The sequence below is a fragment of the Pontibacter sp. MBLB2868 genome (genome assembly GCF_051904785.1).
Taxonomy (GTDB): Bacteria; Bacteroidota; Bacteroidia; order Cytophagales; family Hymenobacteraceae; genus Pontibacter.
Window position 1 is genome coordinate 1,611,973 of the sequence record NZ_CP196710.1, and the last position, 461,373, is coordinate 2,073,345.

391 protein-coding genes, 4 tRNA genes and 1 other RNA gene (2 of these 396 cut by a window edge) are annotated in these 461,373 nt (G+C 43.6%); 187 read left to right on the plus strand and 209 right to left on the minus strand.

The features are described from left to right. Positions 1–180 carry the beginning of a spheroidene monooxygenase gene (locus ACSX1A_RS06905; protein WP_439882887.1) on the minus strand. The gene continues 561 nt to the left of window position 1, outside the view, so 180 of the gene's 741 nt are visible here — the first part of the coding sequence; the start codon lies at positions 178–180; the stop codon falls past the left edge of the window. A gap of 139 nt (positions 181–319) precedes the next feature. Continuing rightward, positions 320–823 (minus strand): pyridoxamine 5'-phosphate oxidase family protein, encoded by a 504-nt coding sequence (locus ACSX1A_RS06910; protein WP_439882888.1) that lies wholly within the window; start codon positions 821–823, stop codon positions 320–322. Between the two features lie 139 nt (positions 824–962). Between ACSX1A_RS06910 and ACSX1A_RS06915 the strand changes: the two genes are divergently transcribed. The 4 genes from ACSX1A_RS06915 (at position 963) to ACSX1A_RS06930 (ending at position 8,133) form a co-directional block, all read left to right on the plus strand. Then, positions 963–1,547 (plus strand): ACP phosphodiesterase, encoded by a 585-nt coding sequence (locus ACSX1A_RS06915; RefSeq protein WP_439882889.1) that lies wholly within the window; start codon positions 963–965, stop codon positions 1,545–1,547. An 845-nt stretch (positions 1,548–2,392) separates the two neighbouring features. Beyond that, positions 2,393–3,481, plus strand: coding sequence for an efflux RND transporter periplasmic adaptor subunit (locus tag ACSX1A_RS06920; RefSeq protein WP_439882890.1), 1,089 nt, complete (start codon positions 2,393–2,395; stop codon positions 3,479–3,481). A gap of 25 nt (positions 3,482–3,506) precedes the next feature. Next, a complete protein-coding gene (locus ACSX1A_RS06925) occupies positions 3,507–6,707 on the plus strand; it encodes an efflux RND transporter permease subunit (RefSeq protein WP_439882891.1) in 3,201 nt (1,066 codons plus the stop codon). Then, complete coding sequence (locus ACSX1A_RS06930) at positions 6,700–8,133, plus strand: TolC family protein (protein WP_439882892.1); 1,434 nt, start codon at positions 6,700–6,702, stop codon at positions 8,131–8,133. The genes ACSX1A_RS06925 and ACSX1A_RS06930 overlap by 8 nt, the downstream gene beginning before the upstream one ends. A 420-nt stretch (positions 8,134–8,553) precedes the next feature. On the opposite strand, the gene ACSX1A_RS06935 is transcribed toward ACSX1A_RS06930, so the two are convergent. The 4 genes from ACSX1A_RS06935 to ACSX1A_RS06950 form a co-directional block, all read right to left on the minus strand. After that, on the minus strand, positions 8,554–9,066 hold the full coding sequence (locus tag ACSX1A_RS06935; RefSeq protein ID WP_439882893.1) for an FKBP-type peptidyl-prolyl cis-trans isomerase: 513 nt from the start codon (positions 9,064–9,066) through the stop codon (positions 8,554–8,556). 83 nt (positions 9,067–9,149) lie between these two features. Continuing rightward, complete coding sequence (locus ACSX1A_RS06940) at positions 9,150–11,093, minus strand: AAA domain-containing protein (RefSeq protein WP_439882894.1); 1,944 nt, start codon at positions 11,091–11,093, stop codon at positions 9,150–9,152. Between the two features lie 23 nt (positions 11,094–11,116). Next, complete coding sequence (locus ACSX1A_RS06945) at positions 11,117–11,683, minus strand: hypothetical protein (protein WP_439882895.1); 567 nt, start codon at positions 11,681–11,683, stop codon at positions 11,117–11,119. Between the two features lie 54 nt (positions 11,684–11,737). Continuing rightward, positions 11,738–14,002, minus strand: coding sequence for an efflux RND transporter permease subunit (locus ACSX1A_RS06950; protein WP_439882896.1), 2,265 nt, complete (start codon positions 14,000–14,002; stop codon positions 11,738–11,740). 110 nt (positions 14,003–14,112) lie between these two features. Between ACSX1A_RS06950 and ACSX1A_RS06955 the strand changes: the two genes are divergently transcribed. The 3 genes from ACSX1A_RS06955 (at position 14,113) to ACSX1A_RS06965 (ending at position 16,136) form a co-directional block, all read left to right on the plus strand. After that, positions 14,113–14,382 carry a hypothetical protein gene (locus ACSX1A_RS06955; RefSeq protein WP_439882897.1) on the plus strand — a complete coding sequence of 90 codons (270 nt, stop codon included), beginning with the start codon at positions 14,113–14,115 and terminating at the stop codon, positions 14,380–14,382. A gap of 142 nt (positions 14,383–14,524) precedes the next feature. Next, a complete protein-coding gene (locus tag ACSX1A_RS06960) occupies positions 14,525–15,319 on the plus strand; it encodes a thymidylate synthase (protein ID WP_439882898.1) in 795 nt (264 codons plus the stop codon). A gap of 49 nt (positions 15,320–15,368) precedes the next feature. Beyond that, the gene (locus tag ACSX1A_RS06965) at positions 15,369–16,136 is read left to right on the plus strand and encodes an MBL fold metallo-hydrolase (protein ID WP_439882899.1); all 768 of its coding nucleotides are present in this window, start codon (positions 15,369–15,371) and stop codon (positions 16,134–16,136) included. A 76-nt stretch (positions 16,137–16,212) separates the two neighbouring features. Here ACSX1A_RS06965 and ACSX1A_RS06970 read toward each other — a convergent pair whose 3' ends face one another. The 6 genes from ACSX1A_RS06970 to ACSX1A_RS06995 all read right to left on the minus strand — a co-directional run bounded on the left by ACSX1A_RS06970 (position 16,213) and on the right by ACSX1A_RS06995 (position 24,635). Next, positions 16,213–17,274 (minus strand): oxidoreductase, encoded by a 1,062-nt coding sequence (locus tag ACSX1A_RS06970; protein ID WP_439882900.1) that lies wholly within the window; start codon positions 17,272–17,274, stop codon positions 16,213–16,215. A gap of 101 nt (positions 17,275–17,375) precedes the next feature. Further along, on the minus strand, positions 17,376–18,542 hold the full coding sequence (locus ACSX1A_RS06975) for a Gfo/Idh/MocA family protein (RefSeq protein ID WP_439882901.1): 1,167 nt from the start codon (positions 18,540–18,542) through the stop codon (positions 17,376–17,378). Positions 18,543–18,787: 245 nt separating this feature from the next. Continuing rightward, positions 18,788–21,904 carry a M4 family metallopeptidase gene (locus ACSX1A_RS06980; RefSeq protein WP_439882902.1) on the minus strand — a complete coding sequence of 1,039 codons (3,117 nt, stop codon included), beginning with the start codon at positions 21,902–21,904 and terminating at the stop codon, positions 18,788–18,790. 347 nt (positions 21,905–22,251) lie between these two features. Beyond that, the gene (locus ACSX1A_RS06985) at positions 22,252–23,079 is read right to left on the minus strand and encodes an aminotransferase class IV (protein WP_439882903.1); all 828 of its coding nucleotides are present in this window, start codon (positions 23,077–23,079) and stop codon (positions 22,252–22,254) included. Between the two features lie 66 nt (positions 23,080–23,145). Continuing rightward, on the minus strand, positions 23,146–24,267 hold the full coding sequence (gene dprA / locus ACSX1A_RS06990; RefSeq protein WP_439882904.1) for a DNA-processing protein DprA: 1,122 nt from the start codon (positions 24,265–24,267) through the stop codon (positions 23,146–23,148). A 20-nt stretch (positions 24,268–24,287) separates the two neighbouring features. After that, on the minus strand, positions 24,288–24,635 hold the full coding sequence (locus ACSX1A_RS06995; RefSeq protein ID WP_439882905.1) for a MerR family transcriptional regulator: 348 nt from the start codon (positions 24,633–24,635) through the stop codon (positions 24,288–24,290). A gap of 201 nt (positions 24,636–24,836) precedes the next feature. On the opposite strand from ACSX1A_RS06995, the gene alaS reads away from it, so the two are divergent. The 3 genes from alaS to ACSX1A_RS07010 all read left to right on the plus strand — a co-directional run bounded on the left by alaS (position 24,837) and on the right by ACSX1A_RS07010 (position 30,141). Then, positions 24,837–27,473, plus strand: coding sequence for an alanine--tRNA ligase (alaS, locus tag ACSX1A_RS07000; protein ID WP_439882906.1), 2,637 nt, complete (start codon positions 24,837–24,839; stop codon positions 27,471–27,473). An 82-nt stretch (positions 27,474–27,555) separates the two neighbouring features. Continuing rightward, positions 27,556–29,013, plus strand: a complete 1,458-nt coding sequence (gene gatB / locus ACSX1A_RS07005; protein ID WP_439882907.1) for an Asp-tRNA(Asn)/Glu-tRNA(Gln) amidotransferase subunit GatB — start codon at positions 27,556–27,558, stop codon at positions 29,011–29,013. Between the two features lie 9 nt (positions 29,014–29,022). Next, positions 29,023–30,141 (plus strand): redoxin domain-containing protein, encoded by a 1,119-nt coding sequence (locus ACSX1A_RS07010; protein WP_439882908.1) that lies wholly within the window; start codon positions 29,023–29,025, stop codon positions 30,139–30,141. A 71-nt stretch (positions 30,142–30,212) separates the two neighbouring features. Here the strand turns inward: ACSX1A_RS07010 and ACSX1A_RS07015 are convergent, their stop codons facing one another. From ACSX1A_RS07015 to ACSX1A_RS07025, 3 genes are read right to left on the minus strand one after another with little or no spacing between them, the layout of a single operon-like run. Then, on the minus strand, positions 30,213–30,830 hold the full coding sequence (locus ACSX1A_RS07015; RefSeq protein ID WP_439882909.1) for a hypothetical protein: 618 nt from the start codon (positions 30,828–30,830) through the stop codon (positions 30,213–30,215). Position 30,831: 1 nt separating this feature from the next. Further along, positions 30,832–31,368, minus strand: coding sequence for an acyl-CoA thioesterase (locus tag ACSX1A_RS07020; protein ID WP_439882910.1), 537 nt, complete (start codon positions 31,366–31,368; stop codon positions 30,832–30,834). Between the two features lie 56 nt (positions 31,369–31,424). Further along, entirely contained in the window at positions 31,425–32,084 is a 660-nt protein-coding gene (locus ACSX1A_RS07025; RefSeq protein ID WP_439882911.1) for a protein-L-isoaspartate(D-aspartate) O-methyltransferase, read from the minus strand. Between the two features lie 188 nt (positions 32,085–32,272). On the opposite strand from ACSX1A_RS07025, the gene ACSX1A_RS07030 reads away from it, so the two are divergent. Further along, positions 32,273–32,857: a riboflavin synthase gene (locus ACSX1A_RS07030; protein WP_439882912.1), complete on the plus strand. Its 585-nt coding sequence runs from the start codon at positions 32,273–32,275 to the stop codon at positions 32,855–32,857. 36 nt (positions 32,858–32,893) lie between these two features. Here ACSX1A_RS07030 and ACSX1A_RS07035 read toward each other — a convergent pair whose 3' ends face one another. Genes ACSX1A_RS07035 through hemF form a run of 4 tightly spaced genes read right to left on the minus strand, consistent with a single transcriptional unit; the run spans position 32,894 to position 37,734 of the window. Continuing rightward, positions 32,894–33,829 (minus strand): DUF4249 family protein, encoded by a 936-nt coding sequence (locus ACSX1A_RS07035; protein ID WP_439882913.1) that lies wholly within the window; start codon positions 33,827–33,829, stop codon positions 32,894–32,896. 1 nt (position 33,830) lies between these two features. Further along, positions 33,831–36,206 carry a TonB-dependent receptor gene (locus ACSX1A_RS07040; RefSeq protein ID WP_439882914.1) on the minus strand — a complete coding sequence of 792 codons (2,376 nt, stop codon included), beginning with the start codon at positions 36,204–36,206 and terminating at the stop codon, positions 33,831–33,833. A gap of 51 nt (positions 36,207–36,257) precedes the next feature. Continuing rightward, entirely contained in the window at positions 36,258–36,833 is a 576-nt protein-coding gene (locus ACSX1A_RS07045) for a phosphatase PAP2 family protein (protein WP_439882915.1), read from the minus strand. 1 nt (position 36,834) lies between these two features. Then, the gene (gene hemF, locus ACSX1A_RS07050) at positions 36,835–37,734 is read right to left on the minus strand and encodes an oxygen-dependent coproporphyrinogen oxidase (RefSeq protein ID WP_439882916.1); all 900 of its coding nucleotides are present in this window, start codon (positions 37,732–37,734) and stop codon (positions 36,835–36,837) included. Positions 37,735–37,991: 257 nt separating this feature from the next. Here hemF and ACSX1A_RS07055 point away from each other — a divergent pair, with 257 nt between their 5' ends. Next, on the plus strand, positions 37,992–40,070 hold the full coding sequence (locus ACSX1A_RS07055; RefSeq protein ID WP_439882917.1) for an alpha-ketoacid dehydrogenase subunit alpha/beta: 2,079 nt from the start codon (positions 37,992–37,994) through the stop codon (positions 40,068–40,070). 97 nt (positions 40,071–40,167) lie between these two features. Here ACSX1A_RS07055 and ACSX1A_RS07060 read toward each other — a convergent pair whose 3' ends face one another. Together ACSX1A_RS07060 and ACSX1A_RS07065 are read right to left on the minus strand one after the other, a co-directional pair. Continuing rightward, positions 40,168–42,636 carry a T9SS type A sorting domain-containing protein gene (locus tag ACSX1A_RS07060; RefSeq protein ID WP_439882918.1) on the minus strand — a complete coding sequence of 823 codons (2,469 nt, stop codon included), beginning with the start codon at positions 42,634–42,636 and terminating at the stop codon, positions 40,168–40,170. A gap of 548 nt (positions 42,637–43,184) precedes the next feature. Beyond that, a complete protein-coding gene (locus ACSX1A_RS07065) occupies positions 43,185–45,611 on the minus strand; it encodes a BamA/TamA family outer membrane protein (protein WP_439882919.1) in 2,427 nt (808 codons plus the stop codon). 14 nt (positions 45,612–45,625) lie between these two features. Here ACSX1A_RS07065 and ACSX1A_RS07070 point away from each other — a divergent pair, with 14 nt between their 5' ends. Continuing rightward, positions 45,626–46,372, plus strand: a complete 747-nt coding sequence (locus tag ACSX1A_RS07070) for a TrmH family RNA methyltransferase (protein ID WP_439882920.1) — start codon at positions 45,626–45,628, stop codon at positions 46,370–46,372. A gap of 61 nt (positions 46,373–46,433) precedes the next feature. Here ACSX1A_RS07070 and ACSX1A_RS07075 read toward each other — a convergent pair whose 3' ends face one another. From ACSX1A_RS07075 to ACSX1A_RS07090, 4 genes are all read right to left on the minus strand, one after another. Continuing rightward, positions 46,434–47,564 (minus strand): outer membrane beta-barrel protein, encoded by a 1,131-nt coding sequence (locus tag ACSX1A_RS07075; RefSeq protein WP_439882921.1) that lies wholly within the window; start codon positions 47,562–47,564, stop codon positions 46,434–46,436. A 12-nt stretch (positions 47,565–47,576) separates the two neighbouring features. Next, entirely contained in the window at positions 47,577–48,464 is an 888-nt protein-coding gene (locus ACSX1A_RS07080; RefSeq protein ID WP_439882922.1) for a hypothetical protein, read from the minus strand. A gap of 15 nt (positions 48,465–48,479) precedes the next feature. Further along, the gene (locus ACSX1A_RS07085; protein WP_439882923.1) at positions 48,480–49,013 is read right to left on the minus strand and encodes an RNA polymerase sigma factor; all 534 of its coding nucleotides are present in this window, start codon (positions 49,011–49,013) and stop codon (positions 48,480–48,482) included. A 298-nt stretch (positions 49,014–49,311) separates the two neighbouring features. Beyond that, positions 49,312–49,962, minus strand: coding sequence for an arylesterase (locus ACSX1A_RS07090; RefSeq protein ID WP_439882924.1), 651 nt, complete (start codon positions 49,960–49,962; stop codon positions 49,312–49,314). Between the two features lie 178 nt (positions 49,963–50,140). On the opposite strand from ACSX1A_RS07090, the gene ACSX1A_RS07095 reads away from it, so the two are divergent. Continuing rightward, positions 50,141–50,839: an ABC transporter ATP-binding protein gene (locus ACSX1A_RS07095; RefSeq protein WP_439882925.1), complete on the plus strand. Its 699-nt coding sequence runs from the start codon at positions 50,141–50,143 to the stop codon at positions 50,837–50,839. Between the two features lie 43 nt (positions 50,840–50,882). Next, a complete protein-coding gene (locus tag ACSX1A_RS07100; protein WP_439882926.1) occupies positions 50,883–53,462 on the plus strand; it encodes an ABC transporter permease in 2,580 nt (859 codons plus the stop codon). A gap of 32 nt (positions 53,463–53,494) precedes the next feature. Here the strand turns inward: ACSX1A_RS07100 and ACSX1A_RS07105 are convergent, their stop codons facing one another. Further along, entirely contained in the window at positions 53,495–54,043 is a 549-nt protein-coding gene (locus tag ACSX1A_RS07105; RefSeq protein WP_439882927.1) for a GNAT family N-acetyltransferase, read from the minus strand. Positions 54,044–54,304: 261 nt separating this feature from the next. Here ACSX1A_RS07105 and ACSX1A_RS07110 point away from each other — a divergent pair, with 261 nt between their 5' ends. Continuing rightward, positions 54,305–55,153 carry an SDR family NAD(P)-dependent oxidoreductase gene (locus ACSX1A_RS07110; protein ID WP_439882928.1) on the plus strand — a complete coding sequence of 283 codons (849 nt, stop codon included), beginning with the start codon at positions 54,305–54,307 and terminating at the stop codon, positions 55,151–55,153. A gap of 204 nt (positions 55,154–55,357) precedes the next feature. Here the strand turns inward: ACSX1A_RS07110 and ACSX1A_RS07115 are convergent, their stop codons facing one another. The 3 genes from ACSX1A_RS07115 to ACSX1A_RS07125 all read right to left on the minus strand — a co-directional run bounded on the left by ACSX1A_RS07115 (position 55,358) and on the right by ACSX1A_RS07125 (position 58,566). Beyond that, on the minus strand, positions 55,358–55,720 hold the full coding sequence (locus tag ACSX1A_RS07115; protein ID WP_439882929.1) for a CoA-binding protein: 363 nt from the start codon (positions 55,718–55,720) through the stop codon (positions 55,358–55,360). Between the two features lie 99 nt (positions 55,721–55,819). Beyond that, positions 55,820–57,397 carry an NAD(P)/FAD-dependent oxidoreductase gene (locus ACSX1A_RS07120; RefSeq protein ID WP_439882930.1) on the minus strand — a complete coding sequence of 526 codons (1,578 nt, stop codon included), beginning with the start codon at positions 57,395–57,397 and terminating at the stop codon, positions 55,820–55,822. Positions 57,398–57,600: 203 nt separating this feature from the next. Beyond that, positions 57,601–58,566, minus strand: coding sequence for a tryptophan 2,3-dioxygenase family protein (locus tag ACSX1A_RS07125; protein WP_439882931.1), 966 nt, complete (start codon positions 58,564–58,566; stop codon positions 57,601–57,603). Positions 58,567–58,872: 306 nt separating this feature from the next. On the opposite strand from ACSX1A_RS07125, the gene sdaAB reads away from it, so the two are divergent. From sdaAB to ACSX1A_RS07145, 4 genes are read left to right on the plus strand one after another with little or no spacing between them, the layout of a single operon-like run. After that, the gene (gene sdaAB, locus ACSX1A_RS07130) at positions 58,873–59,550 is read left to right on the plus strand and encodes an L-serine ammonia-lyase, iron-sulfur-dependent subunit beta (RefSeq protein ID WP_439882932.1); all 678 of its coding nucleotides are present in this window, start codon (positions 58,873–58,875) and stop codon (positions 59,548–59,550) included. 11 nt (positions 59,551–59,561) lie between these two features. Beyond that, the gene (locus ACSX1A_RS07135) at positions 59,562–61,025 is read left to right on the plus strand and encodes a TolC family protein (protein ID WP_439882933.1); all 1,464 of its coding nucleotides are present in this window, start codon (positions 59,562–59,564) and stop codon (positions 61,023–61,025) included. A gap of 4 nt (positions 61,026–61,029) precedes the next feature. Further along, positions 61,030–62,418, plus strand: coding sequence for an efflux RND transporter periplasmic adaptor subunit (locus ACSX1A_RS07140; protein ID WP_439882934.1), 1,389 nt, complete (start codon positions 61,030–61,032; stop codon positions 62,416–62,418). An 11-nt stretch (positions 62,419–62,429) separates the two neighbouring features. Further along, positions 62,430–63,419 carry an NAD(P)H-dependent glycerol-3-phosphate dehydrogenase gene (locus tag ACSX1A_RS07145; RefSeq protein ID WP_439882935.1) on the plus strand — a complete coding sequence of 330 codons (990 nt, stop codon included), beginning with the start codon at positions 62,430–62,432 and terminating at the stop codon, positions 63,417–63,419. 53 nt (positions 63,420–63,472) lie between these two features. Here the strand turns inward: ACSX1A_RS07145 and ACSX1A_RS07150 are convergent, their stop codons facing one another. Then, positions 63,473–63,982 carry a hypothetical protein gene (locus tag ACSX1A_RS07150; protein WP_439882936.1) on the minus strand — a complete coding sequence of 170 codons (510 nt, stop codon included), beginning with the start codon at positions 63,980–63,982 and terminating at the stop codon, positions 63,473–63,475. Between the two features lie 129 nt (positions 63,983–64,111). Between ACSX1A_RS07150 and ACSX1A_RS07155 the strand changes: the two genes are divergently transcribed. The 3 genes from ACSX1A_RS07155 to ACSX1A_RS07165 are packed head-to-tail and all read left to right on the plus strand — an operon-like array spanning position 64,112 to position 66,971. After that, the gene (locus tag ACSX1A_RS07155; protein ID WP_439882937.1) at positions 64,112–65,116 is read left to right on the plus strand and encodes an acyltransferase family protein; all 1,005 of its coding nucleotides are present in this window, start codon (positions 64,112–64,114) and stop codon (positions 65,114–65,116) included. 6 nt (positions 65,117–65,122) lie between these two features. Beyond that, entirely contained in the window at positions 65,123–65,539 is a 417-nt protein-coding gene (locus ACSX1A_RS07160) for a (deoxy)nucleoside triphosphate pyrophosphohydrolase (RefSeq protein ID WP_439882938.1), read from the plus strand. 40 nt (positions 65,540–65,579) lie between these two features. Then, positions 65,580–66,971 carry a methyltransferase RsmF C-terminal domain-like protein gene (locus ACSX1A_RS07165; RefSeq protein ID WP_439882939.1) on the plus strand — a complete coding sequence of 464 codons (1,392 nt, stop codon included), beginning with the start codon at positions 65,580–65,582 and terminating at the stop codon, positions 66,969–66,971. Positions 66,972–67,057: 86 nt separating this feature from the next. Here the strand turns inward: ACSX1A_RS07165 and ACSX1A_RS07170 are convergent, their stop codons facing one another. The 4 genes from ACSX1A_RS07170 to pdxH all read right to left on the minus strand — a co-directional run bounded on the left by ACSX1A_RS07170 (position 67,058) and on the right by pdxH (position 70,848). Further along, complete coding sequence (locus tag ACSX1A_RS07170) at positions 67,058–68,242, minus strand: class I SAM-dependent rRNA methyltransferase (protein ID WP_439882940.1); 1,185 nt, start codon at positions 68,240–68,242, stop codon at positions 67,058–67,060. Between the two features lie 61 nt (positions 68,243–68,303). Then, the gene (locus tag ACSX1A_RS07175) at positions 68,304–68,885 is read right to left on the minus strand and encodes a Maf family nucleotide pyrophosphatase (RefSeq protein ID WP_439882941.1); all 582 of its coding nucleotides are present in this window, start codon (positions 68,883–68,885) and stop codon (positions 68,304–68,306) included. After that, positions 68,851–70,149, minus strand: a complete 1,299-nt coding sequence (locus tag ACSX1A_RS07180; RefSeq protein WP_439882942.1) for a DUF1015 domain-containing protein — start codon at positions 70,147–70,149, stop codon at positions 68,851–68,853. Before ACSX1A_RS07180 ends, ACSX1A_RS07175 begins: the two co-directional genes overlap by 35 nt. Positions 70,150–70,197: 48 nt before the next feature. Further along, on the minus strand, positions 70,198–70,848 hold the full coding sequence (gene pdxH / locus ACSX1A_RS07185) for a pyridoxamine 5'-phosphate oxidase (RefSeq protein WP_439882943.1): 651 nt from the start codon (positions 70,846–70,848) through the stop codon (positions 70,198–70,200). 238 nt (positions 70,849–71,086) lie between these two features. Here pdxH and ACSX1A_RS07190 point away from each other — a divergent pair, with 238 nt between their 5' ends. From ACSX1A_RS07190 to ACSX1A_RS07210, 5 genes are all read left to right on the plus strand, one after another. Continuing rightward, positions 71,087–71,671 (plus strand): YqgE/AlgH family protein, encoded by a 585-nt coding sequence (locus ACSX1A_RS07190; RefSeq protein ID WP_439882944.1) that lies wholly within the window; start codon positions 71,087–71,089, stop codon positions 71,669–71,671. A 33-nt stretch (positions 71,672–71,704) separates the two neighbouring features. Beyond that, the gene (locus tag ACSX1A_RS07195; RefSeq protein WP_439882945.1) at positions 71,705–73,831 is read left to right on the plus strand and encodes a DUF349 domain-containing protein; all 2,127 of its coding nucleotides are present in this window, start codon (positions 71,705–71,707) and stop codon (positions 73,829–73,831) included. A gap of 124 nt (positions 73,832–73,955) precedes the next feature. Next, positions 73,956–74,028, plus strand: a tRNA-Thr gene (locus ACSX1A_RS07200). Positions 74,029–74,088: 60 nt separating this feature from the next. Beyond that, positions 74,089–74,161: transfer RNA gene (locus tag ACSX1A_RS07205), tRNA-Thr, on the plus strand. Between the two features lie 135 nt (positions 74,162–74,296). Continuing rightward, the gene (locus tag ACSX1A_RS07210) at positions 74,297–75,463 is read left to right on the plus strand and encodes a hypothetical protein (RefSeq protein WP_439882946.1); all 1,167 of its coding nucleotides are present in this window, start codon (positions 74,297–74,299) and stop codon (positions 75,461–75,463) included. On the opposite strand, the gene ACSX1A_RS07215 is transcribed toward ACSX1A_RS07210, so the two are convergent. Beyond that, complete coding sequence (locus ACSX1A_RS07215) at positions 75,460–76,497, minus strand: ion channel (protein WP_439882947.1); 1,038 nt, start codon at positions 76,495–76,497, stop codon at positions 75,460–75,462. The two genes, ACSX1A_RS07210 and ACSX1A_RS07215, sit on opposite strands and share 4 nt — an antisense overlap. Before the next feature lie 146 nt (positions 76,498–76,643). Between ACSX1A_RS07215 and ACSX1A_RS07220 the strand changes: the two genes are divergently transcribed. Next, complete coding sequence (locus tag ACSX1A_RS07220; RefSeq protein ID WP_439882948.1) at positions 76,644–77,669, plus strand: metal-dependent hydrolase; 1,026 nt, start codon at positions 76,644–76,646, stop codon at positions 77,667–77,669. Positions 77,670–77,708: 39 nt separating this feature from the next. Here ACSX1A_RS07220 and ACSX1A_RS07225 read toward each other — a convergent pair whose 3' ends face one another. Further along, positions 77,709–78,446 (minus strand): hypothetical protein, encoded by a 738-nt coding sequence (locus ACSX1A_RS07225; RefSeq protein ID WP_439882949.1) that lies wholly within the window; start codon positions 78,444–78,446, stop codon positions 77,709–77,711. 158 nt (positions 78,447–78,604) lie between these two features. Between ACSX1A_RS07225 and ACSX1A_RS07230 the strand changes: the two genes are divergently transcribed. From ACSX1A_RS07230 to ACSX1A_RS07245, 4 genes are all read left to right on the plus strand, one after another. Continuing rightward, positions 78,605–79,384, plus strand: coding sequence for an SDR family oxidoreductase (locus tag ACSX1A_RS07230; RefSeq protein WP_439882950.1), 780 nt, complete (start codon positions 78,605–78,607; stop codon positions 79,382–79,384). 123 nt (positions 79,385–79,507) lie between these two features. After that, on the plus strand, positions 79,508–79,747 hold the full coding sequence (locus ACSX1A_RS07235; protein ID WP_439882951.1) for a hypothetical protein: 240 nt from the start codon (positions 79,508–79,510) through the stop codon (positions 79,745–79,747). A 79-nt stretch (positions 79,748–79,826) separates the two neighbouring features. Beyond that, the gene (gene gyrA / locus ACSX1A_RS07240) at positions 79,827–82,367 is read left to right on the plus strand and encodes a DNA gyrase subunit A (protein ID WP_439882952.1); all 2,541 of its coding nucleotides are present in this window, start codon (positions 79,827–79,829) and stop codon (positions 82,365–82,367) included. Positions 82,368–82,441: 74 nt separating this feature from the next. After that, positions 82,442–83,578: a tetratricopeptide repeat protein gene (locus tag ACSX1A_RS07245; RefSeq protein WP_439882953.1), complete on the plus strand. Its 1,137-nt coding sequence runs from the start codon at positions 82,442–82,444 to the stop codon at positions 83,576–83,578. Positions 83,579–83,831: 253 nt separating this feature from the next. Here the strand turns inward: ACSX1A_RS07245 and ACSX1A_RS07250 are convergent, their stop codons facing one another. Together ACSX1A_RS07250 and ACSX1A_RS07255 are read right to left on the minus strand one after the other, a co-directional pair. Continuing rightward, positions 83,832–84,893: a hypothetical protein gene (locus tag ACSX1A_RS07250; RefSeq protein ID WP_439882954.1), complete on the minus strand. Its 1,062-nt coding sequence runs from the start codon at positions 84,891–84,893 to the stop codon at positions 83,832–83,834. 428 nt (positions 84,894–85,321) lie between these two features. Continuing rightward, positions 85,322–86,248, minus strand: coding sequence for an AraC family transcriptional regulator (locus tag ACSX1A_RS07255; RefSeq protein ID WP_439882955.1), 927 nt, complete (start codon positions 86,246–86,248; stop codon positions 85,322–85,324). A gap of 137 nt (positions 86,249–86,385) precedes the next feature. Here ACSX1A_RS07255 and ACSX1A_RS07260 point away from each other — a divergent pair, with 137 nt between their 5' ends. Together ACSX1A_RS07260 and ACSX1A_RS07265 are read left to right on the plus strand one after the other, a co-directional pair. Further along, positions 86,386–87,918, plus strand: a complete 1,533-nt coding sequence (locus tag ACSX1A_RS07260; RefSeq protein WP_439882956.1) for an aldehyde dehydrogenase family protein — start codon at positions 86,386–86,388, stop codon at positions 87,916–87,918. 62 nt (positions 87,919–87,980) lie between these two features. Then, complete coding sequence (locus ACSX1A_RS07265) at positions 87,981–88,346, plus strand: DUF779 domain-containing protein (RefSeq protein WP_439882957.1); 366 nt, start codon at positions 87,981–87,983, stop codon at positions 88,344–88,346. A 101-nt stretch (positions 88,347–88,447) separates the two neighbouring features. Here ACSX1A_RS07265 and ACSX1A_RS07270 read toward each other — a convergent pair whose 3' ends face one another. From ACSX1A_RS07270 to ACSX1A_RS07290, 5 genes are all read right to left on the minus strand, one after another. Next, on the minus strand, positions 88,448–88,849 hold the full coding sequence (locus ACSX1A_RS07270; RefSeq protein ID WP_439882958.1) for a phage holin family protein: 402 nt from the start codon (positions 88,847–88,849) through the stop codon (positions 88,448–88,450). A gap of 73 nt (positions 88,850–88,922) precedes the next feature. Continuing rightward, positions 88,923–89,597 (minus strand): peptide-methionine (S)-S-oxide reductase MsrA, encoded by a 675-nt coding sequence (gene msrA, locus ACSX1A_RS07275; protein ID WP_439882959.1) that lies wholly within the window; start codon positions 89,595–89,597, stop codon positions 88,923–88,925. A gap of 110 nt (positions 89,598–89,707) precedes the next feature. Next, positions 89,708–90,706 carry a cation diffusion facilitator family transporter gene (locus ACSX1A_RS07280; RefSeq protein WP_439882960.1) on the minus strand — a complete coding sequence of 333 codons (999 nt, stop codon included), beginning with the start codon at positions 90,704–90,706 and terminating at the stop codon, positions 89,708–89,710. Positions 90,707–90,900: 194 nt separating this feature from the next. Then, on the minus strand, positions 90,901–91,194 hold the full coding sequence (locus ACSX1A_RS07285; RefSeq protein WP_439882961.1) for an excinuclease ABC subunit C: 294 nt from the start codon (positions 91,192–91,194) through the stop codon (positions 90,901–90,903). Positions 91,195–91,372: 178 nt separating this feature from the next. Beyond that, positions 91,373–91,804, minus strand: a complete 432-nt coding sequence (locus ACSX1A_RS07290) for a hypothetical protein (RefSeq protein WP_439882962.1) — start codon at positions 91,802–91,804, stop codon at positions 91,373–91,375. A gap of 240 nt (positions 91,805–92,044) precedes the next feature. On the opposite strand from ACSX1A_RS07290, the gene ACSX1A_RS07295 reads away from it, so the two are divergent. Next, complete coding sequence (locus tag ACSX1A_RS07295; RefSeq protein WP_439882963.1) at positions 92,045–92,404, plus strand: hypothetical protein; 360 nt, start codon at positions 92,045–92,047, stop codon at positions 92,402–92,404. A gap of 68 nt (positions 92,405–92,472) precedes the next feature. Here the strand turns inward: ACSX1A_RS07295 and ACSX1A_RS07300 are convergent, their stop codons facing one another. After that, positions 92,473–92,673: a hypothetical protein gene (locus ACSX1A_RS07300; protein WP_439882964.1), complete on the minus strand. Its 201-nt coding sequence runs from the start codon at positions 92,671–92,673 to the stop codon at positions 92,473–92,475. 121 nt (positions 92,674–92,794) lie between these two features. On the opposite strand from ACSX1A_RS07300, the gene ACSX1A_RS07305 reads away from it, so the two are divergent. Continuing rightward, the gene (locus ACSX1A_RS07305) at positions 92,795–93,529 is read left to right on the plus strand and encodes a pseudouridine synthase (RefSeq protein WP_439882965.1); all 735 of its coding nucleotides are present in this window, start codon (positions 92,795–92,797) and stop codon (positions 93,527–93,529) included. A gap of 1 nt (position 93,530) precedes the next feature. Here ACSX1A_RS07305 and ACSX1A_RS07310 read toward each other — a convergent pair whose 3' ends face one another. The 8 genes from ACSX1A_RS07310 to ACSX1A_RS07345 form a co-directional block, all read right to left on the minus strand. After that, positions 93,531–93,878 (minus strand): hypothetical protein, encoded by a 348-nt coding sequence (locus ACSX1A_RS07310; protein WP_439882966.1) that lies wholly within the window; start codon positions 93,876–93,878, stop codon positions 93,531–93,533. Positions 93,879–93,924: 46 nt separating this feature from the next. After that, complete coding sequence (locus ACSX1A_RS07315) at positions 93,925–94,863, minus strand: DnaJ C-terminal domain-containing protein (RefSeq protein ID WP_439882967.1); 939 nt, start codon at positions 94,861–94,863, stop codon at positions 93,925–93,927. 129 nt (positions 94,864–94,992) lie between these two features. Continuing rightward, positions 94,993–95,595 (minus strand): YqaE/Pmp3 family membrane protein, encoded by a 603-nt coding sequence (locus tag ACSX1A_RS07320; RefSeq protein WP_439882968.1) that lies wholly within the window; start codon positions 95,593–95,595, stop codon positions 94,993–94,995. Between the two features lie 81 nt (positions 95,596–95,676). Further along, positions 95,677–96,453 carry an N-formylglutamate amidohydrolase gene (locus ACSX1A_RS07325; RefSeq protein ID WP_439882969.1) on the minus strand — a complete coding sequence of 259 codons (777 nt, stop codon included), beginning with the start codon at positions 96,451–96,453 and terminating at the stop codon, positions 95,677–95,679. Then, positions 96,447–97,703, minus strand: coding sequence for a carboxylate-amine ligase (locus ACSX1A_RS07330; protein WP_439882970.1), 1,257 nt, complete (start codon positions 97,701–97,703; stop codon positions 96,447–96,449). Before ACSX1A_RS07330 ends, ACSX1A_RS07325 begins: the two co-directional genes overlap by 7 nt. Next, the gene (locus ACSX1A_RS07335; RefSeq protein WP_439882971.1) at positions 97,696–99,165 is read right to left on the minus strand and encodes a RimK family protein; all 1,470 of its coding nucleotides are present in this window, start codon (positions 99,163–99,165) and stop codon (positions 97,696–97,698) included. Before ACSX1A_RS07335 ends, ACSX1A_RS07330 begins: the two co-directional genes overlap by 8 nt. Before the next feature lie 2 nt (positions 99,166–99,167). Then, positions 99,168–99,890, minus strand: a complete 723-nt coding sequence (locus tag ACSX1A_RS07340; RefSeq protein ID WP_439882972.1) for a peptidase-C39 like family protein — start codon at positions 99,888–99,890, stop codon at positions 99,168–99,170. A gap of 222 nt (positions 99,891–100,112) precedes the next feature. Beyond that, positions 100,113–102,305 (minus strand): glutamine synthetase III family protein, encoded by a 2,193-nt coding sequence (locus ACSX1A_RS07345; protein WP_439882973.1) that lies wholly within the window; start codon positions 102,303–102,305, stop codon positions 100,113–100,115. Positions 102,306–102,566: 261 nt separating this feature from the next. Here ACSX1A_RS07345 and ACSX1A_RS07350 point away from each other — a divergent pair, with 261 nt between their 5' ends. From ACSX1A_RS07350 to ACSX1A_RS07360, 3 genes are all read left to right on the plus strand, one after another. Further along, a complete protein-coding gene (locus ACSX1A_RS07350; RefSeq protein WP_439882974.1) occupies positions 102,567–104,405 on the plus strand; it encodes an LTA synthase family protein in 1,839 nt (612 codons plus the stop codon). A gap of 173 nt (positions 104,406–104,578) precedes the next feature. Continuing rightward, on the plus strand, positions 104,579–105,898 hold the full coding sequence (mtaB, locus tag ACSX1A_RS07355; protein ID WP_439882975.1) for a tRNA (N(6)-L-threonylcarbamoyladenosine(37)-C(2))-methylthiotransferase MtaB: 1,320 nt from the start codon (positions 104,579–104,581) through the stop codon (positions 105,896–105,898). Between the two features lie 74 nt (positions 105,899–105,972). Beyond that, entirely contained in the window at positions 105,973–106,599 is a 627-nt protein-coding gene (locus ACSX1A_RS07360; protein WP_439882976.1) for an OmpH family outer membrane protein, read from the plus strand. A gap of 69 nt (positions 106,600–106,668) precedes the next feature. Here the strand turns inward: ACSX1A_RS07360 and ACSX1A_RS07365 are convergent, their stop codons facing one another. Continuing rightward, positions 106,669–107,910 (minus strand): ABC transporter permease, encoded by a 1,242-nt coding sequence (locus ACSX1A_RS07365; RefSeq protein ID WP_439882977.1) that lies wholly within the window; start codon positions 107,908–107,910, stop codon positions 106,669–106,671. Positions 107,911–108,029: 119 nt separating this feature from the next. Here ACSX1A_RS07365 and ACSX1A_RS07370 point away from each other — a divergent pair, with 119 nt between their 5' ends. Next, positions 108,030–109,295, plus strand: coding sequence for an asparagine synthetase B (locus tag ACSX1A_RS07370; protein ID WP_439883542.1), 1,266 nt, complete (start codon positions 108,030–108,032; stop codon positions 109,293–109,295). A 2-nt stretch (positions 109,296–109,297) separates the two neighbouring features. Here the strand turns inward: ACSX1A_RS07370 and ACSX1A_RS07375 are convergent, their stop codons facing one another. From ACSX1A_RS07375 to lpxK, 3 genes are all read right to left on the minus strand, one after another. Beyond that, positions 109,298–109,903: a tRNA-(ms[2]io[6]A)-hydroxylase gene (locus ACSX1A_RS07375; protein ID WP_439882978.1), complete on the minus strand. Its 606-nt coding sequence runs from the start codon at positions 109,901–109,903 to the stop codon at positions 109,298–109,300. Between the two features lie 88 nt (positions 109,904–109,991). Next, complete coding sequence (locus ACSX1A_RS07380) at positions 109,992–111,899, minus strand: putative porin (protein ID WP_439882979.1); 1,908 nt, start codon at positions 111,897–111,899, stop codon at positions 109,992–109,994. A gap of 75 nt (positions 111,900–111,974) precedes the next feature. Continuing rightward, a complete protein-coding gene (gene lpxK, locus ACSX1A_RS07385; RefSeq protein WP_439882980.1) occupies positions 111,975–113,027 on the minus strand; it encodes a tetraacyldisaccharide 4'-kinase in 1,053 nt (350 codons plus the stop codon). Positions 113,028–113,099: 72 nt separating this feature from the next. On the opposite strand from lpxK, the gene ACSX1A_RS07390 reads away from it, so the two are divergent. The 11 genes from ACSX1A_RS07390 to groL all read left to right on the plus strand — a co-directional run bounded on the left by ACSX1A_RS07390 (position 113,100) and on the right by groL (position 125,172). Next, positions 113,100–114,203, plus strand: coding sequence for a Nif3-like dinuclear metal center hexameric protein (locus tag ACSX1A_RS07390; protein ID WP_439882981.1), 1,104 nt, complete (start codon positions 113,100–113,102; stop codon positions 114,201–114,203). Positions 114,204–114,206: 3 nt separating this feature from the next. Continuing rightward, positions 114,207–114,938, plus strand: coding sequence for a zinc ribbon domain-containing protein (locus ACSX1A_RS07395; protein WP_439882982.1), 732 nt, complete (start codon positions 114,207–114,209; stop codon positions 114,936–114,938). Positions 114,939–114,987: 49 nt separating this feature from the next. Further along, positions 114,988–116,466 carry a tetratricopeptide repeat protein gene (locus tag ACSX1A_RS07400; protein WP_439882983.1) on the plus strand — a complete coding sequence of 493 codons (1,479 nt, stop codon included), beginning with the start codon at positions 114,988–114,990 and terminating at the stop codon, positions 116,464–116,466. A gap of 15 nt (positions 116,467–116,481) precedes the next feature. Then, a complete protein-coding gene (locus tag ACSX1A_RS07405) occupies positions 116,482–117,786 on the plus strand; it encodes an anthranilate synthase component I family protein (RefSeq protein ID WP_439882984.1) in 1,305 nt (434 codons plus the stop codon). Between the two features lie 195 nt (positions 117,787–117,981). Next, entirely contained in the window at positions 117,982–119,412 is a 1,431-nt protein-coding gene (gene miaB / locus ACSX1A_RS07410) for a tRNA (N6-isopentenyl adenosine(37)-C2)-methylthiotransferase MiaB (protein ID WP_439882985.1), read from the plus strand. Positions 119,413–119,447: 35 nt separating this feature from the next. Further along, positions 119,448–120,725 (plus strand): sigma-54 interaction domain-containing protein, encoded by a 1,278-nt coding sequence (locus ACSX1A_RS07415; protein WP_439882986.1) that lies wholly within the window; start codon positions 119,448–119,450, stop codon positions 120,723–120,725. Then, positions 120,709–121,236 carry an LptE family protein gene (locus tag ACSX1A_RS07420; protein ID WP_439882987.1) on the plus strand — a complete coding sequence of 176 codons (528 nt, stop codon included), beginning with the start codon at positions 120,709–120,711 and terminating at the stop codon, positions 121,234–121,236. Before ACSX1A_RS07415 ends, ACSX1A_RS07420 begins: the two co-directional genes overlap by 17 nt. A gap of 33 nt (positions 121,237–121,269) precedes the next feature. After that, the gene (locus ACSX1A_RS07425) at positions 121,270–122,553 is read left to right on the plus strand and encodes a hypothetical protein (protein ID WP_439882988.1); all 1,284 of its coding nucleotides are present in this window, start codon (positions 121,270–121,272) and stop codon (positions 122,551–122,553) included. A 1-nt stretch (position 122,554) separates the two neighbouring features. Beyond that, positions 122,555–122,941 (plus strand): preprotein translocase subunit SecG, encoded by a 387-nt coding sequence (secG, locus tag ACSX1A_RS07430; protein WP_439882989.1) that lies wholly within the window; start codon positions 122,555–122,557, stop codon positions 122,939–122,941. Positions 122,942–123,205: 264 nt separating this feature from the next. Continuing rightward, positions 123,206–123,496 (plus strand): co-chaperone GroES, encoded by a 291-nt coding sequence (groES, locus tag ACSX1A_RS07435; protein WP_439882990.1) that lies wholly within the window; start codon positions 123,206–123,208, stop codon positions 123,494–123,496. 38 nt (positions 123,497–123,534) lie between these two features. Then, positions 123,535–125,172 (plus strand): chaperonin GroEL, encoded by a 1,638-nt coding sequence (gene groL, locus ACSX1A_RS07440; RefSeq protein ID WP_439882991.1) that lies wholly within the window; start codon positions 123,535–123,537, stop codon positions 125,170–125,172. A 76-nt stretch (positions 125,173–125,248) separates the two neighbouring features. Here the strand turns inward: groL and ACSX1A_RS07445 are convergent, their stop codons facing one another. Beyond that, on the minus strand, positions 125,249–125,857 hold the full coding sequence (locus ACSX1A_RS07445; RefSeq protein WP_439882992.1) for a hypothetical protein: 609 nt from the start codon (positions 125,855–125,857) through the stop codon (positions 125,249–125,251). Positions 125,858–126,032: 175 nt separating this feature from the next. After that, on the minus strand, positions 126,033–127,427 hold the full coding sequence (locus tag ACSX1A_RS07450; RefSeq protein WP_439882993.1) for a peptide MFS transporter: 1,395 nt from the start codon (positions 127,425–127,427) through the stop codon (positions 126,033–126,035). 625 nt (positions 127,428–128,052) lie between these two features. Between ACSX1A_RS07450 and pckA the strand changes: the two genes are divergently transcribed. The 3 genes from pckA to ACSX1A_RS07465 all read left to right on the plus strand — a co-directional run bounded on the left by pckA (position 128,053) and on the right by ACSX1A_RS07465 (position 131,234). Then, positions 128,053–129,666 (plus strand): phosphoenolpyruvate carboxykinase (ATP), encoded by a 1,614-nt coding sequence (gene pckA, locus ACSX1A_RS07455; protein WP_439882994.1) that lies wholly within the window; start codon positions 128,053–128,055, stop codon positions 129,664–129,666. Positions 129,667–129,810: 144 nt separating this feature from the next. Further along, on the plus strand, positions 129,811–130,527 hold the full coding sequence (locus ACSX1A_RS07460; RefSeq protein ID WP_439882995.1) for a 16S rRNA (uracil(1498)-N(3))-methyltransferase: 717 nt from the start codon (positions 129,811–129,813) through the stop codon (positions 130,525–130,527). A 41-nt stretch (positions 130,528–130,568) separates the two neighbouring features. Then, complete coding sequence (locus ACSX1A_RS07465) at positions 130,569–131,234, plus strand: DUF4159 domain-containing protein (RefSeq protein WP_439882996.1); 666 nt, start codon at positions 130,569–130,571, stop codon at positions 131,232–131,234. 51 nt (positions 131,235–131,285) lie between these two features. On the opposite strand, the gene ACSX1A_RS07470 is transcribed toward ACSX1A_RS07465, so the two are convergent. Next, a complete protein-coding gene (locus ACSX1A_RS07470; RefSeq protein WP_439882997.1) occupies positions 131,286–131,798 on the minus strand; it encodes a hypothetical protein in 513 nt (170 codons plus the stop codon). An 80-nt stretch (positions 131,799–131,878) separates the two neighbouring features. Here ACSX1A_RS07470 and ACSX1A_RS07475 point away from each other — a divergent pair, with 80 nt between their 5' ends. Together ACSX1A_RS07475 and smc are read left to right on the plus strand one after the other, a co-directional pair. Then, a complete protein-coding gene (locus ACSX1A_RS07475) occupies positions 131,879–133,498 on the plus strand; it encodes an ArnT family glycosyltransferase (protein WP_439882998.1) in 1,620 nt (539 codons plus the stop codon). A 51-nt stretch (positions 133,499–133,549) separates the two neighbouring features. Beyond that, a complete protein-coding gene (gene smc, locus ACSX1A_RS07480) occupies positions 133,550–137,086 on the plus strand; it encodes a chromosome segregation protein SMC (protein ID WP_439882999.1) in 3,537 nt (1,178 codons plus the stop codon). A gap of 75 nt (positions 137,087–137,161) precedes the next feature. Here the strand turns inward: smc and ACSX1A_RS07485 are convergent, their stop codons facing one another. From ACSX1A_RS07485 to ACSX1A_RS07510, 6 genes are all read right to left on the minus strand, one after another. Continuing rightward, positions 137,162–137,500, minus strand: coding sequence for an MmcQ/YjbR family DNA-binding protein (locus ACSX1A_RS07485; RefSeq protein ID WP_439883000.1), 339 nt, complete (start codon positions 137,498–137,500; stop codon positions 137,162–137,164). A 24-nt stretch (positions 137,501–137,524) separates the two neighbouring features. Then, positions 137,525–138,076, minus strand: coding sequence for a 1-acyl-sn-glycerol-3-phosphate acyltransferase (locus ACSX1A_RS07490; RefSeq protein WP_439883001.1), 552 nt, complete (start codon positions 138,074–138,076; stop codon positions 137,525–137,527). Positions 138,077–138,157: 81 nt separating this feature from the next. Next, the gene (locus ACSX1A_RS07495) at positions 138,158–138,790 is read right to left on the minus strand and encodes an autotransporter outer membrane beta-barrel domain-containing protein (protein WP_439883002.1); all 633 of its coding nucleotides are present in this window, start codon (positions 138,788–138,790) and stop codon (positions 138,158–138,160) included. A 128-nt stretch (positions 138,791–138,918) separates the two neighbouring features. Continuing rightward, positions 138,919–139,677 carry a patatin-like phospholipase family protein gene (locus ACSX1A_RS07500; RefSeq protein ID WP_439883003.1) on the minus strand — a complete coding sequence of 253 codons (759 nt, stop codon included), beginning with the start codon at positions 139,675–139,677 and terminating at the stop codon, positions 138,919–138,921. Position 139,678: 1 nt separating this feature from the next. Next, complete coding sequence (locus tag ACSX1A_RS07505; protein ID WP_439883004.1) at positions 139,679–140,521, minus strand: MBL fold metallo-hydrolase; 843 nt, start codon at positions 140,519–140,521, stop codon at positions 139,679–139,681. 235 nt (positions 140,522–140,756) lie between these two features. Beyond that, positions 140,757–141,707 (minus strand): acetyl-CoA carboxylase carboxyltransferase subunit alpha, encoded by a 951-nt coding sequence (locus tag ACSX1A_RS07510; RefSeq protein WP_439883005.1) that lies wholly within the window; start codon positions 141,705–141,707, stop codon positions 140,757–140,759. 222 nt (positions 141,708–141,929) lie between these two features. On the opposite strand from ACSX1A_RS07510, the gene ACSX1A_RS07515 reads away from it, so the two are divergent. Both ACSX1A_RS07515 and ACSX1A_RS07520 read left to right on the plus strand, forming a co-directional pair. Next, positions 141,930–142,003, plus strand: a tRNA-Asp gene (locus tag ACSX1A_RS07515). Positions 142,004–142,059: 56 nt separating this feature from the next. Then, positions 142,060–142,133: transfer RNA gene (locus tag ACSX1A_RS07520), tRNA-Asp, on the plus strand. Positions 142,134–142,316: 183 nt separating this feature from the next. Here ACSX1A_RS07520 and ACSX1A_RS07525 read toward each other — a convergent pair. The 17 genes from ACSX1A_RS07525 to ACSX1A_RS07605 form a co-directional block, all read right to left on the minus strand. Further along, the gene (locus tag ACSX1A_RS07525; protein ID WP_439883006.1) at positions 142,317–143,060 is read right to left on the minus strand and encodes a glycosyltransferase family 2 protein; all 744 of its coding nucleotides are present in this window, start codon (positions 143,058–143,060) and stop codon (positions 142,317–142,319) included. Beyond that, positions 143,060–143,635 carry a WcaF family extracellular polysaccharide biosynthesis acetyltransferase gene (locus tag ACSX1A_RS07530; protein WP_439883007.1) on the minus strand — a complete coding sequence of 192 codons (576 nt, stop codon included), beginning with the start codon at positions 143,633–143,635 and terminating at the stop codon, positions 143,060–143,062. Before ACSX1A_RS07530 ends, ACSX1A_RS07525 begins: the two co-directional genes overlap by 1 nt. Positions 143,636–143,638: 3 nt before the next feature. After that, a complete protein-coding gene (locus ACSX1A_RS07535; protein WP_439883008.1) occupies positions 143,639–144,790 on the minus strand; it encodes a glycosyltransferase in 1,152 nt (383 codons plus the stop codon). Next, complete coding sequence (locus tag ACSX1A_RS07540; protein WP_439883009.1) at positions 144,787–145,788, minus strand: glycosyltransferase family 4 protein; 1,002 nt, start codon at positions 145,786–145,788, stop codon at positions 144,787–144,789. Before ACSX1A_RS07540 ends, ACSX1A_RS07535 begins: the two co-directional genes overlap by 4 nt. Next, positions 145,789–147,057: a hypothetical protein gene (locus tag ACSX1A_RS07545; protein ID WP_439883010.1), complete on the minus strand. Its 1,269-nt coding sequence runs from the start codon at positions 147,055–147,057 to the stop codon at positions 145,789–145,791. 123 nt (positions 147,058–147,180) lie between these two features. Next, positions 147,181–148,353, minus strand: coding sequence for a glycosyltransferase family 4 protein (locus ACSX1A_RS07550; RefSeq protein ID WP_439883011.1), 1,173 nt, complete (start codon positions 148,351–148,353; stop codon positions 147,181–147,183). A 17-nt stretch (positions 148,354–148,370) separates the two neighbouring features. Next, on the minus strand, positions 148,371–149,165 hold the full coding sequence (locus tag ACSX1A_RS07555; protein WP_439883012.1) for a hypothetical protein: 795 nt from the start codon (positions 149,163–149,165) through the stop codon (positions 148,371–148,373). A gap of 62 nt (positions 149,166–149,227) precedes the next feature. Continuing rightward, positions 149,228–150,130: a hypothetical protein gene (locus ACSX1A_RS07560; RefSeq protein WP_439883013.1), complete on the minus strand. Its 903-nt coding sequence runs from the start codon at positions 150,128–150,130 to the stop codon at positions 149,228–149,230. Between the two features lie 64 nt (positions 150,131–150,194). Then, positions 150,195–151,442: a hypothetical protein gene (locus ACSX1A_RS07565; RefSeq protein WP_439883014.1), complete on the minus strand. Its 1,248-nt coding sequence runs from the start codon at positions 151,440–151,442 to the stop codon at positions 150,195–150,197. Positions 151,443–151,514: 72 nt separating this feature from the next. After that, positions 151,515–152,288 carry a class I SAM-dependent methyltransferase gene (locus ACSX1A_RS07570; protein ID WP_439883015.1) on the minus strand — a complete coding sequence of 258 codons (774 nt, stop codon included), beginning with the start codon at positions 152,286–152,288 and terminating at the stop codon, positions 151,515–151,517. After that, complete coding sequence (locus ACSX1A_RS07575) at positions 152,279–153,226, minus strand: hypothetical protein (protein WP_439883016.1); 948 nt, start codon at positions 153,224–153,226, stop codon at positions 152,279–152,281. The genes ACSX1A_RS07570 and ACSX1A_RS07575 overlap by 10 nt, the downstream gene beginning before the upstream one ends. A 254-nt stretch (positions 153,227–153,480) precedes the next feature. Next, a complete protein-coding gene (locus ACSX1A_RS07580) occupies positions 153,481–154,482 on the minus strand; it encodes a glycosyltransferase family 2 protein (protein ID WP_439883017.1) in 1,002 nt (333 codons plus the stop codon). A 27-nt stretch (positions 154,483–154,509) separates the two neighbouring features. Beyond that, positions 154,510–155,394 carry an SP_1767 family glycosyltransferase gene (locus tag ACSX1A_RS07585; RefSeq protein WP_439883018.1) on the minus strand — a complete coding sequence of 295 codons (885 nt, stop codon included), beginning with the start codon at positions 155,392–155,394 and terminating at the stop codon, positions 154,510–154,512. A gap of 156 nt (positions 155,395–155,550) precedes the next feature. After that, a complete protein-coding gene (locus tag ACSX1A_RS07590) occupies positions 155,551–156,429 on the minus strand; it encodes a glycosyltransferase family 2 protein (RefSeq protein ID WP_439883019.1) in 879 nt (292 codons plus the stop codon). Further along, positions 156,416–157,663 (minus strand): glycosyltransferase family 4 protein, encoded by a 1,248-nt coding sequence (locus ACSX1A_RS07595; protein ID WP_439883020.1) that lies wholly within the window; start codon positions 157,661–157,663, stop codon positions 156,416–156,418. Before ACSX1A_RS07595 ends, ACSX1A_RS07590 begins: the two co-directional genes overlap by 14 nt. Further along, positions 157,663–158,739 carry a glycosyltransferase gene (locus ACSX1A_RS07600; RefSeq protein WP_439883021.1) on the minus strand — a complete coding sequence of 359 codons (1,077 nt, stop codon included), beginning with the start codon at positions 158,737–158,739 and terminating at the stop codon, positions 157,663–157,665. Before ACSX1A_RS07600 ends, ACSX1A_RS07595 begins: the two co-directional genes overlap by 1 nt. A 31-nt stretch (positions 158,740–158,770) precedes the next feature. Further along, entirely contained in the window at positions 158,771–159,709 is a 939-nt protein-coding gene (locus ACSX1A_RS07605; protein WP_439883022.1) for a glycosyltransferase family 2 protein, read from the minus strand. Between the two features lie 134 nt (positions 159,710–159,843). Between ACSX1A_RS07605 and ACSX1A_RS07610 the strand changes: the two genes are divergently transcribed. Continuing rightward, positions 159,844–160,767 (plus strand): glycosyltransferase family 8 protein, encoded by a 924-nt coding sequence (locus ACSX1A_RS07610; protein ID WP_439883023.1) that lies wholly within the window; start codon positions 159,844–159,846, stop codon positions 160,765–160,767. A gap of 24 nt (positions 160,768–160,791) precedes the next feature. On the opposite strand, the gene ACSX1A_RS07615 is transcribed toward ACSX1A_RS07610, so the two are convergent. The 19 genes from ACSX1A_RS07615 to ACSX1A_RS07705 form a co-directional block, all read right to left on the minus strand. Then, positions 160,792–161,838, minus strand: coding sequence for a glycosyltransferase family 2 protein (locus ACSX1A_RS07615; RefSeq protein WP_439883024.1), 1,047 nt, complete (start codon positions 161,836–161,838; stop codon positions 160,792–160,794). Between the two features lie 30 nt (positions 161,839–161,868). Then, positions 161,869–162,900, minus strand: coding sequence for a glycosyltransferase (locus ACSX1A_RS07620; RefSeq protein ID WP_439883025.1), 1,032 nt, complete (start codon positions 162,898–162,900; stop codon positions 161,869–161,871). Between the two features lie 59 nt (positions 162,901–162,959). Continuing rightward, positions 162,960–164,075, minus strand: coding sequence for a glycosyltransferase family 4 protein (locus ACSX1A_RS07625; protein ID WP_439883026.1), 1,116 nt, complete (start codon positions 164,073–164,075; stop codon positions 162,960–162,962). After that, positions 164,075–164,935 (minus strand): class I SAM-dependent methyltransferase, encoded by an 861-nt coding sequence (locus ACSX1A_RS07630; RefSeq protein WP_439883027.1) that lies wholly within the window; start codon positions 164,933–164,935, stop codon positions 164,075–164,077. The genes ACSX1A_RS07625 and ACSX1A_RS07630 overlap by 1 nt, the downstream gene beginning before the upstream one ends. Positions 164,936–164,962: 27 nt before the next feature. After that, complete coding sequence (locus ACSX1A_RS07635; RefSeq protein ID WP_439883028.1) at positions 164,963–165,619, minus strand: class I SAM-dependent methyltransferase; 657 nt, start codon at positions 165,617–165,619, stop codon at positions 164,963–164,965. Positions 165,620–165,687: 68 nt separating this feature from the next. Continuing rightward, positions 165,688–166,635 carry a nucleotide-diphospho-sugar transferase gene (locus tag ACSX1A_RS07640; protein ID WP_439883029.1) on the minus strand — a complete coding sequence of 316 codons (948 nt, stop codon included), beginning with the start codon at positions 166,633–166,635 and terminating at the stop codon, positions 165,688–165,690. A 9-nt stretch (positions 166,636–166,644) separates the two neighbouring features. Next, positions 166,645–167,592, minus strand: a complete 948-nt coding sequence (locus tag ACSX1A_RS07645; RefSeq protein ID WP_439883030.1) for a glycosyltransferase family 2 protein — start codon at positions 167,590–167,592, stop codon at positions 166,645–166,647. Continuing rightward, positions 167,589–168,509: a glycosyltransferase gene (locus ACSX1A_RS07650; RefSeq protein ID WP_439883031.1), complete on the minus strand. Its 921-nt coding sequence runs from the start codon at positions 168,507–168,509 to the stop codon at positions 167,589–167,591. The genes ACSX1A_RS07645 and ACSX1A_RS07650 overlap by 4 nt, the downstream gene beginning before the upstream one ends. Next, complete coding sequence (locus ACSX1A_RS07655) at positions 168,506–168,919, minus strand: GNAT family N-acetyltransferase (RefSeq protein ID WP_439883032.1); 414 nt, start codon at positions 168,917–168,919, stop codon at positions 168,506–168,508. Before ACSX1A_RS07655 ends, ACSX1A_RS07650 begins: the two co-directional genes overlap by 4 nt. Before the next feature lie 72 nt (positions 168,920–168,991). Beyond that, entirely contained in the window at positions 168,992–170,557 is a 1,566-nt protein-coding gene (locus ACSX1A_RS07660; RefSeq protein ID WP_439883033.1) for a hypothetical protein, read from the minus strand. A gap of 95 nt (positions 170,558–170,652) precedes the next feature. Beyond that, positions 170,653–171,357, minus strand: a complete 705-nt coding sequence (locus tag ACSX1A_RS07665) for a WbqC family protein (RefSeq protein ID WP_439883034.1) — start codon at positions 171,355–171,357, stop codon at positions 170,653–170,655. 2 nt (positions 171,358–171,359) lie between these two features. Then, the gene (locus ACSX1A_RS07670) at positions 171,360–172,442 is read right to left on the minus strand and encodes a DegT/DnrJ/EryC1/StrS family aminotransferase (protein WP_439883035.1); all 1,083 of its coding nucleotides are present in this window, start codon (positions 172,440–172,442) and stop codon (positions 171,360–171,362) included. Next, positions 172,439–173,710, minus strand: a complete 1,272-nt coding sequence (locus ACSX1A_RS07675) for an ABC transporter ATP-binding protein (RefSeq protein WP_439883036.1) — start codon at positions 173,708–173,710, stop codon at positions 172,439–172,441. The genes ACSX1A_RS07670 and ACSX1A_RS07675 overlap by 4 nt, the downstream gene beginning before the upstream one ends. A gap of 117 nt (positions 173,711–173,827) precedes the next feature. Beyond that, the gene (locus ACSX1A_RS07680; protein ID WP_439883037.1) at positions 173,828–174,691 is read right to left on the minus strand and encodes an ABC transporter permease; all 864 of its coding nucleotides are present in this window, start codon (positions 174,689–174,691) and stop codon (positions 173,828–173,830) included. Between the two features lie 115 nt (positions 174,692–174,806). Further along, complete coding sequence (gene gmd / locus ACSX1A_RS07685; protein ID WP_439883038.1) at positions 174,807–175,919, minus strand: GDP-mannose 4,6-dehydratase; 1,113 nt, start codon at positions 175,917–175,919, stop codon at positions 174,807–174,809. A 121-nt stretch (positions 175,920–176,040) separates the two neighbouring features. Next, entirely contained in the window at positions 176,041–176,976 is a 936-nt protein-coding gene (fcl, locus tag ACSX1A_RS07690; protein WP_439883039.1) for a GDP-L-fucose synthase, read from the minus strand. A gap of 268 nt (positions 176,977–177,244) precedes the next feature. Further along, entirely contained in the window at positions 177,245–179,626 is a 2,382-nt protein-coding gene (locus ACSX1A_RS07695) for a polysaccharide biosynthesis tyrosine autokinase (protein WP_439883040.1), read from the minus strand. An 18-nt stretch (positions 179,627–179,644) separates the two neighbouring features. Continuing rightward, a complete protein-coding gene (locus ACSX1A_RS07700) occupies positions 179,645–180,511 on the minus strand; it encodes a polysaccharide biosynthesis/export family protein (RefSeq protein WP_439883041.1) in 867 nt (288 codons plus the stop codon). 130 nt (positions 180,512–180,641) lie between these two features. Beyond that, complete coding sequence (locus tag ACSX1A_RS07705; RefSeq protein ID WP_439883042.1) at positions 180,642–181,316, minus strand: DUF481 domain-containing protein; 675 nt, start codon at positions 181,314–181,316, stop codon at positions 180,642–180,644. Positions 181,317–181,628: 312 nt separating this feature from the next. On the opposite strand from ACSX1A_RS07705, the gene ACSX1A_RS07710 reads away from it, so the two are divergent. The 3 genes from ACSX1A_RS07710 to ACSX1A_RS07720 all read left to right on the plus strand — a co-directional run bounded on the left by ACSX1A_RS07710 (position 181,629) and on the right by ACSX1A_RS07720 (position 184,970). Continuing rightward, positions 181,629–182,090, plus strand: a complete 462-nt coding sequence (locus ACSX1A_RS07710; RefSeq protein WP_439883043.1) for a hypothetical protein — start codon at positions 181,629–181,631, stop codon at positions 182,088–182,090. An 82-nt stretch (positions 182,091–182,172) separates the two neighbouring features. Next, a complete protein-coding gene (locus ACSX1A_RS07715; protein ID WP_439883044.1) occupies positions 182,173–182,826 on the plus strand; it encodes an HD domain-containing protein in 654 nt (217 codons plus the stop codon). Positions 182,827–182,975: 149 nt separating this feature from the next. Then, the gene (locus tag ACSX1A_RS07720) at positions 182,976–184,970 is read left to right on the plus strand and encodes a cation:proton antiporter domain-containing protein (protein ID WP_439883045.1); all 1,995 of its coding nucleotides are present in this window, start codon (positions 182,976–182,978) and stop codon (positions 184,968–184,970) included. 119 nt (positions 184,971–185,089) lie between these two features. On the opposite strand, the gene ACSX1A_RS07725 is transcribed toward ACSX1A_RS07720, so the two are convergent. Further along, positions 185,090–185,674 (minus strand): DUF4136 domain-containing protein, encoded by a 585-nt coding sequence (locus ACSX1A_RS07725; RefSeq protein ID WP_439883046.1) that lies wholly within the window; start codon positions 185,672–185,674, stop codon positions 185,090–185,092. A 226-nt stretch (positions 185,675–185,900) separates the two neighbouring features. Between ACSX1A_RS07725 and ACSX1A_RS07730 the strand changes: the two genes are divergently transcribed. The 5 genes from ACSX1A_RS07730 (at position 185,901) to alr (ending at position 194,952) form a co-directional block, all read left to right on the plus strand. Continuing rightward, complete coding sequence (locus tag ACSX1A_RS07730; RefSeq protein WP_439883047.1) at positions 185,901–186,737, plus strand: DUF1206 domain-containing protein; 837 nt, start codon at positions 185,901–185,903, stop codon at positions 186,735–186,737. 351 nt (positions 186,738–187,088) lie between these two features. Beyond that, complete coding sequence (locus tag ACSX1A_RS07735; protein WP_439883048.1) at positions 187,089–188,447, plus strand: sigma-54-dependent transcriptional regulator; 1,359 nt, start codon at positions 187,089–187,091, stop codon at positions 188,445–188,447. Positions 188,448–188,541: 94 nt separating this feature from the next. After that, entirely contained in the window at positions 188,542–192,501 is a 3,960-nt protein-coding gene (locus ACSX1A_RS07740) for a PAS domain S-box protein (RefSeq protein WP_439883049.1), read from the plus strand. A 135-nt stretch (positions 192,502–192,636) separates the two neighbouring features. Then, positions 192,637–193,794 (plus strand): amidohydrolase, encoded by a 1,158-nt coding sequence (locus ACSX1A_RS07745; RefSeq protein ID WP_439883050.1) that lies wholly within the window; start codon positions 192,637–192,639, stop codon positions 193,792–193,794. Between the two features lie 6 nt (positions 193,795–193,800). Further along, complete coding sequence (gene alr, locus ACSX1A_RS07750) at positions 193,801–194,952, plus strand: alanine racemase (protein WP_439883051.1); 1,152 nt, start codon at positions 193,801–193,803, stop codon at positions 194,950–194,952. Between the two features lie 10 nt (positions 194,953–194,962). Here alr and ACSX1A_RS07755 read toward each other — a convergent pair whose 3' ends face one another. From ACSX1A_RS07755 to ACSX1A_RS07775, 5 genes are all read right to left on the minus strand, one after another. Beyond that, complete coding sequence (locus tag ACSX1A_RS07755; RefSeq protein WP_439883052.1) at positions 194,963–195,784, minus strand: ion transporter; 822 nt, start codon at positions 195,782–195,784, stop codon at positions 194,963–194,965. Positions 195,785–195,854: 70 nt separating this feature from the next. Continuing rightward, on the minus strand, positions 195,855–197,198 hold the full coding sequence (locus ACSX1A_RS07760) for a DUF2254 domain-containing protein (RefSeq protein ID WP_439883053.1): 1,344 nt from the start codon (positions 197,196–197,198) through the stop codon (positions 195,855–195,857). Between the two features lie 139 nt (positions 197,199–197,337). After that, positions 197,338–197,766: a helix-turn-helix domain-containing protein gene (locus tag ACSX1A_RS07765; protein ID WP_439883054.1), complete on the minus strand. Its 429-nt coding sequence runs from the start codon at positions 197,764–197,766 to the stop codon at positions 197,338–197,340. Positions 197,767–198,367: 601 nt separating this feature from the next. Then, positions 198,368–198,928 (minus strand): plastocyanin/azurin family copper-binding protein, encoded by a 561-nt coding sequence (locus tag ACSX1A_RS07770; RefSeq protein ID WP_439883055.1) that lies wholly within the window; start codon positions 198,926–198,928, stop codon positions 198,368–198,370. A 33-nt stretch (positions 198,929–198,961) separates the two neighbouring features. Next, on the minus strand, positions 198,962–200,737 hold the full coding sequence (locus tag ACSX1A_RS07775) for a L,D-transpeptidase family protein (RefSeq protein ID WP_439883056.1): 1,776 nt from the start codon (positions 200,735–200,737) through the stop codon (positions 198,962–198,964). Positions 200,738–201,162: 425 nt separating this feature from the next. Between ACSX1A_RS07775 and ACSX1A_RS07780 the strand changes: the two genes are divergently transcribed. Continuing rightward, on the plus strand, positions 201,163–202,965 hold the full coding sequence (locus ACSX1A_RS07780; protein WP_439883057.1) for a M1 family metallopeptidase: 1,803 nt from the start codon (positions 201,163–201,165) through the stop codon (positions 202,963–202,965). A 169-nt stretch (positions 202,966–203,134) separates the two neighbouring features. Here the strand turns inward: ACSX1A_RS07780 and ACSX1A_RS07785 are convergent, their stop codons facing one another. Next, positions 203,135–203,635, minus strand: coding sequence for a ferritin-like domain-containing protein (locus tag ACSX1A_RS07785; RefSeq protein ID WP_439883058.1), 501 nt, complete (start codon positions 203,633–203,635; stop codon positions 203,135–203,137). Positions 203,636–203,997: 362 nt separating this feature from the next. Between ACSX1A_RS07785 and ACSX1A_RS07790 the strand changes: the two genes are divergently transcribed. Further along, on the plus strand, positions 203,998–204,894 hold the full coding sequence (locus tag ACSX1A_RS07790; protein WP_439883059.1) for a cyanophycinase: 897 nt from the start codon (positions 203,998–204,000) through the stop codon (positions 204,892–204,894). 4 nt (positions 204,895–204,898) lie between these two features. Here ACSX1A_RS07790 and ACSX1A_RS07795 read toward each other — a convergent pair whose 3' ends face one another. Then, positions 204,899–205,837: an isoaspartyl peptidase/L-asparaginase family protein gene (locus tag ACSX1A_RS07795; protein WP_439883060.1), complete on the minus strand. Its 939-nt coding sequence runs from the start codon at positions 205,835–205,837 to the stop codon at positions 204,899–204,901. 173 nt (positions 205,838–206,010) lie between these two features. On the opposite strand from ACSX1A_RS07795, the gene ACSX1A_RS07800 reads away from it, so the two are divergent. Beyond that, positions 206,011–206,385: a DUF3127 domain-containing protein gene (locus tag ACSX1A_RS07800; protein ID WP_439883061.1), complete on the plus strand. Its 375-nt coding sequence runs from the start codon at positions 206,011–206,013 to the stop codon at positions 206,383–206,385. Between the two features lie 125 nt (positions 206,386–206,510). Continuing rightward, the gene (locus ACSX1A_RS07805; protein ID WP_439883062.1) at positions 206,511–207,155 is read left to right on the plus strand and encodes an AlbA family DNA-binding domain-containing protein; all 645 of its coding nucleotides are present in this window, start codon (positions 206,511–206,513) and stop codon (positions 207,153–207,155) included. Here ACSX1A_RS07805 and ACSX1A_RS07810 read toward each other — a convergent pair. After that, positions 207,152–207,619, minus strand: a complete 468-nt coding sequence (locus ACSX1A_RS07810; RefSeq protein WP_439883063.1) for a toxin-antitoxin system YwqK family antitoxin — start codon at positions 207,617–207,619, stop codon at positions 207,152–207,154. The genes ACSX1A_RS07805 and ACSX1A_RS07810 overlap by 4 nt on opposite strands. 299 nt (positions 207,620–207,918) lie before the next feature. Between ACSX1A_RS07810 and ACSX1A_RS07815 the strand changes: the two genes are divergently transcribed. After that, positions 207,919–209,352 carry a PhoH family protein gene (locus ACSX1A_RS07815; protein WP_439883064.1) on the plus strand — a complete coding sequence of 478 codons (1,434 nt, stop codon included), beginning with the start codon at positions 207,919–207,921 and terminating at the stop codon, positions 209,350–209,352. Positions 209,353–209,466: 114 nt separating this feature from the next. On the opposite strand, the gene ACSX1A_RS07820 is transcribed toward ACSX1A_RS07815, so the two are convergent. Next, positions 209,467–210,045, minus strand: coding sequence for an SRPBCC family protein (locus ACSX1A_RS07820; RefSeq protein WP_439883065.1), 579 nt, complete (start codon positions 210,043–210,045; stop codon positions 209,467–209,469). Between the two features lie 257 nt (positions 210,046–210,302). On the opposite strand from ACSX1A_RS07820, the gene ACSX1A_RS07825 reads away from it, so the two are divergent. The 4 genes from ACSX1A_RS07825 to ACSX1A_RS07840 all read left to right on the plus strand — a co-directional run bounded on the left by ACSX1A_RS07825 (position 210,303) and on the right by ACSX1A_RS07840 (position 215,715). Further along, positions 210,303–210,707, plus strand: coding sequence for a YkvA family protein (locus ACSX1A_RS07825; RefSeq protein WP_439883066.1), 405 nt, complete (start codon positions 210,303–210,305; stop codon positions 210,705–210,707). Between the two features lie 153 nt (positions 210,708–210,860). Continuing rightward, positions 210,861–213,149 (plus strand): S46 family peptidase, encoded by a 2,289-nt coding sequence (locus ACSX1A_RS07830; RefSeq protein ID WP_439883067.1) that lies wholly within the window; start codon positions 210,861–210,863, stop codon positions 213,147–213,149. Positions 213,150–213,795: 646 nt separating this feature from the next. Next, positions 213,796–214,299 carry a YkgJ family cysteine cluster protein gene (locus ACSX1A_RS07835; RefSeq protein WP_439883068.1) on the plus strand — a complete coding sequence of 168 codons (504 nt, stop codon included), beginning with the start codon at positions 213,796–213,798 and terminating at the stop codon, positions 214,297–214,299. Between the two features lie 225 nt (positions 214,300–214,524). Continuing rightward, positions 214,525–215,715: a dipeptidase gene (locus ACSX1A_RS07840; protein WP_439883069.1), complete on the plus strand. Its 1,191-nt coding sequence runs from the start codon at positions 214,525–214,527 to the stop codon at positions 215,713–215,715. Between the two features lie 23 nt (positions 215,716–215,738). On the opposite strand, the gene ACSX1A_RS07845 is transcribed toward ACSX1A_RS07840, so the two are convergent. Together ACSX1A_RS07845 and ACSX1A_RS07850 are read right to left on the minus strand one after the other, a co-directional pair. Next, entirely contained in the window at positions 215,739–216,269 is a 531-nt protein-coding gene (locus ACSX1A_RS07845) for a COG4315 family predicted lipoprotein (protein ID WP_439883070.1), read from the minus strand. A 184-nt stretch (positions 216,270–216,453) separates the two neighbouring features. Further along, positions 216,454–217,329 carry an SDR family oxidoreductase gene (locus ACSX1A_RS07850; protein ID WP_439883071.1) on the minus strand — a complete coding sequence of 292 codons (876 nt, stop codon included), beginning with the start codon at positions 217,327–217,329 and terminating at the stop codon, positions 216,454–216,456. Between the two features lie 122 nt (positions 217,330–217,451). On the opposite strand from ACSX1A_RS07850, the gene ACSX1A_RS07855 reads away from it, so the two are divergent. Further along, positions 217,452–217,853, plus strand: coding sequence for a nuclease A inhibitor family protein (locus ACSX1A_RS07855; RefSeq protein WP_439883072.1), 402 nt, complete (start codon positions 217,452–217,454; stop codon positions 217,851–217,853). Between the two features lie 54 nt (positions 217,854–217,907). On the opposite strand, the gene ACSX1A_RS07860 is transcribed toward ACSX1A_RS07855, so the two are convergent. After that, entirely contained in the window at positions 217,908–218,795 is an 888-nt protein-coding gene (locus tag ACSX1A_RS07860; RefSeq protein ID WP_439883073.1) for a DNA/RNA non-specific endonuclease, read from the minus strand. Between the two features lie 153 nt (positions 218,796–218,948). After that, entirely contained in the window at positions 218,949–220,406 is a 1,458-nt protein-coding gene (locus ACSX1A_RS07865) for a phytoene desaturase family protein (RefSeq protein ID WP_439883074.1), read from the minus strand. 93 nt (positions 220,407–220,499) lie between these two features. Between ACSX1A_RS07865 and ACSX1A_RS07870 the strand changes: the two genes are divergently transcribed. From ACSX1A_RS07870 to ACSX1A_RS07885, 4 genes are all read left to right on the plus strand, one after another. Continuing rightward, positions 220,500–221,327 (plus strand): SDR family oxidoreductase, encoded by an 828-nt coding sequence (locus ACSX1A_RS07870; RefSeq protein WP_439883075.1) that lies wholly within the window; start codon positions 220,500–220,502, stop codon positions 221,325–221,327. Between the two features lie 112 nt (positions 221,328–221,439). Further along, on the plus strand, positions 221,440–222,672 hold the full coding sequence (locus ACSX1A_RS07875; protein ID WP_439883076.1) for an NAD(P)/FAD-dependent oxidoreductase: 1,233 nt from the start codon (positions 221,440–221,442) through the stop codon (positions 222,670–222,672). 81 nt (positions 222,673–222,753) lie between these two features. Then, positions 222,754–223,206 (plus strand): ferritin-like domain-containing protein, encoded by a 453-nt coding sequence (locus ACSX1A_RS07880; RefSeq protein WP_439883077.1) that lies wholly within the window; start codon positions 222,754–222,756, stop codon positions 223,204–223,206. 115 nt (positions 223,207–223,321) lie between these two features. Continuing rightward, positions 223,322–224,107 (plus strand): DUF6544 family protein, encoded by a 786-nt coding sequence (locus ACSX1A_RS07885; RefSeq protein WP_439883078.1) that lies wholly within the window; start codon positions 223,322–223,324, stop codon positions 224,105–224,107. A gap of 307 nt (positions 224,108–224,414) precedes the next feature. On the opposite strand, the gene ACSX1A_RS07890 is transcribed toward ACSX1A_RS07885, so the two are convergent. Further along, positions 224,415–226,244 (minus strand): DEAD/DEAH box helicase, encoded by a 1,830-nt coding sequence (locus tag ACSX1A_RS07890; RefSeq protein WP_439883079.1) that lies wholly within the window; start codon positions 226,242–226,244, stop codon positions 224,415–224,417. A 655-nt stretch (positions 226,245–226,899) separates the two neighbouring features. On the opposite strand from ACSX1A_RS07890, the gene ACSX1A_RS07895 reads away from it, so the two are divergent. From ACSX1A_RS07895 to ACSX1A_RS07920, 6 genes are all read left to right on the plus strand, one after another. Then, complete coding sequence (locus ACSX1A_RS07895; protein ID WP_439883080.1) at positions 226,900–227,439, plus strand: hypothetical protein; 540 nt, start codon at positions 226,900–226,902, stop codon at positions 227,437–227,439. Between the two features lie 203 nt (positions 227,440–227,642). Further along, positions 227,643–231,044, plus strand: a complete 3,402-nt coding sequence (locus ACSX1A_RS07900; RefSeq protein ID WP_439883081.1) for a UvrD-helicase domain-containing protein — start codon at positions 227,643–227,645, stop codon at positions 231,042–231,044. A gap of 136 nt (positions 231,045–231,180) precedes the next feature. After that, entirely contained in the window at positions 231,181–231,615 is a 435-nt protein-coding gene (locus ACSX1A_RS07905; RefSeq protein WP_439883082.1) for a VOC family protein, read from the plus strand. Positions 231,616–231,657: 42 nt separating this feature from the next. Continuing rightward, a complete protein-coding gene (locus tag ACSX1A_RS07910; RefSeq protein ID WP_439883083.1) occupies positions 231,658–234,555 on the plus strand; it encodes a PD-(D/E)XK nuclease family protein in 2,898 nt (965 codons plus the stop codon). Between the two features lie 129 nt (positions 234,556–234,684). After that, positions 234,685–235,308 carry a hypothetical protein gene (locus tag ACSX1A_RS07915; protein WP_439883084.1) on the plus strand — a complete coding sequence of 208 codons (624 nt, stop codon included), beginning with the start codon at positions 234,685–234,687 and terminating at the stop codon, positions 235,306–235,308. Positions 235,309–235,426: 118 nt separating this feature from the next. Next, entirely contained in the window at positions 235,427–236,185 is a 759-nt protein-coding gene (locus ACSX1A_RS07920) for a metallophosphoesterase (protein ID WP_439883085.1), read from the plus strand. 92 nt (positions 236,186–236,277) lie between these two features. On the opposite strand, the gene ACSX1A_RS07925 is transcribed toward ACSX1A_RS07920, so the two are convergent. Further along, positions 236,278–237,264, minus strand: coding sequence for an aldo/keto reductase (locus tag ACSX1A_RS07925; protein WP_439883086.1), 987 nt, complete (start codon positions 237,262–237,264; stop codon positions 236,278–236,280). Between the two features lie 410 nt (positions 237,265–237,674). On the opposite strand from ACSX1A_RS07925, the gene ACSX1A_RS07930 reads away from it, so the two are divergent. The 3 genes from ACSX1A_RS07930 to ACSX1A_RS07940 all read left to right on the plus strand — a co-directional run bounded on the left by ACSX1A_RS07930 (position 237,675) and on the right by ACSX1A_RS07940 (position 241,138). Further along, positions 237,675–238,736, plus strand: a complete 1,062-nt coding sequence (locus ACSX1A_RS07930) for an N-acetylmuramoyl-L-alanine amidase family protein (RefSeq protein WP_439883087.1) — start codon at positions 237,675–237,677, stop codon at positions 238,734–238,736. A gap of 258 nt (positions 238,737–238,994) precedes the next feature. Continuing rightward, positions 238,995–239,600, plus strand: a complete 606-nt coding sequence (locus ACSX1A_RS07935) for a hypothetical protein (RefSeq protein ID WP_439883088.1) — start codon at positions 238,995–238,997, stop codon at positions 239,598–239,600. Between the two features lie 161 nt (positions 239,601–239,761). After that, the gene (locus tag ACSX1A_RS07940) at positions 239,762–241,138 is read left to right on the plus strand and encodes an MBL fold metallo-hydrolase RNA specificity domain-containing protein (protein WP_439883089.1); all 1,377 of its coding nucleotides are present in this window, start codon (positions 239,762–239,764) and stop codon (positions 241,136–241,138) included. Between the two features lie 26 nt (positions 241,139–241,164). Here ACSX1A_RS07940 and ACSX1A_RS07945 read toward each other — a convergent pair whose 3' ends face one another. The 4 genes from ACSX1A_RS07945 to ACSX1A_RS07960 form a co-directional block, all read right to left on the minus strand. Then, on the minus strand, positions 241,165–241,629 hold the full coding sequence (locus tag ACSX1A_RS07945) for an RES family NAD+ phosphorylase (RefSeq protein WP_439883090.1): 465 nt from the start codon (positions 241,627–241,629) through the stop codon (positions 241,165–241,167). Next, complete coding sequence (gene parS, locus ACSX1A_RS07950) at positions 241,626–242,054, minus strand: type II RES/Xre toxin-antitoxin system antitoxin (protein ID WP_439883091.1); 429 nt, start codon at positions 242,052–242,054, stop codon at positions 241,626–241,628. Before parS ends, ACSX1A_RS07945 begins: the two co-directional genes overlap by 4 nt. A 95-nt stretch (positions 242,055–242,149) precedes the next feature. After that, positions 242,150–242,698: a hypothetical protein gene (locus ACSX1A_RS07955; RefSeq protein ID WP_439883092.1), complete on the minus strand. Its 549-nt coding sequence runs from the start codon at positions 242,696–242,698 to the stop codon at positions 242,150–242,152. Next, positions 242,688–243,170, minus strand: coding sequence for an RNA polymerase sigma factor (locus ACSX1A_RS07960; RefSeq protein WP_439883093.1), 483 nt, complete (start codon positions 243,168–243,170; stop codon positions 242,688–242,690). The genes ACSX1A_RS07955 and ACSX1A_RS07960 overlap by 11 nt, the downstream gene beginning before the upstream one ends. Before the next feature lie 183 nt (positions 243,171–243,353). Between ACSX1A_RS07960 and ACSX1A_RS07965 the strand changes: the two genes are divergently transcribed. The 4 genes from ACSX1A_RS07965 to ACSX1A_RS07980 all read left to right on the plus strand — a co-directional run bounded on the left by ACSX1A_RS07965 (position 243,354) and on the right by ACSX1A_RS07980 (position 246,812). Then, complete coding sequence (locus tag ACSX1A_RS07965; protein ID WP_439883094.1) at positions 243,354–244,079, plus strand: tetratricopeptide repeat protein; 726 nt, start codon at positions 243,354–243,356, stop codon at positions 244,077–244,079. Between the two features lie 78 nt (positions 244,080–244,157). Further along, complete coding sequence (locus ACSX1A_RS07970; RefSeq protein WP_439883095.1) at positions 244,158–244,862, plus strand: tetratricopeptide repeat protein; 705 nt, start codon at positions 244,158–244,160, stop codon at positions 244,860–244,862. A 103-nt stretch (positions 244,863–244,965) separates the two neighbouring features. After that, a complete protein-coding gene (locus ACSX1A_RS07975; RefSeq protein WP_439883096.1) occupies positions 244,966–245,835 on the plus strand; it encodes a methylated-DNA--[protein]-cysteine S-methyltransferase in 870 nt (289 codons plus the stop codon). Between the two features lie 98 nt (positions 245,836–245,933). Then, entirely contained in the window at positions 245,934–246,812 is an 879-nt protein-coding gene (locus ACSX1A_RS07980; protein WP_439883097.1) for an OmpA family protein, read from the plus strand. Between the two features lie 129 nt (positions 246,813–246,941). Here ACSX1A_RS07980 and ACSX1A_RS07985 read toward each other — a convergent pair whose 3' ends face one another. Further along, positions 246,942–247,430 (minus strand): DUF2062 domain-containing protein, encoded by a 489-nt coding sequence (locus ACSX1A_RS07985; protein ID WP_439883098.1) that lies wholly within the window; start codon positions 247,428–247,430, stop codon positions 246,942–246,944. 536 nt (positions 247,431–247,966) lie between these two features. Between ACSX1A_RS07985 and ACSX1A_RS07990 the strand changes: the two genes are divergently transcribed. From ACSX1A_RS07990 to ACSX1A_RS08005, 4 genes are all read left to right on the plus strand, one after another. Then, complete coding sequence (locus tag ACSX1A_RS07990; protein ID WP_439883099.1) at positions 247,967–250,747, plus strand: outer membrane beta-barrel protein; 2,781 nt, start codon at positions 247,967–247,969, stop codon at positions 250,745–250,747. 125 nt (positions 250,748–250,872) lie between these two features. Next, positions 250,873–252,015 carry a helix-turn-helix domain-containing protein gene (locus tag ACSX1A_RS07995; protein ID WP_439883100.1) on the plus strand — a complete coding sequence of 381 codons (1,143 nt, stop codon included), beginning with the start codon at positions 250,873–250,875 and terminating at the stop codon, positions 252,013–252,015. 97 nt (positions 252,016–252,112) lie between these two features. Then, positions 252,113–253,300 (plus strand): acyltransferase family protein, encoded by a 1,188-nt coding sequence (locus ACSX1A_RS08000; protein WP_439883101.1) that lies wholly within the window; start codon positions 252,113–252,115, stop codon positions 253,298–253,300. Between the two features lie 149 nt (positions 253,301–253,449). Next, on the plus strand, positions 253,450–253,668 hold the full coding sequence (locus ACSX1A_RS08005; RefSeq protein ID WP_439883102.1) for a YgaP family membrane protein: 219 nt from the start codon (positions 253,450–253,452) through the stop codon (positions 253,666–253,668). A gap of 73 nt (positions 253,669–253,741) precedes the next feature. Here the strand turns inward: ACSX1A_RS08005 and ACSX1A_RS08010 are convergent, their stop codons facing one another. Then, positions 253,742–254,854 (minus strand): AI-2E family transporter, encoded by a 1,113-nt coding sequence (locus tag ACSX1A_RS08010; protein WP_439883103.1) that lies wholly within the window; start codon positions 254,852–254,854, stop codon positions 253,742–253,744. A 169-nt stretch (positions 254,855–255,023) separates the two neighbouring features. On the opposite strand from ACSX1A_RS08010, the gene dbpA reads away from it, so the two are divergent. The 5 genes from dbpA to ACSX1A_RS08035 all read left to right on the plus strand — a co-directional run bounded on the left by dbpA (position 255,024) and on the right by ACSX1A_RS08035 (position 261,871). Next, positions 255,024–256,403: an ATP-dependent RNA helicase DbpA gene (gene dbpA / locus ACSX1A_RS08015; RefSeq protein ID WP_439883104.1), complete on the plus strand. Its 1,380-nt coding sequence runs from the start codon at positions 255,024–255,026 to the stop codon at positions 256,401–256,403. Positions 256,404–256,519: 116 nt separating this feature from the next. Further along, on the plus strand, positions 256,520–257,356 hold the full coding sequence (locus tag ACSX1A_RS08020) for a histidine phosphatase family protein (RefSeq protein ID WP_439883105.1): 837 nt from the start codon (positions 256,520–256,522) through the stop codon (positions 257,354–257,356). A 138-nt stretch (positions 257,357–257,494) separates the two neighbouring features. Then, positions 257,495–258,829 carry a DNA recombination protein RmuC gene (gene rmuC / locus ACSX1A_RS08025; protein WP_439883106.1) on the plus strand — a complete coding sequence of 445 codons (1,335 nt, stop codon included), beginning with the start codon at positions 257,495–257,497 and terminating at the stop codon, positions 258,827–258,829. Positions 258,830–258,834: 5 nt separating this feature from the next. Beyond that, the gene (locus ACSX1A_RS08030) at positions 258,835–259,929 is read left to right on the plus strand and encodes an acyltransferase family protein (protein ID WP_439883107.1); all 1,095 of its coding nucleotides are present in this window, start codon (positions 258,835–258,837) and stop codon (positions 259,927–259,929) included. A 112-nt stretch (positions 259,930–260,041) separates the two neighbouring features. Then, the gene (locus ACSX1A_RS08035; protein ID WP_439883108.1) at positions 260,042–261,871 is read left to right on the plus strand and encodes a M2 family metallopeptidase; all 1,830 of its coding nucleotides are present in this window, start codon (positions 260,042–260,044) and stop codon (positions 261,869–261,871) included. Positions 261,872–262,586: 715 nt separating this feature from the next. Here ACSX1A_RS08035 and ACSX1A_RS08040 read toward each other — a convergent pair. The 5 genes from ACSX1A_RS08040 to ACSX1A_RS08060 form a co-directional block, all read right to left on the minus strand. Next, on the minus strand, positions 262,587–263,024 hold the full coding sequence (locus ACSX1A_RS08040; protein ID WP_439883109.1) for a DUF1801 domain-containing protein: 438 nt from the start codon (positions 263,022–263,024) through the stop codon (positions 262,587–262,589). 102 nt (positions 263,025–263,126) lie between these two features. Then, a complete protein-coding gene (locus tag ACSX1A_RS08045; protein WP_439883110.1) occupies positions 263,127–263,462 on the minus strand; it encodes a DUF6984 family protein in 336 nt (111 codons plus the stop codon). Between the two features lie 99 nt (positions 263,463–263,561). Continuing rightward, positions 263,562–264,071: a hypothetical protein gene (locus ACSX1A_RS08050; RefSeq protein WP_439883111.1), complete on the minus strand. Its 510-nt coding sequence runs from the start codon at positions 264,069–264,071 to the stop codon at positions 263,562–263,564. A gap of 91 nt (positions 264,072–264,162) precedes the next feature. Then, positions 264,163–264,477: a hypothetical protein gene (locus ACSX1A_RS08055; protein ID WP_439883112.1), complete on the minus strand. Its 315-nt coding sequence runs from the start codon at positions 264,475–264,477 to the stop codon at positions 264,163–264,165. Between the two features lie 202 nt (positions 264,478–264,679). Beyond that, the gene (locus ACSX1A_RS08060) at positions 264,680–265,891 is read right to left on the minus strand and encodes a pyridoxal phosphate-dependent aminotransferase (RefSeq protein WP_439883113.1); all 1,212 of its coding nucleotides are present in this window, start codon (positions 265,889–265,891) and stop codon (positions 264,680–264,682) included. Between the two features lie 193 nt (positions 265,892–266,084). Here ACSX1A_RS08060 and ACSX1A_RS08065 point away from each other — a divergent pair, with 193 nt between their 5' ends. The 4 genes from ACSX1A_RS08065 to ACSX1A_RS08080 all read left to right on the plus strand — a co-directional run bounded on the left by ACSX1A_RS08065 (position 266,085) and on the right by ACSX1A_RS08080 (position 270,503). Continuing rightward, positions 266,085–266,780, plus strand: coding sequence for an SIR2 family NAD-dependent protein deacylase (locus ACSX1A_RS08065; protein ID WP_439883114.1), 696 nt, complete (start codon positions 266,085–266,087; stop codon positions 266,778–266,780). 227 nt (positions 266,781–267,007) lie between these two features. Next, positions 267,008–269,284 (plus strand): TonB-dependent receptor, encoded by a 2,277-nt coding sequence (locus ACSX1A_RS08070; RefSeq protein ID WP_439883115.1) that lies wholly within the window; start codon positions 267,008–267,010, stop codon positions 269,282–269,284. 146 nt (positions 269,285–269,430) lie between these two features. Beyond that, on the plus strand, positions 269,431–269,892 hold the full coding sequence (locus ACSX1A_RS08075) for an RDD family protein (RefSeq protein ID WP_439883116.1): 462 nt from the start codon (positions 269,431–269,433) through the stop codon (positions 269,890–269,892). 149 nt (positions 269,893–270,041) lie between these two features. Beyond that, positions 270,042–270,503, plus strand: coding sequence for a DoxX family protein (locus ACSX1A_RS08080; RefSeq protein WP_439883117.1), 462 nt, complete (start codon positions 270,042–270,044; stop codon positions 270,501–270,503). 15 nt (positions 270,504–270,518) lie between these two features. Here ACSX1A_RS08080 and ACSX1A_RS08085 read toward each other — a convergent pair whose 3' ends face one another. Together ACSX1A_RS08085 and ACSX1A_RS08090 are read right to left on the minus strand one after the other, a co-directional pair. Beyond that, on the minus strand, positions 270,519–270,824 hold the full coding sequence (locus tag ACSX1A_RS08085; RefSeq protein ID WP_439883118.1) for a ferritin family protein: 306 nt from the start codon (positions 270,822–270,824) through the stop codon (positions 270,519–270,521). Between the two features lie 74 nt (positions 270,825–270,898). After that, the gene (locus ACSX1A_RS08090; RefSeq protein ID WP_439883119.1) at positions 270,899–271,975 is read right to left on the minus strand and encodes an o-succinylbenzoate synthase; all 1,077 of its coding nucleotides are present in this window, start codon (positions 271,973–271,975) and stop codon (positions 270,899–270,901) included. A gap of 248 nt (positions 271,976–272,223) precedes the next feature. Between ACSX1A_RS08090 and egtB the strand changes: the two genes are divergently transcribed. The 5 genes from egtB (at position 272,224) to ACSX1A_RS08115 (ending at position 277,353) form a co-directional block, all read left to right on the plus strand. Continuing rightward, positions 272,224–273,495: an ergothioneine biosynthesis protein EgtB gene (gene egtB, locus ACSX1A_RS08095; protein ID WP_439883120.1), complete on the plus strand. Its 1,272-nt coding sequence runs from the start codon at positions 272,224–272,226 to the stop codon at positions 273,493–273,495. 6 nt (positions 273,496–273,501) lie between these two features. After that, the gene (egtD, locus tag ACSX1A_RS08100) at positions 273,502–274,509 is read left to right on the plus strand and encodes an L-histidine N(alpha)-methyltransferase (protein ID WP_439883121.1); all 1,008 of its coding nucleotides are present in this window, start codon (positions 273,502–273,504) and stop codon (positions 274,507–274,509) included. A 109-nt stretch (positions 274,510–274,618) separates the two neighbouring features. After that, positions 274,619–275,725, plus strand: a complete 1,107-nt coding sequence (locus ACSX1A_RS08105; RefSeq protein ID WP_439883122.1) for an aminotransferase class I/II-fold pyridoxal phosphate-dependent enzyme — start codon at positions 274,619–274,621, stop codon at positions 275,723–275,725. Between the two features lie 81 nt (positions 275,726–275,806). After that, a complete protein-coding gene (locus ACSX1A_RS08110) occupies positions 275,807–276,736 on the plus strand; it encodes a polysaccharide deacetylase family protein (protein WP_439883123.1) in 930 nt (309 codons plus the stop codon). Positions 276,737–276,747: 11 nt separating this feature from the next. Further along, positions 276,748–277,353 (plus strand): hypothetical protein, encoded by a 606-nt coding sequence (locus tag ACSX1A_RS08115; RefSeq protein ID WP_439883124.1) that lies wholly within the window; start codon positions 276,748–276,750, stop codon positions 277,351–277,353. On the opposite strand, the gene ACSX1A_RS08120 is transcribed toward ACSX1A_RS08115, so the two are convergent. Next, the gene (locus ACSX1A_RS08120) at positions 277,350–277,958 is read right to left on the minus strand and encodes a hypothetical protein (protein WP_439883125.1); all 609 of its coding nucleotides are present in this window, start codon (positions 277,956–277,958) and stop codon (positions 277,350–277,352) included. The genes ACSX1A_RS08115 and ACSX1A_RS08120 overlap by 4 nt on opposite strands. Positions 277,959–278,300: 342 nt before the next feature. Between ACSX1A_RS08120 and ACSX1A_RS08125 the strand changes: the two genes are divergently transcribed. The 5 genes from ACSX1A_RS08125 (at position 278,301) to ACSX1A_RS08145 (ending at position 284,050) form a co-directional block, all read left to right on the plus strand. Beyond that, a complete protein-coding gene (locus ACSX1A_RS08125; RefSeq protein ID WP_439883126.1) occupies positions 278,301–278,774 on the plus strand; it encodes a nucleoside deaminase in 474 nt (157 codons plus the stop codon). Between the two features lie 94 nt (positions 278,775–278,868). Further along, positions 278,869–280,383 (plus strand): sensor histidine kinase, encoded by a 1,515-nt coding sequence (locus tag ACSX1A_RS08130; RefSeq protein WP_439883127.1) that lies wholly within the window; start codon positions 278,869–278,871, stop codon positions 280,381–280,383. A gap of 11 nt (positions 280,384–280,394) precedes the next feature. Beyond that, positions 280,395–281,114, plus strand: a complete 720-nt coding sequence (locus tag ACSX1A_RS08135; RefSeq protein ID WP_439883128.1) for a sensor histidine kinase — start codon at positions 280,395–280,397, stop codon at positions 281,112–281,114. A 5-nt stretch (positions 281,115–281,119) separates the two neighbouring features. Beyond that, positions 281,120–281,533: a response regulator gene (locus tag ACSX1A_RS08140; protein WP_439883129.1), complete on the plus strand. Its 414-nt coding sequence runs from the start codon at positions 281,120–281,122 to the stop codon at positions 281,531–281,533. 177 nt (positions 281,534–281,710) lie between these two features. Further along, complete coding sequence (locus ACSX1A_RS08145) at positions 281,711–284,050, plus strand: response regulator (protein WP_439883130.1); 2,340 nt, start codon at positions 281,711–281,713, stop codon at positions 284,048–284,050. Positions 284,051–284,125: 75 nt separating this feature from the next. On the opposite strand, the gene ffh is transcribed toward ACSX1A_RS08145, so the two are convergent. Then, entirely contained in the window at positions 284,126–285,460 is a 1,335-nt protein-coding gene (ffh, locus tag ACSX1A_RS08150; RefSeq protein WP_439883131.1) for a signal recognition particle protein, read from the minus strand. A gap of 206 nt (positions 285,461–285,666) precedes the next feature. On the opposite strand from ffh, the gene ACSX1A_RS08155 reads away from it, so the two are divergent. From ACSX1A_RS08155 to ACSX1A_RS08200, 10 genes are all read left to right on the plus strand, one after another. Continuing rightward, on the plus strand, positions 285,667–286,989 hold the full coding sequence (locus ACSX1A_RS08155; protein ID WP_439883132.1) for a glycosyltransferase: 1,323 nt from the start codon (positions 285,667–285,669) through the stop codon (positions 286,987–286,989). A 156-nt stretch (positions 286,990–287,145) separates the two neighbouring features. Continuing rightward, positions 287,146–288,165 carry a UDP-N-acetylglucosamine 4,6-dehydratase (inverting) gene (gene pseB, locus ACSX1A_RS08160; RefSeq protein ID WP_439883133.1) on the plus strand — a complete coding sequence of 340 codons (1,020 nt, stop codon included), beginning with the start codon at positions 287,146–287,148 and terminating at the stop codon, positions 288,163–288,165. Between the two features lie 65 nt (positions 288,166–288,230). Then, entirely contained in the window at positions 288,231–289,400 is a 1,170-nt protein-coding gene (pseC, locus tag ACSX1A_RS08165; protein WP_439883134.1) for a UDP-4-amino-4,6-dideoxy-N-acetyl-beta-L-altrosamine transaminase, read from the plus strand. Further along, positions 289,400–290,092 (plus strand): pseudaminic acid cytidylyltransferase, encoded by a 693-nt coding sequence (gene pseF, locus ACSX1A_RS08170; RefSeq protein ID WP_439883135.1) that lies wholly within the window; start codon positions 289,400–289,402, stop codon positions 290,090–290,092. The genes pseC and pseF overlap by 1 nt, the downstream gene beginning before the upstream one ends. Beyond that, entirely contained in the window at positions 290,085–291,584 is a 1,500-nt protein-coding gene (pseG, locus tag ACSX1A_RS08175) for a UDP-2,4-diacetamido-2,4,6-trideoxy-beta-L-altropyranose hydrolase (protein WP_439883136.1), read from the plus strand. Before pseF ends, pseG begins: the two co-directional genes overlap by 8 nt. Positions 291,585–291,598: 14 nt before the next feature. Beyond that, on the plus strand, positions 291,599–292,642 hold the full coding sequence (gene pseI / locus ACSX1A_RS08180; protein WP_439883137.1) for a pseudaminic acid synthase: 1,044 nt from the start codon (positions 291,599–291,601) through the stop codon (positions 292,640–292,642). 113 nt (positions 292,643–292,755) lie between these two features. Beyond that, positions 292,756–293,919: a hypothetical protein gene (locus tag ACSX1A_RS08185; RefSeq protein ID WP_439883138.1), complete on the plus strand. Its 1,164-nt coding sequence runs from the start codon at positions 292,756–292,758 to the stop codon at positions 293,917–293,919. 52 nt (positions 293,920–293,971) lie between these two features. Beyond that, positions 293,972–295,969, plus strand: a complete 1,998-nt coding sequence (locus ACSX1A_RS08190) for a LamG-like jellyroll fold domain-containing protein (protein ID WP_439883139.1) — start codon at positions 293,972–293,974, stop codon at positions 295,967–295,969. A gap of 2 nt (positions 295,970–295,971) precedes the next feature. Continuing rightward, entirely contained in the window at positions 295,972–297,330 is a 1,359-nt protein-coding gene (locus ACSX1A_RS08195; protein ID WP_439883140.1) for a polysaccharide deacetylase family protein, read from the plus strand. Between the two features lie 103 nt (positions 297,331–297,433). Continuing rightward, the gene (locus ACSX1A_RS08200; RefSeq protein ID WP_439883141.1) at positions 297,434–298,921 is read left to right on the plus strand and encodes a lipopolysaccharide biosynthesis protein; all 1,488 of its coding nucleotides are present in this window, start codon (positions 297,434–297,436) and stop codon (positions 298,919–298,921) included. Positions 298,922–298,924: 3 nt separating this feature from the next. Here the strand turns inward: ACSX1A_RS08200 and ACSX1A_RS08205 are convergent, their stop codons facing one another. Further along, on the minus strand, positions 298,925–299,983 hold the full coding sequence (locus ACSX1A_RS08205) for a Gfo/Idh/MocA family protein (RefSeq protein WP_439883142.1): 1,059 nt from the start codon (positions 299,981–299,983) through the stop codon (positions 298,925–298,927). Beyond that, positions 299,976–301,112: a DegT/DnrJ/EryC1/StrS family aminotransferase gene (locus ACSX1A_RS08210; protein ID WP_439883143.1), complete on the minus strand. Its 1,137-nt coding sequence runs from the start codon at positions 301,110–301,112 to the stop codon at positions 299,976–299,978. The genes ACSX1A_RS08205 and ACSX1A_RS08210 overlap by 8 nt, the downstream gene beginning before the upstream one ends. 148 nt (positions 301,113–301,260) lie before the next feature. On the opposite strand from ACSX1A_RS08210, the gene ACSX1A_RS08215 reads away from it, so the two are divergent. Beyond that, complete coding sequence (locus ACSX1A_RS08215; RefSeq protein ID WP_439883144.1) at positions 301,261–301,923, plus strand: hypothetical protein; 663 nt, start codon at positions 301,261–301,263, stop codon at positions 301,921–301,923. Here ACSX1A_RS08215 and ACSX1A_RS08220 read toward each other — a convergent pair. The 10 genes from ACSX1A_RS08220 to ACSX1A_RS08265 form a co-directional block, all read right to left on the minus strand. Then, entirely contained in the window at positions 301,916–302,842 is a 927-nt protein-coding gene (locus ACSX1A_RS08220; RefSeq protein ID WP_439883145.1) for a glycosyltransferase family 2 protein, read from the minus strand. The two genes, ACSX1A_RS08215 and ACSX1A_RS08220, sit on opposite strands and share 8 nt — an antisense overlap. Next, a complete protein-coding gene (locus ACSX1A_RS08225) occupies positions 302,832–303,542 on the minus strand; it encodes a cell division ATP-binding protein FtsE (RefSeq protein WP_439883146.1) in 711 nt (236 codons plus the stop codon). Before ACSX1A_RS08225 ends, ACSX1A_RS08220 begins: the two co-directional genes overlap by 11 nt. Positions 303,543–303,548: 6 nt before the next feature. After that, positions 303,549–303,752 carry a fructose-6-phosphate aldolase gene (locus ACSX1A_RS08230; protein ID WP_439883147.1) on the minus strand — a complete coding sequence of 68 codons (204 nt, stop codon included), beginning with the start codon at positions 303,750–303,752 and terminating at the stop codon, positions 303,549–303,551. Positions 303,753–303,847: 95 nt separating this feature from the next. Beyond that, complete coding sequence (gene fsa / locus ACSX1A_RS08235; RefSeq protein ID WP_439883148.1) at positions 303,848–304,504, minus strand: fructose-6-phosphate aldolase; 657 nt, start codon at positions 304,502–304,504, stop codon at positions 303,848–303,850. Between the two features lie 111 nt (positions 304,505–304,615). Beyond that, an RNA gene (ffs, locus tag ACSX1A_RS08240) (signal recognition particle sRNA small type) lies at positions 304,616–304,716 on the minus strand. A 152-nt stretch (positions 304,717–304,868) separates the two neighbouring features. Continuing rightward, complete coding sequence (locus tag ACSX1A_RS08245; protein WP_439883149.1) at positions 304,869–309,011, minus strand: chemotaxis protein CheB; 4,143 nt, start codon at positions 309,009–309,011, stop codon at positions 304,869–304,871. Between the two features lie 34 nt (positions 309,012–309,045). Next, positions 309,046–310,605, minus strand: coding sequence for a GAF domain-containing protein (locus ACSX1A_RS08250; RefSeq protein ID WP_439883150.1), 1,560 nt, complete (start codon positions 310,603–310,605; stop codon positions 309,046–309,048). Positions 310,606–310,757: 152 nt separating this feature from the next. Further along, positions 310,758–311,054, minus strand: a complete 297-nt coding sequence (locus ACSX1A_RS08255) for an antibiotic biosynthesis monooxygenase family protein (protein ID WP_439883151.1) — start codon at positions 311,052–311,054, stop codon at positions 310,758–310,760. Positions 311,055–311,269: 215 nt separating this feature from the next. Continuing rightward, complete coding sequence (locus ACSX1A_RS08260) at positions 311,270–312,037, minus strand: oxygenase MpaB family protein (protein WP_439883152.1); 768 nt, start codon at positions 312,035–312,037, stop codon at positions 311,270–311,272. A gap of 143 nt (positions 312,038–312,180) precedes the next feature. Next, positions 312,181–313,032 carry an aminotransferase class IV gene (locus ACSX1A_RS08265; protein ID WP_439883153.1) on the minus strand — a complete coding sequence of 284 codons (852 nt, stop codon included), beginning with the start codon at positions 313,030–313,032 and terminating at the stop codon, positions 312,181–312,183. 301 nt (positions 313,033–313,333) lie between these two features. Between ACSX1A_RS08265 and ACSX1A_RS08270 the strand changes: the two genes are divergently transcribed. The 5 genes from ACSX1A_RS08270 to ACSX1A_RS08290 all read left to right on the plus strand — a co-directional run bounded on the left by ACSX1A_RS08270 (position 313,334) and on the right by ACSX1A_RS08290 (position 317,152). After that, a complete protein-coding gene (locus ACSX1A_RS08270) occupies positions 313,334–314,002 on the plus strand; it encodes a hypothetical protein (protein WP_439883154.1) in 669 nt (222 codons plus the stop codon). Positions 314,003–314,201: 199 nt separating this feature from the next. Then, positions 314,202–314,534: an ArsR/SmtB family transcription factor gene (locus tag ACSX1A_RS08275; RefSeq protein WP_439883155.1), complete on the plus strand. Its 333-nt coding sequence runs from the start codon at positions 314,202–314,204 to the stop codon at positions 314,532–314,534. A gap of 50 nt (positions 314,535–314,584) precedes the next feature. Further along, positions 314,585–315,430 (plus strand): arsenite methyltransferase, encoded by an 846-nt coding sequence (locus ACSX1A_RS08280; RefSeq protein ID WP_439883156.1) that lies wholly within the window; start codon positions 314,585–314,587, stop codon positions 315,428–315,430. 40 nt (positions 315,431–315,470) lie between these two features. Next, positions 315,471–316,538 carry an ACR3 family arsenite efflux transporter gene (gene arsB, locus ACSX1A_RS08285; RefSeq protein WP_439883157.1) on the plus strand — a complete coding sequence of 356 codons (1,068 nt, stop codon included), beginning with the start codon at positions 315,471–315,473 and terminating at the stop codon, positions 316,536–316,538. Next, on the plus strand, positions 316,535–317,152 hold the full coding sequence (locus ACSX1A_RS08290) for a protein-tyrosine-phosphatase (protein ID WP_439883158.1): 618 nt from the start codon (positions 316,535–316,537) through the stop codon (positions 317,150–317,152). Before arsB ends, ACSX1A_RS08290 begins: the two co-directional genes overlap by 4 nt. A gap of 68 nt (positions 317,153–317,220) precedes the next feature. Here the strand turns inward: ACSX1A_RS08290 and ACSX1A_RS08295 are convergent, their stop codons facing one another. Continuing rightward, positions 317,221–317,757: a YceI family protein gene (locus ACSX1A_RS08295; RefSeq protein WP_439883159.1), complete on the minus strand. Its 537-nt coding sequence runs from the start codon at positions 317,755–317,757 to the stop codon at positions 317,221–317,223. Between the two features lie 266 nt (positions 317,758–318,023). Between ACSX1A_RS08295 and ACSX1A_RS08300 the strand changes: the two genes are divergently transcribed. Further along, on the plus strand, positions 318,024–318,758 hold the full coding sequence (locus ACSX1A_RS08300) for an EcsC family protein (protein WP_439883160.1): 735 nt from the start codon (positions 318,024–318,026) through the stop codon (positions 318,756–318,758). A 111-nt stretch (positions 318,759–318,869) separates the two neighbouring features. Next, positions 318,870–319,520, plus strand: a complete 651-nt coding sequence (locus ACSX1A_RS08305; protein WP_439883161.1) for a CatA-like O-acetyltransferase — start codon at positions 318,870–318,872, stop codon at positions 319,518–319,520. 53 nt (positions 319,521–319,573) lie between these two features. Here ACSX1A_RS08305 and ACSX1A_RS08310 read toward each other — a convergent pair whose 3' ends face one another. From ACSX1A_RS08310 to ACSX1A_RS08320, 3 genes are all read right to left on the minus strand, one after another. Beyond that, entirely contained in the window at positions 319,574–320,455 is an 882-nt protein-coding gene (locus ACSX1A_RS08310) for a bifunctional 5,10-methylenetetrahydrofolate dehydrogenase/5,10-methenyltetrahydrofolate cyclohydrolase (RefSeq protein ID WP_439883162.1), read from the minus strand. 116 nt (positions 320,456–320,571) lie between these two features. After that, positions 320,572–322,356 carry a translation elongation factor 4 gene (gene lepA, locus ACSX1A_RS08315; protein ID WP_439883163.1) on the minus strand — a complete coding sequence of 595 codons (1,785 nt, stop codon included), beginning with the start codon at positions 322,354–322,356 and terminating at the stop codon, positions 320,572–320,574. A gap of 107 nt (positions 322,357–322,463) precedes the next feature. Further along, entirely contained in the window at positions 322,464–323,174 is a 711-nt protein-coding gene (locus ACSX1A_RS08320; protein WP_439883164.1) for a LuxR C-terminal-related transcriptional regulator, read from the minus strand. 222 nt (positions 323,175–323,396) lie between these two features. On the opposite strand from ACSX1A_RS08320, the gene ACSX1A_RS08325 reads away from it, so the two are divergent. Continuing rightward, positions 323,397–326,783 (plus strand): methylmalonyl-CoA mutase family protein, encoded by a 3,387-nt coding sequence (locus ACSX1A_RS08325; protein WP_439883165.1) that lies wholly within the window; start codon positions 323,397–323,399, stop codon positions 326,781–326,783. Positions 326,784–327,217: 434 nt separating this feature from the next. Here ACSX1A_RS08325 and ACSX1A_RS08330 read toward each other — a convergent pair whose 3' ends face one another. Next, positions 327,218–328,774: an FMN-binding glutamate synthase family protein gene (locus ACSX1A_RS08330; protein ID WP_439883166.1), complete on the minus strand. Its 1,557-nt coding sequence runs from the start codon at positions 328,772–328,774 to the stop codon at positions 327,218–327,220. A gap of 18 nt (positions 328,775–328,792) precedes the next feature. Here ACSX1A_RS08330 and ACSX1A_RS08335 point away from each other — a divergent pair, with 18 nt between their 5' ends. Together ACSX1A_RS08335 and ACSX1A_RS08340 are read left to right on the plus strand one after the other, a co-directional pair. Beyond that, a complete protein-coding gene (locus ACSX1A_RS08335) occupies positions 328,793–328,924 on the plus strand; it encodes a hypothetical protein (RefSeq protein ID WP_439883167.1) in 132 nt (43 codons plus the stop codon). 367 nt (positions 328,925–329,291) lie between these two features. Next, entirely contained in the window at positions 329,292–329,423 is a 132-nt protein-coding gene (locus ACSX1A_RS08340; RefSeq protein ID WP_439883168.1) for a hypothetical protein, read from the plus strand. Positions 329,424–329,485: 62 nt separating this feature from the next. On the opposite strand, the gene ACSX1A_RS08345 is transcribed toward ACSX1A_RS08340, so the two are convergent. The 4 genes from ACSX1A_RS08345 to ACSX1A_RS08360 are packed head-to-tail and all read right to left on the minus strand — an operon-like array spanning position 329,486 to position 334,094. Next, complete coding sequence (locus ACSX1A_RS08345; protein ID WP_439883169.1) at positions 329,486–331,033, minus strand: DHA2 family efflux MFS transporter permease subunit; 1,548 nt, start codon at positions 331,031–331,033, stop codon at positions 329,486–329,488. 6 nt (positions 331,034–331,039) lie between these two features. Continuing rightward, complete coding sequence (locus tag ACSX1A_RS08350; protein WP_439883170.1) at positions 331,040–332,083, minus strand: HlyD family secretion protein; 1,044 nt, start codon at positions 332,081–332,083, stop codon at positions 331,040–331,042. A gap of 12 nt (positions 332,084–332,095) precedes the next feature. Further along, positions 332,096–333,472 carry a TolC family protein gene (locus ACSX1A_RS08355; RefSeq protein WP_439883171.1) on the minus strand — a complete coding sequence of 459 codons (1,377 nt, stop codon included), beginning with the start codon at positions 333,470–333,472 and terminating at the stop codon, positions 332,096–332,098. Further along, entirely contained in the window at positions 333,453–334,094 is a 642-nt protein-coding gene (locus tag ACSX1A_RS08360; RefSeq protein WP_439883172.1) for a TetR/AcrR family transcriptional regulator, read from the minus strand. The genes ACSX1A_RS08355 and ACSX1A_RS08360 overlap by 20 nt, the downstream gene beginning before the upstream one ends. A gap of 330 nt (positions 334,095–334,424) precedes the next feature. On the opposite strand from ACSX1A_RS08360, the gene ACSX1A_RS08365 reads away from it, so the two are divergent. Next, positions 334,425–335,024, plus strand: a complete 600-nt coding sequence (locus ACSX1A_RS08365) for an FKBP-type peptidyl-prolyl cis-trans isomerase (protein ID WP_439883173.1) — start codon at positions 334,425–334,427, stop codon at positions 335,022–335,024. A gap of 106 nt (positions 335,025–335,130) precedes the next feature. Here ACSX1A_RS08365 and ACSX1A_RS08370 read toward each other — a convergent pair whose 3' ends face one another. Further along, on the minus strand, positions 335,131–335,607 hold the full coding sequence (locus ACSX1A_RS08370) for a hypothetical protein (protein WP_439883174.1): 477 nt from the start codon (positions 335,605–335,607) through the stop codon (positions 335,131–335,133). A gap of 336 nt (positions 335,608–335,943) precedes the next feature. On the opposite strand from ACSX1A_RS08370, the gene ACSX1A_RS08375 reads away from it, so the two are divergent. Both ACSX1A_RS08375 and ACSX1A_RS08380 read left to right on the plus strand, forming a co-directional pair. Next, positions 335,944–337,368 (plus strand): Glu/Leu/Phe/Val family dehydrogenase, encoded by a 1,425-nt coding sequence (locus ACSX1A_RS08375; RefSeq protein ID WP_439883175.1) that lies wholly within the window; start codon positions 335,944–335,946, stop codon positions 337,366–337,368. 185 nt (positions 337,369–337,553) lie between these two features. Further along, complete coding sequence (locus tag ACSX1A_RS08380; RefSeq protein WP_439883176.1) at positions 337,554–338,273, plus strand: SIMPL domain-containing protein; 720 nt, start codon at positions 337,554–337,556, stop codon at positions 338,271–338,273. A gap of 84 nt (positions 338,274–338,357) precedes the next feature. On the opposite strand, the gene ACSX1A_RS08385 is transcribed toward ACSX1A_RS08380, so the two are convergent. Next, positions 338,358–340,166: a M61 family metallopeptidase gene (locus tag ACSX1A_RS08385; protein ID WP_439883177.1), complete on the minus strand. Its 1,809-nt coding sequence runs from the start codon at positions 340,164–340,166 to the stop codon at positions 338,358–338,360. A gap of 96 nt (positions 340,167–340,262) precedes the next feature. Continuing rightward, on the minus strand, positions 340,263–340,685 hold the full coding sequence (locus ACSX1A_RS08390; protein WP_439883178.1) for a hypothetical protein: 423 nt from the start codon (positions 340,683–340,685) through the stop codon (positions 340,263–340,265). Between the two features lie 271 nt (positions 340,686–340,956). On the opposite strand from ACSX1A_RS08390, the gene ACSX1A_RS08395 reads away from it, so the two are divergent. The 3 genes from ACSX1A_RS08395 (at position 340,957) to ACSX1A_RS08405 (ending at position 343,052) form a co-directional block, all read left to right on the plus strand. Further along, the gene (locus tag ACSX1A_RS08395; protein ID WP_439883179.1) at positions 340,957–341,535 is read left to right on the plus strand and encodes a C40 family peptidase; all 579 of its coding nucleotides are present in this window, start codon (positions 340,957–340,959) and stop codon (positions 341,533–341,535) included. Between the two features lie 106 nt (positions 341,536–341,641). Next, the gene (locus tag ACSX1A_RS08400; protein WP_439883180.1) at positions 341,642–342,016 is read left to right on the plus strand and encodes a hypothetical protein; all 375 of its coding nucleotides are present in this window, start codon (positions 341,642–341,644) and stop codon (positions 342,014–342,016) included. A gap of 586 nt (positions 342,017–342,602) precedes the next feature. Further along, positions 342,603–343,052, plus strand: coding sequence for a DUF2147 domain-containing protein (locus ACSX1A_RS08405; protein WP_439883181.1), 450 nt, complete (start codon positions 342,603–342,605; stop codon positions 343,050–343,052). A 120-nt stretch (positions 343,053–343,172) separates the two neighbouring features. Here ACSX1A_RS08405 and ACSX1A_RS08410 read toward each other — a convergent pair whose 3' ends face one another. After that, positions 343,173–343,640, minus strand: coding sequence for a hypothetical protein (locus tag ACSX1A_RS08410; protein ID WP_439883182.1), 468 nt, complete (start codon positions 343,638–343,640; stop codon positions 343,173–343,175). A gap of 190 nt (positions 343,641–343,830) precedes the next feature. Here ACSX1A_RS08410 and ACSX1A_RS08415 point away from each other — a divergent pair, with 190 nt between their 5' ends. After that, complete coding sequence (locus ACSX1A_RS08415; RefSeq protein WP_439883183.1) at positions 343,831–344,427, plus strand: hypothetical protein; 597 nt, start codon at positions 343,831–343,833, stop codon at positions 344,425–344,427. Positions 344,428–344,551: 124 nt separating this feature from the next. Beyond that, positions 344,552–347,089: a gliding motility-associated C-terminal domain-containing protein gene (locus tag ACSX1A_RS08420; protein WP_439883184.1), complete on the plus strand. Its 2,538-nt coding sequence runs from the start codon at positions 344,552–344,554 to the stop codon at positions 347,087–347,089. 22 nt (positions 347,090–347,111) lie between these two features. Here the strand turns inward: ACSX1A_RS08420 and ACSX1A_RS08425 are convergent, their stop codons facing one another. Further along, the gene (locus tag ACSX1A_RS08425) at positions 347,112–347,738 is read right to left on the minus strand and encodes a cytochrome c oxidase subunit 3 (protein ID WP_439883185.1); all 627 of its coding nucleotides are present in this window, start codon (positions 347,736–347,738) and stop codon (positions 347,112–347,114) included. A 269-nt stretch (positions 347,739–348,007) separates the two neighbouring features. Here ACSX1A_RS08425 and ACSX1A_RS08430 point away from each other — a divergent pair, with 269 nt between their 5' ends. From ACSX1A_RS08430 to ACSX1A_RS08465, 8 genes are all read left to right on the plus strand, one after another. After that, the gene (locus ACSX1A_RS08430) at positions 348,008–348,586 is read left to right on the plus strand and encodes a hypothetical protein (RefSeq protein WP_439883186.1); all 579 of its coding nucleotides are present in this window, start codon (positions 348,008–348,010) and stop codon (positions 348,584–348,586) included. Between the two features lie 76 nt (positions 348,587–348,662). Beyond that, positions 348,663–350,963 carry a patatin-like phospholipase family protein gene (locus ACSX1A_RS08435; protein WP_439883187.1) on the plus strand — a complete coding sequence of 767 codons (2,301 nt, stop codon included), beginning with the start codon at positions 348,663–348,665 and terminating at the stop codon, positions 350,961–350,963. A 579-nt stretch (positions 350,964–351,542) separates the two neighbouring features. Then, positions 351,543–352,046 (plus strand): DUF4920 domain-containing protein, encoded by a 504-nt coding sequence (locus ACSX1A_RS08440; protein WP_439883188.1) that lies wholly within the window; start codon positions 351,543–351,545, stop codon positions 352,044–352,046. Positions 352,047–352,200: 154 nt separating this feature from the next. Then, a complete protein-coding gene (ligA, locus tag ACSX1A_RS08445; RefSeq protein ID WP_439883543.1) occupies positions 352,201–354,210 on the plus strand; it encodes an NAD-dependent DNA ligase LigA in 2,010 nt (669 codons plus the stop codon). A 513-nt stretch (positions 354,211–354,723) separates the two neighbouring features. Next, entirely contained in the window at positions 354,724–355,776 is a 1,053-nt protein-coding gene (locus tag ACSX1A_RS08450; protein WP_439883189.1) for a sensor histidine kinase, read from the plus strand. A 4-nt stretch (positions 355,777–355,780) separates the two neighbouring features. Next, the gene (locus tag ACSX1A_RS08455) at positions 355,781–356,527 is read left to right on the plus strand and encodes a LytR/AlgR family response regulator transcription factor (RefSeq protein WP_439883190.1); all 747 of its coding nucleotides are present in this window, start codon (positions 355,781–355,783) and stop codon (positions 356,525–356,527) included. A gap of 76 nt (positions 356,528–356,603) precedes the next feature. Then, entirely contained in the window at positions 356,604–357,473 is an 870-nt protein-coding gene (gene dapA / locus ACSX1A_RS08460) for a 4-hydroxy-tetrahydrodipicolinate synthase (RefSeq protein WP_439883191.1), read from the plus strand. A 102-nt stretch (positions 357,474–357,575) separates the two neighbouring features. Then, complete coding sequence (locus ACSX1A_RS08465; protein ID WP_439883192.1) at positions 357,576–358,424, plus strand: hypothetical protein; 849 nt, start codon at positions 357,576–357,578, stop codon at positions 358,422–358,424. A gap of 282 nt (positions 358,425–358,706) precedes the next feature. Here the strand turns inward: ACSX1A_RS08465 and ACSX1A_RS08470 are convergent, their stop codons facing one another. Together ACSX1A_RS08470 and ACSX1A_RS08475 are read right to left on the minus strand one after the other, a co-directional pair. After that, on the minus strand, positions 358,707–359,267 hold the full coding sequence (locus ACSX1A_RS08470; protein ID WP_439883193.1) for a hypothetical protein: 561 nt from the start codon (positions 359,265–359,267) through the stop codon (positions 358,707–358,709). Between the two features lie 69 nt (positions 359,268–359,336). Continuing rightward, the gene (locus tag ACSX1A_RS08475) at positions 359,337–360,035 is read right to left on the minus strand and encodes a hypothetical protein (protein WP_439883194.1); all 699 of its coding nucleotides are present in this window, start codon (positions 360,033–360,035) and stop codon (positions 359,337–359,339) included. A 142-nt stretch (positions 360,036–360,177) separates the two neighbouring features. Here ACSX1A_RS08475 and ACSX1A_RS08480 point away from each other — a divergent pair, with 142 nt between their 5' ends. Next, complete coding sequence (locus ACSX1A_RS08480) at positions 360,178–360,888, plus strand: hypothetical protein (protein WP_439883195.1); 711 nt, start codon at positions 360,178–360,180, stop codon at positions 360,886–360,888. Between the two features lie 43 nt (positions 360,889–360,931). Next, entirely contained in the window at positions 360,932–361,171 is a 240-nt protein-coding gene (locus ACSX1A_RS08485; RefSeq protein ID WP_439883196.1) for a hypothetical protein, read from the plus strand. 97 nt (positions 361,172–361,268) lie between these two features. Here the strand turns inward: ACSX1A_RS08485 and ACSX1A_RS08490 are convergent, their stop codons facing one another. Then, positions 361,269–361,514, minus strand: coding sequence for a hypothetical protein (locus ACSX1A_RS08490; RefSeq protein WP_439883197.1), 246 nt, complete (start codon positions 361,512–361,514; stop codon positions 361,269–361,271). A 618-nt stretch (positions 361,515–362,132) separates the two neighbouring features. Here ACSX1A_RS08490 and ACSX1A_RS08495 point away from each other — a divergent pair. Then, positions 362,133–362,753, plus strand: coding sequence for a TetR/AcrR family transcriptional regulator (locus tag ACSX1A_RS08495; RefSeq protein ID WP_439883198.1), 621 nt, complete (start codon positions 362,133–362,135; stop codon positions 362,751–362,753). Between the two features lie 78 nt (positions 362,754–362,831). On the opposite strand, the gene ACSX1A_RS08500 is transcribed toward ACSX1A_RS08495, so the two are convergent. The 10 genes from ACSX1A_RS08500 to ACSX1A_RS08545 form a co-directional block, all read right to left on the minus strand. Further along, complete coding sequence (locus ACSX1A_RS08500; RefSeq protein WP_439883199.1) at positions 362,832–363,989, minus strand: iron-containing alcohol dehydrogenase; 1,158 nt, start codon at positions 363,987–363,989, stop codon at positions 362,832–362,834. 11 nt (positions 363,990–364,000) lie between these two features. Then, positions 364,001–365,017 (minus strand): NADP-dependent oxidoreductase, encoded by a 1,017-nt coding sequence (locus ACSX1A_RS08505; RefSeq protein WP_439883200.1) that lies wholly within the window; start codon positions 365,015–365,017, stop codon positions 364,001–364,003. A gap of 141 nt (positions 365,018–365,158) precedes the next feature. Next, on the minus strand, positions 365,159–365,503 hold the full coding sequence (gene rplT / locus ACSX1A_RS08510; protein ID WP_439883201.1) for a 50S ribosomal protein L20: 345 nt from the start codon (positions 365,501–365,503) through the stop codon (positions 365,159–365,161). Positions 365,504–365,590: 87 nt separating this feature from the next. Beyond that, positions 365,591–365,785: a 50S ribosomal protein L35 gene (rpmI, locus tag ACSX1A_RS08515; RefSeq protein WP_241642560.1), complete on the minus strand. Its 195-nt coding sequence runs from the start codon at positions 365,783–365,785 to the stop codon at positions 365,591–365,593. 23 nt (positions 365,786–365,808) lie between these two features. Next, positions 365,809–366,333 carry a translation initiation factor IF-3 gene (gene infC, locus ACSX1A_RS08520; protein ID WP_439883202.1) on the minus strand — a complete coding sequence of 175 codons (525 nt, stop codon included), beginning with the start codon at positions 366,331–366,333 and terminating at the stop codon, positions 365,809–365,811. 121 nt (positions 366,334–366,454) lie between these two features. Further along, positions 366,455–368,392 carry a threonine--tRNA ligase gene (thrS, locus tag ACSX1A_RS08525; protein ID WP_439883203.1) on the minus strand — a complete coding sequence of 646 codons (1,938 nt, stop codon included), beginning with the start codon at positions 368,390–368,392 and terminating at the stop codon, positions 366,455–366,457. A 6-nt stretch (positions 368,393–368,398) separates the two neighbouring features. Beyond that, complete coding sequence (locus ACSX1A_RS08530; protein ID WP_439883204.1) at positions 368,399–369,490, minus strand: tetratricopeptide repeat protein; 1,092 nt, start codon at positions 369,488–369,490, stop codon at positions 368,399–368,401. Positions 369,491–369,615: 125 nt separating this feature from the next. Beyond that, a complete protein-coding gene (locus ACSX1A_RS08535; protein ID WP_439883205.1) occupies positions 369,616–370,401 on the minus strand; it encodes a hypothetical protein in 786 nt (261 codons plus the stop codon). Positions 370,402–370,463: 62 nt separating this feature from the next. Next, positions 370,464–373,214: a DNA gyrase/topoisomerase IV subunit A gene (locus tag ACSX1A_RS08540; RefSeq protein ID WP_439883206.1), complete on the minus strand. Its 2,751-nt coding sequence runs from the start codon at positions 373,212–373,214 to the stop codon at positions 370,464–370,466. After that, positions 373,207–375,069, minus strand: coding sequence for a DNA topoisomerase IV subunit B (locus ACSX1A_RS08545; protein WP_439883207.1), 1,863 nt, complete (start codon positions 375,067–375,069; stop codon positions 373,207–373,209). Before ACSX1A_RS08545 ends, ACSX1A_RS08540 begins: the two co-directional genes overlap by 8 nt. 350 nt (positions 375,070–375,419) lie before the next feature. Between ACSX1A_RS08545 and ACSX1A_RS08550 the strand changes: the two genes are divergently transcribed. From ACSX1A_RS08550 to fbaA, 3 genes are all read left to right on the plus strand, one after another. Further along, positions 375,420–376,556: an AI-2E family transporter gene (locus tag ACSX1A_RS08550; RefSeq protein ID WP_439883208.1), complete on the plus strand. Its 1,137-nt coding sequence runs from the start codon at positions 375,420–375,422 to the stop codon at positions 376,554–376,556. Positions 376,557–376,601: 45 nt separating this feature from the next. Further along, complete coding sequence (locus ACSX1A_RS08555; RefSeq protein ID WP_439883209.1) at positions 376,602–378,104, plus strand: exonuclease domain-containing protein; 1,503 nt, start codon at positions 376,602–376,604, stop codon at positions 378,102–378,104. Between the two features lie 115 nt (positions 378,105–378,219). Further along, positions 378,220–379,296 (plus strand): class II fructose-bisphosphate aldolase, encoded by a 1,077-nt coding sequence (gene fbaA / locus ACSX1A_RS08560; protein WP_439883210.1) that lies wholly within the window; start codon positions 378,220–378,222, stop codon positions 379,294–379,296. Positions 379,297–379,337: 41 nt separating this feature from the next. Here fbaA and ACSX1A_RS08565 read toward each other — a convergent pair whose 3' ends face one another. From ACSX1A_RS08565 to ppsA, 6 genes are all read right to left on the minus strand, one after another. Then, positions 379,338–380,291 carry a 1-phosphofructokinase family hexose kinase gene (locus tag ACSX1A_RS08565; RefSeq protein WP_439883211.1) on the minus strand — a complete coding sequence of 318 codons (954 nt, stop codon included), beginning with the start codon at positions 380,289–380,291 and terminating at the stop codon, positions 379,338–379,340. A 44-nt stretch (positions 380,292–380,335) separates the two neighbouring features. Continuing rightward, positions 380,336–382,756, minus strand: a complete 2,421-nt coding sequence (locus ACSX1A_RS08570) for a glycoside hydrolase family 65 protein (RefSeq protein ID WP_439883212.1) — start codon at positions 382,754–382,756, stop codon at positions 380,336–380,338. Then, positions 382,734–384,323: a trehalose-phosphatase gene (gene otsB / locus ACSX1A_RS08575; protein WP_439883213.1), complete on the minus strand. Its 1,590-nt coding sequence runs from the start codon at positions 384,321–384,323 to the stop codon at positions 382,734–382,736. Before otsB ends, ACSX1A_RS08570 begins: the two co-directional genes overlap by 23 nt. Before the next feature lie 197 nt (positions 384,324–384,520). Beyond that, the gene (locus ACSX1A_RS08580; protein WP_439883214.1) at positions 384,521–387,307 is read right to left on the minus strand and encodes a cation-translocating P-type ATPase; all 2,787 of its coding nucleotides are present in this window, start codon (positions 387,305–387,307) and stop codon (positions 384,521–384,523) included. Positions 387,308–387,363: 56 nt separating this feature from the next. Further along, positions 387,364–387,546 carry a hypothetical protein gene (locus ACSX1A_RS08585; protein WP_439883215.1) on the minus strand — a complete coding sequence of 61 codons (183 nt, stop codon included), beginning with the start codon at positions 387,544–387,546 and terminating at the stop codon, positions 387,364–387,366. 66 nt (positions 387,547–387,612) lie between these two features. After that, positions 387,613–390,042 carry a phosphoenolpyruvate synthase gene (gene ppsA, locus ACSX1A_RS08590; protein ID WP_439883216.1) on the minus strand — a complete coding sequence of 810 codons (2,430 nt, stop codon included), beginning with the start codon at positions 390,040–390,042 and terminating at the stop codon, positions 387,613–387,615. Positions 390,043–390,268: 226 nt separating this feature from the next. Here ppsA and pgi point away from each other — a divergent pair, with 226 nt between their 5' ends. Then, on the plus strand, positions 390,269–391,924 hold the full coding sequence (gene pgi / locus ACSX1A_RS08595; protein WP_439883217.1) for a glucose-6-phosphate isomerase: 1,656 nt from the start codon (positions 390,269–390,271) through the stop codon (positions 391,922–391,924). Positions 391,925–391,992: 68 nt separating this feature from the next. Further along, a complete protein-coding gene (locus ACSX1A_RS08600; RefSeq protein ID WP_439883218.1) occupies positions 391,993–393,588 on the plus strand; it encodes a hypothetical protein in 1,596 nt (531 codons plus the stop codon). Positions 393,589–393,606: 18 nt separating this feature from the next. On the opposite strand, the gene ACSX1A_RS08605 is transcribed toward ACSX1A_RS08600, so the two are convergent. Continuing rightward, positions 393,607–394,518: a DUF58 domain-containing protein gene (locus ACSX1A_RS08605; RefSeq protein WP_439883219.1), complete on the minus strand. Its 912-nt coding sequence runs from the start codon at positions 394,516–394,518 to the stop codon at positions 393,607–393,609. Between the two features lie 12 nt (positions 394,519–394,530). Next, positions 394,531–394,944, minus strand: coding sequence for a septal ring lytic transglycosylase RlpA family protein (locus tag ACSX1A_RS08610; RefSeq protein ID WP_439883220.1), 414 nt, complete (start codon positions 394,942–394,944; stop codon positions 394,531–394,533). Between the two features lie 131 nt (positions 394,945–395,075). Between ACSX1A_RS08610 and ACSX1A_RS08615 the strand changes: the two genes are divergently transcribed. Both ACSX1A_RS08615 and ychF read left to right on the plus strand, forming a co-directional pair. Beyond that, positions 395,076–395,432 carry a DUF3276 family protein gene (locus ACSX1A_RS08615; RefSeq protein ID WP_439883221.1) on the plus strand — a complete coding sequence of 119 codons (357 nt, stop codon included), beginning with the start codon at positions 395,076–395,078 and terminating at the stop codon, positions 395,430–395,432. A gap of 226 nt (positions 395,433–395,658) precedes the next feature. Further along, the gene (ychF, locus tag ACSX1A_RS08620) at positions 395,659–396,756 is read left to right on the plus strand and encodes a redox-regulated ATPase YchF (protein WP_439883222.1); all 1,098 of its coding nucleotides are present in this window, start codon (positions 395,659–395,661) and stop codon (positions 396,754–396,756) included. A gap of 83 nt (positions 396,757–396,839) precedes the next feature. Here the strand turns inward: ychF and ACSX1A_RS08625 are convergent, their stop codons facing one another. The 8 genes from ACSX1A_RS08625 to ACSX1A_RS08660 form a co-directional block, all read right to left on the minus strand. Next, positions 396,840–398,924 carry a prolyl oligopeptidase family serine peptidase gene (locus ACSX1A_RS08625; RefSeq protein ID WP_439883223.1) on the minus strand — a complete coding sequence of 695 codons (2,085 nt, stop codon included), beginning with the start codon at positions 398,922–398,924 and terminating at the stop codon, positions 396,840–396,842. Positions 398,925–399,058: 134 nt separating this feature from the next. Then, positions 399,059–400,261 carry a hypothetical protein gene (locus ACSX1A_RS08630; protein ID WP_439883224.1) on the minus strand — a complete coding sequence of 401 codons (1,203 nt, stop codon included), beginning with the start codon at positions 400,259–400,261 and terminating at the stop codon, positions 399,059–399,061. Positions 400,262–400,557: 296 nt separating this feature from the next. Beyond that, a complete protein-coding gene (locus ACSX1A_RS08635) occupies positions 400,558–401,070 on the minus strand; it encodes a hypothetical protein (RefSeq protein WP_439883225.1) in 513 nt (170 codons plus the stop codon). A 17-nt stretch (positions 401,071–401,087) separates the two neighbouring features. After that, on the minus strand, positions 401,088–402,182 hold the full coding sequence (locus ACSX1A_RS08640) for a T9SS type A sorting domain-containing protein (RefSeq protein WP_439883226.1): 1,095 nt from the start codon (positions 402,180–402,182) through the stop codon (positions 401,088–401,090). Between the two features lie 173 nt (positions 402,183–402,355). After that, a complete protein-coding gene (locus ACSX1A_RS08645; RefSeq protein ID WP_439883227.1) occupies positions 402,356–403,681 on the minus strand; it encodes a type IX secretion system plug protein domain-containing protein in 1,326 nt (441 codons plus the stop codon). 119 nt (positions 403,682–403,800) lie between these two features. Continuing rightward, positions 403,801–404,247 (minus strand): OsmC family protein, encoded by a 447-nt coding sequence (locus tag ACSX1A_RS08650; protein ID WP_439883228.1) that lies wholly within the window; start codon positions 404,245–404,247, stop codon positions 403,801–403,803. 115 nt (positions 404,248–404,362) lie between these two features. After that, positions 404,363–405,718: a sensor histidine kinase gene (locus ACSX1A_RS08655; protein ID WP_439883229.1), complete on the minus strand. Its 1,356-nt coding sequence runs from the start codon at positions 405,716–405,718 to the stop codon at positions 404,363–404,365. Then, the gene (locus ACSX1A_RS08660; RefSeq protein WP_439883230.1) at positions 405,708–407,096 is read right to left on the minus strand and encodes a sigma-54-dependent transcriptional regulator; all 1,389 of its coding nucleotides are present in this window, start codon (positions 407,094–407,096) and stop codon (positions 405,708–405,710) included. Before ACSX1A_RS08660 ends, ACSX1A_RS08655 begins: the two co-directional genes overlap by 11 nt. Before the next feature lie 283 nt (positions 407,097–407,379). Here ACSX1A_RS08660 and ACSX1A_RS08665 point away from each other — a divergent pair, with 283 nt between their 5' ends. Together ACSX1A_RS08665 and ACSX1A_RS08670 are read left to right on the plus strand one after the other, a co-directional pair. After that, on the plus strand, positions 407,380–409,797 hold the full coding sequence (locus tag ACSX1A_RS08665) for an ABC transporter permease (protein ID WP_439883231.1): 2,418 nt from the start codon (positions 407,380–407,382) through the stop codon (positions 409,795–409,797). A 718-nt stretch (positions 409,798–410,515) separates the two neighbouring features. After that, a complete protein-coding gene (locus ACSX1A_RS08670; protein WP_439883232.1) occupies positions 410,516–412,120 on the plus strand; it encodes an alpha-amylase family glycosyl hydrolase in 1,605 nt (534 codons plus the stop codon). A 64-nt stretch (positions 412,121–412,184) separates the two neighbouring features. On the opposite strand, the gene ACSX1A_RS08675 is transcribed toward ACSX1A_RS08670, so the two are convergent. Continuing rightward, positions 412,185–413,846 (minus strand): alpha-amylase family protein, encoded by a 1,662-nt coding sequence (locus ACSX1A_RS08675; protein WP_439883233.1) that lies wholly within the window; start codon positions 413,844–413,846, stop codon positions 412,185–412,187. A 213-nt stretch (positions 413,847–414,059) separates the two neighbouring features. Beyond that, entirely contained in the window at positions 414,060–415,994 is a 1,935-nt protein-coding gene (locus ACSX1A_RS08680) for an ABC-F family ATP-binding cassette domain-containing protein (protein ID WP_439883234.1), read from the minus strand. A gap of 282 nt (positions 415,995–416,276) precedes the next feature. Here ACSX1A_RS08680 and ACSX1A_RS08685 point away from each other — a divergent pair, with 282 nt between their 5' ends. Both ACSX1A_RS08685 and ACSX1A_RS08690 read left to right on the plus strand, forming a co-directional pair. Then, positions 416,277–416,828 (plus strand): 2'-5' RNA ligase family protein, encoded by a 552-nt coding sequence (locus tag ACSX1A_RS08685; protein ID WP_439883235.1) that lies wholly within the window; start codon positions 416,277–416,279, stop codon positions 416,826–416,828. 73 nt (positions 416,829–416,901) lie between these two features. Next, positions 416,902–419,499: a M1 family metallopeptidase gene (locus ACSX1A_RS08690; RefSeq protein ID WP_439883236.1), complete on the plus strand. Its 2,598-nt coding sequence runs from the start codon at positions 416,902–416,904 to the stop codon at positions 419,497–419,499. A gap of 298 nt (positions 419,500–419,797) precedes the next feature. On the opposite strand, the gene ACSX1A_RS08695 is transcribed toward ACSX1A_RS08690, so the two are convergent. From ACSX1A_RS08695 to ACSX1A_RS08705, 3 genes are all read right to left on the minus strand, one after another. Beyond that, positions 419,798–420,769 (minus strand): deoxyhypusine synthase family protein, encoded by a 972-nt coding sequence (locus tag ACSX1A_RS08695; RefSeq protein WP_439883237.1) that lies wholly within the window; start codon positions 420,767–420,769, stop codon positions 419,798–419,800. Positions 420,770–420,943: 174 nt separating this feature from the next. Beyond that, on the minus strand, positions 420,944–421,486 hold the full coding sequence (gene hslV / locus ACSX1A_RS08700) for an ATP-dependent protease subunit HslV (RefSeq protein ID WP_439883238.1): 543 nt from the start codon (positions 421,484–421,486) through the stop codon (positions 420,944–420,946). Between the two features lie 246 nt (positions 421,487–421,732). Continuing rightward, the gene (locus ACSX1A_RS08705) at positions 421,733–423,565 is read right to left on the minus strand and encodes a glycoside hydrolase family 15 protein (RefSeq protein ID WP_439883239.1); all 1,833 of its coding nucleotides are present in this window, start codon (positions 423,563–423,565) and stop codon (positions 421,733–421,735) included. Between the two features lie 147 nt (positions 423,566–423,712). On the opposite strand from ACSX1A_RS08705, the gene ACSX1A_RS08710 reads away from it, so the two are divergent. Next, positions 423,713–424,231 (plus strand): GreA/GreB family elongation factor, encoded by a 519-nt coding sequence (locus tag ACSX1A_RS08710; protein WP_439883240.1) that lies wholly within the window; start codon positions 423,713–423,715, stop codon positions 424,229–424,231. 93 nt (positions 424,232–424,324) lie between these two features. On the opposite strand, the gene ACSX1A_RS08715 is transcribed toward ACSX1A_RS08710, so the two are convergent. Both ACSX1A_RS08715 and ACSX1A_RS08720 read right to left on the minus strand, forming a co-directional pair. Beyond that, positions 424,325–426,022, minus strand: coding sequence for a pyruvate dehydrogenase complex dihydrolipoamide acetyltransferase (locus ACSX1A_RS08715; RefSeq protein WP_439883241.1), 1,698 nt, complete (start codon positions 426,020–426,022; stop codon positions 424,325–424,327). 89 nt (positions 426,023–426,111) lie between these two features. Then, positions 426,112–426,771: a histidine phosphatase family protein gene (locus ACSX1A_RS08720; protein ID WP_439883242.1), complete on the minus strand. Its 660-nt coding sequence runs from the start codon at positions 426,769–426,771 to the stop codon at positions 426,112–426,114. 57 nt (positions 426,772–426,828) lie between these two features. On the opposite strand from ACSX1A_RS08720, the gene ACSX1A_RS08725 reads away from it, so the two are divergent. The 8 genes from ACSX1A_RS08725 (at position 426,829) to ACSX1A_RS08760 (ending at position 434,439) form a co-directional block, all read left to right on the plus strand. Next, positions 426,829–427,248, plus strand: a complete 420-nt coding sequence (locus ACSX1A_RS08725; RefSeq protein ID WP_439883243.1) for a hotdog fold thioesterase — start codon at positions 426,829–426,831, stop codon at positions 427,246–427,248. A 3-nt stretch (positions 427,249–427,251) separates the two neighbouring features. Next, the gene (locus ACSX1A_RS08730) at positions 427,252–428,433 is read left to right on the plus strand and encodes an isochorismate synthase (protein ID WP_439883244.1); all 1,182 of its coding nucleotides are present in this window, start codon (positions 427,252–427,254) and stop codon (positions 428,431–428,433) included. A 33-nt stretch (positions 428,434–428,466) separates the two neighbouring features. Next, entirely contained in the window at positions 428,467–430,167 is a 1,701-nt protein-coding gene (menD, locus tag ACSX1A_RS08735; RefSeq protein WP_439883245.1) for a 2-succinyl-5-enolpyruvyl-6-hydroxy-3-cyclohexene-1-carboxylic-acid synthase, read from the plus strand. An 86-nt stretch (positions 430,168–430,253) separates the two neighbouring features. Continuing rightward, a complete protein-coding gene (locus ACSX1A_RS08740) occupies positions 430,254–430,709 on the plus strand; it encodes a DoxX family protein (protein ID WP_439883246.1) in 456 nt (151 codons plus the stop codon). A gap of 186 nt (positions 430,710–430,895) precedes the next feature. Further along, on the plus strand, positions 430,896–432,008 hold the full coding sequence (locus ACSX1A_RS08745; protein WP_439883247.1) for an AMP-binding protein: 1,113 nt from the start codon (positions 430,896–430,898) through the stop codon (positions 432,006–432,008). A gap of 65 nt (positions 432,009–432,073) precedes the next feature. After that, positions 432,074–432,949 (plus strand): SMP-30/gluconolactonase/LRE family protein, encoded by an 876-nt coding sequence (locus ACSX1A_RS08750; protein WP_439883248.1) that lies wholly within the window; start codon positions 432,074–432,076, stop codon positions 432,947–432,949. 89 nt (positions 432,950–433,038) lie between these two features. Then, complete coding sequence (locus ACSX1A_RS08755; protein ID WP_439883249.1) at positions 433,039–433,965, plus strand: DUF1835 domain-containing protein; 927 nt, start codon at positions 433,039–433,041, stop codon at positions 433,963–433,965. A 57-nt stretch (positions 433,966–434,022) separates the two neighbouring features. Then, the gene (locus ACSX1A_RS08760; protein WP_439883250.1) at positions 434,023–434,439 is read left to right on the plus strand and encodes a T9SS type A sorting domain-containing protein; all 417 of its coding nucleotides are present in this window, start codon (positions 434,023–434,025) and stop codon (positions 434,437–434,439) included. Positions 434,440–434,527: 88 nt separating this feature from the next. Here the strand turns inward: ACSX1A_RS08760 and hutG are convergent, their stop codons facing one another. The 3 genes from hutG to hutU are packed head-to-tail and all read right to left on the minus strand — an operon-like array spanning position 434,528 to position 438,531. Next, complete coding sequence (gene hutG, locus ACSX1A_RS08765) at positions 434,528–435,505, minus strand: formimidoylglutamase (protein WP_439883251.1); 978 nt, start codon at positions 435,503–435,505, stop codon at positions 434,528–434,530. A gap of 11 nt (positions 435,506–435,516) precedes the next feature. Continuing rightward, the gene (gene hutI / locus ACSX1A_RS08770) at positions 435,517–436,770 is read right to left on the minus strand and encodes an imidazolonepropionase (protein WP_439883252.1); all 1,254 of its coding nucleotides are present in this window, start codon (positions 436,768–436,770) and stop codon (positions 435,517–435,519) included. A gap of 48 nt (positions 436,771–436,818) precedes the next feature. After that, positions 436,819–438,531 carry a urocanate hydratase gene (gene hutU / locus ACSX1A_RS08775; protein WP_439883253.1) on the minus strand — a complete coding sequence of 571 codons (1,713 nt, stop codon included), beginning with the start codon at positions 438,529–438,531 and terminating at the stop codon, positions 436,819–436,821. A gap of 122 nt (positions 438,532–438,653) precedes the next feature. Here hutU and ACSX1A_RS08780 point away from each other — a divergent pair, with 122 nt between their 5' ends. Continuing rightward, positions 438,654–439,274 carry a class I SAM-dependent methyltransferase gene (locus ACSX1A_RS08780; RefSeq protein WP_439883254.1) on the plus strand — a complete coding sequence of 207 codons (621 nt, stop codon included), beginning with the start codon at positions 438,654–438,656 and terminating at the stop codon, positions 439,272–439,274. 104 nt (positions 439,275–439,378) lie between these two features. Here ACSX1A_RS08780 and ACSX1A_RS08785 read toward each other — a convergent pair whose 3' ends face one another. The 3 genes from ACSX1A_RS08785 to ACSX1A_RS08795 form a co-directional block, all read right to left on the minus strand. Then, positions 439,379–440,425 carry an NAD(P)-dependent alcohol dehydrogenase gene (locus ACSX1A_RS08785; protein WP_439883255.1) on the minus strand — a complete coding sequence of 349 codons (1,047 nt, stop codon included), beginning with the start codon at positions 440,423–440,425 and terminating at the stop codon, positions 439,379–439,381. A gap of 65 nt (positions 440,426–440,490) precedes the next feature. Beyond that, the gene (locus ACSX1A_RS08790; RefSeq protein WP_439883256.1) at positions 440,491–441,393 is read right to left on the minus strand and encodes an SMP-30/gluconolactonase/LRE family protein; all 903 of its coding nucleotides are present in this window, start codon (positions 441,391–441,393) and stop codon (positions 440,491–440,493) included. A 100-nt stretch (positions 441,394–441,493) separates the two neighbouring features. Further along, complete coding sequence (locus ACSX1A_RS08795; protein ID WP_439883257.1) at positions 441,494–441,970, minus strand: c-type cytochrome; 477 nt, start codon at positions 441,968–441,970, stop codon at positions 441,494–441,496. A gap of 145 nt (positions 441,971–442,115) precedes the next feature. Between ACSX1A_RS08795 and ACSX1A_RS08800 the strand changes: the two genes are divergently transcribed. Beyond that, positions 442,116–444,563 (plus strand): zinc-dependent metalloprotease, encoded by a 2,448-nt coding sequence (locus ACSX1A_RS08800; RefSeq protein ID WP_439883258.1) that lies wholly within the window; start codon positions 442,116–442,118, stop codon positions 444,561–444,563. Between the two features lie 96 nt (positions 444,564–444,659). Here ACSX1A_RS08800 and ACSX1A_RS08805 read toward each other — a convergent pair whose 3' ends face one another. After that, on the minus strand, positions 444,660–444,923 hold the full coding sequence (locus tag ACSX1A_RS08805) for a hypothetical protein (protein WP_439883259.1): 264 nt from the start codon (positions 444,921–444,923) through the stop codon (positions 444,660–444,662). Between the two features lie 203 nt (positions 444,924–445,126). On the opposite strand from ACSX1A_RS08805, the gene ACSX1A_RS08810 reads away from it, so the two are divergent. Together ACSX1A_RS08810 and ACSX1A_RS08815 are read left to right on the plus strand one after the other, a co-directional pair. After that, entirely contained in the window at positions 445,127–445,747 is a 621-nt protein-coding gene (locus ACSX1A_RS08810; protein ID WP_439883260.1) for an HAD family hydrolase, read from the plus strand. A gap of 205 nt (positions 445,748–445,952) precedes the next feature. Further along, positions 445,953–447,308, plus strand: a complete 1,356-nt coding sequence (locus ACSX1A_RS08815) for a hypothetical protein (RefSeq protein ID WP_439883261.1) — start codon at positions 445,953–445,955, stop codon at positions 447,306–447,308. A 92-nt stretch (positions 447,309–447,400) separates the two neighbouring features. Here ACSX1A_RS08815 and ACSX1A_RS08820 read toward each other — a convergent pair whose 3' ends face one another. The 3 genes from ACSX1A_RS08820 to namA form a co-directional block, all read right to left on the minus strand. Continuing rightward, positions 447,401–449,053 (minus strand): M1 family metallopeptidase, encoded by a 1,653-nt coding sequence (locus ACSX1A_RS08820; RefSeq protein ID WP_439883262.1) that lies wholly within the window; start codon positions 449,051–449,053, stop codon positions 447,401–447,403. 141 nt (positions 449,054–449,194) lie between these two features. Further along, positions 449,195–449,479, minus strand: coding sequence for a GNAT family N-acetyltransferase (locus ACSX1A_RS08825; protein ID WP_439883263.1), 285 nt, complete (start codon positions 449,477–449,479; stop codon positions 449,195–449,197). 52 nt (positions 449,480–449,531) lie between these two features. Continuing rightward, a complete protein-coding gene (gene namA, locus ACSX1A_RS08830; RefSeq protein WP_439883264.1) occupies positions 449,532–450,605 on the minus strand; it encodes an NADPH dehydrogenase NamA in 1,074 nt (357 codons plus the stop codon). A gap of 358 nt (positions 450,606–450,963) precedes the next feature. Between namA and rluF the strand changes: the two genes are divergently transcribed. Both rluF and ACSX1A_RS08840 read left to right on the plus strand, forming a co-directional pair. Beyond that, positions 450,964–451,953 carry a 23S rRNA pseudouridine(2604) synthase RluF gene (rluF, locus tag ACSX1A_RS08835; RefSeq protein WP_439883265.1) on the plus strand — a complete coding sequence of 330 codons (990 nt, stop codon included), beginning with the start codon at positions 450,964–450,966 and terminating at the stop codon, positions 451,951–451,953. 110 nt (positions 451,954–452,063) lie between these two features. Then, complete coding sequence (locus ACSX1A_RS08840; protein ID WP_439883266.1) at positions 452,064–453,089, plus strand: pseudouridine synthase; 1,026 nt, start codon at positions 452,064–452,066, stop codon at positions 453,087–453,089. Positions 453,090–453,146: 57 nt separating this feature from the next. Here the strand turns inward: ACSX1A_RS08840 and ACSX1A_RS08845 are convergent, their stop codons facing one another. The 5 genes from ACSX1A_RS08845 to ACSX1A_RS08865 all read right to left on the minus strand — a co-directional run bounded on the left by ACSX1A_RS08845 (position 453,147) and on the right by ACSX1A_RS08865 (position 458,319). Further along, positions 453,147–453,608, minus strand: a complete 462-nt coding sequence (locus ACSX1A_RS08845; protein WP_439883267.1) for an SRPBCC family protein — start codon at positions 453,606–453,608, stop codon at positions 453,147–453,149. Positions 453,609–453,679: 71 nt separating this feature from the next. Then, complete coding sequence (locus ACSX1A_RS08850; protein WP_439883268.1) at positions 453,680–454,534, minus strand: pirin family protein; 855 nt, start codon at positions 454,532–454,534, stop codon at positions 453,680–453,682. Between the two features lie 121 nt (positions 454,535–454,655). Further along, positions 454,656–455,543, minus strand: coding sequence for a cysteine synthase CysM (cysM, locus tag ACSX1A_RS08855; RefSeq protein ID WP_439883269.1), 888 nt, complete (start codon positions 455,541–455,543; stop codon positions 454,656–454,658). Positions 455,544–455,716: 173 nt separating this feature from the next. Then, entirely contained in the window at positions 455,717–457,444 is a 1,728-nt protein-coding gene (locus ACSX1A_RS08860) for a tetratricopeptide repeat protein (protein WP_439883270.1), read from the minus strand. Between the two features lie 194 nt (positions 457,445–457,638). Continuing rightward, positions 457,639–458,319 (minus strand): type 1 glutamine amidotransferase domain-containing protein, encoded by a 681-nt coding sequence (locus ACSX1A_RS08865; RefSeq protein WP_439883271.1) that lies wholly within the window; start codon positions 458,317–458,319, stop codon positions 457,639–457,641. 282 nt (positions 458,320–458,601) lie between these two features. Here ACSX1A_RS08865 and ACSX1A_RS08870 point away from each other — a divergent pair, with 282 nt between their 5' ends. From ACSX1A_RS08870 to ACSX1A_RS08880, 3 genes are all read left to right on the plus strand, one after another. Next, positions 458,602–459,396, plus strand: coding sequence for an FRG domain-containing protein (locus ACSX1A_RS08870; protein ID WP_439883272.1), 795 nt, complete (start codon positions 458,602–458,604; stop codon positions 459,394–459,396). Between the two features lie 91 nt (positions 459,397–459,487). Next, positions 459,488–460,597, plus strand: coding sequence for a hypothetical protein (locus ACSX1A_RS08875; RefSeq protein WP_439883544.1), 1,110 nt, complete (start codon positions 459,488–459,490; stop codon positions 460,595–460,597). Between the two features lie 330 nt (positions 460,598–460,927). Continuing rightward, positions 460,928–461,373, plus strand: partial view of a transglutaminase gene (locus ACSX1A_RS08880; RefSeq protein ID WP_439883273.1) — the start only. 448 nt of this gene lie beyond the right edge of the window; the window shows 446 of its 894 coding nt (coding positions 1–446); its start codon is at positions 460,928–460,930; its stop codon lies beyond the right edge, outside the window.

Genomic DNA, 461,373 nt, shown 5'->3' on the forward strand with positions numbered 1-461,373 from the left:
AATACTGAAACCCTTTCCGTGTCCGCTTCCAAGTAATTTATAAAAAAGGAGCCCTTCTATATTTTTCAGGTGGGGCACGGATGTTCCCATTTGTGCAAGTCCCCAGCGCAAACTTCCTTTCCGTATTCCAAACAAAGTAAGAGTTGTAAGCTTGGCTGCTGTAGGTTCTGAGTGTTGCAAAATCAAGTCTTGTTACAGATTAAAGATATACAATTAAAAGCAAAAACACCTGCAAGGCTTTAACCAATAGCAGGTGTTTTTGTAATTCTATTCCTCAACACATTTGCGTACTCTGCTTTCACAGCTAAGTGCACTAGTGCTACAGGTTTATCTTTTTATTATCTCCAGTCTTTGCACTTTCACCGGTTAAGGCTGCTTTTGCCATTCCGTATAACTGGATCAAAGTACTGTTTGGAGCGTCCCAATATTCTGCTTTATCAATTTTCACTTTGATCAAAGCAACATTTGGGTCGTCTTTCCCTTCAGGAAACCATGCCTTCAGCGTAGGACTCCATAGTTCATCAATTTTTTGTTTGTCCCTGGTAAGACTAGCTCTTCCTGACACGGAAACGTATAGCTCATCATCCGGTTTTGAATAACTTAAATTCACATGAGAGTCGTTTTCAGAGATCTCATGCGACTTACCGGACTCATATCCTGTGAAAAACCATAAGATACCGTCAGGGTTTGTTTTTTGGGTACGCATTGGCCTGCTTCTAAGGCTACCGTCACGCTCCATGGTTGTCATCATGGCAATGTCGATATCCTTTATCATATCAATCAGTTTATGCAGGTTTTCCTGTGATGTTTGGTTGTTATTCATAGTTTTACGCTTTGTTTCTGTGGTTTTGATTACGGGGTGCAGCGTTGTAGGGTTCCTGCCCTAAGCTACAGCTTACACTTTTGGAACAGATGCTATTCCGAATTGTTTATACTTGTGAATTGACCATAAGCCCCTATACGTGAATTTTTTGGCCCATGCTTTCTTGTCCGGTGATGATCCGGAACTACTTCTCGGCAACTTTATAGCAGATTCTGTTAAAGGCAAAAAGGTGGAATTATATACACCGGCAGTTGCCCAGGGCATTCGCCTGCACCGTCTTATCGATACTTACACCGACACACACCGGATAGTAGGGGAGACTAAGGCCAGGCTTCGCCCGAGGTACAGGAAGTTTGCCCCGGTAATTGCGGATATGTACTACGACCATTTCCTGGCCAGCCGCTTTGAAAAGTATAGCACAGAGCCATTAGAGACGTACACGCAACGGGTTTACGCCTTGGTTCAGAAGTATTATGACATACTGCCAGAACGAATGCAATATACTTTTACGCATATGAGGGAGCATGATTGGTTAACCGGATATGCACAAATTGAGGGGATACACAGAGCTCTCACAGGGATGAGCCGCCGGGCCAGTTTTACATCGGGCATGGAAACAGCCGCAGTTGAGTTAAAAGAAAATTATGACCTTTATGCAGCTGATTTTGAGGCCTTTTTCCCGGAACTGATAGACTATGTGGAGGTGGTTAGGCAAAGCTGCTAAAAGAACCTAAAAACCTCTTTTAATACGCCTCAATACCTTCTGTAAGTGGTTAATTTCACCTTCAGTTAATTTATTTTAACAATTTTTTTAGTTAGTCTTTTCAAATTATAAATCACTCATCTATTTGCTTATCAACAACTTAACTGTGTTTTGATATAAGACTAAAATTATACTTTATTGATGTTTGGACTTATATTTGATTTTTGCTGCTTGCCTTGATAAGTATCTTGATGTAGTTTTGTCCCCCAGATGATAAAGGCTACCCTAAAATATCTTCTTCTACTTAGTGTTATCTTGTTAAGTGCGTATAGTCAGCTATATGCACATACAGACAAGGGACTCACTTTCCATTCCCTTTCGAACACACCATTGGGGGAAGATATTATTCAGATTGCCTCATCTCAAACAACTCAGCCTTCACTCATCTCTGATTCCTCATCCGGCACAACAAAGCAAAATCACAAAAGCATTGTTCCTGCAAAATTCGAGATAGAGGAAGATGAATTAGTTGCTTTTAAGAAGTTTCTAGAGAGCAATAAGAGCATTACTGCGCTATTTTATGCCTTCATTGCCGGATTTCTGTTTCGGTATATACTCAAAGGCTTCTCCCTTTCAGAGTTTTTTTATCATTTCTCATCTTACAGAAGGCATATCGTACTACAGGTTTTCCGGATCTGATATACTTTCTTAAGCAGGTAAATTAACATTGCCTGTATTACCACGTCAAAATTTGTATGCCCATCACCCTATAGCAGGAGCTATTGCGGATGCGCACGTGTATTTTCTTATACACGACCTTTCATAATTCATTAACAAAAACTAATCGTTTTAATTTTTAAATCATCATGAAGAGAATTCTCATGCTCGGGGGCGTGTGTGCCATGTTGTGCCATACAAGCTGTACCTCAACAAAAGGAGAAGAAAAAAAGGAAGCTGAAACCGAATTTCTGGTTACCAGCCCTGTTAAAATGGACACGACTATTACGGAAAATTACGTAAGTCAGATCCAGTCCATACGACACATTGAAGTTAGAGCGCAGGAAAAAGGCTACCTGGAAAAAATCTTTGTAGATGAAGGACAGCATGTAAAAAAAGGGCAATTGTTATTTCAGATCATGCCCAATTTATATGAGGCCGAACTGCAAAAAGCACAATCTGAAGCCAATTATGCTCAGATCGAATACCAGAACACAAAGTCGCTTGCAGATAGAAATATAGTATCTCCAAATGAACTGGCACTCGCAAAAGCTACCCTGGATAAGGCAAAAGCAGAAGTAGCCCTGGCAAAAGTTCACCTGCAATTCACTGAGATCAGAGCGCCGTTTGATGGTATCATCGACCGTTTCCATGTGCGTCTGGGTAGCCTGGTAGATGAAGGTGAACTACTTACAGAACTGTCAGACAACAGTAAAATGTGGGTATACTACAACGTGCCAGAGGCGGAATACCTGGATTATAAGACCAAGGAAGGACAGGATGAAAAAACCAAAGTAAACCTGTTAATGGCTAACAACCAGTTGTTTAAATATCCTGGTGTGGTTGAGACCATAGAAGCCGACTTCAATAACGAAACAGGTAACATTCCTTTCAGGGCTACATTTCCGAATCCGGACGGGCTTTTAAGGCATGGCGAAACAGGTAACATTCAAATGAGTGTTCCGCTCAAAAATGCACTGCTTATCCCACAGAAGGCCACCTTTGAAGTACTTGATAAAAAGTATGTGTATGTGGTGGATAAACACAATGTGTTAAAATCGAGGGAGATCACCATTGGCGCTGAATTGCCGCACATTTATGTCGTGCAGAATGGTCTGGCTCAAAATGACAGAATACTTCTGGAAGGCTTACGATTGGTACGTGAAAACGAAAAGATACGCTCAAAATTCGTTGAGCCAGGCAAAATGATAACTCAGTTAGAGTTATATGCGGAGTAGTTCCTTATCCCCAAACGTATAAGACATGTTTAGTAAATTTATACATAGACCCGTATTCGCTATTGTAATATCGGTCGTGATCCTCTTTATAGGTGGCTTGGCTATCAAGAAGCTGCCTATTTCCCAGTTCCCCGACATTGCACCTACCACAGTCAATATTTTTATTGCCTATCCGGGTGCAAGTGCTGATGTATTGGTTAACTCCACTCTCATTACCCTCGAACAGGCTATTAACGGTGTGGAGGGAATGCGTTATATAGCTTCTGATGCTACAAGTGCCGGTGAGGCCACGCTCAGGATTATTTTTGAACCTGGAACTGACCCGAACGATGCCGTAATCAGGGTGAAAACAAGGGTAGACCAGGTAATGCCGCTCCTGCCAGAATTGGTGCAGCGGGAAGGTGTTGTGATCACTCCCATCCAGCCAAGTATGTTGATGTATGTCAACCTCTACTCTAAGGAAAAGAGCATGGATGAGAAGTTCCTGTTCAACTACGCCACCGTTAAAATGATCCCTGAAATACAGCGGATCAAAGGTGTAGCCAGGGCGCAGATTTTAGGTAGCCGTAGATACGCCATGCGTGTTTGGTTAAACCCTGACCGTATGCGGGCCTATAAAATATCTGTAGAGGACGTAATGGATGCCTTAGCGGAACAAAGTATTATCGGCCGCCCCGGCAGGATAGGGCAAAGTTCCGGTATAGCCGCTCAGTCGCTCGAATATGTACTTACTTACAAAGGCCGATACAACAAGCCTGAGGAGTATGAAGGCATTATTATACGGGCCAATGCAGAAGGTGAAAGTATACGCATGAAAGACATAGCCACGGTAGAACTGGGTAGCGAATTCTTTGACATCTACTCTAATCTGAACGGTAATCCTTCAGCAGCCATTGTATTAAAACAGAACTATGGTAGTAATGCCAGTGATGTAATTGCCGATGTAAAGAGCCAACTGGAGGAAATGAAAGCCACTTTCCCTCCGGGAATGGACTACAAGATCAGCTACGACGTTTCACAGTTCCTGGACGCATCCATAGAGCAGGTGCTTCATACTTTAAGAGACGCGTTTATACTGGTTGCCCTGGTTGTTTTCATCTTCCTGGGAGACTGGAGATCTACACTAATTCCGATCCTTGCTGTTCCGGTGTCACTGATAGGTACGTTTTTCGTCATTCAGCTCTTCGGGCTTTCCATCAACCTGATCACTTTGTTTGCACTTGTACTGGCCATTGGTATTGTGGTGGATAATGCTATCGTTGTGGTGGAGGCAGTCCACGCCAAGATGGAAGAGACAAACCTTTCACCTTACAGGGCTACTGTAGAAGTACTTCGTGAAATTGGTGGTGCTATCATTGCCATCACACTTGTAATGACAGCGGTATTCATTCCGTTACTGTTCATGACTGGCCCGGTGGGTATTTTCTACCGTCAGTTCTCCATTACTATGGCTAGCTCCATTGTAATTTCGGCCCTGATTGCACTTACACTTACCCCGGTACTGTGTGCCATGTTGTTGAAGAATAACCATGGTAAACAAAAGAAGAGAAACCCGCTAACCAAAGCACTTGACGGTTTTAACAGCGGGTTTGAAAAACTTACCGGAAGATATGTTGGCTTGCTAAGGTCCATTGCAAGCAGAAGATTGCTTACGTGGGGAATACTTGCAGCATTTTGTGTGGGTATATTCTTCGAAAACAAAGTCCTGCCATCAGGATTTATTCCGAATGAAGACCAGGGTACTATTTATGCCATTGTTCAGACACCTCCGGGTTCTACTCTTGAAACAACCAACCAGGTATCTCAAAAACTTCAGAAGATCTGCGAGGGAATTGAAGGTGTGGAATCGGTGTCTTCACTGGCGGGATACGAGATCATGACGGAAGGACGAGGATCTAATGCAGGTACTTGTTTGATCAACCTGAAAAGCTGGTCTGAGCGTGATCATACTGTGAAAGAGATCATGGAAGAGCTGGAAGAGAAATCAAAAGGCCTGGGCGCGGTTGTCGAATTCTTTGAACCACCAGCAATCCCTGGATTTGGTTCTTCAGGAGGTTTCTCTATGCGTTTGCTGGATAAAAACTCTGATACCGACTACCACGAGTTTGATAAGATCAATAAGGAGTTCATGGATAACCTTGGCAAGCGGAAAGAGCTCACAGGCTTATTTACCTTCTTCGCAGCCAATTATCCGCAGTATGAACTGGAAATTGATAATAATCTGGCCATGCAGAAAGGGGTATCTATCGGCAAAGCGATGGAAAACCTGAATATCCTGATAGGTAGTACCTATGAACAAGGATTTATCAAGTTTAACCAGTTCTTTAAGGTATATGTGCAGTCTGATCCTAAATACAGAAGGCTTCCATCTGATATATTAAACCTTTCAGTTAAAAATGAAGCCGGGGAAATGGTACCATATTCTGCTTTTATGAAGCTGAGGAAGACACAGGGACCTAACGAAGTTACCCGTTTCAACCTGTACAACTCAGCAGCCATCCAGGGGCTTCCGGCAAAAGGATATACCACGGCAGATGCCATACAAGCTGTAAAGGAAGTTGCTGCGAATACATTACCAAAAGGGTATGACATTGCCTGGGAAGGCCTTTCTTATGATGAATCCATCAGGGGAAATGAATCACTTTATGTGTTCCTGGTTGTTTTGTTGTTCGTTTACTTCGTGTTGGCTGCCCAGTATGAGAGCTTTATCATTCCTTTTGCAGTGGTACTATCGCTGCCGATTGGTATTTTTGGCTCATTTTTGCTGCTGAAGCTGATGGGACTGGAGAACAACATCTATGCCCAGGTGGGTATGATCATGCTCGTCGGTCTATTAGGTAAGAATGCCGTTCTGATCGTTGAGTTTGCGGTCCAGAAACGCCTGCAGGGAGCCACCATCCTGGAAGCTGCCATTGAAGGTGCAAGGGTTCGTTTCCGTCCTATCCTGATGACCTCGTTTGCCTTTGTTGCCGGTTTGATTCCGTTGATCGTTGCCACTGGCGCAGGAGCTATCGGAAACCAGACGATTGGTGCTTCTGCCCTTGGAGGTATGCTGTTCGGAACGATTTTCGGTGTTGTTATCATCCCAGGATTGTACTACATATTTGCTAAAATGGCAGACGGTCGTCATTTGATCAGGGATGAACATGAAACCCCGTTAACTGAAGATTATGCCTATACCAGTGACAGTTTTGAACTCATTGAAGAAACTGAAGAACATGTATAAGAGAAGAATAACAAAATGGGTAGGGGTAGCTTTTGTATCCTTAACCTTTACGGCATGTAGTTTGCCAACTGTCGTTCAAAAATCTGCCAACCCAATGGTACCTGCGAGTTATAATAACTCGCAGGATACCACCAACACGGCAAAACTCAGGTGGCAGGATTATTTTACAGACCCACATTTGAGTGCCTTGATCGATACGGCACTGCAGAACAACCAGGAGCTGAACATAACTTTACAGGAAATACAGATTGCTCAAAATGAAGTAAGAGCAAGAAAAGGGGAGTATTTACCTTCTGTTGGACTGAGAGGGGCAACTGGCGTTGACAAAGTAGCGCGTTACACAAACATTGGCGCCATGGAGGCTACCACCAACATAGAAGGCGAAAGAGAAATGCCAGAGCCATTAACAGATTTTATGGTAGGGGCTTTCGCTACCTGGGAAGTGGACGTATGGCATAAACTGCGTAATGCCAAAAAAGCGGCAGTACTACGCTACCTGTCTACTGTGGAAGGGAAGAACTTCATGGTTACAAACCTGGTGGCCGAGATGGCAAATTCTTATTACGAATTACTGGCACTGGATAATCAGCTGGCTATCGTAAGACAGAACATTGCGCTTCAGACCAATGCCCTTGAAATAGTAAAGGCACAGAAAGAAGCCACCCGGGTTACAGAACTGGCGGTTCGTAAATTTGAAGCGGAGCTGCTTCACTCCAAGAGCCTTCAGTACGACATTCAGCAAAAGATAACAGAAACCGAAAACAGGATCAACTTCCTGGCTGGTAGATACCCGCAGCCGATTGCAAGGGATGCTCAGGCATTTAGTAGCTTGGTACCAGGTACTATTTCTGCCGGTATTCCAACCCAGTTGCTTGAAAACCGCCCTGATGTAAAGCAGGCCGAACTGGAACTGGCGGCATCTAAGCTGGATGTTAAGGTAGCCAAAGCAAATTTCTACCCTTCTTTAGGCATTACTGCAGGGGTAGGTTTCCAGGCCTTTGACCCGTCGTTTCTTATAAAAACTCCGGAGTCGTTGTTGTATACACTGGCTGGAGATATAGCTGCTCCACTGATCAACAGAAACGCGATAAAAGCAACGTATTACAGTGCTAACGCGAAGCAGTTACAGGCCGTTTATAGTTATGAGCGCACAGTTCTAAACGCTTATGTTGAAGTAGCTAACCAGTTATCGAAGATCAATAACCTGGAAAAGAGTTATGACCTTAAAGAGAAGCAGGTGCAGGCGCTTACCCAGTCAATTGATATTTCAAATGAACTCTTCAAATCAGCAAGAGCTGATTATATGGAAGTTTTGTTGACGCAACGTGATGCGCTTGAATCAAAATTTGAGCTTATTGAAACTAAAGTGCAACAAATGAATGCCTGGGTAAATATTTATCAGGCATTAGGTGGCGGATGGAATTAGAAGAAATTTATTTTAAATTTTTGATCCTACTCCAGAAGCTGTAAGATCAAAGAGCCACTTTACAAATTGTGAAGTGGCTCTTTCAATTTTAGGCAATAAGGTATTGCTGATTATTCCTGGTTCTCTGTAACTCCTATTTTATTTTTCTGTTTTAAATAGCACGTGTTTTACATTCACTGTAGTATTTCCATGCTTTGTTATAATCCCCTTTCATGAAATAACAGACCGAGACTATGAATAGGGTGGTTTGATTACTGGGATCATCTGAATAAGATTCTTCAAACACACCCTTTGATGCATTATATGCCGAATAGTATAGAGTAATATATATTAGATATTTAAAAACAAGCTGCTATAAAACCATAAAGGGGAGCACCATTACTGATGCTCCCCTTTATGGTAAAATATAAGTTGCGTAACTTAATGTTGTATACCACCCTCGCCATGTACATGGCCGTGGGCAATTTCTTCCTGAGTGGCTTCTCTTATATTTTCAACCTTACCTTTAAAGCTCAACTCTTTGCCAGCTAAAGGGTGATTAAAATCCATGGTCACGCTATCATCTTTCACAGCAAGCACACGGCCCTGCAATTGGTTTCCTTCGCTGTCAGCCATCGGTATAAAGTTACCCTCTTCCAGCATGTTATCAGGTATACTTCCTTCAATTTCAAATACGTTCTTAGGAAGATCAACTACCGCGTCAGGATTAATATCGCCATAGCCTTCTTCAGGCTTAAGTTTAAAGTCAAAAGTATCACCTTCACTTTTACCAGCCAGGCTGTCTTCGAACTGCTCTGGCAATCCGCTCATGCCATAAATAAAAACCATCGGATGCTCTTCATTCGCGGTCTCTACCAGGTTCTGCTCCCCGTTCTCGTCTGTAATACGTAGCTCGTAGGTGAGCGTAACCACTTTGTTGCTCTCTATTTTCATCGTTTAGAGTTTAAATTTTCACAAGTATTAAAGGTAAGAAAAATAAAAGCCTTCATCTAATCAGGCCGGGCTTTTCCTACACTTTAAGGCATCAGTTCGGATAGTTCCCAGGCACTTCGATAGGCATGTATACTTTCTACGTAAGATAGGAAGCTAGCGTAGAAAGGATGCTGGCTAAGGGTGGCACTATCACCCACGATCACCAGCTTTTTCTTAGCGCGGGTCATTGCCACATTCATGCGACGGATGTCAGCCAGAAAACCGATCTCACCCTGTTCATTGCTGCGCGTCATGCTGATGTAAATGATATCGCGCTCCTGCCCCTGGAAACTATCCACCGTACCAACTGACAAATGGCGTAGCTGTCGCAGCTCATGGAGTTGCGGTATATGCTCAATCCTGTCCTCCAGGTAATTGATCTGGGCCCTGTAAGGCGATATAACTCCAATCTGAAGGTGCTCCACTTCCTCGTCAGCATGCGAGTAGTCCTTTAACAAGTGAGTTAGGTGGTTAAGTAATAAATTGGCTTCGTCAGGATTGGCTGAGCTCTGCCTTTCCGGAGAATCTTCCTCATAATAACCGCAACCTGCCGTATCAACAAACTCAACAGCAAAGCCAGCCGGAAAATGCGGCATAAACTCATGCAGATCACTGCTGTGTACACTTTCATGCGCCATCAGTTCACCGTGATAGAACTGCTGGTTAGAAAACTCCATGATGTGGTGGTGCATACGGTACTGCGTTTTTAGCATCACCGCCAGTCCTGGTTGTCGTTCGATACACTTTTCAAAAAGCGTTTTGATCAGTCCGCCCTTTTCTGCTTCAAACGACTTAACAGTAGGAGGGAGCTGGCAGTGGTCTCCTGCCAATACAACCCGCTTTGCCCTCGTGATCGGGATCCAGCAGGCAGGCTCCAGCGCTTGTGCGGCCTCATCTATAAACACCGTGTCGTACTCCAGGTGCCGTATCGCTTTATTTGCAGCACCTACTAGGGTACAGGTAATTACTTCCACGTTGTTTAGCAGATCCTCGGTTATATATTCTTCCACACGATCTGCCTCATCGAGCAGGCGCCGGCTTTCTGCTTTGTAAAACTGCCGTTGCGCCCTTTCTTCATGCCCAAAGTTACGCTTGTACTGGAAGGCGAGCCGTTTATACTCAGCGGCTGTTTTCCGGTAATCCTTCAGGTTTTTATAAGACCGGTGGTTCATGATCTGAGCATCTAATGTGTGCTCCAACAGCACATCCGATACCCTGGACGGATTCCCTATCCGAATAACGTTAACACCTTCATTCGCCAGCTTTTCAGTAAGCAGGTCAACAGCAGTGTTTGAGGGCGCTGTAACTAGTAACAGCTTTTGTGTTTCAAGTGATTTGAGAATAGCTTGTACAAGGGTAGTTGTTTTACCAGTACCCGGCGGACCATGAATTATAGCAACATCTTTTGCCTGAATGATCTTGGTTACCGCCTCGTTCTGAGAAGGGTTCAAAGAAGGTATAGGAGCCATTTTCTCATCAGTAAAGCGAGGGGCCGCATCACCTAACAGTATATCCCGTAACTCTGCCAGACGTGTTTTATAGGCGTCAATTACCTTTTTCATGGCTATCTCCATTTCACGATAGCTCATTTCGTCGAAAGTCAGGTCAATACCAAGGCGGCCTTCGTCTATCCAGTCAGGAAGGTCTTCTTTGTTAGTGGCCAGAAGTACTTTGTTGCGTTTTAATCCAACAATAACTCCATTCAGGCTCAGCCTCTCTCCGTTGTTTGTGAAAAGAGAGGCAGCTTTGCCGGTTTGAAACAGGTGTAATTCATCCCGGTCCTTTGTTCGTTCAAGTTCCAGAACCACCTTGTTCCCAAAGCCTAATTCTTCTTTTGTAATCGTGACAGGATACCAGCAAAATCCCATTGCTTTACGTTCGGCAATAGTGCTTTTCAGGCTCTTAATTTTGTATTGCTGGCGATCCTCTTCCTGTTCTATTTTAAGGAGTTCCTGTACCTGCCTCAGTTCTAATAAAATCTCACTCATGTATGTTTAAAAAGGAGGCTGGGTTATACTTTCTTCTTTTTCCGGCCGGTTGCGAGCGCCTTGTTTAATCGCACCTGTAAGAACACAGCATAGAGTAACAGCAGAAATGCCACACCAGCTATAATTGCAATCACCTGATCTTTACCATACCGCAAGTCAGATGATTCCTGTACCTGAATGTTAAGATCTGCCACCTCCCGCTCTTTTTTCTTTAGCTGCACCTGCAGCATTTTTATCTGACTCTGTAAATCGCTGATCCTGGAATCTATTATTCGCTGGTCTTCGCGCACTATTTTGCCCTCTCGCTGGCTATCAACTGTAGTTACAGCCATTTGCCTGATCGTAGCTTCTTTTACGGCCGCGATCAATTCCGAGTCGGTGTTGATGATCTTCTTTAATGTTCCGATGATCTGGAGCAGGTCACTTTTAGATTTTTTACCCCAGAAATTACTATTCTGCTTGTTATAGTACTGGTACTCCATCACGAGTTGCTCCCGCTCATTCATCAGATTGGTTAGCTTATCATCCTGCGCTTTTGCACTCACAAAACCCAGGCACATCATCCCGATTATCACTAGCTTTTTCATCATATACTCCTGAACATTGTCTATTAATCTACACGCAAATATGAGCATCTTATTGGACTAGCCCCTAAATTTTTTTCCGGGCTTATAAAAATAGAGGATCAGTACAGGTAATAAAAAGAGGTCAGCGATAACGGCAAACAGCAGGGTGAGGCTTACAAAAAGACCTACGTAAAAGGTACCGTCAAAAGAGGAAAATACCAGCGTCATAAATCCACCCATCAGAATACAGGAGGTAATAATTATAGCCTTGCCAGCAGAAATAAACGAACGTTTGATGGCATAGGGCAAGGACTTACCGGCATTAAGCTCGAGCTTTAGTTTACTAAGAAAATGGATCGTATCGTCAACGGCTATTCCAAAAGCAATGGTAAAGATAATAGACACAGAAACTGTAAGATTTATGCCCAGAAAGCCCATTATCCCCCCGATCATTAGCAGCGGAATGATATTGGGCACCAGCGAAATTAAAACCATCCTGAAAGAGCGAAATATCATCCCTACAATCAAGGCAATCACTCCAAATGCTATCAGCAGCCCCTGCATCATGTTCATTGTCACGTACTCATTGTTTTTGTCGAGTAGCAGGGCGCTGCCTGTGAGTCTTGTCCGGAGATACTGAGGGTTAACATGACTGGAAATGAACGCGCGAAGTGAATCATTCAGATCGGTTGCCGCAGCACTACCTATATCTGTCATTTTACCTGTAAGCCTGCCTTCTGTAGCATCCGGAGTAACGACATTGCGCAGTTCGCTTCTGTTCTTGAAAGTTTCAAGTTGCCTACGGATACGCTGCAGTTGTTGTTTATTTGCTGGAAGTCTGTAATAGTCGTTCAGCCCTCCGTTCTGCGCCCTGTTAATTGTTTTTACTAAAGTGACCGGAGAAGTTATAAAATTTAGTCCGTAAGAATTGTAAAGGTAGCGCTCAATCTCATCAATTTCTTTGAGCACCTCATAATCATATACCGAATGGCCGGGAGCTGCTATCAGATGTAGTTCAAAGGGACGAACACCGGAGAACTTCTGCTCAAAATACTTAAAGTCAAGTATGATCGGGTCCTCATCGCCAAGGTCTTCCAACAGTGTCGTATCTACCTTGATCATGCTGATACCAACCAGGCTGATGAGGGTTAAACCCGCGCTGACTGAAAGGATAAGAGCTGGTTTACGGAGTATGTAACGCAACATACGGCGCAGCATAATTGGCCAGGATATGGTTTTGTAGCGCACCTTCTGCGCATCCGGCCTTTTAAGCAAAACTAGCAGCGCAGGCAGCACGGTAAAGGCAAGTACAAAAGCCAGGCCGATGGAAATAGCGGTATAAAGGCCAAAATTGCGGATCGGAACAATTGATGTGGTCAGTAAGGTTAAAAAGCCCACTGCCGTTGTCAGGGACGTAAGCAGCGTTGCAAGTCCCACTTCTCGCATGGTAATTTTTATAGCAGCTATTTTTGGAGTGCCATGGCTAAGCTCTGTCAGGTATCTGGAAAGTATATGAATGACATCTGACATGCCTACCACAAAAATAATTGTTGGCAGCAGCACCGTCATCACATCGATGGGTTTGTTGAAAATCCCCATTGCCCCGAGCCCCCATAAAACAGCCAGTAAAACTATCAAAAGAGGTACCAATACGCCCCACAGTGTCCGGAAGGTAATCCATAGAAAAAGTATAACCAGCAGGATAGAAGCTGACATGAACAGGACTAATTCTACCTGCATTTTCTCAATAAACACAGACTGGGCCAAAGCTTTACCGGCAATATGATGTTCCTGCAAGCCCAGGGCGTCGAGTTCCTGGTATAAAGCAGTCATCAGCGTATCGCTAGCACCTTTACCCAGGTCATCCGTAGTTTGAACGAAAAGAGAAACCGAAGTAGCGTCTTCCGAAAAGAGGGTACCCACCAGCCCTGCAGTACTGTAGATCAACGCTGAATCCTGGCTGAACCGTTCCGGCTCTTCCGGGTGCAGGTAAGGTATCTCAAAATATCCGAACTGCTCAATCACAGGACTTTTAACGGTAGTAGGAGAGAGCACCGATTCCACATGCGGCTGCCGCTGAATAAAGCGGGTCAGGCTATCCACTTTTGTCAGAAACTGCTGGTCGAAAAGGCTTCCCTTATTATCCAGACCAATCAGAATGTAATCATTATCGTTACCAAACTTATCCCGGTAACTGAAGTAGTAAGCCAGGTCAGGGTCGCCTTTCGGGAAAAAATTATCGAAGTTATAATCGAAGCGTAACTTGGAGGCGTAATAAACACTTACAGCCGTTAACAGGGCTACAAGCAGTAATACCAGGTAACTTATCTTTTTGTAATTCAAACTTACTAGCTGATTGATAAAATCATTTGATATTTGACGAAGAAACGTACTTTTACGAATGAACAACTAAAGGTAGTTCGATTTGTTTTAACGAAATAAAGCAAAGAAGCATGAAAAAAATTATTCTTACATTAGCTTTTGCCGGGTTTGCCTTTACCACAACTCTAGCACCTGCCTATGCCTGCGAAGGGGGTAAGTGCACCAAAGAGCATGCACAACAAAACAGTGCCAAAACAAAAAAAGGCAAAAAAGCTGTGAAGGAAGAGAGCTGCCATATGGCTTCGTCCTCCTCTGAAAAAGGCAAGTCCTGCTGCATGAAAAAAGAGGAAACCAAAACAGAAGCATCCAAAGCAGCAAAGGAAACAAAAGCGCAGCGCTAGTTGTGCAAATACTTTATTAAAAGGCTTTCTGTACTCCAGGAGGCCTTTTATGCTTAAAAACATCCTCACATTTTTAGAATGCACGCCCCACCAATCCGATTTTTCATATTATATTTAGATTTCGGCAGAACATACATAAACCATGAAACAGTATTTAGACCTGATGCAGCATATCCTGGATAACGGGATTAAAAAAGAAGATAGAACAGGTACCGGTACGCTCAGTATTTTTGGTTACCAGATGCGTTTTAACCTGGAAGATGGTTTTCCTCTAGTTACTACCAAAAAAGTGCACCTCCGATCCATCATTCATGAGTTGTTATGGTTTTTGAAAGGCGACACCAACATCCGGTATCTTACAGACAACAAGGTATCCATCTGGGATGAATGGGCAGATGAGAATGGCGATCTTGGTCCTGTTTACGGTTCACAGTGGCGTAGCTGGCCTACTCCGGATGGCCGCCACATAGACCAGATTTCTCAGGTAGTTAATCAGCTGAAAAATAATCCTGATTCCAGACGCATTATTGTCAGTGCCTGGAACGTGGCCGAAATTGAGAATATGAAGTTGCCTCCATGTCATGCATTTTACCAGTTTTATGTAGCGGAGGGTAAGCTATCGTGCCAATTATACCAGCGTTCTGCCGATGTATTTTTAGGAGTTCCCTTCAACATTGCCTCTTATGCACTTCTAGTTTTAATGATGGCACAGGTAACTGGATTGAAGCCGGGTGAATTTATCTGGACAGGAGGGGACACACACCTTTACCAGAATCACCTGGAGCAGGCGCAGCTTCAGCTTACACGTGAACCGAAGGCATTACCTACAATGGAACTTAACCCCGAGGTCAAAAATATATTTGATTTTAGTTTTGAAGATTTCAAGCTGGTGAACTATGATTCGTATCCCGGCATAAAAGCACCTGTGGCTGTTTAAACATTATGGACCAAGCATAGTTTAATACAGAAATCAAAAATCATAGACCATGAAACAAAAGATCCTGTTTGCACTGCTTTTTAGCTTCATAATATTTCAGGCAAGCGCCCAGCAACGTGCCACACCAGATACTATCAAAACAAATAAAGGACCACTTACCATCCAACCTATTATGCATGGTTCGCTGGTACTAAACTGGAATGGAAAAACAATTTATGTTGATCCTTATGGTGGAGCAGAAGCTTACCAGGGACTGACCAAGCCAGACCTGATCCTGATAACTGACATTCATGGCGACCACCTGGATAAAAAGACTTTGGACGGTTTAGAAACCGGAAAAGCAATTTTTGTTGTACCCCAGGCTGTGATGGATCAGTTGCCGGAGCAGTATAAAAGCCAGGCCCGTGTATTAGCAAATGGTGCAAACATGGATGCGGCAGGTATTCCGATCAAAGCAATTCCGATGTATAACCTGCCAGAAACTGAAGATGCCAAGCATACCAAGGGAAGAGGCAATGGTTATATACTTGACCTGGGAGGCAAAAACGTGTATATCTCCGGCGACACTGAAGACATCCCGGAAATGCGTGCACTCAAAAATATTGATGTGGCTTTTGTGTCCATGAACTTACCCTATACCATGAATATCGACCAGGCAGCCAGTGCCGTTCTGGAATTTAAGTCGAAGATCATTTACCCGTATCATTACCGCGGTCAAAACGGGTTCAGCGATGTAGAAGCGTTTAAGAACATGGTAAGTGCAAAAAATAAAAAGATCGATGTCAGGCTTAAAGACTGGTACCCCCAGAAACAGTAATTTAAAAGTATACAAGCAAAAACGCACAGGTTAAGGCCTGTGCGTTTTTGCTTGCATACTATTTAGGAAGTAGTAATTAGCTGAAAGCTATTCTTCTTTTCTCTTCGCTGCTTTGCATAGCCAGTTCAATAATTCGTATTGTGTTTCGGGCCTGCTCTGGTTTAACGTTTAACTCCTCTTCACCGGCAATAGCTTTATAAAGGTTTTGGTATAAGCCCGTATAATCACCTCGCTCACTCTCTATTTTACCTTTAACCTGCAGGCCTTTTATACTTGTGTTTATGTTTCCCCAGATTTCCTCAGGTTCAATGCCCCAGTTTGCAGCACCTGCAGGACTTAAACCTGCCTTTAAGGCGTCTTCCTGTATATCCAGGCCATACTTCACAAATGAGCCCTGATCACCTGAAAGCCTGTAACGCGGTGTCGGCTCTTTAACCAGCATCCCTGCTTTCAGTATTACTTTTAAATGCGCATAATGCAGCACCACGTCAAAATTATCAATCACTTCAGAGCCTTTTCTCTGAATCCTCACATCTCCCATAACTTCCTGTGGAATTCCAAATAAGTATAAAGCCTGGTCTATCAGGTGAGAGCCAAGGTCATACAAAATACCGCTTCCAGGGTGTGCCTCCTCTTTCCAGGTATCTTCTTTAATAAAATTTCTGAATCTGTCGAAATGCGCCTCATACTCTACCAGGTTGCCTAGTAAACCGCTATCAATAAGTTTGGAAACCGTTTTAAAATCACTGTCCCAGCGCCTGTTCTGGTACACGGATAATACTTTTCCTTTCTCCTGGGCAAGCCGGATCAACTCATCTGCTTCTGCGGTGGTAGTGGTAAAAGGTTTATCCACCAACACATGTTTCCCAGCAAGCAAGGCTTCTTTAGCCAACTGGAAGTGGGTAGTATTTGGTGTGGCTAAAACAACCAGGTCAATGTTTTCATCAGAAAGTATAGCTCCTGTCGTATCTACAATTATCGCCTCAGGATAACGAGTATTTGCCAGTTCCACATTCTCAGGCCGTGTTTCCCGGATCATTTTAAGATTAAACCCAGGTACAAGGGATATGAATGGAGCATGAAAAACCTGACCGGCCATTCCAAACCCAACCAGCCCCACGTTTATTTTATTTTGCATAGTTTATCGAAGTCAGAAGAAACGTATAAAGGCTAAACTACTAAAGAATTTCATAACGAGCGATGTCCTTTGAAGGCATTTGCAGGAGTCAGATACTTAGTTTACCCTATTTTCACTTTATTACCGGTTCTGGCAGCCTCATATATAGCCATTAGTATACGCACATCCCTTAAACCCATTTCGCCTGGCACCCTGGATTGTTTGTCTTCCAGAATACAGGTTGCAAACGCATCCATCTGGCGTGCTTGTTGATTTACATTCGGCAAATTCATCGGACCATCGCTGGTTCGGCCCCGGATGCCACCGTAACCGAAGGAGGGTTGGAGTTCCCACCAGCCACGCTCCGCTTTCCCGTACAAGCGACTTGCGCTATCATTATAGCTGCTACTGCAATCAGCAACTGCACCATCAGGAAACTCCATTTGCCACTTTATTGATTGCTCAACTTCATCAAAATAATCCGGCCGTGTAACTTCATCAAAATTGGCAGTAACAGCAATGGGCTCCTGCCCTAAGGTATAAATAGCGCCCTGCACACAGTAGATGCCCAGATCCATTAACGGTCCACCACCGGCCAACTCTTTATCTAGCCGCCAACTGGACGGATCCCTTTGAAAGACGAAACTATCTGCAGCTTCAATCTTCTTGACCGGTCCATAAAGCTCCTGCTGTCCGAGTTCCATCACGCGTTGGTGGTGGGGTTCGAAATGCAGGCGATATCCGATAGAAAGCTTGACATGGTTCCTGTTACAGGCATCAATCATTTGCTGGCAATCCTTGACAGAAGTTGCCATTGGTTTTTCACAAATTACATGTTTTCCTGTTTCAGCTGCTTTAATGGTATATTCGGCATGCATGCCGTTTGGTAAAACAATGTATATGATATCTATATCAGGATTATCCCGGATCTGATCCATTGTCTGATAATTGTACATATTCTTTTCAGAGATGCCATACTTCTTTTGCCATAAACCAGCCTTGGAAGGTGTTCCAGTTACGATTCCTGATAAATAGCATTTCTCAGTTTCCTGAAGCGCTGGAGCCAGTTGATTGGTACTGTAGCGCCCTAAACCAACTAAAGCAACACCTAACTTTTTAACTCCAGATGAAGTGGAATCGTATCTCTTTGATTTATTCCGGGTGATGCCAGCCTGATCTGAGGCAAGGGAAAGTAAGGGCATACCAAAAGCTGTAGCCCCGAGTGCGAAGGAAAAACCCTTCAGGAATTTCCTTCGATTTTGATCTATGTGGTATTTCTGCATTTTCATAGGCAAAGAATTTTAAGAAAAACGACACCTAGAAATTTATATGTGTGATGGATCTAAAATGTTTAATTCATTTAGACTATACCTGGTTATACCCTAAAAGCAGGTAGCTAAAAGTGTAGTATTAGTGAGTGCGTGTTACCAAATGCACTTATGGAAAAGCTTCTGAAAGGAAAATTTACATAAAAGCACAAAACCCCGGTCAAAATGACCGGGGTTTTGCATAAAAATAAACTGTATGTAGGCTGTTATTCCTTCACAATTCTCTGGTGCGTTTCTTTCTGCCCATCATAAATACTGATCAGGTAGATGCCTGAAGGCAATTTAGAAATATCCAGGCGCTGTCCGCTTGCTTTGATATCAGCACGCATCAACTCAACACCTGTCACGCTTAGTACTTTAACTGTAGCGCTTTCTGACGGTGTGTTTATACGAATGTAAGCGTTAGCCGGATTAGGGTAAACAACAACATCCTCGCCGATAGCATCACCTAAAGTTTCAGCTTTAAGGCTGCTGCTTGAAGCACTTGCCATAAGGGCGCTTCCGATATTTACACTATAATCTTCCACTTCACCATAGCTGAAGGTTTCACAAGCAGTCTGGGCAGCGTTGTACTTCATAGAAACTCGCATGCGGGTTTTGCCAAGCAGGGCAGTAGATGGCACTGCTACCGTAGCACTCAGGGTGCTGCTGCTTGAAGAAGAACCACTCACTACCATTTCACCTGCATCATCAAAGTCGCCATCCTGGTTAAAGTCTATCCAGATCTTCCAGTACTCAGTGTAAGCTGTACCAGAAAAACCAGTACTAATATAGATGGTACTGCTACCACCACGTGTAGCCGTTCCAGTAAGTGCAGTATAATCCTTATAACCACCATCATTGCCGGTTGCATTGTTGATACCACCAAACTGTACCAGGTCAATCCACTCGTAGCTGGAGTTGCTGCCTTTAGATGCACAGTAAGTCACGGCTGCGGATGTAGTAGTAAAGGTTGACGAGGAAGAGTAGGCAGAGCTACCACTGGCACATACTGTATTTACTTGATACTCATAGGTTGTGCCGGCACTAAGCCCTGTTGCATTTGCTGATGTACCTGTAACGCTACCGGTTGTCCAGGTAGTTGTACCGGTTGGTCTGAAACGAACATTATAGCTGCTAGCGCCAGAAACTGCACCCCATGATAAAGTGGCAGTTGTTGTCCCAACATTTGATGCCGAAAGGCTGGCAGGAACGGAACAAGTAGGAGCAGGGGCACCAGAGAAGGAAATAGTATAATCCTCTACTTCACCGTAACCAAAAGACTCACAAGCTGATTGTGTGCCATTGTATTTCATGGAAACACGCATACGGGTAGATCCGGTAGCTGTAGAAGCTATTGTCATGTTACCACTCACTGCCGTCTTGCTCAATGCACCACCATCGAAAGCTAATTCACCGGCATCATCAAAATCGCCGTCTTTGTTATAGTCGATCCAGATTTTCCAGTACTCGTTATAAGACGTGCTGGCAAAAGCAGGGGTAAGCGTTACTGCATAAGTACCACCAGCGTTCACACTTACTGTAGTGCCAGTATAGTCTGAGTAACCTGCGGCACCTGATATTTTAGTAAAGCTTCCTACTTTCACACTAGAGATCCACTCATAAGTAGCGTTGTTACCCTGAGATGTACAGTAAGAGATTTCACCATATTTTCCGCCAACACCAACTGCATTCCAGGCATTTGTTGTTTGGATCACTTGTGTGGATCCTGCACCGAAAAGGTCTGTTGCTGACTGTATCGCATAAGTGCGGGCATCAGCATAGGTAGAGTTGGCAGTTAGGTAAACTGACTCTGTACGATAGGCAATTTTAGCAGCATCTGTTATCCCGATTCCTGAAACGCTGTAGCTAACACCCAGGTCGTTAGTACCTGACTTACCTACTGACAAAACATAGAACCAGTGGTTTAATACGCCACTGTTTGTGTGTACACCACCATTATCTGCAGTACCTGTATACCAGTTTGTACCCTTGTAAGTATCCGGCTGGCCCTCTGCCTTTGGATTGCTCATCGAACGAAGCGACGGACGCTGCTTGTCAATGTCCTCGCCAATAAGCCATGTAGATTTAGTTGGAGCGGCAAACTGCTCTACTGCGGCTCCCCATATATCAGAAAAACCTTCGTTCATGGCGCCAGATTCGTTACTGTACACCAGGTCAGCAGTGCTGGAACAAACGGCGTGTCCTATTTCGTGCGCACCTACATCAAGACTTGTTAAAGCGTCAAAACGTGTAGCACCATCACCGTAGGTCATTACAGAACCATTCCAAAACGCATTCTCATAGCTTTTGTCATAATGAACGTAGCTTTTGATCTTTGTTCCGGCATTGTCATAACTGTTACGTCCGTGCTTCAGCTTGAAGTAATCAAACGTCATCTGCGCAGCCCAATGAGCATCCAGTGCTGCATTGTCTTTGGCAGTGTTGTTATACTCGGCAGATGTCCAGGTATTGTCGCCATCCGTAAAATCCGTTGCCGTACTATAATTAGTTGTTGTCTTACAGTTATAAGTTTCTATTCCTGCTCCACGCGTATAATCACGCAGGCGATAAGAACCGCTATAGCTATCAGTGGTCATATTGATAGTACCGGTATAGCGCGTAGTTGCAGATGCCGTTGCAGCGGCATGCTTTATAATTGCATCCTTGAAAACGACATTGCCATTCTGAGCATCTACATACACGTAGTTTCTGCTTAATGGAGTTTGGGCATAAATATCGAATTTCCAGGCAAGCACAGACTTCCCGCTTGTTTCTTTAGCAGAAGGCATGTAATTGTCAATGATCACAAGTTCACCCTTTGGATAAAATGTCGCTTTACGGTCATTCTTAAGCTCCTTTACCCATGCCTCCTGTGCAGGTACCTGCCACATATAAGTTGAGGCTCCAATATAGGCTATTGCATTTGCTAAAGCGGCAGATTCACCTACTGACGGCTTTGTGCTCAGATCATGCAGCTTCTTAAATTCTCCATTGATCGATTGGATAGAGCCGTTCTTGCTGTGCACCATATATGTACCATGCTCAACTTTTACTCCATCATAATACTGTTCAAACTTCTGGTGCATGAAACCGAGCTCATCTTTCTCGACACCAGTTTGTTTCATATTGTCTTTAGCATCTAACTTAAGGTAAGTCCTGAGAACTTCCGAAGCCTGATCAGAGCGATGGACAGCCCCGTTATTACTAAATTCAATAAAGGCCGGGGTTCCGTTAGCGGCCTCTATTTGATTTTTGATCTTTCCGGTTCCCTGGGCATAAGCCCCCGGAACTGTTAAGAGCCCGCTCATAAACAGCGAAGCATAAATGTAAAAGTGTTTCATAAATTAATAGTGTTTAAGGTAAGACGTATTCAAACAAATGCTTTAACATTGCATTACATTTATCTATAATCCAATGCTTTAATTATCAAGATAGGAGGTAAGACTTTAATTGTACAGGAATAACTTGCTTGTTTGGTAACTTTACTTAACCCAACTATTTATATAACGATAATAACTATAGCGTTTATGCTATGTTAAGAATTTACAGGAAGTATAGTAGGCTTTAACAGCTCTTAAGGGTGATAAGGAGGGTCAAGGTTTAAACGCTGACCATGAGCCATTTAATTTAAAAAAGAATTGCTACTAATGACTTGAGTAACAGATTTACTAAGCTAAAAAAAGGTATATTAAAGGGTTGCCTGCTGAAAATTTGTTTGGAGCCAGGCATAAAAAGGAGGGTTAGTAAGGAGTGACTGTTTTGCGAGGTGGGATAATTCGCGGATACCAGTTACATTGGCAGCATACAAGGCATCAGCCTGCAGTAAGGTTTCAACAGGGGCATGTGCTTCCATCAGATCAACTCCTGATGCCTGGCACCACCTGCTTATATTACGGCGTACTATACCATTGACACACCCAGTATCTAAAGGGGAAGTGTACAACACATCATCCTTTAGCCAGAATATATTGGACGAGGTAAGCTCTGCTACATTATCCTGCTGATCCAGCAGGAGCATGTCATCAAAACCAAATTCCAGCTTTTCCTGGCTTGCTACGACATAAACAAGGGAATTAGGACCTTTAAAGTGGGAGAAGGGAGAGTAAATGGTTTTTATTCGTTTACATACTCCTACCTGTAATGCTGAATCAGGTACCTTATTTGCAGTCTGAATTGTGGCAAGCCAGTCTATTTCGTTTGTTGCCGGAGTATAAAGACCAGCACCTGCACGCCAGCACTTTAATTTTAACCGGCCATGCTGTTGTAAATTGTTTTTCAGGGCAAGCGCAAGGAGTGTTTCTTCAACTGCTTTGCTAAAAAAATATGCCGGTAATTCCAGTCGCAACGTTTCAGAGGCTTCCTGCATCCTATCTTTGTGGTCCTGCCAGAAGCGCAGAGCGCCATCCACTACCATTACTGTTTCAAAAAAACCATCATTAAACTGGAAAGCACGGTTAGAGGGGTGCAGTGTAAAATCTTGTTCCGGAATAAAGTGGTTGTTGTAGAGCAGGTGCATGCAGCATTTTTTAGTACTGCTAATATACAGCTTTACGCCATTTGGTAGTATGCTGATTGGTTAAAGTTAAGCCAGCAACGCGAATACTTTACCAGGTTTTGCCTTAATGATGCCTTTAAACTCAAGACCCAATAACACAGAAGCCAAGGCACTTACAGAAAGCTGTGACTTCCAGCTAAGGTTGTCCATGTGTTCTTCCCGGGACTGCTGCAACACATGCAGCACCTTGAGTTCATCAGCATTAAATTCTTCCGGATCGAATGGGGCTTTTGAGCGTGCTCTTGCATCTGCATCATCCTGCTGATCCCAGTTCATCAGTTCCACCAGGTCCTGTACAGAAGTATAAGCCACAGCTTTTAAAGACTTTATCAGGTAATTTGTTCCCTCAGATACCGGGGAGGTGATATTTCCGGGCACAGCCATTACTTCTTTATCATAACCGTGTGCGATGTCGGCCGTGATCAGAGTCCCGCTTTTAAGTGCAGCCTCCACAACAATTGTACAATCTGACATTCCTGCAATGATGCGGTTACGCGCCGGGAAACGAGGAGCATCCGGTTTTGTACCAAAGCTGTTTTCAGTTATCAAACCACCTTGTGATAGCATTTTCTCCGCATACTTGCGGTGCACTGAGGGATAGATAATATCCGGACCGCTTGCCATAACACCAATGGTTGGCAAACCTGCCTGCAACGCTGCCCTGTGTGCTACCACATCCACGCCGTAAGCAAGTCCGCTAACGATCATTGCATTATAGGGCTTTAATTCCTCTACGATCCGTTCGGTAACTGTTTGCCCATAGCTGGTGATCTGGCGCGTACCAACTATGCTGATGATCCGGCGCAGGTTTAAATTGCCATTGCCACGATAGTAAAGCAGTGTTGGGGCATCTGCTATCTGCTTCAACCTATCCGGGTACCTGGAGGAAGTATAGAATAATAGTTCTACACCCTCTTCCCCGGCCCGCTTTACTATTTCCTCCGCCTGCCGTAATGCTGCAGACTTCCCCTCAGCAATTCTTCTGATCAGGACACTACCAACGCCGGGTATCTTTTCCAGTTTACCTGGGGGTACTTCAAATACAGCTTTAGGAGAGCCGCAGTAACTAACCAGTAAACGTGTAAGTTGTGGACCAACTCCATGTAGCCTGGATAAGGCTACAGCATATAGTATCTGATCTTCTGCCATCGTAAGGGCTTACGAGGCTTTTATACTTTAGTGTTCAAATGCTCTTTTATACCCACTAAAAATGCCTTCACTTTCTCAAGCGATTCGATGATCTCTATCTTATCTTTTGTCTGGACAGACTTATTCTTCATCACCTCTTTGGCACCCTGTATCGTATATCCGCGCTCTTTAACGAGATGGTATACAGTCCGCAGCATTTCTATGTCTTTACCGGTATACTGGCGGTTACCTTTCTTGTTCTTCTTAGGGTTAAGCTGTTCAAATTCAGTCTCCCAGAAACGAATCAGGGACGGAGCCACATCAAACATGGCAGCCACTTCACCGATGGTATAGTACTGCTTCTCTATTTCTCTTTCTTTATAAGGCATAGCTTTCTTTCTATATATGATGGAAACACGACTATTTTTTGTGCAGATGTTACTGTTTACGCCTAAAAAATGCTACTTTTGCCTCTATTAGGCCTTTCAGAATGCACCTCTTTTACGTGTTTCGATAAGGCAAAAATTCTATATTTTTTGTTATTAAACAACAAGTATAGCACGAAGTATCTAAATGCTTAATACTCATACATGAATTCAGCTGAGATAAGACAACAGTTTCTCGACTTCTTTGCTTCAAAGCAGCACCAGGTGGTGCCTTCCGCACCGATCGTGGTTAAGGATGATCCAACCTTGATGTTTATTAACTCAGGTATGGCGCCTTTCAAAGATTATTTCCTGGGCAACAAACCTGCACCGTATAAACGCATTGCCGACACGCAAAAGTGTCTCAGGGTAAGTGGTAAGCACAATGACCTGGAAGAAGTAGGATACGACACCTACCACCACACCATGTTTGAAATGCTGGGTAACTGGTCGTTTGGTGATTATTTTAAGAAGGATGCGTTGGAGTGGTCGTGGGAGCTGCTAACGCAAGTATATAAACTGCCAAAAGACAGGCTGTACGTTTCCGTTTTTCAGGGAGACAAATCAGAGAACCTGCCAATGGACCAGGATGCCTATGACATCTGGAAAAGTATGATCGCTGAAGACCGTATTCTGATGGGGTCTAAAAAGGACAACTTCTGGGAAATGGGTGATACAGGGCCTTGTGGTCCGTGTTCCGAAATTCACGTAGACCTTCGCACAGACGAGGAGAGAGCACAGGTGGATGGAAAAACTCTGGTGAACAACGACCACCCTCAGGTAGTTGAGATCTGGAACAACGTATTCATGGAGTTTAACCGCCTGGCTGATGGCTCGTTGGTAAAACTGCCTGCGCAGCACGTGGATACCGGTATGGGTTTCGAGCGTTTGTGTATGGCTATCCAGGGCAAGCGCTCCAACTACGATACCGATGTGTTCCAGCCATTGATCCAGTACGTTGCCAAAGAAGCAGGTGTAACTTATGGGGAGAATGAGAAAACAGACATTGCCATCCGTGTAATCTCGGACCACATTCGTGCCATTGCCTTCACCATTGCCGATGGACAGCTGCCATCAAACAACAAAGCCGGCTATGTTATCCGTCGTATCCTGCGCAGAGCAGTACGTTATGGCTTTACTTTCCTTGACTTCAAAAAGCCGTTCCTATATAAACTGACAGAGGTACTGGCCGAGCAGACAGCACACGTTTTCCCGGAACTGAAACAGCAGCTTGGTTTCGTACAGCGTGTGATCGAGGAAGAGGAGAATGCGTTCCTGCGTACTTTGGAAAATGGTTTGAAGCGTTTGGATGCGCTGGAGGACAAGTTCAAACAAAACGGTAACGTGATTGACGGCAAAAACGCCTTTGAACTGTATGACACCTTTGGTTTCCCCTTGGACCTGACAGCACTGATTGCCCGAGAAAAAGGCTTTACAGTGGATGAAGCTGGTTTTGCGACAGAGATGGAGCAACAGAAGAACCGCTCACGAAACGCTTCAGCCACAGAGCAAAGCGACTGGGTTATACTTAAGCCGGATGTAACTACAGAATTTGTTGGTTATGACTGCAATGTAGTAGACTCACACATTGTGCGTTACCGCCAGGTGAAAGGCAAGAATAAGAGTGAGTACCAGATCGTGCTTGACCGCACGCCTTTCTATGCTGAAAGTGGCGGACAGGTTGGTGATACGGGTTACCTGATCTCAGATTCTGAGCAGGTAGAGGTACTTGACACGAAAAAAGAGAATGACCTTATACTTCACATTACGGCTAAACTGCCACAAAATGTAGAAGCCGGATTCAGCAGTGAGATCGATATTGAGCGCCGTAACTACATACGTAAAAACCATTCTGCTACGCACTTACTGCACGCTGCTTTAAGAAAAGTATTAGGTGAGCACGTTCAGCAGAAAGGATCATTGGTGAACGAGAAAGTGCTGCGTTTCGACTTCTCACATTTTGCCAAAGTAGAAGAGGCACAGTTACGTGAAATAGAGCATATCGTGAATGAGCGTGTGCGCCAGAGCATTCCGCTGGAGGAGCAGCGCAACATGCCAATTGCAGAAGCAAAGGACATGGGTGCCACCGCCCTGTTCGGTGAAAAGTATGGCGAATATGTGCGTGTGATCGCATTTGACCGTGAACATTCGGTTGAGCTTTGTGGAGGTACGCACGTGTATAATACTGGTGAGATCGGCTATTTCAAAATCGTATCCGAGAGTTCTGTTGCTGCCGGCGTTCGTCGTATTGAGGCTATCACTGCCAAAGCAGCGGAAGAATTTGTGCAGGCACAGCTAGACGAACTGCACGCCGTACGTGAAGTACTTAATACGCAAAGCAACGTATCCGGGGCTGTAGAGAAGTTACAGGAAGATAATAAAGCGCTTCAGAAACAACTGGAACAGTTTGAGTTAAAGCAACTGAGCTCATTGAAAGATGCATTGGCAAAAAATGCACAGCAGCTTGACGGTATTAACCTGGTTGCTGAGAAGGTGGATGTGAGTTCATCGGATTACCTGAAAAAGCTTGCCTTTGACATGCGTCAGGTAGTTGATAACCTGGTGCTTGTGCTGGCTGCTGAAATTGATGGGAAACCACAGATCGCTGTTATGCTTTCAGACAACCTGGTGCAGGACAAGAACATGAATGCCAGCCAGATGGTGCGTGAGTTAGCTAAAGAGATTAAAGGTGGTGGAGGCGGTCAGCCATTCTATGCCACAGCAGGCGGAAAAGATGCAGCAGGCCTTAATGCAGTGCCAGGTAAAGCTGTTGAACTTGTAAAGCAAATGATCAAAGCATAAAGAGTAATAATAATGCCGGAGAATAGTTATAAACAGGTAATGCTGAAGGTAAACTATACATCAGGCATTAATTCTTATAAAAATGGATAAAGCGATAAGAGATAAATACCAGGCTATTATTGGTTTGGAAGTACACGCACAGCTTCTTACTGAGAGCAAGGCTTATTCATCCGACTCTACAGAGTATGGCATGATGCCGAACACCAACTTAAGTGAGATTACACTTGGGCACCCGGGTACATTGCCGCGCATTAACAAAAGAGTAGTGGAGATGGCCGTAAAAATGGGTCTGGCTACGAACTGTGACATTACACGCTATAATATTTACGCACGTAAAAATTATTTTTACCCTGACCTTCCGAAGGGCTACCAGATAACGCAGGACAAAACACCGGTATGTACCAGTGGCCATATAGTCGTAAAGGATGCGGAAGGGAATGACAAGCGCATCGGTATTACCCGCATTCACATGGAAGAGGATGCCGGAAAATCCATGCACTTGCCTGGTGAGATAGAGACACTGGTTGACTTTAACCGTGCCGGCGTTCCGCTTATAGAGATCGTGTCTGAACCAGACATCCGCGATTCGGTTGAAGCATACAATTACCTTACAGAGATCAAGCGCCTGGTAAAGTACCTGGACATTTGCGACGGCAATATGGAAGAAGGTTCCCTGCGTTGCGATGCCAACATATCTGTAATGCTGAAGGATTCACCACTTTGGGGTACTAAAGTGGAAGTTAAAAACATGAACTCCTTCCGTAACGTGCAGCGCGCAATCGAGCATGAGATCGAACGCCAGATCATGGTACTGGAAAATGGTGGCAAGGTAGATGGAGAAACCCGCAATTTTGATGCTAATACCGGTTCAACTACCGCTATGCGCTCCAAAGAAACGCTGAATGATTACCGCTATTTCCCGGAGCCGGACCTGCCGCCACTTATTATTGAGCACGAATGGCTGGAAAGTGTGCGTGCTGCCATGCCAAGCCTGCCGCAGGAGTTATATAACCGTTTCGTAAATGATTTAGGGCTTCCTGAGTATGATGCCGCAGTACTGACCGATGCCAAAGAGATAGCTTTGTATTTTGAAGAGTTGTGCAAAGAGACAACAAACTATAAAGCTGCTTCTAACTGGATGATGGGACCTGTAAAGTCGTACCTGAACGAACTTCAGCTGCACATCAAAGACTTCCCGCTGGCACCAGAGCAAATTGCCCAGCTCATTTCCTTAGTAGATGAAAACAAGGTAAGTCACTCGGTTGCATCCAAAAAATTATTCCCTTACATGCTCGAGCATCCCGATACTAACGCTCAGAAAGTTGCTGAGGAGCAAAACCTGTTGCAGGAATCTGACTCAGGAGAACTTGCACAGATTGTGCAGGAAGTGCTGGCAGCAAACCCTGCGAAAGTAGAAGAGTATAAGGCAGGTAAACAGTCATTAGTTGGCATGTTTATGGGAGAGATCATGAAAAAGACCAAAGGCAAAGCTGATCCTAAAGTTGCAAATCAGTTGTTGCGCGAAGGTTTAAACGCTTAATCCAGAGATATGAATATTAGAAACCTCATACTTGCTGCATCTGCAGCAGGAGTTATGGCTAGTTGCCAAAGCAATAAGTCCACGTCAAACGAGACTAATAATTTTACACTCCAGGGTAAAATCGAAAATGCCTCTGGCAAACAGATTTATCTTTATGAACTAGGTGAACAGCAGTTTGAGCCGCGCGATACAGCACAACTTGCTGAGGATGGCACTTTTAAGTTTGAGGGAAATGTAACGGAGCCCACTTTTTACAGAATCTCCCTTGATCAGCAGAACGGTATTATGCTAGTACTCGACAGCGGAAAAATAAAAGTGGATGCTGATGCAAAGGACCTGAACGGTACAGTAAAAGTAGAGGGATCACAGGATTCAGAACTCTTCCAACAGCTGAATAAACTGGTAAATGAATCCAGAATGAAGCAGATGGAACTGGAGCAGCGCTTTAATAAGGCAATGCAGGAAGGCAATGAAGCTGAGGCTGAAAAGATCCGCCAGGAGTATGCTGTTCTACAGCGCAGTGTAAAAGATTTTATTGCCCAGCACCCAAATTCCGTTGTGGCAGCATTCGGTACTGCAAGCCTGATTGACCCGGTTAATGACTTCCCTTTTGCTGATAGTATGGCTACGCTTTTTAGCCAGAACATACCGGGCTCAAAGTATACTGCCATGCTGAACGAGCGTTTAAAGCCCTACCGCAGCACAGCAATAGGCCAGGTAGCACCCGATATCACGCTTGCTACTCCAGGGGGAGAGAATAAATCACTTTCTTCACTGCGCGGTAAGTATGTATTGATTGATTTCTGGGCAAGCTGGTGTGGTCCGTGTCGCAAAGAAAACCCGAATGTTGTAAAAATGTACAACAAGTATAAAAACAAAGGGACAGGCTTTGAAATATATGGCGTCTCCCTGGATCAGTCCAGGGAAAAGTGGTTGGCTGCCATTGAAAAGGATCAGCTTACCTGGCCACATGTGTCTGACCTGAAAGGGTGGGAGAGCAGTGCTGCACAGGCGTATAATATCACAGCAATACCGCAGACCATACTTTTAGATCCGCAGGGCAAGATCATTGCTAAAGGATTACGAGGAGAAGACCTGGAGGCAAAACTAGCCACCTTGCTTGATTAATAGCACAGTGTCCTCATAAAAAAAGCCTATCCAATCCGGATAGGCTTTTTTTATGAGGAACGCTACCTGTTTTACAAGAACATTTGCTGCAAAGCACCCCATAACAATTTCTTCTGGTCTACATCATTTTCAAGCTTTGCCAGTGCCAGAGAGAAAACCACAGGTACATCACCAACCTTAACAGGAGTGTATAACGTGAATTTCTCATGTGGAAGATCAGTATCCAGGCGGCTGGCAAAACTAATGATATAGTTCACCTGCATCTCTTGTTTCAGGTCTTCAAACTTTGCAATGGCTCCTGAAACGTTGTTCAGGTATGCCACATCATCTGATTTCAGACCAATGGCAGACAGTATCTTTTGCAGGAATGCAAGTTCAGGCAGTTTCTGAAACTCTGCTTCAGAAACTGTTACCAGCACTACTACACCTCTGTTATTCTTTCCAATTACATTATACTTCCCGGATGGTGCTGGTTTTTCTGTACCCGGAATTTTAGGAAGTACTGGCGTCTGATGCACAGTTGCTTTCGCAGCTACTGTGGGCAGTTCTTCGGCTACAGGGGCAGCAATGACAGGTGCTTCTTCTGGTGGAACAGGCAATGTTGTATCATCCTTAACCAGGTACAAGGTTTCAGGAAACAGGTTTTTTAAAAACTCATTTGTCAATTGCTCTGCCTGTAGTCCCGCCATTTTAATTTCCTTGTGCGTCTTCTTTTATATCGAAAATAGATCTCAGCTCATTCGCTTCACTTGGTTTCATTCGGCCAGCTAATACCAAACGCAACTGCCGACGACGAAGGGCACCATCATACAGCTTTATCTCCTCTTCCGTCTCTGGTAATGCTTCCGGCACATCAATCGGGTTACCCAACTGATCGACAGCGACAAAGGTGAAGAATGCCTGATTCGACATCATTTTCTTTCCACTCGGTATATCCTCGGCGTACACTACAATATGTACCTCCATAGACGAATTAAATGCACGGGTAACCTTAGCCTCTAATGTAACAACATTACCCAGTTTGATGCTTTCTGAAAAAGATACATTATCAACAGAAGCAGTTACAACGATGCGGTTGGAGTGTTTCTGAGCAGCAATCGCTGATACAATGTCCATCCAGTGCATCATGCGGCCACCCATCAGGTTATGCAGCGTATTGGTGTCATTTGGCAACACCAGCTCGGTCATGATAACGTAAGAATCCTGTACTTTTTTTTGTTTACGCATTTCAGTTATGCCTTATTTGAAGCTGCAAAGATACACCACGGAATTTTAAGGGTAAATTAATTTTCAGAATCCCAGCCGGATTTCCCTAAAAGAGGTACAAATTTAAAGTTTGTAAATTCCTCCTTGGTAAACTCATCAGGCTCTACCCGTGTAATACGCAGCATCTTCTGACTACTTTCACTTCCTACCGGTATCACCAGGCAACCACCCACATTTAACTGCTGTACCAGCGCTTTTGGTACGCCCGGTGCACCCGCGGTTACAATAATTTTGTCGTAGGGTGCATACTTAGGCAAGCCTTGCGACCCATCTCCATGAAAAGTATGAGGCTTAAGGCCATACTTCCGGAAAAACATGAGGGCTTTTTCGTAAAGCGCTCTGTTGTACTCTATGGTGTAAACATGGGGGGTAAGCTGTAGCAACACACTACACTGATAACCGGAGCCTGTACCTATTTCAAGTACTTTATCTGTTGGCTTCAGGTTCAGAAGTTCAGTTTGAAACGCGACAGTATAGGGCTGTGAGATGGTTTGTCCTTCTCCAATCGGGAATGCCTTATCCTGGTATGCCTGCTCAACAAATGCTTTTTCAAAAAAGAAATGCCGGGGTACAGCCTCAATGGCAGCCAGCACACGTGGGTCCCTGATTCCTTTTTCCCGCAAAAGATTGACCAATGCACGGCGCATGCCTTTATGTTTATATGAGTCATTCTGCATTTCTCTATTGTATAAGCTTAATGAGGTTTCTTTCTAAAACAGTCTATTCAGTTATACTGTAGTTGAAAGATATGTTTGCGAAAATAAGCATCTGTTTTATAATTCTCCCTGCTAATCCGGATTAATATACCCCGGAGGGAGCATAAAGAACAGAAACATGTTAAATTTGAGCTTCAAAAGAGATAACTATGTTTACAGGAATTATAGAGGCACTTGGCCGTGTAACAGCTATTCGCGACGAAAATACGAACAAACATTTTACCATTACTTCCCCTTTTACGCACGAACTCAAAATAGACCAGAGCGTAGCTCATAACGGGGTCTGCTTAACAGTAGTAAGTATTACTGATGATGCGTATGTAGTTACGGCTATTGATGAAACGCTTCAAAAAACTAACCTGAACAGCTTAAAGCAAGGTGACCTTGTAAATTTAGAGCGATGCATGGTTGCAAATGGCCGGTTTGACGGGCATGTAGTACAGGGCCATGTTGACCAGACTGCGGTCTGTGAATCAGTGACGGACGAGAACGGAAGTTGGGTGTTTACTTTTCGGTATGATGACCGCAGTGGCAATGTAACTGTTGAAAAAGGTTCTATCTGTGTAAACGGCATTAGCCTGACCGTTTTCAATTCTAAGAGTGACTCATTTTCGGTAGCCATCATTCCTTATACTTACGAGCATACCAACCTGCATACTGTAAAAGCTGGCGACACAGTAAACCTTGAATTTGATATTATCGGCAAGTATGTTGCGCGGTTGCTAGGGAAATAGGCACTAAAATGCGCCATTAAAGCACAGGAGAGCAGGTTATTTTACAATTAATCTGTGATACGAAACACCGTAACCGCCCCAGATGCCAAGCCCGCCCTTTATGTTTGAACGCGTGGTATTAGGAGATCCGATAGGGCTTCCATTGCTATTCTGTTCTCCCTCCAGGGTGCTCCAGAATCGAAAATGATCCAGGTCAATAGCTGCCCATCGTACTGTTACGGTATCCCCCTTGCCAAAATAGCTGTACAAATCCTGATCAATCTCAGCCTGTCCACGCGGTTCCCCGCGATCCAAAGGAAACACTATGGTACCCCCATTGATCAGCTCATCGTTGAAAACGGAGCTGAACAGGCCTGGGTAGTAAGGTTCACTGTTCCGTTTTGTAAAGTACCGCACACTATTCCCGAGAGTGTCCGGGTCCTGGTAACGGTAATACAATATTTTTAAGCTGTCCTGCTCAGGATCAGGGTGAGGCATGGTCCACAGCGAATCTAAGGGATTTAGGCTAGGAATAGTAGTGGTAGCGGTAAGCACCGTACCCTGGTGGCTGATACGAAGACCATAGCTTCCGCCAATTTCTCCTTTAAGCGCATCCGTAGTATATACATAAAAAGGAAAGCCGGTATTGGCTTGCAACAGGGCCACAGGTAAACCAAACTGCATGGAGATGATTTCCTTTTGAGTGTCGGTTAAAGCAGCAGATGCTATTTCGGTTAACGGGTAATTCTGACCACGGTAGCTAACTATAACCTGCGCGTTGTGCAGGAAAGCATTTTCAAGAGCTTGCGCAGACACTTCTGTAAACACAGGAACTGTTCGGGTAAGTATAATAAACGGGGGCAATCCTTGTTCGATGTGCCCTTCTACTACTATCTTTTCTTCACCGGAAGGTATGTCTAGGGTAAGATTTTCTTCGCAGCTTGTTTGTAAGAGCATCAGAACACCCAAAATAAAATTCACTATTCTTTTCATATTATTTCCAGCTGAAGTTCCAGGTTACCGAGGGTAGAGGAAAAGGTATGATAGAGACTTTTTTAGCCTGCAGGGTCGTTTGCCCACTATACGGCAATCCTTCATTATCAATGTAATACAGGAAGGGGTTACGCCGCCCATACACATTATAAATGGAGAAGGTCCAGCTTGAGTTTAAGTTCTTTCGCTTCCTGGCTTCTAAGGTCGCAGCAAGGTCAAGGCGGTGTGTTGGCTCCATTCTAAAACTGTTCCTGTCCCCATACTGGTAAACCACGTTGCCCTCTATGGCATACCTCCTTTGCGGTAAGGTGGTAGCCTGCCCTGTACCATAAACAAAAGTGCCGCCAAAGGTCCATCGTTCATTTAATTTATAAGTTGCCACCACCGAAACATCATGCCGCCTGTCAAATCGGGCAGGAAAAGTTTCTCCATCGTTCAGTTCTGGAAAAGTGCGTGTGGTCCGGGATAGTGTATAGCCCAGCCAGCCTTGCAAGTCACCAAAATTCTTTCGTAAAAAGAGTTCAATTCCGTACGACAACCCGCTTCCGGAAACAAATTCATATTCCAGGTCGCGGTTACTAGGGCCAGGGGCAAAGCCTTCCCGGTATTCTAACTGGTTTTCCATGTCTTTGTAATACATTTCAACTGATCCTTCATACTGGTTATTTGCTATACTTTGAAAATACCCTACGGCAAACTGACTGGCTTTTTGAGGAGCTACGATGGCAGAACTTGGCACCCAGACATCAAGGGGCAACGTTGAATAGGCATTCGAAACTAAGTGCAGGTACTGCGCTGATCGCGAAAAAGCGGCTTTAACAGAAGCGTTTTTGTTAAGCTCAAACCGCAGGGAGAGGCGAGGCTCCAGCGTCTGAAACGCCTTTACTTTTTCTCCATCGCCGTAGCGGGTGGAATCCGTTACCATTTGATTTTCGTTGAACCGGTACAAGCTGAAAGGCCCTACCTGCATAAAATAACTGCTTCTTAAACCAATGCTCACCAGCAATTTATCCGTTACGTTCCAGTCATCAGAGAGGTAGAGAGCTGTTTCGTGTGCATATTTTGTTCGGATACGATCTGTTTTGAAATTCACTTCATCCAAACCTTCTGCCTGGCCAGTTCTGGGAAGTAGTTTATGGTAAGTATATTGAATGCCATATTCCAGGTGATGCCTAACATTTGGCGTAAAATCAAAATCCAGGTTAACAGAATAATCACGGACACCTGTTTGTAATAAAGTAGTATAACCTCCATACTCCCAGCTAAACTCGAAATTGTAATTGCTGAGAACAGCTGAAGCATTCATGAAATGGTTATCGCTGAAAAGGTGATTCCAGCGCAACGTAGCGTTACTGTTACCCCAAAAGAAGTCAGAAATAAAGCGGCCATCCGAAAGTTTAAGGCGACCAACATCACGACCATAATAGCCGCCTAGGTATAATCTGTCTTTGTTGTTCAGGGTATACGACAGCTTACCGTTCAAATCGTAAAAGTGATACGGCACGCCACCTTGTTCCGTATCTTTCAGAAAAGGATTCGTCAATACATCAATGTAAGTTCTCCTGCCAGACAGGATAAAAGAAGATTTTTCTTTTAGTACCGGCCCTTGCACCGTCAACCGGGATGCGATCAGGCCCACACCACCTTCTGCCTGATAATCAGCAGGATTGCCTTCTTTCATTCCAATGTCTAACACCGAAGATAATCGTCCGCCATAGCGGGCGGGCATATTGCCTTTGATAATTGTGGTGTTCTCAATGGCATCGCTGTTAAACACGGAGAAGAAATTAAACAAATGTCCGGGGTTATAAACAGTAGCTTTATCCAGGAGCACGAGATTCTGATCGGCTCCGCCACCTCGGACATAGAAACCGGTATTACCCTCGCCACCTGCTTGCACACCGGGTAGCAACTGAACAGTCTTCAGGATATCAGTTTCTCCAAATAGCACTGGCAGCGACTTGATGGTTTCAAGAGGGATTTCCAACTGGCCCATGGCGGCAGTTTCTGTAAGGGGAGGTTTTCGATTTGTTATTACCTGTACCTCCTGCACATCGTAGGCGGCCGGAGAGAGTCGAAAAATCAGCTGCCTGTTCTCGTTTAACAGTACGGACTGTTCCTGTGGCTTATAACCAATAGATTTGACAACAACCGTATAAATCCCCGCTGGTGCAACAAGTTTAAACATACCATCACTACCGGTAATGGCACCAATCGATTGCTTTTCCTGTAGGTAAACAGTTGCACCAGGCAATGCGGTCCCGGATTCCTGGTCCAATACGGTACCTGTAAGTATAACAGGGGACTGTGCTAAAGCTAAAACCTGTAGCAGGAGCAAAAGCAACGTTAAAAAGAAAGTATGAGTAGTGATTCGCAAACCTTTCGCTGTCGTGTGAATACAGGAAGAACAACAGCCTGTCTGAAAGGTTTAACGCACGAAGGAGGGGTATTTGTTCAACAGTATGGTATAGCCTAGCGAGCTCAAATATGCCAGAAACGAACCCAGTAAGGCGCCGCCAATAACATCACCCGGAAAATGTACCCCCAGGTAAATACGGCTGTAGGATACTACAACTGCCCAGGCTACCAATACTATTTTAAAAATAATGTATCGGTCTGACAAAATGAGATTTAGAAAAACCGCCAGAGCAAAGCTTGTAGAAGCATGAGAAGACATAAAGCCGAATTGGCCGCCACAGCCTTTCACCAGATTTACAAATTCAGCCAGCGAAGGGTCATGACAGGGCCGAAGCCGTAGGAAAAATGGCTTAAAGATACCGGAGGCCACAAAATCAGCCAGTCCGATCGCAACTATGGCCATTAACAGCATCAACACGCTTTGCCTGCGATAGCGCCATACCAGGTAAGCGATGATGCCCAGGTAAAAAGGGATCCAAACCAGCTTCTCTGAAACAAAAACCATCACCGTATCCCAGAAAGGACTTTGCATGTCGTTCAGGTAAACAAACAGCTCTTTGTCCAGTTGCTCCAGCACTTCAACCATATTAGTTAACGTTCAACCAATCAATGTCCTTTTTCAGGTACCGCTGTGTTTCCTCTTCCGGGCTACCAGGCTCAGGTGTAAAATTGTACTGCCAGGAGGCATGTGTTGGCAAGCTCATCAAAATAGACTCAATTCGCCCTTTGGTTAGTAGTCCGAATTTGGTGCCACGATCATACACAAGGTTAAATTCCACATACCTGCCGCGGCGCATCAGTTGCCACTGCTTCTCCTGTTCACCAAAAGGCAGATCACGGTTTTGATTGATCACGGAAGTATAAAAAGGTGCAAAAGCATAGGCCACATCCTGTACAAATGCGAAACGATCCTCCAGGCTTATCTCATCTGTAGCCATTAATCTGTCGAAGAAGATGCCACCAACGCCGCGTGTTTCCTCGCGATGCTCATTATAAAAGTAGTCGTCTGCCCATTTCTTAAATTCCGCGTAATAACTGGAGTGGTGTTTGTCGCAAACTGCCTTCATCTGTTCATGAAACGCTTTAGCCTGCTTCAGATCAACATAAATAGGAGTTAGGTCTATGCCTCCACCAAACCACGCCTGTCCGTTGCCAGCCTCAAAATACCGCACATTCATGTGCGTGATTGGCACCATGGGGCTGTGAGGGTGCATGACCACCGAAACACCGGTAGCAAAATAAGCCGGATCAGGCATCTGCAGCATTTTAAGGAATGCCGGAGAAAGTTCTCCCTGAACAGCCGAGAAATTTACGCCTCCTTTCTCAAGCACATTACCGCCTTCAATAACACGCGAAATGCCGCCGCCTCCGCTTTCGTGCTGCCATGAATCCGTTTTAAATGTGGCACCACCATCGCAGGTTTCCAGTGCCTGGCAAAGGTCTTTCTGAAACTGGCGCATGAACGCCTCTACTTTATCTCGAAACATTTTTTTAGTCAATCGAATTTAACCACAAGACACCGTACCTCTTGAGCGAGTATGCACGCTTATTATCTATAGAACTTATAAAAACAGGGTTCAATTTGCACTGCCAGATTACCTGCTACATAATAAATGATGCCTTTTAGCCTGCACCCTGTGCCTTTATGGTACAAAATTACCGAATAATGCCGGGAGTACCGAACATCTCAACAATTTTACTAAAAGGGGATTAATTCGTATTTTCGGGCAAAAGAAACGAATATATGTCAAAAGATACTTTGGAAGCAGTTAAGCTTGACCTCGACTTGCTTAAAAAAGCTTACCGACTAATGATAACTGCCAAAGCCATGGCAGACACCTACGAAGAAAATAAGGCTATTTGCAGTAAATATGTGCACAGTACATCCCGTGGACATGAGGCCATTCAATTGGCAGCCGCGTTACAGTTAAAGTCTTATGACTATGCCTCTTTGTACTACCGCGATGATTCTATTTTGCTGGGTATAGGCATGCAGCCCTATGAGCTGATGTTGCAGTTGATGGCAAAAGCAGATGACCCTTTTTCTGGTGGACGCACCTATTACGGACATCCATCGCTGAAGCGTGATGGTTTTCCAACTATTCCGCACCAAAGCTCTGCAACTGGTATGCAGGCAATTCCTGCGACGGGTATGGCGCACGGTATTGCTTACCTGGAAGGACAAGGACTACTGCAGGAGGATGAGAAACCGGTTGTGTTGTGCTCCCTGGGCGATGGTTCCGTAACCGAAGGTGAAGTGGCAGAGGCATTCCAGATGGCCGTACTGAAAGGGCTTCCGATTGTATACCTGGTGCAGGACAATGATTGGGGAATTTCAGCAACAGGCAAGGAAATGCGTGCAATGGATGCCTACGAGTATGCTGCCGGCTTTAAAGGGATAGAGCGCCTTCGGGTAAATGGCTCCGACTTTGAGGAGTCTTACGAGGGCATGCGTGTAGCTTTTGAATATGCACGCAAACTGCGACGTCCTATTCTGGTGCATGCAAGGGTTCCCTTGCTCGGCCACCACACTTCCGGTGTACGCCGTGAGTGGTACCGGGGAGATAACCTGAACCAGCATGCTGTTAATGACCCGATCCCTAAATTACGCCAGGTATTATTAGATGCTGATATCACACAGGATGAGATCGATCAGCTTGAAAAGGATGCTGTAAGCACAGTAGCTGCAGACTATCACCGTGCACTGGAGGCACCAAACCCGGAACCTGCTACCTTTAACCAGCATGAATTTGCACCTACTCCTGTTACAGAGGAAAAAGGGGAAAGGGCACCCGCGGGAGCTGAGAAATCCATAATGGTTGATGCAGCACTACATGCCGTGGATGATATACTTCGCACCTATCCAGAAGCGCTATTCTATGGCCAGGATGTAGGAGGGGAGTTAGGTGGTGTTTTCCGTGAGGCTGCTTTGCTGGCAAAAAAGTATGGGGATGCACGCGTATTTAACACACCGATCCAGGAGGCTTATATAGTGGGTTCCACTGCAGGCATGTCTGCAGTTGGGGCTAAAGCGATCGTAGAGATACAGTTTGCTGACTATATCTGGCCTGGTATTAACCAGTTGGTGGAAGAGCTTTCAAAAAGCTGTTATTTATCCAACGGCCAGTTTCCAATACAATCTGTCATAAGAGTGCCGATCGGGGCATACGGTGGCGGTGGGCCTTATCATTCCGGAAGTATAGAATCAACATTACTGAATATACGTGGTATAAAAGTAGTGTTCCCAAGCAACGCAGCCGATATGAAAGGCTTGATGAAAGCTGCTTTCCTGGATCCGAACCCGGTAGTTATGCTCGAGCATAAAGGCTTATACTGGTCTAAAGTTGCCGGAACAGAAGATGCCAAAACTGTTGAACCCGATGAGGATTATGTACTTCCGTTAGGCGTAGCTAATGTTGTTCAGCGGGCTGATGAGGAAGAAATGCAAATGGGCAACAGCATGACCGTGATCACTTATGGTATGGGTGTTTACTGGGCGAAGGCTGCATCAAAGCAATTCCCGGGCAGTGTGGAAATAGTTGATTTGCGCACGCTGAACCCACTGGACTATGATACTGTGCGTGCATCCGTCGAACGACATGGGAAAGCACTGGTACTTACAGAAGAGCCACTGATGAACTCATTTGCGGAGTCACTTGCCGGCCGGTTATCGAAAGACTGTTTCCAGAAGCTGGATGCACCTATCTATACCTTAGGAGCTGCTAATCTTCCTGCTATCCCACTGAATGTAGAGTTGGAAAAAATGATGCTGCCTAATCCAGAAAAAGTGTCTGCTGTTTTGGAAGAACTTTTAAACTACTAAGCCTTCCTTAAAATATTATAGAACTATAGCTTACTAAACCAAACAAGCCCCCGGTAAATCGGGGGCTTGTTTGGTTTAGTAAGCATTAATTTATTTTCTACTGCTTTAACAGCTGCACTACCTGTTCGTGGTTATTACCCTGTATCCGGATAAAATAAGCCCCTGCAGGAAGTGACTGTATATCTAAAACGCTTTCAGAACCACCTTCAACATGGTTAAGCTGCATTATGCAGCGGGCATACGTATCAAAAACTGATAGATCATACAAGCCTTGGGCCAGCATAGTCAGATCCAGGTTCACAAAATCTTTGGCCGGATTCGGATACACCTTTAGCTTAGCTGAAGTTGTATTTTTAGCCAGCACCTGAACAGACCTTATAATACTGAAATGTTGTGTCGCATCTTTATCTACCTGCTTCAGACGATAATATAGTACGCCAGTAGGTGCCTTAGTATCCAGAAAATTATACCTAATGTATTGCTGACTGTTTCCTTTTCCGGGAACACGGCCTATTTCAGTAAAATTTCTCCCATCAGTACTGCGCTCAACAGCAAAATAATCATTGTTTAGCTCCATGGCAGTCAGCCATTCCAGTTTTACTCCTCTGGTATCTGAAGAAGCATTAAAAGAACTCATCGTTACTGGCATGGGGCTTGGCAAAGGAGATACCTTGAGCGAAGTAGTTGAAGTGTTGTTAGCACTATTCGTATCTATTTGATCCGAAGATACCACAGCTGTTGTAGGCCAGGTACCCACTGTGGTGGCAATGGCTTTAAAAGTCATAACCTGTGATTCGCCTACAGCTAATGGTACCGACAAAGTCCATTTACCGGTTGAGCTATTGTAAGTTCCTACAGCAGGGCTTGCGCTAACAAAAGTGAATCCCTCATATACAGGATAATCTATCAGCACATATTTTGCAGCTGTGGGCCCGTTATTCTTAACTGTCACTGTAAAAAAGGCATAATCCCCTTCAAAATATGTTATTTGGGGCACCGTATTCGTCACCTCCAGATCCAGGGAACAATCATAAGTAAAAACAAGTGTTTCGTTTTTAGTATAAGTATAACCGTATGTCCAGGTGTTTACAGTATAACCATCTCCGTTATCAGCAGTAGCTCCCCATAAATGGGCGCCGGTGTTGGCATTTATACCATTAAGCTCTTGCTGCGTAGCCAACGGAAACTTACTTACAGGCAGCTTGCTGTCATCCCAGTACAGGAGGTCATTTACAGTGCTAGGTACGGGTCTGACATTCTCTGACTTAAAACCGGATGCATTTCCCTCGGCATCAAATACCGGAAAGTTCATAGGAGAGGTGTAGCTTTTATAGGAATAGTTGAGTGTAGTACCGCTTGGAACAATATTCCCGTATGAATCCCGGCCATTCCAGGTAAGTTTGTTTATGCCTGCTGCAAAGGTGTTTTCAATCTTTACATCGGCAGTATTTGTTTTATACCCATCCCCGTTCACATCAATCAACACCATAAAAGTAGAAGGTACGCCGGCATTGCTCGTAAATTCGATGGTCGGTTGTGCCCCATCGCAAATTGTACTGGCAGTGAAAGAAAAATTGGGGTCAGGAGCGCTTGGCCACATCTCCGGATCCGGGTTATTTACAAAGTTCAGATATTCAGAATAATCAGATTGCTCCAGTTGACTCTTTCGCCTTTCCTGAAAAGTAGTACCATACTTAGAAGAAGACCCGAACTGATTGGTTACAAACCTAAACCCAAAGGGGCGCATACCTGCCAGTGTGATTTTTTTAACGTAATAAGTGGTGCCGTCAAGTTGATTGGGGATAAGCGGGTAAAACGCAAATGTTTTAGATAAAACATTAGAAGATGCGCCTGCCGTAAATGACCACTGCTTGGAAAAAAGCCTACCCGGTTTTTCCAGCCTGTCAGTACCCACAACGGTTAGATCCCAGAGGTCGTACCAGCTTTTCTTTTGATCTGCGAGCATAGCTGCTTCACCCACCTGGGTAAATTCAAGGTAAAAGTCATTCGTTACACCTGTAGTATTTGTGTAGGCTAATGCGTTATACCCATTTGTTCTAACACCATAGTTCGGACCATTCTGAGCTTCTAATGGTGTGGCTATAACACCATATTGAGGAGTCCCTTTTCCATTTCCGATAGTAGGCAGCAAAGTACTATGATTTACACTGGTCTGATCACGAACAAGGGTAGTGGTTTGAACTACAGTGCCAGCACCAGATCCATACTTAAGGGTTAGTATCAGATCATTCTGTAACACATTTGCATTGGTAACTCTTCGTCTAACACCATAATATACAGTTTCACCCGGCTTTAACCTGACGTACATGCGGTAATCCTCTATAAAAGATGCACCTGTAACAGACCATGTATTTGGTTTAAGAAATCCGAAGGAAATGGTCTGGTTCCCGTTATCGTCGTGCTGCAGGTAACCAACAGTGGTATTCTCTTTGTCGGTGGTGGCGGCAGATGTAGTATAGGGTGTTAGTTGCTTTGAGCCTTCTCCAAAAGCCAATAAAGGCAGGAGCAGCCCTATGGAGTATAGGGTGAGTAAAATTTGTTTCATAGGGTGCGTAGAGTATGGGTAGTATATGCATTTTTAGTATTTATCAACTGATATTCACTGATGCATTACGGACAATTTCAACTGCACTATCTAACTCATTATCCTTCATAAACTTATATATATTTTTCAACATTAAAAAAGCCCTCCTGCAGCTAATTTTTAAGTTTTTTTTAAAAACGTCTATTTCATCTTAAAGAAAAGATGCACAAAAGCTTTAGTATATAGCTATATACCTGATAGTTATACCCATCATGTTTATTCAATAAATAATTTTTTAAAAAATCAGGGAGTTTAATAAATAACCTGGAATCGCGATTATTTAATATATTTAATATTTGTATAGTCCTATAAAACTATTCGTGTACAAACACTCTTTCAGGTTATTTGGTGCAATAAAGTATCGGCCGGTAAGCCTAAGCAGCAGGTTTAACATTGCTTGGAAAGAATGCTATAATAACTGACCGAGGAAAAAAATTACCACAATGCGGAGCTGGCAAGGCACAGTGCAGTTGCATTACATTTCAAACTGAGTCTGGAGGTAGGGGAGATCAGAAGGGATAACCAATTCCTATGTTAAGAGAGGTTTGGTTATTTCTTGTTAAAATTTGAGAAAACTTAAACTCGTCGAATACAAATCTACTGCCGCGTGCAGTAGGATCATATACTTTGGTGGCCAGGTCAAAACGAAGTACGACAACTGATAAGTCGAAACGAATGCCAAAACCTGTACCTACTGCAATTTCTTTGTAAAAGCGGTTAAAGGCAAAGTTAGCACCTGGTCTTCCGGCATCTTCTTTCAGCAGCCACACATTGCCTGCATCCACAAACAATGCTCCATTCAGGAAACTGAAAATATTAAAGCGGTATTCAGCACTGCCCTCCAGTAATACTTCGCCGGGTTGTTCACTGATAAAGTCCCTGATCGTGTCACCATCAACCGTTGTATAGGTGGCCGGAAAAGAACCTAATCCTAACCTCCTGGACTGCCAGGCACGCACACTGGAGGCACCTCCGGCAAAAAAGTGTTTATCATAGGGCAGTACATTGGAGCTAAAAAGCGGAGAAGCAACACCTGTGTTTAACCGGTAAGCAAAATAGCGTTGGTTGCCCAGTGGTATGTAACGCCTGTAATCCGGGTTTATCTTGCCATACTGGAAAGTACGTAAATTACCAATATTTACATCAAGCCCGAGCTGTTGGGTAATGCCACCAAGTTCAACCAGCGTACGGAAGTAGCGGGCATTCCTGGACTGTGTGAAGTCGTTGGTATTGTATATAAAATTGAAAGACATATAAGAGATAAAAGCACTTTTAAAGCTTTCTGCCAGTGATCTGCTTCCCCTGTTCAGGCTATCCTGCTCAAGCCTGTTCTGAAAAGCCTCTGAGATGCGCCCTACCTGAATAATGTTGATGTTAACAGGAGAGAAGATGTACTGCATGATGGGTGGCTGAAGGGGTGTACGGGCACGTTGCCAGATATAGTCCAGGCCAAGCTCATAATTAGTGCGCTGGTATTCGCGCCTGTCTTCGTTTGTGTAGCCAGTATAAAACCTTGTTCGTGGGCTGAAATCGGACAGCAGATTTTTATTGGTAAAAGGTACCAGGATAACCGGAAAAGAAAGGGCAACATTACCCCCAAACTCTTTAATGATCACCGTCTGGTCATCATCGGTAATTCCAATCTGAGCCTCATAGCCGCCCCGCAGGCCAATATCCAGGTTCTCGGCTCCGCTAAACACATTCCTGACTCTTAACCTGATCGAAGCGAAAGGCCCAGGCCTGCGCTCAGTAAAGTTCATACCTATTTCAGTGGTTTCTTGAAATTTTTTGGCCGGAATAGCATTGATATAAGCGTTAAGAAAGTAGGTAGAGTCTGTGCCTTGTATTTTTTTGTATTGAACATTATTAAACTGGAACACATCCAGGTTCGATAGCTTTCGTTGCGTTGTTGCGGTCCTGAGTTGGCTGTATGGCTGACCAGGATAGATGTCTACCTTCTTATCCAGTATCTCAGTAGAATATTTATGCCGGTAAGCAACATAATCTATCCCCTTAAAGCTGATAGTATCGCGGGGAATTCCGAACCTGTCCACATCCGTTTTAAAGTAAACATCTTTAATAGTATAAACGTTGTGTTCACCCTGGTCCGGACTCTGTATAATTGTTTGCACCTGTGCTGTGTGTGCTGAAAAGGAGGTGTCTACCTCGAACTCAATATAGGCACGTGCAAAATCATAATACCCCCTGTTTTTGAGCAAATTATATAATCTGTCTCTTTCCTGGCTCAGCTGTTCCTCATTATAGATCTGGCCAACCTGTAACAGCGACCTCCCTGCGTTTGCCTGTACAATATGAAGTATGGCTGTGTCAGGTATACTATAGCTCAGATCGGAGAAGCGATAGGGTATGTTCTCATCTATGTTGATGGTTACATACATCAGCTTATCTTTTTCTACGTCTTTTGTAAAGCTTGCCTCGTGATTAAAGTAACCGATAGAGTTAAGGTATATATCAATCTGATCCATGGTCCGGGCCATGGCAGTAGAATCATAAATTGCAGGCGGCTCACCAATTTGCATCAAAAAGTTACCTTCTTTTTTTTTCTCCTGTAACCGGTCTATACGGTTATCAAACTTTGTGCGTATTTTCTGGACTTTGGCAGAGTCAGTGCCTGCTTCTTCAATTTTAAGTTTGGCCTTTGCTCGCTGTGAATCTATTTTCTCCTGTATTTTTTGCGGGTCATAAAACTTTTTACCGAAGTTGTAAAGTGCCAGGTATGGAGCCGAGCCGAGCACTATGCGGTTAGGTTCTTGCTGGTAAAGTGCCTGTATAGCAGTAGGATCAACTTCTTTTAAGCCTTTGGGCTGAATGCTTACCAACAGCTTTTCATCCTCACCCAGATAGCGGGTAGGAATACAACCGTACAGGCCGAAAATTGTAATTACAAGGGCGTATATGTATACTCGTAGTCTCAAACGATTAACAAGCTATGTTGTCTAAAGCAGTTATAAAGTACATTAACTCGTTGCAAGTAAAAAAATACCGCAACCAACACCAAGCCTTTGTTGTGGAGGGTGCAAAAAGTGTTCTGGAATTGCTGCATTCAGACTTTGAGGTGCAACATTTATTTGTAACAGATTCATTTTACAGGGAGCATACAGCTATACTGGATAAAGGTTTTAACTATGAGATTGTTACAGAGCAGGACCTAATTAAAGCAGGCACCTTTGCAACTAACAACGCCGGATTAGCAGTAGCCGGCATGCGTCAGTTACCAAAGCTCCGGTTAAAGCCAACAGATCTGACTATTGCCCTGGATGATATCCGTGACCCGGGCAACCTTGGCACTATCATTCGGATAGCTGACTGGTACGGCATTGATACTGTTGTTTGTTCCGAAACATGTGCAGACTTTTATAATCCAAAGGTAATCGCAGCAACCATGGGTTCCTTTACCAGGGTAAAGGTATATTATCTTGATCTGCCTGCCTGGTTAAAAGAGCACACAAATGCATATGCAATTTATGGTGCCTCATTAGATGGTAAGAACCTGCACGCCATGCAACTAAAGCCGGAGGGTATAATTGTGCTGGGCAACGAGGCAAATGGCATTCGTAAAGAGGTTGCCCAACAAGTAAATCAACTCATTAAAATTCCTGCCTTCGGAAAAGCCGAGTCGTTGAATGTTGCCACGGCCACAGCTATTATTATTGACAACTTTATGCGAAATTCTTAGCAATAAAGAAGCGAGAGGCTTAAAAGCCCCTCGCTTACACTCACCTGATCACAAACAATTTTTAATTTAATAAGCGCAAACCAAAGCTGATCACGTTTGCCTGCGGACCGCGGTTATCCTTGAACAGGTCATTCATATTATACTTCACAAACAGGTCCAGACCACCATATCCAATTACGCCTTCCAGGCCATACTGAAATTCACTCAGGTTAAAATTATCGCGTGTCTTTTCTTTTTCAGAGCGACCATCCTCTTCAAACTTCAACTTGGTGTGGCTGCCCAGACGGTAACCTGCAAAACCACCTGCTCCAATCTTAAAGCCTTCTTTACCATTTTCCCGCTTAAATTTCAGCATTGGCATCAGAGGCAAATTCACAGAAGAATGTGTAAGCTTTGATTTATCAAAATTACGGTCTGAAGCTACTTCAAAGCTTGTGATGCTATTTACATCATTTACCAGAATGTTATCTTCGAACATATAGTTATTAAAAGCGAACTCTAAACCAGAAACCAGGTAAACAGGGCTTTTACGACCTCCTAACTGGGAGTTTAAGTGCAGGTTAAGGCTTACATACCGCGACCCTAGTGGCTTAAGATCAGGGATGGCGTTGCCTTCGGTATTTACAAAGTTGTTCAGGCCAAGGTCCACATCAAAGTTAAAACGAGTGGCTTTGTAGTGAGCTTCTTTATAAGCTGCTTTTGTACTGTCTCTCTCAGCCTTGTCCGGCACATTTACATTTACTTTCGTGTCGTCGCCGTCTTCCTCAATTTCAACATCTATTTTAAATGTCTTGTTGATTTTGATCTCGTGGTGTTCTACCTGCTTTTCTCCTTTTTTCTTAGGATCTTCCTGTACAGTTACTGTTACCTGTTCAGATTTACCGTCGGCTGCTTTCTCCTTGTTAAAGGTTACAACCATCTCTTTCGAGTCTTGGTTCGTGTTCTCCATCTGATCCACGCGGGCTACATAAAGGTTTATATCACGCATCAGGGAGTCGAGGCTGTAGTTCTGGAAAGCCTGAAGCTGTTGCATATTTTGTAGCTGAAGGATCAGTTTGGCGCCATTTGCCATCTTTACAACAATGGTGTCCTGGCCCGGGTTAAGTCGTTCTGCAAGGGTAGGACCGCCTTTGGCAGACACACCGGTAGCTGCGGCCATGAAAATGGCCATGATTAGTAGTACTCGTTTCATGGTTTTGTAGGGTTAGAGATTAATTACTTTTGAAAGTTTTTTGTTTCCGATCTGTGTTTCCAATGCCACTTTGTCAGCGCGTATCCCGAGGGCCTGTAACTCCACCTCTTCACCATTAGCCAGGTTGCGCACCTGCTTAAAGATGTTCTTGGCGAGTCGGGTCTTTTTGTCGAAACCACTAGGCTCGTTTTCTGCCGCTGCCAGGGCAGTCTGCGGGGCAGCTGAGCGCTTAATGATGATCTCAACAGGTTCGGCATTCATGTTTGCACTGGAAGCAGCAGTGTTGCCAGCCAGGGCATTAGCAGTAACTGGTTTATCAGTTGCAACTACTGTGGCTGTTTCTACTGGTTTCTCAGTCGGGGTATTCGAGGCAATGGCCTTCTGCACATATGCCTTTGGTTGAACTGCTATACTTGCTTTGGTAACCTTATTTTGATGTACATCTTTTGTTGCCTTGGCGATGGTAGCAGGTTTTGCAACCGTTTCTGTAGTAGTAGATGCAGGAGTTGCATCAACGGTTGCCTGAGGTTCAGATATTTTTTCTTGCGCTGGTTCTACCTGTGCAATCGTCTCGGATGCAGGTGCTGTGAACACTGGGGTTTCCTGCAACACAGGTTTCTCCGCAACGGCAATTTTTTCGCTGATCTCCGGGATAGTTTTGATATTGTAGAACACGATGCCTACTGTCAGGAGCAAAGAAAGTGTCGCAGCCACAGAAGAGTAGATCCACATAAAGTTTTTCTTTTCCTCCTTTGATTCAGCAGCCAGTGGAATAACATTAGGCTGAGGCAGTTCTTCCTCAATTCTTTGCTGCAGACGGTTCCACAGGTCGGATGGCGGCGTAGGGGAGGTGTTACCCACACGCTCGCGGAATAATTTGTCTATGTCTTCTGGTTTCATGGTATCCTCCTTATATTAAACGGCTATAGCACTTTGTCCTTCCAGTCTGCGTTGCAACATGGCGCGTGCCTTGCTTAACTGCGATTTGGAAGTACCCTCGGTTATCCCGAGCATATCTGCTATTTCCTTATGAGCGTATCCTTCTATTGCGTACAGGTTAAAAACAGCCCTGTAACCGGCAGGTAAAGAATGCAACAATTCCATTAGTTCTCCTTCTGCCAGATCCTGATCAGCTCCCTGTGAACCAGCCACCTGAATGTGGCTATCTTCAATAGCCAGGTGCAGTGGCTCTTTCTTTCTCAGAAAAGCAAGTGCCTCGTTCACCATAATGCGGCGAACCCAGCCTTCAAAGCTTCCCTTAGCCTCAAACCGATCAATGTTCTTGTAGATCTTCATAAACCCATTTAACAGCGCTTCCTCAGCATCCATATCGTTTTTCAGGTAGCGTAAGCATACGCCATACATTTGCGAGGCAAAACGCTCATAAAGCGCCTTCTGCGCTTTACTGTCAGCTTTCTGACACCCTGCTATTACTTCCGACTCTGACACGCTGTGTAATGGTTTATCAAATTGTCTACTTAAATTTCTGGCATTAGGAGCGTTTTATTGCTCTTTACCTCTTAGATGCATGATAGCCCTGTAGAGGTTGCCTGAAGAAGAGTAAATTTCTTTATTATTTTTTAAAAACAAGGATATTTTGACTATAACAAATTGATTATTAACTAAATATTATCACCAAATTTTTAAATTAAAGTATAAAAAAAACACCTTTCGCCCCGTGTAAATTAGATGCAGTTTCGATATTTGTGCCTCTCAAAATATGGGCAAGCACAAACACAAGGCATATTTAAAGTGCTTCAGCGGGTTCAAGTTCGTTTTCTAAAACCTCCCAAACATTTTCAGCAACTATTTTCTGGCCTTCTACAGTAGGGTGGATGCCATCAGCCTGGTTCAGGTCCGGGTGGCCGGCGACTCCCTCTAGCAAAAATGGGATCAGCGCGACATCCTCTTTTTCAGCGAGCTCAGTAAAAATGTTCTGGAATCTGGTCGTATACTTTTGCCCCATGTTTGGTGGTATCTGCATACCGGCAAGTATAATTTTAACATCAGGGTTCTTTTCCCGCACCTTTTCCATAATTGTCTGCAGGTTTTTATAGGTTTCTTCCGTGTCTATTCCCCGTAAGCCATCATTGGCCCCTAACTCAAGCACAAAAACATCAACAGGGTTTTTCAAAAGCCAATTGATGCGGCTTTTACCACCAGCAGTAGTCTCTCCGCTTACACCTGCATTTATCACCTTATAAGGCAAGCCTAATGAATCTATCCGATCTTGTATCAAAGCAGGAAAAGCCTGATCAGGCTCTACCCCCAAACCTGCGGTAAGGCTGTTGCCAAAAAACAGAATGGTTTTTGTTTGCGTATGCTGAGTGTTTTCGGTTTGAGAACCAGATTCTGTTGCTACCTCTTGTTTTCCTCCTGCTGTATCAGAGTTCTCCATATCGCCACAGCTGCAGAGGGCAAGAAGGGTGAAGGTCAAAAGCGTGAAAAAATTCTTCCTTATCATTGTAAATAGACTTAGTTTCTTAAATTTAACTCCATGTAAAACTATAACGCAGCATTCAGGTTATTGATTTTACAGTATTTAGCAACAAATATATCCACTTTAAACTATTTCCGTGTCCACGATACTAGATATACAAAACCTCCAGAAGATATACCATAGCGGAGAGAAACCCTTAACTGTACTGCACGACATTAATTTTTTATTGGAAGCCGGTGATACCTGTGCCATCGTGGGCCCTTCCGGTAGCGGTAAAACGACCCTTCTGGGTCTTTGCGCCGGACTTGACAGAGCAACATCTGGCTCTGTTGTATTAAACGGTATAAAATTAGATAACCTCTCAGAAGATGAAAGGGCACAGGTTCGAAACCAGTATGTGGGTTTTATTTTTCAAAATTTCCAGCTCATCCCTACTCTCACGGCCCTTGAAAACGTAATGGTTCCGCTGGAACTTCGGGGAGAGCGTAACGTGCATAGCCAGGCAATGGAGCTGTTGACGCGTGTTGGCCTGGCAGAGCGGCATGATCACTACCCGACTCAATTATCAGGTGGCGAACAGCAACGTGTTTCACTGGCAAGGGCTTTTTCTAACAGGCCAAGTATACTTTTTGCTGATGAACCAACAGGAAACCTTGATGAAGAAACCGGTCAGCGCGTAGAAAATCTCCTGTTCGATCTCAATCGCGAAGCCGGTACAACGCTTGTGTTAGTTACACATGACCTGGAGTTAGCTGAAAAAACTGATCGTATCATACGTATTAAAGGCGGTACCATTGTGTCTGATGAAAAAATCAAAATTACAGGTACATTATAAGCATTTTTAAATCCGCTTATTCACTCATACAAACCAACTGCACGTGTCCGACGTCCTCATCCGACCTACTACTAAAAGATCTTTAAACCTGCCCTGGCTGCTTAAAATGGCATGGCGTGATAGTCGCCGCAACCGTGGGCGGCTAGCCTTGTTTATCTCATCCATTGTGTTGGGCATAGCGGCACTGGTAGCTATAAATTCCTTTTCTGATAATCTTCGGACCGACATCGATAACCAGGCAAAATCCCTGATCGGAGCTGACCTGGTAATTGCAGCCAACAAGGAGATCGATCCTAAGATGCAGGCCTTATTGGATTCTATTGGAACCGGCGGTGACCGATCTGACGAAGTGCGTTTTGTATCCATGGTACTCTTTAAGGCTACCCAAGGCACAAGGCTGGTGCAGGTGCGGGCCCTGGAAGATGGGGGATTTCCGTATTATGGTGCCATTGAAACCGAACCTGCAAGTGCCAGCAAAACATTCCGAAAGGAGGGGAGGCAAGCACTGGTAGACCATACATTGCTGCTCCAATACAATACCAAACCTGGTGACTCGATAAAAATTGGCAACCAGACCTTTGAAATAGCCGGTGCTCTGCACAAAATTCCCGGGCAGTCTGCAATGACTGCAACGATTGCTCCTGCCGTTTATATTCCGCGCCGCTACCTGGATGAAACAGGTTTACTGCAGAGGGGAAGCCGCATCAGTTTCTATCATTATTATAAACTCCCCCAGAACACTGATCCGGACAAGTTGGTAAAAAAGCTGGAGCCACGCCTGGAAGAAGCTGGTTTTGGATATGACACTATAGAAAGCCGCAAAGAAAGTACAGGCAAATCTTACGAGGACCTGGCGCGCTTCCTGGCACTGGTTGGCTTTGTAGCCTTGCTATTAGGATGTGTGGGTGTTGCAAGTGCAGTGCATATCTACATCCGTGAAAAGTTGCCTACAATTGGTGTTTTGCGTTGCCTGGGGATGAGTGGCAAACAGGCTTTCTTGGTGTACCTGTTCCAGGTAATGGCCATGGGACTGATAGGATCCATTGTTGGCGCTATACTTGGCAGTCTTATTCAGCTTTATCTGCCAGAATTGTTTAAATCTTTCCTACCAGTAGAGGTGACAGTTGCCGTCTCCTGGTCTGCAATAATGCAGGGCATTGCGATTGGCCTTGTCGTAGCAGTACTATTTGCGTTGCTTCCGCTTTTGTCTATCCGTAATATTTCGCCGCTCATTACCTTGCGGGCAGGTATAGAACACGTGGCTTCTGGCAGAGATAAACTGCGGTGGGGAGTATACTTTCTCATTCTGGCCTTTATTCTAATTTTCTCTTACTTCCAATTGGGTACCTGGCTTCGGGCACTGGCTTTTACGGGTGGCGTATTGGTAGCCTTTGTCATTCTGGCTCTTATTGCGCGACTGATGATGTGGATTGTGAAGAAGTTTTTTCCGGTACGTTGGGGCTATGTCTGGCGCCAAAGTCTGGCAAACTTATACAGGCCAAACAACCAGACCCTATTGCTAACAGTGTCCATTGGTTTAGGTACAGCCCTAATTGCCACGCTTTTTCTGATGCAACGCATCCTGCTAAGCGAAGTGGCCTTTGCAGGGAGTGAGAACCAGCCAAACCTGGTTTTATTTGATATACAAAGTAGTCAGAAAGAAGCAGTAACCGATTTTACAAAAGCCCAGGGTTTACCAATCCTACAGTCTGTACCGGTTGTAACCATGCGTTTAGAAGAGATCAATGGTTTGACCGCTGCCGATGTCAGAAAGGACACTACTCTCGGTATCCCAGACTGGACTTTTACACGGGAATACAGGGTAACCTATCGTGACTCTCTGATAGATACTGAGAAAAGCGTTGCAGGAGAATGGCAGGGGGTAGTAACGGACACAAATAAGCCTGTTCCTATCTCTATTGAAGAAAAATACGCTGAAAGGCTTAAAGTAGAAGTTGGTGACACCTTGATCTTTAATGTGCAGGGGGCAATGGTGCCAACCGTTGTTGCAAACCTGCGTGAAGTGGAATGGAACCGTGTTCAAACTAACTTCCTGGTACTTTTCCCGAAAGGCATCCTGGAAGAAGCGCCACAGTTCCATGTGCTCATGACCCGCACAGACACAGATCAGCAGGCAGCTAAATTTCAACAAACACTGGTACACCAATTCCCTAATGTTTCTGCCATTGACCTTGGCCTTATACTCGAAACGCTGGATGATATTTTAGGTAAGATATCGTTTGTAATTCGCTTTATGGCCCTTTTCAGTATAAGTACCGGATTGCTGGTCCTTATCGGGTCTATCAACAATAGTAAGTATCAAAGGGTACAGGAGAGTGTGCTGCTACGTACGTTGGGTGCAAGTCGTCGCCAGATACTGGGTATAAATGCTTTCGAATACTTGTTACTGGGAGCATTGGCCGCAGGAACAGGGGTAATCCTGGCAGTAGGAGCAAGCTGGGCATTAGCCGTTTTCAGCTTTGAAGTGGCCTTTGTACCAGACCTCACGCCACTGCTTCCTGTATTTCTGGGTATAACTGTTTTAACTGTTTTTATAGGTATGTTAAACAGCCGAAGCATCTTAAACAGACCGCCACTTGAAGTGTTAAGAAGGGAGTCCTGAAACAATGAATGTTTGATGCTTGCAAGGAAGTTTCAATCAGATTTTAAAGCCTTGTAAGCTAGATGGGTTAACTCCCAACGGATAACCTTCTGTTCAAAGTTAAGTGAACCAGGAATAGTGGTATATTCTTTTATAAAGTTAAAACCCACCTTTTCCAATGTTTTGTTTGGGGCCGGATTGAGCGCGTAAGGCTCACAGTATAGCTTCTTAAGTTTTAGATTATCGAAGAAAAAGGGGAGTGTCATTTTAACCAGTTCTTTCCCTAAACCTTGCCTTCTGATACCAGCATTCCATATGTGGAGGTGCATGTAAGCCTCTTCCCCATATTTTATTCTATTCACATTTGAATGCCCGACTGGTTTATTGTTAAGCAGCCAGATCAAGCAATAAGACTGCTTTTCGTTATAGGCCTGATCGATCTGTGAGAGAAGCATTTTTTCAAACTCAGCTTTATCCGGCATCTTATTCAAATCTACCCCCATACTAATCAGGTGGTCATTATCAGATTCAAACCAATACTTTAAAATTTCCTCTACATCGGAAACTTGTAGTTCACGAACAGATATAACTGAATCTTTCATATGCTGTAGCTTATAAAGAAAAGGTAGACATAATATATTTCAATAACGACACGATGTTGTAGGAAAGTGATTTTTTTAGCTCGAAATCCATAAAATGGAAGCAGTAAATAACTTAACCTCACCGGCTAAATAAATCTCACGATCACCTATAAAAAAGTATACCCATTTCAATCGCTGCTCTTTGAGAAGTAACCTATTGTTGTGCACACTGGTACATATATAAATCATTCTGACGAAATATCAGGATTACTTAACATAACTATGAAAACAATGAACGCAGAAAACAAAGGAAAAACGGTATTGATAACCGGTGCTTCTAATGGCTTCGGGATGGAGTTTGCAAAACTTTTTGCTCAAGATGGATATAACCTCATTTTAGTGGCTCGTAGTACAGAAAGGCTTAGAAAATTAGGTTACCAACTTCAGGAAGAACATCAACTGGAACACGTGTGCATCATTACCTCTGATCTGTCAAGACCGGAAGCGCCTAAAGAAGTATATGATGAAGTAAAAAAGAGTGGCATTCATGTTGACATCCTAATAAATAACGCTGGAGCAGGTGTTCACGGTTTTTTCTATGAAACAGACCTGGAACGTGAAAAAGCGATTATGCAGTTAAATATGAATACCCCTGTTGAACTCACAAAACTGTTCTTACAAGATATGCGAAAAAGGGGAGAAGGTAAGATCTTGAATATGGCTTCTGTTGTTTCATTTATGCCTTCGCCGCTGATGACCATTTATGGAGCCACTAAAGCGTTTATGCTATCTTTTTCAGAAGCATTGACAAATGAATTAAAAGACACCGGTATCACCGTGACCGCACTTTGCCCTGGCGCAAGCAACACCATGTTCTTCAGAAGAGCAGGTGCAGCGCATACACGTGCTGCGAATGGCAGTTTATCAGAGCCTGATGAAGTAGCTAAAGACGGGTACGATGCACTAATGAATGGAGAATCCAGAGTTGTATCCGGCTTAAAGAATAAGCTGCAAACTTCCAGTTCCAACATAATGCCTGACATGGCGCTTGCGTCAAACATGCGCCACATGATGGAAGATCAGGATGAAGAAGATATGCATGATGGTCAATCAAAAGAGAGTAAACTTTAAAAATAAGTTTTAAGGTAATAAACAAGCAGGGCCTCCCCAAATTTGGGGAGGCCCTGCTTGTTTTAACTGGTATACCTAAAATAAAGAAGGGATCCTGATCGGATCCCTTCCTTGTTAGCATAGACAACAAATGCCATCTGCTTATTTCTAGTATTTTATACGTTCCGAATTTTAGGAGGTTATACCTTCTGAAATTTTTTTTAACTAGTAACTATCTGTTGCCAGCATCACGAGTGTGCAATGGTGGAGTGTTTCAATATTGGCGTCAGCTGCCATACGTTCCAACTCATGATTCTCGGTGCCGGGATTAAAAATAATACGCTTTGGATTTAATGAGAGGATATAATCATACCAGTAAGGCTGATTCTGAGGACCAACGTACAAAGTTACCGTATCCACTCCTTCAACTTTCTCTTCCAGGTCAGTAATAATAGGCTTACCACCAACTTCTGATTTTTTTATTCCGACAGGCACTACCTCATGGCCGTGTTGCTGTAGCCTGTGAACAGCTTTGTAAGCATAACGGGAAGGATTATCGGTAGCACCTAAAACAACAGTTTTTTTCATTTTATCTTAAGCTATTATTAAAGTATAAACTGGAAAAGGACCTGCAACGTTACAAACACTGTTTATCCGCCTTAAATACTATAGCAAATAAAACGTCTTTTATACTACGTGCTTTATGTTGGCTGCTATCATTTCGGCACAGCGTTCACCATCCATTGCTGCAGAAACAATTCCGCCTGCATATCCAGCTCCTTCACCGCAAGGATACAAGCCCTTTACCTGCACGTGCTCCAGCGTGTCTCGGTCACGGGGAATCCTTACAGGAGAGGAGGTTCTGCTTTCTACCCCTACAATCTGGGCCTCATTGGTTAGATAGCCCCGCATTTTACCTCCAAAAGCTTTAAACCCATCACGTAAACGATAGGCCATTTCATCAGAAAACAATTCGTTCATGTCCACTGATACCAGTCCTGGCTGGTAAGAAGTATCCAACAAACTGGCACCTGTTTTCTGCTTCGTAAAATCCTGTAATAACTGAGCTGGTGCTGCTTGTGTTCCGCCAGCCATAGCGCATGCTTTCTGCTCCAACGCCTGCTGCATCCGCAGTCCGGCTAATGCGCCATACTTAGCTGTTTCCATATCTTCAAGCTCAATGGCCACAACAATACCAGAATTTGAGAAACGGGAATCCCGGCGGCTGGGCGACATGCCATTTACCACTACTTCGCCAGGAGCTGTGGCAGAAGGTACAATAAACCCCCCCGGACACATGCAGAACGAGAAAATACCACGTTGACGGTTCTTGTAATGCGTTTGGTGCACCAGCGCATACGAAGAAGCAGGCAAATAAGGTCCTCTGTCGGCACACTTATACTGAATACTATCTATCAGGCTTTGCTGATGCTCAACCCGAACGCCCATGGCAAATGGCTTTGCCTCAATTATCACGCCTTTTGCATAGAGCAGTTCAAATATATCGCGGGCACTATGGCCGGTAGCAAGTATAACTGCTTCACCAGCATATTCAAATCCATCATGCGTAACCACGCCACGCATTTGGTTCTGAGTTATTATAAAATCCGATACCCGCTTTTCAAATAAAACCTCGCCACCTGCAGCCCGGATAGTCTCCCGAATTTCTTCGATGATCTTAGGAAGTTTATTTGTACCGATGTGCGGATGGGCGTCAAACAAAATATCAGGGGTAGCACCATGCTGTACCAGTATTTGAAGTATGCGCTGCAAGTCACCACGCTTTTTAGAGCGGGTATAGAGTTTTCCATCAGAATAAGTGCCGGCACCGCCCTCACCAAAGCAATAATTAGAATCAGGATTAACCGTATGCTCCTTGTTTATAGCTGCAAGGTCTCTGCGCCTGCTCCGCACATCTTTACCGCGCTCCAGCACAATGGGCTTCAGCCCTAATTCAATGCATCTGAGGGCAGCAAATAAACCCGCCGGACCTGCACCCACTATGATCACAGCGGGTTTATGGCTCACATCAGCATACTGATATGTGGGCGAAATAATATCTGAAGGTGGGGATTGCAGGTAAACATCAGCCCTTACGCGCACCAAAACCTGGCGGCCGCGTGCATCTATCGAGCGTTTAATTCGATGAACAAAACTGACATCTTCAGAATTTACCTGAGCACTTTTTAATAGTTCATGCTCAAGTTGTTGCGCATCAAACGCAATCTCTGGCGCTAAAACCAGGTCTAGTTCTTTTTTATTCATGTGCAATGGGTAAGGTAGTTAGCCTTAAACCTTAGAAAATGATGGGAATAATATCTTAATAGCTGAATCAGAACAAGTGAAGTATCTTACTAGTTCGATTATGCTTTCAGGTTACTTTTTTATAATCTTTATAAACTCACAGCGGGGGCAATGTAAAATTAAACCTGGCTTATATAACAAAGACGTCTGCCTGGTTTAAAAAACTAAATCTCCCCGTTTAAAACCTTTTCAACCCAGCCTTTTCCCCACTCATTTATTTCCTGTTCAGAGTATAGCTCCGGGTAAAAAATGCGTTTCTGAAATTTTGGAGGCAGATACTTCTGCCAGTTTGTTCCGCCAGTAGCTGCAATAATTTCGGGATCGCGCTGCAGGTAACGGACAGCAGATTTATAGTGCATGAGCGGCCAGTTTACGTTTACATTGGCATCCAGTTCACGCATTGCTTTAAGCAATTTAGGATCCTGTTGCTCCTCCTCCGGCAGCCGCTGATAAACGCTCCATACATTTTTATGCTGGTACTCCTTTGCAAACTGAATCAGCTGATCGGTATATTTTTCCTCAAACTGGAGCAGCGTTAATGTTTTAGCGCCGGAAGCTACTTCTGTTGCTCCTTCTTTCCAGTATATACATCCGATCATTTCCTCGTGCGTACTTTGTAAGCCCAGGGCTGCACGTTTATCTTTAGCAACGAGATTACGAAGGTCAGTTGAGGCGATCTCCACCATGCGATATTGGGCAGACTGAAAACCACTGGCAGGCATCAGAGCCATCCGGAATTGCAGGAACTGCTTAGGGTCCATCCCGTCTACCATCACATCAAAAGAATTGATCAGGTTCTCGAAATAGCGGTTTATACGTTTCAAGCGACGGATAAACATGTCGAGGGTAATTTCCTTATCATCACCTATTTGCTTAAACTCCTCCAGGCAAAGTTTAAAATAAAGCTCAGTGATCTGATGATACATGATGAATATCTTTTCATCAGGAAGGTTTGTACGTGGGTTCTGAAGACTTAGTAAGGTATCGAGGTGTATGTAATCCCAATAATTAAGGAACTTGTTATAAAACAAACCCTCCAGGTAAGCTGCCAGGTCCTGCCCCAGGGGAACATATTTTTCCTCCAGCCTCTTGAGCTGTTCAAGCACTTCAGGTTTAAAATAATGCTCCATATACGGTCCGGTTATTCAGTTGAGTAATCTGCATAGATAATGCAAATTTAAATATTTTTAAGGAGCCTCTGATATATATTGGATGAAAAATCACCGGTACACAGGTATTCTAAATGCCGGATTCGGGTAACCTAAATAGGGAGCAGAATAAATATACCATTAAACTTAATGGAACTCATTAGCCGATTAGTAGAATAAAAACCATAGTTTGTATAAATAAAGCTAATTTAGGGCGCTTATACTGCAAAACTTGCAGTTAATTGCTAAATTTGGTTTTTACGATATCTTATCGATTTATAACTCTCTATGGCTGAGAAAAGTAGCGTTTTTGATATGATTGGTCCGGTTATGATTGGCCCTTCAAGTTCACATACAGCAGGCGTTGTGCGCATTGCTCGCGCCGCAATTCGTATTCTGGGTGCTGCTCCTGAAGAAGCGATCATTACTTTTTACAACTCCTTTGCCCGTACTTATGAGGGCCATGGCAGTGACAGAGCAATTGTAGCTGGCCTGCTTGATTTTAAAACAGACGACAAACGCATAAAAGAAGCTTTTGACTATGCGGCAGAGCGCGGTCTGAAGTATGCTTTCAAATCTGTAGGGAACGCATCAACGATGCATCCTAATACCATTAAATTAAACCTGAAGGCCGGAGACAGAGAAGTTGAGGTGGTGGGCCAGAGCAGGGGAGGTGGCGTGATCAACATTGTAGAAGTTGATGGCTTTACGGCCAGTTTTTCGGCTACCTTACATACCCTTATCATTGATGCCAGTGATGTAAGAGGGAGCATTGCTTTTATTGCGTCTGTGCTAGCGCACGACGATTGTAATATTGCCACCATGAGCGTTTCTCGTAAAGGTCGCAATGAACTGGCGAGACAATTTATAGAAATGGATTCGGGCATAAAGCCCATTACGTTAGAGTATCTGAAGCAATTAAGCTGGGTGAAACACGTGGTGTACATCCCAAACATAGATCTTTAATAATAAAACCTATGAAAAAACTGCCTAAAAAATTATTGCTTGCCCTGGGTTTGTCTCTGGCAGGGGCTACAGGTGCGATGGCCCAGCAACAGGGTTCCGGAAATGATAATGTTTGGTCGCTGGAAGAGGCTATTAACTATGCCATCCAAAATAACCTGCAGGTAAAACAGTCGCAGTTAAACCTCGGTTTAGCTGAAGCAGACCTTAAGCAGTCACGTTTCTCCAGGTTGCCAAGTATAAACGGCAGTGCTTCACAGAATCATAACTTTGGTACGTATATAGACCAGACAACTTATGAATTAAGATCTGAGCAAAACCGTACGAACAACTTTGGGTTGAGTACATCAGTGCCTTTGTTCATGGGTTTGCAGCAGATTAACAGAATAAAACAGAATGAATTGGAGGTGCAGGCAAGTGAAAAAGATGTACTTTCAAGACAGAACGATATCATAGTTCAGATCATAACAACATATTTAAATGTGCTTTTCGCTGAAGAACTAATTAAAACTTCGGATCTGCAGCGTAATACAACCAGACAACAACTTGACCGCACCCGCATTTTATTTAAAGCAGGAAGCGTGGCAGAAAATGCCGTATTGGACCTTGAGTCGCAACTGGCTTCAGATGAACTAAATCTTATCACTGCTCAAAATCAACGTGATGTATCACGTGTAAATCTCATTAACCTACTTAATTTAGAGCAGACGGATAACTTCCAGATCGTTATACCTGAAATACCTGAACCGGATCAGGCTCCCGTTATTGAGAACCCTGCGCAGATATATGATGTTGCCGTGCAGACACTTCCATCTATTCAAAGTGCTGACCTGCGCGTGTTAAGCGCTGCCAAATCACTAGACGTTGCCAGAGGAGCCTATTATCCTCGTCTTAATTTTGGCGCAGGTATAAATACGTTTTACTCAAGTGCAAGAGCGTTTCAGTTTCCTGAAAGTGGCGCTTTAGAAGAAAGAGCTCTTGGGTTTACAGATTCTGAGGGTACAAATCCATTTGTTATCTATACACCAACTACCACCTTTAGAAAAGAGGATTATCCCTTCTTTGATCAATTAAAGGATGGCATAGGTAAACAATTAGGTTTTACCTTGCAGGTGCCTGTATTCAACGGGCTACAGGCACGTATTAATGTTCAGCGCGCCAAGATCTCGCAACAAAACGCTCAATTAAATGCTGATATTGCCCGAAACAGCCTCCGCCAGACCATTCAGCAGGCTTATGTTGATGCACTGGCTGCTCAACGAAAATATATAGCTGCCAAAGAGCAGGTTCGTGCCGCGGAAAAGAATTTCAGGAATGCAGAATTAAGACTCAACAGCGGTGTTATCAATACAGTAGACTTTAATATAATTGCTAACACCTATCGAAGCGCTCAATCCAGTTTAATTCAGGCAAAATACGAATACACATTTAAGCTAAAATTATTAGACTTTTATCAAGGAAAAGACATCTCCCTATAGAACTATGGCAAAGAAAAAATCTAAGCTGATCCCCATCCTGGTCGGCGTACTAATTATTTTAATAGTAGGAATTATTGTAGCTAAAAAAGCTGGGTGGCTGGGTAAAGAGGAAGGAACTGAAGTTGTTCTCTCCGAAGCAAAAGAAGCTGATATCGTAGAAAAAGTTAGTGCATCAGGTAAGATCCAGCCAGAAACGGAAGTTAAAATTAGCCCGGACGTGTCTGGTGAGATCATTGAGCTGAATGTGGAGGAAGGTGATTCTGTTGTAAAAGGACAACTATTGCTGCGTATTCGCCCGGATAACTACCAGTCGTTTGTAGATGCGCAACAGGCAAGTGTAAACTCTGCACGGGCTAACCTGGCTCAAACGAAGGCCAGACTGGCGCAGGCACAGGCAAACCTGACACAGGCAAAACAGAACTACGATCGTAATAAAGCACTTTTTGAGCAAAAGGTAATATCTCAGGCAGAATGGCAACAGATTGCTGCTTCTTATGAGTCTGCCAGGCAAGAGGTAGAATCATTGCGCCAGAGTGTCAGGGCATCAGAATATAATATTCAGAATGCACAGGCCTCTTTAAAGGATGCCCGTGAAAACCTGAATAAAACAACTATTTATGCCCCGGTTAGCGGCATTGTATCCAAGTTAAATGTGGAGCGCGGAGAGCGTGTGGTTGGAACATCACAGATGGCTGGTACTGAGATCATGCGCATCGCCAACTTAAACAACATGGAAGTTCGTGTGAACGTGAATGAGAATGATATCATACGTGTAGCTTTAGGCGACTCTGTTATTGTTGAGGTAGACTCCTATGCCAGCAAAGACGAGAAGTTTAAAGGCGTGGTTACTTCAATTGCCAATACGGCTAAAGATGCAACATCCTTAGAAGCTGTAACTGAATTTGAGGTGCGTATCCGCTTGTTAAACGACTCTTACAGCCATCTTGCAGAATCAAACTCCCGCCCTTTCAGACCAGGCATGACGGCTTCTGTAGACATTATAACTGAGAAAAAATCAGGAGTATTATCGGTGCCTTTATCAGCTGTAACGACCCGATCAACGGACATGCCCGGTAACGTAGAGGCTACAGTAAAAGAAGAGGAGAATCAGCCACAAGAGGATGAGAATAAACCAAAGGCACCGGTACAAGTGGAAGAGGTTGTTTTCTTATACAATAGCGATAACAACACAGTCGAAACCGTGAAAGTTAAGACCGGCATCAGTGATTTTGAGAATATTCAGATCTTAAGTGGGCTGAAGCCTGGCCAGAAAGTAGTATCTGGTCCTTTCAGAGCCGTATCAAAAACATTAAAGGACGGCGCTAAAGTAGCTGTAAAAGATGCTGAAACACTTAACAAGGCTGCTATAGCCGCTGATACACAAGAAGATTAAGAATACCCGATTTGGAAAAAGTAGCCGTTTTAGGAGGAGGCAGCTGGGCAACAGCCCTGGTTAAGATCCTCTCTGAGAACAAGTCACAGATACATTGGTGGATGCGCAATAAAAATGATGTGCAGCACCTTATCAATTATAAGCATAATCCACGCTATTTAAGCGGCGTTTCCTTTGACCTGGATTTTGTAAAGCCATCGTCAGATATAGAGGCCGTTCTGGCTGCCGCAGATTGGGTAATACTCGCAGTGCCTGCCGCATTCGTGCAGCAGGCACTTGCCGGTTTACCAGAACATGCTTTCAAAGACAAAGTTGTAGTTTCCGCTGTAAAAGGCATGATCCCTAGTGAGAACATCCTTATCACGGATTATATGGAGCGCAATTTTCAGGTGCCCAATACGCACCAGTTGGTAATTGCTGGACCATGCCACGCGGAGGAGGTTGCTCTTGAAAAGCAGTCTTACCTTACCATCGGCTCCCATGACCTGCCAACAGCGGAACGCTTCTGTGAATTGCTGCGCAACCGTTATGTAAAAGCTAACCCACTCGATGATCTGGATGGTATAGAATACTGTGCTGTCATGAAGAATATCATAGCGCTGGCTTGCGGCATAGCCCGCGGCCTGAACTATGGCGACAATTTTCAGGCTGTACTGGTTTCAAACGCTATGTTTGAGATTGAAAGGTTTTTAGATGCCATTATGCCTATTCACCGTGACCTTAGTGGTTCTGCTTATTTAGGAGACTTACTAGTAACAGCTTATTCGCAGTTTAGCCGTAACCGTACTTTCGGAAATATGATCGGGCGGGGTTATACGGTAAAATCTGCGCAGGTAGAGATGAACATGGTAGCAGAGGGGTATTATGCTGTGCAAAGCATATATGAACTTAATAAAAAGCTCGGAGTAGACATGCCAATTACAAAAGCTGTCTATCTTATACTTTATGAGCGTATTTCGCCAACAGTAGAGTTTGAGATACTGAAGGAAAAGTTAAAATAGCAAGAGCTGACAGTAAACATAAAAGCACATCCGAAACGGATGTGCTTTTATGTTTACTGTAAATTATACTGCTCCATTACGTTATCTCCCATTGCCCGGTAAATTGCCATCACTGCTATAGCTGCAGATTGAATAGAGAAGTAAACCAGGTTAAAAGTATAAAATTCTGAACGGTAAAAGGCGTTAAACCCTTTCAGCCCCAGCAGGTATAGTGTATATGCTGTCATCAGGCAACTGGCTACAGCTAAAATAAAAGATCGCATTGCTGTTCTAGCCGGTAAACGATCAACTAAAGTCTGACTCTTCAAATGCCAGTGCAGCGGTAAGATATGCTTTGCGCTTAGCGCTTTACGGGTTGACTTGGTAACTACCCAAACAAGTATAAAGTTTGTAATAATGCTGGAGGTAAACAGATAGCTTGCCACACTTTGCTGCCCCCAAACCGGGATAAGTTTATAGCCAGAAAACACTATATTTACAACAACAGTGTTTAATACAGCCGAAGCCAACGCTGAGATAAGGCACGCTAATAGTAAGAATTTATAGTTTAAACTTAAAGCCATAGTTACCAGTGCAATTGCTTTTATATACTCTATTTGAAACGTTTAAGATATTAATCCAATTTAAGCCAGTCTTTCGCAAGCTATAATTAACTTAATATCAAGCATATATCTTGTGATGATCATCCGTTTATGAAGAAGCATTATCAACAGATCGATGTACTAAAGGGACTGGCTATTTTGGCGGTAATTGCGCTTCATTCTTTACCTAAAAAGGAACTTTATCAATTTTACGCTGCGTATCATATTTGGCAAGCCGTACCTGTATTTATGGTATTAATGGGTTTGAATTTGGGCCTTAGCATGGCTGGAAAATATCCAAAACCTGAGCAACTTTACACAGGTAATTATTTTGAAAAGAAAGCAGGTCGCTTGTTAATACCTTTCCTGCTTATTTTTTTAAGTTCTTATATATTAGGGTTAACCTGGCAGGTAGTTTTCCATAAAAATGTACTGGAATTCAGTTTACAAACACTGATAGGCTTACTACCTGTAACTGGCAGCGGGAATTACTTTATAACCTTACTGCTACAATCAATTCTTTTTTTACCTGTTATTGGGTATTCCCTTTACCGTTACCCGGGGATGACCACATTGGTGCTTTTGTTGCTTGAGGTGCTCTTTCTGTTGTGGTGTAAAACCCTGCCTTCCCTAAATAAGGATAACTATTTGTACAGCGCTGCTTTCCCCCGCTATTTTACAGCAGTAGCCTATGGTTTTTGGCTAGCACAGTTTCTTCTACAACCCGCACTTAAACGCATAATTATTACAGTAATTGTCACAACAGGAGCAATAGGAGCAGTATATCTTTACTTTATAAGCTATACCAGTTTCGAGATCAAATATTTCAGGGCTGACTGGCTTCTGCAGAATTTTATGTCATTCGGGTATGCGGCACTATTAACATTGATGGGGCTGGCTCTTCTTCCGGAAAGTTCGAACACATCTATACTTAAACTGCTGGCTCGTTTAGGAAAAGCATCCTATCATATTTTCCTTATTCAGATCATCTATTTTGGCTTAGTTCCCGATTCAACAAACCTATTGCTAAACCAGGCGTTTTGTGTTTCTTTAGGATATGCTTTTTATGTGCTTGAAAGTCCCTTAAAATCAGTAAATCCTGTTAAAGTTACTTAGCATAAAATGCAAAAACCCAGAAACAGGCTGATACGGGTAGTGTGTGCCATTATTGAGCGCGACGGCTTTGTCCTGATCACGCAACGTAGCGAGCAGATGTCACAGCCCCTGCAGTGGGAGTTTCCGGGAGGAAAAGTAGAATCAGGAGAATCAGAAAAAGAATGTCTGCTGCGTGAAATAAAGGAGGAATTACATATTGAAATACGTCCTTTAAAACGCTTGAATCCGGTACAGCATTCTTACCCGGCGCTGCAGATCGAATTAATCCCTTATATCTGCCATTTTCAGAATGGCAAGGTACTTCTTTCGGAACACCTCAGGTATGAATGGGTACCGGCAAGCCGCTTTTTAAATTATGACTGGTGCGCAGCTGATCTGCCAATCGTAAAGGAGTACATGCTGCTAAGGCAGCAGGGTAACTGAATTTTATATCCCTCGTTTTTGCCGTACCTTTGCACCACCTATGGAACTCCCTATCTCTTTTAAACAACGCATGGAGCGCATGCTCGGCAGCAGTTACAATAATTTTGAAGAAGCCCTACGGCTACCTGCACCCGTTAGTATTCGCGTGAACAGCGCCAAGATATCTGCTACCCCCAACCTGTCTAAGGTACCATGGGCTGGAAACGCTTTTTACCTGCCGGAACGCCCTATGTTTACCCTGGACCCGCTTTTACATGCTGGTTGCTATTATGTACAGGAGGCAAGCTCTATGTTTCTGGAGCAGGCATTAAAACAGACGCTGGACCTAAGCCAGCCGATTACAGCCTTGGATCTGTGCGGAGCCCCTGGTGGTAAATCGACTCACCTGGCTAGCCTGCTTTCAGCGGACAGCCTGCTGGTGGCAAACGAGGTGATCAAGAGCAGGGCAAGTATACTGGCAGAAAACGTCACGAAGTGGGGGAGCGGCAATGCTGTCGTCACAAACAATGACCCCCGGCAATTTTCACGATTACCCGATTTCTTTGATGTGATGGTTGTGGACGCACCCTGCAGCGGAGAAGGCATGTTTAGAAAGGATCCGCAGGCTATGAATGAATGGTCTGAGGAGAACGTAAAACTTTGCGCCCAAAGACAGCAGCGCATCTTAATGGATGTATGGGAGGCACTTAAACCGGGAGGAATTCTGATTTACAGTACCTGCACCTGGAACGAGCTTGAAAACGAGCAGAATATTGCCTGGCTGGCTGATCAGGAGAACTCAGAAAGTATAAAACTGATGCTGGAGCCGGAATGGGGAATTATGCCATCTCAGTTACAGGGCATTGAAGGATACAGGTTTTACCCACACCAGGTGCTGGGTGAGGGCTTTTTTATTGCAGTTTTACGTAAAGCTGGTGTACCTCAGGAACATGGCCGCTCGTCGCGAAAGAAGAAGTATAAGCTGTCAGTAGCAGGAAAAAAGGAAAAAGCCCTGGTACATGACTGGCTGAAAGAGTCCGAAAAATATGAGTTTCTACAGTGGGGCGAGGTAATATCTGCTATTCCTGCTAATCATTTTGAAGCCCTGGATGAACTTTACCAGAACATGCACGTCATTTATGCCGGAACTGAAATTGCAGAAGTGAAAGGCAAAAAGCTTAAGCCAATGCATTCACTGGCACTTTCGCAGCACCTCAATAAAAGTAAGTTTAGTAGCGTAGACCTGAACTTGGAACAAGCCTTAAAGTACCTGCGCAAGGAAGATATTTCGCTTGAAGGAGGGGGGAATGACTGGTTGTTGCTGCAGTACCAGGGAGTCCCGCTAGGTTTTGCAAAACAGATTGGTAACCGTATCAATAATTACTATCCAAAGGAGTGGCGCATTCGGATGGAACTACCACCTGAACTACCAGAAACAGGATTACTTGGTTAGTAACAAATTTATTTTAAACAAAAAACCACCTCATTGCAAGTACAAGTCTTGCAATGAGGTGGTATAAAATAGTTCCATCAAATTGGTTACTCAACAAACAGAACCAGGCCCTTCAGATATTCTCCTTCCGGATGAAATACTGAGATAGGGTGATCTGCCGGTTGAGACAAGTGATGCATGATCTTAATGTTTCTGCCTGCTTCAATAGCTGCTGCCATAACGGTATTATTGAACAGGTACTTATCTACTACCTGTGAGCAGGAGAAAGTAAACAGAATACCTCCGGGCCTGATCTTTTTCATAGCTTCGGCATTCAGTCTTTTATAACCCATTACAGCATTGTGCCTCACTTTCTGACTTTTAGCAAAGGCCGGAGGATCTAGGACGATCACATCATACATGTTTTCCTTGCCCTTTAAAAACTCAAAGGTATCTACCGCGAAGGCTTCATGCCGCTCAGGTTCCTGGCTTAATGCTGCATTCTTTTCTGTCAGTTCGATTGCTCTTTTAGATACATCTACAGAGTGCACTAATTTAGCTCCTGCATTGAGTGCATAAACTGAAAACCCTCCTGTATAACAAAAGGTATTGAGCACCGACTTATCTTTTACATAACGTGCCAACAGGTCGCGGTTTTCCCGCTGGTCTATAAAGAAACCGGTTTTCTGGCCTCCTTCCCAATCTATAAAAAATTGGTTCTCATTTTCAGTGACTACTACACCACCTGTTGGTTCTCCGAATAAGTAGCCATTTTGGGGAGCAACAGGCGCTTTTGCCGGTAATGATTCCGCACTCTTATCATATACTGCTACAAGGGCTTCGCCATAAATCTCCTGCAGTGCTTTTGAAATATGCTCTCTCACCAGGTACATACCCACAGAGTGTGTTTGCACTACAGCTGTGTCCTTGTACATATCCACGATCAAACCGGGTACGCCGTCTCCTTCTGCGTAAATTAAGCGGTAAACGTCAGTATGTGGGTTTTCAGTTAATCCAAGGCGCTGGCGGTAATCGTAGGCCTTCTGAACTTTACCTTTCCAGAATTCATAATCCGGCTCTACCTGCTCGAAGGAGAAAATACGAACGGCAATCGAACCTGGAGCATAATGCCCCATTCCTAAAAACTCGTGCTTATTAGAATATACTTCCACAATATCACCTTCCGCTGGCTCACCATCTGCCTTTTTTATTGCACCGGAAAATACCCAGGGGTGCAGGCGCTTCAGAGAGTGTTCTTTTCCGGGTGCCAGGAATAATTTTATGATTGACATGTTACTTGCTGATATAAATAATTTTGAATTGGGCCTTTTTGCAAAGGTAAGCCGCTTTTGTTTAGCAGCTAATAAAAGAATGCTCCACTAGCTTCGAATAAAGCTTTTGTACCGGTAAGCCGACAACGTTAAAGTATGACCCTTCAATGCGTTCTATCCCTACCATACCAATCCATTCCTGAATACCGTAGGCACCCGCTTTATCAAATGGCTTATAGTGGTTGATATAAAAGTCTATTTCTGTATCAGACAAGTCCTTAAAGTAAACTTTGGTGGTATCGTAAAATACCTCTTTTGTCTCCCTGGCTAATAAGCAAACACCCGTAATTACTTCATGCGATCTACCGGAAAGCAAACGGAGCATTTCAGCGGCCTCATGATGCGTCTGTGGTTTATTTAAAATTTTATCCCCTACACAAACAATCGTATCAGCGGTAATTACCACCTCATCCTGAAGATCGTTTCGGTAAGCTTCTGCTTTATGTGAGGCCAGAAACTCTGCTACGGCAGCGCCTGTCAGATCTGCAGGAAAATCCTCATGCACCTCTTTCACACGCACTATAAAATCCAGGCCTAAACCTGTTAAAAGTTCTCTTCTTCTGGGGGAGTTAGAAGCAAGCACTAGCGGCCGTAATAAATTCATCTGTTTTTATTGAACTGAATAAGAACCCACAAATAACTTTGGGGTAGAAAAATGTTGATTTCTGTGGCATAATAGCACCACTGTAACACACACGCTTCACCTGCTCCATTGATACGTCGTTGGTGATCAGTGCAAGCCTGGCCTTACCTGCGTCCACTTTACTGACACACTCTGTAAAATTACGGACATAGCTCAGGCCACTGTAATCTCGCTGTGCTTCCCGGTCAATGCCCAATACTTTTTCAAAAATAAAATAATGCATCACCGTCAAGTCCAGGTCTTTCACTTCCTGTGGTATGTCCCATTCAATCAAATGGTGTACCTCAGGCTTCAGCCGAAGCTTATAGGCATTACCACTCAGGTACAGTCCAAAAGCCCATGTTTTGCCTGTAATTACTTCATTAAGCTCGTAAGCATCTTCTTTAGGCGTAATTACAAAATAAGTACTTAATGCCTCCAGAAACTCCTCATCTGTCATGCTGATATTTTCCAGCAAGCGGTGAGTAGGAAGTATACGCAGATCATCGTGCTCTGAATTAGTTAGATACATCAGGTGATAGTTATAAGGCTCATAACCTGTATGCTGCGGGTTTAGGTGCATCATCTTTTTACGATACTCTAATGAACCTTCATACCGATGGTGGCCGTCTGCCAACAAAACCTGTCTGTCCTTTAGCGTTTGCATAAACAAGCCTATCACAGCATGGTCATGAATTACAGCCAATACATCACGAACACCCTGGTAGTCTTCCGTTTCATAAAGTGGTGATTTGATACTTTCATCCATGTATCGCTCCAGTGTAAATTCCGGATCCGTATAGAGTCCATGGGTTGGGCTGGTATTAAGCTCTGTTTTCTCCAGAAGCTCAATTCTATCGTTTACAGCACTTGGAATGGTATTTTCGTGTCGGAGCAGAACTTTTTCGTGCCAGTCATAAGCTTTTATATTGCATATAAAACCTTTGCGGCAATAGTCTTTGTCGCTGCCCGGAAGCCTGAAATACTGGTAATAAACATAAATGCCTGGCATTTGATCTTGCACCAACACCCCCTGATCCTTCCAGTTTTGTAGCAGACTGGCGGCATCTTCAGACGGGGCATCTCCTCTGGGCACAGACAAGTGTATACTATTGATCAGATTCTGATATAGGGCCTCGCGCTGCTTTGCAGAGACCACATCAAACAGGGGGGAGGTTAACTGATCGATATTCTGATTCAGTTCGTCGTTATAGCGCCAAGCCTTTAATGGTAGTATTTCAGCCATTAGGTCGTTTTAATTAGGAGGTATGTTATCTTTATCAGCGGGCAAAGTTCAGGGAGCCAGGCGTTTTAATTGCCAGTTTCCATTTAGTCTTTCATACATGATCCGGTCATGCAGCCTGTTTGGCCGCCCTTGCCAGAACTCGATGCGGTGAGGAATTAATTTATACCCTCCCCAATGGGCTGGTCGTGGAATTATCTCTGCATCAGAGAACTTAGCCGAGTAATATTTATCAGACTCTTCCAGAACATGGCGGCTCTCAATTTCCTGGCTTTGCGGTGAAGCCCAGGCACCAATCTGGCTGCCTTTGGGGCGACTATGGAAATAATCGTCTGAATTTTGTGCAGGAATCAGTTCAACTTGTCCTTCAATACGCACTTGCCGCTCCAGGGAAGCCCAAAAGAAAGTGGCAGCAGCAAAAGGATTTACTTCAAGTTCCTTGCCCTTACGGCTATCGTAGTTGGTAAAAAAAGTAAAGCCTTCCCCATCAACATCTTTCAGAAGGACCACACGTGCAGAAGGCTGACCAGACTCGTTTACAGTGGACAACACAAATGCGGTAGCCTCTTCTGCTTCGGCATTAATAGCCTCCTGCAGCCATACTTTAAATTGATGAACAGGGTCTGCTAGTACGGAATTTTCCGTAAGATCCTGTTTAGAATAATTCTTTCTGATAGCAGAAATATCATGCGAAAGTGTCATAGATGTTCCAGTTTTGTCAAAATTATAAAAATATCTCCTGTTTTAAACTTTAAACGGCAAGCCGCTGAGAATAACATCCACAATTATTAGAATGTTTGGAGCATAAAAAGCAGGTTTAGCTTTAAAAAATGAAACTCTGATACAATATTATCTTTTTTTCCGTAAGAAGAACTAAACACTTTTTGCAGGTTTAGGTATAGAAGCCAATTAAGTTGCTCATAAAGCAAGTGCTATAAAAATGAGGGAATATATGAAGGAAGAAGCTAGTTTGATGAAACCACAAAGCGGCAGCCTGTTAATTTCAGAGCCATTTCTGGGCGATCCTAACTTTGAACGGAGCGTTGTACTGTTGTGCAACCATAATGAAGAAGAAGGCACTTTTGGACTGGTACTGAATCGGGTGTCTAACCTGAAGCTTTCAGATGTCATTGATCTATACAATGAGTCGTTTGATGTTGAGTTAGGGATTGGTGGCCCTGTACAATATAATACGCTGCACTACGTGCACAAATTGCCGCAATTACCACAAGCAGTTAAGCTTGGAGAAGGAATATATTGGGGAGGAGATTTTGAATCGTTGCGCACGATGATAGAGTCAGGTATTATTTCCACTTCAGACATCAAGTTCTTTTTAGGTTACTCCGGCTGGACACCAGGGCAGTTACAGAAGGAGATTGATGAAAATGTTTGGATCGTAAATAACAATGCTGCGAATAAATTATTTAAATTGGAGGCAGATAAACTTTGGCGTAGCGTTTTGCGGCAAATGGGCGGCAAATATAAAGTACTTTCCAATTATCCCGTAGACCCACGCCTAAACTAAACGCTTTAAACGTTGCACCTATAAATTATAGTCATGACAACTGATAACAAAAATATTGACACTACCGGAGCCGAGGCCAACAAGCCAGAGGATCAAAATGAACAAAATTTAAAACAAGGTGGAGAAGGATCCCCGATGGATATTGTGGAACAGCGTTTGGCTGAAATAAAGGCTAAAAATGAAGCTGAATCGGCAGAAGTACCTAAAGAGGAACAACCTGAAATAAAGCCTGAACTAAAATCAGAGCAGGAAGCAGTCTCATCGGAAAAAATCACACAGGAATTTGCTTCAGCTAACTCTGATATCAAAGACGAGGAGAAGCAGCAGCCCGAAACAGCAGCAGAATCGGGCATAGAAACGACCACTGCACCGGCACCTGAAGTAAGCGGAGCAGAAGTAAAAGCAGACACCGAAGAGCACCACGAAGAGGAAGAGGAGGAAGAAGACGCAACTGATTATAGTGAACTCTCCCTGGAGGAGCTTCGTCAGCAGTTGAAAGAAAAACTAAAGAGTGCTGAGGCTGCCAAACGTTACAGAACGATCAATGAAATACACAAGCAGTATGATCTTAAGTTTCAGGCAGAACGAGCCGAAGCTTTAGAAAAATTTAAGCAGGAGGGGGGGACGGAAGAAGATTTTGATTACCACCCGCCAAAAGAGCACCAGGACCTGGAGTCGCTTTTAACATCATATCGTGATTCACGGCATCAGCAAAGGCAAAATGCCGAAAAACAAAGGCAGCAAAACCTGGAGCGTAAGCAACAAATACTAGCTGAATTAAGGTCACTGGTTGAGTCAGCTGAAACAAAAAACAGCTACGAAGAGCTGAAAAGGTTGCAGGCAGAATGGAAAACTATTGGCCCTGTACCTGCTGGCACTGCCCAGGAAATGTGGGATTCGTACCACGCCCTGCTGGACATATTTTATAATAACCGCAGCATTTTCTTTGAACTGAAGGAGCTGGACCGTAAGCGTAATCTGGATGCCAAATTGCAACTAATAGAGCGTGCCGAAGCATTAGCGGGAGAAGAGTCTATTAACAAGGCTTTGCAGGAACTCCGGCATCTGCATGAAGAGTGGAAAAATATTGGACCGGTTCCAAATGAGCAACGCGACGTTATTTGGGACCAGTTTATACAAGCTTCAGAAAAAGTACACGAGAAGCGCCGTGCATACCAGGGCGAACGCCGTGAGAAAGAAATGGAAAATCTTGTAAAGAAACGTGCTATACTAGAGCGATTACAGGAATACCAGAACTTTAACACGGATCGCATAAATGATTGGCGTGACAAAACGGATGAGATACAAAAGCTCAAAGAAGAGTGGGACGCAGCTGGTTTAGTACCGAAAGAACATGCCGAAGAGGTAAATAAAACCTTCTGGGGCAACTATAAGGCTTTCTTCCAGCACAAGAACCAATTCTTTAAGAACCTTGATGAGCAGAAAATGCAAAACCTGCGCATTAAAACAGAGCTATGTGAAGAAGCAGAAAACCTGAAAGATAGTTCTGATTGGAATGCCACAAAGGAAAAACTCATACAACTGCAGAAAAAATGGAAGACTGTAGGTCGTGTGCCTGACAAGTATTCTGATAAGATATGGCAACGCTTCCGTGCTGCCTGCAACGAATTTTTTGATAAAAAGCAAGCCATTGAGCAGCAAAAGAGCGCAGAAGTTGAAAAGTTGTCCGCTGAAAAGCTGGAACTCTGTGACAAGCTGGCCGGTAAACTGGCTCAGCCCAATACAATTGGTTCACTGGAGGAGTTCGAGTATTTCAAGCAACAATGGAATTTGCTGGATAAGGGTAACCAGCGCACAAGTCCGAAGGCTGAGGATAAGTTTTTAGCTTTGATGGAAAAATATCTTGAGCGGATTCCAGAGCTCTCACTACAGGAACGATCAGACCTGCTTGTGAAGCTTCAGGTAGAGCGCATGAAACACAGTCCGGATGCTGGACAAAAGCTACACCAGCGGGAGCAGACAATTCGTCGTGAAATTTCCCAGCTGCAAAACGACATCCAGACGTTGCGTACAAATATTGAGTTTTTTGCAAGGTCTAAGAATGCAGATAAACTTCGGGAGGAGTACGAAGGCCGGATTACTGATGCGCAAAGTCGTATTGATAAGCTGCAACACCAATTAAATGCCTTTAAGGGATAAATTTTTCCCCTTGACTTTCAAAAGCTTACCAAAAGCGTTGCAAAAATATTGTAAGAGGATTTGGAACATATCAAACTTCGACATACTTTTGCAACGCTTTAAAACACTAAAGCAGCCCAATAAAGCCTCCTTAGCTCAGCTGGTAGAGCAACTGACTTGTAATCAGTAGGTCGCTGGTTCGATCCCGGCAGGGGGCTCTTATTAAAGAAAGCAGATGTTTGTACTTCAGCTGCTTTTTTCAAACATATTAAGTACAAGCCTCCTTAGCTCAGCTGGTAGAGCAACTGACTTGTAATCAGTAGGTCGCTGGTTCGATCCCGGCAGGGGGCTCTTTCAGAGCGAAGCCTTCAGATTTTTCTGAAGGCTTTCTCTTTTTTAGGCTGCCTCACCTCTTGTGTCCTCGCGCTGCTATTATGTTTTTTTTAGGATAATGACTTATTTAGCATTTCTATCAACTATCAACTCATGCAACTAATAGAAGTTACTACACCTGAACTGGCACAGGAATTCCTGATGGTACAGGTAAAGCTATATAAAAAAGACCTTAATTATATCCGTCCATTAGATAAGGATATCAATAACGTTTTCGACCCTAAAAAAAATAAACTGCTCCGTGATAGTGAGGCTATTCGCTGGATATTGAAGGATGACGCCGGGAAATCTATCGGCCGTGTGGCCGCTTTTATTTACAAAAAAACCGCTAACACGTTTGAACAGCCTACTGGAGGCATGGGCTTCTTTGATTGCACAGACAACCAGGAGGCGGCAAACATGCTGCTTGATGCTTGTAAAAACTGGTTACAGGAACGAGGCATGGAAGCAATGGACGGCCCGATTAATCTTGGCGAGCGGGATAAATGGTGGGGGCTTCTGGTAAATGGTTTTTACCCGCCAAACTATGGAATGCATTATAACTTCCCGTATTACCAGCGACTAATTGAGAACTATGGTTTTCAGCTATACTTTCAGCAATACACATATTACCGCAAGGTTGATGATCCATTGCCTGAAAAAAACACCGAAAAAGCGAAACGCGTCTTTCAGGACAAGGCCTATAGTTTCAAGCACATGGATAAGTCTAACCTAAAGAAATACACGGAAGACTTCAGGACCGTTTACAATAAAGGCTGGGCAAAGCACGAAGGAGTAAAGCCGATGAGCGAGGCACAGGCTAACGCAATCATGAATTCGCTTAAACCGGTTATTGATGAGCGTATCATGTGGTTTGCATACTATAACGAAGATCCTGTTGGCTTCTTTATAGCAATTCCTGAGTTGAACAAGCTGTTTAAATATGTAAATGGTAAAATGAACCTGTGGGGTAAGCTAAAACTTGTTTACCATCGCTGGAGAGGCGCTTGTACCACGATGTATGGCATTGTGTTCGGGATAACTCCTGAGCATCAGAGCAAGGGGGTAGAAGCAGCCATGATATTGGAGGCAGGAAAAGTAGTTCAAAAGAACCCTAACATACCTTATGTCGACCTACAGATGAACTGGATAGGGGATTTTAACCCTAAGATGATGCATCTTGTAGAACAATTAGGGGGCCGTATTTATAAGACACACGTTACATACCGATACTTGTTTGACAGAACAAAAGAATTTAAACGAGCTCCAATTATTCGTTAAAGTATAGAGGACAGGTCCATTTCTTTATTGAAAGAGGGCTTGTCCACTTCATTCCAGCTCCAGCCATCATTATCTACCATTGCTTTTAGTGTTTTGCGGCGCAGGTCAAGCTGCTCTAACTCTTTAATCGTGGGTTGTTTTAAGGGTATTCCCTTGCGCCTGATTTCCGAAATATCGATTGCTGGTACATCTGTATTGTCAGGTTTTAAAAAGATAGATGTCAGGGACTCTAAAAATGTGCTAATGGCTTTGCGAAGTGGAATAATTTGCTGCTGCTTCGGATGACAATCTTCAGGTATGTAGAGCAGCAATAGCGTTATGGCCTCGTCTAATGCAGCTAAGTTTGGTAGGAGCGCTACTCTTTTTTCAGTTTGATGAAAATAATGAAGTACCGGATAAGCCAGGTGCAACTGCCCCTGCTCAGCTATACTTTGCGCCATTCCGCTTAATTGGTCATTTAGTCGTTCAAAAGACTTGCCGTCCCAGTTGTTTAACAACATTTGCTGTGGGCTATCTCCGATAGCTGCGATGCGTATGCTTAACGCCCTCCTGCCCGTAATGGCGGACAATACAGGCACCATGTAAGAAATGGCAATAGTAATAAGGATCAATCCGGAGAAAGAGATCAGTGCAGAAAAGATTCTCCAACCGTCAGTACCGGCTTTAAAATCACCGTTACCCATAGTTGAAAGGATGTAGCCGGTGTAATAGATCCGCTCATTCAGATCAGCAGGAATGTTGGTCGTGCTGTTTACTATAGCATTTTTATCAGACATAAAAATGAGAATGTTGCCCGTCCATAGCAGCAGTACCCATAGTATCAACATCGTGCAAACGATAATAATACCGGCTCCATTTAACAATACCCGGCTTCCTGTAACTTTGCAGAACAAGCTAAACAACTTCCATACAGAAGTAGTTACAGTATCTGTAATAAAGCCTGAGCCTCTAGGCGCAAAAGTCGTAAAAATGAGATCATAAGAAACTAATGCAACTGTAATAACACCAAGTATTAAATAGAGTATCTGGTCCATGTATGTTTTGTTCTGCAGGAGTTTTCAGACCCCGAATTGGGAGTTTATACCTTTGCGAGCCTAAACATGTTGCCCATAGGGGAGTTAGCCAGATAAAATGAACAAATGAAAATGATTATGCTGCAGCCAGGGTTTCGAAAAATATAATGGATTCTTTAACACAAATTGTATTAGGGGCTTCAGTTGGGGAGGCAGTAGCAGGTAAAAAAATGGGTAACAAAGCGATGCTTTGGGGAGCAATCGCTGGCACTATTCCTGATCTCGATGTACTGGCAAGTCCATGGCTTGATACAGTTCAGCAACTCACCTTTCACAGGTCCGTTACGCATTCTTTCTTTTTTGCTGTTCTTGTTTCGCCAATACTTGGGTACTTACTGCACCGCTTGTACTATAAGTATACTGCTGGCTTTTGGCGCTGGACCCTGCTCTTTTTCCTGGGCTTTACTACGCATGCCCTTTTAGATAGCTGCACCACATGGGGTACCCAGTTATTCTGGCCTTTCAACACTTATGGGGTCGCATTCTACAATATTTTCGTGATAGACCCCCTTTACACGATCCCATTTATAGCTTTCGTGGTTGCGGCTGCCTTTTATAATAAAAACAGCAGCACGCGTCGTAAACTAAATAATACTGCACTTTGCATCAGCACAGGGTATTTACTTTTATCGTTCGTGTTTAAATACCAGGCAAACCAGGTGTTTGAAAAGGCCTTATTGAATCAAAATCTAACGTATACTTCCTACATCAGCAAACCAACTCCTCTAAATACTATCCTGTGGACTGTGACAGCTAAAGGAGAAAACGGCTTTTATACCGGCTTTTATTCGTTGGCAGATGAGACAAAAAGAATCAGTTTTGACTTTGATGCACAGCAAAAAGACTTGTTGTTACCATACAGAGGAAACCCAAAACTAGAGCGTCTTCTCGGGATCACAAAAGGTTATTATACTGTAGAACCAGCAAAAGATAAAGGCATTTACATAAATGACCTCCGGTTTGGGGAATTTGACGGGTGGCGCAAAGGTGGTGGGCAATATGTATTTGTTTACCATGTTTGGCAGGATGAAGCAGGAGCAATGCAATTCGAAGAAATTAACAACCGGCCAAAAATCAATAAGGAATATCTAAAAACTTACTGGGACAGAATTTCAGGTAAGAGTCAGAAATAAAAAAAGCGCCTTCAGTGGGCGCTTTTAAAGTGATATGAGTTATAGCTTATCGTAATAAGCTAACGTTTGAACCCAGCCTCGCTGAGAGTTAGCATCAATATTCTCTTTCTTCAGATACTGCTCTATTTCATTCTTTTTGTCTGAAAGGGAAGCCAGTAAATTTTTCTTATTCAGTTTTATTTTTTCGGCAGCTTTTCCATTCGCAACAAAGTAAAAAGTTTGATCCGTTACGATCTCATCATAGGTTCTGCTGGCACTGTAGCCGCCTCGGAAATCAGCCTTGATCATATCTTTTTGAGGTAGCACAGCTAACGTTGATTTTCCCCCTTCATAGGCCATTATGAAAAAACGATCAGAATCCTTCGCATCTATGCCTGGGTTATTCTTTATCTTCCTGAAAACATACGTATTCAGATGTAGTGAATCCTGTAGTTCAAAACTCACAATACTGTTCGCATCTAAAATATAAAGTGTGCCTTTGCTGTTGCGGTAAACAAGGTTGTTCTCAAAAACGTTGTATTTGGAAACTACCCTGTCATACATCCTGTTATCCTGAAGCGTAATCTTTGCCTCCCCCCACTGATCTATGAAATACGGTGTACCCCTAACGCCTTCATACCGGTTGTCATACGTCCTTACCATACCATTGATGTTATCAGTACCCAATGAGTTGATGTTGTTCTGAGCTTCAACGCCAGATAACGTTTTAGATGCTGTTTGAGCCACAGCAAGCTGGGCTGTAAAAGCTAAGGTCACGGTAAGAAACAACTTATTCATAAGGATAGATAGTATTGGTTTAGGAAGCAGTTAAAAGCATTGCAATATAAACGATATGAAAATATAAACACGCAAACACTTTGTATAAGTTTAATTAGCCCGATACTGCCTTTAAAAATAAAATATTAACTTGTATAATAATTAATATACGAAAACTCATGCCAAATAATAGATGGTTATTAACCGGTAAAAAAGCAGTTGTAACGGGTGGATCAAAGGGGATAGGTGAAGCAATAGTAAAGGAACTGCTCGATCTGGGCGCTGAAGTAGTTGCGGTAGCTCGAAAGCAGGAAGATCTGCAAAAGCTTCTTGAAAAATACGGAAACGATTCAAAAAAACTTTATTGTATAACTGCTGATGTCAGCAAACCTGAGGACAGGCAGACGCTTTTAGCAGAAGTACAAAGCCATTGGGGTAGCCTGGATATACTTGTAAATAATGTTGGAACAAATATCAGAAAACCAACTGAAGAATATACAGCTGAAGAGTATGACTTTGTAATGAATACCAACCTGCGCTCAGCTTTCGATCTGAACAAGCTCTTTTTGCCTATGCTAAGAGCTTCTGAGCAAGGAAACATCATACACGTCACATCGGTAGCCGGTCTGACACATGTTCGCACAGGAGCTATCTACGGCATGACAAAAGCAGCCCTCACACAGCTCACCAAGAACCTGGCAGCAGAATGGGCGATGGATGGAATCAGGGTTAATGCCGTTGCCCCCTGGTATATCAAAACACCCTTAGCCCAAACAGTGCTGCAGAATAAAGATTATGCTGATGCGGTTATCAGCAGAACCCCCATGCAAAGAGTTGGTGAACCGGAAGAAGTAGCGGCCGCAGTTGCCTTTTTATGCATGCCGGCAGCAGGCTATATTACGGGTCAGACACTAACAGTTGACGGAGGTTTTACCATAAACGGATTTAATCCGCTTTAACGATCTTATTTTGCACTTAAGATGAGGTAAAAACACTGGTTTTAATAGCTGAAAATGATTAATTTTGTATGATATGGATGTATAAGCTCCATAATTTTGTAGGAGCTATTAACTCTTTTTACCATGGCAAAGATCAGACTGCTTACCCTTATCGTTTTGACCTTCATTTTAGCTTCGCTCTCTTCCTGTAAAACCTGCCCAATTCCTTCGTGCCATGTCCGGATGGTTCACGCGCACGGGGAGGACCAGTTCAGGGGACAGCCGTTCTGGAAAAAGCAAAACCCGAAGATAGGAGAGAAGTTACCAAAGCGATCTCAGGAAAAAAGTGCCTCCAGAAGTAATAAAAGCAAAAATAAGAATTAAGCTATATAGGCCATAACGGCTTTTTTGCATAACTTGCCATTTAATAGAAAGACCAAATTAATTATTTTAGACCTTAGACATGATTGAAGGCGAACGAATAATACCGATCAACATTGAAGACGAAATGCGCGGTGCGTATATCGACTATTCAATGTCTGTTATCATTTCTAGAGCCTTACCCGATGTTCGGGATGGATTAAAGCCTGTGCACCGAAGAGTGCTCTACGGCATGTCCGAACTGGGGGTATCTTATAACAAAGCCTATAAGAAGTCGGCCAGAATAGTAGGAGAGGTGCTTGGTAAGTACCACCCGCACGGTGATTCATCTGTTTATGAAACAATGGTACGTATGGCCCAGGAATGGTCACTGCGTTACCCGTTAGTTGACGGACAAGGTAACTACGGTTCGATAGATGGCGACTCACCGGCTGCTATGCGTTATACCGAGGCACGCCTGAAGCGTATTGCCGATGAACTACTTTCGGACCTGGAGAAAAACACGGTTGACTTTGTCCCGAATTTCGACGAATCGCTGAAGGAACCAAGCGTGATGCCGGCAAAGTTGCCTAACCTGCTAATCAACGGTACATCAGGTATCGCTGTTGGTATGGCAACCAATATGGCTCCCCATAACCTGACAGAGGTTGTGAACGGCATCATTGCATTCATCGATAATAAAGATATCACAATAGCCGAACTGATGCATTACATCACGGCTCCTGACTTTCCGACAGGTGGTATAATTTATGGCTACGATGGCGTTAAATCAGCGTTTGAGACGGGCAGAGGACGTGTTCTGATGCGTGGCCGCGCGATATTCGAAACGTTGCCATCTGGTAAAGAGCAGATCATTGTAACGGAGATCCCTTACATGGTTAACAAAGCCTCCCTGATCGAGAAGACAGCGGCTCTTGTTAATGATAAGAAAATTGAGGGCATTGCTGACTTACGTGATGAGTCTGACCGCGATGGTTTACGCATTGTTTATGACCTGAAGCGTGATGCGATCCCGAATGTAGTTCTTAATAATCTTTACAAGTATACTGCGCTGCAGTCATCTTTTGGCGTAAATAACGTGGCACTTGTAAAAGGCCGCCCAATGACGCTAAACCTTAAGGACATGATCCTCCACTTTGTGGAGCACCGTCATGAGGTAGTTGTTCGCAGAACCCAGTATGAATTGGATGAAGCGAAAAAGCGTGCACACATTCTGGAAGGCTTGCTGATAGCATTAGATAACCTGGATGAAGTGATCAACCTGATCCGTTCGTCACGTGATCCGGAGATTGCCCGTAATGGTTTAATTGAGAGATTCCAACTTTCTGAGATCCAGGCCCGTGCTATACTTGACATGCGTCTCCAGCGCTTAACCGGTCTGGAGCGCGACAAGATACAGCAGGAGTACGATGAGATCATGAAACTGATCGACTATCTGACTTCTATCCTGAATGACGAAGCCCTTCGAATGCAGATCATTAAAGACGAGCTCATCGAGATCAGAGAAAGATACGGTGATGCGCGCCGTACCAGCATCGAGGCAAGTACAGGTGATATTTCTTACGAGGACATGATCCCGGAGGAGAATATGGTTATTACTATATCTCATGAAGGGTATATCAAGCGTACTTCTTTAAGTGAATACCGTAGCCAGAGCCGCGGAGGCGTTGGATCCCGCGGTGTAGCCGCATCCAAGGAAAGTGATTTTACAGAACACCTTTTCATTGCCAGTACCCATAATTATATGCTGTTCTTTACTGAGTTCGGTAAAGTATTCTGGCTGAAAGTTTATGAGATTCCGGAAGGAGGGAAGACTACCAAAGGGCGTGCTATCCAAAATATCATTCAGATTGAGAAAGAGGATAAAGTTCGCGCTGTATTGAACGTGCATGACCTGAAAAATCAGGACTTTGTACTGAATCATAACCTGGTGTTCATCACTGAGAAAGGTACGATCAAGAAAACAGTACTAGAAGCTTATTCCCGCCCAAGAACGAATGGAATTAACGCCATTACGATCAACGAAGGAGACAGGCTGCTGGATGTGCAGATGACCAACGGCAACAGCGAAATAGTGATCGCGCTGCAGTCTGGTAGAGCAATTCGCTTTAACGAAGAACAAGTTAGACCAATGGGTCGTAATGCTGCTGGTGTACGAGGTGTGACACTAGCAGGAGCAAGCGACAAAGTAGTTGGTATGGTTTGTGTACAGAATGAAAACACAGAGCTACTGGTGGTTTCAGAGAACGGTTACGGAAAACGTTCTTTATTAGACGAATACCGCATCACCAACAGAGGTGGTAAAGGTGTTAAGACAATGAACGTTACTGAAAAAACCGGTAATCTGGTTGCAATCAAAGGTGTTATAGATACTGACGACCTGATGATCATTAACCGTTCAGGTATCACAATCAGGCTTCGTGTGAATGACATCCGGGTAATCGGGCGTGCAACACAAGGAGTGAGGCTGATCAAACTGAATGAAACTGATCAGATTTCTTCTGTAGCAAAAATTGAGATGGAAGACGAAGAGGAAGTGGTTTTAGATCAGTCTGAATTAACACCTGATGATTCGTTGCAGCCAGATACTATGATTGACCCGGAGACAACCGAGGAGGCATAATCTGTATTTTAAGGGAATTTTATTTCACTGAATATTCGTTAACAGACAAACACAAACCAATTTCACAAACAAGTATGAAAAAAATACTTCTAACTGCCTTTGCGGCAGCTACTTTAACAACGGTGGCAAGTGCGCAAAATTCAGCTGTGAACAGTGCAATCATGAACCAGAAACAAGGTTTGCTAGATAAAGCACAAGCTGATATCGATAAGGCGATTGAGCACAAAAAAACAAAAGATAAAGCTAAAACATGGTTCTACCGTGGTGTAATTTATCAGGATATGATCGGCAACCCGATCTATAGCAAGCTAACCAATGATAATACACCAATTCTGGTATTAGAGTCTTTTGACAAGGCTGTTGAGCTTGATGGCAAGGATGGTGAATATGCAAAGCTAGTTCCGGAGCGTAAGGAAATGCTTTATGGCCAGGTTTTAAACCAGGCAGTAGAATTCCATAACAAGCAGGACTGGGATAATGCGATCGATAAGTATAAGTTGGCTTCTAAGGTAAATCCTCAGGATACTACTGCTGTTCTTTACGCTGCATATGCTTCTACAGCTAAGCAGGATTACCCACAAGCGATCACGTTCTATGATCAATTGATTGACATGGGTCATAAGACAGAAGATGTTTACAAAGCTAAAGTGCAGCTTCAGCAGGCTACAGAGGCCAGTGATGAAGAAATCATGAAAACACTTGCGGCTGCACTTAAAGAGCATCCGAACAGTGTATTCCTGATGCAGGAGGAGCTAAAGTATTACCTTAAAAACAACCGTGCTGACGAAGCAATGGCTAAACTTGAAGGTGCTATTAAAGCAGATCCTAATAATGCCAGCCTTTATGCAGTGTTAGGTAACCTTCAGGAGAAGAAAGGTAATTTAGATGCAGCCACTGAAAGCTATAAAAAAGCCATTCAGGTAGATCCTAACAACTTTGATGCTTACTATAACTTAGCTGTATTAGAATACAACAAAGGTAGCGAGATCAATAACAAGGCTGCTAAAATGGACTATGCAACTTACCAGAAAAAAGGAAAGGCCCTGGAAGCAGAAGCTAAAAAGCATTACGAAGCTTCGTTGCCATATTTCCAGAAAGCATTGGAAGTACAGCCAGATGATCAGGCTACAATCCAGAACCTTGTAAAAGTGAACACACGCTTAGGTCGTAAGGCTGAAGCTGATAAATACAGCAAAATGCTTAACAAATAAGCATTAGATGTAATAAAGAAAAGGGAGGCTGAAAAGCTTCCCTTTTTTTTATGCGCTATAATCCAGTATTACAGATCAGCCTAATCCTGATTACTTATTAAAGAAACAGCACAGATAAACAAGGTTGAGATGGTAATAGAGAAACACTACTTAACATAATATAAATTATAAGACTTATAATTTACGATTGAATCTTTCATAATAAGTGTCACTAATAATTTACTTTATGTTAAATAGCATCAGCTTCAGTATACTATAACTTTCTCTGCTTAATTTTATCTAGTTCTTTCAAGAAATGTGTCGTTGGTAAATTCTCATCTTTTGCCAACTCTACAGCTTTTTCCTGCATCGCTTCTGCCTCATTAAAAAACTCTAATTTATAAAGCACATGCGCATACGTGTCATAAAAAGCCGCTTTAGGATTTTCTGCAACCGTTCTTTTGCTCCAGGCTAATGCCCGACTCAGGTATATGTTATTTGTTGTTCCCGAACTATATACCTGGTATGCAGCATTGTTTAAGTTTGTATAAAACGATCGTTCCGAATTTGCGGATGATACTCTAACAACAGATCTGGTTTCGCTTTTAGCACCCTCCGGTAATTGCTTTTTAATTTCTTCGTAGTTTTTTCTTCTTTCATTTATTAAGGAATCTTCGGCAGCCATCATTTCTTCAACCGAGTCTGCTTTGATAGTCATATAATACCTGTCATAGTATGAGACCAGAGTTGGCAGATAATTAGCTGTATCGCCTGTGGCCCTGTAAAACCTTAGCATATTATCGTCGAACGCTCTTTGTCCCTTCCGGTACTCTTTTCCCCAGGTTGATCTGGCAAAATTGGCCCCTTTTAGTGCCAATGCTTGATTATTATGTTCAATAGCTTGCTTCGAAGTATTATTAATAATTTTATTATTAATTGCCAGCCTTTTTGATAATGGCAGTGTGCTATATAGTTTGTTGACCATTTGCTGATTTAACCGGGCAAATTTAAAGGCTTTACTTTCAACAACTGGTCCAAATTCATGAATAAAAACTACTTCAGGAAAGGAGTCTACTACACTAACAGGCAATTGGTCAACATATTCTTCCAGAAGCTCTTGAGAAACCAAAATACCCAGATCCTGCTGCAGAAGCATATATCTTTTCAGAAAAGCTCTGTCCCTCCTGCCCTGCCTGTACTCCTTCTGGAAATAGCTCAGGTTATTTTCACCTGCTCTCTTAGTTTGGAATGACGAAATTTGCTGTAAAAAATACTGTGGGTTTGATGAAGTTTTAGATGCACGATGGATCAGCGCTCCGTCCGGGTTCAGAAACAAGTACGTTGGATATTCACTGATGCTGTACAGGTTAGAAAGTACTTTAGCATCCGACGATCCAAAAGGTACTTTATAGTTTAAGAAAGTTCGGTTCAGCTCCTTTATTACCTGCTGATCATCTAAGCCTGTCGTATTGTAGGCTTTAACTAGATGTTCTGGTAAACTGGCTGATGAGACAGGTGGTGAGACTAGTATAAATACAGGCTTGTTTAATTCACGGGCTTTGGATAACACCTTCTCCAGAGGTCCTTGCTCAAACCGAACTTGTTGCGCTAACAGGCATTTTTGGGTAAAAAGTAAAAACAGTAACAGCAGTAGCTTTCTTTTCATCAATATAGAATCAAACTTATAGACGAGGATATATATTTTATATTAAATATATGCTAAATTATTTTATCCAAGGCTATTGATACATGTAAAAGCGTTCCCTAAATCTGTCTGCTTATTTGATATGCTTTTGGTGTAGTGCCCTCTAACTTTTTAAAGGCACGGATGAAGTAACTCAGGTTCTGGAAGCCACTCATAAAGCAGGCTTGTGTCACTGAATTATAGGGATCCCGGAGAAATTTTTTGGCCAGTTTTATACGCTCTTTTAGAATGTAATCTGCCGGTGTAAAGCCAAATTCCTCTTTAAATTTCCGAAAGAAACTGGCGCGGCTCATACAGGCTTTGTCACTCAGGCGTTCAACATCAATAACGGACGTAATATTCTCTTTTATATAGTCAATAATATACCCGAAACGGTGAGAACCGGCTAGTCGTTTATAATTTAATTCGAAAAACTCACGGGCTTGCGTTTGCATTAAACGAATCAGAAGCTCATTTAATGCTAAGTTAGCTAGTAGATCTTTTTCTCTGCTGTGCTCATTTAAACTGATTTTTATGAGCCTGTTAATAATATCTGCCAGGTCCAGATTATTGGCTAAATGGAGGTGCTCCCCCCGAATAAGCCACTCCTCTCCTTCCTCTACTTTGGTATGCCGTTCATTTAGGAGTTGGATTGTGGAGCGAATCTGCTCAGCTGAAATGGCTAGTGCCAGACACTGCGTTGGTGTTTCCTTGTTAGCTTCAGGAAAATCAATTTTCATTAGCTCGTTAGGGGGTACAATAACAGACTCGCCAGGTAAATAGTCAAAACCTGGTCTGTCAGCCAGCCGCATGATCTTTTTGCCCCGCAACATACTTGTAAGCAGCCAGTCACCAAATTGTAGATTTACGTTTTCAGCTTGCTGATGCGTCTCAAACACATTCAACTCACAAGCCTCCATGCTGTAAACAGATCTGTTCTCGACCAGGGTCAGTAAAGAATTCTTATTGCGAAGAGGGACAGCATGTAATTTGTGGCTTTTAGGCATAGTTCCGTTAGTTGATCAGTGTACCCGTTCAAGATGATACGATAAGAACAAAATTTTAGACAATAGGTTGAGTATTAAACGGTGTATTTATTGAACTTTAATTAAAGTTCTTTCTAACAAAACTAAATATAAACACTATGGATGCAGTAGCAACACCACAGGAAAAATCCATTATCCTGGAACGCCCAAAGTTTAAAGAAAAATATGACCACTTTATAGGTGGTGAATGGGTTGCACCTTCTACCGGAGAGTATTTTGATAATATATCTCCAATTGATGGCAAGGCCTTCACTAAAGCTGCACGCGGCAACAAAGAAGATATAGAAAAAGCCCTTGATGCCGCACATAAAGCTTTTAAATCATGGTCTAAGACATCGGCAGCAGCTCGTAGCAAGGTATTGTTGGATATCGCCAACATTATTGAGCAGAATGCAGAGATGCTGGCCCGGGCTGAAACTGTGGACAATGGCAAAGCTATCCGTGAAACCCGTGCTGCTGATATCCCACTTTGTATTGATCACTTCCGTTATTTTGCTGGTGTGATTCGTGCTGATGAAAGCACGATGTCGGAGCATGATGAGTACACTATCAGCATTAACTTACAGGAGCCAATAGGTGTAGTAGGTCAGATCATCCCTTGGAACTTCCCACTTTTGATGGCGACCTGGAAAATGGCTCCAGCACTGGCTGCGGGTTGTTGTATCGTGATGAAGCCTGCAGAGCAGACACCTACCAGCATCATGATGCTCATGGAACTGATACAGGATGTTGTGCCGGCTGGTGTCATCAACGTTGTGTCAGGTTTTGGTCCTGAAGCCGGAAAGCCCCTTGCCTCCTCCCCTCGTGTTGCCAAAGTTGCTTTTACAGGCGAAACCACCACCGGACGCTTAATTATGCAGTACGCTTCAGAGAACCTGATTCCGGTAACAATGGAACTGGGTGGCAAGTCTCCAAACATATTTATGCCAAGCATTGCGGATGCAGATGATGACTTTTTTGACAAATGCGTTGAAGGGGCTGTGATGTTTGCGCTGAACCAGGGCGAGGTATGTACTTGTCCGTCACGCATTTTAGTACACGAAAGTGCTTACGACCGTTTCATGGAACGTGTGGTGCAACGCACGAAGGACATAAAGGTGGGTCATCCGCTCGCAGAAGACACGATGATGGGTGCACAAGCCTCCAACGACCAGTTTGAGAAGATACTTTCCTACATGGATATCGGTAAACAGGAAGGAGCAGAAGTTTTAGTTGGCGGCGGTGTTGCAAGCCTTAACAGCGGGTTAGAAAAAGGCTATTACATACAGCCAACCATCTTCAAGGGATCTAATAAAATGCGTGTTTTCCAGGAAGAGATATTTGGTCCGGTTACTTCTGTAACTACTTTCAAAACAACTGAAGAAGCCATAGAACTTGCAAATGACACCCTGTATGGTCTTGGAGCTGGACTCTGGACCCGGGATGCCCATGAGATTTACCAGGTGCCTCGTGCTATTCAGGCTGGACGCGTGTGGGTAAACTGCTACCATGCTTATCCGGCTCATGCGCCGTTCGGAGGGTATAAGAAATCAGGATTCGGACGTGAGAACCACAAAATGATGCTTAACCACTACCGCCAGACAAAGAACATGCTTATTTCTTATGACAAGAAGAAGCTCGGTTTCTTTTAATTAAAACACATCTAAGCCCCGCCAGCAGCGCACAGGCGGGGCTTATTTAATATTAAACTGCCATGCATGAAGTAGAACGGGTAACAATAACAGAAGCAGCGAAGGAAGTCATTGACAAGCTGCGAGCTCAACACGGACAGTTAATGTTTCATCAAAGCGGTGGCTGCTGCGACGGCTCACAACCTATGTGCTTTGAGGAAGGTGAATTTAAAGTTGGTGACAGTGATGTGCTGCTCGGTGAAGTGTATGGTTGCAAATTTTATATGGCCAGGGATCAGTACGAATATTGGAAACATACGCAGCTTATGCTTGATGTAACTCCAGGAAGAGGGTCCAGCTTTTCATTAGAGATCCCAATGGGAGTACGGTTTCACATCAGATCAAGGGTTTTCACAGAACAGGAAATGGAGCAACTTCCAGATTTGTAACCCATAAAAGCTAACGCTTTAGCGCATTTCTATTCCAATGAAAGGTGCCTTTACGCAGAATAAAATCTGCATAAAGGCACCTTTCATATTTAAGAGATAGTTTATGCCTTGTATACTTGTTCAACCCCGGGCTGATTCTGCAACAAAGTATACCTGTCATCATTATCACCTCTTATCCAGCCCACAATCGCCAAGGCTACAGCAACGGCTATGGCAATGATCAAGGCAGGTAAAAACCCGTCAATCTTAAAATTACCTACCAGCTTATCTACTAGTTTCAGCATAAGTGCGGTAACTAATAAACCAACAATTGCTTCAAGAAGGAAAAAGGTAAATAAATTGAGGATGCCACCTAAGATCCAACCAATAGTGGCCGTAAAAATAGCAGTAAGGAAAGCAACCCATAAGGCTGTCCAAAAGCTTTTCACATGCACACTTGACATCGCATAAGAAAGAATTAGGATGACAAATGCCGTAACAAGCAGATTAATTATAAAGCCCATAGTACAGTTTTTTGTTGAAAAACACTTTAGACTTCATACTACGGCAAATTGCAAGAATTTGATGGCAAAGCCGTTAGTTCATATACTCTGATTTCAGCTTATTATGGTAATTTGACTCGAACTTCTGCACTTTTGGTCTTGCAACTGAAGTAACATAAGGGTCATTTGGATTACGTTCGTAATAATCCTGGTGATATTCCTCTGCTTGCCAAAATTTCTTGAATGGTTCAACAGATGTTACAATGTCGTTCTGATAGGCACCGGATTGCTCAAGCTTGTTAATATAATCTACAATAATCTTTTTTTCTTCCGGAGTTCGGTAAAACGCGATAGACCTGTACTGCTTACCAATATCTGGCCCCTGCCTGTTTAATGTTGTAGGGTCATGTGTGGCAAAAAAGACTTCGACAAGTTCAGAAAAGCTGATTTTATCCGGATTATAGTATACTTGCACGGATTCAGCATAATTTGTGCTCCCTGCGCTTACTTCACTATAAGTGGGGTTAGGCTTGGTGCCACCTGAATAGCCTGAAATAACTGCCTCCACACCTTCCAGGCGTTCGAAGTATGCTTCTGTACACCAGAAACATCCACCTGCAAAAGTTGCCTTAGAAAGGCCTGCGGTATCAATGTTTACAAGTGCCTGCTCCTCTGTAAATTCAGCCTGAGATGAATCTGTACCTCTCTCTGAACAGGAGGCTACTAAAAAAAGAAGGGGTAAAAACGAATAGAGTATCTGTTGTAACATAATGAGTGCTTTATTCTTTGTTTTACGGAAACAGTCATCTAACAGATCAGCAAAAACCAATAAAGCTACAAATCGGGCACTCTGAAAGTAAAAAAATATTCAGATGCCTTTTAATACAGGCTGTGTTTTCTGTCTGAAATTACTTTGTCAAGTTCCCATTCAATTCGATCCTTAAAAGGAGCCCTTCTAACTTTGCAATCCTCTTTAGTGCATATAGAGCAGGAAGCTTCTATACATGGATCAGTATGTATAAAAAGTTCTATGCTAGGGTCGATCTTATCTCTTACCAGTCTGCCAACAGCTTCAACCTCATCATGCGCTTCAAGTACATTAAGGTACCAGGGCACAGTAAGATGGCAGTCAATGTGTAAAGTAGCCCCGTATTTAATTACCCTCAGGTTATGGATATCGATCCAGTTTTCTCTCCTGTTGTTATTCAAAACAGAAACGATCTGATTTAGAAGCTCATAATCAGCCTCGTCCATGATACCGGCAATAGAAGACCGGAGTATGCGGTAACCTGTTATACAGATTATGATGCCGAAGATCACGGCAACAATACTATCAAGCCAAATAAAGCCTGTTATGTAGATCAGTAGCAAGCCAATCAGTATACCTGCAGTTGAGTAAGCATCCGTTTTGAGGTGCTTCCCTCCGGCAACCAAAACTAATGAGTTGCTATGCCGTCCTCTTCTTTCAGTTAAAAAACCAACAACATAGTTTACAATTCCGGCTGCAGCAGTCAGTAGTATACCAATGTCAAGTTGATGCAGAACAACAGGTTCAAAAAGATTAAAAATAGACTTAATGATAATTGCACCACCCGCTATCAGAATGAGGGAACCCTCGAGAGTTGCTGCCACAAACTCAATCTTGCCGTGGCCATAGGGATGGTTAAGATCTTTGGGGCGGGATGAAATGATAAGGCTATACAAAGAAAAAGCGCCAGCTACCACATTTATTATGGACTCCAGCGCATCAGTAAGTATAGCATTTGAATTAGTAATAAAGAAAGCAACAAACTTTGCTATCAAAAGAAGAACTCCTACCAACACCACAAAAACCTGTAGCCGAATGTTGTCACTGAGGTTACTCTTTGCTTGCTTCACAATAGCAGGTATAATAGGTGTTTTGGAAGGTTATAGCCTAATAAAATATAAATTTAAGAGATGAGTGGCTGAAAGACTAATTATGCAACTAAAGAAAAATAGGGATTAGCATGACTAGCTGATGCACAGCTCTAAAATTTTAGGCGGGCATCAGCCATTGCAAAAGGTGTGCAATATTAACTTTACCTGGGGTATTACAACGTATCGCTCAAGTCAAGCCAGTTAGGATTCATAGATGCTATCAGACTATACGTTGTATCCTTACCTCCGCTCTTGATTTGATGCTCTCTGTTCTGAGCGATAGACTCAACATCATAATGCTCATAATATACCAGCTTGTTGGAAGGATGAGTAGTTGCGTTTTGCGCATGATCTGCATTCCGCTGGACAATTTGAGCACGTAGATCGTCAGCTATACCAATCTGCACATCTGAACCGGGTTGCTCACCAAATATATAAACGAAATAATGTTGTTTATCTGCCTGCATAATATCTCTCTGTTTAGCTGATTATACGTGAAGCTATAAACTCCGTTCACCCAACTTTTATAGCCTGCCACAAATAAAACGGGAAACTACACCAGCTATTGCATCCATATATTTCACAATGAGTTTTGGTCACCAGTTAGCAGATATTATCAATTATTAATTAGTATTAATTAAAGTTTTAAGGTTTCGAGATAGGCTTTTGGTTCAACCAGATGTATGCATCCAGAATACTATAAAACGTTTCGATGGTTACCCTAGAACTCAGGTTAATAATAACATCAGTTCCTATCTGCGTATAGAAATCAGGAGAATAAACCCAGGCAAACCATCTCACCCCAAGGTCATGCATACTTGGGAACCATACTTTACCGACCCAATCAATTGCGCCCGGATAATGACCCGTTACATTGGTGTTATTATTAAGTACCTTTTCAAATGGATACTTTTTTAAGGAATCAAGCACAGCTAAACAACCATTTTTTGCAGTTGTGGCATCCAAAACCCCTTTCCAATCAGCTAAGAGGTACCTGTCTTTCGAATGCGCATATGTGGTGAGATAGTCACTTACAAAAACCTTCTCATAAGCAGCATCTTTCTCTAAACCAATCATTTAAATTATCATAAAGTTCTAAATCAAATATACATGTCTTGGTTCTCTTATGTTCAACAATTTAATTGCAATATTTTAACAATCTTAAGAGCTCCATTTTTTTATGAATTTTCCGGCATAAATAATGTTATATAAAAGATAAAGTGTGGTATTAAGTATTTGTAAATGACATTATTATATAAAGACAAGCATTCTCAGATAGATATTTTACAGAGTGGGCTTGTATTAAGATTGACATGGTTGAGACAACCAGAGGAATTAGAATTTCAGGGTACTTTCGTAACGTTCCTTGACTTTGCTAAAGAGTTGAAAATTAAAAATCTACTATCAGATAACCGGCTGGGAATTAATATAACACTTGGCATGCAACGCTGGACGGCAGAAATATGTGCTGCCTATATCCAAAGTTTACATGTGGAGCGTTATGCACGTATCGTACAACAGGATGCGTTTCAGCAGTTGGTAACCTATAAAATGCACGATGCCTTAAATGCAATGGTATATAATCAGGTGGACGTCAGGTTATTTACTACCTACGAAATGGGCTACGATTGGCTTGTTTCTGCTCAAACACTAACACCTTTTATTAGCGCATCCTGATCTATTGGAAGGTTTGTAGAATGTAACTGCGGATCATTTTTATTTACTATATCTTAACAATCAGGTTGTTATAGTTCCTCCAGATCAAAGTCCTTCCCTTTTCCATATTTGGTGAGGTCGTGAAGCGGATATGTTTCGAGGGTATGGAGGTCTTTTACAATAAATATTCCCTCCTCCGGCATTTCTTTTACCTGGAAGTCAAAAACCTCCCCATGGTTTGTTAATCTGTAGTTTCTTCCTTTTCTGAGATTATCTAATGAAATAGCCATTCCGGATCAATTATTATTTACTTACGGCTGCAAATATACATGAAGCTTTAGCATGGTGACTTACGAAACATGCAAAAGGTGGTTTTTGCTGTATATTTGCACTGCATAAAACCGATAAATCGTGCTTACTATAATTTATGAGGATGAGCAGTATGTTGCTATTAACAAGCCCAATGGTTTGCTAGTGCATCGTACGCGTATAGCAGAAGAGAAAAAAGAATTTGCCTTACAATTGCTAAGAGATCAGCTAGGCTATAGGGTTTACCCTGTACACCGCCTGGACAGAGGTACTTCCGGAGTGCTGCTATTTGCTAAAAATTCGGCAGCCGCCACTCCTATGGTGCAGGCATTTGAAGAGCGACAGGTAACTAAAACATATTATGCCATCGTTCGTGGCTATACAGCGGAATCTGAAACAATTGACAATCCTATTCGTCCGGACAAAGATCATCAGCATAAAGAAGCACAGGATGCCGTCACGCATTACACACGACTGGCAACCATTGAATTACCTATCGCTGTAGGCCGTTACAGCACAGCTCGTTATAGCCTGGTAAAAATAGTACCCGAAACCGGGCGCATGCACCAGATCAGAAAACACTTTGCCCACATCAGGCACTATATTATAGGAGACAAAAGGCACGGGGACTGGCGCCACAACAAGATGTTTTTGGAAGAATTAGATAGTAAAGCACTTCTGCTGCATGCTTATGAGATGCAATTCACTCACCCTTTTACCGGAGAATTGACACATATAGCGGCTGAATTACCTGAAAATATGAGAAGGCTCTGCCTGAGCTTTGACTGGGTAAATGCTGTTACAAAGCATGAGAAACTGACAGATTCCCCGGTTTAGCTTAAGTATTAAGCACCCGCTTTACCATTTCGACCTGTAACTGCGCTACCAGATCATTCTGGGAATTTGAGTTGATCACCATCAGCAAATATGCCATCGGAGATAAACGCCAGTCCTGAACCACAGAACCTGCCTTGGAACGATACACAACTTTAAAGTTTTCGCGAAGGGGCAGGTGCATACAATTACAAACTTCCGTTGCTCTTTTTAACGCCTGGCTTAACTCTTCCATACTTTCGTACCCGGTTACCTGCAAAAGGTCGGATGCATAAAAAGTAAGGTTCCGGTCAGCCATGCTATCCAGGAAGTCATCTAGGGATGTATTGACAGTGGTTGTATCTATGGTCATTAACATAGCAGTGCCTTTTTGAATGATAAAAGCCAATTTCTTATTCTTACGCTGCTTTCTCGTGCCGGAGTTCACGCAGCCTTTCAAACAGGCTCCGCTCCTCACTTGTAAGATTGGTTGGCAGCTTGATATCTATCTTTACGTAAAGATCACCGTGAAGATCAGGCTTATCATAAAGTGGCATTCCCTTGCCGCGTAACCTTAGTGTTTTTCCGCTTTGTGTGCCAGCCGGTATTTTCAACTTCAATTCTCCGCTCATGGTCTTTACAAGTGCATCACCGCCAAGTATGGCAGTGTACATATCCAAAGGCAGACTGGTGTACAGGTCATCCCCTTTGCGCTCAAAATTTGCATCTGGTTTAACTGTAACTTGTATATAAAGATCGCCGGCTCCACCTGCCGCCTCTGCCCCCTTGCCTTTAATGCGTAAGGTCTGGCCACTTGTTACCCCGGGTTTAATTTTAATCCGTAACTGCTGGTTGTTTACGTTCAGCAACCGTGATGTGCCGGCAAAAGCTTCCTGCAGCGTAATTTCTATTTCGGCCTGATAGTCGTGCCCTTTTTGAGGCCGGGTTCTGCCACGGCTCCCCTGAGCTTGCCCAAAACCTGCGCCACCGCCAAAAAATTGCTCAAAGAAATCAGAAAAACCTCCTCCACCACCGCCGAACATGTCATTGATGTCACTTTGAGAATACCCTCCCTGGAAACCACCTCCTGGTCGGCCATAATATTGCCCGCCAGCGCCCCCTCCTTGCTGAAATTGTCGCCAGTTTGATCCTAGTTGATCATATTGCTGCCTTTTTTCTTTATCTCCTAATACTTCATAGGCCTCTGAAATGTCTTTGAATTTTTCTTCAGCAGCGGGATCGCCTTTGGTTTTGTCAGGGTGGTATTTTTTTGCCAAGGCCCGGTAAGCCTTTTTAATATCTGCCTGAGAAGCAGTTTTATCTACACCAAGAATTTTATAATAGTCCTTGTATTCCATGTACCAGATGGGTTAATGAAGCATTTACTAAAACGAATTATAGTGCTTCTGGTTAAGCTTGTTGCTATACAAAAACAGCAAAGCACCGTTTGATGCGGTGCTTTGCTGTTTACAAATTTGGTAAGAATATTAAATGGAGTCTGTTACAACCAATAAAGCATGGATGATACCTGGTATTATAAACAGTAACGTAAGGATAATATTGATCCAGAACGATGTTCCTATACCGTCGTGCAGGAATACAGCCAGTGGCGGAAGTAGTACGGCCAGCACAAGCTCGATGATGGATGTTCCTGAACGTCCTCTATCCTGCCGAACTGCTTCTTTCAAATCCTTTTTCAGTTCTCTTTTTTCTGACTTGGTCAAGGAGGCAATATTCTCCTTTGCCATAGCCAATGCTTCGGCTTCAGTAAGTGTTGCTGTGTTGGCAGTAGCAACTTCCTCTTTCACCACAGGTTTAGGCAAAACAGCGGGAGCAGGTTTAGCTGCACTTGCTTCCAGTATAGGAGCAGAAGCATTTTCCTGATCTTTGGCTGTTGCTGCTTCCAAAGCGATCTGTGATAATGTTGTTTCTGCTTTCTCCTGATCCGTTACTGCAGGCTTTTCCTTCGCTTTATTAAAAGCTTCAGGTTTATGCGCAGCAAATTCATAATATTTGGCAGAACTACAAGCAAACATGAGTTGCCCGACCAAAAGCACCACCAATAGATTGAGTAGATTTCTAATTTTCATAGTAGTAAGTTTAATGATGATAAAGAATTATGAGAAAATGATATATCTGAACATCAGAAATATACGGTTTATAGACAATACTTAATGTTGCCCCTTTTTGTTATACTCTGGTACTCTTGAAGTATAAAATTTCACCTGTTCCGGCTGCTGATCTCCGGGGCAATGCTCCTGAATCACAGCTTTTAGCGCCTGCCGGATTACTGCTTTAAGTGCCTGCCACTGCTCCTGGTCACCTAGCGGAAATTTCTGGTTCACTTCCAGCTCAATTCCCAGGTATTCTTTTTCCCTGAATTTTTTTCTCAAATAAGTAGGCAGTCCATCCGATATTCCGAGATAAGGGTAGTTATTGCGAATGAGGAGATCTGGCATTTGTTTCAGCATCTGCTGCTTCCAATCTCTACAGAAAGCTTGCTCTCTTCTACGCTTGGGGTCATACAATATGCCTATGTCTGCTTTGCGTTCTTCACCATCAAGAACCGGTGTAAACGAATGTATGGAAATGTGTAGTACACGCCTCCCAGCACGCGTTAAGTCATGCACCATTTGCTCCACACCGTCGCGGTAAGGGTAATAATAGTTCTTTAAAATCTCATTCTTCTGCTTATCACTTATTGAACCGGAAATATCAGAGAAAAGCTTTTTATGATGCAACGATCTGTTGAGCTCTACTAAAAGACGCGAAGTTTGCGAAAAGAAGCTGACATCAGCCATGTCTTCGAGGTCTTTGAACAGATCGAGCGCTCCAATGTCATACCCTAGATGCGAAGCTAGTTCCTTTTGATGGCCCATAAAATAAGGCTGATATTCCGCCGGAATTTCGTTACCACCATGTTCGCACGTTAGCAACAACTTTAGCATGGCTTACCTGATAAAAATACACCGCCATTATGAAGGCAAATAGCTAATTGCCGGTATACTTCCATAATTTTTTGTTCGGAAGGATTCTGACCGATAGCCTCCAGTATTCTTCGGGACAGGTTGCCCCTCGAAAGTATGACATGCAACGCATAAGCGACCTCTGGCTGCTCATCGAGCACCAATGTCTCGTTCACCAAAAACTTCCACAACTCCCCTACTGTACAGTTTTCATTACACTTAAACCCGAAACAAGCCAGAAAGTCAAAATCAGTGATAACAGCCTGCTGTCCGTTCTTTATAACATCTGAAAGTATTGCGGCTAATTTTTCTTCCTCCCATTTTTTAAGTTCTGCTATACTTATCCAACGCTCTGAAACCAGGGCCTGTAAAACTGCCACTACAGCCTGTAAAACTGCCATATCCGCTACAGGGCTCTCCTGGATATCGATCAACCGAATTTCAATTGCGTTTCGCTGAAACCGGGCAATAGCCCCTCTTGAATTCAGGAACTCTTCCTGCAGCACACCTTCCTGATCGTAAGGCTTCATATCAGCATAGATCGGGTTGAGTATTTTCTCCTCATACTCTGCTTTTGAGAAAGCGCGTTCTGGGATTATTTTTCCTGCTATGGAAGGAATACGATCCTGGTTGTGGCGGTATACCTCTAACCTTGTATCATCAAAGCCACTTATCTTTCCATCCAGAACTGGTGATGAGGCACTGATTGCCGGGATGATCGGTAGCAGTAGGCGTATGGCCGCATGCAGCTTCTCAAACTCTGTATCATTCGCAAACGGCAGGTTCAGGTGCGTGCTCTGAAGGTTAGCCCACCCATGCCCGCGGCAGTCAAATATTTTGTTATAAGCCTCATATATAGCATTATATTCATGTGGCCAGAGTCTGGTGTCCGTATCCGGGTTCATCAGCGGATGCGCACCTGTTGGCAAAAGCATTGCATCATACTTTTCCAGCATCTGGTTGATCTTCCGTACATGTTCCAGCATCTTCCACTGTAAGCCCGGAAGACTCTCTACAGGACCCTGGGTTTTTAGCTCCACCACATGCAGTACGAGTTCGTTACTCCAGGCAATTTCTCCGAATTCCACATCCGACACATAAGCCCCTACCTCATCATAAATGAGCTTATCTGTAATGGGGCTTACTTTAAGCGAATCTTTCTGAACGATCATGTACTCCAACTCTACCCCAAAGCCTTGGAACAAGTGCAGGGGTGTTTTCCTGTTACTCATTTGTTCTGATGTTTTTGTGATTGTCGATACGACGCTTAATGGACTTAATAATGGATGCATAGAGGTTCTTTTTTAGAATTTTGTCTTCACAACCAGCTTCTATGCTGGGGTTATCGTTTACTTCGATGATGTAAGCTTTTCCATCTATTTCTTTAACATCCACACCATACAAGCCGTTACCGATAAGGTTTGCAGCTTTAAGCGCAGTATGCAGTACAGAAAAAGGAACATCTTCGAAGGGGATTGTCTCTACGTCTCCGGCGGTGTCTTGTTTCTTTCCTTCCCAATTATAAATTTGCCAATGCCCTTTGGCCATAAAATACTTGCAGGCATACAGTGGCTGTTTATCCAGCACACCAATTCTCCAGTCGTAATCTGTAGGCAGGAATTCCTGCCCTATAATTAATTCTGAGTCAGCGAGCATAAGGTTTAGCTCCTGCTGCAGGCTTTCTCTGTCTTTCGCTTTTACCACGCCTTGCGAAAAGGAACTGTCCGGCTTTTTGAGGACACACGGAAGACCAAGCTCCGCCTCCACCGCATCTTTGTTATCCTTATGGATGATCATGGTTTTAGGTGTGGGCACTTTCGCTTTTGCAAGCAGCTCTGCCAGGTATACTTTGTTTGTGCAGCGAAGTATAGAAACCGGGTCATCAATTACGGCAAGGCCATCAGTAAACGCTTTGCGGGCAAACTTGTATGTATGATGGTTTACAGCGGTAGTTTCTCTTATAAAAAGGGCATCGAACTCTGGCAATCGCCTGTAATCGTCCTTGGTAATTAACTCCACATAAAATCCCTGCGAGTCAGCTTCATCCATAAAGTTTTGAATGGCTTTTTTATTGGATGGCGGTTCCTTTTCGTCCGGGTCAATAAGTATAGCCAGGTCATAGGTCTTGCGGGTAATACGCGCACCTGAAAACCGATGCCTGGCAAAATATGCCTTTGCAAAACTCTTGACATATCGCCAATGATGTTCGGGTATTTCAGTTACAGGAATCGGAGAGATACTTTGCAATACCCACTCATCCTTAAAAACAAACTGAGCCCGAAGCAAAGGTGCCTGAAATAAATCATGGAGCTGTTTGCATAGCTTCTCATACTTTTGCGCTACGTTTTGCCCAAAATATATGCTTAGCGTAAAGCTTTTTGAGCGGAGGCTTGCCAGGCTTTTCTGAATTAACTCATTTATCTCTACAGTAATGGCCCGAACAATGGTTGGGCTCTTCAGGTCCTGCATGGTCGTGACGCTTGGAATTGACTTATGCCCTCTCGCTTCAGCAAGTAAGGAGACATAATAGCCAGCGCTCTGGTATTTATAGGAACGGCAAAGATTAAAGATTCTGGCGTTACGGATATCAGTATAAACAGTGTCCGTCAGGTAACTTTGCGCTTCGATCACTTCTACATCCTCAAGCGGAACATCCCAGTCTTTGAGATAATCAACTACAACTATTTTTCGCATTTTTAATCCTGAACAGGTTCTTTGGGGGCTGGCTTGATAGCCAGTAAATTGGCATCAAAAGTGGCCATACCCAACATGATTGAATTTATAAGGTGAGATGCTTTTACTTCGTAGTAATTGTCTTTGAAGTATGGGTTCTCCTGATACGGGTCAGCTACTACAATAGCCTTGGGGTCTTCACCAAAGCCGCATAGAACTACAAAATGACCCATCGGGTATCCTTGAACATCATCGTAAAGAGAATTTCCTTCCTCGTCCCCATATTCCCGGGCACTCTGGTAAAGGTAGGTGGCACTCAGGCCGGTAAGCAACGGAATTCCTTGTTCGAAATATTCACTAAGCAAGCCTTTCGTTAAGTCTTTACATCTCAATTCCCCTCCCAGTTTCAGAAAATCAATGTAGGCCAGGGACGCTCTCTGTAATTTGCTGCCCTTTTTTATTAACATCTGCTTTTGCAGCTTCTCAATTATTTCATCATTGCTTAGCTTAAACCAGGTCGGGTCGAATATATGCAGGTTATAAGTATATATCCTGGCACGGTACCCCCGCTTTAGTGCATGGCATGCCAGCAATACCTCCAGGGTTCCGCCCTCATCCAGGTACGGTACCTCTTTTATCACTTCGCTTAGCGGAATTGGATCTTTGAAGTAGCGATACACCGCGTGCAGGCTTGTAGGGCCACACGTAGAGTCATCTGGTTGTGTATGGATCTTGATTGGAATCACGGCACATTTCTTTAGTTTCTAAAGGTTTGGTGTGCCTGTATACGGGTGGAGACTATTAAGTTTTATCACTATATAATGATAATATTAAACCTTATTTAAACCACTCCCATTCTCCTCCCGCTAAACTAAGTTGGCTGTGATACGCCAATGTAAAGCCTTCACTTAAAACAAAAAGAGGCACCCGGATCAGGTGCCTCTTTTTATTGCTAGTAAAGTTAGATGTTAGCGTCTGAACATTAACTCACGGTATTTGATCAGTGGCCAATCTTCATCGTCAACCATAAGTTCAAGCTTATCAACACTGTAGCGGATTGTCTCAAAATATTCTACAATCTTGTCGCGATACATGATGGCTCTCTCACGAACGTCATCAATCTTGTTAGCAACTTTACGCGCTTCGATCATCTCATCTACATTCTTCTGAATGGTAGTAATGTGACGCGACATTTTCTTGATGGCATCCAGTGTGGTCTGGGTGTACTCATCTTCCAGACCCAGGTCTTTTAAACCACGGATATTCAGGATCAACTTATTCTGATAAGCAATGGCCGTCGGAATTACGTGATTCACGGCAAGGTCGCCCATGATGCGTGACTCGATCTGGATCTTCTTGATATAATCTTCCAGTAAAATCTCGTGACGTGCCTTTAGTTCAACAGAAGAAAGAATGTCATACTTCGAGAACAGGTCAATGATCTCTTCGCGCTCATACACATCCAGTGCAAGCGGAGTTGATTTAACGTTAGAAAGTCCACGCTTGGCCGCTTCCTCTTCCCACTCTTTCGAATAGCCATTTCCTTCAAAACGAATAGCTTTTGACTCAGCAACATATTCGCGAAGCACCTGGATGATAGCAAGCTCCTTCTTCATGTCCTCTTTCTCAATAAGTTCGTCAACAGATTTGCGGAACTCAATGAGCTGGTTAGCTACGATCGTATTCAGCACAGTCATCGGGGAAGATGAGTTAGCTGATGAACCTACGGCTCTGAACTCGAATTTATTACCAGTAAAAGCAAATGGCGATGTACGGTTACGGTCTGTATTGTCGCGCAATACTTCCGGAATCCTGTCAATGCCCAGCTTCAGGTACATGTTGTCGCCTTTTTCGATAGGTACTTTAGAAGTACGCTCAAACTCATCCAGCACAGCAGTTAATTGCTGGCCAATGAAAACAGACATGATGGCAGGAGGCGCTTCATTGGCCCCTAAGCGATGATCGTTGCTTGCTGAAGCGATTGACGCACGCAGCAGGTCATCGTACTTATGTACCGCTTTGATCGTGTTTATAAAGAAAGTAAGGAACTGCAGGTTCTCCTTTGGCTTTTTGCCCGGACCAAGCAGGTTGATGCCGGTATTCGTGCTCATAGCCCAGTTGTTATGCTTACCACTGCCATTTACACCTTTAAAAGGCTTCTCATGAAGTAACACTTTAAAGTTATGGCGTTCAGCTACACGATCCATTATATCCATCAGCAACTGGTTGTGATCCACGGCCAGGTTAGCATCCTCGAAGGTTGGAGCACACTCAAACTGATTTGGAGCCACTTCGTTATGGCGTGTACGAAGCGGAATACCAAGGCGCAGGGCTGTCTTCTCGAAGTCCACCATATAAGCGTGTACACGGCTTGGAATGCTACCGAAGTAATGATCTTCCAACTGCTGCCCTTTGGCGGGTGCATGCCCAAAAAGGGTACGACCAGTCATAACCAGGTCCGGACGCGCTTCATACAACGCACGATCAACCAGGAAGTATTCCTGCTCAATACCTAATGTTGTATTTACTTTGTTAACATCTTTATCAAAATACTGGCACACAGGTACTGCAGCATCGTTCAGAAGTTTAAGCGACTTTAAAAGTGGTGTTTTATAATCCAGGGCTTCACCTGTGTAAGAAACGAAAATGGTTGGGATACAAAGTGTTTTTGTACCGGCGTTCTCGATCAGGAAAGCAGGAGAAGACGGATCCCAGGCGCTGTAACCACGTGCCTCGAATGTATTACGGATACCCCCACTAGGAAAAGAAGATGCATCCGGCTCCTGCTGAACAAGTGCGCTGCCTTTAAAGCTTTCTATTGCCTCACCCTCAGAAGTAAGATCGAAGAAAGAGTCATGTTTCTCTGCCGTAGCACCAGTCAATGGCTGAAACCAGTGCGTATAGTGCGTGGCACCTTTGCTGATCGCCCAAGTTTTCATGGCAGCAGCAACAGCGTCAGCTAAATTACGATCAACCTTATCTCCTGATTCTGTAACCTGACGCAATCTCTTGAAATTGTCAGACGACATTGTGGCACGAACGGCTTCCTGTCCGAATACGTTTTCGCCAAAGTAATCAGAGATTTTAGGTGCAGGTAAAACGACCTCTTTAGGTTTACGCTGACTAACCAGTTCAAGCGCTTTAAAACGAAGTATTGCCATGGGTATAAAGGATTGGGTTATTTATACTGCCAAATATAGAGATAAAAAATAACATCCAATCAAAACAGGTGTTAATTTTAAAGGGGGTAATTCAATTTTTACACTAAATCTCATTAAACACCCCCATCTAACATATACCCTTTTTAATATTTTAACATAATAAACATGTTTACACCCCTCAAATAAAGCAGGGTAACACTTTGATTTATCTTTCCCCCCAGAACGTTAACATAGGCTGGCGATATGCCTTATATTTGCACCGTGAAACGAAGAATATACTTCCAGCCCTTATACTTTATCTACTGGGTACTTTTTTTTATTGTAGCCAGAGCCATTTTCCTTATCTACCACCTGGATAAAACAGAGCAGTTAACTTCTGCTGATGTGGCTTATACTTTTCTTTATGGCCTACGATTAGATCTTTCGTTTTCTGCCTATATCTGCGCATTCCCTTTTATACTTGCCTTAATTTCTGCTATCTGGTCACGACTTCCTGTGATTGGAGCTATCAGAATTTATACATTCCTACTGTTAGTACTTATTTCAATACTACTTTCAGCTGACCTGGAACTATACACATTCTGGGGCTTCAGGTTAGACACTACTCCGCTTCAATACCTGAATACGCCCGGTGAGATGGTGGCAACGGCAGCTACAGCGCCTGTTTTCCTGCTTTCGCTGATAACCTTTGTGCTAAGCGCATCATTTATCCTCTTATATTTAAGAGCTTTCGATATCAGGCATTTTAAGTTTGCACACAGGAAATTACTTCTAGGCAGTTTATCCTTAGTTTATCTGGCCCTGCTGGTACTGCCCCTGCGTGGAGGCTGGCAACAGATCCCCATAAATCAAAGTGTAGTCTACTTTTCAGAGAAACCCTATGCGAACCATGCCGGACTGAACATGCCCTGGAACTTAATGCATGCCTTGCTAAAGTATAATAAAACAAGCAGCAACCCTTACCACTACATGGACGAGCACAAGGCAGAAGGTATTGTAAAGTCACTGTATAAGAACTCTCCGTCAGATACTTTAGATATTCTTAATACCCAGCGACCAAATGTACTCTTCATCATTTTAGAGAGCTATACAGCTAAATTTGTAGGTAGCTTGGGTGGTGAAACAGGTGTTACCCCACACCTTGATAGTCTGGCGGCGCAAGGCATCAACTTTACAAATATGTATGCCAGCGGTGACCGCAGCGAGAAAGGCATGGTGGCTTTGCTGAGCGGCTACCCGGTCCAGACGATCACTTCTATCATCAAAACGCCTAAAAAAACAGAAAAACTCCCTCAGCTTAGCAAGGTGTTTGAAAAACAAGGCTACAGCACCAGTTATTATTATGGTGGAGAACTTGAATTTGCCAATATCAAATCCTTTTTACTGAATGGTGGCTACGACAAACTAATAGATAAGTATGACTTTGACCCCTCGACCTACAATTCAAAGTGGGGGGCGCATGACCATGTTTTGTTTGATAGGGTACTACAGGACTTAAAGCAGGAAAAGAAACCGTTCTTTACCACAGTTTATACCTTAAGCAGCCACGAACCATTTGAAATTCCGATCACTCCAAAATACCCTGGTTCCGATAATGAAGCCTTGTTCCGTAACAGTGTTTATTATACTGATTGGGCGCTGGGGAGATTTATAGAACAAGCAAAAAAAGAAGCCTGGTGGAAGAATACACTGGTTGTGTTGGTGGCTGACCATGGGCATCCCCTTCCTGGATACGATCCTAACCACGCTCCTTCTAAGTTTCACATTCCTTTTATCTTAACAGGTGGTGCTGTGAAGCAAAAAGGAATTGCCATAACCACTGTTGGTGCACAGACAGACATCGCCACAACACTATTAGAAGCTTTGAAGCTGCCTCATTCTGATTTCGCATGGGGAAGGGACCTGCTAAGTGCGCCGGACAATCCTTTCGCTTTTTATGTATTTAACGATGGTTTTGGGTTAGTAACGCCACAAGGAGTAGTAACCTATGATAATGTAGCTGACAAAATCATAAGCCGCGATGAGGCAGTTTCTGATGAGCAGGTACAAATTGGGAAAGCCTATATGCAGTATTCATTTGGCGATTTTGTGAAAAAATAAAATTCGGAGGATGGCACTTTTCATCTACCAAACCGGCCTATATTCCACAGCTTTCTCAGAGCTCTGCCATACATAGCAGCATAATCAATTAAAGCTTAACAACTTAGTACAACAACTTTCATACTCCTGATTAAAGAAAAAAGGCTTAAAATTTGTACCTTTGCCCCCTGAATATGAAAAAAGTAGCATTTTATACCCTCGGCTGTAAGCTTAACTATTCCGAAACAAGCACAATAGGAAGAATATTCCAGGAGCGTGGTTTTGAGAAGGTTGAGTTTACTGATACGCCCGATATATACGTTATCAATACCTGCTCTGTAACTGATAATGCGGACAAAAAATGCCGTAAAATAGTTAAAGAAGCTCAAAAGCACTCTCCGAATGCTTTTATAACCATAGTTGGTTGCTACGCACAGCTTAAACCAAAAGAGATTTCTGAAATCCCTGGAGTTGATGCTGTTCTGGGAGCGGCAGAGAAATTTCAGTTAGTTGATATTCTGGAAGGCTTTGAGAAAAAGGATAAGGCAGAAATATATGCCAGCCCTATTTCAGAGGCTAATACTTTCCATAATTCATACTCATTCGGCGACAGAACCAGGACATTTTTAAAAGTTCAGGATGGCTGCGACTATTCCTGCTCCTTTTGCACGATACCGTTAGCACGTGGCAACAGCCGCTCAGATAGCATAGAAAACGTAGTGAAGTCCGCCCATGAGATCGCGGCTTCCGGTGTGAAGGAAATTGTGCTGACTGGTGTAAATACCGGTGACTTTGGTATACAGGACGGCACACGGGTTACCACCTTTTTTGACCTGGTACAGGAACTGGATAAAGTTGAGGACATAGAACGTTTCAGGATATCCTCCATTGAGCCAAACCTTTTGAAAGATGAGATCATAACGTTTGTATCCACCAGCAAACGCTTTATGCCGCACTTCCATGTACCGTTGCAGTCAGGGTCTAACAAGATACTGAAGCTGATGCGCCGCCGTTACCAGCGGGAATTATACGCTGACAGGGTTGCAAAGATCAAGGCGTTGATGCCCCATTGCTGTATCGGAGTAGATGTGATCGTAGGCTTTCCGGGTGAAACAGAAGAAGACTTTCTGGAGACCTATGATTTTATAAATGAAATGGATGTCAGTTACCTGCATGTGTTCCCATACTCTGAGCGTGAAAATACGCTGGCCCCAGATATGCCGGGTAAAGTAAGTATAAAGGACCGCAACAGGCGTGCTGATATGCTGCGCATACTATCTGAAAAGAAAAAGCGGCATTTCTATGAGCAAAATATTGGCAGAGAATTTACGGTACTGTTTGAAGATGATGTAAAGGATGGCATAATGGAAGGCTGGACTGAAAACTATGTGCGTGTGGCTGCAAAATACGATCCAGTTCTGGTAAATGAAACCAAGCATGTACGACTGACAAACCTTAATGCCAATGGCTTAATGGAGGCAGAAGAAACTTTCCAGGAAATACTGAAGCATTAAATATTTTAGGCATCAGTAAAATTAAGCTATATTTAAAGCTGTAAAACTTAACTAGTAAACCAAATAAACTTACTGTGAAACTAATAAAATTGACCTTGGGCCTTGCAGTGGCTACTGCTACTTTAGCTGCTTGCGATAAAGCAGACAATACTGCGGCTGTAAAAACCACCGATGGTGTTGCTGCAAAAGAGGCAGGTTACCCTGACATCGTTTTTGTAAACTCGGACTCGCTACTGGCTAACTACGAGTATTTTAAGGATGTTCGTGAGAGGCTGCAGGGCAAAGCTGCTACCAAAGAGAAAGACCTTCGCTCACAAGCTGAGGCATTCCAGAAGGAAGTAGAACGATACCAGCGTTCAGCACAAGGCATGACAAATGAGCAACGTGCATCAACAGAGCAACGCCTTGCTCAGAAGCAGCAACAACTTCAGTCTCTACAGCAGAGCTCCGGCAATGAACTGGTATCTGAGGAATCTGATGAGATGAAGAAGATATACGACCAGGTAGAGGCTTATCTTAAAAAGATGAGCAGTGAGATGGGCTACGATATGGTACTTACCTACCAGCGCGGAAACAGCGCTATTCTTTATAGCGATGAGTCCAGGGATATAACGAAAGAAGTTGTAGCCGGCCTTAATAAAGAGTACGAAGCTGAAAAAGCCGGAACTAAGAAAGAGGATACTACTGCTACTAAAAAGTAGTTCTAGACCATATCACATGAAAAAGGCCCGGCATTATGCCGGGCCTTTTTCATGTGATATGGTTATAGATTATTCATACCTTAAAGATTCTATCGGATCTAGCTTTGAAGCTTTAAAAGCTGGATAGTAACCTGAGATAACACCAACAACTACGCAAATTGTCAGTCCCACGATCACCCAAAGCCAGGGAACGATAAAGCCACCTTCTCCAATCAGGGCTGCAATTCCATTACCCATCATAATGCCCAACATTATACCTACAAAGCCACCCATTATACAGATAACGATTGCCTCGATCAGGAACTGCTGACGAATTTGAACGGCTGTGGCCCCCAAGGCCTTACGAACCCCGATTTCTCTGGTCCGCTCATTTACTGACACCATCATTATGTTCATCAAGCCAACAGAGGCACCCAATAATGTAATAAAGCCTATTACAAAACCACCTACTTTAAGATAGCCGGATATTTCATCTAGTTTCTGAATAGCAGAATCACTGCGTCGTATCTCAAACGAGTCTTCCAGACCCAATGCATCCTGGCGCACATTCCGCATCACACCTGTTGCCTCCCCCATCACATAGTTTAACTCCTCGGGTTTAGGTATGGCGGTTTTGATGTCGTAGTTGAGTTGGGAGCCTCCTTGACGCGGAATTTGCCTTCCGGTCTCAAGTGGGATAATTATTCTTCGGTCCCCACTGCCTCCCATACTACTTCCTTTAGCTTCGAGTAAACCAACTATCTTAAACCTGCGTCCTAAAAACGTGACGTATTCTCCAATTGCTTGCCTGTCTTTGAAAAGGGTAGATTTGATCTCATCTCCAATAATCGCAACGTTTGACCCAAACTCATGCTCATAACTGGAGAAGCCTCGCCCTTGAGCCAGGTTTAGGCTTTGTGTCTGAAGATAGTTCTCATCTCCCCCCACAATATTTATGTTGGGGTTAGTTTTATCAGTTGTGCTTTTTACTACTGTTGCTCCAGAGATATAAGCAGATAAACTCACGACAGCATTATCTGACATCCTTTCCTTGTATTCCGAAGCCTGCTCATACGTTATCTCCGGGTAGACCTTCTCAACACGCCCCTGCTGGCTTCCACGATTGTTGAACCCTTTCCTGCGTATATCAAAGGCATTGGCTCCCAGGCTTGAAAAAGTCTGTGTCAGGGAATATTTCATACTGTCTACAGCGGTAAGTATACCTACTAAAGACATGATGCCAATAGAAATTATCAGACCTGTCAGGATAGTTCTGAGCAAATTGCTTTTAATCGCCCTGAAGCTTTCACGTATATTTTCGAGCAAGTTCATCTATATAATAAAGAATTTGTGCGCTTTCTGCCAGTTTTTCGTTAGACTATAAATGTAAGCTCATTTTCGTTAAAAAGAACCAAATTTATACATTTGATAACAATTTGAAGACGAAACAAATGTTTTTCCGCACCAGCCTTCTATTTCTGAGTTTTATATTGCTCTCCTTCACCTCCTTTGCGAGTACTATACTAGTACCGATGGATGAGGCGCAAAAGGACCACCTGAAGTCATACGGCATTGCTTATTGGGTATTAGAAAAGCAAGTGCCCGTAGACTGGCTCCTGAACTACAGGGGCGGCAGCTTTGCCTTTAAGTATGCAACACAACTGGAAAATGAACTTGTTGTACGCGGCGTTAGCTATAGTGTCATTTCTGATTCGCAGTACAACAGTATACTTACCGAAATAAGCAGCCCAGAGGCTAACATGGATATCATGAAACTGGAGAAAGTTCCTAAAATAGCCGTGTATTCACCTAAAACAAAAATGCCCTGGGACGATGCCGTAACATTGGTTTTAACATATGCTGAGATTCCCTACGATATTATTTACGATAAAGAGATCGTTCAGGGAGAACTTCCGAAGTATGATTGGCTGCACCTGCATCATGAAGATTTTACAGGACAGTACGGGAAATTTTACGCCAGTTACAGACACTACCCGTGGTACCAGGAGCAACAGCGTGAGGCGGAAGAGTCTGCTACAGAACTGGGTTTTAATAAAGTCTCGCAGCTGAAACTGGCAGTGGTTAAGAAAATCAAAGATTTTTGTGCCGGAGGAGGTTTTCTTTTTGCGATGTGCTCAGCCACCGACACCTATGATATTGCCCTTGCCGCAGATGGAGTAGATATTGTAGAAGCTATGTTTGATGGAGATGCGGCTGACCCGGATGCACAAAGCAAACTTGATTATAGTAAAACATTTGCTTTTCAAGACTTTAAGATCTCCCGAAACCCTATGGAGTATGAGTACTCCAATATTGACATGCAGCCACAGGAAAGGCCGGTTAATGAGGCCAATGACTACTTCCAGCTATTTACCTTCTCAGCCAAATGGGACCCTATCCCGACCATGCTTACCCAAAACCATGCAAAGACAATAAAGGGGTTTATGGGGCAAACAACTGCTTTCAGAAAAAGGCTTGTAAAACCGGAAGTAGTTGTAATGGGGGAAAATAAAGAATTAGGTGAGATAAGATACATGCACGGAACCTACGCCAAAGGCACCTGGACATTTTATGGAGGGCACGACCCCGAGGATTACCAGCACCTGGTAGGTGAAGATCCGACGGACCTGGCGCTACATCCAAATTCACCGGGCTATAGGCTGATCTTAAACAACATCCTCTTTCCGGCTGCTAAAAAGAAAAAGCAAAAGACATGATGTTAGTGCATCCTGTCGTGCCGGGGCTCCAGATCACGGATAATAGCTGCTTCTATTTTTAGTAGTTCCTTGAGCCTTGCATCTACTTCGTCAGCGGGCATGTATTCTTTAGCCAATTTTACGAAGCTAACATAGTGGCCTGCCTCCGATACCATGAGCTCGTAATAAAATTTTTGCAGTTCCTCATCCCCTATATTTTTCCAGAGGAGCTTGAACCGTTCGCAGCTGCGCGCTTCTATCAAGGCATTTATCAAAAGGTGATCCATAAGCTGACGTTCACGCTTCCCTCCTTTTCTGATGTGCTTTACGAGTTCTACCACGTATTCATCAGGCCTGTTTCGGCCTAAGCCAAATCCACGTTTTTTGAGCTGCTCCAGAACTCGCTCAAAATGGCTCCATTCTTCAGCTACCAGGTCCGTCATCTCCTCTACAAGACGCGTTTTGTCAGGATATTTTACGATCAGGGAAATAGCAGAAGTAGCCGCTTTTTGCTCACAATACGCATGGTCTACTAATATTTCCTCTATATTTTTTTCAGCAATATTAACCCAGCGCGGATCAGTAGGCAGTTCTAGTCGAAGTATAGTTTTAGTAGGCTGAGTTGACATAGGTAATTAAAAAACTTAGTGATAGGTAATGTAATATGAAAGCAATGCAGTGATTAGCTTAAATTAAGCTTACCTCTTTTTTTCTATGTTAATCAAAAAACATCCATTTTATACCAAACACGAAACTACGGCGCATGCCAGGGTAACCAGGGGTAACAAAGTAGCCAGGCTCCCATAGTTCATTATTTGCGTGGCTCATTTTCAGGAATACGTTCAGGGTTTTGATGTCCGCATTCAGGAACACATCAATGACAGGGTAAGTGCTGAGTTCAAAATTATTCTGGAGATAAAACTGCTGCGTTACAGGCATGTAAGCATCAGCATAATAGCCCGTTGGCATATAGGCTTGTACACCAAATTGTCCGAATAGCGCCTTTTTAAACAGAAATCCCTCAAAGTATAGTTTTGAGTCAAACAGCCACTCTGGCACCCTTACTTTGTCTGCTTCATCCGTATTGGTGTAAGTAACAAAATTATCAAAGTGTATAGGTCCGAAATGGATGTTATGCGCAATCGTTGCACCTAAAATACGTTGTGAATTATCCAGCTGCTCCGGCACCGCATCCTCATTGAAGTAAATATAGCGTTTGATGTTGGTAAAATTTCCGGACAACTTTAAATACTGCCTACCGCCAAGCTTGCCTTCATATGAAACCTCTGTTCTGTCAAAAACAGAATTATTGAAGTTATCATTGTCCCACTCAAAGTGGTTACTTAACATAAACTGCTCAACCAATGAAGGAGAACGTAGTACGCGTTCCTGCGACACCTGTAATCCTGCAATTTTACCATGAGCCTTCACATGATAATCCGTTGAAACCTGGAACTCACCTTCGACCAATAACTCCGCCTTGTTCTCATAAAAAAGCTTGAGCTGGCCACCAACAAAAAGCTGGTTGTAATTAGCGTCTACAGAAGGGTGAATCTCACTATTAGTTGGGTCATTCTCTAAAAAATCTACCACACTATAGGCAACGTTTGCATGGCGATATTTTAGGTAAGCTTTATACAAAGATATCTTACTATTACCTGTTACCCCAAACAGGTTCTGTAATTCGCTATAGCTTGTCTCGTCGCTAGTCCTTTTAGACGTAAAGACCGTATCCGCCGGATAAAACACCAATCTGTTAACGCCATTGATCTCTTCCCTTCTAAGGTTATCGTCAGAGTATTTATCTACCTGTTTGTGCCAATCCAGTGTGTGGTACAGTTTCAGGTTTTCGCCGGCTAATTTAAATATGTTAGTCAGGTGCAGGTTATTTCTTTTCTCAGTTGTGGCAGCCTGATCGAGGTAAACACTCTCTGTTTCATAGTCAAAAAGATCATCTCTTGTGTCTCCAGGCAAAGGGCGTATACCTCCAAACTCAATCTGCTCATGCGCCATAAACGTGTAGTTAAAGAAAAGGTCATAGCGCTTGTTTTTGGAGGCATAGTGAGAGAAGGCCTTAACTGCCTGGTTGTCCACCAGTCCCGCACGTCGGTCAGAACTCCCTATCTGCTTATTGGCTGAAAGTATCTGGTAAGCTACACCGGCATTCCAGCGCTCGTTAATGTTACGCGCATAGGTTCCTTCAAAAACCTGCTCCCCACGTTGCCCTTGTACATAAAATAAATGTGAATAGGGCGAACGCGTATCAAAGTAATTTATGTGGTCAGGGTTATAGGCATAGCGGTCGAACACATTCTTGCCCAGTCTCACCCCTATCTTCTCAGGCATCCGGAATAATAGTGGCTGGGCCGCTGTGCCAACATTGCCTAAATGCTGATAATAAGTGGTGTCATTATACCAATACCGCTCATTATGCATGTTATTTATAGTAGTATCCACCCGCTTTCGCAGCAGGATACCTTCCAGTATATCCTTTTCATATAACTGCAAAGTAGTACGTGGACTATAAATGACCTTGGTAGTATCATCAATGATCTGCGCAAAGGCTCCTTTACCAGAGAACAGGCAAAGAACGAGGAGGAAACAGGCTATTAACTTACTTTTCACATTCAAAATTAATGATTTTAACGCAACATGCACATTTCTCATGCACCTATACTTTATTCATGCAGTTTAGGATATTTAACGCCTTAAACGCTTCTTAATATGTTCTAAAATAAAAGCATCAAACAGGTCACCATCTTTCACAAAATCTACTTCTATTGGTAAGTAGAAGAACGGCATGGTAAGGGTTAGTGACTCCAGTGTACCTTCGGTTAGCTTCACTGCATCTTTTCGTGTAGTTATTATGGTTATATCCTGAGACTTATGTGCATCAACAAAATCTTTCACTTTAGCCAGGTCATGTACCGAATACTCGTGATGGTCCGGAAAGATAAACTCCTCCTGTACCTCATAGTTTTGCTTCAGGAGGTATTGGTGCAGTGGCTTAGGATTGGCAATACCCGCCAGCAGCACCACTTTCTTTGTAATGTGTTGCGTTGATCCAAAAGCGACAGCACTTCCATATTTAATCCTGGAGAAGAAAATCCGTTTGCCGTAACCGGCATACTTCTGAATATTGTTTGCTATGGCAGCCATCGCATCAGGTGTAAGATCATCCGGGCATTTGCTCACAATAACCATATCGGCACGGGAAGCACCCGCTCTTGATTCGCGGAGCAAGCCTGCAGGCAAAACAAAGTCCTTATAAAAAAGGCGGCCATAATCTGTAAGCATAATGTTCAGAGAAGGTTGAACGGCCCTGTGCTGCATTGCATCGTCCAGGACCACAACTTCTATTTCAGGCCTATTGATCAGCAGTTGCTCGATCCCTGGCACCCGCTTTTCAGAAACAGCCACGCTAACACCAGGAAAATCGACATGATATTGAAAAGGCTCATCTCCTAGCTCTTCAGCAGTAGTATGCCCCTCGGCAAGTATAAAACCCTTGCTCTTGCGTTTGTACCCTCTGCTGAGCGTAGCCACTCTGTAACGATGTAAAAGGCGTAACAAATACTCTACGTGAGGTGTTTTACCGGTACCTCCCACTGTAAGATTACCAACGGCAATTACAGGTAAACCAAACGTTTTGCCAGGTTTGATTCCCTGGTCATACATGTAATTACGTACGGCAGTTACACCGGCATATGCCAGAGAGAAAGGCCAGAGCAGTAATTTGAGATATTTTATCATATTGCTTTAGGTAAAGCAAAATTAAGACTAATTTTATAGCAGCACGCCAAAGAAATAGAATTAGTAGAAACTATGATCACTACAATTCAGGAAGTAACGCAACTACTGGAGCAATTAGCCCCCTTATCCTATCAGGAAAGTTATGATAATGCCGGCCTGCAAACGGGAAACCCAAAGGCAGAAGTAAGAGGTGTTTTAGTTAGCCTGGACTGCACCGAGGAAGTTGTGGAGGAGGCTATTGAAAAAGGATGTAACCTTATAGTAGCCCACCACCCTGTCATCTTTAAAGGGCTTAAAGCGCTAACAGGAAAAACATATGTAGAGCGAACGATCATAAAAGCGATACAACATAACATCGCCATTTACGCTTCGCACACGAACCTTGATAGTGTACTACATGGTGTAAATACCAAAATAGCAGACAAACTAGGGCTGCAGGATCAAAAAATGCTGGTTGGTAAGCCGCGAACACTTATGCAGCTGGTGGCCTTTGTTCCGGTGCCTGATACCGACAATGTGCTTAAGGCGCTACATCAGGCAGGAGCCGGAAACATTGGAGAATATAACAACTGCAGTTTTCAGGTAAAGGGAACAGGGCGTTTTACTGCTTCCGACAAGGCTAATCCAACCTTAGGTAAGCCTGGCAAAGCCGAACAGGTAGAAGAAAACAGGATCGAACTTATTTTCCCGGCCCATTTAAAAAACAAGGTAATGGCTGCCCTGGTTAAAGCACACCCTTACGAAGAAGTAGCGCACTACCTTTACACACTAGAGAACCAGAACCAGGAAATCGGCATTGGCGTAATTGGTAATTTACCGGAGCACCTCACAGTTCAGGAGTTTCTTAAACACCTCAAGAATAAGATGCACCCAGAATGCATAAGACACACTACCACTGATAGGAACAGCATCAGAAAAGTAGCAGTATGTGGAGGCGCCGGAAGCTTTCTTATCAAGGATGCACTACGGCAAGGCGCAGACGCATTTGTTACAGGTGATGTGAAATACCATGAGTTTTTTGATGCTGAAGGTCAATTGCTGCTCACTGATATTGGCCACTATGAAAGTGAAGTATTCACAAAGGAGATTTTTTATGATACAATTTCCGAAAAGTTTACTAATTTTGCAGTCTATTTATCAAAAGTAAACACAAACCCTATCAGATACACCTATTAATACATGGAAAGTACTGTAGCCAGCAAATTAGAAGCATTATTAAAGCTTCAAAGCATCGATTCGCAGCTTGATGAAATTAGACGCGTTAGGGGTGACCTACCCGAAGAGGTTCAGGACCTGGAGGATGAAATTGAGGGCTATGAAGTAAGGGTTCGTAAATTTGATGATGAGGTTGCTGCATTAAATGAGTCTATTGCGCAGCGCAAACAAGCCATCAAAGACGCCGAAGGCCTGATTCGCAAGTATGAAGATCAGCAGCAAAACGTTCGCAACAACCGCGAGTATGATGCCATCACCAAAGAAATCGAACTTCAGAAACTTGAAATCCAGATCTCAGAGAAGAAAATAAAGGAGGCTCACTACCAGATCGAGCAGAAGAACTCTGAAATTGAAGGTACAAAGCACCGCTTGGATGAGCGCCGTAAGGACCTTGATAATAAGAAGCACGAGCTTGATCAGATCGTATCGGAGAGCGAAGACGAAGAAAAGAAATTAGAAGATGAGCGTGCTACAGCGGCATCTAACATCGAAGACCGCCTGTTAAGCGCTTACTCTAGAATTCGTAAGAACGTGAGAAACGGTTTAGCAGTAGTTACAGTTAAGCGTGATGCTTGCGGTGGTTGCTTTAATACTGTTCCGCCACAACGCCAGGCTGATATTGCAGCACAGAAGAAAGTAATCGTTTGCGAGCACTGTGGCCGTATTCTGGCTGGTGTAGAGCAGCGTGTATTTTAATTAACGCGTCAAATTGAGCGAAATACGCTTTTATTCAATATTAAAAAGGATGGCTCAACCCCATCCTTTTTTTTTGATGCTCTTGTTGTTAATACTTAGTAACAGCAACAGCAGCGCAGCTACGTCATCCTATTCCTCAACCATTTCAAAAGCCCATCAGGAGTACCTTAAACTAAAGATCGCCTCAGGTAACTACTATGCTAAAGAAGCGCTGAATTCTACCCCTTCCAATGCAGCGGCATTGCTGGTAAACAATTATGGTGACTTCCTAACACTCTGTGTGCAGCAGGACGCCAGTGTATATGAGGCGTTAATCACACAACAGGAAAACAGGTTAGCAAAAATCGGGGCGTTAGCAGAAAGGTCGGCTTGGCGCGATTATGCCTTAGCTGAAGTAAGAATGCAGGTTGGTCTAAGTAAACTATTGTTTGGCAATAAGTTGTCCGCTGCCTGGGATATCAGGCAGGCATATCTGCAATACGATGCCAATGCAAAAAAGTATCCTGAATTCATTCCCAATAAAAAAACATTAGGCGTTCTGCAGGTCCTGATCGGTTCGGTGCCTGATAAATACAAATGGTTCCTGAACATCATCGGGATGAAAGGCAGCGTTCGTGTTGGAATGGCAAACCTGAGAGCGGCAGCTTTTAATTCAAATCCTTTTCAGGAAGAGGCAAAGGTAATTTATGCCCTAACGCTTCAGCTAACAGATCAGGGTAAGGATGACCAGGCAGTAGCTATTCTTGAAAAAATAGTAGACCAGGAACCTGATAACCTTTTGTACCGCTTTGCTGCAATCCATCTCCTGAAAAAAACGAAGCACACAGACCAGGCATTGGAATACTATACTGAAAGGCCACAGAACAGCCAATACCTTACCTTTCCTTATCTCCGGCACATGGCAGCAGACCTTTACTTGTACAAAGGTTTGTATGAGAAATCGGCCCGTGAAAATCAGGCTTTCTTAAAACAACATAAAGGCGATCATTACATAAAAGCTGCAAACTACAAGCTTTACCTGGCTTATTATCTGAGCAATCATCAGCCGCAGGCATTATGGTATTATAAGCAAATAAGTGAGGCTGGCATTCAGGTGATCGAAGAAGATAAGTATGCGGCCCGGTTTGTAGAAAAGCAGGAAAAGCCTGAAAAGCATTTACTGATCTCCCGCTTACGTTCCGACGGTGGTTACTACCAGCAGGCCTTGAAAGCGCTGGATGAAGTTGATACTACATCTAATTCCCCCCTGGCTATTCGGGCTGAATATATGTACCGGAAAGCGCGTATTTACCACGGAATGGAAGATAAATTAAGCGCTATAAAATTTTATAAAAGTGCCATCGACCTATGCGGTTATTCCGATTTGTATTTTGCTCCGCATGCTGCATTGCAATTAGGTTATATTTACGAGGAATTGAATAAGAAAGAGCTCGCTAAAGTATACTTCAAAAAGGCGATGGCTTATCAGGACCATGAATACAAAAGTAGCATAGATGCAAAGGCCAAACTGGCCCTGTCTGCCTTATAGATTAGCTTACTAGTGATGCATACCTCCGAAATCTGTCTGAGCAAGATTCCTGTGTCTGGAAATGAATTCAGATTAAAAGCCTTGAACTGGGCTGCACAATACCCGCTGGTTGCCTACTACCAAAACAACGCTATACCTTACCCACACCATGGCTTTCAACATTTGCTGGCAGTATCTGCCGGAAAACCTTTGCCGTTAAATCAGCAGGAAAGCTTTGAGAGCCTGAGAAATGAAATCAGGAAACAAGACTCGCTGCTTTGTGGTTACCTCTCCTATGACTTAAAAAATCAGGTAGAAAAACTGAGCAGTCATAATTCGGATGCTATCGGGTTCCCCCTGATCTCTTTCTTCCGCCCTGAGATACATATATACATTAACAGCAGCAGCATAAACATCACTGTTACAGGCACAACTACCCAATCAGTTATTAACGCAATTCTTGCTACTCCATTACCGGAAACAGAGAAACTGCCGACGCTTAAGGTAAAACAGAGGGTATCACCAGAGCAATATATTGGTAATGTAGAGAAGATCAGGAAGCATATACTGGAAGGAAATGTATATGAATTAAACTACTGTATAGAGTTCTATGCAGAGAGTGTTGAAATCAGTCCTCTCCCACTTTACCTTGCCCTAAATGAAGCCTCACCTACACCGTTCTCAGGTTTTTTAAAATTGGAGGACAAATACCTGCTTTGTGCTTCCCCGGAACGATTCCTGAAGAAAAGCGGAGATAAACTGATCTCACAACCAATCAAGGGAACCATCCGGCGTGGTACCACACCGGAAGAGGATGCAGCGCTTCAAGATCAGTTGAGGCACGATGAAAAGGAGCTTGCAGAGAACATGATGATCGTGGACCTGGTACGAAATGATCTTAGCAGGGCATGCGCCACCGGAACTGTGCAGGTAGAGGAAATGTTCGGGATTTATGGTTTCCGGCAGGTGTCTCAGATGATATCTACCATTACAGGAAATTTAAAACCCGATCAGGATCTTGTGGATGCTTTGCAATGCACTTTCCCGATGGGCAGCATGACAGGAGCTCCCAAAATTAGTGCTATGCAACTAATTGAGGAACTTGAGGATACACGACGGGGGCTGTATTCGGGCGCCTTTGGCTATATCACAGAAAACCAGGACTGCGATTTTAATGTTGTGATTCGTAGCCTACAGTACAATGCCAGCCAAAAATATCTCTCTTTTATGGTAGGCAGCGCCATCACCTACGACTCAGAACCGAAACAGGAGTATGCAGAATGCCTGCTAAAGGCAAAGGCAATTTTGCAAGTATTGAATGCATGCATGACAAGCAAATAAATAATTATCGGGAGCTTAGGACAGCTCTACGTAGCTGAAAAAATTAGTTAACCGGATGAAAGTTGTAACCATTTAAAACCAACTCTGATTTCAGCTGTTCTTCTGCTCGAACATTCAATTTTCCACTTCATTTCCTGTCATTCTGTCACTATTTTGATCAGATTATAGTATATTTGCAGCTGTAAAAGTATTCGTATGGATCCAATTGTAGATTTAGATTTTATAGACAACCGCACACCTGAACAAGCTGCGGCATGTGATACCCATATTACCCAGGAAACACATACAGGCAAATCGCGCAAACTGTACATAGAAAGTTACGGATGCGCTATGAATTTTTCTGATAGTGAAATTGTGTCTTCCATCATGCATGAGCAGGGCTTTGACACAACCTCTGACATAGCACAAGCCGACCTGGTGTTTTTGAACACTTGCTCCATTCGTGAAAAAGCAGAACAGACAGTTCGTAACAGGTTAGGCCAGATAAACTATTATAAGAAGAAAAAACCATCCATGATGATCGGTGTGCTGGGCTGTATGGCAGAGCGTCTGAAAAAGTCATTGCTGGAGGAAGAAAAAATAGTGGATCTTGTAGTTGGCCCGGATGCCTACCGCGATCTGCCAAACCTGATCTGCGAAGTGGATGGCGGACAGAAAGCTGTAAACGTACTGCTCTCAAGAGAAGAAACGTATGCCGATATTAACCCTATTCGCCTTAACAGCAATGGTGTTAGCGCATTTATCTCGATTATGCGAGGCTGTGATAACATGTGCTCATTTTGTGTGGTACCCTTTACCCGTGGCCGTGAGCGTAGCCGTGATGCCCATTCTATTGTTCGTGAAGCCCAAACGCTGGTAGAACAAGGTTATAAAGAGGTGACATTACTTGGCCAGAATGTGGACTCTTATAAATGGGCTTCTGAAGATGGCACTGAAAATGTGAATTTCGCGCAATTACTGGAGAAAGTGGCATTGCTTTCCCCTGATTTGCGGGTTCGCTTCTCCACGTCTCACCCTAAAGACATCACAGATGAGGTGCTGTATACCATGAAGAAGTATGACAACATCTGTAAGTATATACATCTCCCTGCACAAAGTGGCAACTCCAGGGTACTGGAGTTGATGAACCGCACGTACGACCGGGAATGGTACCTTAACCGTGTAGATGCTATCCGTGCCATACTTGGCGACGATTGCGGCATCTCTTCTGACATGATCGCCGGTTTCTGCACTGAAACTGAAGAAGAGCACCAGGATACCCTGTCACTGATGGATTATGTGCAGTACGACTACTCTTATATGTTCTTCTATTCTGAGCGCCCTGGAACACTGGCAGCCCGCAAATTTGAAGATGATATTCCACTGGAAGTAAAGAAACGTCGCCTGGATGAGATCATTCAGAAACAGCGTGAAACCTCGCTGGCCCGAAATAAGCGGGATATCGGGAAGGTGCATCGTGTGCTCGTAGAAAACTTTTCAAAGAAATCTGACACACAGCTGAGTGGCCGAAATGATCAGAACAAAGTTGTCATCTTTGACAAAAAGCATTACAAAAAAGGTGATTATGTAAACGTGTTTGTACACGACTGCAGTGTAGGGACCCTGTTCGGCGAAGCGGTAGATTAGTTGTTCGGTCTACCTGATCTTCAAAACTGAAAATCATGCGCAATATTGATATACAAAGTATAAAGCAACGTTTTGGCATTATTGGTAACTCACCCTTACTGAATCATGCTATTCAGGTTGCCGCACAGGTTGCCCCCACCGAGATGACGGTGCTCATTACTGGTGAAAGCGGCAGTGGTAAAGAATCCTTTTCCAAGATCATTCACCAGTTAAGCCCGAGAAAGCACGGCCAGTTTATTGCTATCAACTGTGGAGCGATACCGGAAGGAACAATAGACTCGGAGTTATTCGGACACGAAAAAGGATCTTTCACTGGTGCCTCAGAAACAAGAAAGGGTTATTTTGAGGTAACAGACGGAGGCACTATTTTTCTGGATGAGATCGGTGAAATGCCGCTCGGAACACAGGCAAGATTGCTTCGCGTGCTGGAAAACGGTGAATTCATTAAGGTAGGATCTTCAAAGGTTCAGAAAACAGATGTGCGTGTAGTAGCTGCTACCAATGTGAACCTGATGAATGCCGTGGAAAAAGGCAAGTTTCGGGAAGATCTCTATTATCGCTTGAATACGGTGCCTATCACTGTGCCCTCATTACGGGAACGCGGGGATGATATCTACTTACTATTCCGCAAGTTTGCAGCTGATTTTTCGGAGAAGTATAAAGTTAAACCGATCACGCTCACCCCGGATGCAATTCAGGTGCTGATCTCCTATCGTTTTCCAGGCAACATCCGTCAGCTTAAAAATATTGTAGAGCAGATCTCGGTTCTGGAGTATAACCGCGAAATTGATGCGCAAAAGCTAAAGCATTACCTTCCTGGTGAGCAAGGCAGCAGTTTGCCAGCCCTGTTTAATAAAGAGACTTCCACAGATCAGCCTTTCTCAGAAAGAGATATCCTGTATAAAGTACTTTTTGATATGCGCCGGGATGTTTCTGAGCTTAAAAAGCTGGTGTTCGACATCATGACCCATCAGCCTAATGATCAGGACCTTATAAAGGAACATGGCCACTTGTTTGACAATATAGAAACTGTTAACGGGCGTACAACTTTCCAGCAACAGGAGCACAAACACGCAGATAACTTTTACCTGCCAGTAAAGCAGGCGCAGATGCAGGATTATGAAGATCAAAAGGTAGAAGATATTTCGCACGAGACAGAAGAAGAAAGCTTATCTTTAGAAGACAAAGAAAAGGAGCTGATCCTGAAAGCGCTTAAAAAGCATAATAACAAGCGGAAATATGCCGCTCAGGATCTGGGAATATCAGAAAGAACACTTTACCGCAAATTAAAGCAGTATGACATTGAAGATTAATTATAAGGTACTTGCCCTGGTACTACCCTTGCTTCTGTTAGCGTGTGGCGGGTGTGGTATCTACTCCCTGTCAGGTTCTACTCTTCCGCCTGACGTGAAGACCATTTCGATCCAGAACTTTGAAAACCCAACCGGGGAAGGTCCTGCAAACCTTACAAACATTGTTACCAATAACTTCAAGAACTTTTACCGTCGTAACACAAATTTAAATATCGCGCAACGCGACGGGGACTTGCAATTAGAGGGGCAGATCGTTAGCTTTACCTATACACCCGCTGCGATACAAAGAGAAGGTGTACAAGATATAGCGGGACTGAACAGATTAACGCTAGGTATACAGGTACGCTATAACAACACAAAAAATCCTGAAAAGAACTTTGATCAGCTGTTTAGCATTTCTCAGGATTTTCAGCAGGATGTGGATGTTACACAGATCTCTCCTGCTGCCATAGAGCAGCTTACAGAGCGACTTGTAACGGATGTGTTCAATAAAACAGTAGCCGACTGGTAGTTATAACCCCCAGCAGAACGATTACTAGACCTAATGAATAAATCAGCTTTTCTTAAACTGATAAAACAGGTATCGGATATCTCGGACCAGCAAACAGAGGAGCTGGAAAAGGTAGCCGCTACTTTCCCGTATTGCCAGACAGCCCATCTTCTACTTGCCAAGTCAGCTTATGACAAAGGAAGTATGCTTTCGTCGCAACGCCTGCGCAAAGCATCGTCCTATGCCACTGACCGTCAACTGCTCAAACGAATCATCTATACATCTTCTGTGGCAGAACCTGTTTTTGACACACAGGTAGCAACAGAAGAACAAGCACATTCTGAAGCCTCTCATGTTAAACCTGCACTTGATGACAACACAGCTCAAGCGCCTGTTTATGAGGATTATATATTAGGTGAGATTGTAGACAGTGATGAGCTGGATTTTACAGAAGAAACAGAAGAGGAACAAGCAATTGCTGCGAATAGTACTGACCAGCATAAAGTAACCGATGAGCTAGCAGCTCCCAAGGCTACGTTAGCTGACAACGAGCTGCCGCCTATTTCCGAAGAAGCAGAGAACATTGATTCAGAAGCAGAGAACGTTGATTCGGAACTTGCGATGCTTTTGACCATCAACAGCCTTAGTTCTTCTTTCACAGATTTACTGGCAGAAAGATTAGAAGACGCAGCTGAGGCTGTATCTGAAACTACTCCAGCAGAAGAAACAGATAGCAGTTCAACGGATACCGAAGCTGAGTCGCACACTAATGAAGACGGGTCTGAGGAGCCGGTTTCTTTAAGTTTGACAGAGGAAGAACCCCAAACCGAGGATACTTTTGAACCTGCCGAGGCGCCGGTGAACTATAGCTTTCATGAAATTGACCGCATATTAGTTGCTGATGCGCTTGGCTATTGGATGGCTTCGAGCAGAATGGGCGAATCACTGGAGCTAAAAAATGATTATACCCGGCCTTCTGCCAGTTTCCATCCGGAGTTAATTTTAGAGTACAGTAAAACGCATGAGCTGGAAAAAGCTGTTCCGGCTGCCCAGAACGATATAAGCTGTCAATTGGAAATAATTGATCAGTTCCTTAAGCTAAATCCACGGCTTAAAACAATGAATAACATCAAATTAAAGCCGGAGCCGCAGGAAGACCTTTCATTAAAGAGTACGAAGATCAAGAAAGGAATGGCCTCTGAAAACCTGGCTTCCATCTTCCTTAAACAAGGCAAGGTGAAGAAAGCTTTGAAAATATATGAGCAACTCATTTTGAAAAATCCGGAAAAAAAGAGTTACTTTGCCGAACAGATAGAAAAATTACAAACCTTAAGCTAATATGTACATCGCCCTTATCAGTATTATTGTTTTCATTTGCGTGCTGCTTATTTTGGTTGTGTTGGCTCAAAATCCTAAAGGAGGCGGACTTTCAAGCCAGTTCGGTGGTAGCACCAGCCAACTTATGGGCGTTAAGCGCACAGGAGATCTGCTGGAGAAACTTACTTGGGGCTTTGCTATAGCACTGGTAGTTCTTACACTTGGCACACACATGATGGGAAATTCAGCCAACAATGGTGGTGCTCTTGAAAGAACGATCAACGAAGAGCGTGCCCGTCAGTCTAACCTGCCTGCTGCTCCTTCTACTTTACCAGGAACAACTGCTGACACAACGGCTGCTATACCTGGTGCTGCAGAGATACCTGCCATGATAGACACAGCAAATTAGTAAGCAAGTACTAAACATAAACAAAGAAGCCGGCCTTATGGGGTCGGCTTCTCTGTTTTAAGGGAATCTGAACGTGGCTGTCAGGTTCTTTCCTAAAAAGTTCCCGTCTGTCAGCCAAATATGTCAAACTTGTCAGGTGCTTTAGCGTTTAATGCTGAAAAAATGACTTAGAATGGCAGGAAATCAGCCTTGGCACAGGAAGTGATAGTACCCATGAGGTTATAAGCTAAAATATCAACCGTTAAACTTAATAACATAACAACTATGTCAATCAGCATTAAACCATTAGCAGACAGAGTAATTGTAGCTCCTGCTGCAGCAGAAGAAAAAACAAAGTCTGGTATCATCATTCCTGACACTGCTAAAGAGAAGCCACAGCGTGGCGAGGTAGTAGCCGTTGGCGAAGGTAAAGTATCTGAGCAAGGCTCTCTGATGAAACCACAGGTTAAAGTAGGTGACCAGGTGTTATATGGCAAGTATGCAGGAACAGAGATATCTGTAGAAGGCAACGATTACCTGATCATGCGCGAATCTGATATTCTGGCAGTCCTTTAATTCAAACCAATTCATTCAATTATCTAATAGATATAACTATGGCTAAAAACATCACATTTGATGCCGACGCTCGCACCAAAATAAAGGCTGGCGTTGACAAACTGGCAAATGCTGTTAAAGTTACCTTAGGTCCGAAGGGCCGCAACGTGATCATCGATAAAAAATTCGGTGCTCCAACAATTACTAAGGATGGCGTTTCAGTAGCGAAAGAAATAGAGCTGAAAGACGCGATCGAAAACATGGGTGCTCAGTTAGTAAAAGAAGTTGCTTCTAAAACTGCTGACCAGGCCGGTGACGGTACTACTACTGCTACTGTACTCGCTCAGGCGATTTACACAGCTGGTATCAAGAACGTTGCTGCCGGTGCTAACCCAATGGACCTGAAGCGTGGTATCGACAAAGCGGTAGACGTGGTAGTTAAGAACCTGCGTTCACAGTCTAAAAAAATCGAGAACTCTTCCGAGATCTCTCAGGTAGGTACTATCTCTGCCAACAACGATCCTGAAATCGGCAAAATGATCGCTGATGCAATGGATAAAGTAGGTAAAGACGGTGTAATCACTGTTGAGGAAGCAAAAGGTACAGAAACTGAGGTAAAAACTGTAGAAGGTATGCAGTTTGACCGTGGTTACCTTTCTCCATACTTCGTTACAAACGCGGAGAAAATGGAAGCTGAGTTTGACAACCCTTATATCCTGATCTACGACAAGAAAGTTTCTACCATGAAAGAATTGCTTCCTGTATTGGAGCAAGTAGTTCAGACAGGTAAAGGCCTTATCATCGTTGCTGAAGATGTTGACGGGGAAGCACTTGCTACCCTGGTAGTAAACAAGCTGCGTGGCTCGCTTAAAATTGCTGCTGTTAAAGCTCCGGGCTTCGGCGACAGAAGAAAAGCTATGCTGGAGGATATCGCTATCCTGACAGGAGGTACTGTTATCTCTGAAGAGCGTGGCTATAAGTTAGAGAACGCAACACTGGAGTATCTTGGCCAGGCAGAGAAGGTTATCATAGACAAAGACAATACAACGCTTGTTAATGGCGCTGGTCAGAAAGATGATATCGTAGCTCGCGTTAACCAGATCAAAGCGCAGATGGAAACAACTACATCTGACTATGATAAAGAGAAACTGCAGGAGCGTTTAGCGAAGCTTTCAGGTGGTGTGGCCATCCTTTACATCGGTGCTTCTACAGAAGTTGAGATGAAAGAGAAGAAAGATCGCGTTGATGATGCACTTCACGCTACGCGTGCAGCCGTTGAAGAAGGTATTGTAGCAGGTGGTGGCGTTGCCCTTATCCGTGCTATTGCTGCCCTTGACAACGTTGATGTATACAATGCAGATGAGCAGACAGGTGTTCAGATCATCAAGACAGCACTTGAGGCGCCTCTTAGAACGATCGTATCTAACGCAGGTGGTGAAGGCTCAGTAGTTGTTCAGGCAGTTCGTGAAGGCAAAAGTGACTTTGGTTACAATGCTCGTGACGATAAGTATGAGAACATGTTTGCTGCAGGTATCATCGACCCAACTAAAGTAACGCGTCTTGCACTTGAGAACGCTGCTTCGATTGCTGGTCTTTTACTTACAACTGAATGTGTAGTATCTGAAGAGCCAGAAGATGAAAAAGGTGGTGCTCCATCTATGCCTCCAGGAATGGGTGGTATGGGCGGCATGATGTAATCATCTTTCCATATACTATAAAAGAACCCGGGCCTTTGTTGGTCCGGGTTCTTTTTTTTAATGCTAGTTACCAGGGCTAAAGTAACTCTTTAACCGTAATATGTATTTCATGTGGGGCAACTTCATCGCCTCCGAAGTATGGGTACAACAGGTACCCTTCTCCGGGGCCAGTACAGAACCTGGGCATTATCACTTTAACCTCGTTTACCAGAAATACATATTGATTCTCTTCAAACCTGAGCTCACAGATAGTAGGTTTCCCAACTTGCAGAGCTGAAATAAACTGGTAAGAACGCTGTTGGTTTGTATAAGTATAGGCCAGTATTTCCAATCTGTTATTAAACCATCTCCAGCCAAAGCGTGCACTGTTAGTATGATGTAGTGAGTTACAGTCAGACAAGCCGTAGAGCTTATTTATGTCTCCCTGGTTCCTGGGGTCCAGCGTCTGGTAAACTGCTGAGCTATCAAACGTAACTTCAAAACGCATAATCTTGGTACTGACGCTCTTCAGTCCGTTATTACAAGAGTGCTCACCTTTCATGATAATATAATGACCACTACTACCCTGGTCAGGAACTACAAGGTCGTCAACCGCTTTAATTATATCACAAGAAAAAAATACGAGGGGTATAAATAAAATGATCAAAGAGATCTTGTACAATTTTTTAAATGAGGCTGGTAACATGGCTAAAAGTATAGAATCAGAATAAGGGCAATTTAAGTAATAGAAAAGAGTGTTTGATTCTGACAAATGTTGTGGTAGAACATTTTATCATTTTAAAAAAGTTTAAAAATAAATACAAAAAAAGGCTCCTGCTATTTCTAGCAGGAGCCTTTAAAATTTATATTAGTTACTACTATTAATGGATGCCATGCATCAGTTTTACTAATCGCTTGGATAGTAAGAAAAGTATGAAAGCTGCTGCTGCTGCAATACCTACAAATATCATGAAGAAGGTAGACATTGACTGCGTCTGTGCCATTTCATCGATCATACCTGCAAGCGCACCGCCAATATAGTTACCAATAGCGGAAGCGAAGAACCAAACCCCGAACATTACACCCACCAATCTGATCGGTGAAAGTTTATTCACGAATGAAAGACCTACCGGAGATAAGCAAAGCTCGCCCATCGTGTGCAATAGGTAAGCAAATACTAACCATAACATGCTAACTCCTGCTGTCTCGGCACCTTTAGGAATAGAAAGCGAACCGAAAACAAGTACTGCAAATCCAAGAGAAAGTAACAGTAAGCCAATAGCAAACTTATATGGGCCATCCGGATCAATATTACGCTTCGACAGCTTTACCCATAGCATAGAGAACACAGGTGCAAGCGTAAAGATAAAGAAGGCATTGACAGACTGGAACCAGGTTGCTGGTACTTCAAAGTTCAGGAAGTCAATCGTTCTGTCTGTGTACTTATAAGCAAAGATGTTCATGGAAGAACCTGCCTGCTCAAAGGCTAACCAGAAAAGGATAGAGAAGAAAGAAAGTGTGAAAATAACAGTTAAACGATCACGCTCAACTTTAGTAAGCGGCTCTTTTGGTTTCTGAGCTACAGACTTGTCTACTTTTTCAGGCTTAAGACCAATCTTGCCAAGCTTGCGTCTGCCAAGGTAGAACTGAACAAGGCCTAAGCACATACCTATACCAGCTGCTCCGAATCCATAATGCCAGCCAACAGTTTCGCCTAACCATCCACATATCAAAGATCCCAGGAAGGCTCCCAGGTTAATACCCATGTAGAATATAGTATAAGCAGAGTCTTTTAATTTACTTCCTTCAGGGTAAAGCTGCCCAACCATTGAAGAAATATTTGGCTTAAATAGTCCGTTACCCAGAATAAGAAGCCCAAGGCCTGCATAGAAGAACGGCATTGACTCTATAGCAAGGGAAGCATGGCCCAGTGCCATCAGGGAACCACCGATAAGTACTGCAGACCTGAATCCAAGGTATTTATCAGCTAAATAACCACCTAAAAGCGGTGTTACATATACTAAGCCTGTGTAGAGGCCATAAAGCTGACCTGCATCGGCTGAATTCCAACCTAATCCTCCTTTTGAGATCTCAGAGATTAGATAAAGAGTTAGCAGGGCTCTCATACCGTAGTAGCTGAAGCGTTCCCACATTTCTGTGAAGAAAAGCATGTACAGCGCCTTTGGGTGTGACAACTTAGCCCCTTCTTTCTCTGTACCATATGGTACATTATGTTTACTGACTAGATCAGTTACCGGGCGTTCTTTGTAAGACATAAAAAAGATTAAAAGGTTTGTTATTAGTTTAAAAACAGCCTAAGTGGAATGTAAATATATAATTCTGGCGGAACAGTGACAAACATTTGGCAGTGCAGCCCTAAATAATGTTCTGAACTGAAATCTGCGAAAAAATTACAAAAACCTCTTAAACAGCAACAAAAATCAAAAAACAATGCTTCTTTGTCTACGTAGACACCTGCAGAAGCATATTAGGTGGAAGATTGCGAAGTATACTGCAAAAGAAGGTGCTTGGCACACTTGTTTATCGCAGTTCCAATCTGATGAAAGTGATTTTAAAAATTAAACACAACTCATGTTACTTACCAACTACAAACTGTACGTTAATACAGCATCAGTGCTCATCGATTAGATGCATCCAAAAGTAGCTCCATGGAGCAAAATCTTTCACAACAGCAAACAGCTTTTTATCTAAACTGAGCGTTCAAAGAAAGTAAATATATCAGTTTAAATGCAGTATGGCAAATAATTAACGCATCTCCTGTTTTGTTGCAGCAAGTCTGTGCAATATTTGCAAAACAGGATATTTTGATATATTTTTTTTATATTTTTGTACCACGTAACCGAATAATACTGTTCATATAATAAAACACAAAGTATTTCAATGAAAGAAACCGGACATAAATCAAATGCAGTAGGACTTGAGTCTATCGGCATTAAGGAGGCTAAAGAGGTTCTATGGAACCTTACTCCTGCAGAACTGGTGGAAGAAGCCATTAAAAATGGTGAAGGCGTTCTGACTAATACAGGTGCGCTGATGTGCGATACAGGAAGTTTTACCGGTCGTTCACCTAAAGATCGTTTTGTTGTAAAGGATGAGAAAACAGCTGATACTGTTTGGTGGGGTGATATAAACATCGCATTTGATCCGGAGAAGTTTGATCAGTTACAGGAGAAAATGACTGATTTCCTGAAAGATCGCAAACTTTACGTGCGTGATGCTTATGCAGGCGCTCATCCTGACTATCGTCTGAATCTGCGTGTAGTTAACACACAAGCATGGCAGAACCTCTTCTGCAACGACATGTTCCTGCGTTTAACTCCGGAAGAACTGAAAGACCATCAGCCAGAATTTACCATTATTTGTGCGCCAGAGTTTAAGGCTGATCCTGCTGTTGATGGTACTAGACAGGAAAATTTTGCTATTATCAACTTCACCAAAAACATGATCCTTATCGGTGGTACAGGGTATGCCGGTGAAATGAAAAAAGGTATTTTCGGTGTCTTGAATTATATCCTGCCACAGGAGCGCCAGACACTCTCAATGCACTGCTCTGCCAACGTTGGTAAAGACGGTGACACAGCCATCTTCTTTGGTTTATCCGGTACTGGTAAAACAACTCTTTCCGCTGACCCTGAGCGCGGCCTGATTGGCGACGATGAGCATGGTTGGGCTAAAGACAGTGTTTTTAACTTTGAAGGCGGTTGCTATGCCAAAGTTATTGACCTTACCCACGAAAAAGAACCACAGATCTGGGATGCTATCAAGTTCGGTGCTATTGTTGAGAATACACGCTTTTATGAAGGCACCCGCACAGTAGATTACACCAATAAGTCAGTAACGGAGAATACACGTACTGCTTACCCGATCTACCACATCGATAATGCGATTGAACCATCCAGAGCAGATATTCCTAAGAATATTTTCTTCCTTACCGCAGATGCGTTTGGCGTATTGCCTCCAATATCCAAACTGAACACCAGCCAGGCTATGTATCATTTCATTTCAGGGTATACTGCAAAAGTTGCAGGTACTGAAGTGGGTGTAACTGAACCGCAAACAACTTTCTCTGCTTGTTTCGGTGCTGCATTCCTTCCGCTACATCCAACCAAGTATGCTGAAATGCTGGGCAAGAAAATGGAGGAAAGTCATGTAAATGTATGGCTTGTAAATACAGGTTGGACTGGCGGCCCTTATGGTGTGGGTTCACGTATGAAACTGCCATATACGCGTGCAATGATCACAGCAGCTTTGAACGGGGAACTGAACAATGTAACATATACGAAGCATCCTATCTTTGGTGTGGAGATGCCTAATAGCTGTCCTAATGTTCCTGACAACATTCTGAATCCGCGTAACACCTGGTCAGACAAGGCCGAGTATGATGCAAAAGCAGCAGACTTAGGATCAAAGTTTGTTAAGAATTTCCAGAAATATTCAGCTTTCGCAAATGAAGAAATCTTAGCTGGCGCTCCTAATGTAGAAGTAACAGCTTAACATTTCATTTTTATAAAATAAAAGCCTCTCTATTTAGTTAGAGGGGCTTTTTCATTAAAACCCAGGCTGCTCGCTCATTTTACTTTCGTATAAGTAAGTAACAGGCATACTGACCAGAAAAACCTTAAAACAAAAACCATAAAAGTGCACTTATTCTATACCCCTGACATATCCGGTGAAATTTATACGCTAAACGAAGAAGAGTCTAAGCATTGTACCCGTGTGCTTCGGTTACAACAAGGTGATACTGTATACCTTGTGGATGGCATTGGCGGGATGTATACTGCTGTTATTCAGGATGCGCATCAGAAGAAATGCCAGCTGCAAGTAATTGACAAGCAGATAGAATACGGCAAACTTCCTTATGTATCCCACATTGCCGTTGCTCCTACAAAGAATATGGATCGCATGGAGTGGTTCGTAGAAAAAGCGGTTGAAATAGGTGTCAGCGAAATCACATTCCTGCTCTGTGAGCATTCAGAAAGAAAGAACCTGCGCCTTGACCGACTTGAAAAAATAGCCGTCAGTGCCATGAAACAATCACAGAAAGGCTATATGCCCCTGATGAACGACCTGACACCCTTCCATCGTTTTGTACAAAAGGCCTTTAGCGATTCAACTTTTATTGCACACCTGGAAGATGATGCTACTAAAAGCTTGAAAGATTATTACAGCTTCGGACAGCCGCACTGCATCATGATCGGTCCGGAGGGAGATTTTTCGCCGGCAGAGATCAAGGCTGCGTATGCAGAGGGTATAAGGCCGGTTACTTTAGGCCAAAGCCGACTACGAACCGAAACGGCGGCACTGGTGGCCTGCCATACGTTAAATGTACTGCACGATGTGTTTGCCCCGTTATAAGTAAAGTCAGCAGCTTTAAATAATTCCTACATAATCTGAAAATGAAACATTACCTGTTCACCCTGCTCCTGTTCATTATGTTTGTGCCGGCAAGTATGGCACAGAATTACAGCTTCAAAATAGCTAAGCTAAAGTATAATGGCGGTGGTGACTGGTATGCGAATAAAACGTCTTTACCTAACCTGATCCGGTTCTGCAATCAAAACCTGAACATGAACATTGCCCCCGACGAGGCGGTGGTGGAGGTTGGTAGCCCGGAACTATTCAGTTATCCTTTTGTGCATATGACGGGGCATGGAAACGTTGTTTTTACAGATGCTGAGGCTCAGAACTTGCGTAACTACCTGCTAAGCGGCGGGTTTCTTCACATTGATGATAATTACGGGCTGGATAAGTATATCAGGAATGAGATGAAAAAAGTGTTTCCCGAATACGAGTTTGTGGAACTGCCTTTCGACCACCCAATCTACCACCAGAAGTATGATTTCTATAATGGGCTACCCAAGGTACATGAGCATGATAATAAACCGCCCCAGGGATTTGGTATCATTCATAAAGGGCGCCTGGTGTGTTTTTATACCTATGAGACTGACCTAGGCAATGGTTGGGAAGATCAGGAAATTTACAATGATCCTGAGCCTATCAGGCAACAGGCTTTACGTATGGGAGCCAACATACTTACTTATGCCATGGTGCACTTTATGTAATGCGGCTTAACAGCAGATTTTTCTATCAGAAAAGGTGGATAGTTTACAGCGCTAATTATACTTGCGGTTTAATATTTCAGTCAATATGATTGCATCACGAACGGTTGTGGGGTTACGGAGCAATTTTGCATAATGGCTTGTACGCTGTAGCCTCACCTCCTTCTCATACGCCTCAAATACGGGTTTATTTCGTTTACCTGATCGTTTAGCCGCTTCCAGTGCCTCTGCTGTTTTTTCCCAGGAAAGAGCTCTTGGCGCTTTATCTTCGTAACTCTTATACTTTATCTCGGCTGGCATTACAGGAGCAAGAGGCGGGATATTCTCCTGCACCTTTTCTTTGGCTGCTTCTACTATAGCTCTACCCTTTTCCGCTTTTGGTTGCAACTCGCGCAGTATATCCTCAAATGAAGTTGAAGGCTTGCTGGGGTAATCCGTGGCTCCTTTTTGGTTGCGTGGCGCGGGTAGCTCATCTTCATCCGGGGTTTTAAATGCTTTTCGCCACTGTGTGAACAGGAAATAGGCGACAGCGGCCAAAATATAAAGTATGATCTTAAAATCGTCCATGGATCTTGTCTCTTTACCAAATATAAACTTTTAGCTGCAATTAAAAAATTGGAGATATTTGCAGGTACTAAAACCATCTGATGATACCGGACAAGCACAACTACAATTGGTTGCCTATCACCCTCTTGTTACTATTTATAGTTTTATACTATACTTTGTCGCATGAGGGTATATATTATGCAGATGATCTAAGTTACAGCCATTACGCATCTTTGTTGGCTGAAAACGCTTTCGACCTCAGCACATTACTTGGGCATACATTCATACATCGGCCAACGGTATATGGGCCAACAGCAATATTGTATGCATTCTTTGGCATCAACAAAATCACCTATACCTTATGGCCGTTATGGTGTACCCTTGCTACAGTTTTACTGGTAAACTACGGCATGCCACAAAAAATGAAGGAGGAGCGTTGGTATGCTATGCTGTTCCTGGGGCTTAATTTTTACTTCCTGTACTTCAGCAACATCCTGTACCCAGATAATATTGTTACATTTTTCTCCTTCAGCGCAGCCCTGATCGTATTCCATGCGAGGCAAAGCATTTCTTATCTTTACTTAAAAGGATTTGCCACAGCACTTCTCCTCTTATGGGCATTTATGGCTAAAGAAACGGCTGCATTTTACCTGCCTTTCCTGGTAATGGTAACCTGTTATGATGTCCTGAAGAAGAAAGACAAAAGGATTCAGTTTTGGTTTGCCACCTGGTTTTCAGTTATTCTGTTAGGCATTTTATACCTGACTTATTACTACATAAGCACTGGTAATGCCTTTCAACGGTTTCTTGATATAGAAGAGGCTAACTATGTATACGACAATTACCTGACTGCTCCAAGCCATTCGTATTTAAAGCGGCTTCTCTGGGAACCCATCAGTGTCATGATCTCCACAGGCACATTTATACCATTCGTATTTCTTTTTGGCAGTGGTAACGAAGAATCAGGGGCGCACCATGAAACCAGGCGCTATTGGATGATTCTTTTCTTGACAGGCCTTGCATCTTTATGGTTTGCAAGCACTTCCTATACCGGTTATAACCCTATTTCATTGGATGGGCGTATGTTTAACCTGCTCATTCCGCCGTTAGCCATCGCTGCGGCGATTGGTTTGCCGGGAAAAATTCGACAGGCCAGGTATACACTTTTGTACCTTCTGCTCTTTATTGCTGCTGCATTGTATCTGCATGATAAATCGGCTATTCCTTACATACTGCTGGCTGGCTTCTTCCTGATACAGTTTTTTTACCTTGTTTACCTGAACAAGAGTGTGCACCGCTTAGCAATAGTTGTTTTTGCTGTTTGCTTCCTTATCAGGCCTTTATACTTTATTGCGAAACCGCAGGTACTCCATTATGAGGCGCATCAAGAGGTGATTTCATTCCTGGATAAACATGCAGGTCAGAAAGAGGTACTTCTGCTTTCACCGGGCTATTTAAAAAAGGCTGCTTCATACTATTCCCATTTTATACAGCATAAGCACATCAACTTTGCTTATTATACTTCTTATGCCTCCCTTAAAAATACCCCAGCAAAGGCTGAAGTGTATTTAATTGTTAATGAGCGCATCAATACACAAACTCCATTTACAGAGCAGATAAGCACTGAAATGATAAACAAATTATACAAAAATAAGCACCAGGTATTCCGGCAAGGCCCACTTATCCTCTATAAACTTGACGCAGCTGTTATAGCTAATTGAGAAAAATACTCTTATTTTTGAAATTGGATTGAAGAGTTTCTGCGAACGCGAATGCAAGTATCAAGATTAGAAATTAAAGGGTTTAAAAGCTTTGGCGACCGTGTCGTCATTAATTTTGACAACGGGATCACCGGTATTGTCGGCCCGAACGGGTGTGGTAAGTCCAACATTGTTGATGCCATACGCTGGGTGCTGGGCGAGCAAAAGACCCGTAACCTCCGTTCCGATAAAATGGAGAACGTTATTTTTAACGGTTCCAAAACCCGAAAGCCGACACAGATGGCGGAGGTGTCCATCACATTTGATAATAACAAGGGGATTCTGCCCACGGAATACTCTCAGGTAACCGTCACCCGTAAATATTACCGCACCGGTGACAGTGAATACCTGCTCAATGGCGTTACCTGCCGCTTAAAAGACATCAACGAGCTTTTCCTGGATACTGGCATTGGCTCTGACAGTTACGCGATCATTGAGCTGAAGATGGTAGATGAGATCCTTAACGACAAGGAAAACTCACGCCGTTTACTGTTCGAAGAAGCTGCTGGAATCTCCAAGTTCAGAGTGCGTAAGAAACAGACACTAAAAAAACTTGAAGAGACAGACGCTGACCTTGAACGTGTGGAAGACGTGCTCTTTGAGATCGGTAAAAACATGAAAACGCTGGAGCGACAGGCGAAGCAGGCCATCAGGTATTTCCAGCTTAAGGATGACTATAAAAAGCACAGCCTGGAATATGCCCGTAGAAATATCTCGCAGTACCAGCACTCTTTGGAGCGCCTCCAGCTGGATGTGCAACAGGAGACAGAGCTAAAGGAGGGTTATGTTGCCGCTGTAACAGAAGCAGAGGATGCTATCGCTGACCAGAAACAAGAGCTTAACAACACACAACAGGAACTGGCAGAAAGCCAGAAAACAATGCAGGTGCAAACAGCCAAACTGCGTCAGCTGGAAAATGACATTAAACTGAAGGCAGAACGTGGCAATTACCTGCAGGAGCGTATTAACACACTGCGCCAGCAGATAAGCCAGGATACTGCCACCATGCAGCATACCCAGGAAAGTATACTGCAGCTGCGTGATGAGCTGATGGAGGTACAGGATAAGTTCTCTGAAGCTGAGGAACAGGTTACAGAGATGCGGGAGCAGCTCCAGGAGGCAAATGAGCAGAAGGCGGAAATACAGGAAGCTTTCCAGGCACTGACCCTGCAGCAGAAGACAAAGCAAAACGAAGTATACCAGTTAAGCAAATCCCTGGAGATAGGCCAGGTACAGATACAGAACATTAACCAGGAACTGGAGCGCCTGCAGCAGCAGCAATCAAATGCTGATGAAGACGGACGCATTCTGCAAGAGCAGCTACAGGAAACACAGCAGACGCTGGAGGAGAAAACATCGGAACTGGTACGCCTACAGGCAAACGAAGAAACACTTCAGCAAAATATAGAGACCACTGAGCTTAACATTGAAACGCTTAAGTCGCAGCTTGTAGAGGTAAACCGGACACTAGACTCCAGGCAGAACCAGTATAGCCTTACAAAATCCCTGGTGGAGAACATGGAAGGTTTTCCGGAAGCAATTAAGTTTCTTAGTAAAACAGAAGAATGGAAAAAGCCGGCCCCGCTCCTGTCAGACATCCTTACATGCGAAGCTGAATATAAGCCACTTATAGAAAGTTACCTGGAGCAGTACATGAACTACTTTATTGTAGATGAGCTGCAGGATGCTGTTGAGGCAGTAGCCCTCCTGAAGAGCGAGAACAAGGGCCGCGCTAACTTTATCATACTTTCAGAAATTGAAGAACTGGAGCCTACCGCTACGTTCAGCGAAGGGAACCTGAAGGCCGCCTACGAAGTGGTATCTGCTGAAAAGAAATACAGCAGCCTGATGAAGTATATGCTTCGGAATGTATATATCAGCGATGAATCTGAAGAAGAATTATACGAGAGCGACTACAAGATCATCATTCTGAAAGATGGTAGCGCTATCCGTAAACCACTAAGTCTATCCGGTGGCTCTGTAGGTGTTTTTGACGGAAATCGTTTGGGACGCAAGCAGAACCTCGAAAAGCTGGAGCAAGAAGTGAACGAATTGCAGCAGCAAGCGGACCTGTTGCAAAGCCGCGTGAACACGCAGCACCAGATATTGCTCAACCACAAAAACGAATCACAGAAAGAGGCGATTAAGCTTTTGGAAAAAGAGGTTTCAAAGCAGCAGCAAGAACTGCTTACCGTTCGGATCAAGTATGAGCAGTATCAACAGAACCTGAAAAACTTTGACCAGAAACGTGATGAGCTGCAGGAAAGACTGGTTGAGCTTCGGGAGCAAAGCCTGGAGGTATCTCCGCAGGCGGAAGCTGATATGAAAGAGCTGCAACGCCTGGAACAGGAAATAGCAGCCCTGACCGGGCAGATTGAACAACAGCAGGAACAGATTACTATCATCTCCGGCAGATACAACCAGGAGAACATTCAGTACCACCAGCTTAAGAACCGCTTTAGCAGCTTACAGCAAGAGATCAGTTATAAGCAGAAAACAGTAGAATCCAACCAGGAGCGTATCAACAACCTTAAGACGGAGTTGGCAACTTCGGAAGAAGAGACCGTTGAGACGACAGCCTTTATAGAAGAAAATGAAGCTATCGTAGAGTCAATGGCTGATGCGCGTCATGAATTTGGCCTGGCACTCGAAGAGATTGAAAAGAAATACTTTAGTCTACGGGGAGAACTCGATGAAAAGGAAAAGACTATCCGGGAGCTTCAGCGCAAACGTCAGAACAGCGATGAGCTGCTGATGCGCATGCAGCAGACGATGAACGACACCAAGATCAAGCTTGTATCGATTCAGGAGCGTCTGGCCGCAGAGTTTAATATTTCGGGTGAAGACATGGCTTTACCAGCCCCAGAAACTGATCAACTGATCCCGTTGTCTGACCAGGAATTAAACCAGCACATCAGTTCTACAAAAGCGGCACTTGATAAGATGGGCCCAGTGAATGCGATGGCTGCAGAGGCCTATACAGAGATAGAAGAACGAAATAAGTTTATCACAGAACAGCGGGATGATCTCCTGAATGCTAAAAACACCCTGATCGACACGATCAACGAAATTGACACCGTGGCGAAGGAGAAGTTCATGGATTCTTTTGAGCAGATTAAGAACAACTTTAAACTCGTGTTCAGAAGCCTGTTTACAGAAGAAGATAACTGTGACCTGGTTGTACTGGACCCAAAGAACCCACTTGATTCTAAGATCGAGATCATGGCGCAGCCAAAAGGAAAGCGACCACTAACGATCAACCAGCTGTCAGGAGGAGAAAAAACACTGACGGCAATTTCATTGCTCTTTGCGATTTACCTGTTAAAGCCGGCTCCGTTCTGTATTTTTGATGAGGTAGATGCTCCCCTGGATGATGCCAATATTGACAAATTCAATACTATCATCCGTAAGTTCTCCGACGACTCGCAATTCATAGTGGTTACACACAACAAGCGCACAATGGCTTCTACCGATGTGATGTACGGCATAACTATGATCGAAGCAGGTATCTCAAGGGTAATTCCGGTTGACTTAAGACAAATTGCTTAATTACAGTTAAGTTTTCATTGAAAAAGGGAAGGCCAGGAAATATTACTCTCCTGGCCTTCCCTTTTTCTATATCGCTTACAACATCTTGAGTAACTTCTTTGGTAATTTAGCCTTAATTAATTCGTAAGACTGTTGTAGATGCTCTTTCCACTCCTCCTCTGTAAACCGGCTCCAGCCTTGTACCTGCACCCATTTATAACGGGCTAAGTATGGCGCTGGAACAACGTCTTTACTTTCTGTCAACTCATCAAAACACGTATCCTGCACTTTGAAAGAGACGGTAAATGGTGCTTCCATAGATGTCACACAAAACATCTTATTGCCGATCATGAAACACAGATCAACTCCCCATTTTATGTCTTCTGTTACACCTGGTAAACCCAGGCAATACTCCCGAAGGATATCAATGTCCATTATCGTTCTTTATGTCAGCACGAATTAACGTACTCCCTGCTCAGGAAATTTAGCTGTTTTAGTGCGGTAAAAAGCCATGATCTTTTCCATATCTGCTTCAATATCGCCGGTAGGAATGATAGACGGACCTATTCCTGCCTCTTTTTTGGCATAATCAAGGTAACCCAAAACGATAGGAACACCAGCACCTAAGGCAACATAATAAAACCCTCTTCTCCAGCGGGGTTGGTATTTCCGGGTGCCCTCAGGCGTTACCATGACGCACATGTCACCAGGCGTTTCTTCAAAAATACGGATCATGGCATCCACCATCTTAGTATTCTTTGACCTGTCAATAGGCAGGGCACCCATTGACTTAAGCAAACCACCAAACGGGAAGCGCATAAATTCTTTTTTGATCGTGTAGCGAATTGGAGCATCCATCAGGTAAAAGGCAGCTCTTGCATACACAAAGTCCCAGTTACTTGTATGAGGCGCAGCAACCATCACACAGCGTCGCTGGTCAGGCTGTAAATTCCCGTTCAGCTTCCAGCCCGAGACCTTAAAGAATAATTTTGAAAGTAGTTTTGCTATCATGCCTGTAAAATTAAAAAAGCTATGTGAGATGTTTCACCCACATAGCCATTTAAAATCTGTATAATTTAAAAATATCGCTTTTTATAAAGCCCATTTGATAACATGTGCCTTTTTACGGATTATATAAGCCTGTATACCAACTCCCAAAATAGGCCCCATAGTGGTATAGCTTCTGTCATCTTCCGTCTTTTGGAAATAACGAAAAGACAGAACTGGTTCTATGGAGAATTTTTCATTTATAAAATAAGCGTACCCTACTCCTATCGTTCCCTGGTAAAGATCATACTTATGCCCTCCCACAGTAAAATTCTGGAGCCCGGCCTGAAGCGTCAACTCTCCGAATATACCATTATCGAGGTAATATCTCGCAAAGGGCCCCAGTAACATGTAAGTCACCCTTTCCGGCTTCTTTTTAACGTCGGTTGGTGTCACATTCACACTTTCATGACTGAGGGTCATGTCCAGTCCTGCTACAAAGTCATGCCAAATGAAATAGCCATTTTTGGCACTGATCAAGGCATTGATCTTTGTTCCTTCCAAAGTCTGTCCAGGTGCTGACAGCTCATCCGTTACCTGGTATGCTGTTGCGTTAATTGTGCCCCCCAAAAGGAAAGAACCTTGTTTCACTTTTGCTCTGATCAGGTGACTTTCATTTTCCTGAGCAAGCAATAGTGTAGGTAATAATAAAAAAATAAGGAGAAGAAGTCTGTTCATATAATAAATTTTGGGCTTAGCACAATATACGTAACTTTAACAATATATAGTATAAATTTATATATACATTTTAAAAATTGATTCTACTATATATTGTCTCTATAAATGAACTAAATAATTGCGTAATTTTATAATAATACCCTAATATGTTTCTCCATCTGGAGCGTATATCTGTAACCTATATCAAAAATTTCGTCTGCTTTCCGGAAATTGGTTAAGCGATAGTATTTCAGTTCTTGTGGCTCCAGCAGGAAATCGCACATGTGCAGGCGCAGTTTTACGTTGTTATTAATGGCCAGTAAAACCGTTCTTTCTATCATACCACGTAATGTGGTAACATGTGCCTGATGGTTTATAGGGTTTACATGTACTGCTATTTTCACATCACAATTATTCAGCAATGGGTCAACGGGTAAGTTATTCAGTAATCCTCCATCGTTCAGCAGCTTTCCCTGGTATTCTATAGGGTTATATAAAATTGGAACAGCCGAAGAAGCCAGCAAAGGTTTGATCAGTTCTCCGGAAGAAAAATAGGTCGTCACTCCCTCGTTCATTTCCGTCGCGCTTATAACCACCGGTATATTCAGTTCTTCGAACGTAACACCTGCCCCTAAATGGCGGGTGTAAAGTTTTTCGACTTCTTCCAGGTGCAGCAGACCGATCTTACCAAAAGATGGCCTAACTATTTTAAAAATACTCAGTTCCTTAATCAGCACCAGGATCTGGTCAGGTTTAAAACCTGCAGCATACAATACGCCGGCAATAGCGCCTGAGCTAACACCGGAGATCATATCAATCTTAATACCCAGCTCATCAAGCGCTTTTAAAACCCCTAAATGTGCTATACCTCTTGCTCCCCCGCCTGACAGCGCCAGCCCTACCCGCATGTTATAGTTCGCTTAATGAAAATGTCTTACCTAAGCGCACGCCTTTATCTGTATGTTCCACTGTACAGCATTGGTTAATAGGATCATGCTCAAAGAAAAGCACCATATCCTCATCCGCAGCCTTCGTAAGGAAAGCCGACTTCTCCTCCAGCGTTAGTAGTGGTCGCGTATCGTAGCCCATTACATAAGGCAGCGGAATATGTCCGGTAGATGGTAGTAAGTCGGCCATAAAAGCTACCTTTTTGCCATTATAGGGGATAACAGGTATCATCATCTTATCTGTGTGCCCATCAGCATAAAAAATATCGAACTGAGGGAAGGGAGACGGACTGTTTGCATCTACAAACTGCAGGTGTCCACTTTCCTGCATCGGAATAATATTTTCTTTCAGGAAAGAAGCTTTTTCACGTGGGTTTGGTTTTGTTGCCCACTCCCAATGATCTTTATTTGACCAGTAGGTGGCATTCGGAAAGGCCAGTTCCAACTTTCCATCGCTGCTTCTATACTTTACACCTCCCCCACAATGATCAAAGTGCAGGTGCGTAAGAAATACATCTGTAACATCTTCGTGGGTAAAACCAGCCTGGTTTAAGGATGACTTCAGGTTCGCGTTGCCATGCAGGTAATAGTGACTGAAGAACTTGGCGTCCTGCTTATCTCCAATGCCATTATCAATCAGTATAAGCCTGTCACCGTCCTCGATCAGCAAACAGCGCATGGCCCAGGTGCAAAGGTTATTCTCATCTGCCGGATTTGTCCGTTGCCAGAGGGTTTTGGGAACCACGCCAAACATAGCACCTCCATCTAGTTTAAAAAATCCGGTATCAATCACGTGTAGTTTCATAGTCACTAATGGTTTTTTAGTTCAAGGTCAATAACTATACTATCTGTTTCCCTTTGTTAAGGGAAACTTCTGAAAGAATAATGTTAATCCTCTTAGTGAATGTAGCTGTCCAGGTTAAAGCCCATCGCCGCTGCTACATCACTAAAACATATTGTTATTAAATGTACTAAAACAAAAAGTGGCAGCAAAGAAATATACTTGCTGCCACTTTACTAATTTATTAAATTTTAAGCTACTACCCCTCTAGAACAACTCCCATGTTAGAGAACTTCTCTATGCGCTGCATAATACGTTCCTCAACATCTATAGCTTCCAATTCATCCAGCAGGTTTACGATCTCCTTCTTCAGCAACCGCATCATTTTCTCAGGCTCTGTGTGAGCGCCTCCTAATGGCTCTTTAATAATACCATCTATCAGCTTATTCTGCAGCATATCTGTAGCGGTTAGCTTCAGCGCCTCAGCAGCCTGTTCCTTGTAGTTCCAGCTGCGCCATAAAATAGACGAACACGATTCCGGAGAAATTACAGAATACCATGTGTTTTCCAGCATCATCACTTTATCACCAATGGCAATGCCTAAAGCACCTCCAGAGGCTCCCTCTCCTATGATAATACAGATAACAGGCACCTTCAGCATGAACATCTCCTTCAGGTTTCGGGCAATGGCCTCACCCTGACCGCGTTCTTCGGCCTCCAGTCCGGGGAATGCACCGGGAGTGTCGATTAACGTAATGATAGGCTTGCCAAATTTCTCAGCCATCTTCATCAGGCGAAGTGCCTTCCGATAACCTTCAGGGTTCGCCATACCAAAATTACGCATCTGGCGCTGCTTTGTATTACGTCCCTTCTGTTGCCCGATAAACATTACACTGCGTCCTTCTATCTCTCCAAAACCACCGATCATGGCTTTATCATCACCTACAGTACGGTCTCCGTGCAGCTCTACAAATTTGGTGGAGATGCCATTTATGTAATCTAAAGTATAGGGTCTGTCAGGGTGACGGGAAAGCTGTACGCGCTGCCACCTCGTAAGATTAGCATATGTCTCCTTTTTAAGGTTCTTAATTTTCTCTTCAAGTGCCTTAACCGCTTCTGAAACGTCAACCTGGCTTTCACTTGCCAGTTTTTTCATTTCCTGCAGTTTGTTTTCTAAGGCAGCAATCGGCTGTTCGAAATCTAATAGCATATTCTTTCGCTGTTTACAGCTACAAATTTAACAGTTTAGGCAATTCCTAATAGCGAAACATGAAATTTATAAATGGCAATAAAAATAATCAGGTTGTAAATGAGTCTATTACGATAAACTTAATGAAATATAGGTCTAAAAAGATGCTTAACACTTGCACAATCAAAATTTACGCCATACATTTGCATCACTTTAACGGACAAAGTTAAGGAAAAGACAAACGGTCTGGTAGTTCAGCTGGTTAGAATGCCGCCCTGTCACGGCGGAGGTCGCGGGTTCGAATCCCGTCCAGACCGCAGCTAAAAGCTGCGGAAACGCAAAAGAGCAAAAGGCTCTGATTTAGTAAATTATTGGTCCGGTAGTTCAGTTGGTTAGAATGCCGCCCTGTCACGGCGGAGGTCGCGGGTTCGAGTCCCGTCCGGACCGCAAAAAAGCCCCTTAGTAGTTTACTGAGGGGCTTTTTTATTTATATCGTAAATTGTAATACCTACCCTCCTCTTGTAGATCTCCTCTCTATATTTGCAAGTGATAAAAACCCGCAAGAGCACGAAGGCTTATAGGTATAAAAGAATTGAAGTATAATTAATGAATTATGGCAGAGTCAAACTGCTAAAAAAACTGTCCCAATTTGCGCAATGGCTTCAGAAACCGGGTATAAAAGCGGGGTTGAAGTTCATTTAATAACCATGCCTGGTGATCTTCTCTGTTAGCCTGGATGCGGTTTTTAAGTGAGAGATTACTCTTTCCTCCCACACGCATTTTTACAAGCTTTATAGGTAGATAAGCCGTAGTCACCTGGTGTTTATATAAAAACCGAAGCATCAGCTCATAGTCTGCTGCACTTTTGAGATGTGTATTATAAAGCCCATGTCTCTCAAAACACTCCCTTCTAACATAAAATGTCGGGTGAGGAGGCATCCAACCTCTTATAAACCTCTCGCGGTTATAAACTCCCGAGATCCATTTACGAACTGTTTTACTGGTATTACCCTTCTGAACATAGAGCAGGTCAGCATAGACACTTTCCGTTTTCTGCTCCAGAAATGTTTTGGCTATCTGCTCCACAGCATCACCAGAGAAGAATATATCATCGGCATGTAAAAGACCTATCACGTCTCCTGTTGCCAGGCCTATTCCTTTATTGATCGCATCATACAAGCCCCCATCTCTTTCCGATACAAACTTCGAAATTTGTGCACCATAACTTTTCACCACCGCAACGGTGCCATCTGTAGAAAGGCCATCAACCACAATATATTCTATATCAGGGTAAGTTTGAGCCAACACCGAGTCAATCGCGTCTGCAATTGTATCGCACCTGTTGTAAACGATGGTGATGATGGATATTTTCACTAGGCCTCTAAATTACGATGCCGCTTCGGAATTGCCGGGTTGCCCTGGTATATGGTGTAAGGTTGCAAGCTCTTAGTAGCCACAGAGCCGGCCGCTAACACACTATGAGAACCACAAACGACACCTGGACAAACAATTGCCTTAGCCCCGACCCAAGCCCCTTGCTCAAGTATAATTTCTTTTACTACCAGTTCAAAACTGGTACTAGTATAATCATGGCTACCAGTTAGCAGCATAGCCCCTTGGGATACTGTTACATTATTTTCAATTGTGACTGCAACCAGGCTATCGATCCATACCTTCTCTCCTATCCAAACGAAATCACCTACCCGTAACAACCAGGGATATTTAATATTAACGGCAGGTTTTACAACGACACCTTTGCCTACTTTAGCACCAAATAAACGAAGCAGCAAAACTTTTAAAGCAGAGGAAGGGTTCAGAGGATTTTGAAAGAAAAAAACATTCACAAAATACCAGGCCAAGCGCTTGAAGGGGCCAGCACCTGTGTTATACCAGCTGTTATTATAGTTGGCTAAATTTACTTTATGGGTTGTTTGCTGCTCTGCTATCAAAATCTACAGGTTAAATAAAGCACGACTGGCTTCGATATTTTCAGGGTTGTTTCTGTATGAAATGGCATACTTAAAAGCCCTATCCGATAAGCAATTATACTCCTCCTGGCTTAAATTTACAAGAGCCTGCAATGTATCTGCAAAACGCTTTTTCTCTTCTAAAGGATGATCGAACCCGATACCTAATGCTTTAAGTCCTTTCCAGGGCGTCTGATCACTAATTAATACAGGACATCCGGCCGTCAGACTTTCAAGAATTACATGCCCGAAGTTCTCACCCCTGCTTGGCATAAAAAGCATGTGGTGGTTTTCCAGCGTTTCTGGCACCAACCGCGACTCAATACTTCCAATATAGCGGACCACAACACTTTCTGGCATCTTTCTGATCAAGTCTTCACATTCTTTCCAGTAATCCATGTCATATAATGGTCCAAATATATCAAAGTAAATAGTACCTGAACCTTTGTAGGCCCCCAGCACTTCCAGCGCATACTTTGTATTCTTTTCAGGTGCAATTCTGGCTATACTTACAAGTTTAAGAACCCCCTTATTTTTAGGCCTTCTAGCATTAATAGAAGCAAACTGTTTGCCCGGAAGATTCGGAGCAACCATAACATTCGCCTCAATACCAATTACCTCTAAAATGTCCGACTTTTCAAGCTCATTCGTAGCCTGAAATTTTATTCCTTTATATAAGTTTATGATTTTGGCACACGTAAAAAAAGCTGTTTTCTTTATCCCCTTTACCTGGATGGCACTACTGGCCAGCATGCCCCTTGCAGCAACAGTTACATTACTCAATTTTAACTGCTTTGCGATCAACAGCGGTAGAATAGAAAAATAAAATGAGTATATGCCGTTTATATAAATACCATCTGGACTGATGGTATTTATCACCATTTTTAGACGTTGATACGATAATTTACTTTTCGAGAAATAGTACACCTGTGCACCGTTGACCTCATTCCATTCATCAGAAACAACAGACGTATAAGCTTCCTCTGAGCAGTAATCCGTATTCCTGGTGATGATATAGAAATCAGCCTGACCTTTCAGGTGCTCTACCAGGTTGGCACACGACTGTATAGGCCCTCCGGCTTTGTACCCGGGCAAGTACCAATCAATAAAAATTAGTATGGAGGGCTTTCCGTTCACGCGTTTTCTGCTCTCACTCTTTGGTAAAGCGCTTCATACTGTGCTGCAACAACGTCAGCTCTGAAACGCTGTGAATTCTTATAACCTGCTGCTACCAGATCATTTCTGAACTTATCCTCTTGAACAAGCTTTATAATACCCAATCTTATTTCTCCAGGATCAGAAGGATCAACCAATAGCGCCCCCTCTCCTGCCACTTCAGGCATAGCAGTACAGTTACTGGTAATAACGGGCCTTCCGAGGGCATTGGCTTCCAGAATTGGTAATCCAAAACCTTCATACACAGACACAAAAGTAACTATATCTGCCTCATAGTAAAGCTCAACCACTTTATCATAACTTAAAGAGGAATAATTCCGGTAAGTTATTCTGCTTTCCTTTAAAAGTGCCTGTTGTGCATCAGACAAGGATCCAATAATAATAAGCTTGCACGGTATATCCTTCAGTGCCCTAACCAGGTTCTCCAGGTTTTTATTCTGCTTTGTACCTACCTGTAATAAAACCGGGCATTTTTTATCAATAGAGTCTTTGGGTTTATAATCTGCCGAAGTGAAAGACACACAATTAGGAATGACAACCACTTTATCAGCAGGCACACTGCAGGTAGCCAGGATCTGTCGCTTGCTGTGTTCAGATACCACTGTAACATACTTTACTCTTTTCACCGGCGCTTTTAACCACAGGAATTGGAGCAGTGCATTTTTATACTTGTTTCTGCTTTGCAAAGACTCCACATCATGAAGGGTCAGGATGGTATTGGTTTTAGGAAGCGCCAGTGCCAGGTAATTCACATCTCCCGTTATATGATTGATTTGATCCTGCCTGCGGAAGGCATAAAGACAATTCCGGAGCAGCTGAAATGGCTGCGCAGCCGATTTATAAGGCAGGTAAACGCTGGAAGCACTTACACCTTTCAGATTACTGATGATGGTATTAAACAGTACTTCTATGCTGAAGAAATTCGCAGTCGGCTTTCGAAAGAAGAAGGCAACTTTCATCTAAAGCTCTATTTTAAGTATCTTCCTGAAGGCAAAAAAGACAATAAACATCGTAATAGAAGCTTTAACCAGGTAGTTAAGTGTGGTTGTAAGGTCTGTTTCAGCTTTAACAACCTGCAGGAACAGGAATGGTATCCAGAATATTAACGTAGGGTTTTCCTGGCTCTTAATAAATAATTGCCTCAGGATCAGGCTATACACTATTCCGATCAGGAACATAAATAAAATGCCGCCGTCCCTCCCATAATTCCCATAGCCTTCTCCTATCAGGCTAATGTTCATACTTGTGCCATCCTGTAATACAATACCGGTAAAGCGCTCCATCATTACCCTCCCGCCTGCTGTAGCTTTACTCTCAGCAATAAACCGGGGCAGTAGTGCAGCATTAAAGGCTCCAGATATGGTCACTCCTTCAGCGTGGGGTTTAAAAAAAGGAACGTACTGCATCACCTTAGCAATGATCCACCCCTGGTTCAGTCTTGTAATAGCCAATTCATTTGCCTTTGCATCAAAAATATCAGCCGGGTTAAGTATACGGTCTGCCATCATTCCTGAAAATAACAATGTCTTCTCATAAGAACCAAGAGAAGGGTTGGTCCAGGCTATACTTCTGTACTGATACTTTACAGACTGAAGCACTATCAAGAACAGCAAGCCTATGGCTACCGTTGTTAGTTTCCGAGTAAGTGTAACTTTGTTCTTGATGCAGTAAATGAATAAAAAGAACATCACCCACAGCACCAGGTCGTGAAACATCGCTGCAGATAAAGCCTGAAGTATAAGGGTAGCGAATACAAGGTATAATACCCTGTTATCCTTTCTTTCGCTCAGATAAAGATAAAAGCATCCTACAAACTTCAGTTGAGAAAGCAGGTATAAGAAGAAAAACAGGAATGGCGGAGCGAATGAAGTAATAAGCCCCGAAAAAAAACCGATCCCGATCAGGTAATAGGCAGACTTTAATTTAGAATCAACACTATCACTGATCTCACTCACAACTATTTTAGGGATACTTTTGACTCCAGTCAAGGGCAGCAACAGTCCGAAATGAAATAAGATAACACCAGGAAAAGTATAGCTAAAATAAACCTCTTCTGGCACATTCATACCATAAAAAGGATGGTTAATACCTGTATAGTAGCTCAGCACGGGTCCAATGATCCACTGAAGGCAGGCCAAGAAAACTATGATCAGGTTTACAGGTATGCCTTCACCAAAACCGAGAAGTAAACTGTTGAAAATATAAACAGAGAATAGAACTCCAGCCAAGGCTAGAACAGACAGTGAAGTAAAAATAGATAGCAGCACAGCTATTAAAAGTAACGACGCAAGCTGATAAACTATTCTCTTCGAATCCGGATCTGTAAAATGCATACTTTATTAATTACCTTACTACACTTTTGCCGGCTGCGGCAGTAACTCATTTCTGATCACCTGGCAAACATGCTCATAAGACCAGCCCGAGATGATAGCACTTGATGCTTTGCCCATCAAATTCAATTCTCCTTTTGATTTCAAAGCGCAAATGTTCAAAACCTTTGACAAACTTTCTTCAGAACGAGCTTCAAAAGTATATCCGTTAAATCCCTCCTGCACCAGATCTATGGCACACCCTACTTTATTACTTACAATAACAGGTAAGCCACTTGCCATTGCTTCATTTACACATAAGCCCCATGTTTCTCCCGGTCCTGACGATGGTAAAACCAGGATATCAGCAGAACGGTAAACAGCAGGCATCCTCTTTTGATTCTGAAATGGAAGAAAATAAATGTTGGCACAACCTGCTGCTTCACTTTTAAGACTTTCTTCCAAAGCTCCATTCCCAACAAACAATAAGCTGATACGGTCCTGCTCTATACTTTTGAAGACTTTCAGCAGCAACAAAGGATTCTTCTTTTTTTCAAACTTGCCCGTAAATAAAAATACTCTATTTTCTTCCGGAATCCCAAGTTCTTCTCTTATCAGATTACCTTCCTTTTTATATTTTTTTTCATCCGCAAATCTTTCGTTATCTATAGCGTGCGGTGCGAATACAAGATCTTGTTCTTTTATCCCATGCTTCAGGAAGTATTGCTTATTATGAGACCCTACATAAATAGCCTTATCAATATAACTGTAAATAAAAGTAAGGAAGATTCTCCTTAATAAGGTTTTCATACCCCCTTGCTCATCTAAAAGAGTTGAATCGCCTCTAAAAAGAACAATAGCCTTATTTTTATAATATTTCATCACTCTCAGATGGCTGTCAAAACTCCAGCCATAAATTAATAAGTGAGAAGGCTTAAAACGTTCAATTGCAGCTATAAGTGTGGGATTAACAATGCCTTTAAAATGTGAGGTATCCGGTTCTTTAGCAGTGTTCTGAACAAACTTATACTCGTATCCGTCCAGCAATGGTATATCCCATTTGATCTTTTTACCAAACCCTCTGTCAATAATTTCTGAAGCATCTTGTCCCAAAGTGTAGAAAACGCTAAGTATAACTCCTTCCTCCTGAGCCAGTAACTTAAAGAAAGGGACATTGTACTGAATTGGGTGAGAAGTGATAACAGCTAACCTCATATCATATTGAAGTAAAGCTAATATAGAGAAAATTCATCTCTTAAGGCCTTAGTTAACCTTTTGCCTCGTAAAATGTATTTAAAGATAGTTTTAAAACTATCCGGCTTTAAGAACCTGAATGCATCCGAAGTATTATTTTTGTGAATTAGCCATATTGTTCCATAATAAGGAAACGTGTCTAACTTTATACTATAATAGTCAATCATTCTTTGCTCTAAGTACCCATGCGCTTCAAAAAAGTTAAATTCCCATAATTTATTTTGATTAAAATCCGGGATATGAACTAAATCCTGTCTAATTATATGAGTACTACCATTGTAATTTTGAATAGCTTTACTTTTCAAAACATACAATGATTCTTCAACAAACATATATCCTTTTCTAACAACCCACCCATAACTCTTTGTTTGGCTTGTACTAATAAACTCTGCAATTCGATTGGATATAAGATCATCGCTATCAATAGCCATGATATAACTGCAACCTTTCTCCTTTGCTATTTTACATCCATAAGTAATTTTTTTCCCCTTGTCAAACATATATTCTGTATATTTTTCACTATACCACTTGCTAGCATATGAGTCATAGTCTTCAACATTACTTGCGTATACATATGCGAAAGGAAAATAAACAAATTCAATATTCTGATGAGTATAATCTATACTAGGCTTATCATTATACACTACATAAACTTTAAACTGAAGATTTGTCTGATTACAAATTGACCTAAGAGTTCTATCTAATAACCGATTATCATTATCCCAGTTTTTGGAATTAAACCTTGGTTTAATGGGTACTATAAATGCTAACATTAGAGTATTATTAGAAAAGACAATTATTAATCATTTTGTATAACGATAAGCAACTGCAGAACTTAAGTATGTAAATGTTCACTCACTGGCAATTCCCTACTTTTTTTATAAAAGACAACAATCGAATCATAAAATCTAATCTCATCAACAAGTGGGGTAATTTTAGGAACCCTAATGGAGTTCATCCGAGTTTTAGCGCCTAAACGATAGTAGTATTCACTATCACCGATTGTATAATGGAAGTGCATCAAATCTACTAAATGCTTAGAAAAATCGATAAAAGAAAAATGTCTGTCACGGTGTGAGAGCCAGTAATTTGTATGAATATCTTCAGCAAAATAAATTCCTTCGCTCTTTAGCCCTTTAAGATATAAGTAATTAAAACTCTCTATCATATGAGAAACAATATGGCTGCCATCGTCAATTATTAAATCGAAATCACCAAACTCATCTATAATGGAGGATAGAAAACTTTCATCTTCTTGACTACCAATCCTTACATGGAGATTTGCCTCAGGCATGGCATATTCTTTACAACTTTCATTTATATCTATACCAACTATAATTGAATCTTTATGAAAATATTCTCTCCAAAGCTTTAGTGAGGCTCCTTTATAAACACCTATTTCTAATATTTTTATTGGTTTAAATTTTAATTCAGAAAACACTTTTTCATAGATTGGAAAATAATGATGCCACTTATGTGCACCTGAAATTGTAGACCATTTAATATATAGTTCCCCACTTGGACTTGCTAAATCTGTAGCCATTTTCCACTCTACAGAGGTTCTTAACTCCTCCCCGAGAACTTTATTCACTTTAGGCTCAAACATAAATTCTGAAGAAGCATTAGAAGAGAACTTAAATTTAAGCTTTCTAATGTGTTGAACTAATGAAGCAGAAAAGTATTGTTTAAGAAAAAGGCTTACTGTTCTCTTTGCTTTTGCAGATATTGTATTTAACACAGTAGAATTAATTAAATTTATAAAGTAAAATATAATTATGTTATTGGTAAAAAGACCTGTTTTATTAAACTAAGATACTATTAACTTTTCCTAATAACACCTTGGCAGACTCTTTAGCTGAGTAATTACTAATCTTGCTAAAACTTGGATTCCAGTTGCAATTGTTAGATAAAAGTTTTTTTAATTTAGCTCCGATATTTTCCTCCAACTGCTGAAGTGTTTCACTATGTAGATATTTAGTGAGTAAACCTGTAGCATTACATTCTTCCAAAATACTAACTACCGTACTCTCTGCATGAAAAATGGCTAGAACAGGCTTCTTACTTAGTATTGCCTGAAAAATTTTAGAGGCAGTATAATGTTTTTCCGTACTACCTACAACCAATATTGCGAAAGCAGTATTTAGAAAGTTTAGAATATGGAGATAAGGAAAACGCCCTCGACTTTCATATACAATGTCCTCTAAACCATAACTCTTTGCTTTATCCGCAATAGTTACTCCATGATAATAGCCAGTCCCAAGAAAATAGAATTTCTTATTATCGTCCCAAATGCATTGATCTCTAAGACTCTTAACCGCACCAAACAAAGCATCGATAAAGAGATGTGAATTAGGTAGAAAGGCTCCAGCATAAACTATTGGTTCTGTTTTTTTATCACCTGCCCAAGGTAAAGTTATATCGTTAATTTTGATTTTGTGATCGTTTGGATCAAAACCATAAGGCATACCAATGTTTGCAATTAATCTAATTTTAGGATTACGTTGCAACACAGGTTCATAATATGAAGTAGAAACTCCAGATATAAGTGCGGCATGCTTTAAAGCAATAGGCTCAAGTACACGAGCCACATACTGACTTAGTACAGACCTGAAGTTTCTGCGTGTACTTATATCCCTCACCCATGGATCTATATAATCAATGCCATAGGGCGTACCAGTTTTCTGAAATAACAGTCTACCTAGTAGTGCAGTATAAAAAGAAGGAATAGGAATCCAAATAAAATCTATTTTACGTTCTTTTAAAATCTTTAATGCACGCCGGAACAGGAATGGGAAGGCGCGTAAACCTATGTCACCTATAACCCTGGGTTTAGTTACTTTATAAGCTTTAGTATAGATAACCTCAACTTTGTCAGAAACAGTCTTTGCTATATCCGGATCAGGCTCTTCCTCATAAAATTCAGGGGAAGCAGTAAGCACTAATGGGTGCCAACCCAATTCAGGTAGAAAATTAGCTATTAGTCTTGGGCGATGAACACCTGCTAAATTAGATGGCACCCAATGAGGATAAATAATTAATATTGTTTTCATCTAAAGAGCAGCAGCCTGAAAGAAAGGAGTAAGTTAATTAAAATGAAAAAATAGCGAATTAACAGGATACCATTAGAATTTGACATACCAATTCCATGGACGCTTATCTTCTTCAGTTTTTCTCATTGCTACCATGGAATAACCTGTTATATAATTTCCCGCTACCTTACCTGAGAAAATTTCTTCCCTTATTTTAGATGGTAATATCTTTGCGACTTTATTTAATGAATTAATTACATATTTATTAAAACTATCCCTTCTTGCTGTGTTTGATAGTTTAACCCCTTCTACAAAATCAAAGCATGGATACCTTAAAAAGTAGTTAACAGCTTTCTCGACACCTGGCATACTAACATCATCAATTACCATAATTCCCCCTACCTTAAGCAGCTTGTTCATGTAAAATATATCGAGTAAAGTATGATCAAAAGTATGCCAGCCATCAATAAAGGCAAAGTCAAATTTGGCTCCCTGTATTAGAAGTTTTGGCAAAGCAATCTCGGAAACTTCCTCAATCAATGAGAAGTTTCCAACACCTGCATTTCGCAATTGTGTTATCCCTATACTCTTCCAGTCAGTAGACTGAAACGGATCGATGATAGTATGATGACCATTTTCTGAGGGTAAAGCACTACAAATAAACAGAGAAGATATACCATTAGCACAGCCTACCTCAATCGTTCTTACAAAACCATTTTCCCTTACCAGCTTTTCAATGAAGATGCCTTCAGCAAAATCAATATTTGAATCTAGAATATGTTCTTTCCCCAATTCGTCATGAATCTTATTTGTCTTAAGAATAGCAGTAGCTAGTTCTTTAGCTTTGTTTGTAGCTTTTACTTCCATGCTTCAACTAATTTTTGACTTTCTTTTACCCATGATAACAATAATGCTTTCTGGTACCTGTCAGCAGCTCCTGATCGTATAGCAACCCTATTTCTGAATAGATTAGCTAAAGCTGATACTAAATGAGATGTGCTTTGTCCTACCACTTCACCACTCCAAGGATACTGCTTCACAAACCCGGTTTGCCCTTTGGTGTTAGTAGCCAGTATATAAAGCCCTGCCTGTGCGTAAGCATAAATCTTATTCGACACAGCTATATCCTTGTTAAGATCTACACTGCTCATTTCTAGTGCTAGCCCCACATCAAATTTAGAAATAAATCTATGTAGGTCAACCTGTTTCATCGCCTTGTACATAAAAATAAAGTCTTTATATTTCTCTATTTCAGTTTTAAAATGCTCCTTTAATGTACCTATCAAATGTAATTCAAACTGGCCATTAAAAGCTTTAAGGGCTTCTATTAGCTCCTCAAGCCCCCTGTTTGAGGTAATATATTGAGAAAACCAGACAAGCCTTAATTTACCAGGCTGTACTAAAGCTAACGGAGATGCAAATTCACTTTCAGGAAAGCAATTAGGAATAAGAAAATGGTGATCTACTTGATTTGGATACAGATCAGCTAAAATATGTTCACCAATTAAGTTGGAGGCGTAACTTATATACTTAGCTAATGGAAGAAACTTTCTTAGTAAAAAGCGTCGCCTGAACACTTCATTTCTACTACCATCTCTAACTATTTCTCCAGGATGATAATCTTCAACATCAAAGGCAAAAGGTATTTTCTGCCGCTTCGCAAATATGTAAGCAGGGTATAATGCAGCCAGATTATGAGCAATAACAATGTCATAGTTACCCTTTAGCTTATTAAGTTCTGCTGCCAATAATAAACTACGCTTAGAATGCCCGTAGGCATTGATGATAGCTACATCTTTAAACAAAGGATATATGATCCTACAGAGCTTCTCTATCAATGAACTAAACAGCCATTTGTATAGAGGTTTTATACCAGATGAAATTGTTCTAAATGAAACATCTTTAAACGTATCTTTAATATGCTGATCTAGTAAATCGGACCAGTTATGAAATCGAAATGAAATAACTTCACATGTATGCTCATGACAAGCAAGGCTTAACTCCTTTACAAGCCTAGGGTTGGTAGAAAGACTATTGGAGGTAAGAAATAGAATCCGTTTCAAGTTTGTCTCTCTCTTAAGTAGTACTTTATAAAACGTGCGGCTTTCCAACCTAAATTAATCTTTACCCATTCTATAAATATTCCTCCAAGTTTAGGTGGGGTTATGGGTACATTTAGCTGCTTATATCTTTTAAGAGCTAAGCTTGATAGTAGCTTATGTTTCGGAAAAGTATAAACCGCAAAAGTCAGGTACTGCGTAGCAATAGCTATCGAAAGTTGTGCAGAATCTGTGTACCTAAGCAGGTGATTGTGCTTTAGATCAATGGAAAGCAGAGAGTTTTGCAGGTACTTCCTGTTGGTATTGCTACTCAGGCTAACTTTATTTATTGTTCTTCTGTAATAATTAAAAACACCCGGCACATAAACCACTCCTTTGCTAGCTAAAATTAACCGCGCAAAGAATTCTCCGTCATCATCCGGGCACCTGAACCTGCGCCACCCCCCTACTTCTTCAACTAAAGTGCGGGGAAGAAGCCAGGAATTAGTCTGAATAAAATGAGGTTGCCCATTGCCCCCATATAAGTTAATAAGAAATTCAGCAGGGTTATCAGAGGAAAAAATAAATTCTGATTGATCACTTCTAACAGACTTAGCAGATAGCTCTTCCTCAGAAAAGAACTCAATATAATTACAAACAGCTACTTTTCCGGGATTTTGCTCAAGTACTAAAATTTGCTTTTCGATCTTTTCTTTTGAAAGAAAGTCATCGACATCTAAGAACTGAATATATTTACCTGTAGCATGCTCTAAACCAGTATTACGAGCTACCGCTGCTCCAGCATTCTTCTGCCTGATTATTTTGCATCTTTCCGATTCAAAAGTTTTGGCTATAGCATAACTCTGATCTGTTGAAGAATCATCAACAATAATCATCTCAATATTCGGATACGTTTGCAATAGAACTGACTTAATGGAAGCCGCCAATACATTCTGACTATTATAAACAGGAATTATAACAGATACTTTGGGATAAAGAAATGATTCTGAAGCCGTAGACATTATACTGATGAACTTGATACTTCAATTTTATAAAATTGTAGCTATGATTTGTGAGTTGTATTTTAAATCAGACACTTGCTCCGGCGCATTATTATCAAGTGCTTCGTTAGTGTGCTTATCGGGAACATTAACCGCCCACTTTGCTTTCATTTTGTACCATTCATATTCTATGTCTATGTGCCCTATATCAATGGCTTGGCAACCTTCTCTATGAAGGTCATATGCCAATATCGTAGCTGTTGGCCCCAAAGCTATTAATATAAGTTTTTCTTTGCCTATCTTTTTTGATTCTTTAAGAATATCATTGTACCTGCTATAGGCATTTATAGCAGGGCATAAAATCCGGCTAATTGATTTAGCATTATTGAACAGATCATTACCTAGCCCTAAACGACTTTTGCTTCCCTCAATAATAACCACATCCCTTCCATGCCAGATAGATTTTATATAGTCAAACCTTTGTTCAGCAAGTGTTCCATTTTTATAAACAATATAAGGCCTTGATATAAAGGCATTAAAGTAGATAGTATCGGAGTGTAGTGACATAGCCCAAAATTCATAGTACCTAGCCAGATGCTTAATCCAGATATACTTCGCTTTATATTTGTACTGACTCAGGCTATCAAATACATCAGGGATACATATAATGATTCCAAGCTTGTTAGAACAAAGAACCTCCTGAAGCCTGAGAGATAATTCCCTCGATGCACTTTGAAATTCAATATCCTCCCCTCTTATTAACTTGATTTCCCCATCCCCAAATCTAGCAACAGAGCACTTGTCATTTACTATTTTTTTTATCGTTGTCTCAAAGGATAACACACTGGGTAGCAAATCATTAAGTTTAAGATAAAATTTAATAGCCACGTACTTGGCATATGCCTTGTAAAACGACCCCTTAAATCTTACCATCTCTATCAAATTCCGCATATGACCCAATGCAATGTCTCAAATCGTTTAAAGGCGAATAAAACTTGTTATTAAATATACTACAAACCAAGTGAATATTAACAATTACAGAGATGTAGATTCCATTTTAACTTTAAGTAATAATGTTAGATGGATAATTTAAAAATGAAAGATTCCTTCAAAGGCATCTCTTAAACTAAAATTAGCTGAAAGCAGGGATTGCTTAGAGCGATTGATATCATTGGATTTAGCGTAGTAGGCGAAAACATTTACGATAAATCTCCTTTTATTTTTCTTATGAAGATATCTAATATCTTTTTGATTTAAATGTAAATTAAGTTCGTCTAAAGCATCTCTTAAGTAACAATAGGTGTTATGTAAATAAGCATATTTATTGTTGACTTCCTGTCCCTCGTGCCTTCTATAATATGATATAGCAAAGGGAAAAACAAGCACATAAGCTTCAGAAGCTGCTTTTAAATTAAAATAACCATCATTAGCAGGACCATACTTTGTTGGATACCCCTTCAAATACTCGAAATATTTTCTCTTTATGATCACACCACCTGGTCCTATCTGTAAGAAGGACTTTATAAAGAAGTGTTTTTTTAAAGCAGATTCAGGATCTAAAGCAAAAGGCTCCGATTGGCCCTCCGGACTAAAAACACCAAACTGAGCTTTTTTGTTAAGAGAAAAAGCTGTGATGCTTTTTACAAGAGAATCCTTATGAAGTAAGTCATCAGAATCCAAGTATGTCAGAAAATCTCCCTTAGCATAGCTTGCTGAACGGTTCCTATTTGGGTAGTCCCCCAGGTTTTTTTCGTTCTTGTAAACAGTAATTCTGCTATCGATCCTTTCATATTCCTTTGCAATCTCTAAAGTTCTGTCGGAAGAACAGTCATCAGTTATAATCAGTTCCCAATTCATATAGCTCGATTTTAAGACACTTTCTATCGCCTCTCTAATATAGGACTCACGATTGTAAGCCGTCATTAAAATACTAACCATTGGCTGCATTAAATCTTTATCGACCTCCATATTTCTCTTTTAATAAAACCGGAATTTGAGTACTTATACTTTTCCCGATCACCTGCCAATCATATATTTCCATTACCAATTTCTGGGCATTTTGTCTAATAGTATCAAACTTTTGCTTATCTGTAAGCAAAGTTAATATCTGCTCCACAAAAGCTTGCGGCTTATCAGCGATCAGCAAATGCTTCCCATCCTCATACCTGATACCTTCTGCACCAACTGTAGTTGTAACTAAAGGATTACCAAGGCTCATAGCCTCAAGGATTTTTAGTCTCGTACCGCTTCCACTTAGTAAGGGCACAATAGCAACTGAGGCACTGTAATAATATGGGTTAACATCAGGTACAGTACCAACAAAGTTTACACTTTCGTCTTCCATTAGTGCTTTATAATGATCATAAGAAGCATTCTGGCCAACAACGGTTAGTACCAAACCAGGTATTGCAGATTTAAGTGCAGGGAGTACTGCAGTATAAAACCACAGCAAGCCTTCTATATTTGGCTGGTAATTCAAGCTACCACAAAATATAATATTTTTTCTGCTATACTTAAAAGCATCATCATCATAGGGCTTCTTAGAAATATCAACTCCATTAGGGACAACTATACCCGAAATTTTCAATTCATTTAGTCTAATCAGCTTCTCTCTATCTTCATAGCTACAACAGAAAAAGGTATCTATACATTTAAATAGTTTCTTTTCAAGTTGTAGTGCATTGTTCGCATAGTTCATTAAACGTTCATTCTGCAATGCTTTTGCCTGCTGCGCCCACAAGATAGAATCTACATTGTGAGCATCATAAATATGCGTAAAGCTAATGCTAAACCGCCTAATTGGTCCAGACAGTTCACCAACCGATTCCAGGCTTTCATAGTAGATTACATCAAATTTTACATCCTTAAGTAAGGAGATGATAGCCGAATACGATGCTAGAAAGAAACTATTGGCGGGCCCTTTCAATGTCCGCTTCTTTACTCTATAGCTTATCGCGTTAAAAACTTTTTTACAGGCACTAGAACCTGAGATATGTAATAACATCTTTGAAATACTTATGATGACTACTCTTTCAGGCAAAGTATAATCTTCATCAGAAGTAAATGTATCTTCTGGCTGGCTTGTAACAACATATACGGTATGGTCACGTGCCATTTCCTTCAAAATATTATAGCAGCGTAAAGCACCGCCTCCTACCGGTGGGTAAAAATGATAGGGTATGATAGAAAGTATAGTAGCCATTAAGCAAAAAATCTATTCTCTATACGTTTAAGGACGTTTATTACTTCTTCTGGATTACCATAGTAATAGTGTGGATAATAAAAAATGAAAGTCTCAAAAATTTTAAAGGGAGTCTCTTCATATTCATAACCTCTTCTGAAATCAATTAGCTGTCTTTTCAAATCTTTAGAGTTTGAATAAACTGAAAAAATATTTGGAAGATTACCAGGTCCATGGATTGTGGGATTTTCGTCTAAACGCCATGACATTGGCCATCCAGAATCCGGAGTAAAGATTTGCACACCACAAGCTAAACATTCAGCTAAAGGTAAACCAAATGCTTCTGGAAACTGTAAGAAAAACACTGATACACGCTGGTATATTTCTCTAATTTCTTGTGTACTATATTGACCTTCAAGTACAATCATATTTATTCCAAGCTCCTTTAACACGCTTATTTGCTCAGCCTGTATATGCTCATATCCCGGCTGTTTAAAGTCTACTAAGGCTATAAACTCTTTTTTAGGGACTGGCTTTAAACCGATAGCTGACAAATCTATTCCAATACAACTCCATGGTCCTGGCTCTTGACTTCTTATTTCAGTTACATCTGAAACAGATAAATGCCAATCATATCTTTCTACTAACGGATGACCATCATTTTGAAGATTAGCTACCTGTGTTGGAGCATTATTTAAATAGTAAACTTCATAAAAAAGTATCGGCTTCTGCAAAATATGCTTAAGTTTCTCAATATTATAATATTCTTTCCAAAACCCATTTGGAGTACATTCACTTATAACAACCGCATCATAAGTTTGTAGTTTTTCGAGAAATATTCTATCTGCAAAGAAATTAAAAAGCTTGCGCCGCAACCAAAAATGAAACTTAAGTCTATGTTTGGCTTCCTGAAATGTATTTAAACGTAAGAGTACTTCAATATTATAAAAGATATCGACAGTAACTCCTGCTTTATTTAAAAGTTGTTTTAATGACTCGGCTAAAATTCTTGGACTTCTATAGTCCTTACGGGTAAGAATAGCTATATTTATTTCTTTCTTACTTGACCTCTTCATCAATTCTTCTATTAAATCCAATATATTACCATAAGCATTTTGACAAATAATACTATTTCCTTAACGTTTTAAAAACTCTTAATGGTGCTAATAATATTTTACCGAGTTGATAGCTCCGACTCGACTCATAGGCAATTCTAGTTTGATTCAGCAGAGCAACTTTTTCAACAAGAATTTCTTCGCATGCTTTTAGCTCTGTTTCTTTTAATTCACATATAAATACAGGACTAAGCAGATCTACATTTTCATATATATCTTTAAATATAATCTTAGAAAGAAGCCGCCAAGAATAAGCAGCTTTAGGATTTTTGCCTTCAAACTGATTTTGTGTTAAAGAGCCTTTCCTCTGAAGAACATTGTAGAGCGTCATATTTACAGTTAAACCTCTATTTTTCTTTAATATTCTATAGACCCAATGTATGTCTTCCGCTACTCTACCTGCAAAATATGGATGATATCCTTTTGTTTCATTTAAAACTTCTTTTGTAATCATCATGGTTGCACACATAGTGGGAGCCATATGCGTTTTTTTTGTAGAACCGAAATTAAGGAATTCATCTTTTAACTCTACGTCAGTAAGAGCAAACTTTTCTAGAGAAACAGATTCTTTACTTGCATACCTGTACTTAGTAAAACAAATACCCAGATCCGACACATCTTTAAATAGTTTGACCTGCTCTTCAACCCTGGTTGTATCTGACCAGTCGTCGGCATCTTGAAAAGCAATTAGTTCTCCTCTAACTTCTTCAAGAGCAGCATTAACTGCTCCTACCTTTTTAGTATTCTCTTTTAGTTCAAGAAGTTTTATTCTTGAGTCTTTAATGTTTTTGATTATTTTAACTGTATCATCAGTTGACGCATCATCTACTATAATTATCTCTAAGTTTGTATATGTTTGACTTAAAATAGACTTGACTGCTTTCTCTACATAAGCTGAAACATTGTAGCAGGGAATTATCAAAGAGACTAAAGGGTTTTCTTTAGCTAACATATTTAATATAAATTAGAATAGCTTTTGATTTAATTGTGGCCGACCACAGATAATAAATTTTTTAATAGCATTTATAAATGCTTTAGTTAAGTTACTTTAAAAAGTAGATTCTATTCTTATAAAGATCAAAATTAATGATAAAAGATAATCAAATACATGTAGCTATTTGTTTAGACAAAAATTATTTAGAACCTTTCTATGCCTTATTAACTTCAATTATTCTTAATAATAAGAACAACAATATTGTAATTCATACGATCGCTTCAGATATTTCAGAAACAACAAAAGCAGAAATTACTAGCTACCTCAACACAAAAAATAGTCAAATCTTTTTCTACAAAATAGATCTTTCCATCTTTGAAAATTTACCATACAATGGTTGGTCTATAGCAATGTATTACAGGCTTTGCATACCATTGATTCTTCCAAAAAACATAACAAGGGTTTTGTATTTGGATACTGACATTATAGTTATAGGTGATCTTGAAGAGTTATATAATGTGGACCTTTCGTCCTATCCAATAGCAGCTGTCTGTGACCATTATGGAACTCGCTCTGAATTAGGAATATGTAAAAAGGGGAACTACTTTAATTCAGGAGTTATACTAATTAATATAACTGAATGGAAAAATCAGCAAATCACCCATAGGGTAGTTGACTATATTAGAAACAATGCTTCTAAAATTATTTTCCCAGATCAAGATTCTCTAAATGCTGTTTTAAATAATAACTGGAAAAAGTTAGATATACGATACAATTTAACTTATCATTTTGTCTCGCCCATCTTAAACAAAAAGCTTATTAATTTATTTTTAAAGGACAAAGTAATAATCCACTATACAACAAAACACAAACCTTGGAAAATTACCTGTGATAACAGACTCAGGTTTCTCTATTTTAAGTACCTCAAAAAATCTCCCAAAAGAGTTCCTTGTTTTAAATATCGAGACTATAGTATTGAATCTGCAAATTTAAAAGAAGTGATGCTAATAAGACTAAGGGAGGCTTATTTAGATAATCCGTGGATCAGTATTATCTGGAACAAAATAAAAAACTAACAGACAAAGTTAGACTTTACAAAGCTAAATTAATAACCTAATAGTCATCTTTAAGAAACTTTTAAGTAAAAATTTATCTAAACAGAAGTTTCTTAAAAGTTGATAAATACCCCATTTGGCTTCTTTATTCTTCCTATATTGAAAGCAATTATTTATATATTTTTTAATAAAGTATATTCTTAAAGACCTTGGCCTTATAACTTCATAGTTCAAATTCCAGTTTCTATTTAAATCATAAATAATAGGTGTATTATATACATTATTAACCCAATGATTTATAATTGGGTTGGGTAGGCTGATAAACTTTTGCAAATCAACAATAATACTACTTCTTTCATATAGGAAGTTATTAACTATATTATTACTAATAGTTTTAGAGTTTTCATGGTATCTAAAATTTACTAATGCAACGGGTAGTTTCAGAAAACGTTTTTGCCCATACATTAATAGGAAACGAACCCATAATTCACCATCCATTATATAGTGCATATCTTCTGGAACAGGCGTAATAGCCTTAAATGCAGAAGCACGAAAGAACGTAGAAGGTTGATCTATCTGGCATAGTTCTATTGTTTCTTCAAGTGTGTTTCGGAGGTATGTACCTTCCGACAACTCAACATGGCCATCAGGCCACACGTGATTTTCATAACCAGAGACAACCATCACATCTTGATTAGTCTGAAATGCAGAGGCGACTTTATGCAAAGTTCCCGGCAATAACCAATCGTCACTATTAAGCCAGTTGATAATGTCACCTGTACATTTTTCTAGACCTTTATTTATAGCATGGCTCTGCCCTCTATCCAGCTCGCTTACCCAATATGTAATAAGATCTTCGTATTTTTTGATAATTTCAAGAGTTTGATCTGTACTGCCTCCGTCTATTATGATATATTCTAGGTTCGGATAGCTCTGATCCAAGACAGAAAGGATAGTCTGCTCTATATACTGCCCTTGGTTATAGGAAGGTGTAATGATGGTAATTTTAGGCCAGTCCGTATTTAAGTTGCCTCCATGTGCAGGATTAGGAACAGAAGATAACTCTATTTCATCACTAAATGGTGTGCTCAAAGTTTCAGGTGTATATCCAGTGTTTAATTACTACCAATATAATTTATAAGTTTCAGCTTTGTCTTGCAATGCCATACTTTCTATTATCATAGCCATATAATTAGCTATGCCGCGATCTGATAAACGTTCTTTCCACCAACCAATAGATTCTGCATGCAGTCGCTTTAATTCATCGGCGTTGCTTAACAGGTTTTCTGCTAACCTAAGCCCCTCCCGCCAACTCTGCACTTGTATTATTGGAGAGCCTGTATAAAAGTAATTGTCAGGTAATTTTTCTGTTATTACAATACATCCACAGCTCAATGCTTCTGTTAATCTAAACGTTTGAGAGCTAACATAACCTTTAGGACATAACACAATTTTACTGTCAGCCAGAATAGTTGAATAGTCGGCTATACTTAGTCCACTTCTAAATTTGTCGTTAAATTTTACGTAATATTTAGTTACCGAAGAGGTAAAATCTGTACCAAGCACCTTTAAAAGTACGTTACGTAAAGAGTCCTTCAAAATCAGTCTAAGAAAAACATTATCAGGTAAAAAAGCCAGTTTTGTAAAGTGCTTATAAAAAGCATACCTGTTAAAATTTAAATTGCCAGAGAAAAACAAATTATATTTTCTTGATAGAATTAGTTTTTTTTGATCAGCTTTAAAGCCATTTACATACCCTAGCGGGAAAGGGAATATAGAAGAGCCTTTCCTATCAGAAAATTCATTTAAATAACTCTTGAATATGATAAAGTAATCGTCTTTCAAATGCTCAACAGAGTGGTCTGCCTCGTCTGAAATGTAAATCAGGATCTTGTTTTTAGTGTGCTTAAGAGCAGCTGAAGCAGGAATACTATCTATATGACTTGAAAATATGAAAAAATTAAAATTATCGAACCTATGGCCCAATAACGTACTGCAATTATCTAAGACACTTAAAAGAAATTCTTTTTCATTTAATTGATTGAACGTATAGGTAGAATTCGTATCCACGAACACGTTGGTAAATCTATTACAAACCTTTGGAAAATTCGTGATGCCAGATGCTTCCTCAAAGTTGCTATACTCTTTATTCATAAGAAAAATTTGTTAAGCCAATAACCTTAAATTAGGAGTAATATCCACAATGAGTTTTTTCATCTAAGTTTCTGATAAATCAATTCATGTTGTCGTATAGCATTTTCCCAACTATACTTTCTTAACTGTTCGATTCCGCTATTAATTAATTTATGAGCTAAATCCTTATCTGCTAACAGCTGTCCAACTTTTTGAACCAGATCTTCCGCATCATACGGATTAAAATATAACGCGGCAGGGCCTGCAATTTCAGGAAGACAGCTGGTATCAGCTACTAAAACAGGGCATCTGCAGGCAAAAGCTTCTAAAATTGGAATGCCGAAGCCCTCGTGTAAAGAAGGCAATATAAAACATTGCGCCTGAGAATAAGCACACTTAAGTATTTCATCATTCGCAACATCCAGGAAAAACACGCGATGCTCCAGCTGGAGATTACGAATCATCTGATTTTCGTAGGTATCGAACTCTCCTCCTCCGGCACAAACTAATTTTAAATCTTCGTCTTTAAGTATACCTGCTATACTACTCAAAAACCAGGTAAAGTTTTTATAGTGCTTACGGTTACCTACATAAAGCAAATATCTGAAGTCGAATGTTACCGAAGATGCAAAGATTTCTTTTACCAGGAATGAAGCCCCATGATAAACTACTGAAATATTATCTTCTTTTACCTTTGGGTAAAACCGGAGAATGTCATTCTTTGTGTTTTCAGATACAGCTATGATATGGTGAGCTTTGGGTATAAGTATAGATTTGCAATAAGTTTCGTAGTGAATTGTTTCAAATTTCTGATCATAATACAACTCATGTATCATGTCATGCACTGTGACAACAAATGGCTTGTTGCCGATGTTTTTTAAAAAATTGACATCGTAATAAGTAGGGTGAAAGATATCAAAACTCCCTTTCCTCAACATTTCAGCTATTTTGTTGATCTCATTGGTACATAGATAAGATTCTAACCTTCTCTTTCCTTTAAAATTAGGGAGGCCAGACAAAGGTGCAGGCTTAATCAGTCCTTTTTCTTGAAGGTGAATATTATCAGAATAAAAATTACGAGGAAAGGTGGTAAGGCCATCAGCTGCATTAATACCATGCATCAATTCAGAAAAATATCTAGATATACCTCCAAACTTCTTACTGAAAGCCTGATAGTCATACAGTATTTTAATCATCAATATCTATTTAGCTCATCCAGATACTTCTGTTTGTATAATTCAAAATCAGTCTGAAGAAGGGACTGTCTTGTAAATTGCTCCTTAGTTTCTGCCTGTTTCTTTAACCTAGAAGCCAGCTTCTTCAAAAAAGAAATATGTTTCACCTGACTTTGAAATGGGTTGAACCTTAATTCATGTTTAGTCAGAACATGTAGATTAGTACCATTTGAATAGTAAAACAGATTAAACTTATCGGCTAATACCTCGATCGATTGTTTAGTGTAAAACGAAATATGCTGACCCGTTTCAGGGGCAAAATACCACCAGTCTGTAGCTTTTGAAAAACTTTTATCAATCTGAAGCTCAGTTGAAAAGATCACTGTATCAGACAGGGCTAACATCTTCTGCAATTCATCTACAGGTTCTGCAAGATGTTCAAAAACTTCAAAGGCTGTTACCGCAGTGAGTTTATGTTTGCTATTGTAATCTTTCAATTCGAAATACTTCGCAAAGAGATTATCAGCATATGTATCATACAAAAAGAAGTTGTAACCTTTATCACGCATAATTCTGACAAATAACCCGTAACCGCCTCCATAATCCAAATATGCTTCTTCTTCTGTTAAAGGCAAAATGTCAAGAATATTGGGTAGCGTTTCCGAAAGACCCAGATTTCTGTATATCAAACCAACATCTATTGCAGTGATGGCCGCAGAATAAGCCTCTGAAAGCCAATATGGTTTCTCAGTCTGTATGAACCTGCATCCTTGGCATTGTAAATAGCTAACACAATATTTCTCAAGAACCTTTGCATCAAATATTATGTCAGTTCTGCTCCCACATATGTTACAACTATATTCTGTTTTACTGAGACTCATCAACGGCAAAGTATAATTTAAATACTGTTAGACAAATACCTGAAAGGTTACTATTCTGGAATTTTCTTCCAGTTTAGGATAAACACTTAGTAACTCAATAGTCTTCTTGTTAAATGGAGCTTTATCCAAATATACTCCTGAATTATTCATTAACCGAATACCGGCATGATTCTTCAGATCAATATTAGGAACTACTACTTGGGTACATGGTAAATGCTCAGTTACTATCACGTAATCAAAATTATTAAGCTTTCTTAGTACCCTTTTTATGTCATTGTTAGAAAGGTGCTGCAGGACTTGCCGTATCAAACACAACTGACCTGACGGAAGGCTGTCATGTACTATATTTAACTTTTTAAAAACAATCTTATCACTTCCATAATTACTTGTATTGAAGTTTATAAGCTCTTCAACAACATCAACACCAATATAATTGATATCAGTAGCTTCGATTAAGCTCCTACCTACTCTGAAATCTCCGCAACCTAAATCTACTACAGAGGAGATATTATTGTGTTTAATAAAATTTGAGATTAAATCAATATAAGGCTTAGAGTAATCATCATCAGACCCACTGCCAGAATAAAACTCGCTTTCAGAATTCCCTCCCCAAATTTTATTTATATATATATCTGTGAAAACTTTCTGGTGATCTGTCTTCTCCGAAATATTTTTTTGAAGCACTCTTTTTATAAGTTTTATATAGCGCAGCAACATACAATATATAGAATAAAAATTTAAATGTTAAAACCTTAACGAGAGGTTAATATAGTTCTTAAACACTTTCTGATAAGATTACCAGTGCCTAAGAAAAAAGAGAGTTTACGTACACTTTCTGGGCGAAAATTAAACACTTGGTTATATGTATATTCATCTGCCTCGGCATCGAGTAAAAGCTCAGAAATTCGATCTGGCAGTACGTATTTTTCAGAAATCATATTTGAGAATCTTGATTCCCCATCATGTGTATGAGTTGCTGCATTTCCGAAACCTACATTGCTAACCAGGTTCCAATTTGGTATAACACTTACTCCATTATTTTTTACAAGTGCATAAAACCACTGATAATCCCATGTATCTATCTGACCTTGGAAAGTTAGATTAAAAATGTTCTCCCAGAATAAATACTCCACATCAGTTTTAAAGTGAGGTCTAAGGGTTTTAACATTGGATAGATCCGGCCAGTCAAGCATCTGGAAGTCATATTTCTTCCAAGCTCTCCTCCATGTTGCCCAACCCCAGATGTGTGGATACTTTGAAAAATAGTAACTGCCGCTCCCTCTCAAAACCCCATTTTGGAAATTGACACCAGATATATGCATTACCTTGCTTTCGTTTCTATAACGACGAAGCATCGTTGTACAATAGTCAAAGAAAGAAGGATCAGGTAAGCAGTCATCCTCTAATATTATACCTTCTTCAACGTTCTCAAAGAACCAGTTTATAGCCTCTGACACTGCGCGGCCGCAACCTAGATTCTCGGACCTGAAAAGGGTTTTAAGTTTGCACTCCCAATCAACATTAGTAGCAATACCTCTTGTTATTTCACATTTATCTTTTTCATCCTTTTCAGCCCGGGGGCCGTCTGCAGCAACATATAAATACTTAGGCTTTAACAACTTAATTCTTTCGAATACTTTATATGTTGTATCAGTGCGGTTAAATATTAAAAATAAAACAGGTGTTTCAAAAGGATTCATGCGTTAAGCCTAAATTTTAATAATAGATATTATCTTGTTATATCCAATTAAACTACCCAAATATCTCTTAAATGATTGAGACTTAAAAAAGGTGTAATTGATGTTCATTTTAAAAATCTTAATCAGAGATATTGCTCGAGCGATAAAACTAATAAGTTTATTTCTATGCTGTTTTTTAAAAATATTGAATAATAATGTTGTTAAAATTAATTCTTTCAATTTATCATCAATGTTTTCTTTAAGGCTCCATTCAAATAGCTTGTATAGCATCTTAATAAAGTAATCTTCAACAAGTTTATGGTTGGTTGTTAGGCTGCTACTATTTTGATTGGTCATAGCTACAGGCTCATCAATTTTGCCAGGCAATAATGTTGCTTTAGCAGCCATTTTAAACCACATATGTGTATCTTCGGAAGCTTGCAATGTCTCATCAAAAAGCCCACACTTTTCAAAGATTGCACGCTTTACAGTTAATCCATTCGAAGAAAACCAAACACTTGGACCAAGTGGCTGCAAACTTTGGAATAAGGAAGTAGGCGCAACAGGTTCAATATGTGAGTACATTTTTACACTCATTGTATCATAATCATGTACACCTATACTTTCATAAACTCCATCTATATCAGAATTCAATTCAAAAACCGCTTTAGCCGTTTTGAAACGATTCACTAAGTAGAAATCATCAGCATCTAAAAAAGCTACAAATTCATATTGCGCATTAGAAATGCCAAGATTACGTGACGCTGCAGGACCTCTGTTTTTGCCCTTCTGATGCTGAAGTACTTTTACGTTAGGATATTGAACTGCTAAATTTTGACATATTTGAAAGCTATCGTCGGATGATCCATCTTCAACTAAGATAACCTCTGTCACCTCCTGCTGTAGAAGTGCTGAGTTAACAGCCTTGTGGAGAAAAGAGGATGCATTGTAAACCGGGATAACTACAGAAATCCTCATCTTACTAGAAAACGTTTAGCTATTCTTCTTAAAATAAGAAAAGCTTTGCCGTATTCTGTTGCGGCAACAAGAAAGGATAAAAAACTTAAATTATATCTAAGCCAATATTTATCAGAATTATAATAATCAGCATCCCAGGCAGCCATCTCGTACGTATTGTAAAAGTGTTGGAAAACTTGACTTTTTAGGTCCTTACCTAGTAAACTATAAGTGATTCTATATGTTTTAAGAGACCAACACCACCTTTCAAGGTACCCTCTAGAACTCCATACCCCACCGCTATGTACCCTAATTACAGATCCTTGAATACTATCAATAAATTTTACTTTACCCATTTGGGTAAGTATAGCTTGTAATATTGTATCGCCATTAATAGTCTTCTCAAAATATTGCTTATAATCATCAAAAGCAAAATTTCTAAAAACAGTAGTTGGCGTTGGTAAATAATGCCCTAATAATAATTCGTTCTTATCATAGTCCCTCTTTTTTTCATGCGGGAGCCTTTTGTCATCTGTCTCCTCACCTGTTTCATTGATAACAGTAATATCATGAAAGGAGAGCACAAAATCCGGATTGTTTTCAAGATAGTTTACCTGCTTCTGCAACTTAAGAGGGTCTGACCAAAAATCATCGCCCTCCAGCATTGCCACATACTTACCTGTGCAGTTACTAAAAGTATATATAAAATTCTTCTGGGAGCCGAGGTTATGTGCCGCTTTCGGGAGTAATTTTACAATTTCAGGATAAAGCAATGCGTACTTCTCACATAACTCCCTAGTCTTGTCTGTTGAAGAATCCTCGCCAATAACCAGCTCAATAGTAAAATCTACCTTCTGCGCTATTACACTTTCTATTGCCTGAGCAATGAATCTCTCATGATTGTAGGTAAGCATACACACAGAAACAAGAGGCATCATAGGGTTTTTGTCATTAATAGAGCATTACCATTTGATTGCATTATTCTAAATCCATTTTTTTTGTAGAAGGCAATCGCGTTTAAATTTTGCTCGCTTACCTTTAATGATATCAACTTAAACTTTTCACTTTTTAAAACATCTATCATCGATATCATCATTTTTGATGCAATTCCTAAATTCTGATATGGCTGATTTACAAAAAGTAAGCTTAAAAATGCGTGCTTGTTTTCCAAATCATTATCATAAAAAGCACAAATTCCTTTTATTTTGTTTTTATCTAAGGCTAATATTAACTGTGCATTTTTGTAGAGTTTTACAGCATAATCTTGTAAAGCAGTTAATTTGGAGAGAGGTGGAGAAAAATTATCATCAATTTCTAAAAGCAAATTTAGTAAATCCTCCTCTATCATTACCTGGTGGCCGCTCCGGTATACAATCATATTTTATTAAAAAAAATAATATTTATAAAACTAAAGCATAACTTATGGAAAAGCCTTGAACACTGTAATATCATTTATTTTGAATTTAGAGTATTCTTCCAGATTTATTTGATGCTTTACAAGCAGATGCCGTTTAAATTCTTTAGTAAAGGGCTCTTGTACTTTTTCTATAAAAATTACACCATCTAAATTTAGATCATTCTTTTTATCTAATGCTTTAAAATACTCTTCATTCAATTTAAACTTATTAGAAACAAGATGAAGATCTAAAAGAGCGGCATATCCATAAAGTAAAGTTGTACTTAATATAACTCGATCATTTTTATCAGTAGCATGTTTTATCTTTGCAAGATTTTCAAATCTTTCTTCATCTAAAAGAATGCTTTGATTGATATTTAATTTATTAACGGCATAAACCTGATCAGCTATAATATATTTTCCCCACCCTTCTCTATAAAAATTTGTACCAAAATGTATAAAAGCAATGAATAAAAAAGTATGTAAGTATAGAAATGCCGTATGTCTTTTAGTAAAACTAATCAGCAAATAAACTATTATGAATACAGAAGACATATAATAAGTACTTCTCAACTTAAATGAGACATCTGTACCTAATGATGCTGAAAATGGAATTAAAAAAAGTAAAGTAATCAGATAAATAACTTTAGAGTTTTTCTTCAACATTTCAGAACTATAGAATAGCTGCCAGAATAGCAACACTAAAGGTAAAGATGGAGGCATCAAAGCACTTGGTTCAAGAAAGTCCATGAATACTAAAAATGTTATTGCTAAAGCTAGGAAAGCTGTAAATATATACCCTCCCCCTTCCCTTAACTGCGTTCTTTCCCATATATAAATTGGAATAGAGTAAATAATAACTAAGGTTGCTATATAAAAAATAGTATTAATTATCCATATAAAGATATTCCCAAAGCCATGTGTTTTATCAAATTGTAAGCTAAACATAGTGTGTTCATAGGCTAAAAGAATGGTATCAGGGCCAACTATGTAATATGCTGTCAAAAGCATGCTACAAATAAGACCTATAATTAACCCAACAACAGAAGGTAAAAATCTTTCCGTTTTATAGGTAACTCCTACTATGAAGCATAAAACAAGAATAATAAAAGAAGTATTGGTAATCATTATAAAAGGAAGAATTCCTAATATTATACCCGCAAGATTTGTTAATATAAAAGTATAATATTTAGCTCCTCCTGAAGCTAAACCTGTCAAGACCAAACCAACTGCTAGAAGTATAATAACTATATTCAGAGTAGCATAATAAGGGAAAAATTGAACTGGTAACATCAGGATATAATTCCCTAGAAGGGAGAATCCTAAGAGGCATATTAATTCTTTTAAACCTGATAGTTTAAGATACTTATATATTCCAAATGATAGGGTGATTGATGCTAAGCAATTTAAAGCAAATATAATTACTCTATTAAAGTAGATATTATTAGAGAATAGATGCCTTGCTACTAGTGTCCACAAATTATCAAGTCCATACTCATTGTTACTAGTAAGTAACAAATGGTAATATGCTTCATCTTTGAAAACAAGACCTTTATTTAATGACCAGAAAATCAGTATACTTACAGTCAAAGCATAAAAGAGTATAATATACAAATTGTACCTGTAAAGAACTTTTGTAACAGAAGGAATTATGGACATTTGCGAAATGTAGGAAGAGTTATTAACTATACAAGATGATATTCTGTTAACATTTGTTGAACTTGTTTTATAGGACAAAACATTAAAACATCAATAATTGATAATGCAGGAATTGAGATGTTATGAAACTGTCTGTAAGATCTTAACTCACTTTTTAAAAAGAACAATTTTATACCTTCATTAGAGAAATATTCTTTCTCATAAAGTTCAACTCCTCCAATAGCATTGATATAAGTATCTGCATCCTCTTTTTTACATATATCAATTATTCTATCCTGTCCTTTTAATTCCTTATTATTATAAACAGTTGATGATTCAACAATATTTTTTTCAATATCAAGATACTGAAGTACTCTTTCAATACTAGAAACAGCTACTGTAGAAATTGCATTTCCTCTTTGATTATATACAGAGGCCTCAACAATTGGAAGTATATTATTAAAAAACGGCGCTTTTCGATATGCCTGTTCTATAGTTCGTAAGATTTTTTTTTCCCAATTAATTGGCTTATCAGATACAAAGGTTTGGTTAATGTCTTTAAATGAACTTATTCCTTCTACCGGAATGAAGAAAAAGTGCTTTTCGCCATTCAGTAAAATTTTATTTCTGTTAATCCAGCCTTGTTTAATAAAAGACACATCATCGTATACCACAAATTTATCGACTGCTTGAATTAACTGGAAGTAACCTAAGTAAGGGAAAATGTACGGTTGCATTATAGCCAGTCTCATTGCTAGTAATTTTGTGCTCTTAATAAAGCTCTTGAAATCATATCAATTTCCTCAAAGGAAAGATCTTGATAGAGAGGGAGACAGAGTACCCTAGATGATACACTTCCAGCTACTTTCATTTCTCCTTCTGACCCTACATAATTTAATTTGTCTAATGAAGGATAGAAATACCTTCTAGGGTACGTATAAACTCCATTTAGAGTATCTATTGCTTTTAGCAAAGCTTTTTCTGATTCAAAGATAATTGCATAATAGGCATGGTTGAATTCTTCTTTCGATTCAATGAAAGGCTTAGTAATTCTCAGCGGCTTTAGCATTAGGTCATACCGTTCAGACAGCTCTTTTCTACGCTGCAGAATTTGATTAACGTATTTCAAGTTGCACAGTCCCATAGCAGCATGAAATTCACTGTTCTTTCCATTGATGCCTATGCTGTAGAACTTCTCTGGCCCATCATGTCCAAAGTTTCTGATGTGGGCAATTTCCTTTGCAACAGAAGCATCCTGAGTAATTACTGCACCTCCCTCTATGGTGTGAAAGAGCTTAGTTGCATGAAAACTTATAGTACTAATATCACCATACTTAAAAACAGACCTACCATTATATTTAGTACCAAAAGCATGCGCTCCGTCATAAATAACCTTTAGGTTATACTTTGATGCTATTGAATCTATTGCCTCAACATCACAAGGGTTACCATAAACATGTGTAGCTAATATAGCTGTAGTTTCAGGAGTTATTGCAGCTTCTATTAGCTCAGGATTTATATTTAAAGTTCGTGGGCATATATCTACAAATACAGGAGTATAACCCTCCCAGCATATACAACTTGTGGTAGCAACATAAGAGAATGGAGTGGTAATAATCTCTCCTTTAACACCTAAAGCCTTGATAGCAATCTGGAGAGCTATAGTACCATTACTTACAAAGAATAAATGGGGTACATCCAAATATTCCTTTAGCTTAAGTTCAAGTTCATTTACTAAGGGGCCATTATTTGTAAGCCACTCTCTGCTCCAAATACCATTAATATATTGATCAAATTCTTCCCTCGGGGGTAGAAAAGGTTTTGTTACATTAATCATGACAAACTGATTAAAGGAAATTTTAACAGTGGTCTCACAAAACCTGGCCACTTTCCATGCCAGTCTGATTCAGTTCTATCTTCATGCACCTCAACATTAATAGCATCATTAAAAACATAGAGAGGTATTGATTTATCTGCCACAAACATAATTCTGATAGAAAACAAACCATCATTCAAAAAATCTCCAGGAATCTGACAAACGGCTTTATAGACCCCTTTCTTCAAGAGTTGAGGAGTAGTGCCGACATTAAATACACACTCATAATTCATTGTATCAAAATGTAGACTGATATTTATTTCTCTACCTTCTGTGTAGTTCCAGAATTCAATTTCAATATTAATTGGAGTATGTACTGTAAATGATTCTCCTTTTTTTAATTCTGGTGATACTGCCTCAACTCTGCGGATACGGACAAACTCATTTCCAGGGGCAATGGCAGGGCTCTCAAAACATTGCTTACTTTTTGTAGTTGTGTTGTGGCTTAAGTAATACTTTAAAACTTCCTCTGTATTTCCATTTCTTTCAATAGTGCCTTGTTGCATGAAAATTGAAGTGCTACAGATGTTTTTTATTGCGGTTAAGTTGTGGCTAACGAATAATACTGTTCTACCATCCTTAGTACTCACATCCTTCATCTTTCCCAGGCATTTTTTTTGAAACTCGACATCACCCACAGCCAATACCTCATCAATTATCAAAATATCAGGCTCAAGATGCGCCGCAACTGCAAAGGCTAAACGAACATACATTCCTGATGAATAACGCTTTACAGGTGTATCTATGTAGCGCTCAACTCCTGAAAAGTCAACTATTTCATCGAACTTACGCTGTATTTCACTTTTTTTCATGCCAAGTATGGCACCATTAAGAAAAATATTATCCCTACCACTCAGTTCCGGGTGAAAACCTGTACCTACTTCCAGAAGACTTGAAATACGTCCTTTTATCTTTACTGAACCTGTTGTAGGTCCGGTCGTTTTAGACAGGATCTTAAGCAAGGTAGACTTCCCTGCTCCATTCTTGCCAATAACACCTACAACTTCACCTTGCTTAACCTCAAAGTTTATATTTCTTAACGCCCATATATAGTCGCTACTCCCCTTTCTGGTACGGTCATTTATATCACCTATATTAAGGTATGGATCCTCTTTACCACGTATCAAGTGCCACCATCTGTTAAGATCATGAGATAGGGCACCTGTCCCAACTTCACCCAGCCGGTACTGCTTTGAAAGGTGTTCTACTTTTATGACTGTGTCAGACATGAATAACCAGTACTTAAGAAATTAATTTTAGCTTAGAAACAGCTATGAAATGAATCTACTAAATTAGTATCTAATATAGCTTATTTTTATAACAAGTGTACGCAAAAGAATGCCTTATTAAACGGTATCCATAAATGTCTTCTCTACTTTACTAAAAACTATCAATCCAACAAAAAGTATCACTCCCATTATACCTAAGCTGTATAAGAGAGAATAAGCCGTAACAGTTCCTTCACCGAAAAGGGCAAATCTAAATGCCTCAAGAATTGGTGTAATGGGATTCCATTCTATTAACCAGCTATAGCTATTATCCTTCAAGAAAGAAAGGGGATAGACTACAGGAGTAGCATACATCAATAGCTGTACGGCAAAACCAATCAATACTGTAAAATCTCGATACTTTGTAGTTAGCGAAGATATAATGATACCTAACCCTAAACCTAAGCCAGCCAGTAAGAATAGTAACACAGGCAACAGTAGTAGCCCCATGTTAAGATCAAATCTGAATCCCTTGGCTGTATAATAAGCAAACACTAAAGAAAGGAGAAAAAATTGTATGCTAAACTTTACAAGGTTAGACAATACAGATGACAAAGGAATTATTAACCTGGGGAAATAGACTTTCCCAAAAATACCTGCATTAGAGACAAATGTATTTGAAGTTCCGGTTAAACAACTGGAAAAATAATTCCAAATCGTAATCCCACTTAAGTAAAACAAAACAGGAGGAATACCATCGGTTGGGATATTGGCAATTTTACTAAATACAATCAAAAAAATGGCAGTAGTAAAAACAGGCTGAATGAAATGCCATAAAGGACCAAGAATAGTCTGCTTATACTGAGCTTTAAAATCTCGTTTTACAAACAAAACCAAGAGGTCTCTATAACTCCATACTTCCTTCAGTTTTAGATCAAGAAAATGAGACTTCGGCTCAATAACCTGATCCCATCTATCTTCTTGTAATGCCTGAGAATTCATTCGTATTACATTTTATTAAAAAAAGAAGGCAAAACTAGTGAAATCAAATTACACTAGTTTTGCCTTATAAAGATATAAGTCTTTAGCTAAAGACTACTACATTTCTTGCTATATCTTACTCATGGTAATTCAAGACCCTATGTCCGCCTTCCATCAGGTACGTATCACGCTTGAAAAGCTCAATATCTGCCTGCATCATGTCTTTTACCAGTGCTGGAAGATCATATTTCGGTTCCCAGCCTAGCTTTGTTTTTGATTTGGTGGCATCACCGATCAAAAGCTCTACCTCTGTCGGACGGAAATAATTAGGGTCTACGCAAACAACGTTCTTACCAATTTCAAGCTGGTACTCCGGGTTGTTGCATGCTGCAATATAACCTTTTTCCTCAATACCTTCACCTTTAAATTCGAGTACAATTCCTACTTCTGCAAAAGCCATTTTCACGAAGTCACGAACAGTAGTCGTAACGCCTGTAGCAATCACGAAATCTTCCGGCTCGTCCTGCTGCAGAATGCGCCACATAGCTTCTACATAATCTTTTGCATGACCCCAGTCACGTTTGGCGTCCAGGTTACCCAGGTATAGATCATCCTGTAAACCAAGCGCAATTCTACTGGCAGCACGTGTGATCTTACGGGTCACGAAGGTCTCACCACGCAGTGGAGACTCATGGTTGAAAAGAATACCATTGGTAGCAAACATGCCATACGCTTCTCTATAGTTTACTGTGATCCAGTAAGCATAAAGTTTAGCCACAGCATAAGGAGAACGCGGGTAGAAAGGCGTTGTTTCTGTTTGAGGAACAGCCTGTACTAAACCGTATAACTCTGAAGTAGATGCCTGGTATACCCTTGTCTTTTTCTCTAAGCCCAGGATACGAATAGCTTCCAGGATACGAAGCGTACCTAAACCATCTGCGTTAGCAGTGTATTCCGGTGTGTCAAAGCTTACCTTCACATGGCTCATGGCCGCCAGGTTATAGATCTCATCCGGCTGTGTTTCCTGGATGATCCTGATAATATTGGTAGAGTCAGTTAAATCGCCGTAGTGCAGCTTGAAGTGAATGTTCTTTTCGTGCGGGTCCTGGTACAGGTGGTCTATACGATCTGTGTTGAACATGGAGCTACGACGCTTTACACCATGTACTTTATATCCTTTGCTTAAAAGTAGTTCTGCTAAATAGGCACCGTCTTGTCCTGTTACTCCGGTTATAAGGGCTGTCTTCATTGTATGTCTGTGTAATTATTTTAATGTATAAGGGTTGATCTTTATTGTCATTTCGAGCACAGCGAGAATTCTGTTTATAATTCTGATTAGATCTCTCCTATGTCGAGATGACAAATGAATGTTATGCTGTTACGTATTTTTGGATAAAGTCTGCATAAGCCATTCCTATGCCTTCTTTCAATTCTGTTTTGTGCCGAAAGCCCAAACCATGTAATTTTGAAACATCCATCAACTTGCGTGGGGTGCCATCTGGTTTTGTCGTGTCGAATTCAAGTTCACCCTCATAGCCTATCACATCTTTAATAAGCAGGGCCAGGTCTTTAATTGAAATATCTTCACCGGTGCCAATATTTACCAGTTCCCGGCCATTGTACTGCTCCATTATATAGTAGCAGGCTTCAGCCAGGTCATCGGCAAACAAGAACTCACGCATAGGACTACCCGTGCCCCATACGATAACCGCAGGAGCATTGTTTTCTTTTGCCTCATGAATTTTTCGGATAAGTGCCGGCAGCACGTGCGAATTATTCAGGTCGTAGTTATCGTTATAACCATACAAATTAGTTGGCATAACACTGATAAAATTACTGCCATACTGGTCGCGGTAAGCCTCACAAAGTTTTATCCCTGCAATTTTAGCAATAGCATAGGGTTCATTGGTCTCTTCCAATGGGCCAGTCAGCAAATATTCTTCTTTAAGCGGCTGCTGTGCCAGCTTCGGATAAATACAAGAGGACCCTAAGAACAGTAACTTTTTAACCTGTTGCACATGAGCGGCATGGATAATATTTGCCTCGATCATGAGGTTATCATATAAGAAATCTGCCCGATACGTATTATTAGCCTGTATACCACCTACTTTGGCAGCTGCCAGAAATACATAATCCGGCTTCTCAGCTTCAAAAAAATCAAAAACTGCCTGCTGGTTCCGTAGATCAAGCTCGGCTGATGTTCGGGTGATGATCTGGGTATAACCTTTCTTCTGTAGGTTTCTTACGATAGCAGAGCCCACCATACCCCGATGCCCTGCCACGTAAATTTTAGAATTTAATTCCATAGTTTTTTATATCGCCAACACGAAGGTGTTTTGATAACTTATTTTTGAATATATAATTTGCAGCCTGTTTGAACCCACCCCTGGCCCCTCCATGGAGGTGACCTTTATCATGTAAGTAAATCCCTTTCTGGAGGGGCTAAGGGTGAGTTTACTAAAGCGGACAAGAAATCATTAAACTATCACTATATATTAGTAATACGTATACCTTATTTAGAAAATATAGTTTATCATTTTAAACTGCTATTACAGCATAATAGCAACATTTTTATCAAACACGAGTCAATCTCTTCCACCAGGGCTGTGCTTCCTGGTCTTCGGCGTAGTAACCGTATCCATACCCATATCCGTAGCTATAGCCGTAGTTTAGTTTTTTGTAATCTACATCGTTAAAAAGAATGGCAGTGTTCTTTATCTTCCCAGCTTCATACTGCTGCTGAATGCTCATTATAAATGACTTCAGGGAGTAATCCTGGCGTACCATATATATACTGGCATCCGCTAATTGCATCAGTTCAATGCCGTCAGACAGAATACCCACCGGAGGGGTGTCAATGATGATATAATCAAAACTAGACCGCAGTTGCTGCACCAGCACATGCATACGCTGATTCAATAATAATTCGGATGGATTAGGTGGAATTTCACCGGCAGGCAAAATATAAAGATACTCCTGCAAAGAAGTATGGATCACCTCATCAAGGCCTGCATGCCCTGCCAGGTAATTGCTAAGTCCAATATTGCTTGTTACTCCAAAATCTGTGTTATTATTAGGCTTTCGCATGTCCGCATTTACTAAAAGCGTACGCTCACCTGATATAGCTAATATGTAAGCCAGGTTTTTGGCAGAAAAAGTTTTCCCTTCTCCGCTCACAGAAGATGTAATAACGATGATCTTGCCTTCAGTGGTCGGTGAGTCGACCATGAACTTTAAATTGGATCGAACGGTTCGGAAAGCTTCCGCTAAACCTGACTTGGGACTCTGATGAATCAGGTTGCTGTTATCGCGTTTGTTGTGCCCTACAATACCAAGAACAGGAATGCTGGTATAAACCTTGAGGTCCTCAACAGTTGTGATCTTATTATTAAAGAACTCTTTCAGAAAAATAAGTCCGAGTGGTATAGCCAGCCCTAACAACAGGCCTGTAAGATAGTTTTTGGATGAATTAGGGGCAATCTGGCGGTTAACGTAAGCATCGCTAAGGATGGTGACATCAGATGCATTTGCCGCCTTTGCTATTCCGGCCTCAGCCCTTTTTTCCATCAGGAATACATAAAGCCCTTCGCTGATATTAAAGATCCTTTGCACATTCAGAAGCTTGCGCTCCTGGGCGGGAATTCGATTAAGCTCTGTAAGTGTGGAAGCAATTTTACGATCTAACTCTCTCAGGGCAATGTCGTTGGTAGCTTTTATACTTGAGAGGCTTTCCAGGATATTGCTTTTAAGCACCGCCAGTTGGTCCTGCTTCAGTTTGATCTGGTTCATCAGCCTCGGATTTGATTGGACCTCATTTTTCTGAAGCACCGTGATCTCCGACTGCAGCGCAATCAGTTCGCTGATAAGTTGGTTCAGGATAGGGTCATTGATCCCCAGGCTGGCCGGTATGACCACATGCTCTAGCTCCAGGCCTTTAATGACATAACTTTTCAAGTACTTATAGTACTTGTCGTTTGTGAGGATAGCCGCCTTTTCAGCCTGTAGCGCCTCCAGGCTACCAGCTGCGGCACCACCAGCCGTGCTTGCAGCAATATGCCCTGTATTATTCTTTTTAAGTGACTCTAAGGTACCTTCTATAATGGCTAAGGAATCACTTATTTCTGCTAACTGAGTATCGATAAAGCTGAGGGTATTTACAGCATTGGTGTTTTTTATGGCTAGGTTATTTTCATCATACGTCCGCATATGGGCATTCAGAAAGGCCATGTCTTTGGCAGGTGTAGGTCCGCTCAGGCTCATTGCCATCACAGAGGCACCACCGGGTAAGGGATTCACGGCAAGTGCAGAAGCATAATATCCTGCGAGTTGTTCCGGATCATTTACTGTAAATAGTATTTCATTCTGATAGCTCGCTAATCCATCATCTTTCGAAGTGACTGTAAAACGAAACCCGTTTACATCATATGTCTTCCCTACAGTAAAAGCCTTTCGTGCAAAAACTGGTTGCCAACCGGGGTTCTCTGTACTGATCTGGTAAGATTTACTGTTAAGAAAGTTCACCTTCAACAGCACGCCATAGGGAAAGTTTACAGTTGCGGAGTCTACTACAACATGGATGGGAGAAGTATTATACGTTTCAGTAAGTTTTACATTCCCTTGCTGGTAATAGCTGATGCCGAAATCCAGTTGCTGAAGCGTTTTTAATGCAAGCGCTTTTGTTTTCAGCAACATTATTTCGTTGGAAAGGCTCTTCGACCCCTTGAACACCTCAGAACCATACAGGATGGCAGCAGCAGAAGCTCCTTCATCCACTGGTTTACTGATCATCACCGTAGACTGCACTTCAAATTGTGGAATAGTATAACGGTTTACCAGGAAAGCACCCAACAAGCCTACCATAACAGAGGCTACAATAAAGTACCAATGCATCAGCGCCTTATTCAGCAGCTTCTGAACATCTAATCCGGGATCTTTTATAGTCGGCTTCTTTTCCAAGCTTTAGAAATAGTTAAATTAATTGGCTAACCGCAAGGCTATTAATGTGAGTGCTGTAAGCACAGAGATGCCAAGGCTAAGGCTTGGGATAATGCTTTCCTTAAAGTACTTTGCCGGTAGCGGATCAACTACGATCATATCGTTGGGTTGAAGGTAGAAATTTTTACTGGTGATGATGTCATCGTCCAGCATGCTGAATGTATACAGCTTTGCCTTATCTCCCTCGTAGCGCATCAACCTTATTTTCCCGCGGTTCGAATAGGGGCTAAACCCTCCTGCCAGTGCGATAGCTTCCACCACGTTCAGGTTTTCCTGTTCTGCGATTATCTGGCCCTGTGAGCCAACTTCCCCTAGAATAGTAAACCTGAAATTGAGTAGGGAAACAAAAACGTTAGGATCAGCTAAGTAAGGTTTGATCACATTCTTAAGCTTTTGCCGCGCCTCTGCCATACTTAGTCCGGATAGATTTACCTGGCCAATGGTTGGCAAAAGTATATTGCCGTCAGCATCGAGCTTATACCCTTTTTCTTTTGGGTTCACTCCGGCTCCCTCACTGGTAGAGGCTGTCAGGAAATTATATTCAGTTTGTGTGGTACTCTGCACCTGTAAAGAGATCACATCGCCAGGCCTTAAAGTATACACCGTTCGATTCAGGTCGAAAGTTTTCACCAATTCGTCTGCCCTCCCCTGGTCTTTTACAGTAGACTCGTTCTGGAGCAGCATTAATTTCTTCTGTGGTACACAGGAGGAAAAAACAGTGATCAAAAATAATATCTGAAATGCGATAAGGGTTTTGCGCATGGGTGTCGTACTCTCCTGTTCTGCTCTTTTTTGTTGCTTGTTCTCTTCCTGCCTTCCAATAACGACATGGTAACTGATAACCATGTTAGCTCCTGGTTCACAAAATGCTTAAACGGGTACTAATTTGTGCTAAAATGCAAGGACCGTTTAGCGGATTAAATTAGGAAATTTATCTTATTTAATCTCAAATATAACCTTAAAATATGGTAAAAGCCTAAAAAGCAACCTGAATGCCATTTGTAATAGCATATACAAAATGGGTTACAGGCACAATAGGCTCATCCTCATAGGTGCAGCTGAAGTTAGTCCGGAAGGAAAGCTTCGTATTGAGCTTAAAGTTAAGAGATACATCGCCACTTACCCTGTTGCGGAAAATATCCGCTTTAGCATCATGGCCAACCTGGTAATAAACAATACTTTCCGTACTTACATTGTCGCTTATTTTTGCTTTCGTACTGATGTAGTTCGTGGATTTGAAAAGGTCTGAAGTTACAAGCCTTCCCTCCTCTTCCGGATCTTCCCACTCCTCATGTTCCTGCATCAGTCCGGTTCCGAAATAAACACTCACATCTTTCTCACGCAGTAAGGCCAGCCTTAATCCTCCTCCGGCAAGCGTGCGCAGTTCCAGGCCACGGGCTTTGTCTGCCTGGATCTGCGTAAAAAGCTCGTAAGACAGCTTCCTTCTCCTGAATAAGTTTACCCTGAAGTGGGAGTACCCAGTACTTGCCACCGTATTTCTTAACTCATCCGAATCGTAATTCACCAACAGGTAATTATAGTAGTTCAGGAGCAAATAACTGTGGTGCACTGATATATAGGCCAGGTCTCCGGTAAACGTAAGTTGCAGGTAGTTATTCGGATTATTCTTCCCGGCATTGCGGTTAAACATAGAGAAGTTTAGGCCAGCCTTGCCTGTTACATAATTCACTGTATCCTTATCAACCCTGGAACGCTCAATATTTAGTATTTGCCCATAACTGTGATCAGGTAAGGCACATAAAAGGAATACAACAAAGAAAATGGTGCAATAAAGACAGCTTTTTGAATGCATATAAATAAGGTGTGCTTATTAATAAAAACAAGGGACTACAAAAGTAAACATTCTGCCTGTTCCTGCGCTTAATAATATAAAGGAGTAATGCTGTTTTAAAGGAAGCACTACCCTTTTACTACTTTTTAACATGACAAAATTACATAAGCCATGGCAAGATGTTCCATAGAGTTAATAGAAGCGTTGCGCGAAACTGCCTGCCGCCTGAAGAAAGGCGACAGCTATCAGTGGGGCCATATGGGCAGCTGTAACTGCGGCCACCTGGCCCAAACAATTACACATTACAGCAAAGGAGAAATTCATGGTGCTGCCATGTGGCGCTACGGCGATTGGCGCGAGCAATTACGTGATTACTGCCCACATAGTGGTCTGCCCCTGGACGAGGTGATAGACCAGATGCTTGACTTTGGCATTACAAGGCAAGAGCTGGCGCACCTCGAAACATTAAGTGACCCAGCTATTCTGAACAGCCTACCACAAGAAAAGAAGCACCTGAAACACAATCAGCGAGATGATGTGGTCCTCTACCTCAACACCTGGGCCTGGCTACTGGAAATTGAGTTGCTCCCTCTTATCAAACTGGAGCAGGAACTGGCCAGAGAGCAGGTATAAAGTTAGTCAGTATGCGGGGCTGCTCCGTCAGGAGTAATTTTTTCTTTAGCTTTGGGAAATAGTAAAAGGCACAGGCAAAGCAATGAAAAAAGAAAATAACGTTGCCGCTACAGCAGCACATGTAAGGCAACTACTTACCGGTGAAGGTTCGGGCCACGACTGGTGGCACATCCAGCGTGTATGGAACAATGCTAAAAGTATAGCAACTCAGGAACCGTCAGATCTTTACGTAGTAGAGCTGGCTGCCCTCCTTCACGACATTGGCGATCATAAATTTCATAATGGAGATGAGACCATCGGACCGAAAATGGCAAAGGAGTGGCTGGAACAACTAAAGGTAGAAGAAGAAGTTATACAACACGTCTGTCAAATCATCAAAGACCTGTCCTATAAAGGGGCTGGCACTTCATCAGCCATGCACAGCCTGGAAGGCCGGATCGTGCAGGATGCTGATCGCCTGGATGCCATAGGCGCCATAGGCATAGCCCGCACGTTTGCGTATGGCGGCCATAAGAACCGTGAGCTCCATAATCCCGAGATCAACCCGGTGCTCCACGATACGTTTGAAGCCTACAAAGCGAGTACCGCTCCAACGATCAACCATTTTTATGAAAAGCTTTTACTGTTAAAAGACCGTATGCATACTGAAACAGCTAAAAAAGTGGCTGAAGAACGGCATAGCTATATGGAGAGCTTTTTAGCACAGTTTTATAGAGAATGGGAAGGCTCGCTCTAACATCTTTTTAATGCAGTATTAAGTATTACAACGCTTTTAGTACAGGAACACACGAAAGTGTATTCTGATCTAAATGCGAGGCCAGACCAGGGCAAACTAAAATAGCAGCTTCTTCAGTCATTGAGTGTGCGTTGCTTCAAAATGAAACTATGGAAATACCTTTACTTTCGGACATTGTAATCATACTGGGTTTAGCTGTAGTGGTTATACTGCTGTTCCAAAGGTTCAGGCTTCCCACCATCCTCGGGTTCCTGGCAACGGGTGTGATCGCCGGTCCTCATGGGCTTAGCCTGATCACCAACACTCATGACATTGAAATACTTGCAGAAATTGGAGTTATTCTGCTGCTTTTCATTATTGGTATGGAGTTTTCGCTGCGGCAACTCTCGCTCATCAAGCGCACTGTGCTGCTGGGGGGCACTACGCAGGTGCTGGCAACCATAGGACTGGTGACCCTGATCATGCTCATGCTTGATTTTAATACCGGTGAGGCCGTATTTATGGGTTTCCTGATTTCCCTGAGCAGCACAGCCATCGTTCTGAAACTATTGCAGGATAAAGCAGAAATTAACAGTCCGCAAGGTAAGATCGTACTGGGCATCCTCATTTTCCAGGATATTATTGTGGTGCCCATGATGCTGGTAACGCCACTTATGGCAGGTGGCACAGAGAATATCGGGTTAGAACTCCTTTTAATGGCCTTAAAAGGAGGTTTCGTTATTTTATTCGTATTGATAAGCGCCCGCTACCTGGTCCCAAGGTTACTTTACCTGGTAGCACGCACAAAAAGCAAGGAGCTCTTTATCCTGAGTATCGTGGTGATCTGTTTTGCCGTGGCCTGGCTTACCTCAAGCCTGGGTTTATCTTTGGCGCTGGGGGCGTTTATGGCAGGACTGATCATCTCAGAATCAGAATACAGTCACCAGGCAACGAGCAACATATTGCCATTCAGGGAGATATTCACCAGCTTCTTTTTTGTGTCGATTGGCATGCTCCTGAATTTTGAGTTTCTGTTACAGCACTTTTTCGTCATCATATTCTTTTCCTGCATCACGTTCTTATTAAAAGCAGTGGTAGCCACCGTAGCTGCCCGCCTGCTCCAGTACCCGATGCGCATTGCCATACTGGTTGGCTTATCCATCTTCCAGGTAGGTGAATTCGCCTTTATCCTCTCCACCACGGGCATCAATTTTGGGCTCCTATCAGAAGAAACCTACCAGTACTTCCTGTCAGTGTCCTTGCTTACAATGTCTGTTACGCCATTTGTCATCAGCTATTACCACCGTATTGCCTCCTATTTTGACGCTTTGTTTGGCCTCAGCAAGGATCCCATGCCGTTTGAAAATGAAAAAGAGACCCATTTTGGCGACCTTCCGGAACTCAATGACCACATTGTTATCATTGGCTTTGGGATTAATGGACGAAACGTGGCAAAAGCGGCCAAGCATGCCCACATCCCCTATGTGATCATCGAATTAAATGCTGTTACGGTACGCCATGAACGACATTTAGGAGAACCTATACTTTATGGTGATGCGGTGCACAGCACGATCCTATCGCATGTGAACATCGAGAAAGCACGCGTAGTAGTGATCGCTATTTCAGATGCCGAAGCTACAAAACGCATCGTAGCCAGCATTCGCCAGATTACCGATAAAGTACATATCATTGTCAGGACCCGATTCTTGCAGGAGATGGAGGAGAACTACCGTGTAGGTGCGGACGAAGTTATTCCGGAGGAGTTTGAAACTTCTATCGAGATATTTACCCGTGTTTTATCTAAATACCTGATGCCTCGCGATCAGATCGAAGCCTTTACACAATTGATACGATCCGATAATTATGACATGCTCAGAAGTATGGTGGGGCGCAGCAACAGCATGAGTGGCATTGACCTGGACCTGCCGGATATTGAAGTTGCCAGCCTGCGCGTTTACACAAATGACCGAGAGATCGTCGAAAAACCATTGCTTGAACTAGACATCCGCAATAAGTTCAGTATCACGGTAGTGGCAATAAAAAGAGACAGCAAAACTATCCTGGACATTACGGCCACAACCGTCATAAAACAGGGAGATGTAATTTATGTGGTAGGGCGGCCAGACGATGTGATGCGGTTTAACAATTACTTAAAAGCTGATTAGACTGTTCAGCAACTAACAATTCAAGTTTCGCAACTTTTTATTCAAACTAGCTTCTTCAGCAGGATTCAATTTATTGTTGTTTACCATTAGCATAGCCGGAAAACGACATGCACGTTCTTCTACAGCTTATTCATAACTTCCGCTACTTCCTGCTGCACTTTTTTATAGCCGGCATCAAAGTTCTCAATGGCTCCTTCCGTCCAGCCCCGCCACACGAGTTCATTTCTTTTAGGGTTGATGAGGTCCACGATCAGGGTTCCTGCTTTGAACAGGTCTACGGCACGGTAACCCGGCAAGCCGGCATTGCCATAATCGTACCTGTACCCATGCATGTAACCATAGCTATAGCCGAAACCTGTAGCAAAATTCTCGGGATTATCTTTTTCAAGTGGAACTGAAACGCTAACGTCATAAGCTACCAGTACATCAGGGTTTTCTGACACTTTGGTAAGCCCTTTTTGTGCCAGCTCTTTCTCAAGGGCTTCTCTGATCTTTTCATCCAAACCTGAACCATATCCTTTGTCATATTCTGCGGGTGCTGCCGGACTATCCTGGTACCAGTTATAGGTCCTGTAAAGCTTTAGGTTTGCACCTGGCGCGGCAATGGCGGAGGTCGCTTTTATACCTGATGTCACCACGCAGGAACACATCAGAAACGGCATAACCAGGGAAGAAAAAAGATACAGGAGTCTATTTGATGGCATAGTCTTACAGGTTAAGTATGGAAGTGATACGCTTGAACAGGTCAGGCGCCTCTGAATTTAATGGCAATTTAGGAAGAAGTCATGAGAAGTGACAGATTTGACCAGACAAATGGTTTTGTATTGCCAACTCATCCACTAAACCTGCAAGCATAGAGTTTAATAACTATAAAAGCTGATTTTACGTGTATGTGGAATAAATAAACTATGAAATTTAAAATATAGAGCTATGACTGATTTTACATCGCATGTACCTTCCCCACCTCCCAAGTGGGTAGAAAACTTTGCCCGGTTTGGTTTAACAGCCAAGGGGGTAGTATACTGCCTGGTAGGTATTCTGGCATTTATGGCTGCCTTTGAATTAGGGGGTAGTTCAGAGCAGGGATCGGATAAAAAAGGAGTTTTTCAATTCATTGAAAATCAACCTTTCGGCAAATGGCTTTTAGGTCTTGTAGCACTTGGCTTAGCTTGTTATGCCATCTGGCGGTTCATCCAGGGCTTTATGGACACAGAAGACAATGGAACCGACGCGAAAGGAATTGGAAAACGGATCCGTTATATCTTTAGCGGAATAGTATATGGCGGTTTGGCATACCTGGCTGCTAAAATGGTGTTTGGGACCAGTAGCAGCGGCGGCAGTGGCGGATCGCGCGAAACACTGGCCAGCGAATTGCTGAAACAACCTTTTGGGCAGTGGTTGGCCGGCATTGTGGCCATTGGCATCATAGCTACTGGTATTTACCAGATCTATTATGGCCTATCCGATAAGTATAAAAAGAAGGTAAGGCATGCTGGCTTGAAGCACGACATAGAAGAAAAAATGATCCAAATGGGGAAGATCGGTTATGTAGCACGAGGAGTTGTGTGGATCGTGATCGGTTATCTATTCTTAAAAGCTGCCATGCAATCAAACCCTGAAAAAGCGGGTGGTAGCGGCAGTGCATTTCAATTCCTGGAGAGTTCTTCCTATGGTTCCTACCTGCTTGGGGCTGTAGCTATTGGTTTGGTGTTCTATGGTATCTTTATGTTTATGAGAGCGAAATACCAGCCTATCAGCACCACGTAACATCATCACTGATTTATATTGAGCAACAGGCCTTTACCAAAGCATATCTGCTTTGGTAAAGGCCTGTTGCTTTTCAGGTATGGTAAACAATTGACTACCAATGGCAGTTCTGTAAGCACTCCTAAAATCTACTATTGCTCACCCACTTAGAGTAAGGTAAATAAATACATTTAAAGTACAAATACATATCAACGGATTTTGCAACCAATCATTAGCATATAGAACTGTTTACAAACATCTTAAGCATAGCCTTATAAAGTAATGATTATGAATGCTTAAATTATTTTTCCTGCTAAATGTTTTATATAGTATCTTTGAAAGTACCGAGCATGAAAAGGCCCTGAAAACTTAATGAAAAATACGCCCTTTAAAATCTTTATACTGGACGATGATGTATGGTACAGCGAACTGCTGGAATATCATTTATCTCTTAACCCTGATTACGAGCTTAGAAAGTTTCATTCTGCCAAAGACTGCCTTGCCAGCATGCATGAGCGTCCGAATGCCGTTACCCTCGACTACTCTTTACCGGATAAGAACGGGGACGAGGTTCTCAAGAAGATCAAGGAGTTAAACCCGGATACACAAGTGGTTATTATTTCCGGACAGGAAGATGTAGCCACTGCCGTAAACCTGCTTAAAAAGGGCGCTTACGATTATATCGTAAAGGACGAGGACACACCTGAACGCCTCTGGAATACGATCAATAAGATCCGTGAGAATGCTTCGTTACGGGAGGAGATCATTCAACTCCGGGAGCAGATAGGCCAGAAGTATGATTTCAGCAAATTAATAATTGGTAACAGCGAAGCCATCAAACGGGTATTCTCGATGATGGACAAAGCTGCCAAAACAAACATAACTGTTTCAGTAACAGGTGAAACCGGAACTGGCAAGGAACTGGTAGCAAAAGCCATCCACTATAATGGCATCAAAAAACAGAGCCCGTATGTAGCTGTAAATGTGGCTGCCATACCCAAAGAACTTATTGAGAGTGAGTTATTCGGACATGAAAAAGGTGCATTTACAGGAGCCCTTGCCAGGCGGATCGGAAAGTTTGAAGAAGCCAACAAGGGAACAATCTTTTTGGATGAGATCGGCGAACTTGACGTCAGCCTTCAGGCGAAGTTGCTGCGCGTGCTCCAGGAAAAAGAGATCACACGTGTAGGCGGAAATTCTATTGTACCTGTTGATGTACGCATCATCGTTGCCACGCATAAGAATTTAGCCGAAGAGGTAAAGAAGGGCAACTTCAGAGAAGACCTTTATTACCGGCTGCTCGGTTTGCCAATTCACCTGCCCCCTCTCCGTGACAGAGGCGCTGACATTCTCGTTTTATCCAAACATTTTATGGACGCCTTTGCCAGAGAGAATGGCATGGGCAAGAAAAGCCTTTCGGAAAAGGCCCAGGAAAAGCTTCTCTCCTACTCGTTCCCGGGTAATGTGCGCGAACTAAAGGCAATTGTAGAACTTGCCGTGGTGATGTCTGATGATGAAGTAGTTCAGGATCACGATATCAACTTTACGGCAAACAGTGCCGACAAAGATTTCCTTGCCACTGAACGAACACTTAAAGAGTACACGACTGAGATCATCCAGTATTACCTGGAGAAATATGACTACAATGTTTTATATGTAGCCGATAAGCTGGATATAGGTAAATCAACGATCTACCGCATGATTCAGAATAAAGAGCTAACCACTTTCTAACAAAGCCTCTCAGGCTCTGTTAGAACCTGTAAATGATATGACCAGGACGGTTATGAACTCACATTTTTATTACCAGGATTCTTGTCTTTAAGCTATGGCTCCGCAGATAGATTTTGAACAGCAGGTTGCTGAACTTAAACAGCAACTGGAGAAAGAACGCCTTGCGCGGGTAGCAGCTGAAAAGTTGGCAGAAGACTTACAGGCACAACACAGTGCCAAAGACCATGACCTGGTCTATCTACGCCACCTTGCCCACACGTTACCCAGCATCATTTATATTTATGATGTTGATCAGGATAAATGCCTGTACCTTAACGATCAGATCAAAAATGTACTTGGCTATTCAGAAGAAGATATCGCCGGCCTGAACGGAAGTTTCTTTCAATCCCTGGTTACTACCAAAGAGGACCAGCAGAAGATACAGGACCAAGTGCGGCAAATGAGAAATGCTTCTGATAAAGAGATCAGCCATGTAGAGTATCAGGTACGCTGTAAAGACGGATCTGTTAAAAACCTGTTCTGCCGGGAAAGCGTGTTCTCCAGGAACGAATCAGGAGAACCACAGCAAATTATTGGCTCAGCAGAGGATGTAACCACCATTCGGCAGCAAAGCCAGGAACTGATGCAGCAGAAAGACTTTTATGAGTCTGTCCTTAACCACCTTTCTTCTGATGTGGCAGTGTACAACAACAAGCTGCAGTACCTTTTCCTGAACCCATATGCCGTAAGGGACCCTGAACTGAGAAAGTGGATCATTGGCAAAACCAATGAAGAATACAGCATTTTCAGGGGAATTGATCCGGATCGGATGACGGAACGCAGCGAGCACCTGAACAAGGTGTTACGTGACAAATGCATAGTAGAGTTTGAAGAAAAGCTCATTGACAAAGAAGGTAACGAAAACTACTTTATCAGGCGGTTAAACCCCGCTCTGGACGAAAACAACGAGATTCAACTGATCGTTGGCCATGGCCTGAACATTACAGAGCTGCGTAAGGCGCAGGAAGAGATCATAGCCAGTGAGGCCAAGAACAAAGCGATCCTTGCCGCTATTCCCGACCTCATGTTCATCATCGATAGAAACGGTGTTTACATGGATATGATGAATGAGGATGATAAATTCCTTCAGATCCCCAAAGCTCAGATCATTGGTCAAAGTATACATGAGTTGCTGCCAGAAAAACTATCAAATCAATTTGAGGTTACAATTGGTAGGGTACTGGCAACCGGTAGGTATGAGATACTGGAGTATGACCTTGAGATTGGTGGCAAGCTCAGGTACTACGAAGGCCGGGTAGTAAAGTATAACCCGGATGAGGTGCTCACGATCGTCCGGAATACTACAGAGGAACGCAAGGCAGCCCTGGAGGTGAAAGAGAAAAATGAATTCATCCGCCAGGTGATAGACACAAGCCCGAGCTTGATCTTCGTGAAAGATCAGGAAGGTAATTATACCCTGGTAAATGAAGAGTTTGCAAAGCTCTATGGTGTATCTGCTAGTGAACTCACAGCAGGCAAAGCAAATGCAGCCATACCTAAAATAGAAGAAGAGGAATTTTATAAGGAAGTAGACAAGCAGGTATTAACAACAGGCAAAGAAGTAAGAATTGAAGAGCGCTTTACCAAGCCTGATGGAGAACTGATATGGCTTAGCACAATAAAAAAGCCAATCACGACAAGTGATGGCAAAGTTCAGATACTGGGAATATCGACAAACATTACAGAGCAGCGAAAGGCCAAGCAGCAGTTACAGGAGAGTGAGGAAATGCACCGCTTACTATCTGAAAATTCAAGAGACCTTATATGCCTGCACGACCTGGATGGAAATTACCAGTATGTATCAGGCGGGGTAAAAGAAATGCTCGGCTATGAGCCATCCGACCTGGAAGGTACCTCACCATACCACATCCTGCACCCCGACGACAGGTTGTATGTTTTAGAAGAGGGGCAAAAAAAGGCGATAAATGAGAAAACGAATATTGTAATTGAGCATCGAAAACAAAAGAAAGATGGTCAGTACATCTGGGTAGAAACAATCATGAAGCCACTGTTGAATGACGATGGCGAGGTGGTTAAGCTGCAATCCTCTTCCCGCGATATTACCCAGCGCAGATTGGTGGGGGAAGCTCTGCGGAGCAGCGAACGCAAATACCGCGAACTTATAAATTACAGCCAGGCGTATATCTGCTCACATGATATGCAGGGCAGAATACTATCTGTTAACCCCCATATTCTCACCTTACTTGATTATGAGGCAGAAGAGGTGGTGGGCCATAACCTGCAGTCACTGATTCCGGAAAAGCACAAGAAGAATTTCAGGTTGTACCTGGAGAGCTTCCGGAAGAATAACATAGCTGAAGGCGTGTTAACTGTCTTAAACAAGGATCAGGAGGAGCGCTCTTTGCTTTACAAGAATTATAAGGTAGAAGAACCTAATTCAGAACCATACATTATTGCGATAGCCCAGGATATTACGGAACGAACGCGTACCGAGATGGAGCTGAAACAAGCCAAGGAGGTGGCGGAAGAGTCCGCGCGTGTGAAAGAGAACTTTCTGGCCAATATGAGCCATGAGATCCGCACGCCGCTGAACGGTATTATGGGTATGGCCGGTCTTTTAAGTAAGAGTCCGTTAAACAGCTCTCAGAAAAATTACCTGGACATCATTCTGCAGTCTGCTGACAATCTATTGGTTATCATAAACGATATTCTGGATGTAGCTAAAATTGAGGCAGGTAAAGTAGAACTGGAAGAAATTCCTTTTAATATCTGCGACACAGTAAAAGCTGCTTATCAAACGCTAATCTATAAAGCGGAGGAAAAAGAGCTGGCGTATGAAGTTAAACCACTTCAGGTTGCGGAGCCTACACTGGTGGGCGACCCCTACCGCTTGAACCAGGTTTTATTGAACCTGCTTAACAACGCTATTAAATTTACAGAAACAGGCAGCGTAACCCTCCAAAGTCAGGTTTTGCATGAAAATGAACATAATCTTACCATAGAGTTTGCCGTGATCGACACAGGTATTGGTGTATCTGCAGAAAAACAAGAGTATATATTCGAAGGATTTACGCAAGCCTACTCCAGTACCACCAGGAAATACGGAGGCACCGGACTGGGCCTGAACATCTGCAGAAACCTCATAGAAATGCAGGGCGGCAGGATCTGGGTTGAAAGTGAGGAAAACCGCGGCAGTACGTTTAAATTTACGATCACCTACCAAAAATATGAAGGCGATACAAATCCTGAGAAACAGGATGAGCAAATCAATTACGCTAGCTTAAAGGGAATTAATGTGCTGTTGGCCGAGGACAATGAGATCAATATTTTCCTGGCCAGGTCTATCATGGAAAGCTGGAACTTTGTAGTAGATGTAGCTTTAAATGGCCGGGAGGCGGTTGAAATGGTAGATCGAAACACTTATGACCTGGTGTTGATGGATATTCAGATGCCTGAAATGAGTGGTATAGACGCTACACATTTTATACGATCAAACCCTGATAAATCAAAGGCCGGCATACCAATTATCGCATTAACAGCCAACGCATTTAAAGGAGACGCTGAGAAATACCTGAATGTTGGTATGAATGCCTATATTTCAAAACCATTTGACGAGGAAAAGCTTTTTACTAAAATAGCTTCTGTTCTACCTCATAAGCTTATGAAACAAGAGAGAACCCCTGCCCCCGAAAACGAAGAGATAAACGCACAGGTACAAGAGCCTTTATTTGATTTGAGTTTGCTGCTTAAGATGTCGAGGGGCAACGAAGCATTTGTGAAGAGAACCAAAGTACTCTTTGTGGAAACAGTACCGCAAACGCTGGCAGATCTGGAGGAGAAAAAACAAGCATCAGACTGGAAAGGCGTTAGTGCGGCAGCGCATAAGCTGAAATCTACTATTGACACGATGCGCATTCAGAAATTACGGGATGTGGTCAGAATTATTGAGCTGAAAGCCAAGAACCAGGAAGATCTCCCAACAGTACTGGATAACATCAACTACCTGCAGGAGGTGATGGCACAGGTCTTAACAGAAATACAGGCTGATATATAGCCAAAAGCATACGTCCATTTGAAATGCCATGAAAGCTTGATAAAGCCTCATGGCATTTTTTTCTCCCATAGATCAATGTATACGTATTGCATTTGATTGCGTACCTTCATTACAACAGGAACAAAAATATCATTCATGCAAGCAATCGCTTTACCAGACCTGGATAAGTTAATTCAACTCAGACACTCTCTTCACCGTCACCCGGAACTTTCCGGTCAGGAAACATTAACAGCGGAACGGGTCAGCCATTTTTTACAGCAATACAATCCTGATCAAATTTTCACTGGCTTAGGGGGTACCGGTATTGCAGCTGTTTTTAATGGAAGCAACCCTGAAGGGCCCACCATTTTGTTCAGAGCTGAACTGGATGCCTTACCCATTGCCGAAACGAACGACCTGCCTTATAGCTCAGAAGCTGAAGGACTTGGTCACAAGTGCGGGCATGACGGGCATATGACTATCCTTGCCGGCCTAGCCGCTTTATTGCATCAGCAGAAATCCGAGAGAGGTAAAGTAGTACTTCTGTTTCAACCTGCCGAGGAAACAGGAGCCGGTGCTTGGGAGGTACTCCGGGACGAACGATTCACAAACATAAAACCCGATTACGTTTTTGCGCTTCATAACTTGCCGGGTGTACCACTGCACCAGGTGGTAGTAAGAAACGGAGTGTTCGCGGCTGCCTCTACTGGCATGATCGTTGAACTGACCGGCAGATCGTCGCATGCGGCAGAGCCCGAAAACGGACTCAACCCAGGAGCAGCAATGGCAGAGCTTATACTTGGTTTTCAGGATATCGTCACTAAAAAAGAGCAGTTTCAGGACCTCACACTCTTAACTGTTGTACATGCGCGATTAGGTGAAATAGCCTTTGGCACCAACCCAGGCTATGCCACTGTTATGGCCACCCTGCGCTCCTATCAACCGGGTGATCTAAAACTATTGAAGTCACTGGCAACTTCAGCTGCACAAATGGTTGCTGAAAAGTATGGCCTAGGCTATAAGATAAATATTGTAGAGGAGTTTCCGGCTACCGTCAATAACGATGCTTCGGTAGAATTGGTAAAGCGTGCGGCCCATAGCCTTCAACTGGAAGTAGAAGAAGCCGTACATCCTTTCAGGTGGTCAGAAGATTTTGGCCATTTCACGCACCTGTACCAAGGTGCATTTTTTGGATTGGGCGCAGGTACTGAGCAGGCACAACTGCACCATGCCGATTATGATTTCCCGGATGCCCTGATAACCAGCGGCAGCGCGCTCTTTTATTCTATTATACAGGAAATCCTGAAAAGATAACACATTATGCTTCATAGCTCTTACATAGAGATAAGTAAATCAGCACTTGAGAACAATATTAACTTCCTGAAGAAGGAAATAGGCCCTGATGTACAACTGTCGTCGGTGATAAAAGGCAATGCCTACGGCCACGGGATCGAGCAGTTCGCGCCACTTGCCCAGGCAAGTGGCATAGACCATTTCTCGGTATTCAGCGCCGACGAAGCAAAACGCCTCCTCGATTCCCTTCCTCACCCTGCCAGCGTTATGATCATGGGGTACATCGACAACGACGAACTGGAATGGGCTATTCAACAGGATGTCGAATTTTTCGTTTTTGATCTCGACAGGCTCCTTGAGGCGGCAAAGACAGCCCAAAAGCTGGGCAAGAAGGCAAAGGTACACCTGGAGCTTGAGACCGGCATGAACCGAACCGGCTTTGAAAAAGGCGCTTTAGAGCAGGCTGAAGTCACTTTGCTGCAGTACCAGGAACATGTACTGCTACAAGGGGTTTGCACGCACTATGCCGGCGCAGAGAGCCTGCAAAACCATGAGCGCGTTATATCTCAACACCAGAAGTTCAATAAAGTGCTTGAGCAACTTCGCGAAAATGGCCTGGATCCTGTACAGAGACACACTGCCTGCTCAGCTGCCATGATCAGTTACCCGGAAACCCGAATGGATATGGTTCGGATTGGTATCATGCAGTATGGATTCTGGCCAAGCCCTGAAACTTACAGTCAGTACATTGGCAACCAACAGGACAAGACTGACCCACTACGACGATTAATTAACTGGAAGAGCCGCATAATGAGTTTAAAAGCTGTTACGCAAGGTGATTTTATCGGGTATGGCACCTCGTTTCAGGCACCCCGCGACATGCTGTTAGCTGTGGTACCTGTTGGCTATGCCTGGGGCTATAGCCGTAGCCTGAGCAACCAGGGGCAGGTACTCATTAAAGGGCAGCGTGCAGCCGTGGTCGGGATCGTTAACATGAATGTGATGATGGTTGACGTTACGAGCATTCCGGACGTGCAAAAGAACGATGAAGTAGTGCTTCTAGGCAAACAGGGGAATCAGAGCATTAGTGTTGCATCCTTCGGCGAACTGAGTACGCAACTAAACTACGAACTGCTCACACGCCTCCCTACCAATATCCCACGCTATGTAGTAGACTAAAAGTAATGCTTTAACTAGGCAGCTTATAGCCGCAGTTAAAGCAATAGTTAGCGTCAACCGGGTGCCCCTCCTGATGGCAGTTCGGGCATACTCTGCTGGCGGCACTTTTCCTGGCTGACCGTGACATCTCTACAGTTACAATACCAGTAGGCACCGCAATGATGCCATACCCCATGATCATTATAAAGCTTGCCAGCACCTGGCCTAACGGTGTTTCAGGAGCTATGTCGCCGTAGCCAACTGTGGTGAGCGTTACAATGGTCCAGTAAATACTGGTCGGGATGCTGGTAAAGCCACTTTCAGCACCTTCTATTATATACATCACAGAGCCGATGATCACCACAATGATTAGCACCGTGCCAATAAACACCATGATCTTTGTGCCACTTGCTTTAAGGGCATTTGTAAGCACCTGCCCTTCGTTTATAAAATGCGTCAGCTTAAAAATACGCGCCATCCGTAGCAGCCGGAGCACCCGCACCACCAGCAGATACTGCGATCCAAGTATGAACAGGCTTAAGTAGGTAGGGATAATGGATAGAAGATCTACAACTCCAAAAAAAGAAAATACATATTTGATTGGCCGCGGCGTACTGTAAATGCGCAGCACATACTCTAGTGTAAACAAAATGGTAAAACTCCATTCAAACGCCTGGAAGATGGACAAATAGTTTCGCCTTAGCTCCACTATACTTTCCAGAGATACAACTACAACGCTTCCAAGGATTAATATAAGGAGCACCACATCGAATAGCTTACCCCCGGGTGTTTCCGCCTCAAAGATAATCGTGTAAAGTTTTTTGCGTAATGAATTCTGCCGGGCTTTTGCCATAGGTATAATGTACGAACTGGCCTTTAAGTGTTATATACGTTACATAAACGGAACTTTCTGATCAGGCTACTTAATCTGCTGTATCCAACAAGGGGAGCTCAGCAGACAGGATATTCATTTTATTCAGTTCAAATACCTGCATGTTGATCTTTTCACGATCTCCCGGGTTCTTAATATTCTCATCGGCATCAAAAAGCAGCAATTTTGCTTCTTTATAAAGTATAGGCTTAAACTGAGGGAAATCCTGCACCTTAAATAACAAACTCTTCAGTAAATACAGCAGCCTCAGTACGATTACAGTACTCCCTTTACCATATAACCTTATAGGGCTTAAAGTAATGGCATAGAGCGCACCAAATGTATTGTGCTCAAACCTTATCCTACCTGCCCCCTCCTGATCATATAAGATCACCTCATCAGATAATTGCATGCGCAAGGCAAAAAGGGCTGTCAGGTAATCTATTGCCTTGATGGCCGTGCCAGGGTCATTAATACCTGGGCTAAGCGCTTTTACAGCACTTTCGGCAATATGCTTAAAACCAAAAAGGTAATTCACATCCGGGCGTTCTTCCCTGTAAAAGCTGACATAGCTGAAGATTTCCTTTGAAAATTCATCTTCTTTATCCAGTTTTTTATTGAGGCGGGCAAACGGCACCCCTTTTATTAAGAAGGAGCCCAAGGGCTGCTCAAAGTACAGGACCACATCATGTTTTTTACAAAGTTCCAACACCGTTTCCTGGTCAAGGCTTTGGATATAGCCGGTTTCCGGACTCTCTAAAGGAAACCACTCTCTGTTTGAAGTGAATATGTTCGGAACATCAGAACCATTATCATTGCTGATCTCAGTTTTAAGGCTATCATGGGTTACATTATAAATACTCTCCAGAATACTTTCGATCTGAATAGACTGTGAGATGGAGTGAATAAAATAAACAAAGAAGCCCAGGCACAGAATTGTGAAGCACATATCCAGGAAAATAGCAAAGCCAGGTAGATTGATGTTATAGTAATCTGACCTCACGTTTACCATAACCACTAAAGTGTAAATGAGCACTCCCAGGTAAAGGCCCAGCACCCGCTGGTTTGATTTGTAAGAAATGAGACCAGGAATTACACGTGGAGTAAAATTGGCGCTCGCCTGGTTAAGCACAAGCATTACCATTGTAAAGCTAAAGACGGTAAGCGAGATGATACCAGTGGTAATAGAACTTAGGATAAGCCGTGCTGTGGGCCCATCTGTTATGATCATGAAGGGCAGGTTATCTTTAAACCTTGTACTTAAGCCCTGAGACTCCAGGTAAAGCATTAACAAGGCCAGAATAAAGAAGAAAACCGCAATAAGGGTAGGGTAAAAACCGATGCTGTTCACAATGTAGTTATAAGCGAACTTTAACCGGCTAATGATTTTTTCCATAGGGTAATTGACTATAGTTGCCGCTGCAAAGCAGAACGGTGTTTAGCCAATGTACTTGTACCTTATAAAAGAGGTTTCTAATTTAATTGTCTCCTCTCCTCCGCGCTATTGTTATGTCAGCAAAAGACGCTGAATATTATTAGGGCTTATAGGCTATAAAAGTTTTATCAGAATAAAAAACGACGATCTGTTCAATGGTTTTGGTGCCCTCTTGGTCTTTGCCCGAAGGCACATTTTCAATAGGAGTGTTTTGTATTTTACCAGGCTCATGTACCTTTTCCTGCAGCTCATGCACACTGGTATCAGGTGTTGGGGCGCCTATAATACCAGGAGAATCTGATCCAACATTTGTTACTAAGCTCTTTAGCATCTCACCTTCACCCAGTAGCATCCAATCCTTACTGATCTCCGGAAAAGCAGCGATGACCTTTAGCACCACATCCAGGCTAGGCTTGTTTCTGCCACTGATAATGTGACTGATAACTGCCCGCGGCACTTCAATAGTATCAGCAAACTGGGAAGAAGAGAACCCCTTAAACTCCATTAACTGCTGTATCCTTTCTACCATATGATCATGAGTGCTTATAAATTTTTATGTATGAACAAATGTATACTTTTTGAGTTTCACCAACAAATGAGAAAGGATCAAACATACATTATGATTAAAACAATTGGTTTAAAACTCACCCATATTTTCCTTATTAATAGTCTCTTATAAATTTAAAAATACATTTGTATTACATTGTTTACAAATGTATATACAATTGTAAACTACTATTATCTGTCAAAGTGTGCCTCCCCTATTTTATTGGTGTCTAGCATTTGTATATTAGTAGTCAAGTCTTTAGGTATTTAAGCACCTCGTAAGCAAATTATTTGCTACTGCCACAATGGCACAGCATAAAAAAAGGCATTGTGGATAAAACGAGTTATCCACAATGCCTTATATTCTTGTTTTACAGCTATATATCAGCTAAGCTCCGGATCAGTTTACTCCGGTAAAAACGCACATAAATTTACACTGATTCCGGTGCAATGGTTTTGAGTCTTTAAAATAACTGCTCAAAGCGCAGCTCCTCACCTTAAAAATTGTATTTAAACAGCACTTCTAAAATTACCAGTAGGGTATATGCAACTTACTTATTAAGGTTAGCCTGGTAGTATTTCTACTATTCTTCAGCTTGGTTAGGCTTGATAATAAACACACCATGCATCTTCGGCCAATGGCCGGGATAGGTACATACAAAATCATAAGACCCTGGTTCGGCAGGAGCAGTAAACTCAAGCTCCACAGTCTGGCCCGGTAACGCAATTGAGGAAGCCGCGATCACGACAGGGCTTTCTGGAACATAATTACCGGAGGCCCCCACCTTCGCCCCAGCAAGAGCTACCTCTTTATACATTCCAGGCTTTGTGATCACCACATTATGTACCATCGGCATATCTACGCCTTCGTTCACAAAAGTTAGCTTTACCAAAGCACCGGCATTCACCTCCAGTGTATCTTGCTTGTAAGCTATTTCGTCCAATGTATTTCCGGTAGCTACAAGTTTCAATTCCTGTATTGGCTGCAGTGTAGTATCGGGGTTCTCGATAATAGGCGCACTCGATGCTGTAGCTGTATCAGCATCGATAATATTATCGCCACTTTGCTCCTGCCCATTTTTTTCAAAACAGCCTGTAAGCAGCAACAGATAACTGAGGCAACAAATACTGAAGATTCGTTTCATGGCTTTTTCTTAATGCGCTTAGCTAGGTTAATTCTACCCAAAAAATTCCTGTTCCAACTTCTTGTCATGGCCATACAGGTCTTCTCTGAAGTTAAGATTACCATCGTCATCTACCCAACTAGTGAAGTAAACGAGGTATACCTGAACACGTTTTGGTAAGGTAACCCAGGTTTCATCTCCACCAGTCATTGTCTGACGAATGCGGTTCTCATCCCACTCCGGCATATCCTGTAACAGGTATTTCGCTAACTCTACCGGTTTTTCAACGCGTACACAACCATGGCTAAAATCCCGCTCCGTCTGGCTGAACAAAGCATCTGCTGGGGTATCGTGCAGGTAAACTGCATATTCATTCGGAAACAGGAACTTGATCATGCCCAAAGAGTTTTCGCGACCTGGCTTCTGACGCACACGGTACGGGAAGTTCTCTTCCGTCACACCAGCCCAGTCAATAGAATATGGAGATATCTGTTTCGGGTTCTTCTCTTTCGTAACAATTTCCATATCCTGTGTAGCCAGCCAGCCCGGGTTATTAAGCATATGGGGCTTTATTTCTTTTTCGGTAATGCTGTTTGGTACATTCCAGAAAGGGGCCAACACCACATATTCAAGTTTATCACTGAAAATAGGAGTTGAATTCATGGTTTTACCAACTATTACGCGCATACTCATTACCTCCTTATACTCCCTCTCCGCTTCCGGATCATTGTCCGGGTCTTCATAAATGTGTAGCTTATACTCTGGGATATTAACCCAGATATACTTCTGGTCTAAGCTTTTAGGTACCATACGTTTTGGTATCCAACGCCAGCGCTCCATGTTGATCATGATCTGAGTGATACGGTCTTCGATGGGCACATTCATCATGGCAAGTGTATTTCCCCCTACTATACCATCTTCTTTTAAGCCATGTAATCGCTGAAACTCTTTCACCTGTTTCTGCAGGTTTTCATCATACAGCCATAGCTTCTTGTTGTTAGCGTCAAAAGTTTCTTCCGGGTTCAGGCGTTTGCGCACTGAAACAACAGCCTTGGCAGTGTCACCTTTTTCAAGCAGCTTGTTCTTTCCCATCTCCACTTTAGCCCATCCACCTTTTGCCTGTAACTCCCTATACTTGTTCAGGGCATCTCTTAGCTTGATATAACCGGCATGAAGTGCCTCAAATTCATAGTAAGGATAAGTGCTGTCACGCTCCTTCAGGATAGTTTGTAAAGCTTTGTGCAATTTGATCTTATTCTCTTTAACATCCCACTTCACCTTGTTCTGGGCACGCGGATCAACTTTACCACGATAAAAATCAGAAGCATAGTTAAAATAAGAAGCTGTGAGGGCAATGTCGATCTGCTGTTGCAGTGCAAGTCGTGAAGAATCCTGCGGTGGCAGCTCCTTTAGCTTTTTAAGCATCTGGTCAATATCCACCAGTTTATACCGTTTCGGATCCAATCCTTCTTTGGAGGCATTATTTAGCACAGAAAGGAATTTCTCTGATTCAGGTACCAGCTCGTTGTCCCGAAACCAGGCGAGGCTATAGTCCCGGTCACCATAGAACTTGAACATCCATTCTTTCTGGTCCTTAAATTTAGGGGTCTTGTTAATGTAATTCAGCACAAAAAGACTGTCCGTGTTGGGTTGGGGAAGTGCTTTCTGCCCTCCGCTAAAGAAACCTCCGCTGCTGGCTGTGGTATTGGCTTCTCCTCCGGTCTGGTTACAACCTGTAGCAGCCGTAAGCCCAATCATAGCCAGTATCGTTAGTAGCTTAAATTTAAATACATAAGGGATCATCATATCTGTTCTAATTAAAGGGGGCATTATTTTTCTAAAATTGATTTTAAGACAAGTTAACTGCCTATAAAGCACAATCGGATTCTTTGTTTAATACAAATAAATTAAATCTTTATTGATCCAATTGCATATATAGCTATATGTACTTTAAAACAGTACAAAATGTTATAAGCCTGTACATATCCTTGTGTAACGTTTGCCAGAAGCATACACAGGCTTGACAAAGACCTGGCTAGCTGCTTTTATAACACTTTACATACAAAAACCGTGTCAGGTAATTGTTGGCTTTGCTTTTCGGGCAGTTTTTCTGATTAAGCAAGAATGCCTATCTTACCACAAAAGACTTTATAAAACTTATGAAACTATACCGACGTTGCTTACTTGGTTTAAGCATGGCAGGAAGCTTACATTTAGCCTCCTGTACATCACAACCAGTTAAAGATGACCAAACTATGACCACAGAACAAAGCACAGCAGAGCGCGCTCCTGGAGACACACACAGTTTTGCCAGACCTTCAGAGGCAGTAGCCAAGCACCTCGACCTGGATATTGACGTTAATTTCGACCAAAAGATCTTAAGCGGTACGGCTACTTATAACATCGAGAACCTGACAGGTACGGATAAGATCATTTTTGACACCCGGGACCTGCAGATAGAAAAGGTATACCTTGGAGATGAGCTGCAGGAAACGTCTTTTGAATTAGGTGACAAGAAAGAGTTTTTAGGCCAGCCTCTGATTGTAAAGATCAAACCTGATACAAAGAAAGTAACGATTAAGTATAAGACCACACCTGAGGCAGCTGCCCTTCAGTGGCTTAACCCTCAACAGACGGCAGGTAAGAAGTATCCTTTTCTTTTCACACAATCGCAGGCCATACTTGCACGCACTTGGATACCAATACAGGACAGCCCGGGAATCAGGATAACTTATAACGCAAAAGTTAAAGTACCGAAGGAGCTGCTTGCAGTTATGAGTGCGGAGAATCCTACGCAGAAGAACACCACAGGTATTTATAATTTTGAGATGAAGCAACCCATCCCATCGTACCTGATGGCACTATCAGTAGGTGATCTTACTTTCCGGAAGATCGGTCCGCAAACAGGTATTTATGCAGAACCCGCCACCATAGACGCTGCTGCCTACGAGTTTGCTGAGATGGATAAAATGCTGGCCGCAGCGGAAAAACTTTATGGTAAATACCGTTGGGACCGTTACGACCTGCTGGTTCTGCCTCCCTCCTTCCCGTTTGGCGGAATGGAAAACCCAAGGCTGACTTTTGTAACGCCTACCGTACTGGCCAAAGACAGATCGTTAACCAGCCTGATCGCACATGAACTGGCGCACAGCTGGAGCGGTAACCTGGTGACCAATGGCACCTGGGATGACTTCTGGCTGAACGAAGGGTTTACAGTATACTTTGAGCGCCGGATAATGGAAGAGTTGTACGGCAAAGAGTACGCTGACATGCTACAGGTACTCGGTTACCAGGATCTGACCAATACCTTAAATGAGCTTGGGGCAGACAGCGAAGACACCAGGCTGAAGCTTGACCTGGAAGGCCGCGATCCGGATGAAGGCTTAACGGACATTGCCTATGAAAAAGGTAATTTCTTTTTAGTTAACATAGAACGTGCCGTTGGCCGTGAGAAATTTGATGCTTTCCTGAACAAGTACTTCAGCACATTTGCTTTCCAGAGCACTGATACGGAAAAGTTCCTGAGCTTTCTGCGCGAAGAATTGATCAAGGGTGATGACGAGTTGGCTGAGAAGATCAACATTGAAGGCTGGGTATTTTCCCCCGGACTGCCCGATGGCTTTGTTAAACCAACATCATCGCGGTTCGCTAAAGTGGAGGAAGCATATACAGCCTGGAAAAACGGTAAGCCTGCAAAAGAACTTAGCACCAAAGACTGGTCGAGCCACGAGTGGCTCCATTTTATCAGGCTGTTGCCAGCGCAGATGAGCCAGCAACAGATGGCAGAACTGGACAAAGCTTTTAATTTTACCAATTCGGGTAATTCGGAGGTACTAGCTGCCTGGTTCCTGCATGCCATACGTAACAACTATACCACAGCTGATCAGGCCCTGGAAACATTCCTGACAAACGTTGGAAGGCGCAAGTTCCTGGTACCAATTTACAAAGCCCTGATCGCTACGCCGGAAGGCAAGAAAAAGGCACTGGCCATTTACGCGAAAGCCAGGCCAAACTACCATGCCGTATCCACGGTTACTCTGGATGAACTCCTGAAGTAAAATAGAATAACATAAGATAGAATAACATAAGTAAAAGGGCCGGCTGCAGTTGCAGCCGGCCCTTTTTGATTTTCCTGAAAGCGAAAAACTCTGTCGCCTTCATAGCCTGCTTGGGTAAGCCAGGCGAAAGGACAGAGTTTTTTTCAGTATCGCTTACAAAGCAGGAATTCTACTTTGCGTTGTGTTCGGCTTTCATATTAATGTTGTGTTCTGCAATGTAAGTCAGCGTTTCATCTGCTTTTTTCTCCTCGCTCAGGATCATCTGAAGCTGATCAAGCACATCATGCATTCCGAGTTGCTTGGCATAGGTACAAACGGTACCATACCCAGCAATTTCGTAATGTTCTACACGCTGTGCCATTGATATCAGAGCAGCATCCATGACGTTCTTATCAGCCCGTTGGCTGATCATCTCATCGCTCTCTCTGATTATCCCTTCCATTGCTTTACATTTTTCGCCAGTTGCCTTCTCATCCAACATCTTGAAAACTTTATCAAGGCGTTCGACCTGCGTCTCTGTTTCACGCAAATGATCTTTTAGTGCCCGCTTAAGCTCGACTGCCGCAGCTGCGTCAATCATCTTAGGCATTGCCTTCAAAATCTGATGCTCTGCATTATACAGGTCTTTCAATTCGTGGATAAAAAGGTCTTTTAAGTTGTTAAGTTTCATAGCTTGGAAAGGTTACGCGTTCAAAATAAAGTATTCTCAATTTACTCGTGGCTATCTATACGACAGGTTAATTCCGGGGTTTAATAAAATATTAATTTAATTAGGTAAACGTGCCTGATTTTATAGTATGATCAAATATTATATAATATATACAATACTATATAGACAAATTAAATTATACAGAAAGTCTTATATATGGCTTAAAAACCACTGCTTATGAAAAGCTCCTCCAGCTATTTGAAACGAATTTTGCTCAAAACTGTAATCCTATTGATGAAGCTGTAACGATTGACCGGTAGCAACGGTAAATGATTTAAAGCATTTAGCCAACATACAGTACCCGAATATAAATTTTACCAAAAGTGAACAAACCAAAAGGAAAACTGATCGCAGTTGGAGGCAATGAAGATAAAGGAACCTACCCAAACCCTAAATCTAAAAAGAAGTACTACCTCGACTTTTTTGAACTGGGCATCTTAAAACGATTCCTGCAGGAGATACCCAACAAGAAGCCCCACATAGAAGTTATAACCACGGCATCTATGATACCGATTGAAGTTGGGGAACGGTACGCCAGTGCCTTCGGTATCCTGGGGTGCGAGAATGCTAACATGATGCACATACGCGAGGAAGAGGAGGCTCATGAACGTGCTTATATTGAGCGTATCAGGAAGGCTGATGGTGTCATGTTCAGCGGAGGGGATCAGTCACGTATCGCACGAATTTTCAGGAACACCGAGATACTCGAAATTCTAATAGACCGCTACCAAAACGAGGAATTTGTTATTGCCGGCACCAGCGCCGGTGCCATGGCTATGTCAAAGGTCATGATCAAAGGTGGCAGCGCACCTGAATCACTGCTACGCGGTTCTGTAAAAGTAGGCGAAGGCCTTGACCTGATTGACGAGGTAATTATCGACACGCATTTTGTAACCAGGGGCCGCTTCGGGAGGCTGATTGAGGCAGTGGTAACACACACTAAAATAGTAGGAATAGGGTTAGGTGAAGACACAGGCGTACTGATCACGGAGGGGCACATGGTAGAGACCATAGGCTCCAACCTGGTAGTGATCGTGGATGGTCATCAGGTTGGCTATACTAACATAACAGAAGTAGAGAAAGGCAGACCTGTCGCCATCGAGAATGTGGTGATGCATGTGCTAGCAAAAGGAAACATCTACGACATCGAGGAACGGATCTTCTTTAAAGATGCAGAAGCCGTGCGACAGGCCCGTGTACAGGAAAGGCAACTCCCCTGATGCTCTAATTCTCATCCCTGTAGATGTCTACGGTCGCTTTCGCATCATTTTTTATACTTGCCCGGTACATTCCTTCGCAATTGAACGGCATGGCAATGTCACCGGCAGCGTTAACGGCAATCAAGCCTCCTTCCCCGCCAAAAGCAACCAGCTTTTTCATGACCACTTCCTCACATGCCTGCTGCAGGGTCAACCCTTTATATTCTATCAGGCAGGAAACGTCATACGCCACCACAGCCCGCACGAAATACTCTCCGTGCCCGGTACAGGATATGGCGCAGGTCTTATTATTAGCATAGTTTCCTGCACCGATAATAGGCGAATCACCGATCCGGTTATACCGCTTGTTGGTCATGCCACCTGTTGAGGTCGCAGCGGCAATGTTTCCTTCCTGATCAAGGGCAACGGCGCCCACCGTTCCGAACTTCTCATCAACGTTAACCGTGTGGTCCAGCATAAAAATATTGGAATCACGTACCTCCGCCCATTGCTTATACCTGAATGCATCGAAGAAGTAGTCCTCTGGCGCAAAGGCCAGGCCATGGTTAATGGCAAACTCCTCTGCTCCGTAGCCACTTAACATTACATGGTCTGATAACTCCATCACGGCACGGGAAAGCTTCACTGGGTTTCTGATACTGTGAACACCCGCCACAGCTCCTGCGCCCAGGGTTTTGCCACACATGATGGCGGCATCCATTTCATGCTTTCCTTCTTTTGTAAAAACGGAGCCCTTGCCTGCATTAAACAATGGTGTATCTTCCAGGTGCACTACAGCCAGTTCTACAGCATCAAGGGCAGAGCCTCCATCTGCCAGTACTTTATGCCCTGCCGCAACGGCCTCCTCTAAAGCAGCCCTGTAGGCGGTGTCCTGCTCCGGGGTTAACGAAGCCCGGGTTATCGTACCCGCCCCACCGTGTATGGCAATCGCTATATTTTTCATATTGGTTATCTCATTCATTTTTTTAATGCTTACGCCTGTGCTTATGCTGCTGTTCGTGTTTAGCGTAAAACACTCAATTTTTAAAAGAATTACTGCCGCCAAAAGGACCTATTTCATCCGGAAAATAGTTATCTTTGTTCTTATACATATAACCTATAGTAAACAAAGTAATTATGTCGTTTGATATCCAAGGAAAGCTTTACGAGGCATTTGAAGAGCAGCAGATCAGTGATAAATTCAAGAAGCGTGAGTTTGTGCTGGAGATTCCTGATGGTTCTTATACTCAGTATGTAAAGTTTCAGTTAACGCAAGACAAGTGCAGCCTGCTTGACTCCTTTAAGAACGGTGACGAACTAAAAGTAACGTTTAACCTGACTGGTAAGCCCTTCACAAAGAATGGCCAGACAATGTATTTCACAAACTTGCAGGCTTGGAGAATAGAAGCAGCAGCGGCAGGCAATAACTTCGGCGCTCCTACAGGTGCTCCGCAGCAGCAGGACGCGCCCTCTTTCTACAGCAGCGATGCTGACAACGACCTGCCTTTCTAAGCGATAAAAAGGTATTTACAAGATCAAAAAGCGAGCGTAATGCTCGCTTTTTTTGTGACTATAAAGCTCACATTGCGTAAGTAAAACTGCGGCCAAATGCTATTGCCTCTTATGCCATTTTACAGATGCTCAATACAGCCTACAACCCCCTCGAAGAACTAAAGCGCCTTATACTCAGAGGTGAAAACGATACTGTTGACTTTAAGCAACGTGTAACGCAGCCACAGAAAATTGCCCGGACCTTAGTATCATTTGCAAACACCCGGGGAGGGATGGTGCTGATCGGCGTTAAAGACAGTGGCTATATCTGCGGGATAGATCCGGAAGAAGAAAAGCATACGCTGGATCAGGCTGCAGCATTTTATTGCGATCCGCCGGTAAAGCTGCATTACGAAGAGGTGGATAGTGACAATCGGACAGTACTTATTGTAACGGTGCCGGAGAGCTCTCAAAAGCCTCATTTCGCTAAGGTAAAAGACGATGACTGGCGAGGGTATGTGCGCGTTAAGGATACGAGTGTACAGACCAGTAAAATGGTAAACAAGGTATTGCAGCAGGAAACCGAAACCTTCGAAAAGCTCCCCCTGCAAAAACACGAACATATTTTGCTGAATTATTTGCAGGAACATCCGCGGGTAACCCTGAAACAGTACATGAAAGCTGCCAACCTCTCAGAACGAAGAGCTTATCGCACGCTGGTAAAATTGGTATTACACGGCTACATCCGGCTGCACGATAAAGAAAAGGAAGCCTACTATACACTTAGCTAAAGCTTACCGGACATCTTTTTTTCGATTAAGTTTCCGTGCCTGTAAACCTCCGAATGACTGTACGTACCATTTTCATCAAAAACCTGCCATTCACCAGTCCAGAAATATCGGTCCATTAAGGCGGTTCGCATCAGCAAGGCCTTTCCCTTTCTGGCAATTTTGCCATTTTCATGGTATTTCTCTACAGCAATAAATTCAGATCTGCGGCTGTACTTCTCTTTCATATACAGGGAGCCATCCGGGTAGTAATACTTCCAGATACCCACTTCCCTGCCATGCCGGAACCTGCCATTTCTGATCAAAACCTTGTCCTCTCCAAAGTACACTTTCCAGCGGCCGTGGTAATTTCCTTCTTTGTCAAAACGGTTAGTCCTGAAAAACCAAAAGCCACCTTCATGCTGCTGCTGTGCCACCGACAAAAAAGGAAAAACAAAGATGGCAATGACTAATAAGTATCTTCTCATGGATATCAGATAAAAATTAAAATTACAACCCCGGTTCACGGCAATTTAAAAAAATAATTTTAATAACTAATTTCTTAGTTGTACATATCTTCACCTATAAAGTTTTATAAATCAAGGTACTACTTATTTATAGTTAAAAAGGTGGCCCAGCCATCCGAAAAAGCTCCAGGTATCCGGGTGATAATTATCAGACCCTGATAAAAAATAATCGTAAATACTGACATGCTCACCTGCCAGGCAGGAAGCTTCGCTTACCAAGTACCTATTCGCTTTTTACAGACGGTTTCACCCTAAACCCAATGCCTATGGCTACCCTTACAAAAAAAGCAGCTACCGAGAACATCGCTAAACCTTCCAAAAACGGCAGCAAGGCCAAAACATCAAATATCTCTAAAAAGATAAAATCTGAAACAGTGCCACAGAAGATATTTGTGCTGGACACATCAGTTATCCTCTATGACCATAGTGCTATCCAGAATTTTCAGGAACATGATGTGGCCATTCCGATCACAGTACTGGAAGAACTTGATAATTTTAAGAAAGGAAATGACATCAAAAACTTTGAAGCCCGTGAGTTTATCCGCTTCATTGATAAATTGTCTTCTGAGCACAAGCTACAGGACTGGCTGCCTTTAAATGGTAAGAAGAAAGGCTCCTTTAAAGTGTTGATGAATGATACCGCTGAGGTACTGGATGCCGTGAAGATCTTCGGTGACAAGAACGACCACAGGATCCTTAATTCTGCGCTGCTGATGCAAAAGGAAAGGCCGGATCAAAAAGTTGTACTTGTAACCAAGGATATTAACCTGCGCCTGAAAGCAAGGGCCCTCAACCTGGTAGCGGAAGATTACGAGACCGGCAAAATTCAGGATGTGGCGGGGCTATACACAGGCAGTGATACCCTGGATGAAGTACCAGCCAATATCATCAATGCCATTTATGAGAAAGGCTATTGCGAGATAGGCCAGGTATTGCAGGAGCCACCGGCAGACAACCATTTCTATATTTTAAAAAGTTTTAAAAACTCCGCGCTCACTTATTATAACGCTGCCGATAAACAACTGGAACGGGTAGATAAGCAGAATGCTTTTGGGATAAAACCCCGCAATGCAGAACAGGCTTTTGCCTTACATGCCCTGCTAAACCCAAAGATAAAGCTGGTAACCGTACAGGGGGTAGCCGGAACAGGTAAAACCTTGCTGGCACTGGCCGCAGCAGTGGAGCAGCGCCGTGATTATAAGCAGATATACCTGGCAAGGCCGGTAGTGCCGCTTAGCAACAAAGATATCGGCTACCTTCCGGGAGATATCAAATCGAAACTGAACCCTTACATGGAACCCCTCTGGGATAACCTGAAGTATATCCAGAATCAGTTTTCGGAAACCAGCAAAGAATACCAGAAGCTTCGGGACATGGTGGAGCTGGAAAAACTTATGATCACACCACTGGCCTATATCCGAGGACGAAGTTTATCAAATATCTACTTTATCGTGGATGAGGCACAGAACCTGACACCACACGAGGTGAAGACCATCATATCGCGTGCAGGTGAAAACACCAAGATCATCTTTACCGGAGATATCTACCAGATTGACACACCATACCTTGACTCCCAGAGCAATGGCCTCTCTTACCTGATTGACAGAGCCAAGAACCACCCGCTTTACGCCCATATCACCTTGTTAAGAGGGGAACGGTCTGAGTTGGCTAACCTGGCGAATGAGTTGTTGTAAAGAGTTAAATGCCTATCTCGTTTAGCCTGCCCTGCCTGAAGAAAAACCAGGCAGGGCAGGCTTTTCTTCAGGCGGCAAAAATCACCTGAGTAGTGATTGTTATAGACACATATACTAATTTAAAGAAGACGCTATACTTCGCTTAGCTCCTTTTTTAGAATCATTCTTCTTCAGCAACGTCTTTAACCGCAATAGCCCCTCTTCCAACTCAGTCTGCCGTTTATACTTTAACCATGCACCTTTCAATTTTGCAAGAGGCTTATCCTGTAGCTGCGCTTTCTGAGTCCAATAGATAGCAGTTCCACCCTCTACAGCTGCCAACCTGAAACTCCCTTCCAATATCGTTGCTTCGTCAGGTAAAATCTCTTTATATGCAACAGAGGCTGGCTCCGTACTCTCTGTTAGTTCAATTTCACCATTTCCGACTTCATCCCCACTCCACCTCATTTTAGCCCCTACCCCAGCCATTGGTCCTCCAAATAAGCGGATCATCGATGGATCTGTAGTTTTGTTTACCGGGCTCCATTTTTCCCACTCCGTCGGGTTATTTAATAAGTGGTATACCTGTTCAGGCGTCGCTTCCAATACAAGTGTATGCTCCAGCTGCAGCTCAGTTGGCAGCAAAAAAGAAGCCCCATAAACAGCAGCCCCTAAAGCAACACAGGACAATGGCACTATCTTTAGCAGATTCATATTTGTATAGAAAAATCGCTTATTATTAGCTTGTATTATATGCAGGTAAAAGTACACTAATTTAAAGGAGCTTTTAGCTATGAAACAAGAACTCATGCTAAAATATTTTTAGCGCTAAATTAGCGAAACCTGAAGCAACAACTGTTAATACAGCTTAAAAGCTTTGTTTGACGTAGAGATACATATTGAGACTAAAATATATAGAACATATGCTAAACGATTGGATACACAAAGGCCTGCAATTCTCCCAAAACCCCATGTTTAAGAAATACATGGGCAAGGCAGGCGGATTACTGACAAAACCTGTGAAAGTTGGCTTGCTCCTCACCACCGCTTATGGTAAATTAGTGGATGTAGAAAGAGGAGAAAGCGGGTTTCAGCAGTTGAAGAATGCCGGCTTAACACTGATCAGGCTGGTAAAGGCTTATGTAAATGGCGACTACCGCAACGTTTCTAAAAAATCGATGATCGTGGGTGTGGCAGTGCTCTTGTACCTGGTTACGCCTCTGGATATTATTCCTGATTTTATACCGGGCATCGGCCTGTTGGACGACCTTAGCCTGATGGCCTGGTTTATTGATGCTTTTCATAAAGAGATCACCAAGTTTACAGACTGGGAAGCAGACCAGAACTTTGACCATTACCGCATTGGCTCTTTTTAATAAGTTTGAATAATTGAATTTTGAATTTATGGAATGCATCAATTCCATAAATTCAAAATTCAATTATTCAACTTCCAGCTATACAACCCTCCCTTCCTTTGGTAAAATTGCGTAACTTCAGCCGCTAATTTTATCTACCAAAATCAATTTTCAATGATCAGCAAGCGCATAGTTTCCTTATTTGCGGCTGCATGTATCAGTTTAGGCATCTCAACTGCCCGCCCCGACGAAGGGATGTGGCTGCCTATGCTGTTAAAGCAGCTTAACGAGTCGGAGATGCAGCAAAAGGGCATGAAGCTCACTGCCGAAGACATTTATAGTATAAACCAGTCCAGCCTGAAAGATGCCATTGTGTCTTTTGGAGGTTTCTGTACCGGCGAAATGATTTCGCCTGAGGGATTGCTGTTAACGAACCACCACTGCGGTTATGGCTCTATTCAGCAGCACAGCACAGTAGAGAACGATTACCTGACGAATGGTTTCTGGGCGATGAACCGCGACCAGGAGAAGCCAAACCCAGGGCTGACCGCTACTTTCATCATTCGTATGGAGGATGTTACCAAACAGATCATGGATGGTACGGTCAACGCCAAAACAGAGGCTGAACGTGAGGCTATTATACAGCGCAACATGGCAAAGGTTCGGAAAGAGTCTACTGCCGGTACGCACTTCGATGCGGTTATCAAACCGTACTTTTATGGCAACGAGTACTACATGTACATCACCGAAACCTTCCGTGATGTTCGCCTTGTAGGTGCTCCCCCATCCTCTATCGGTAAATTTGGTGGCGATACGGATAACTGGATGTGGCCACGACACACCGGCGACTTCTCCATCTTCCGTGTATATGCCGGACCTAACAACGAGCCAGCTGATTATTCACCGAACAACAAGCCGTACAAACCAAAGCACCACCTGACCATCTCGATGAAAGGCGCACAGGAAGGTGACTTTACGATGGTATTTGGTTTTCCGGGCCGCACAAATGAGTACCTGACTTCGCAGGCAGTACAGGAGATCTACGAAGTATCTAACCCTGCCAAGATCAATATCCGCGAAACAAAGCTGAACATCCTGGACAAGGACATGAAAGCCTCTGACGCCGTACGCATCCAGTATGCTGCCAAGTATGCGAGCATTGCCAACTATTGGAAAAAATGGATCGGTGAGAACCGTGGCATCAAAAAGGCAAACGCAATAGAAGAAAAGCAGAAGCAGGAGCAGCAGTTTGCTGCCTGGGTAACCGCTAACCCTGCACGTCAGGCCAAGTATGGTACTCTGCTGGCAGATTTCGAGAAGAACTACAAAGCACTGGATGGCATCACCATTTCCCGTGATTATATAACCGAAGCAGCCTACGGTGTAGAGATCGTGAAATTTGCGAACACTTTTACCAAGCTGCAGGAAATGCTGGAGGCAAAGGCACCGCAGAACGAGATAGATGCACAGGTAGCGAAACTGGATAAAACTGTACCCGGATTTTATAAAGACTACAACGCTCCGAGTGATAAAAAGGTGTTTGCCGCTTTATTAAGCCTGTACTATAACAACATTGATCAGAAGCTGCATCCGGAGGTGTTCAAAATGGTGCGCAGCAAGTATAAAGGCGACTTTAATAAGTATGCAGAGGATGTTTTCAGTAAGTCTGTGTTTACATCTGAGGCTGGCGTAAAGAAAGCATTGGCCGACGTTAAGGCTGGTAAAAAAGATGCATTCAAAAATGACCCAGCCTTACAACTGGCAAGCAGCATTTCGGATTACTACAGCAAAAATGTGATGCCTACTTACAACGAGGTAAACGATAACCTGAACCTGCTTTACAGAACGTATATGGCCGGCTTGCGCGAAATGCAGACCGACAAGAAGTTCTACCCGGATGCTAACTCTACCCTGCGTGTTGCTTACGGTAAAGTAGAGCCTTATGAGCCGGTGGATGGCGTTAAGTATAAGTATTATACCACATTGGAAGGTATTATAGAAAAAGCTGAATCTGGTGCCGCCGAGGATTATGCCATTCCTGCCCGCCTGAAGGAGCTGTATGAGAAGAAAGATTATGGCCGCTATGGCGTGAACGGTAAGCTACCCGTAGCATTTATCGCTTCTAACCATACAACAGGTGGTAATTCCGGCTCTCCGGTTATCAATGCCAACGGGCAACTAATTGGTACAAATTTCGATAGAAACTGGGAAGGTACCATGAGCGACATCGTGTACAACCCGGATCAGGTGCGTAACATTGCTGTGGACATCCGGTATGTATTGTTCGTGGTTGATAAGTTTGCAGGTGCCGGCCACCTGGTAGAAGAAATGACGCTGGTAACAGACGATACTTCTGGCCTTCCACAAGTAGATGCTCGTCGTTCTAAAGCTGAGGCATCAGCTAAAGAGGCTAAAAAGAAAAAGAGCAAGAAGAAGGATACAGCTGCTGCTGACGCACTATAAGTTTTAACCATTCCTTACACAAAAAGGCCCCATCTATCCTATAGGTGGGGCCTTTTTGTGTTCTGGTGATTACTCATATGCATTCTCAACTTTTATAAAAAGACGCAGATTAAACTTCACCTTCTTCCTTTTCCGAAAAGGGGGTAAAATTATTCAGACCACAGAGAATTGTATCCACCACTTAAACATACGCCAAAACTTTAATGCTCCTGCACTAGCGGTCTAGCGGTTTTTGAAGCACCAATTGAGGTGATGCGAAGCTCGTGCGGGAGCATTTACGTTGAAATAATCTACTGACCAAACCAAGCATAAATCATAACACTTTTTAATAAAGCACTTAAATACCGCTTGGTTTACCGTAGAAACAAGTATAAGTGAAGATTATTGCGTATCTTAAACATTGCATCCTGTAAGTTGCTCAAATCCCTACATCCGACAAAAAAGCATCAAATGAAAAAAAAGCTGCTCCGTCTTTAAAGGTATTTTAACAGCTGCCCTTTTTCCCAGTGTACAGGTTGCCACAGCACAGTCTCACCAGAAAATATACTAAGAGGCATTTTATTAAAAAACTTAGCTTAAACAGGGTGCAGCAATCGAATATAATATCTAAAAAAATCTTTTAAAGAAACGGTTAAGTTTTTAAACCATGAGTGATTCATCAAATCTTTGTCTGTCGTGTGGCTTATGTTGCGAGGGTACTGTTATTGGCTTTGTTCAGCTAGATCAGGAAGAGTTACCTCAAATAAAGAAGCTAATGGATATAGAAGAAGCTTATGGGATCGGATTCTTTCTACAACCCTGTGCTAAGTTTTGTAATGGATGCACTATTTACGCCAACAGACCGAAACAGTGTGCTAAATTTAAATGCGGCCTATTAACATCATTCGAGCAGAAGAAGTTAGACTTTGCTACGGCTAGTGAAATGATCAAGAAGGTTATTCAATTACAGGCATCCATAGAAAAAAAATTAGAGGTGCTACCATTTGAACTACGATCGCAGTCATTTTACTTTAAAATGGTTGAGTTAAATAATCTGTTGCTGAAAAAAGAATCAGAATCCCTGGAGGAGGAAAACCATGCAGATTTGAGAACGGAACTCAATCAACTTAACAAACTGCTTTCAGAAGAATTTGAAGTCCCGATATTTTAATTTTTATAGTACATTATTTTTACAAAAAGAACACCCCTAACTTCTTTTAAAGGCATGGTTTTGTAACCCGAAAACAGTTGCTAAATGAGAATTAAATGAGTGATCGTATATAAACCACCATCTGCTCTGTTTATCTATACCGGAATTATTTGTTATTAAAGTAAAAATTCAGGGCATAAAATTATTTTTACCTTCATTTAAGGAGAGTATCCAATCAAGCAGATCATGAAAAGAGGAACAGCTAATTTATTAAAAGGTACACTGGTAGTAGCCACATTACTAGGTACGATTAATTCTGCTGGCGCACAGGCGTATAAAAAGTTACACCAGGAGGCCATAGTGGTTGACACCCACAACGATGTTCTTATTTCCATTTTAGAGGGGATGGATATCAGCAAAAATTTGCTAGGAAAAACACACTCGGACCTGGGCCGATTTAAAAAAGGTGGTGTGGATGCTCAGTTTTTCTCAGTATGGAGCGATGAGACAGGGAATTATGCCTTTGCCGTAGCACAGATAGATACGTTGAAAGCTGTTATAGCCCGAAATAAAGATCAGATGATGTTTGCCACTTCTTATGATGACATTATGAAAGCAGTAAAGCAGAAAAAGCTGGCTTCGCTGATCGGTGTGGAAGGTGGTCATATGATCGACAATGACCTTGGCAAACTGGACACCCTTTATAGCAAAGGTGCTCGCTACATGACCCTCACCTGGAACAACTCTACTCCCTGGGCTTCTTCAGCAGCCGACGAAACAGCTGGTACTGTGTCCGACTCAGAAAAAGGACTTTCAGCGTTTGGTAAGCAGGTAGTAAAGCGCATGAATGAACTCGGGATGATGGTTGACCTGAGCCATGTAGGAGAGCAAACATTTTGGGATGTCATGAACATCGTTAACAAACCGGTACTCGTATCTCATAGCGATGTGTACCAGCTTGCCCCAGTATCCCGCAACCTGAAAGATGATCAGATAAAAGCTATTGCCAAAAATGGCGGAGTGATACAATTGAATTTTTATTCAGGCTTCCTTGATCCTGAGTATAGTAAAAGGCAGCAAATTTTCACCAACAGACACAAAGCGGAACTAGACTCATTGAACGCTTTAGGCTGGTCTGGCTCCAACATTTCAGAACGGATGAAGACCCTTTATCCAGCAGAAACGCAGGCCATACGCCCTCCCCTGTCCATACTTTTTGACCACCTGGATTATATCGTAAAACTAGTAGGGATAGATCATGTGGGTTTGGGCTCTGATTTTGACGGGATAACTTCTACACCGCAACAACTGGATGGCGTACAGGATTACCCGGTGATCACAAAAGAGCTATTGGCACGAGGCTATAGCCCTGAAGATGTGAAAAAGGTGTTGGGGGGTAATTTGCTAAGAGTTTTTAAAGCAAACACAACAAATTAACCCCCAGTTATACCTTTATAACCTTACTCAGCGTGTACTTTCTCTCCTTTTGGAGTAAGAAGGTACCACTCTGCACCAAAGCCTTCTTTTTCCTGACCATTAGTCTGGCCTGCCTCTGCGTCTTTAATAAAATAATAAAGCGGCATACCGTTATAGGTAACCTGCGTAGACCCGTCTTTACGCTTTATGGCACCAAGCATAGCCGCTTCTACGCCAACTCCTGCCTCAGCAGTACCCTCTGACAGAAAAGGAGGCCAGGCCGCTGCACAATCATCATAACAATTGCTCTGCATCGCTGTGTCTCCTTCAAATATGTACAGGCTACGTCCTTCTGCATCTGTTAAGTAGGCTCCCAGTGCTTCCGTTGACCGCGTTTCAACTCTGGCACCTTCGTTAGCTACAACTTCCTCTGTTTCAGGCTCTACCTTTGAGATGACACTGGTATTGTTTTCGCCGCTGCAGGCAACCATAAAGAGCAGGGACAGACAGCACACCAGAGTTAAACTTAGTGAATAAGTGAAGTTGCTGTTTCTTAATAATTTAGTTAATTCCATAGTTTAATATTTTGCCTGTTACACATGTTATAAAGTATACCAAACAAGTAGGTTAGATGTTTAACTATTAAAGCTTTATACTTTAGTGATAGCGATTTGACCCATTGATCGATGCAAACGGTTTATAAATCAAAAGGGCAGAAATAAATTCTGGCCTTTTGATTTAACAGGTGTAAAACGAATGTTACTGACCTTTACCGCGCATTTGCTTCTCCATAGCATCCCACATTTCCTGCGGTATCTGGTCGAATGCATTAAACTCTCCTGCACCGTACAGCCATTCCCCTCCGTCTATTGTCACAACCTCACCATTTACAAAAGAGGCGTAATCAGATACCATATAGGCTGCCAGGTTTGCCAACTCCTGGTGTTCACCAAACCGACCAACAGGTATGCGTTTTAACGGATCAAGCTGATCAGCTAATTGCTTCGGGAACAGGCGCGTCCAGGCTCCTTCTGTCGGGAATGGGCCTGGGGCGATAGCATTTGAACGTATGCCATATTTGGCCCACTCCGATGCCAGTGAGCGTGTCATGGCCAGTACACCCGCTTTTGCGCAGGCAGAAGGCACTACGTAGCCGGAACCGGTCCAGGCATAGGTCGTAACAATATTAAGTATGGCGGCTTCCTGTTTCTGTTCGATCCAGTGCTTACCCAGCGCAAGCGTGCAGTTGTAGCTCCCTTTCAATACGATATCAGTCACCACATCAAATGCCTTGTGGCTCAGCCGCTCTGTAGGACTCACAAAATTCCCTGCAGCATTGTTTACCAGCACATCCACGCGGCCAAAGCGTTTCAGGGTTGTCTCAAGCATCGCTTCAATCTCATTGTACTTTCGCACATCGCAGGCAATGGGTAATACAGTACCACCCGTTTCCTCTTCCAGTTCTTTTGCGGTCTGCTCTAAAACATCCAGTTTGCGACTGCAAATCACAGCCTGTGCCCCTAGCTCCAGAAAATATTTAACCATAGATCTGCCCAGTCCCGTACCACCACCAGTCACAATTATGGTTTTATCTTTAAGAGCACCCTCTTTTAACATTGGTTCTGCTTTTATCATACGTATAGCAATTTATAAATTGTCAGGTTTTAGATTACGACCTCATTAAGATAAAGATAAGTATATACAGGAATTATATATGTAGTTTAGGTACAATATTTACATAACTCATTGCCATTACCATGAACATCGACAAAATAAAACAGCAGTTAATGGAAGCCAGCGAAGGCCTGCAAATGCTAAGTGAAACAGATGCCACATTTGAATTTTATTATCACGAGAAACCGGAAGAGCCTTTTGATGAGGAAACGGTTGTGGAATGGGACGGAAAACCAGGGGGCACAAAAGTGCAGGTGTTATCAGTAGATGATTTCCTGCACCGGATGAAGAACCCGCACCCTAATGCGGACCAGGTGCAAAAGCAAAATGCTGATAAATTTAAAAAGCTGGAGGCAAAGCTAAAGGAGCTGTTACAAGATGTGAAGGCTTACAAGATCAGTGATACAGCCATGCCGGTTTACCTGATCGGCCGTACGGAAGATGGTGATTATGCCGGGCTCAAAACATTGGTAGTAGAAACATAAAAAAAGCCGCTCCATGGTTAAGGAGCGGCTTTTTTACAAATTAAAATCCTTTACTTACTGTGTTGGGCCATTGTCAACTTTAGCCTCTATTACGCTCTGCACTGAACTCGAAACATTGGAAAGCAGGTTGTAACCCATTTTTGCCTCAATAGCATCTACGGTAGTCCGGTAGCTGCCCCAGGTGCTGCTAACAGAGTTGGAGTTCGGGGTATCTACAGCAATAACCCGTGTGCTGCTCGTTACGCGACTTGCATCACCGGTTCCCACTGGCAAAACCACGATTACTTTCCAAACCCTGTTCGGTACAGTTACTTTGCCGTTGGCAAGCGTTGTTTTGTAGCCGTTGGTGCCATCACCACCCGTACCATAGCTGCCCATGATCACATATAGTTCATTGCCCTGGCTCACAAGCGTACGGCAATAGTTCTCCAGGTTTGCCCATGTTTTCTGATTGTTGTTGGGTGCCTGTGGAATCATGTTCGACATCAGGAATGTAGCTGAGTTGTCCGTTACCGTTAAGGTGCGGTCAGCGGATGGGCAGTTGTGCCCTCTGTCGAAGCCACTGTTGGTGTAATCAGTTGGGGTTACCCGGTAAAAGCTAGTGGGTAACGAGTTGTCAGCACGGAAATCATCCTGGCGGGGAGCACTGCCTAACCATGCGCTGCTCAGGTGCCAGCTAACCCAGTTGGGGGTGCCCCGGTAGCTGTTATACGACATAGAATACTGGGATTTGCTGATCAGGTAGTTGGAGTAACTCGTACCTGCCCCACTGGGGTTACCCATCGCCAGATTACCATCCTGCGTGGCAGTAGCGTTCGCGACAATGCCTATGCTGCCTACACGTTGTGTAGTAACTTCCGGCGTAACATTTTCCTGCGAACAGGAAACCAGCATCCATCCAACCACGGACAGATACATCATGCGTTGTAAATGTTTTAACATAGACATATATAGTTATATAGATACTCAAATATGCCAGGTGTTATCGAGATTTGTGTTATCGGAATGTAATATTTTTTGAAAGTCAAAAACTTATTTAAACCACTATAAACCAACAAGTTTAAATCCTATATTCGTACCAGTTACGGGTCAAAATTAATAGGAATGATCCTGTAACAATTTATTGGCAGCGATGATGCCACTCAGGCAAACGCCGGGAATTCCCTGGCCCGGGTAAACGGTATCGCCGCATACATAAGCCCCTTTATGATCTAAGCGTGCATCTTTCATTTGCCAGGGCTTTACCTGTTTATACTGCGGATACCCACCTACCGCTCCGAATGCGCGTTTTGTCCAGAATATCCAGGCACCAGGGGTTGAAGACTGCTTATACCTGATCTGTTCTGGTTTTAGCAAGCCATTCTTTTCCAAAGCAAGCAAAATGGCATCCTCAATTATTTGTTTCTCAGCAATATAATTACCTTCCGGATGCGGTACATGAGTGCTGATACTGGCAACCACCTCCCCTGCAGGTGCACGAAGCGAATCCTGAGGGTGACTGAAACTGATAAAAATGCTTTTACTGCCAATTACCGGAAGACCTTCAGGCACATGTACCTGGTGGTGCAGAATAGCAGGAAGCTGCTTTCCATCCAGGACCAGCCCCATGGTAAATGCACCATTCAGTTTCTCAGAAGGCATCACATATTTCTGCAATTTGTGTTGCAAAACGTTATCCTCAAAAATTTCAAGGGTATTGTTAAGCGGGATACCACTGATCACAAATTTACTCTCGAAAGTATCTTTTTTTGTCAGAATGCTATAGCCGTTTGTACGGGGCGAGATATTTTTTACCTGCTGCCCATACTTTATCGTTGAGCCGTTCCGCTGAATATACTCCACCACCGGATTGACCAGGTTTATCAGTCCCCCGTCAATGTAGTAGTTGCCAAACAAGGTATAACAGATAGCCGTGGCACCGAATAGCTCATTTACTTCATGCAGGTAATTCTGTGCCGTGATCAACAGCTGCTCATTTACAAAATCAACGAATAAGCGGTTGTCAAGCAGATCATATTTTCGCAGCACATCCTCCATCGTACGGAATGCTGCCGGGAGCAATTTAACCTGTGAAGGCCTTGCATGGAACACGGCGGATAGAAAATCTTTTGTGTCGGAAAATGGAAAATTAAGCTGCTGCAGTGAAGTATGCCAGACGGATTTACTGATCTTATAGCAGTGTTCCCAAAAAGCCCTTTGGCCTTGTGCACCAAAAGCACGCTCCGCTTCTGATATCCATTTCTCCAGATCACTGTATCGAACCACTGCATCGCCGTTTGGCAAATGCACCTGCATAGATGGTTCAAGTTTACGGACCTGCAGTTCAATACCCGTCTTATTTAACAGGTAGCGCAGGGGCATGTGCTCGTCAAGGCCAACCAGAGTTGTGGCACCTGTCTCAAAGAAATACCCTTTGCGCTTGAACGAGGAGGAGCAGCCGCCAGGATATTTTGCCTGCTCCAGCACACATACCCGAAGCCCTTTGCTCACCAGCAAAGCCGCTGCTGTAAGCGAGCCAAACCCTGAACCCACCACCACCACATCATATTCCATGTTTACTATTACTTACATCTAGTTTACAAACTACTGTTAGCTTAAACCGTTACAGCTTATATTTGTTGAAACACTGTAAAAACGAGTCATAAAATGGGCGAAGAAAAGGGTATCAGTATTTTAGGTTGTGGCTGGCTTGGTCTGCCATTAGCAGAGGAATTGGTAAAGTCAGGTTATACTGTAAAAGGATCAACGACCACTCCTGATAAACTAGACATGCTCCGATCAAAAGGCATAGAACCTTTCCTGCTTAACCTCCAGGACGAAAACTCTGCCAAAGATACTTTGACAGAGTTTTTAGATGCTGAAACACTAGTGTTGAACATCCCTCCAAAACTGCGCTCTGACGGTGGAGAAAGTTATCTGCACCAGATGCATGTCTTGCTCAAGGCGCTGTTAGACTCACCTGTTAACCGCTTGTTGTTTGTCTCTTCCACTTCAGTATATCAGGAACTGAACAGGGTTGTTACGGAGGAGGATATCAGCTTTACAGATGAGCTTGAACCAGGCAACATGCTGCTACAGGCTGAAAGGCTGTTCCAGGAGCGTGGCGAGTGGGTGACGACCATTGTCAGGTTTGGGGGTTTGGTTGGCGGCACACGACAGCCAGGCCGGTTTCTGGCCGGTAAAAAGAACCTGCCCAACGGAGACGCACCGGTAAACCTGATCCACCTGGATGATTGCCTGGCAATTCTGAAACGCATAATAGAACAGCAGAAATGGGGTAAAACCTATAATGCCTGTGCCGATCAGCACCCTATGCGGAAAGTTTTCTTCACCAGGGCCGCTGAAAGCCTTGGCCTTACCCCTCCGTCGTTTGATGACATGGATGCCACACATTTTAAGCTGGTCAATTGTCAGAAATTAAAAGATGACCTGGCTTATGTTTTCCTGCACCCTGACCCTATGGCGTTCTTTTAGTATCTTTGCATCCTGGTCCTGCACAGATAAATGTATATCTCAAAAGTTTAAGAGGTACCGTTTACCCGAAGAGTAACAGGTTGTATAAATACAGAAACAGGCAATAGCATTTATGAAAGTAGTAGTAATTGGTGGTGGGGCGGCAGGCTTTTTTGGTGCCATTACCTGTGCACAATTGAATCCAAAGGCACAGGTGCTTCTGCTCGAGAAGTCAAATAAATTACTTTCTAAGGTCCGGGTCTCCGGTGGAGGCCGGTGTAACGTTACAAACAGCTGCTTTACTCCTTCTGTATTCTCACAAAATTATCCCCGTGGGGCCCGGCAACTGAAAGAAGCATTTAAACAGTTTGGTGCTGCTGAAACAGTGGCCTGGTTCGAAGCCCGGGGAGTACGCCTGAAAGCAGAAGCTGACGGACGCATGTTCCCGGTTACAGATTCTTCTGAAACGATCATAGAATGCCTGCTGCAGGAAGCGAGGCGTGTAGGGGTACAAATCAGGACTGGTGCCGGTGTAGAGCGGATTACTCCCAAAGCTGACACTGGAACTGGTTTTGTTCTGGAGCTGAATACCGGCGAAACAATAATGGCTGACAAAATACTTGTCAGCACTGGTGGTCACCCGAAGTCGAGCGGCTATGACTGGCTACGCGCCCTCGGGCATCCTATAGAAGAACCCGTGCCTTCCCTGTTTACTTTTAACGTACCTGATTCAGCCCTCAAAGAACTGCAGGGAGTTGCAGTACCTAAAGCAAAAGTCAGGATAGCAGGTCAGAAACTGGAGTATGAAGGACCTTTGCTTATCACACATTGGGGCTATAGCGGCCCTGCCGTCCTGAAACTATCTGCTTGGGGAGCACGCCTTTTCCATGACCAAGGATATACTTTTACTGCTTTGATAAATTGGATCCCGGAATATACAGAAGAAGGCTTAAGGGAGCAGCTACAGCAGTACAGGCAGGCGCATCCTAAAAAAATCGTAAGTACCAACCCGCTCTTTGGATTGCCTCAACGGCTCTGGAAAGCATTAACTATACTTGCTGAGATCCCGGAACAGACCCGCTGGTCTGAGCTGCCTGGCAAGAATACGAACAAGCTGGTTGAAGCCCTCCACCGCGGACCTTTTGAGGTTAAAGGGAAAACAACTTTTAAAGAGGAGTTTGTGACCTGTGGTGGCGTTGGTCTGCCGCAGGTGAACATGAAAACCATGGAGAGCCGTCTACACCCCGGGCTTTTCTTTGCCGGTGAAGTGCTTGACGTGGATGGTATTACCGGTGGATTTAACTTTCAGGCCGCCTGGACCACCGGATTCATTGCCGGCTCATCAATAGGCATAGCTAAAAGCTAATCAAGAAGTTACCCGGCCTGAGGCAACAATTTTTAATCAGTATCAGTACATCTGCATATTAGAAATAAAAATTGTAAAACTATGGAGATCAATAAAGAAGTATTTTCAACTGTTCACCATCTGATCGAAAGATGCAAGGATGGTGCAAAAGGATATAAAACTGCATCAGAGGACGTAGAAGACCAGGACCTGAAGGACCTCTTCAGAAAATATGCTGTACAGCGTGATAGTATGATCACAGAACTCCAGGACCAGCTACACAAAATGGGCCATACTGACACAGAATCAAGCTCAGTTGAGGGTACCCTTCACCGCGCCTGGATCGATCTTAAGTCTGCCTTGTCATCTAAAGACAGAACCCGTGTGCTGGAGGAATGCGAGCGTGGCGAGGATTATGCCGTTAGCTCTTACAGGGATGCCTTGAAAAAGGATCTGCCAGGAGATTTAAAGGCGATTGTACAACAACAGTACGAGGATATTAAAAATGCCCACGATCATATTAAGACCCTACGCGACGCGGCAAAGTCGAGGTAGTACTTTCTCAGATCTGTATGTAATTTAAACAAAGAAAGGAGCCTCGGCTCCTTTCTTTGTTTAAGAATGGCGGTTAAGTATTCAGTAGCTACCTCACCTAATAAAAAAACGGCTTATGCAGCTTTACAAACTTTTCATCCAGGAAATTCAGAGCGAACTACAAAAAGGCCCTGCCTTACAAGGTGAGTTGTCGTCAGATACTTTAAGCGCATTACCTGATTTAATGAAGAATTACCTCCAAAAAAGCGGCCACATAAACAAACCATTGGCACTTAACTGCCTTATTGCTTACGATCATGCTGAGATCAAAATGAAACCTGACCGCGACTGGTTGAGCATGAGTTGTATACAATTCAATTCTTCCATTTCGCCAACAAGGATAGCGCTGATGAAAAGTAAGATCTTTGGACTGATACCTTTTTCAGGTAAAGACAAGTACCAGGATGGCAGCGGTAACATGCTTATCAAAATGGCTGGTTTTACTGTAACTGATGCCAAAGGTCCCCAGATGAATAAAGCTGCCCTTGTAACTTACCTTTCAGAATCCGTGCTGCTGCCATCTGCCATATTAAACAATAACATTAGTTGGCAGGAGGTTGACACGCAAACCCTAAAGGGAACTATAAGCAATGCAGGCATTACCGTAAGCGGCTTATTTTATTTCAACGAGAAGCATGAAATTTTCCGGTTTGAAACCGATGACCGCTACTTTTCGACTAACGGAGTAAACTATAGTTGCCATAAATGGTCAGCCACTCTTGAGAACTATCAGGAGATCAATGGGTACAGCTATCCAACAGTGCTGGCAGCCACCTGGCACTTACCAGAAGGGGACTATACTTATTTTAAAGGAACTATCAGGGAAATAAAATATGGCATCACCAGTACCGAGGAACTGTAATGCCATTAAAAGCAAGAAGGGTGAAATCCGTCTGATTTCACCCTTCTATATCTAACTGCGTAAACAGTCAGCTTAATCTTCCAACCTTTTTATGATACTCTTATTACGCCTTGGTTTAGCAGGAGGTTACGGCAAGTATAAAATTTATTTTATTTACCTGTTCCCGGACGTAAAATGGTATAAAAACAAATAGGCTGACGTTTCAAGTCAGCCTATTCTTACAAATTCAAAAGCTTTTCACACTTCTGAACTGTGTATGTATTTATATACGCCGGCAACTCTGGCAGGTTACAGACTTATGGATTTTTTAGAATCTTCTTTTTCTAAAACCTCCTCTGTCGCCACCACGATCACCTCTGTCACCGCCACGGCTTCCTCTGTCTCTGTCTCCGCCTCTATCACCACCACGGCCACCTCTGTCACCGCCACGGTCACGGTCTCTGAACGAGCCGCCACCGCCGCCACTGCGACGTCTTTCACCACCGGAGCGGCCATTGAAACCAAAGTCATCACCACCGCCTGAGCGTTCGCTTTTCTCTTTGGTGCCTTTCTTGTCTGATTTTTCAACCACAACCATACGGCCATCTACTTCTATTCTGCCAACACGCTGCAGGATATCTGCAGTATATTCTGAAGGCACTTCCACGAAGCTGAATTTGTCGTACAGGTCGATGTCACCAACTCTGTTTGCCGGTATATCTGCATTCTGGCTCAAAAGGTCGATGATATCGCGTGGATGCACTCTGTCTTTCTTACCAATAGTGATGAACAGGCGATCCATGCCTTCCGGAGTCGCACGCATGCTCTTCTCAGCCTCAGCGCCCTTCTCTTTCACTTTTTCCTCCTTCATGCTCATTTTAAGCAGCGCGGCAGCAACATCAAGAGGAGTATAGCCTTCGGTCTCATTCACGAAGCGCTCAATACGGGCAACGTGTTTCGCCAAATGGCCTTTCTCCAGCACTTCCTTCACTTTACCAAAGAACAGGGTTGTACGGATCTCGTTTACATCTTCCAAAGATGGTACCTGCTGTAAAACGATCTTCGCTTTGGTATAGCGCATGATATCTTTCAGCTTGTAACCGTCTGTACGGCCTCCTACAAAAGAGAATGCCTTACCAGACTTACCCGCACGACCGGTACGGCCAATACGGTGTACATAAGACTCTTCGTCCTGTGGCAGGTCGTAGTTAAATACTGCCTCCACATTTTCAACGTCCAGTCCACGGGCCGCAACGTCAGTAGCCACCAGGATCTCCAGTGTGCCGTTACGGAATTTGCCCATCACATTAGAACGCTGGTTCTGGTTCATGTCGCCATGTAAACCATCGGCAAAATAGCCACGGGCCTGCAGGTTCGATACCAGTTCATCTACCATGCGCTTCGTGTTACAGAATATTATGGCTGACTTCAGGTTATACATGTCCAGCAAGCGGGAAAGTACTTCCTGCTTCATGCTGCTGCGAACCTCGAAGTATGACTGATCAATATTGGTTACGGTCAGTTCCTGGTGAACCACCTTTACCAACACAGGGTCTGTCTGATAACGCTTTGTCATCTCCATGATCGGCTTCGACATAGTAGCCGAGAAGAAAATGGTCTGACGATTTTCAGGAATACGCTCCAGTACATACTCGATATCCTCACGGAAACCCATGTCAAGCATTTCGTCCGCTTCGTCAAGTATGATCTTGCTCACGTTATCTAATACAAGCGTACCACGCTCGATATGGTCCATTACACGACCTGGCGTACCGATCACGATCTGCACACCCTGCTTAAGGGCGCGAAGCTGGCGCTCGTATGGCTGTCCGCCGTAAATAGGCACAACACTGATACCGGTTTTATACTTGGCCAGTTTCTGGATCTCTCCTGAAACCTGTATTGCCAACTCGCGTGTAGGGCACAGAATTAACGCCTGTACTCTTCTGTCAGTTGGGTCGATGCTTTCGATGGTAGGTATACCAAAGGCAGCTGTTTTACCAGTACCCGTCTGGGCCTGACCAATGATGTCTTTTCCTTCTAATACAACCGGGATTGCTGCTGTCTGGATGGGAGAGGCTTCTTCGAAGCCCATGTCAGCGATAGCACGCTGGACTTCCGGCGAAAGCGGAAGTTCTTCAAATCTGATTTTGTTCATCTAACTACTTAATAACTTAATATGACACATCTGGAGGCAGTCCGCTATTCAACCTTAACTCTGCAAAAGAGCGCGACACGACAAACTAAAAACAACTAGGGCCAACAGATGGTGCATCCAGTTATACAGTATATCAGACCGTATCCAAATCGGCCGCAAAGATACGAACAAAAAATGAGATTAACTATTCTGAGCCCTTTTTCAAAGTTTTAGGCTACCCCAGTTGCTATTCACCCTGATAAAAGATGCTTTCACTTGAAATTAACGATTATTTCATTATACTAATAATTATTTTATAAATTGTCATAAATATTTACATTATTTATTAGAATAGGTAACTATAAGTATTTTTCACACGTTAAAAGCAGCAGTTTACCCTTAAATATGGTACGTTCACCATTTTAGCTGATATATTCTAATTGTTTAATGTTAGTGAACGTACACACACGAAACGCGAATTTGAAACCTAACTCATTAACCTATACTACCCTTATGAAAATTATAACCAAGATTACCGCTACCCGTATCCCCACTCTATAACTCCGTGTGACAAACCTATTTACCTAAGCTAATGAGACCAGACGTTCGGGCAAATAATGCCTGTATCAAGAAGCTTGTTAAATAAAACCTTAAACCCTTTAGTCTATTTTTTTCTATGTTACACTTTTCCAAAATTTCAACACAAGGCAAAGATTTTAACCTGATAGCCTCTGGAGCGCTAGCGTTTAAAATTCACAACAAAATTCTCAAGGATGAGTCTTTCCTGCAAGGCACTAAGATCAAGCGCAACATGCTGCTTGGAAGTCCTGCTGCGAAAACAGCAAACCCCGATCAGAAGAAAGTATTTTTTGTGGTCATCTCTGACCTAGACCGAACCAACGTGGAGTCGCTCTGCCAGATGATCAAGAAAGAACGCGCCAATGGCAGTTATGCTGTTTGCCAGGTGATACCAATGTACTACAACGAACCTTCGTTTAAAGCCCTTAAAATGCTGCGCCAGAACTTTGATGAAGTAATGGAACTGAGCAAGTTTAACCTGGGCAGTAGCAAGGCCCTGATGAGCGCCGAGCAGCAGCATTGCGTAATCACTGACTACTCCGTGTCAATGGCCCGCATCATGTACCATGTTTGCGTGAATGACTTTGCATCAAAGAACACTCCTGAAGTTAAAGCAGAAGAAGCTGTTTACGCTTAGAAGCCAAAACATAAAGAAAGAAGGCCACATTCCGGACAGGAGCGTGGCTTCTTCTTTTTACAGGCTTCCTGAAAGCACAGGTAAGAAGCCACAACTAAACTAATGGTTCTGACAGCCTTATAAATTTCTAAAGAAATCTTTTTATTTATACTTGCGAGGTGGCCCTGCTAACGTGTATCTTTAAAGTATAGATACTTTAGTTTATGCCATCTCTTTTCAAGATATACTCTTCTTCTGCCGGGTCAGGCAAAACCTATCACCTGACAAAGGAATACCTCAAGCTCGCTTTACATACTTCCAACCCGGACTATTACCGCTCTGTGCTGGCTATCACCTTCACAAACGATGCCGCCGCCGAAATGAAAGAGCGCATCCTGGCCGCCCTTCGGAATTTTAACGATGAGAGCCTTCCGGAGAAAGAAAAAGCCAAAAGCGAAGTATTGCTCGATACCATCACAAAAGAGCTACAGGCAGAGTACCCGGAAGAGATGCTCGACAAAGTGGAAGTGCGTCAACGTGCAGCCAACCTGTTCCGGCAGATACTCTATAACTACTCCGACTTTTCGGTAAGCACCATCGACAGCTTTGTAAATAAGATAGTACAGGCCTTTACGCGTGAACTGAACATCCCCCACAATTTCGAAGTAGACCTGGACTCCAATGCCTTGCTAACAACAGCTGTTTCGTTACTGCTCGATAAAATAACAGATTCAAAAGACGACCTGCTCTCCCAGACGCTGGAGCACTATGCGCTGGAAAAAGCACGGGAGGGGAAAAGCTGGACCATGTTGCCCGACGACCTGATGGATTTTGCCCGTAACCTGCTGAACGAACAGGTGTACGAGGCAATAACAGACCTGCAAAAGCTTAGTCTGGAGGACTTTAAACTGGTACGGGAGCAACTGTTTGAGGCAAAGCAGCAGATTGAGGAAGCAGTACAGGAACCTGGAAATCAGGCTATGCAACTTATTGCGAATGCCGACCTCTCCCCTGCCGATTTTTACCAGAGCACCCGCGGTATCTGGAGCTATTTCAACAAATGGACGCAAAAGGACATTGATCTTAACTACGGCAACAGCAACGCGCAGAAAACTATAGAAGAAGAGAAATGGTATGGTGGCAAAGCCAGCGCTTTTACAAAAAGCCAGATAGATGGTATCCGGCAGCAGCTCACCGACCTCTACTTCCACATTGAAAGTATAAAGGAACAGTTTGCCGGCACCTACACCTTAATTCAGCAGATCGTACCGCATTTGTACAAGGTATCGCTGCTGAATGAGCTGGAAAAATGCCTGCAGGAGATAAAACTGGATAAGAATACGGTTCACATTTCGGAATTCAATAAACGCATTATTGATATTGTGCTGCAGGAACCGGTTCCTTTCATCTATGAAAGACTGGGCGAAAAGTATAACCACATCCTTATCGACGAGTTTCAGGATACATCTGTGCTTCAGTGGAATAACCTGCTACCGCTGGTAGACAATGCGCTGGCTTCCGGTTATTTCAGTATGGTGGTGGGTGATGCCAAGCAGGCCATCTACCGCTGGCGGGGAGGTGAAATGGAGCAGATTCTGCACCTGTACAAAGGGTCCACAAAGCAGCTTTACGAAAACCGCCGCCACGGCCCGCTCATTAAAGAGCGGTACGAATCCGTGGACCAGGCCCTGCAACCGGACAACCTGCAAACCAACTACCGCAGCCGCTCCGAGATCATTGACTTTAACAACGAGCTTTTCACCTTTATCAGCGAAGGGCACCCGGAGTTTGGCATATTTACGTCCATTTACGACGAAGATTTCAAGCAGAAAGTACCACATGGCAGCCAGAACAATGGCGGACATATCCAGGTAATGTTCACACACGATGATGATGATAACTATAAATATGACCTGGACACCTGCAGCCGAACAGAAGAACTGTATGAAGGCTATACGCGCCACCAGGTATTGACCTATGATGAGAGCACCCTGAACATGGTGCTGCAGCTGGTAAAGCAGGCAATTGCTGAAGGGTATACGTTAAAAGACATAGCCATACTTTGCCGTACCAATGTTAAAAGTAAGCTGATTGCAAACTTCCTGAAAGAGCGCAAGTTTGATATTATCTCACAGGACTCTCTTTCGCTGCAGTTTGCCGAGGTCATTAACCTGATCATTGCGCTATTCAGGGTATTTAACAGGCCCAATGACACCCTGGCAAAATCTGAGGCTTTGTATCTTGTTTGTAAGGTGTCACTGGATACAATACCGGACGTTGGCATGACGCAAACCATTGCTGACATTGCCAACGATGCCGAGAACCAGTCATTCTTCGACCAGCTGCGGGTGTTCGGCTTTGATGTGCAGGAGCGCGAAACAGGCAACCTCTCTATTTATGAGCTGACAGAAAAGCTGATCCGCATCTTTAAACTGCTGGGTAAGAACAACGAGAGCGAATACCTCTTCCGCTTCCTGGACCTGGTGTTGGAGTATAGCCTGAAGCACAGCAACAACCTCAACAACTTCCTGGCTTACTGGGATGTTCAGAAGGAGAAACTCAGCATCAACACGCCCAAGGACCGGGATGCCGTTACCATTACCAGTATACACAAGTCCAAAGGACTGGCTTACCCTATCGTTATCATCCCTTTTGCTGACTGGGGTACGGAGCCGAAAAGAGGCTCCCTGATGTGGAGCCATTTGCCTGAAGATATCTCGGTAACAGGCAAGCTAAGGAGCGTTGCAGTTAACATAAGTTCTAAACTAGAGAATACCATACTTACAAAACAATACAGCACCGAGATAGAGAAGACCTTTATCGAAAACCTGAACATGCTGTACGTAGCCCTCACCCGCCCCATAGACAGGCTCTACCTGATCGGCAATGCCAAAGACCTTCTGGAAGAGCGTAAGGCACCTAAGCTGGACGGGCAGGCAAAGAACGTAAGTCATTTGCTGTACCGTTACCTGGTGCACAAGGAAATGTGGGCGTTTGGCAAACGTTGTTACCAATTGTCTAAAGGAAATCCGCAGGTAGCACATAAACATGCTGCTTTACACGCAACTTATTCCCTGGACCACCTGGTGTCTACGGATTGGGAGCAGCGCTTAAAGATAAAGCAGCACGCCAACAACGTATTTGATTTTGAGACGCAAACTAAACAGCGGCAACTAAACCGGAAGCTGCATTTTGCCCTGGCCCGTATCGCTTTTGCCCCCGAACTGGAGCAGGTGCTGCGGCAAATGGCGTATGAAGGCATTATCAGTGAAAGGGATAAAAAAGAACTGCGTGAGAAGCTGGAAGTTGTTTTAAAGCATCCGCAACTCGCCCGGTTTTTCTCAAACCAGGTAGTAGTGGAGCATGAAAAGGAAGTGCTGGATGCCCGCGCCTATTTATATAAGCCAGATCGTATTGTTTTTGACGGCGACACCGTTGTGCTGATAGAGTTTAAAGTGCCGCCGCCCGAGCCGGAGCACCGCAATAAACTGGATCATTATGCAGTACGGTTCCGCCAGCTGGGCTATACCAAAGTCAAATGCCTGCTCTACTATTTTGATACGCAACAGGTATTGGAGTGGAACTACGGCGGAAAACCTGCACAGCAATTAGGCCTGGCACTTTAAAAAATAAATATGTGCTCTCACCGGATCAGGTTTGAATCTTTGGATGATATTATACCTAAGGTCATTGGTTGGATTCAGGAAGTATAAGCGCAATCGAGATAGTAAAAGTATAAAAGGCACTGATAATTAAAATTACATGGAACAACGATTAACGATCATCACCATTGGGGTGAAGAACCTGCAGCGTTCACGGGATTTTTACCTGAATGTGTTCGGTTGGAAGCCCACAGAAAGCAGCACCGAAGGCATCGTGTTCTTCCAGCTTAACGGGATACAGCTGGCTCTTTTCCCACAGGAGTCGCTGGCTGATGACGCCGGTGTAGAACCTGACGGCAGCGGATTCAGAAGATACTCTTTAGCCCATAACATGCGATCAGAGCAGGAAGTAAACGAACTGGTGGCTCAACTGGAAGAGAAAGGCGCACGCGTGGTAAAAAGCCCTGAAAAAGTTTTTTGGGGCGGCTACAGCGGCTACATCGCCGACCCTGATGATAACCTTTGGGAGATAGCTTACAACCCTTTTCTACCTTTGGATGATGATGGTAACACAAAATTGCCATCAATCCATTAAGGATAAATTCACACTACCACTCATTCATAATTAATTACCCAAGTGCAGACTTTCCTAGAGCTAACGGCGAAGTACATTTACGAGAAGTATAAAGACAACATCAGCGACCTGTGCATCGTGCTGCCATCCAGGCGAGCAAGTTTTTTCTTTAAAACTGCATTAGCTCAGGCTGCGCCAGAACCTATCTGGTCGCCGGAAGTGTATGCCATGGAAGACTTCATTTGCAAGCTGGCAAAAACAGACGTGGTGGAGCCTATCAATCTGCAGCTGGAGCTATATGACCTGATGCGCGAGCAGGACCCCACACTGGATTTTGACCAGTTCATTACCTGGGCGGGTACCCTTTTAGATGACTTCAGCAGAATAGACCAGAACCTGGTGGATACTGGTAAACTGTTCGAGTACCTGACAGAAGCAAAAGCCCTGGAACGCTGGGACCCGAAATTCCTGGGCAAGGAGATCTCCCCCACCCTGCGCAAGTACTTCAGCCTCTGGTACAATATTGAGAAAACATACCACAACCTACAAAAGCGCTTGTTGGAGAACAAACAGGCTTACACAGGTATGGCTTTCCGGCATGTGGCCAGAAACATCGATAAAATCGCCAAAGAAAGTGAATGTTTTCAGTTCATTTTCATCGGTCTGAATAGTTTAACTGTTTCTGAGGAAAAGATCATTAAAACGCTGCTGAAGCATGATAAAGCCGAAGTACTGTTCGATAGCGACGATTTCTACATGGAAGAAGGCACACCGAACAGGGCAGGCAGCTACCTGAGAAAGTATAAAAGTACCTGGAAACTTCCGGAATGGCGTTGGCAGCAAAACTTACTGCTCACCGACGAGAAAGAGATAAATGTGATCGGGGTGGCCAATGCCAGCATGCAGGGCAAACTGGCAGGCCAGCTGCTGCAGGAGATCCGGGAACAGGACAAGCATGCACAGGTAGCTATCGTCCTGCCCGACGAAACATTGCTACTACCCGTGCTGCACTCTATTCCGGATGATATCCCGACCTATAACGTGACGATGGGTTTAAGCTTTAAGGGTACTCCCCTGTTCAACCTCATCGACCTGTTGTTTGAAGTGCACCTTACCGGCGTTACCCAGTTGCAGGACACGGGTTATAAAGTACATCAATACCACCACCTGTCGGTTACCAAACTACTAACACACCCCTTTATCCGCAGGTATGAACTGCACCTGAACGATGATCCGGCACAGGAAAAATATCATGGCATGATCCAGACGGTGCTGGATAAAATGGTGCAGGAAAACAAGGTATTGATCCGGGCTGAGGAGCTACTGGAGCTGAGTAAACACCACCCGCTCTTCGAGATCCTGTTCCAGACCTGGCGCGATTGCGATGATATTATCGATGCCATGTACCGGCTCATCGAAATGCTTCGCGGTGTGTACAGCCACGGCCATAACACCATTGAAACAGAGTACCTCTATATTTTTTACACCCTGGTAAAGCGCCTGGATACAATTTTCGACTGCCGTGAGCAAAAGATATCGGTACGCAGCTTTAAGAAGTTCCTCTACGAGCTGATCGGGCAAACACGCCTGCCGTTTAGCGGCGAACCTATCTCGGATGTACAGATCATGGGTATGCTGGAAACCCGTGCCCTGGACTTTGAGAACCTGATCATACTTTCAGTGAACGAGAACGTGCTGCCGGCCCCAAAACGCCACGAATCGCTGATGCCTTACGACGTGCTGAAACAGTTTGGCTTACCAACATATGCCGAAAACGAAGGCGCGACGGCTTATAACTTTTACCGCCTGCTGCAGCGTGCCAAGCGGGTAAACCTGCTTTATGTGCTGCCTTCGGATACCTACGGTTCCGGAGAAAAGAGCCGCTTTATACTGCAGTTACAAAACGACCTGGCCCTGCGTAACCCGCGCATCCGTTTCAGGGATATGACTGCCGCCGTGGAGCAGGTCCAAACGCGGGCCTATCAGGAAGATATCCTGATTCAAAAAGATGAGAATACTATCTTTCAGATAAAGAAGGAGCTTGAAAAAGGACTTTACCCTTCGCACCTGAACATGTATGTGAATTGCTCCCTCCAGTACTACTTTACGCGCATCGCTAAAATGCAGGAGATAGAGGAAGTGGAGGAGCAATTGGGAGCCGACCAGTTCGGAACCATTGTGCACCAGGTGCTGGAAGATTTCTTCAAACCCTTTGCCCAGGATGGCAAGCCTATAGAAGCTCCGCATGTGGAAGCGATGCTGCAGGAGCTACCCGATAAAGTAAAGTCAGAATTCAGGAAGGTAACACGCGGTGCCAAACCGGAGCGTGGCATGAACTACCTGCTTTACAAAGTGGCGGTACAGGTGCTGGAAAAATACCTCGAAAACCTGAAGCAGTCTGACGAGCTGCCCCTGTATGTGCTGCGCCTGGAAGAAACGCTGGCCACCACCCTGCCTGTGCAGGTAGGAGATGAAACGATAATGGTTCGAATTGCCGGTAAAGCAGACCGTATCGACCTTACGGGCCATACACTTCGGGTTATAGATTATAAAACCGGTAAGGTAGAACAAAACCAGCTACGGGTGAAGCCGGAAGATGTGGAACTGCACTTTACCACTGACCCTAAATATGCCAAAGCCCGCCAGTTGTGGCTCTACGAGTACATTCTGCAGCGCATACTGGCAGAATCCCCGGAATCTATACTTCGCAACGGGCAGCATGAAGAACTGCAGCGTATTGTACCGAAATCAGGTATACTTTCATTCCGTAACCTGGACGCTGGGGTGCTATCATCAGAGTTCAATTTTGAACAGGCGATGGAGAAAGGTTTCCTGGAGGCTTCCGAGCAGTTGCTCCGTGATATTGTGCGCCGTATGCTGGACCCTCAGGAGCCGATTCAGAAGACAAAAGACCTGGATGTATGCCAGTGGTGTGCCTACCGGGGAATTTGTGCAAGGTAAATGCTATTTAGTAGAAGTTATGCCCTGGTAGATTGGGAAGAGCTACATATTTTAATTATATTTCTTTACCTGAAAGCAACCAATTTAATGTTTGAGGGCTCCTCTAATCAAACATACTTATACTGAATAATGGGTAATCGTGTAACTAAGGCATTAGGAATTGTAATGCTTCCGCTCCTCCTTTTCTCCTGTAGTAAAAATGAGGATATCATTCCTGTGGAGCAAACGGTTCCTTTGCAGGTAGGCAATCAGTGGGTATACAAGGTAACTGATTTTGACTCTGATGGCAACGAGATCAGCAACAGTTCCCTGATCAGGGCGGTAGTGAAGGATACTGTGATACACGGTGCAACCTGGTACATCTTAAATGACAGGACCATTGTTCAGAATAGTGCAAGTGGCTATGTGTACTTCAATAAATTTAACAGGCCGGGAGATGAAGCTGTCATGATCTACCAAAGTGCTTCTATCGGAGGTATAGGCTACATGTACCAGTATCCGAACTATAATCTATGGCTGCTTACAACCAGGAACTATGAGTTGCTTCCGGTCAGTGTGGCAGCCGGCACCTTCCCCAGTTATACTTTCACTATAGAGCATCAATATTCTATTCCCGGTTCTTCCACATCCAGTTCTAGCTGGCAAAAAGATTATGTATCTCCCACCGTCGGCTTATTAAGGTCTGATAAATTTTATTCCGGTTCTGAAAATTTATCCCGCAGGCAGGAGCTGGTCAGTTATCAAGTGCAATAAGGATCAAGACTCCCTAACATCAGTTTTGTCTTAAATTAAAGCTCCTCACAGTAATAGCTGATAATTTCATCATCCCTTTAGGCCATTCACAATCTGTGGCTGCTGCCGTAATAAGTATATGAAAAGATTTGCTACATCAGACTGTCATGGCGGGTATAGGGCATTGGTCCAGTGCATGGAGAGATGCGGCTTTGACAAGGAAAACGACCAGCTGATATTTATCGGGGATGTAGTGGATGGCTGGCCTGAGACCAAAGAATGCATAGAACTCCTGCTTTCAGTTAAAAACCTGACCTATTTACTCGGCAACCATGACCAGTGGGCACTAGAGTATTATTCCGGAAATATGTCAGGTGATGAAGCCTCGCTGGATCTGTGGCTCTCACAAGGGGGAGCAGCTACCATACAGTCCTATGGTGTACAAAACCCAATGCCTAAGGAGCACCTGCTCCTACTACAGCAGGCTCAGCTTTTTTATGAAACCGATGATAAAATACTTTTTGTGCATGCCGGCTTTCAGAGCTCCAAACCTCTTGAAGAAAATGACGCCTATACCTTACTCTGGAGCAGAGAATTTATAACTGAAATGTATGGTCAGTACATGCAGAAAAAGTTGCCGGAGATAAAAGAGTTTAAAGCTGTTTACCTAGGTCATACACCTACTATCTCATTCAATAAAACGCTAACAAAGCCTCTGGAGATGGGAAATGTCATTCTATTAGACACCGGGGCCGCCTTTACAGGATCGCTTTCAATCACAGATATAGACAGTAAAGAAGTATGGCAGTCGGACAGGGTGATGACCTTATACCCGGACCATGAAGGCAGAAATGGTATGAGCTGGGAAATGATGAAAAATAATTTGCTGCTGCCTTAGCACAGTAAAAAACCAACAGGCTTTATTGGTAAAGATGCTACTAAAGCCTGTTGGTGATTATGACAGCGTTGCGTCATTTGCCGTATTGGCACTTATATATTAACATTCGCCATTTGTTCTTCTCTATACCTGCCTCCTGCAGCAACACCTTTGGGAGCGATCTCATCAATTTGCTGCAGCTCTTCTGCTGATAAGGACAGGTCCAGTGCACCCAGGTTTTCTTCCAGGTATTTCCGATGCTTTGTGCCCGGAATTGGTACGATATCCTTCCCCTGCGCCAGAAGCCACGCCAGAGCCAATTGTGCCGGTGTGCATTTTTTCTGGGCAGCAAGTTCTTCTATCTTTTTTACCAGATCTATATTCTTCTGAAAATTTTCTCCCTGGAATCGGGGCGAATGACGTCTGTAATCATCTTCAGCAAGGTCTTCAAAGGTTCTGATCTGTCCGGTCAAGAATCCCCTGCCCAACGGGCTATAAGGTACAAAGCCAATCCCCAGCTTACGGCATGCAGGCAATATCTCATCTTCCACATCACGACTCCACAGTGAGTATTCAGTTTGCAAGGCTGAAATAGGATGTACTTTGCTGGCTTTTTCCAAGGTGTTTACTGACGCCTCTGACAGCCCCAAATACCTTACTTTTCCTTCTTTTACCAGTTCGGCCATAGCCCCTACTGTTTCTTCTATTGGTGTGTTCCTGTCAACCCGATGCTGATAATAGAGGTCAATATGATCGGTGCCTAACCGCTTAAGGCTTGCTTCACAAGCTTTTCGCACATACTCAGGCGTTCCGTTGATACCCAGAAAACTACCGTCTTCCCCTCTCACATTGCCGAATTTTGTAGCAAGCACCACCTCGTCCCTTCTGTCCTTTATTGCCTTCCCGATCAACTCCTCGTTAGCACCAACACCATACATGTCGGCCGTGTCCAGGAAATTTATTCCCCTATCCAGTGCAAGATGAATGGTGGCAACAGATTCTTTATCATTGCGGTTACTGTAAAAATCCGACATACCCATACATCCCAGGCCAAGGGCTGAGACTTCTAATCCTTTATTACCAAGCTTTCTTATTTCCATAATTTACCTTTCAGGAGCGTTATCCCCTTCGTTTAGTTAATTTATATAGTGTTAATTCTGGCTGCTACTACTGTTGTCTAGTAAACTCTATTTCTAATAAATTCTGAATAGCATCCGGTGCACAGGAGTAATTAAGCCCGATACAGTAAGATTTGTCTTCCGGGACGTTCATTCAAAATAAATTTAAATTTACGTGTAGGCAGGTCAATTGTTAATATGCATCAGAGTGTAAGCACTGCATTAAACGTAATTTTTAAACAGATAAATAAATGAAACTGAACATTATACCGGATCACACCCCTCTCCATTCGCCTTAGCTGTATTCTGTTTTGAGAAAGTGCAGAAGCTTATTTTACAGGACAAGCTCCATTCTTTCCTTTTTTGATTCAGGCATTTTTAGTATTATCGCCATGAAGATATTTTGTGTTGATAAAACTGTAGCTGTGCGATCTTTATTCCTTTTTCTTATTTTTATTGTTATCACTTCACAGGCTATTAGCCAAACTACCTTACAAAAAGTTGTTGCAAAGCCTGGAGACGGCATTTATACGCTTCTACGCCGCCACGGCATCAGTTTCTCGCACCTGAATTCTTTTTTGAAGCTTAACAAGGGCAATATTGGCGAGAACAACAGCTTGTACGCCGGGAGAACCTATTTACTGCCCACCGCTACTGCGCCAGAAAAAACAAATGAGGCTGCCGAAGTAGCTCCTGCAGAAACCAGCTCTCCAACTGCACTAAAGGTTCCACTTTTTGGTAAAGATCATGCCAGAGTAGAGATCATAGACAGGCAGTTGAAAGGCGCTGTTTTTTATTTGGTTGGGGGGCATGGTGGCCCAGATCCGGGAGCTGTGGGAACGTATGGCCCTTATAAACTTGCTGAGGACGAATATGCTTACGATGTTACCATTCGCCTGGCCAAACGACTGATGGAGCATGGTGCTACAGTATACATGATCATACAGGATGAGAATGACGGAATTCGGGACGAAACAGTGCTCAAAATGGATCGTGATGAAGTCAATTACTCTGGCAAACCAATTTCTCTTAGCCAGGTAGAACGGCTGCGCCAACGTACCAATGCCATCAACAGCCTTTATGCCAACCACAAAGGAGCATATCAGCGAATGCTAGCCATTCACGTAGACAGCCGCAGCAAAGGCCAGAACATTGATGTGTTCTTTTACCACCACGAAAAAAGTAGTGCCGGGCGGCAACTGGCGGAAAACATCCACCAGACATTTACGGCCAAGTATAAGCGCTACCAGCCTAACCGCGATTATTTCGGAAGTGTATCTCACCGCAGCAGCCTATTCGTTGTTAAATATACTTATCCTCCAACGGTATTCATAGAACTTGGCAACATCCGAAACAACTTGGACCAAAGGCGCTTTGTAATTCCTAATAACAGGCAAGCACTTGCGAACTGGATCTGCGAAGGTATAATTACTGATTATAAAGGAGATAAATAAGGTTTTTTTTTATAGGTAGTCGAGTAATGTTTGCCCCCCTGCAGGTGTTATATATATTCGTTCAGCAGCATCAGCAGCAGGCAATAATGTACAATTTGTGTTATTTTCAAATTAAGCCCATACACTCATTTTTACTACCTGAATACACTCCTACATCATCAATTCACCATATTTTATAACCAAATCATAGGCAGGTCGTTTAGAGAAGAAATGCATCCGCACTATTCCGGTGCAATAATTTTACTAAAGACTTTAACTATGAAACGAATATTTTTACTACTCACTTTTTTATCAATACTATCTTATAGCGCTTCTGCTCAGATCGAAGAAGAAATCAGGCAACGCAGGCCGCAAACCACAGCAGCTGTGGCTTCTGATGCTGTAAGAGAGGGTAATTGGATTGTGGGCGCTAACATTGCCAACATTGGCATGAACTTCAAATCTGATTTTTTCACATTAAACGTTAATCCAAGGGCAGGTTACTTTATCAGTGATAATGCTGCCATCGGTACAGAGGTACAGTTGGCCCTGGATATATATGATGGCGGTGAAACTTTCCGTTATGGACTTACCCCTTTTGTGCGCTACTACTTTCCAGAGGGAGCCGCTCCGACACACCGTTGGTTCGGAGAAGCGATTGCTGGTATAGCAGGTAGCTCTGAAGAAGACGATGAAGGTGATTCAGTTTTTTCATCAGTTATAGGTTTGAGAGCTGGCTATGCACATTTCGTAGCACAAAACGTTGCCCTTGAAGCAATTTTAGGCTATACACGCACCAGTGCAGACATTTCGGTTGGTAGTGGACAGTCTGGTTTAAACCTGTCTTTTGGCTTACAGGTATACCTGCCAGGTCGCGGACAGTAAAGAGTTTATACTATCTTAAAAAGCAGCCACATCGGTTTAATCCGGTGTGGCTGCTTTTCTTATATGTTCATACTACACGCTTTTTCAGAGGCCCTACTATGTTTATACTTCCGGTAGTTAACTTTTTGGCATTCATAAAGTAATACCTGTAAAGAATAACCATGACTCCAGAACCCTCTCCTATTCAGCTCCAGTTCTTAGGTGGTGCCGGCACTGTAACCGGTTCTAAGATTCTCATTAAAACGGAAAAGCACCAGGTATTAATCGATTGCGGATTGTTTCAGGGGCTGAAACAACTGCGGCTGCTGAACTGGCGGAAACCACCCCTGGATGTTGAAGCGCTTGATGCGGTTATACTTACACATGGCCACCTCGACCATTGCGGATATCTGCCAGTGCTCGTTAAGTATGGCTACAGCGGCCCGATCTATGCCACTGAACCGACCCGGGATGTGACAGAGGTAATTTTAAGAGACAGTGCCCGAATTCAGGAAGAGGATGCACAGCTGGCAAACAGGTCTGGCTACTCGATTCACCATCCGGCCAAGCCGCTGTACTCCGAAAGGGAGGTAAACAATACAATGCCCCTTTTCGAAACCCATGCTGATGGCGAATGGGTGATCATCAACGAAGACTTCAAGTTTTGTTTCAGGAGAAGCGGCCACATACTTGGATCAGCCATCGTAGAGTTGAAGTGCCAGCGTAAGAAGTTTGTATTTACAGGAGACCTTGGCAGGCGAAAACCCCTGCTCATGGATCCTCCAGCTTTGCTCCATGAGGCGGACTACATTATCATGGAGTCAACGTACGGCGACAGATTGCATGCCGACACTTCTGTTTATGAAGAACTGAAGGAAGTGGTGCTGCATACGATTGAAAAAGGCGGTGTGCTGGTAATCCCTAGTTTTGCCGTAGAACGTGCACAGGAACTACTACTGCTCATAAACACGCTTAAAGAAGACAGAAGCATACCTCAGATCCCCGTTTACCTCGATTCCCCTATGGGTATCAACGTTACAAACCTGTACCTCCACCACCGTGAATGGCATAGTTTAACAAATGCGGAATGTGAGACCATGATGCACAACGTACATGTGATCCGGGATTTTGAGCAGACGCTGCATGTGCTGGATAAACATGGTCCGAAGATCGTTATTGCCGGCAGCGGTATGGTTACCGGAGGCCGTGTGCTGTATTACCTGGAACAACTTGTTGGCGATAGTAAGAATACTGTATTACTGGCTGGCTTTCAGGCCCCCGGAACCCGCGGAAGCCTGATGCGCAACGGTACCGATGAGATAAAGATACATGGGGCTTACTATAAAGTGCAGGCTGAGGTAAAGCAAATAAATACCCTCTCTGCGCACGGCGATCAGGCGGATCTGCTCTGGTGGCTGAGCCATTTTAAGGAAGCGCCAAAGCAGGTGTTCCTGAACCACGGAGAGCCTCAGGCCAGCGATGACCTTCGCTTAAAAATAGCAGATAGCTTAGGCTTTGATGTAACGATTGCAGAAATGAATGAAGTTTACTTCCTTTAAAACCTATCGTTCCTATTGCAGCTTGTTTATTCCTTTACAAACAGGCGCTTATCAAAATCAAAAAGCTCCGAATCCATAACAGTTACTTTGTTAAAATCTTTGTGCCTGGGGTTGATGAGGTAATTAAAATTACCTTGAACTGTGGCAGATGGTACTTTATATACCAGGTATTCTTCTTCGAGCACGAAGTTATCTCCTATTTCCTGAGTGATATTAGGATGGGGAAAGGATTTCCAGGTTTCAGGTAAGTCTGCTACCGACAGCTCCTTAACTTTAATATTATCCGGAAACTGTATCCGCACGAGGTAATAATCCAAGGGCACGATGCCCAGGGGCATGTGGACTGCTATTTCTACTGTACAAAGCGCAATGGACTCGCTGGTATAAAGTATGGCAATCCCTTTGCTGTTCCAGCGGCCACCCGCCAGCTCTGCCCCACGTCCTGACAGATCATTCCTGAATTTGCCTCTGCTAAGGCGATACACGATCATGCCAGTACACCGTGCTCTATACGCGTAAGCTCATCTTTTAACAAGCCAATGCCAAACGTATTATCCAGCAGTTCTTTTGGTTTAATACCGCCAAGGGCAACATTTTTTGCTTCCAGCCAGGCATCGAAATTGGCTTTATCGCCAAACACTTCCACACCTTTATTATAGACCAGCGTTATCTCCAGAATCTTTTCAGAGTGCAGCGGATCAAATTTGCGTTTTTCCTTTTTGTAGCGTTGAAAAGTTCGTTCAGACAAGTGCAGATAACCAGACCATTCTGTGGTACTGAAGGGGCTTTTATCGGCTATACTTTGAAACAAAGCATACTTTATTCCTTCACGCACCGTGCTGATCAGCATAAATACATCACTGTCATCTATCAGCTTATAGCTAAGCGTATCCCCTATTTGTAAGGCTTGTCCCATAATGGTCTGGTTTATTGATTCAAATATACGAAACCTGTCATTAATAAAACGCCAATTGTCGCAAATAAGTTTTCATAAGGGCAGTTTACCTGAATCTATTCTGACAACTCATGAACTGACTGCCTGATGCGGCTGATCCAATGCGCCCAAAGACGAGCAGACAAATAGAAGAAGACCAGCGTAACACCTGCCATACCTGCCAGGATCAGCAACCGCTTCGCATCCAGAGGTAATGCACTGAAAAAGAATACCCACAACCCCACGCTAAACAACACCAGCGATGTAAGGGAGAAGACCCTGGCTTTTTGCAGCTGCAACAGGAAGTGCTGCAAGGAGTCCAGAATATTCAGAGAAGTGATAGGCTTCTTTAAAGTAAAATAGCTGTAAACATTGCTTGCCAGGTAAAAAATAGCACACAATACCAGCAGCACAGAGGCATAAGCAGGCTTTTGGTCTCCGTCAAAAATATCATAGAACACGAACAAAAGCACTGTTATAGTCACTGCCTCTACAGCCAACTTACGTCTGATCCGGCCCAACACAGGGTGGCTGTTTATACTTGTCATCTGCGCTAACTGCTGCTGACTTAGCTTTTCTTGTGTACCGGCATTTTGCCAGCCTTGCTTCAAATGATTAAGATCCATGGCTGTATTCCTTTATAATGAGCTTTAACTTATTTTTGATCCTGTTTAACCTGACACCAACATTGCTTTCGCTAATACCTAGCACCTCTGCCATCTGCTTATAAGATAAATCTTCCAGAAACAGGGACACCAGTGCTCTTTCACCTTCATTGAGTTGCTTTAAAGCGGTAAATAACTGCTCCTGCTGCTCATTCGGCTCCTCCTGTTCTGAAATGTGGTCAGGCACTTGGTCGGTGTAGTTAATGCTGGTGGACTTATTCCGAAAAGAAGCCAGGGCTGTGTTCAGGGAAATGCGGTACATCCAGGTGGTGATGCCAGACTCCTGCCTGAATGCAGGGTATGATTTCCAGAGCTGGTACACGATCTCCTGAAACAGGTCCTGCCGGTCTTCAGGTGTATCCCTGTAGAGCTTACAGACCTTGTGTATAATTGCCTGATGCTGCGTGATCAACCCCAGAAACGCATCCTTCATAATGGTGTCATTTGATTTACTGCCTTATTAGTTGCAATTGCCATTGGTTTCTTACAGGTAATTTAAAATTATTTTCCCAACCGCTTTTCCTGCATTTCCAAATGGAGAGATTCCCTTGGTTGTGTTTTGCATTGCACTAATTTTCATGCTTGTGCGTTGTACCCAAAACTTTTAAATTAGATTATGCGGAATTGGATAGTAGCTGTTGGTATGCTAGTTGGGATAAGTGCCTGTAACTCTCAGAATGCAATAACAGAAAATCACCATAGCCCTGAAAAACCAATATTGACTCTGGCAGACGTTGTTCCTGTAAAGCAACCCAAAACAAAGGAGCAGAAAGCACGTCAGCAGAAATTTATAAAAGAGGACACCAAACGATTTAAGAACAGGAAACTGGCAGGAGAATATTATGTACTGCAGGCACAACGCAATTTTAATGCGAATAAAATTGATTCGGCAGCCTTCCTGTTTGGCCGTGCATGGTTAATGGATAGCACGAATAATGATGTTTTCTGGGGATATGGCAAGGTTTACGGGCAACAAAAGAAGTACGACAAAGCGCTGTTTATACTTTACCGTGCACTGGAAAAAGACGATAAAAATCCTCGCCTGCTCACTGACGTAGCCACCAGTCACCTGAACAGATTTTATGAAACCAGCAGCCCGGAAGACCTGATGCAGAGCAAAAAACTTCTGGAAAAAGCCTTAAAGCTGTCATCAGATAAGGCTGACGCATATTATAAGCTTGCCATTACCAGTTATTACCTCAGTGACTACGGTCAGGCGTGGAATTATCTGCATAAGAGTGTACAAAAGCAGAAAGACATAGCAGACAAGACCTTTATTGCTGCCTTACTCGACAAGCAGAGAGATCCTCAGGGCGTTTACGCTACTCCCCCGAAACATTAAGTTTGCTAATAAAATATCCTTAAAGTACTTTTATACTTCCACATGCAACGCATGTACCAGACCTGACCTAAACACATCATGAAGAAATTACTTTTTGCCGCAATGGCAGTCCTTATTACGGCTACAGTTAGTTTTGCCCAGGAGCAAAGTGCGCTTGTGCTTCCTATGTTTGGCAATAAACCCAAAACTGAAGAGCAGCAGCAAAAAGATGAGAAATTCCTGACCAGCTGTGATAAAAGCTTTACAAACCGCCAGGAGGCAAGTGCTTTTTTTATGGAACGTGGCTGGGAGTATTATAACGAGGGGCAGGTAGACACGGCCATGTACCGTTTTAACCTGGCATGGTTGCTTAACCCAAACAACAAAGATACTTACTGGGCATTCGGATTGATCAGCTCAGCAAAAGGAAATGAGCAGGAAGCTATTAGCTTTTATGAAAAAACATTGGCTATAGACCCTAAGAATTCACTACTGCTGGCCGACATTGGCGCCTCCTATGTTACGCTTTACACGGAAAAGCACAAGAAAAAGAACCTGCGTAAAGCAGATAAATACCTGTCAGAGTCAGTTGCAGCGGATTCGGCCAACGCGTATGCGCTCTACAAATTTGCTGTAGTGAAATTCCATACCAAGAAATACGCTGAAGCCTGGGAGTACTTGCATAAGAGCCGTAGCCTGGACCTCAGAACCATTGACTATACCTTTGTTGCAGACCTGGTTGAGAAGATGCCAGACCCAATGGGCGTCTTTAAATCATCTGACGCCGCCGCAGTAACCAACTAATTAATAAGGCCCTGTAGAAACACAGGGCCTTATTAATTAGTTGCTGTTGCAAAACCACAAGATTCGGGTTGTAAGTATGTAGCGTATTTCTGTTTTTTGAACCATGAATCATTACGAAACAGTTGCAGCCGCAATGGCTTTTATACGGGCTAATACACAGCGGCAGCCCAGCTTGGAAGAAGTAGCGGATCATGTATGCCTGAGCCCTTTCCACCTTCAAAAAGTTTTTACAGAATGGGCTGGTGTAAGCCCTAAAAAGTTCCTGCAGTTCCTGACACTGCAACATGCCAAAGCAACCTTAGCCAAGATCACTACCTTATCCGAGGCTGCTGAAGCTTGCGGCTTATCGGGTAGCAGTCGCCTGCATGACCTGTTTCTAAGTATAGAGGGAGTAACTCCTGGAGCCTTTAAACAACAGGGCGAGCAGCTCAGGATCAGCTACAGTACAGGCAGCAGTCCGTTCGGCCCTTACCTGGTAGCCTCTACGGCACAAGGCATATGCCACCTCCACTTTTATAAGGAGCAGGAAGTTGCACTGCACGATCTGGTGCGGGCCTGGCCAAAAGCCACTTTGGTGCCCCAGGAGGAGGTACTGCACAAACAGGTGAGTAATTTTTTGAATAATACCCGCGAAAAGTCTCAGCAAAAGATCAGGTTACATTTACAGGGTACCCCTTTCCAGCTAAAGGTTTGGGAAGCATTGCTGCGCATACCGGAAGGATACCTTACCTCCTACGCCAGCCTGGCCCAGGAAATTGGTCGGCCTACTGCAAGCAGGGCAGTTGGAACAGCTATTGGCAGTAACCCGATTGCATTTCTGATCCCATGCCACCGGGTAATTAAAAGTATTGGAGGGATTGGTGAATATCGCTGGGGCAGTGAACGCAAAATGGCGATGATTGGCTGGGAAGCCGCAAAATCAGGGGCAGATACTACACATGCGTACGAGCCGAAGCAGTTACCCCTCTTTTAGTTTTTCTTTTAATTGCCAGCCTGTTTCGGTACCATTCATATTTTGTTATATTTGTTACTGACCTGTTAGAACACTTTCAGCCAAAGTAAAATACCCTTATGAGAAAAAACTTACAAAGAGCTTCTGTCATTTTGTTGGCAGGGACCATATCGCTTTCTTCCTGCGTTGTGTCCAAGAAAAAGTATGATGACCTTTTAGCGCGAAAAAACGCACTGGAGATAGACAAAGCTGGTCTTGAAAAAGAAAAGATGTCACTGGAAGAGCAAAAAGCTCTGCTTGAAAAAGAGAAGACTAACCTGGAAGAGGAGCGCGCGCAGCTGGAGCAACAAAAGCTGGAGTATGAAAAGAGCCTGACACAAGCTTTGAAAGAAGGCAAAACACTCGGTGAAAACCTGAACATGAGTAAATCCCAGATCGAACGTTTAAATGCCGATTTAAAGGCACGTGAACAGCGTCTGGCTGAGTTACAACGCATTCTGGATGAAAAAGAAAAAGCGGTAGCTAATTTGCGAAACAGGGTTAGCAATGCATTGCTAGGCTTTAACGACAAAGACCTGACAATAAATGTGCGTAACGGAAAAGTATATGTGTCATTAGCAGAGCAGCTACTGTTCAACTCAGGCTCAACCAAAGTTGATCCGAAGGGAGAAGAGGCACTTAAAAAACTGGCATCTGTTATCAAGGATCAGCAGGATGTAAATGTATTGGTAGAAGGCCATACTGACGATGTGCCGATCGCGAAAGGAACGGTTGGCATGTCTGATAACTGGGACCTGAGCGTATTACGTGCCACTGAGATCACCCGCATTCTGACACAAGCCGGTGTAGACCCGACGCGTGTTACTCCATCCGGGCGCTCTAAGTATGTACCCCTGGATGAGGCCAAAACAAAAGAGGCACGCCAGAAGAACCGCCGCACCGAAATTATCCTGACGCCGAAACTGGATGAGCTCTTCCAAATACTGGAGACTACCTGATCAGGTATAGTTTCAGGAAATACAAAAGCCAGCCCCCAAAGGGCTGGCTTTTGTATGCTGTACTATCAGTAGCAAACTTATACTGTATAAACCGGAAGCTGTGTTAGTTGCTTTCCTCTCAAAACCTGATCAGACTTCTACGGGTTTAGGCAGCACTTTTTTAAAAATAGGAAGCATCAGGATATAAAGAACAGCGCCTACAGGCAGCGCTATAAGGGCCCAGGCAGAAACTGCCGCTAAGTTTGCTTTCCACAAAGAGTCCAGAGCTTCCAGCCAGTCTTGTTTAAACATGGCTATCATCTCCGCCAGGGTAAGTCGCAACTCCTTTAACCCGAATATAAAAACACCCATCCTAACAAAGGGTATAATCAGGAGTAGCTGCAATGGCTGTACCAGATAACTGATCAGCACAGTAGCGGCAATATTTAGTCGTAAACGAGCAGCAAGGGCGGTTCCCATTACAGTGGTAACTCCCAAAGCCGGCACTACCCCTACCATCGTTCCTAATGCTACAGTTACGGCAAGCTTATGCGGCGTCATGCCTTGCTTCAGCAGGTTGAGCACAGGCTGAACGAGTCTGCGGCTAAAGAAACCTTTGATACTGCTGAAAGCTAACATGGTGGTAGTATAAAGTAAATATGGTGTGAAGGGGAATGCTATTATAGAGACTCCGGGATTCAAAAAATGGTTGCAATAAAAACGGTTAGCACAACAATTTATTTGACTGACCAGAACATTTGTTGTTTATACACCGGGCTTTTGAAAGTAACCTGCTCTCATCACTTTTGTTTTGTCCTGCAGCTACTATTCATGTTTAAACAGCTTATTATAGCTTCCGCTTATGTTAGTGATCTACTTTTCAAGCAAGAAGTTACTTGAAAGGTATAGAATCGGATAATCCGGGTTTAAAAATAATTGAGTTTCAATTTGCTGCTGCCGTATCGGCTTCAGTTATCTTTACCAACTTTATCCGGACAGGCATACTACTGTAAAGTCGGATGCATCCGCACCCTAAGAACCAGCCCGTATTTTAATAAACAATTTCAGTTTAAAGCTGTCTGAATAGTTTAAAAAATAAAATTTAATTATTGATTAAACCATTGTCCAAACTTTAAGTCAATACAACCATAACAGTTCTACAATCACAAATTTTCATGAAGAAACTATTACTACCCCTGTTCCTAATATTGGTAGGCATTACTCAGGCATACGCACAGGGTTACGCTGTGACAGGATCCATTCTGAGCAGCAGCGATAAAACAGCTTTGCCAGGGGCAAATGTGGTGCTCATTAAAAATGCAGACGCTTCGAAAACAGCCACCGTGACGGATGGTGAAGGACGTTTCCGGTTTGAGCGCATCGCTAATGGCCAATATACAGTGGAGGTAAACTATATCGGTTTTCAGAAATTTTCAAAGCCTGTTCTGATACAAGGTGCTGCTCTAAACCTGGGACCACTACAGCTTTCTGATGGATCAACAGCCATTAAAGAAGTCCAGATCGTTGGACGTGCCCAATTAGGTGAGCAAAAAGGCGATACTGCCCAGTTTAACGCGAAAGCTTTTAAAACAGCACCTGATGCCAGCGCAGAAGACCTGGTAACTAAAATGCCAGGCATAACGGTACAGGATGGTAAGCTACAGGCCCAGGGGGAGGACGTGAAGCAGGTGATGATTGACGGAAAACGCTACACTGGCGAAGACGTTAATTCGGCTGTCAGAAATCTCTCAGCAGACATGATCGAAAGTGTGGAGGTGTTCGACGGGCAGAGTGACCGTGCTGCCTTCAGCGGATTCGACGACGGCAACAAAGTGAAAACCTTAAACTTCAGGACCAGAAAAGAAGCGCGCCAGGGCTATGTGGGCAAAGTATCAGCAGGGTATGGTACGGATGACAGATACATGGTAGGCGCTACGCTTAACTATTTTAACAACAACAGGAGAATTACGGTTACCGGCCTGACAAACAACATCAACATGTCGGACTTCTCTGTTGGCGAGACTCCTGGTGGTGGCATGAGAGGCCGCAGAGGCTGGGGTGGCGGATCACCAACCGGCATCATCAACACAAACACATTAGGGGTGAACTACAACGATATGTTGGGTAAAAAAATTGAGGTAAGCGGAAACTACAATTTCGTGGACCGTGAAAACGTGAACAATCAATTCCGCTTCCGTGACTACATCGGCAACAGCGAAGGACTTAAATATACTGATATCAGTAAGACAACGGATTCAGACGAAATTCACCGCTTTAATTTCAGGTTGCAGTACAACATGAACGAGAACAACAGGTTCCTTGTAACGCCCAGCCTTTCAATCCAAAACAGCAACACCCTTACTACCCGTGAGGCAAGCACAACAGATAATTCAGGGGTGCTTTCTGAGTCTGTTAACAGAAACCTGCTGGATAATGCCAGCATTAACTTCAATAACAACATCCTGTACTCACACCGTTTTGGCACTACTGGACGAATTGTAACGGCCAATTTTAATACCAGCTATAGTAATACAGATGGTGAAACTTACCTGACGGAGAACACTGACAACTTTGCTGACCCTTCCCGCAATATTAACAGGAATCAGTTCATCAAAACAGACAGAGAAAACACATCCTGGGCAGGTAACGTGGACTATTCTCAAAAACTGGGTGAAAAATCCCGCTTACAGTTAGAGTATAACATAAACAACCGTTCAAACGATTCTGATAAAAGAACTTACGACTATGCAGAAACCACAGGTACCTATTCAGACTTTAATACTCCGCTGAGCAATACCTTTAAAAGTGACTACATAACCCAGAATGCAGGACCAAGCTACCAGTACAGAAGCGACAAATTACGCTTTCAGGCTAACCTGAGATATCAATATGCTACCCTGCAGGGCGATAGTGAGTTCCCGAAGCCTTATGCTATTGAGCGTAGTTTCTCCAACCTATTGCCATCTGCTGAGTATGAGTATAAATTCTCAGATAAACAGAACCTGAACATCAGCTATCGCACAAACACGAATGAGCCATCTGTGGAGCAGCTGCAGAATGTTTTGGATATATCTAACCCGCTTCAGCCAAGAGTAGGTAATCCAAACCTGAACCAGGACTTCCAGAACAGGATGAACGTTCGTTACAGAAGTTTTAATCCGGAGAACAACCACATGTTTTTTGTGGGTATGTTTGGTACCATGACGCAGAATTACATTGCCAACGCAGTATACACGAACGGTGCTCCAGAAGAATATACCGGTGAGTATCGCTTACAGCCCGGTGCACGCCTGTCTCGTCCGGTAAACATGGATGGTTATTGGAACGTGCGCTCTTTTTTAAGTTATGGCCAGCCGCTAAGCATTATAAGCTCTAACCTGAACCTACGCGGGTTTGCCGGTTATACCAGAATACCAGGTATGATCGATGACCAGTTGAATTATGCCAACACGATAAATGTCGGAACAGGTTTTAACATTAGCAGCAACATCAGCGAGAAAATAGATTTCAACATTTCTTCCAACGCGAACTATAATTTTGTAGAGAACACACTGAACACGAACCAGAACAACAATTACTTCTCTCTGAATTCAAGTCTGCGCTATAACTGGATTCTTTGGAAGGGATTGGTTTACCGCACAGAACTGAGCCATCAGTTTAACTCAGGCCTTTCTGCCAGCATCGACAACAGTTACCTGCTCTGGAACATGAGTGTGGGTAAAAAACTGTTCAAAAATCAGCAGGGGGAGATCAGCTTTAGCGTAAACGACCTCCTGAAGCAGAATGTAAGCATACAGCGCAACGTTGCCTCAGATTATATAGAAGATGTGCAATCTACTGTGCTGCAGCGCTATTTTATGGTGACTTTCAGCTACAATATCCGAAAATTCAACGGCGGAGCAGCTCCTTCTATGGATAATGGCAAACGTGAATGGGGTGGCCGAAGCGGGCATTAAGATTTTTTGAGCTATTTAGACAAACTTTTGGGGCCTGCTTTCGAGCAGGCCTTTTTTATACTTTATGCTGCTGAAATTCTATATTTGTAAAAGTACAGCAGCAGTAGCTACCAATAAACATTTACATGCCCCATCCAGAGTCATTTTTCAGGTTTGATCTGTATGCAGCCATCCTTTTGGTGGGCGCGGTGCAGGGCTTTTTCCTGACGCTGCTGTTCCTGGCTAAACGGCCGCACCGGCAGCCCTACCACTACCTGTTGCTGGCTGGCCTGGTGTTTAGCTTTGCCTGTTTGTTGCTGGAGGTCTTCCTGTGCTATTCCGGACTAATGTTCAGGGTGCTGCCATTGGTTGATTTTTCTGAGCCGATAAACTTTGCCATTGGCCCCCTCACCTATTTGCTGTTCCGTAGCCTGAGCGGTAAAAACTTCTCAAAGAAGCAATGGCTGCACCTGCTTCCTTTTGCCTTATACTTTCTCTACCACCTGCTCTTTATGATACAGCCGGTATCGGTGAAGTATAACGGCTACATTGGCGCTTACTTTCCGGAGCTGCCGCGTCTGCCTGTTTCTTACACAGTTCACCCTGACCCGTTGCTTTGGGCGGAGTATATAAATGAGCTTACCATACTTCATATCGTTACCTACCTGGGGCTAAGCCTTTTGCTGATGCGTCAAAACCGTAACGCAGAAGTGCCCAACCCCTACTTTTATGCCTGGGCCAAGCTTTTGCTCTACTTTTCTGCTGCTACTTTAGCCCTCCTGATTATAGTTAAGCTAACGTTTGAGCATGACCTCGGAGACCATTTCCTGGCTATGTTTCTGGTAGTACAGCTATTTTACATAAGTTTTAAAATACTGACAGATTCTGCATTCTTTCAGCCGGTGGTACAGGTAAAGTATGAGAAGTCGGCGCTAAGCGAGGAGGCGAAGCAGGACCTGCTGCAGAAACTTAAAACAGCCGAACAGGAGAAATTCTACTTGCAGCCCTCCGCCTCACTTCCAACCCTGGCCAAACAACTGCATACTTCTCCGCACTACCTTTCGCAGAGCCTGAACGAGTGCCTGGGCAAAAGCTTTTTTGAATACCTGGCGGAGCTTCGCATCCAAGAGGCGAAACTCATACTTGCCGACCCAGCACAAAAGCACCTCAAAATAGATGAAGTGGCCGAGCAAACAGGCTATCTCTCCAAATCAGCTTTTAGTGCCGCCTTCAAAAAACAAACCGGGCAAACGCCAGGCGAATACCGCAAAAAGGCTATTCTGGGCTAGTTGTGAGTACTTCCCTATAAGCTAGCACCTCGCACTTACCGGCAGATTCCGCGGTCAGCCTTACTCATAGCTATGTTTGTTTCAAAAAAACACCGCTATGGAAAAACAATTAAAAATCAGACGCTATGAATTTGACTGGCTGCGCGTGCTGGCCTTCTCATTACTCATCTTTTATCACACGGGCATGTTTTTCGTGAGCTGGGACTGGCATGTGAAGAATAACCAACTCAGTGAAACGATGGAGATCCCGATGACCTTCCTGAGCCAATGGCGCATGTCGCTTATCTTTCTGGTTTCTGGGGTGGGTGTATACTATGCTTTAGGTTACCGTAGTGCCCGTACTTTTGCCAAAGACAGGCTTAAAAGAATATTTGTCCCCCTGTTGGTAGGCATGCTCCTGGTTGTGCCGCCACAAGTTTACTTTGAGCGACTTGTACAAGGGTTTCATGGAAATTATTTCAGCTTCTATCCTTCTGTTTTTGAATTTGAGCCCTATCCGGCAGGTAATTTCAGCTGGCATCACCTATGGTACCTGGCCTATATCCTTCACTACAGCTTGCTCCTGCTTCCGCTGCTGCTGTATTTGCGCAAAACAAATATTAAACTAAGTAAAATCAGTGGACCTATACTAGTGCTGGCACCTGCTCTGTGGTTAAGCCTGGGGGGCATACTTTTAAATGAACGCTTCCCAGGCACTAACGATCTTCGACACGACTGGGCGAACCACTTTTTGTATGTCAGCGTGTTTCTGATTGGGTTTATGCTGATGAAAATGCCTGAGTTGCAGGACAAGATAAGAAAAATGCGCTGGTACAGCCTGGCCATTGCCACCACAACGGTAACCATACTTTATACATTCTATTGGCTAAACTGGCAGGAAATTAACGGTGCAGAGGTGGCCTTATACTTTCTGTTCAAGCAGAGCAACCGTTGGTTCTGGCTGATGACCATACTTGGATTTGCCATGCAGCACCTCAATATCAGGAGTAAATACCTTCAGAGGGCAAATGAAATGGTGTACCCTTTTTATATTCTGCACCAGACCGTGATAGTAGCTATAGGATACTACATGCGAGACCTGCCGCTATCCATCAGCACTAAATTTAGTTTCATCAGTTTAAGCACCTTTGTAATTTGTTTTGTGCTGGTGCGATTTATAATTATGCAGGTTAACTGGCTGCGGATATCTTTTGGATTAAAAGCTAAGCCTAAACTGGCTGCATCTGTACAAAACAACACAGCAACACCTGGCCTGTATGCCGCAATTAATGAGCAAGCGCATTAAATTTAAGCATACATACTGACCATTATCATTGAATCGACGCACCTTACAGCTGTATTTTTATGAAGCTAAAAGCAAAGGGATACAATTAATACTTATTTACCTGTTAGTGGCAGTTGCTTTTGCTGTAGAAACCATAAAAATTTAATGACATGAAAAAGAACATGGGGAGTACCGACAGAATCATTCGTTTGATAGTAGCGGCCATCATAGCGGTATTATACTTTGCAGGTATACTTACTGGTTCAGTATCTACCGTACTGTTGATCGTAGCATTTATTTTTGTAGCTACCAGTTTAGTTGGATTTTGCCCGCTATACGGAATTTTAGGATTAAGCACTTGCCCAAGAACTACAAAACATCATGATTAAGAAAGACAGGCCCAGCCATTTATAGGCTGGGCCTGTTATAGTAAATTTCGTCTAACGCGGGTTGTATTGCACTTCAATGAGCATCTTTAAATAAGCCCAGTGCCTTTTTAATTTTATCCAAAGTAAGGGCATGCTCCTCTGTGCCCTCAGTTCCCAGCATAAATGACCAGGCACTGAGATTTTCATTGTGGTCACAGTAGATCTTAAACATGGCCAGGTAAGGTACAGCTACAAACATACCGGGCAACCCCCAGATCATACCTCCTATAATAATGCTCAGGATGGTAAACATCGGGTTAATATTTACTTTACCCCCGGTGATATTTGGCGTAAGAATGTTGTTCTCAATGAATTGCACAAAAATAAAAAGTATTAAAACCCATAAGGCCTTGTGCGGGTCACCCTGAATTATGAACGTGTACAGCAAAGGTATTGCCCCACCGATCAGAGTTCCGAAATAAGGGATAAAATTCATGAGCGCAGACAGAATACCCAGCAAAACAGCGTACTCTACTCCTATCAATAATAAACCGGTAGAATTGATCACGCAAAGTATAAGGATCACGATCACCACACCTGCCATGTAATGTTTGGTCACGTCTGAAATTTCATCAATAATTTTCTGAGCTTTTGGGTGGGTATAGGATGATAACTGGCGGTAAATAAAATTTTCAAACTTATTGCGGTAATACAAGGCAAGAAAAATATATACCGGCATCAGGCCAAATTTTACAAGCGTATCTGTAGTCGCTTTCAAAAGGCTCCTCAGGAAAGTTCCGCTCAGTTCCAGCGCATCCACTACCTGGTTTCTTAGCCAATGCTCGTTCTGGGGGTCTCCGTTCCCGTACCTGCTTTCAAGCGCTTGCTGTAGCCTGTCCAGGTTGGCCAAAGCTTTATTCTGGAGACCAGGGAAATCAGTAATAAAAACAGTTAGTTGCTTGTACAACAGCATGATTGCCCCAATAAAAAGCGCCATAGCCAGTATAACTGTAATGAAGTTCGCTAAAATTCTGGGCACGCCCCATTCCTCCATCTGCTTTTCTACTGGGTATAACAAATAGGCAAACAGCACCGCAATAAAAATGGGATATAAAAACTCCCGGGCCACTACCAATACATAAACCAGCAGAATGCCAAACAATAAACCAAATGTAAGTTTTTGAAGTGTGATCGAGTTTTTGCCCATATCCCATTCTACTGGTTTTATGCCCTTTAATGTTATATTATGTAATCTCAGCGATATAAATTAGGTAGACAACAACCTGAATAGTAAGGCAGAACATGTACGTTATACTTACAACAAAGCACAACTTCAGCAATTAAAGGCGTACCTTTGCAGCTCAATCAAGAATACTATGGCCAATTTTAAAGACCTGAACATATCTCCTGCCCTGCTCCAGAGCCTGGAGGAACTCCAGTACAGCACTCCCACTCCCATTCAGGAAAGTGCTATTCCGATGCTATTACAGGGCCAGGATGTGGCAGGCCAGGCCGAGACCGGAAGTGGTAAAACAGCAGCGTTTGGTTTGCCAATGTTACAGCGCATTAATACGGAGCTGCAACAGGTGCAGGCACTCGTTATTGTACCTACCCGCGAGTTAGCTGTGCAGGTACGCCAGGAGTTAAAAAAATACGGAAAGTACATTGATAACCTGAAAATAAGCGCCTTCTACGGCGGACACGCTTTTTCTCAGGAGCGTGCCTCCCTGGCACACCCCCCTCAAGTACTGGTTGGTACTCCCGGACGTTTAACTGACCACCTGAACCGCAAGACGCTGGACTTAAGCAATGTGCAGCAGCTGGTGCTGGATGAGGCAGATAAACTCCTGGAGATGGGCTTTGAGGAAGAGATTGACCAGGTGCTTTCCTTTATGTCGCCTAAGCGCCAGACAATCTTATTTTCTGCGACTATGCCGGATGATGTGAAGGAGTTGATCGCTAACTCTTTAAAGCATCCGCAGTTTATAAAGGCATCAGCTAATGCCATACCAGACCAGGTGAAACTTGTAGGTATAAAAGTAGAACACACTGACCGCAAGGAAGTAGTTGTAAACCTGTTGAAGAGTATGGACCCTGCAGGCACTGTTGTTTTCACGAACACTCGTATCGCAGCCGATGAACTGGCAGCTTTGCTGCAGGAACAGGGTATTTCAGTAAAAGCGCTGCATGGAGGTATGGAACAGGTTGACCGGGACAAAACCATGACCCTGTTCCGCAATAGATCTACACAGGTTTTAGTAGCCACTGATGTGGCGGCACGCGGCCTGGATATTGCTGCCTTACAAAACATTATTCATTATGAGCTGCCTATCGACGCTGCAGCCTATCTGCATCGTAGCGGGCGCACAGGCCGGGCAGGCAAAAGCGGCACCGTTTATACCTTAGCCACTAGTCGCGATGAGAAAACGTTGCGTGATTGGGAGCAGGTGCGCATGGATGAATGGCTTTCTGCCGGCACCTTAAAAGATAAGGCCCCGACTGCAGCAGAAACGTCGGCTGCAGCTTTTGCTACGCTGCACATAAGCGGTGGCCGGAAAGATAAGATCAGTCCGCGCGATATTGTGGGGGCACTCATTGCCGAGGCTGGACTAAAAGCAGACCATATCGGTAAGATCGAGATACAGGACCGCATGAGTTTTGTGGCCGTACCTGCCGCCGAAAGTATAGTTATTGCCCAAAAGCTTAGTGATGGGCGGATAAAGGGGCGTAAATACAAAGTGAATCTGGTGCGCTGATGATTATTTTCATTTTTTTTACAACACAGGACATATCTGGCAAATTATTTGCTTTTTCATAGTAGAATTAACTTACACGCAGGAACTAATAATCCCTAACTAAAGTTTGTCAAGCTATGAGAAAACTGTATTTCAGCACCTTATTTTGCGCTTTTATCGCTATTCTTCCAGCCAGTGCGCAGCACAAGAAGACACCGGAGCAGGCAATTGAAAACATAGAGGCGAAGTATAAAGAATTAAGCGCTCAGGAAGACTATGTGAGGGTGAACGGAGTACCAGTTGCTCAAAATACGCGATTCATACAGCCTGAGGATCAGGTGGTTGAAGATTATAGTAACCTTCGCCAAATTGCCCTGGTGCGCCATGGTGAGCCGGCCCTGGTTAAAACAGGTAAGTTCTCAGACGAGGAAGCACGCCAATTCCTGAGTGCGTATGATAGCGTTGGAATTGTTGTGCCGGATAAGCCCTTCCTGACAGTAAAAGACCCGGAAGAGGTTTCTATCTTTTGCAGTTCTCTTAACCGAGCCCGTGCTACTGCCAAGTATCTTTTTGGCGAGGATAGCCTGATCACAGTTTCACCTGAGTTCCGTGAATTTGAGACGACACTCGGCAAGCATACCCTTAAAATGCGTCTACCGATCAAACTTTGGACTGCAACAGCTCGGGTAAAATGGATCCTGGGCATAGACCGCCAGGGTATTGAAAGTTTTGCCGATGCAAAAGCGCGAGCTCAAAATGCTGCAAAACTTCTAGCTGACGCAACTGAGGAAAACCCAAAAGCTGTTTTGGTGGCACATGGTTTCCTGAACAAATACATTAAGGATGATCTTGAAAAAATGGGATGGCGTGTGGTACGCGATGGTGGAAGCGGTTACTTCGGGACTACCATTCTTGTTAAAATCGATAAAAAAGCAAATGAAACACCCGGTCATGTCGCACATCAGGCCGGATGATATCCTTTTGAAACTAATTCAAAGAACCCCCTCCATGAAATCATTTTGTGGAGGGGGTTCTTTTTTGTTGCGCCAGCCAAAACTAATTTCATTAGCAAATTGATTGGTGTGGATGCTAAATTCTTTTACCTTTACTTTATGGAGATGATCGTAGGAATTGCCGCATTTTTAGGAGGTTTGGTTGCTGCCTTCCTGGCGCTGAAGGGAAAGATGAATACACTGCAGCAAACAGCTAACCAGGCCGCTGTTACGCAGGGGGTGCTGGAAGGACAGGCAAAACAGAAATCGGACGAACTGGAGCAATTAAAGTCTCTTTTACGTGAGGCACAAACCGAAACGCTTGACCTCACCAATGCCCTTACTAAAACAGAAACCGACTACGAACATCTTAAAATACGCCTGCAGGAACAGGCAAAGGAGCTGGAGCAGCTTCGCGAGAAGTTCCTGCAGCAGTTTCAGAGCATCTCTAACCAGGTGCTCATGACCAATGCCGAGCACTTCAATAAAGCTTCTTCTGAAAACCTGGAGCGCATCCTCTCCCCTCTTAAAGAACGCATCAAGGAGTTTGAAGCTAAAGTAGATCAAACCTACGAGAAAACCTTAAAAGACAGCGCCTCCCTGAAAGAGCAGATCACACAACTGGCCTCGCTAAACCAACAGATGAGCCAGGATGCAGTGAACCTTACCCGAGCCCTGAAAGGTGAAAGTAAAACGCAGGGTAACTGGGGAGAGTACCTGTTGGAGAGTCTCCTGGAAAAATCCGGGCTCCGGAAAGGCGTTCATTATGAGCGGGAAGAAGTTCGGCAAAATGATGAGAAACAGGTATACCGCCCCGATGTGATTGTACGACTACCGGATAGCAAACACCTCATCATCGACTCCAAAATGTCGTTGGTGGCCTATGAAGCCTACTGTAGTTGCGAAGATGAAATGCAACAGGAACTCTATCTTCGTAGCCACATTACCTCTGTCCGGACACATTTCATAGAATTAGGCAAGAAAAACTACCATCGTTTAAGTGGTATCAATTCTCCTGACTTTGTGATGATGTACATCCCTTTAGAGCCCGCCTTCAACCTTGCCGTGCAACACGATCATGACCTGTTCACAGACGCTTTTGATAAGAACATCGTCCTGGTTACTACCTCCACCCTATTAGCTACCCTGCGTACTGTAGCAGGTGTCTGGCGCCAGGAAGATCAGAAGCGAAACGTGCTGAGAATTGCCGAGGAAAGTGGCAAACTATATGACAAGTTTGTTGGCTTTGTAGATGATCTGAAAACAGTAGGCAAACACCTTGAGCAAAGCCAAACCGCTTATAACGGTGCTATGAACAAATTAACTGATGGCAAAGGAAACCTGATCAGGCGCGTGGAAATACTACGTGAATTAGGCGCCAAGACAAGCAAAACCATAGATGGCAACCTGCTACAGGAGGCCCAGATCACAGAGGAGTTGGAGCAGCCTGAGTAAACAAGATGATTCAATCTATACAAACCAAAACATCCTTAAAAAGTGTACAGGCACTGAGAGCTACGGCTGCACTAATGGTTGTTTTCTTCCACCTCATGATGGTTGAAACAAAGTATGGTAATACAAACCTGGTATTTCAGTTCTTTCACTTCGGCGAAGCCGGAGTAGACCTCTTTTTTGTTATAAGTGGTTTTATAATGGTTTTAGTAACAAGCAGTGAACAAGGCACCAAGATTGAACCCGGGCGATTTCTTTACAATCGTTTTACCAGAATTTACCCTACCTATTGGTTCTATTTTTTACTTGTTTTAGTTGTCTGGTTCATAAAACCTGGATGGGTAAATTCATCAGCAACAACAGAACCAGATTTCATTTCATCATTCTTCCTCATCCCAAATAATGGAATGCAGTTTGTACAGGTAGCCTGGACGTTGGAGTATGAAATATTCTTTTATATAATTTTTGCAATTGCTATTACCCTACCACGACCTTTTTCGCTGCCAGTAGTCTTGTTAACACTGTCAGCGTTAGTTTTTACTGGTTTAGTAACAAAAACAACTTCACCGGTGGCAGCAACAGTTACAAGTACAGTTTTACTTGAATTTGTTGCTGGCTGTTTGATAGGATACTTCTACTTGAAGAATCAAAAAAGTAGTAGTCTTTATTATTTAGCCTTATTAACCGGTTTTGGTCTCTTTGTATTAGAATTACTCCACTTTAGTTGGGTAAGCTACCTTCCAGAAGATTTACTGGTAGTACAAAGAGAACTCGCTTATGGCTTACCTGCTGCTTTGCTTGTATTTGGAGCAACCTTTATTGAAAAGCATAAGACGGTAAAAATCCCAAACTGGCTGCTAAAGATCGGGGATGCGTCATATTCACTTTATTTGAGCCATATACTAGTGCTTGCTTTTATCGGAAAGCTGTGGACTTTGATGGGAATGAACAACCTTCTGCCAAACCATTTTATGCTTGTTACTATGCTGATCTCTACAGTTGTTGTCGGTATAGCGAGTCATAAATTGGTAGAGAAACCCCTGATTTTTTTATTCAGGAAAAAAAATAATATTACTGAAGTGAAGCATGTTACAGTAGTATAGCCACAGTAATATCTCCAAAAATTTAATTAGCCAGGGTACCCAATCATTAGCATTGTATTTGCTTTTCATTCGTAAGAATGCTAAAATTATACTATCACCCTTAACTGATCTTATGAAAAAACTCATCTTTACCGGCTTAACCGCCGCAGTACTCTTTTCGTCCTGCTCCAGCCAGAAAACGGAGTCAGCAGGTACAGAGCAGACTGCTGAAATGACACAAGTACAACAGGAAGCCCAAACTTTCCTGGATCAATATTCCAAAACTTACCAGGACCTTTATACTAAATCGGCTGAAGCAGAGTGGGCCTCAAATACTAAGATAGTTGAAGGCGACTCTACTAACGCAGTAGCTACACGCCGTGCAAATGAGGCTTTTGCCGCCTTTACCGGTAGTGCAGAGAACATAAACACGGCCAAAGCCATGCTGGAGAAAAAAGACCAGCTTACGCCGCTTCAGGTCAAACAGTATGAAGCTATACTTTATGCCGGCGCCAACAATCCCCAGATTATACCAGAGGTTGTAAAAGCAAGGATAAAAGCTGAAACGGAACAGACGGAGAAACTATACGGCTTTGACTATCGCATCTACCAAAAGTCAGTTAGCACCAACGATATTGACAATATCCTGAAGTCAGAAAATGACCTTAAAAAGAGACTTGATGCATGGCAAGCTAGTAAAGCGGTTGGACCGGGATTAAAAACCGGTCTGCTTAACCTGCGCGACTTGCGTAATAAAACAGTTCAAAGTCTTGGCTACGACGACTACTTTACGTACCAGGCCTCTGACTATGGCATGACACGTGCTGAAATGATGGACCTGATGAAGCAGATCAACCAGGAGCTGCGTCCGCTTTACCGTGAACTGCACACTTACGCGCGCTATGAGTTAGCTAAGAAATATGGTGTAAAAGAGGTACCTGACTACCTGCCGGCGCACTGGCTGCCTAACCGCTGGGGTCAGGACTGGAGCTCCATGGTAGATGTAAAAGGCATTGATCTTGATGCAGCTCTAAAACCAAAAGGACCAGAATGGATCGTAAAGCAAGGGGAACGCTTTTATACCAGCCTCGGTTTCCCAAGCCTGCCGCAAACATTTTACGAAAAATCCAGTTTGTATCCACTGCCGCCAAATGCCGGTTACAAAAAGAACAATCATGCCTCTGCCTGGCACATGGACCTGGACAAGGATGTGCGCAGCCTGATGAGTGTGGAGCCTAATTCGGAATGGTATGAAACTTCGCATCACGAGCTTGGTCACATTTATTATTACATGACCTATACCAATCCTGATGTGCCGGTATTGCTGCGTGTAGGAGCTAACCGTGCTTACCACGAAGCAATTGGTAGCTTAATGGGTCTGGCAGCTATGCAAAAGCCATTCCTGACGGAGTTAAACCTGATTGATAAAGATACTCAGACTGATGACGTGCAATCGTTGCTGAAAGAGGCGCTGAACTATGTTGTGTTCATACCTTTCTCGTCAGGAGTGATGAGCGAGTGGGAGAATGATTTCTATGCCAATAACCTGCCAGCAGATCAGTTGAACAAGCGTTGGTGGGAGTTAAAGAAGAAATACCAGGGTATTGTACCACCAACTGAACGCGGAGAGAATTACCTGGACCCAGCTACTAAAACCCATATTAACGATGATGCGGCTCAGTATTATGACTATGCCATGAGCTACGTGATCCTGTTCCAGCTGCACGATCACATCGCTAAGGAGATCCTGAAGCAGGACCCACACGCTACGAACTACTACGGTAAGAAAGAAGTGGGCAATTTCCTGCGCGACATCATGTATCCGGGTGCCTCAGCCGACTGGCGCCAGATGCTGAAGGACAAAACTGGTGAAGAACTGAGCGCACGCGCCATGGTTGCGTACTTCCAGCCTCTGATGGATTACCTGAAGGAGCAGAACAAGGGCAGAAAATATACCTTGTAAGTATGAGTTGACAATGACCTCACAGCGTCTTCAAGACCTGTGAGTGTCTGCCGAATAAATACAAAAGCCGCAACAGGAAAACTGTTGCGGCTTTTGCTATTTTAGGTTAATTATAACAGTCTCGTATATACGAAGCCCGTAGACTCAGATGATCCTTTTTAACACTAAATAGATTTCTGAGCAGCCTGCTCCTTCAATGAAAGCTATAAGCACACCCAAAACAGTAAAAGTATTGCTGGCAAAACAGCATTAAGTCCAAAGTATAAATCTGAAAAACTTATAATTGCGCAATTTGCAGGATCATTACGTAGTCAGATGACATTAACCTTTTCACCTAAATCATATTTAGCATTAGCATGCTCTGCCACGGTGTTTCGTCATTAGCTTTGCTAAATTGAACAATAGGATAATCTGTAGAGCCAGGAAATCAGAAGGTAGATCTTGATACTTTTTCAGAACCAATGACTACCCCTTCAGTTATTTCTCCAAGCTTTAATAGTTTCGACTCACGAAGTATTGGGATTAAAACTGTTAGTATGTAAAACTTGGTATTGCTAATGTGAAGGATAATCAATTGATGGTGATTTATTACAACGTTTTGGACTATGAAAGGTAGGGCTTTTTATTAAGGGTGGGCGTTGCCATATCTTTTATAGGTGATGTTATGCGCTTGGCATTTAGAATAGAAAATAAATTTGTTCAAGTTAACCCTAAGCTAATCATATACCATTCTTGCATTAGAGAGTCCAGGGTTTTCTTCAGCAAGTTTTAATACTTGTTTAAGCGTATCTAGATTTATTTCTTCGATTTTTTTAAATCTGATGCAGCCTATTCCTTTGCTAAGTTTGCCAAGCCCCGTTTTATACTCTTCTACAGATGCTTTATCATTAATGATCGCACAAACGTATATACTTACATAATTCTTTTGATTGGCCAAGGCTATTATGGGCCAATCTTTTTTCTGCATTTTATTGTCGAGATAATAAAAGGTACCATAACCAATCATGTTAGATGCAAAATACGGTTTTAGACTAGGAACCGATTTTTGAATAAAATCGTGAATAAAATCAATTTCCTTTTTTCGATCGTCCGGTATCATTGAAAGGTATTCTTCTACGGATTCGGCATCATTTTTTGCAAACATGTTCATCATTCAATCGTTTTTTTTTAAATAGCAGTAGCTAACGGTTAGTACAGGCTACGAACGAGGCATAGGCGACTATGGAACCTGTGCAGGGTTATGGGAAGTTGTTATTTAACTATTTGGCATTATTACTTCGTTAGATCTTGGGTATCGAACAAGCTTTTCGAAATCTACCTTCCAAAACTCTAATTCATAAAGTTTTTGATGGTTGTCTATGGTCAAGGTAATTATTACTGGAACCTTATCTTCATCTATATATTCAACCTGTACAAGGTCTGAAGAATATGTTCTGTCAGGCTCACGACTGACAAATCGGATACTTCCCATTTTACCATCTTTTAAATCTTCAACCAGTTCAGGAATATCAAAAGAGCCTTCCTTATTTGAAACTCTTACAAGGTGCTTTATAAGATTTTGTTCACTTTCTTTTAACTCCCTTGTTTCCATTTCTGGAATTATCTATTTCTGTAAAGATCTTTTGAAGGCTATTGCTGCGACAGTTTGCATCATTCGCCGAATATTTAAGGCTCGAGGCTTGTGATAATGTTAATTCGATTTTAGTATATCTGAAATTTCTCTTATTAATTCAGCACAGTTTAAAACAAACTTATCATCTACTTCGACTAGCGTTGAAACTTCAGAAACGTCACCTTCATCAAAGAAATATTCGGTCGGCAGCTTCAATCTAAAGGGTAGATTTTTTGATTTGGCTACAAGAGCATTATAGCTAGAACCCTTGCCATGCTTTAGTACATTGATAGCAAGATAAAAGTCATTGAATCGGTTGACCAAATCTGTTTCTCCTCTTTGAAGGAGGATCTTTTTTGCTTCTTTGAATCCATCACTACATGCTAATGAATTCTGTAGTTTTGCTTCGAACATAGAATACATACCAGTTGCAAGTATTGCTTTCTGTAACTGTATCATTTGAACTCCTTTGACCAATGGAGTATGGGCACTTAAATGAAATTCTTGTTCTATTTTGCCAAATGTCTCATTAAGGGCTTTTAGTGTAAATTCTGCTCCTATTTCAACAAGTTCATCAAAGTTGTGCATATATCATTTAATTATCCATAACGGGCCGCGTGCATGCGGAGCCTGAAGCGTTAGCGAAGGTTGAGCATGCATTGTGTTGTGGCAAGTAATTTTATTTACACATGGTTATTTTCTCCCTAATGCTTCTTCCTGTTTCACTTGGCATTACTTCAACATAATGTATTCTCCCATTGTATACTTCCACCAAGAATCCGCTTTCTGTTCTTATTCCTTCTACTTCTATGTTATCTCTTCTTAAGTGGTCAGTGTAGAATGAGCCACAACTTGCGTCTCCGCATTCACATACTTCTGTAATTTCTAATGTCTCAAGCTGCTTCAGTAACTTTGGCATTTCTTTTTGCTCAAAAGCGGCCTTCATCTCCTCAAGAACTTCTGGTAAGCAATCTTTCAATAGCAGCTTCTCCATAATTATTTTATTTGCCACAACTACTTGCTAGCAGGAGTACCTACTCCTACTAGCTGCACTATGTGCGGAGGAAGATTCACCTGTACTATCAGGTGCATTCCATAAGGTATACTCTAAAGCCTGCTCCCATTACATATTCTTTAGCTAATATAGCTCTTTTCTATAAATTATAAAGTTGTACAAGCTATGAAACTGTGTCAGCCTAATGCTGTTGGTAATGCTCCAGGAAATTCGCCAGCCTATCCATAGTATGGCTTAGCTCTACGGGCTCCGGAAGGTAAACCACCCGGAAGTGATCATGCTGCGGGTAGTTGAACCCAGAACCCGGCACCAGCAATACACGGCTTTCCATAAGCAGGTCCATGGCAAATTGCTGGTCGTCTATAATATTAAATTTCTTTACATCCAGTTTCGGAAACATATAGAAGGCACCCTTTGGCTTAACGCAGGTGATGCCTGGAATAGATGTAAGTTTTTCGTAACAAATTGCCCGTTGCTGCCCTAGCCTCCCAGCCGGAAGTATGAGATCGTATATTTCCTGTTGCCCCTCCAGCGCCACTTCAATAACATGCTGTGCCGGCACATTAGGGCAAACCCTTAAACTGGCCATTGTGTTTAACCCTTCTATGTAAGCCGCAGCTTCGTGCTTTGCACCGCTCACCAGCATCCACCCTGCTCTGAAACCAGCAGCCAGATAGTTTTTGGACAATCCACCAAAGGTTACGCACAAGACACTATCTGATATGGTAGCAGTTGAAAAAAATGCCGCATCATCATACAGTATCTTATCATATATCTCATCAGAGAACACCACTAGTTCATGTTCCTCGGCCAACTGCAGCAACTCCTGCAATAGTTCTTTAGAGTAAACTGCACCCGTTGGGTTGTTTGGGTTGATAATGACAATGGCTTTTGTCCGGCTCGTGATCTTGCTTCTGATATCAGCCAGATCAGGAAACCACTCCGACTCTTCATCACACAGGTAATGAACGGCCTTACCTCCCGCAAAACGCACAGAAGCCGTCCAGAGCGGGTAGTCTGGTGCTGGCACCAGAACTTCATCCCCTTCGTTCAGCAAACCCTGCACCGCAGACATGATCAGATCACTTACGCCATTACCCAGGAATATATCATCAGTATGAATGTGATCTACTCCTTTTGCTAAATAATGACGCTTTACAGCCTCACGTGCACTTAAAAGGCCTTTATGATCAGAATAGCCCTGGGCCAGGCGTATATTCCTGATGAGTTGGTCAATCACCTCATCTGGTGCATCAAACCCAAAAGGGGCAGGATTGCCGATATTTAATTTCGTCACCTGGTGACCTAAGGCTTCAATTTCCTTTGCCCGTTCATATAATGGACCGCAAAGGTCATATGATACATTGTTCAGGCGCTCACTTCTTCTGATCATTCACGTAAAAATTTAGCGAAGATAGTATGGCGAAGCGTAGCCTGTATACATATGAGGAGTAATTTTATTCCAATGGCACGAAAGACTAACTCAAGCCCCAGGCCCTTACAATTTGCTTTGAAACATTCATGCCTGCTTACCTGGTATACTTGTGAGGTTAACCAACAGGTGCAAAACTTTACTAAGTTAGCGTATGAAAAAAAGACTGGTAGTTTTAACAGGTGCAGGCATTAGTGCTGAGAGTGGTATTGCTACGTTCCGTGATGCAGATGGCCTTTGGGAGGGCCATGATGTGATGGATGTTGCCTCTCCGCAGGGTTGGCGCAAGAATCCTAAGCTGGTACTTGACTTTTATAACCAACGCCGTAAAAATGCACATACAGTTGAACCTAATGTCGCCCATAAAACATTATCAGAGCTGGAGAAAGACTTTGATGTGCGGATAATTACCCAAAATGTAGACAACCTGCATGAGCGTGCCGGGAGCACCCATGTTACCCATCTTCATGGCAAACTGTTCGAGTGCAGGAGCACTTTAGACCCATCCCTTGTTTACCCCATAGATGGTTGGGAGCTAAACCTGGGCGATAAATGTGAACGTGGCTCCCAGTTACGACCAAATATTGTTTGGTTCGGAGAGCCTGTGCCAATGATGGAAGTAGCGATGGAGGAAACTCTTCAGGCTGATATTTTTCTGGTTGTCGGTACTTCCCTGGTTGTTTACCCGGCGGCCGGCCTAGTAGATTTCGTACCGGAAGATGTTCCTATTTATGTAGTTGATCCCAAATTACCGGACATTCGGAAACGCCCTAACCTGCACCTCTACGATGAGAAAGCTAGTACAGGAATGGTAAAAGTGGCTAAACTTCTCCGCGACAAATACCTTTAGACCCAGATAACCACTGCCCAAAAGGCGCTGTCCGTGAACGGAACAGCGCCTTTTGGATTTTATTCCAACGCATCCACTCCCCTTCCTTTATTTGGTGCTCTACATGGTAGTAGTTTTTGACCTCTTCAAAAACTACCTAACAACTAATTTCTAAAACAACAGCTAATTATTTTTTTAGACGTATCTAAATTTATAATTTTACACATCTAATAAAATAATAAAACTTAATGAAAATAAGTTACACGGTTCTTTGGATACTTTTAATACCAGCTTTTTGTGTTGCCCAAACAGGAAGTATAACCGGAAAAATTGAGGCAAAGGGTCAAAATGTTACTTATGCCACAGTCATTCTGAAGGGCACAAAGTGGGGAGCATCCACAGATGAAAAAGGCAAGTATGTGATATATAGTGTCCCCCCGGGTAAATATGGCTTAATAGTTTCAGCCATTGGTTATAAACCTCTGGAAGTGACTGTAACCATCACTGAAAACACACAAACAGTGCAGGATCTGGTTATTGAAGAAGTGAACGCCACCTTGAACGAAGTGGTAGTAACAGCAACTCGTTCACAACGGCGTCGCCTTGAAAGTCCGGTTGCGGTAAACGTACTGGACAGCAGAACATTTAACCTTACCCAATCTAATACCTTATCCGAAGGATTATGCTTCCAGCCAGGGCTACGCATGGAAACAGACTGCCAGACGTGCAACTACACCCAACTTAGGATGAATGGTTTAGGAGGTTCTTATTCCCAGATCTTAATTAACAGCCGGCCTGTTTTTACTTCCTTAATGAGTTTGTATGGTTTAGAGCAAATACCCGCCAACATGATCGACCGGGTAGAAGTTGTGCGAGGTGGCGGATCTGTTCTGTATGGCTCCAGCGCCATTGCAGGCACAGTCAACATTATCACAAAAGAGCCAAAAGAAAGCTCGTATACCCTGTCCAATACCTCCTCAGTGATTGGGGGTACTGCCACTGATCATTTTATAAATGCCAATGTCAACACTATTAACGATGAACAGAATGCGGGTATCTCCTTCTTTGGCTCTTTCCGTGACAGGCAGAGTTATGACGCGAATAAGGATGGTTTTTCTGAGTTATCGAAATTGAATAATAACTCATTTGGTTTTAATACTTTTTTTAAGCCCGATGCCTATAATAAACTGGAGCTAAATGGCTGGAGTATATATGAACTCAGGCACGGAGGAAATAGACTTGACAAGCCTGCAGATCAGGCTGATCAGGCAGAATACCGTATTCACAACATTCTGGTGGGCGGCCTTAATTTTGATCATCAATCAAAGGATGGAAACTCTTCTTATAGCCTCTACGCAGCGGCTCAGAATTCAAAAAGAACGCATTATACTGGTTTCGATCAGGCAGATGGCTGGGGAAATACCCATAATTATACCTTCCAGGGCGGCTTTCTGTTCAATTACACCTTGAATGATTTTATTGGTGGACGTAATAACTTTACACTCGGTACTGAGCACATACATGAGTCGGTTTTTGATGAAATTAAGGCTTATAATTTCTTGGTGGATCAAAAGACGGACCTGACAGGTTTATTTATCCAGAGTGATTGGGATGTAACACCGGTACTTACTATACTTTCAGGTATCAGGGCTAACAAGCATAACAACGTAAGCAGCCCCATCTTTACCCCCAGGATCAGCGCAGTTTATAAGCTAGGAACTACTACCCAGTTCAGGGGTTCCTATGCCAGGGGCTTTAAAGCTCCTCAAGCGTTTGAAACAGACTTGCACATTGCTTTTGCCTCTGGTGGAATTTCATTAGTACAGGTATCTCCTGATCTAAAAGAAGAAACTTCAAACAGCTTTAACGCATCAGTTGATTTTAACAAAGCAAACGAGAAAATGATATTTGGCTTTACCTTTGATGGTTTTTATACACGCCTTCAGGATGCCTTTGTATTAGAGGAACTTGGGACTGATGCGCAGGGTAACCAGCAACTCCTCCGAAAGAATGGCGGAAACTCTACTGTGAAAGGTATAACTTTAGAAGGGCGCATAAACTATAGCCAAATATTTCAAATGGAAACCGGGCTTACCTTTCAACGCTCCCAGTATGATGATCCTGTTTCGTGGTCTTCAGAATTTGACGGAACCAGGCAATACCTGCGTACCCCAGAAACATATGGCTATTATGTACTCACACTTTTGCCGCAAAACAGGTTTACGGCAGCCTTTTCCGGAGTGATCACCGGCCCTATGAAAGTGCCCCACTTTGGTGGTGCACCAAGTGTGCCGGAAGATATTTTGATCACCTCTCCCACTTTTGTAGAGAATAACTTAAAGCTGGCTTATAAATTTACACTTTCCAAAATCGAAAAAGACCTTCAGTTAAGTGCAGGTGTACAAAACATATTCAATGCCTATCAATCAGACTTCGATTCAGGTAAAACACGCGACAGTAACTATGTATATGGACCTGCCCGACCCAGGACAATTTATGTTGGCCTGAAGTTCGGGCTTTTATAGTTTGCTAACACCAGATTCATTCTGCTTTTGTCTTGATAAGGTGCTCTTAAAAAAAACTGATTTTAATGATCGCGTGATGGAAATATTCCGAAGTCCTTTTATATTTATAGCAAAACCAGCATACTGAATTTTGATATACCCTTACGATGCAGCACACAGAACAAGTTGACTCACCCCTTTTCGAAACCGACGGAGAAGATTATCTAAACGAAGTTGAGCCACTTTACGAGGTGAACAGAAAAACGCGGTTCCTGAATTATGTATTGGATTTTGCTGGCTTTTATGCTTTTGCTTTCGTTAGTGGCATAGTGCTGTACCTGTTGGGCCTGGAGTTTCTGATTGTAAGTATAAATGAAACAATACTGGGGATACTGGTTATGTTAACTTATTACTGCCTGTTTGAAAGCATGTTTGGTCAAACGATCGGAAAAATGATAACAGGCTCAGTTGTAGTAACAGAAGACGGCAACAAACCATCTTTTGTTGATATTCTGAAAAGGACCCTGTCTCGTTTTATACCCTTCGAAGCTTTTACCTTTTTAGGTTCTGATGTTGGGCTCCACGACAGATTATCAAAAACCAGGGTAGTCAAAAAAGTAAAGAACTGATCAAAACTTTATAAAAAAAGGACAGGCAAACGACCTGTCCTTTTTTTATGTGTTGCTCCGGGTCTCTTTCTTGCCTTTAACCTATTTATAATCAATTATATCCTTTTAGCCGTAGTACCTACTAATCAATTAATAGAAAAGCTGGTTTTATGGATTTTAAATACAGACTACTTCATACCCATGATACCTGGAGTTTAACAATAGCCCGTGTATTTCTGGGCCTGGTAATTTTTCCGCATGGTGCCCAAAAACTGCTGGGCTGGTTTGGCGGCCATGGCCCTTCAGGCTTCATTGAAGGGTTCCCACAAATTACAGGCCTTCCGGGCTTCTTCGCATGGTTTGTGATCATCATCGAATTTATCGGATCACTCTGCCTTATAGTAGGGCTCTGGACCCGTATTTGGGCTTTCTGCCTGCTTTGCCTCTTTGTTGGAATTATACTGTCCGTGCACTTGCACAACGGGTTTTTTATGAACTGGGGAGGCACCCAGCAAGGCGAAGGTTTTGAATACCATTTGCTAGTGATCGGAATGTCCTGGGCCCTGATAGTAGGAGGTGCAGGGTATTTAAGCATCGATAAAGCAATGGTAGGCAAAGAAAGAATGTTCTAAAAAGTAAGAGGGCCCTTAGCCCTCTGCCTCTTCTCCTTTATCTACTATACTTCCTTCTGTAAAAAGTATTTTCTTCATCATTTTACGCCATTTTGGATTCTTCCGAAGCAGAAACTCCAGATCCATTCCAAAATGCTTGTACTCCTCCTCCTGGGCATTCTGCATTATGGCTTTTGCTTCCTCGTCCTTCTCCACTGAAATACGCTGCTCATACCAGCTAATAGCTTCTGCCTCCTCAATTACAGAGGTTATCATCCGGACAAATGTCCTGGTTTCCTGAGATAGCTCCTGAGCTGGTTCATGATATTGTTCTGTTGGCATAGAAATAAGTTTTTAAGATTATAATTACTTATTACCCTAACGCCCTGATTATTTTTTTGTTTAACAGAAAGGATTTAAACCTCGCTTAGATCCCATTGCTTCACTTGATCGTACCAGAGCTCTCCATGCCTTATCTGTAGCGGTGACGGAATATTGTTGTGATATAACTGGCCCGTACCTAAGCCCTGTGGCATAGTGATATCATAATTGCCAGTAAACTGACTAATGGCATTCAGGCCGATGTTGGACTCCAACGCCGATGTCATCCACCAGCCTATTTCTTGTTGCTCTGCCAGTTCTATCCATTGCGCACTAGCTGCTAGTCCGCCTAGTAAACTGGGTTTTAAGATGATATACTGCGGCTTTACCTGCTCCAGCAACTGCTGCTTAGCATCTTGTTGCTGTATACCGATCAATTCTTCGTCGAGCGCAATAGGTACAGGTGAATAAGCGCAAAGTTGTGCCATCGCTTCTGGTTGCCCCTGCCTTATTGGCTGCTCTATAGAATGAATAGCATACTTTGAGAGTTTCTCCAGCTTCTTAAATGCATCCTGGGGTGAGAAAGCTCCGTTAGCATCCACGCGAATGGTAAGGCAGGACGCAGATGCTGCCTCACGAATACGCTGCAGTATCTCCAGTTCCTGTGTAAAGTCAAGCCCTCCGATTTTAAGTTTAAGGCAAGTATAGCCTTCTTTAAGCTTCTTCTCTATCTGCTGCTGCATGAAGTTTGCATCCCCCATCCATATCAATCCATTAATTGGTATCCCTGCTTCTCCCCTGCTAAATGCATTATTAAACACTTGTCGTTTTCCTCCGTTCTCAAGATCAAGCATAGCCGTTTCAAGAGCAAAGCGCAGGGCAGGCCACTCTTCTAAGAGCAAGTCATGGGGTAAAGGTGCTCCAACAGCCAGTTGCACCTTCCCTGTGTTTACAAGATGCACCACTTCAGCTATTTTATCTGCTAAATCTGGGCGGAAATCTATACTCAAACCAGCTAAGGGAGCACATTCTCCAATACCCACAACAAGAGGCTCCTGCTCCTTAAAAGCACTGATATAAAATACCTTATGATCGGATATAGCACCACGAGAAGTGCGGGCATCAAATTTAAAAGTCAAGGTGCGGGTAGAAAAACGGAGTCTTATGCTCATGAGTAACAACAACTGATTAAAAGGCAATATAAACCAATAATGCCACTTTTGTCGTAGATGATGTTGATGGTACCACCATGCATTTGCGTATTGTGACAGTAGGACTATAATCTTGCACTGAAAAACACTCCTGATTCAAATTACCGGAAACAAAACATCTGATACATCAAAAATAATAAACTTCAAGCCTGTTTGCCTGTTTAAAGATCAATGATGCCCTGGCTGGCTTAAAAACAAAACTTTTGCTTATGAGCACCCTAACTGCTTCTATTACCCAGGCTGCCCGGCAGCAGTTTAATAAAATCCGCACCCAGACTGAGCAAATATGCCAGTCACTGGAGCCGGAAGATACTGTAGTGCAACCGATCGTGGATGTTAGTCCTCCGAAGTGGCACATGGCCCATACCAGCTGGTTCTTTGAAGAGTTTGTATTAAAACCTTATTCCCCGTCCTACACCTTGTTTCATGAGCAGTATAGTTATCTGTTTAACTCCTACTATAACAGCGTAGGCAGCAGAGTGCAGCGTGATCAACGCAGTACCCTTACACGCCCGCCACTCCGTGACATTTACGCTTACCGCGAGCACGTGAACAAGCATATTGTTAAACTGCTGGACGAAATAAGTGATGCGGTTGCTACAGACGTACTTCCACTGCTACAGTTGGGCCTACAGCATGAGCAACAGCACCAGGAGTTGCTTTTAACTGACATAAAGTATATTCTAAGCACCAACCCGCTATTACCGGTTTATAAACCTGCCATCGCCACTGATGATAATAAAAAGACTGTGCCAGCAAGCTTCATTGATGTTCCGGCAGGTAAGTATAAGATTGGGTACCAGGGAGATGATTTCTGCTTTGACAATGAACTAGGGGTGCATGAAGTATGGCTGGAAGACTTCCAGGTTATGAACAGGTTGGTTACTAATGGTGAGTACCTTGAGTTTATGCGTGATGGCGGTTACTCCGATTTCAGGCATTGGCTGGATGAAGGTTTTGCCATGGTAAACAGTAATAGTTTGGAGGCACCCCTTTACTGGTTACAGCAGAATGGGGAGTGGCACAGGTTCACGATGCATGGCTTGCAAAAAATAAACCTGAACGCTCCTGTTTGCCACATCAGTTTCTACGAAGCGGATGCTTATGCCAACTGGGCAGGTAAGCGCCTGTTAACAGAATTCGAATGGGAAGCAGCTACCCAGGCATATCCTGTAATGGGCGGCAATTTTGTAGAGAGTAACAAACTTGAACCAACACCCGCAGATCCTGAAACAGACGGCCTGCAGCAAATGCTCGGAGATGTTTGGGAGTGGACGTACAGTGCCTATCACCCCTATCCCGGTTTCAGCAAAGCACCCGGGGCTATTGGCGAGTATAATGGCAAATTTATGATCAACCAGATGGTGTTGCGCGGCGGTTCCTGCGCCACACCTGAGAATCATATTCGCACAACCTACCGTAACTTCTTTCACCCGGATAAGCGCTGGCAGTACAGCGGCATCAGGCTGGCAAATAAATAACTTAAAATGGATTTGAACACGACTTTAGTACCCATGATAGATCTTAGCCGCAAAGAGGACGGCAGCAGCGATAATGCAGCATTTGCCAGGGATGTGGCAGAAGGGCTGAGCCGGAAGCAGAAGCACCTCTCTTCCCGTTACTTCTACGACGGTAAAGGCAGCCAGCTGTTTCAGCAGATTATGGACATGCCGGAGTATTACCTGACGCGCGCCGAATTCGAAGTGCTGAATGATAATAAAACAGCAATGGCAGAGCATTTTGCAAAAGATGGCTTCTTTCATATGATCGACCTGGGTGCCGGCGACGCTCTCAAAACAAAGATCCTGCTTCGTGAGCTTACCAGGCAGCAAAGCAGTTTCGATTATGTTCCCGTAGATATTTCCGGAGACGCCATGCAGCAGCTGAACGATAGCCTGCAGGCAGAAATGCCGGATGTAAATGTACAAGCTGTGGTTGGGGAATATTTTAAGGCACTAGAGTGGCTACAGGAGAATAAGTCGGAGCGTAAGGTGGTGCTGTTTCTGGGTTCTAACATAGGCAACTTTGAGATAAACGAAGCGATAGATTTTCTTACGACGATTCGTAGCTACCTCAGCCCCGGGGATAAACTTTTCATGGGAATCGATCTTCGCAAAGACCCTGATGTAATTCTAAAAGCTTATGATGATGCGGCTGGTATTACGGCAGAATTTAACTTAAACTTATTGTCCCGCATCAACCGTGAACTGGGTGCCGATTTTTCGCTCGAAAATTTCCGGCATTATGCTATGTATAATCCGTTGGAAGGTGTAATGCGCAGTTTCCTGATCAGCTTAAAAGAGCAGGAAGTGGCCATCAGAGATACTGGCCGTACCTTTCATTTTGATGCCTGGGAAGCCATTCACACAGAAAACTCGCATAAATACTCATTGGATCAAATTAGCGAATTAGGTAAAACCTGCGGGTTTGAGATCGAAACGGTTTTTTACGATAACCGCAAACAGTTTGCAGATGTTCTCTTCTCGTTGCGCTAGCATATTTACAGCCCCAAATTTTAAACAGCCCTCTAACGTTCAGTTTCAGGGCTGTTTTTTTATACCTTTGTTAAAGCCAAAAATGTTAAACTCTATATCTTTTTAACGAATGGATTACATCTCCCTTGCCAGCGGCGCCAGTTATTTCAGTAGCCCGGAAGCAGCTACAAGTGCAGCCATTGCTTCACTGCATGCAGGCAACACCGTGTACGGACCTGCAGAAGGAACACCCGGACTTAGAAATGCAGTGTGCGCAAAATATGGTAGGGAGGGCGTTGAGGTAAAACCGGCGCAGGTACTCATCACACCAGGCAGCAAGCAGGCCCTCTTTAACCTGTTTACTATTTTGCTACGCCAGGGCGATGAGGTAGTAGTTCCCACACCTGCCTGGTTTGGGTTTCATGAATTAATGAAGTACAGCAACGGCATGCTAAAGCCCCTCGAAACAAAACAAGAGGAAGGATATAAGCTGACACCTGACATGTTGCGAAAATCCCTTAACAATTGTAGCCGTATACTTTTACTAACAAATCCGGGCAACCCCACAGGCAAGCTTTACAGCAAAGATGAACTGGAAGCCTTACTGCAGGTTGTGCAGGAATATCCTAATTTATTTATAGTTTCAGATGAGATTTACGACGATCTTACTTACTGCAGGTCTTTTACTCCTATCCTTTCCTGCAAAGGGGCTGACAAAGAAAAAACAGTCATCATAAACGGCTTTTCAAAAAACTATGCCATGTCCGGCTGGCGCATTGGTTACCTTGTAGGGCCGGAAGACCTTGTTGCAAAATGCATTGACTTTCAGGCAAGCACTTTATCTGGCATCAGCGTGTTTTTGCAGGATGCCGCTGAGGATACTCTAAATGCAAGTGAGCAGATCCTGGCACCTATGTTAACTGTGTTGTCCCAGAACAGGTCACTTATGCAGGAGGCCCTGGATGCGATTCCGGGCATATACTATTTCCAGCCAGAAGGAGCATATTATATTTTCCCTGATTTCAGCAATTACATTCACAAACTCACCCCGGATGGCACTGCGATAACTTCTGGTGATCATCTGTTTAAATATTTACGAGAGCAGCACCTGCTGGAACTGGCACCAGGTATAAACTTTGGGGCGCCGGCAAATGCACGTATGTCTTTTGCCATAGAAACGCCAAAACTAAATGAGGCAATGAGCAGGCTTCAGTATGCACTGGCCTTACTTGCTTAAAGAGGTCACGTAAAGGGAACAAAATTCTTCACTAAAATTAGTCGCTGAAATCTTACCGAGCCGGTATAAATAAGTATATTCATGCCTTTACTATACTACTTTATGAATACCCGCATTTCCTCTGGCATCAGCACTTTGCTGTTAATTTTACCCTTACTTTTCTCATCCTGCGACAAAGCGCCTGCCAACCAAACGGTTATGGCAGAAGAAATACCAGTCTCAGTTCCTGATTCCACTGCTATTTTCACAGCTTCTGTTACGAATGAAACTACTCCTGAACCGGCTGAGCCAGTCATTGATCTGAATGCTTCAGCTGCTGCTGTACTTTCCCGAAAACAGGTACCTATACTGTGCTACCACCAGATCCGGGACTGGCGCGACTCTGATTCGAAGCAGGCAAAGGATTACATTGTACCCATGGATCGTTTCCGGGAGCAGATTAAGATACTTGCTGACAGTGGCTATCACACTATCCTGCCAGACCAGTTAATAGCTTACCTTACCACAGGGGCACCACTACCTAAAAAACCGGTTATGCTGACCTTTGATGACACCAACCTGGATCAGTACACCAATGCTGTACCTGAACTTGAAAAGTATGGCTTTAAGGGAGTATTTTTTGTGATGACCGTGTCGTTGAACAGGCCACGTTACATGACAAGGGAACAGGTAAAGGAGCTTTCAGAAAAAGGGCATGTTATCGGAAGTCATACCTGGGATCATCATAACGTTAAAAAGTATGCGGGTCAGGATTGGGTAACACAGATAGAAAAACCTAAAGAGGTGCTTGAAGAGATAACCGGCCAGCAGATAACGTATTTTGCTTATCCTTTTGGCCTTTGGAACTCGCAGGCAATACCAGAGCTTAAAAGCCGTGGCGTAAGTGCAGCTTTTCAGCTGGCAACAAAGCAGGACGAGCAAGAGCCATTATTTACCATTCGCCGTATAATTGCCAGCGGCTACTGGGACTCCAAAAGGATGTATCAGAACATGGTAGGCAGCTTCGACTAACCCCACACTTCATGCAATTGGAAGTACCTCGTCATATGGGCATCGACTATGGCTCCAGGCTGGCTGGCACTACAGCAGTCGCAATGGTGCAAAATGGTCTTTTAGAAGTATGGCAAAGTACGCGTGGCCAGGATGCTGACAAATGGTTGCTTAATTTAACCAAAGCACTGAAGCCCAATACGGTATTTATAGATGCCCCTCTCTCATTGCCTAAAGTATACGCCGCTGATGATGCCTTTACCTCTGGCAGTGAATACTTCTACCGCGTTTGCGACAAGGAGGTTCAGGCCATGTCGCCAATGTTTCTAGGTGGGCTAACGGCACGGGCCATCAGGTTTAGAGTAACCCTGGCCGAGCAGGGCTTGCCGGCCCTGGAAACTTACCCCAGCCAGCTGGCAAAGCTGCTTTTCGAGCACCTGCCCGGATACAAAAAAGACCCTGAAGCACTCCCTGTTTTTACAGAGGCGCTACAAAGTCTTTTACCTGTATCAATTGCAGCAAGTCCTTCAAACTGGCATCAGTTTGATAGCTTGTTGGCATGGTTTAGTGGCTTTCGTCACCTGCAGGGCCAGTCCATACTTTATGGAGATGCCCGCGAAGGACGAATTATTGTTTAGTTGTCACCTACATCTGCAGCAGTTTCCAGCGTTCTGAATTCCATTTGCAAAGCTTTTATTTTCACTTCTGTGTCAGTTGGTATATTACCGGTGATCTCACTTTTACGTTGATTCAGTTTTTCCATCACCATTTTAGCCTTCTCCCAGTCCTTGTCAGTCCAGTTGCTTTTCTGAGCTCTGACATTTTCCATGAACGTAATGTAAGCTTCACGAACATTGGTCTCATTTATAGTTGATAAATCAGCCCAGTTACCCAAAAGGTTGCGTTCCCATTCACTCATCATACTATCCTGATGGCTGCGCATATACATTTCATCAGCATCTGTGAATTTGTTTTTCAGTTGCTGATACTCCTGTTTTACCTCGTCAGTAAAATTCTCCTGCTTCTGGTCTAACTCGCTGGTATGGCGGCTAAAATCCTGTTTAGCCTGTTTCCAGTCTTCCTCAGTTTTATCGGCTATGTTGGCCGTCGTAGTATTTACCCAGCTTCTAAAGTCATTTAATTCGTCTCCTACCCCTGTCTCAGTTTCCTTTGTGCCCGAGCAGGCACCTAACACGGCCAGGAACAACAGCATACTAATCCATAAAGATATTTTCTTTTCCATAGTTGTTTGTGTTTGATTTAACTAGCCCTACATACGCAAAGCAACACTTATTAGATATTTTAACAACCAGCAAACCAGAAACACTTGGAAAGTCATTGAATTCTAAACTCTTACATATCGAAGACGTATCTATTAATAGAAAAATAAACAAGATACTATTAAATATTTACATATTGCAATAGCTAATTTCAAAGATCGTAATAGCCTATACTACGAGTATGCAGGAGATGGCACAAGTGTAGTATAGGCTTTCTTTGTTTTAATCATCAGGGCCTGTAGCAACATATGCTACAGGCCCTGATGATTAAACAGATTTTACGCTATTTAAACATTGACTGATTAATGGAAAAGACGGATTTTTTTATGTTGGAGGCTATTCGCCTGTCCCTTACAAAAATGAAAGAGGGCTATGGTGGCCCATTCGGCGCTGTTATAGTTTACCAGGGAGAAATAATTGCACGGGGGTTTAATCGGGTTTTAGAAACAAACGACCCAACAACACATGCAGAAGTAGATGCAATAAGAAAAGCCAGCGAGGCAATGGGCTGCAGCGAACTAACGGAATGTGAACTATATACAAGTTGCGAACCATGTCCTATGTGCCTCGGCGCTATTTATTGGGCAAAACTAAAAAAGGTTTACTACGGAAACACACATCAGGATGCCGCCGCCATAGGTTTTGATGATGCATTTATCTATAAAGAAATCGAACGGCCATTATCGCAGAGGCACATACCCATGCTACAGTTGCTACCGGAAGAAGCCAAAGTAGCATTTGAGGAATGGCAGAAGCAAGAAAACAAAACAAATTGTTAAAGTAATGGCATAATACTTACTAGTGAATCCTCTGTATATTGCGCATGTTTTTCTGTTTCGGATTAAATAGCCCCAAAGTTTTTAATAGGTCCTCATGAAACTCATTCCCAAAATATACCTTGCATTCGGATCTATCCTGCTGGTTTTCATTTTTGTTACCGTTTCCTATGTAGAGCAGTCTGAAAATGTAGCTTCTGATGTAAATGACGCACTTAGGGCAGCAGAAATTATGCGCCTGGCTGAAAGCATGGAGAAGGCCATTATTGATTCGGAGACAGGTGTAAGGGGATACATGGTTTCAGATAACGAGTCTTTTTTAGTACCCTTTTATACCGGGCAGGAGGCATACCAGGAGTTGAAGCTGAGCCTCAACCAGCTTGTTGAGGATGCTCAGCAGCAGGAACGTTTACGCCTGATCGATTCAACATATACGGACTGGTTAACCTCCTTTGCTATTCCTTCCATTACACTTCAAAATGCTTCAATTGCCTCACCAGGCGAGGTAGCTGCTTTTGAAGAATTTAAAAAGACAAAAGTTAAAACCGGGGCAGGTAAAAGGCGAATGGACAATATCCGCAAGCACTTTTCAAGCTTTAAAGTGGAAGAGCAGATAGTCAGAGATCAAAGTGCGCAGGCGCTTCAAAGAAGCACCACCTTCACCGATAAACTTGCCATTACCTTAACCACAATTTGTGTGGTTATAGGGCTGGTTGTAGTTTACTTTTTGGCCAAAGCTATTCGGGTAAGATTAAAAGAGATTGCTCAAATGGCCAACGAAGTTGCGCAGGGACATTTTAATGTGCAGCTAAACGACGTTAAGAATGATGAGATCAGCCAGGTTTCCCATTCATTGAATATCATGGCTAAACGGCTCGACGATAGTTTTGCCTCACTGCAAAAGAAGAATCAGGAGCTAGACCAGTTTGCCTATGTCGTTTCGCATGACCTGAAAGCACCACTCCGAGCTATAAATAGTCTTGCAGAATGGATAGAAGAAGACCTTCCGGAAATCGACCCTGATGTGCAGCGAAACCTACAGCTGATGCGCGGACGCGTTTTTAGAATGGAAAACCTCATTAATGGTATTTTAGAATACTCAAAGATCGGACGAAAAGAATTCTCCTTAACAACCTTCTCCTGTGCTAAACTGGTGGATGAGATTTTCGACTCCCTGTCTCCGCGTCAAAACATTACGTGGCATGTGGGTAATGGCCTCCCTGTGATCACTTCAGAAAAGATCATGCTCCAGCAGGTGCTAACCAACCTAATTGGCAATGCAATCAAGTATAACGATAAGCCTGAACCTCTGATCGAGGTTGGCTGTGATCCAGTTGGTGAAGGTTATGAATTTTGGGTGAAAGACAATGGTCCGGGTATTCCGGAAGAGTATCACCAGAAAGTTTTCGGAATTTTTCAGACAATGGAGTCACGCGATACCCGCGAAAGCACAGGGGTTGGTCTGGCGATCGTAAAGAAAATATTAGAAGAAAAAGGGGGGCATATCAGAATTGATTCTGAAGCAGGACAAGGCAGCAGGTTTCTTTTTTTCTGGCCAGTTTCAACCCTGCCTGAACAAGTGGAGTTAACAGCGGATACCACTTTTGCTTAAATATTGACAGCATGGATGCTACTAAAGATTGTCAGGAAAAGCTGCAGCAGTCGCAGCAGGACATGGAAGAGTTCGCTTGTATTGTGTCTCATGACTTAAAGGCTCCTATACGTGCCATAACAAATCTTTCCTCCTGGATAGAGGAAGATTTGGGGGAAGAAATATCGGAAGATGTAAAGCAGAACATGGGACTGCTGCGGAACAGGTCGAACCGTTTAGAGAAGATGATCGAAGCATTGCTGCTTTACTCGCGCGTTTCACGGCATGATCTGGGTACGGGTACGGTTGACCTGGAGGATATGCTTGGCAAACTAGCACAACAATATCCTACACAACTTGTGTTAGAATTAGAAGCACCATTACCTGTGTTTCAAACCTATGCTATTAAACTGGGGCAGGTCTTTGAAAATATAATATCAAATAGCGTCAAATTCAGCACTGTAACACCGGCTGTAGTAAAGGTAAGTTGTAACCCGGTTAATGAGGACTTTTATGAGTTTAAGGTGAGTGACAATGGTCCTGGTATTCCCCAGGAGGTGTTAGGTAAAATCTTCAATTTGTTTTACACTGTGTCTTCTAAAGATACTTTTGATTCAGTAGGTGCAGGATTAGCAATTACAAAGAAAATTGTGAATTTTGCAGGAGGATCAATTTATGCTGCCTCCAACAACAACGAAAGCGGACTTACTGTATGTTTTACATGGCCAAAGTTAGTTAACAACAAAGCTTAAATCAGATGACCGAAAAACTGGTTAATATTCTTCTTGTAGAAGATGATGAGGTAGATATAATGAATGTGCAGCGTGCATTCAAAAAGAATAGCATTAAAAACCCCCTTTTTATTGCAAAAAACGGCTTGGAGGCACTAGAGATGCTCCGTTCAGAGCAAGTCCCTTTTCCGCATATAATTATCCTGGATATCAATATGCCAAAGATGAACGGTATAGAGTTCCTGAAGGAACTTCGGGCAGATGACAGGTTCAAAAGTGCCAGCGTATTTATTATGACAACTTCAAATGAGGATAGCGACAAAATAAACGCTTACAATTTCAATGTTGCCGGGTACATTCTGAAGCCTCTCTCCTTTGAAAAATTCATTTCTTCTGTAGCTACATTAGACAGTTACTGGAAGTTATGTGAGCGTCCTTAGTCTCCTTCACCTCCCTCCCTACCAGAAAAACCGACTTAATCTTTACTTGTTACACAAGTATTTAGTACTGCAACAAGTTTATATACAGCAGGTGCTGTTACCTGATTGCCTTGAATGATGGCAATAAAAGCACCTTACTCTTGACCTTTTGCTTTACTGATACACTATTGATTTAACGTGCCTACTTTTTTAGATATTTCGGAAGAATCATCAGAGGAGATTAGAATCCTGATCATAGATGACGATGAGGTAGACCAAATGGCTATCACACGTTCCCTCCTGAAGTCCAGACTAGTATCAAAGGTATTTACTTCAACTACCGCTAGTGAAGGACTTAAACTCCTTCAGGAAAGTGATTTTGATTGTATTTTCGTTGACTTCAAACTACCTGACATGGACGGATTGGAGCTGATGGGAAAAATCAATGAATTGCAGGTAAAGGCACCTGTACTAATCGTTACCTCACACGGCGATGAGCGCATCGCTGCACAAGCTATCCGCTTAGGGGCAGCAGATTACATTCCTAAAAGCTTACTGACACCTGAAGGCATCTTCCATAGTATCCGAAATGCACTACGCCTGCAGAAAGCAAAGTATGACCGCCAGTTAGCCGAGGAGCAGCTCCGATCCACACAAGATCAGTTGGAACTCATCATTTCCAACTCTCCGATGGCATTCTGGAATGTTAACAAGGACGGTATATTACTATTTGCCAAAGGAATGGCTTTTGATTGGTTAGGCTTTAACTACCATGAAATAATTGGCAAATCAGTTTTTGAAGTTTACAAACGCTATCCCCGGATCATTAGCCGGTTCCAGAAGGCCCTGAGAGGAGAGGTAATTCAGTCAGTCGATGAGATTGGAGCATATTATTTCAAGTCACATTACATGCCTGTATTTAGCAGCTCTGGAAAAGTGGTTGGTGTTACAGGATTTGCCATTGATATAACCGAGCGAATTAACAATGAGCGTGATCTGACGAAGGCTAAGGAAATAGCCGAGAAATCAGTGCAGGTGAAGGAGCAGTTCCTGGCGAATATTAGCCATGAGATACGCACACCCATGAATGGTATCATCGGTTTGACCCACGTTCTCCAGAAAACCCACCTTGGCTCAGAACAGCAAAAGTACCTGGGTGCCATTCAAAAGTCAGCAGACAATTTGATGGATATAATCAACGACTTGCTTGATTTCTCTAAAATAACAGCGCAGCAATTTACTTTTGAGGAAGTAGAGTTTAACCTACCAGAACAGATCACTGATGTGATCGAGTTAATGAACAGTAAGGCATCTGAGCGGACCAACACACTGGAATTTACTATTGATCCCAGTGTTCCGAACCGGATTATAGGCGATCCACTGAGGTTACGCCAGGTGCTATTGAACCTGGTTGGAAATGCGATTAAATTCACACAGAACGGAACAATTAAAGTTTTTGCTCAGGTGCTGCAGGAACGGGAACACGATCTGTTGATGGAGTTCATAGTAGAAGACACAGGCATAGGTATCTCACCTGAAAAAATACATACAGTTTTCGAAAGCTTTAACCAGGGCAGCAACGACACTACCCGTAAATACGGTGGTACAGGTTTAGGTCTAACCATCTCAAAAAACATAGTTGAAATGCAGGGAGGAGCAATTTCTGTGCGTAGTCAGCTTATGCAAGGCAGCACTTTTACTTTTTCACTACCATTCAAAAAGCTTCAGGAAGTAAAGCCAAAAGAGCCGGTAGTTGTAAACACAGCATTTATACAGGAAGTTGATATGAGCGGATTACACATATTATTGGCAGAGGACAACGAAATCAATCAGCTTCTCATCAGAACTGTTTTAACCAATTGGGGCGTAGATATAGACATCGTTAACAACGGTGTGGAAGCGCTGGACCAATACATGTTCAATCAATATGACTTGATTTTGATGGACATGCAAATGCCTGAGATGGATGGCTATGAAGCCATAGCACAAATCCGTGCGTTAAACTCGGAAAAAGCGACAGTGCCGATTATTGCACTCACCGCGCATGCCTCTTCCGACGAAGCTGAAAGATGTATTTCTGCGGGAGCAAATGCTTATGTAGCAAAACCTTTTGAGCAGATCGAGCTAAAGCAGGCTATCTATAATCTTACAAAGGCAAGCACTGAAACAGAAACAACTATTGCTTCAGTAAATTTGCAGAGCCTTGAGGATATGGCTGATAATAGCTCTGCTTTTATGCTTGAAGTACTATCCATGTATATCAGCAGTATACCTGACTCTGTCTGCTCACTGGTGCAGCTGGTTGAGGATAATAATTTAGAGTCACTTCATGTTAACCTGGTCGAGTTCTATGATAGCGTTATTATTATCGATGCGCAACCATTGGTTAGTATCATAGAAGCAATGCAGGTGGCGCTGAAGCTGCACGACCTGCCACTTTTGCAGCAACTTTCTAATCAAATTCAATCCGAACACCGGCAAGTAATAGTGTTACTAGAAAAGGAGTTTGCTAAAACGAAACAAACCGCTAACTACTAGCCATAAAAATACCAAAATTAAAAAGGGCTATACTTTACAAGTATAGCCCTTTTTAATTTTTTATTCGCTTGTCTGCTAACGCTTCATCAGGTTAGCCAGGTTACCCAGACCACCACGTTTGCCAGACATTTTATTCATTGATCGCATCATTTTGCGCATGTCGTTAAACTGCTTCATCAGGTTGTTCACCTGCTGCACATCTGTTCCGCTACCTTTTGCAATTCGCGCACGGCGGCTACCACTGATCATATCAGGGTTCTCTCGCTCAGCAGGAGTCATAGATTTGATGATGGCTTCAATTGGCTTGAAAGCATTGTCATCTATTTCCACATCCTTCAAAGCCTTTCCAACACCAGGTATCATACCTACCAGGTCTTTGATATCACCCATCTTCTTGATCTGCTCCAGCTGTGTCAGGAAGTCGTCGAAGTTAAACTGGTTTTTACGGATCTTTTTGTTGATACGCTTTGCCTCATCCTCGTCGAAAGCCTGCTGTGCACGCTCCACAAGAGAGATAACGTCGCCCATGCCCAGGATACGCTGTGCCATACGATCCGGGTAGAAAAGGTCAAGCGCTTCCATTTTCTCACCAGTAGAGATAAACTTGATCGGCTTTTCTACTACAGCACGAATAGACAGTGCTGCACCACCACGTGAGTCACCGTCTAATTTTGTCAGAACTACTCCGTCAAAATTGATGCGCTCATTAAAGGTCTTAGCTGTGTTTACCGCATCCTGGCCAGTCATGGAGTCAACCACAAACAGTGTTTCAGAAGGTTTTACAGCAGCCTTGATCTCTGCAATTTCTTTCATCATTGCCTCATCCACGGCCAAACGACCTGCGGTGTCAATGATAACTACTTTTTTATTCGTCTTTTTAGCGTGCTCGATAGCATTCAAAGCAATCTGAACCGGGTTTTTATTTTCCAGTTCTGTGTAAGCCTCTACGCCTACCTGCTCAGCCAAAACCTGCAACTGGTTGATCGCAGCCGGACGGTACACGTCGCAGGCAGCTACCAACACGCTACGACCCTGCTTTTTAATGTACTGCGCCAACTTACCAGTAAAGGTAGTTTTACCAGAACCCTGCAGACCAGCGATCAGAATGATAGCCGGATCACCTTTCAGGTTAATATCCTGCTTCTGACCACCCATCAGCTCAGTAAGCTCTTCGTGCATGATCTTCACCATTAACTGACCTGGCGAAACAGCGATCAATACATCACGGCCTAAAGCCTCTTCTTTAACCTTATCAGTTACAGTTTTAGCAACTTTATAGTTAACGTCGGCATCAACCAGGGCACGGCGTACCTCTTTGATCGTTTGCGCAACATTTATTTCTGTTATGCTTCCCTGGCCTTTAAGCGTCTTAAAGGCATGTTCTAATTTGTTACTTAAATTATCAAACATCTCTTTTTCTGGATTTACCTACAAAAATAAGCAATATACTTCTGATATACGAATGAGGAACGTGGTTTTTCCTGTAATAGGAACGAGTGTGCGTTCAACAAGATTCCACGCGATGCTACATGCTGCTAATAGCTAACAATTGAACAGCATTTGCTGCAAACCGTAATTATATTTTTATATTTGATACGAACGAAATTCGTTTTACTTTGAAAAAAACTGACCAGACAGACCTTTTATACATTTCTTATTACTGGCCCCCTTCCGGAGGACCCGGCGTACAGCGGGGACTGAAATTTTGTAAGTACCTGCCCCAGTTTGGTATACAGCCAACAGTTCTCACAGTTGACGAGAAACAGGCTTCCTATGCCCTTCTTGACCCTTCTTTTGCAGATGAAGTACCTCCCGGCTTAAAAGTATACCGCACGAATACATCTGAGCCTTTCGAGTACTACAAAAAATTATCGGGCAAAAAAGAAATTCCTTATAGCGGCTTTGCGAATCAAAACTCCAAGGATTCGCTTCTTGACAAAGTATTTAAGTTTGTACGGGGAAACCTTTTCATACCTGATGCGCGGGTTGGGTGGAACAAGCATGCACTTGCGAAAGCGGAAGAACTGCTTAAAAACGGCACCTTTAAAGCTATCCTCACCACAAGTCCACCACACTCAACTCAGCTGATCGGGCTTAAGCTTAAACAAAAGTATAACCTAACCTGGATTGCCGACCTGCGAGACCCCTGGACGGACATACATTATTATGATCAACTGTATCATACTGCACTGGCCAAGCGCCTGGATGCTAAATATGAAAAACAGGTATTGCAGCATGCTGATGCCATTCTCGTTACAAGCGAAGATACCAAGCGTCTGTTCCTAAACAAGCCGGCAAGTATTGATTCCAGGAAAATTCATGTGATCCCGAACGGGTATGACGGGGCTGACTTCACATTTGACAGCAAGCCACCTAAGAATGAGTTTATCATTACCTATACAGGAACAATCACCGAGAATTATAACATCGATGTCTTCCTGAAAGTGCTGGCAACCCTGCTTTCACTTTTCAGCGATATCAATTACAAGCTGCGTTTTGTAGGAAAGGTCTCAGAGGGTATGAAAAAGCGTATCGAAAAAGCGGGATTGCTTGGTATTACAGAGTTTATACCTTACGTGCCACACCAGGAGTCCATTAAATATATGATGGAGAGTACTGTATTGTTCCTCGCCATAGCCGACGTTGATAATGTATATGCCAATGTGCCGGGCAAGCTTTTCGAGTACCTGGCCTCCAACAAGCCGATCATTGCCCTGGGACCCGTTCATTCAGATATGGACCGTATAATTGATGAATGCGGCGCAGGGCGCCTGTTCCACTACACAGCCCATGACCTGATGCTGGATCATATGACACAGTGGAGCAAAGCATGGAAGATCAACCCAAATCTGGACCTCCCCTACATCAACCACTCCCGCTTTTCAAGGGAATCACTTTCAAATGAACTGGCTGAATTAATAAAAGGCCTCCTGAAATAAAATTAAATTTAGTACCATGGAAGCAGTATTTCAGGCTGCTGATTAACTACACTACTTGGGATGACCTACCTGTGTACCCTTTCGTTAAAATAAGTATCTTGCAACACTAATTGGGTGACCATTTTATGCCCGATGTATAAAGCAAAAAAATTAAGAATGGCATTAGACCTTAACAACAAGGCTATATTAATAACGGGCGGTACAGGCTCGTTTGGTAAAAAATTCGTGGAAATGGTATATGCACGCTTTCCGAATGTGAAGCGTGTCGTTATATACTCCCGAGATGAGCTGAAGCAGTTCGAAATGTCGCAGGTTTACCCGCACAGTAAGTACAACTCTATCCGTTATTTTATTGGTGATGTACGTGATGGGGACCGCTTTAAACGAGCCTGCGAAGGAATTGATATCATCATACATGCCGCAGCTTTGAAGCAGGTGCCAGCAGCAGAGTATAACCCAATGGAGTGTATCAAAACTAATGTGCTTGGTGCTGAAAACGTAATTAATGCAGCGCTGGATTGCGGGGTAAAAGATGTGGTAGCACTATCTACGGACAAAGCAGCTGCCCCTATCAACCTGTATGGCGCAACTAAACTCTGTTCTGATAAACTTTTTGTTGCTGCCAACAACATGCGCGGAAAACGTGATATACGCTTTTCGGTCGTACGATACGGCAATGTCATAGGATCCAGAGGCTCTGTTGTACCCTTTTTCCTGAAAAAACGGACAGATGGTGTTTTGCCAATAACGCATCCGGAAATGACCCGCTTTAATATTTCTCTGGAAGAAGGTGTAGAACTGGTATTTCATGCGCTCGAAAATCACTGGGGCGGAGAAATTTTTGTTCCGAAGATACCTTCTTATCGTATTACAGATGTAGCAGAAGCTATTGGCCCGGACTGCAAACAGGAGATTGTAGGTATACGCCCGGGAGAAAAGTTGCACGAAGAAATGATCACTGAGACAGACTCATTGAACACCGTTGAATTAGACAAATACTACGTGATACTTCCGTCAACGCCTATTTGGAGCCCGGAGGATTTCCTGAAAGCGCACAACGGGAAAATGACCGAACTGGGTTTTAAATATAACTCCGGTACCAACTCCGACTGGCTTTCAGTAGAACAGCTAAGAGAGCAGATTCGCGAGCATGTAGATCCTAACTTCACAGTTTAGAAAGCCACAGCACACAAGACTTAATACGCGTGACACAGAACTCAGAACCCAGAACCAAAAATAAAATGATTCCCTACGGCCGTCAAAACATCACGGATGCGGACATTGCTGCGGTGGTGGAGACGCTAGCTTCGGATTTCCTGACGCAGGGGCCGCGCGTGGCTGAATTCGAGCAGGCCTTTGCCGACTACGTGGGCGCCCGCTACGCCGTGGCCTGCGCTAACGGCACGGCTGCCCTGCACCTATGCACGCTGGCCCTGGGGGTAAATGAGGAGAGCCGGGTGATCACCACCCCTATTACCTTTGTGGCTTCGGCTAACTGCGTGCGCTACTGCGGCGGTGAGGTGGCCTTCAGCGACATCGACCCTGAAACGGCCCTGCTGGACATAGACAAGGTGCGGCAGATGCTGGAGAGCAAGCCCAGGGGCTATTACTCAGGGCTTATCCCCGTAGACTTCGCCGGCAATCCGGTGAACCTGGAGGCTTTCCGGAAACTGGCCGATGAACACGGCCTATGGATCATTGAGGATGCCTGCCACGCCCCCGGCGGCTATTTTATTGACAGCCAGGGCGAAAAGCAGCACTGCGGCAACGGCAAGTATGCCGACCTGTCAATCTTCTCCTTTCATCCGGTCAAGCACATCGCCACAGGCGAGGGCGGCATGGTAACCACCAATGATGAGCGACTTTACAAAGAGCTGCTGAGGCTACGCACCCACGGCATCACCCGCGACCCGCAGGAAATGGAAGAGAACCACGGCGGCTGGTACATGGAAATGCAGGAACTGGGCTATAACTACAGAATTCCGGACATGCTCTGCGCCCTGGGCATTTCGCAGCTCAACAGGGCCGAAGCCGGCCTTGCCCGCCGCAGGGGAATTGCCCGGGTATATGATAAAGCTTTTGACGGCATAGAAGGCATCGGGCTGCTCAAGACAACACCTGCTGCGCTGGGCACAGACGAGGAGACAGGTCACGCCTATCACCTTTATGTGATACAGGTGGCAGACCGCAGAGGGCTCTACGACTACCTGCGCGAGCACGGCATCTTTGCACAAGTACATTATATCCCGGCTCACCTGATGCCCTACTACCGCGACCTGGGCTATAAGAAAGGAGATTTTCCTGAAGCTGAGGACTACTACGCCGGCTGCCTGAGCCTGCCGATGTATCCGACGCTCACGCAGGAAGAGCAGGAGTATGTGATCGAGAAGGTGAAGGAGTTTGTGGGGTAGTGAAAAGCCTCGCGATCATACCGGCCCGCGGGGGGAGCAAGCGCATTCCCCGCAAAAACATCAAGGACTTCCTGGGCAAACCCATCATCGCTTATACTATCGAGGCAGCCCTAAACTCAGGACTGTTCGAGGAAGTGATGGTCTCCACGGATGACGAGGAAATTGCCGCGATGGCCCGCCAGTACGGTGCCGTGGTGCCTTTTTTGCGTTCACCGGAAACCTCTGACGATTTTGCCACCACAGCCGCCGTGCTGAGCGAGGTTTTACAAAAATATGCTGCCCAAGGCAGGGCGTTTGATTATGCCTGCTGCCTCTATCCCACCGCCCCCTTCGTGACGGGCAAGATGCTGTCAGAAGCCTATGGCAAGTTAATGGCGGGAGACTTTGACACGGTATTCCCGGTGCTGCGCTACTCCTACCCGATCTGGCGCAGCCTCAGAGTGGAAGGGGACAGGGCGGTGTTGAACTGGCCTGAGCACCTGGAGAGCCGCTCCCAGGACCTGCCCCCCGCCTTTCACGACGCCGGCCAGTTCTACTGGTTCCGGGTAGGGCGCTTCTTGGAGAAGCTGGCCCTGTTCACTGACAGGTCAGGGGCCATCGAGCTCAGTGAGCTGGAGGTGCAGGACATTGATAGCGAGACGGATTGGAAACTGGCCGAACTCAAATACAAGCTGCTGCATCACCTTGACTGAGAGATATACACATAAGGACAAGCCACGCATCATTTTCCGCGCCGACGGCGACAGCCGCATCGGGCTGGGGCATGTGGTGCGCTCGCTGGCGCTTGTCCAGATGCTGGGCCGGGAATTCGAGTGCGTGTTCGCCATTCAGGCACCGGCACCGGAGTTGCAGGAACAGATAAAGGACGCCTGTGACGGGGTGATCACACTCCCCGCCTGCGCCCCGGACGAAGAGAGGTTCATGCACGAGCTCGATGCCTACATCGCCCCAGACGTACTCGTGGTGCTGGACGGTTATAACTTCACAACCGCTTATCAAAAAAACATCAAAAGCAAAGGCTGTCCACTGGTTTGTATCGATGACGTCCACGCTTTCCCGTTTGTAGCGGATGTGGTGCTCAACCAGGCCGGCGGCGTGGACGCTGACGCGTATAAAGCGGCGCCATACACCAAGCTGCTGCTGGGGCCGCAGTACGCTTTGCTGCGCAGGCCCTTCCTGGAGGCAGCCAGGGAGCCCAGAGCGGTTCCGCCGGGGGAGACTCGCGTCTTCCTGAACCTGGGAGGGGCTGACCCGCAGAACCGCACGCTGCGGGTGGCCAGGGAGCTGGAGGCTTTCTCCCCTGTGGGCAAGGTGGAGCTGGTGGTAGGAAGCGCTTACCGTCACCTGCCTGAGCTACAGGAGTGGCTCCAGGACAAACCCGCCTACAAGCTCCACCAGAACCTGGACGCAGAAGCCATGTGCCGGCTCATGAGAAGCTGCGCCGTGGCCATCACTTCGGCCAGCGGCGTGGCCTACGAGTACGCAGCGGTGGGCGGGCTGCTCTTCGTGCTGCAGACAGCCGAGAACCAGGCGGGGCTCTATCGCTTCCTGACCAGAACGGGCCTGGCCAAAGCGTATGAGATACTGCCACAAGAACTAAGCCGGGAACTGACCGCTTCTTTTCAGCAAGCAGTAGGCCTGCAGCGCCAGTTCTTCGACGGAAAGTCAGACGAGCGGCTACGGGAGGTGTTCCAAGTACTTGCGCTGATGGCCAGTGTTACGATCCGCGAGGTTACCATACACGACCTGATGCTGCTTTTCGACTGGGCCAACGACCCGGAGGTGCGCAAGCAATCCTTCAACCCGGACCCGATCCTGCTGGAGAGCCACACCCGCTGGCTGAAGGCAAAGCTGGAAGATGAACGGGCAATGCTGTATATTGCAGAGGCCGACGGGGTGCCTGCCGCCCATATTCGCTTTGAGCTGGAGAATGGCACAGCCACCATCAGCTACCTGATCGGCCCCGCCTTCCGGGGACGGAGTTTGGGGCACGTGGTGCTGCAGAAGGGCGTGGCCGCGCTGTTGCGGCACCGGCCCGAGGTGAGGCTGGTGGAGGGACTGGTGCAAAAAGAGAACCTGGCCTCCGTCAGGGCATTTGAGAAAGCGGGCTTCAGACGCGGCATGCCGGACCCACAACATCCCAAGGCGTACCGTTTCCTCATGGAGGAGCCCCAGAAACAGTAAATTAGAGAGAAAAAATGATCAACGATATTAACATCGCCGGCCGTATGGTCGGCCCCGCTCACAGGCCTTTTATCATCGCCGAGATGTCAGGCAACCACAACCACTCGCTGGAACGGGCCCTGGCCATCGTGGACGCCGCTGCCGACGCCGGTGCCGACGCCATCAAACTGCAGACCTACACGGCCGACACCATGACGCTGCCCGGCGCCCTCACCATCGCCGACGAGAACTCGCTGTGGAAGGGCCGTGAGCTCTACGACCTCTACCAGGAGGCCTACACCCCCTGGGAGTGGCACCAGCCTATTTTTGAGCGGGCCAGGGAGCGGGGGATGATCGCCTTCTCCTCTCCCTTCGATGAGTCGGCGGTGGACTTCTTGGAGGAGCTGAATGCGCCAGTCTACAAGATCGCCTCCTTTGAGAACACCGACCACCCGCTGCTGCGCAAGGTAGCGGCCACGGGCAAACCGGTGATCATGAGCACGGGGGCCGCCACATTATCAGAGCTCGACGAGGCCGTGAAGGTACTGCGCGATGCGGGGTGCAGAGAGCTTATACTTTTAAAGTGCACCAGCACCTATCCGGCCACGCCGGAGAATACCAACCTCCGGACCATCCCCCACATGCGCGAACTGTTCGGGGTGCAGGTAGGCCTCTCGGACCATACCATGGGCGTGGGCGCCGCCGTGGCCGCCGTGGCCCTTGGCGCGACGGTCCTGGAGAAGCACTTCACACTGCTCCGGGAAGACGGAGGCGTGGACTCCGCCTTCTCACTGGAACCCGATGAGCTGCAGGCGCTGGTGACAGAGTCCGGGCGGGCCTGGCAGGCACTGGGCAAGGTGCAGTACGGCGTGCAGCGTGCAGAGGAGAAGAGCCGGCTCTTCAAGCGCTCGGTGTATGCGGCCAAGGACATCGCGGCCGGCGAGGCCTTGACAAAGGAGAACATCCGTGTCATCCGGCCCGGGCTGGGCTTGGCGCCCAAGTATTACGAACAGCTGCTGGGCAAAGCCGCCAAAAAGGGCATAAAGGCCGGAACGCCCCTCAACTGGGAACTGGTGTAAGGATGGGCAAGTGGTATGCCATTTATAGCAGTATTCTTTATCTGCATTTTTCAAAAGGTTTTTATCAGCTTCCGGAAAGTGCGAAGAGTACAGTTTCTCCAAAACGCCTTTACATGCGGCTGCTCAAAATGGCTGGGTATACTGTCTTGCGCCTTTTAGGTAACCTCATTGATAAGGTAGAAAATCCAGGTGCATTAAAAGGGAAAGTATGGCTTTATGTTGTAAGCCAGAATAATTACGAAAGTTTACAGTTCCTGAAAGATAACTTGCCAGATACAATTTTTGTGGCAGGCCAAAGCAAAGAAATAGGCAGATACAATGCAGCTGTTGAGCGCTTGTCGCTACGGCACAAGCTACTTTATTATTACAAATACCCTCCCCTATTCTTTCAATTTCTGAAGCAGAAGCATAACAGCATACTCCGTTTTCCTGACCTATTGTATGATGCCATGGGGTTTTATGAAGTATACCTGGCAAAGCTGAATCGCTATAAACCTAAGGCCATTGTATTTGCAAACGATCATAATGCAGATGCAAGGGCTATGCTTTTAGCGGCAAAAGCATCCGGGATCAAAACTGCTTATATTCAACATGCTAGTGTTAGCTCCCTTTTCCCTCCGCTAGAGTTCGACTTAAACCTGCTGGAGGGCCAGGATGCTTTGGATAAGTATAAGCAATGCGGACCAATCTCAGGTACTGTAAAACTAATAGGTATGCCTAAAGCCGATGCTTTTTTACCATTTAGAAACCACAGTCAAACTATTAAGAGAATCGGTATTGGCTGCAACCTGATGGATTCTATAAGTGAATTAGAAAAATTAGTTAAAGAAATTTCACAGCAGTTACCGGCGTTACAAATAATTATTCGTCCACACCCCCGTGATACCAGAAGTTTCTCTTTCTTGTCTAGTGCTTCTCCTAACGTTACTATATCAGATAGCAGCTCCGTAAAAACGTTCGATTACCTGCGACTGATAGATGTTCAGGTTAGTGGGAATTCAGGTATACATCTGGAAGCAGTACTACTTAATGTATGGTCTATCTATTATGATTTTAATCCGGCTCATCAGTTAGAAGATTACTATGGCTTTATTAAATCTGGCTTGATAGATAAGGCAGGTACTCCATTTCAGTTAGTAAACTTGATTCAATCTCATCTGAATTCTAAACCAGAGGTAATCCTAAGAGCTAAGTATTATAATGCTACAGTGGGTAATGAATATGATGGAAGAAGCAGTAACCTGGCGGTAAAGTATATCAAAGATTTTATAAGCTAAAAAATCATATTTTCTATATATTGTGTTCTAATTTAATTTAAAACATAATAGTTTGAGAATAAAGATTTACGCCTGCTTATTTTTCAGTATCCTTTCTATCTGTTCAATCAGTTCTGCTTACGCCCAAGGCCCTAAAAATGCTTTAAAACTGGATGGACAGAACGATTTTGTAGAATTCAGCAACGATAATCGTGGAATCACGAACCAGCTGACTGTAGAAACCTGGATAAAAACCAGTTCAAGCGGACACCACCATATAGTTTCTAAATATGACCGTGATGCGGAATTTGGATTTCAACTACTTATCCAAAATGGAAAAGCGGGCTTAGCAGGAAGAGATGGCTCCGGAAACTATAGATTTTCCGGGTATTCTTCCACTATCGTTACAGACAATAACTGGCATCATATTGCTGGGGTAGTTCAGAATGGAACCTGGATGATTTATGTTGATGGGATAATGGAAAATCAGTTAATAACCGGATACTCAGCTACAGTGTTAGCTAGTAACCAAAATCTTCTGATAGGAAACTACTATTATGTATATTTAGGGAATCATTTTTATCCTGGACAGGTAGATGAGATCAAGCTTTGGAAGAAAGCACTTACTGCTGAAGAAATTAGACAGAATATGTGTCAGTCTATTTCTTCACCTTCAGCAGACTTAGTAGGCTATTTCAAATTAAATGAGAGTTCGGGTAACACAGTAAAAGACTATAGTTCATTACAACTCAGTGGTACTCTCAAAAATGTAAATACTTCCTCCTCGTGGGTAACTTCTGGTGCTCCGATTGGTGACAGAAGCGTTTATCGCTATGCTGACAATTGGAATAATTCACTTGAACTAATAACAGATATTGCCAATTTCTCTATTTCCAGGGCAGATGCAGCTATTAAAGGCTTTCACCTTTACCAAATAAATGCAACTCCAAGTAATACTGCCGGGTTGCCAAACGCACAGGAAATAAAAGAATACTACGGTCTTTTTAAGGTGGGTGCCCCAGACAAGAAATATAAAATTTGGTTTAAGCAGTACAACCTGAATTGCAGTGCGGACTTATACCGGCGGGATAACAACGCCTCCTCGCCATGGGTTGCTGTTGCAGATACTGTTAATGCACCTGTTTTGATCTACCATAGTACTGAAAATTATGGAGAATATGCTGCCATTGGCAAAGCAAATGCACCAATAACAATAAATGGCCCGACAACTATCTGTACAGGTACTACCGCTTCTTTAAGTGTAACAACTGATAATGGAACGGTAATATGGAATACAGGTGCCACAACTAAAAGTATACAAATTTCCAGATCTGGCACCTATTCTGTAACTGTTATAGAAAACAGTTGTGAGCGTACTGCATCTATCACAGTTCAGGAAGCCACACCTGTAACAGTTGACCTTGGCGCAGACAGAAACCTCTGTTTTGGTGAAAAAGTAACCTTGTCGGCCCCTGCAGGCCAGGCTGCTTATAAATGGAACACGGGAGCAACTTCACCTTCTATAACAGCAGCTACAACTGGTAATTATTGGGTAGAAGTAACCAATACTGCCGGCTGTGTAACCCGCGACGAAGTAAAAATTACAGTACGAAATGAGCCTAAACTGCAGTGGCAAAGCGAAACTTTTGTGTGTTATGGCAAACCAGTTACTATAAATGCAACAGTTGAAGGAGCTACGTACCTGTGGAGCAATGGCCAAACAACACCAGCTATCGAAGTAACGCAACCTGGAATATACAAAGTATATATTTCAGTAAATGGTTGTACAATGGAACGTGAAGCAGTTGTCTCTAACGACGAATGCCCTGTCATTCCGAACATTATTACGCCCAATAAAGATGGCAAAAATGATGTGTTTGTGGTGGAGGGTGTGGAGCCATCTACCCTGGAAATTGAAATTTTTAACCGTTGGGGAAAATCTATCTACCAAAGTGTTCGTTATGACAACGGCTGGTCCGCTGATGGCATGCCTGCCGGTTTATACTTTTATCATTTAAAAAGCAGTCGCTCTCAAAATACGTTTAGGGGCTGGCTCGAAGTCATAAAATAGCTTTGCATCAAATTAATTATATTCTCCAACATTTTCACCTTCTCTATCCTGGAGCGAAGGAAGTCTCTATACATTACAGCACCGAAGAGGATCTTTTACTTAGAAGCCGCATAAGGGTACAAAAATATACCGGCGGTTTCTTTGAGCAAAAACGTCCGCGTCCGCAACAGGTTATATGGCGTGAGTGGAACGGAGAACGCTTGCCCTTCTTTTTTGATGCAGAAAATGAACAGGAACTTGTGACTTACCACGCTGATGGTACAGCCACTATTAACTATGATATCATTGCATCAGCTTTTTACCTGCTGAGTGGCTGGCAGGAGCACTATGGAGTGGAGCGTGATAAATTCGGACGATATACATACAAAGCCAGCGTACAGGCAAAATATGGCTTTATCACCAAACCAGTGGTGAATTACTACTTTGACTTGTTAAAGGAAGTTATAGAGCGTGTGTACCAGAAAGACATCAGCCATAACCTGTGGGGTAATTATAATTTTGCCAGTTGCCTCACCTGCGACGTAGATCGACTGAACAGCGCCTGGAAGGCTTCCGGGAAGCAGCAGTTGAAAGCAGGCAACATGAAAAATTTAGGGGCTCTGTTACTCAGAAAAGCTGTTGGAAAAGATGCCTGGAATAATTTAAGCGAAGTAACCGCACTGGCAGAAAAATATGGCGCTAAAGTTACCATGTTCTTCCTGCCCAGTGACCAAAGGTATAATGGGTATCCGAATGCTGACTATGATCTCACAAAAGCAAAATACCAAAAACTTGTACAGAGTATCGCCGATACAGAGCATGAAGTGGGCCTTCATGGTAGCTTTGGCACGTCCAATGACCTGGTGCAGCTAAAAGCAGACATGCGGAAACTGCCAGTTCAGGTAAATGGAAACCGCTTTCACTACCTCTGCTACCAGCCGGAAAAAACAGAACAGGTTTTGCAGCAGAGTAAGCTGCAGTATGACTCTACCCTTGGTTTTGCCGAACATATTGGTTTCAGAAACTCATACTGCCACCCTTTCTACCCTTTCGATTTTAAGAACAGGAAAGCCAGTCCTACTTTAGAATTGCCACTTTATTTGATGGACACTTCGCTTTACAACATCAGTTATATGCATTTAAAACCTTCTGATGTGCTTGCAGCCGTTAAACCGCTAGTTGATGAAGTAAAGAAGTTTAAAGGTTTGTTTACCTTGCTTTGGCACAATGAGAATTTCTCCGCTTACTCAGAATATCCCGTTCTTAAAGGCAACCCTAGTTGGCGGGAAGTACTGGAGCAGGTCATGGGCTACCTGTCCGCAGAAGGTGCCACCTTTCTGACATGCTCAGAGGCTACAGAAAAAATTAAAAGCGAAGGCTAAGATTTGCTAACACCGTATTTGACCTTTCAATTGTCGTATATCTCTTAAATTTTTAACTCATAACGCTAAAATTTAACTTACTTGCAACCTGCAAAAAAAGTGAATGAGTAGAGTTTTACAGCGTGAAGGTATCTGGAACAACGTGATTTCATATGCCGGCATAATTGTCGGCTATGTTAATACGGTGGCGTTGTTCCCTAATTTTCTCAATGAGTCTGAAGTAGGTCTGACACGTCTGCTGCTATCTATTTCCGTTATGTATGCCCAGTTCTCTGCCCTTGGCTTCGTGAACATGAGCGTTCGTTATTTCCCTTATTTTAGGGATAAGGATAAAGAGCACAACGGTTTCCTTTTTCTGCTGCTCACCGTTCCCCTGTTAGGGTTTGTACTGACCACAACATTTTTCCTGTTGTTTAAACCTACCGTAGTAGATTATTATATTGAGAACTCGCCACTCATCATTGACTACTATTATTACCTGATCCCGCTTTCCTTGTTTGCGCTGCTGTTCAATATGTTCACAGCCTATCTGCGGTCACTTTACAAAACAATAATTTCTTCATTTGTCCAGGACTTTCTACTGCGGATACTCACTACTGTTCTGATCAGTGTGTATGCTTTTGATGTCATGGACTTCCATACTTTTGTATTACTGTACATCCTGATCAACTCATTAGGGGCTCTGGTGCTTGTGCTGTATATTATCTGGTTGAAGCAGTTCTTTGTGAAGCCATCGTTTGCGGTACTGAGTATCATACCGATCCGTGAAATCTTCTACTATGGCTTCTTTACTTTGCTAGGAAATGTATCTACTACGATAATCACGACAGTAGACCAGGTTATGATCTCTTCCTACAGCCTTTCGGACAACGGCATTTATACTACTGCTTTTTTTATGACAAGTGCCATACTTATACCTGGCCGCTCTATTTTAAAGATCGCACAGCCACAAGTGGCTGAGTATTGGAAAGATAAGGACATGACAGGTATGGCAAGTCTCTACCACAATGTCACTATGGTAAATATGATCGTCGGGCTGTTGGTATTTATTGGGATCTGGTCAAATATTGATAACCTGTACAATTTTATGCCGGACAGCTACCGCAGTGGCAAATATGTGGTTCTGTTCCTGTCAATAGCGCGGCTATTTGACCTGGCCACCAGCCTGAACGGAGCCATACTTGCCACTTCAGAAAAATATAAATGGGACCTGGCATTTAATATCGTTCTGGCAGGACTTACAATTTGGACGAACTGGTACTTTATACCACGGTATGGCATAGAAGGCGCTGCATTTGCATCTATGCTCTCTCTGGTAGCCATGAACATGGCCCGGTTAATTTTTGTGAGGGCCATTTATAAAATACAACCGTTCAGTTGGAGTGCGTTAGGTGTGTTGTCCATAGCCGCCGTCACTCTAGGAGCAGCATATTTGCTTCCTTACCTGGGCAATGTATTTGTGGACATGTTCGTGCGGTCTTTACTAATTATACTACTTTACGGTAGTCTATCCTTAGGTTTAAAGGTGTACCCGGAAATGAATGACTGGTTAAACAAGATACTTTACCGTTTTACCGGCCGCAGACTATAAGTTTCAGCTAATTTGTGCCACTACCTGCTCCTCACTCCCTCTAAGTTGATACATTCGCTCTATCATGCTTATCACGTTAAGGCCATCCTGAGCATTGGTAGTAGCTGTGCTTTGGTTACGCAGCGTACTGATCACATTCTCGAACAGATGCTGATGGTTAGCCGCACTACCTTTGTAATGACCATAGTTGTTAGCAGGCTCACAGGCTGGTAATTCCGGTAATACATAGTTGCGGATATCACAGTACTCAACACTATTCATGTACTGACCACCTACTTTTATACTACCATGCTCAGCTATAATGGTGATACTGCTCTCCAGATTCTGTGAATGTACTGAGGTCGTATAATTAAAAGTACAGAACCCGCCACTTTTAAACTCAAACTGCAGGTAACCACTATCCTCAAAGTCTGTCAGTTGCTGATGGTTGTAATTCCTTAGTTGACCTTTGATATTCTTTATGTCTCCGAATAGCCAATAAAGCATGTCTACAAAGTGGCTGAACTGTGTATAAAGTGTCCCTCCATCCTTTTCAAGTGAACCACGCCAACCGCCAGGTAAATAATAACGCTCATCGCGATTCCAGAAACAGTTTACCTGCACATGGAATAACTGCCCCAGCTTTCCGCTCATTACGGTTTGCTTTAACCAAACTGCCGGGGGACTGTAGCGATTCTGCATTACACAGAAAATCATTTTCCCATTTTCATCAGCCTCTTTAATCATTTCACGACAATCAGCTGTAGTTAATGCAAAGGGTTTCTCACACACAACATGCATGTTATGCCGCAGGCCTGCAAGTGTATGAGGGTGATGGAGGTAATTTGGAGTACAGACGCAAAGTACATCCGCTTTCACATCCGCCAACAGAAATGCTTCTAAGCTGGAGTACCTGGCTATACCCGGGAAACACGTGTCCTCGATCAGAAAACCTTTTCTATTGTCTATCAGGGCAACAAGTTCTGCATCCGTATTCTGCAGCAGAAGCTGCGCATGTCGCATGCCGATATGCCCCAATCCAATTACAGCAAAGCGGATTTTTGGTATAGAAATATCAGCCATGTTTCCTGATAAAATCTAGAACATGCTCACAAATATACTCCAACTGCTCTACCTTAAGCTCCGAGTGCATTGGCAGGGATAAAACACTTCGCGATAAAAGCTCAGATACAGGTAAGTCGCCTTTCATTTTTCCGACATAAGCGTATGCCTCCTGCAAGTGCAGTGGCTCAGGATAATAGACCATACTTGGTATATGATTATCCCGTAGATGACTCTTGAGCTGGTCACGCAGTTCGGGGGCTACAGTAATTGTATACTGGTGGTAAACATGTGAGCTGTAGGATGCCCGGTGAGGAGCCTGAACCGCTTGCGTTTCAGCAAAAGCATTATCATAAAAACGGGCTATTTCCTGGCGAGCGTTATTGTACTCATCTACATACTTGATTTTAACATCCAGCATGGCCGCCTGCAAGGTATCAAGTCGTGAATTAACACCTATAGTAGAAAATTTATACTTCTCTGATTGCCCGTGGTTAGCGATCTTTTTAAGTATAGCCGCAAGCTTATCATCGTTTGTAAACACAGCACCACCATCTCCCATGCCTCCTAATGGCTTGGAAGGGAAGAAAGAAGTTGTACCTATATGCCCTATTGTACCGGCCATTACCTCACCTCCATCTGGTTGCACATATCTTGCTCCCAATGCCTGTGCATTGTCTTCTATTACCCATAAATTATATTGGTGTGCCAGCTGCATGATTTCGTGCATGGGGGCAGCTTGGCCAAACAAATGAACAGGTATCACTGCCGCAGTGGCTGGACTAATTAATTGGCTAACTGAAGTCGGGTCCAGGGTATAGGTATCTGGGAGAACATCTGCAAAAATAGGTTTGTACCCCAGCAAAGCAACCACTTCTGCAGCGGAAACATAATTGAATGATGGCACGATAACCTCAGCACCGGCAGGAAGCTGTAAAGCCATCAGGGCTATCTGTAAGGCATCAGTACCATTTGCACAGGGTATGGCATGCTTTACCTGCAGGTATTGCTCCAGGCTTCGGGCAAAGTTATCAACCTGCGGACCATTTATAAACTCCATACTCTCCATCACAGCACTGAAAGCAGCATCCAGTTCTGGCTTTAACTTACCATACTGTGCCTTCAAATCCACCATTTTAATATCTTCCATGTATGTTTACTTACAATATTGGGACTAAACAAATATAGCTAAAGCTTTCATTTTACACTCAGACTTTGTTCAATTAAACAACTGTAGCTGCCTTTGAAACTAACCATCGCACGCTACGTTACATAAAATTCAACAAAATAATATAACTATGCTTCTATACTTACGCAATATTGTTCTGGTATCTTGCCTTTTAATTCTAGCATCTTGTTCTGATCAGGAAGCACAGAAAGAGCGGGATAATGCTTTTAATGATTATAAGGATTATGTTACACAGTTTGAAACGGATGCAAACAGAGATTATACGGATGTTGAACTGCGGGCCATGGAACAGGCAGCGGAAGATAACTCTAAATGGGAAACCGAGTCAGCGGAAGTAATGCAGCAGTACGACGAACGCAAAAGAAAAGTAGTACAGAACATTGACCTTTACGACGAAGCTCAGCAAAAGGAGTTTAAGGAACTGGAAGGTCGTTATAACAACGCATACCAAAAGCAGAAGGAGAAGTACCAGGATGTTAGCCGGCGTTATAAACTACGAAAAGACTTGTTAGGCCTCGAAATTAGCTCAGACGATATGAGTAGTATAACGGCTGCAGATCTAGCCAGTACCTATGAACATTTTGTTCAAAACCTCGAATCACGTGCTTCACAGCTGGAAGGCAGAGATTGGGAATTAGTAGAAGGATGGTGGATTGCACTTAACAACCGCAGAAGAACGCTTGATAATGAGTTGTCTGCTAGTGCAAAGTCGACGATTGAGCAGGCAACTGAACGTTATAAAAATATCCGCGAGAACCAAACGATCAGTTAGGCTGAGGAACAGGTAAAAGCTGGGGCTCTTCTTTAACTTTTTTACCAAACAGGTATAACCTGTAAAGATCATACAGAAACAGATTAGGGTTAGCAGATTTAAGATTGAGCTCTACCAGTAATTTCATCCCGGAGAAAAACAAAGTATAAGCGCTTACGAGACGTAGGTTGTCAAGGCGCTCGAATGTCTTTATCAGCTTGATCTGCTCCAGCTCCTCCCCGTCGTGGTACAACCTGACCAGGTTGTCAACCGCCTGATCTGTTTTTGCCAACATTATCGGGGCTTGCTCCAACCCAAGGTGTACAACAGGGTTATGAATGTGCTGTACCTGGATATTGTGTTTTTTTAGTTCCTGTGCAAATACTGTATCTTCATGACCGTATCGCTTCAGCTTTTCTCGTAGCGGAAAAGACAAGAATAATCCTTTGCTTAGAAACGCGTTACACAGAAAAATATCATCGTAAGGCCGCTTCCTGCGTTCAGACACACTTTTAGACCCTCGTGATTTGCCATATTTCCAATGCAGCCTGTAAGAACGCTCCGGAGTTTTAGCTACATAATCCACGCCTCCTATTACTACTTCAGACTCATAGCCAGCTTTCAGGTAGTCGTACAAAAAATTTGTAGAAACAGGGAAACAGTCATTGTCCAGTAGAAGGATGTGTTCATACCGGGCTTCATTTGCAAGTTTATTGCGTATGCCAGCCCTCCCAAGGTTTTCAGGAAGTTCTCTGTACAATACATGGGGCAGGTCAGACAAGGGCCTGTTCAGCTCCTTTATATCTTCCTTGGACCCGTCATCATATAAATTTATTTCGTACCTGACCGCTAATCTGGTGCATTGCGCCAGTAGCGTATGCACGATAGCGGTCACGTCCTGGTTAAAGACGGGAATAAGTATAGATACCTCAGAAACCATTCGTCATACTGAATTGCTCCACTATAGAATCCAGTACTTTGCCGTGCTCACATTTTAGTACTCTTTTAGGATACCGGTTGATGATCTCATAATTGTGCGTTGCCATCAGGATAGCGGTACCGCTATTGTTGATCTCCTCAAAAAGCTTCATTATGCCATCAGCTACCATTGGGTCAAGGTTACCGGTAGGTTCATCGGCAAACAGAATCACAGGCTCATTTAACAGCGAACGTGCAATAACAATACGCTGCTGTTCACCACCTGAAAGCTGGTGTGGCATTTTACTGGCAGCTGAGTCAAGCCCAACGCGCATAAGTACCTCTGATATGCGCTGCTTCACTTTCGATTTGTCTTTCCAACCTGTTGCTTTTAACACGAATGTTAAATTCTCGGCAACGGTTCTATCAAAAAGGAGCTGAAAATCCTGGAAAATGATACCTACTTTACGGCGCAGATAGGGAACCTGCCTGCGCGGCAATTTTGAAAGGTTAAACTCCGCAACGCTGGCTGAGCCCGTTAACAAAGGCAGGTCTGCGTACAGTGTTTTTAAAAGAGAACTTTTCCCACTTCCGGTCCGCCCTATCAGGTAAACAAATTCACCTTTGGTAATATCAAAGTTAACATTACTCAGAATGGTATTCACGTCCTGATAAATGGCAACATCTCGCAGTGCTACCACAGGGGAAGAGGAAAAATTCATAAGGGCTTAGATCTCTAGTTTCTGCAGTTTTCCAAACTCAAGGGCTTCGATCAGAGAGGCTAGTGCCTCTTCCTTTCCCTCTAAACCATACCGGTCCAGGTTCTTGAGTGGTCTGTCAGCTCTAAAATAAGCAATTAGCACAAAATTATTATCACGGAGTTGAATATAATCCGGAATTTTGGCTTTGCCTTTTACTTTGATGATATACATAGCGTGATTTATGAATGGCTAATGATTAATTACTAATGTAAATCCACATCTGCGAAATTTGTTTCTGATTAATCATTAGCCATTTTCATTCTTCACTATTTATTACCCTTCGCGTGATCTGCCAGGAACTGCTCAAGGCCGCTATCCGTAAGCGGGTGCTTTAAAAGACCTGTAATCACTTTAAGAGGGCACGTCACTACGTCTGCTCCGATCTCAGCACACTGCACCAGGTGCATTACATGGCGTACAGAAGCAGCTAATACCTGAGTCTGATATCCATAGTTACCATAAATCTGAACAATCTGCTCAATCAGTTGTAAACCATCTGTAGAAACATCATCCAGGCGACCGATAAATGGAGAAACATATGTAGCTCCTGCTTTAGCCGCCAGTAAAGCCTGACCGGCAGAGAACACAAGCGTACAGTTGGTCTTTATACCTTTTTCGCTGAAATAACGGATCGCTTTAACTCCTTCGCGGATCATAGGTACTTTAACAACAATATTAGGGTGCAGTTCAGCCAGGAACTCACCTTCTCTAACAATGCCATCAAAGTCTGTCGCGATTACCTCTGCACTGATGTCGCCGTCTACGATTTCGCAGATCTGCTTATAGTGTGCAATAATATTGTCATGGCCAAAAATACCCTCTTTCGCCATCAGGGATGGGTTTGTGGTAACACCATCCAGTACACCTAAATCGTGTGCTTCCTGAATTTCCTGCAAGTTTGCAGTGTCGATAAAGAACTTCATAATGCTGGGTTGTAGGTTTTGTACTACAAATCTAACGCATTAATCGGGAATGAGGAAAGAATGAATGGAAAATAGATGAAAGGCAGGAAACCTTTGAGAAAAGGGCAAAAAAAAAGTGGCAAACCGAACATCGCGCCGCTTCAACCGCCTACCCTTGCTACCTTCCGGTCCTGGGGGAGTTCAGCGGGAGCTGGCCGTGCCGATTTGCCGTTGCAAAAGTACAAAGAATATTTTACAATGCAAGCCTCTTGTTTAACAAACCAGAGTAATTTTAGCCAAACAGAACCTGTCTGTATACAAGAAGCTATCAATCAATTTCTTACAGCAAAATTAAATTTACCAGCTTCATACAGACCTCCCCAATCTATTCATCCGTTACTGTTTGCTCCTGTAACTGCTCTTTGTCATTTGTTACGTCTTCCACTTTAAAGTATAACCTGAATGTGGTACCTTTCTTTTCTTCACTCTCTACGCTTACCTTCCCTCCTGCATTGCTCATTAATCTTTTTACGATGTACAAGCCCATACCTGTGCCATCAACATGTGAATGGAATCGCTTGAAAAGGGTAAATACCTTGGAGAGATTATCCTGACTGAGGCCAAGGCCATTGTCACGTACTGTCAGGCGCACGTAGCCATCAATATGTTCAGACCTGATATCTATTTGTGGTTTACGATCAGGTGACCTGTACTTAATAGCATTGCTTAAAAGGTTATAGAGCACACTGTACAGGTTCTTTTTAGAGAAAATGATATCAGGGGCATCATCGAAGTTAATTGTCAGAACAGCGTCTTCCTGCTTCAGATGGTCCTGCATTGTCGCTTTTACGTTCTCAAATACTTCCTTAATGATAACCTTTTCTTTACCTCCATCTGTATCACGCTGCACCTTGGCAATGTCTGTCAGATCTTTTATCACATTCTTAAACCTGCTTATTGCATCTTTCAGCATGTCAAATACAGGTTGTGTAGGCTCTCCCGGAATCTGCCCCATTGATTCGATCTGGTCCTCCAGCAAGAGCAGCAAGCCTTCTATGTTTGCAACCGGGGCTTTCAGATCATGAGAGGCCGTATATACGAAGGTGTCAAGGTCTGCATTTACACGGCGCAGGTGTTCGTTTGTATTTTGCAGACGTTCCTGCGTTAACTTAAGATCGGTCAGGTCTATGAATGACCCTAAAACCCTGAATGGGATCTTGTATTCATTCTGCATGATATAGGCCCGGTTAGCCACGTAGGCATAAGTGCCATCAGCCCTGATAATCCGGTATTCCCCTGTCCATTGTTCCTTGCCAAGGTTAATCGCCTGATTTATATCCTTAACGATTTGTTCACGGTCGTCAGGGTGTATCTTATCAGACCAGCTTTCAAAGCCCCGCTTCATTTCGCTCACGTCATAGCCCAATACCTTGTTCAGACTATCACTCCACCACAACTCATTTGTCACCAGATTCCAGTCCCAAACTACATCGTTGGTGGCCATAGACACAAGCCTGAAACGCTCTTCACTGGCGGCTAACTCCCTGGTGCGTTCCTCCACCCTTAGCTCTAACTCATTATTAAGTTTGATAAGGTCTTCTTCGGCTTTTTTGAGTTCTTCATAAGCCATCAGTACCTTCTCTTCATTGAGCTTCTTTTCAGTAATATCCACCATGGTTACGGTTAAACCGTCACCCATTTTTACAGCCGAAATCTCGTACCAGGCTTTCTTTTCCTGAAACTCCAGGAACTGCTCCGTATGCAGCGGCTTCTCCTGATCTACAACAGCGATATACTTTTTAAGTAAACCTGTTGCTTTTAAGAAAGGTAATTCAGAGAGAACTGTATTCTGCTGCAGTTGGGCTGCTGATTTGCCAAGCAGTTCCTCGGCTCTTTTATTGAGCAGACTCCAGGTAAAATCTTTTATCTTTCTGTTATCATCCCGAACCGCTTTGAGAGCCATGATACTGCTCAGTGAACTGTTCAGTACGCCCCGCACTACATTGCTGAGCGCCTTTAAAGCTGTAACATCCACAAAACTAACGACCACGCCATCCTTATTGCCATCGTGCTTCAGGTAAGGAATTATGCGCATCAGGAAGTATTTGCCTTCGATGGTCTCTACTTCACGCTCTATTTCAGCTGAGTTATTATTGACCTTCTTTATATCTTCTAGAAGCGTATTATACTTCAGGTTATAAGACAGGTGGTGTATCGGACGGCCCACGTCACTATCAATAATATTGATCAGCTCTTTAACACTTGGGGTGAACTTACGGATGACGAGGTGATGATCAACAAACAACTGCCCAATGTTGGAGCTCCGGATGTAGTTGTCGAGGTCTTCGTTCAGCTCCTGGAGTTCTCTTATCTTTAACTGGTGCTCCGAGTTAACTGTATGCAGTTCTTCGTTCAGCGACTGCATTTCCTCATTTGAGCTTTGCAATTCTTCGTTGCTGGACATCAACTCCTCATTACTGGACTGTAGCTCCTCATTAGCGGTGCTTAAATCTTGTACAGTTAAACGTAATCCTTCCCGGGCATCCTTTAGTTCGGATTCCAGGGTGGCCAGCTGCTGATAATAATCCGGATCAGAAACCATGGAGAGTTCCGATGATTTCGGCAATGGTGTCAGCTCCCCCATCTCCTGCAATAAGATCAGAATAATTTTAGGGAGGTTCCTTTCCGTTTGAAGCGGCTTGATAGAAACGTGCAGCAACTGGTTCTTCTTCCCGATTTTTACCGTCACTTGCCGCGCCACCACTTTACGATTCTGCTTCAGGGCTTTACGAAGGCCTACACTCATTGTCACGGCCAATTCCTCGGGCACCATCCGAAGCAAGTTAAAGTGCAACCGTTTGTCCGGGAAATTCAGGTAACGGTTTATATCACCAATGCCATGGAGCAATTGAAAACTTTCATCTACATAAAAAGCAGTTACTTTAAAATCATCCGCAACGGCATCCATGAAGGCATCGTTATAACGTGCCAGGTGCGACGCTTGAGAGCCTCCTTCCTGGCTATAACTGTTCTGAACAGGTGTGTAATCGGTTATGCCATAAGTTCTCCTGATCCCGCTGCTTTCTTTTATTTTTTGAAAGATTTTCCATTTCCGGTTTACCTCTGTAAAGTTAGATTTCAGGTCACCGATATGCTCACTTGGCCCCAGAAATAAGTATCCATGCAAATTGAGGGCATATGGGAAAATAGCCATCACTTTGTTCTGCAGGCCAGGGTTAAGGTAAATGAGCATATTCCGGCAAGAAATAAGGTCTATCTTGCTGAAGGGAGGGTCTTTCTGAAGGTCATGCTGTGCAAAAACAACTAACTTCCGGATCTCTTCACTTATAATGTACTGATTGTTTTTGATGTGAAAGAAACGCTTCATGCGCTCAGGCGAAATATCCTTGGCAATGGAAGCAGGATACACCCCTTTCGAGGCTTTAAGAATGGCGTCCTGATCGATGTCGGTAGCAAAAAGCTTGACAGTTGGCTCTCTTTCCAGCTTCTCAAACGCCTCCTGGAAAAGGATGGCTAAAGAATATACTTCTTCTCCGGTACTACATGCTGTTACCCACACTTTAATGGGCTCGCCTTCTTCTTTGCTTTCAATGATGTTCGGAATAACATCATTTGCCATCACGTCAAAAGCTTCCTGGTCTCTGAAAAACCTTGTAACATTTATAAAGAACTCCTGGTAAATAATGCCGATCTCAGCCGAGTCTATGTGCAAGTACTGTAAATATTCCCGCAGATCTTTTATTTTCAGATGATCCAGTCGTTTCTGTATCCTGCGCTTAATTGTCCCCTGCTTATAGTTCGTAAAATCTGTATTGGTTCTGGCAAGTACAAAGTCCAGTATCTCTTGCAGTACCGCCTCTTCCGCTGCGCTCTGCTCTTTTGAAGATCTTAACAAAGGCACCCTTTTCGTATAGGCAATAATTTCATTGGGCATCAGATCCGGTGAAAGCACAAAATCGACCGCGCCTGTATCGATAGCACTACGTGGCATGCCATCGAATTTTGCATTACCCGGCTCCTGCACTACCACCATTCCCCCTGCTGCCTTTATGGCTTTAACTCCTTTGGTACCATCAGTGCCCGTACCTGATAAAATCACTCCAATTGCATACTTCCCTAAATCTTTTGCCATCGACTCAAAGAATACATCAATTGCAAAATTAGGCTCCCTTGTCCGCTCCTTTTCATGAAGCCGAAGTCGGCCGTGTTTCACAGTTAGCTGTTTACCACTGGGTAGCACATACACACAATTGGGCTTTGTAAGCATCTTATCCTCAGCTTCATACACCTGCATGCGGGTATGCTTAGTGAGCAACTCAGCCATCAGACTTTTATGGTCTGGTGACAAGTGCTGAATAATAACAAAGGAGAAGCTGGAGTTATTCGGGAAAAAATCGAACAGTTTATGAATCGCTTCAAGGCCACCAGCAGATGCGCCTATACCAACCAGGTAATGATCTGCTGCTATTGTAGGTGAATTGGTATTGTTAGGTAATTGGGGTTTCATTTTAGATGCTTAATGTTCAGGAGTAGCAGTGGTACTAATACCTGTCTCTAATGATCTTCTCCAACACTGCATTTCTTATTGCATCTGCCGCTTCGAGTTCCTCTTCCTGCCAGGGCAGTGACGTAAATTTAACCTGCTCCTGGTAAACTGAAAAAGAATTTCTGGGATGATATGTTTTGCCATCAGGCTCCATTTGAATCGCTTTGTTGGGGTTTCCACCCCATTTCACGATCTGGGTAATTTCTTTTCGGAAACCTAACATATACTCCCCCTGCTCCGCATTTATAGGCAGCACAATCAATCCACTTGCAATTTCCTTAAAATCCTTGCTCTGTGCAAATTCATTCGGAAGGTTATCTGTGGCATATACCTTATCTATTTTATGCCTCCTGAACCAAGCCACAAGCTCTTTAATTTCCTGTGAAGTTGGCACCTCGCCACTTGTCCAGGTGCTCCCCTCAAAAACAATGGCGGCACCAGATAAATTCAGAAGACCTGACAAGGATGGCTGCCCTTCTAGCAGGCCTTCAGCAATAGTGGTGCTATTGTATAATTGCTCCAGTAGCTGCGCGTGTACCTCTTTTAACTGTGCCCGAATGGTGGCTGACACTTCCGCCTCTTTCCCTGCAAGTTGACCTGAAATAATGCTGCAAAGCAATTCCAATGCAGACCGGAGTTCGTAGCCCGGGAAAATTGGCGTTTTGTGATGGCAGGATATCAACCCCCACAATTTGTCGCCTATAATTAGCGGCAACGACATGGAGGCCATGATATTCATATTTGCCATATACTCTAAGTGCACAGTGGCAACGCTGCGCAGGTTACAATCAGATAAATCTGTAAAGCGCTGTGTAAGTGGATTTATAACAGGCAGCAGGCGAACAGGAGTATACACCCTGTTAGGAATGAGCCGAAAAGGATTACTGAAGTATAGATCACGAGCCTGCTTTGGCACGTCGGAGGCAGGAAACCGCAACCCCATGTAATCGGCCATGTCATCTTCTTTCGCTTGCGCTATTACGATGCCGTTCCATTTCGGATCGAACTGATACACCAGGACACTGTCAAAACCTGCCAGCTTTTTTATAGAATCCGCTGCTACCTGAGCTATTTCAGGAGTTGATAGAGCATTCTTGAGAAGTGAGGTAATGAATTTGACCTGTTGGTAAAGCTCTAAAAAAGAATTGGAATCAGATGCTGATGGTTTATTCTCCTCTAACTCTAGCAGTACATATTCATCTTTCGGGTGGATCAGAGCCGTAAAATATGCCTCTTTACCATTAATCGTGAACGTGATATTAAGAGGTATATTATTTTCGTGGATCTTCAGATCAGCTTTCGACAAGATTTCCTCGTACTGCGCTGCCGTTACAAAATCAGCTAAAGGCTTATCCAGTACATCCTCAACAGTTGCTGAGATAAAATCTGCTATGTTCTCACTAACCTGTGCTATGTGCAACTCTCGCTTATCAAGTACTAACATACACCCGTATGGCTGTATCAGGTTGACTAAGTGCAACGGTATGCTGCCACAGAATTCTGAATCATAGTCCTTTTTGGTTGTCTGATTAACCAGAGGGAGATTATCTTTCATCAAATAAAATAGGTTTTGATAATGGGGCAAACATTACTACCGACACCAGAAGCCAATAGTAAACGCGAAATAATAAATACCTGACTTAACCCCTATTTTACTGTTAATCAGGCACAAAGGTTAAAGATTAAAGTCAGTTTAAGTATGTTAAATTAGTTTGTCACCTGCTGAAAAAAACGAACTTTTGTGCTTTCCGGTACAAGTTTTAAACCTTTGGGAATACCCTGATGTGATTCTTTCATATGGTTTTTATACCAGTCCTGGTAATTGCTTTCTTCATTCCAGAAAGTCGTCACCCAGATCTCATTCAGGTTTTCCTGCGGCGACAGCACTTTCATTTCCAGGAAGCCTGCGGCAGCATCAACCAGGTGAGGCCTTGAAACAAAAGCTTTTTTAACTTCTTCAGCCATACCATTGGCTACTTCAAAAATACTTACAGCTACAAACATTAAATATATATTACAATCAAACCCAGGATAGCCATTGTTAAGAGCGTGAACTCAAAAGAAATAACATACGCCAGGTTCAACATTAAAGTGCTTCCTAATTTACAATTATAAAATAAAAAGGCCTTTTTAGCTAAAAAATGACCTTTAATCATAACAACTTCTTAAATTTAATTGCACTGAAGTCTGCTGCTTCAAAATAATACCAATTGATTTCATTACCGTTTTGGCCCATTATCCAATGCTTTTATCTCAGATTTATATGCAGCAGGAAGTACAATAGATTTTAATAACCAATCCAGGTGTATAATTCTGCTAAGTTTATAAACCCCGATAACGGGGGTTAAATAAGGTATTTGGCTAAACTCCATTAAGTCATTCACCACCTGGGGCACCACAAGTTTTTGCGCTTCCAGTAAAAGAAGATACCTCACAAACCCCAGGTGCTTTCTGTATTGTTTGTAAAGATCTGCGGTGTACTCGCTTTGTGCCAGGTTGTTTCTCAGGTGCCCGGCACGCGCCACCACCCAATCCGTATAAGTAGCAGGTAAATCTTTTAAACCCATCCTGTTTCCTAGCCTGCAGAATACAAAAAACACTTCCGCTTTCTCACTATCCGTCATCTTACGTTCCAATAATTCAAAAGATCGAATGGAATAGTCAATCAGCATGTAAAGTACATCCCTATAAGCCCAGTCTGGAATAGACATTCCTCTCGCTTCTTCCACGCTGGCATGTATTGAAGCCATCCGGTCAATGGCCTGGTGTGCCTTGTCTTCAGTTGAAAAAACAATTAATTGGGCATAGGCTACCGTTGAGAACAAACGGCCCAGTGGGTCGGCTGGTAGCCGGCCTGTAAAGTAAAGCCAATCCACCGCTTTGTTTAATGCAAATTCGGCAGATGCGCCTGCAAAAACAAAGAGCACGGTGTCTCCTTTTCCCCAAATCTGTCTGACGATAGAGTCTTTTGCAACAAAGAATTTCATATATCTTTAACGCCTGGCAGCTCTAAAACGTGCAGGAAAAGTTTGAAAGGTTTACTTAAAACAAGTAAAGGCTATGCTTCCCAGATTAATGTATGCGCAAGAGTAATTATAAGTAAATTACTGTACTGCGGCTGGCAGGTAAATCAGTGGGCTGCCAAATATGTCTCCTCCATTGCAATCAGATCCTGCAACAGATCCAGCGTAACATTACCCGGAATCCCCCTGCCAATTGCTTTCTCCCCTATCTTTACAATAGGAAGAATACGTTTTGTAGTACTGGTCAGGAAAACCTCTTTTGCCTTGTACACCTCATCCAGGGTGATTTCACCTTCCACTACCTTATACTTTTTAGATGCAAGTTCAAGAACGCTCCTTCGGGTAATGCCGGGCAATACATTGTGCTTAGGTGTCGCTACTGTTCCATCCTGCTTCACAATAAAAAAATTACAGCGCGGGAATTCAGTCACAATTCCGTTGGTATGGTAAAGCACCTCGTCTGCTTCCTGTTCCCGAATTGCTTTCTGAAGCCTTATGCCCATAGTATAGTTGATGGTTTTGACCTGTGGCAACTCACGCACATATTCATGAGTGATAATTTTTATGCCTTTCTGAATTAATTCGTCGGGTGGCAGCAACAAGGGCTGCTGCTGAATAAGCAGGTTTGGTTCTGCAGGGTCATATCCATTTTCTGAATATCCTCCCGTCAGAATAATCTTTAGCCCAGAAGTATCCAGATCATTTTTGTGTACCAGTTCTTCAATCAGCGTAGTCAGCATTTGCTTTTGAAATGGCACTCTCAAATAAAGGGCACCGGCTGAATTGTGAAACCGGTCTAGGTACTGTTGCAGAAAGAGCGGTTTCCGGCCTTTCACTTTAATAAAATCAAAAACACCATACCCTCGCTGTATAGCAAGATCACTCACATGCAAGCACGCTTCACTTAACGGGATAAAGCTACTATTCAGGTACGCGAACAAAGTAGGTTTTTCAGCCATGGTAAACTCTGATAAAGATCTTTATAGGTAAAACAGGCTTGCCTGCCAGTAGTAAAATAAGTTCGTTAAACTTACAGAGTTTGTTGTTCTTTTTCTTTAAAATATCCTTAAAAAACCCTAATAAACCCCTACCTGTCAATAAAACAGGGGATTATTCGAACTAAATACAATAAAGAATGCTTTAATGAGTTTAGCATTTAAAGTTTTAATGCCTGCTTATTAACTAAAAACATAGTATTTTGGGCAATGAACCTATAATGTTAAGTGTAGTAAATTTTTAGTCAACTTATTCCAATCAATTATGAAAGCATTCTTTTTATCCTTGCTTTTTGCATCATCAGTTACAATGGTAAATGCGCAGCAAACGGCTACAGAAGAAGCTAAACCATCAGAAAAGCTACTAAAGCAATTTAACGGTCTAAAAGAAAACGCAAACAGCTACCGCGAAGGCAGTCGTGAGTACAAGGTGGTGAGCGTGAGTGCAATGGATGCTTTTTGGAACAGCGTAGAAAAGAATATCAAAGCTACGGAAAGCAAGCTTGAAACAGCCCAGAGCGATGCAAAAGATGAGCTACAAGCTGCCCAGACACAGGTAGAAGTACAAAAGAAGCAGATCGAGGCACTAAAAAAAGACAATGCCCTGAAGGATGAAGAGGTAAGGAAAAGCGACAGTATCTCTGTGTTTGGCCTCCTGTATATTCCTAAGCAGGCATTTGTGATACTGATGCTGTCCATCATCGCTGTGCTGGTACTTATCCTGGCCGTTGTTTATTATCAGTTTAAAAATAGCAAACAGGTTACTGATGAGAAGAAAAGGGCATTTGAAGCCATTGACCAGGAACTTAACGATGTGAAAAAGAATGCTCGTGAGCGTGAGTTAAAATTAAAACGTGACCTTCAAACAGAAATGAATCGTATTGAGGAACTTAACCACGAGATTACTAAACTTCAGAAGCGGGTTGTAGCATAAACCCTGCAAGAATAACTTTATAAAAGCAGCCTGAAATTCGATTTTCAGGCTGCTTTTTTTTAATCCTTTTAAGTAGGTACAAACCCTAAACCTCCTTGCCTACTTACTCAAATATTGAAACCCAAGCAACAAGTTATCAAAACTTTATAGATTGGTTTTAAGTATAAATAATTAATCGTAATTTTACGATCATAAAATTATGGGAGCAACAAAGAAAGAAGAGTTTTCGGAAGCTGATATATTAGTAGCATCCTATGCCAAGGCACTGGCACACCCGGCACGTATTGCCATACTACGTGTTTTATTAGATCGTACTACCTGCATTTGTGGCGATATAGTAGAGCAGCTGCCCTTGTCTCAATCTACGGTTTCGCAGCATTTAAAAGAACTGAAAGATGCTGGTCTGATCAAAGGAGAAATCGACGGTAAAAAAGTATGTTATTGCATTGACGAAAAGGCGTGGACAGAAGCACAGCAGCTATTGCAGGTGATGTTTGGAAGATTCACTTCCATCAGATCCGGTTGCTGCTAATTTTTTGAATTTTATCATCGTAATATACCGATAAATTTAATTTAAAAACTATGAATAACGCAGAAGAACTAAAAAAACTAGTAAAAGAGAAATACGGTGAGATTGCCTTGCAAAGTAAAGCGCAAAATGAAAACTCCTGCTGTGGAGCTACAGGCTGCAGCACTGTAGATTATGCCATTTTCGCAGATAATTACGCTGACTTGGAGGGCTACAACCCTGACGCTGACCTGGGGCTAGGTTGTGGTGTACCGACAGAATTTGCACAGATAAAAAAGGGTGACACAGTAATAGACCTGGGTTCAGGTGCCGGTAACGATTGCTTTGTTGCGCGTGCATTGGCAGGGGAAAAAGGGAAAGTGATCGGGATTGACATGACGGAGGCAATGATTGCCAAAGCCCGTATAAACGCTGATAAACTTAATTTTAACAATGTTGAGTTTCGACTTGGCGAAATTGAGAACCTGCCAGTTGCTGCCAACCGCGCTGACGTTGTGATCAGTAATTGTGTGCTCAACCTGGTTCCTGACAAGCAAAAAGCCTTTGCAGAAACATTTCGGGTGCTGAAGCCCGGAGGTCACTTTAGTATTTCAGATGTGGTGCTGGTAGGTGAATTACCAGAGGGATTGTTGCAGGCCAGTGAAATGTATGCCGGATGTGTGTCTGGTGCCATTCAAAAAGATACTTATCTGCATGTAATTCAGGAGGTAGGATTCGAAAACATTACCATCCAGAAAGAAAAAGTAATACAGGTACCTGATGGGATCCTTTCCGATTACCTGGATGAAGCAGGCATAGAGGCTTTCCGTAAAAGTGATACGGGAATATTTAGTATAACTGTATACGGCAGTAAACCTATGAGCCCCGCTTGCTGCGAACCTGGCTCCGATTGCTGCTAATATAAAACTACACTTGCCCCATAAAATAGTAGAAAGCGACATGAAAAATGTTAACCGTAAGCGCCTAGGCTTTCTGGACCGGTACCTGACCCTCTGGATTTTCCTGGCTATGTTAGCCGGGATTAGCATCGGGTATTTCTCACCTGAGAGCTCAGCTTATGTGAGCACCCTATCACGAGGCACAACCAATATACCCATTGCTATTGGTCTAATCCTGATGATGTACCCGCCCCTGGCTAAAGTTGATTACCGATTATTACCTCAAATCTTTAAAAACACGAAGGTTATCGGGCTTTCGCTGCTGCTAAACTGGATAATTGGTCCTGTACTTATGTTCGTGCTTGCAGTCGTTTTTTTAAGTGAATACCCTGCCTATATGACTGGGCTTATACTTATTGGCCTTGCCCGTTGTATTGCTATGGTGCTGGTCTGGAATGACCTGGCCGATGGTAGCCGGGAATATGCAGCAGGGCTAGTTGCTGTGAACAGCATCTTTCAAGTTTTCCTGTACAGCTTTTATGCCTGGCTCTTTCTTACGAAACTGCCACAGTTATTCGGCTTTGAAGGTGCTATAGTAGATATCTCCCTGAGCGTAATAGCAGAAAGTGTCTTGATTTATCTCGGCATTCCATTTGTAGCCGGTATCATAAGTCGGGTTGTGCTTGTGTCACTTAAAGGGAATAACTGGTATCAGAGCCATTTTTTACCAGCCATTTCTCCTATCACACTCATAGCCTTATTGTTCACAATATTGGTTATGTTCAGCTTAAAGGGAGATCTGATAGTAACAATCCCTTTTGATGTATTAAGGATAGCTGTCCCGTTATTGCTCTACTTTGTTATCATGTTTGTGGTGAGCTTTTTTACTGGCAAACTAGCAGGAGCAACTTACTCTGAAAACACTTCCATCGCTTTTACAGCGGCAGGCAATAATTTTGAGTTAGCAATTGCTGTGGCTATCGCCGTTTTCGGTTTAAATTCAGGTGAGGCGTTTGCCGGTGTTATAGGGCCACTGGTAGAAGTACCTGCCCTTATTGCGCTGGTAAACGTCACTTTCTGGCTTCGCAGGAAATATTATTCAGGAAAGTTAGAACCTAAAACGGCATGAGCCTATTACCATTACTTGCCTCCACAGTTCATCAGTTAACGCAATCTTTTGATGAGATTCCTGCAGAACGCAAGGTGCTACTGGAGCAACTTTCTCATGTAATCAGAGAGAAAACAGTAGAAGATAATACCACAAAACTCGTGTTTATATGTACGCATAACTCCCGTAGAAGCCTTATGGCGCAGCTTTGGGCGCAAGCGGCTGCCTTACATTTCGGGGTAAAACATGTACAATGCTTTTCTGGTGGCACTGAAGCCACAGCTTTTTACCCCGCTGCCGTGAAAGCCTTAAAAACCTGCGGTTTCGAAATTATAAAGGAGTCAACTGCTGAAAACCCTGTTTATATGGTTAGGTTTGCTGCAGATGTTAACTCCATCGGAGTTTGGTCAAAGCAATTTGATCTAGCCCCCAATCCATCTGCGGGTTTCTGTGCTATTATGACTTGTACAGATGCCGATGTAAACTGCCCGGTAGTTAGGGGTGCGGAAAAGCGCATTTCTATTCCGTATCAGGATCCAAAGCTTGCTGATGCCACTGCTCTTCAACAAAAAGAATACCTGGAAAGGGCGCAGCAAATAGGGCGTGAAATGCTGTATGTTTTCAGTAATGTATAAGTTTTTTAAAATAAAACGTGCTGTCGTTTATCACGGCAGCACGTTCTTCCTTTAGACTAGTTGTTCAATTAGCTTTGCTTTACAAGCTGGATTTCACTGTGAAGACGTATTTCATCACTCACTACCACGCTTCCTGCTTCCGTAACAGCATCCCATTTTAATCCAAAATCCTTACGGTTGATCTTTCCTGAAATCGTAAATCCGGCCTTTGTCTGACCATAAGGGTCAACTACAACGCCACCAAACTCAACGTTCAAAACCTCCGGTTTCGTTATGCCACGAATTGTTAAATCCCCGTGCAGCTTATACTCATCATCAGAAACTTTCTTAAAATCCTTACCTTCAAATTTTAGCTGCTCATGCTCTTCCGCATTAAAAAAGTCATCTGATTTCAGGTGCGTATCGCGCTGTTCGTTGTTCGTGCTAATAGAATCAATGTCAGCAGTAAACAGTATTTTAGAAGCTTTCGTAAAATCTTCATCCTCCGTTTCTACCTCAACATTAAATTGCTTAAAGTAACCTGTTACAGTAGTTATCATCAGGTGCTTAACCTTGAACTGCACTTCGCTGTGTGTGGGGTCTACGACCCATTTAGTTGTTGCCATGATCTTTTTTTAGCTTATTTTAGTTGATATTATACGCTTTTCATCCCTTTTAAAAACAGAATCAGATTATAGATAGTAATAGTAAGAATGCGTACCCTTTATCTCTACTGATGCTGTAAGTCAAAATATGCCTATACATATAATGTATGTACATTAATTATACAGTTAGGGTTGCATAATATTTTGACAAGATCAGAGTGACTTGTTATCAGGATTTAAATTATTGAAGTTCAAGGGAGTTAAAGACTTCCTTTTTAGTTATAGCCATGAATTACGAGACAGATGTCTTCAGAGAGCTAAGCAGTTGGAAACTAGAAATGGAACGCCCTCCATCATTTCTAAATGATATTTCAAGGAAGCTGCAATACAAACTGAACAGCTACATACCTGAAAAGGTACATACAGCGATTACCACTGCTATAAAGCAGATGATACGAGCTATGCTTTTCGGGGCAGGAAAAATCACACAAAAACCGATTGAAATTCTCCCTCTACAAGCCCGTGAAGCAATGGTTCTGGAGCGGATCAGGTATTACCAGGGTGCCGCTGCCGCCGAAGGAGGCATTACGGGAGCTGGAGGTATATTACTTGGCTTGGCAGACTTTCCGCTATTGCTAAGTCTTAAACTAAAACTGTTGTTTGACATTGCCGCGATATATGGCTTCAATGCTGAAGATTATAGGGAGCGGGTATACCTTTTACATATTTTCCAGTTAGCATTTAGCAGCCATGAGCACAGGCGGCATGTGTACCAGCAGATGGTTGACTGGGAAACGCAGAAGCTACACCTGCCAGAAGACATCCATGAGTTCGACTGGCGCATATTTCAGCAGGAGTACCGGGATTATATTGACCTGGCTAAAATGGCTCAAATGATACCATTGATCGGAGCTCCTGTAGGCGCTATCGTCAACTATAAACTAATAAAGAAGCTAGGGAACACTGCTATGAACGCTTACCGGATGCGCCTGAAGGAAATGCGTTACTTACACAACACTTGATCTGAAGTCTTTAAGCAGGTTGTGAAGAAATTCAAACCAATCACTTTTTGTCAGCTGCGAAATAAACTACCTTTGCAGCATTAAAAAAAGCTATAAAACTACTACACTTTCATGCCTCAAAACACGCGATACCCTAAGGAGACTTTTGAAATAAAAGGCTGGGCACGTGAAGAACACTACCATTTTTTCAGAACATTTCAGCAGCCTTTCTTTAACGTACATACTGAAGTAGATATAACAAGCCTGTACCACTTCTGTAAGCAGAACAAACTATCCGTATTCTTAGGTTACCTGCATGCTGCCACAGCAGCTATGCAAAGTACTGAAAATATGCTGCTCCGGATAGAAGGTGATAAAGTGGTAAAGTATAAAGGTGTTGACATTTCTACTACTGTGCTGAAAAATGATAAAACAGTATCATTCGCCCACCTGCCTCATCACCCGGAGCTACAAACTTTTTGTGCAGAGGCAGCAGGGATCATTGAAGAAGTAAAGAACAGCAACAAGCTATTTTATGGTTATAATGGTCCTGACTTGATCCATGCTACTACCCTGCCCTGGTTCCCATTTAAAGGTATGGAACATGCTCACCTGGATGATGCAGACGATGCCATTCCTAAACTTGCTTTCGGTAAACTGGAAATACAGGACAAACAGGTTATACTTCCAATGAGTGTAAGGGTGCATCATGCCTTGGCAGACGGGTACCATATCCATTTGTTCATGCAGCACCTGGATGCATACATGCAGGCATTAGCTTAATAAGTAAAAAGGCCACTACAGTAAAGCAGTGGCCTTTTTATCTATACTTCTAGTTATCCGTATACTTCTCTCTTTGCTGCTCTTAAGGTGTTTTTCATCAGCATAGCGATCGTAAGTGGTCCTACGCCTCCGGGCACAGGTGTTATGAAACTGCATTTTGGAGCCACAGCATCAAAATCAACATCGCCGCGCAAGCGGTAACCTGCCTTTCGCGTAGCATCCGGTACGCGGGTCGTTCCAACATCAATTACCACTGCGCCTTCTTTTACCATGTCAGGTGTAATAAGACCAGGCTTACCCACAGCAGTAATAATGATATCAGCCTGTCGTGTAAAATAGCCTAAATTCACTGTGTTTCGATGGCAGAGTGTAACAGTTGCATTGCCCGGGTAAGCTTCTTTTGCCATTAAGATACTCATCGGCGATCCTACGATGTTGCTTCTGCCAACCACCACGCAGTGCTTTCCATGTGTTTCGATCTCATAGCGGGTCAGTAATTGCAGGATGCCGGCAGGCGTTGCAGGTAAATAAGATGGCAAGCCAGCAACCATGCGGCCAACATTCGTCGGATGGAAGCCATCAACATCCTTTTTGGGATCTATTGACTCTAATACTTTTTCGGTATCGATATGCTTAGGTAACGGAAGCTGCACGATAAAACCATCCACCAGCACATCCTCGTTCAACTCCTTTATCTTAGCCAGCAGTTCTTCTTCAGTAACAGTATCTTCATAGCGAATAAGCGTAGAGCCAAAGCCAATTCGCTCACAGGCCAGCACTTTATTATTTACATAGGTAACAGATCCTCCGTCATTGCCTACAAGTATAGCAGCAAGGTGAGGCACTTTGCCACCATTGGCTTTGATATCAGCTACTTCATCAGCAATTTCTTGTTGTATGGTTTCAGATGTTTTTTTACCGTCGAGCAGGGTCATTACAAATCAAAAATTAAGAGTTATAGGATCAGTGGTTACTATATTATATCACAAATACCGGCATGCAATAAAAGAAAAGCCCCGACACGCGGAGGCACGTCGGGGCTTGTTGCTATTTAGTCGAGTTTAAGCACGGCTAAGAAGGCTTCTTGCGGAATTTCCACATTACCTACCTGGCGCATGCGTTTCTTACCTTTTTTCTGTTTCTCGAGAAGTTTACGCTTTCTTGAAATGTCACCGCCGTAGCACTTGGCCAATACGTTCTTGCGCATGGCTTTTACGGTTTCACGGGCTATGATCTTTTGCCCGATAGCTGCCTGAATGGCGATCTCAAACATCTGACGCGGCAGCAACTCACGCAGCTTCTCGCAGAGGCGCTTGCCCCAGTCATAGGCTTTATCGCGGTGTACGATGGCGCTCAGGGCATCCACCGGCTCCGAATTCAGCATCACATCCAGTTTCACCATGTTTGACTGGCGGAAACCGATCAGTTCATAATCCAGGGAGGCATAGCCACGGGAAATGGTCTTCAGCTTATCAAAAAAGTCGAACACGATCTCAGCCAAAGGCATCTCAAATGAAAGCTCTACACGGTCACTGGTCAGGTATGTCTGGTTTTTCAGGATACCACGCTTATCCATACACAATGTAATGATCGGCCCAACAAACTCAGATTTAGATATGATCTGAGCTTTGATAAAAGGCTCTTCGATACGATCAATATAATTTGGCTCCGGCATTTCAGAAGGAGCACTCACCTTCAGCAACTGATCCTTTGTCGTATAAACATGAAATTGCACAGAAGGAACAGTCGTGATAACCGTCATGTCAAACTCCCGTTCCAGGCGTTCCTGCACAATTTCCATGTGCAGCATACCCAGGAATCCGCAACGGAAACCGAAACCAAGTGCTGCAGAGGTCTCTGGCTCCCAAACCAGGGAGGCGTCATTCAGCTGCAGCTTCTCCATGGAAGCGCGCAGTTCTTCGTACTCACTGGTTTCAACCGGGTAAATACCGGCAAAAACCATTGGTTTTACATCCTCAAATCCTTGTATACCTTTGGCCGGACGATCTACGTGCGTGATCGTATCGCCAACTTTTACTTCTTTGGCATTTTTAATACCCGAGATAAGATAGCCTACATTACCGGCGCCCATTTCCTGCCGGGCTTCCTGGTTAAGCTTTAATACCCCTATTTCATCTGCTTCATAGGTCTTCCCGGTATTTATGAACTTCACCTTCTCCCCTTTCTTCAGGGTTCCGTTAAAGATGCGGAAATAAACCTCGATACCCCTGTAGGAATTAAAAACGGAGTCAAATATTAATGCCTGAAGCGGTGCAGCCGGGTCGCCTTTCGGAGCCGGTATACGATCACAGATAGCATTTAAAATTTCTTCGATACCTATACCAGCCTTACCGGAAGCATGAATTATGTCCTCCGGCTCACACCCGATCAGCTCAATTATCTGATCAGATACTTCTTCAGGCATCGCGTGCGGAAGGTCAATCTTGTTCAGCACCGGGATGATCTCAAGGTCATTTCCGATGGCTAAGTATAAATTGGAAATTGTCTGCGCTTCAATACCCTGCGAAGAGTCCACGATAAGCAAAGCGCCTTCGCAGGCGGCAATGGAACGGGAAACCTCATAGGAAAAGTCTACGTGGCCTGGTGTATCGATCAGGTTGAGCACATAATCCTCGCCTTTGTAGTGGTAGTTCATCTGGATGGCGTGGCTCTTAATAGTGATGCCCCGCTCACGCTCCAGATCCATGTTATCTAGCAGCTGGTTTTGCATTTCACGCTCCGCTACTGTTGAAGTAAACTCTAACAGGCGATCGGCCAGCGTACTTTTACCGTGGTCGATGTGGGCGATGATGCAGAAATTACGGATGTTCTTCATAAATATGTATACGAAGAACAAAGTTAAGAAGAAAGTGGCTTTGTTACTGCGTCTGTGCCAATATTTATAGTATGAAAAGCATTTAAGAAGTAAGCATCAGCTGGAACTTACCCTAAACCGGCCTCTTTAGCCAATGATACTAAGTCTGCGACGTTATTGGTTCCTAGCTTTTGCTGAATGTTTTTACGGTGTGTGCTGACAGTATTGGTACTAATGTACAGTTTTTCGGCTATAGCCCTGGTGCTCATACCCTTGCAAACCAAGTTAAGTATTTCTACCTCCCTTTTCCGAAGGTTTTTTATCAGCAACCTGTTCTTATTCTTCAGATTTTCACGGAGGGCCTGCACCAGCTGCTCTCCGGTATTCATTTGCGGACTCATGTCCACGTCCACACAAAGAATTTCCTTTACTTTCCCTTCTTCATTTTTATGAAATGCCCGCGCCCATCCAATAAACCACTTATACTCTTTTGCGTTTTTATGCTTCGCCCTGAACACGCCGCCATATTCGGTCCCATTAAAATTTTTGTAGTAATCAATGCTGTCGTCCGGAATGGAGTGGTCATCTGGATGCACAATCTTATACATATACTCTAATCCACCCATCTCTTTGATCTCTTCCAGGGTATATCCCAGGGTTTCCTCATTTGTCTTGTTGCACCAGATCACCCCTTTTTCCAGGTCCGATATGTAAATATTGGCAGGGATCTCATTTACGACCTTCTCCAGGAAATCGCATTTTTCCTGCAAAGCCCGGAGGTTTTTCTCGAGTTCAAGTATATTTAGTTCAGAGGGGATAGATGACTTAGGAGCAGACATATAAGGCAAAAAACAGTATTAATGCTTAGACTAATGTATAATTAACTTATAAATATAAGACTACCTTCTCAAATAACCCAAACAATAGTATTTCCTTTTTGAGCTTCATGGCAGCCATTAAATATAGCACGCATGCAGCTCTTCTTCATCCACTAAACCTGTAAATACTCGCCAAAATTGACTATATTCGCATCAAATTTGAAAAATCCTTGTTAAGTATACATGCAAGCAACTACTGTAGAACCATACAAGCCAGTCAATCATGTTCGTATCGTAACGGCGGCTTCGCTGTTTGACGGCCACGATGCAGCGATCAACATCATGCGTCGTATTATTCAAGCCTCAGGTGCAGAGGTGATCCACCTCGGCCACAATCGTTCGGTTCAGGAAATAGTGGATTGTGCTATTCAGGAAGACGCACAGGCTATTGCCATTACCTCCTACCAGGGGGGCCATATTGAATATTTCAAGTACATGTATGACCTGTTACAGGAGCGTGGCAGTAGCCATATCCGCATCTTCGGCGGCGGCGGCGGCGTTATACTACCTGTTGAAATAGAGGAGCTGCAGGCTTACGGTATTGCACGTATCTACTCTCCTGACGATGGACGCGCAATGGGACTTCAGGGCATGATAAATGACATGCTGCAGAAGTGCGATTTTCCTACTGGTAAGAACCTGAATGGCGAGGCAAAGCACCTGCAGGAAAAAGACCCGAAAGCAATTGCCCGCTTGATATCTGCCGCAGAGAACTTCCCGGAAGAAGCACGCAGTATTCTGAACGAAGTGAAAGAGCAGGCGAAACTAGTAAATACTCCTGTTCTAGGCATAACAGGCACGGGTGGTGCCGGCAAGTCATCGCTGGTAGATGAACTGGTGCGACGCTTCCTGATCGACTTCCCGAATAAGAAGATCGCTATTATTTCAGTAGACCCATCCAAGCGTAAGACGGGTGGTGCCTTGCTGGGCGATAGAATCCGGATGAATTCTATTTCAAACGAGCGTGTATACATGCGTTCGCTTGCAACCCGACAGAGCAACCTGGCCCTGAGCAAGTATGTGCAGGATGCTGTGGATATTGTGAAAGCCGCTAATTTTGACCTGATCATTCTGGAGACTTCCGGTATCGGTCAGTCTGATACCGAGATCATAGAACATTCCGACACAAGTCTTTATGTGATGACGCCGGAATATGGTGCCGCCACTCAGCTCGAGAAGATCGACATGCTGGACTTTGCCGATGTGATTGCCCTGAACAAATTCGATAAGCGTGGTGCCCTGGATGCCCTGCGTGATGTAAAGAAACAGTATAAGCGTAATCACCAGCTGTGGGACGTGAACGATGAGGATATTCCGGTGTTCGGCACCATTGCCTCACAGTTCAACGACCCGGGCATGAATCAGCTGTACCGGGCCATTATGGCCAAGATCACTGAGAAAACAGGTGTACAGTTTGACTCTAACCTCCAGACATCAAAGGAGATGTCGGAGAAGGTGTTTATCATTCCTCCAAGCCGCACACGCTATCTTTCTGAAATATCCGAGACTATCAGAAACTATGATAAATGGAGCAAAGACCAGGCAGAGGTAGCGCAGCAGCTTTATGGCATTAAAAAATCCATAGAGGCAGTACAAGGCATAGAAGTGGAAGATAAAGACCGCCTGGTAAAACAGCTGGAAGCAGCCTATGCCGAAGTGGAGCTGAACCTGGACGGCCAGAACAAGAAGATACTTGAGAACTGGAAAGAAAAGGTACAAGCCTACAAGAATGAGTTCTATGTGTTCAAGGTACGTGACAAGGAGATAAAAATAAAAACCCACACGGAGTCGCTCTCGCACCTGCAAATTCCAAAGGTTGCCACACCACGCTACGAGGCATGGGGAGACCTGCTAAAATGGAACCTGCAGGAGAACGTGCCGGGTGAGTTTCCATACACGGCGGGTGTGTTCCCTTTCAAGCGTGAAGGCGAGGACCCTACCCGTATGTTTGCCGGCGAAGGTGGACCAGAGCGCACCAACCGCAGATTCCATTATGTGAGTCTGGGAATGCCTGCCAAGCGTCTTTCTACAGCCTTTGATTCGGTAACACTTTATGGAGAAGACCCTGATTACAGACCAGATATCTATGGCAAGATTGGTAACTCTGGTGTGAGCATCTGCTGCCTGGATGATGCCAAAAAGCTTTATTCCGGCTTTAACCTGTCTGATCCGAAGACATCTGTTTCCATGACCATCAATGGTCCGGCTGCTATCCTGACAGGTTTCTTTATGAATGCCGCTATTGATCAGCAATGTGAGCTATACATTAAAGAGAATGGCCTGGAAGAAGAGATAAACGCGAAAATTGACACTATTTATAACGACAAAAATTCTGAGCGCCCTAGCTACCAGGGGCCACTGCCGGAAGGTAACGATGGCCTGGGTCTGATGCTTTTAGGCGTTACCGGCGACCAGGTACTGCCAGCGGAAGTATACGAGCCAATTAAGGAGCGTACCCTTGCAGCAGTGCGTGGAACGGTACAGGCCGATATACTGAAGGAAGACCAGGCACAGAATACCTGTATCTTCTCTACTGAATTTTCGTTGCGTTTGATGGGTGATGTACAGCAATATTTCATCAACCATAACGTACGTAACTTCTATTCTGTGTCAATCTCGGGTTACCACATTGCCGAGGCCGGCGCCAACCCGATTTCACAGCTTGCCTTTACACTGGCCAATGGCTTTACGTTTGTAGAGTATTACGTGAGCCGTGGCATGGACATCAATAAGTTTGCTCCTAACCTAAGCTTCTTCTTCTCCAACGGTATCGATCCGGAATATGCAGTGATTGGCCGTGTGGCACGCAAGATCTGGGCTAAAGCGATGAAGCACAAGTATGGCGCAGATGCCCGTTCGCAGATGTTGAAGTACCACATCCAAACTTCAGGCCGTTCGCTGCACGCGCAGGAGATCGATTTTAACGATATACGAACCACGCTGCAAGCACTTTACGCCATTTACGACAACTGTAATTCGCTGCACACCAACGCTTATGATGAGGCCATTACTACGCCAACGGAGGCTTCTGTTCGTCGTGCCATGGCCATTCAGCTGATTATCAACCGTGAGTTAGGACTTGCCAAGAATGAGAATCCGCTGCAAGGCTCCTTCATCATCGAGGAACTGACTGACTTAGTAGAAGAAGCGGTGCTGACAGAGTTTGACCGTATTACGGAGCGCGGTGGTGTTTTAGGCGCAATGGAGACCATGTACCAGCGTGGCAAAATTCAGGAAGAGAGCTTGTATTATGAGACCCTGAAGCACACCGGTGAATATCCGATTATCGGGGTAAATACATTCCTTTCTTCTAAAGGCTCTCCAACGGTTATTCCAACAGAGGTTATTCGTGCCACTGAGGAGGAGAAAAAATACCAGATCAGTATGGTGCACACCCTGCAGGAGCGCAATGCTGACAAGGCAGCTGAGTTGCTGAAGCGACTGCAGCAGGTTGCCATCAACAATGGTAACATTTTCAGCGAACTGATGGAGACTGTGAAATACTGCTCACTAGGTCAAATTACGAACGCGTTGTTTGAAGTAGGCGGACAGTATCGTAGAAACATGTAGTAGACTCTATTTTTTAAGCTGCCAGATGCAGCAATTATAAAAAAGGGGAAAGCAGCTTGAGCTGCCTTCCCCTTTTTTATACCATACCTGTTGTTTCTGTCCTGAAGAACTAACTAGCTGCTGCTCAAACCGTATGTAGTTATACATAACACACTTTTGATATGAAACATACTTACTCAACATCGTTATGGGTTATTTTAGGGACCGTTTTAATTGCAGGCACTGTAGCATGTCTGTTCGTTTATAACAGATTTGAGGACGAGGAGTATGAAATAGATACTTTTGATGAACATAATGAGGACTACTTATAGGTAAGTGTTTCCTTTAAAAAGCATCAAGCCCCTCCCATGTTTATGAGTGGGGCTTGATGCAGATAATGTACCTGTCGTATGCTATTGAATGTGTTAACCCGGACTCAAACTGAAACAGGTTACCTAATTTAAAACATAATTTTGCTTCAGGGCTTTTGAAGTTATCTTCTTTGAAAAGTAAAGTTCCTTGAAACTAATACTTTTCCCTTGTTCTACCCTCCTGAATATTTTATCTGGGTTAATATCGGCTATCTCTTTAAAACCACAGGCCTCCATCACCTCTATAGTTGACTTAATAGTATTACCGTGAAAGTTAGCCACCCTAACGCTTTTATCTGTCACATCAAGCCCTTGGTAGAGGTTCTTATCTTGAGTGGCTATACCTACCGGGCAGCGGCCTGAGTCACATTGTAATGCCTGTATACAACCCAGCGCAAACATCATTCCGCGTGCACTGTAGCAAATATCTGCACCCAACGAAATAGCCTTGATAATGTCTACACCGGTGATGATCTTACCGGCGGCGATTATTTTTATCTCTTTGCGCAGATCATATTTTTTCAGCGTGTACTGCGCAAATGAGAGTGCATCGTAAAGAGGCATTCCTAAACTGTCAGTAAACTCCAAAGGAGCTGCACCGGTTCCTCCTTCTGCCCCATCAATTGTAATAAAGTCAGGGAAGATCTGGTTTTGCATCATCTCCTGGCACAGGCGCTCAAATTCCTGTTCATTGCCCAGGCACAGTTTTATACCAATAGGCTTACCACCTGAGAGTAAACGCAGTTTTTGTATGTACAGTAACAGCGTAAACTGATCGGTGAAAGCAGAGTGAGATGGCGGTGATGAAACGGTAGTATAGGGCTCCACCTTTCGTATGGCTGCGATCTCAGGGGTATTTTTAGCGGCAGGAAGGATACCTCCATGGCCAGGCTTTGCTCCCTGTGATAGCTTGATCTCCACCATTTTGATGTTCGGGTGTGCTACTTGTTGTTTAAACAATTCTTCTGAAAAATGGCCATCCTTATCGCGGCAGCCAAAGTAGCCTGTACCTATCTGCCATATCAGGTCTCCACCGCCATCAATATGGAACGGGCTAACGCCACCTTCTCCTGTATTATGGGCAAAGCCACCTAACCTGGCTCCTGCACTTAGAGCAGTGATGGCTGTTTTGCTAAGCGACCCATAGCTCATGGCAGAAATATTATAAACACTTGCGCTGTAAGACTGGGTACAACGACTGCTCCCTACGGTCACACGCAAGTTTTCTTCCTTCACATGAACCGGGAACATCGTATGCGCGATCCATTCATAACCTGTTTCCTGGCTATTGCTTTGCATACCGAACGGAACAGTCTGACGCTCGTTTTTAGCACGCTGGTAAACGATAGAACGCTGCCGGCGGCTAAATGGCTTGCCATCCAGATCTGATTCAAAGAAATACTGGCGGAACTCCGGGCGTATACTTTCGAAGAAGTAGCGCAGATATCCCAGTAGCGGGTAGTTGCGCAACAGCGAGTGTTTTGACTGCCGCACATTGTATAGGTATACGCCATGTACGGGTGCTAATAAGAGCAGAAACCAGAGCATATGCCTGTTGAAAATAGACAATGCCAATAGTATTAAATATGCTGCGATAAAAACATACGACAGCGTCTGCCTGACGTTAATGTTCGTTGCCATTTTATAGAAATAAATTATATGAAATCCGGACTTGAAGAGAGGCGTTTCTTTTCCAGCATTTCTCCTAACTACCAGGAAAAATACTGGACAAATCAGCTAAAGTCTTTTGGAGTGGTACTCAATAAGTGGCCTGAAATGCCTGAACAATAGTAAAATCCTGAAACAATGGAGCCTGTCACCACCATACTCAAGCAGGTATAATTATTATTGTATAGACTCATATTAAGGCGCTACAGATGCAGCTTTAGTAATTCACCGCAAAGGTATATGATAAATTCTGATATTAGCCACAAAGTGTGAAACTGATTTTTTCAGATACATAAATACTATACCAGCCATCTATACCTGCAGAAACTCATTAAACCATGGATATAGGGTATCAAAACAGTTTTGACGCCTGATCAAGTATTCCCCTGTTACTCTTGCATCCATCCTCCGGAACTTACAATTCAAAAGGGCAACCTTCAGCATCAAAAAGCGTTTCTAACGCAAACCCTAGCTTTAACCTGAAATCCATATGAAAAGTATTACAGCAATCTCATCTATGTTTATACTTGGAACCACTTTTGGACTGCTCATCAACAAGTGGTTAGTGCCTCAAAACATTGATTTTGACCTGACAGGGGAAGACTATCATCTATACCTCTAGATAAATATCCAAAAGAAAGGGCAGCTCTTACCGGAGCTGCCCTTTCTTTTGGATTGATATACTTAATGTACGTCTGCCGGCACGGTTGCATTCTTTTTGAATCGTTGTGTAAATACAAGCGGAATAGCACAAAGCATCACTAGCCCCGATATCCAGTAGGCATCGAGGTAAGTTAACAGGTACGTCTGCTTCAGCACCATTCCTTCAATTGCCTTGTATGCCGCTTTCTGAGCATCTAAAAAAGTATAGCCTTTTGATACAAAACCGTTAATGAGCCCCTGCAAACGTTGCACAAAAGCAGGGTTGTACTCATTCACGTTAACTATCAGGTTGCTACGATGCACCCCCTGCCTGATGTGGATGAGGGTTGTAAGAGCTGCAATACCGAAAGAGCCTCCTAACTGGCGCATCATGTTATTCAGTCCTGTGCCTTGCCCTATTTCCCTTCCACGTAAATCCTGAATGGCAAGTGTGGTTAGCGGTACAAATAAAAGCGCCATACCTGCGCCACGAACAATCAGCGGCCAGAAAAATTGCTCTGTGCCGGAAGCCAGTGACGAATTGCCCAGCATCTGTGAGAAAACGAAAAACAAGATCATACCTGTGGCAGCAAGTATCTGCGCAGGGAAACCGCTTTTAAGTATCCGTCCCACAAATGGCATCATGGCAATGGTGACCAGACCACCGGGCAGCAGGATCATGCCTGTTTGCTGTGCTGAGAAACCCAGCAGGTTCTGGCAAAATACCGGAAACACGAACATCGAGCCATACAAACCAAAGCCGAGCACAAAGGATGTGAACATACCAATGGAAAAGCTGCGATGTCGCATGATCTTGAAATTAACTACCGGATGATCGATTTTTAATTCACGCCATATAAACAATATCGTACCTATAACAGAAACTGCTACCAATACCGTAATATAGGTCGCTTCAAACCAGTCTTCTGACTCACCTTTTTCTAATACAATCTGCAAGCTTCCTACTGCAAGCGCCAGTAGTGCAATTCCCCACCAATCCACGGCTTTACCCTGCTGCTCCCGTGGGGTAGATTTAACAAAGGTATAGGTGGCAAAGGTGGCAAGAATCCCTACCGGAATGTTCACATAAAATATCCATGGCCAGGAGTAATGATCAGTAATATAGCCCCCTATTGTTGGACCAACGGTTGGACCAACAACTGCACCCAACCCGAACAACGCCGTGGCAATACCTACTTCAGCAGGTGGCCAAGTTTCCAGAAGTATAGCCTGCGAGGTTGAGATAAGTCCGCCACCTGCCAGGCCTTGTAAAATACGGAATGCGATCAGTTCTTCGAGGGTAGTTGCATTGCCGCAAAGGAACGACGCAATGGTAAAGATGATGATAGACGCCAGGTAGTAGTTCTTGCGTCCGAACATACTACCCAGCCAACCCGACATGGGAAGAACAATTACGTTAGCTACGGCATAACCTGTTGTGATCCAGGCAATGTCCTCCAGCGTGGCCCCCAGGTTACCTTGAATCTGAGGTATGGATACGTTCACGATAGTGGTATCTATCAGCTCGAGCAAAGAAGCCACTATAACCGTGATCGTAATGATCCATTTTCTTGCACCTGTTTCAGCCATAACGAATTAACCTTCCTGTGTCAGTACAGAAACTTTTACACTCATGCCAGGACGCAGTCGCTGCTTGAGGTCTTTCGGAGCAAAAATCTTGATCTTGACAGGTACCCGCTGCACTACTTTCACGAAATTACCGGATGCGTTATCTGGCGGCAGTAATGAGAATTTTGCACCTGTTGCCGGGGAGAAATTATAGATTTCACCCTTTATAGGAGCATCCGGGAAAGCGTCTACTACCACGTTTACATGCTGCCCTTCCCGAAGGTGCTCCAGCTGTGTTTCTTTAAAATTCGCGGTAACATACAGGCTGCTGTCATTCACGATAGAAAACAGGGTCTGCCCTGGCTGGATCAGCTGCCCCACCTGCACATTCTTTTTAGAGGCAATGCCGCTAACCGGTGCTTTAATTGTGGCATAGGATAGCTGCAGATTGGCAAAATCAACATCTGCCTGTCGCTGATCTACACCAGTGTTGGAAACAACCAATTGCGACTTTGTGGTCTGTATTTGTTTAAGGGCTGCCTGGTAATTATCCTGGGCCGCTTGGTAAGAGGCTCTGGCTGCATCGCGCTGAGCTTTTGCCTGCTCAAACTGCTGCTGTGTTACCGATCCGTCCTTTACAAGGTTCTCATATCGTTTAAAATCCTGCTCTGCCTGCCAAAGCTTAACTTTAGCAGCTTCTGCATTTGCTTTAGCCGTTGATGAGTTGGCGATAGTAGTATTAATTTGAGCCTGCGCCACCGATGTTCCAGCGGTTGCACCCTGCTGGGCAGCCTGTGCCTGCTCCAGTTTTATCCTGTAGTCACGGTCATCGAGCTGCACCAATACCTCCCCTTCTGACACGTGCTCATTCTCTTCAAACTTGATAGATTCCACATAGCCCCCCACCCGTGCTACTACTGGACTGATGTCTGCATCAATCTGGGCATCATCAGTATCCTCGTGCTTACTTAGATACATGTATTCTTTTATCCCGAAAAAAGCGCCCACTAACAATATAACTCCAAGTATAAGGGGGACTACTTTCTTAGATTTTTTCTTTTCGGTTTGCATAATGCTTAAATGCTATTCTTTGGTTAAGTTTCCTGTTGATTTCAATAATTTCTGGTAAGCAATACCTGCGTCAGCTTTGGCTAACTCCAGGTTTACCATTGCCTGGAACAACTGCGTTTCAGCATCTATCCTATCAGTTGCTGTGGCTATCTGGTTCTGGTACTGTGATTCCAGCATGCGGTCGTTTTCAGTTGCCTGATGGATAGCGGTTTCAAGGATCTGCACCCGTTGCAATGCCCGCTGGTAATTCTGATAACTTTCATTAACCTCACTTTTAACCTGGTCAACTGTCAGGTTCTTGTTTAACTCTACCTGCGCCTTTTGTATCTTAGCCTCACTTTCCTTATTCTTGCTAAGCCACAACTGATCAATATTCCAGGCCACGGTAGCACCTGCAGTAAGCGGAGCCACAAATCCGTTTTTAGTTGGCAGTATAGTGCCGCTCGGGTTAATCATGTAAGCATCGGCTCCTACCAAAACTGTAGGCAATTTTTCAGCCCTTACAGACTTAATATTATTTTCAGCCACCATACTCTTCAGACCCAATGCACGAATTTCAGGTCTGTTAACCAGGGCTGAATCTACATAGGTTGTTAAAGGGGCAAGATGCTCTGCCAGTACAGGCTGCTCCTGAACCTCCAGGTCAGTGCCTTGAGGCAGGCCCAGCAGCAGGTCCAGGTTGTATACCACTATCTTCCTGTTGGTCTCCAGGTCAACGCCTGCCAGTTCAACATCGCTTCGTTGTAACTGAAAGCGAAGCACATCATTCTTGGTAACTATTCCCTGGTCAAAATAACGCTGAGCTTTTTTTATCTGGCGGTCTACATCTTCCAGGTTTTGCGCTACCACCCTCTTGCTCTGCTGCAGTTTGTAGAGGTTAAAATAAGCGCTGGTAATGGTATAAGCGATCTCTTCTTTATCTCTTTCGGTATCTAACTGGGCTATGTGTGCCAGCATATTTGTTGATTCCTGGGCGTAGCGCATCCTGTTTCCGCTGAAAATAACCTCCTTCAATGCTACAGTACCAATAAAGGCATCCGCGTGACGGGGCAGGTGAAAGGCTTGCCCTTCATCAGAAATTTGAAAAGTTGTGGTTGGTATTTCAGCGTGGTTATAAGTATAGCTGGCACTGGCAGTTGGCAAAGACTTGTCTTTAACCTGGTTATAACGGGCAATAGCCTCGGAAACCTTTGACTGCGAAAGCTTTAAGCTCACACTATTTTTAAGTCCTAAATCTATTGCCTCCTGTAAAGAGAGCGAGACAGGTTGTTGTGCCGCTGCAGCACCAGATATAGCTAACATGAGGGCCAGCATCACAGCATTTTTTAACCATAGAAAGGTACGCTCAGGCACCAGTTGCAACCTGTAATTACTTATTTTCAGATTCATTCTTTAGTAAATATGCTTTTAGGTAATCTAATAAATACTGTTTGATCCGGGGCCTTATTTCATGCTGCACTACTTCCGGATCCAGGAAGTCCTTGTCTAACATTTTAGAGGCTACCTGGCTGGAATTTACCATGTAATACATAGTGCCAAGTATACTGGCAATCGTCATCTCAACATCCACCGGATTAAAGCTGCCGTTCTGGATGCCTTCCTCAATCACCTCTTTGAAAACATGAACGTTCCGCATGATACTATCCGAAATGAACTCACCTAGTTCGCTACGTTGGGCCAGTGAAAGTTCTCGGTTAATCAGGCGGTAAAAGCAGTTATTGCTTAACACCCTGTTCAGGTAAACATCAATGACCATGGATATTTTTTTCCAGGATACTATGTCCTGGTCCCGCACTTCTTCCAGTTCTTTGCGCAAACCGGCAATTCTACGTTCCAGTACTGCTTTCAGGAGTCCATCTTTAGACCCGAAGTAGTAGCTAATCATCGCCATGTTCACGCAGGCCTCATTAGCCAGCAAACGCGTAGAGGCACCCTCGTAACCATACTCTGAAAACACCTTTTCAGCGATATTGAGAATATGCTCCTTCTTATCTTCTTTTCTCTTTTCCATTTTGAAACTGCAAATTTAATCAATCGATTAATTAATATACAAACCAAATTTTAAATTAATTTCTTAATCACTCCTGTACAGACTAAAAAATCTAACCTGAATGAAGCGAAACAATTTATAAGCAATGCTTTATTTGAAATTATAAGGAGCTATACATCAAGTCATTTAAGCAGCAGATAAACTCCCTGAATCCTAGGATTTGGTACTGCTAGGGCATGTATGTGCACAGCAACTTTATATTCCGCTTAAAAAGCATAATTTTGTAACAAAGCCGTTTCTTACCGGTATACTTTATTTTTAATGGCACCTTATGGTGCAAAACCCCTAACTATGAACTTGAAAGAGAAAATCAGTTACATTATTGGCCGCGACATGGCGACAAACCTGAAAAAGCAAGGCATCGAAGTGGAGGCAGCTCCTTTCATGACTGGTTTGCAGGAAGTTTTGGAGGGTAAGCCTTCCACGCTTTCCCAGGAAGAAGTACAGCAGGCTATGATGGCTCTTCAGCAGGAAATGACGCAGAAGCAAGGTGCGGTTGGCAATGTTAACAAGCAGGCAGGAGAAGAATTCCTGGCTGAAAACAAAAATAAGCCTGGGGTGAACACGCTTCCAAGCGGATTACAATACGAAGTGATCGAAGAAGGTAACGGCAAATCACCATCGGCAACTGATACGGTAACCGTACATTATAAGGGCACATTAATTGACGGTACTACTTTTGACTCGTCTTACGAACGTGGAGAGCCAGCTACTTTCCCTGTGAATGGTGTTATCGCGGGCTGGACAGAGGCTCTGCAGATGATGAAGGAAGGTGCAAAGTGGAGACTTTATATCCCTTCTAATTTAGCTTACGGCGCTCAGGGAGCTGGTGATGTAATAGGTCCAAACTCTGCGTTGCTGTTTGATGTTGAGCTGTTATCCGTAAAATAACACTTATATCTCCAGACATTATATCAATTTATAAAAACAAAAAGTCCCCGGAACTACATTCCGGGGACTTTTTGTTTTTGGTTATTTAACTTAATATGAATTATTGCTAAGCACTCAACACGTCTTTATTTTCCAACCATCTCCGCCCCTCTTCTTCATAAAGGAAGTGATTTAATATGAGCAGGTTATCTTCCTGTATTAGTTCATCTCCATTCATATTATCAACTAATTCATGATAGGAGTATACCGGTAAAAGTACTGCGACGAAAATATCGCATCTTAAAACTTGTAAGGCCCTTGAAAACACGTTCTTAAAGACCCAGCTTTGATCTGCTCCACGTATCTTCTCTCGTTTCCGAAGGTCAATAATCCATTTTTTGGGGGCGAACTTTTCAATTAAAACATTGATAGCTAAGTATCCCTCTCTAATTTCCTCGGAACTTACTACTCCTTCCCACCTGATTGCCAATGTTTCGGTTCCTGGTTCATATACTGCAAGTAATTTATCCCCTCTATATACTTCATGGGATAAACAACTGGTAGATGGGTAGGCACCTGACAAAGTATCATTCTGTCTTACCATATAACTTTAAATATGCGTACTCGAAAAAATGAATCTATTTTGAAGCCGTTCCAAAAGTGTCTGCAGAACGGCGAAGTGCTTTCATAGCGTGATGACAAAGTTGAAGAATAAATTGATTCTAAACAAGAATGATTTAAATATTAACAACTTTTAATTTATATATCTAATATTCTCAGCCTTTATTCTCTCACTTGTAAACGTAACTATATATAAACGTAACTATATATATTTTATTTTAAACATTACAAGGTCTATATATTGTAATTTTGAAATATCTAAACAAAACATGCCCGTAACCGTTCAAAACCAATATCACTTTCACAAAAAATAACTTGTATGGGAAACAGCCAAAATGAAGGCAAGAAATTCTTAGACAGTGTACATCAGTATTTTGATCATGCAGCTAAGTTTTCTCGACTCGATCAAGGTATACTGGCGCAGATCAAAGCTTGTAACAGTGTTTACAAAGTATCATTTCCGGTTGAAGTAGATGGAAAAATCGAGGTAATCGAAGGTATCAGGGTGCAGCACAGCCACCACAAACTGCCTTCAAAGGGTGGTATCCGGTATAGTATGCAGGTAGATGAGGATGAAGTAAAGGCGCTTGCCACCTTAATGACATTCAAATGTGCTGTTGTTGATGTACCATTTGGGGGAGCTAAGGGAGGTGTTAAGATCAACCCAAGAACCAGTTCTGTAAAAATGCTGGAGAAAGTTACCCGCCGCTATGCTGCCGAACTTATTAAAAAGAACCTGATAGGTCCTGGGATTGATGTACCAGCCCCGGATTATGGCACAGGTAGCCGTGAAATGGCCTGGATAGCAGATACCTACCAAGCCTTTAACTATGGTGAAATAAGCGCGCTAGGCTGTGTGACAGGTAAGCCAGTAGGCCAGGGAGGTATAAGAGGCCGCGCAGAAGCAACAGGACTAGGCATATACTTTGGAATCCGGGAAGCCTTGCTTGATACGGACCTGTTAAAGGGTTTAGGTATAGAAGGTACTACTTTGGAAGGCAAAAAGATCATTGTGCAGGGCCTGGGAAATGTAGGCTATCATGCTGCCTTCTTTTGCCAGAAAGACGGCGCTATTATTACTGGCATTGCAGAACGTGAAGGCGGAATCTACAATGAAAATGGAATAGATATACAGGAGGCCTTCAGACACAGAAGCGAAACTGGCTCCATCCTGGACTTTAAAGACTGCAAGAATATCGTTAACTCAACTGACATGTTAGAGTATGAGTGTGATATTCTGATACCAGCTGCTCTTGAAAACCAGATTAATGAAAAGAATGCTGCCAGTGTAAAAGCTAAGATCATTGCAGAAGGTGCTAACGGCCCTGTAACCAGGGAGGCGGACGACATCCTGATCAAAAAGAAGGTTGTGATTTTACCGGACCTATACCTGAATGCGGGTGGTGTTACGGTGTCTTATTTCGAGTGGTTAAAAAACTTGTCGCATGTTAGGTTCGGCCGCATGGGCAAGCGTGCAGAAGAGGCGAGCTATCGCAGGCTTGTTAACGCGATAGAATCATCTACAGGCAAAACAATGACTGCTTCGGAAAGAGCAATGTTGACTCAGGGTTCAGATGAGATCGGTTTGGTTCGCTCTGGCCTGGAAGATACCATGATCAATGCCTACCACGAGATACGTGATGTAATGATTGACAAAAAATTACCAGACCTGCGCACTGCTGCCTTTTTAACGGCTATCGAGAAGATCGGTGTGAGTTACGAATCCTTAGGAATATTTCCGTAAACAAAGCAGGTTTCCTATCAATACAAAGACCAGGTGCACAGTTGGAAAGACTTCACCTGGTCTTTTTTATGCACGCTGTGAAAGCCTATTTTAAACCGAAACAAAACTGACCTCAATTTAAAGTACTTCCTCCCAGCATTTTAGCGTATACCATGCTAAAGGCCTAAGTTATAAACCATCTAAACATGAAAAGTTTTCAACTCCTGCTAGCTGCAGCTATCCTGGGTGTAAGCATGGTTATATGTATGTTTCTTTTTGTGCATTCGCGTGCCCAAGCGAATCAGACCATAAACGTAACCGGTTCCGCAAAGCGTGAGATCATTTCTGACCTAGGTATATTACGCGGTAATTTACAGGCATCTGGCGCAACCGCTGAAATTGCCTATAACAATTTACTTAATCAGCGTCCTGGGGTGCTTGAATACCTGAAAAAGCAGGGATTTGATACAAAGAATATAGAACAGGCCACCATCTCTTTAAACCCTGTATATGAATTGAACCAACAGGGCTACCCAACTAACATTCCGTTGGAGTACAGAGCTTTCCAGATGATAGAAGTAAAATCGTCGGATGTAGAGAAGATAAAAGCAATATCTGTCGACATCTCCTCGCTTGTGAACCAGGGTATAAATTTTTCTGTAAACCCTCCGGAGTATTATTATACAGAACTTGCTGACCTTAAAATAGAGATTCAGGCCGATGCAGCAAAAGATGCCCTGGAGCGGGCACAGAAAATCGCAGAGGCCACAGGAAGTGAGCTCGGATCCATAACAAGCGCACGCATGGGAGTGTTACAGATCACACCGGTCAACTCGAACATGGTTTCTGATTATGGGATAAACGATGTATCTTCTATCAATAAAGAGATTACAGCCGTAGTGAATGCCTCCTTTCTGTTAGACTGATAACAGTTAAAAGCTATTAGAACAAAGGGCGGTGAAGCTACTGCTCCACCGCCCTTTGTTCTAATAATTGTATAATATACCTATTTAAGTATTGCTAATGGCAAGCCATTTTTTCAGGATCTTTTGCTGTAGTTCAGTTGGGTTCTGAATACGCTCAAAACGATAGCGTACACTTGTATCAGGTAGCATTGGAACTTCGAGTTTTATTAATTTACCGTCGCGCGCAACCAATACCTCAACTTTTTCACCCGGCGTACGGTCATTTACGAAACGGCTGATATCATCACCGACACGGTAGCCGTCTACAGCAATTATTTCATCGTTCACATTTATTCCACCTTCATAAGCGCTGCTGCCACGGTCAAGCGATCGTACTGTTAATTTACCGTCAGCCATAGCCGTAGAAGCGCCCCATTTACTTTTTGTGCTCCCCTGATTAGTATTGATCAATTTAAGGCCGGCAGCATCAAAATAGTTATTGTAGTCAGGGGTTTCGGTACCGTTTACATAATTCTGGAAGAAAGCATCCATATTACGACCAGATACCTTCTCGATTCCGGCCTTAAATTCTTTCTCAGTAAAGCCTCTTTTCAGCTCTTTGTAGTAACGGTTGTACATATAGCGCATCACATCATCCAATGATTTTTCGCCTTTTGTAGCCTCCATGATCTCCATGTTTAGCAACTGGCCCAGTACACCGCCTTTAGTATAATAAGAAACCTCTGCATTGTTAGAGTTCTCATTACGTCTGTAATATTTGATCCAGGCATCGAAGCTTGACTCGGCTACAGCCTGCACTTTATTACCTGGCGTGTTCTCAACAGAATTTATGCTTCCGGCTACTACGTCAAGGTAACGATCCGGTGTTGTGAATCCTGCGCGGCGTACAATCAGATCATCGTAAAAACTTGTGATACCTTCAGATACCCATAAAAGGTCTGTGTAATTTTCTGTGTTATAATCAAAAGGACCCAGAGGTAGCGGGCGCAGTCGTTTTACGTTCCATAGGTGAAAGTACTCATGCGCTACCAGGCTAAGGAAGCCATTATATCCTGCCTCCGTTCCGTAATTCCAGCGAGATGTTTGCAGGGTAGTTGAGTTCAAATGCTCCAGACCGCCGCCGCCGCGGTTAAGATTATGTACGATAAACACGTAACGGTCAACAGGTAATTCACCAATAACAGCAATAGCTTCCTCAGTAACTTTAGCCATATCCGCCATAAGCTTCTCAGGCTCATAGTTGCCTTCACCATACATGGCAACTTCATGTGTTACTCCACCTGCTGTAAACTTATACACCTGGTGTGTGCCAATTTCCAATGGAGAGTCCGCAAGAATATCGTAGTTCGGGAAAGTATAAGTATACTCCCCTGTACTTTTCATACCTGTAGAAACTTTGTCCCAGCCTTTGTAGGGCTTAACAACCAGGGTTCCATTCAGATCCTGATAACCTTCAGGGTACATAAAAACGCTTGTACCGTTCACATACCCATGCGATGCATCAAGAAAACTTGTTCTAACGCTCAGTTCATAGGCATATACTTTATAGCTTGCCCGAACAACACTTGCTTTGTTAGAATAAACACGCCAGGTATTTTTATCGATTTTTTCCGAACGGAGTATGTTCCCTGCCTTGTCTGTGGCTTTGAACCCCTCAATATTTTTAGCGAATTCACGTACCAGGTAAGAACCAGGTGCCCAGACAGGAAGCGTAAAATCAATATAGTTCTTCTTAGCCCCTGACAGTTCCGCATCCACCTCGAAATAGTGTGTATGAGGCTCAGGCATGGACAAAGTATATTTCAGATCTGCGGCAAGAGCAGCGGAGAAATTACCTATAACAAGAAAGGCTATAAGAAGTATGGAAAAATTAAATCTTTGTCGTTTAAACATATTTATAGTTTAGAATAAGTGTAAAAGCTTTGGCATTTTACAACAAAAACCGTGCTTTTCAAAATTCTAAACGCTGGTAGGGGTACCAGAACAGCTTCAGTCAGCCTTATTTTCGAAGTGGTTTTCTAACCAATCAGAAGCTTCTTCAACCTGGCAAAAGGTATTGATAACAATAAATGAATTGTAGCTCTTTAATCCGTATTGCCCCGCCTCTTCCAACAGTGTCTGATAGTTAAATTCAGACAGCACAAAAGCAATATAGTTAGCGGTGCCCAAGCCAATCATCAACTTCGGAAACAGGGAAGTTTGCAACCACATCTCTTCTTGCTCATTTAAGGAGACATTAGCTGTGAAATCGAAGAGCCATTTCTTTACGTGATGTTTTTCAGCATACAGAAGTGCATGCTCCATACTCTGCCTGAATTCATCAAATCGAGGATTTGCATTCCTTTTCAGGTACAGGCACTCCTTCTCTGCATCATAGTTAACCAAAAGAGAATTTGTACTATACAACATCATCTTGATCCTCAACTCAATTTGAACGCAAAAATATAAATTAACTTACTTACAAATGTAAATTAACAATCAAATCGTTTCATTGTAGGATTTTATCGGGTAAACCCCTGATTTTGACAGGTGAACGTTCTAAATCATCATGCGAATTATTATTAGTCATATAATGTTAAGTTATTCAATAGACTAGATCCATTTGTCGTCAGATAATTACCTGTAAAACCAGTTTTGGCATGGTATTTACACTATACATGATCATAAGAACATATTATAAGCTATGAAAAAGAACATTATAATAATGACACTTCCCCTCCTCCTGTTATTTGTTTTGGTATGGGCTGATGCAGTTCCTACAATGAAACCAAAGGATTCGGAAGTATACACGACAGCTTCTCCAGATGCACCTGAAGCTTATACTTCATCAATTCGAAGCAAAGCACCACGGAAGCATGTACAGATAGATGAAAAAGGGATCAGTCAACAACTTGTTTCCTATGCGACCTCATTTATAGGAAGCCCGTATGTTTACGCCGGAATGAATCCGGAGGGCTTTGATTGTTCTGGATTCATAACATATGTTTACCAAAATTTTGACCTGGATCTTCCTCATTCCTCTGTAATGCAGGCAGAAGAAGGGGAAAGGGTAAGCAAACAGGAAGCAAGAGCCGGTGACCTGGTAATTTTCACCGGAACAAATCCTCAGATTCGTGAACCGGGCCATGTGGGAATTGTCATCTCATCTCCAGGCGATACAATCGAATTCGTTCATTCTTCTTCTAACGGAGGGGTAAAGATCAGCAAGGTTGAGGGTACACGCTATGATATCCGATTCCTGCAAATAAGACGGGTACTTTAAGAGCAAAATATCAGCACGAAAAAAGGGACAAGTATAACACTTGTCCCTTTTTTCGTACATAAAGCCAAAAGAGCCACTTTTGTAGCTCCAAACTAAAGCTAACAAAATGATACATCCTTACATCATTAATACGCTCAACGGGCTAATCCTACTAATTGTCGGACTAATAGTATACTTTACAAACCCTGCAAAGCCTCCCACTGATCTAATAGCACCCTTTTTAGGCATCCTGCTTTTAGCTGCGACTTATCATTTACGCAAACACAACAGATTTGTCACGCACTCGGTAACGGCACTCACCTTGCTGGCAGGCTTTATAGAAATCACACGCTTAAATACGGAAACATTCGACTGGAACAGTCAGGATCTTCTTCAGCTTCTGATGGGGATCAGCTGCTTTATCGCATCTGCCTTTTATGTAGGTACTTTTGTGCGGGAAAGGCGCCTGCGAAATAACTCCATCTACAAAGATGATCTTTAAAAAAGAAACACCTGATGTAGCCCGTCAAGATACATCAGGTGTTTCAGGAATCCCTCAATTTCAGAGTAAGCGGCGGACTGTGTTTCAGTCTCACCATCCTATAAAGAATCAGAGGTAATGTCGCTATCTGCGTAAGCAGTAGCTATACTGCTTACTAAGCCTGCTCACCTTTTGAGTGAACATTATTACCTAGGCTTACTAAGACGACCGATGGATTAGACATAGCACCTCCTTTCTCTTTAATTCGACATAGACTCCGAGCAGCCAATACCTGACCTTTAGCCCAAAGCTGTAGCACTCGCTACCGTACTTTAAAGTTAAAATAACGCTGAAAAGTTCACAAAGTTTATTGACTTTTTTTCTGCTCCGATCAATCATTTTATAACCTGCTTTAAGCCAGCTGCTTGCAATTCAGACTATTTTTGTGAGATGCTATCCTTTCTTATTTTAATAATTATCCAAGGGTATATTTTTACTGATAATTTGTGTTTAGGCCATTCAAATTTTTAAAGTCCCAAACATTTTGAAATTGGTTTGAATTATTTTTTATATATTACGTTGCATAATACAACTAACCTTTGATATAATGAAAAAGCACTTCCTAACACTTGCCCTGCTCATGTTATTTGCCACTTGCGCATGGGCACAAAAGCTGTCACCGCTCGGCGTTTGGACAAATGAAGACGGTAAAGCAAAGTTTGAAATCTACAAGTGCGGCAACAAGCTGTGCGGAAAGATTGTCTCGCTTCGCGAACCTAACCGAAATGGAAAGCCTAAAATGGATGATAATAATCCGAACAAAGCTGCACGCTCACGTCCTTTGCTGGGATTAGAGTTCTTGAAAGGTTTTGAGTATGACGGAGATAATAAATGGGACGATGGCACAATATATGACCCGGAAAGTGGCAAAACTTACTCCTGCTATATGAAAATGCTAGGGAAAGACAAAATGGAAGTGAAAGGCTATATCGGTATCTCGTTGATCGGACGTGCCCAAACCTGGACCAGGGTGGAAGGAACGGCTTCTACGAACTAAATAGAGCCCTAAACTTAAGTATAAAAAAATAGAGGCTGGCATTTCTGCCAGCCTCTATTTTTTCAACCCTTTACCGTCTGTTAAACTCTTTATCCTGCAAAAAGTTTTCTATATACTATTTTAAAATACCTGCACGATCTTGTATTCCTGATCACGGAATGTAAAGCTATCGCCGGATGATTTACCAGCCATCGCCTTGAAAATAGGGGACATACTTGAAATAGCAAAAAAGGACTCGCCATCAACCTTGAGTTCTCCCAGGCTCACTCCTATAAAATAGTTCTGCAGTTCTGTGTGCACCACTGCACCAAAAGATACCTCCGAATTAATTTTGGTAGCATTTATCCTACGTAACAATGCCATGGTGCTAATCAACTCATCCAGCTGCCGGGCATACATATCGCGTTGTATCTGACAATTCTCCCTGAAAGACTCAAACTTATCTTCCATAGCACCTTGATGTTCATTGGCGCTGTTCTGAGCCTCATCCATTGCTGCTTTCGCCGCTTTGATCTGTTCATTAAGAACCTGAATGCTCCCCTGGAGCAAGCGTTTCTTTGTTTCGAGTTCTTGTGTTAGCATTTCCATAGGAGTAACAAATCTTTCTTTTGATGGATATCAATTCTATCTGGTAATTTCAGGGATCAAAGCCTTCATACTATAGCTATCGAAGAATTTGATTCCTTTGCATTTTTAAACCCAGCCACTTGTTTTTTCTTAAGTCCTGGTCTACCTCAAAACTATTTAAATTAAATGATGTTTAAGAGTAAATTATTGAATGTCATTTAACGGTTTTTTTTATCGATTGTTGGGTCTCGGAGAAGGATTGCCAACCTGTAAAGCGCTGAAGCGTTCAGCTACGCATCAGGCTGCATTTACCGCTTGGGTAAAGGCGCAGGTATACCTGAACTGGACAGGCCCATTTTTTAAGGCTTATCATTATCAGAAAGCACACTTTCCGAGCAAATATAGAGTACAGCTTATTACTGATGAGCATCGGAAAGGCGCAACATTTTTTTATGATCCTTCCATAGGAGCCGAAAATTTTCAGTTTTTATTTGATCTATTGAAAGAACGTGTACTGCAATTGGGGTATAGCCTACGCAGCTCAGATGAACAGCAAGTACGCCATAAACGCTACACCGAAGCAGTAGAACGATATTTTATGCTCCCTCCTGCCTCTGATGTTCCCGGCAGCGATCTGTGTAATCAGCTGTATGGTAATATAATTATCGAATTAATTAAAGTAAATAAACATCCGGGATACATCCGGTTTACGGCAAATTCGTATGCTGATGTATATTTTAGTGAACCCTTGCCTTTTTTGGAGCTACTCGAGAAAGTGTTGCAACCAGATGAACAATCAGGCAAGTAACAGTTCAGGAAAAAAGCCAGCAATTGCTTTTTAAATATTTTAATATTGTTCAGCCTTTTTTTTACCTCGTTCCTTTATTTATATTTATATTACATTCTGATCATACACCATTAGTTTTCTGCTCATGAAGCTACGTGTACTACTGTTGCTTATCACCCTGCTGCTGTGCACCCAATCCTTTGCGACCCACATTGTAGGTGGTGAATTCGAAATGAGGCACATAGTTAACTACAACTATAAGCTCACGCTCAACTTATACTTCGACGATGTAAACGGTAGTCCTGGCGCACTAGACCAACTGGTTGTTGTTAATTTCTTCGAGAAAGGATCTAATAAACTGGTAATGTCGCAGCAAATGCTTTTACAGAGCAGAACCCCTGTCAAGTATACTAATATAGATTGTACCAGTGCCAGCCTGCAAACCAGTAAAATAGTTTATTCTGAGAATATTTTCCTTGATCCTAACCGTTTTAGCAGCCCTCAGGGGTACTATGTTACTTGGGAAAGATGCTGCCGTAACCGCACGATAAACAACATTGCCAGACCTGAGGAAGCAGCCCAAACGTTCTATATGGAGTTTCCGCCGGTTGTTAAAAATGGGGTGCCTTTTGTCAACTCCTCTCCTATTCTTTTCCCGCCCCTCAGTGATTATGCCTGCGTAAATGAGCTTTTCTATTTTGAGTTTAACGGCACAGACCCTGACGGTGACTCCATTGTGTATGATATGGTAACGCCATTAAATGGATTCACTTCGGCCAACATGCCTTACTATGGAATTCCTGGTTTTGAGAACATAGCGCCGAAGCCTGCTCCCTATCCAACAATTACCTGGCTTCCGACTTATGGGCCGACCAATCAGGTGCAGGGGAACCCACCTATCAACATTGACAAAAACTCAGGTCAATTAACGATGAGGCCGAGCAGCAAAGGGTTATACGTGTTTGGGGTAAGGGCACAGGAGTTTAGAAAAGGTGTGAAAATTGGTGAAGTACGTCGCGACTTCCAGGTGCTGGTGCTCGACTGCCCTCGTAACGAGACTCCTGTTGTAGCTGTCCGGGAACAGGGCAAGAAAACCTTTTACAACAAAGGAGATGTTTTAAAGATCAGTCCTACCGGCAGCCGCTGCCTAGACGTTTTTTTCTCTGACCCTGACAGGACTGAGTTTGTGGCCCTGCGCACACGTCCTGTTAATTTTTCGAGCACAGACTTTACGTTACAGGGCGTAACGAGTGGCATGATCAACCAGGGTACGACTACCGATTCTCTTAAGGCAACACTTTGTTTTAACGAGTGCTTCGATACGCAAGGGAAGGTGTACCAGCTTGATCTTATTGTAAAAGACGATGGTTGCAGCCTTCCACGACAGGATACGGTTAGACTTAGCTTTATGATTGAGCCGATACCCGATGCCCCGCCAACAGTTGATCTTTCTACTAAACAGCGCGTTTTTAACGTAAAAAATGGAGATGTATTAACTTTTGATGCGCTTGGCTTTGACACTGATAACGATGACGTGACCATTACTGCAGAAGGGCAAAATTTCTCGCTGGGATCTCAAAATATAACTTTTAAGACCAAAACTGCTCCAGGCCAGGTTTCATCTCCCTTTAGTTGGAACATAGACTGTAAGGCACTGCAACAGGACTCCTACAAGATAGACTTTGTTGTTAGCACCATTGTCTGCAATAAGACTGTTCGCCGGACGGAAACAATTGAAGTAAGGCCCGATAATGTTAACAACATCCCCGTCATTTCAACGGATAAACAGGCAAGGGTATTTAATTTAGTTGTAGGTGAGCCTTTCGAAGCAAAGATATTCGGCAATGATATTGATCTGAATAACCTATCACTGCAAGCCGTAGGGAACGGATTTAATCTGAACGACCTGGGCATGAACTTCACAAGTAGTGGAGGGCCAGGAACGGCTGAGGGCACATTCAAATGGACAGCTACGTGCGGCACCGCGCAAGGAAGTGTAGTGCGGGTAACATTTAACCTGAAAGAAACAGCCTGTAACCCATCACCAGACCAGAAAATTGAATTTGAATTCAGGATAACAGCACCGAATAGCCCTCCCACCCTTACTACCGATAAGCCTGTTCTAACTTTTGATATGGAGTTAAATGAGCCATTCGAGGCAAACCTTTTTGGCGATGATTTAGATCTAAATCAGTTGAATTTGACAGCTGCTGGTGATGGATTTTCTCTGGAAGAAGTAGGCATGTCCTTTACAAGCCAGGGAGGTGCAGGTACGGCAAACGGCAAGCTTTTATGGGTCGCCAACTGCCTGGGTGCCGAAAAGGGTGTGCTCCGTGTTACTTTCAGCCTAAATGAGCAAGCTTGCTCTCCATCACCGGACAAGCAAATAACCATGGAATTTCGGGTAAAGGTGTCCGTTTTAGGAGATTTTATCCCGGCAAACATTTTCACACCAAATGGAGATGGTTTGAATGATTACTTTGAGATACCAGGCTTACCGGAAGATTTTTGTACCGCTAAATTTGACAACATCCGGATCTTTAACCGCTGGGGTAAAGAAGTGTACGTAAGCCAGCGTAACAATTTCAAATGGAATGGAGAAGGAGTTAACGATGGAGTATATTTCTACGTGATCGATTATGGCACCACCACCTATAAAGGTTCGGTTACATTAGTTCGCTAATAAGTTCAGGCAAACTTATGATTTAAGCCATAAACAGGAAAACCAGGTACAAACCCAGCCATAAGAAATCCATAAAATTCCAGTAACTGCGCAGCATTGACAACTGGAGGTGCCGGTAAGGATCCCTGATAAATATTAAACTGCGAACACCATCAGCGGCTACATGAGCAGTTTTAAAGAAAAGGAACGACAGAAAGATAAGGCCTCCTAATAAATGCAGTATATGAAGGGCGGAAATGAGGTAAAGATATGTGCCTGAGGCTTTACCTGTAAAGTAAACACCTGCTTTGGTCATCTCATTCCAACCAATCAGCTGCGCCCCAACAAACAATACACCCAGCCCAAGAGTAGCACCCAGGTAGCGGGTCATCTTTTTTAGTTTATCGCGACGGTAAATGCCCGGCACTTTACTGATGGCATAACTACTAAATAAAAGCAGCAAAGTGCTTACACTAAAAAACTTTGGAAGTTCAAAGCTTTCATTCTGAAATCCTCCTGTTCTTGCAAACGCAACAACAAGTATAAAAAATAGAATTCCGATACCGATCATACTCAGGTACAACAACATCCTGATCGGGTGCATACGCTCTATCTTCCCAAAGGCTGAGAGCTGTTTCGAATCTACTCTATTTTTTTTGTCAGAATCCATTTGCTGTCTCCGTCTGTTGCGTCAGCATTAAGAGGTGTAAAATGATACAAAAGGCCTATGAGGCCTATATATACTTTATACCGTTCAGAGGTGCGTATAGTTTTGAATTTAGATCAATTTAATTTGCTAAAAGCAGTGCAGAATTGCACAGAATTCAATACTCCTTATAAACAGAGAAGTGTATGCCCGGGCTCCGGCAGATAAGGTCAGAATACTTCTACCTTTATATAGCAAAATCCGTTAGAAGTATATACTTAAACGAGTTTAGAATGCGAGTACCCATACTTCGAAATTACTTCCTGATGCTCCCTTTGCTCCTGTTGCTCTATGCCCCGGCAAATGCACAGACAAATGCGGCCTATACCAGCGACAACAGGGTCTTTATAACGTTTGACGGCATAACCAAACCCTATACTTTTACATCGGACCAACTACTGGTCAGGTATAACAAGAATACTCAGAAGATTGAATGTATTCTTGATCTTGCCACTTTATATCCTGCTCACGACACTATCCCTCCTACGATGGCCTACGATGTGTTTTTCGGAGCAAAGTATCCTGACCTGCTATTCTACATAGATGCACCGGTAGAGAAATTAAATGCCAGCAACCTATATTCTGAAACCCTGGAGAAGAAAACGACCGTCAACATACAAGGGGTTGCTAACCAGACAACCATACCTGTTGCTTTTTTACCAGAAAGAGACTCGTTTATATTTAGTACCAGCTTCGACCTGATGCTGGATAATTTTGAGGCAAGTATACCTATCAAGTACTTCCCGGTTTTAACAGGGCGTGTGGTAATAACGATCAATAACGCTCGCTGGACAATGATGGGACTCAGGTAAATACTCGGAGAAGTTCTTGCCAAAGAAGAAATTTAAACAAGTATAGCATCAGTTAACCTTGAGCCTGACACCCTTTATGCAACGGCTATTTACATACCTGCTCACTTTGCTCTTGCTTTACTGCAACACCCATGCCGCTGCACAAAAAGTGGCAGTCGTTTTAAGTGGTGGCGGGGCAAAAGGAATTGCTCATATTGGCGTCTTGAAAGCGCTGGAGGATAACAATATCCCGATAGATTATATCATTGGCACATCTATGGGCGGTGTAGTTGGTGGCTTATATGCGGCTGGCTATTCTCCCTCAGAAATAGAGTACCTGTTCAATACCGATGAATTCCAGGATTGGGCACGGGGACGCATGGAAGAAAAGTACACCTATAATTTCGCAGAACCAGATCCTACCCCCTCCTTACTTAACCTGAACCTTTCACTGGACTCTACCCTGCAAATGCATCTGAATTCTAACCTGGTGAACGGTGCATCGCTCAACTTTGCCTATGCTCAGCTCTTGGCCCAGCCTGCCGCCAAAGCTAAGTATGATTTTGATAAGCTCATGATACCTTTCCGTAGCCTTGCTTCCGATATTTATACCCAGCAGCAGGTCATACTTAAAAATGGACAATTATCCGATGCGGTCCGTGCAACAATGACAGTGCCTCTCGTTTTCCGTCCGATACGCATAAACAGGAGATTGCTTTATGATGGGGGGCTCTACAACAACTTCCCTGTAAATGTAGCCAAGAGTGAATTTAAGCCAGATATCATCATAGGTGTAAATGTTTCCTCTAAGATATATAACGAATACCCTTATGGGCACGACGATTTTGACCTCCCGCAAACCCTCCTTTACGCCATGATGTCTAACAGCGACTCATCTGCCATGGGGCCGCATGATATTTATGTACAACCAGAGATCGGCAACTCTACCTCACTTGATTTTAACGATGTCAAACATCTGTATGAAGCTGGATATAAGGCCGTGGAAGGGAAAATAGATGAGATCAGGAAGCAAATAGACCGGCAGGTAACACCTGAGCAAATAGCAGCCAAAAGGGAACAATTCCGTAGCGATTTCACAAGTTTGTCTTTCAAAGACATCACCATAACTGGTTTAACAGAATACCAAAGTACTTATGTCCGAAAGTTTTTCCAGAAAGAGGGAGATGAGTATACCGTGCAGGAAATAAAGAGAGGCTATTTCAGACTGGCTGCTGCTGCCAACTTCAGGAATCTTTATCCAACAATAGTGTATAATCCTGTTAAACGGAGCTATAACTTTATTATTGATCTGAAGCACGAAGAAGCATTGAAGGTTTCTGTCGGAGGTGTGCTTGCCTCCAGACCAATAGATAATATTTACGCGGGTTTTGAATACGGCCTGCTAAGGCGTAAGCTGTATACTTTTGGAGCCAATTTTAATACCGGACGATTTTACCAGGCAGTTCGTGCCCGCATTCGGATGGATGTGCCCGCCCGTTTCCCATTTTATATTGAACCTTCATTTACGTACAACAACTGGAGTTACCTGTCAACGAAAGGGTTTCTGCTGGATCGTGATAAGTTACCTTTTATTGAGCAATCTGACAGAAACTATGAGGTGAGCATGGGTTTAACAAACACCTACAAAGGCAAGCTGGTGCTATCCGGTAGCTTTATACAAACTATTGACAGGTATAGTAACCGGCTTGATATATTAAGTTCAGATACACTGGATAGAACTAATTTTAATGCAATTAAGCCAGCAGTAGTTTTCAAAAGAGGACATCTGAACCGTAAACAATATGCATCGGCAGGCCGGCTGATAACAGCCTCACTTAGCTATTTTAATGGCAGAGAAACATTGCACCCCGGGTCAACCAGCACCTTTAACCAAGTAAGCAGAACAGAGCATGAGTGGTTCAGGCTGAAAGCAACATTTGAAAATTATGTCGGAACAGGTAAGCACAGACTCGGCTACCTGGTAGAAGGAGTGGCTTCGAACCAACCATTTTTTCAGAACTTCCGGTCTTCGTTAACAGCAGCCTCTGCTTTTACTCCCCTGCCCGACAGCAAGACCTTGTTTCTTGACAACTTCAGGAGCCATCAATACCTGGCAGCCGGAATCAAATACATTTATTTACAGGGCCAAAGGATGGAGGCCCGGGCAGAAACCTACGTATTCCAACCTTATAGACCCATACTTCAGGATGAGGAACAGCAGCCCTACTATGGTAAAGCTTTAGGAGGTACTGCTTTTATTGGTAGCGCCAGTCTTGTTTACCATAGCTTACTCGGGCCAGTAGCAGTTAGCCTGAATTATTATGATGATCAGGCAAAACAATGGGGCTTACTTTTCCATATTGGCTATCTTATTTACCAGGGCCGAGCCTTGGACTAATTAAACACTGGTGCACTCATTTTAGTGTTTTTAGCTTAATGTTAAGCTGATACTATGCAGTTTTTTATTAAAGCACAGAGCCCATAGTAGTTAAATCACTACTTTATTAATCAAACACATAAATCTGACATTGTGGCACTTAAAATCATTACACACAGCTTTATTAAGTTTGATAGCTTCATAAATTAGCAGTTTACCCCATCACGATAGAAAATGTGTAAACAATGTATAAACACTACACATTTCCACGTAAACAGCACCTCTGCTATCGGTTTGCTTACACGCAACATCTATTCTGATGCACATTCTTAACAATGATTGGTTCAAACACTTCTACTTCTTAAAAGTGTTACTGCCTGCTCAGCAAAAGCAACACGCATATTTATATAACACTTTAAATACCATTGCCTTACACCATATTTTTACATTTTTAGTTTAAGTATAAGTGCTCAGTTATCAACTGCGCAAAGCAGCAGATTTTTGTACTCAGCAACACGTTAAACAGGAATATTTATTTTACACAAGCTGCCTTACATTCACAAGAAATAATATACTTTTACCTAACAACAGTCTGATCCAATGAAAGAAACACTATTTACTCTCCTGGTTGCCGCATCTTTAGTTGCCTGTAACCAAACTGAAACGGCTACGGAAAGTACAGCGACACAAGTAAGTTCTTCCGCAACAGCTAAAGCAAATACATACGGGGCAAGTTTTGAGGAAGAGAACGTTCTGAGTGTTACAGCGCTACAGGAGTTAGTAAAAGGGCAAGATTCTTTACAGGCAGTGGTTACGGCAGAGATCAAAGAAAGCTGCCAGGCAAAAGGATGTTGGATGGATGTAAAACTTGCCGATGATACCAGCATGAAAGTCACATTCCGGGACTATGGTTTCTTTCTGCCGGTAGAGGATTTAAAGGGCCGTGAAGTAGTGTTTGCAGGTACTGCCAAGCGGGAGATAATATCAGTAGAAGACCAACGTCATTATGCAAAAGATGCTGGAAAAACCGAAGCTGAGATAAACCTGATAACTGCTCCCAAAGAAGAGCTTCGGTTTGTAGCCGATGGCGTCATTCTGAAATAGCCTTAATTTTTAATAGCAGGCTCCCCCAAAGGGAGCCTGCTATTTTATTATAAGCTAGTATAAGATTCTTTGGCTTTCCTAAACGGTCAGTTAACAAGCAACAGTTATTTTATAAATCTCTTTTCTATTTTTACGAAAGTTTAATCTGAAGATGATGGCCATAGAAAAAGATCAGGCTCTGGAGATAAAGGAGCTCACCCATAGAATTAACTACCTTAACTACCAGTATTACCAGAACAGCGTTTCTGAAGTATCTGACTATGAATTCGACCAGATGCTTAAGCGTCTGCAAGAGCTGGAAGAGCTGCATCCGGAACTCCGGCAGCCTAACTCACCGACGCAGCGGGTTGGTGGTACGATCACAAAGAGTTTTAAAACTGTGGAGCATAAGTACCCGATGCTTTCATTGGGTAACACTTATTCGGCTGAAGAACTAAGAGAATTTGATGCACGTGTTCGCAAATCTGTGGGAGATGAGGTGGAGTATGTCTGTGAACAGAAGTTTGACGGGGTAGCCATTAGCTTAACCTACGAGAATGGCCAGTTTATACAGGGGGCAACCAGGGGTGACGGTATGCGGGGGGATGATATCACTGCCAACGTGCGTACCATTCGGGATGTGCCTTTGCAAGCGCATGGACAAGGTTTTCCTGATTTATTTGAAGTACGTGGTGAGGTTTTTATGCCACTGCCTGTATTTGAGCAGCTGAACATTGACAGAGAGGAAGCCGGTGAACAGTTGTTGGCTAACCCACGGAATGCAGCCTCCGGCACTCTGAAGCAACAAGACTCCTCCATTGTGGCCCATCGGAAACTGGGATGCTTTTCTTACGGTTTTTACTGTATTCCAAACCCATTCGAAACCCACTCCGAAAGTCTGCAGGCAATACAGAAATGGGGATTTAAAGTATCTGATACCTGGCGTAAGTGCAACTCTATAGAAGAAGTACTTGCTTATATCAACGAGTGGGAAGAAAGGCGTTTTGAATTACCTATTGCAACGGATGGTGTAGTGGTAAAGGTAAACAGTTATGCGTTACAGGAAGAACTAGGCTTTACTTCAAAAAGCCCACGATGGGCCATTGCCTACAAATATGCCGCCATGAGCGCGGTTACGATACTTAAGGGCATCCAATACCAGGTAGGCAGAACAGGAGCCGTAACTCCCGTTGCTTTACTTGAGCCTGTACAGTTGGCAGGTACTGTTGTAAAAAGAGCTTCCGTACATAATGCCAATGAGATTAAGCGCTTAGACCTTCGCCTTGGCGATACTGTCTTTGTTGAGAAAGGCGGTGAAATTATACCTAAGATCACCGGCGTGGATTTTAGTGAGCGTAAGGCAGACAGCATAGCGATACTTTACCCCGAAAATTGCCCTGCCTGCGGAACAACGCTGGTGCGTGTAGAAGGAGAAGCAAACCATTATTGCCCAAATGAAAAAGGGTGTCCTCCCCAGATCATGGGAAAACTGGAGCATTTTATCTCCCGGAAAGCCCTGTATATCGATAGCATCGGCCCGAAAACCGTTGAGCAGCTTTTCTCATCAAAGCTGGTAAACGATGTAGCTGACTTATATGACCTGAAATATGAGCAACTGATCGGCCTTGACAGAATGGGCGAGAAAACCGTGAACAACATCCTGGAAGGTCTTCAGAAATCAAAAGAAATACCATTTGACAGAGTATTGTTCGGACTGGGAATACGCTTTGTAGGCAGCACGGTAGCAAAGAAGTTGGTTGAGCAATTCCCTGATATAGAAGCACTCAAAGGGGCTACTTACGAAGAGCTTGTTGCTGTGAATGAGATCGGTGACCGCATCGCAAATTCAATCCTGGAGTATTTCAGAAATCCTGAACATATATTGTTAGTTGAACGACTCAAGCAAGCGGGCTTGCAGTTGAAAGCTGAAAATAATGCTCCTGAAATAGAAAGTGACAGATTAGAAGGAAAGACGTTTGTTATTTCCGGTGTTTTTCAAAGCGTGAGCCGCGATGAGCTGCAGCAGCTTATTATTAGCCACGGTGGGAAAGTAGTTTCGTCAATCTCGGCTAAACTGGCTTATTTAGTAGCAGGAGATAAAATGGGCCCTTCGAAACTTGAAAAGGCTACTAAGCTTGGCATCACTATTCTTTCTGAAGATCAGTTCCTGGAAATGATCCGATAAATAAGCCTAATAGTAAAGAGGCACTCAACTTAAAAGCCTCTTTACCATTTTATGTTTTACCTGCTAAGGCTTTCTATTGCTCTTAATTTTAGATTTATAAACTACACTTAGGAATACTCAAAGCAGACAAATGATCTATGTTTAATCTCCTGCCTGCCTTTTTCTGAAGGGTATTCAGTATTGTTAACTTCCTGAAAATATACTCAAAGCCACACACTTAAGAGCGTATTTTAAACTTCCCCTTCCTGTACGTTTTCTGCTATTTTAGTAAAGCCAGATTACCTGCACTATCAATTTCAAACTGCAAACATAATAACCTACCTCCTACGGCTGTTTTTCGTTGATCTTGGAAAATGCTGTTTTCATCGCTAGAAACATTTGCTTGGTATATACCTGCCTCAGTTAGCAGCGTTTAATCGCAGACTTTGCTTATATTTAAGCTACAAAAGAGGTTAAAACAATGGAGTTATGCTCCTAAGGCAAAATTCTTAGTAAGCATTTAAGAGTCTTTCTGTGAATAATTTAACATTACCCTTTCCTGTGGTAGCTTTTAAAAAACGTTATACCGTTGCCATGCATGTGGCCGGGTGGCTACTATTTGGCACCTGGATATTTTACCTGGTGTATTCTACGCGCTCATTAACCTTTGGCAAAGGGCTGGATGTGATCGTAGGATTGTTATTCCATGTTGGCTTGTTCTACTTTAACTGGTATTTTCTGATCTCCAGGTTCCTGGCGAAGAACAAGATATTCCTCTATGTAGCCGCAGTACTAGCTACATTGGTTGCAATGGCACTGATTCAGGCTCCAATAGATTACTTTATCTTCCGGAAGTATAACCCTGGCATGTCCACTCTATACAGCAGTGAGCGTTTCTTGCAGTATGTGATCAGCGGGTTAGTAACTGTGTTCATCAGTTCAGCCCTTAAAGTAACGGGAAACTATATCCGCAACGAACGCCTAAATAAAGAACTCGAGAACCAGAAACTAAGTACGGAACTGGCTTATCTGAAGTCGCAGGTAAACCCGCATTTCCTGTTCAATACCTTGAATAATATCTACTCTTTAGCCTATAAACAGTCTCCTGATACACCAGACGCGATCATGAAGCTTTCTTTGTTGATGCGCTACATGTTGTATGAGAGCAATGATACCTTGGTAAGCCTTGAAAAAGAGGTGGACCATATCAAAAACTTTATTGATCTGCAGAAGCTGCGGCTGCGGGAGCAGACAAGTATAAAGTTTAACATTGAAGGTAGCCTTGAGGGGAAACAAATAGCCCCCATGTTGCTGATGACACTTGTGGAAAATGCCTTTAAGCATGGCCTCGTCAGCAAAAATGAGGTGGGGATCATCTTAAACCTTGTAGTCGAGAAAGATTCGCTTTTGTTTAGTACCGTAAACAACACCAGTACACACAAAAAAAGAGAATTTGGCGGTATTGGGCTTCAAAACCTTAAGCGTCGTTTAAACCTTTTATATAATGGCCGGCATCAGCTATCTTTTGAAGAAAAAGAAGGCACTTTTTTCGCAACTTTGAAGATAAATTTCCAATCCAAAACCTGAAACTATGACTATTCGCTGTATTGCTGTGGACGATGAGCCGCTTGCACTTGATATTATAGAGAGTTACGTAAGTAAATTACCGTACCTGGAGTTGGTAAAAACCTGCTCCAGTGCCACAGAAGCGATGCAGGTGTTGCAGGAAGAGCAGATAGACCTGATGTTCCTCGATATTGAAATGCCAGAACTTACTGGTATCCAGTTCCTGAACATCTTAAAACATCAGCCTCTCATTATTTTCACAACTGCTTATCCTGATTATGCCCTCGAAGGTTTTAACCAGGATGCTGTTGACTATCTGCTGAAGCCGATCCCGTTCGATCGTTTTCTGAAGGCGGTAACTAAAGCACAGGAAAGGCTGCAGCGAAACGGAAAAAATTCTGAGGCTGCGGCGGCGCAAGCACCCACACAGTATGTTGCACCGCAGCATGAACAGGATTTCATGTTTGTAAAAGCCGACTACAAAACTATTCGTGTGGACTTTAAGGACATTCTCTGGATTGAGGGACTTAAGGATTATATCATCATCCAAACAAAGGAGCAGAAGATCATCACCCTGCTTTCTATGAACAAGATGATGGAAAAGCTCCCGGACTCAAAATTCCTTCGTGTGCACCGGTCATTTATCGTTTCGCTTCAGAAGATCGACAGCATTGAAAAAAGCCGCATCCGCATCGGAAACAAGGAAGTTCCGATTGGCGAAGTTTACAAAGAACAGTTCCTGAAGTGGGTGGAGGAAAATAACATTCAGTAGGTACCCTTATGATTATAGCCAGGGGCTTGCAGAATACAATCCTTAATCAGAACTTCGTATTCTGTAATTCTGATTTATGATAAACGAGAAATTAAGAGGAACGGGGGTAGCCCTCGTAACACCTTTCGCCAGTGACCTATCCGTTGATTACAAAGCCTTTGAAAAACTATTGGCCTTTGTGTTGGATGGCGGCGTAAATTACCTGGTAATAAATGGTACTACTGCCGAGTCTGTAACAACCACATCAGCCGAGAAAACGGAGATACTGCGCTTCATCAAAAAGCATGTTGGTGGTCGTGTGCCTTTGGTATATGGCATCGGGGGCAACAATACCCAGCAGGTAGTTGCGTCCTTAGCAGAAACGGATCTGGAAGGTATTTCCGCTATCCTTTCTGTAAGTCCTTATTACAACAAACCTTCGCAACAAGGGATCTACCAGCATTACCTACAGATTGCCGATGCCTCCCCGGTTCCGGTAATTCTATATAACGTGCCTGGGCGCACAGGCAGCAATGTAGCTGCAGAAACAACCCTGAAACTGGCTTTGCACGACAATATCATAGGTATCAAGGAGGCATCGGGCAACCTGGAGCAGTGTATGTATATTGCCAAGCACAGGCCTGAAAATTTCATGTTGATCAGCGGCGACGATCTTTTAACACTACCTATGACTGCATTTGGTGCTGAAGGTGTCATCTCTGTGCTGGCAAACGCTTTTCCAGAGAAGTTCAGCAACATGGTGCAATTATGCCTGGATCACAATTTTAAGGAGGCTACAGCGCTTCTTCATACTTTTGTTGATATCAACCCGCTCATGTATGAAGAAGGAAACCCGGTTGGCGTAAAAGCCGTTCTGGAACGCTTCGGAGTTTGTTCTCCAAATGTGAGGTTACCACTTATCGAGGCTTCAGCCGGACTTAAGGACAGGTTGCACAAGTTGCTCTAACAGATATCTGTACTAATTTACCAGGGCCAGCATACGCTGGCCTTATTTTTTCGTTCTTATAAGACTATTTTGCTAAATTAGGCTTAAAACCACCCTCTTGCTATGCGTAAACTTCTTCTGTTTGCCTTGCTCCCTTTACTGGGGTGCAAGCATACACCTGAAAATCCTGTAGATGACTCTCCCACTGATCATGCAGTAGCAGAAGAACCAACTGATACCCCTACAAATCTGAAAGATACCACTTATGTAGCTTACCAGGTTGATACAACTGAACTTTCCCCTGCTCCTCAGGAGCCTGTACATTTATTAGTAGAAGGAACATTTCATAAAAATGAAGTATGGCGAGGCGCTGATAAGGAAAATTGGCTTGGCCTGTTTTATGAAGATAACCAGTATATACTTCGTCCGGCTAGTCTTCAGGTAATTCCGGTTTTCGATCCAATACACGACGCACATAGTTTAAATTCACCTCACAGAGTAATATCGGGAAGAGAGGTTGTCGGAGATGCTCCAAACGCCCTATTCTATGTCAGCGGTATTTTAAATTTAAAAAAGGGACCTGTTGATACAGCTGCTTTTAACAAAGCTGTGTTACCAGCTAACAAAGAATTGGTTTATACTTTTAAAGAGAAGAAATACCTTATTCAAGCGTTTGGCGATAGTATAAAACTTCCATCTAAGGAGTATTCCTACCAGAATTATGGTTGGAGAGTAAGCGGTAAAAAAAATGGGGTACGAGTAAATCAGGTTTTAGCTGAGGATGAGTTTTTTGAAGATTCCATTTATGTGCTGCTATGGGCCGGAGACCTGGATCATGACAACATACCTGATTTGCTACTGGATATGTCCAATCACTTTAATGTCTCAAAAATTGGTCTCTTCCTATCATCTGGTGCAGGCAAAGGAAAACTTTATAAAAAACCAGTTGTATTAGAAACTGTAGGAAGTTAGTGGTCTACTTACTTTAAACACGGCTTTCAGCTTCTTTTCAAACAAGATGTCCGGGCACCTGTAAGTGAAGGCTGCTGAAGTGTAAAGTATAGAAAAAAAGCCACAGCTTCCGCTGCGGCCTTTCTCAGATGGAAATTTAATACTAATGTACTAATCAAGATAGTACGTTTATATTCATCAGTAGTTTCTGACACTGCAGCAAGCATCCTTTCAGATACTTTTAGTAACTGCCGCAACATCTAAAGTTTATATGTTGTTGTAACCCGAGTTTACTAGAGCTACCTAGCGGTTATAGCCTCCCATATGGCCATAATACCGATTCCCTTCTCTATCACGGATGCCATAGTGGTCGTTACCAAAGTCCCGGAACACATCCTCGTTGCCATAAGAGGCATCATGCCTGTACCCATGGTTGCCCCTGCTGTCAAAGTCGCGATACCTATCCCCTTCCTCAGGATTATCATAGTTAGGGTTATAGCCCATGTTGTAGCGGTAGTGGTGCTGCCTACCAGCATATGGGCCCTCTTGTGCATACGGAAAATGACCTATGCTATCCAGGTCATTTTCTGCTGATCTGGGTAAACCATATTCTTCGTGGCGAGGCTGATCTGTATAGTTACTGATATCATACATCCGCTCATACCGAAGATCTTCCATTCCTACATCCCCGCCTCTTCTGCCATATTCACGGCTTTGCTGAATTCTATAGTTTTCACCTGGTTCATGGCGCGTATCTCCCAAATAGGCATGTCTTCTGCCGTGGAAAGGACCATTTTCATGTGCGCCCTCCATATTATACCGGCGGCTATAGCTGCCGTAACTTGTTTCTCTTTCGTTTCTCATTTCCTCAATATTTAAGGCTTATACTTTAAACAAAGGCCTTGTTAAACAATATGTCTGCTCTGTTTCCGGTTACCTGCGTCTGTCACGCTCACGCATATAACGTTCATACTGTTCATCTCCCTGTCCTTCCCATCTGTCAAGGTTGCTATAATATTGGCCTTCACCGTAATGTTGCTTGCCACGGGCATAGTTACGACCAGCAAATCCGGTGCTGTAATCATTATCGTAGTTTGGATTACCTCGTTCATTTTGCCTGAATGACATGTTATCGCCGCGGGAACTTCTGGACCAGTTGTCGTCATTGCCACCGCGTCTCACATCATGTCCAAACTGCTCATCAGCCATTCTGTACCTGTTGCGTGATGGTTCATTTCTTCTCAAATCATCGTAATCTGTGTCGCTATAATCCGCTCGGGAGTCGTAATGGCGACCAGAGTTAAACTCGTCATCTCTAAAATAGGACATGCCATACGGATTTTCAGCACCACTACCTCCGCTGGTATAATCTCTACCACTATACTGGGCGCCACCAGGCTGAAAACGTCCTTGCGAAGACATTTGCCCCTGATCGGCATTACTATTAAAGCTTCTGTTGTCACCGTATTGACTATAGGAATTGTCTCCGTAACCACGATTAAAATGCGTATCCACTGTATAGTTACCGCGGTCAGAGTTCTGGCCATGGTGGTGGCCATGTAACCAATGTGCGTCTCTGTCCTGCTGGTAGTTATCTCTGTCTCTGTAATTCTCTCTTCTGTCGTTTTTCATAGCTATTAATAATAAATGTTACTTCTGTTACTCCTCTTATTACGGGAGCAAACAGACATTAGGTTAGTACTTCTACGTATAGGCAGGTAAACCCAAGGCCTTATCGTGCGTTAAAAAGTATATCAAAAACAACTTAACAACTATGGAAAGAAACAAATGGCATAACAGAAGCAATCACCCTGAAGAAAGAAACCGGGCAAACAGGTATCAGGGCACACACATAGACGAGAATATGTATAGAGGAGCTTACCGCTTCGATAATACCAGCGATCATCACAATGTCTCTACCTGGGATGGATACGGAAGCACAGCAAGGCATCCTGACCAGAGAAACGACTATAACAGAAACTATAACCAGGACTACAACCGGGACTACAACCGCAACTATAATTCGTACCAGGAACGGGACCGCGGTTACGACCATGATAACGCCAATACCCACAGCAGGTACCGCGATCATGATCAGCCTTACCGAACAAGTAACAGAAGCAACTGGAATGATCAACAGCGTATGCCTGAACGCGCTAACCGCTCAAGCCAGCACCAAAGTGTACACCAGCGTATAGAGGACCATGACCCCTATGGAGCAGGTAACTTTAATGCTGATTATGCACCTGATCATTATGGAAGAGGAGGCGGAGAGAACTATGGCAACATGGCCGGATCATTGAGCTACGGCTACGATGGCACCAGCACCTATGACCCGGACTGGAATCGTTATTATGATCCACAAAGCGGACACAGACGCAGTTATCATGGCTATTATACCAGTCGACATCCCGAACAAGGCCAATACAAGGAGAACGCCAGCCGTAACCCTTCTGACCATCTTAGCAGAAACAGATACTTCTAATAATATTTATTGGAAGTAAAATTTTTAACATAAAACAAAAACAATGAAAAAGGACGAAAAGAAAATAGATAAGTTAAAGAACGAAGATTTAAGCGAAACAATAAATAAAGGAAATAAGGTGCCTAATATTCATCCTACAGCACAAAAGCAGGAGAAAGTAGATGAAGAGCAGATAAAGAAAGGTAAAATAGGAGGAGCTCCGTCCCAAAAAAGTGGCAGCAGAGGAAGTGCTGATATACAGGATGGCGGCAGCGATATAGGCAGTAGTGCCGGAAGTCATTGATTTGACGCTGAACATCGCCAATAATATAAAAGCAGAAGTGCCACCATTACTGGTGGCACTTCTGCTTTTATATTAGATCAATCAGATACTTTATTAACTACTGAAGCTCTTCCTGCTCCATGTATTCCCACATGGCATCCTCATTAGCCCCCGTTTTTGCAGCATAGATCAACATTGTAGTATAAACTGCTATCAATAAAAAACTTAATGGTATTGAAAAAACGAACGATACAATTAATGTTTTTATCGGATCAGGCTTCGATTGCATTTTGGTAGAAGCATACCAGAAGAACAATACATTGAAGATACCTGAAAGTGCTACAAAATTGATGATGTCGATCATTAGCTAAAAGTTTAAAGGCTTAATTTACCAAGAAGCATGCCAGTTTAAATAGCTGAACTTACAGCCTTTGCTGTAGTTACTCTTGAACAAGCTTGGATAAATACTTTTTATCAATATGCTTAATGCAAGTTAAGTTTCACCTTGCAAAAAGTCAAACAATTCTATTAAAAAATTAATAAATATTTAACTATAGATTTATATGCAATGTGCTATATATTACTATGTTAACATGTTCTTTTATAGGGATAAGTATTATTTAAAGCCACTTTAAGGGGTGATAAGGGCTTTACCATGAGGTTAGGGATAAATTAACAGGAGGCTGAACTAATATATGTTCATACTTAATAATATAAAAATAGTTTTATTTTTAGTTGAAATATTTTTGTTATTTTATAAGATTATATTCTCTTAAAAATGTTTTATCGCTTAAACAGCGGTAATTGATACTACTTCTGCATTTTTAATTATTACTACTACTTATACCCTCCGTCTAAATTATAGCAATAAAAATTGTTTAGTGTCAATAATTTTCATTGTTTTAACAATATCTTTATGTCTTTCCCTCATATAGGAGATTAATTAAGGCATAGTTAGAACCACTAGATTAAAAACACTTAAATGGAGACTATTAAGGATCCGAAAAGCAAAATAATCACGAAGGCAAAAAGCCTTTTTTTTGCTCATGGCTATACAAAAGTTCTGATGGCTCATATTGCACGGGAACTGGGTATGAGTAAAAAAACCCTTTATCAATATTTCAATGGTAAAGAGGAGCTATTAAACGTTGTGATTGAGCAATACCAAATTGAGTTGCAAAGAGGAGTGGAAACTATCATGGCCGATGATACATTACTCTTCTCAGAGAAAGTAACCCAGATTTTTTCTTATGTCGCAACTAAGCTGCATGCTATTAACCCGCTGCTTATTGATGATATTAAAGAGAACTCTCCTAAAAGCTGGGTACTAATTCAGGAATACAAAGCCGATGCTGCTTTTCTACGGTTTAATGCTTTACTAGATGAAGGAGTTGAGAAAGGGTTTATACGTGATGATGTTAACCGACCTTTGGCGGTACTGCTGTATGCCAGTGCGCTCGAAACAATCCTTAACCCTGACTTTACACGACACATGCCCCGTAAGCTTACCGATAACATGCCTACCACCCCTGATGCTGTATTTGATGGGTTAGTAAACATAATCTTCAATGGCATTCTGAACGGCGAAACCAACCTGGTTTAATTTATAGAAAAAGGAGCTTCTACGCAATTGGTAAAAGCCCCTCTTGATAGTTAATTTATTATATTATGATCTAGTCAGTTACAGACTTGCCATCAGGATCTGCTCCACATCATCGATCTGAATATCTGCACGCTCTCCCAGGTTTTTTACACCTCTTTCCTGAAACCGCTGAACAATCAACTTAACAGTGTCTTCACCAACTTCATAATCTGATAATCTGGTGTTGATGTCCAGTGACTCAAAAAAGGCAATGGTAGCCTGAATGGTAGCCTCAATTCGCTCATCTACTGTGCCTGCATCAACACCCCAAACCCGCTCTCCATACTGCAGGATCTTCTCACGCTTGGTCTCGTGCTTATAACGTAGCAATGAAGGCAATACTACTGCAAGGGTTCTGGCGTGGTCTATACCATGCAGTGCAGTTAATTCGTGCGCAATATAATGAGTAGCCCAGTCGGTAGGTACACCTACCCTTATAACCCCATTTAGCGCCATTGTAGCGCACCACATAAAGTTGGCCATGGTGTCGTAGTCCTTGGGGTTCTGAAGTGCCTTAGGCCCCTCCTCTTTAAGCGTAAGCAGGATTGATTCAGCCAGCCTGTCTTGTAGCGGGGCATTTACCGGGTATGTCAGGTATTGTTCCAGCACATGTGTAAAAGCATCCACGATACCATTACTGATCTGGCGCAGCGGCAGCGTGAAAGTAGTCTCCGGGTCGAGTACCGAAAACTTAGGAAAGGTAAACGGACTTCCAAAAGCCAGCTTCTCCTGTGTTTCTACTCTGGTTATTACAGATCCTGAATTCATTTCAGAACCCGTGGCAGGCAGGGTGAGTACTGCTCCAAAGGGAACTGCGCAGGTAACAGGCGCTTTTTTAGCAAGAATATCCCATGGGTCCTCACCTTCATACGCCATTGCCGCTACAATAAACTTCGTTCCGTCTATTACAGAGCCGCCACCTACAGCCAACACAAAGTCAATCTTCTGGCGTTTGGCAATATCAACAGCCTGCATTAAAGTTTCATAATGCGGATTGGGCTCTATACCTTCAAATTCCAGTACAGTATGCGCTTTCAATGCTTCAATTACCTGATCATAAACACCGTTCTTTTTAATGCTTCCGCCGCCATACGTGATCATCACCCGTGCTCCGGCCGGAATTTCATCTTTGATAGCAGCAATTTGCCCTTTGCCGAAAAGTATTTTAACAGGATTATAAAAAGTGAAATTATTCATATAGTATAGTCTTATTTTTTTGATGGTTCCGCAACTTTTACAAGCTGTTTCCCCGTGTTTTCTCCTTTAAACAGGCCCAGGAATGCTTCAGGCAGATTTTCAAATCCATCAGTTATAGTTTCTTCATACTGCAATTTACCTTCTCTGAGCCATGAAACCAGGTCTTTGGCCGCATCACCAAATTTGTCTGCATAGTCACTCACGATAAACCCTTTCATCAGGCAGCTTTTTTTCAAAAGTATAGGCTCTACCCGTAGACCTGTTGGAGGTGAAGTGGCGTTGTAATAGGCTATCTGGCCACAGATTGCAATGCGGGCGAATTTATTCAGTAAACTATAAACGGCATCTGAAATAGGACCGCCAACATTATCAAAGTAAACATCTACTCCATCAGGGCAAGCATGCTCCAGCGCCTCTTTGATGTTATCGGTTGCTTTATAATTGATCCCCTCATCAAAGCCCAGCTCTTTCGTCAGGAAATCGATCTTGTCATCTGATCCGGCAATCCCTACTACCCTGCAGCCCTTCAATTTAGCGATCTGCCCTACAACGGTACCTACGGCACCTGCAGCTCCGGATACCACCACGGTCTCACCTGGTTTAGGATCACCGATATAAAGAAGGCCACAATATGCAGTAAGGCCGGGCATACCTAATAATCCCAGATGGTAACTTAGGGGTGCAACATCCGGATCTACTTTCGTGAGGCCTTTGCCATTGGAGATATTATAGGTTTCCCATGGTAAGTTGCCCATCACCACATCCCCTGTAGTATACTTGTCGTTGCGGCTTTCAAGCACTTCGGCTACTACACCTCCGGTAATAGGTTTATACAGCTCATAAGGCGGAACATAAGATTTAGCGTCGCTCATGCGGCCGCGCATGTAAGGGTCCACTGAGATGTAAAGGGCCTTTAGGAGCAGTTCCCCATTTTCCGGGCCTTTCAATTCCTGTTCTTCAAGTTGAAAGTTGCTTTCGTCGGGCATTCCCTTTGGCCTGCTTTTGAGCAGAATTCTTTTAGTTTTCATAGTTATAGCTTTACACCTGAATTATAATTGTATGCATAACAAGAAGATTAGGTTTTAGTTTTTTAAATAAAACCACGCCATGCATAAAACAAAAAGGGTTTAGCATATGCTAAACCCTTCCTGGTATATATTCTAAGTAAATTACTTTACTTTATCAACAATGCTCTTGAACGCATCAGGATGGTTCATGGCTAAGTCAGCAAGCACCTTACGGTTAAGGTCAATATTTGCTTTCTTAAGGCCGCCCATTAACTGAGAGTAAGACATACCGTGCTCACGTGCACCTGCGTTGATACGCTGGATCCACAAAGCTCTGAAGTCTCTCTTCTTCGCTTTTCTATCGCGGTAAGCGTAAACTAAACCTTTTTCAATAGCGTTTTTCGCTACTGTCCAAACGTTCTTACGACGACCAAAGTAACCTTTGGCCATCTTCATCATTTTCTTTCTTCTGTGTCGTGCTGCAACGACGTTTACCGATCTTGGCATTTCTTTAAAGTTTTAGCGACTGGTGATTATGGTTAATCTTCAAAAAGACCAGGCACTGGGTTCGTACTAATAGTTAACCTGAAATAATTAAATGTTAAGCATTGCTTTTACTCTGTCAGTGTCAGCTGAGCTAACAAGGCCGATGTGAGTAAGGTTACGCTTCTGCTTCGTCGTTTTCTTGGTCAGGATGTGGCTTTTGTAAGCGTGCTTACGCTTAATTTTGCCAGTACCTGTCAAAGAAAAACGCTTCTTTGCACCAGATTTAGTTTTTACTTTTGGCATGATTATATAATTGATTGAAAAAATTAACCTTTAGTCGCAGGTGCCACTTTAGGAGCAAGAATTAAGAACATTCTTTTACCTTCCAGCTTTGGCAGCTGCTCAACTTTCGCCAAATCCTCCAGCGCCTGAGCGAATTTAAGTAGAAGGATCTCCCCTCTTTCCTTGAACACGATTGTCCGTCCGACAAAGTGCACATAAGATTTGATCTTATAGCCGCTTTCTAAGAATGACTTTGCGTGCTTCAGCTTAAATTCAAAGTCATGATCATCCGTGTTAGGACCGAAACGAATTTCTTTGATCACAACTTTCTGCGCTTTCGCCTTCATCTCGCGCGTTTTCTTCTTCTGCTCGTACTTAAATTTCGAGTAGTCGATGATCCGGCACACAGGTGGATTAGCTGTTGGTGAAATCTCAACAAGGTCAAGATTCTGCTCATTCGCTATCTTTTGAGCATCTCTGGTTGAGTATACTCCTTGCTCAACATTGTCACCTACTAACCTGACTTCTCTGGCAGTTATTTTATCGTTGACTTTGTATGGCTCCTCCACCTTTCCGCGTGGGATATAGCGCCTATTTTGCGTAGCTATAGTTGTACCTCCTTAATTTTTAAAGTTTTTACAATTAGGGTGCGAATATCGCAATTTATCTATCAAAAAGAAAATATCTTTCTTAATTATTCAATGTTTCGGCTATTTTGCTCTTAAACAGGCTGATATATTCCTCTACTGTCATCGAGCCTAAATCACCTTCGCCATGTTTACGTACGGAAACTGCATTGTTCTCCTGCTCTTTCTCCCCTACGATCAGCATGTAAGGCACCTTGCCAACTTCGGCGTCCCGTATCTTACGGCCAATTTTCTCATCCCGATTGTCTACAAACCCTCTGATATCCTCTTCCTGCAGGCGGTTATAAACTTCCTGTGCAAAATCGTGGTACTTCTCAGAGATAGGCAGAATAGCAAACTGCTCAGGGCTTAACCAAAGCGGGAAATTACCACCGCAATGCTCTATCAGAACAGCTACAAAACGCTCCAGTGAGCCGAAAGGTGCACGGTGAATCATTACCGGGCGATGTTTCTGGTTATCCGCTCCAATATATTCCAACTGGAAGCGTTCTGGCAACTGATAATCTACCTGAATAGTTCCAAGCTGCCACTTGCGCCCAAGAGCGTCCTTCACCATAAAGTCGAGCTTTGGTCCGTAAAACGCAGCCTCTCCCAATTCGGTTACAGTACGCAGGCCTTTCTCCTCCGCAGCCTCTATAATAGCACTTTCTGCTTTCTCCCAAGCCTCATCGCCACCAATGTATTTGGTCTTGTTATTTGGGTCACGCAATGAAATCTGGGCAGTATAGTCGTCAAAGCCCAGCGCCTTAAACACGTAAAGCACTAGATCAATCACCTTGATGAACTCTTCCTTTACCTGATCAGGGCGGCAAAAGATGTGGGCATCATCCTGGGTAAAGCCCCGCACACGGGTTAAACCATGCAACTCGCCACTCTGCTCGTAACGATATACGGTACCAAACTCAGCCAGACGCACAGGGAGCTCTTTATAAGAGCGTGGACGCGTTTTATAGATCTCGCAATGGTGCGGACAGTTCATCGGCTTCAGGAAGAACTCCTCGCCCTCATTTGGCGTTTTAATTGGCTGGAAAGAATCTGCGCCATACTTTTCGTAATGGCCGGAAGTAACATACAGTTCCTTGCTTCCGATATGCGGGGTTACCACTGGCTGATAGCCCGCTTTTACCTGTGCCTTACGCATGAACTGCTCCAGGCGCTCACGTAATAAAGTGCCTTTTGGCAGCCATAGCGGCAAGCCCATACCCACTTTCTCCGAGAAAGCGAAAAGCTCTAACTCTTTCCCCAGCTTGCGGTGGTCACGCTTTTTAGCTTCCTCCAGTCGCTCCAGGTATTCTGTCAGTTCTTTCTGCTTCGGGAAAGTGATACCGTAAATACGGGTCAGCTGTTTACTTTTCTCATCTCCTCTCCAGTATGCACCGGCCACGTTCATCAGCTTCACAGCTTTGATAGAGCCTGTATTGGGCAGGTGCGGGCCACGGCAAAGGTCTACAAAGTTACCCTGGCTGTAGAACGTAATTGTACCATCTTCCAGGTCCTTGATCAGGTCAAGCTTATATTCGTCGCCTTTCTGCGTAAAATATTCAACTGCTTCAGCCTTGGAAACCTCTCTGCGAACGTACTCGCTCTTGTTTCTGGCAAGCTCAAGCATTTTCTGTTCTACTTTAGCAAAGTCATCCTGTGAGAAAGTATGCTCTCCCAGGTCAACATCGTAATAAAAACCACTCTCAATAGGAGGTCCGATTCCAAACTTCACGCCCGGGTACAGTTCCTCCAGCGCCTCGGCCAGCAAGTGAGCCGAAGAGTGCCAGAAGGTGTTTTTACCCAGATCATCATTCCAGGAGAGCAACTGCACAGCAGCATCCTCATTGATCGGACGCGTCAGGTCCCAAACAGTGTCGTTTACTTTTGCAGCAAGCACATTTCTGGCTAAGCCTTCGCTTATACTTTGTGCGATCTCATAGCTTGTAACACCCTTTGAATATTGGCGGACAGAGCCATCTGGTAGTGTGATGTTGATCATGTATCGTTAATCTAGTAGTTCTATCTTATCCTGCACCACAGTTGTGGTATCAGGCAATGGTTTTGTTAATTTATACTTCAGGCGGCTGATTGCCTTGTACCCGTAGCTATTCTGAGGTTCTACCTTTACTAGCTGCTGGTAAGTTTCCAAGGCTTTGTCAGCTTGCCCGGTTCGCTCGTAAGCACCGGCAAGTGTTAACAGGTACCCTGGAGTGTTTCTATACTTGGGGTAGGCTTTCACCAAATGTTGCAGGGCAAGCTCTGTTTCCCCCCTTGTGTACCTGGCCAGTCCCAGTTTGTAATGCGCTTCCAATAAAGAGTCGCTCAATGCTACTGCTTTTGAGAAGGACCAGATGGCGCTATCCTGTTTCTGTTCACTCTGGTAAATCAATCCTTTGTAAAACCATACCAACCCATCTTTAGCAGCCGATTTCTCAATTGCCTTCAGGTAGGGTTGTGCAGCAGCATACTCTTTTCGGGCGATGTAAACCCCAGCCAGCTCCCGCTGCGGTTCCATAAATTCAGGAGCCTGATCAACAGCCAGTTTGTAATTATTAACGGCCCTCAGCGTATCGGAAGTAACCTCGGCCACTCGCCCCTTAAAGTAAAAGACAAACTCATCCGAAGGCGACAGTTCCTGAGCCTTCTTTAAATAAGCCGATGCCTGTTGGTATTGCTTTTTCTGGAGGTATAATTCCCCTAGTAAAACATACAGCGAACTGCTTTGATACGAGTTACGCTCAGCCTGCAAGGCAAGCGGTAACGCTTCGTTTGGTCTATTTAAAGCCCTTAGTACCTGCGCTTTCACAAATAAGCTGAATGGCTCATTTTTAGTTAAATGTACCGCCTTGTCTGCATCTTCCAGCGCCTTTGTCAACTCTCCCTTTCTCAGCAGAACTATAGCCCTTCTGGCATACAGACTTCCGTCCCTTTTCGATTGCGCGATAGCTTCATTCAGGTTTTGCAGCTGTGCCTCAGGATTGTCCTTCACCTGATCCAGGTTGACCATACGTTCATGGCTCCCATTATCAATACTACAACCGGCAAGTAGCACCCATACCATGAAAAGCCCCGATACAACTACTCCTTTAATTGGCATATTTTAAACCTCTGCGCCTTTTCAACCGCTTATTGGCGCTAAATTAAGACATTTTAAATAAATAGAAACAAAAAAGAAAGCCTGCCACATGTGAGGTAGCAGGCTTTCTTTCTAACTTATATACATTAAATTTTCTTCTTCTGATGTAATAACAATTTGCAGCGCCTGCTTATTTCCAGTTCCTCCTTCGTTTGAAGGTTAAGGTTAATTGCTTTTTCCAGGGTAGCAATGCAGGCCGAATCATCCTTCATCTCTTCATAAACACACGCCAGATCGTAATAGTACCGGATGTTTTCAGGACTATACTTAATGGCATTTTCAATGGCATTGGCTGCATCTGTGTTTGTTGCTTCCTCACAAACGCCTCCAAACATAAATTTGGAAGCCGCTTTTTCCGCAAAATTCAGATTGGCCATTTTGAAGTACCAACGGCCTAATATATGCCAGGCTCCAGCATGATGACTATTGCTGGCCAAGGCAGCATCCAGAAAAGTCTTCACCTGATTTATGCCTGCAAGCTTATCTTTCGGGCCAGATATCATGGCCTGGCAACCAATCGACAAAGCCATCACGTAATTGGATTCCGCATCTTTGGGATTCAGGTCATAGGCCTTTTGGGCATATTCACGGGCTATTGCAAAGTGTTTTGACTTTTGTGTTTCATCTGTATACCTGTCTCCGATCCGGCTGTGCAGGAAACTGGCTTTACAAAGTGCTTCATAATTATCGGCAGAAGTTGCAATGATTTGCTCATACAACAACAGCGCTTCGCTGTCCTTGTAATTGTTCAATAGCTTCTCTGCCTGCTGAAGCAGCTTCTCATTCTCAGAAGAATTGCCATCTGCTTTTACAACAGGACAGGCTAATCCGAGAAGAAAGATGATAAGATATACTTTACAAAGTCTTTTCATATATACTACACACCTTACAATATACGTGAAAGCTAAGACTTTAGCAAGATTTTTCAGCTGGATCAGAAGAGATCCAGCTGCTTTTTCTCTTTAAGGGCTCTTTTTTCGGCTTGTTCGTCTGTCTCCGGTTCTACGTCATCTGTACCTGCAGGTTGACTCCCGCTAATTTTGGCCGCCTCCTCAGCTAGTTCTTTCAATTCAGAAGGTAGCGTAACTGGTCCTCTTTTGGGGGCCGGCTTCTTTGCTTTTCCTTTCTCATCCTGTGGCTGCTCCACTACCTCCATCTTTGGCACTTCCACATCATAGATCTTGAAGTAGTTCAGCTTATTACCCATAGCTTTCCAACCCTTTACATCTATAAAGTCGCTCAGCAGCAGTTTTTCAGTCTCTTTTTCACCACGAAGGCTAAGCTTGAATTTAATGCTGGCAAGCGGTACAGGATGCGTAGAAACAGCTTCCAGTCTTGAATTCTTGCTCTCTGAAATAAAGGTGAAACGCTTGCCAATGGTACTGGTCTCTATGTTGAAGCGTTTTACGTAATATGTTTTATTCTCACCATCAAAGTAAATAGCAGAGACAACCAACTCCGGCTCAAACTTCTGAAGCACCTTGATCTTCTCAACTGTATAATGGTTAGCCAGATCAAAAGAAGTCAGCTCATAACTACCATCCTCGTAGATCACAAGTATGGTATCATCTGTATTAAAAGAGCCAAGATAACGGCCACGCGCTTCTGTATTGAGTCGGCCAATCACCTCATCGTAGTAGATCTCACGCCCCCCCAGGGTAGAATCGCCCAAACTCTTCTGCACAACCTTCTTCACAGGGTATTTCGTCACGATATTACCGTTAGACCCCTTCCCTTTGATCATCAGTTCGGCAAAGTCATAGTCCAGTACTTTGTTACGGGCCGTTGACTGCGGTGACAAGGTTATCGTAACTACTTCCGACTCAGAGTTAGGGTTGGCTGTCAGGTAATGTACTTTAGATCCTTTGCTGCCTTTGGTAAGGTCATATTCCTTATCACGGGTAATGGATTTCACAGCAAACCGTTTCGCAAAGGACACGCCTGTTTTTCCATCCACGTAAATCATATTATACACCATGTGCTCATCGTTCTTATTGTAAACGCCGGCCATGATGATGTCTTTGCCAACAAAGGTTTTATCGGCAACTTTGGTTACAGTAAACTTACCGTCCTTACGGAATACGATGATGTCATCCATATCCGAGCAATCGCACACGAACTCATCTTTACGCAAACTGGTACCAATAAAACCGTCTTTCGCGTTCATGTACAGCTTCTGGTTAGCAATTGCCACCTTTTGTGCTGTGATCACGTCAAACGTTTTGAGCTGTGTCTTACGGTCGCGCCCCTGTCCGTACTTCTTCAGCAAGGCCTCAAAATACGCAATCGCATAGCGCACCAGGTTAGCCAGGTTATCATCTACCTCGGCCATCTCCTCTTCCAGCTTATTTATATACTCATCCGCTTTAAAGGAGTCAAACTTTGAGATGCGCTTGATCTTGATCTCAGTCAGGCGAACAATGTCTTCTTCTGTCACTTCACGGCGCAACAGCTTCTTGAACGGGTCCAGGCCTTTATCAATTGCCGTGATCACCGCCTCCCAGGTTTCACACTCTTCTATATCACGATAGATACGATTTTCAATAAATATCTTCTCCAGCGATGAATAATGCCACCTGTCTTCCAGCTCGCCTTTGCGTATTTCCAGTTCACGTTTCAGCAGGTCTACTGTTTTGAAAGTAGAAATACGAAGCAGCTCATCCACACTCATAAAGTGTGGCTTATCGTCTATGATTACACAGGTGTTAGGAGAGATCGAAACCTCACAATCCGTAAATGCATAAAGCGCATCCATGGTAAGGTCAGGCGAAACACCGGCTGGCAGATGCACCTGTATCTCTACATTTGCTGCAGTATTATCTATTACTTTCTTGATCTTGATCTTATTGTTCTCGCTTGCCTTTACAATCGATTCCATAAGACCAGTTGTGGTTACACCGTAGGGCACATCACGAATGATGAGCATGGTCTTATCCACTTTCTCAATAGTAGCCCGCACGCGTATCCTGCCGCCACGCATACCATTGTTGTAGTTCGTGACATCCACTTGCCCCCCGTTCGGAAAGTCCGGCAGCAAGGTAGTGCTACGCCCTTTAAGAACATCTATAGAGCCCTTTAACAACTCCTTAAAGTTGTGCGGCATGATCTTCGTAGAAAGTCCTACGGCAATACCTTCCACGCCCTGTGCCAAAAGCAAAGGGAACTTCACCGGCAAGGTTATCGGCTCATTCTTTCGGCCATCGTACGAGAGCTGCCAGGGAGTTGTCTGCGGGTTGAATACCACATCCAGGGCGAACTTAGAAAGGCGCGCTTCTATATAACGAGGTGCCGCCGCACTGTCTCCGGTACGCACATCACCCCAGTTACCCTGGGTCTCGATCAATAAGTCTTTCTGGCCTAGGTTCACCATGGCATCGCCGATAGAGGCGTCACCATGCGGGTGGTACTGCATCGTCTGCCCGATCACGTTAGCCACCTTGTTAAAGCGACCATCGTCCATTTCCTTCATAGCGTGAAGAATACGGCGCTGAACTGGCTTCAAACCATCTTCTATTGCCGGCACTGCCCGCTCCAGGATCACATAAGAAGCATAGTCTAAGAACCAGTTCTCATACAAACCGGAAACAGGGGTTACATTATGGATTGTCTCCTCTTCACCGTCTGTAAACTCAACATGCAAATCGTCATCTCTTTCTAGTTCGTTATTCGGTTCGTCGTTATGCATATAATTCTTCAACTATGTCTTTTTCTACCTTCAAATTATCTATAATGAAATTCTGACGCTCAGGCGTATTCTTACCCATGTAATAGCCCAGCATCTTCTGTATAGTCGTGTCCTTCTGCAGGATCACTGGCTTTAGTTTGATATTGTCACCGATAAACTTACCGAATTCATCCGGCGAGATCTCTCCAAGGCCCTTAAATCGGGTGATCTCCGGACGTTTGCCCAATTTACTTATCGCTTCCTGCTTCTCTGATTCATTGTAACAGTATATCGTTTCTTTCTTATTGCGCACCCTGAAAAGAGGTGTTTCCAGGATGTACACGTGACCGTTCTTTACCAGATCCGGGAAGAACTGCAGGAAGAAAGTAAGCAACAGCAAACGAATGTGCATACCGTCCACGTCTGCGTCTGTAGCGATCACCACACGGTTGTAGCGCAAGCCTTCCAGGCCTTCTTCAATATTAAGGGCGTGCTGTAACAGGTTAAACTCCTCGTTCTCGTAAACCACCTTTTTCTTCAGTCCATAACAGTTCAAGGGTTTACCTCTTAAACTGAAAACAGCTTCCGTATCTACGTTCCGTGATTTTGTGATCGACCCACTTGCCGAGTCACCCTCAGTAATGAAAAGCGTGGTAAGCAGGTTACGCTCATCTTTATCTTCGGTGAAGTGCAGACGGCAATCGCGCAATTTACGGTTGTGCAGGTTAGCCTTCTTAGCGCGCTGGTTAGCCAGTTTTTTTACTCCGGCCATATCTTTGCGCTCACGCTCGCTTTGCATGATCCGCTTCAGTAAAGCTTCTGCCGTTGACGGGTTCTTATGCAGGAAATTATCCAGGTGCTCTTTCACAAAATCATTTATGAAAGCGCGCACTGCAGGTCCTTCAGGTCCCATTTCAATAGAACCCAGCTTGGTTTTGGTCTGCGACTCAAACACTGGTTCCTGAACACGCAGGGAAATAGCACCTACTATTGAGCCACGAATATCTGTGGCATCGAAGTCTTTTTTATAGAAGTCGCGCACTGTCTTTACCACTGCTTCACGGAAAGCCGCCAGGTGCGTCCCCCCCATGGTCGTGTACTGGCCGTTCACGAAAGAATAATACTCTTCCCCGTAATCGTTACCGTGCGTTAACGCCAGTTCAATATCTTCACCTTTCAGGTGAATGATCGGGTAACGCATACTTTCTTCATCTGCTTTGTTGCGCAGTAGGTCCAGAAGACCGTTTTCAGAATAGTACTTTTTGCCATTGAAATTAATGGTAAGACCCGCGTTCAGGTACACGTAGTTCCATATCTGGTTTTCAAGATAATCCGGGTTAAACTGGTAGTTCTTGAAGATCGTATCGTCCGGTGTGAAAATTGTAAGGGTACCATTGCGCTGAGAAGAGTCCTGCAGGTCCAGGTCCTCTGTCAACACCCCTCTTTCAAACTCGGCGGCCTTCATTTTGCCATCCCGCACAGACTGAATGCGGAAATAACTGGAGAGTGCATTTACGGCCTTTGTACCCACACCATTCAGACCTACAGATTTCTGAAAGGCTTTACTATCATACTTACCACCTGTATTGATCTTGCTCACACAGTCAATCACTTTACCAAGCGGAATGCCCCTTCCGTAGTCACGTACCTGTACTTTGTGATCTGAAATTTTGATGTCAATCGTCTTACCAAATCCCATCACGTGTTCATCAATGGAGTTGTCGACAACTTCTTTCACCAGTATGTAAATACCGTCGTCTGCAGAAGACCCATCACCAAGTTTACCAATGTACATACCAGGGCGCAACCTGATGTGCTCCCGCGGCTCCAGCGATCTGATACTGTCTTCGGTGTAATTATGCTCTAACTCTGCCATTCTGTAAGCGTAAGTGTAGTTGTTTAGGTAAAATCAATCGGAAATATAAAAAAATAAAAGCGACACAGCGCAACAATTAGTTCCAGCCACCTGCTTAAACAAGCAGAATGAAACGTATAATGCTAATTATTTTAGCCAAATTTAAAGGCATTGATACGCCTGTTTTATGCGTCACCATTATAGAACCATAAAATTACGGCACTGGTTCATCAAAAACAAGATATTTAATACGTACTTTGGCTAACATTTTTAGTAAATATAATATATAAAAACTTCTATAGTTAAAGAAGAACATTTGCGTATTTTTAGTCCCTTGTTAAGCTGCTTTTTGTTAGAGTACCCAACTATAAATGGAAATTAAATTACCTAAGTATTTTAAGCTTGTAGTCATATTACTAGGCATCATTTTGCTGATCTGGCTTCTGCAGACATTCCAGTCTGTTCTTGTTCCCTTATGTTTTGCTTCGCTTTTTGCATTGCTGTTACTACCCCTGACCAGGGACCTGGAACGGTGGCATGTTCCTCGCCCGCTGGCCATCCTGTTATGCATCGTGCTTGTAATGTCGATACTCGGCATTGTGGTCTGGTTTCTCTCCATGCAGCTCATCAGCCTTACCTCTGAGCTGGACACAATAGGCAAAAACATTGGGGATCTGGTGGACAAAGTGCAGAATTATTTCTACATAAAATTCGGTATTGAGCCTTCTGATAAGGGTGTGCTTGTTCGCAATGCCATCGGCGGACTGCAGGATATTACCACTTCCTTTTTAGGCAGTACTATTTCCATGACCACTGGCGCCATAGCTGCCTTTACCATCGTTCCTATTTTCGTTTTCTGCTTCCTCTATTACCGTGACCACCTGGAGCAGTTCGTGTTCAAATTCGTGTCCAAAGACAGACGCGGGGGGCTTGTGCAGACAGTTGTAAATATCCAGCATGTGGTGCAGAGTTATATTTCAGGACTTATGATTGTGATCTTCATTGTGGCTTTGCTTAACTCTGCAGGACTCTTAATGCTGGGGGTAAAGTATGCGATCTTCTTCGGTGTGTTCGCCTCTATCCTGACGATCATACCTTATATAGGCATTTTGATAGGCGCTACAGTGCCTGCTTTGTTTACACTGGCCACTACCGGGCATTTAGTTGATGCTGTGCTGGTAGTTGTGGTGTTTATGTTTGTACAGTTTTTGGAAGGTAATTTCATTACACCATTTGTAGTAGGCTCTAAGGTCAGCATAAATCCATTTGCAGCCATTGTTGCCTTGCTGATTGGTGGTGAAATATGGGGCCCTGCCGGCATGATCCTGTCCATACCTTTTATAGCCATGCTAAAAGTGGTATTTGATGTTTACCCTCCCCTTTCACCGCTTGGATTCTTATTAGCAGACATCCATGAAGTAAATCATGAAAAACCAGGGCGCGTAAGTACATGGTTCAACGAAGTGTGGAATGGTATCTGGCACGGCAAAAGAAAAGAAGACGAGTAAGTAAGAGCTATACCTTACTTTATCAATGCATTGAGCAGCTGAAATTTGAAACGGAATACTAAAAATATTGGTTTAGGAGAAGAGCCACTGGCAACTGGCAATGAGCCGGAAGAAACGGACTTAAATCCAAACCATTTGTACGCAATAATTGATATTGAGACGACAGGCGGACAGCCTGCTCAGGATAAGATTACAGAGATCGCAATTTTTATTCACGACGGCCAGAAGATCGTTGACAAATACAATACTCTAGTAAATCCGCAGCGCCCGATCCCTTACTTTATTTCACAGCTTACCGGCATCACAGATGAAATGGTGCAGGATGCGCCAAAGTTTTACGAGGTTGCTAAAGAAATTGTGGAATTTACTGAAGGAAAGATATTTGTAGCCCACAACGTTCGCTTTGATTACTCTTTTATTAAAAAGGAATTTGCCGACCTGGGCTACACCTTCCAGCGCAAAACACTGTGCACCGTACGCCTGAGCCGTAAGCTGATACCAGGCTTACCTTCTTACAGTTTAGGAAAGCTTTGTAAAAGCATTGAGATACCGCTTAACCAACGGCACCGCGCTATTGGCGATGCAGAAGCCACTGCAAAGCTATTTGATAAGCTCATACGGCTGAACCGCCCCGTTGTGGACGGTAATATGCACATGGCTGCCGAAACATCACAAGCCCTGAAACAGGAGATCAAAACCTCTCTGTTACCGCCCAACATCTCAAAGGAACAGGTAGACGCGTTACCGATGGTGCCCGGTGTTTATTACTTTTATAACGAACAGGGCGAGGTGATCTATGTAGGCAAAAGCATCAACATCAAGAAGCGCATCATTCAGCATTTTAACATTGACTACAAAAGTCGCAAGTCGCTTGATTTTAAGAATAACATCGCTGATATCACGTATGAGCTGATGGGGAACGAGCTGGTATCGCTCTTGTTCGAATCTGCTGAGATAAAGCGCATGAAGCCCCACTATAACCGGCAACAGCGGCGGAGCATCTTTAACACAGGCATCTATGTTTATACCGATGACAATGGCTACAAACGGCTGACTTTCGGAAGTGTGAATAGTGCTGATGATGTAAGCATGACACCTTTGGTGGCTTTATCAAACCATTACAAAGCGAAAGGATTTCTGTTTCATAAAGTAGCTAAATTTAACCTCTGCCAGAAGCTTTGCGACTTGTATAAAACGAATGGTGCCTGTTTTGATTACCAGGTCCATCAATGCAAGGGTGCCTGTATCGGCAAAGAGACGCCTGAAGAGTACAACAAACGCGTGGATGAGGCCATCGATTCTTTCACCTATGAGCATAATAGCTTTGTAATTATAGGCAAAGGGCGCGAGCCGGGAGAAAAATCAGTGGTAGTGGTAGAACATGGCACTTACCTGGGCTTTGGTTTTATAGACGATGCCTTTTCTGCCACTACACTCGAAGATTTTAAAGATGTCATCACACGGTACAACGACAATAAAGACGTGCAACAGATCATCAGGGGCCATATGCGGGGCAAGCACAAAGACAAAGTGATCGTATTTGACTAAACGTAGCGGATATACCCTCCTACATTGAAATTATATGCTTTTTTTTTGATTTCCTGCTAAATCTGCTGTAATTCAAACTTTAATCGACAATCTTATTAAGCATAAATATATAACTGTGAGCGAAACAAAAACTAAATTCAGACCTGGTGTGCTCTTCGGAGAAGAAGTGACCGAGCTTTTCAAGTATGCCAACGAAAATAACTTTGCCCTGCCGGCTGTTAACGTAATCGGTACCGATTCGGTTAATGCCGTGCTTGAAACAGCAAAGGCTGTTAACTCTCCTGTGATCATCCAGCTCTCGCATGGTGGCGCCCAGTTCTTTGCTGGAAAAGGCCTTGCCAACGACGAGCAGAAAGCAGCCATTGCAGGCGGCATATCCGGTGCGCAGCACGTGCACCTGATGGCAGAAGCCTATGGTGTGCCTGTAGTGTTACACACTGACCACGCAGCTAAAAAACTTCTACCCTGGATAGACGGACTTCTGGATGCCGGTGAGAAGTATTACGAGCAGCATGGCAAGCCCCTTTTCAGTTCACACATGCTTGATTTATCCGAAGAGGAGATCGAGGAGAATATTACTACTTGCGCCAGCTACCTGAAGCGCATGAATAACATTGGCATGACCGTAGAGATTGAATTGGGTGTAACCGGTGGTGAGGAAGACGGCGTGGACAACACGGATGTTGACAGTACGCACCTGTACACGCAGCCAGAGGAAGTTGCCTATGCTTACGAGGAACTGAAAAAGATAAGTGATCGCTTCACTATTGCGGCTGCTTTCGGAAACGTGCATGGAGTATATAAGCCAGGTAATGTGGAGCTGCGCCCTGAGATCCTTAAAAACTCACAAGAGTTTATACAGGAGAAGTTCGGTACAGGCCCTAACCCGGTAAACTTTGTATTCCATGGTGGTTCTGGTTCTGAAAAACACCAGATCAAGGAAGCAATTGAGTATGGTGCTATCAAAATGAACATTGATACAGATATGCAGTGGGCCTTCTGGGAGGGTGTTCGTAATTATTACGAAAGCAAGAAAGGCTACCTGCAGAGCCAGATCGGCAACCCTGATGGCGAAGATGCTCCTAACAAAAAGTACTATGACCCGCGCGTTTGGCTACGCGAAGGCGAAAAGAATTTTATTGAGCGTTTGAAAGAAGCTTTTACTGACTTAAACGCGAATAACCGCAATTAATTTACCAAGAATGGCGAAGTATAAACTTCGCCATTCTTTTTTTACAACCTTACCTTGTGCTCCTGCAGCCAATGGTAAATTTCGTCGGTATCTTCTTTCCGGCAAAGTTCCGACCCCGGAGTCATAGTGGCGGCAGTACCAGCTGCAACACCATAACGCACCACCTCATCCAACGAATAACCCCGTACCAATCCAAGCACCATTCCAGCTACCATACTATCACCGGCACCAACAGCACTTTTCGGTGGCACGGTAGGCGGAACGATATAACTTACCCCATGATCTTTAGAGGCTAACATGGCGCCACGTGGCCCGAGAGAAACAACCAATACCTGACATTTGCCTTCCTCCAGTACCCTATTTGCAATTTCCTCCTGCTCCAGGGCAGATATTTCCTCTTTGCCTGCCAGGGCCGCTAATTCTCCCAGGTTAGGCTTAAGTAAATAAACGCCTTCTCCTGCTGCTTTCAAAAGTGCTTCGCCAGAGGTATCTACCACCAGCTTAAACTTTCTTCTGTTGGCTATCTCAGCCAGACGCATGTAAAAGTCATCTGGCACGCCCGGGGGCAAACTACCGCTTGCAATCACATACTTCGGCAGCTCTTCATCTTTAAAATCTTCCAACCTATTCAGGCAAGCCTGCCATTCTTCTTCAAGAGTATAAGGACCAGGCATTCCAAACCGGTATTGGTTACCAGTACTGTCTTCCATCACCATCAGGTTTTCCCGGCTCCAGTTCTTGGTCTTAACGGTCCAGAAATCTATTCCCTCTTCCTTTAATAATTCACTTAGTTTCTGGCCAGAAGGGCCGCCCTCTAAAAACCAGGAGCAAGAGCTTCCTCCTAATTTTTTTAATGCCCTTGATACATTTATACCGCCCCCTCCCGGTTCATAAACAGGTTCTTCACAACGTAATTTTTTCTCTGGGAGCACCTGGTGTACATGCGTACTTTTATCTAAGGCAGGGTTCAGGGTAATGGTTATGATCTCGTGCATTATTTGGTTGAAAAACGGTCTGTAACTATTAAAAACTATTCAGTTTATTCTCTTTTGATGTTAAACTCTTTCTGGTCTCCGGTTTTAAAGGTATATACCTCCCCAAGCACCCCAATCCGTACTTCACGGGTCCAACCTTTGTCGAAAGTAATGATCATTTTGTCCTGCGTCAGTTGCAAAGACAGCCAGTGGCTGCGGTAACGCACCTGAAAATTCAAACAGCCGATCTCCTCCGGTAAAACAGGGTTAAACCACAAAATATCGTCCCTGATCTCCAGTCCGGTATAGCATCGCTGTACCAGGTCTACGGTACCGGCCATGGCTCCTAAGTGAATCCCTTCCGGTGTCGTTCCACCCTGCACATCCTCCACATCACTCATCAGGGCAATTTCAAAATTGGACCAGGATCGTTTTCGGTCTGTGCGAGCCAACACCCAGGAATGCACTATTTTACTTAGCGTGGACCCGTGCGAGGTTCTGGTTTCATAGTAGGCGACATTCTCGGGTATACTCTCCGGCTTGAAGGTATAGCCCAGTTGTGTAAAAAGTTCTGTTAACTCTTCTGACGAAAACAGGTAAAAAAGCATCATCACATCGGCCTGTTTACTGGCTTTGTATGCATTCACATCTTTGTTCTCGCTTTCCAGTATCCTGTCAAGCCGCATGGCCTCACCATATTTAGCTTTATACTCTTCCCATGGAAACTCCTGCAGATCCTCATACCCTTCAAATTGCGCGATTATGTTGCTGTCGCCTATAAAAGGAATATACATCCGCTGACTGATGTGCTGCCACCGCTCCACGTCTTCCGTAGATATCTGGCACTTCTCCATTAATTCATCCAGGCGTGAACGATCGATCGTTTTAAAGACTTTTAAGGCACACTGTATCACCCATACCGCCATTACATTGGTATAGGCATTGTTGTTAAGCCCCGGAGAGGGAGAGCCGGGATATTCAGTATGGTACTCATCAGGCCCAACAACATTGCGTATTTCATACCGCCCTCTATCAGCGTTCAGTATTGCTATAGTAGACCAGAATTGCGCGATCTCCAGTATCAGTTCCGCGCCATAAAAAGTAAGGAATTCCCTGTCGTGGGTTGCCTGAAAATAATGCCATACATTATAAGCTACTGCTGCGTTAATGTGGCGCTGCAAAAAAGTATTATCTGGCACCCATCGTCCCGATTTAGGGTTAAGGTGAATGATCTGGCTTTCTTCACGACCACTGCTACCGCTTTGCCAGGGAAACATGGCGCCCCTATACCCTGCCTCCAGGGCAGCGTAACGCGCTTCGGGTAAACGGCGGTATCGATACATGAGCAAGGCACGTGTCAGGTCAGGGAGGCGCAGGTTGAGGTATGGAAAAATAAAAAGCTCATCCCAGAAAATGTGGCCGCGGTACGCCTCACCGTGCAACCCTCTCGCCGGCACACCAACATCATGCCCGATGGAGTTTGCAGATACAGTCTGTAACAAGTGAAAGATATGTAACCGTAGCACTGACTGCGCCTCTTCATTGCAAGCCAATTCCAGGTCGCAGCGTTTCCACAACCGCTGCCATGCATGGATATTGCTGTTTAGCAGGTGCTCAAAGCTTACAATTCTTTCAATGTTTTTAAGCGCCTCCTGTAACGGTTCAGAAATTGCAAAGTCACGGGAAGTATAAATTAGCACTACTTTTTCAACACGAACAGGTTGATCCCGGCTGCAACTGATCCTGAGTACCTGTTCTACATATTTATTTTCTGCGCTGGAGTGGCGCTCTACCTCTAGCCGTTTGCCATCCTTAAAAACAAGTGTGCGGGCAGCCTGTGCCATCCTAACCTTCGACTGCTTAGTCGTTACTACCAGGTAAATCGAGTCTTCATCGTATTGGTCTGAATCTACCGGCTCCAGATGATCGTTTGCGAGGGAGCGATACCGGGCAACACCGCTGTTCGTGACACGTCCATCCAGTGCCGCACGCACTTCTATTTCCCCGGCCCAATTGACGGGTGTCAGTTCCCAGGCCAGGGCAGCCACATGGGGGTTAGCCATACTTACAAAGCGCCTGCTCAGCAACTTTGTCTCACGGCCGGCCGCATCTTTAAAGTGTAGTTCCCGCACCAGGACCCCTTGCAGCATATTCAGTTCCTGTACAAATCCGAGCAGCTCGACCTTCTCCAACTCAAACCAGTCCTCCCCAGCGTGCCTGAAGGTCATTGGCAGCCAATTTGGCCAGTTTACAAGATCCTCGTTCTCAATTTTTTTACCTGAAACCTCTGATATAAGCCTGTCATAGCCCCCGGCCAGGTAAGTGCCCGGATAATGCACTGTTTTATCAGCATTACTTTCTTCAAAAGCACCCCTGGTGGCCAGGTAGCCGTTCCCTAGTGTGTTGAGTGCCTCGCGCAGTGGCTGCTCTTCCGGCACCCAAGTATCGTACACAATTTTCCAATCATGCATGTTGCTGTTTTTCATAGATCACTTGCGTCAGTGTCTCCAGAAATTTCTGTACTTCATTTACATCTTCCAGCCTGTAAGTTGCAGCTGTTTTTTCATCATGCTCCCCAACCAGGATTCCAACGCCTTGCCCCTGAAGGGTATCAAAAGCATCTTCATCTGTTATATCGTCTCCTATATAAATTGGAATGATATCCGGTTTGTTTAAATCTAATTCCTGCATTAACCACAACACGGCTTTGCCTTTATGCCAATCCAGGTTTGGTTTTAATTCGATGATCTTCTTCCCGAGCCCTTCCTTCAGCTGCCGATGCTTTTGCAGCACATCAGCTGTTACGCGTTTTACCTCCTCTACTTTTTCGTCGGGCACGTTTCGGTAATGCACTGCGATGGCATAGCGTTTTCTTTCAACCAAGGCTCCTTCAATGGTTTTTAACCGTTCCTTTAGTTCCGCATCCGCTTCTTCCAAAGCAGGCAGGGCATCTTTTGCTCCTCCGGGCTCAATATGCATGTTTCCGGGTCCTGAAATGTCGAACCCGTGTGAGCCAGCAAAGTACAGGTTTTGTAGCTGCACCAGTTTCTCCACATCTGCCCTGTCGCGGCCGCTAACAACTGCTACCGGACATGCTTCAGCCAAACGACGCAATGTGGCTCGCATCTCCGGCGATAGTATGGCTTTGTCAGGATCTTTCACGATTGGCGTCAGACAGCCGTCATAATCCAGGAAAACAGCTGGTTTCTTTCCGTTTAACAGCTTTGAGAGGTTCTCCTGTGCGGATGGAAGCTCCCTGGCCTCCCGCTTCTGAAGCTCAATACCTGATTGGTTTTTCATAGGTTGTATGGTAGGAAATTTATTGATCACCACATCTGCTCCGTGGTTTAAAAGTTGTGCTTTATTGTCTGCTCTGTCAATTCCCACTACTAGTGAGAAGCCTCCTGCCTGCCCTGCTGACACCCCTGCCAGCGCATCTTCGAAGATAGCTGCTTCTGTTGGCGCTACCCCTAGCAGGTTTGCAGCTGCTAAAAAGACATCAGGTGCTGGCTTTCCTTTCAGGCCAAGCTTAACAGCTTCCACACCATCCACGAGGGCATCAAAAAGATATTCTATCCCTGCAGCAGCAAGTATGGCTTTGCAATTTTTACTCGCAGAAATCACTGCTGTTTTTCTACCGCTGCTTCGCTGCTGTTTAAGCCAACTGATTGTATCCGGGTATACTTCTACACCCATTTTCTTCACCAACTCCTGAAAGTAAGCATTTTTAAGATTTCCTAGGCCAGCCACGGTTTCTTTACCGGGAGCATCACCGGGTAGCCCTTCCGGTAAAACCACCCCCCGGGAAGAAAGGTAGTTCCGCACGCCATCATACCTCGGGATACCATCAATATACTGCCTGTAATCGGTAGCAATGTCCAGTTGCTTGTACGCTTTTCCTTCCTGGTTCCCACGCTTACCGAGGTAATCATCAAACATACGTTTCCAGGCCTTTGCATGTACAAGGGCAGTTTGTGTAATCACGCCGTCCATGTCCAGTATCAACGCCTTGATATGTTTCTGATCCAGTAAGTCATTGATATTTTCCTGCATACCTACGCCATTTCTTTCATTTTTGATGATCTAAATCTATTCAAAGCCAATTCAGTTTTAACGTTTCATACATGTAGCCTGTTTAGTGTTTATTAAAATCTACACTGCCAGACCGGTGCATAGCGTTTTATTTTACGGGATGAGGACAAGCCGTATACTATTTGTCTGAGCGTACATTTTCAAATTTCATCCTTCAACTATATATTTTGTGGTGCGCTTTCCAGTTGCATCTCTTCAGGACTTTTGTCTTCTAGCCTACCAAAGCGTATCCGTTTATAAATCTCAGCAAACCAGATGACAAAAGAAGAGAGCACGAGCAGCACCAACAGGTCAAACAGCGGCAACTCCCTGAATTTAAAAACACCACTCAGGAAAGGGGTATAAATTACCAGCAACTGCAGCAGCAAAGACACTACAAAAGCGATGTTAACATAGCGGTTGCTAAACGGACCAATGGTAAATATTGATCGGTCCAGGGACCGCATGTTAAATGTGTTGAAAACCTGTGTCATGGCTATGACAATAAAGACTGCAGTGCGCGCCATTTCTTCCCCTTTTGGCAAATAATAAGCAAAAGCCCCCAATGACAGGCCGAGCATCACGATGCTCATTAGTAAAATATACGGCACAACACTTTTATCAAGAATATTGGCGTCGCGCTTCACGGGTTTTTGTTTCATTATCTCACCGTGTCCTCTTTCAGTGGCTAAGCCTAGCTCCATCACTCCGTCTGTCACCAGGTTCACCCACAAAATCTGGGTAGCTGTAAGCGGGAAAGGCCACCCTATTGCCATGGCAATAATAAAAACCGCTACAAAAGCGAAGTTGGTTGTGAGCAGGAAAAAAGAGGTTTGTCGTACATTCTGGAATACAATACGCCCTTCACGAACTGCTTTGACTATGGTAGCAAAATTATCATCAGACAGCACAATCTGTGAGGCATCTTTAGCTACATCTGTTCCCCTAATTCCCATTGCAATACCAACATCTGCACGCTTAAGTGCAGGCGCGTCATTTACGCCGTCACCTGTCATAGCAATCAGGTGCCCCTTATCCCGAAGGTGCTCAGCAATGCGTAACTTAGTATTTGGGCTCACCCGGGTATAGACAGAGACATGGTCAACCAGTTCTTCGAAAGTTGTATCGTCTACCTCCAGTTCATTTTCCTGCAGCGCTTCCGGATACTTGTCGTTCTGCTGCTGCTGCTTATCCAGTATCCCTACTTCCCGGGCAATGGCGGTCCCCGTTTTTTTATGATCGCCAGTTACCATCATCACCCTGATGCCTGCAGACTTACAGGCCGCAACAGCCTCCTGCACTCCCTCACGAGGGGGATCAACAATGCCGGTTATACCAACCCAAACCAGGTCATGCACATCGTCTGCCTTTGCTTCTGCTGTTGCGCCGTCTGCTTCCCGGTAAGCAAGGGCTAGTACACGCATTGCATCTTCAGCCCATTCGTTCAGCTTTTCCTCTACCTTTAGCCGGTGTTCATCCGTCAGCTCTTCAGCGCCATTTTGGGTTAATACTTTGGATGATAATTTAAGAATGCTTTCGGGTGCCCCCACTACAAAGAGCTCTTTGTGCCCATCCATACTGACAAGGGAAGCCCGGAACTTTTGCTCTGAGTTGAAAGGGAGATCATCCACAGTGCTTATCCTGAGATCAGTTTCTCCACTATTCGACTTTGACTTTTTTGCAAGTACGAGTAAGGCCAACTCTGTAGGGTCGCCGGACACTTCTGGCTCTTCATCGGGTGGATCATCATTCGCTGCGTTCAGCCTGGGCTCTCCCAGCCGGGCGTTGTTACAGGTTTCTGCAATAAGTAGTAGCTTGTGCAGCACATGGTTCTGCTCAGGTGTTGCAAGCTGGTTATCCTGCCTGATGTCGCCCTCAATCCCATACCCCGTACCACTTACATCCAGATCGGTGCCATCACCTAATAAGATCCTTTTTACAGTAAGAATGCTTTTGGTGAGGGTTCCGGTTTTATCAGTTAATATAACTGATACGGACCCCAACATTTCAGTAGCAGTAAATTCCCGTATAATGGCATTTTGGTTTGCCATGCGTTTTGCGCCTATCGCCAGCACAATTGATATTACAGCAGGCAGGCCTTCCGGTATAGTAGATACCAGGGTTGCCACTGTGATCAGCAGCACCTCTTCAAAGCCAAAGTCCCTGACAAAATACCCGAGTATGAAAACGACAACAGATGTGGCGATTGAGATAATCGCCATCTGTTTTCCGAGGCGTTCTGTTTTTTTCCGAAAATTTGTAGCGGTAACTTTAATGTTACCCAGTGATCTGGATATTTTACCCAGTTCCGTATGAGGGCCCGTTCCCGTGATAACAGCTTTAGCGGTACCTCTTGCCACATGGGTTCCTTTCCAGATCATGTTGGCCCGATCACCGAGATTGGTATTCTCGTCCAGTGGCGTACTTTGTTTTTCAACAGGTAGCGACTCTCCTGTTAAAGAAGCTTCCTCCGTTCTCAGATTCTTACAGGAGATCAGGCGTGCGTCTGCCGGAATACTATCTCCTTCTTCTAACATGATTACATCTCCCGGAACCAGTTGCTCTGCCTCCACTACCCGGGGGTTTCCGTCGCGCAAAACAGTGGCCTCCTGCTTTATCATATTCTTGAGGGCAAGTATCGCTTTCTCAGCCCTGTACTCCTGCAGAAACCCAAGTATGGCATTAAACAGGATCACGCCTAATATTACATACACATCCACTCTCTGTTCGGCATACCAGGCCACCCCTGCCGCCAGAAAAAGTATAAGTATAAGAAAGTCTTTGAACTGCTTGAGAAAAAGTAGCAACGGATTTACGCCTTCTTTACCACTTAACTCATTTGGCCCTACCTCCTGTAGCCTTTTCTGCGCCTCCTGCTGACTTAAGCCCTCACTGGCTGTCTGAAGTTTCCGGATCGTTTCCTCAACTGAAATGCTGTGGTATGGATACTGCTGATCTATCGCCATATTAGGACTACGTTCAGGGTGTGATGTTTTGATGCGCAGCTGGTACAGAAGCAGCCCTAAGGAATACCCTGTGTGCGCTCCTGCGGAGGAATATCCGGACCTTGTTCCGGTCTTGTGGCGTTCGTGTCTCCTCCGGTTACATATCCTGTTGGCCCGGGGGGAGTACGTTTGCCATCATCTTCTCGTAAAAGGTTCTTCTTACCTATTTTCTTTCCTGTGCCTTTTGTATCATCTTTCATAGCTATTCAGGATGTTTAATTAGTGATGCTTCTTTACTCGTTACACCAGATATTAAGCAGTAAGAATCATTTTTTCATTTTGATTCTACTTTCTGCTTCTACGATATTTTTTATGCCTTGGGCTAAAGCATCCGGATTAAAGGAAATACTGTTGATACCCTGCTCAACTAAAAACTGTGTTACTTCAGGGTAATCGCTGGGAGCCTGACCACAAAGGCCAATCTTACGCCCACAAGCCCTGGCTTTGTCAATGGCTGTGGCTATCATTTTCTCCGCTGCCGGATCTCGTTCGTTAAACAATTTGCTTATAGTAGAGGAATCACGATCTATACCTAATGTTAATTGAGTGAGGTCGTTGGAACCGATAGAAAAACCGTCGAATATTTGAGCGAACTCTTCCAGTAAAACTACGTTGCTGGGCACTTCCACCATCATGTATATCTCCAATTTGTTCTTACCCTGCTTCAGTCCCTGCTTTTCCATAAGTTCCACCACTTTTCTGGCTTCGTCTGTGGTGCGGCAAAATGGTATCATGAGTTTCACGTTAGTTAGTCCCATTTCTTCACGCACCACCCGCATCGCTTTACACTCAAGTTCAAACCCCTCCCGGTAAGCTTCATGATAGTACCGGGAGGCGCCCCTGAAACCGATCATTGGATTTTCCTCTTTCGGTTCAAACTCCCGCCCTCCCAATAAATTGGCGTACTCATTACTTTTAAAGTCACTCATTCTCACAATCACGTCACGCGGATAAAATGCTGCGCCAATGGTGGCCACCGCTAACGACAAACGCTCTATGAAGTATAATGCTGGGCTCGCGAAATGGCGTGTCAGTTCTTTGATCTTTTTCCTGGCTTCTTTGTCTTTAAGTTCATTAAACTTTAAAAGCGCCATCGGGTGTGCTTCAATGCTATTAGTGATAATAAACTCCAGGCGCATAAGTCCTACACCTGCCACCGGATACATGGCATATTCAAATGCCTGATCCGGGTCACCCAAGATCAGCATGGCTTCGGTTGCATGCGCACCCAGGTCATCCAGGCAGATCTCTTCCTCTTTCCAATCCAGTTTGCCTTTATATACTTTCCCCTCCTCGCCACCGGCACAAGACACTGTCACTACCTGACCATCCTTGATACATTTGGTGGCATTACCTGTACCAACAACCGCAACCGCACCCAACTCACGGGCTACAATAGCGGCATGGCTGGTTCTGCCACCACTTTCAGTTACTATGGCAGAAGCTTTCTTTAGTACCGGGTCCCAATCCGGGTTGGTAATGCCGGTTACCAGCACGTCTCCCTTCTGCAGCTTATCAATATCTTTGGGGGTCGTTAATAGCCTCGCCTTACCGGCTGCTATCTTAACTCCAATGGCATTTCCTGTGGTAATAACCTGCCCTTTGGATGTTAGATGATAGGTTTTAATAGCGTTAATTTTTTTACTGCCATACACGGTTTCCGGCCTTGCCTGCACAATGAAAAGCGCTTCTGTTTCACCGTCTTTAGCCCACTCAATATCCATGGGTTTTCCATAGTGGTTTTCTATTTGCAAAGCCCAATGAGCAATCCTGTTTATCTCCTCGTCAGAGAGCACCCACTTATCCTGCTTTGATTTTGGCGTAGGTATATTTCGTGTTGTTTCCTTTTCACCTGCTTTTGCAGCAGCTGTTGTGGCAGTCTTTTTTGCATTGCCCGAAGCGTATACCATTGTCTGCTTCTTTGTTCCCATTTTTTTGGAGATGATGGCACGCTTGCCCATCCGCAGTCCTTCTTTGAAAACGTAAAATTCGTCCGCATTTACGGCTCCCTGCACAACATTATCCCCAAGGCCCCAGCTGCCTGTAATAAAAATAACGCTGTCCAGGCCGCTATCGGGTGCAATGGTAAAACACACGCCTGCGCTGGCTTCATCTGAACGCACCATGCGCTGCACACCTGCCGATAAGGCTACTTTCATGTGCTCAAACCCATTGTCGACACGGTATTTAATAGCCCGATCATTAAACAGAGAGGCAAAGCAGCTCCTGCAGGCATCTAGCACATTCGCTATCCCCCTGATATTTAAAAAAGAATCATGTTGACCGGCAAAGCTTGCCTCAGGCAGATCTTCGGCTGTAGCACTACTTCTAACGGCTACCGCTTTCATGCCTTCTTCTTCTTGTTCCAGTTGTTTGTAAGCTTCCCGAATGGCACTGGCTACCTCTTCCGGCATCTTTGCCTGTAGTACCAGTTCCCTCGCTTTTTTGCCTATCTTATGTAAGTTTGAGAACTCACGGGTATCCAGGGAGTCGAATAGCTTTTGAAGGGGTTGCACCAAGCCGTTATATTCAAGGAACTTGTAATAGGCATCGGCAGTTGTTGCAAAACCATTGGGCACGTTGATTCCTTTTTTACTTAACTGCTGTATCATTTCTCCAAGAGAGGCGTTCTTACCTCCTACCGTACCCGTATCCTTGTTACTGATATGCTTGTAAGGCTGCACGTAAACTGCCATAACTCATATATTTATTTTAAAACACTGAATCATTGAATTTTACCTACGAAGGAGGGTACTTTTTGATGTTACTATTTGGTGATCAGCGGCTATGAATAAGTATCGGTACAGATTATTGGTTAAATTGCGTTTAAATACCTGTTAACCCGGCTAACAGATGTAACCATGAGGGACAAATCGAAGTAGTTGAGCCCGGACAGGAATAATATCCATATCAATAGAAACTATGCTGAAGAACTACTCCCCAACCCATACCGACGCCTGGAAAAAGCTACAGGCCCACTTCGAGCAGATACAGCCAAAGCATCTCCGGGAACTGTTTGCAGAAGATCCTGATCGATTTGATACGTTCTCCTATAAAGTAGGTGATACACTGTATGACCTTTCGAAGAACCGTATTACCGCAGAAACGCTGGAGCTACTTACACAATTAGCACAGGAAATGGCGTTGCCTGACGCTATTGAAAGCATGTTTAGGGGAGAAAAAATAAATGTAACAGAAGGCCGGGCCGTACTGCACACGGCTTTGCGTAACTTCTCCGGCAGTCAGCTTGAAGTAGATGGCGAAAATGCTTCTAAAGAAGTACACGACGTACTGCAGCAGATGAAGGCTTTCTGCCAAAAGCTACATAGCGGGGAATGGAAAGGCTATACCGGTAAATCGATCAATCACATTGTAAATATTGGTATCGGTGGCTCGCACCTGGGGCCGCAGATGGTAACGGAAACACTAAAAAAATACCAGCAACCTGACATTGAGGTTGATTTTATTTCGAATGTGGATGGCACTGATGCTGCCGAGGTTCTTCGCAAACTGGACCCGGAAAGAACATTGTTTATTATCGCATCCAAAACATTCACCACCAAAGAAACCTTAGCGAACGCCCACACATCCCGCGACTGGTTCCTGGAGAAAGCTGGCGACAAGGAACATGTTAAGAAACATTTTGTAGCCCTGTCTACCAACACCGCAGCAGTTGAGGAATTCGGTATCGCCCCTGAAAACACCTTCCGTTTCTGGGATTGGGTGGGAGGCCGTTATTCATTGTGGTCCGCCATTGGCCTGTCAATCGCTGCTGCTATTGGTTACGACAACTTTGAGGAATTATTAAAAGGTGCCGAGTCAATGGACAAACACTTCCGTGAAACTCCAATGCACCAGAACATACCGGTGTTGATGGGGCTGCTGAGCATCTGGTACACTAACTTTTTTGGCTGCCAGACACATGCTGTTTTGCCCTACGATCAGTACCTGCGTCTGCTGCCGGAATACCTGCAACAGTTGCTAATGGAAAGCAATGGCAAAAGCGCTGCCAGAGACGGAAGCAAGGTAGATTACCAGACACAGCCTGTAATATGGGGAGCTGCCGGTACCAATGGGCAGCACTCTTTCTTCCAGTTGATACACCAGGGCACCATCCTTATTCCATGCGATTTTATTGCACCGGTAGTAAGTCAGAACCCCATCGGGCAGCACCACCCGATGCTACTTTCAAACTTTTTTGCCCAAACAGAGGCACTCATGAAAGGTAAGACACGGGATGAGGCTGAAGCAGAACTCCGCCAGAAAGGCAATATGAGTGAGGAAGAGGTTGCAGAACTGGCACCGCATAAGGTATTTGAGGGCAATAAACCTACCACATCCATTATGCCGCACCAAGTAACACCTTTTTCTCTTGGTAGCCTGATCGCCATGTATGAGCACAAAACATTTGTGCAGGGCGTGATCTGGAATATCTACAGTTTTGACCAGTGGGGTGTTGAGCTTGGAAAACAGTTAGCCGGTAAGATAGAAGATGAACTGTTAAGCGGCAAACAGGCAGCACATGACAGCTCTACTGCTGGTTTGATTGCCTATTACAATAATAACCGCACTAAATAGTGCTAAATGTTGGATGCAGGGGTGTTATTTTGATCACCCCTACATCTAATTATAAACTTAATAAGCTGATGTTTCCTAAGAGGCCGGTATTTTTACTGCTGTTTTTGTTGCTGTTAAGCAGTTGTGCCGACAATAATTTTTTTCAGAAGGACGCTTTAGCCACACCCGAAGAAATAAAAGGGAAACAACCTGCCGGCCCAGACAGTGTTTGGGTGGTTGCGGGCAGGCACTACAACCGCAGCGGCTTCTATCGTTTCTTCTGGGGCAATCACAACCGCAAGCTCTGGGCTACACCTGTTAAACTCCCTGTCTTTCACCTCAACAAAGTTAAAGGAGGGTTAAAAGTGGTAAAGAAGGGCGGTGGATTTCAGACAACCAGTTTTCACCTGAAGGATAACAAGGGCCGCCTGTATGCCTTCCGCTCTATTGATAAGGATCCGATACATGTGGTGAGCAAATTCTGGCGCCCCACATTTGTTAGCGACATACTCCGCGACCAAACTTCTGCGGCCAACCCTTACGGTGCTCTGGTTGTGCCAACACTAGCCCAAGCTGTAGGTGTGCATCACACAAACCCCGCCTTATACTATGTACCTGAAAATGCACCAGGCTGGGGAGAATATGCAAATGAGGTAGCAGGAAAAATATTCATGCTGGAAGAAAAGTATGAGGACAAAATTGACCTGACGGCATCTTATTCTAAAGCAGTGGATTTCGAGGACTCAGATGATGCTCTTCGGGAGCGCTTTGAACATAACACACACCATTTTGATCAGCGCGCATTTGCTAAAGCCAGGCTCCTGGACCTGCTTCTGGGCGACTGGGACCGACACAAAGGGCAATGGGACTGGGCTGTTCGAAAACAAGAAAACGAAACCTACTATTTACCTATCCCCAAGGACAGGGATCAGGTGTTTATGGAAATGGGAGATGGGCTTCTACCAGCTATTGCCACCAGTAAGATCATGGCACGCAAGTTCCACTCCTTCGATCATGATTTCAGCGATGTTAAGGCTTATATGATTAACTCCAGGTTTCTGGATGAGCGGCTACTGAATGAGCTGACACTACAGGACTGGCAAAATATTGCACGGCAAATGCAGCAACAGCTAACGGATAGTATAATCGAGAGAGCCGTTCACCAGCTGCCACCTCCTATCTATTCTTTGATCGGCCAGGAGACAGCCAGGAACCTGAAGAGCAGACGTAACCTTCTTACAAAGGCTGCAGAAAAGATGTATGACATCCTTGCGGAGAGTGTGTCTGTTGCAGGATCAGATGAAGAAGAATACTTTAAAGTGGCCCGATTAGATGACAATCGTACAGACGTGAAAATGTACCGTAAAGGTGATCATGACAAACCTACCAAATTACTTTACCATCGCGTTTTTTACAGGGATCAGACAAAGCAGATAAAGCTATATGGCTTGGCTGATGATGATGTATTTGAGTTAACCGGAAACGTGAAAGATGGTATTCTTATAAAAATTTACGGCGGCCTTGGAGCTGATAAAATAACCGATAACTCAAATGTATACGGCTTAAAGAAGTATACCCAGGTTTATGATACCGAACGTGGAAATGAAATTGTGTTCGGTACTGAGGCAAAAGACAAAACTACCCGCGATGTAAGGGTACATGCCTTCGATCGGGAGGGGAATTGACACCGGAATAAAGATGTGTTATTTAACCTTAGCGCGTTTTACCAGATAAGAATACAGCACTTTATCAAAAGGTTCACTGATGTCTACGGGCACAAAATCAATTTTATACTGGCCGCACTTCAAAGCTAACTCTTTCTTGTAACCTTCCATGGCAATGCGATAATGTTCACGTACCTGCGATGGCTGTAGCTTCAGCTCCTGCCCCGTTTCAGAGTCTATAAACACATAAGGGCGCTCTGCAAAGTCAAACTCTTCTTCCGTTTTCCGATCCATAACATGGAAAATCAATACCTCATGCTTCTGGTGCTTCAGGTGTTGCAGGGCAGCAAAAATGGCGTCATTATCGTCCTGCTTACTAAGCATATCGCTAAAGATGATAACAAGGGAACGTTTCTGGATCTGCTGGGCTATCTGATGCACCACCTCCGATACATTGGTGTCTTTGGCGACTGGCTTCTGCTCCAGTTGTTTCTGTAGCAGGATCAGTAACGTATGCAGGTGAGAGGCCGTTGAGCGGACGGGAGTCTGAAACTCTATCTTATCAGAGAAAGTTACCAGCCCGATCGCATCGCGCTGCTTGCGCAGCAAGGTGGCCAGGGCTGCCGCGCATAACACAGAAAAAGTGAGCTTGCCATTGTTCTCAACAGGATAGTACATGGATGGCGAAACATCGAGCAGCATGTGACAGCGCAGGTTCGTTTCTTCCTCATACCGTTTCACAAAGAGCTTATCGGTACGGGCAAAAACTTTCCAGTCGATATGCCGGGTACTTTCACCGCTGTTATAGAGGCGATGCTCTGAGAACTCAACCGAGAAGCCGTGGTAAGGAGATTGGTGCAGCCCCGTTATAAACCCTTCTACCAGTTGTTTTGCCAGAAACTCCATATTCTCGAATTTCTGAACATCGGCAAGCGTTAAGGGCTTTTTCATAGGGGGCGGCTATCATTTAGAACTCGACTCTGCTCTAGAAACGGCCAGAGGCACTTCTTGTTGCTTCTCCTGCTCGATTGGCACCGCTTTTATTTTCACATACCCGATGCCAGCCCGAACAATACCAATTTCTTCGGCAGCGGCCCTGGAGAGGTCTATGACTCTATGCTTGTTCCGGGGCATTCTGTCATTGACCCTCACGACAACGGTTTTACCATTCTTAGGATTGGTGATCTCTAACTGCGTATCAAAGGGCAGTGAGGGATGAGCCGCTGTGAAAAGTGTTTTGTCGTATTTCTCGCCACTTGCTGTGCGCTGGCCATGCATACGATCAGCATAATAAGATGCTTTACCTTCTGCTGTATAAGTGTTTGTACTATTGAAAAAAGAGAGCAGAAGTACTAGTATAATTGAACATAAATTCATAATATACTATATTGGTTCAACTGCAAATATAAAATTAATTATTTAAGAAAATTAAATTCAAAAACTTTTATATATCAGAAGTATATGTTACTTTTAGATTCACAAAGTTGAATTTAACGTCTATTTAAACGGTGGAAGAGAACAACGAAAAAGCAGAGATTTATTCCCAAAGGGTAAGAGCCGGGAAGAGAACGTATTTCTTTGATGTGAAGTCAACTCGCTCGAACGATTACTACGTGACAATCACAGAGAGTAAAAGAAAGTTCAAGGACGACGCCTTTTCATATGAGAAGCATAAGATCTTTTTATACAAAGAAGATTTCGCCAAGTTTATTGATGCGCTCCAGGAGACAATTGACCACGTTAAGTCAGAGCTTTTAACAGAAGAAGCACTTGCTTCACTTGAAGCAACATCCGTAGATACAGAAGGTTCTGTAGAAGAAACTGCAACTGCCACTTCTTTTGATGAAGAATTAAAATGGGAGTAGTTTCCCTTTAAGTTTATCGATATTATCATTACATAGAAAAAGCCCCTGAACATGACAGGGGCTTTTTCTGTTTACCTACCTCTGCATCAACTCCTTTGAATTAAAGTATACCCCCAAACTCTTTTGATTCCCGCTGCTTGAGAAAGGAGCTATTTAACCGGTATCAATTCTAAATAACTCCCTAAAATATCTTAACTTTGCGCCCTTAAAATAATAATAAGTATACATGGGACTAAGATGCGGTATTGTGGGACTTCCGAACGTAGGAAAGTCAACCCTGTTCAACGCTATTTCTAACGCCAAGGCAGAATCTGCCAATTATCCTTTCTGTACCATAGAGCCTAACGTAGGAATCATTACTGTTCCTGACGAGCGCCTGCAGATATTAGAAGAACTGGTTCACCCTGAGCGCGTGCTGCCTACAGTTATTGAGTTCGTAGACATTGCCGGCCTGGTGCAGGGAGCAAGTAAAGGAGAAGGCCTGGGTAACAAATTCCTGGCTAATATTCGCGAAGTAGATGCGATCATCCACGTGGTGCGTTGCTTCGAAGATCCGAACATTGTGCACGTAGCCGGTAAAGTTGACCCTGTTTCTGATAAAGAGATCATAGATACCGAGCTTCAGTTAAAGGATCTGGAGTCGGTTGACAAGAAGATATTAAAGGTAGTGCGTTCCGCTAAGTCAGGTGATGCCAAAGCGAAAAAAGAACTGGCCAGCCTTGAAAAGTATAAGGCGCACCTGGAAGCCGGTTTGAACGTTCGCAGCCTGGATGTGACAGAAGAAGACCTGGATGCAGTAGAAGACCTGAAACTGCTGACTGCAAAGCCGGTGATCTACGCAGCTAATGTGGATGAGGATTCTGTGAATACAGGAAACAAATTCTCTGAGGCCCTGCAAGAGAACGTGAAGAATGAGAATGCGCAAGTAGTACTTATTTCCGCCTCTATCGAAGCGCAGATCGCCGAACTGACAGACCCGGAAGAAAAAGAAATGTTCCTGGCCGAGTATGGTTTAAAAGAGTCTGGACTGAGCAAGCTTATAAAAGCCTCTTACAGCCTTTTAAACCTGATCACCTACTTTACCGCGGGAGTTAAAGAAGTACGCGCCTGGACCATTGGAAAAGGCTGGAAAGCCCCTGCTGCTGCCGGTGTGATTCACTCAGACTTCGAAAAAGGCTTTATTCGTGCCGAAGTAATCAAGCTGAAGGACTACCAGGAATATAAGAGCGAAGCAAAGATAAAAGAGGCTGGTAAAATGGCCGTAGAAGGCAAAGACTACGTGGTGCAGGATGGTGATATTATGCACTTCCGTTTCAACGTATAAGTACCTATAACTATTCTGTAAAGCAGCAGGGGCGGCAGGTTTAAGTACCTGCCGCCCCTGCTGCTTTATACACTTTTAAAGTCCTACTTCTCTGAAAGCATCTGCATCACGAAGGCATAAAGATCAGCTTCTTCTCTAACACTGGAGTACAGACCAGTAGCGCCATAATGGCCCGCTTTGGCTTCTACTCTCAACAGCACAGGGTTTTTCTGAGCAGTTCTGCTTTGCATTTTTGCAGCAAACTTATACGAATGCAAGGGAGGAACCCGGTCATCGTTGCCGGAAGTCATGATCAGCATGGCAGGATAATTTACATCAGCCTTAATGTTGTGTAATGGTGAAAAATTTCTCAGTGACTGAAAGCCTTCCGGGTCGTTCACACTGCCATACTCATCCGTATGCAGGGCACCTACAGTAAAGTTTTGGAAGCGCAGCATATCCAAAGGGGCCACTACTGGCACAACGGCTTTAAATAGGTCTGGGCGCTGAATAGCTGCAGCTGCAACTACTAACCCACCATTAGAACCTCCTGTAGCAGCTAACTTAGCTGGCGTGGTATAGCCACTACTTACCAGGTATTCTGCCGCAGCAATAAAGTCATCAAAAGAGGTTTGCTTATGAATGCCGCGTCCCTGGGACGCCCATTTTCCACCACGTTCGCCCCCACCCCGAATAGAGGCAAAAGCAAACACCCCACCATTCTTAATAAAGTGGATGATGCCCGGTTCAAAACCCGGCTCTGACACTGCCCCGAATCCACCGTAAGCTTTCAGAAGCGTTGGGTTTTTACCATCCAGCTTTAACCCTTTTTCATGGATCAGGGTCATAGGGATCTTGGTGCCGTCCTTTGCCTCATACTCTACCGCTTTATATTCAAACTTATCGAGGTCGTAGGTAACGGTGGTACGGTCAGTAAGCGTACGCTCAAAAGTTTTAATGTTAAACTTATAAACTACTGATGGGAAAGTATAGGAAGAATAGCGATAAAAAATCTCCTCATCTTCTGGAGAACCGGTGAACCCTCCTATAGAAGTAGCCACAGGCAGATCCAGTTTATACAACATTTTACCGCTGTAGTCAAACACCGCCAGCAAGGGATGCCCATTGGTCAGGTAAGTGGTAATGAAACGATCCTTCATCAGGAAAGTATGCATCAGCAGCGTATTGGTAAACTCAGGCACCACTACCCGCCAGTTAAACGGGTTTGCAGGATCTAGTTCTATTAAGCGACCATTATTAGCTTTATGGCTCGTTTCGGCAATGAATTTTCCGTTATAACTCCCAAGAATAGTCAGGCCAAAGTTAATATTTGTCAGAAGCGGTTTTAGCACTGGCTCCGCATCCTGGTAATCAATTATAAAATAATTCTTTAAACCTGTCTTTTCGTTATTCTCTGTGAGCACGAAAAATCGTTCGTCGTCCGAGGTAAAGAAGTTAAAGACAGTAGTAAGGCTGTTGCGTTCAAATACCAGTTTATCCTCCTGCTGCTCCGTTCCTATCTTATGGAAAAACACCTTCTGGCCTGTTCCATCAGGATAAGCGGCATAAAAGAAGCCATTGTCTTTCCAGGCGATATTAGAGAACTTAACATTTTTTAGATGATCTTTCTTAGAGATGGCACTTTTGAGCTCCACCACCTTTATTTCTGCCCAATCACTCCCGTTACGGCTGAACTGGTATGCCAGCAGCTCAGAGTTTTTAGACACATCATACCCTTTCAGTACAATCCGATCCTTGGTAGAAATCTGGGCAGGATCTACCAGCACATTTAAGTTATCCTGCCTTGGGTCTTTACTAAGGTCGTTTTTGTAATACAAAGCCGGGGTTCCGCCATTGTTGTAATAATAATACCTAAAATAGTACTTGCCTTCTTTCCAGAAATTATGTGCAGCACTGGCATAAGAGTATTTATCAATAGCCAGAAAAGCATTTGTTTGGTTTGATGCTTTCGCCAGAAATTTCCTGGATACTTTATTCTGTTCCTCAACCCAGTTGTTCACCTCCGGGCTGCTCTGATCTTCTAGCCATCGGTACTCATCCGGAACTACAAACTGCTGATGAAAGGTATCTGCTACAGCAACTTTTTTGGTGACAGGGTACTCAACATTTTGCGCTACAAGTTGACCCGCCTGTAAACAGATGAGTAAGGGTAGTATAAATTGTTTCATAAAACAGGTTGGTTGTAAAAATGCTGGCTACTGCAACAGTTGATTCGCTTGAGCAATAGCCAAAAATTCAATGCTAAATTAGTACAATTATTTGGAGGTTCGATCTGAAGTTTATGTTTCTTAAACAGGCAAATTTATTCGAATATTAGCCGCTTTACTTTTGTCGGGGTAGATGCGTTATTTTCATAAATTTCGACTGAAAGTGTATCAGAGTATGTAAATTGGATATTTATATCCGCACTCTTTCCAGTTTCAGTAGCTGTAAAAATCTGTTCGTGTTTGCTGTCATCATACAGTGAAACTGTCCAGTTAATCGGTCCATTAGGCATGGATCTATACCCCCAGGCACCGCCTTTCAGAACAACTTTCAGGTTAGTGCCAGCAGGAAGATTGGCAGCCAAGGAATAGTTTATGGCCGGCTCCTTGTCTTTAGGGAGTTTGACGGTGGTAAATTGATCACTTAAAATATTCTCCCCATAACCCGAAGTAGATGGATAGGTTATAAACTTAGTGGTTTTAAATCTTGTGTTTTCAATAAACTGATTAACATACTTTTCAAATGGAGGTATCTCAGCTACAAGTCCTAACTCCTGGTAACGCTTTACTAAGTTAGCCCTGATGGCAGGCAAATCGAGCAGCCTTGCATCGTTAATAAGCTTACTCCCTAAAGCTTCATCTGTCAATTCACCGTCTTCTTTTATATCCGTTGCTATACCGGCTAATAACTCACTCATATCAGCTGTAGATCTGTAGCCTTGTAGTATAACAGAAGCAGCTAAAAGAATGGCATTGTCATCCCCTCCATTAGAAAGTCGTAAAATCTCAGAATTGGCAATGCCAGACTTTTCTATGCTAAATATCTTTATCACCTCTTTTTGCGCCTGTGCTTTCGCATTTTTGAAGGTCAGTTGCTTCTGGCTCATCAAGTATTCTATCCTGTTTTTTTCGAGGTGTGTCAGAACATTCACGTTCACAGCGCTTTCATCGGAAATATCAGCAACTGAATACAGTGTTAACTGAGAGGTGGAATTTTCTCCAGTTACCTCATTAAAATAAAAACCGTCTGCTCTTAATTGAACATAATTAGAATTGAACGTAATGCTCTTTTGCTCAAACTTACCAGAATTGTCAACAATGGTGGTACTAAAAGTGCGGCCTGTCTGGTTCAGGTTGCCATCTAATTCTGTTATTGAAACGGATGTGCCATTTACAAAAGGACCTTTTTCAACATAGCCACTAAACAATTCCTTTTTGATTGTTATACTATCAACTTCATCCTTATTACAGGACGATATAATAGAGAGCACACAAAAGAGAAGCAGTAGTCTTATTTTCATAACTTGTTTTTGGGAATTGGATTGATTTGTCTAATTTGATTGACAAAAATATAATAATATCTGAATATAATTCAGATATGTAAGAGTTTTCTAACAACTGATAAATAGCACACCTCCCTCCATTAGTTGGAGATTTCAGCTTGAGCCAGGTTGTACATATTGTAAAGGCAGTGGTGCTGAAAATGATTTCATACGCCTCCCTACTTAACTAAATAAGATTATCTGCTAAGGGTTATTTAGGAAGTTCCTTCCGTTATTAAGCGGGTTATTATTCAGAAAAAGAAGGCTCATTACTATTATTCCGGTTGATTGATGACAGAAATTTGCCATTTCTCAGAAGTATCAAAACGTCTGGCACCTGCCAGTTCTGATCCGGCTATAGTAACTCCTAAAGCAGGTATAGTTAACAAAGCTAAAAGTGGGTTTACTCCGGTCAGTGCGCTCAGCATAGTATAAATAGCTCCGGTAGTAGTTAGATAACCTCCTGCAGTGGCTAAAGCAACCCCTCCTGCTTTCCGAAGCTGGTTTCCCTTTACATTACCCTTAAATACTTTGACATCTTGTAAGGCAATTGTATCCTTTCCAGAAACAATGGCTGAATCACCAAGGAAGGAGTAATCATGGAATGTAAAATCATCTCCGTAGATCGTTCTTAGCCTGATCTTTTTATGTGGCTTGATTGTAAGCGCAACAGCGCCTGAAGTGCTTTGCCTGGTTAGTTGTAAAACTACTGTTCGTGCACCCGACTCTTGTGCCTGGCCATATATGCAAGACAGGCAACAGAAAATTAAAAGCAGTATTCTGTTCATACCTAAATTAAATTCTGTTAGAAAATCAATAGTTTTCTGCGTGTTTGTTGTAGCCCGCTTACATCTTTAAGTACTAAAAAGTAAACTCCCGGCTTCATGCCTGTTACATCAATTTTCTTTTCTTCTGTGGTTCTGTTTAAAACGCCATCTATTGTATAAAGCTCCGCACAAAAGAATTTATCAAATTCGATAATCAATATAGTTGATACAGGGTTAGGATAGACAACCGCACCTTTGGCATTTGCATCTTTTATACTGAGTGTATTTTGCAACTTTAATTCATAAAGAGCAGGGGCTCCTGAGCTGTTTTCTTCTGCAGTAAGATAGCATATATTCTCGTCAAAGAATGTAATTGCTTCTATTTGCACAGAACAACCTGCCGGCGTTTCTAACGGAATTTTCTCTATAGATCCATTTGAAAAAAGATTAGCTGAAAAGCTACTTAATTGAATAATGAAAGGTCCGCTGATACTGTAGGCCGTTAACAGGATTATATTTGATTGAAAGTTATAAGTAGCTCCTGTAATAAGCCCTTGCACGTTTATACTGTCAATTTTGGGAGCTGAGTACGTCCCTGGGCTGCTTGGGACAGTATAAACATTGGTCCAGCTGTCCAGCCAGTTTTTTGTGAACACATAAATGTTACCGTTGTAAGCTATCATAGCTTCTGCATCAAAGTTTGTCGCATACTTCTTTGATGTGAAGTCTGTCTGGTCTGCGTAGCTAAACCTTATGATCTCAGCTGTAACAGTATCATTGGAAGAATGGATGTAATCTGAAATTGAAACCCGGTAAATTTTCAGGTCGGTTCTTTTCCCCAGGTTATTGCCAAAATCACCGATATAAATGTATGTTTTGTCAAAAGTTATGTCTTCCCAATCAACATGATCGGCATCTTTAACATAAACTTTGCGGGTAATCTTCCCATTATTAATATCTAATTCATATAGAGCCGGTTCATCACCAGAATCGTTATGCGTGATCACTTTATTGTTAAAATAAATGAGGCCGGACGTTTCATTTATCGCGCTTTCAAGTTTTGAGACGAGCCTTAATTGCTGGCTAAATCCCATTAATGGAAAGAACAAGAACAGCACACATAATACCCTCATATTTAAACACATATGTTTAAACCCTGCTAACTACTAGCAGAAGAATGTATTACGCAAACACTTTAAATTATGATGAAATAAATATAGAATTTAATATTTTAAATAAAAACAGGCGTCTTAAAACAAGCAATATGTATGTTAGTGCGGTGCAGAAATCATTATTAACAGCATCCTTATTTACGGTTAAAATACAGCTCCTCATACCCTATCAGCAGATCAGCCCGTGTTCCGGGAGGGCGGTAATAAATGAGGATATCATAAATATTATCTGTTTCAAAATGGCTTCCTTCAAAAAAACTGGCATCAGCCTCTGCCGCATTATTTGCCTGTAAGGCATAGTAATAATTGTAGTACCCCTGCTTTAGCATCAACCTACCGGAATATACGCCGCGTTCAATATCATAGATCATGCGTGCACCGTCCCTTGTTTGCCAGTTGGTAAGCTCACCCAAAATGTAAACGGAACCAGGGGCTTCTGGGGCTTTCAATTCAAAGTCTATCCAGGTATAGTCGCCGTTTACTTCGCCATTGCCATACTGCCTGTTACCGAAAATGCGCATCCCATTAATATCAGGCTCCTGGCTGTATACTGTTGTTTGCCGGCTTTTATCAAGTTGCAGGTTTACCTCCACCGGGCTCTCCTGCAGGTTTATGTTCTGAACACCGATACCGTTAAAATTTAAGCTTCGGGTGTCAAAGGCTCTGAATTCGCTAAGTCCTTTAAAGTGGTCCTTAGGTTCAAAGAAAACATATTCCAGCCTGCGCTGCGCATCATGCAAAAAAGTTGGTTTGGGTATGTATTTGGCATTATCCCATCGGTAATTCTGTCGCATCACCGCCTTCACTCCCTGTGATGGATTCACAATCGGGTAGTCTTTATAATATACGTTAAACTCAACAGGTTGTCGTGTTTCCCGGCCCCCAGGACCAAGTGGAGCACCTAGTTTAGCAACAACAGTTACGATGTTCTGAAACACCATCAGGCGCTGTGTGATCAAAGGACTCCCATCCTCCTCCTGCACCAGCAACAAATAATTTCCGCTGAGCTTTACCCGGGGTATCCTGAAACGGTAATGAACATAAGGTACCCGCGTATTGATGGAGTTTTGTACATCTGTGATAATAAACTCGTTGAAGTCATTCAAATACTGGGTTTCGTTCAGGCCGGAGGCCGTCCAGTCTGCGTTACAATGGATAATTTTTGCTAACAGCCGCTGCGGGCCGGTATTAATTCTATCAAACTCAAGTATAAGGGGTACTTCCTGACTCAGAGGTGTAACAGCTGGATTTAGAACCTGGTCAGGTCCTCCGGTAGCCAGGTAAGTTTGTACTGATTGTATACTTGGGTGGTACACGTAGTCCTGGTACCTGATGTTTGTTTGTGCCTTGCCGGTGGTGTTTCCGCTGTTTTGTGCCTGCTCTTCAATGGGCACACAAGCAGAAAGGTTTAAGCCTACCAGGGCAGTCAATACATACGTGTAGATTGATTTTTTTATCATCCGGAGGGTATACAAGCTGGAATAGCTGACAAATTGATCTGAACGAAGATACTTAAATTATAGATTAACCCAGCAATTTTTAAAGTGATTCCCTGCTCCGCAAGCTGCAAATGCAGGTATTAGCTTTCCAGTACCGTCTCTACAGTAATACCAGCTACCAATGTCTTTTGAACCGGACACTTGGAGGAGATCACTTTTAACCTGTTTCGTTGTTCCTCTGTCAGGTTTCCGTATAAACGTAGTCGCTTTGTCACCTGGTTAAGCTTTGCTCCATCTTCTCCGCATCGTTCACAATCATCCGCATGCACACGCTCATGCCGGAGACTTACTTCGGCCCTTTCCAGGGGCCAGTTTTTATGCTTTGCATACATATGCAAAGTAATAACGGTGCAAGAGCCCAGTGCGGCCAATATATAATCATATGGGTCAGCTCCAGCCTTAACTCCTTGAGCAATACCTGACTCATCAATTGTCATATGTTCGGAGCCGGCACTAATGTTTGCTACCATCGGGGAGCTACTATCAGCACTCACCCTTACAAAACCTTCAACTTCCAGTAAACTCATTGCTATCGTATTAAAAGTGCTTATTGCGCTAACATATATGTAAATGCAAGGAGAAAGGTTTTGTTTATCAGTATCAAGTGATTGTGTAAAGTATGCTTTTAGCAGCCAGTTGTCGCTAAAACCGAAGTATGAACTTAGTGCCTTTGCCGAGTTCCGACTGCACAAGAATAGAGCCTTTGTGAAGCCGCATGATCTGGCGGGATAAACTCAGGCCAATGCCGGAACCTGTTTTTTTGGTGGTGAAGAAAGGAATGAAAATCTTTCCCATTGCCTCCTGTGTCATGCCGGAACCGTTGTCACATACTTCTATGCTTACCCGGCTACGCTCATCCAGATAGGCACGAAGTATAACTTCCCCGTCCGGCTTTTCCTGCACCGCCTCCAGTGCATTCTTTACCAGGTTGATCAGCACTTGTTCGATCATCGCTCTGTCAGCGGATAGCAGTAAATTTTCTGGCGGCACTTCCACTTTTAGCACAGCCTGTTTCTTTGCCAGTTGCTCCCGCATTAAAGTCTTGATCTCACGCAGTAGTTCGTTTGCATTGAACCGCTCCAGTTTCGGAAGTGAAATGGTGGTCAGGTTGCGGAAATCATTGACAAATCGGATGAGCCCGTCAGAACGCCTGCTGATCGTGTGCAGGCACTGCCCCACATCCTCCAGCTCTTCTTTCAGCAATGTTATCTCCTCTGCCTCCGTGTCTGTGTAGCTGCTGATCTCTTCGTAGGCGCTGGAAGAAAGGGAAGCAATAGGTGTTACAGAGTTCATGATCTCGTGGGTCAGCACCTTGATCAGGTTGTGCCACGCCTCCATCTCCTTCTCTTCTAGTTCTTTCTGGATGTTCTGCAGAGAAGCCAGCCGAACCCTTTCACCAAGCATGGACAATTCCATCACGTGCACCGACAGGTTTGCCTGCTCCTCTTTCTGCCTAACCGGAACCAGTACTTTATCTCCATTCTCCAGCTGTTGCAGCACAAGCGCCAACTCCGGGCTTTTCGCCTGGAGGTCCTGTATATTTCGCATCTGCCCTACTTTAAGCAGCTTCTTGGCGGCATTGTTCAGGAGCAATATAGTACCATCGGGTTTATAAGTGATGATGCCGATGCCGATGTTCTGTACGATCACTTCAAAATACTGCAGGTGAGCCTCCTTTTCTGCCCTCACTTCCCGGAACTTCTTCATCACCTCATTCAGGCGAAAAGAGAGTTCATTCTGCTTCTTACCTTCTTTGTTTTTAGTGAATAGTTCTGTGAAATCGTCATACCTGATGGAGTCCAGGAAACGGAGAAAGCGTTTATTGGTACGCTCCTGGTACAGCATCAGCAGCCAAATCTGGAGAAGTATAAGAATGCCAAGGCTGATGTACGTACCCCTGTAAAGCGGATTAAAGTCTAGCCGTGCAAACAAGTAGATGGTAATAGCGAGCAGAATGATGCGCAGTGTGACCTGCAGCCTGTAGTTCCTAAAGCTCATACTTTTCAAGTCTTCTGTAAAGAGCCCCGCGTGATAATCCTAACTCTTTGGCAGCTTTCGAGATGTTGCCTTCATGTTTTTGCAGGGCACGTTGTACTGCCTCCCGCTCCAGCTCATCCAGGTCCAGGCTGTTTGCCTCGAGTTGGGTCGGGGCGGCCTGCACTTCCGTTTCCGCTAAAAAGAAGAAATCGTCCGCATCCAGTTCGCGGTTCTCGCTCATGATAGAGGCCCGCTCCAGCGCATGTTGCAGTTCCCGTACATTGCCGGGCCAGTTATAGCGCTTCAGCCGTTCAAGACCAGAAGCAGAAAGCCGTTTGACCGGTTGCTTATACTTCTGAGCGTATATTCCCAAAAAGTGTTCGGCAAACAAAGGTATGTCTTCCAGGCGCTCACGCAGCGGTGGCAGGTTTAGCTCCACTGTGTTGATACGGTAGAGCAGATCCTGGCGAAACTCATTCCGCTGCACCATCTCTTTTAGGGGCATGTTGGTAGCACAGATAAGCCGTACATTGACCGGAATAGGTTTATTGGTACCCACCCGGATTATCTCGCGGCGCTGCAGCACGGTAAGTAATTTGGCTTGCATGGCAGGAGACAGGTTGCCGATCTCGTCCAGGAATAAGGTACCCCCGTTCGCCGCTTCTATTCTTCCTATTCTGTCTTCTTTGGCATCGGTAAAGGCGCCTTTTTTATGGCCGAACAGCTCACTTTCAAAAAGCGACTCTGTCAGGGCTCCCATATCTACGGTAACAAAAACCTTATCTGCCCTGGAGGATCGTTCGTGAATGGTACGAGCTATTACCTCCTTACCCGTTCCGTTCTCCCCGAGCAGCAGGACGTCTGCATCTGTTTTAGCCACTTTATCAATGATTGAAAAAAGCCGTTGCATGGCCTTGCTTTCTCCCTGGATAATATCTTTTCCTGACCCAAGTTGTGTGCTCAGGGTACGGTTCACCTCTTTAAGCTGGCTTACTTCTTTGTATGAGTTTCGCAGCTTATAAGCAGATGATAAGGTGGCGAGTAGTTTCTCGTTCTGCCAGGGCTTTAGCACAAAATCTGTTGCCCCTTCTTTTAAAGCCTTCACAGCCATTTCCACATCTCCGAAAGCCGTGATCATTACCACAACTGCCGAAGGATCATACTTCAATATCTCCTTTAACCAATAATACCCCTCCTGTCCGCTGGTAATGTCCTGGCTGAAGTTCATGTCAAGCAGGATAAGGTCAAAGTCCTCGTTGCTCATCAGGAAAGGGATCTTTTTAGGATTTTTTTCCATCACAACTTCTTTAGCATGCTTCTTTAACAGCATCTTGGCAGAGAAGAGCACGTCTTCATTATCATCAATCACAAGTATGCGTCCGAGGTTCTTTTCTTCCATAGTAGTGGTATATTAGCCTGCCAGGGTTTAGCAGATATTTGTTATATTCTGAAAATACTATGCCAGTCTATCTTTTCATTAAATTTAGCATAATTTAAAACAATTGTCCATTTCCAGTGTCCGGTGCTGGACAGAAAATGTCCGGCAATGGACACTCCTGCTGTTGGCCCTGGCCCCTCAGTTGCCTTAAACCCCGATTTATACTTTTGGCATAGCTCTGGCAATAGGCTTTACAGCTATTGACAAACACACATGATACACTGACCTAAACTGCTCAGAAACTATGATTAAAATGTATTTCCTCACCGCCTATCGTTCGCTGATCCGCAACAAGAGCTACACCATGCTAAATGTTGCCGGACTTACGCTTGGTTTAACTTGCAGCATCCTGCTTTTCCTGGTGATAAAGTATGAGTTAAGCTACGACACTTTCCACAGTAAAGCCGACAGAATATTCAGGACAAATACAACTACCAATTACAGGGATGGAGCCGAAAAAAGTACGGCGGCACATTTCCCTATGGCAACATTGCTGCGCAGTAACGACAAACTTGGTTTTGAGAACCTGACGCAAATGTACGCTGAGGAAGGAGGCCAGATAAATATTCTTTCGGATAATGGCAATGCAATAAAGCGGTTTAGAGAGGAAGGAAACATTGGATTCGTAGAACCGGAATTTTTCCAGATCTTCGATTTTGAAACAGGAGACACTGATCCGGGTCAAAGTCTTTCCGAACCCAACAATGTGATCCTGACAGAAAGCCTTGCCCGTAAATATTTTGAGGATGATAACCCGATCGGGCAGGTCATTAAATTCAATAACAAGCTAAACCTAAAGGTAACCGGTGTGGTGCCCGACATGCCAAGCAACACCGACTTCCCGTTTGATATGTTTATTTCCTATGTGTCATTCAAAGACTATTCTCCCTTTGGCGATGCAACTACCTGGAACACCTTATCAAGCCCGCATCAGCTGTACATTGTATTACCCGAAGAAATGACAACCGAACAGGCTGGCACAAGTCTTAATGCACTCCTGAAAAGGCATCTGCCTGACAAAGGGAATAAACTTGCCCAGGAGATTTATGATCTGCAGCCCCTTTCTGACATACATTTTAACCCGGACCTTGGCAACTATAATAACAGAACCGTATCCCGTGATGTGATCTGGTCTATGGCCATTGTCGGGATTTTCCTGGTGTTGGTAGCATGCATCAATTTTATAAACCTGGCTACAGCGCAGGCTATCAAACGAGCCCGCGAAGTAGGCGTGCGTAAAGTTATGGGTAGTAGTCAGAGCCAGCTGATGCTGCAATTCATGGGAGAAACATTTCTGATTACGCTAACGGCCACACTCCTATCCATTGTGCTTACAGAGCTGGCACTGCCTTACCTGAACGAACTGCTGGAGTTGGAGATAAGTTTCTCCGTTCTCCAGGACCCACTGTTACTGCTGTTCCTGGTTACACAGGTATTGCTGGTTACGTTGTTTGCCGGTTTATACCCGGCCATGGTCATGGCTCGATTTCAGCCTATTGCAGCTCTTAAAAGCCGCGTGAATACCCAGAAAGTTGCCGGACTCTCGTTACGTAGTGCCCTGGTAGTGCTGCAGTTTACAATTTGCCAGGTGCTCATTATATGCACTATACTTGTAAACGAACAAATGGAATTCTTCAAAAGCAAATCATTGGGCTTTGATAAGGATGCTGTTGTAACTGTGCTGCTGCCTACTGGTGAGGGTAAAAAATTGATGCCACTGCGCCAGGAGCTACTCTCTAACCCTGCTGTGAAAAAGGTCAGTCTTTCTTCAGCCCCGCCATCTGCCAACATAACCTGGACAGGTAACTTCAAGTTTAACAATTCCAGTGAGGATGTACCTTTCCATGCAAACTATAAAATGGCCGACGAAGGATATGTTGACCTTTACAATATGAAGTTGCTGGCTGGTCGCACTTACAGTGACGGTGATTCGAACGCATACATCATCAACGAGACCATGCGCCGTAAGCTTGGTATTACAAACCCTTCGGAAGCCCTTGGTAAATCCATTGCATTGGGCCGTGGCGATGTGAAAGGGCATATTGTGGGAGTGGTAGATGATTTTCACCAAAATTCACTACACGACCCGATTGATCCGGCCATTATGCTGGCCAATCCAGACAATTACTGGTTTCTTTCTGCCAAAATAGACATGCGTAACAAGCAGGAGGCACTGCAACACCTCGAAAAAGTGTGGAATAAGGCTTATCCCGATGATGTATTTGATTATGAGTTTCTGGATGAGTCTATTGCACGCTTCTACCAGGATGAAGCCCGCCAAAGTAAGCTTTTTAAAATTTTCTCGGTGATCGCTATTTTTATCGGATGCCTGGGCCTTTACGGACTGGTTGCCTTTATGGCAGCACAAAGAACAAAAGAGGTAGGAATACGAAAAGTGCTGGGCGCCTCTTTGTTCAATATTACAGTGCTCTTCTCCAAAGAGTTTGTGAAGCTGGTTTTAATAGCCTTTGTACTTGCCGTACCAATTGCTTACTACTTGATGAACAACTGGCTACAGGACTTCACATACCGTATTTCGCTTGATTACTGGCCGTTTATACTTGCCGGTATTGCCACTCTGGTCATTGCCATCCTCACGATGAGTTCTCAGGCGATTAAAGCTGCACTAACCAACCCGGTTATGTCACTAAAAAGCGAATAAGTTTCTTAGCCTCCAGTGAGGCCGCTCTAAAATAAAACAGCCCAGGATCCTGAAGGTCCCGGGCTGTGTTGTTTCCATAACTTAGCAAAAGCGGTTTTAATTTTATCTGTAGTTACCAATGAGTTGGCTTGAAAATGTGTTTAGACTCTTTAACCAGGGTTATCCTGCTGCTATATTCAGAAGTCACACATGATCGCTGACAAGAAGTATGAACCCCAAGCACGAACACAGGAATGATCAACTTTTTTAAAAGAACCTTCATATTTTTCCGATAACAGGCAAACAAACTTTCCTGATGTACCTGATTGGATACACCCCGATAAATTCCGGCACTTACAGATGATTAAGCTTGTGTTTCTTATTTCATAAAACAGCTTTTTAAAGCAATAGAATTTTATGAAATGCAGGTATAGTTGCAGACACTATTAATTGATGGTGCAAAAATATATAAGTTTTGATATATATCAAACTTTGTTATTATAATTTATCAAATAAAAACACAGATTTATGCTAAAACACATCTATAACCAGGTTTTAACAGCATCAAGGCCTATGATAGCAGTAACTGTTGCAGGTTATTAATCCAAGACAAATATTACAGGATTAAGTGCTACCTATACTTTACCTCAGGCACCTAACTATATCATATAATATCCTCAGGTGCCTGGCTTCGTACATACAAACCTGAAAGATCTGATAGATAAAAAGCTAAGAAAACATGGCGCAGCAACAGCATTACCTTTGGTGGCAATCCGGTATCGTTTATCAAATTTACCCACGTTCGTTCCAGGATAGTAATAACGACGGAGTAGGTGACCTGGAAGGTATTATAAGCAGGTTGGACTACCTAAAATGGTTAGGTATAACAGCAGTCTGGGTTTCGCCGATCTACCCCTCTCCCATGGCAGACTTCGGTTATGATATTTCGGATTATTGTGGGATTCATCCGCTGTTCGGAACTATGGATGATTTTGACAGACTACTGAAGGAAGTGCATGCTCGGGACATGAAGCTGATTCTGGACCTGGTGCCAAACCATACTTCCAACGAGCATCCGTGGTTCCTGGAATCACGCTCATCGAGAGACAACCCAAAGCGGGACTGGTATATTTGGGAAGATCCGAACAAGGATGGCAGTGAGCCTAATAACTGGATGGCCGTTTTCGGGGGTACAGCCTGGGAGTGGGATGAGAAAACGGAGCAGTATTATTACCACGCTTTTTTAAAGGAGCAGCCCGATCTGAACTGGCGCAACCCCGAAGTACAGAAGGCAATGTTTGATGTAATGCGTTTCTGGCTTGACAAAGGGGTGGATGGTTTCAGAGTTGATGTGATGTGGCATATGATCAAAGACAAGCAGCTCCGCGACAACCCGCCAAACCCGGACTATAATGAGAGCCAGTCTACTTACCAAAAAGTTATACCTGCTTTTTCTACTGACCAGCCTGAAGTACATGAGATCGTTGCCATGATGCGCGATGTAATGGATGAATATGATGAACGGGTAATGATCGGTGAGATCTACCTGCCAATTCACCAATTGGTATCTTACTACGGTATTAACAATCAAGGTACGCACCTCCCCTTTAACTTTATACTGATTACCCTTGACTGGGATGCCGGCATCATCAAATCTCACATAGATGAGTATGAAGGTGCGCTACCCCAGGGTGGCTGGCCAAACTGGGTAATTGGGAACCATGATAAGCCCCGTATTACAAGCCGGGTAGGTGACTCGCAGGCAAAGGTGGCAGGTATGCTGCTGCTCACTTTACGGGGTACGCCTACCATGTATTATGGTGATGAACTGGGTATGCGCGATGTGCCGATTCCACCTGATCAGATTCAGGATCCGCAGGGCTTGAACATGCCTGAAAAAGATTTAAGCCGCGACCCTGCCCGAACGCCCATGCAATGGGATAAAACTAAAAATGCAGGCTTTACCGAAGGTGAGCCATGGCTGCCATTACCAGCTAATTTTAAGCGTATGAATGTGGAGGTACAACGCAACGAACCGTATTCGATGCTCACGTTTTACCATCGTTTAATTGAGCTCAGACAGAAGGAGCAAGCCTTGCATGTAGGCAGCTATCTACCTGTGACGGCAAAACCACCTTTACTTGCTTACATCCGGGAACATGAAAACCGTAGATTTCTAATTATACTTAATTTAAGTCACAAGCCCTGCGTATTCAGGCCCGAACACCAGACCTACAGCGGTACAGTAGTGCTGGCAACCGACCCTGAGCGTGAGAACAGTAATTTGAAGGGCAACTTTAGCCTCTCCGGGGATGAAGGACTGGTGATGCGACTGGATCAGTAAGTTAGCATTGTAACTGAATACCGGGCAAAATGAGCTTTGCTTTTAGTACCGCATAAGGTGGTTTCTAAATATCCTGAAGCCTGTTCACCCTGAACCAGCGATAGCCATACTCATTTATCTCCAGTTCAGTGGTGTCTTCTTTTGTTGGTTCATAGTCCCCGTCCTGGAAAATCTGTAAAAACTGGCGTGGGTGCAGCTTCTTTGATTTGATTTTAAAACGGAGTGCTTTACCGGAAAGATTATGGGCGAATACAAGCACGCTTTGTTGCCATGCCATACTATGTACCAGAACTTGTGGTGTATCGGTTTCAAGTACGATAGCTTTGCCCCAGCCAATTTCCCGGCAGTGCTTCCGTAAGCGTATAAGGCGCTTCATCCATTCCAGTAAAGAGTGCTCATGCTGATACTGGCTGGCCACATTCACGTTTTTAAAGCTAAATGGCCCTTTCGATAACGGGGGCCATACGACTTTACTACGTGCCGCATCCGAAAATCCACCATTGTTCTTATCATTCCACTGCATTGGTAACCGCACACTTCCACGGCCTTTCTGACTAAGGTCTTCACCCATCCCTATCTCATCACCATAAACCAGCATTGGTGAACCGGGCATCGAAAAGAGCAAACTGTACACCATTTCCAGGTGCTTCCGGTTGCCGTTCAGCATAGGTGCCAGCCGTCGCCGGATTCCCCGGTTAAAGATTTTCATGTTCTCCTTCGGTGCAAATTGTTTGAATACATCCTGCCTTTCCTTATCGGTCAGTCTTTCCAGGTCCAACTCGTCCAGGTTACGCAGAAAATTAGCCCACTGGCAACTTTGGGGAGGCAGTGCTTTTTTGAGCCACTCTGCAACGGGTTTAGCTTCTTCCCGGGCTAAGGCAAGAAAAATGTAGTTATCAAGTATAAAGTTAAAAAGCATGTTCAGCCTTTCCCCTTTACCAAAATAAAGGCCGATTTTATCCGGTGTCACATCCGCCTCTGCCAGCAGCAATGTCTCCTTGCTTTTCTTGGTAACCGTCTTGCGCAGCTCCTTCAGAAAATGGACAGGTTTACTCAGGCGTGATCCGTCTACACCTTTCCCCTCCAGAATATGTGTTGCCGCATCTATCCTGAAACCATCTATCCCAAAGGATAACCAGAACTCTATGATTGACTTGATCTCCTCCTGAACTTTCTTGTTTGCAATATTCAGGTCTGGCTGAAAATCATAAAACATGTGGTGATAGTATGCGCCGGCACTTTTATTATATGTCCAGACGCTATCTTCCTGCCCAGGAAAAATGTTCTGCTTTGTTTCACCCTGCGGTTTATCCCTACGCCAGACATAGTAATCATAGAACTTGGAATCAGGATCAGCAGCTGCAGCCTGAAACCACGGGTGCTCATTGGAAGTATGGTGCACGATCAGATCTACAATGATGCGTATGTTATGCTCTTTCGCTACCTTAACAAGCGCACTAAAATCACTTAACCTCCCTAATCGGCTGTCAATAGAATAGTAATCACGTACATCATACCCATTGTCGCGATTTGGTGTTGTATAAAAAGGAAGTATCCAGAGGCAGTCTACCCCCAGGTCCTTCAGGTAATCTATGCGGTCAATAAGCCCCTGGAAATCACCAACGCCGTCTCCATCTGAGTCCTGAAAACTTTCTACATCAATCGCGTAGAAGATTGCATCCTTGTACCATAGCTCTTTCTCCTCTTGTACCTTATCACTGTTCATTCCGTGTTGATTTGGGATAAAACTTAAGATTCTTATTGATGAAGAATTCAACGGAAACAAAGGCAAACAGGTTAAATTAAGGCCATTTCACCAGACTCTATACCTTCAAAACGGCATAAAGCCGCCCTTACGAATTAATATACTGGTGCTTATAAAAACAGAAAGCCCCGGCAGTAGCTACTGCCGGGGCTTTCTGTTTTTATAAGATATATTTTATTCAGCCAGCTTTGTTTCCAGGTCTTCTACCTCCAGCATAAGTACCTCCCATTTCTCCTGAATTACCTCCAACTCTTTCTGTACTTTATCAAACTTTGCAGTAGTTTCCTGAAGCAGATTTATGTCCCCATATACTTTCGGGTCAGCCAGTTGCTTCTCAAAATCAGCCAGCTTCTCCTCCAGTTGCTGTACCTGGTCTTCCACATCGCTCAACTGCTTATTTACCTGCTTTAGCTGATTGCTCAGCTGTAGGTACTCACTCTTCTCTTTGGGCTGCTTGGGCTGGCTGAGCTGCTTTGACTCTGCTGCTGCTTCCACATCCTTTTTTGCTTCCTTATCCCGCTTCTCCATGAACTGCTCATACTCATGGTAGGTCCCGGGATATTCTTTCAGTTGGAAATCCTCGATATACCAGATTTTGGTAGCCACATTCTCTACAAAATAACGGTCGTGTGAAATGATGATAAAAGTACCCTCATACTGCTCCAGCGCCTGTATCAGTATGTTTACCGATTGCATGTCCAGGTGGTTTGTCGGCTCATCGAGCATCAGGAAATTGGCCTCGGAAATAAGTGTCTTAGCCAACGCAACCCTGGATTTTTCCCCACCAGAAAGAACCTTTATCTTTTTAAATACATCATCTCCGGTAAAAAGGAACGAACCAAGCAGGGTTCTCAACTCCATCTCTGTTTTTTTGGAACCGGCCTGCTGCATTTCCTGCAGCATTTCGTTCTCTACGTTCAACGACTCCAGCTGGTGCTGCGCGTAGAACGACATGATCACGTTATGCCCAAGTTCCCGGTTTCCTTTGATCGGCTCTGTACCCGCTATTATGCGTAATAGCGTAGACTTACCTTTACCGTTAGCGCCGATCAGGGCTATTTTATCTCCCCGCTCAACATGTACGTTCGTATCTCTGAAGATCACTTTGTCGCCGTAGGCCTTGCTCATGTGCTCCAGGCGAAATATATGACGACCAGGCTGCGTACTGAATTTAAAGCTGAAATTCACTTTAGCGGCATCCGGTGCTACTTCCTCGATGCGCTCCAACCTGTCGAGCTGCTTCATGCGGCTTTGAGCCTGCTTTGCTTTGGTGGCCTTTGCCTTAAAACGTTCAATAAAACGCTCTGTCTGGCGAATATGAGCCTGCTGATTTTCATAGGCACCCTTTTGTATCTCGTTCCGAAGCGCCTTTTCTTCTACATAAAAACTATAGTTACCGGCATACACATTTAGCTTTGCACCTGAAACCTCCACGATCATGTTGGTAGTTTTATCCAGGAACTCACGGTCATGCGACACAATTACTACAGCACCCTCAAAACGATCCAGGTACGTCTCCAGCCATTTGATAGAGGGAAGGTCGAGGTGGTTGGTAGGTTCATCCAGTAAAAGCAGTGACGGCTTTTGCAACAGTATCTTGGCAAGCATGACACGCATGCGCCAGCCACCCGAAAAAGATGCAAGGGGCTGCTGCAGCTCTTCGGTGCTAAAACCAAGGCCTTCCAGAATAGCCTCAGCTTCTGCCTGCATGGTATATCCGCCGAGTGCCTCGAAACGCTCCTGCAGGTTTGCCAGCTTATCTACTAGTTTATCATGGAAATTATTTTCGAACTCGATGAGAACCTTGTCTATTTCCTTCTGCAGGCTTAATGCCTCATCAAAGGCCTGCATAGCCACTGCCAGTATGCTTTCGTGTGTTTCGTAGCTTAACAGGTCCTGGTTCAGGAAACCGATGGTTGTCTCCTTACTCATCTGAATACTGCCTCCATCCGGTTTATACTCCCCTACTATAATGCGAAGGAGCGTGGATTTACCTGTACCGTTCAAACCGATCAGACCGATCTTATCTTTTGACTTAATATGCAGGTTGGCATCCTCGTACATCGGGCGGCTGCCAAAATGGAAGTTCAGGTTATTGATGGAAATCATGTGCTATGCTAGGAAATTGAAATACAAAGGTACTTATTTTTGACTGCCGGATAAAACATCCTGAAAGTAGAACAAGTGCCATGCCGCTTTCCTCTCACAGTTGGCAGCTAAAGCAGCACTTTGAATCAAGTATGGCTTACCGGACAAACTTTAAAAACTTTATAAAATCTTAACAGTATATAGTAGCTTTGCCTGAAACAGGCGCTGCTTTTATTTTGCTAAACTAAATTAAAATGGCAGCGTTTTTTAAAATTGTGCACTGGTACTAAAAGCTTAACCCCTATGATCGCACTTGCCTCGCTTTTAGACAAAAAAACTTCAGATCGCGTTGATGAGCTGACGGAAAAACTTGAGAAGAAATTCGGGCTGAGTGGCGTAAAAATTACGCCATATCCACACCTTACCATCTTAACTGCAGAAGTGGTGGATATGGAGGAACTCAAGGAATACCTGGAGCTTACCTGCTACGAAACGGAGAATTTCAAAGTCCGGACAACAGGTCTGGGTATTTTCCCTGGCGAAAACCCGGTTATTTTCATACCTGCGTTGCGTACTCCTCCACTCAACCAGTTCCACGACCGCCTGCACCGCGACATATCCGAGATGAGCACAGAAATGGGCTTATACTATAATACCAATCTCTGGCTGCCACACATTACACTTGCCCTCGGCGATACCACTCCGGAAGTGCTGGGCCCTGTACTTTCTTTTTTATGTAACTATAACTTTAACTGGGAGATCACGATTGATAACCTGACCATACTTCAGAAATGTGGAGAATTTTATCTGAAAGAGGATGAGTTCAGGTTTGGGAGGCGTGAGTTGATCAGCTAAGTTAAATTACAGTCTAATAACTGTCATTTCATGCTGGTAATGCCTATATTGAGCTTTGCTCTTTCGTATTCACATGAAAAAAACAGTTATAGCTCCACTTAAAGCAGGAGTCCTGTCATGCATCTTGCTTGCTTCCTTTTCCTGCCAACACATAGTAACCCAAACCAGTAGCATTGACGTTGAAACAGGTGTATCTTCTTCTTTAGCTACGCACCGGAGGCAAGTGCTGGATCAGCTAAAATATGATCTATCACTAAATATTCCTGAACAGCGGGAAGCTCCAATAGAATCAAACGAGTCCATCACGTTTAACCTACTCGAGAAGCAACAACCGCTTCAGATTGATTTTAAAGAACAACGTGATCATCTGAAGCAGGTAAAAGTTAATGGTAAGATCATCCCGATCACTTTTGAGAAGGAACATATTGTTATTGATCAGAAGCACCTGAAAGAAGGGCAGAATAAAATAGAGATTAGCTTTACTGCCGGAGACCTCTCCCTGAACCGCAACGACGATTACCTGTATACTTTGCTCGTACCGGACAGGGCACGCACTGTTTTCCCTGTGTTCGATCAACCTGACCTGAAAGCCACTTTCAAACTTTCCTTAACTATTCCGAAGAACTGGAAGGCGCTGGCAAATGCGCAACTGCAGGACATTGTAGCACGCGGCGATCAGAAAACCTATCGATTTCAAGAGTCTGATACCATCAGCACTTATCTATTCTCTTTTGTGGCCGGTGATTTTGACCTCGTAACACGAAAAGTTAACGGCAGGCTCATGAACTTCTACCACCGCGAAACTGATAGTAGCAAGATAAACCTGAGCCTGGACCCTATCTTTAAGATACACGGAGATGCGCTGGCTTTTATGGAGGATTATACCCAGGTACCTTACCCGTTTCAGAAGTTTGATTTTGTAGCCATCCCCGATTTTCAATATGGAGGTATGGAGCACGTTGGCGCCATTGATTACAAGGCTTCATCCCTCTTCCTGGACGAAGGTGCTACCAAAGACCAGAAAGTATCCCGCTCCAACCTGATAGCACACGAAACTGCACATATGTGGTTCGGAGACATGGTAACCATGCGCTGGTTCAATGATGTGTGGATGAAAGAGGTGTTTGCCAATTTTATGGCAGATAAGATAACCCAGGTTTCACTTGAAGACTCTAATTACGACCTTAAATTCCTGATAGATCATTTCCCGGCAGCCTATGCCGTAGACCGGACAGCAGGAGCCAACCCGATACGCCAGCCCCTGGACAATTTACAGGATGCAGGTACTCTTTATGGTGGTATAATTTATCACAAAGCCCCTGTGGTGATGCGTCAGTTGGAGCGCCTGATGGGAGAAGAGGCTTTCAAAAAAGGTATTCGGGAATACATCCAGAAGTATGCAAACAGCAATGCATCCTGGCCAGACCTTATCGAGATTCTTGATCGCTACACACCTGCTGACTTGCAAAAATGGAATGAGATATGGGTAGATGAGCCGGGACGTCCACAATTTAGTTTTGTTATGGATGCGCTTAACAACAAAATATCAGAACTGACCTTATTCCAGAAGGGCGAAGACGGATCAGAGCGGGTATGGCCACAGTTATTTGAAGTAGCCATTGTTTACCCTGACCGGGTAGTAGAGTTTACTGTGAACATGGACAAAAGTAGTGTATCACTGGACAAGGCTGTGGGAATGCAGGAGCCTCTTTTTATATTGTTCAACTCCTCCGGGCAAGGGTATGGCCAGTTTCCGTTTGATGCCAAAATGCTGACGAAGCTGTATATGCTTAAAGATCCGGTGATGCGCGCTTCTGCTTACATCAACTTGTATGAAAGTATGCTGAACGAAAAAGACATCACACCGGCACAATTATTAAGCTTTTACCGCAGCGGACTTTCCAAAGAGCAGGAGGAGCTGAACCTGAAGCTCATGACAAGCCAGCTAGGCGATATTTACTGGAACTTTACCTCCCCTGCTACCCGCCAGCAAATTGTTCCCGGACTGGAGCAGGATATCTGGCAGGCCATGCAAAATGCGACTGCACCCAATTACAAAAAACTGCTGTTTAAGGCATACCAGAACATTTCCCAGACTGAGCAGGCCAAAGAGCGTCTTTACCAGGTTTGGCAACAGCAACAGGCTCCGCAGGGCGTTAAGCTTACCGAAGATGATTATACTTCCCTTGCACTGGCTTTGGCCCTGCGGGAGTATCCGCAAGGCAACAGCATCCTGCAGGATCAACTAAAGAGAATTACAAACCCTGACCGCCGGAAAAGACTGGAGTTTATGATTCCTGCGCTTTCGGCAGATGAACAGGTGCGTGATGCATTTTTTGCTTCTCTGAAAGATCCTAAGAACCGTGAGAAGGAAGCATGGGTTGCGTCCGCGCTTGCTTACCTGCACCACCCGTTGCGTGCCAACACATCAGAGAAGTACCTGAAGGAAAGCCTGGAATTGCTTGAAGAGATTCAGCTGACCGGTGATATTTTCTTCCCGGCAAACTGGCTTAATTCCACATTTGGTGCCTACCAAACCCCTGCGGCTGCCACAGTAGTACGTAGTTTCCTGCAACAAAACCCGGATTATAACCAGAAACTGAAAGCTAAGATCCTGCAGGCTTCTGACAACCTATTCAGAGCTGAGCAACTGCTACAAAAAGAACAGTAAACCATACATTCACATGCACCTACAAACCCCACATGCCGCCAGTTTAGCGTGAGCGCAACTGGTAGCTGTACGTGAGGCCTGTTTGTAACTGGCGTATTCTAGATTAGTACTTCCGCCAGTTACAAACTGGCGCCATTCTTATCCACCAGTTACCGCTTCGCTCAAACTGGCGGTATAACTTCAAAGTGTGGGAGGAGCCATGTGTAAACAAAAGCGGGCTAGCTGTATTACCAGCTAGCCCGCTTTTGTTTACAAGGTATGTCTTTAGTCTTTTGTCAACTAGTCCTTTTTAAAAAAACTACATATCCAGCACGAGCGCAAAAATAAGCGGCGCTACAATGGTGGCATCCGACTCGATCATGAACTTAGGTGTTTCCTTACCCAGTTTACCCCAAGTGATCTTCTCGTTCGGAACGGCACCGGAGTAAGAACCATAGCTGGTTGTAGAGTCAGAGATTTGAGCGAAGTAACCCCAAAGCGGTACTCCTGTACGCTGTAGATCCTGGTGCAGCATCGGAACAACGCAAATCGGGAAGTCACCGGCAATACCACCACCTACCTGGAAGAAACCTATAGTTGAATCTTCTTTGGCAGTCTCAGTATACCAGTCAGCCAATCTGATCATGTACTGGATACCGGTTTTAACAGTATGTACATTCTTAATGTCGCCGCTGATCACGTGGCCTGCATAGATATTACCCAGTGTTGAGTCTTCCCAGCCCGGACAAATGATCGGCAGGTTTTTCTTGGCTGCTTCCAGCATCCAGCTGTTCTTAGGGTCGATCTGGTAATATTGCTCCAGGTCGCCGCTTAACAGTATCTGGTAAAAAAACTCATGAGGGAAGTATGACTCTCCTGCTTTGTCAGCTTTTTCCCAGTATTTCAGAACTGTGTGCTCCAAACGGCGCATGGCCTCCTCTTCAGGAATACAAGTATCTGTAACCCTGTTCAGGTGGCGGCTAAGCAGTTCTTCTTCGTCCGCCGCTGACAGCTCGCGGTAATGTGGTACACGCTCATAGAAATCATGTGCTACCAGGTTAAAGATATCCTCTTCCAGGTTTGCACCAGTACAGGAAATGGCATGTATCTTATCCTGGCGGATCATTTCTGCTAGGATGATACCAAGTTCTGCCGTAGACATAGCGCCTGCCAGCGTAACCATCATTTTACCCCCGTTGTTCAGGTGTGTCTTATATCCTTCGGCAGCGTCTATCACAGAGGCTGCATTAAAGTGCTTGTAGTGTTTCTTTAAAAATTCTGATACGTTCATAGTTTGTTACTTAAAGCCAAAACTACCACGAATGGCAGTTTGAGCAGGCAAGATAAGAGATAATTCGTTTAAGTTATAGTTATTCGAAGTTAGCAGGTATAAAGTTGGAAAGCAGTCCGGGAATTCTCTCTCAAACTGAACCAATTACCTTTATAAATCCTGTACCCTTAACTCTTAAGAAGCCGGCTTTTCGATGATCAGGTTATGATTGGTATAAATACAGATATCGGCCGCAATGTTCAGCGACTCCCGTACCATTTCTTCGGCAGATAAATGCGGTGCGTGCTTTTTGAGTGCTAACGCGGCAGCATGCGCGTACATACTTCCAGAACCGATAGCTGCGATCTGGTTATCCGGTTCCAGTACATCGCCGGTGCCGGAAATGATCAAAAGCTCATCCTTGTTGGCAACCACCATCATGGCTTCCAGCTTACGCAGGTACTGATCTTTGCGCCAGTCTTTTGCCAGTTCTATGGCAGCACGCTTCATGTTACTCTGGTAAGCATTCAGCTTCTCTTCGAAGCGCTCCAGCAACGTAAAGGCATCGGCAGTAGAACCGGCAAAGCCAGTTACGATCTTGCCATCCAATAATTTACGGATCTTCTTAACGTTACTCTTCGCAATATGCTTATCCATGGTTGCCTGTCCGTCAGCACCCAGGGCTACTTCGCCATTATGGTAGATACCACACACAGTGGTTGATCTTATCTTTGTCATCAGAGATATTTTAATTCAGATTAGACATTGGCACTTGTACCTGTTGTAGCTACAACTACCTCTCGTAAAGCTAAACCATTCTCAAACAAAAAGCCAAAGCTATACTTTACGCCAAATTGTCCGATGAAATTTTCCGGTTTAAAGCTTTAATAAACAACATTCGCTATTAGTCCGATATAAACTTAGTGCTGTTGATTTAAAACAGGGCGTTAAGAACTAAGCATTTAACCATAAAAAACATACAGACTATATCTGCTTTTTATTCTCCTTGCCTTCCAATATGTCATTTATACTTAAAGCAGCACTTATTAGTCCGAGATGAGTAAAGGCCTGCGGGAAGTTGCCAAGCTGATCCCCGTTCAGCCCCAGCATTTCAGCATAGAGCCCCAGGTGGTTTGAGTAGCCGAGCATCTTTTCAAAATAAAGGCGTGCCTTATCCACCTGTCCAGACTTCGCCAGGCACTCTACGTACCAGAAAGTACACATTGAGAAAGTACCTTCCCCACCCTGCAGCCCATCAAAGGCTTCTTCGGTTCGGTATCGGAATACCAGCGCATCGGAAACCAGTCGTTCTTCAATTCTTTTTAAGGTCGAGAGCCAACGGGGGTCCTTTGGCCCGATGAACCTGATCAGCGGCATAAGCAGTGTGGCCGCATCCACTGTTTCGGCTCCCTTGTATTGCACGAAGCATTGCAGATCTTTATTCCAGAAGTCCTGGTGAATAGAAAAGAATATTTTATCACGTTCTTCACGCCACCTGGCCGGAAGCGGGTAAGAATGATTATCAGCTATCTTCATGGCCCTGTCTATTGCCACCCAGCACATCATCCGGGAATAAAGGAAATGCTTTTTGCCTCCCCTGACTTCCCAAATCCCCTGATCCTCCCGTTGCCAGTTATCGCAAACCCATTCGACCTGCTGTCGCAGATCATCCCAAAACTCAAATGATATGGGTTCGCCATACTTGTCGTACAGGTAAACCGAATCCAGCAGTTCTCCATAAATATCAAGCTGGACCTGGTCATAAGCGGCATTGCCGATACGCACAGGGCTGGAACCCTTATAGCCCTCCAAACTATCCAGCACGACCTCTGTTAGTTCAACCTTTCCTGAAAGAGTATACATCAGCCTTAAATGCCCCGCACTTCCCACATCGTCGCATTGCCTATCCACCCAACTTACAAAGTCTTTCGCTTCTTTCTTGTATCCCAGGCGCAGTAAGGAATAAACGGTAAAGGAGGCATCCCTGATCCAGGTATAGCGGTAGTCCCAGTTACGTACGCCTCCTATTTGCTCCGGAAGCCCGAAGGTAGGTGCTGCAACCATCGATCCGTAATCATGAGAAGTCATCAGTTTTAGTACCAGTGCTGAACGGTTAACAATGTCCATCCAGCGGCCCTGATAGGTGCTTTGGTCTACCCAGTTTTTCCAGTAATTTATGGTATCAAAAAGGCGCTCTGTCACAAACGCTTCCAGGTCCGTTGCCGAAGGTGTGTCACATGTTTCCAGGTCCATCAGAAAATCTACTTTTTCCCCAGTCTTCAGGCAAAACGTTGCGGTAGCATCTCCATCCTTCACCAAAATGGGCACCATACTTTTAAATCTTACCTGAATACCCTCAGGTCCTTCGCACTTAAACAGCACTTCATTGTCGTTGTTCCGAATAACGGTGTGCGAAGATCTGGCATAGTTAAAGCGGGGGCTGCATTTCATTTCGAACGTTAGATCCCCGTGTACACAGGAAACTCTCCTGATCAGCATATTACCCTGCTTTTGCTCTTCTACGGGCATAAAATCAGTGATCTCACCAATACCTTTATCAGATAGGAATCTGGTTAAGAGCACGTTCGTATCGGGCAGGTATAACTGTTTGTTTTTCATACCATTGCAAGTGGGCAGTATAGAAAAACTACCACCTTTATCCTTATCCAGTAAGGCAGCAAATATTGTTGGAGAATCGAAATGGGGGAAGCACATAAAATCAATGGTACCCTTCAAACCCACCAACGCCACAGTATTAAGGTCCCCAATTACACCATGATCTGCAATGGGGTGATATTCTTTATTAACGTCACTCATTTATCCGTGAACTTTAGTGTTTGATTAGGGTACGATTACACTTGTTCATTGTTTATAATGGAATGTGAGGATTGGCAAACACACTGCACCTGCGGCAGTGCTCAGTATCGGAACAACCTAGCATGACCGACAACGTTAGCTAAGCTTATGAGCAGAGCATTTACAAAAGAAGATGACGCCCAGGAAGCACCTATAATTCCACCCAGGGCAGCTTTACCCGCCGGTATGGCCAACTATGTTACGCCACGAGGTTTAGACAAGCTACGTGCCGAGTTAGAGGAACTGGAAGCAGAACGCGCAAAGGTAGAAGCCAACCGGGAGGATGCAGCAGAAAGGACACGGCTGATAACGATATTAAAAGGAAAATTAAGTGCCCTGACACAGCGGATAGCAAGCGCAAAAGTAATTGATCCACGTGAGCAGCCCAATGACGAAGTAAGATTTGGTGCAACCGTTACGTTACGAACAGTGAGCGGTGGCAAGCCAAACATGAAACGCAGATTTTCAATAGTAGGCGTGGATGAAGCTTCTGTAGAAGAAGGCAAAATAGGCTTTGTTGCCCCGATTGCCGGTGCCGTGATAGGTAAAAAAGTTGGGGAGCAGGTAACGCTTCCGATGGGCCGGGTTAAAGAAATAGTGGAAGTAGTTGAAATCTCTTATGAATAAAGTAATCTGCAGTTCGCCACAAATTTACAGGTAAAATAAAAAAGCGCCTCTCCGGAAACGAAGAGGCGCTTTACTTATAATTTATACTTTAGCTTATACCAGTATTCTCACCGGGTTCTCCAGCAGGTTCTTAAACGTTTGCAGGAAGGCAGAACCAACAGCTCCATCCACAACACGGTGGTCACAGCTAAGTGTTACCTTCATCACGTTACCGATCTGGATATTACCATTTTTCACAACCGGAATCTGCTTGATGCCACCTACTGCCATGATGCAGGCATCCGGTGGGTTGATGATGGCTGTAAATTCTTCAATGCCGAACATCCCCAGGTTAGAGATTGTGAATGTGTTTCCTTCCCAGTCAGATGGCTGCAGTTTCTTGCTCTTGGCCTTGCCTCCCAAGTCTTTTACCTCAGCAGCAATAGCAGAAAGCGATTTGTAATCCGCGTTGCGCACAACCGGTACCAGCAGACCTTCTTCAACGGCCACAGCCACACCAATGTTGATGTGCTTGTTGTAACGGATCTTATCGCCTAACCACGAAGAGTTAACCGCAGGGTGCTGACGCAATGCTGCAGCAGCAGCTTTGATCACTAAATCGTTGAAGGATACCTTTACCGGTGATACTTCATTGATGCTTACACGCGCTTCCATTGCCTTATCCATGTCAATCTCCATGGTCAGGTAGAAATGCGGTGCCGTAAACTTGCTCTCAGCCAGGCGGCGGGCAATTACCTTGCGCATCTGCGATACTGCTACTTCTTCGTAAGCTTCGCCTGGCGCTCCTGGCACAGCAGACGGAGCAGCCTGTGGAGCAGCGGCTTTCTGAGGAGCTGCAGATGGTGTAAAGTTCTCTATGTCGCGCTGAACAATTCTTCCGCCTTCACCAGTACCTTTAATATCAGCAAGGTTAAAGCCTTTTTCTTCAGCCATTTTTTTGGCCAGCGGAGAAGCCTTGATACGGCCACCTTCCGCCTTAGCACCTTCTGTCACTTTTTCAGCAGACTCAGGTCCTGGCACTTTTTCTGTTGTTACCTTATCTGACGTAACGTCTTCCACGCTTTCTTCTATGGCAGCATCAGATTTAACGTTTTCCTGGCGCGATTCCTTGTTTGAAGAAACTGCATCAAGTAATGTTTTGTAATCCGCGCCTTCCTCACCTATGATGGCGATAATGGCATCTACTGCAACAGAATCACCTTCGTTAACACCAGTATACAGCAGGGTTCCATCTTCGTAAGACTCCAGTTCCATGGTCGCCTTGTCGGTTTCCACTTCAGCCAGTATATCACCAGCTTTCACTTTATCGCCTTCTTTCTTCTGCCAGCTAACAAGTACACCCTCTGTCATGGTATCACTCATTTTCGGCATCCGGATTACAGAGGCTTTGATATTGCTGGTATCTACAGAAATTTTAGCAGGAGCTTCTTCTTTAGAAAGAGCTGGTTTGGTTTCTTCTTTTTTCTCTTCTTTCTTTTCTTCGGACTTCTCCTCTTTGGCAGCTGGTTTACCACCACCTTTTACTTCATCCAACAAGCTGGAGATGTCTTCACCATCTTTACCGATAATGGCTATAACAGCATCTACAGGCACAGAATCACCTTTTTTCGGACCAATATATAAAAGTGTTCCATCTTCATAAGATTCCAGCTCCATCGTTGCTTTATCAGTCTCTACTTCGGCAAGAATATCGCCCGCACTAACTTTGTCGCCTTCTTTCTTCTGCCAAGATGCAATAACACCCTCAGTCATTGTGTCGCTCATCTTAGGCATTCTTATAACTTCAGCCATAAATATCGTGTTGTTTAATCGCCTAAATCAGGTCTTGTCTTATCTGCCCAAAATTAGATTTAAAAATATTTTATTCAAACTATATGCACCTAATTTGTTCGATTGCCATCAGTACCTTCTGCTTCAGGTATGCTTTTTTTCAGATGAGTCACATCGCAGTACTTCTTTACGGTGAACATTGTGCCGGTAAAATCCAGCTGATACAGGCATAGGTTCTGGTGCAAAAATTCGTCCATGCACCGGAGCGGGAAGTGCAGGATAGTACATAAAAGTATGCGCATAGCCCTCCCATGCATACAGATGAGTACATTTTTTTCCTCGGGCCGGCTCAACAACAACTCCATGAACTCCTGCTGCCTTTCAGACACCAGGTCAGGGCTTTCGCCCCCTTCTATACACACATTCGTTTCGCCATCGCACCAACGCTGCAGCATATTATGGTAATACTCATCTTCTTCTGGTGTTATGCGCGTTCCTTCGCGGGTACCCCAGTTAATTTCGTTAAGCCCGGCATGTTGCTCATGAGGGATGCCCAAGTCAATGAAATGCTGCACCGACTGAATACTACGCTTCAGAGTAGAAGTATAAACTTTATCAAAAGGGATGTCTTTATACATCGCGAAGAATTTCTCTGCCTGCTCTCTCCCTACCTCATTTAAATTAGAATCTACCCCACTGCCTTGCACAATGCCCTGCAGGTTATAGTCTGTTTGCCCGTGGCGTATAATGTATACTTTCTTAATACTCAAAATTCCTCTACTTTTGCCTACTTAACAATTAAACCGCGAATATATAAATCGCAGCCCATGCACAAAACTTCTATTACGTTAGATACCCTGAATGAGTGGCGGAAAAATACCATGGTTGAGCACCTGGGCATTGAGATCACGGAGTTCGGAGAGGGCTATATATGCGGCAAAATGCCTGTTGACCACCGCACGCACCAGCCCATGGGCCTATTGCATGGCGGAGCTTCCGTGGCACTTGCTGAAACCCTTGCTAGCATTGGTGCAAACATTCATGTTGATCAAACTAAAAAAGCCTGCGTTGGTTTAGAAATTAATGCCAATCATGTACGTAGTATTCGCGAAGGCTGGGTTTACGGACGATCAACTGCGCTTCACCTGGGTAGAACAACCCAGATATGGGAGACAACCATCACAAATGAGGCCGGAGAAACTATATGTCTCAGCCGCATGACAGTGGCTGTTATAGATAAAAAATAAATTATGGGTGCTAAACCCCTTATACTTTCCATAGAAAACATTTTCCGGACAGCCATCGCACAAAACAGGGCGGTGGCTGTTTGGCGCTTACCCCAGACACAGGAGGTGCAGGTGTGCGTCTCTTTACAGGATAACCTCCACAACAGCCAGCCACAATTGGAGCAAAGTAGCTTCGGCTTCCTTTTCTGCCCCTTCCAGGAATCCGGAGAACATCAGAATAATTTTATTAAAGCAGATGTTCATTTCAATGCAGCTACCGAAGTCCTAAGTTATGCAACAGATGCACCGGCCACTGCTCTGAAAGATTTTCAGGAAGCACACTCCTCCCCTGGCATTGGTAAGGCAGAATGGCATACGCCATCCACTTTTTCAGATCAGAAGCAGCAGACTGAAGCGGGTTTTGTAACAGCTGTGGAGAGAGCCATCGAAACGATAGCTGCAGGTGCAATGGAAAAGGTTGTCTTGTCAAGAAATGCACGGGAACAGCTTACTCCTTCTTTTTCGCCTCTTGCGGCTTTTGAGGCCATAGAACAGGCTTACCCCAGGGCTTTAGTTTCCCTGGTTTCTGTGCCTGGTACTGGCACCTGGATGGGGGCATCCCCGGAAATATTAGTAAGTATAAACCAGGAGCAGGTGTTTCATACTGTTGCACTGGCAGGAACGCAACCTGCCGTAGCGAATGTAGCTGACGCTATCTGGCGACAAAAGGAAATAGAGGAACAGGGAATGGTGGAACGCTACATACTGAGCTGCTTTAAAAAGCTGCGGTTACGCGATTATACCGAAGTTGGCCCCCGAACCATTGTTGCCGGAAACCTGATGCACCTCCGCACCGACTTTAAAGTAGACCTGAAAGAAGTGGATTTCCCTACCCTGGGAACCGATATGCTCGCCCTTTTACACCCTACTTCTGCTGTTTGCGGCCTCCCGAAAGAACCGGCCCTGCAATTTATACTTGCTCACGAAGGGTATGACAGGAGCTACTACAGCGGCTACCTGGGTCCGGTTGGCAGCGATACCGGAACGCATCTTTTTGTTAACTTACGTTGTATGGAAATATTACAACATGATGTGATGCTTTATGCCGGGGCAGGTATAACCGGTGATTCTAACCCTCAAAAGGAGTGGCAGGAAACACAGCACAAAATGCAGACCATGCGGCAGATTCTGTCTAATTTTAAGTAAGCGCACTGTAGCAGCCTCTCACGCACACAAACCATGATCATACAACCTGTTGTTAATATTGCAGAAATCTGCGCACAGAAAGGGGTAGAGAACGTTATTCTTTCACCGGGATCCCGCTGTGCCCCGCTTACGATTTCCTTTGCACGACACAAAGACCTGAAAGTACGCACGGTAAGTGATGAAAGAGCAGCTGCTTTTATTGCCCTGGGCATGGCTCTCACATCGGGCACACCAACAGTACTGATATGCACGTCCGGCACGGCGGCTTTAAATTATGCTCCTGCTGTGGCAGAGGCTTATTTCCAGCAAGTACCGCTGCTTATACTTACCGCTGACCGTCCACCGGAGTGGATTGACCAGTTAGATGGTCAAACAATCCGGCAGCAGGATGTTTACGGACGCCACATCAAGAAAAGCTATACTTTCCCGGTTGATTTTTCTAATGACGATGCTGTCTGGCACAGCGAGCGTATCGTTTCTGAAGCACTGAATGAAGCGGTTGCTTTTCCTGCAGGCCCTGTGCACATCAACGTGCCGCTTCGTGAACCATTTTACCCCGCTACAGGAGAAGTCATTGAATTTGGAAAGAAGATAAAGGTGATTAATGAAGAGGAATCTGATTTTACCCTTAGCCCCAGCCTGTCACTTAAATTACAGGAAGAGATACTTCGGTACCGAAGGGTTCTTGTTGTGGCTGGCCAACAGGCTTTCGACGCTGGCTTTCTTCAAAGTATCCATGCTTTTTCCGAATCAACGGGTGCACTTGTTGTGGCTGACATCATCAGCAACCTGCAGAAATTACCACAGGCGGTGCGTTTTCAGGATGTATTCTTAGCCTGCCCCGACACAGAAAAGCTGCGTACACTTCAGCCCGATCTGCTGATCACTTTCGGAAAATCAATTATCTCTAAAAGCCTCAAACTATACCTCCGTAACCACAAACCTGAAGCGCACTGGCACATTCAGCCTGCTGGTCAGGTGGCAGATACGTTTCAGTCCCTCACCAAGATAGTGCGATGCAATGCCAGTAGTTTTTTCGCCGGTTTAACGGGGAGCACCAAGATCGATGCTTCTTTCAGAAATGCCTGGAGAAGTATGGAAAGTAAAGCGGGCGAGTTCCTGAATTCCTATGTAAACAAGGCAGGATACCAGGAATTAAGTATAGTGGCTGCAGTACTGAAGCAGCTTCCGAAAAAAAGCAACCTGCACCTGGCTAATAGCATGGCCGTACGGTACGCAAATATTTTAGCCTTACAGCCGGAGCAGGAAGTGGAGGTTTTTGCCAACAGAGGCACCAGCGGCATTGACGGTAGCACGAGCACAGCGGTGGGATGTGCGCTTACCAGTTCTGCTGTCACCACCCTCATTACCGGCGACCTGGCATTTTTCTACGACCGCAACGCACTATGGCATAATTACATGCCCCAAAACCTGCGCATCGTGCTCCTGAACAACCATGCAGGAGGAATATTCAGGCTGATAGACGGACCAAAGCAACAACCGGAGCTGGAGCCATACTTTGAAACAGTTCAGGTGTTGAATGCCGAGAATACGGCCAGGGATTTTAACCTGGCTTACACGGCTGTACATTCTCTTAAAGAACTTGATAAAGCCCTCGAATCTCTCTTCGCAGCAGATTCAGGAGCGGGTTTAGTAGAGGTATTTACAGAAAGCCCCGTTAATGCAGATGCCTTTAATGAATACAAGAAAGCCGTCCGGAATATAGCCTTTTAACTAGCGCGTTTCCAAGTTATCCACTTTGTGCTTAAAATCGTTTAATCTATTAAAAACCAAGATGTTTCACTAAACGATTTTTAATCATGAACCTATCACACGACATGCACAAGGTAGAACATTGGGCTGACACGCACCATCCTGTTTGGGTTGATTTCTTACGGATAGGCCTGGGAATTTTTCTAATGGTGAAAGGCTTTATGTTCATTCAGGATACGCAGGCATTATTCAGCATAATGCGTAAAAGTGAATTCCCTTGGGTATCAATCGGATTGGCGCATTATGTAGCTTTTGCTCACTTGGTTGGTGGCTTTTTCATTGCTATTGGCCTTATTACCCGAATAGCGATCTTATTTCAATTTCCGATATTACTTGGGGCCGTTTTCTTCATAAACCCTGAACGCGGGTTTTATTCCGAAAACACCGAGCTATGGACCTCCATCATTGTACTGGTTCTGCTCATCTTCTTCTTCATTTTCGGGTCAGGTCGTTTTTCAGTAGATCGGTTGATCCGCAAGTCAAAGAAAGACTGGCTTTATTAATAATTAGGGTTATTTAGTGTTATAAGTTAAATTGCATAAAGCAGGCAGAGGTTTATACCTTTGCCTGCTTTGTTTGCTTAAGTTCAACTTTGCTCCCATTTTTGCAAGTGTAAGTAAGCACATTTCAAACCAGAAACAACTCCAACTGCCTGTTGTTAACAGGATAAGAAAAGAGGAAATAGATAAATGACTGAAAAGCACCTGTTACTCAACGGCAAAAAATTCTACTTCGACGAGATCGCCAGCTACTCTTTTAGAAACAGCATTCCCCTGAATGGTTATGAAACCAAAACTCTGGAGTTCTGCCGTAACTGGCTGAATGGTGTGCAGGAGTTCCCGATCCAGACCTCCGGCTCCACGGGTATTCCTAAAACGATACAACTCACCCGCCAGCAAATGGAGCACAGCGCCCGACGCACCATCAAGCTGCTGGGGCTGCAGCAAGGAGACTGCACCCTGGTTTGCCTAAACACAGAATATATTGCCGGTATGATGATGCTGGTGCGGGGATTTTTGGCGGAACTGCAAATGATCATTGTTGAACCGATTGGTAACCCACTTACTTTGGTTGATCGAAACGAGAAAATAGACTTTGCCTCTTTTGTGCCGATGCAGTTGCATACCATACTTCATGAATTGCCTGAAGCGCTGCCACAGTTAAATGGAATGAAAGGTATTTTAGTTGGAGGGGCCCCTGTGAACCCAACGCTGCAACGGGAACTGCAACGTATAAAAGCGCCTGTCTTTCATACATATGGCATGACAGAAACAGCCTCACATATCGCGCTGCGCCGCCTGAACGGTTTGGAAGCCGCAGAATATTACCAGGTGCTTGATCATATAAAAGTAGGTTTGGATAAACGTGGCTGCCTGACCATTAAAGGTGATGTTACAAATAATGAGCTATTAGTGACCAACGATATTGTAGAATTATTAACACCTAAACAATTCCGCTGGCTTGGCCGCATCGACAACACTATTAATTCGGGTGGGGTTAAGGTGCAGGTCGAAAAAGTAGAGCTTGCCGTGGCAGAGGCATTCGTTGAGCTTCCTGACTCCCCAAGGTTTTTTATTGCCGCTCAACCGGACGAAGTTCTTGGTGAAAAGGTGGTTCTGATCCTGGAAGGAAATCCGCTTGCTGCGGAAGTTGAAACACAGTTGCTTACTAAACTCAAAGGCATGCTTCGTAAGTTTGAAGTACCTCGTGAGGTATATTATAGCCAGGCTTTTTCCGAAACGGCGACAGGCAAGATCTCACGGCAGCGCACCATGCAGAAACTGGGCCTACATACCGATTAAACCTACAAAAGATAACAGCAGGCGCATACGTCCGTAGAAAGTGTTCAACCAACTACGTAAAAACGATGCGGATTAAACTCACAAGCGTTTGCGCTTTGTTCCTACTGATAAGTACTACCGGCTGTAACAGCAGGCTCTTTACCTCAAAAGCGCCTGTAGAACTAGAGCAAGCCTGGGCTACAGATAACTCCTTACGTACCCCCGAATCCACGCTCTATGATGCACAACGAAACGTAATTTACGTTTCAAACATCAATAAAACGTCCGGAAACAAAAAAGATGGAGATGGTTTTATATCCAAGATCAGCAATAACGGTGAAATTGAAGAGCTGTACTGGGTTTCAGGTTTAAACGACCCCAGAGGCATGGCCCTGCACAACAATGTACTATACGTGGCCGATGTGGATGCAGTAGTGGCTATCTCCACACAGACCGGCGCTGTACTAGGCCGTTATGATGCCGAGAAAGCAAAATACCTGAATGATGTGGCCGCTGATAATTCAGGCAATATATACGTGACTGATTCAGATCAAAAGCGAATTTACCTGCTGCGTAACGGCAAAATGAGCACCTGGATGGAGAACACTGATCGTGAAAAACCAAATGGCATTTATTTAGATGGAGATCGCATGATAATCGCCTTCATGAGCAGTGGCGATGTAAAATTTCTTGATCCTGAAACAAAGAACTGGACGAAATGGACTGAAGGTATTCGATCTGCAGATGGCATTGCTGAAACCGGAACCGGAGATTACCTGGTATCCAGCTGGGACGGAGAAATATACTTTGTGAACAGCGAAGGAAAAAATTGGAAGATCCTGGACACGAAAAGTAATAACGTAAACGCTGCCGATATCAGCTATGCAGACAGGCTTGGCCTGGTGCTGGTGCCAACGTTTAACGATAATAGAGTGGTCGCTTACAGACTATCAAGGAGGTAAACACGTTATAGAATAACTGTTATAATGTTGAAGTGGGGCAGCTGCACAGGTCAGTGGCAGCTGCCTTAATTTTTTCTATAATTTTTTAAATGAAACAGCTTCCTTCACTTCATATCCTCAATGGCGATGCTACTATACCTGCTTTTGAGGCTGCCTCCTTTCCCGGTCAGACTATTATCTGGCGCGAAATACTATCTGAAGGACCAGTTCTTGCATCGCTGCCGGAGGCTGAGTTCTGGAGAAAAAGGCAGGAATTTATTAGCAGTTCGTTCAAAGAAACTCCTGAAAGATATAGTGAAAAAGTGCTGCAGGAGGTATCTAAACTAAAAGAGCCCTCATCATTTTTTGAAATCATACTTTGGTTCGATGCCGACCTGATGTGCCAGTTGAACCTGTTATACCTTTTACAATATCTGCTTGAAAAAAATCATCAGTTAGTATCGGTTTGCACTCCACCACCCAATCATTCTATTGGGCTTATGAAACCAGGAGAACTGCAAAGTATCTTTGAAAAAAGGACCCAGCTTTCAGAGTTACAGTTAAAACAGGCAAGTGAGCTCTGGCAACTTTATGGTAGTCATGACCCAGTTAACCTGCAACTTTACCTGGAGCAGCGGGAGTTGCTGCTCCCTAATATTGGCAACGCCCTGAAGCTACACTTTACTAGATTTCCTGATTGCCACACCGGCTTAAGCCAACCCGAAACAATTATTTTGAATTTGATTGCAGGAGGTATCGATACTGTAGAGGCACTGATGCAACAGTTCTGGCACGAGCATCCGGCCTATGGCTTTGGTGACGCACAGATTGAACAAATACTGCACCGCCTACAACCGGATCTGGTACAAGGGAAGAAAACGCTGCGTTTAAGCTTTTTTGGTGAACGCGTTTTGCAGGGCCTGGCCTCGTCTATGCCAAAACCGCACTGGCTGGGAGGCGCAAAAATTGACTCATCAAATCACTTTTGCTTTAATAAATCGACAAATATGTTAAAAACATCTACCCCTCATAAATAACTCTGGCCTAAAATATGCTTAACAGAAGGTAAAGACACATTTTAAACTCTGTTACATATGAATATCAAGCCAAATATCATCCCTGCATTTTTGTGTTGCCTTACGATAGCTGCTACCAGCATGGCTGCTTTTGCCCAAACCAACCCGCTACCGAGGCAGGAACAGGAGCATATTCTTGTTACATCAGATCAAAAAAAAGAAGGGGGTTCAAGATCAGAATCGCTTTCTGGAATTAACTTGCTGGCTGGCCCTAAAGGAACTTTCCAGCTTGACTTTTCGCAGGACCTGGACGAGAACGCGATGTTACAGATAACGGATGCAGCGGGAAAATTGGTTTTTAATAAACCGATCAGTATTGCTAATAACCAAAACGCCTGGCGCTATAATGTTGGTAAACTAAAGCCAAGCGTTTATCTGGTTGAGGTAAAAACAAGCGATACCACTTACTGGACAAAATTTAAAGTAGGAAACTAAGCGCTGAACGAGCGATACATAACCACAACTTAAATTCCATTGCTGATGCGCTTTTAAAGTATACTTGCAAAGCGCATCAGCAATGGAATTAGTGTTTTGAACTCCAAACCTTAACGGCATCGTAGAGTAAAGAAGCGGCAAGCTTGGCTGTACGATGATCAATATCATAGGCCGGGTTAAGCTCTGCGATATCCAGGCTTAGCAGCTTACCACTTAGTATCACATGTTTCATTAACTTCTTAATTACTTCCGGCTGTATACCAATTGCATTTACGGCACTAACACCTGGTGCATAACATGCTGCAAACACATCCATATCAATGGTAACATATACTTTTTCCACCTGCGCCAGGAAATCGTTCAGCTCCTGCTTTAGCTGGTGAAGATTGTATAAATGCACATCATCTGCTGTGGTGTAGTTAACATCCAGCTTATTGGCTGTCTGGTATAGCTTTCGTGTATTCCCATACTCCTGCAGCCCGATCACCTTGTATATAAAAGACTTGTTCTGGTTCTGTAACCTGTCAGCGATCTGTAAAAAGGGTGAGCCGGAACTGGGCTGCTGTTCATAACTGCGCAGATCGAAGTGTGCATCAAAGTTGAGGATACCCAATGTGTGCTCCTCTGAAAACTTCTCAATGCCTAAAAAGTGTCCGTATGCAACCTCGTGACCGCCTCCAAGCACTAAAGGTTGATAGCCGTTCTCCAATAATAAAGTTATTTTTTTACCTAGCTGCTCCTGCGCTTCTTCCAGGTTCTGATTCGTGCAAATAACATCTCCTGCATCAAACAATCTGACCGTATCGGGCAAGTGATAGGCAAAAGAAGATAAAGCAGCTCGAATGGCTGCAGGCCCTTCCGCTGCACCCACTCTACCCTGGTTCCGCTTTACGCCTTCGTCGCAGCAAAAACCAATAAACGCAAAACTCAACTCACCAGGCACTACCGGGCTTAATTGTTCTGTGAGGTTAAGCAGGCCTATAGCCTGGTGCCAGCGTAATCCGGCTTCACCATCGTGAACGTCAACGCGCCCTTTCCAGGCTTCATTTGTACTTGGTTTATACATGTGCCTAATAGTTAATTAATGTCTTTCAAAACCCCTCTTTTCCATATCCTGGTTGGCTTTAGCTTGCCCTGGAAGTATAGAATCTCTTTGTAATTGTTAGTCGGAAAACCGATCATATCGGCTAAATAGTCTCTTTTAAAGATACCCCGATCCTGCAAATTAAGTGCGCGGGCAGCACGTGAGGTGATACCTGCTAGTGTTTCAGCCATCGATAATTTTTCAGAGGCTCCTAACAGCGCAGCCTGTAAAAGTAAGTCGCCCATCGGGGCAGAGCCGGGGTTCCAGTCAGTTGCAATGGCAACACATAGTCCACCATCCAGCATCTTACGTGCCGGAGCATAGTGCATGCCTAAACCCAATGAAGCTCCCGGCAATACAGTTGCCACAACCCCGGCAGTACGCATCAGTTCTATCTCTTCCTCTCTGCTGGCTTCCAGGTGATCAGCACTTAAAGCGCCCACTTCGCAAGCCACCCTGCTCCCTCCGGTAGTAAACTGGTCAGCATGCACTGTAATATCAAACTCAAGCTTCCTCGCAGCCAACAGGTATTCCATGGAGTCTGCTTCAGTAAATGCCGTATCCTCGATAAAAATATCGACCCGCTTAGCCAGACCTTGTTCCTTTAACACAGGCAAGAGATCATTCAAAATGCAGTTCAGGTATATTTTAGAGTCAGTGAACTCAGGTGGCCGCATATGAGCTGCCAGGCAAGTAGGGATCAGGTCAATAGTATGATGTTTATTTACCAGCTGTATCGCCTCCAACATCTTAATTTCATCATCTACGGATAAGCCATAGCCACTTTTTACTTCACAAGTAGTCACACCCTCCTGCAAATGCCGGTCACAACGCTTTTTCATGAGGTTAACCAGCTCAATAAGTGTTGCTTCACGTGTCTTCCGAACACTATCCAGAATTCCTCCGCCACTGCGGGCTATCTCCAGATATGATTTTCCTGCAACACGCATGGCATAGTCGTTTGCCCTGGATCCGGCAAAGCATATGTGGGTATGCGCATCAATCAGGCCGGGCAGCAACACCATAGGTTCGTTTATGGTTTGTAACTGATAATCCTGTTGCTCGGCCTCCTGCATCAGCTTTATATAATCCCCTACTTTTACAATCTTCTCCCCCTGCACTACTACCCCCGCCTGCTCCAGAACATGTAGTTCATCGTCTAATATCGGCCCTGCCTCAGGCAAGTGAGCCATCGTAACGATTTGAGAAAATGGTCCGATTAACGTATGGGCTGATGTATTATTCATAGTTAATGTGTGGTTGAATTATAAATAGCGTAGTGCAGCCAGCTGTAACTACAGCTTAAGCCCAAATTTCTCCGCATTATCCTGGGCAGTTTCATAGCCTGCATCCGCGTGGCGGAAAATACCCATAGCCGGATCATTATAAAGTACGCGACTCAGGCAACGGTCAGCACGTTCTGTACCATCAGCCAGGATCACCATACCTGCGTGCTGTGAGTAACCTATCCCTACACCACCACCATGGTGGAAAGACACCCAGGTTGCGCCACCCGCAGTATTCGACATCAGGTTAAGCAATGGCCAGTCAGAAACAGCATCAGAGCCATCCAGCATGCCTTCGGTTTCACGATATGGGGAGGCCACAGAACCGCAGTCCAGGTGATCACGACCTATTACGATAGGTGCTTTCACTTTGCCATCGCGAACTAATTTATTAAACATGAGGCCGGCTTTCTCACGCTCACCCATACCCAACCAGCAAATGCGGCACGGCAATCCCTGGAAGGCAACTTTCTCCTCGGCTTCATTCAGCCACTTGATCATGTGCTCGTTTTCCGGGAACAGTTCCTTTAAAGCAGCATCGGTCACTTTAATGTCTTCAGGGTCTCCTGACAAAGCGGCCCATCGGAAAGGACCCTTGCCCTCACAGAAAAGCGGGCGCATGTACTCCGGCACAAAGCCAGGTATGTTAAAGGCATCTTTTTCACCTCCCTGCATCGCAAACTCCCGCAGGTTATTACCATAGTCGAATGTGCGACTGCCACGGCGCTTCAGCTCCAGCATAAAGCCTACGTGTCGGGCCATACTTTTCAGGGAAAGGGCTTTATATGCCTGCGGATCTTTCTCACGCAGTACTTTTGCCTCATCCAGCGTTAGTCCATTAGGCACATAACCATTTATAGGGTCGTGTGCAGAGGTCTGGTCTGTCAGGATCTCGGGAGTGATATTATCCTGGATCAACTTTTCCAGCACATCACCTATATCCCCTACAAGGCCAACGGACACAGCTTCACCTTTTTCCTTTGCTTCCAGCACCCATGCTTTTGCCTCTTCATAATTATGGGTCATTTTATCAATGTACCGCGACTCCAGCCTCTTTTTAATGCGTTCCGGGTCCACGTCTACACCCAGGAAGGTTGCCCCCGCAATGGTGGCAGCCAAAGGCTGAGCGCCTCCCATGCCACCAAGTCCGCCGGTTACCAGTAGCTTGTGGCGCAGGTCGCCATTAAAGTGTATCCTGCCGCAGGCGGCAAAGGTCTCGTATGTTCCCTGAAGGATGCCTTGTGTACCAATATAGATCCAGCTGCCGGCTGTCATTTGCCCGTACATCATCAGGCCTCGCGCACGAAGCTCGTTAAAGTGTTCCCAGGTAGCCCAATGCGGCACAAGGTTACTGTTTGCGATCAATACACGCGGAGCTTCGGCATGCGTGCGTACCTTTCCTACGGGCTTACCCGACTGAACCAATAAACTTTCATCCTCTTCCAGGTTCAACAACACTTCTATTATTTTCTGTGCGTCTGCCACCGTACGGGCGGCCTGGCCGATACCTCCATAAACGACCAGCCTGCTAGGATCTTCTGCCACTTCATCGGTTAGGTTATTGAGGAACATGCGCAGTGCGGCTTCGGTTTGCCAGTTTTTGGCATTTAACTGAATCCCTGTAGGAGGAATATAAGTCGGATGATTTGCGTACTTCTGTATAAACTCTGAAACAGATAAACCAGATCTATTCTCTGTAGCTGTAGCTGATGACATATTCATAGTTGTTATTAGCGTATAGTATCTGTTCAATATTCTGAAAAAAATTGCAAAAAGGACAGGAAAATCATGCTTAATTTAGCCTGTACTACTTCTACACAAACGAAAATTTAAAAGATCCGACCATGTTTCATATCCCCCTGACTTCCCTGCGTGAACACTTCGGCGAGATTGACATTTATCTTTTTGATCAACTGCTGAAAGGCCGTGTTACAAAAGGAATGAAACTCCTGGATGCCGGTTGCGGGAATGGCCGAAACATCAAATACCTGATGCAGTCAGGGGTAAAAGTATACGGAGCAGATGCCTCAGCTGAAGCTATTGCGCAGGTTAAACAAATGGCTGCAGCGCTTGCCCCAACCCTTCCGTCCACGAACTTTGTTATCGCAGATCTGGCTTCTCTCCCATTTCCGGATCAGACTTTTGATTTTGTTGCCTGCAGCGCTGTCCTTCATTTTGCAAGAAATATTGATCATTTCAATAATATGATTCAGGAGCTGTGGCGGGTTTTAGATGACGGAGGAACCTTATTTTGCCGGTTCAGCACAACTATAGGCATGGAGGGCAAGTTGCATTTATTAGGTGACGGGCACTATCAGATGCCCCATGGCCCCAGCTGGTTTCTGGCCAACGAAGAGATGATCCAGAAACTGGAGCAAACTTTAAACGCAGAACGCCTGGAGCCTCTCAAAACGGTGTTGGTAGAACAGGAAAGAAGTATGACAACCTGGGTTTTAAGAAAGTAAAAGCCACCTCATTGATCAGGACCATCCGTTTCTGGCATTAAAGCCGAAATAAGTGGTCCTGATCAATGAGGTGGCTCTTTAACAAAGTCAAGTACTTTAATATCTTATTTCAGGCTGGCCATATCTATCACAAACCTGTATTTCACGTCGCCTTTCAGCATCCTTTCATAGGCTTCGTTAATGTAATCTATCGGAATCACTTCCACATCAGACATGATATTATTTTCCCCGCAGTAGTCCAGCATTTCCTGAGTTTCGGCAATACCTCCGATCAGTGAACCTACCAGGCGGCGGCGTTTGAAGAGCAGATTGGCTGCAATTACTTCAGCTGGCGCAGGAGGCGCACCCAACAGGATCATGGTACCATCCCGCTTCAGCAGTGTTAAATAATTATTGTAATTATGCGGTGCTGATACCGTGTCGATGATGAAGTCAAAAGAGTCGGCCATTTCCTTCATCATCTCATCGTCTTTTGTGTTCTTGAAATTGTGCGCTCCAAGCTCGCGTGCATCCTTCTCTTTTTCCGGAGAGGTACTCAGCACCGTCACATCTGCCCCCATGGATACAGCCAGCTTTACTGCCATGTGGCCCAACCCTCCGAGCCCAACAACACCTACCCGATGCCCCTCGCCTATTCCCCATTCTTTCATTGGAGAATACGTAGTGATGCCTGCACACAGCAGTGGCGCCACCCGCGCAAGGTCTAGGTTCTCAGGCACTTTCAATGTATACTTCTCATCAACAATTATCTGATCCGAGTAGCCTCCCTGTGTTACCGTTTTTCCATCTTTCTCTACACCGGAATAGGTCATTACCAGGTGGTTCTCACAATATTGCTCCAGGCCCTCGTTACAACTTTGGCAATGACGACAGGAATCCACGAAGCAGCCAACACCAGCCAGGTCACCTTCCTTGAACTTTTTCACTTCACTCCCAACTTTTGTAATACGCCCAACAATTTCATGCCCTGGTACCATCGGGTAAATTGCACCACCCCATTCGTTGCGCACCTGGTGAAGGTCTGAATGGCAAACACCACAGAATAGTACCTCGATCTGTACGTCATGCTCGCCTACTTCACGGCGCTCAAAGTTAAATGGTCCCAGGGGTGTAGTTGCATCCTGAGCTGCATAGCCTTTTGTTTGTATCATAACTTGTTATATATAGTTTAAAAAATTAGCAACAAACACCTTAAGCAAATGTTACTGCGTTAGTTTCATTTGATTTTTCCTTTATAGAAGTTGGCAGGAATACCGCGCACACCTGGCTTTACTGAGAACAGGTTTCCGCTTAAAGGGTAAGCTTTTTGCTTTTCTTCACTTAGCCACTCTTTAGCTGATGTGATATACAAAATGTCCAGCTTATCCCCTCCAAATGCACAGGAGGTTACATTACAGGCGGGCACTTCAACTTTTTGAAGCAATTTGCCGGTTACAGGATCGTATTTACCTACAGCACCGGCACCGTGCAAAGCTACCCACAGATTACCATCAGCGTCTATTGTCATTCCGTCAGGTATTCCTTCTTCCTGCGGTATACTTATAACAACTTTACCATGGCTAATCCCGCCAGTTTCATCGTTGTATTCATAAGCCCGGATTTCATGGGTGGGGGTATCGGTAAAATACATGGTGCATTTGTCCGGCGACCAGATAATACCATTTGAAATGGTGAGGTTCTTCAGCACTTCCTCTATACTGCCGTCCAGGTTCAATCTGTACAGTTTGGCAGCGCCTTTACGGGTATCCAATGCCATCGTACCTACCCAAAACCGACCTGCCGGATCGCATTTCCCATCGTTAAATCGTATATCGCTTTCCTGGATAGGGTTGAGTATAAATTTCAGGTCACCGGTTTCCGTATCTATCTCATAAATGCCATCCTGTAAGGCCACTAAGGCGCCGCCACCCTCCAGTGGCACTACCGTGCCGATCCGTTGTCCTACATCCAGAGCCCTGTCTTTACCTGTAACCGGATCATAGATATGAAGCTGTTTTCCTTCGATATCTACCCAATACAGTACCTTTTGAATTGGGTGCCACAAAGCTCCTTCACCCAGCCTGGCATGTACACTTAGTTCAAGTTTGGCCCGGAGTGTATGTTCGTGCTGTATAGTCAAAATAATAAAGGGACTAAGAAGTATTGCAGAATAAATTCAACCTCCTGCAATGGGCAAATGCAGCAGTAAACTACATATGCCATTGCTTCATCCTGACAGCCTATTTCTTATTTAAAGAAAGTACATATTCTGCCATCTCCCGCGCTTGTTCCTGGCTTAGGTCTGGATGAGGTGTCATAGGTACCTGGCCCCAAACGCCGGAACCGCCGCTAATAATTTTGCCGGCCAGATAGTCGATGTTCTTATCATTCATTTCATACTTTTTCGCTACATCCATGTAAGCCGGTCCTACCAGCTTTTCATTTTCACGGTGGCAAGACAGGCAGTCTGACATCGCGATCAGTTTTTTCCCTTGCGCATAATCTCCTTCCTCCACTTTTGCGACAGCTGTTGTATCCGTCATTTCATTAACACCTTCATCAGCCCCGATCTTTGTCTGAGCCACAGGTCCATCATCAGCTTCAGTAGCAGCAACCTCGCGGTCTTTGTCGTAGTACTCCTCATACTCCGATTCATTGTTACCTCCACAAGAGGCTAAAAAAGCGCAAAAAATAACGAGAAACAGGATTCTTTTCATGTTTGAAATGTGTTTAAGTCCGAGCTACTCTATACGGGAAGATTAGTTTTGGGTGTTATACTTTATCAGCAGATGCCTACCCCGGCATGATGGGAAATGGAATAAATTCTTATCTTACAAGATAAACCGACACCTATCTTAACTAATGAAAATACCCTCCCGCAAAATTCTGTGGCTACTCCTGCTACTTCCGTTGCTTACAGCTAGCCTGGCCATGGCACAAAAACTCCCTTCTATTGCCGCTAAAACAGCCGGCATGAAAAAGTACCCCGGCTATTTTACTTTTTACTATGACGATGAAACCGGCAAGATCTGGTTTGAGATAGACAAACTGAACCAGGAATTCCTTTATGTCAATTCTCTGCCATCGGGCCTGGGATCTAATGATATTGGACTGGACCGTGGGCAATTAGGCAGTAACAAGGTCGTTTACTTCAATAAGCAAGGGCCAAAAGTTATGCTGGTACAGCCTAACCTGGCTTACCGCGCCACAACAGTTAACCCGAATGAAAAACGTGCCGTGGAAGAATCTTTCGCGCAGTCTATACTCTGGGGTTTTAAAGCTGAAGCAACAGAAGGGAATAAAGTACTTGTAGATGCCACAGATTTCCTGCTTCGTGATGCCCATGATGTGACGGGCAGTATAAAGCGTAGCAAACAGGGTAATTACAGGCTGGATGCCACACGCTCTGCATTATACCTGCCCCGCACCAGGAACTTCCCCCGGAATACCGAATTTGAAGCTACGCTAACTTTTACCGGCGGTGAAGATGCCGGTCGTTTTGTGCGTGAAGTGGCACCGGATGTACAGGCGCTTACCCTACGCCAGCACCACTCCTTCATTCAACTACCTGACAATAACTACCAGCCCCGTGAAATGGATCCGCGTGCAGGTTACTTTGGCATCTCTTACCTGGATTACGCCACCCCTGTAGGCCAGGAAATAGACAAACGTTTTATAGCACGGCACAGGCTGCAAAAGCAGAACCCTGCAGCTAAAGTTTCTGAGGCTGTAAAACCAATTGTTTATTACGTTGATAACGGGGCACCGGAACCCATCCGTTCTGCACTTGTTGAAGGCGCAAGCTGGTGGAACCAGGCTTTTGAAGCCGCAGGTTACAAAAATGCTTTCCGGGTTGAGGTATTACCAGACAGCGCTGACCCAATGGATGTACGCTATAACATTATTCAGTGGGTGCACCGCAGTACCCGCGGCTGGTCTTACGGGGCTTCGGTAACGGACCCACGTACCGGCGAGATCATCAAAGGGCATGTGTCGCTGGGATCGCTGCGAGTGCGCCAGGATTATATGATCGCTGAGGGGCTTCTAGCTCCATATGAAGATGGAAAGCCGGTAAATGAGGCCATGATGGACATGTCGCTGGCTCGTATCCGGCAGTTAGCAGCCCATGAAACCGGCCATACGCTTGGTATTATGCACAACTATGCCGCTAATAATAATGCATCTGTAATGGATTACCCGCACCCGAAAGTAAAACTGGACAGAACTGGCCACATCGACCTCAGCGATGCCTATAGTACCGGTATCGGCGCCTGGGATAAAGTGGCTATAGCTTATGGATACCAGGATTTCCCGACTGGTACGAATAAAGAAAAAGCACTAGATGAAATATTGGCTAAAGGCAGAGCAGATGGCCTTCTGTTCATCTCTGACAGGGATGCACGCTCTCCGGGAGGTGCACACCCCGTGGCGCACCTCTGGGATAATGGCACTAACGCTACCGACGAACTGCTGCATGTGCTGCGCGTGCGGGAAAAAGCTCTGGAAAATTTCTCGGAGAACAATATTAAACCAGGTGAGGCCATGAGCATGCTGGAGGATGTGCTCGTTCCGATCTACAACTACCACCGCTACCAGACAGAGGCCGCTGCCAAACTGATAGGTGGCGTGAACTATACGTATGCCGTGCGCGGTGATAAGCAATTGGTGACGGAAATAGTAAGCAAACAAGAACAACAAAAGGCACTGGATGCGCTTCTGAAAACAATTTCTCCGGAAGTACTTACCTTACCTGAACACATCATCAAACTTATCCCACCTCGTCCCCCCGGTTTACCAAACAGTCGTGAGCTTTTTGAAAAGCGCACCGGCTTAACCTTCGACCCACTAGCTGCTGCTGAAGCCTCTGCCGACTTCACACTTTCGTTTTTGCTATACCCTGAGCGTGCTTCACGTTTAGTTGAACTGGCCGCCCGTGGCAATAATCTCAGCTTACTTGATGTAACTGAGCAGCTAGTTAACAGCACCTGGAAAAGCAGACGAAAAGATGGATTGGAGCAGCAAGTACAGTTGCAGACTGAACAACTTGTTTTAACACACCTATTAGCACTGGCTCATAACGAAAATGCTTCTTATCAAGCCCGTGCCGTAGCAACGGCTGCGGTTAAAGACCTTAAATCATACATCGAAAAAAGACTCCGCACTAACCGTGAGGGAACTTACCACGCTCACTTAACTTTTGCGCTGGAAAGGCTAAATAATCCTGATCCTGAAGCAATCAAACCGAGTCGCGCATTAGACCTTCCTCCTGGGTCGCCGATTGGCAGTGGTGAGATTATCGGGTGTGAGTAGAGGATAATTAAAACCTACCTCATGCCAGCAGCAGCTATCCAATAGCAGGTGCTGGTATGAGGTAGGTATATACAATGTTACTTTCAGATCCATCCTTCAAAAGTCAAAACCCAAAAACTCCTGAACATCAATCTCATCCAGGTAGGGCTCTAAAACAGCTACCGCACTAGCAGATTTTTTAAACGTGCTGATCACCTGGGCATCCTTTCCAGTCCAAAGCTCCACAAATTGTCCGTTCAAAGTATAAAGGGTTACTTCCCAGCCGTTATACTTCCGCTGGGCGAGTATTATTCCATCCTTCGCTAAAGATTCAGTTTGACTCCGGAACGGGAGTCGCTCAAACATCGAGTATTCCAACATACTTTATTTTATCTATAACCCGCTATACTGTAAGTGTGCACCTTACCCAAAAGTTTCACTTCAGTATACTGCATGTATGTTTAAGATTATTTTTAACCTTTTTTTCTATATAACCGGTTCGTAAGTACCACTTCAACACAATAAAATAAACTTATCAGTGCAATTCGCGTGATAGCTATAGCCCCTGACTATAGAATTGCATAATGGATGAAAATGGTGATATAATAAAAGTAGTAGTTTTTGACCTTAACCTTACCTTTTACAAGAAAAGCTCGAAGGAGGAATTCTTCAAGTTTTTACTCACAAAAGAGCCAAGCCGCATTCATTACATCTTTCAAATGATGTATTTCAAACTGCTCAAGAAAGTTAATTGGATAAGAAAAACTGAATTCAAAGAGAACTTCTTTAATTACCTGGATCACCTGCGACCTGATCAGGTAAACGCATACGCTACTGAATACTGGAAGCAAGAATATCCTGACAATTTTAACCTGGAACTCAAGCAACGATTTGACAAACTTAAGGAAGAAGGGGCACAGCTATATTGCGCAACCGGGGGCCTGGAGTTATATGTTAAGCCACTGTTTGACCTTTATCCGATCAATGGCTTTGCCGGAACAGTTGTAAAGTATGAAGATGGCACTTACAAGGTGGTTGGGAAAGCATGCAAAGATGAGGAGAAATTACAACGCATTGCAGCTTACTTTAAAGGGAAGCCTTACAAAATTATAGAAGCCTATTCCGATAGCAAAGAAGCCATACTTGACAAAGCCGATAAAGCCTACCTGATTAAGGATAACAAGATCACACCCTACAAAAAATAACCAGTCTCCCTTCTCAACTTTACTGTAGCCTTTGCACTGTACCTGGGCTAAAGCTTGATCTATTTCTGTTGTTCCAGAATTCATTTATCCCATCACTCGGTTTTGCTTTATTTTATTTTATTCAAAATAAAAATAATCACACATCCCATACAACCTTTCAATCACCTTCTGCATCTATGCTACATCAGATCAAAAAACAAAACCTATGAAAATCAATTACATTACCATTACCCAATGCATCATTGCTTTTTTCAGCATACTGGTAATTAATAATCCAGTTTACGCACAGTCCGGCAATGAAAATTCAATCTATTCGCATGAAGTAGCACCTGGTAGGATAAGTAAAATCAAAACGAAAACAATTGGCTCCAGAGATGGGAAGTATGATCTTTCGTGGTTGGATAAAGCAATTAAAACAAAAAAAGTACTGATGCTGGGTGAGAATCACTGGATGTCGGCAATCAGCGACATGGAGCAGGATATAGTTTTCTATGCTAACGAAAAGGGTAGCTTTCCGGTACTGGTTCTTGAGAACTCTTACTCCAGCTCTGGCTATATCAATGCTTATATTAACTGCCCTTCCGGTACCGACTGCTCCTCTTACCTCGAGATACTAAAACCAGTTATTACATCTAAAGAGTCTGTCAGGCTGTTGAACCGTTTAAGAGAGTGGAACGTCGCGCACCCCGACAAAAAGATCACGGTGGCCTGTACAGATGTTGAACAGGATCTAGCCAACACCCTGCATACAGTTGTGGTGCCTTACTTTAAAGAGTTAGGAGATAAAAAGTTATTTGCCATGATCAACAAGGAGAAACGTTTTACTGATGAAATTGTAGCCTACATGGATTCTACTATTCAGCATTCTCCAGCTCCAACTAAAGTGAAAGACAAGACTTTTCTGAACAAGCAGTTTTTACAGAATGTGATGATAAATTTCAGAATCAGGTACGATGCGTCCTCTTCTACAGAGGGTCAGGGACTTGAAGCTTTCGAAAAAGCATTTTTTCCGGCAAGACTGGAGCGTATCAAAAGATATATAAGTGACGATGCTGTTTTTGGAAAGTTAATAAAAGAGAACAACAGCATATTTATCGGAGGCGCCAGCCATGCCAGAATTTATGTATCCGGGATTGACGATGAAGAAGCGATGAACTGGGAAGGCTGGTACCTTACAAATGAATTTGCAGCAACAAAAGGCCAGGTATATTCAATCAAGCTGTACAATATCAGCTATGATATTCCAGCCGCTTACTTTAATCAGGAATTTGACACAGATAATGCAGGTTTAAACTATATGGTTGCAGGTTATAAAGACGTATTTCCTGGAGGAGGAGAAAAAGGCTACAAAATAATTGATGGTCTTACGGATGTAACTGCTGCACTCATACCATACTTCAAAAAGAACAACGACCAACCTGTACGCCTCCAGGGGAATGCACAAATGAAAAAGCTGTTGGCAAAATCTCCTGTGTTAAAGGAAGATCGAAACCTGAAGGAGTTCTATGGCCATGATGTTGTAGTTGTTTTTCCGAAGGCTACGCTCTTCGATATGCTATAGCAGGTTGCTGATCAAAGTATAGCATAACAAGAACTGAAACAAAAAAGCCCGCTTACACTTATGTAAGCGGGCTTTTTTGTTTTTACTTAATCCTAAGCTTTCGGCACCTGGCTTAAGTTAACATAGAAGTTATCATCTACCTGCAATTTTGTATAAGGCTTAATGTTTTTGAGCTCCTGCCATTTGGTTGTAGGTTCCAACCATTGTTCTTTCCCATTCAGGTATACTCTAACAGGCATATCAAAATTAGCAACTGCATTTGTCCAACGGTATTGCAACTTATTACCAGTCATTAGTTTATACTCCAGCTTCGGAATTCTTATGTCGCGCAAGTATTGGTCGAAAACAGGGTTCAGGTTACGGCCTACCTGCTGGCTTAGGTAGTCCTCAATTTGTTTCGTTGTAACAGTCTGGTGATAGAACTCTTTGTTTAGTCCACGCAAAATGCTCCGCCATTTTTCATCGTTGTTTACGATCTGGCGCAGGTTATGCAGCATGTTGGCGCCTTTAGGATACATGTCGCCGGAACCCTGGTTGTTCACATCATACTTGCCAATAATTGGCGTATCATTTTGTATGATCTTTCGGAGACCTATGATGTATTCGTTCGCAGCGGTTGTACCGTAATGATAGTCCAGAAAGAGCGACTCTGAATAATTGGTGAAGCTCTCGTGGATCCACATATCAGCGATATCCTTGTAGGTAATATTATTTGCAAACCACTCGTGCCCGGACTCATGCACAATAATAAAATCGAATTTTTTCCCCCATCCGGTTCCACTCAGGTCACTGCCACGGTAACCATTCTGGTATCCGTTGCCATACGTAACAGAACTCTGATGCTCCATGCCCAGGTAGGGGACTTCAACCAGCTTATAACCATCCTCATAAAAAGGGTATGGCCCAAACCAGTATTCAAATGCTTCCAGCATCTGGTTTACCTGTTTAAACTGTTTTTTAGCCTTCTCCAGATTTACAGGAAGCACATAATAATTCAGATCCAGCTCCCCTTTCTCCCCTTTATACTTATCTGAAAAGTGAACATAGTCTGCTATATTCACATTCACGCCATAATTATTGATAGGATTAGCGACGAACCAACTGAAAGTTTTGCTGCCATCTGCATGCTCCTGCACTTTTTCCAGACGACCATTGCTCACATCTGTTAATCCCTTCGGAACACGTACACTGATGCGCATACTATCCGGTTCATCGTACATATGATCTTTGCAGGGCCACCATAGGCTGGCACCATCGCCCTGGCAGGAAGTGGCTACAAAAGGATTGCCTTTAGAATCGCGCTGCCAGGTCATGCCGCCACTCCAGGGAGGGTTCTTACTGACCTGCGGTTTGCCACTATAAAAAACTTTTATCTCCTTCTCCTCTCCTATTTTTTGGGGCTCCTGCAGCTGCACATACCAGGCATTGCCCTCCTGCTCCACCTTCAGTTCTTTATCATTTTGTGTAACCCGCTCAATACGCATAGGCGACTGCAGATCTACCTGCATACGCTGTTCTGGTTTCAGCACCTTATACCGGATTGTGTTGCTGCCCTGCAGGCTGCTGTCCTGCGGGTTTACCTTGATATTTAGATCGTAGAAGGTAAGGTCCCACCAGGCTCGTTCAGGAGTGATGCTGCCGCGGATGGTATCCTGGTGTGTAAATTCTTGTGCCTGAGCTGCAGTAGTACCCAAATTAAGTATGCCGGCTAGTGCAAGAGCGCCAAACAGGTGACGTTTTTTCATCTGTAGTTTTATAAGTGGTCTGATACGAAACATCCTGCTTAAAGAATTAATTCTAAAGCAGGATGCCGATTCTAAAGTAATGATTCTGTATGATGAAGACAATAGGCGTCCCTCAGGTTTCCCTGTATCCCATCATTTATCTTACTCTGGTTGTATCATTTCTTTGTATTCCGGATTACGTTTAATGTATGCTTCTACCACGGGGCAGGAAGGAATAATTCTGTAGTTATTAGATTTGGCAAACTCTAAACCCTGACGTACCAGCTCGTCTGCAATTCCCTGACCACGATCACTTTCGGGCACGAAGGTATAATCAAAGTCCATTACTTCAGTTTCGGGATAGGTATAAGTAAGTTCTGCTTCGTTGCTTCCGATCAACATATAGAAGCGCAGGTCTTCTTCGTCGTGTATGATTTGTTTGTTCATGAGCTATATAGGTTTTCTTGCCTCTAAACGGTAATTACCTTTGGATGTTTGCTTATGTCCTTGGCCTTGCACGCTCGTACTGAGGTGGCCACTGATGCTCATCGCCTAATTCCAGTGCTGCATGCATTGCAAAATAAGGATCACGGAGCAGTTCCCGGGCCAGCAATACAATATCTGCCTGGCCGTTTACCAGGATCTCTTCCGCCTGCCAGGCTTCTGTAATTAGCCCAACAGTACCTGTAAGCACATTCGCCTGCTGCCTTACCTGTTGTGCAAACGGAACCTGGTATCCGGGCCCTACCGGGATATTAGCAGCTGGTACATTGCCTCCTGTAGAGCAATCGATCAGATCGACGCCACGTTTCTTTAGTTCCAGTGCAAGTGCCACAGAATCATCTACAGTCCAGCCTCCCTCCGTCCAGTCGGTTGCAGATATTCTCACAAAAAGCGGGTATTCTTCAGGCCATACTTCGCGTACCCGCTCCGTTACCTCTATCAATAATCGGATTCGGTTTTCGAATGAACCCCCATACGCGTCGGTTCGGTGGTTACTGAGCGGAGAGTAGAACTCGTGCAGCAGGTAACCATGGGCTGCATGGAGTTCGATCACTTTAAAGCCTGCCTTTATACTTCTTTTTGCGGCAGCAACAAAGGCGTTGATAACATCCTGAATTTCATCTATACTAAGCTCATGCGGAACAGGGTCGCCTTTCTGAAACGGCAGGGCACTGGGTGCTACAGTTTGCCAGCCGTGTTCGTCTTGTGGTTTGATGGCTCCGCCCCCGTCCCAGGGCCGGTGATGACTTGCCTTTCTGCCAGCATGTGCCAGTTGAATGCCCGGTACTGATCCTTGTTCTGAAATGAAGCTGGTAATCCGTTGGAGGCCTTCGATATGCTCATTATTCCATAGACCAAGATCATGCGGCGTAATTCTTCCTTCCGGAACAACAGCTGTGGCTTCGGCAAGTACTAAAGCGGCGCCACCCACAGCACGGCTACCCAGGTGCACCAGGTGCCAGTCAGTAGAAAAGCCGTCCACACTGCTGTACATACACATCGGCGAAACCACGATTCTGTTCTTAAGTTTTATGCCACGGATAAGCAGCGGCGAGAAGAGTTTAGACATACGGATGAGCTATAATTTATTTTCAACCTAAGGTAACATATACTGCTGTAAAAAGCTTAGAGTTAAAGTAAAAGTCAGAAACGAATTGCTCGTATAAAATTTGGTTCTACAGCATCATCCTTCACAAAGCAGATCATGCCAGCATTTGTACGCACGTTTACTTCTTCTCCTTTCCTTATCAGTTAAAAGTAAAAAGCTAGTTTTAGCGCAAAAAAGCAGTGCCTGAAGAACGATTGTTTGTTTTAGGTTTTGATGAAAGCGAGATGATGGCATCGTAATAGGTAAATCACCTGCTTTACCGTACTTTTGAGGACAAAATCTAGTATAAATTAGCAGGTACAGCTGCTAACATACCTCTATGGAACCCATCAGATTAAATAAGTTCATAAGCGATTCCGGCCTTTGCTCCCGCCGCGAAGCCGACAAAATGATTGAGCAGGGGCGCGTTACAATAAATGGGAAACGCCCTGAAATCGGAGCCAAGGTAACTACCAGGGATAAAGTGCGGGTAGATGGCAACCTGCTGCAGGTAGAGGATGTGGAACCGGTTTACCTGTTGCTTAACAAGCCAGCCGGCATCGAGACGACTACTGATACCTCGCAGCGTGACAACATCATCAGTTTTACTAATTACCCGGAGCGCATTTTCCCGGTTGGTCGCCTCGATAAAGATTCTGAGGGTCTGATCATACTGACGAATGATGGGGATATTGTAAACAAAATTCTGCGTGCGGGCAACAGACACGAGAAAGAATATGTGGTGACAGTGGATAAGCCCATCAACCAGGACTTCGTTGACAAGATGAGTAGTGGGGTATCTATTCTTGGGGTTAATACCAAAAAGTGTAAAGTGACGCAGGAAGGGGCCAACAGGTTCCGTATCATACTTACTCAGGGCATGAACCGCCAGATCAGGAGGATGTGCGAAGCTTTGGGCTACGAAGTGCAAACATTGCAGCGGACTCGCATTATGCATTTGTCGCTTCAAAAAATACCACTGGGCCAATGGCGCAACATGACAGACACCGAAGTTGCTGAACTACAGCGCCTGGTTGCCGGATCTGTTAAAACAGAAGAAGGATCTACAGGTAAGAAGCGAACCGGAACTACTGAGGCACCCTCCCCTGCCAAAAGCAATAAGCCAAAGCAACGAAGCGGTGGTTCAGCATCCGGCAGGCCATCCCGTCCGGGTGGACCGACTAAAGGTGGCAAGAGTACTATATCGGGCAAGCGCGAAAAACCTAAAAGCTCCAGCACTGCCAGAGGATCGCGGGGAGCATCAAAAGGAAGTCCGAAAGGATCAACAGGCGGGAAAGGCAGAAGTGGAGGCAGCAAGCGCGGCAGGTAGAATAGGTTAAACGATCCTTTTCCCGTAATTTTGCTCATTCATAAATTGCCGGTGTAACAAAAGATAGTTTACTAAACTACACTCTTATTGTACTGTGCCAACACAAGATCATGGAACCAAAGCGACTAAATAAATTTATAAGTGATACCGGCTTCTGCTCCCGCCGCGAAGCCGACCGGTTAATTGAAGAAGGCAGGGTAACTGTAAATGGCAAAGAGCCGGAAGCAGGTACTAAAGTAACGCCTAAGGATAAAATAAGAATTGATGACCAGACCCTGACCGTGCGTGAAGAAGCACCTGTGTACCTGGTCCTGAACAAGCCTTCCGGATTATCGGCAACTGCAGACATGGGCGTGCGCGACAATGTGGTGCGGGCTATAAACCACCCTGCCTCCTTGCAGCCTGTTGGCAAACTGGATAGAGAAGATGAAGGCGTTCTTTTCCTGAGCAACGACAGTGACTTTGTCAGAAAGCTTGCCAAAGCCGACATGAAGCTGGAGAAAGAGCTGGTTGTAACCGTAAACAGGCCATTCACCTCGGATTTTATATCCAAACTAAGTGAGGCATGTGCTTCTTTTGAAGATGGCAACCCTAAAAAAGCAGTTGTAAATAAAGAATCTACTACCCGGTTCCGCATTGTACTGGAGCCCGGAATGAACCATAGTATAAAAAAGACCTGTGAAGCCCTGGGTTACCAGGTGACCTTTCTGCAGCGCGTAAAAGTACAGAACATCGCCCTAACTAAATTACAAAAAGGGCATTGGCGCACTTTAACAGGCCAGGAAGTAGAAAACCTGAAGCTGATCGCTGCTGCCAAACCAGTTAAAGAATCTTCCAAGAGCCGTTTTGAGTCCAGGGATTCCAGAGCGACTGCCGCAAGAGGGGCTGCCGGCAAAGACAAGCCTTCTTCAGAAAGAGGAGGTTATCAGAAGCCGGGTAAAACTGCAGCAACAGAGCGAAGCGGCTCAGGTATGCGTGTTGGCAAATCCAGACCCAAAACTGATACCCCTGCCAAAGGTGCAAGAGGCGGTGCAAAAGGACCTGCCAAACCAGGCACAGGAAGTGGCGGCTTTAAAGGAGGAGCAAAAAAAGGTGGCCCGTCACGTGGCGGCGGTTCATCCGGTCGTTCGCGATAAGTGAAACTATAAAATAAAAGGGCCGGCTGTTATCTGATAACAACCGGCCCTTTTATTTTATAGTTTTGTTCCGTGCACTGCTTTGATCTCTTTTGATTCCTGTTCCTGATTTAACAAGGAAATACCTTTTTCACAATAGACTTTGAGCATGAACAGGTGCCGTGCCCAATGGTAATTACAAGTAGCATATACTTCATCTGCTGACGCATAACCCTCATGTTTGAAGTCTAAACAGGTAAAAGCCCCTTTCTCAGATATAGCAAACGTGATAAATGTACCTTTCCAGGCATCGCCAAGATTATTACACTCCCACTTCACAAGCTTTTCCGGCTCCAAAACCAGCACTTTCATGTAGTTAGTACCGTAACCTTCTGTTGCAAATTCATTCATAAACCCTACTTCCGGTTTAACCTTACAAGTCGCAATCCACCAGTTAGATAATCCTTTTTTAGTGGTAACGGCCTCATAAACAGTTTTTCTGTCAGCCTGTATAAGTACCTGATGATATATGTCTGCCATACCGGAAAATTACACTCTTTTTGAATGTAAAGTAAAAGGCGCCGCAATTAATTGCAGCGCCTTTTACTTAGTTACCCTTCCCAACTACCCATTTTACCTGATTGGTAATCGCGGAAGGCTTCCTGTATTTCCTGCTCCGTATTCATCACAAATGGCCCATGTGCCACTACAGGCTCATTGAATGGTTTGGCATGGCCAAAAAGAATATAGCTATCTTCCTGCGCCTCTACTTTTATCTCTTCTCCTTCGTTTATAAACTCTACTAAGTGGAGCTTTGATGCTTTTTCACCGTTAACAAGTACATTGCCCCGCACCACATAAAAGAAAATATTCCGCTCAGCATCCACTTTACTTGTAAAGCTTCCTCCTTTTTGCATTTCTATACTTGCCATGTGGATGTCACTTAAAGACGGTATTGGCCCCTGTGTGTCTTTCCAGTTACCGGAAATAACATTCACCTTTACTTTGCCATCATCTTCTGTCACTACCGGGATCTGATCCTTCTGCAGCCCAACATATTTTGGCTGGGTCATTTTATACTGTGCCGGAAGGTTAAACCACAACTGCAGGATCTCCAGGGGGCCTCCTTCTTTCTTGAACTTCTCCGAAGATACCTCAGCATGGATCAATCCTGAGCCAGCAGTCATCCACTGAACACCGCCTGCATTAATCACATCTTTGCCACCCCCGGTATCTTGGTGCATGATGTCGCCATCCACTATAAACGTTAAAGTCTCAAACCCGCGGTGCGGATGTGGGCCAAATGGCAGCCCCCTGTTCCCGGGCTTATACACCTGCGGACCATGGTGGTTCAGGAACAGGAATGGATCAATGTATTCCACTTCACGGGTAGGCATGGCCCGGTAAGTGATCAGGTCATCCATTGGGGCGTTAACAGCTTTATGTATCTTCTTGATTTTTCTCATTTTGACTTTCTTAATTTAATGTACCTACACTAAATTATAATTCAGGCGGCACACAAGCAAATTTGACTGCTATTTTACAGCAACTTAAACTGATAAATACTATTACGGTAAACAGTGGTTTTTAAGTGGACGCAAACAAGTCCGAGGACAAGTAACGGTCACCCCGGTCACAAATGATACAGACCACTACCCCCTCATCCAGTTCCTCAATTAGTTTTGTTGCCACATGTACCGCCCCACCGCTGCTCATTCCTGCAAAAACACCTTCTTCTCGCGCTAACCTTCTGGTCATGGCGGTGGCTTCTGCCTGGCTTACATCAATGGTACGGTCTACACGCTCTGGTTCAAAGATTTTAGGGAGGTAGGCTTTGGGCCAGCGTCTGATACCTGGTATCTGGGAACCTTCCACAGGTTGTGCCCCTATGATCTGCACCTCAGGGTTTTGCTCCTTCAGGTACCGGGACACTCCCATGATCGTACCTGTAGTGCCCATAGATGAAACGAAATGTGTAACAAGCCCATTCGTGTCCCGCCATATTTCCGGTCCTGTGGTGCGTACGTGAGCCTTATAATTATCCGGGTTGCCAAATTGGTTCAGCACCAGGTATCCTCCTTTTTCCACCTGCTCCGCCACATAATCAATCGCACCTTCCATAGATCTTTCGGCAGGAGTAAGTATAACGTGCGCGCCATACGCTTCCATGGTCTGTACCCGCTCTTTTGTTGCGCTGGCAGGCATAACAAGTTCTATTTCGGTATCAAAAAGCCGCGCGATCATTGCAAGAGCAATGCCTGTATTGCCACTGGTGGCCTCAATCAGCTTCATGCCCGGCTTCAGGTCACCACGGTCCAGGGCACCTTTTATCATGCTATAGGCCGCACGGTCTTTTACACTGCCACCTGGGTTATTCCCCTCAAGTTTGCCAAATAGTTTTACGCCAGGTTTGGTATTAATGCGTGTTAATTCAACTAAGGGGGTATTTCCAATAAAATCGAGCAAAGTTGCCATCCGGTATATTTAATTGTGAAGCTGTTAGTTCAACAGAAAAAAACGAGTCTTGTTCAATCAGCTCATTTTCCTGAAACTGCAGGTGATTACACAAGCTATACGGATTAAAACGGTAAGGTTTGAAATGTGCTTTAAGTGTAGCGGTTATGGTGGCAGTGGAGGTGCTTCAGGCCTTATTTTGCCTCAGATCCTTCCAGCATTATATCTGCCCACTGCCATGCATCATCAAATGCTTTTTGTGTTGAATTTGCCTTGTCAGCATCTCCGATTTTAGCATAAGCTTGTGCCAAGCCATGCAAAGCCCAACCATTTCGGGGCAACTGTTGAAGGTCTTGCTTATATACAGCTACAGCCTCATCGTAATTTTCTGCCTTAAGCAGTACAGCCCCTAAGTGATGCCTTACAGAGAAAAACCAATCAGGTGGCTCGTTGTAATTGAGGTTATCTTCAATAGCTGTTGCTTCGCGTAAAAGTTTTATACTTGGTTCATACTTTCCCTGCTTCGCCAGTATGGTTCCTTCCAGCACCCGTTGAGCTATTGCAGTTATCTCCTGCATTGAATTTATCCCCCATATCGTCATTTCTTTTAACTCAGGTTTGTTTCCCAACTCTTTAAGTTTAGCCAACTCAGCCTGTGCTTGATCAAGATCATTTTTCCCTGCATATGCCATCCCGTATGCATAATGACGGATCGCCTCGGGATATATAAAGCTGGTATCCTTATTCTGCATTTGCAATACCTCATCCCACAGTCCGAATTTTATGGCCACATTATAAGGAATAGTATAATAATGCTGCAGCGTTTCCCAACCTGGTTCTTTCATCAAATCAGGGTATACCTGATCTGCAACTTTTCCGGCAGCCAGCATAGCTATTTTACTATTACCTTCTAAGGTTGCTGTTGCAGCCATAAAGTGATAGTTATGAGGATAGTAAGCCAGTGGGTATATTCCCTGGGCATGGCAGGCAGTTGTGTAAATACTGTCCGCTTTTACGGCGCGCAGGTTAGCCAGCGTACCTGCATGGTAGTCACCGGTGCGGATGTAGGTGTGTGACGGCATGTGAACCAGATGACCTGCTCCTGGAACCAGTGTTTCCAATAGTCTGGCGCTTTTATAAGCATCTTCAGGGTGTTTAGACGCTTCTGTAGCATGTATGTACAGGTGGTTAGCACCAGCATGCTCAGGTGCAATTTTCATTGCTTGTTGCAAAGTTGCTATTATTGTTTCTGTCCAGGGTTGCGGCTGCCCGTTCTTTTGCCAGATATCCCAGGGGTGCTGGTCCATGACAGCTTCTGCATACATGGTTGCAATGTGTGGATCAGTTGGGTATGTCTTGTTCAGTTTAGCTAATGCTTCGGCATATTCCTGATCGTATGAACTCCGGTCTGCTACCAGATCTGCTGGATAGCGCTTTTCCAGCGCCAAAATTAACTCACGTTCCTGTGGTGTGGCATTGCTTGCCAGTCTCTTTGCCTGCTGTACTGCCTGATAGGCCCTGCTATAATTATCTGGCTCCATACCTGCATTATAGTTTGGCCCGAGTACATAGGCATAGCCCCAGTAGCACATGGCACAGGAAGGATCTTGCCTGGTTGCTTCAAAAAAAGACCTGGCAGCTTCAGCATGGTTGAAACCAAAAGCTAACATCAATCCCTGGTTAAAAAACTTTTGTGCTTCAGCGCTGTTCGTCGAAATTTTAAAATTTATTCCTGCCAATCCCTCCAGCAAGGGTGCCTTTTGGTTAAGCGTATACCAAAGCGTATCGGCAGTTGCGGGTGGCTTACAAAGTGGTATAACAACCTGTGTGCCCGAAGCAGTTGCGTTCCTGGCATCCTGTACCTCTGCTGCGCCACATCCAACCAAAATAAGTGTTGAAACCGATATTCCGATTGTTTTCATAGTTAAAACAATAAACTGGGCTACCATTTATAAGTGTAATACCCTCATTTATACGTAAGTACAGTAGCAATAATTGAATTTTACTGTGGCAGAAAATGCAACCCATAAACACTCTATACACAACTAGCGGTCATAAAATAAAGAGCCTCCCCGGATACAAGTATCCGGGGAGGCTCTTTGGGTATATCCGAAATTTACTTCTTCAACATTTTTAACAATTCTTCTGCAGCTCCTTCCGAAGAAGCAGGATTTTGCCCCGTAATCAGTAATCCGTCTTTAAGAACATAACTTTGCCAGTCGTCGGCCTTGCTATAGTTTCCTCCCAGTTCTTTCAGTTTATCCTCCACCAAAAAAGGAACGATATCTGTTAATTGCACAGCTTTCTCCTCTGAATTAGTGAATCCTGTTACCTTTTTACCTTTGACTAATGGCTCTCCTTCCGAGTCTTTAACTTTTGCTAATGCTGCAGGAGCATGGCAAACAAGTGCCAGGGGTTTGCCTTGCGCATAAAATTTTTCAATCAGGTTGATAGAGTCCTTGTCATTGGCAAGGTCCCAGAGCGGACCATGGCCCCCAGGATAGAAAACAGCATCGTAATCTTCGGCTTTTATCTCACTTAACTTTTTACTCTTAGATAGCTTTTCCTGCAATTCCTTGTCTTCATAAAAACGCTTCGTTGCTTTCGTCTGTGCATCCGGGGACTCGCTACTCGGGTCAATTGGTGGTTGTCCACCTTTAGGAGACGCAATCGTGATGTCTACACCTGCATCAGACAAGGTATAATAAGGGGCAGCAAATTCTTCTACCCAAAATCCGGTTTTCTTACCCGTGTCACCTAGTTCTGCGTGGGATGTTAGAACAATTAATACTTTCATAGCGTGATAGTTACTTAATCATTTAAAATTCAATAGTTTTCAATCCGGCACTGCCTTCAGCGTGCTGCCTTTGTTATACGCAGTAAGTATCAAATTGCTGCTTATTTTAAATATTGAGCAGGAGCAGTTTTAAAGAGGTTGCTGTTCAAGTATGCGCCATAGAAGGCAGTTATACCCAATTCTAAAATCCAGTTAGATTAGGTCTGCTGCTACTTTATCTTTAACTTGTAACCAAGCACTTTTTAAATAGTATGCAGCATTAAACACTCTTAAAGCCATACAATGGAACATCCTGTTGAAGATATTGTAGTAAGTAATTGGTCTGAGTTACAAGCCGCTTTATTCGATCATAGTTGGGATGATAAGATAGAGCGCTTCAGGTCGGCTTATGTATACAGGGGTACTTATAACAAAGATTTTAGTTTGAGTACCAGCATCATGCGCATCGGCAGTAAATATGACTTGCTGGAGCCTCACTTACTGCGCAATTTTCGCAAGTATGCCCACAACAATGCTGTGCCCGGAGACTCTATCTGGAACTGGCTGGCAGTGGCCCAGCATCATGGCCTGCCCACACGACTCCTGGACTGGACCTATTCACCTTATGTTGCACTTCATTTTGCAACCGAAGATCTTACTACTTTCGATCAGGATGGCTGTGTTTGGTGTGTAAATTATGTAAAGACCCGTGATCAACTTCCTTCACCCCTAAAAAAGGCACTGGAAGAAGAGGGATCGAACGTATTTACGCCAGAAATGCTCAGCCCTGTGGCACCATCCTTTAAAGCACTGGAAAGTTTTCAGGAGGAAGATTATGTTATTTTCCTCGAGCCGCCTTCCCTTGATGCCCGCATTGTGCACCAGTATGCACTTTTCTCTATGATGTCTGATGTAAAAGCAGAACTCAGCAAGTGGCTACTGAACCATTCCGAGTTGTATTTCAGAGTGATCATACCTGCCCATCTGAAATGGGAAATACGGGATAAGCTCGATCAGGCTAACATCACGGAGCGTGTACTTTTCCCGGGTTTGTCAGGACTTAGCCAATGGCTAAAGCGCCATTACACACATAAGTGAAAATTTCACTAAGTTCTTTATGTTTTTAAGGGCCATTGCTGCGTAATTGCTTATATTCAGCATTGAAAACTCTTTTACATATTTACTTTTGATGAACCCGCGCAAATCAACACTGGAAAAAGCTATTTTCCGGCTAAGTGACTTTACCTGCATAAAATTTAATCCAAAACGTTTTACGAGTCCTGCCGCAGCCGCCGCTTTGTTTGGTTGCTTGCTTTTTAGCACTTCCTGTTCCCAGGAGCAGGAGGCTCATTCCGCAGCTGCCGCTGTTAAAGCACCCTCAGAGGCTACCTTGGCTACGGCAACCAAGCCGGATACTGTAACTCAAGTAACAGCCCCTGACTCCGCTTTAGCCGCTAAAACAGAAGTACCCAAAACAGATACTTCTTATCAATATCCTGGACCTAAGCCATTACCTGGTGCCTTACTTCCTCATAAACGCATACTGGCATACTATGGCAACCCGCTTTCCAAGCGCATGGGCATACTAGGTGAGTTACCCGAAGAGCAGGTGCTTGCCAAATTAGATGAAGAAGTGGCCAAGTGGAACAAGGCTGATTCCCTGACACCTGTGCAGCCTGCACTGCATGCCATTGTGGTTACCGCACAAGGGCACCCTAGTGCCGGTGGCAAATACCGCCTACGTATGTCTGATAATATGATTGATGGCGTTCTGGAGATGGCGAAAAAACGTGATGCTATTGTTTTTCTGGATGTACAGGTTGGCCAGAGCACACTGCAGGAAGAACTCCCGCGATTAGAGAAATACCTTCAGCTGCCGAACGTACACCTGGGTGTTGATGCAGAATTCTCGATGAAAGACGGAGGCGTGCCCGGACGGAAAATAGGCACTTATGATGCGGCAGATATTAACTACGCTACTAAGTACCTTGCTGACCTGACCAAGGAGCACAACTTGCCTCCTAAACTGCTTATTGTGCATCGTTTTACGCAACGCATGATCACCAATGCAGACGACATAAAGCTTAGACCAGAAGTACAAATTGTAATGCACATGGATGGCTGGGGACCGCCTTCACTAAAAAGAGACACTTATCGCCGTTATATCAAAAATGAGCCTGTTCAATTCACTGGTTTTAAGTTGTTTTATAAGAACGATACCAAAAACAATTCTCGTTTAATGACACCTGAGGAGGTACTGGCTTTAAAGCCAACCCCAATGTACATTCAGTACCAGTAGAAATTTTAGTTCCTGAAATAGTACAGCGAGCAGGTGCCTTACTCCTGCTCGTTGTACCAGGGGCGGTGAATCGAAGTATTAAAAACAAATTCAACAACAAATTTCTTATTCTTAGTCACTTACCACACTTTAAAAATACTCTGTAGTTAAACCAAAAAAACTGTTTAGCCGCCTATATTATACATAGCCAAAAAAAAATAAAAATAAATTGATTTTTAGGAGCAAAAAGGCCCCGCTTTTGCGTTACAAGAATAGAGAGCCTTCAAGCTTTACTTTATCTTGTAAAGCTACCCAGTCCCGAAGCGCCAGAAACCTCAAATACGAGATCCTATGACGCAATACTTACGATTATCGCTGCTACTGAACTTTGTAGTACGGTTCATCCAGATCATTATTGTGTTCCCGATGGCCGTGTTGCTTAGCTTTTACATCCCACCCTTCGGATCACTCGACTACGAGTTGCATTTTATGGTGTGCCTGATGCTGGCTGCCACTGTTTCTGTCATTATCACGAAGATCAGCAAAAAGCTGATCGTGTTGATGTTTATAGGTATGCTTGGCATGATCGCCTTTAACAGCACTTTTAAAGATCAGACCCTGGACGGTATCTATGCCGATTACAATGCCATGTTGGTTAACATGACGAGTAACCCGCACAAGGTATCCTACTTTAAACCGGTACGCGGTACCTATTTTCAGGACCAGCGCGTGCGCAGTGCCATGCAGTCAACCCACCCGAAGGTACGCGCCTTTGCCGTTGAGAATTCCACCCGCTA

Coding starts and splice junctions, on each gene's coding strand:
- ACSX1A_RS06910 (WP_439882888.1), bottom strand. CDS start 823: ATGAATAACAACCAAACATCACAGGAAAACCTGCATAAACTGATTGAT.
- ACSX1A_RS06920 (WP_439882890.1), top strand. CDS start 2,393: ATGAAGAGAATTCTCATGCTCGGGGGCGTGTGTGCCATGTTGTGCCAT.
- ACSX1A_RS06925 (WP_439882891.1), top strand. CDS start 3,507: ATGTTTAGTAAATTTATACATAGACCCGTATTCGCTATTGTAATATCG.
- ACSX1A_RS06930 (WP_439882892.1), top strand. CDS start 6,700: ATGTATAAGAGAAGAATAACAAAATGGGTAGGGGTAGCTTTTGTATCC.
- ACSX1A_RS06935 (WP_439882893.1), bottom strand. CDS start 9,066: ATGAAAATAGAGAGCAACAAAGTGGTTACGCTCACCTACGAGCTACGT.
- ACSX1A_RS06940 (WP_439882894.1), bottom strand. CDS start 11,093: ATGAGTGAGATTTTATTAGAACTGAGGCAGGTACAGGAACTCCTTAAA.
- ACSX1A_RS06945 (WP_439882895.1), bottom strand. CDS start 11,683: ATGATGAAAAAGCTAGTGATAATCGGGATGATGTGCCTGGGTTTTGTG.
- ACSX1A_RS06955 (WP_439882897.1), top strand. CDS start 14,113: ATGAAAAAAATTATTCTTACATTAGCTTTTGCCGGGTTTGCCTTTACC.
- ACSX1A_RS06960 (WP_439882898.1), top strand. CDS start 14,525: ATGAAACAGTATTTAGACCTGATGCAGCATATCCTGGATAACGGGATT.
- ACSX1A_RS06965 (WP_439882899.1), top strand. CDS start 15,369: ATGAAACAAAAGATCCTGTTTGCACTGCTTTTTAGCTTCATAATATTT.
- ACSX1A_RS06970 (WP_439882900.1), bottom strand. CDS start 17,274: ATGCAAAATAAAATAAACGTGGGGCTGGTTGGGTTTGGAATGGCCGGT.
- ACSX1A_RS06975 (WP_439882901.1), bottom strand. CDS start 18,542: ATGAAAATGCAGAAATACCACATAGATCAAAATCGAAGGAAATTCCTG.
- ACSX1A_RS06980 (WP_439882902.1), bottom strand. CDS start 21,904: ATGAAACACTTTTACATTTATGCTTCGCTGTTTATGAGCGGGCTCTTA.
- ACSX1A_RS06985 (WP_439882903.1), bottom strand. CDS start 23,079: ATGCACCTGCTCTACAACAACCACTTTATTCCGGAACAAGATTTTACA.
- dprA (WP_439882904.1), bottom strand. CDS start 24,267: ATGGCAGAAGATCAGATACTATATGCTGTAGCCTTATCCAGGCTACAT.
- ACSX1A_RS06995 (WP_439882905.1), bottom strand. CDS start 24,635: ATGCCTTATAAAGAAAGAGAAATAGAGAAGCAGTACTATACCATCGGT.
- alaS (WP_439882906.1), top strand. CDS start 24,837: ATGAATTCAGCTGAGATAAGACAACAGTTTCTCGACTTCTTTGCTTCA.
- gatB (WP_439882907.1), top strand. CDS start 27,556: ATGGATAAAGCGATAAGAGATAAATACCAGGCTATTATTGGTTTGGAA.
- ACSX1A_RS07010 (WP_439882908.1), top strand. CDS start 29,023: ATGAATATTAGAAACCTCATACTTGCTGCATCTGCAGCAGGAGTTATG.
- ACSX1A_RS07015 (WP_439882909.1), bottom strand. CDS start 30,830: ATGGCGGGACTACAGGCAGAGCAATTGACAAATGAGTTTTTAAAAAAC.
- ACSX1A_RS07020 (WP_439882910.1), bottom strand. CDS start 31,368: ATGCGTAAACAAAAAAAAGTACAGGATTCTTACGTTATCATGACCGAG.
- ACSX1A_RS07025 (WP_439882911.1), bottom strand. CDS start 32,084: ATGCAGAATGACTCATATAAACATAAAGGCATGCGCCGTGCATTGGTC.
- ACSX1A_RS07030 (WP_439882912.1), top strand. CDS start 32,273: ATGTTTACAGGAATTATAGAGGCACTTGGCCGTGTAACAGCTATTCGC.
- ACSX1A_RS07035 (WP_439882913.1), bottom strand. CDS start 33,829: ATGAAAAGAATAGTGAATTTTATTTTGGGTGTTCTGATGCTCTTACAA.
- ACSX1A_RS07045 (WP_439882915.1), bottom strand. CDS start 36,833: ATGGTTGAAGTGCTGGAGCAACTGGACAAAGAGCTGTTTGTTTACCTG.
- hemF (WP_439882916.1), bottom strand. CDS start 37,734: ATGTTTCGAGATAAAGTAGAGGCGTTCATGCGCCAGTTTCAGAAAGAC.
- ACSX1A_RS07055 (WP_439882917.1), top strand. CDS start 37,992: ATGTCAAAAGATACTTTGGAAGCAGTTAAGCTTGACCTCGACTTGCTT.
- ACSX1A_RS07060 (WP_439882918.1), bottom strand. CDS start 42,636: ATGAAACAAATTTTACTCACCCTATACTCCATAGGGCTGCTCCTGCCT.
- ACSX1A_RS07070 (WP_439882920.1), top strand. CDS start 45,626: ATGTTGTCTAAAGCAGTTATAAAGTACATTAACTCGTTGCAAGTAAAA.
- ACSX1A_RS07075 (WP_439882921.1), bottom strand. CDS start 47,564: ATGAAACGAGTACTACTAATCATGGCCATTTTCATGGCCGCAGCTACC.
- ACSX1A_RS07080 (WP_439882922.1), bottom strand. CDS start 48,464: ATGAAACCAGAAGACATAGACAAATTATTCCGCGAGCGTGTGGGTAAC.
- ACSX1A_RS07090 (WP_439882924.1), bottom strand. CDS start 49,962: ATGGAGAACTCTGATACAGCAGGAGGAAAACAAGAGGTAGCAACAGAA.
- ACSX1A_RS07105 (WP_439882927.1), bottom strand. CDS start 54,043: ATGAAAGATTCAGTTATATCTGTTCGTGAACTACAAGTTTCCGATGTA.
- ACSX1A_RS07110 (WP_439882928.1), top strand. CDS start 54,305: ATGAAAACAATGAACGCAGAAAACAAAGGAAAAACGGTATTGATAACC.
- ACSX1A_RS07115 (WP_439882929.1), bottom strand. CDS start 55,720: ATGAAAAAAACTGTTGTTTTAGGTGCTACCGATAATCCTTCCCGTTAT.
- ACSX1A_RS07120 (WP_439882930.1), bottom strand. CDS start 57,397: ATGAATAAAAAAGAACTAGACCTGGTTTTAGCGCCAGAGATTGCGTTT.
- ACSX1A_RS07125 (WP_439882931.1), bottom strand. CDS start 58,566: ATGGAGCATTATTTTAAACCTGAAGTGCTTGAACAGCTCAAGAGGCTG.
- sdaAB (WP_439882932.1), top strand. CDS start 58,873: ATGGCTGAGAAAAGTAGCGTTTTTGATATGATTGGTCCGGTTATGATT.
- ACSX1A_RS07135 (WP_439882933.1), top strand. CDS start 59,562: ATGAAAAAACTGCCTAAAAAATTATTGCTTGCCCTGGGTTTGTCTCTG.
- ACSX1A_RS07140 (WP_439882934.1), top strand. CDS start 61,030: ATGGCAAAGAAAAAATCTAAGCTGATCCCCATCCTGGTCGGCGTACTA.
- ACSX1A_RS07150 (WP_439882936.1), bottom strand. CDS start 63,982: ATGGCTTTAAGTTTAAACTATAAATTCTTACTATTAGCGTGCCTTATC.
- ACSX1A_RS07155 (WP_439882937.1), top strand. CDS start 64,112: ATGAAGAAGCATTATCAACAGATCGATGTACTAAAGGGACTGGCTATT.
- ACSX1A_RS07160 (WP_439882938.1), top strand. CDS start 65,123: ATGCAAAAACCCAGAAACAGGCTGATACGGGTAGTGTGTGCCATTATT.
- ACSX1A_RS07165 (WP_439882939.1), top strand. CDS start 65,580: ATGGAACTCCCTATCTCTTTTAAACAACGCATGGAGCGCATGCTCGGC.
- ACSX1A_RS07170 (WP_439882940.1), bottom strand. CDS start 68,242: ATGTCAATCATAAAATTATTCCTGGCACCCGGAAAAGAACACTCTCTG.
- ACSX1A_RS07175 (WP_439882941.1), bottom strand. CDS start 68,885: ATGAATTTATTACGGCCGCTAGTGCTTGCTTCTAACTCCCCCAGAAGA.
- ACSX1A_RS07180 (WP_439882942.1), bottom strand. CDS start 70,149: ATGGCTGAAATACTACCATTAAAGGCTTGGCGCTATAACGACGAACTG.
- pdxH (WP_439882943.1), bottom strand. CDS start 70,848: ATGACACTTTCGCATGATATTTCTGCTATCAGAAAGAATTATTCTAAA.
- ACSX1A_RS07190 (WP_439882944.1), top strand. CDS start 71,087: ATGAGGGAATATATGAAGGAAGAAGCTAGTTTGATGAAACCACAAAGC.
- ACSX1A_RS07195 (WP_439882945.1), top strand. CDS start 71,705: ATGACAACTGATAACAAAAATATTGACACTACCGGAGCCGAGGCCAAC.
- ACSX1A_RS07210 (WP_439882946.1), top strand. CDS start 74,297: ATGCAACTAATAGAAGTTACTACACCTGAACTGGCACAGGAATTCCTG.
- ACSX1A_RS07215 (WP_439882947.1), bottom strand. CDS start 76,497: ATGGACCAGATACTCTATTTAATACTTGGTGTTATTACAGTTGCATTA.
- ACSX1A_RS07220 (WP_439882948.1), top strand. CDS start 76,644: ATGGATTCTTTAACACAAATTGTATTAGGGGCTTCAGTTGGGGAGGCA.
- ACSX1A_RS07225 (WP_439882949.1), bottom strand. CDS start 78,446: ATGAATAAGTTGTTTCTTACCGTGACCTTAGCTTTTACAGCCCAGCTT.
- ACSX1A_RS07230 (WP_439882950.1), top strand. CDS start 78,605: ATGCCAAATAATAGATGGTTATTAACCGGTAAAAAAGCAGTTGTAACG.
- ACSX1A_RS07235 (WP_439882951.1), top strand. CDS start 79,508: ATGGCAAAGATCAGACTGCTTACCCTTATCGTTTTGACCTTCATTTTA.
- gyrA (WP_439882952.1), top strand. CDS start 79,827: ATGATTGAAGGCGAACGAATAATACCGATCAACATTGAAGACGAAATG.
- ACSX1A_RS07245 (WP_439882953.1), top strand. CDS start 82,442: ATGAAAAAAATACTTCTAACTGCCTTTGCGGCAGCTACTTTAACAACG.
- ACSX1A_RS07255 (WP_439882955.1), bottom strand. CDS start 86,248: ATGCCTAAAAGCCACAAATTACATGCTGTCCCTCTTCGCAATAAGAAT.
- ACSX1A_RS07260 (WP_439882956.1), top strand. CDS start 86,386: ATGGATGCAGTAGCAACACCACAGGAAAAATCCATTATCCTGGAACGC.
- ACSX1A_RS07265 (WP_439882957.1), top strand. CDS start 87,981: ATGCATGAAGTAGAACGGGTAACAATAACAGAAGCAGCGAAGGAAGTC.
- ACSX1A_RS07270 (WP_439882958.1), bottom strand. CDS start 88,849: ATGGGCTTTATAATTAATCTGCTTGTTACGGCATTTGTCATCCTAATT.
- msrA (WP_439882959.1), bottom strand. CDS start 89,597: ATGTTACAACAGATACTCTATTCGTTTTTACCCCTTCTTTTTTTAGTA.
- ACSX1A_RS07285 (WP_439882961.1), bottom strand. CDS start 91,194: ATGCAGGCAGATAAACAACATTATTTCGTTTATATATTTGGTGAGCAA.
- ACSX1A_RS07290 (WP_439882962.1), bottom strand. CDS start 91,804: ATGATTGGTTTAGAGAAAGATGCTGCTTATGAGAAGGTTTTTGTAAGT.
- ACSX1A_RS07300 (WP_439882964.1), bottom strand. CDS start 92,673: ATGGCTATTTCATTAGATAATCTCAGAAAAGGAAGAAACTACAGATTA.
- ACSX1A_RS07310 (WP_439882966.1), bottom strand. CDS start 93,878: ATGACCATAGATACAACCACTGTCAATACATCCCTAGATGACTTCCTG.
- ACSX1A_RS07315 (WP_439882967.1), bottom strand. CDS start 94,863: ATGGAATACAAGGACTATTATAAAATTCTTGGTGTAGATAAAACTGCT.
- ACSX1A_RS07320 (WP_439882968.1), bottom strand. CDS start 95,595: ATGAAAATTAGAAATCTACTCAATCTATTGGTGGTGCTTTTGGTCGGG.
- ACSX1A_RS07325 (WP_439882969.1), bottom strand. CDS start 96,453: ATGCTAAAGTTGTTGCTAACGTGCGAACATGGTGGTAACGAAATTCCG.
- ACSX1A_RS07330 (WP_439882970.1), bottom strand. CDS start 97,703: ATGAGTAACAGGAAAACACCCCTGCACTTGTTCCAAGGCTTTGGGGTA.
- ACSX1A_RS07335 (WP_439882971.1), bottom strand. CDS start 99,165: ATGCGAAAAATAGTTGTAGTTGATTATCTCAAAGACTGGGATGTTCCG.
- ACSX1A_RS07345 (WP_439882973.1), bottom strand. CDS start 102,305: ATGGCAATACTTCGTTTTAAAGCGCTTGAACTGGTTAGTCAGCGTAAA.
- mtaB (WP_439882975.1), top strand. CDS start 104,579: ATGAAAAAAGTAGCATTTTATACCCTCGGCTGTAAGCTTAACTATTCC.
- ACSX1A_RS07365 (WP_439882977.1), bottom strand. CDS start 107,910: ATGAACTTGCTCGAAAATATACGTGAAAGCTTCAGGGCGATTAAAAGC.
- ACSX1A_RS07370 (WP_439883542.1), top strand. CDS start 108,030: ATGTTTTTCCGCACCAGCCTTCTATTTCTGAGTTTTATATTGCTCTCC.
- ACSX1A_RS07375 (WP_439882978.1), bottom strand. CDS start 109,903: ATGTCAACTCAGCCTACTAAAACTATACTTCGACTAGAACTGCCTACT.
- lpxK (WP_439882980.1), bottom strand. CDS start 113,027: ATGATAAAATATCTCAAATTACTGCTCTGGCCTTTCTCTCTGGCATAT.
- ACSX1A_RS07390 (WP_439882981.1), top strand. CDS start 113,100: ATGATCACTACAATTCAGGAAGTAACGCAACTACTGGAGCAATTAGCC.
- ACSX1A_RS07395 (WP_439882982.1), top strand. CDS start 114,207: ATGGAAAGTACTGTAGCCAGCAAATTAGAAGCATTATTAAAGCTTCAA.
- ACSX1A_RS07400 (WP_439882983.1), top strand. CDS start 114,988: ATGGCTCAACCCCATCCTTTTTTTTTGATGCTCTTGTTGTTAATACTT.
- ACSX1A_RS07405 (WP_439882984.1), top strand. CDS start 116,482: ATGCATACCTCCGAAATCTGTCTGAGCAAGATTCCTGTGTCTGGAAAT.
- miaB (WP_439882985.1), top strand. CDS start 117,982: ATGGATCCAATTGTAGATTTAGATTTTATAGACAACCGCACACCTGAA.
- ACSX1A_RS07415 (WP_439882986.1), top strand. CDS start 119,448: ATGCGCAATATTGATATACAAAGTATAAAGCAACGTTTTGGCATTATT.
- ACSX1A_RS07420 (WP_439882987.1), top strand. CDS start 120,709: ATGACATTGAAGATTAATTATAAGGTACTTGCCCTGGTACTACCCTTG.
- ACSX1A_RS07425 (WP_439882988.1), top strand. CDS start 121,270: ATGAATAAATCAGCTTTTCTTAAACTGATAAAACAGGTATCGGATATC.
- secG (WP_439882989.1), top strand. CDS start 122,555: ATGTACATCGCCCTTATCAGTATTATTGTTTTCATTTGCGTGCTGCTT.
- groES (WP_439882990.1), top strand. CDS start 123,206: ATGTCAATCAGCATTAAACCATTAGCAGACAGAGTAATTGTAGCTCCT.
- groL (WP_439882991.1), top strand. CDS start 123,535: ATGGCTAAAAACATCACATTTGATGCCGACGCTCGCACCAAAATAAAG.
- ACSX1A_RS07445 (WP_439882992.1), bottom strand. CDS start 125,857: ATGTTACCAGCCTCATTTAAAAAATTGTACAAGATCTCTTTGATCATT.
- ACSX1A_RS07450 (WP_439882993.1), bottom strand. CDS start 127,427: ATGTCTTACAAAGAACGCCCGGTAACTGATCTAGTCAGTAAACATAAT.
- pckA (WP_439882994.1), top strand. CDS start 128,053: ATGAAAGAAACCGGACATAAATCAAATGCAGTAGGACTTGAGTCTATC.
- ACSX1A_RS07465 (WP_439882996.1), top strand. CDS start 130,569: ATGAAACATTACCTGTTCACCCTGCTCCTGTTCATTATGTTTGTGCCG.
- ACSX1A_RS07470 (WP_439882997.1), bottom strand. CDS start 131,798: ATGGACGATTTTAAGATCATACTTTATATTTTGGCCGCTGTCGCCTAT.
- ACSX1A_RS07475 (WP_439882998.1), top strand. CDS start 131,879: ATGATACCGGACAAGCACAACTACAATTGGTTGCCTATCACCCTCTTG.
- smc (WP_439882999.1), top strand. CDS start 133,550: ATGCAAGTATCAAGATTAGAAATTAAAGGGTTTAAAAGCTTTGGCGAC.
- ACSX1A_RS07485 (WP_439883000.1), bottom strand. CDS start 137,500: ATGGACATTGATATCCTTCGGGAGTATTGCCTGGGTTTACCAGGTGTA.
- ACSX1A_RS07490 (WP_439883001.1), bottom strand. CDS start 138,076: ATGATAGCAAAACTACTTTCAAAATTATTCTTTAAGGTCTCGGGCTGG.
- ACSX1A_RS07495 (WP_439883002.1), bottom strand. CDS start 138,790: ATGAACAGACTTCTTCTCCTTATTTTTTTATTATTACCTACACTATTG.
- ACSX1A_RS07500 (WP_439883003.1), bottom strand. CDS start 139,677: ATGCGGGTAGGGCTGGCGCTGTCAGGCGGGGGAGCAAGAGGTATAGCA.
- ACSX1A_RS07505 (WP_439883004.1), bottom strand. CDS start 140,521: ATGAAACTACACGTGATTGATACCGGATTTTTTAAACTAGATGGAGGT.
- ACSX1A_RS07510 (WP_439883005.1), bottom strand. CDS start 141,707: ATGCTATTAGATTTCGAACAGCCGATTGCTGCCTTAGAAAACAAACTG.
- ACSX1A_RS07540 (WP_439883009.1), bottom strand. CDS start 145,788: ATGAAAGTTGCCTTCTTCTTTCGAAAGCCGACTGCGAATTTCTTCAGC.
- ACSX1A_RS07550 (WP_439883011.1), bottom strand. CDS start 148,353: ATGAGGTTAGCTGTTATCACTTCTCACCCAATTCAGTACAATGTCCCT.
- ACSX1A_RS07555 (WP_439883012.1), bottom strand. CDS start 149,165: ATGTTAGCATTTATAGTACCCATTAAACCAAGGTTTAATTCCAAAAAC.
- ACSX1A_RS07565 (WP_439883014.1), bottom strand. CDS start 151,442: ATGAAAACAATATTAATTATTTATCCTCATTGGGTGCCATCTAATTTA.
- ACSX1A_RS07570 (WP_439883015.1), bottom strand. CDS start 152,288: ATGGAAGTAAAAGCTACAAACAAAGCTAAAGAACTAGCTACTGCTATT.
- ACSX1A_RS07580 (WP_439883017.1), bottom strand. CDS start 154,482: ATGTCTACGGCTTCAGAATCATTTCTTTATCCCAAAGTATCTGTTATA.
- ACSX1A_RS07585 (WP_439883018.1), bottom strand. CDS start 155,394: ATGGTAAGATTTAAGGGGTCGTTTTACAAGGCATATGCCAAGTACGTG.
- ACSX1A_RS07590 (WP_439883019.1), bottom strand. CDS start 156,429: ATGGAGGTCGATAAAGATTTAATGCAGCCAATGGTTAGTATTTTAATG.
- ACSX1A_RS07595 (WP_439883020.1), bottom strand. CDS start 157,663: ATGGCTACTATACTTTCTATCATACCCTATCATTTTTACCCACCGGTA.
- ACSX1A_RS07605 (WP_439883022.1), bottom strand. CDS start 159,709: ATGTTAGCTAAAGAAAACCCTTTAGTCTCTTTGATAATTCCCTGCTAC.
- ACSX1A_RS07610 (WP_439883023.1), top strand. CDS start 159,844: ATGATAAAAGATAATCAAATACATGTAGCTATTTGTTTAGACAAAAAT.
- ACSX1A_RS07620 (WP_439883025.1), bottom strand. CDS start 162,900: ATGAATAAAGAGTATAGCAACTTTGAGGAAGCATCTGGCATCACGAAT.
- ACSX1A_RS07625 (WP_439883026.1), bottom strand. CDS start 164,075: ATGATTAAAATACTGTATGACTATCAGGCTTTCAGTAAGAAGTTTGGA.
- ACSX1A_RS07630 (WP_439883027.1), bottom strand. CDS start 164,935: ATGAGTCTCAGTAAAACAGAATATAGTTGTAACATATGTGGGAGCAGA.
- ACSX1A_RS07640 (WP_439883029.1), bottom strand. CDS start 166,635: ATGAATCCTTTTGAAACACCTGTTTTATTTTTAATATTTAACCGCACT.
- ACSX1A_RS07645 (WP_439883030.1), bottom strand. CDS start 167,592: ATGAGGATTTCTGTAGTTATCCCGGTTTACAATGCATCCTCTTTTCTC.
- ACSX1A_RS07650 (WP_439883031.1), bottom strand. CDS start 168,509: ATGATGCCTCTTGTTTCTGTGTGTATGCTTACCTACAATCATGAGAGA.
- ACSX1A_RS07655 (WP_439883032.1), bottom strand. CDS start 168,919: ATGATAGAGGAGGATTTACTAAATTTGCTTTTAGAAATTGATGATAAT.
- ACSX1A_RS07665 (WP_439883034.1), bottom strand. CDS start 171,357: ATGAGACTGGCTATAATGCAACCGTACATTTTCCCTTACTTAGGTTAC.
- ACSX1A_RS07670 (WP_439883035.1), bottom strand. CDS start 172,442: ATGATTAATGTAACAAAACCTTTTCTACCCCCGAGGGAAGAATTTGAT.
- ACSX1A_RS07675 (WP_439883036.1), bottom strand. CDS start 173,710: ATGTCTGACACAGTCATAAAAGTAGAACACCTTTCAAAGCAGTACCGG.
- ACSX1A_RS07680 (WP_439883037.1), bottom strand. CDS start 174,691: ATGAATTCTCAGGCATTACAAGAAGATAGATGGGATCAGGTTATTGAG.
- gmd (WP_439883038.1), bottom strand. CDS start 175,919: ATGAAGACAGCCCTTATAACCGGAGTAACAGGACAAGACGGTGCCTAT.
- fcl (WP_439883039.1), bottom strand. CDS start 176,976: ATGGAATTAAATTCTAAAATTTACGTGGCAGGGCATCGGGGTATGGTG.
- ACSX1A_RS07700 (WP_439883041.1), bottom strand. CDS start 180,511: ATGGTTATCAGTTACCATGTCGTTATTGGAAGGCAGGAAGAGAACAAG.
- ACSX1A_RS07705 (WP_439883042.1), bottom strand. CDS start 181,316: ATGTTTAACCGCAATGCCGGGAAGAATAATCCGAATAACTACCTGCAA.
- ACSX1A_RS07710 (WP_439883043.1), top strand. CDS start 181,629: ATGGCAAGATGTTCCATAGAGTTAATAGAAGCGTTGCGCGAAACTGCC.
- ACSX1A_RS07715 (WP_439883044.1), top strand. CDS start 182,173: ATGAAAAAAGAAAATAACGTTGCCGCTACAGCAGCACATGTAAGGCAA.
- ACSX1A_RS07720 (WP_439883045.1), top strand. CDS start 182,976: ATGGAAATACCTTTACTTTCGGACATTGTAATCATACTGGGTTTAGCT.
- ACSX1A_RS07725 (WP_439883046.1), bottom strand. CDS start 185,674: ATGCCATCAAATAGACTCCTGTATCTTTTTTCTTCCCTGGTTATGCCG.
- ACSX1A_RS07730 (WP_439883047.1), top strand. CDS start 185,901: ATGACTGATTTTACATCGCATGTACCTTCCCCACCTCCCAAGTGGGTA.
- ACSX1A_RS07735 (WP_439883048.1), top strand. CDS start 187,089: ATGAAAAATACGCCCTTTAAAATCTTTATACTGGACGATGATGTATGG.
- ACSX1A_RS07740 (WP_439883049.1), top strand. CDS start 188,542: ATGGCTCCGCAGATAGATTTTGAACAGCAGGTTGCTGAACTTAAACAG.
- ACSX1A_RS07745 (WP_439883050.1), top strand. CDS start 192,637: ATGCAAGCAATCGCTTTACCAGACCTGGATAAGTTAATTCAACTCAGA.
- alr (WP_439883051.1), top strand. CDS start 193,801: ATGCTTCATAGCTCTTACATAGAGATAAGTAAATCAGCACTTGAGAAC.
- ACSX1A_RS07755 (WP_439883052.1), bottom strand. CDS start 195,784: ATGGCAAAAGCCCGGCAGAATTCATTACGCAAAAAACTTTACACGATT.
- ACSX1A_RS07760 (WP_439883053.1), bottom strand. CDS start 197,198: ATGGAAAAAATCATTAGCCGGTTAAAGTTCGCTTATAACTACATTGTG.
- ACSX1A_RS07765 (WP_439883054.1), bottom strand. CDS start 197,766: ATGGTAGAAAGGATACAGCAGTTAATGGAGTTTAAGGGGTTCTCTTCT.
- ACSX1A_RS07770 (WP_439883055.1), bottom strand. CDS start 198,928: ATGAAACGAATCTTCAGTATTTGTTGCCTCAGTTATCTGTTGCTGCTT.
- ACSX1A_RS07775 (WP_439883056.1), bottom strand. CDS start 200,737: ATGCCCCCTTTAATTAGAACAGATATGATGATCCCTTATGTATTTAAA.
- ACSX1A_RS07780 (WP_439883057.1), top strand. CDS start 201,163: ATGACCACAGAACAAAGCACAGCAGAGCGCGCTCCTGGAGACACACAC.
- ACSX1A_RS07785 (WP_439883058.1), bottom strand. CDS start 203,635: ATGAAACTTAACAACTTAAAAGACCTTTTTATCCACGAATTGAAAGAC.
- ACSX1A_RS07795 (WP_439883060.1), bottom strand. CDS start 205,837: ATGAAAAATATAGCGATTGCCATACACGGTGGGGCGGGTACGATAACC.
- ACSX1A_RS07800 (WP_439883061.1), top strand. CDS start 206,011: ATGTCGTTTGATATCCAAGGAAAGCTTTACGAGGCATTTGAAGAGCAG.
- ACSX1A_RS07805 (WP_439883062.1), top strand. CDS start 206,511: ATGCTCAATACAGCCTACAACCCCCTCGAAGAACTAAAGCGCCTTATA.
- ACSX1A_RS07810 (WP_439883063.1), bottom strand. CDS start 207,619: ATGAGAAGATACTTATTAGTCATTGCCATCTTTGTTTTTCCTTTTTTG.
- ACSX1A_RS07815 (WP_439883064.1), top strand. CDS start 207,919: ATGCCTATGGCTACCCTTACAAAAAAAGCAGCTACCGAGAACATCGCT.
- ACSX1A_RS07820 (WP_439883065.1), bottom strand. CDS start 210,045: ATGAATCTGCTAAAGATAGTGCCATTGTCCTGTGTTGCTTTAGGGGCT.
- ACSX1A_RS07825 (WP_439883066.1), top strand. CDS start 210,303: ATGTTTAAGAAATACATGGGCAAGGCAGGCGGATTACTGACAAAACCT.
- ACSX1A_RS07830 (WP_439883067.1), top strand. CDS start 210,861: ATGATCAGCAAGCGCATAGTTTCCTTATTTGCGGCTGCATGTATCAGT.
- ACSX1A_RS07835 (WP_439883068.1), top strand. CDS start 213,796: ATGAGTGATTCATCAAATCTTTGTCTGTCGTGTGGCTTATGTTGCGAG.
- ACSX1A_RS07840 (WP_439883069.1), top strand. CDS start 214,525: ATGAAAAGAGGAACAGCTAATTTATTAAAAGGTACACTGGTAGTAGCC.
- ACSX1A_RS07845 (WP_439883070.1), bottom strand. CDS start 216,269: ATGGAATTAACTAAATTATTAAGAAACAGCAACTTCACTTATTCACTA.
- ACSX1A_RS07850 (WP_439883071.1), bottom strand. CDS start 217,329: ATGATAAAAGCAGAACCAATGTTAAAAGAGGGTGCTCTTAAAGATAAA.
- ACSX1A_RS07855 (WP_439883072.1), top strand. CDS start 217,452: ATGAACATCGACAAAATAAAACAGCAGTTAATGGAAGCCAGCGAAGGC.
- ACSX1A_RS07860 (WP_439883073.1), bottom strand. CDS start 218,795: ATGTTAAAACATTTACAACGCATGATGTATCTGTCCGTGGTTGGATGG.
- ACSX1A_RS07865 (WP_439883074.1), bottom strand. CDS start 220,406: ATGGAATATGATGTGGTGGTGGTGGGTTCAGGGTTTGGCTCGCTTACA.
- ACSX1A_RS07870 (WP_439883075.1), top strand. CDS start 220,500: ATGGGCGAAGAAAAGGGTATCAGTATTTTAGGTTGTGGCTGGCTTGGT.
- ACSX1A_RS07875 (WP_439883076.1), top strand. CDS start 221,440: ATGAAAGTAGTAGTAATTGGTGGTGGGGCGGCAGGCTTTTTTGGTGCC.
- ACSX1A_RS07880 (WP_439883077.1), top strand. CDS start 222,754: ATGGAGATCAATAAAGAAGTATTTTCAACTGTTCACCATCTGATCGAA.
- ACSX1A_RS07885 (WP_439883078.1), top strand. CDS start 223,322: ATGCAGCTTTACAAACTTTTCATCCAGGAAATTCAGAGCGAACTACAA.
- ACSX1A_RS07890 (WP_439883079.1), bottom strand. CDS start 226,244: ATGAACAAAATCAGATTTGAAGAACTTCCGCTTTCGCCGGAAGTCCAG.
- ACSX1A_RS07895 (WP_439883080.1), top strand. CDS start 226,900: ATGTTACACTTTTCCAAAATTTCAACACAAGGCAAAGATTTTAACCTG.
- ACSX1A_RS07900 (WP_439883081.1), top strand. CDS start 227,643: ATGCCATCTCTTTTCAAGATATACTCTTCTTCTGCCGGGTCAGGCAAA.
- ACSX1A_RS07905 (WP_439883082.1), top strand. CDS start 231,181: ATGGAACAACGATTAACGATCATCACCATTGGGGTGAAGAACCTGCAG.
- ACSX1A_RS07915 (WP_439883084.1), top strand. CDS start 234,685: ATGGGTAATCGTGTAACTAAGGCATTAGGAATTGTAATGCTTCCGCTC.
- ACSX1A_RS07920 (WP_439883085.1), top strand. CDS start 235,427: ATGAAAAGATTTGCTACATCAGACTGTCATGGCGGGTATAGGGCATTG.
- ACSX1A_RS07925 (WP_439883086.1), bottom strand. CDS start 237,264: ATGGAAATAAGAAAGCTTGGTAATAAAGGATTAGAAGTCTCAGCCCTT.
- ACSX1A_RS07930 (WP_439883087.1), top strand. CDS start 237,675: ATGAAGATATTTTGTGTTGATAAAACTGTAGCTGTGCGATCTTTATTC.
- ACSX1A_RS07935 (WP_439883088.1), top strand. CDS start 238,995: ATGAAACGAATATTTTTACTACTCACTTTTTTATCAATACTATCTTAT.
- ACSX1A_RS07940 (WP_439883089.1), top strand. CDS start 239,762: ATGACTCCAGAACCCTCTCCTATTCAGCTCCAGTTCTTAGGTGGTGCC.
- ACSX1A_RS07945 (WP_439883090.1), bottom strand. CDS start 241,629: ATGATCGTGTATCGCCTTAGCAGAGGCAAATTCAGGAATGATCTGTCA.
- parS (WP_439883091.1), bottom strand. CDS start 242,054: ATGGGACAAGCCTTACAAATAGGGGATACGCTTAGCTATAAGCTGATA.
- ACSX1A_RS07955 (WP_439883092.1), bottom strand. CDS start 242,698: ATGGATCTTAATCATTTGAAGCAAGGCTGGCAAAATGCCGGTACACAA.
- ACSX1A_RS07960 (WP_439883093.1), bottom strand. CDS start 243,170: ATGAAGGATGCGTTTCTGGGGTTGATCACGCAGCATCAGGCAATTATA.
- ACSX1A_RS07965 (WP_439883094.1), top strand. CDS start 243,354: ATGCGGAATTGGATAGTAGCTGTTGGTATGCTAGTTGGGATAAGTGCC.
- ACSX1A_RS07970 (WP_439883095.1), top strand. CDS start 244,158: ATGAAGAAATTACTTTTTGCCGCAATGGCAGTCCTTATTACGGCTACA.
- ACSX1A_RS07975 (WP_439883096.1), top strand. CDS start 244,966: ATGAATCATTACGAAACAGTTGCAGCCGCAATGGCTTTTATACGGGCT.
- ACSX1A_RS07980 (WP_439883097.1), top strand. CDS start 245,934: ATGAGAAAAAACTTACAAAGAGCTTCTGTCATTTTGTTGGCAGGGACC.
- ACSX1A_RS07985 (WP_439883098.1), bottom strand. CDS start 247,430: ATGTTAGCTTTCAGCAGTATCAAAGGTTTCTTTAGCCGCAGACTCGTT.
- ACSX1A_RS07990 (WP_439883099.1), top strand. CDS start 247,967: ATGAAGAAACTATTACTACCCCTGTTCCTAATATTGGTAGGCATTACT.
- ACSX1A_RS07995 (WP_439883100.1), top strand. CDS start 250,873: ATGCCCCATCCAGAGTCATTTTTCAGGTTTGATCTGTATGCAGCCATC.
- ACSX1A_RS08000 (WP_439883101.1), top strand. CDS start 252,113: ATGGAAAAACAATTAAAAATCAGACGCTATGAATTTGACTGGCTGCGC.
- ACSX1A_RS08005 (WP_439883102.1), top strand. CDS start 253,450: ATGAAAAAGAACATGGGGAGTACCGACAGAATCATTCGTTTGATAGTA.
- ACSX1A_RS08010 (WP_439883103.1), bottom strand. CDS start 254,854: ATGGGCAAAAACTCGATCACACTTCAAAAACTTACATTTGGTTTATTG.
- dbpA (WP_439883104.1), top strand. CDS start 255,024: ATGGCCAATTTTAAAGACCTGAACATATCTCCTGCCCTGCTCCAGAGC.
- ACSX1A_RS08020 (WP_439883105.1), top strand. CDS start 256,520: ATGAGAAAACTGTATTTCAGCACCTTATTTTGCGCTTTTATCGCTATT.
- rmuC (WP_439883106.1), top strand. CDS start 257,495: ATGGAGATGATCGTAGGAATTGCCGCATTTTTAGGAGGTTTGGTTGCT.
- ACSX1A_RS08030 (WP_439883107.1), top strand. CDS start 258,835: ATGATTCAATCTATACAAACCAAAACATCCTTAAAAAGTGTACAGGCA.
- ACSX1A_RS08035 (WP_439883108.1), top strand. CDS start 260,042: ATGAAAAAACTCATCTTTACCGGCTTAACCGCCGCAGTACTCTTTTCG.
- ACSX1A_RS08040 (WP_439883109.1), bottom strand. CDS start 263,024: ATGATGAACATGTTTGCAAAAAATGATGCCGAATCCGTAGAAGAATAC.
- ACSX1A_RS08045 (WP_439883110.1), bottom strand. CDS start 263,462: ATGGAAACAAGGGAGTTAAAAGAAAGTGAACAAAATCTTATAAAGCAC.
- ACSX1A_RS08050 (WP_439883111.1), bottom strand. CDS start 264,071: ATGCACAACTTTGATGAACTTGTTGAAATAGGAGCAGAATTTACACTA.
- ACSX1A_RS08055 (WP_439883112.1), bottom strand. CDS start 264,477: ATGGAGAAGCTGCTATTGAAAGATTGCTTACCAGAAGTTCTTGAGGAG.
- ACSX1A_RS08060 (WP_439883113.1), bottom strand. CDS start 265,891: ATGATCAGAAGAAGTGAGCGCCTGAACAATGTATCATATGACCTTTGC.
- ACSX1A_RS08065 (WP_439883114.1), top strand. CDS start 266,085: ATGAAAAAAAGACTGGTAGTTTTAACAGGTGCAGGCATTAGTGCTGAG.
- ACSX1A_RS08070 (WP_439883115.1), top strand. CDS start 267,008: ATGAAAATAAGTTACACGGTTCTTTGGATACTTTTAATACCAGCTTTT.
- ACSX1A_RS08075 (WP_439883116.1), top strand. CDS start 269,431: ATGCAGCACACAGAACAAGTTGACTCACCCCTTTTCGAAACCGACGGA.
- ACSX1A_RS08080 (WP_439883117.1), top strand. CDS start 270,042: ATGGATTTTAAATACAGACTACTTCATACCCATGATACCTGGAGTTTA.
- ACSX1A_RS08085 (WP_439883118.1), bottom strand. CDS start 270,824: ATGCCAACAGAACAATATCATGAACCAGCTCAGGAGCTATCTCAGGAA.
- ACSX1A_RS08090 (WP_439883119.1), bottom strand. CDS start 271,975: ATGAGCATAAGACTCCGTTTTTCTACCCGCACCTTGACTTTTAAATTT.
- egtB (WP_439883120.1), top strand. CDS start 272,224: ATGAGCACCCTAACTGCTTCTATTACCCAGGCTGCCCGGCAGCAGTTT.
- egtD (WP_439883121.1), top strand. CDS start 273,502: ATGGATTTGAACACGACTTTAGTACCCATGATAGATCTTAGCCGCAAA.
- ACSX1A_RS08105 (WP_439883122.1), top strand. CDS start 274,619: ATGGATTACATCTCCCTTGCCAGCGGCGCCAGTTATTTCAGTAGCCCG.
- ACSX1A_RS08110 (WP_439883123.1), top strand. CDS start 275,807: ATGCCTTTACTATACTACTTTATGAATACCCGCATTTCCTCTGGCATC.
- ACSX1A_RS08115 (WP_439883124.1), top strand. CDS start 276,748: ATGCAATTGGAAGTACCTCGTCATATGGGCATCGACTATGGCTCCAGG.
- ACSX1A_RS08120 (WP_439883125.1), bottom strand. CDS start 277,958: ATGGAAAAGAAAATATCTTTATGGATTAGTATGCTGTTGTTCCTGGCC.
- ACSX1A_RS08125 (WP_439883126.1), top strand. CDS start 278,301: ATGGAAAAGACGGATTTTTTTATGTTGGAGGCTATTCGCCTGTCCCTT.
- ACSX1A_RS08130 (WP_439883127.1), top strand. CDS start 278,869: ATGAAACTCATTCCCAAAATATACCTTGCATTCGGATCTATCCTGCTG.
- ACSX1A_RS08135 (WP_439883128.1), top strand. CDS start 280,395: ATGGATGCTACTAAAGATTGTCAGGAAAAGCTGCAGCAGTCGCAGCAG.
- ACSX1A_RS08140 (WP_439883129.1), top strand. CDS start 281,120: ATGACCGAAAAACTGGTTAATATTCTTCTTGTAGAAGATGATGAGGTA.
- ffh (WP_439883131.1), bottom strand. CDS start 285,460: ATGTTTGATAATTTAAGTAACAAATTAGAACATGCCTTTAAGACGCTT.
- pseB (WP_439883133.1), top strand. CDS start 287,146: ATGGCATTAGACCTTAACAACAAGGCTATATTAATAACGGGCGGTACA.
- pseC (WP_439883134.1), top strand. CDS start 288,231: ATGATTCCCTACGGCCGTCAAAACATCACGGATGCGGACATTGCTGCG.
- pseI (WP_439883137.1), top strand. CDS start 291,599: ATGATCAACGATATTAACATCGCCGGCCGTATGGTCGGCCCCGCTCAC.
- ACSX1A_RS08185 (WP_439883138.1), top strand. CDS start 292,756: ATGCGGCTGCTCAAAATGGCTGGGTATACTGTCTTGCGCCTTTTAGGT.
- ACSX1A_RS08200 (WP_439883141.1), top strand. CDS start 297,434: ATGAGTAGAGTTTTACAGCGTGAAGGTATCTGGAACAACGTGATTTCA.
- ACSX1A_RS08205 (WP_439883142.1), bottom strand. CDS start 299,983: ATGGCTGATATTTCTATACCAAAAATCCGCTTTGCTGTAATTGGATTG.
- ACSX1A_RS08210 (WP_439883143.1), bottom strand. CDS start 301,112: ATGGAAGATATTAAAATGGTGGATTTGAAGGCACAGTATGGTAAGTTA.
- ACSX1A_RS08215 (WP_439883144.1), top strand. CDS start 301,261: ATGCTTCTATACTTACGCAATATTGTTCTGGTATCTTGCCTTTTAATT.
- ACSX1A_RS08220 (WP_439883145.1), bottom strand. CDS start 302,842: ATGGTTTCTGAGGTATCTATACTTATTCCCGTCTTTAACCAGGACGTG.
- ACSX1A_RS08225 (WP_439883146.1), bottom strand. CDS start 303,542: ATGAATTTTTCCTCTTCCCCTGTGGTAGCACTGCGAGATGTTGCCATT.
- ACSX1A_RS08230 (WP_439883147.1), bottom strand. CDS start 303,752: ATGTATATCATCAAAGTAAAAGGCAAAGCCAAAATTCCGGATTATATT.
- fsa (WP_439883148.1), bottom strand. CDS start 304,504: ATGAAGTTCTTTATCGACACTGCAAACTTGCAGGAAATTCAGGAAGCA.
- ACSX1A_RS08245 (WP_439883149.1), bottom strand. CDS start 309,011: ATGAAACCCCAATTACCTAACAATACCAATTCACCTACAATAGCAGCA.
- ACSX1A_RS08250 (WP_439883150.1), bottom strand. CDS start 310,605: ATGAAAGATAATCTCCCTCTGGTTAATCAGACAACCAAAAAGGACTAT.
- ACSX1A_RS08255 (WP_439883151.1), bottom strand. CDS start 311,054: ATGTTTGTAGCTGTAAGTATTTTTGAAGTAGCCAATGGTATGGCTGAA.
- ACSX1A_RS08260 (WP_439883152.1), bottom strand. CDS start 312,037: ATGAAATTCTTTGTTGCAAAAGACTCTATCGTCAGACAGATTTGGGGA.
- ACSX1A_RS08265 (WP_439883153.1), bottom strand. CDS start 313,032: ATGGCTGAAAAACCTACTTTGTTCGCGTACCTGAATAGTAGCTTTATC.
- ACSX1A_RS08270 (WP_439883154.1), top strand. CDS start 313,334: ATGAAAGCATTCTTTTTATCCTTGCTTTTTGCATCATCAGTTACAATG.
- ACSX1A_RS08275 (WP_439883155.1), top strand. CDS start 314,202: ATGGGAGCAACAAAGAAAGAAGAGTTTTCGGAAGCTGATATATTAGTA.
- ACSX1A_RS08280 (WP_439883156.1), top strand. CDS start 314,585: ATGAATAACGCAGAAGAACTAAAAAAACTAGTAAAAGAGAAATACGGT.
- arsB (WP_439883157.1), top strand. CDS start 315,471: ATGAAAAATGTTAACCGTAAGCGCCTAGGCTTTCTGGACCGGTACCTG.
- ACSX1A_RS08290 (WP_439883158.1), top strand. CDS start 316,535: ATGAGCCTATTACCATTACTTGCCTCCACAGTTCATCAGTTAACGCAA.
- ACSX1A_RS08295 (WP_439883159.1), bottom strand. CDS start 317,757: ATGGCAACAACTAAATGGGTCGTAGACCCCACACACAGCGAAGTGCAG.
- ACSX1A_RS08300 (WP_439883160.1), top strand. CDS start 318,024: ATGAATTACGAGACAGATGTCTTCAGAGAGCTAAGCAGTTGGAAACTA.
- ACSX1A_RS08305 (WP_439883161.1), top strand. CDS start 318,870: ATGCCTCAAAACACGCGATACCCTAAGGAGACTTTTGAAATAAAAGGC.
- ACSX1A_RS08310 (WP_439883162.1), bottom strand. CDS start 320,455: ATGACCCTGCTCGACGGTAAAAAAACATCTGAAACCATACAACAAGAA.
- lepA (WP_439883163.1), bottom strand. CDS start 322,356: ATGAAGAACATCCGTAATTTCTGCATCATCGCCCACATCGACCACGGT.
- ACSX1A_RS08320 (WP_439883164.1), bottom strand. CDS start 323,174: ATGTCTGCTCCTAAGTCATCTATCCCCTCTGAACTAAATATACTTGAA.
- ACSX1A_RS08325 (WP_439883165.1), top strand. CDS start 323,397: ATGCAAGCAACTACTGTAGAACCATACAAGCCAGTCAATCATGTTCGT.
- ACSX1A_RS08330 (WP_439883166.1), bottom strand. CDS start 328,774: ATGGCAACGAACATTAACGTCAGGCAGACGCTGTCGTATGTTTTTATC.
- ACSX1A_RS08335 (WP_439883167.1), top strand. CDS start 328,793: ATGAAATCCGGACTTGAAGAGAGGCGTTTCTTTTCCAGCATTTCTCCT.
- ACSX1A_RS08340 (WP_439883168.1), top strand. CDS start 329,292: ATGAAAAGTATTACAGCAATCTCATCTATGTTTATACTTGGAACCACT.
- ACSX1A_RS08345 (WP_439883169.1), bottom strand. CDS start 331,033: ATGGCTGAAACAGGTGCAAGAAAATGGATCATTACGATCACGGTTATA.
- ACSX1A_RS08350 (WP_439883170.1), bottom strand. CDS start 332,083: ATGCAAACCGAAAAGAAAAAATCTAAGAAAGTAGTCCCCCTTATACTT.
- ACSX1A_RS08355 (WP_439883171.1), bottom strand. CDS start 333,472: ATGAATCTGAAAATAAGTAATTACAGGTTGCAACTGGTGCCTGAGCGT.
- ACSX1A_RS08360 (WP_439883172.1), bottom strand. CDS start 334,094: ATGGAAAAGAGAAAAGAAGATAAGAAGGAGCATATTCTCAATATCGCT.
- ACSX1A_RS08365 (WP_439883173.1), top strand. CDS start 334,425: ATGAACTTGAAAGAGAAAATCAGTTACATTATTGGCCGCGACATGGCG.
- ACSX1A_RS08370 (WP_439883174.1), bottom strand. CDS start 335,607: ATGGTAAGACAGAATGATACTTTGTCAGGTGCCTACCCATCTACCAGT.
- ACSX1A_RS08375 (WP_439883175.1), top strand. CDS start 335,944: ATGGGAAACAGCCAAAATGAAGGCAAGAAATTCTTAGACAGTGTACAT.
- ACSX1A_RS08380 (WP_439883176.1), top strand. CDS start 337,554: ATGAAAAGTTTTCAACTCCTGCTAGCTGCAGCTATCCTGGGTGTAAGC.
- ACSX1A_RS08385 (WP_439883177.1), bottom strand. CDS start 340,166: ATGTTTAAACGACAAAGATTTAATTTTTCCATACTTCTTATAGCCTTT.
- ACSX1A_RS08390 (WP_439883178.1), bottom strand. CDS start 340,685: ATGATGTTGTATAGTACAAATTCTCTTTTGGTTAACTATGATGCAGAG.
- ACSX1A_RS08395 (WP_439883179.1), top strand. CDS start 340,957: ATGAAAAAGAACATTATAATAATGACACTTCCCCTCCTCCTGTTATTT.
- ACSX1A_RS08400 (WP_439883180.1), top strand. CDS start 341,642: ATGATACATCCTTACATCATTAATACGCTCAACGGGCTAATCCTACTA.
- ACSX1A_RS08405 (WP_439883181.1), top strand. CDS start 342,603: ATGAAAAAGCACTTCCTAACACTTGCCCTGCTCATGTTATTTGCCACT.
- ACSX1A_RS08410 (WP_439883182.1), bottom strand. CDS start 343,640: ATGGAAATGCTAACACAAGAACTCGAAACAAAGAAACGCTTGCTCCAG.
- ACSX1A_RS08415 (WP_439883183.1), top strand. CDS start 343,831: ATGTCATTTAACGGTTTTTTTTATCGATTGTTGGGTCTCGGAGAAGGA.
- ACSX1A_RS08420 (WP_439883184.1), top strand. CDS start 344,552: ATGAAGCTACGTGTACTACTGTTGCTTATCACCCTGCTGCTGTGCACC.
- ACSX1A_RS08425 (WP_439883185.1), bottom strand. CDS start 347,738: ATGGATTCTGACAAAAAAAATAGAGTAGATTCGAAACAGCTCTCAGCC.
- ACSX1A_RS08430 (WP_439883186.1), top strand. CDS start 348,008: ATGCGAGTACCCATACTTCGAAATTACTTCCTGATGCTCCCTTTGCTC.
- ACSX1A_RS08435 (WP_439883187.1), top strand. CDS start 348,663: ATGCAACGGCTATTTACATACCTGCTCACTTTGCTCTTGCTTTACTGC.
- ACSX1A_RS08440 (WP_439883188.1), top strand. CDS start 351,543: ATGAAAGAAACACTATTTACTCTCCTGGTTGCCGCATCTTTAGTTGCC.
- ligA (WP_439883543.1), top strand. CDS start 352,201: ATGGCCATAGAAAAAGATCAGGCTCTGGAGATAAAGGAGCTCACCCAT.
- ACSX1A_RS08455 (WP_439883190.1), top strand. CDS start 355,781: ATGACTATTCGCTGTATTGCTGTGGACGATGAGCCGCTTGCACTTGAT.
- dapA (WP_439883191.1), top strand. CDS start 356,604: ATGATAAACGAGAAATTAAGAGGAACGGGGGTAGCCCTCGTAACACCT.
- ACSX1A_RS08465 (WP_439883192.1), top strand. CDS start 357,576: ATGCGTAAACTTCTTCTGTTTGCCTTGCTCCCTTTACTGGGGTGCAAG.
- ACSX1A_RS08470 (WP_439883193.1), bottom strand. CDS start 359,267: ATGAGAAACGAAAGAGAAACAAGTTACGGCAGCTATAGCCGCCGGTAT.
- ACSX1A_RS08475 (WP_439883194.1), bottom strand. CDS start 360,035: ATGAAAAACGACAGAAGAGAGAATTACAGAGACAGAGATAACTACCAG.
- ACSX1A_RS08480 (WP_439883195.1), top strand. CDS start 360,178: ATGGAAAGAAACAAATGGCATAACAGAAGCAATCACCCTGAAGAAAGA.
- ACSX1A_RS08485 (WP_439883196.1), top strand. CDS start 360,932: ATGAAAAAGGACGAAAAGAAAATAGATAAGTTAAAGAACGAAGATTTA.
- ACSX1A_RS08490 (WP_439883197.1), bottom strand. CDS start 361,514: ATGATCGACATCATCAATTTTGTAGCACTTTCAGGTATCTTCAATGTA.
- ACSX1A_RS08495 (WP_439883198.1), top strand. CDS start 362,133: ATGGAGACTATTAAGGATCCGAAAAGCAAAATAATCACGAAGGCAAAA.
- ACSX1A_RS08500 (WP_439883199.1), bottom strand. CDS start 363,989: ATGAATAATTTCACTTTTTATAATCCTGTTAAAATACTTTTCGGCAAA.
- ACSX1A_RS08505 (WP_439883200.1), bottom strand. CDS start 365,017: ATGAAAACTAAAAGAATTCTGCTCAAAAGCAGGCCAAAGGGAATGCCC.
- rplT (WP_439883201.1), bottom strand. CDS start 365,503: ATGCCAAGATCGGTAAACGTCGTTGCAGCACGACACAGAAGAAAGAAA.
- rpmI (WP_241642560.1), bottom strand. CDS start 365,785: ATGCCAAAAGTAAAAACTAAATCTGGTGCAAAGAAGCGTTTTTCTTTG.
- thrS (WP_439883203.1), bottom strand. CDS start 368,392: ATGATCAACATCACACTACCAGATGGCTCTGTCCGCCAATATTCAAAG.
- ACSX1A_RS08530 (WP_439883204.1), bottom strand. CDS start 369,490: ATGCCAATTAAAGGAGTAGTTGTATCGGGGCTTTTCATGGTATGGGTG.
- ACSX1A_RS08535 (WP_439883205.1), bottom strand. CDS start 370,401: ATGAAAAGACTTTGTAAAGTATATCTTATCATCTTTCTTCTCGGATTA.
- ACSX1A_RS08540 (WP_439883206.1), bottom strand. CDS start 373,214: ATGCATAACGACGAACCGAATAACGAACTAGAAAGAGATGACGATTTG.
- ACSX1A_RS08545 (WP_439883207.1), bottom strand. CDS start 375,069: ATGGCAGAGTTAGAGCATAATTACACCGAAGACAGTATCAGATCGCTG.
- ACSX1A_RS08550 (WP_439883208.1), top strand. CDS start 375,420: ATGGAAATTAAATTACCTAAGTATTTTAAGCTTGTAGTCATATTACTA.
- ACSX1A_RS08565 (WP_439883211.1), bottom strand. CDS start 380,291: ATGCACGAGATCATAACCATTACCCTGAACCCTGCCTTAGATAAAAGT.
- ACSX1A_RS08570 (WP_439883212.1), bottom strand. CDS start 382,756: ATGAAAAACAGCAACATGCATGATTGGAAAATTGTGTACGATACTTGG.
- otsB (WP_439883213.1), bottom strand. CDS start 384,323: ATGCAGGAAAATATCAATGACTTACTGGATCAGAAACATATCAAGGCG.
- ACSX1A_RS08580 (WP_439883214.1), bottom strand. CDS start 387,307: ATGGCGATAGATCAGCAGTATCCATACCACAGCATTTCAGTTGAGGAA.
- ACSX1A_RS08585 (WP_439883215.1), bottom strand. CDS start 387,546: ATGAAAGATGATACAAAAGGCACAGGAAAGAAAATAGGTAAGAAGAAC.
- ppsA (WP_439883216.1), bottom strand. CDS start 390,042: ATGGCAGTTTACGTGCAGCCTTACAAGCATATCAGTAACAAGGATACG.
- pgi (WP_439883217.1), top strand. CDS start 390,269: ATGCTGAAGAACTACTCCCCAACCCATACCGACGCCTGGAAAAAGCTA.
- ACSX1A_RS08600 (WP_439883218.1), top strand. CDS start 391,993: ATGTTTCCTAAGAGGCCGGTATTTTTACTGCTGTTTTTGTTGCTGTTA.
- ACSX1A_RS08605 (WP_439883219.1), bottom strand. CDS start 394,518: ATGAAAAAGCCCTTAACGCTTGCCGATGTTCAGAAATTCGAGAATATG.
- ACSX1A_RS08610 (WP_439883220.1), bottom strand. CDS start 394,944: ATGAATTTATGTTCAATTATACTAGTACTTCTGCTCTCTTTTTTCAAT.
- ychF (WP_439883222.1), top strand. CDS start 395,659: ATGGGACTAAGATGCGGTATTGTGGGACTTCCGAACGTAGGAAAGTCA.
- ACSX1A_RS08625 (WP_439883223.1), bottom strand. CDS start 398,924: ATGAAACAATTTATACTACCCTTACTCATCTGTTTACAGGCGGGTCAA.
- ACSX1A_RS08630 (WP_439883224.1), bottom strand. CDS start 400,261: ATGAAAATAAGACTACTGCTTCTCTTTTGTGTGCTCTCTATTATATCG.
- ACSX1A_RS08635 (WP_439883225.1), bottom strand. CDS start 401,070: ATGAACAGAATACTGCTTTTAATTTTCTGTTGCCTGTCTTGCATATAT.
- ACSX1A_RS08640 (WP_439883226.1), bottom strand. CDS start 402,182: ATGAGGGTATTATGTGTGCTGTTCTTGTTCTTTCCATTAATGGGATTT.
- ACSX1A_RS08645 (WP_439883227.1), bottom strand. CDS start 403,681: ATGATAAAAAAATCAATCTACACGTATGTATTGACTGCCCTGGTAGGC.
- ACSX1A_RS08650 (WP_439883228.1), bottom strand. CDS start 404,247: ATGAGTTTACTGGAAGTTGAAGGTTTTGTAAGGGTGAGTGCTGATAGT.
- ACSX1A_RS08655 (WP_439883229.1), bottom strand. CDS start 405,718: ATGAGCTTTAGGAACTACAGGCTGCAGGTCACACTGCGCATCATTCTG.
- ACSX1A_RS08660 (WP_439883230.1), bottom strand. CDS start 407,096: ATGGAAGAAAAGAACCTCGGACGCATACTTGTGATTGATGATAATGAA.
- ACSX1A_RS08665 (WP_439883231.1), top strand. CDS start 407,380: ATGATTAAAATGTATTTCCTCACCGCCTATCGTTCGCTGATCCGCAAC.
- ACSX1A_RS08670 (WP_439883232.1), top strand. CDS start 410,516: ATGGCGCAGCAACAGCATTACCTTTGGTGGCAATCCGGTATCGTTTAT.
- ACSX1A_RS08675 (WP_439883233.1), bottom strand. CDS start 413,846: ATGAACAGTGATAAGGTACAAGAGGAGAAAGAGCTATGGTACAAGGAT.
- ACSX1A_RS08680 (WP_439883234.1), bottom strand. CDS start 415,994: ATGATTTCCATCAATAACCTGAACTTCCATTTTGGCAGCCGCCCGATG.
- ACSX1A_RS08685 (WP_439883235.1), top strand. CDS start 416,277: ATGATCGCACTTGCCTCGCTTTTAGACAAAAAAACTTCAGATCGCGTT.
- ACSX1A_RS08690 (WP_439883236.1), top strand. CDS start 416,902: ATGAAAAAAACAGTTATAGCTCCACTTAAAGCAGGAGTCCTGTCATGC.
- ACSX1A_RS08695 (WP_439883237.1), bottom strand. CDS start 420,769: ATGAACGTATCAGAATTTTTAAAGAAACACTACAAGCACTTTAATGCA.
- hslV (WP_439883238.1), bottom strand. CDS start 421,486: ATGACAAAGATAAGATCAACCACTGTGTGTGGTATCTACCATAATGGC.
- ACSX1A_RS08705 (WP_439883239.1), bottom strand. CDS start 423,565: ATGAGTGACGTTAATAAAGAATATCACCCCATTGCAGATCATGGTGTA.
- ACSX1A_RS08710 (WP_439883240.1), top strand. CDS start 423,713: ATGAGCAGAGCATTTACAAAAGAAGATGACGCCCAGGAAGCACCTATA.
- ACSX1A_RS08715 (WP_439883241.1), bottom strand. CDS start 426,022: ATGGCTGAAGTTATAAGAATGCCTAAGATGAGCGACACAATGACTGAG.
- ACSX1A_RS08725 (WP_439883243.1), top strand. CDS start 426,829: ATGCACAAAACTTCTATTACGTTAGATACCCTGAATGAGTGGCGGAAA.
- ACSX1A_RS08730 (WP_439883244.1), top strand. CDS start 427,252: ATGGGTGCTAAACCCCTTATACTTTCCATAGAAAACATTTTCCGGACA.
- menD (WP_439883245.1), top strand. CDS start 428,467: ATGATCATACAACCTGTTGTTAATATTGCAGAAATCTGCGCACAGAAA.
- ACSX1A_RS08740 (WP_439883246.1), top strand. CDS start 430,254: ATGAACCTATCACACGACATGCACAAGGTAGAACATTGGGCTGACACG.
- ACSX1A_RS08745 (WP_439883247.1), top strand. CDS start 430,896: ATGACTGAAAAGCACCTGTTACTCAACGGCAAAAAATTCTACTTCGAC.
- ACSX1A_RS08750 (WP_439883248.1), top strand. CDS start 432,074: ATGCGGATTAAACTCACAAGCGTTTGCGCTTTGTTCCTACTGATAAGT.
- ACSX1A_RS08755 (WP_439883249.1), top strand. CDS start 433,039: ATGAAACAGCTTCCTTCACTTCATATCCTCAATGGCGATGCTACTATA.
- ACSX1A_RS08760 (WP_439883250.1), top strand. CDS start 434,023: ATGAATATCAAGCCAAATATCATCCCTGCATTTTTGTGTTGCCTTACG.
- hutG (WP_439883251.1), bottom strand. CDS start 435,505: ATGTATAAACCAAGTACAAATGAAGCCTGGAAAGGGCGCGTTGACGTT.
- hutI (WP_439883252.1), bottom strand. CDS start 436,770: ATGAATAATACATCAGCCCATACGTTAATCGGACCATTTTCTCAAATC.
- hutU (WP_439883253.1), bottom strand. CDS start 438,531: ATGAATATGTCATCAGCTACAGCTACAGAGAATAGATCTGGTTTATCT.
- ACSX1A_RS08780 (WP_439883254.1), top strand. CDS start 438,654: ATGTTTCATATCCCCCTGACTTCCCTGCGTGAACACTTCGGCGAGATT.
- ACSX1A_RS08785 (WP_439883255.1), bottom strand. CDS start 440,425: ATGATACAAACAAAAGGCTATGCAGCTCAGGATGCAACTACACCCCTG.
- ACSX1A_RS08795 (WP_439883257.1), bottom strand. CDS start 441,970: ATGAAAAGAATCCTGTTTCTCGTTATTTTTTGCGCTTTTTTAGCCTCT.
- ACSX1A_RS08800 (WP_439883258.1), top strand. CDS start 442,116: ATGAAAATACCCTCCCGCAAAATTCTGTGGCTACTCCTGCTACTTCCG.
- ACSX1A_RS08805 (WP_439883259.1), bottom strand. CDS start 444,923: ATGTTGGAATACTCGATGTTTGAGCGACTCCCGTTCCGGAGTCAAACT.
- ACSX1A_RS08810 (WP_439883260.1), top strand. CDS start 445,127: ATGGATGAAAATGGTGATATAATAAAAGTAGTAGTTTTTGACCTTAAC.
- ACSX1A_RS08815 (WP_439883261.1), top strand. CDS start 445,953: ATGAAAATCAATTACATTACCATTACCCAATGCATCATTGCTTTTTTC.
- ACSX1A_RS08820 (WP_439883262.1), bottom strand. CDS start 449,053: ATGAAAAAACGTCACCTGTTTGGCGCTCTTGCACTAGCCGGCATACTT.
- ACSX1A_RS08825 (WP_439883263.1), bottom strand. CDS start 449,479: ATGAACAAACAAATCATACACGACGAAGAAGACCTGCGCTTCTATATG.
- namA (WP_439883264.1), bottom strand. CDS start 450,605: ATGTCTAAACTCTTCTCGCCGCTGCTTATCCGTGGCATAAAACTTAAG.
- rluF (WP_439883265.1), top strand. CDS start 450,964: ATGGAACCCATCAGATTAAATAAGTTCATAAGCGATTCCGGCCTTTGC.
- ACSX1A_RS08840 (WP_439883266.1), top strand. CDS start 452,064: ATGGAACCAAAGCGACTAAATAAATTTATAAGTGATACCGGCTTCTGC.
- ACSX1A_RS08845 (WP_439883267.1), bottom strand. CDS start 453,608: ATGGCAGACATATATCATCAGGTACTTATACAGGCTGACAGAAAAACT.
- ACSX1A_RS08850 (WP_439883268.1), bottom strand. CDS start 454,534: ATGAGAAAAATCAAGAAGATACATAAAGCTGTTAACGCCCCAATGGAT.
- cysM (WP_439883269.1), bottom strand. CDS start 455,543: ATGGCAACTTTGCTCGATTTTATTGGAAATACCCCCTTAGTTGAATTA.
- ACSX1A_RS08860 (WP_439883270.1), bottom strand. CDS start 457,444: ATGAAAACAATCGGAATATCGGTTTCAACACTTATTTTGGTTGGATGT.
- ACSX1A_RS08865 (WP_439883271.1), bottom strand. CDS start 458,319: ATGAAAGTATTAATTGTTCTAACATCCCACGCAGAACTAGGTGACACG.
- ACSX1A_RS08870 (WP_439883272.1), top strand. CDS start 458,602: ATGGAACATCCTGTTGAAGATATTGTAGTAAGTAATTGGTCTGAGTTA.
- ACSX1A_RS08875 (WP_439883544.1), top strand. CDS start 459,488: ATGAACCCGCGCAAATCAACACTGGAAAAAGCTATTTTCCGGCTAAGT.